Raw genomic sequence first — 452,884 nt, 5'->3', positions numbered from 1 at the left:
ATGCGCGGCGCGCCGTGGATTCTGTGGATCCACGACCTGTCGCAGCGCGATCCGTTCTTCATCCTGCCGGTGCTGATGGCCGTGTCGATGTTCGTGCAGACGAGCCTGAACCCGACGCCGCCGGACCCGGTCCAGGCGAAGATGATGAAGTTCATGCCGATCGCGTTCTCGGTGATGTTCTTCTTCTTCCCGGCCGGTCTGGTACTGTACTACGTCGTGAACAACGTGCTGTCGATCGCGCAGCAGTACTACATCACGCGCAAGCTCGGCGGCGTCAAGAAGAAGCCGGCCTGACGTTTGTTGTAGCCGCGGGCGGCCAGCCGCCCGCGAGGCTCGCAAAAAAAAGCCGCATGGTTCATGGCCATGCGGCTTTTTGTTTCCGGCGACGGTGACAGCGACGGCGGCGCGTGCGGTTGCTGCCGTTCAGGCCTTCTTCGCTTCGAGTTTCGGATCGCCGTAGAACTGCTCGACCAGTTCCTGAACGAGGTAACGCTGATGCGGAGACAGCGCCTCGATCTTCGATGCGAGTTCGATCGTCTCGGGCGTCGGCGGATAGCGTTCGTCGCGCGGCAGCGGTTGCGGTGTCGGGTGTTCGATCACGCTCGGCGACGGCCCGTAATGCAGCCAATGCACTTCGACGCGCAACCATTCGGCCAGCGTTTCGAGTTTGTCCGACGTCGGGATCGTGCGGCCCGTCAGCCATTTATGCGCGGTTTGCGGCGAAACGGGGTGCGTTCCGCGGTGGCGCAGATTGAATCGGTTCGCCAGTTCCGTCGCGCCCGTGACCTTCTCCGGGCTGCGCCGCAGGGCGAATTTCAGGCGTTCCGAGAACGCGGCTTTTTCTTCGGATGTCGGCATGGGGAGATTGTGCAATTCCATCGCCGTGTCTCAGACAACCATATGGGATAAACGTATCTCATTCGGACGAATCCCGACCTTGGTCAGGATGGTCAATGAAATTGAGGGACGCAGTGTCGAGCCGCTCCAGCAAACATACTTGTCCGAAGCGGCGGGCGGCTCATCCCGCTGGACTGATACTCGGCTTATCCCCGGCGGGATAAATTCGGGCAAGTCCGAATCGGGCGCCGCGGCCAGTGGCCTGTGAGCCGGCACGCTACAATGCCGGCGTTCCGATGCCCGAACTGTTGCGCGGGCGCACCATTGACGCGCTGATTACCCGATTTCCCTGACTCCACCGATTCCCATGCTCGCTACCGATTCCGATCCGATCGTCGCCATTGCCACTGCTGCCGGCCGGGGTGGCATCGGGGTCGTCCGCGTGTCGTTCGGGCGCGGCGGCGAGGCGGCCGCGCTGCCGCTGATCGACGCGTTGTGCGGGCAGAAGCTCACGCCGCGCCATGCGAGCTACGTGCCATTCCTCGATGCGCACGGCGCGCCGCTCGACCGCGGCATCGCACTGTATTTCCCGGCGCCGCATTCGTACACCGGCGAGCACGTGCTCGAGTTGCAGGGGCATGGCGGGCCGATCGTGATGCAACTGCTGCTGCAGCGCTGCCTGGATGCGGGGGGCGGCTTCGGGCTGCGGCTCGCGGAGCCGGGCGAGTTTACGCGGCGCGCGTTCCTGAACGACAAGCTCGACCTCGCGCAGGCGGAGGCCGTCGCCGACTTGATCGAGGCGAGCACCGAGGCGGCGGCGCGCTCGGCCGGGCGTTCGCTCGACGGCGCGTTCTCGCGGCAGATCCATGCGCTCGTCGACGACGTGATCACGCTGCGGATGCTCGTCGAGGCGACGCTCGATTTTCCGGAGGAGGAAATCGACTTCCTCGAAGCGGCCGACGCGCGCGGCAAGCTTGCGAAGATCCGCGCGCAACTCGCGCACGTACTCGGCGATGCGCGGCAGGGCGCGCTGTTGCGCGAAGGGCTGTCGGTCGTGCTCGCGGGGCAGCCGAACGTCGGCAAGTCGTCGCTGCTGAATGCGCTGGCGGGCGCCGAGCTCGCGATCGTCACGCCGATCGCCGGCACGACGCGCGACAAGGTCGCGCAGACGATCCAGGTCGAAGGGATTCCGCTGCACATCATCGATACGGCCGGGCTGCGCGAGACGGAAGACGAAGTCGAGCGGATCGGCATTGCGCGCACGTGGAGCGAGATCGAGCGCGCGGACGTCGTGCTGCATCTGCTCGATTCGCGCACGGGGATGACGCCCGATGACGAAGTGATCGCCGCGCGGTTTCCGGCTGGCGTGCCGGTGGTGCGCGTGCTGAACAAGACGGATCTGACCGGCGTGCCGGCGTGCGTCGAGCATCCGGCGGCGGAAGGCGATCTGACCGAGGTGCATCTGTCGGCGAAGCGCGGCGACGGGATCGACATGTTGCGCGCGGAGCTGTTGCGGATTGCGGGGTGGCAGGCGGGGGCCGAAGGCGTGTATCTGGCGCGCGAGCGGCATCTGATCGCGCTGCGGGCCGCGCAGGAGCATCTCGCCCAGGCGGCGGATCATGCGGAGCAGCGTGCGCAGTCGCTCGATCTGTTTGCCGAGGAGCTGAGGCTCGCGCAGGAGCAGCTCAATGCGATTACCGGGGAGTTCACGTCGGATGATCTGCTGGGCGTGATTTTCAGCAGGTTTTGTATTGGGAAATAAAAAGCCGCATTGTTTTTAAAAATAAAAAAACCTCCCTCCGAGGCGACATCCTTGCGCCAATCATGAAGAATGCTCGCGTGTGGCGACGATAAAAATATACGGTTTATGACATTTACCGATGCAATCGATTGATTGCCTATTTGTCGTCGTCCTTCATGAGACAAAGATCAATGTCTTGGGCTGCGTGTCAGCCGCCTGATGTGCTCGGCATTCCTCGACTGGCAATACACGCGGGGCAGCGACGGCGAAGAGGCCTTCTCGACGTCGCAGATTTTGTCTCAACGTATTTATTGAATGATGCGAAATATGCATCAATTTCTGGCGTCGACTTATTGAGATATCCAGTGCGAATTGGACAAATCATGTGCGTGGTCTTGAGATATTGAGTCGGTGCTGTAATCCTCAAATGACGCCATTCGTCTCGGAGTGGCGGGAGTGCTCAACTTTGACGAGTTCTATTTTGAGGAAAGCATGTTCGATCACAACCACTACGTTCCAGTATTGAAATGGCGTCAAGGGGAATACCTTGCGCTGTCCAGATTGACGGCGACGGTCATGGATTGGGTGACACCGTTGTTCGAGGTGCCGACGGAGGCTTGGGACTTTGAAGCTGAAGCCCCAGCCAAGAGCCTCGACGAGCACTTGAGCAAGTTTGGCATGCGACTCAAGCAAAAATGGGACACGCGACGTTGTTTTGTCGATTCTCCCTTTATCGACGGCGACGCATGTGTCGAGAGCGGCGCGCATCATCTGGCCCATATCTTCGACCTGGCGCGTGCCGCCGGAGCCATGCCCGTTCCGGTGTTTGGATTGGGGCGTTCCGAAGCGTACATGGCCGCGGTCAGGACGATTGTCACTCTCGATGGACGGGGAGCCTGCCTTCGACTGACGCCGGACGACTTCGGTATTTCGATGAGTGCCGAGCTGAACGCGTTGCTGGACGGAATCGGAATAGGAGAGGGCGCGTGCGATCTCGTACTCGATTGCGCGGCCGACATCGCAACCAGCCCGAAGATGCAGGCATTGGTGTGGAAGGGGCTGCTCGACGAACTGCCCAAGCTGGAAGATTGGCGATCCGTCACGATTGCCGGGACGTCGTTCCCGCAGACGTTGCCGTCGGCGTCGTATCGACCGTCCGGCCTGATCAAGCGTCATGACTGGCTTGGCTACAAAGCACTTGTCGGAATGCTGCCTGCCGGCACACGCGTGCCGACGTTCGGCGACTACGCGGTGGCGCATCCGGAGACCGAACTCATCGATCCACGCATGCTCGATCCGACTGCAAAGGTGAAGTACACCATCGACGATAAGTGGTTCATCGCGATGGGCGTGCAGGTCAAGAAACATGGGCGCGCGCAGTACGCGGACATTTGCCGGAGCATCGTGTCCGCCAGCCCACCGATTTTCATGGGAGGCGCTTACTCACACGGTGATCAATTCATCGAGGACTGCGCGAGCGGCACGGGAAGTACCGGCGGTGCATCAACCTGGCCGATGGTTGGAAGCAACCACCATGTCACGAAGGTTGTGAGGGATGTCGCCACCTTGTTCGGCGCTTCAACGCTTCCCTGACCTGCGCCCGAAGAGACGAAGGGGAAAGGTGTTGCGTGAGCAGCGCATACAGCGCTTGTCTGCTGCCGCGCAGCGCCTTCCTGTCGGTTTCAAGGGCTTCCAGAATGGCCAGCGCTTCGTCACGCCACAGAAGGTGGGCGACATGGAAGGGCGAGATGTCGGGGTTCATCGACGCGGCGCGCTCGGTCTCGATGTGAACCGCTCCGCGCGGGCCGACGCGCGACACCTTGATGCCCCACCACGGTGGAAGCAGGTTCGCCGCTTCGACGAAGTGCCGTTCGCTCACGACGAGCGTCGCCTTGTCGAGCGCGCGCGAGTAGGCGTCGATCTGCAGCGGAAGACGGTGCAGTGTATCGGTATCGCTTTTGAGCTCATACCCGTGAATGACGCCATTGATCACCGCGATATCGACCCTGCATGCGCCGTGCTCGAGCCCCAGCTCTTCTACGACGAGCACGTTGGGATTCGACAGCGGCTCTGCAAGGACCTTTTTCATGACAGCGGTTCGAACGTCGCGATCGCGTGTTGCGATACGAGGCGTTTGGTTGCCGTTTGAAAATTTCGCCACGGTGGAGGGCCCTTGAATCGGTATGCAGCGGGGCATGTTAACACAGGCAGGGGGTGCCTTTATCCCCCGCTGTCGTCAGGCCGATCCTGCGTCGGTATCAAGCTTGATGACGAAATTGGGAGGCCCGTCGATGCGAGGCCGGACGTTCAATCCCAATGACGATGATGATGGTAATACCCGCCATCGCCGTAATACCCGCCACCGTCAGGCACCACGATACAGCCGCTCAACAACACGGCGACGCCGGCAATCAGCAAAAGGGCCTTCTTCATCGCGTTCACCTGCTCGGGTTCAATATGAAACCCAGCATAGCGAGCGGCGCCGGCCCGGGCTGTAAGCGATCGTATCCCCGCGCCGCAATCCGTAACGGCGGATTATTCCGGTCACAATGACCGTAACAATTGGCCAAACAGCAGACGTTTCAAGCGACGACGACCCGGTTTCGCCCCGTATCCTTCGCCCGATACAACGCGGCATCGGCGGCTTCGATCAACGCGTCGGGGGTCGACAGATCGTCGGCCGACACGGTCGCGCAGCCGACGCTGACGCTCACGCGCCCGGCCGGCGAGTCGGGCATCGCGAGGTCGAGCCGCAGCACGGCGTCGCGCGCTTCGTCGGCCACCACCCGCGCCCCGCGCGCGCCGGTGTTCGGCAGCACGATCGCGAATTCCTCGCCGCCGTAACGCGCGACGATATCGGCCGGCCGCCGCACCGCGCCGGCCAGCGCATTCGCGACGGCGATCAGGCACGCATCGCCCTTCACGTGACCGAACGCGTCGTTGTACGCCTTGAAGCGGTCGACGTCGACCATCAGCAGCGACAGCGGTTCGCCCTGCCGCCTCGCCTGCAGGAACAGCGTGTGGAAATGGTCGTTGAAGTGGCTGCGGTTGAACGCGCCCGTGAGCCCGTCGCGCGCGGAAGAGCGAACCAGCGTCGCGTGCGCTTCGAACAACTGCTGATACAGCATCGTCACTTCCCACGCGAGCACGCACACGAGCACGCCCGGCGTGAACATGCTGAACACGCGCGCGACGTACCAGCCGACGGTGAAGCGGTTCGTGCTCAGCAGGTTCAGCGTCGTGTCGGTGAGGCACGCGAGCACCGCGATCGCGAGCCACAGGTCGAGCGTCGTGCGCAGCCGGCCCGTGACCAGCACGGCCACGAGCGCGAGCGCGTTGAGGATCCACACGACGAGCGCGATGCCGTTGACGGGCAGCACGGCCGCGTCGCGGGGCGGATGGAACGCGGGCGGCAGCGACACGTTCAGCGCGAACGCGCACAGGAGCGCCGCCGCGACGGCCGGCCCGCCGACGAGCGCGGCGGCCCAGCGGCGCGTCTCTTTCGCGCCGACCGGGGCGCGCGTCAGCCGCTCGCGTGCAAACAGCGCGGCCATCACGAAGCACGGAAAGCCGGCATGCCAGAACACCCACATCCACGCGGCGCTTTGCGGGCGCGCACCGAGCAGGCCGTGCGGCGCGAACACGCCGGGAAAGGTGAGCAGTTGCAGCGCGACGGCGAGCGCGGTGAACGCATAGGCGCCGCCGAGCGCGCCGAGCACGGGCTGGCGTGTGACGGTGAATTGCGCGCCGAGGAAGAACGCCGCGATGCTTGCGGTCGTGAACACGGTGAGCGCGCACATCGGCATGAACGGTTCGACGGGCGGCAGCGCGACGTTCGCGTGCGGCGCGGCGATCCCGAGCGTGAGCAGGATGACGAGCACCGTCAGCGCGCCGAACCACAGCTGACGTTGCGTCGTGTGCTGGATCAGGATGCCTTCCATGGAGTCCCCCGGACGCGCGTGCTCGAACACCCGATCTTGCGCCGGGTGGCACGTATTCCGATCGCGGCGCGACCGGTGCGGCCCGATCCTATCGCGTTATTGGCATCCGCTCAAATGCCGAGCCCCGGGCCGAAGTTGCCGGCGACGCAGCGCGTGACGGCGTCGACGTCCGCGTAGTCCTGTTCGGGCAGGCCGTCGAGCATCGACAGCACGTCGTTGCTGGCGCCGGCGTCGCGTGCGGCATCGACGATCGCATCCTTGTTCGCCGGATAGCGGACGGCCGCCAGCACATCGGCGATCTGCAGGTCGATCGTTTCGTTCGGGATATCGTGCGGGGGAATGGCGGGCTTGTCGTTCACGTCGGTGTCTCGCGGGTTGGGCGGGAATCGGATCGAAGCGCAAGGGCTGTGCCCGGCATCGCATGTTACCCGGCCTGGGGTGGCCCGGCCGGTGTGTACTGAGGATCGACGACGATGGGAGTCAATGCCCGCGCCGCACGCGGCGCCACGGATGCTTCCAGTCGATATGCGGTGCGTTCTCGTCGCGCGGATGCTGGCGACGGTGCTCCTGCCACAGTTCGTCGGAAAACAGCGCAGCCACGATCACGAGCGGCAGCACGAGGAAAATTCCGAGGATGACTTGCTCGACCACGATAGCCTCCTTGCGGTGGCAGGAACCCTTGCTCCCATTCTAGGCTCTGAACTGCGCCCGCGTTCAATTTCTTACAGTGCGAAACGGGCCCGAACGCGGCCGCGCCGCGCGGGCGTTCCGCACCTGCGCCGGCATCGAAAAGGACATGAACATGCAACTTCAGAACGATACCCACACGCTCGCGCTGCGGCCGCTGGAGCGCCAGGACCTGCGCTTCGTCCACGAGCTGAACAACGACGCGAAGATCATGCGCTACTGGTTCGAGGAGCCGTACGAAACCTTCTCGGAACTGTCGCAACTGTACGACCGCCACGTGCACGACCAGCGCGAGCGCCGTTTCGTCGCAGTCGACGCGCAAGACGAACTGGTCGGCCTCGTCGAGCTGATCGAGCTCGACTACATCCACCGCCGCGGCGAGTTCCAGATCATCATCGCGCCGCAGTGCCAGGGGCGCGGTTACGCGGGCCAGGCGACGCGCCTCGCGATCGAGTATGCGTTCAAGGTGCTGAACATGCGCAAGCTTTACCTGATCGTCGATACGTCGAATGCGGCGGCGATCCACGTGTACGAGAAATGCGGCTTCCAGCACGAGGCCGAATTGAAGGAAGAATTTTTCGGGAATGGGGCGTATCACAACGCTTTTCGCATGTGCATCTTTCAGCGCGATTATTTCGAGCGGCAGCAAATCGGGCTGAATAAGGCAGGGTAAACGCCACACCGGTAAAAGCGTTTGCGATGGGGCTTCGCGAGCGTCGAATACAGGCGGGGAACTACGGATAAATACGGATGCGCTTATACCTGGCATTTTTCTTGTATCAGGTATTTGCGATTCCGCGCTGCGGTAAAGTCGAATCGTTTCGGATGACTTTATGTGCATTGCATCAAAATAATCCGGATAGCGAAATGGATTATCCAAACCGTTCAATCGCCGCATTGTAACTTTGCTGAAAGCCTTGCCGGGTAACGCTTTGCGCCCGGCGGTGCAGGCCGGCGCGTCGTTCGGCAGCCTTTGCCGCACGCGCGCATCGCGCCAAAAGCGGGCTGCGCACGGGGTGCGACAATCCGCCGCTATTGCGGTCGCACAACAAATGTGCTTGCTATCGTTTGCCGGTCCCCTAAAGTGAAAAACGCGGGTTCACGATCACCTTTAAACACATAGCTAACCCAGCCTGGTGCCCGCAAGCCTGGAGACAGAACATGATCAAGCGTACCGGTGTCCTTTTTGCCCTTGTCGGCGCATTTTGCGCTGTGTCGATCGCGCAGGCCGGCGGCGATTCGGCCGTCAAGCCGAAGCAGGAAATCCAGCTGACGAAGAATGCGTGGGGCTGCCTGTCGAAAGACAATCTGGATTCCGTACTGAATCACGAACGTGACGGCAAGTCGCAGGCGAAGCAGCAGTATTTCGACGACTTCCGCTGCCTGTCGGTGCCGGAAGGCCAGCGTTTCCGCGTGGTGTCGGTCGACCAGGGCGACGTGCAGTTCGTCAGCGCCGACAACAGCGACCAGCAAGGCCTCTGGACCGATTCGCGCTTCGTCAAGCAGTAACCGTCCATTTACCGCGCAGTCGCACGACGCGCGAGCGCGCCGGCCGACCAGCCGGCGGCGCTAACTGAACACGGCCCGGCGCATGCCGGGCCGTTGTGCTGTGAATCGCGCATGACGCACGCCGGGCAGCGCGCATTCGGTATCATCACGGCCCGACCGAACCGAATGCCCGCCCGGGCCGCATCCGCATGGCGCTGAAATCCACGATCTACAAAGCCGAACTGCAAATCGCCGACATGGATCGGCATTACTACGCCGATCACGCGCTGACGGTGGCGCGCCATCCGTCCGAAACCGACGACCGGATGATGGTGCGCATCGTCGCGTTCGCGCTGTTCGCGCACGAGCGGCTCGAATTCTGCAAGGGGCTGTCGGACGTCGACGAGCCCGACCTGTGGCAGAAGGACCTGACCGGCGCGATCGACGTGTGGATCGAGGCCGGCCAGCCGGACGAACGCCGGATCTCGAAGGCGGCCGGCCGCGCCGGGCAGGTGACGGTGATCGCATACGGCGGCAAGACGTCGGATATCTGGTGGCAGGGCGTGCGCAGCAAGGTCGAACGGCTGCGCAACGTGCAGGTGCTGTCGCTCGCCGACGGCGTCGCGGCCGCGCTCGGGCGGCTCGCGGCGCGCACGATGCGCTTGCAGTGCACGGTGCAGGACGGCACCGCGTGGATCTCGAGCGCCGACCACGATCCGGTCGCGGTCGAATGGACGGTGCTGAAGGCGCGCGAGGGCGCGTAAGGGCCCGTCAGGACCCGCGCGCCGGCCGCGGTCAGCCGAGCGCGGCCGGCGGCCCCTTGAATTCGACCATGTTCCCTTCGGGATCGAACACGTAGATCGACGGCCCGTAGCCGCCGGCGCCGTAGCGTTCGGCCGGCGCGCCGGGCTGCGCGCCATGCGCGGCGAAATGGGCGATCAATGCGTCGGGATCGAACGGTTCGACGCGCAGGCACAGGTGATCGAGATTGCGCCCGGTGCCGGGCGGGCCGCTGTCGGGGCGATCGATCGGGCCGCCGACCGTCAGCAGGTCGATCAGCGCATCGCCGGCGCGCAGCTGGACGAGGCCCAGGTCGGGCTGTTCCTTCTCCACATGGCAACCGACGGCATCGCAGTAAAAACGCGTCATTGCCGCCATGTCGGACACGCGCAGCACGATGTGATCGATTCCGCGGATGGTGGGCTTCATGGGCGGGGGACTCCTTCGCAGTCGACGAGCATCGAGTGTAGACGCATCGGGCCTGCGTTGCCGGCCGGAACGCGGCACAATCGACGGACGAAAAAAAGCCCGTTCACGCAGAGCGGAACGGGCTTAATCCATATCAGGAGGAGACATGGAGGAGACAGTTCCAACTATACACACGGCGATGGTGCGACGCAATATTCCGATTGCAAAAAAACGTCAGGACGGCGATTTGTCGCATCCGCAGTGCAGCAAAATGGTGACGGGACGATGACGAAAGCGGCGCTGGAGCAGCGGCCGCGCGCGGTTCGTCGGATTTATTTTTTATGGATGCGGCCCCGATTCGCCGGTGCGAATCACAGAGCAAGATTCAGGGCGCGACGGCATGTGCCGATGGCTAGAGTAGGCACCATCTACACTAGAGAGTGCGAGGTTCAGATGAAAACCGCCTATCCGACCGACGATGCCCGCTGGGGCGCCGTGACCAAGCGCGATCCGCATGCGGACGGCGCGTTCTTCTATGCCGTCAGCACGACCGGCGTGTTCTGCCGCCCGACCTGCGCGTCGCGCCAGCCGCGCCGCGAGAACGTGTCCTTTTTCGCCGATCCGGCGGCCGCGCGCGCGGCCGGCTTCCGGCCCTGCAAGCGTTGCCAGCCGGAAGGGTTGCCGCGCGAGCTGGAAATCGTCAACCGTGCATGCGCGGTGCTCGACGCGCATGCCGAGCGGCTCACGCTGCAGCAGTTGAGCGACGCCGTGCACGTGAGCCCGTTCCACCTGCAGCGGCTCTTCAAGCGCGTGGTCGGCGTGTCGCCGCGGCAGTACCAGGCCGCGCAGCGCGGCGCCGCGCTGCGGCAGGCGCTGCAAAACGGGCAGCCGGTCACGCAGGCGGCCGTCGACGCGGGGTTCAACTCGCCGTCGCGGCTCTATGCGTCGGTGCCGCGCGAGCTGGGGATGGCGCCGTCCGCATTCCGCCGTCAGGGCGCCGGCCTGCGGATCGACTTTGCGACCGCGTCGACGTCGCTCGGCACGGTGCTCGTTGCCGCCACCGACCAGGGCATCTGCCGGATCGCGTTCGGCGATGACGCCGCATCGCTCGTCGGCGGGCTGAAGGACACGTTCGCACGCGCTGAACTGGTCGAATCGTCCGCGCGGCTCGCGCCGTTCGTCGCGCAGATCCGCGCGTACCTCGACGGCACGCGGCACGCATTCGACCTGCCGCTCGACATCGCGCCGACCGCGTTCCAGCAGCGCGTGTGGGAAGCGCTGACGCATATCCCGTACGGCGAAACGCGCAGCTATTCGGAGATCGCCGAGGCGCTCGGCTCGCCGCGCGCGGTGCGGGCGGTGGCGTCCGCATGCGCGTCGAATCCGGTCGCGCTCGCGATTCCGTGCCACCGCGTCGTGCAAAAGGGCGGTGCGCTCGCCGGCTATCGCTGGGGCGTGCGCCGCAAGGCGACGCTGCTCGCGGCCGAGGCGCGTCATGTTCACAACGATGAAGCCGAAGCCGAGACGGAGGGCAGTGCGGTTTGAGCATCGAGACGACAACGATCACGTCCCTCGCGAACGGCGGCCTCGAGTCGCCGTCCGCGCAGATGGAACTGCGCTACAAGGCGCCGTACGACTGGGCGCGCGTGCTGCGCTTCTTCAGCGGGCGCGCGATTCCGGGCGTCGAGCAGGTCGCCGACGGCGTGTACCGCCGCATCGTCGATCTGCATGGCGAGGCCGGCCGGCTCACCGTCACGAAACATCCACGCAAGCATTGCCTGCTCGCGACCGTCGAAGGGGCGGTCGCGCGTCACGTCGACGATGCGTTCGCCGCGCGCGTCGCGACGATGTTCGACCTCGGCGCCGATCCGGCCGCGATCGGCGGCGGGCTCGCGCGCGATCCGTGGTTCGCGCCGCTCGTCGAGGCCGCGCCGGGGCTGCGCGTGCCGGGCGCGTGGTCGGGGTTCGAGCTGGCCGTGCGCGCGATCGTCGGCCAGCAGGTGAGCGTGAAGGCCGCGACGACGATCGTCGGCCGGCTCGTCGAACGGGCCGGCGAACGCGTGATGCCTGACGACGACGGCGCGCCCGCGTGGCGCTTCCCGACGCCCGACGCGCTGGCCGCGTGCGATCTCGACAAGATCGGGATGCCCGGCAAGCGCGTGGCGGCACTCACCGGCGTGGCGCGCGCGGTGGCGGCCGGCGACGTGCCGGTCGATCGTGCGCATGCCGATCTCGCGACGCTGCGCGGTGCGTGGCTGGATTTGCCCGGCATCGGCCCGTGGACCGTCGAATACATCGCGATGCGCGCGTGGCGCGACCCGGACGCATGGCCGGCCTCCGATCTCGTGCTGATGCAGTCGATCGCCGCGCGCGACCCGGCGCTCGATCGGCTCACCACCCAGAAGCGCCGCACCGAAGGCTGGCGGCCATGGCGCGCGTATGCGGCGCTGCATCTGTGGAACGAAGTGGCCGACCGGGCGGGCGGCGCGCGCGGCGGGTAAGCGCGGCGCGCCGCGGCCAGGTGCGACCGCGAGAAGGCTGTGCTGCAACCCATTGCGCCACCGGTGCCGCCATGCGGCAAGCGCTGGTGTGACGCGGTTCGTCATGGGGATTTCACGCATCAGGCGCCGGCTGCATGTCGCGCGTACGCTTGCCTGCGCAAGCGTCGTTTCGCGATCCATCCAGCGGCACGGTTGCACCTGCCGCTACCCGTTCGCCGTTCAAGTTTCATCCGACGATTTCCGCCGACCGGCGTGCCGATCGGCATCTTCCGGAACCGGTGACTCAGGCCAGGACCGCCGCGCCCGGCCCGCCCGATGGCCCGCTCCGGCCCGCGCGCCGTGCCCGCGGCCACCTCAAGCGCGGCTTTCGGCGAGATGTTAAAGTGCCCGCTACCAACGAAGCGACCAACAATCCAGCCGGCCGCGCGCGGCGTTCTGCGCGCGGCCGTCACGCACTTGCGTCTCCATGTCGAACACCATGACTCACCGCCAGTCTGAACTGCTGCTGAAACGCCTCGACGCGCTGAGCTCGGGCCCGACGCGGCAGCATCTGCCCGACGGCCTGCGCGGCATCGAAAAGGAAAGCCTGCGCGTGACGCGCGACGGGATGATCGCGTTCACGCCGCATCCGCGCGCGCTCGGTTCGGCGCTCACGCATCCGGCGCTGACGACCGACTATTCCGAAGCGCTGATCGAACTGATCACGCCCGCGGAGCGCGACGCCGCGCTCACGCTCGAACGCCTCGACGATCTGCATCGCTACGTCTATGCATCGCTCGGCGACGAGATCCTGTGGAACGACTCGATGCCGGGCCTGCTGCCGGCCGACGACCAGATCCCGATCGCCAACTACGGCACGTCGAACATCGGCCGCCTGAAGACGGTGTACCGGCGCGGCCTCGCGTATCGCTACGGCCGCACGATGCAGTGCATCGCCGGCATCCACTACAACTACTCGCTGCACGAGGAAGTGTGGCGGCGCCTGCATGCGGACGAAGAGTCGACGGCAACGCTCGTCGATTACCAGTCGGAACGCTATCTCGCGCAGATCCGCAACTTCCGCCGCCGCAGCTGGCTGCTGATGTACCTGTTCGGCGCGTCGCCGGTGCTCGACACGAAGTTCCTGCGCGGCAAGCCGCACAAGCTCGACACGTTCGACGCCGATACGCTGTACCGGCCGTATGCGACCAGCCTGCGGATGAGCGATCTCGGCTACTCGAACACGACGGCCCAGGCCGCGCTGCACGTCGACTACAACACGCTGCCCGGCTATCTCGACGCGCTGTCGAAGGCCGTCAGCGAGCCGTATCCGGCGTACGAGGCGATCGGCACGCATCGCGACGGCGAGTGGATCCAGATCAACACGAACGTGCTGCAGATCGAGAACGAGTTCTACTCGACGATCCGGCCGAAGCGCGTCACGTATTCGGGCGAGCGGCCGCTGCATGCGCTCGCGTCGCGCGGCGTGCAGTACATCGAAGTGCGCTGCCTCGACATCGATCCGTTCGAGCCGACCGGCATCGCGCTGGAGACCGCGCGCTTCATCGACGCGTTCCTGCTCGCGTGCGCGCTCGACGACAGCGCGCCGCTCGACTGCGACGCGTACAAGGAAGCGAACGCGAACTTCGGCAGCGTGACGCTGGACGGCCGCCAGCCGGGGCTCACGCTGACGCGCGACGGCCAGCCGGTCACGCTGCAGCAGTGGGCCGACGAGCTGATGGCCGATATCGAGATCGTCGGCCGCCGGCTCGACGAAATCCGCGGCGGCGACGAGCATGCGCGTGCGATTGCCGCGCAGCGCGAGAAGCTCGCCGATCCGGAGCGCACGCCGTCCGCGCGCGTGCTGCGCACGATGCGCGAGAACGGCCAGTCGTTCCTCGCGTTCGGGCTCGCGCAGAGCGAAGCGCATGCCGCGTATTTCCGCGCGCATCCGCCGTCGGCCGAGACGTTGCACACCGAGCAGGCGCTCGCCGCGAAGTCGCTGGCCGAGCAGGCCGAACTCGAAGCGAAGGAGGCCGGATCGTTCGACGCGTTCGTCGCCGCCTATCGCGCCTATACGCTGAACCGCTTCAGCGTGTGACGTATCGCGCACGCGGCCGGCGCAAGGTGCGCCGCGCCGCGATGCGATCGCAATCCGGTTTCGTCGATGATCAGTGATGGGCGTACGTGCCGCGATCGATTGCGTGCGGCAGCGCCGGCTTGCCCGATGCCGCGTTGGCCCGGCCGTCGCTGCCGTAACCGGCCGCGTCGCCGTCACCGCGGGCCCGCTCGGCCCGCTGCATGATCGCCTGCATGTTCCGCGGAAAGTCGGGACTGCTTGCGAGGCTCGTCCGGTAGCCGGCGGCCTGCAGTTCCACGAGTTCCTGGCGGACCTGCGTGCGCGTGAGCGTCGACGCGGCTTGCGCGTGAGCGGCGAACGCCGCGCCGATCAGCACGACCGCGCATACCGCGTGTTTCATCGTCTTCATCGTGTTTGCTCCGTGAGATTCCGGTGCCGCGCCATCGCCGGCGCGGGCGGAAACGATGCAGCCAGTCTAGGCTTCGGACGTCAAACGAAACATCCTCGTGGCCGGCAGTCACCTTTTCCGGTCGCGCAACATTGCGGGCGCCGGTGAGCCGTCGCGACGGGTTTCCTGTCGGGCGCGACAGCCGCGCGCCATCTGTCGGCCATCGTGCGGCGGCGGTTCGCACCGGCTCGCCCGCATCGGGCTTCTCCCCCCTTGTACAAGCGCGTCGCGCCTCCTAACCTCTTTTAAGCGACCGATCGGTTGGCCGCGCAACGTCGTTGCGTACGCAAGCGCCTCATCGTGGTCGTGACTGCAGGACATCGCCTTGTACCGAACCCGACGCGTCGACATGCGAACCCGGGTCGACTCTGGAGACACGATGAATCCCACCGACGCCCTACCGCCCGGCATCGTCTTCGCGCAACCGTTGACGCCCATCGCCGGCTCGCTGCTCCTGTCGTTCCTCGTCGCGGTGATCCCGATCGCGGTCGCGCTGATCGCGCTCGGCGTGCTGCGCCGCCCCGCGTGGCAGGCGTCGCTCGCCGGGCTCGTCGCGGGCCTCGCGGTCGCGATCGGCGCGTGGGGGATGCCGGCCGGGCTCGCGTTCAACGCAGTCGGCGCCGGCATGGCGCTCGCGGTCGTGCCGGTGATGTGGATCGTCTTCAACGCGCTGCTGCTGTACAACATCGCGGTGAAGTCGGGCCGCTTCGACCAGTTCCGGCAGTGGATGCTCGACAACCTGCCCGACGACCGCCGCCTCGTGCTGCTCGTCGTCGCGTTCTCGTTCGGCTGCTTGCTCGAAGGAATCTCGGGATTCGGCACGCCGGTGGCGATCACGAGCGCGCTGCTGATCGCGCTCGGCTTCCCCGCGCTCGAAGCGCTCACCTATACATTGCTGTTCAACACGGCGCCGGTCGCGTTCGGCGCGCTCGGCGTGCCGATCACCGTGCTCGGCGCGGTCACGTCGCTGCCGCCCGCGACGCTCGCGCAGATGGTCGGCCGGCAGTTGCCGTTCTTCGCGCTGCTGCTGCCGTTCTACGTGGTCGGCGCGTATGGCGGGCTGCGCTCGATCGCGAAGCTGTGGCCGGCGCTGCTCGTGTCCGGCGGCAGCTTCGCGATCGCGCAGTTCGTCACGTCGAACTTCCTCGGCTACCAGCTCACCGACGTGCTGTCGTCGCTCTCGTCGCTGATCGTGACGATCGGCTTCCTGCAGCTGTGGAAGCCGCAGCCCGATCCCCAATACGCGCTCGCGCGCAGCGTGCCGGCCGCCGCCGGCGCCGCGCGCGCGGGCTTCGGCGGCTGGCTGCCGTGGCTCGTCGTGTCGGTGGTCGTGATCGTGTGGGTGCACGCGAACATCGCGGCGATCGGCGACGTGAAGATCAAGTGGCCGGGCCTGCACAACGCCGTGTACGTGTCGCTGTACCACAAGCCGTATGCGGCGATCTGGGATTTCCAGCCGCTCGGCACGGGCACCGCAATCCTGCTGTCGGCGATCATCACGGCCGCGCTGACGCGCACCGGCCCCGGCGCGTTCGTCGAATGCGTGGCGAAGACGTGGCGGCAGACGTGGATCGCGATCGGCACCGTGATGATGATCGTCGGGCTCGCATACCTGCTGAACTACTCGGGCATCAGCTACACGCTCGGCACCGGTGTCGCGTCGACCGGCGCGCTGTTCCCGCTGGTGTCCGCGTCGCTCGGCTGGATCGCGGTGTTCCTGTCCGGCAGCGACACGTCGGGCAACGCGCTGTTCGGCAACCTGCAGGTCGTGGCCGCCCGGCAGCTCGGCCTCGATCCGGTGCTGATGGCGGCGACCAACTCGTCGGGCGGCGTGATGGGCAAGATGATCTCGCCGCAGAACATCGCGACGGGCGTATCGACGACGGACCTGAAAGGGCAGGAGGGGGTCGTGTTCGCACGCACCTTCTGGCACAGCGTGATCCTTACGCTGCTGCTCGGCGTGCTGGTGTTCCTGCAGCAGCACGTACTGACCTGGATGATTCCGACGCTGCCGAAGTGACGCACGGCGCGACGACAGAAGGAAGGCACGAGGCAAGCAACGAGGGAAGGCGCGGGAAAAGCGCCAGGTAGTGTGCGGAACCGGTGAACGCGCGGCGGCTCAGCGCGCGTTCACCCGCCGCATCGTTCGTCCGGTTTCGACCGCACTGGCCGCGTCGGTCGCTGCGCCGCCGGCCGGCAGGATGCACGCGAGGAACGCGTCGATCGCGGGGCTCTGGCGGCGCGCTTTCAGGTAGTACACGTATTCGTCGATCGTCGTGTCGACGCCGCGCAGCGCGATCACGCGCAGGTCCGGATGGCGTTCGGCCTCGCCGAGCGGAAAGAGGCTCCCGCCCACGCCATGCAGGATCGCCTCGCGAATCGCTTCGCGGCTGCCGATCTCGGCGACCGAGGTGGCCGCGACGCCAGCCGTGGCGAGGATCGTCTCCGTGCAGCGGCGCGTGACCGACCCTTCCTCGCGGATCAGCAGCCGCACGTCGGCGAGCCGCTCCGGGTCGATCGAATCGAACCGCGCGAGCGGATGATGGCGATGCACGACGAGCACGAGCGGATCGGTCGAGATCACCTTGCGTTCGAGGCCGTCGGCGTCGTTGCGCTGCGACGAGACCGCGAGATCGATGCGGAACTCCTGCAGCGCCTGCAGGATTTCCTCGGAGTTGCCGATCCGGCACGTGAGCGCGATCGACGGGTGCGCGCTCGAGAAGCGGCCGACCGCGTCCATGATGTAGTACGGACCCGTCGCGCCGATCCGCAGGTGGCCTTCGAACAGGCCGCCGACGTTGCGCAGCATGATGTCGGCCTGCGCCTCGAGCGCGATCATCTTCTCGACGAGCGGCAGCAGCTCGATGCCCGTCTCCGTCACTTCGAGCTTGCGGCCGCTGCGGTAGAACAGCTCGACGCCGTACACCTGCTCGACCTGCCGGATCTGCGCGGCGATCGTCGGCTGACTCACGCCCAGGTGGCGCGCGGCGCGCGTGATGCTGCCCTGCCGGACGGTCGCATGAAACGCCTTCAGCTGATCGAACACGGCTCGGCTTCCCCCCTCTTCATCGCGCGTCAGCGTAGCGCAGGCATGTGTCGGCCGCATGAAAGGCGCGCCGTGCGAGACTTCGAAAAAAAGCTGGGGATGACCGCAAGAAACCTGCGGGAACCGGTCACGGCCGGGACATGCCGGTGCGGGGTAATAACGGCGACGCAGATCGCCGGCCCGCTCGCCCGGCGCCCCCACTCCCACCGACTACAGGGTGCTCTTCATGTCCTCGAACAATCGACGCGATTTCCTGCGCCTCGCCGCGCAGTCGGCCGGCGCGATGGCCGCCTACGCGGGCTTCCCGCCCGCGATCCGCAATGCGCTGGCGATGCCGGCCGCCTATCGCACCGGCACGATCCGCGACGTCGAGCACGTCGTGATCTTCATGCAGGAAAACCGTTCGTTCGACCATTACTTCGGCGGGCTGCGCGGCGTGCGCGGCTTCGACGACCCGCGTCCGCACCTGCTGCCGAACGGCGCGCCGGTGTGGCAGCAGCCGCCGGCGTCGGTGTTCACGAAGAACTACCATTCGCGCGGGCTCGATCCGTCGGCGCCGTACGTGCTGCCGTTCTACCTCGACCCGAAGCAGACGACCGAATTCCAGCCGGGCACCAACCACGGCTGGAGCAGCGGCCACCTGTCCTGGAACAACGGCCAGTGGGACCAGTGGGTGAACCAGAAGCAGGACGTGCTGACGATGGGCTACCTGAAGCGCCAGGATCTCACGTACCACTACGCGCTGGCCGACGCGTTCACGATCTGCGATTCGTACTTCTGCTCCGCGCACGCCGACACGGCGCCGAACCGCATCTACCTGTGGACCGGCACGGTCGACTCGCGCAACGTCTACGGCAGCGCGCCGAACGGCCCGGGCATCGGCGAGCGCAACGACGTGAACGGCTACACGTGGACGACCTACGCGGAACGCCTGGAGAACGCGAAGATCAGCTGGAAGGTGTACCAGGGCGGCACCGGCATCCCGGGCGACCCGACCGACAACTACACCGACAACTCGCTGATGTTCTTCAAGCGCTTCCAGGTCAAGGAAGGCGCGAGCGGCCCGCTGGTCGACAAGGGCGCGTCGGACCACACGCTCGCCGAACTGAAGGCCGACGTGCAGGCCAACCGGCTGCCGCAGGTATCGTGGATCGTGTCGCCGTACAAGTACAGCGAGCACCCGCAGGCATCGCCGACCGACGGCGCGTTCTACATCAACATGGTGCTCGAGGCGCTGACGTCGAACCCCGAGGTGTGGGCGAAGACGGTGTTCATCCTCAACTACGACGAGAACGACGGGCTGTTCGACCACGTCGTGCCGCCGGTGCCGCCGGTCACGAGCGGCGTGGGCGGGCAGGGCATCGTGTCGTCGAACCTGCTGTCGAACCTCGGCGATGAACTGCTCGACCTGAACAAGTACCCGGGCGAGATGAGCCCGCTCGTGCCGGGCGCGGACCCGGGCGGCATCCAGCCGATCGGCCTCGGGCCGCGCGTGCCGCTGATCATCATCTCGCCGTGGACGAAGGGCGGCTGGGTTTGCTCGGAGACGTTCGACCATACGTCGGTGCTGCGTTTCCTCGAAGCGCGCTTCGGCGTGAAGGAGCCGAACATCAGCGCGTGGCGCCGGTCGATCTGCGGCGACCTCACGTCGGCGTTCGATTTCTCCGCGCGGCCGGACACGCGCACGGTGAGCTTCACGGTGCCGCAGCACATCGCCACCGCCGGCCAGGCGTACCAGGTGCCCGCGCAGCAGTCGATGCCGGCGCAGGAGCCCGGCACGCGTCCGGCGCGCGCGCTGCCGTACGAGCTGTTCGTGCACAGCCGCGTGGGCGCGCATGACGACACCGTGTCGCTCGATTTCGCGAACACCGGCGACGCGGGCGCCGCGTTCTACGTGTACGACCGCCGCAACCCGGCGACGCCGCCGCGCCGTTATGCGGTGTCCGCGCACGACCGCTTCGTCGATACGTGGAGCACGTCGGCCGCGCGCGGCGAATACCATCTGGCCGCCTACGGCCCGAACGGCTATCTGTGCGAATTCCAGGGCAACACGCGGCTCGCCGCGGACGGCCGCCACGCGAACCCGGAAGCGAAGATCGGTTACGACGTGCGCAATCGCCACGTGTACCTGCAACTGCGCAACAGCGGGCGCGCGACGTGCCGCGTGACGGTCGACAACGCGTACAGCCATGCGCATGCACGCACGTACACGCTGGAGCCGGGCGAGCGCGTCGAAGGGCACTTCGAGCTGTCGTCGAGCCACGGCTGGTACGATCTGACGATCAGTGCGACGACGCTGCGCGGCGGCGACGACAAGGTCGTGCGCCGCTTCGCGGGCCACGTCGAGACGGGGCGGCCGAGCCAGAGCGATCCGGGGCCGGTGAAGCGCACGGCCTGACGGTTGTGCGGGCGGTCGCGCGGGGAGAAGGTTTGCCCGCCCGCGCGACCGTCGCGTGCCGGTTGCATTCCGGCGTTCAGGATTGGTTTTTGGAAACTGAAAACTGTTGACAATGCGGCGGGCCGAGGATATACAACGATCATTCGCCGATAGGGCGCCCTCGTATTTCATCCCCAGCCCCGCTGCCTGCCCGACCATGACTGCCCCGAACACGCTCAGCGCCATCGAACTCCTGCAAAGCCAGTCGCTCGCGATGATCGTCCAGGACATGCTCGAACGCGCGATCGTGTCCGGCGAGTACGCGCCCGGCGAAAAGCTCAACGAGGTCGATATCGCGACGAAGCTGAACGTGTCGCGCGGCCCGGTGCGCGAAGCATTCCGCGCGCTGGAACAGGCCGGCCTGCTGCGCAACGAGAAGAACCGCGGCGTGACCGTGCGCGTCGTGCCGCTGCGCGAGGCCGAGGAGATCTACGAAGTGCGCGCGATGCTCGACGAATCGGTCGCGCGCGCGCTCGCGAAGCGCATCTCGCCCGATACGCTGAAGGTGCTGAAGGGCATCATCCAGTCGATGAAGGGTGCGGCGAAGGCGCACGACGTCACGCGCTATACCGAGCTGAACGTGCAGTTCCACGACGCGATGGTGGTCGGGGTCGGCAATACGCACCTCACCGATACCTATCGCCGGCTCGTGCGCCAGCTCGGGCTGCTGCGCCAGGCCGCGATCGAGGCAGAGGAGGATGCGATCGCAGTGTCGGCGGCCGAACACGACAAGATCGTGCAGGCGCTCGCGGCCGGCGACGAGGAAAAGGCCGTCGCGCTCGTGCGCGAGCACGTCGCACACGGTCTCGCGCGGATGCGCCGTACGCATGAGCAGGGGCTGCCGGCGACGGGTAAGGCGGCGCGGGAGAAGGCGGGCGCGTGAACGGTCACGTTACCCGCACGTTTACGACGAAAGGCGCGCAGCGGCTGGATTACGCCGTCGCTTCGCTCGACGTTGATGATGTCCGGCCGAATGCGGTGATCGCCGGCAACTGATCATTTGCCGCGCTGTTTATCGAAGAAATCGTCCAGTACCCAGCCGGTTCCGGATTCACAGTGCACCTGGGTGTATGCATGGATCTTTGCAACCCGATCCGTCACGGGGACGCAGGATTCACCTTTCCTGACCGTGAAGATCGGGTGAGTTCGATCGTCGTCGGGCTCCGCGAAGGCCGGCATGTCACGAAGCGCCGTCCATTTCTCATCTCTAAATTTCGAGCACGCACCGATCGTCACGACGAGTGCGGCGAACAGCAGGAAGCGCATCATTTCTTCAGATGGATTGACGAGATCGCCAATCGTACCGTGACGCAACGCGGTCCGCATGCGGGGCGGGCGATTCGATACGTCGTCCGAATGATGCAGTCACGCCTTATCAGCCTTCCCCGCCGCGCTCGCAAACTTCGCGAGCCACGTATCAACCGCTGACGGCTCCCGGTTCTCATCCTCCGCGCGCTCCTTGCGCCGAATCGCGTTGCGCACGACGTGCGCGCCGACATAGCGGATCGGCTCCGGCGGAAAGTAGCCAAGCGGGCCGCGCACGATCGGGCTGCGTGTCCACGCGTTGTCGAGGCCGAGCACGAGCGACGACAGGATCTGCCCGCCCATGTAGGTCGGCCCCACGCCGTTGCCCGAATAGCCGAAGCCGTAGAACACGTTCGGTGCGTCGTCGAGGCGGCCGAAGAACGGGAAGCCCGTCACCGAACGATCCGACGGCCCGTTCCAGCTTGCGGTGATGGGCACGCCGGCGAGCGACGGGAAGAATTCGCGCAGGCTGCGCGTGAGTTGTGCCTCGTACGGCGAGCGGCGGTCGAACACGGGCGCGATGCGGCTGCGCCACGAGAACGTGTTGCCGCCCTTGCCGAGCATCAGCCGCCCGTCGGCCGTCGTGCGGTAGTAGTAGACGAAGATCCGCGAATCGAGCACCGACACGCCGTCCACGAGCTCGGTCCGCTCGAGCAGCTCCGGACATTTCTCGGTGATGACCATGTCGCTCGACACGACGGCAATCGTGCGTTCGAACTGCGGGAAGCGGCTCGCCATCCACGCGTTGATCGCGAACACGAGCTTGCCCGCGCGCACGCTGCCGGCCGGCGTGCGCACGACGGCTGGCTGGCCGGGCGTGAAGTCGAGCATCGGCGTGCGCTCGTAGATCCGGATCCCCATCTCGAGCGCGACGCGGCGCAACCCGCGCACGAGCTTGCCGGGATGCACGGTCGCGGCGATCGGCGAGTAGACGCCGTCGAGATTGCGTGCGGAGCCCGAGCGGCGCGCGACTTCGGCGGGCGGCAGCGGCTCGTAGCTGTGGATGCCGCACGCGGCGAGCGCGTCGAGCACCGGCGCGAGCGTGCCGACCTGCGCGCGTGACGTCGCGGTGTACAGCGTGCCGTCGAGCCGCAGTTCGGCATCGATGTGGTGCGCGCGGCAGAAATCGGCGATGTGCTGCACGGCCGCTTCCGACGCCTTCACGAGCCGGATCGCCTCGGCTTCGCCGAACAGCCGCCGCAGCGTCAGGAATTTCGCGGACCACGTGAGCAGGCAGCCGCCGTTGCGGCCGCTCGCGCCGGCGCCGCACAAGTCGGCTTCGAGGATCGCGATGTCGAGCGCCGGGTTCTGCTGCTTCGCCTGGATCGCGGTCCAGAGGCCCGTGAAGCCGCCGCCGACGATGCACACGTCGGCCTGCGTCGCGTCTTGCAGCGCGGGGGCGAGATCGCCGTCGTTGAACAGCGCTTGTTCGATCCAGAAGGGGCGCATCAATGAGTCGTCAAAAAGGGTCGATGCCGTGTCGCGCACGGCGCAAAAACGAAAACCAATGCGAACGCGGAATCGAAACCGCCGCTCCGCGATGCACGACGGTAGGGCTGCGCGCCGCCGTGCGGCCCGATTCGTCGAGTCAGGCGACCGCTTCGGCGGACACGCGCCGCACGCCCATCGCCTTCAGCGTGTCGGCGATCGCCACGACTGCACCCGGAATCCCTGCTTCGCCGAAATGGCCGATGCAGCCGACGCGGAACGTCTCCACTTTGGTCAGCTTGCCCGGATACCGAATGTAGCCGCGCTTTTTGACCGCCCGATAAAACCTCTCGCCGCAGCACGACGCGGATGAGTGGACACCCACCCTTCATGCTCGCTGCCCCGCCTTTTGCTTTCTGTTCTCTGCATGTTGTTGACAATCTACAAATCATCCATTTTAATGTCAAGCATGGAAACCCCCTCCCATCGGCACGGCGCGGGCGCCGCCGGCTCACATCCTTCGATCCGAAACGAATGAACGTCATGACTGAAACGCCTGTATCCGTCGAAGTGAACGGCCGCCGCTACAACTGGATGAGCCGGCCTGTGGTGGTCGTCTGCGTCGATGGCTGCGCATACGAATATCTGGAAGAAGCGGCCGAGGCCGGTGTCGCACCGTTCCTGCGCACGCTGCTGAAGCCGGGCACGGCATTCAAGGGCGAGTGCGTGGTGCCGAGCTTCACGAACCCGAACAACCTGTCGATCGTCACCGGCGTGCCGCCGGCGATCCACGGGATCAGCGGCAACTACTTCTACGATCGCGACACCGGCGCCGAGGTGCTGATGAACGATCCGAAGTACCTGGTCGCGCCCACCGTGCTTGCGACCTTCGCCGAACAGGGCGCGCGCGTCGCGGTCGTCACCGCGAAGGACAAGCTGCGCCGCCTGCTCGGCAAGGGGCTGAAGGGCATCTGCTTCTCGTCGGAAAAGGCCGATGAAGCGAGCGTCGAGGAAAACGGCATCGACCACGTGCTCGAGCTGGTCGGCAAGCCGGTGCCGAGCGTGTACAGCGCGGACCTGTCCGAGTTCGTGTTCGCGGCCGGCGTGCGCCTGCTCGAGACGCGCCCGATCGACCTGATGTACCTGTCGACCACCGACTACGTGCAGCACAAGTGCGCACCGGGCACGCCCGGCGCGAACGCGTTCTACGCGATGATGGACACCTACCTGCAGCGCCTCGACGAACTCGGCGCGATCGTCGCGCTCACCGCCGATCACGGGATGAACGCGAAGCACGACGACGCGACCGGCGAGCCGAACGTGATCTACCTGCAGGAGTTGTTCGACGAATGGCTCGGCCACGATGCGGCGCGCGTGATCCTGCCGATCACCGATCCGTACGTCGTGCACCACGGGGCGCTCGGTTCGTTCGCGACCGTCTACGTGCCGGCCACGGCCGATACCGACGCGCTGCGCGCGCGGCTCGCCGCGGTCGACGGCATCGAGGTCGTGCTGACGGGCGCCGAAGGCTGCGCGCGTTTCGAGCTGCCGCCCGCGCGAATGGGCGACCTGATCGTGATCTCGAAGCACGACGTCGTGCTCGGCACGCGCCGGATCAAGCACGACCTGTCGGGCCTCGACGTGCCGCTGCGCTCGCACGGCGGGATCGCCGAGCAGATCGTGCCGCTGATCTTCAGCAAGCCGGTCGCGGCCGACGTCGCGGGCCGCGCGCGGCTGCGCAACTTCGACATCATCGACATCGCGCTCAACCACCTGCAGTGATGCACGCGCATCCTCGAAGGGACACAGTCATGAACGCCATTGCAGCATCGACGGATGTCCGCGAGCTTCGTCGCGAAGCACTGCGAATCGACGGTGAAAAGATCTACCGCGACGCGGTGATCGAAGTACGAAACCCGTACGACGGCGCGCTGGTCGGCACCGTGCCGAAGGCGACGCTCGGCGACGTGCGCCGCGCCTTCGCGGTCGCGCGTGCATACCGGCCGACGCTCACGCGCCACGAGCGCGCGGCGATCCTGCGCCGCGCGGCCGACATCGTGCGCGCACGCACCGCGGAGATCGCGGCGCTGATCACGGCCGAGGCCGGGTTGTGCGTCAAGGATTCGACGTACGAAGCCGGCCGCGTGGCCGACGTGCTGACGTTCGGCGCGGGCGAAGTGCTGAAGGACGACGGGCAGATCTTCTCGTGCGATCTGACGCCGCACGGCAAGAAGCGCCGCGTGTACACGCAGCGCGACCCGCTGCTCGGCGTGATTTCGGCGATCACGCCGTTCAATCATCCGATGAACCAGGTCGCGCACAAGATCGTGCCGTCGGTCGCGACCAACAACCGGATCGTCGTGAAGCCGTCGGAGAAGGTGCCGCTGTCGTGCTATTTGTTCGCGGACATCCTGTACGAAGCCGGCCTGCCGCCGCAGATGCTGCAGGTGATCACCGGCGACCCGAAGGAGATCGCCGACGAATTGATCACGCACCCGGCGATCGACATGATCACGTTCACCGGCGGCGTGTCGATCGGCAAGTCGATCGCCGCGCGGATGGGGTACCGGCGCGCGGTGCTCGAACTCGGCGGCAACGATCCGATCATCGTGATGGAGGACGCCGATCTCGACGAAGCGAGCACGCTCGCGGTGTCGGGCTCGTACAGGAATTCCGGGCAGCGCTGCACGGCGATCAAGCGGATGCTCGTGCACGAGGCGGTGGCCGATCGCTTCACGGAACTCGTCGTCGAGAAGACGCGCGCGTGGTCGTACGGCGATCCGTCCGATCCGTCGGTCGACATGGGCACGGTGATCGACGAAGCGGCCGCGAAGTTCTGCGAGCAGCAGGTGAACGACGCGATCGCGCGCGGGGCGCGGCTGCTGGTCGGCAACGTGCGCGACGGCGCGCTGTATGCGCCGACGGTGGTCGATCGCGTGACGCCCGACATGCCGCTGGTGAAGCATGAAACCTTCGGCCCGGTGTCGCCGATCATGCGCTTTCGCGACATCGACGAAGCGATCCGGATGTCGAACAGCACCGACTACGCGCTGTCGTCGTCGGTGTGCACGAACCGCTTCGACCACATCACGCGCTTCATCACCGAGCTGGAAGTCGGCAGCGTGAACGTGCGCGAGGTGCCGGGCTACCGGCTCGAACTGACGCCGTTCGGCGGCGTGAAGGATTCGGGGCTCGGGTACAAGGAAGGCGTGCAGGAAGCGATGAAGAGCTTCACGAATACGAAGACGTATTCGCTGCCGTGGTAAGCGGCGTGTAAGGCGCTCGCGCCGGCGTGGCGGCCGGTGCGGGCGTTATTCGATCGGCTCATATCGTTAGCGGATTTGCGTTTTTGCCGGGCCCCGACGCATCGGTAGAATTCGCGGACCTCTCGAACGGCGCGGGCGCGCCGGCGGGATGATCCTCTCCAATCATTCGGGGTCCGCACCATGAAATTCCTCCGCTCCATCCTGGTCGTCGCGCTGCTGCAGGCCGTCGCGGCCACCAGTGCGCTGGCTGCCGACGACCTGTCGCAGATCAAGTCGGCCGGCGTATTCCGCGTCGGCACCGAAGGCACCTACGCGCCGTTCACGTACCACGACGAGACGGGCAAGCTGACGGGCTTCGACGTCGACATCGCGACCGCGATCGCGCAGCGTCTCGGCGTGAAGCCGCAGTTCGTCGAAGGCAAATGGGACGGGCTGATCGCGGGCCTCGACGTGAACCGCTACGACGCGGTCGTCAACGAAGTGTCGATCACCGACGCGCGCAAGGCGAAATACGATTTCTCGACGCCGTACATCACGTCGCACGCGGTGCTGATCGTGCGCGCCGACAACACGACGATCCGCTCGTTCGACGACCTGAAGGGCAAGAAATCCGCGAACACGCTGACCAGCAATTTCGGCAAGCTCGCGGCCGCGCACGGCGCCGACGTGGTGCCCGTACAGGGCTTCAACGAATCGATCGACCTGCTGACGTCGGGCCGCGTCGATGCGACGATCAACGACTCGCTGTCGTACCTCGATTTCCGCAAGCACAAGCCCGACGCGAAACTGAAGATCGCGGCGACCGACAAGACCGGCGCGGGCGACGCGTCCGGCGTGCTGCTGCGCAAGGGCAGCCCTGCGCTGGTGGCCGCGATCGACAAGGCGCTCGCGGACATCAAGGCGGACGGCACCTACGCGAAGATCTCGCAGAAGTACTTCGGCCGCGACGTGTCGCAGCCGTGACGCGAGGCTGAACGATGCCGGCCTGGCTGCACCTGATGGTGGAATCGTTGCGCCCCCTGCTGGTCGCGGGGCTCGTGTTTACGGTGCCGCTCACGCTCGCGTCGTTCGCGATCGGCCTGTTGCTCGCGTTCGGCGCGGCGCTCGTGCGGCTGTTCGGGCCGCGCTGGGCGCAGGCCGTCGTGCGGTTCTATATCTGGTTGTTCCGCGGCTCGCCGCTGCTCGTGCAGTTGTTCGTGATCTTCTACGGATTGCCGAACGTCGGCATCGTGCTCGATCCGCTGACGGCCGCCGTGATCGGCTTCTCGCTGAACGTGGGCGCGTACAACGCGGAGGTGATCCGCGGCGTGATCGAGTCGATCCCGAAGGGGCAATGGGAAGCTGCGTACTCGATGGCGATGACGCGCGCGCAGGCGCTGCGCCGTGCGATCCTGCCGCAGGCCGCGCGCGTCGCGCTGCCCGCGCTGTCGAATTCATTCATTTCGCTCGTGAAGGACACGTCGCTCGCGGCCGTGCTGACCGTGCCCGAGATCTTCCAGGCCGCGCAACGCATCGCGGCCGTGACCTACGAGCCGCTGATTCTCTATACCGAGGCCGCGCTGATCTATCTGTTGTTCAGCTCGGTGCTGTCGTCGCTGCAACGCCGGCTGGAGCTTCGCTTCGGCCGCCACGCGCTGTTCCAGGCGGAGTTGCGATGATCCGGCTCGAACGCATCGGCAAGTCGTTCGGCGCGCATCGCGTGCTGAGCGGAATCGACCTCGCGTTGCAGCCGGGCAGCGTGACGGCGCTGATCGGCCCGTCCGGCAGCGGCAAGAGCACGCTGCTGCGCTGCGTGAACCTGCTCGAGGTGCCGGAGGCGGGGGCGCTGGTTGTCGGCGATGCGCGCATCGACTTCGTGTCGGCGCGCCGGCCGTCGCGCGACGCGGTGTTCGCGGTGCGCAAGCAGACCGGCATGGTGTTCCAGAACTTCCAGTTGTTTCCGCACCTGAGCGTCGTGCAGAACGTGATGGAGGGGCTCGTGACCGTGCAGCGCTGGCCGCGCGAACAGGCGCGCCAGCGGGCGCTCGCGCTGCTCGACAAGGTCGGCATCGCGGACAAGGCCGACGCATGGCCGGCCACGTTGTCGGGTGGGCAGCAGCAGCGCGTGGCGATCGCGCGGGCGCTTGCGCCGTCTCCGCAGGTGCTGCTGTGCGACGAGCCGACGTCGGCGCTCGATCCGGAGCTGTCCGTCGAAGTGGTCGAGGTGCTGCGCCAGCTCGCGCGCGAAGGCACGACGATGCTGATGGCCACGCACGACCTGCGCCTGGCCGCGTCGATCGCGCACGATGCGGTGTTCCTCGCCGATGGCCGCATCGTCGAAGCCGGCGCATCGCGCGACGTGTTCGGCCGGCCGCGCGACCCGCGCACCGCGAAGTTCGTCGCGACGCTCGCGCAAGGCGCGCCGGTGTTCTGACGCGACACGCAACACGCGCTGCGGTGAGGCTCAGCCGGGCGCGTACCCGTCGAGCACGGCCGCGACGATCGCTTCCGGCGCATCTTCCTGAACCAGATGGCCCGCATGCGGGACCCGGATCAGCCGGCCGTTCGCGATGCGGTCGGCCAGCGCCTGTCCTTGCTCGAGCGGAATCCACACGTCGTCCTCGCCCCACACGATGCGCACCGGAAAGTCCGGCGGCGCGTAGCGGGCCTCCGCTTCCTCGATGTAGCGCTGGCGCATCTGCGCGATCTGGCGATAGAACGCGGCCTGGCCGGCCGGCGTGAGCCACGGCTCGCGGTAGATCGACAGCACGTCGTCGCTCGGCGGTCGCGCGACCGCCTGGCCGATATAGGCCGACAGGAGCGCGCGATGCGCGTACGCGGGCAAGCCGGTGAACGCGGCTTCGTGCTGCGCGACGTGACGCACGAACGGCGAGCCTTGCGGCGCGATCGCGACCGGGTTCACGAGCGTGAGATCCGCATACGCGATGCCGTCGAGAAAGTGCGCGCGCAGCACGGTTGCGCCGCCGTAGTCGTGCGCGAGCACGCGCGGCCGCGACAGTTTCCATTCGTTCAGCAGCGCGCCGAACAGCGCGTTCTGACGGCCCAGCGACACGTCGGCGTCCGGCATGTCGGACTGGCCGTAGCCGAGCAGGTCGTAGAAATACACGCGATGGCGCCGCGCGAGCCACGGCGCGATCCGGCGCCATACCTGCGACGAAAACGGCGTGCCGTGCACGAGCACGAGCGGCGGGCCGTCGCCGAGCGTGCCCCATGCAATCCGGTGGCCTTCGAAATTGAAGCGGTTCGGGAGTTCGAGCATCGGCTTCTCCGTGATAACCTGTTTCGGTTGTTAACAGGTTACGCCGGATTGTCCGGATGTGAAACCGATAGGTGAAAATAAATGGTTACTCGATCCGACCCGACGCGGCACGGGCACGAATGGTGCGCGGCCGATTTCGTCGGCGGCCATCCGGCGCTCGATTTCCTCAACACGGTGGCCGACACGGGCAAGACGCGCGACGAGGAGAAGCTCGTCGACTGGCCGGCCGTGCGTGCGTGGGCCGCGAAAGCGGGGCTGCTGGCGCCGGACGATCTGGCGCGGCTGCTGCGTCATCCCCGGCAGGACGGCCCGGACGAGCTCGCGGCGCTGCGCCGCTTTCGCGACGACGCGTACGTCGCGATCGCGCACCTGACGGCCGAAGGCGGCGGCAGCGCGGGCGCGCGCGCGGCGGACCGGCTCGCGGTGACGATCCGCGAGGCGATCGGGCGCAGTGCGTTCGACGCGGTCGGCGGCCGCTTCGCGTGGCGGCTCGATGCGCGTGGCGCGTCGCGCTGGATCGATGCGGCCGCGCTCGGTTTCGAGCATCTGATGCGCAGCGACGATTTCGCGCGCGTGCGGCAGTGCGGCCGGTGTACGTGGTTCTTCGTCGATCGCGGCCGCGGCGTCGGCCGGCGGTGGTGCGACATGCGCACGTGCGGGAACCGCGCGAAGGTGGAGGCGTTCAGGGAGCGGTGACGCGCGCGCCGCGACGGTTGCCGCGCCGCGCGTGCATCATCGGGCGGCTTCGTGCGGCCGATGATCGGGCCATAACGTCGCGGCGACGAACAGCCCCGCTGCCAGGAACGGCGCGCCGATCGCGAACAGGATGGCCGTGAGGCCCCAGCGATCCCAGAAGCGGTCGACGAGTGCGCGCTCGGGCGTGACGGGGTCGTACAGCACGTTGACCGCGTCGCCTTCGTGCAGGCCTGGGTGCGACGACGCCGAGCCCTGGGCGAACGTGATCAGCCGCCCGCTGTCGGTCGTGAACGCGACGACGGCCGAATACAGCGCCGTGCGCGATCGAGACGATCGGCCGTTTTTCGCGATCTCGACGACGTGGCCGGTCGAGCGCGCATAGTGGTGAACGATCTGCCACTGACGCAGGCCGGTTGCGCCGGCACCCGCGAGGAAGCCCGTGCCGATCGCGATCGGAATCAGCACGATCGCGACATCCCAGCGGCGTCGTGCCCGCGTGCGTGCGGCGCGCGATGGCGATGGGTCCGCTTTCCGGCGGCGCCGCTCGCCCGCGATCAGCAGGCCGCCGATCGCGAACGACGCGACGGCGAGCAGCGCCGGCACGGCCACCGGAAACCAGCGTTGCGTGAAATCGTCGACCAACGCGGGGCGTTCGGGGTGGCCGGGGTCGAGCAGGACGTCGACGTTTTCGCCGATGTCGTAGGCGGGGACCGTCGACGCGGTATTGCCGGCGACTTCGCGGCGCTGGCCGTCGTTCGCGAGGTACGCGACGATCGGCCGGTACGCGCGCATCGCATCGTTGTCCTGGACGATGCGCACGACGGTGCCCGGCGCGCGCACCAGGTGGCCGGGTTCCCGGCTTGCCGTGACGGCGAGCACGCCGGCCAGCACGGACAGGACGACACCGATCGTCAGCGCGACCAGCGCGTCCTTACCCGGCATGACGCGATCCGGTTCGTGCGTCGCGCGGCTTCGGGTGTGCCCCGGTGAGCGGCCCATCGCGACGGACAGGCCGATATTGACGCAACCATGCCCTCTGAATGGTTGCGTCTCGTTCACATGCTTCCATGTCTGACGTCCCATGTTCTCTCAGTGCCGGCGGGCAAACGACGATGCCTGGCGCCGGTCGTGTGATATTTGTCGGACGATTCTAGCGGAAACGCTGCGCCACGGGCGGATGGGCTGCGAAGGGCGCGCGCCGCGAGTACGGCGCGCCAAAACGGAAAAGGCCGGTCAGCTTTCGCTGACCGGCCTTTGGAATTCCTGGTGGGGCGTGAGTGACTCGAACACTCGACCTACGGATTAAGAGTCCGCTGCTCTACCAACTGAGCTAACGCCCCCAACAGAAGAAAGATTATGCCGGGGTTTTTAGGGCATGGCAAGCCCTTTGTGCAAATTTCCTGAAAATATTTCGTCAAGACAACGGCGGTTGCCAGCGCGGCAACGAGCGGTCGCAGTTCGCGCGCTCCCGGTATGATGACGCCACACGCGTTGCGCGGCGGTCGCGCAATGTTTTCTGGACACTCGAAGATGGACGAAAACGCAGTCCGCGAATTGCTGGATCGCCTGCTGGCCCCGTGGGTCCGCTCGCTCGGTCTGGTCCCCGTGTCGATCGGCGATGACAGCGTCACGCTGCGCCTGCCGTTTTCCGGCGAGTTCCGTCATTCGGGCGGCATCATCTGCGGCCAGGTGTTCACGGCCGCCGCCGACACCGCGATGGTGGTCGCGATCTCGGCCGCGCTCGGCGAATTCCGGCCGATGACGACGGTGTCGCTGAACACGAACTTCATGCGTCCCGTGCGCAAGGGCGACGTGCTCGTCACCGCGCGCGTGCTGCGGATGGGCCGCAACCTCGTGTTCGGCGAGGTCGAGCTGTTCGACGAGGACGGCAAGATGGCCGTCCACGCGACGTCGACCTACGCGCTCGTCAGCTGAGCGGCGCGATGTTCGACCAGATCGTCTTCGCGGGCGGCGGCAATCGCTGCTGGTGGCAGGCCGGCTTCTGGGACGTCGCGCAGCCGGCCCTCGACCTGCGCCCGCGCGTGATCACCGGCATCTCGGCCGGCGCGGCCACCGCCTGCATGCTGTATACGCGCGATGCCGCGTGGGTGATGCGCTATTACGAAGAGGCGCTGCGCCACAACCGGAAGAACGCGTACTGGGGCAACCTGTTCGGGCGCGAGCCCGTGTTTCCGCATTACCGGATCTACCGCCAGGCGCTGCTCGACATCTACGGCGAGCCGTTCGCGAAGCTTTCCGCGGCGCCGGAGATCCGCATCGGCGTGTCGCACGTGCCGCGCTGGCTCGGCGCGCGCAGCGCGGTGGCCGCCGGCCTCGTCGCATACAACATCGAAAAGTACGTGCGCAAGACGCTGCACCCGACGCTCGGGCGCACGCTCGGCTTTCGGCCCGAATTCGTGCGCGCGCAGGCCTGTACGCAAGTCGACGAACTCGCCGACCTGATCCTGCAGTCGTCGTGCACGCCGCCGTTCACGCCGGTCCTGCGGCGCGGCGGCCGGCCGGTGCTCGACGGGGGGATGGTCGACAACGTGCCGGTCGATGCGCTCGATCCGTCGCCGGGCGACGTGCTGGTGCTCGTCACGCGGCTGTATCCGCGTCCGCAGATGTTCACGGTCGCGCATGGCGACCAGCGGCGGCTGTACGTGCAGCCATCGAGCAAGGTGCCGATTTCGAGCTGGGATTACACGAGTCCGTCGCAGATGCGGCATGCGTACGATCTCGGGCGGCGCGACGGCGAGCACTTCCTCACGCGCGTCGGCGCGATGACGGGCGGCCGCGTGGCCGCCTGACGATCGATCGGGAACGGCGCAACGGGGGCCACGCGACACGCGCAGCCCGTGCGATCAGCGCTTGCGGATCGGCGTCAGCGCTTCCGGGTTGGCGACGCTCGACATGTCGCCGTCGTCGAACGCGAGAATGTTGCGGAATGCGGCACTGAAATACAGCTCGTAGCTTTCGCGTTCGACGTAGCCGATGTGCGGCGTGCAGATCACGTTTTCCATCCGCAGCAGGCTGTAGCCCTGCAGGATCGGCTCGCTTTCGAACACGTCGATCGCGACCATCCCCGGCCGGTTGTGCGACAGCGCGTTGACGAGCGCGTTTTCCTCCAGCAGCTCGGCGCGGCTCGTGTTGACGAGCAGCGACGTCGGCTTCATCCGCATCAGGTCTTCCTGCTTGACGATGCCGCGCGTGTCGTCGTGCAGGCGCAGGTGCAGCGACAGCACGTCGCTCTGCTCGAACAGCGCCTCGCGGCTGTCGGCGGCCGTATAGCCGTCGGCGCGCGCGGCTTCGAGCGAATGCTCGCGGCCCCAGATCAGCACGTTCATCCCGAACGCCTTGCCGTAACCGGCGACGAGCCGGCCGATCTTGCCGTAGCCCCAGATGCCGAGCGTCTGGCCGCGCAGCACCTGGCCGAGGCCGAAGTTCGGCGGCATCGCCGACGTTTTCAGGCCCGACTGCTGCCACGCACCCTGCTTCAGGTTCGCGACGTACTGCGGAATGCGGCGCTGGGCGGCCATCACGAGCGCCCAGGTCAGCTCGGCCGGCGCGACCGGCGAACCGGTGCCTTCGAGCACCGCGACGCCGCGGTCGGTACACGCGTCGAGATCGATGTGGCTCGACACGCGGCCGGTCTGGCTGATCATGCGCAGGTTCGGCAGCTTGGCGAGCAATTGCGACGTAATCGGGGTCCGTTCACGAATCAGCACGAGCGCCTCGACTTCGGCCAGACGGCTGGCGAGCTGTCCCAGGCCGCGCACCGTATTGTTGAAGACCTTTACGTCGTGGCCGGCGAGCATCTCGAAGCAGTTCAGCTTGCGGACGGCGTCCTGGTAGTCGTCGAGGATGGCAATTTTCATGGTGAACGGGGTGTCGCGCGTTGAAAGCGGCAGGGGCGGCGGCGCGTCTTGCGCACCCGTTCCGCCCGGCCGGGGCCGACATGATGCAACGCCGGCCGTCTTCTTGGTGTCTTTTTAACAGGTTGTTACGCTCCGCCGCAATCGGCCTCAGCCACCCCGCCCGCCGCGCGCGCCGTGCCAAGGGGTGCGCTGCTGTGTCGCATCGAACACGTCCTTCCTGATTCGGCCGCTTACTCGACGAGGTTCACCCAATTGTTGCTCCAAGCAGAATAATTGGATCAACTATCCGCGGAGGGCGAGGATTTTTGACTATTTTTATCGTCAAGAGCCCCCTTGTTGAGCAACTCTGCATCATTTCCGCTGTCGTAGGAGAATTACGCATTTGCTTCATCTTTTTGAAGTTGTAACAGCGGCAGGAGTCGTTTATGGATCATTTGCAGTCGATGCGCGTGTTCGTCAAGGTTGCAGATCTCGGCAGTTTCGCGCGGGCCGCGAGCGCAATGGATATCTCCAACGCGGTCGCGACGCGCCACGTCGCCGATCTGGAAGGCCGGCTCGGCACGCGTTTGCTTAACCGCACCACGCGCAGCCTCTCCCTGACGGAGTCGGGTCAGGTCTATCTGGAGCGTGCCCGCCAGATCCTCGACGAGCTCGAGGACGTCGAGCAGATGGTCGTCGCACGCAATCACGAGCCGGTCGGCACGCTGCGCATCGTCGCGCCGGTCGTGTTCGGCCTGCACAACCTCGCTCCCGTGCTGCAGTCGTACACGGAGAATTTCCCGAAAGTGGTGCCCGATCTCACGCTGGTCGACCGGCAGGTCGATCTCGTCGAGGAAGGCTTCGACGTCGGCATCGTCGTCACGCGCCAGATGCGCAGCGCGAGCATCGTCACGCGGCGCCTGACCACCGGTTGCATGACGGTGTGCGCGACGCCCAGCTATCTGGAGAAGCACGGCGTGCCGATTCATCCGGAACAGCTCGCCGAGCACCCGGCCCTGAGCCTGCCGACCGAATACTGGGGCGACGAGCGCGTGTTCACGGGGCCGGACGGCGAAGTGCGCGTGCGCCCGACCAACGTGATCGTCGCGAACAACACCGCGATGCTGCGTCAGTTCGCGTTGCTCGGGATGGGCGTCGCGATCCTGCCGAGCTACCTGATCGGCAGCGACATCGCGCGCGGTGCGCTGGTGCGGCTGCTGCCGGAGTTCCGGCTGCCGCAGGTCGAGATCAACATCGCGTACCCGAGCCGGCGCCATCTGCCGGCGAAGGTGCGCACGTTCATCGACCACCTCGTCGAACATTTCAGCCACTCGACCGACGCGACGATGGGCGAACAGTGGGCCGCGCAAGCCGCGACGATGCCGCCGATCGGCGTCGAGATGCGTGCCGAGCAGCCCGAATCGACCGATCCGAACCTCCAGCCGCGTATTGCGCGCTCGCCGCGCACGCGCGTGGCGGTGCCGTCGCCGCTGTAACGGCTCGGCGGCTCGACGGGGCGGCTGCCCGTCAGCGCGACGGCCGGCACAAATGAAAAACGCGGATCGATCGATCCGCGTTTTTTTATGGCTGCGTGCCGGAGCCGGACGCGCCCGAAGCGGCGTCCGGCGGCCGGGCCGTCACGAACCCGTCTTGCGCGCCGGCGTCTTGCGAGCGGCGGTCTTGCGGGCCGGTCCCGGTTTCTCTTCGGCGCCTTCGGTCACGGTTTCGGCATCCTTCGTCGCCGATTTGGCCGTCTTCTTCGCGGCGGCCGCCTTCGGCTCCTTCTTTTCGAACTCGAAGCCGATCTTGCCGTCCGGCTGCTTCACGAGGAACGCCTTGAAGTTGCGGCCGGTACGCGACGACTTGAAGTTCGGCAGCAGATCCGTGCGGCCGTCGGCCAGCAGCTTGCCCATCTGCTCGCGCGTGATTTCCTGCTGCAGGATCACCTTGCCCGAGCGGAAGTCGCAGGTCTTCGGGTTCGCCACCGAGTGCTCGCACACGTAGCTCATCCCGTGCTCGAACACGCGACCCTTGCACTTCGGGCACGCGCCGACCGGTTCCTGCGCGGAGAAGTCGGGCGCTTCGCCTTCCTCGCCGCCCTGGTCCTGGCCGAAATCGAACTCGAGCTTGTAGTTCTTCGTCTCGTCGTCGAAGGACAGCTTGAGGATCGCCGAGAACGGGCGGCCCATCTTGCTGCGGAACCCGGACAGCGGACCGATTTCCTTCTTCTGCAGCAGCTCCTCGACTTCCGGGATCTCGAACTGCCGGCTGCCCGGGATCTTCGAGATCGAGAAGTCGCACTTCGTGCATGCGAAGCGGCGGTAGTTTTCCTTCACCTGGCCGCCGCAGTTCGGGCACGGCGTCTCGAGCGTCGCGTAGTCGCCGGGGATCGTGTCGGAATCGTATTCCTTCGCGCGCTTGACGATCTGCTGCGTCATGCGGGCGATTTCCTGCATGAACGCGTCGCGGCCGAGATTGCCGCGCTCCATCTGCGACAGCTTGTATTCCCATTCGCCGGTGAGTTCCGGCGCGGTGAGTTCCTTCACGCCGAGGCCGCGCAGCAGCGTCATCAACTGGAAGGCCTTCGCGGTCGGGATCAGTTCGCGGCCTTCGCGCAGCAGGTACTTCTCGCCGAGCAGGCCTTCGATGATCGCCGCGCGGGTCGCCGGCGTGCCGAGGCCCTTCGCGGCCATCGCCTCGCGCAGCTCGTCGTCCTCGACCAGCTTGCCCGCGCCTTCCATCGCCGACAGCAGCGTCGCTTCCGAGTAGCGTGCGGGCGGCTTGGTCACGAGCGCGACGGCGGCAATCTCGTCCGTCTTCACCTTCTCGTCCTTCTGGACCGGTACGAGGTTCGCGTCCGCGCCTTCGGCGTCGCGGCCGTACACCTGCAGCCAGCCCGGCTCGACGAGCACCTTGCCTTCGGTCTTGAAGTGATGCCCGGCGACTTCGGTGATGCGCGTCGTCACGCGGAATTCGGCTGCCGGGAAGAACACCGCGAGGAAGCGCTTCACGACCAGGTCGTACAGCTTCTGCTCCGGCTCGGACAGCGACTTCGGCGCCTGCAGCGTCGGGATGATTGCAAAGTGGTCGCTGATCTTCGAATTGTCGAAGATCCGCTTGTTCGGCTTCACCCAGCCCTTGTCGAGCACCTGCTTCGCATGCGGCAGGTAGTTGTTGCTCTCCTTGAGCATCTCGAGCGTGGACTGGACCGTCGACAGATAGTCTTCCGGCAGCGCGCGCGCGTCGGTACGCGGGTAGGTCAGCACCTTGTGCTTTTCATACAGCGCCTGGGCGAGGCCGAGCGTGTTCTTCGCGGAGAAGCCGAAGCGGCCGTTCGCCTCGCGCTGCAGGCTCGTCAGGTCGAACAGCAGCGGCGACAGTTGCGTCGACGGCTTCGATTCCTCTGACACCGTGCCCGTGTGGTCGCGGCACGCGGCGACGATCGTCTCGGCCGCGGGCAGGCTCCACAGGCGGGAGTCGCGTTTTTCCGGATCGAATTCGTCGCGCTTGAATTTCGGGTCGTACCACCGGCCTTCGTAGAAGCCGCCGGCGCAGACGAACTGCGCTCGCACTTCCCAGTAGTCGCGCGGGACGAAGCGGCGGATTTTCTCTTCACGTTCGACGACGATCGACAACGTTGGCGTCTGGACGCGGCCGACGGTGGTCAGGAAGAAGCCGCCGCCCTTGCTGTTGAACGCGGTCATCGCGCGCGTGCCGTTGATCCCGACGAGCCAGTCGGCTTCCGAGCGGCAGCGGGCGGCGTCGGCGAGCGGTTGCATGTCCGAGTCGCTGCGCAGGTTCGCGAAACCGTCGCGGATCGCCTGCGGCGTCATCGATTGCAGCCACAGCCGCTGGACCGGCTGCTTCGCCTTCGCGTGCTGCGCGATCAGGCGGAAAATCAGCTCGCCTTCGCGCCCCGCGTCACATGCGTTGATCAGGCGGTCGACGTCCTTGCGCTTCATCAGCTTCGTGAGCACCTTGAGACGCGACTCGCTTTTTGCGATCGGGTTCAGGTCGAAATGCGGGGGAATGACGGGCAGATGCGCGAAACTCCATTTCCCGCGCTTGACCTCGTATTCCTCCGGGGCGGCGATTTCCAGCAGGTGGCCGACAGCGGACGAAAGGACGAAATCGTCGCTCTCGTAATACTCGTCATGCTTGGTAAAGCCGCCCAAAGCGCGTGCGATGTCGTTCGCGACAGAAGGCTTTTCCGCAATGATCAGTGCTTTGGACATGACAGGTGTGTGTTGGTAGACCGGGTACGCCGGTGTGGGTCCCTTTTACGACCGCTTTATAGCACACGCCGCAGCGACGGCGGCTCGGCGTGTAAAAAGCGGCTCATCATAGAGGGGGGCCGCAACGGCGGCAAGCGCCCGGCGCGGCGGGGGCGCGCGAACCTGCGCCAAACCGCCGCGCCGGCCCGCGAATTCAGGCTTCGACGTTCAGGACGTCGCGCAATTTCGGTGCGTGCGGCGCACCGGGCACCGCGCTCAGGTCGGACAGCATGCGCTCGACGATCGCCGCGTGCGGCAGCACCGTGCCGAAGAAGCGTGCGGTGTGGGCATCCTCGATCAGGATGGTCGGGAAGTTCTCGACGTCGAGATCGTCGAGCCGGTCGGCATGGGTTTCGATGTCGATCCACGCAAAGCAGGCGTCCGGATGCGCGTCGGCGAGCTGGTCGAAGGCGATCCGGTAGTCGCGGCACGTGCCGCACCAGTCGGCGCACAGGCACGCGACCAGCAACGTGCCGGGATCGGCGAGGCGCTCGGCGATCCGATCTGCATCGGTGTCGAGATTCAGCGCGGGCATGAAATTCCTTGGGTAGCGTCGGCGGCCAGGCCGCCCCTATGCTGGGGAATGTAGCACGCCCCGCGCAGACGGGGTGGGCGCCGGGTCAAGCCGCGCGAAGCGTCCGCCGGCGACGCTCGCGACGCGGCCGGCCAGTTCCAGCGCGAGCAGCGCGCCATGCAGCACGTCGTCGGACAGGCCGCTGTGCTCGGCGAGCCATTCGTATGTCACGGGGCCGTATCCCAGCGCGGCGAGCACCGCCTGTTCCGACGGGTTGCGCGGTGGCGGGGCTTCGATTCGAGGGGGCGGCGGCGCGGCCGCAACGGCGCGATCCGCTGGCGCGACGCCGGCCGCTTCGGGCTCGCGAATCGCGGCGGCGTTCGCGTTCGCGCCCCGGTTGCCGGCCCGCGCCGCGCTGCCAGTCGGGCAGGCGGCCGGCTCGCCCAGCCCGTATTCCTCGAGCACGTCGAGCGGCGCCGCGGTGAGCTTCGCGCCATCGCGGATCAGCGCATGGCAGCCCTGCGCGAGCGGGGCATGGATCGAACCCGGCATCGCGAACACGTCGCGCCCCAGTTCGTTCGCGAGCCGCGCGGTGATCAGCGAGCCCGAGCGCGGCGCGGCCTCGACGACGAGCACGCCGATCGCGAGCGCGGCGATCAGCCGGTTGCGCTGGGGGAAATGCGCGGCGCGGGCCGGCGTGCCGAGCGGCCATTCCGACACGATCGCGCCGTGCGCGGCGATCTCGTGGGCGAGCGCGCGGTGCCGCGCCGGATAGACGAGATCGGCGCCCGTCGCGATCACCGCGACGGTGCCCGAGCGGCCGTCGAGCCCGCCGCGATGCGCGGCCCCGTCGATCCCGAGCGCCAGCCCCGAGACGATCGTGAGGCCCGCGTCGGACAGCGCGTGGGCGAAATGCGTGGCGTCGGCGAGCCCCTGCGGCGTCGCATGGCGGCTGCCGACCACGGCGACGCCGCGTGCGTGCAGCAGGTCGAGCCGCCCCTTTACATATAGCAGCGGCGGCGGATCGTGCAGGTCGCGCAGCCGCGGCGGGTAGGCCGGGTCGCCCAGCGTGACGAGCACGTTGCCCGGCCCGTCGAGCCACGCGAGCGCGGCGCCGGTGCGCGTATCGAGATCGTCGCGCTCGCTCGCGCGCACGGCCTGTGCGGCGGCGGGGCTGCTCACGGCGGCGATGGCATCGTCGGACGCGCGCAGCAACGCCGCCGGCGAGCCGAATACGCCGAGCAGCACCTGCAGCACGGCGGACGGAAGACCGGGCGCATGCGCGAGCTGCAGCCAGGCGCGCAGCGCGGCGGGTGTCAGCGCTTGCGGCGACATGAGGCAGCCCTCGAATGCGGCGACCAGCGGAGCGCGTGGCGCCATGATAAAATTTTCATCATCCGAAATACTCGACAGGGCCGTGCGCGCAGGCGCGCGGCCAATTGCAGGAGGCGAGATCCGCGGCATTGATATGCCGCGCATCCGCCTCATCTTCATTGCATCCCGGCGGCGGCGCCAGCCGGCCGGATGGCCGATGCGGCACGCCGCTTCACCGAATACCGAACACCATGGCTTTGCTCAATATTCTTCATTACCCCGACAAGCGGCTGCACAAGGTCGCCAAGCCCGTCGACAAGGTCGACGACCGGATCCGCAAGCTCGTCGCCGACATGGCCGAGACCATGTACGCGGCGCCCGGCATCGGCCTGGCGGCCACGCAGGTCGACGTGCACGAGCGCGTGATCGTGATCGACGTCTCCGAGGAAAAGAACGAGCTGCGCGCGTTCATCAACCCGGAAATCGTCTGGTCGAGCGACGCGAAGCAGATCTATGAAGAAGGCTGCCTGTCGGTGCCGGGCATTTACGACGAAGTCGAACGCCCCGACCACGTGCGCGTGCGCGCGCTCAACGAGCAGGGCGAGACGTTCGAGCTCGACTGCGAAGGGCTGCTCGCCGTGTGCGTCCAGCACGAGATGGATCACCTGATGGGCCGCGTGTTCGTCGAATACCTGTCGCCGCTCAAGCAGACGCGTATCAAGACGAAGATGAAGAAACTCGAACGCGCGATGTGATGCGCGTGCGCCCAGCCCGACCCCGAACGCTGTCATGACCCATACGTTGCGCGTGATTTTTGCCGGCACGCCGGAATTCGCCGCGGCTGCCCTTGCCGCGATCCACGAGGCCGGTTTCCCGGTGCCGCTCGTGCTCACCCAGCCCGATCGCCCGGCCGGCCGCGGGATGAAACTCCAGGCCAGTGCCGTGAAGCGCTACGCCGTCGAGCACGGGATGACCGTCGCGCAGCCGCCGTCGCTGCGCCGCGCGGGCAAGTACCCGGCGGAGGCGGCCGACGCGATCGAGCTGCTGCGCACGACGCCGCACGACGTGATGGTGGTGGCCGCGTACGGCCTGCTGCTGCCGCAGGAAGTGCTCGACATCCCGCGCGCCGGCTGCATCAACATCCACGCGTCGCTGCTGCCGCGCTGGCGCGGCGCCGCGCCGATCCATCGTGCGATCGAGGCCGGCGACGCCGAGACGGGCGTCACGCTGATGCAGATGGACGTCGGCCTCGACACCGGCGCGATGATCGAGGAGGCGCGCATCGCGATCGCGCCCGACGATACGACCGCGACGCTGCACGACCGGCTCGCCGCCGACGGCGCGCGGCTGATCGTCGACGCGCTCGTGCGGCTCGAGCGCGACGGCACGCTGCCGGCGACGCCGCAGCCGGCCGACGGCGTGACCTACGCGGAAAAGATCGGCAAGCACGAAGCGGCGCTCGACTGGCGCAAGCCGGCCGACGCCCTCGCGCGCCAGGTGCGTGCGTTCGATCCGTTCCCGGGCGGCGTCGCGACGCTCGACGGCGCGGCCATCAAGCTGTGGGCGGCCGAGCCCGTGGCGGCGCGCGGCACGATTGCGACCGAAGCGCCCGGCACGATCGTCGAAGCCGCGCCGGAAGGCGTGGTGGTCGCATGCGGCAGCGGCGCGCTGCGGGTCACTCAACTGCAGAAACCGGGCGGCAAGCGGCTGCCCGCGCGGGAATTCCTCGCCGGTTCGCCGCTCGCCGCGGGCCAGCGGTTCGCGCTGCCCGACGTGGACTGACAGGACCTGAGCGCCATTCGACCCGGTTTGCCGGCCCGGCGCAATTGGCCGGACGGCCGAGTCGCGCGGGGCGGCACGCACGCGTAGAATTTCCCTGCGCTCTCCGGTTTCGAGGTCTTCATGTTCGGCATCACCCATTTCGGCTTCTTCGTGTTCGCGGTTTTCCTGCTGAACATCACGCCCGGCCCCGATACGGCCTACATCGTCGGCCGCAGCGTCGCGCAGGGGCGCGGCGCGGGGCTGATGTCGGCGTTCGGCATTTCGGCCGGCTGCTGCGTCCACGCGCTCGCCTGCGCGTTCGGCCTGACCGCGCTGCTGGCCGCGTCGGCAACCGCGTTTACGGTGATCAAGCTGGTCGGCGCCGCGTACCTGATCTATCTCGGCGTGCGGATGATCATCGCGAAGCAGGCCGCCGCGCCGGGCGCCGAAGCCGCGCAGGCCGCGGCCGCCAAGCCGCTGCGCCAGTTGTTCATGCAGGGTTTCTGGACCAACGTGCTGAATCCGAAGGTCGTGCTGTTCTTCGTGTCGTTCTTCCCGCAGTTCGTGTCGGCCGACAGTCCGCACAAGGCCTGGGCGTTCCTGACCCTCGGCGCGGTGTTCGTCGCGATGAGCACGGTGTGGACGAGTCTGGTCGCGTGGGTGGCGGGCAGCGTCACGCAGCGCTTTTCCGGCAAGCCGGGCGTCAGGAAGTGGCTCGACCGCACGGTCGGCAGTGCTTTCGTCGGCCTCGGCCTTCGTCTTGCAAGTTCGCAACGCTGAGATTGAATTTTTCCGGCAAGCCCTTATCTAACAAATCGCTTACAATTTTCCGCCGTGCGCTGTGATGCGCGGCGGGTCCCCTGACGGATAAGGAGTGGGTATGTTCAATTGGGTCAAAACGGCGATGCTGATGGCCGCGATCACGGCCCTGTTCATCGTGATCGGCGGGATGATCGGCGGCTCGCGCGGCATGACGATCGCGCTGCTGTTCGCGCTCGGCATGAATTTCTTCTCGTACTGGTTCTCGGACAAGATGGTGCTGCGCATGTACAACGCGCAGGAAGTCGACGAGAACACGGCGCCGCAGTTCTACCGGATGGTGCGCGAGCTGGCCACGCGGGCGAACCTGCCGATGCCGCGCGTCTACCTGATCAACGAGGATGCGCCGAACGCGTTCGCGACGGGCCGCAACCCCGAGCACGCGGCAGTAGCCGCGACGACGGGCATCCTGCGCGTGCTGTCGGAGCGCGAAATGCGCGGCGTGATGGCGCACGAGCTCGCGCACGTGAAGCACCGCGATATCCTGATCTCGACGATCACCGCGACGATGGCGGGCGCGATCTCCGCGATCGCGAACTTTGCGATGTTCTTCGGCGGGCGCGACGAGAACGGCCGGCCGGCCAACCCGATCGCGGGTATCGCGGTCGCGCTGCTCGCGCCGATCGCAGGCGCCTTGATCCAGATGGCGATTTCGCGGGCCCGCGAGTTCGAGGCCGACCGCGGCGGCGCGCAGATTTCCGGCGATCCGCAGTCGCTGGCCACCGCGCTCGACAAGATCCATCGCTATGCGGCGGGCATCCCGTTCCAGGCGGCCGAGGCGCATCCGGCCACCGCGCAGATGATGATCATGAATCCGCTGCACGGCGGCGGCCTGCAGAACCTGTTCTCGACGCACCCGGCCACCGAGGAGCGCATCGCGCGCCTGATGGAGATGGCGCGCACCGGCCGCTTCGAGTGACCCTCGCGACCCGCGCGGCCGTTGCCGCGCGGGGCCGCCCCGCCACCCCGCATGCTTCGCGCTGCGGGGTGTTTCATTTGTGCGCGCCGTAAAGGGGCCAAAGGAGCGGCATGGCCGCACGCTACAATGCGCGGTTTGGGATCGCCCGGCCATCTGGCGGTTGCGATCCCGCCGTTTGCCGTACCCGATTGCCGCGCCTGTTTGCCGCGCTTGTTTGCCGATTCCGCACCGATGACACGACCCCGTTCTTCCGCTTCGACTTCTTCCGGCCGCCCGGCGCGCCTGGCCGCGCTGCACCTGGCGCCCGATTCGCTCGGCTTCGCGCTCGACGCGGCCGCGCAGGCGGTCGATGCGGTGCGACGCGGCACCGCGTTGCCGGCGGCGCTGTCGGCGGTATTCGCGCAGATTCCGTCCGGTGCGCAGGCGCTCGCGCGCGGCGCGACCCAGGACGTCGCCTACCGGACGATGCGCCGCCTCGGCAGCGCGGATTGGCTGATCGGCAAGTTCGTCAGCAAGGCGCCGCCCGCGCACGTGCACGCGGTGCTCGCCGGCGCGTTCGCGCTGCTGCTCGACCCGGCGGACGAGGCCGCGTACCCGGCGTTCACGGTGGTCGACCAGGCCGTCACCGTCATCGGTGCGCGGCGCGAATTCGCGTTCGCGAAGGGGATGGTCAACGCGGTGTTGCGCCGTTTCCTGCGCGAGCGCGACGCACTGGTCGCGGCGATGCAGGATGACCCGGTCGCGCGCTGGAACTACCGCGCGTGGTGGGTCGACGCGGTGAAGCGTGCATGGCCCGACGCGTGGCAGGCGATCCTCGTGGCCGGCGAGCGTCAGGGGCCGCTGACGCTGCGCGTGAATGCGCGTCGCGCGAGCGTCGATGCGTATCTCGACACGCTGCGCGCGAGCGGAATCGACGCGACCGCGATCGGCCGGCATGCGGTGCGGCTCGCGTCGGCGCTGCCGGTCGAACGCATTCCGGGCTTCGCCGACGGCGTGGTGTCGGTGCAGGACGCCGGCGCGCAGCTCGCGGCCGAATGGCTCGGCGCGCGCGACGGCATGCGCGTGCTCGACGCGTGCGCGGCGCCCGGCGGCAAGACGGGCCATATTCTCGAACTCGCCGATGCGGAAGTCGTGGCGCTCGAGAGCGACGCAACGCGCGCCGCGCGGATCGGTGAAAATCTCGTGCGCCTGTCGCTCGAAGCGAATGTGTGTGTCGGTGACGCCGGCACGCCGGACGCGTGGTACGACGGGCGCCCGTTCGATCGCATCCTGGCCGACGTGCCGTGCTCGGCGTCCGGCATCGTGCGGCGGCACCCCGACATCCGCTGGCTGCGCCGCGAGGCCGACATCCCGGCGCTGGTCGCGGAGCAGCGCCGCATCCTGTCGGCGCTGTGGCCGCTCGTGAAGCCGGGCGGCGAACTGCTTTACGTGACCTGTTCGATCTTCCCCGAGGAAGGCGAATTGCAGGCCCGCTGGTTTGAAGCGGCCTGTGAAGATGCGGTACGATTGGACGCCCCCGGCCAACTGCTGCCGGGCGGCGTGCAGGGACGGGCGGCCGCCGGCGCACTCGACCAGAACACCGATCACGACGGATTTTTCTACGCGCGGTTTCAGAAACGGTGACGATCAAACACCTTTTTCCCTTTCGGCTCGCGGCCGTCTTGCTGGTCGCGTTGACGCTGTGTCTGGCCGTCGTCCGGCCGGCGCATGCCGAATCGATCGCCGTGCAGCGCGCGTCGCTCCAGTCCGACGGAAGCGGCTGGAGCCTCGACGCGCGGTTCGACTTCGAGCTGAATCCGAACCTCGAGGATGCCGTCAACAAGGGCATCCCGCTTTACTTCACGACCGACTTCGAGCTGAGCCGCGCGCGCTGGTACTGGTTCGACGAGCAGCCGGTGGCGGTCACGCAGACGATCCGCCTGTCGTTCCAGCCGCTCACGCGCGAGTACCGCGTGTCGACGGGCGGCCTGCAGCTCGGCTTCCCGTCGCTGAAGGATGCGCTCGCGGTGGTCCGCCACATCACGTCGTGGCACGTGATCGACCGCAACCAGGTGCGCGCGGGCGAAACCTACACGGCGTCGGTGCGGATGCAGCTCGATACGGCGCTGATGCCGAAGCCGTTCCAGGTCGATGCCGTGAACAACCGCGACTGGACGCTCGGGTCCGACTGGAAGCGCTTCAACTTCACGGTGACCGAACGTGCTAAATAAAGTACGCCGCGCGGCCAGCGGGAAGAGCCTCCTCATCCGCGTGATCGTCTCGACGGTCGCGCTGACCGCGCTGCTGCTGCTCGTGCTGCTCGCGGCCGCGAGCGCGAACACCGAATTCTTCGACCGCTACTACTCGTGGCTGTACGCGACCAACATCGTCGTCGCGCTCGTGTTCCTGCTCGTGGTGCTCGGGCTGATCGGGATGATCGTCGTGCGCCTGAGGAAGGGCAAGTTCGGCACGCGGCTGCTCGCGAAGCTCGCGGTGTTCTTCGCGCTCGTCGGCGTGGTGCCGGGCGGGATCATCTACATCGTGTCGTACCAGTTCGTGTCGCGCAGTATCGAATCGTGGTTCGACGTGAACGTCGAGACGGCGTTGACGGCCGGCCTGAACCTCGGCCGCGGGATGCTCGATGCGTCGCTGTCCGACCTGCAGACGAAGGCGCGGCTGATGTCCGACCAGCTCGCGAGCGTGGATGCGAACACGAACGGCACGACGCTCACGCTGCTGCGGCTGCGCGACCAGTTCGGCATGCAGGACGCGACGATCGTCGAGCCGAGCCGCGGCGGCTCGGGCGCGGCGCCCGACCTGCACATCGTCGCGCAGGCGTCGGGCAATTTCGCGGCGCTGATTCCGGACGACCTGCCGACGCCGCTGATGCTGAGCCAGGCGCGCGAACACGGCGCGTATGCGGCGATCGAGGGCGAAGTGGACGGCGACCCGCGCGCGCATGGCGCGAAGGGCCCGCTGCGGCTGCGCGTCGTGCGGCCGATTCCCGATGCGACGACGTCGCTGCTGCAGCCGGCGGAGCGGTTCCTGCAGCTCACGCAGCCGGTGCCGCCGGGGCTCGCGCACAACGCGGACGCCGTGCAGCGCGCGTACCGCGAGTACCAGGAAAAATCGCTCGGCCGCACGGGCCTGCGCAAGATGTACATCGGCACGCTGACGCTCGCGCTGTTCCTCGCGACCTTCATCGCGATGATGCTCGCGCTCGCGCTCGGCCAGCAGCTCGCGCGGCCGCTGTTCCTGCTCGCGCAGGGCACGAAGGAGATCACGGAAGGCGACTACACGCCGAAGCGCGAGATCAAGACGCGCGACGAGCTCGGCTTCCTCACGCAGTCGTTCAACGCGATGACACGCCAGTTGTCCGAGGCGCGGCTCGCGGTCGAGAAGAACCGCATCGCGCTCGAGCATTCGAAGACGTATCTGGAGAGCATCCTCGCGAACCTGACGGCCGGCGTGTTCGTGCTCGACCGCCAGTTCCGGCTGACGACGGCCAATCGCGGCGCCGAGCGGATCTTCCGGCAGCCGTTCAACTCGCTGATCGGCACGACGCTCGACCGGATCGGCGTGGCCGCCGGGTTCGGCGCGATGGTGCGCAAGGCGTTCGCCGATCGCGAGGCGGCGTCCGACGGCGGCAGCGGCGATCGCGGCCACTGGCAGCAGCAGTTCGCGATCGAGGTGCCGGGCGAAACCGATCCGCTGACGCTGCTGGTGCGCGGCACGCGGCTCGTGTCGACGGTCGAGGGGCAGGCCGACGATCCGCAGACGTCCGGCTACGTCGTCGTGTTCGACGACATCTCCGACGTGATTTCCGCGCAGCGTTCGGTCGCGTGGGGCGAGGTCGCGCGGCGGCTCGCGCACGAGATCAAGAATCCGCTGACGCCGATCCAGCTGTCGGCCGAGCGGCTGCAGATGAAACTGTCGGACAAGCTCTCCCCGCCCGATGCGGACGTGCTCAAGCGCGGCGCGACGATGATCGTGAACCAGGTGGCCGCGATGAAGCGGATGGTCGACGATTTCCGCGAATACGCGCGCACCCCGCCGGCGGTGCTCGCGAACCTGCAGTTGAACGAACTGGCGAGCGAGGTGCTCGGGCTGTACGGCGTCGGCGAAGGCAAGAGCCCGATCGTCGCCGAACTCGCGCCGTCGCTGCCGGTGATTCGCGGCGACGCGACGCAATTGCGCCAGGTGATTCACAACCTGCTGCAGAATGCGCAGGATTCGGTTGCGGAGTCCGCGCATCCGCGTGTGTTGATCGAAACCAAGACAGTAGAATATGGCGACCCCGACGCCGAGGGCAAAACGCGCGTCGCGGTACGTCTGACCGTGTCCGACAACGGGCCCGGTTTTCCGGCACGCATCCTGACCCGCGCGTTCGAGCCTTACGTGACGACGAAGGCGAAGGGCACGGGGCTCGGGCTGGCCACGGTCAAGAAAATCGTTGACGAGCACGGCGCGCGGATCGATCTGCGCAATCGCATGCACGGCGAGACCGTCGAGGGTGCGCAGGTGTCGATTCTGTTCCTGCAGATGGCGAGCGATACGCCAGGCGCCGAACCGGGTGCGCAGGACGGGGCGACTCCCGCCAAGACAAAAGCAAGTGAGCAGACAAAGGCAGCGTAAATGGCAACCATCCTGGTGGTAGATGATGAAATGGGCATCCGGGAATTGCTCTCGGAGATCCTCAGCGATGAAGGACATGTCGTCGAGGCGGCGGAGAACGCGCAGGCCGCGCGGGAATACCGGCTGAATCAGGCGCCCGATCTCGTGCTGCTCGATATCTGGATGCCCGATACCGACGGCGTCACGTTGCTCAAGGAATGGGCGGCGCAGGGGCTGCTGACGATGCCCGTGATCATGATGTCCGGGCACGCGACGATCGATACGGCCGTCGAGGCGACCAAGATCGGCGCGCTCGATTTCCTCGAGAAACCGATCGCGCTGCAGAAGCTGCTGAAGTCGGTCGAGCACGGTCTCGCCCGCGGCGCGGCGCCGGTGTCCGCGAACGCGGCGGCGAAGGCGGGCGGCGGGCAGGCCGCGGGGCCGGCGGCGGTCGCGTCCGCGGCGGCGCTGCCGACGCTCGGCGACGACATGGCGTCGGCGCTCGGCCTCGCGGGCCAGACGGCCGCGATCCCGTTCGACATCCCGTTGCGCGAGGCGCGCGATGCGTTCGAGCGTGCGTACTTCGAATATCACCTCGCGCGCGAGAACGGCAGCATGACGCGCGTCGCGGAGAAGACGGGCCTCGAGCGCACGCACCTGTATCGCAAGTTGAAGCAACTCGGCGTCGAGCTCGGCAAGAAGCCGTCCGAAGGCGCGCTGTAAAAAATTTCGCGAAAGCACTTGCTCGGGGGCGAATAGCTCGATATACTTTCATTCTTCGTTGGCCCGGTAGCTCAGTTGGTAGAGCAGCGGATTGAAAATCCGCGTGTCGATGGTTCGATTCCGTCCCAGGCCACCAGCATTTAAAACCCCAAGAATCGGAAGGTTCTTGGGGTTTTTCGTTTGTGGTGGGTATCGCGTGTCGTGGGCGGCGAGCCCGGCAGCATTCGCCGGGGCATGATAAAATCCGTGCCCGCTCAATGACTTAGCGCATCGCTTCATGCGCATGGCAGGCTGCCCGCGGCGCGCCTGTCGTGGCGCGCGGCAACGATGCCGCCCGATGAGCGGTATAAGCGCGCCGCCGCATTCGCGGCCGACCGCGCTGCCTATACTGGTCGGGCCGGCGCAGGCCGGTCGCGTCGGCCGCCCGGCGGCAGCCGGCCTCGGGGCGCAGTGCGACGCGAGCCTACACATTCACGGAGTATCACGGTGATTCGGACAGACGCTAAAGACGGCGCGCTCGTGTTGTTTTCCGGCGGGCAGGATTCCGCCACGTGCGTGGCATGGGCCCTCGAACGCTACCAGACGGTCGAGACGCTCGGCTTCGATTACGGCCAGCGTCATCGCGTCGAACTCGAGTGCCGCGAAGGCGTGCGCGAAGCGCTGAAGCACAGGTTTCCGGCGTGGTCGGACCGGCTCGGCGACGATCACATGATCGACCTGTCGGTGCTCGGTGCGATCAGCGATACCGCGATGACGCGCACGATCGAGATCGAGACGACGGCCAACGGCCTGCCGAACACGTTCGTGCCGGGCCGCAACCTGATGTTCATGACGATCGCCGCGGCGATCGCCTATCGCCGCGGGCTGCGCGTGCTGGTCGGCGGGATGTGCGAAACCGATTTTTCGGGCTATCCCGACTGCCGCGACGACACGATGAAGGCGCTGCAGGTCGCGCTGAATCTCGGGATGGACACGCGCATCGTGCTCGAGACGCCGCTGATGTGGCTCGACAAGGCGCAGACCTGGCAGCTCGCCGAACAGCTCGGCGGCGACGCGCTCGTCGAACTGATCCGCGTCGAGACGCACACGTGCTACGTGGGCGAGCGCGCGGAGCTGCACGACTGGGGCTTCGGCTGCGGCGAATGCCCGGCCTGCAAGCTGCGCAAGCGCGGCTACGAGGCTTACCTGAAGGGCGAGCGGGTGACCGAAGCGCCGCTGTGACGCGGCTCGCGCGGGCAGCGCTTGATGGACAACGGATTCTGATCGACAACGAGCGGCGCGAGCCGGACGAAGCACGATGACTTACGCGGTCAAGGAAATTTTCTACACGTTGCAGGGCGAGGGCGCGAACGCGGGCCGGCCGGCCGTGTTCTGCCGGTTCGCCGGCTGCAACCTGTGGTCGGGCCGCGAAGAGGATCGGGCGGAGGCCGTGTGCCGCTTCTGCGATACGGACTTCGTCGGCACCGACGGCGAGAACGGCGGCAAGTTCAAGGACGCCGCCGCGCTCGTCGCGACGATCGCCGGCCTGTGGCCGGACGGCGAGGCGCACCGCTTCGTCGTCTGTACGGGCGGCGAGCCGATGCTGCAGCTCGACCAGCCGCTCGTCGACGCGCTGCATGCGGCCGGCTTCGAGATCGCGATCGAGACCAACGGTTCGCTGCCGGTGCTCGACACGATCGACTGGATCTGCGTGAGCCCGAAGGCCGATGCGCCGCTCGTCGTCACGAAGGGCAACGAACTGAAGGTCGTCGTGCCGCAGGACAACCAGCGGCTCGCCGACTACGCGAAGCTCGATTTCGAGTATTTTCTCGTGCAGCCGATGGACGGCCCGTCGCGCGACCTCAACACGAAGCTCGCGATCGACTGGTGCAAGCGTCATCCGCAGTGGCGGCTGTCGATGCAGACCCACAAATATCTGAACATTCCCTGAGCCACGGCTTTTGACATCGTGCTGATTACCCGAAAACTCGAATTCGACGCGGGCCACCGCATTCCCGATCACCGCAGCCAGTGCAGGAACCTGCACGGTCATCGCTACGTGCTCGAAATCACGCTGCGCGGCGATCTCGTCGATACCGAGGGCGCGCCCGACCGCGGCATGGTGATGGATTTCGCCGACGTGAAGGCGCTCGCGATGGAGCACCTCGTCAGCAAGTGGGACCACGCGTTCCTGGTCTATGCGCGCGACGACGTCGTGCGCTCGTTCCTCGAGCAGATGGCCGACCACAAGACCGTCGTGATCGACCGGATCCCGACCGTCGAGAACCTCGCGGCGATCGCGTTCGACCTCCTCGCGAACGTGTACGACGCGCACTACGGCGTGAACCTGCGCCTCGAGCGCGTGCGGCTGTACGAAACGCCGAACTGCTGGGCCGACGTCGAGCGCCAGCCCGGCCGCTGAGCCTGCCTGCCCCGGCAGCCCCGCCGTCCGGCGCGGGCTGCTTGTCACCGCGCCTAGCGGTGTCGCCTCCCGCCGTCCCGCGCCGGCACGGCTTCCCCCGTCTGTTCCCGCATCGAGCACCCGCCGCGCTATGATCGTCGTGCGGCACCGAAAAACGCTCGCGTGAGCCATCGCGCGGCCCGGGCTGTCAGATCGGCCGTCCCGGGCCGACTCACGTTCTCCGGCGCGCGATCTGCCGCCGCCACCGTGCTTCGGTTGCCCGGCGGCGTGTATTCCGCTTTCCGCTTCGCCTGTTGCTTGTCCCGTTCGATTGCCGTTCCGTTCCGGAGGCCGTATCGATGAGCACGCTCACCAATTCCCTCAAACAACGCCTGCGCGACGGTGACGAGCCGCTGTACGGCCTGTGGCTGTCGCTCGGCAGCGACTCGGCCGCGGAAGCGCTCGCGCATGCCGGCTACGACTGGCTCTGCATCGACATGGAGCATGCGCCGAACGACAGTCGCGACGTGGCGTCGCAACTGCGCGCGATCGCCGCGGCGCACCTGCCGAGCGAGCCGGTCGTGCGCGTGCCGGCGCGCGAGCCGTGGCTCGTGAAGCGCGCGCTCGACGCCGGCGCGCGCACGCTGATGTTCCCGTGTATCGAGACACCCGACGACGCCGCGCACGCGGTGCGCCTCACGCGCTTTCCGTCGCCCGACACGCCCGACGGGCTGCGCGGCGTGGCCGGCATGGTGCGCGCGGCGGCGTTCGGCATGCGCCGCGACTACCTGCAGACGGCGAACGCGCAAGTCGCGGTGATCGTGCAGGTCGAATCGGCGCGCGGCGTCGACGAGGTCGAGCGGATCGCGGCGACGCCCGGCGTCGATTGCCTGTTCGTCGGGCCGGCCGATCTCGCGGCGAGCCTCGGGCACCTCGGCGATATCCGCCACCCGGACGTCGAAACCGCGATCGCGCGCGTGCTCGCGGCCGGCAAGCAGGCGGGCGTCGCGGTCGGCATCTTCGCGGGCGACACGGCGGCCGCGCGCCAGTATCGCGACGCCGGTTACCGGATGATCACGGTGTCGGCCGACGTGAGCTGGCTGTTGCGCGCGACGCGGCAGGCGTTGCAGGAGGTACGGTCATGAACGGGGCAGACGCTGCGGGCCGCAGGCGCGCGCGGATCGGGGCGATGGTCGGCCTGTGGGCCGTGTGGGCGGCGGCCGCCGCGCAGGGCGCGCCGCAAGCGAAGCCCGATCCGTCGCACGAGACGCAATCGGCGGTCGCCGACTACAACGCCGGCGACTATCGCGCGGCGCTCGTGCAATTCCACGATGCGGCCGAGCGCGGCGATCGCCTCGCGCAGTTCAACTACGCGATGATGCTGCTGACGGGCGAAGGCGTGACGGCGAACGTCGACGAAGGACTGCGCTGGCTGAAGCGCGCGGCGGAGGCGAACATGTCGCATGCGCAGTACGTGTACGGCCGGATGTTCGACGATGGCGAGTTCGTCGCGCGCAACCCGACCGAAGCGCATCGCTGGTTCCTGCGGGCCGCGAAGCAAGGGCACGTGCAGGCCGAGCTGTCGCTCGCGAACCAGTTCCTCGACGGGCGCGGCACGCCGCGCGACAACCGGCAGGCGTTCATGTGGTACAAGCAGGCCGCCGACGCGGGCGAGCCCATCGCGCAGTACGTGACCGCGTCGTTCTACGAGCGCGGCGGCGACGGCGTCGCGCAGAACCTGAACATCGCGCGCGCGTATTACGCGGCGGCGGCCGCGCAGGGAGACGAGACGGCCGGGCTGAAATTCAAGGAATTGAGCGCGCGGCTGAAGGCGCCGACGCCGGCATCGGGCGCCGGCGCGGAGCCGGGCAAGCCGCACGCGCCGCCGCAGTAGGCGGCCCTCGCTCAATGAAGAAACGGCGCCGGGGCGCCGTTTTCGTGTGCCGCGGTGCAGGCCGCGCGCTCAGCTCTTCATCAGCCGCCGCTGCCGCCCGACGCTCATGATCATCCCGATCGCGATGCCGAGCGTCGTGAGCGCGGTGCCGCCGTAACTCATGAACGGCAGCGGCACGCCGACGACCGGCAGCACGCCGCTCACCATCCCGATGTTGACGAACGCATAGACGAAGAACGCGAGCGTGAGCGAGCCCGCGAGCAGCCGGCCGAACAGCGTCGCGCCCTGCGCGGCGATGTAGAGCCCGCGCGCGATCAGCGCCATGTACAACGTCAGCAGCACGAGCCCGCCGGCGAGCCCCCATTCCTCCGAGAACACCGCGAAGATGAAGTCGGTGTGCTTTTCCGGAATGAATTCGAGGTGCGCCTGCGTGCCTTTCAGGTAGCCCTTGCCGAGCACGCCGCCCGAGCCGATCGCGATCACGGCCTGGATCGTGTGGAAGCCCTTGCCGAGCGGGTCGGACGTTGGGTCGAGCAGCGTGCACACGCGATGCTTCTGGTAGTCGTGCATCAGCGGCCACTGTACTTCGGGCTGGCAGATGCGTTCCTCGAACACGGCGATCGAGCCGACCGCGATCACGCCCGCGACGAGCACCGGCACGATCAGCTTGAACGACAGGCCGGCGAGGTAGATCACGAAGAGGCCGGCCGCGAACACGAGCAGGCCGGTGCCGAGGTCGGGCTGCTTCGCGATCAGCCCGACCGGCACCATCAGAATCCCGAACGCGGCGACGAAGTCGTACCAGCGCACGCCGCCTTCGCGGCGCTGGTAGTACCACGCGAGCATCAGCGGCGTCGCGATCTTCAGGATTTCCGACGGCTGGATCACGACGCCGACGTTCAGCCAGCGCTTCGCGCCCTTCTTGGTCATCCCGAACAGCGCCACCGCAATCAGCAGTGCGACCCCGAACGTGTAGAGCGGGACCGCGAAGCGCATCAGCGTGGTCGGCGGGATGTTGGCGATCACCCACATCAGCACGAACGTCAGCAGGATGTTGCGCAACTGGTCCTCGACGCGGCCCGGCATGTCGATCGACGCGCTGTACAGCGTGACGATGCCGACGCACAGCAGCAGGAACACGATGAGGGCGAGCGGGCGGTCGAAGCCCGCGAACATCTGCTTGATCTTGTCGAGCCAGGCGCGCTTGTCGAATTGCATGCCTTTCTCCGTTAATGAGCGGTGCCGGCGTCTGCCGCTTTCGCGGGGGCCGTCGCACGGTGGTTGTCGTCCCGCGGCGTGGCGACGACCGGCTGCGCGTCGCTGGCGGGCCGGCGCGGCCGGTGCGGGCGCCGGATCGGCGGCAGGCTCGCGGCCCTCGGCGCCGCGGCGCTCGCGTCGGCCGGCGCCGTGGCGCTGGCATCCGCCGCGCCCGAGGCGCCCGAAGCACTCGATGCGGCCGATGCCGCGTCGGCCGCGCTGGCCGCCGACGGCACGACCGGCGGCGGCAGCGCGGTGAAGCCGGCCGCGATCGTGGCCGGTTTCGACGTGTCGCCGACCACGGGCGCGCTCACCGGCTCGGTCGCCGACGCCGCGGCGGCCACGGCCGCCGCCTCGTTCTTCGGGTTCTGGCGCTCGACCAGGTAGTAGTCGAGCACGCGGCGTGCGATCGGGCCGGCGGCCTGCGCACCCCAGCCGCCGTTCTCGACGACCAGCGCGATGGCGATCTGCGGATGGTCGACCGGTGCGTACGCGATGAACAGCGCGTGGTCGCGCAGGTGTTCGGCGAGCAGATGGCCCTTGTAGTTCGAGCCCTGCAGCGAGAACACCTGCGCGGTACCGGTCTTGCCGGCCGCGAGGTACGGCACGCCGCGGAACACCTTGTACGCGGTCCCGGACGGGTTTTCGATCACGTTCTCCATCCCGCGCTTCACGACGTCGATGTCGGCCGCCTTCAGCGGGATCACCTCGCTTTCCTTCGGCACGGTCAGGTGGCGCGCCCGCGAGATCGGATCCTCGACTTCCTTCACGAGGTGGGGCTTCATCACGACGCCGTTGTTCGCGAGCGTTGCCGTGGCGTGCGCGAGCTGCAGGATCGTGAACGAGTTGTAGCCCTGGCCGATCCCGAGGCTGATCGTCTCGCCGTCGAACCACTTCTGCTGGGCGGCCTTCTTGAACGCCTTCTTCTTCCAGTCGGTCGACGGCAGGATCCCGCGCGCCTCACCCTGGATGTCGATGCCGGTGATCTGGCCGAAACCGAACGGCTTCATGAAGTTCGCGATCGCGTTCACGCCGAGGTCGCGCGCGAGCATGTAGAAGTAGGTGTCGTTCGACACCATGATCGCCTTGTTCATGTCGACCCAGCCCTGGCCCGAGCGCACGTCGTTGCGGAACGTGTGGCCGCCGAACGTGAAGTAGCCGGGATCCTGGAAGCCCCAGCCCGGCGTGCGCTTGCCGAGCGTCAGGCCCGCGAGCGCCATGAACGGCTTGTACGTCGAGCCGGGCGGGTAGGTGCCGTGCAGCGGGCGGTTCAGCAGCGGCTTGTCGGGCGAGTTGTTCAGCTCGTCCCAGGTCTGCTGGTCGATGCCGTCGACGAACGAGTTCGGGTCGAAGCTCGGCGACGACACGAACGCGAGCACGTCGCCCGTCTTCGGCTCGATCGCGACGAGCGCGCCGCGCTTGCCGGCGAACGCCTGCTCGGCGACCTGCTGCAGCCCGATGTCGAGCGACAGCACGAGGTTGTTGCCGGGTGTCGCCTGCGTGCGCGACAGCGTGCGCACCGGCCGGCCGCCGGCCGTCACCTCGACTTCCTCGAAGCCGGTCAGCCCGTGCAGCTCGGTTTCGTAGCTCTGTTCGACGCCGATCTTGCCGATGTAGTCGGTGCCCTTGTAGTTGTTCGCGTCGCGGCGCGGATCGTAGTGTTCCTGGTCGCTGTCGTTGTCGTCGCTCATCGCGTCGATGCGATCCTGGTCGCGCTTCGAGATCCGGCCGATATAGCCGATCACGTGCGCGGCCGTCATGCCGAGCGGGTACTGGCGGAACAGCCGCGCGCGCACGTCGACGCCGGGGAAGCGGAAACGCTGCGCGGTGAAGCGCGCGACTTCGGCGTCGGTGAGCCGCGTGCGGATCGGCAGGCTCTCGAAGTTCTTCGAGTCTTCCTGCAGCTTCTTGAAGCGGCGGCGGTCGCGGGCGTCGATCGGGATGATCTCGGACAGCTTGTCGATCGTGTTGTCGAGCGTGTCATCGAGCTTCGACGGCGTGATCTCGAGCGTGTACGCCGAGTAGTTCTTCGCGAGGATCACGCCGTTGCGGTCGGTGATGATCCCGCGGTTCGGCACGATCGGCGCGACCGAGATGCGGTTTTCCTCGGCCTGCAGCGCGTATTTGCCGTGCTGCATCAGCTGCAGGTAGAAGAAGCGGCTCGCGAGCAGCCCGAAGCAGACGAACACGAACACGCCCGCCGCCGCGACGCGCAGGCGGAACCTCGAGAGCTGCTGTTGGGTGTCGTTGAATTCGGTCATTTAAGGGCAATCTGGCCCGCGCGCGGGCGCGGGCGAGGTGCCGCCCCGGAGCGCGGCGCGCGGCGGGCGTGGGGGCGGCGGGTATTCAAGGTCGGTCCGGCTCAGATCGGGCGCGTATCGTCCGGGTCGACCGGGCGGCGTTGCGGCATCAGCAGCAGGTGGCTCGCGATCGGCCACAGCGCGGCTTCGACGAAACCGTCGACGAGGTAGCGCCAGCCGGGGAACGCGGCGCCCATCAGCAGGCGGATCACGAACGGCACGAGCTGCGCGGCGACCAGCAGCGGCGTGACGTACAGCACCTGCACGCCGATCGGCATCCACAGCACGCGGCGGTGGATCGTGATCGCGCCGTACGACAGCAGCGTATAGGCGAGCGCGTGCTCGCCGAGCAGTCCCGCGTCATGCACGTCCATCAGGATGCCGAGCGCGAACGCGACGCCCATCCCGACCTTGCGCGGCTGGTGGACGTTCCAGAACAGCAGCACGAGCGCGACGAAGTCGGGCACGCCGGGCAGGCGGCCCCACGGCATCAGGTTCAGCAGGAACGCGGCGGCGAGGCTGAAGACGATGAAGTACGGATTGACCGGCTGCAGGATGTATTGCGGGCGGTTCATCGCTGGGCTCCTGATTGCCCGGCCGCGGGCTTCGCGGGCGCGGCGGCGGGCTGGGCCGGCGCGGCGGGGGCCGCGGGCGCCGGCTTCGCGCCGGGCGGGGCCGCGGCGGCCGGCTTCGCGTTCGCGTCGGCCTTGTCGGCTTTCTCGGCCTTGTCGCCCTTCGCGGCGGCTTTCGCGCCCTTCTTGCCCTTCGCGTTCTTGTCGGTGGCGGGATCGGGCTCGGCCGGGCGCGGCGGGATGTCGTTGCGGTAATGCAGCACGAGCATCTGGCGCGCGCCGCGCACGGCCGCGACCGGCGCGCAGGTCACGCGGGCGAACGCGGTATCGGCGAGCTTGTCGACGCGCGCGACCTTCGCGACCGGCAGGCCGGGCGGATAGACGCCGTCGAGGCCGCTCGTGACGAGCTCGTCGCCGGCGACGAGATCCGCGCTCGTCGGCACGAAGCGCAGGTCGAGCGAATCGCCCTTCGGCGTGCCGTAGATCACGCTGCGCAGGCCGGTGCGCAGCACCTGCACGGGAATCGCGAGATCGCGGTCGGTGACCAGCGTGACTTCGGATTGCAGCGGGAACACGCGCGTGACCTGGCCGACCACGCCGTCCTCGCTGACGACGGGCGAGCCGTCCTGGATGCCTTGCTGCGAGCCTTGCCCGATCACGATCTTCTGCGTGAACGGGTCGCTCGTGTCGTACTGGATCTCGACCGGCGTCGATTGCGTCGCGATGTGCTGGCGCAGCTCGAGCACCGCGCGCAGGTGCGCGTTTTCCTGCGTGAGCACGGCGGCCTGGTTGGCCTGCGTGGACAGTTGCAGGTTGCGCTTGCGGAGGTCGTCGTTCTCGTGGCGCAGCGACGCGCCGGTGACGGCGATGTCGGCCGCGCCCATGAACAGGTCGCGCGGCACGAGCGCCGCGCGTTGCAGCGGGTAGAGCACGGTGCCGAGCACGCCGCGCACGATTTCGAGCGTGCTGAAGCGCGCGTCCGACACGAGGAGCGCGATGGCGAGGGCGACGAAGAAGATGAGCCGCGCGAGCGCGGGCGGACCTTGCTTGAAGAGGGGCGGCGGACTGTATTCCATGGTCGGCGCCGGGCGCGTGTGATCGGTTAAATAATGCTCAGACGCGCAAACGGCGCGGCGGTTCGTTCTGAACGAGCGATCCGGCCACGCCGCGGGTGCGTCATATCAAACGGGACTGCTTAGGCGATCACTCGGCGATCACTCGTACGAGAAGATGCTGCCCAGCTTGTCCATGCGCTCGAGCGCCATGCCCGAACCGCGTACGACGCAGGTGAGCGGATCTTCGGCGACGAGCACCGGCAGGCCGGTTTCTTCCGCGAGCAGGCGATCGAGGTCGCGCAGCAGCGCGCCGCCGCCCGTCAGCATCATCCCGCGTTCGGCGATGTCGGCGCCGAGTTCCGGCGGCGTCTGTTCGAGCGCGATCTTCACCGACGACACGATCTGGTTCAGCGGATCGGTCAGCGCTTCGAGGATTTCGTTGCTGGAGATCGTGAAGCTGCGCGGGATGCCTTCCGACAGGTTGCGGCCCTTCACTTCCATTTCCTTGACTTCGGAGCCCGGGAACGCGGAGCCGATTTCCTTCTTGATCGCCTCGGCCGTTTGCTCGCCGATCAGCATCCCGTAGTTGCGGCGGATGTAGTTGACGATCGCCTCGTCGAACTTGTCGCCGCCGACGCGCACCGAGCCTTTGTAGACGATGCCGCCGAGCGAGATCACGCCGACTTCGGTCGTGCCGCCGCCGATGTCGACGACCATCGAGCCGGTGGCTTCCGACACCGGCAGGCCCGCGCCGATCGCGGCCGCCATCGGCTCCTCGATCAGGTAGACCTGCGATGCGCCGGCGCCGTGCGCCGCTTCCTTGATCGCGCGGCGCTCGACCTGGGTCGAGCCGCACGGCACGCAGATGATGATGCGCGGCGACGGCGAGAACATGCGCGACTCGTGGGCCGTCTTGATGAACTGCTTGATCATCTGCTCGGTGACGGTGAAGTCGGCGATCACGCCGTCCTTCATCGGGCGGATCGCCTCGATGTTGCCCGGCACCTTGCCGAGCATCTGCTTGGCTTCCTTGCCGACCGCCTGGATCGTCTTCTTGCCGTTGGGGCCGCCTTCCTGGCGGATCGACACGACGGACGGCTCATCGAGCACGATGCCCTTGCCGCGCATGTAGATCAGGGTGTTTGCGGTGCCGAGGTCGATCGCGAGATCGTTGGAGAAGTAGCTGCGCAAAAAACCGAACATTCAGAATCCTGTTTCGCTCTGGGCCGGCCCTGCATAGCGAGCGCTGAGGGCGGCAGCGGAAAAAATAACAGCCTCGGGAAGCGTGGCGGAAGCGGCCGCCGCGGCGCACGAAGCTGCGAGTGATGTCTACCGGGGATCGCACGAAGCACGCACGGCTTGCCGGAACAAGGCGAAACGGTGCGGGAAAAGGCTGCCGGGTTTGGGTCGAACGCGTAATGATACCTTATAATTTCTCGGTATTTGAATCGAAACGGGCGGTATTTTTGCCGCTTCGGCCCCGATTTTTGAGGGTGGGATCGCACCCTCCAACCCCCCGCCGCAGTGCTGCTGTCGATGCGCTGCGCAGCCTTGTTTTTCCGGTGATCGCATGGCCCTGACCCTGACCGATGTGAAACGCATCGCGCACCTGGCGCGACTCGAAATGGCCGACGCCGACGCCGAGCACATGCTCGGCCAGCTCAATGAATTCTTCGGCCTCGTCGAACAGATGCAGGCGGTCGACACCGCCGGCATCGCGCCGCTCGCCCACCCGATCGAACAGATCCAGGAAGTCGCGCAGCGCCTGCGCGACGACGCCGTGACGGAAGTCGTCGATCGCGACGACAACCAGCGTCCGGCGCCGGCCGTCCAGGACGGCCTCTATCTCGTGCCGAAGGTGATCGAGTAAGCATTCGATGACAAGCGCGCCGGCCGTCCAGCGCCGCGCGCCACCCAGAATTCCCAGGAAAACCACTCAATGCACGCAAAAAGCCTGACCGAACTGCGCGCCGCGCTCGCCGCCAAGGAATGCTCGGCCGTCGAGCTCGCGCAGCACTATCTGAAACGGATCGACGCCGCGCGCGACCTGAACGCGTTCGTCCACGTCGACGCCGACCTCACCCTCGCGCAGGCGAAAGCCGCCGACGCGGAGCTCGCGCGCGGCGCGGGCGGCGCGCTGACCGGCCTGCCGATCGCGCACAAGGACGTGTTCGTCACGCGCGGCTGGCGCTCGACCGCCGGCTCGAAGATGCTCGCGAACTACGAGAGCCCGTTCGACGCGACCGTCGTCGCCCGCCTGCAGGCGGCCGGCATGGTCACGCTCGGCAAGACCAACATGGACGAGTTCGCGATGGGCTCGTCCAACGAGAATTCGGCGTTCGGCGCGGTGAAGAACCCGTGGGACACGAACGCGGTGCCGGGCGGCAGCTCGGGCGGCAGCTCGGCCGCCGTCGCCGCGCGCCTCGCGCCGGCCGCGACCGGCACCGACACCGGCGGCTCGATCCGCCAGCCCGCGTCGTTCGCGGGCGTGACGGGCATCAAGCCGACCTACGGCCGCGTGTCGCGCTACGGGATGATCGCGTTCGCGTCGTCGCTCGACCAGGGCGGCCCGATGGCGCAGAGCGCGTCCGATTGCGCGCTGCTGCTGAACGCGATGGTCGGCTTCGACGAGCGCGACTCGACGAGCCTCGAGCGCGACGACGAAGACTTCACGCGCCACCTCGGCCAGCCGTGGGCGGCCGGCAACGACGCGGGCAAGCCGCTCGCGGGCCTGCGCATCGGTTTGCCGAACGAGTATTTCGGCGCGGGCCTCGCCGACGACGTGCGCGCGACGATCGACGCGGCGCTCAAGCAATATGAGGCGCTCGGCGCGACGCTCGTGCCGGTGTCGCTGCCGAAGACGGAACTGTCGATCCCCGTGTACTACGTGATCGCGCCGGCGGAAGCATCGTCGAACCTGTCGCGTTTCGACGGCGTGCGTTTCGGCCACCGCGCCGCGCAGTACGGCGACCTGCTCGACATGTACAAGAAGTCGCGTGCCGAAGGCTTCGGGCCGGAGGTGAAGCGCCGGATCCTGGTCGGCACGTACGTGCTGTCGCACGGCTACTACGACGCGTACTACCTGCAGGCGCAGAAGATCCGCCGCATCATCGCGAACGATTTCCAGGAAGCGTTCAAGTCCTGCGACGTGATCATGGGCCCGGCGTCGCCGACGGTCGCATGGGATCTCGGCGCGAAGGGCGACGATCCGGTGCAGATGTATCTCGCGGATATCTACACGCTGTCGGTGAGCCTCGCGGGCCTGCCCGGCATGAGCGTGCCGTGCGGCTTCGGCGCGGGTGCGAACGCGAAGCGCCCGGTCGGCCTGCAGATCATCGGCAACTATTTCAACGAAGCCCGGATGCTGCAGGTCGCCGACGCGTTCCAGCGCGCGACCGACTGGCACAAGCAAGTACCGGCAGGGGTGTAAGCATATGGCTACTCAGTGGGAAGTCGTTATCGGTCTCGAGACGCACGCGCAACTGTCGACCGTCTCGAAGATTTTCTCGGGCGCATCGACGCAGTTCGGCGCCGAGCCGAACACGCAGGCGTGCCCGGTCGACCTGGCGCTGCCGGGCGTGCTGCCGGTGCTGAACCGCGGCGCGGTCGAGCGGGCGATCCGCTTCGGCCTCGCGATCGGCTCGACCATCGCGCCGCGGAGCATCTTCGCGCGCAAGAATTATTTCTACCCCGATCTGCCGAAGGGCTATCAGATCAGCCAGTACGAGATTCCGGTCGTGCAGGGCGGCCAGATCACGATCCAGGTGCCGGCCAACGAAAAGGCCGGCAAGGAAGCGTACGAGAAGACGGTCAACCTGACCCGCGCGCACCTCGAGGAAGATGCGGGCAAGTCGCTGCATGAAGACTTCGCCGGGATGACGGGGATCGACCTGAACCGCGCGGGCACGCCGCTGCTCGAGATCGTCACCGAGCCGGAAATGCGCAGCGCGGCCGAGGCCGTGGCCTATGCGAAGGCGCTGCACGCGCTCGTCGTGTGGCTCGGCATCTGCGACGGCAACATGCAGGAAGGCTCGTTCCGCTGCGACGCGAACGTGTCGGTGCGCCCGGTCGGCCAGGAGAAGTTCGGCACGCGCGCGGAAATCAAGAACCTGAACTCGTTCCGGTTCCTCGAGGAAGCGATCAACTACGAAGTGCGTCGTCAGATCGAGCTGATCGAGGACGGCGGCGAAGTCGTGCAGGAAACGCGCCTCTACGATCCGGACAAGCGCGAGACGCGTTCGATGCGCAGCAAGGAAGACGCGCACGATTACCGCTACTTCCCCGACCCCGACCTGATGCCGCTCGTGATCGGCCAGGACTGGGTCGAGCGCGTGCAGTCGGGCATGCCCGAGCTGCCGGCCGCGATGCAGCAGCGCTTCGTCGACGAGTACGGCGTGTCCGCGTACGACGCGGGCGTGCTGACGTCGAGCAAGGCGATGGCCGCGTACTTCGAGTCGGTGGTCGCGAAGGCCGGCGCGGCGAACGCGAAGATCGTCGCGAACTGGCTGATGGGCGACGTGTCGTCGCAACTGAACCGCGACGGCATCGAGATCGACGCGATCCCGGTGTCGGCCGCGCAGCTCGCGCTGTTGCTGCAGCGCATCGCCGACGGCACGATCTCGAACAAGATCGCGAAGGAGATCTTCGCGACGATCTGGGACGAGAAGGCGACCGACGACGGCGCGGCCGACCGCATCATCGACGCGAAGGGCCTGAAGCAGATCTCCGACACCGGCGCGCTGGAAGCGATCATCGACGAAGTGCTCGCGGCGAACGCGAAGTCGGTCGAGGAATTCCGCGCGGGCAAGGAAAAGGCGTTCAACGCGCTGATCGGCCAGGCGATGAAGGCGACCAAGGGCAAGGCCAATCCGCAGCAGGTCAACGAACTGCTGAAGAAGAAGCTCGGCTGAGCATGCGCGCGCGTCTGAACCGCGCTTGACGACGGGCCGCTCCGAACCAGTTCGGGGCGGCCCGTTGCGTTTGGTGGATGCGTTATCGTATGCATCGCACCGTCCAACGGAGGAACGAATGGCGAAACAACCGTCGCTCGACGATTTCCGCGTGCCATACAGCACGCGCGACAAGGAAGCCGCCGCATTCAAGCTCGATGCGTTCGACCCGGCCGCGAAGCCGTTTTCGTCCGGTTCGAAGGAGGCCGACCGCGAACGGCTGTCGGTCGTGTCGACCGAGCTCGACGTGCAGCAGGAGCGCCTGCACACGCAGCAGAAGAAGCGCGTGCTGCTCGTGCTGCAGGGCATGGACACCAGCGGCAAGGACGGCACCGTGCGCGCGGTGTTCCGCGAGGTCGACCCGCTCGGCCTGCGCATCGTGCCGTTCAAGGCGCCGACGCCGATCGAGGCCGCGCACGACTTCCTGTGGCGCGTGCATGCGCAGGTGCCGGCGGCCGGCGAACTCGCGATCTTCAACCGTAGCCACTACGAGGACGTCCTCGTGCCGCGCGTGCTCGGCGCGATCGGCGACAAGGAGTGCGAGCGCCGCTACCGGCAGATCCGCGATTTCGAGACGATGCTGTCCGAGAACGGCACGACCATCATCAAGTGCTTCCTGCACATCTCGAAGGACGAGCAGCGCGCGCGGCTGCAGGCGCGCATCGACGACCCGACCAAGCACTGGAAATTCGACATCTCCGATCTCGACGCGCGCAAGCACTGGGATGCTTACCAGTCCGCGTACCGCGACGCGCTCGCCGCGACGTCGGCCGAGCATGCGCCGTGGTACGTGATCCCGGCGAATTCGAAGACGCACCGCAACGTGATGATCGCCGAGTTGCTGCTGCGCACGATGACCGACATGAAGCTGGAATTCCCGCCGCCGAAGCCCGAGCTCGAAGGCGTGAAGATCCGTTAAGCTGCTCCCCTGTAAAAACATCGAACTGAACGGAACCCGACATGATGCGAGTGATTACCGCCAACCTGAACGGCATCCGCTCCGCCGCGAAGAAGGGCTTCTTCGACTGGCTCGGCGAACAGAACGCCGATTGCGTATGCGTGCAGGAAATCAAGGTATCGGCCGACGACCTGCCGGCCGAATTCGTCGAGCCGCACGGCTTCAAGAGCTATTTCCACCACGCCGAGAAGAAGGGCTACAGCGGTGCGGGCGTATACAGCCGCCGCGAGCCCGATGACGTGATCATCGGTTTCGGCAGCAGCGAGTTCGATCCCGAAGGGCGCTACGTCGAGGCGCGCTACGGCAAGCTGTCGGTCGTGTCGGTGTACGTGCCGTCCGGTTCGAGCGGCGAGGAGCGCCAGCAGGCGAAGTACCGCTTCATGGCCGAATTCATGCCGCACCTCGCCGCGCTGAAGAAGAAGCGCGAGGTGATCCTGTGCGGCGACGTGAACATCGTCCACAAGGAAATCGACATCAAGAACTGGAAGAGCAACCAGAAGAACTCGGGCTGCCTGCCGGAAGAGCGCGAGTGGCTCACGAAGCTGTTCGACGACGTCGGCTACGTCGACGTGTTTCGCACGCTCGATCAGCGCCCCGAGCAGTACACATGGTGGAGCAACCGCGGCCAGGCGTACGCGAAGAACGTCGGGTGGCGGATCGATTACCAGATCGCGACGCCGGGCGTGGCCGGGACCGCGAAAAGCACATCGATCTTCAAGGACATCAAGTTCAGCGATCATGCGCCGCTGACGATCGATTACGACTACACGAAGTGAGGCGCGGGGCTGCGCCTGGCGCCTAGGCGGATGGCGCGAGGATGCAAAACGGGCCGCATGTCGAACATGCGGCCCGTTTCGTTTGGGGCGTTTGACGCGACGCTTACTGCTTGAGCGACGCCATATCCACGACGAACCGGTACTTCACGTCGCTCTTCAGCATCCGCTCGTAAGCGGCGTTGATCTGCTGCATCGGAATCGTTTCGATATCCGACGTGATCCCGTGTTCCGCGCAGAAGTCGAGCATTTCCTGCGTTTCAGCGATCCCGCCGATCAGCGAGCCCGCGAGGCGGCGGCGCTTGAAGATCAGGTTGAACACCTGCGGCGACGGATGGTCGTGCTCCGGCGCGCCGACGAGCGTCATCGTGCCGTCGCGCTTGAGCAGGTGCAGGAACGGGTTCAGGTCGTGCTGCGCGGCGACCGTGTTCAGGATGAAGTCGAAGCTGTTCAGGTGCGCATTCATCTGCGCTTCGTCCTTCGAGATCACCACTTCATGCGCGCCGAGCCGCTTGCCGTCCTCGATCTTCGACGGCGACGTCGTGAACAGCACGACGTGCGCGCCCATCGCGCGCGCCAGCTTCACGCCCATGTGGCCGAGGCCGCCGAGACCGACGATGCCGACCTTCTTGCCGGGGCCGACGTTCCACTGCCGCAGCGGCGAGTAGGTCGTGATCCCCGCGCACAGCAGCGGCGCGGCGCCGGCCGGGTCGAGCGTGTCCGGCACGCGCAGCACGAACGCCTCGTCGACGACGAGCTGCGTCGAATAGCCGCCGTACGTGATGTCGCCCGTCACGCGGTCCTGGCCGTTGTAGGTGCCGACGAAGCCGTTCTCGCAATACTGCTCGAGGCCTTCCTCGCAGCTCGCGCAGGTGCGGCACGAATCGACGAGGCAGCCGACGCCGACCAGCTCGCCGACCTTGAAGCGCGACACCTGCGGGCCGGTCGCGGTCACGCGGCCGACGATTTCATGGCCCGGCACGACCGGGTAGATCGTATTGCGCCATTCGTTGCGGGCCTGGTGAAGATCCGAGTGGCAGACGCCGCAGTAGAGGACGTCGATCTGGACGTCGAGGTCGCGCAGCGCGCGACGCTGGAATTCGAACGGGGCGAGCGGCGATTGCGCATCGGTCGCCGCGTAGGCATAGGTTGTGCTCATGCAATGGGCTCCTTGTCCGGAAAAATATCCGGTGAAACGGACTGCCGCCGCACCATGTGGCGATGCGGCGAGACAGGTGCCTATCGTAAGGAGCGCACCGCCGCGGCGAAATACATGAAGGTCTTGAAGGTTTGCCTATTTCTCTCGAATTGCGCGCGAACGACCGTCAAAACGCGTTCAAGGTGCTAAATTGCGAGCCAGATTCTCTTGCCGGACAGGACCACGCAGATGAGCTTCCAGCCCCTTTTTGCCGACTCGGGCGACCGCGTGCAGCGCCGCATGATCGAGCTGCACACGCGCCTCGCGCCGAACGAGGGCGACACGCTCGCGGCGCTCGACGGCGTGCGCTTTTTTCGCGTGAGCCGTCCCGCGCCGCGCATGCCCGTGCTGTACGAACCGAGCATCATCGTCGTGTGCCAGGGGCGCAAGCTCGGTTATCTCGGCGACCGCTCGTTCGTGTACGACGCGCAGCAGTACCTGGTGCTGTCGGTGCCGCTGCCGTTCGAATGCGAGACGTTCGCGAGCATGGAGGAGCCGTTTCTCGCGATCTCGATCCGCGTCGATCTCGCGGTGATCGCCGAGCTCGCGATCCTGCTCGACGAGACGCTCGGCGCGGCGATCAGCGAGCCGCTCGGCGTCTATTCGACGCCGCTCGACGCGCCGCTGGCCGACGCGGTCGTGCGGCTGCTCGAAGCGCTCGCGTCGCCGCACGACACGCGCGTGCTGGGGCCGGCGATCATGCGCGAGATCGCGTATCGCGTGCTGACCGGCGAACAGGGCGACGCGATGCGCGCGGCGCTCGTGCAGCAGCATCATTTCGGCCGCATCGCGAAGGCGTTGCGGCGCATCCATGCGGAGCTGAGGGCCGATCTCGACGTCGAGACGCTCGCGCGCGAAGCCGGGATGAGCCTCGCGGTGTTCCACGCGCAGTTCAAGCACGTGACGGCGACGTCGCCGATGCAGTACGTGAAGGCCGCGCGGCTGCACCAGGCGCGGTTGATGATGGTGCGCGACGGCGTGGGCGCCGGCGCGGCGGCCGCGCGGGTCGGCTATGCGAGCGCGTCGCAGTTCAGCCGCGAGTTCAAACGGCTGTTCGGCCGCAGCCCCGGCGATGAAGTGCGCTGGATGCGTGACAGCGGGGTGCGCCCGGCGATGGCCGACGCGCACGCGTAGCGTCCGGCGTCGCGCGACGGCTCAGCGCCTCAGCGCCTCAGCGCCGCACGATCTTGCGCCGCTGCGCGCTGATGCCTGCGTAGTCGGGCAGCGATTCGACGCGTTTGCCGGTCGCCTTCGCGTACAGCGGCATCAGGTCCGGCAGCCGGTTCAGCAGATCCTGGCGGCGCGCCGCGCTGTACGGGTGCGTGTAGATGAAGCCCGACGCCTTGTTCGCGCGCGTCGCGACCGCGAGCTTGTCCCACAGCGTGATCGCCGCGCGCGGATCGAAGCCCGCGCGTGCGGCGATGTCGCCGCCGATCACGTCGGCTTCGGTTTCGTCGGTCGGATCGTAGTGGAGCGACTGCAGGCGCTCGCCGAGATTCAGCGCCTGCGGCAGCGGATCGCCGACGCCGAACAGCGGCGGCAGCGCGGCCGCGCGCAGCGACGTCTGCGAGGTCACGCCGAAGTTGCTGCGCGCGTGTTCGCGCAGCGCATGCGCGATGCCGTGTGCGAGCAGCACGCCGAGCTCGTCGTCGTTCAGGCGCACGCGGTCGAGCATGCCGCCGTACACGAGCACCTTGCCGCCCGGCAGGCAGGTCAGGCGGATGTCGCGCGAGCGGATCACGTTCACGTCCCATGCCCAGCTTTTCACGCGATCGTTCCACTTCACCGAATACGGCGCGAGCTTCGCGACGATCGCGCGCAGGCGTTTCACGCGCGGCTGGTTCGCGCTCAGCAGGCGGTTGCTGTCGGCGGCCGTCTGCACGATCTGCGCGTATTCGTTCGCGGTGAGCTGTTCGAGCAGCGGCGACGGGATTAGCGTGCGGAACGCGATCGCGTTGCCGTAGCGGACCTGCTGCGGCGTCGGCGTATAGGCCTTCGCCGGCGCCGCGGCGCCGGTCGGCTGCGCGCCTTCGGCGGCGGACGGGGGGACCGGCGCGGCAGAGGTTGCAGCAGCGGGCGGCGCGGCCTGCGCGGCAGCCGGTGCGGAGCCTGGCGCGGTCGCGCCGGTGTCGGTCGCGTGCGCGCCCGTCGCGGCCAGCGCCGCCGCGGCGCCGACGCTCAACGCAGCCGCCGCGTGTGCGAGACGATGCAGGCGGTTACCGCGCACGGCTCGCCTCGCCGTTGCGCGCGGTGCCGTTCCACGGCGCGATCTTGAACAGCAGCAGCATGCCGGGAATCGCGAGTGCGGTGCACACGATGAAATAGTCGTACCAGCCGATCTTCGCGACGACGAAACCGCTCGCGGCCGACGCGAGCGTGCGCGGCACCGACGCGAGGCTCGTGAACAGCGCGAACTGCGTGGCCGTATAGCGCGGGTCGGTCGTGCTCGCGATATACGCGACGAATGCGGCCATCGTCAGGCCGGTCGTGAAGGTTTCGAAGCCGTAGACGATCGCGAGCGCGACCGTCATCGGGCTGAACTGCGGCGCGACCGCGATGCCGAACACCGACAGCGCGGACGCGATCGCATGGCTCGTCGACACGGTGAAGTCGTACAGCACCGCGAGCACCGGCGAGCCGGGGCCGAGCTGCGCGAGCCACGCGAAGCCGAGTGTCGACACCATCTGCAGCGCGCCGAAGATCCACAGCCCGCGGCCGATGCCGATCTTCACGAGCCAGATGCCGCCGATGATGCCGCCGGCGACGCTCGCGACGAGCGCGGTGGTCTTCGCGACGATGCCGATCTCGGTGCGCGTGAAGCCGATGTCGAGGAAGAACGACGTCGACAGCGTGGTCGCCATCGTGTCGCCGATCTTGAACAGGAAGATGAACGCGATGACGAACAGCGCGCCGGCCCAGCCGTCGCGCTGGATGAATTCGCGGAACGGCAGCACGATCGCGTCGCGCAGGTTGCGCGGCGGCGCGCCGACCACTTCCGGCTCGCGCACGACGAGCGTCATCAGGATGCCCGGCAGCATGAACGCGCCGGTGATCGCGAACACGGCGTCCCACGGCAGGTGGTCGGACAGGATCAGCGCGAGCGACCCGGGGATCAGCGCGGCGAGCTTGTACGCGTTCACGTGCACCGCGTTGCCGAGGCCTTGCTCGGTGTCGCGCAGCAGTTCGCGGCGATACGCATCGATCACGATGTCGGCGCTCGCGCCGAAGAACGCGACGAGCGTCGTGAGCGCGGCCACCGTCCAGATCGAGTCGCGCGGCGACACGAAGCCGAGCGCGGCGATCGCACCGGCGACCAGCAGTTGCGTGAGCAGCAGCCAGCCGCGCCGGCGGCCCGGCCGCCAGCCGGGCAGGCGCGGGATGTAGCGGTCCATCAGCGGCGCCCACAGGAACTTCCACGTATACGGGAACTGGATCAGCGCGAACAGGCCGATTTCCTTCAGGTTCACGCCCTCGGAGCGCAGCCATGCCTGCACGAGGTAGACGAGCGTGAAGAGGGGCAGGCCGGACGTGAAGCCGAGGAACACGCAGATCAGCATGTGCGTGTTCAGATAGGCGCGCCAGCCGGGGTGATCCTCGTGAGCGGTGAGTGCGGGCGCCTCGTGTGGCGTTTTCGACATGGACAGGAACTGGGTAGCGTTGACTGATGGCGGCGGCAGCGCAGACGGCGCGCACGGCGCAGGAGGGGCGGCCGCGCGCGTGGGCGGGCCGGATCTTCCGTCAACGGCTCCCCGGCTCAGCTGCGCTTGACGCGATAGACAGCAAGACTACCACGCCAGTTCGCTCCCCATCGAATCGGCTGGCCTTCGTGCAGCACGACGCGGTCGAGGATCGTGACGCCCACTTCGGGCGCCAGCGCCTCGAAATCCTCGATCGTCAGCACCCGCACGTTCGGCGTGTTGTGCCATTGGTACGGCAGCGATTTCGACACCGGCATCCGGCCGTTCAGCACCGACAGCCGGTGCGACCAGTAGCCGAAGTTCGGGAACGACACGATGCACTCGCGGCCGACGCGCGCCGTTTCGCGCAGGATCGCGGCCGTCTGGTGGATCGTTTGCAGCGTTTGCGACAGGATCGCGATGTCGAAGCTGTGGTCCTCGAACAGGCGCAGGCCGTCCTCGAGGTTCTGCTGGATCACGTTGATGCCGTTCTTCGCGCTCGCGAGCACGCCCGCGTCGTTCAGTTCGATCCCGTAGCCGGTGACGTCGAGTTCTTCCATCAGCAGCGCGAGCAGCGAGCCGTCGCCGCAGCCGAGGTCGAGCACGGTCGAGCGCGGCTCGACCCAGCGCGCGATCGTGCGGAAGTCCGCGCGCGCGGACAGGGAATTCAGCGCTTGCTGGTTCATGCTCCTACCTCGTTGGCGATTCGTTCGTAATACGCGCGGATCAGGTTGTGATAGCGCGCGTCGTCGAGCAGGAATGCGTCGTGGCCGTGCGGTGCGTCAATTTCCGCGTAGCTGACCGTACGCTTGTTGTCGAGCAGCGCCTTCACGATCTCGCGCGAACGCGCCGGCGCGAAGCGCCAGTCGGTCGAGAAGCTCGCGATCAGGTATTTCGCCTGCGTGCGCGCGAGCGCGGCCGTCAGGTTGCCGTCGAATGCTTTTGCCGGATCGAAGTAGTCCAGCGCGCGCGTGATCAGCAGGTACGTGTTCGCGTCGAAGTAGTCGGCGAACTTGTCGCCCTGGTAGCGCAGGTACGACTCGACCTCGAACTCGACGTCGAAGCTGAAGTTGTACGCGTCGAGCGCGCCGTCGGCACGGCGCAGCGCGCGGCCGAATTTCTCGGCCATGTCGTCGTCGGACAGGTACGTGATGTGGCCGATCATCCGCGCGACGCGCAGGCCGCGCTTCGGCTTCACGCCGTGCGCGTAGTAGTCGCCGCCGTGAAAATCGGGATCGGACAGGATCGCCGAGCGCGCGACTTCGTTGAACGCGATGTTCTGCGCGGACAGCTTCGGCGTCGACGCGATGTCGATGCAGTGCGCGACGCGCTCCGGATACATCAGGCTCCACGCGAGCGCCTGCATGCCGCCGAGGCTGCCGCCCATCACCGCGGCGAAGCGCTCGATGCCGAACGCGTCGGCCACGCGCGCCTGCGCATGCACCCAGTCCTCGACGGTCACGACCGGGAACTTCGCGCCGTACGGCTTGCCGGTCGACGGATCGATGCTCATCGGGCCGGTCGAGCCGAAGCACGAGCCGAGGTTGTTCACGCCGATCACGAAGAAGCGGTTGGTGTCGAGCGGCTTGCCGGGGCCGACCAGGTTGTCCCACCAGCCGGTGCTGCGCGGATCGTCCGCGTAGACGCCGGCGACGTGGTGCGACGCGTTCAGCGCGTGGCACACGAGCACCGCGTTCGAGCGTGCGGCGTTGAGCTCGCCGTACGTCTCGACGACGAGCTGATAGCTGCCGAGCACACTGCCGCTTTGCAAGCGCAGCGGTTCGGCGAAGTGCATGGTCTGTGGAGCGACGATGCCGATCGATTCCATTCGTTCCGCCTTATGACTGGGCGGCTAAACGGTGTCGGCGATGCGCGGAGGCGAAGGTGCGCGGCTGACGACCTCTTTAGCCGCATTTGTAGTGAACCGCCGGGGGACGACGCATGACGCATCAAAGGCCCCGGCCGGTTCGCGCGCCCGCAATCGAGTCAGCAAATCGGCGCGCTTCCGACCTGCCGCCAAGGGGGCGGCAAGTCGGCAAAGTATAGCGGAAATTGCGAAGCCCGGATTCGGGCGCGTGGCCGGGCGTACCGTCACGCGTCGGTCACTGCAGGATCAACCGCAGATGCGCATCGGCCTGCTCGCCCGGCGGCTTCTGGAACCCGCCCTTCGCGAACCGATGCCACCTGCCGATCACATAACTGACGAGCAGGCTCGCCCGCGCGCCGGGATCGTAGTCGGCGGGCAGCACGAACGGCGTCGCGCCGTCCGGTGGCGCATTCGCCTCCGTACGCGCAACCCGCAGGCATTGCTTGACGGTCGCCTCGATCCGGTCGAGCAACTGGTTCACGCGCTCGGTCAGCCGCTCGTCCTCGCCGACCAGCGCCTCGCCGGTCAGCACGCGCGTCATCCCCGGGTTCTTCGCGGCGAAATTGAGCATCGTGAGCGCGATCGTGCGGGCCTGCAGCACGCCGTTCGGCTCCTTCGCGACGATCTGGTTGACGAGCCCGAACAGCGCCTGCTCGATGAACTCGATCAGCCCTTCGTACATCTTCGCCTTGCTGGCGAAGTGCCGGTACAGCGCGGCTTCCGATACATCGAGCCGCGCCGCGAGCGCGGCCGTCGTGATTTTCTCGGGTTTCGGGGCCTCGAGCATCGCCGCGAGCGTCTGCAGGATCATCACGCGGCGTTCGCCCGGCTTCGGGCGCGGGCGCGAGGGTGTGGCCTGGCCTTCCGTTACGGCTTGGTCCTGCGGGTAAGTCGGCTGCATTTTTGTCGCCCCGATCGTGTGCCCAGTCGCAGCGATTTTAACGAACGAATGCGCTGGTCGACATAATGAGGGCGTCCGGTCGCCGGCAGATGGCCGGGCAGGTGGCCGGTGATCCATATCGTGCCGATGCCCAGACGCTTGTAGCGCTTCAGGTGGCTGCGCGTATCCTCGACGAGGATCGCGTCGGCGAACCGCACATGCGCGGCGCGCAGTGTCCGGCGCAGCATCGCATGGTCGGGCTTCGCGCGCCACATGCGGCGGTCGCGCATGTGCTCGATCGCGATCACGCGCTCGAACAGCCGCTCGATGCCCAGCTCGCGCAGCACCGCGCGCGCATAGTTCTCCGGCGCATTGGTCAGCACGAACTTGCGACCCGGCAGCGCGGCGACGATTCGCGCGAGGCCGCGCTCGGCGCGTACCATCGCGGGCAAGTCGGAAAACGTGTGGACCACGCGCAGGAAGTCGTGCGGATCGATCGGATGATGGCGCGTGAGGCCGAGCAGCGCGGCGCCGTAGCGCTCGGTGTAGCCGTTGCGCAGGCGGTCGGCTTCCGCGTGCCCGACCTGCAGCGCGTCGATGATGTATTGCGTCATCGCACGGTTGATCTCGGGAAAGATCGCGTGCGATGCGTGGTGCAGCGTATTGTCGAGATCGAACAGCCAGACGGGCGCGCCGGCGCGCGGCCGGCTGCGGGAGATGCGCCGGCGTCGCAATGACGCCGGCAGGTCGGTAGGGGAGGGGGGGCGGCGCGCGCTCAATGCGAGCGGATCATCGTGCCGAACGGCTGCTCGGTCAGGATTTCCAGCAGCACCGAGTGCTCGATCCGGCCGTCGACGATGTGCACCGACTTCACGCCGCTCTTCGCCGCGTCGAGCGCCGACGAGATCTTCGGCAGCATGCCGCCGGAGATCGTGCCGTCCTCGAACAGCGCGTCGATCTCGCGGGCGGACAGGTCGGTCAGCAGGTTACCGTCCTTGTCCATCACGCCCGGGATGTTGGTCATCATCAGCAGCTTCTCGGCGTTCAGCACCGTGGCCAGCTTGCCCGCGACGAGATCCGCGTTGATGTTGTACGACAGGCCGTCCTGGCCGAGGCCGATTGGCGAGATGACCGGGATGAACGCGTCGTCCTGCAGCGCCTTCACGACCGCCGGGTTGATCGCCTCGACTTCGCCGACCTGGCCGATGTCGATGGTCTGGCCCGGGTTGTCGCGGTCCGGCATCAGCAGCTTGCGCGCGTGGATCAGGCCGCCGTCCTTGCCCGTCAGGCCCACCGCGTGGCCGCCGAAGTGGTTGATCAGCATCACGATGTCCTGCTGCACTTCGCCGCCCAGCACCCATTCGACGACTTCCATCGTCTCTTCGTCGGTGACGCGCATGCCCTGGATGAAGGTGCCGGCCTTGCCGATCTTCTTCAGCGCGTGATCGATCTGCGGACCGCCGCCGTGGACGATCACCGGGTTGATGCCGACCAGTTTCAGCAGGATCACGTCGCGCGCGAAGCCTTGCTTGAGCCGCTCTTCCGTCATCGCGTTGCCGCCGTATTTGATCACCACGGTCTTGCCGTGGTAACGGCGGATGTACGGCAGCGCCTCCGCGAGGATTTCTGCTTTCAGCGTGGGGGCGATCTGCGAGAGGTCGATGGGCTCGGACATGGCGGCGGCTCTGGCTGGGAACGGTTGAAACAGGGCGAATTGTACAGGAGTGGCGCAGCGCAGCATCGGGTTTTTGGGCCGGCCGGAACACGGGCGGCGCGACGCGGCAGCGCACGCGGCGGCCCCGCCGGCTATGGCGCGGCGCGATTCGGGCGGCACCGCGCGGGTGGCGCCGGCGGGCCGGCGCGCGCGCGTTTGCGACGAACCTCGGCCAGGCGGCCGGCGTGCAAAATCCTTCCGCCGCGCTATGCTTGTCGCGTGGGGCGATGTCCCGCCCGTTTCCGCGATTGCGCCATGACCGATTCCGCCGCCGACGCCCGTTCCGCCCCGCGCCGTGCGCGCTGCCCGCACTGCGGCCGCGGCTTCGACTGCGGCGCCGGCACGCAGCCGTTCGACTGCTGGTGCGCGTCGATGCCGGTGCCGCCCGGCGGCACGCCGCCCGCGGCCGGCGCGCGCTGCCGATGCCCCGAGTGCCTGGCCGACGAGATCGCGCAGCGCATGGCGGGGGCGGCCGGTTGACGGGATACCGGGGTGCCGCGCCGGTCCCGCGCCGCGCACGTGCGTCGTCCGGTCGCGTGCGCGGATCCGGCCCCGCTAGAGGCGCCGGGCGCTAAACGGGTAAACTGCCCGGATGCAACGAATCACCACCACCGGGCGCGTCAACCTCAGTCACCTGTTCTGGCTCCGCAATCTCGCGATCATCGGCCAGCTCGTGACGATCGGCGTCGTGCAGACCTATTTCGGCGTGCATCTGCCGCTGCCGGCGATGCTGATGGTCATCGCGCTCGAAATCGTTTTCAACGCGCTGACCTGGGTGCGCGTGCTGCGCGCGCGGCCCGAGACCAATTTCGAGCTGCTCGGCCAGCTGTGGGTCGACCTCGGTGCGCTGTCCGCGCTGCTGTTCCTGTCGGGCGGGACGACCAACCCGTTCGTGTCGCTGTACCTGCCGTCGCTCGCGATCGCGGCGGCCGTGCTGCCGTGGCACCTGATGATCTGGCTCGCGGCGTTCGCGGTCGCCTGCTACGCGGCGCTCGGCTTCGATTCGGTGCCGCTCAACATGGACAACCCGGCGAACCTGTTCGATTACTACCGTACCGGCATGTGGGCGAACTTCATGGTCAGCGTCGGGCTGATCGCGTGGTTCGTCGCGCGCATGTCGAACGCGTTGCGCCAGCGCGATGCGGCGCTCGGCGAGGCGCAGCAGCATCTGCTGCGCGACGAGCGGGCCGTCGCGCTCGGCGTGCAGGCCGCCACCGTCGCGCATGAAATGGGCACGCCGCTGTCGACGATCGCGATGCTCGCCGAGGAGTTGCGCGACGCGGCGCGCGCCGATCCGGGGCTCGCCCGCTACGAGGCCGACCTGAAGGTGCTCGAGGAACAGATGACGCTCTGCACGTCGGCGCTCGCGCGCCTGCGCAGCCGCGCGAGCGCGCCGGCGAGCCGCCAGCCGGTGGACGACTGGCTCGACACGTTCGTCGAGCACTGGCGCCTGCGGCATCCGCACGTGCAGTTCGAGCTGCTCGGCGCGCGCCCGGCCGGCGTCGCGCTCGACGACACGGTCGCGGCCGGCCAGATCCTGACGATCCTGCTCGACAACGCCGCGCGCGCGAGCCCGCAGCGCGTGACGCTCGCCGCGAAGGTCGCGCATGGCGGCACGGCCGACGAAATCGAATTCGAGGTACGCGACGACGGGCCCGGCATTCCGGCCGCGTTGCGCGAATCGCTCGGCGCGATGCCGGTCGACAGCACGCAGGGCGGGCACGGCGTCGGCCTGTATCTGGCGTTCAGCGCGGCCGCGCGGCTGGGCGGCGAGATCGAACTGTCCGACGTCACGCCGCGCGCGGCGGGCGGCAACGGTCGGGCCGGCGGTGCGGCGAATGGCCACGCGGCGGCGGCATCGAGACCACGCGCGGGCGCGCGCACGGGCGCGCATGCAGCCGAACGGCCAGCCGGCACGCCGGACGGCCGCCCGGCCGGCGCCACGACCGGGCGCGGCACGCGGGCCGTGCTGCGCCTGCCGGTCGTGCGCGTCGCGATGCCGGCTGCCTCAACCAACACGTAGACGGAGAAACCCCATGAGCGAGAACAATTTCCTGGTGATCGACGACAACGAGGTGTTCGCGGGTACGCTCGCGCGCGGCCTCGAGCGCCGCGGTTACGCGGTCCAGCAGGCGCACGACAAGGAGGCGGCGCTGCGGCTCGCCGCGGGCGGCAAGTTCCAGTTCATCACCGTCGACCTGCATCTCGGCGAGGATTCTGGGCTGAGCCTGATCGCGCCGTTGTGCGACCTGCAGCCCGATGCGCGGATCCTGGTGCTGACCGGCTACGCGAGCATCGCGACCGCCGTGCAGGCCGTGAAGGAAGGCGCCGACAACTACCTCGCGAAGCCGGCCAACGTCGAGTCGATCCTGGCCGCGCTGCAGACCAACGCGACCGAAGTGCAGGCCGACGAGGCGCTCGAGAATCCGGTCGTGCTGTCGGTGGACCGGCTCGAATGGGAGCACATCCAGCGCGTGCTGGCGGAGAACAACAACAACATTTCGGCCACCGCGCGTGCGCTGAACATGCACCGCCGCACGCTGCAGCGCAAGCTCGCGAAGAAGCCGGTTCGGCAGTAAGCGGCGCATCAACGAAAACGGGCGGCCCCCGCAGGGGCCGCCCGTCTCTCATCGAGCACTGCGCGCGTTACAGCACGTAGCGCGACAGGTCTTCGTCCTGCGCCACTTCGCCGAGCGCGCGGTCGACATACTTCGCGTCGATCGTCACGCGCTCGCCGGCGTGATTGCCGGCCGAGAACGACACTTCCTCGAGCAGCTTCTCGATCACCGTGTACAGCCGGCGCGCGCCGATGTTCTCGGTTTTCTCGTTGACCGCGAACGCGATCTCGGCGAGGCGCCGGATCCCGTCGTCGGCGAATTCGAGCTGCACGTCTTCGGTCGCGAGCAGCGCCTGGTACTGCTTGACGAGGCTCGCGTCGGTCGCATCGAGGATCGCCTCGAAATCTTCGACCGACAGCGAATCCAGCTCGACGCGGATCGGAAAGCGCCCCTGCAGTTCGGGAATCAGGTCGCTCGGCTTCGCGAGATGGAATGCGCCGCTCGCGATGAACAGGATGTGATCGGTCTTCACCATCCCGTACTTCGTGTTGACCGTCGTGCCTTCGACGAGCGGCAGCAGGTCGCGCTGCACGCCCTGGCGCGACACTTCGCCGCCGCTGCCTTCGTTGTTGCGCGACGTGATCTTGTCGATCTCGTCGAGGAACACGATGCCGTTCTGCTCGACGTTCTGCACGGCCTTCGTCTTCACTTCCTCTTCGTTGAGCATCTTCGCCGCTTCCTCGTCGGTCAGCAGCTTCAGCGCTTCCTTGATCTTCACCTTGCGGCGCTGCTTCTTGCCGCTGCCGAGGTTCGAGAACATCGAGCGGATCTGCTCGGTCATCTCTTCCATCCCCGGCGGCGCCATGATGTCCATGCCGACCGACGGCTGCTCGAGGTCGAGCTCGACTTCCTTGTCGTCGAGCTGGCCTTCGCGCAGGCGCTTGCGGAACGTCTGACGCGTCGCGTTGTTGTCGTCGTTCGCGTGCTCGGCATTGCCGCCGAAGCCGACCGCGCGCGGCTGCGGCAGCAGGATGTCGAGGATGCGGTCTTCGGCCTGGTCGGTCGCCTTGCTGCGCACCTTGCGCATTTCGGACTCGCGCGTCTGCTTGACCGAGATCTCGATCAGGTCGCGCACGATGCTGTCGACGTCGCGGCCGACGTAGCCGACTTCGGTGAACTTGGTCGCTTCGATCTTGATGAACGGCGCGTCGGCGAGCTTCGCGAGGCGGCGCGCGATTTCGGTCTTGCCGACGCCCGTCGGCCCGATCATCAGGATGTTCTTCGGCGTGATTTCCTGGCGCAGCGGCTCGGCGACCTGCTGGCGGCGCCAGCGGTTGCGCAGCGCGACGGCGACGGCCTTCTTCGCCTTCGCCTGGCCGATGATGTGCTTGTCGAGTTCCGAGACGATCTCGGCAGGGGTCATGGTGCTCATGGGGCTGTCCTTACTCGATCGTTTCGATGATGCGGTTGTGGTTCGTGTAGATGCACATGTCGCCGGCGATCCCGAGCGACTTCTCGACGATCTCGCGCGGCGACAGCTCGGTGTTCTCGACGAGCGCGCGGGCCGCGGCCTGCGCGTATGCACCGCCCGAGCCGATCGCGCAGATCCCGCCTTCCGGGTCGAGCACGTCGCCGTTGCCGGTGATCACGAGCGTGGTGGTCGCATCGGCCGTGATCAGCATCGCCTCGAGGCGGCGCAGCATCCGGTCGGTGCGCCAGTCCTTCGCGAGCTCGACGGCCGCGCGGGTCAGGTTGCCCTGGTGCTTCTCGAGCTTCGCCTCGAAGCGGTCGAGGAGCGAGAACGCATCGGCGGTGCCGCCCGCGAATCCGACCAGCACCTGGTTGTTGTAGATCCGCCGCACTTTCCGCGCGCCACCCTTCATGACGATGTTGCCGAGGGTTACCTGGCCGTCGCCGCCGAGCGCGACCTTGTCGCCGCGCCGGACCGAAACGATGGTCGTGCCGTGAAATTGCTCCATCTGCGTTCCTTGAGAAAAACGGGGAAGAGTCGGGCGGCGCGACGCGCCGCCGCGTGAATCCGCAGTGCGCCGGGGAGCGGCCCGGCGCGCGTCCGTTTCATTTTAGGGCGGGCGCCGGGATATCAAGAGGGCGATGCAAATCGGCCGGCGGCCGGGAACCGGTGCCGGAAAAACAAAAAGCGCGCGGCAGGCCGCGCGCTTTCGGGAAGCAGCGTGTTTGAGCGGAACGCCGCTCGATCAGTCGCCGAACAGCTTCTGGCGCAGTTCGCGGCGCTCCTGCGCCTCGAGCGACAGCGTGGCGGTCGGACGCGCGAGCAGGCGCGGAATGCCGATCGGCTCGCCGGTTTCCTCACACCAGCCGTAATCGCCGGAATCGATGCGGGCGAGCGACTGCTGAACCTTCTTGAGGAGCTTGCGTTCGCGATCGCGCGTGCGCAGCTCGAGCGCGTGCTCTTCCTCGATCGTCGCGCGGTCGGCGGGATCGGGGACGATCACCGTCTCGCGCAGGTTCTCGGTCGTCTGGCCTGCATTCTTGAGGATGTCCGCTTGCAACTGTTCGAGCCGATTTTTGAAGAAGGCGAGCTGATCCTCATTCATGTAATCCTTGTCGCTCATCTTCAGGATTTCGGCTTCGGTCAAGAGTTTCTTCGTCATCTGCTTGCTTCTTCAATGTGCGGCAAATCGACAGATATTGCCTGCACTTTGGGATTACCCGCAACCGCCCTTGCAATCATTTGCGATTTGCCGCCGCGGGGCCGAAAGCCTCTGGAAAACCGGTTCTCAAATACCAGGATAGGCCTGGCGCGGAGTTGCGCGCGCTGCGAACCGGTGTGCTGCGCGGCACATCGCATCGGCCGCGGCCGGGAGGCGGATTGGCGATCCGGCGCGGTTGCGATGCCCGGAAAACTGGTTCAGCAAGAACCGGGCCTGTTTGTTGCCGTACTCCAGCGGGCACGTATTGTAACTGAATCGCAAGCGGGCGCCGTATCGGGTCGATCCCCGTCGGCTGCGCCAATATCTAGAAAATATAACGCGCAAATCGCGAAAAAGCGATGACGGCGAAACCCTGCCCGGAAAAGGCGGCGCCGCGCGACCGCCGCAGCCGCCGGTGCGGGCGGCCGGGCCGCGGGCGCGCGGCAGGCGCCCGCGCGGGTCAGGCGAGGCAGGCGTCGAGGCCGTCGGTGATCAGGTCCTGCGGCAGGTCGACGCCGATGAACACCATCTTGTTGGTTTTCTTCTCGACCGGCAGCCACTTCGCCGCGAGGTCGCTCCCCATCATCTGGTGCACGCCCTGGAACACGACCTTGCGGTCGACGCCCTTCATGTACAGCACGCCCTTGTAGCGCAGCATCCGCTCGCCATAGATCTGCAGGATGCCGCCGAGGAAGTCTTCCAGCTTGTTCGGGTCGAACGGGCGGTCGTTGCGGTACACGAACGACTTGATCTTGTCGTCGTGGTGCGCGTGGTGATGATTGTGGTGGTGGCCGTGGTCGTGATCGTGCGCGCATTGGCCGTGATCGTGATCGCAATTCGCGTGATCGTGGTCATGGCCGTGATCGTGGTGATCGTGCGCGTGATCGTCCTCGGCGAGGAAATCGGGATCGATCTCGAGCTTCGCGTTCAGGTTGAAGCCGCGCAGATCGAAGATTTCCTTGATGTCCGCTTCGCCGAAATTCACGACCTTGATCGCGGCCTTCGGGTTCATGTGCATCAGGCGGTGCTTGAGGCCAGCGACGGTCTGGTCGTCGACGAGGTCCGACTTCGTGATGAACAGGCGGTCGGCGAAGCCGACCTGGCGCTGCACCACTTCGTGTTCGTCGAGCTGCGCGTTCGCATGCTTCGCATCGACCAGCGTGATGACCGCGTCGAGCAGGAAGTCGTCGGCGATTTCGCTGTCGATGAAGAACGTTTGCGCGACGGGGCCCGGGTTCGCGAGGCCGGTCGTCTCGATCACGATGCGGTCGAAGTCGAGCTTGCCTTCGCGCTTCTTCGCGGCCAGATCGCCGAGCGCGCGGGCGAGGTCGCCGCGGATCGTGCAGCAGATGCAGCCGTTGCTCATCTGGATGATCTGCTCGTTCGAATCCTGCACGAGGATTTCGTTGTCGATGTTTTCTTCGCCGAACTCGTTCTCGATCACGGCGATCTTCATGCCGTGCTGTTCGTTCAGGATGCGCTTGAGCAGCGTCGTCTTGCCGCTGCCGAGGAAGCCGGTAAGGATGGTGACGGGAGTGGCCATGTCGGTCGCCTGTGGTTCGTGAATCGGGGTCAAAACCAGGATGTGCGTCGCGCCCTCGCGCTGCGAGCCGGGGCGCACAACCATCCATTGAAACATACCTGTCAAGTCCTCGCCCGTCGTCCGGACGACAGGCGGGAGCGCAGCGCCGCCAATGCGGGCGAGCGCGGTTGTCCGCGCTAGATCGGGGCGATCAGACGATTTGCAACAGCAGGCCCTTCAGATATTCGCCTTCCGGGAACGCGGCGAGCAGCGGGTGATCGACGCCCGCGCCGAGCCGTTTCAGGATGCGCGCGTCGACCTTCGCGTCGGCGGCCGCGCCCGCGACGATCTTCTGGAACAGGTCCATGTCGATCGCGCCCGAGCACGAGTACGTGAACAGCAGGCCGCCCGGACGCAGCAGCTTGAAGCCGCTCAGGTTGATGTCCTTGTACGCGCGCGCCGCGCGATCGACGCTGTCGCGCGTCGGCGCGAACTTCGGCGGATCGAGCACGATCAGGTCGAAACGCTCGCCTTCGTCGACGAGGCGGCGCAGCGTCTTGAACGCATCGGCGTCGAGCCAGGTCGCGCGTTCCGCGTCGAAGCCGTTGGCCACGACGTTCTGCTGCGCGAGCGCGAGCGCGTCGCCGGACGAATCGATCGACACGACGTGTTTCGCGCCGCCCTTGAGCGCCGCGAGCGAGAAGCCGCCCGTGTAGCAGAAGCAGTTCAGCACGTCGCGGTCGGCCGCGTACTGCTCGACGAGCGCGCGGTTGTCGCGCTGGTCGACGTAGAAGCCCGTCTTGTGGCCGTTCGGCACGTCGACGTGATAGCGCACGCCGTTTTCATTCGAGATCAGCGTCGCGGGCGGCGCGTCGCCGGCCAGCACGCCGGTCGTCTGTTCGAGCCCTTCCTTGTCGCGGATCGATACGTCCGAGCGGTCGTACACGTTCGGGCAGCCGGTCGCGCCGGTGAGCGCCGCGACGATCGCGTCCTTCCACGCTTCGACGCCCGCGGCCATGAACTGGCAGACGAGCTGGCCGCGCGGCGCCGCGCCGGCTTCGGCGGTATCCGCGACGTAGTAGTCGACGATCAGCCCCGGCAGCCCGTCGGCTTCGCCGAACACGAGCCGCACCGCGCCCGTGCCCGACACCATCGTCGTGCGGTGCGCGACCGCGCGCTGCACGCGGCGCTTGAAGAACGCGTGATCGATCGGCTCGTGCTCGTCGAAGCTCCACACCCGCACGCGGATCTGCGACTGCGGGCTGTACGCGCCGCGCGCGAGGAAGCGGCCGTCGTGCGCGCGCACGAGCACGGTCGCGCCGGGCGCGGGCTTGCCGTCGACGCGGTCGATCGCATTGGCGTAGATCCACGGATGGCGGCGCAGCAGCGATTTTTCCTTGGACGGCTTGAGGGTGACGGTTTGCATGATGAGATCGAAATGGGCCGCGCGCGACGCCGGCCGGGGCCGGCCGCCGCGCGTGGCGGGTAACACGGGACGCGCGTCAGTCGCGCTTCTTCGCGCGCGGATGCGCGCTGTCGTAAATCTTCGCGAGATGCTGGAAGTCGAGCGACGTATAGATCTGCGTCGCGGCGACGCTCGCGTGGCCGAGCAGTTCCTGCACCGCACGCAGGTCGCCGCTCGACTGCAGCACGTGCGTCGCGAACGAGTGGCGCAGCACGTGCGGGTGGACGTTGGCGGGGATGCCGGCGGCGAGCGCCGCGCGCTTCACGCGCTCGCGCACGACGCCCGGCGACATCCGGTTGCCGCGCACCGACACGAACAGCGGATGCGGATCGTGCTTCACGAATTCGTCGCGCACCGCGAGCCACGCGTTCAGCGCGTCGATCGCCTTGCGGCCGACCGGCACCTTGCGCTCCTTGTTGCCCTTGCCGCGCACGGTGACTTCAGCTTCGGCGAGGTCGAGCCAGCCGGCCGAGCGGTAGCCGTCGGCCTGCGTGTACCGGACGTCGAGCCCGACCAGTTCGGCAAGGCGCAGCCCCGACGAATAGAACAGCTCGAGGATCGCGTGGTCGCGGATGCCTTCGGTCGTGTCTGGCAGCGGCGTGTCCATCAGGGCGACCGCATCGTCGACCGACAGCGCTTTGGGCAGCGATTTCTCGCGCTTGGGCGCGCGGACCCCGGCGACGGGATTCGCCGGCATCTCGACGCGCTGCGCGAACCAGCGATAGAACGCGCGCCATGCGGAAAGCCGGTGCGAGATCGAGCGCGCGGACAGCCCGGCCGCGTGCCCGCGCACGACCGCGCCGCGCATGTCGGCGGCGGTCAATGCGTCGAGCGGCCGGCCGGCCGCGAGCTTCTTCAGTTCGTCGAGTTCGTGCGTGTACGCGCGCAGCGTGTGTTCCGACAGCTGCCTGACGTGCTTCAGGTTCGACAGGTAGGCGGCAATCGGATCGTCGGTCATCGCGTGCGGCGGATCAGTGCGGCAGCAGGCGCGTGAGCGCGGCGCTCGCGAGCGTCGCGATCTGCGCGAGGAAGTCGGTGGCCATCCCGTCGTGGAAGCGGCGCGGATCGGGCGAGCCGAGCACGAGCAGGCCGAACGCGGGCGCGTCGGTGCCGGCGAGCGGCGCGCGCAGCGCGAGCAGCGCGACCGACGCGGCCGGGCCGTCGCCGGCCGGTGCGGCTTCGGCGCCTTCGGCCGCGCTCGCGGCGGGGGCGGCGAGCGCGGGCGCGAGCCACTGGGCGGCCTCGAAGCCGGTGTTCGCGCCGCAGTACGGCGTCGACAGGCCGTTCGTGAACAGGCGCACCTCCTCGCCGACCTGGCGCGCGAAGTCGGCTTGCGCGTAGGTGTCGGCGACGTCCCACACGCGCAGCGCCGTCTGCGGCACGTCGAACACGTCGGCGATGCCGTCGGCGATCGTGCGCGGCAGCGCGTACGGATCGCGTTCCGCGATCACGCGTGCGGTCCAGCGGCTGAACTTCGCGGACAGGCTGTCGTTCTCGTGGCCGTAGCGCACGAGCTCGGCGAGCCGGCGTTCGAGATGCTTGTTCTTGTCGCGCAGCATCTCCATCTGCCGTTCCTGCAGCGAGATCGCGGCCTTGCCGTGCGGGTTCGCGAGACGGATCGTCGCGAGCAGCTCGGCGTGCTGCGCGAAGAATTCGGGATTGGCGAGCAGGTAGTCGGCGACTTCGCGATCGTTCATGTGGCTGGCGCGTTCAGTTATCAAGGACGTTGCAGGGTCAGGGCGTTCAGGTCGATCTCGCCTTCGAACACGGTCGTGGCGGGGCCGGCCATCATCAGCGCGGCGGCTTCGTCGCGCGCGCCGTCCCAGCCGATCGTCAGCGTGCCGCCGTGCGTGTGCACGGTCACGGGCGAATCGAGCAGGCCGCGCCGGATGCCGGCCGCGACCGCCGCACACGCGCCGGTGCCGCACGCGAGCGTCTCGCCCGCGCCGCGTTCGTACACGCGCAGCTTCACTTCGTGGCGCGACACGATCTGCATGAAGCCGGCGTTCACGCGCTGCGGGAAGCGTGCATGGCGCTCGATCAGCGGGCCTTCTTCCAGCACGGGATACGCGTCGACATCGTCGACGACCTGCACCGCGTGCGGGTTGCCCATCGACACCGTCGAGATCCAGCGCGTCGTGCCGCCGACGTCGAGCGGCCACAGCGTGTCGTTGCCTTCCTTGCGGGCGTCGAGGCCCGCGGCGTCAAACGGCACCTGCGCGGGTGCAAACACGGGCGCGCCCATGTCGACGACGACTTCGCCGTTGTCCTGCAGCGTCAGCGTGATCAGGCCCTTCATGACCTGCACGCGCACGCTGCGCTGGTCGGTCAGGCCGCGGTCGCTGACGAACTTCACGAAACAGCGCGCGCCGTTGCCGCAGTGTTCGACCTCGCCGCCGTCGCAATTGAAGATCCGGTACTTGAAATCCGCGCCGTCGACGGTCGGTTTCTCGACCAGCAGCAACTGGTCGGCGCCGATGCCGAAGTGGCGGTTGGCGAGTGCGCGCACCTGCGCTTCGGAGAGCGGCGGCAGCGCGCGCGAGTAGCCGTCGAGCACGACGAAGTCGTTGCCCGCACCGTGCATCTTGGTGAACGAGAGTTTCACTGGGTCCGGAATTCCATGGCGAACAAGGCGGTCGGCACGACACGGACGGCCGGCGGCCATGCCGGGCAGCCTCGTTCGTCGTGCTGATCTCAACCGCAAATGATACATGCAGGCGACGGGAGCGTCCTGCGCGGGCGGGGTTTCGGTCGTCCGTGCGGGCCCGGCGGGCGGCATATGTCGATGGGTCGACTGGTCGGGTACGTGGCGAGCAGACAAATTGGCGTGGTGTAGCGCGCGCAACGGAGGCGGGACTGGCGATGCGTGCCCGAACACGCGACGAAGGGATGAGGCGACCCGGACGAACGTTTTCGTACTGGTCAGATTGACGAGGAAATCAAGTGATTCGTATAGTTTGGCTATACACATTCGGGCCATGCTGTCGACGTCGCGCTCGAGTGTGGGAGGTCCATGATCAAGTCGTGGGTACACAAGGGACTGGAAGCGTTTTTCGTCACCGGGAGCAAGGCGGGCATTCGGCCCGATCATGCACCCAGGCTGCGGCGCATGCTGGCGCGTCTCGATGTCGCAGCCACGTCGCACGACATGAATGTGCCCGGCTGGCGGTTTCACGGTCTCGCCGGCGGGCTGGACGGATATTACGCAGTCGGCGTGAACGGCAACTGGCGGCTGACATTCCGATTCGAGGGCCGCGACGTCGTTCTGGTCGATTACCAGGACTACCACTGAGGTGATTCAAGCGATGACCCGCATCTTCAATCCGCCCCATCCGGGCGAAACGCTGCGCGACGACGTGCTGCCGGCGCTTGGTCTGACCGTCACCGAGGCCGCGTCGCAACTCGGCGTGACACGTGCCGCACTGTCGCGGATCCTGCACGGCCATGCCGGCATCTCCCCGGAAATGGCGTTGCGGCTCGAAGCGTGGCTCGGCGAGGAAAACGGAGGAAGGGCCGATCTGTGGCTCGCGCAGCAGTCGGCCTACGATCTGTGGCAGGCGCGCGCGAAGGGCGCGCCGAAGGTGGCGAGGGCGCGGGCGCGCGCATGACGGCGCACCCGCGAACGGCTCGCGGCAGGGTCAGTACAGGCTCGGTTCGCCGGGCGGGCGCGTCTTGAAGCGCTTGTGCACCCAGTAGTACTGCTCGGGCATCAGCGGAATCTGTTCCTCGAGGAATGCGTTCATCCGCCGCGCGTCGAGATCGTCGTCGCCGGTCGGGTAGTTGTCCCACGGCTTGAATACCTTCAGCCGGTAGCCCTTGTAGTTCGGCAGCACCTCGCCGATGAACGGCACGACCTGCGCGCGACCCGTCTTCGCGAGCCGGCCCACGGCCGTCAGCGTGCAGGCCGGCACGCCGAAGAACGGGACGAACGTCGAGTTGCGCAGCCCGTAGTCCATGTCGGCGCCGAGCATCACCGGCTTGCGGTCGCGCAGCCAGCGCAGCACGACGCGGGCGCTGTCCGCGCGGCCGACCATCTCGGCGTCGAAGCGCCCGCGCGCCTGCTTCGCCGCTTCCTCGAGCACCGCGTTCGAGAACGGCTGGTACAGCGATCCGCAGCGGCGCTGCAGCGAGCGGTTCAGCCAGATCGAACCGGCTTCGATGCCGACGAAGTGCAGGCCGAGGAACAGCGTCGGCGGCAGGTCGGGATCGGTGAGATCGACCGCGCTGTCGACCTGGATCAGCTTCGCGAGCTTTTTCTCCGAGCCGAACCACTGCACGCTGCGCTCGACGTAGCTGCGGATCGCATGGCGGAAATGCTGGCCCGCCACTTCCTCGCGCCGCTCGTCGCTCCAGTCGGGGAAGCAGAGTTTCAGATTCGTATGTACGATGCGCTTTCGCCGGCTGGGGATCTGATACAGCAGCCAGCCGAGGCCATCGCCGAACCGTGCGGTCAGACCGTACGGCAGCAGGGCGAGCAGCTTCAGCAAGCCGATGGCGAGGTGCGTGCCGAGGCGGCCTAGCATGCGGAATCTCCGTGGGGCCGGCTGGCCGGCACGTTGCGAACAGGGTGGTAAGACAGCGGAAGATGCAGCACGGGCGGCGCTCTGTGACAATTCAGGAAAGCCGCTATAATACGGGCTTCGCCGAGTTAACTGACAACTTGCGGGGCGAAGCCGGCTGGCGCGACACGCGCTGCCCGGTCCTGGTAATCCGCTAAAGCGTCGCCGCTTCAGGCCCAACGAAGCTGGCTACGTGAAACCAACCGTAACCACACAGGAGCCTGAAAAAGTGGCAAACGATTATCTCTTCACGTCCGAATCCGTCTCCGAAGGCCATCCGGACAAAGTCGCGGACCAAATCTCGGACGCGATTCTCGACGCCATCCTCGAGCAGGACAAATACTCCCGCGTTGCGGCTGAAACGCTGTGCAATACGGGTCTCGTCGTGCTGGCCGGTGAAATCACCACGACGGCCAACATCGATTACATCCAGATCGCGCGCGATACGATCAAGCGCATCGGCTACGACAACACCGACTACGGCATCGACTACAAGGGTTGCGCGGTGCTCGTCGCGTACGACAAGCAGTCGCCGGACATCGCGCAGGGCGTCGATCGTGCACACGACGACAACCTCGATCAAGGCGCGGGCGACCAGGGCCTGATGTTCGGCTATGCGTGCGACGAAACGCCGGAACTGATGCCGCTGCCGATCTACCTGTCGCACCGCCTCGTCGAGCGCCAGGCCAGCCTGCGCCGCGACGGCCGCCTGCAATGGCTGCGTCCGGACGCGAAGTCGCAGGTCACCGTCCGCTACGTCGACGGCAAGCCCGATTCGATCGACACCGTCGTGCTGTCGACGCAGCATGCACCGGACATCGAACTGCCCGCGCTGCGCGAAGCGGTGATCGAGGAAATCATCAAGCCGACGCTGCCGGCCGAGCTGATCAAGGGCGACATCAAGTTCCTCGTGAACCCGACCGGACGGTTCGTGATCGGCGGCCCGCAGGGCGATTGCGGCCTGACCGGCCGCAAGATCATCGTCGACACGTACGGCGGTGCCGCACCGCACGGCGGCGGCGCGTTCTCGGGCAAGGATCCGTCGAAGGTCGACCGTTCGGCTGCGTATGCCGGCCGTTACGTCGCGAAGAACATCGTCGCGGCCGGCCTCGCGTCGCGCGCGCTGATCCAGGTGTCGTACGCGATCGGCGTGGCCGAGCCGACCTCGGTGATGGTCAACACGTTCGGCACGGGCCGCGTGTCGGATGCGGTGATCACGAAGCTCGTGCGCGAGCATTTCGACCTGCGTCCGAAGGGCATCATCAAGATGCTCGACCTGCTGCGCCCGATCTACGAGAAGACGGCAGCTTACGGCCATTTCGGCCGCGAAGAGCCGGAATTCTCGTGGGAAGCGACCGACAAGGCGCTCACGCTGGCCGAAGCGGCCGGCGTGGAGCCGACGGCACGCGTCGCGTAAGCGTCGTTCGCCTGAAATGAAAAACCCCGGCCAAGCCGGGGTTTTTTTATGGGGGTCGATCGCCGAAGCAATGGCGGCGATCGATGCGGGCAACGCCCGCCGGCACCCGCTCAACGCGCGCCGAACCCGAACCAGCCGTTGCTCGCCGCGAGGCGGCGCGGGCGGTTGACGCGGCGCTGCGGGCCGAGCTTGCGGCGCAGCGCGAGCGCGCGCAGCGACGACGGCTTCTGCAGCAGCGAGCGCAGGCCGGCGCGGCGGACGAACGCCTGCGTGCTCATCATCGAGAAAAACGCGTGGAACCACGCACGGATGCCGTCGAGCCGGCCGTGCGTGGGCGTACGTTCGGCCAGCGCCTGCGTGCGGGCGCGGTGATGGCGCAGCGAGCGGGCAGGAGCGGACGGCACGACGCGCTTCGCAGCGCGGTTGAAACGGGAAGTCAGACGGAATGGCATGTGAACGATGCTTCGCTTGTATGGGTGGCGCCCTGGAGAGCGCACTGGTATCAACGGCCTCGGATGGCGCAACGGATCTTACCTAAACCCGTCGCGCGCCGCGCCCGCCAGAATTGACAGGCCGCGTCAGGCTACAGGGGATTCATGACCGGCAAAAGTCGCGATAAACCCTTGTGCAGCAAGGCGTGTGCCGCATACCGCCTGTCGCTGAGGCAGGCGCCGCGTCGCACAGTTCCCTTGCGCTGGATCAAATCCGCGATTGGCATGCCCCTGCGCACGACAATGGCGCTGTTCGCGGTATCCGGCGCCGATTTACAATCGTCACATTCACACAATAAACGTCTGGCATCCCATGTCGTCTCCATTGCAGTCGGAATCGATCCGCGCGCAAGTCGCGGAATTGCGCGAGCGCGGCTTCGTCGTCGCGCGCGGCCTCGTCGGCGAGGCGCAGTGCGCGGCGCTCAGGCAGATCGCGGAGCGCCAGTTGCGGGAGGCCGCCGAGCCGATCGAGTTCGAGGCCGACCTGCGCTACCCGGGCGCGCCCGAGTCGAAGCATGCGCCGGGCGGGCATACGGTGCGGCGGCTGCTCGACGCGTATTCGCGCGATCCGGCGTTCGCCGAGCGCGCGATCGCGCCTGAAATCGGCGCGTGGATGCGTGCGTATTTCGGTGAGGAGCCCGTGCTGTCGCGCGCGCATCACAACTGCATGATGACGAAGCACCCGGCGTACGGCAGCCTGACCGGCTGGCATCGCGATTTCCGCTACTGGGCGTTCGAGCGGCCGGACATGGTGTCGGTGTGGCTCGCGCTCGGGCCGGAAACCAACGAGAACGGCGCGCTGTGGCTGGTGCCGGGTTCGCATACGGCCGAATTCGGTCCGGAAGCGTTCGACGACGCGAAGTTCTTCCGCAGCGATCTGCCGGAAAACCGCAGGATGATCGACGCGGCCACGTGCCCGTCGCTGCAGACGGGCGACGTCGTGTTCTTCCACAGCAACACGCTGCATTCGGCCGGGCAGAACCGCTCCGACCAAGTGAAGTTCTCGCTCGTGTACACGTATCACGGCGCGAGCAACCGGCCGGTGCCCGGCACGCGCTCGGCGTCGAAGCCGGAAGTGGCGCTCTAGGCGTGGATCGGGCGGCGCGGCGACGCCGCGATGCTCACGCGATGCAACGCATCGCGGGCGAATGAAGCAACGGGCGGCTTGGCCGCCCGTTTCGTTTGGCGCGACCCGCGCGCGGTCACGCGGGCCGTGCGTACGTCGCGATCAGCGCTTGCTGCCCGGCATCGCGAGGCCGATCAGGCCGGCGAACGACGCGACGGCGCCGCCGACGATCAGCAGGATCGTCTTCGTCGCGGGCGAGCCGGTGAAGAAGCGCGACACGTTGTCGTTGATCGAATGGAACGACTGGCCGCCGAAATACAGCAGCACGACGCCGCCGACGAGCAGTGCAACCGAGATGACCCGGGACATACCAACCTCGCTGAAACGGTGATTCGAGACGCCGCAGTGTAGGCGAGCGCCGCGGTCGCGTCCATCGCGGTGCCGCCGTGCGTGATCCGGCCGCTTTCGTTACCATAGTCGTCGTATGACTCCTTCGCCGCCGTCACGCCATTGGCGCGGCCGGCGCGCGTCCCTTCCCCCGATGTCCTGACGGAACAGACTCATGGCCTACGAAGCAGCTTCCGAACGTTATGCCGGCATGCAATACCGCACCTGCGGCAAATCCGGGCTCAAACTGCCCGCCCTGTCGCTCGGCCTGTGGCACAACTTCGGCGATTCGACGCCGATCACGACGCAGCGCGAGATCCTGCGCACCGCGTTCGACCTCGGCATCAACCACTTCGACCTCGCGAACAACTACGGGCCGCCGTACGGCAGCGCCGAAACCAACTTCGGCCGGCTGCTGAAGGAGGATTTCCGGCCGTATCGCGACGAGCTGCTGATCTCGACGAAGGCCGGCTGGGACATGTGGCCGGGGCCGTACGGCAGCGGCGGCGGGTCGCGCAAGTACGTGCTCGCGAGCCTCGACCAGAGCCTGCAGCGGATGGGGCTCGACTACGTCGACATCTTCTACTCGCACCGTTTCGACGCGCACACGCCGCTCGAGGAAACGGCCGGCGCGCTGGCGTCGGCGGTGCAGCAGGGCAAGGCGCTGTACATCGGCATTTCGTCGTACTCGGCCGCGAAGACGCGCGAGATGGCCGCGCTGCTCGCGCAATACAAGGTGCCGCTGCTGATTCACCAGCCGTCGTACAACCTGCTGAACCGCTGGATCGAAGAGGATCTGCTCGGCACGCTCGACGACGTCGGCGCGGGCAGCATCGCGTTCACGCCGCTCGCGCAGGGCCTGCTCACGTCGAAGTACCTGAACGGCGTGCCGGCAGACGCGCGCGTGAACAAGCCGGGCGGCGGCTCGCTGAAGGAGGATCACCTGAGCGCGGACAACCTCGAGCACGTGCGCAAGCTCAACGCGATCGCCGAACGGCGCGGGCAGAGCCTTGCGCAGATGGCGCTGGCGTGGGTGCTGCGCAACGGCCGCGTGACGTCCGCGCTGATCGGCGCGAGCCGGGCGGAACAGGTGCGCGAGAACGTCGGCGCGTTGAACAACCTCGAATTCTCCGCGGAGGAACTCGCGGAGATCGATCGTTACGCGACGGAAGGCGGCATCAATCTGTGGGAAAAGCCGTCCACCGATCAGGCGATCTGACCGGAGGAAGTCGATACGGCATGCGAAACATCGCGTGCCGTATCGCTCACGCGCAGGCGCTCCGTCGCCTCGCTGCGGTGCAGCGAGGCACGTCACGCACGGGGCGGGGCGCTAGATCAGCGCAGGCAGGCCTTCGACGAGCAACACCGCGACGCCGACGCCGAGAATGACGCCGAGCACGCGCAGCAGGTTGTGACGGAATTGAGTGGCGCACGGCACCGCGCCGAGAAATAGCGCTCCGGCCAGCGCCATCGGAATCAACAGGATGAAGTCGCCGATCGTGAAATAGGTCGTCATGCGTGTCTCCAGTGTCGGCCGAAGTGGGCGCTTCAGCGCTTGCCTGGGCTTCATCCCTGCGGGATATCGGCCGAAGTCGGCACGCATGCGCTCACCCCGGTCCCATGCCGGGTGTTTCTAGTGTGGGTCCGGCCCGTTACGTGCAGGCCGTCCATTCGAGTATAGGCAACCGGCGGCGTTTTTCGCTATCCGAACCATTAAAAATCAGCGGAAAGCCCCGGGAATCACGCGTTTTTTATGCAAACAAGACGGATGCCTTGCACGCATCTTTCCCGTTGCTTTCGATTTTCGCGGAATCGTCGTATGTGTCCGATGCGGGCCGCCGCACCCGCGGGCGCGGCGGCCCGCCCGCTCACGCGCGGTCGGGTTGCGGGCGTGCGGCCGGCGCGCGGAACACGAGCGCGAGTCCGGCGATGATCGCGCCCATGCCGGCGAGCGCGAGCGGCTCGGGCCGGTTGCCGAGCCACACGGCATCCATCAGCGTGGTGACGACGGGCACGAGATAGAACAGGCTCGTCACGTTGACGAGATCGCCGCGCTGCATCAACCGGTAGAACAGCAGTTGCGCGATCACCGAAATCACGATGCCGAGCCACAGCAGCGGCACGACGAACGCCCAGCTCATGTCGAACGACAGCGGCCGGAACGGCGCGATCGCGACGCACAACGCGAGGCCGATCGCATTCTGCAGCGGCAGCACGTCGGCGGGCGCCGCGCGTACGCGCTTTTGCAGCAGCGAGCCGACGGTCAGCGCAACGAGCGCCGTGAGCGCGCATGCGATGCCCGCAGCCGACAGGCCGCCCGTCCCGCCGCTCACGCCACGGCCGACGACGAGCGCGAGGCCGGTGAGCGACAGCGCGAGCCCCGCGATGCGCACCGGCTGCCAGCGACGCTCGACGAGCGCGAGCGTGAGGATCGGCTGCACGCCGAGGATCGTCGCGAGCACGCCGGGCGCGATGCCGCGCTCGAGCGCGAGCAGATAGAAGATCGAATAGCCGCCCATCATCAGCAAGCCGGTCAGCGCGGCCATGCGCCGCTCGCCGCGCGGCGGCAGCCAGCGTTTGCGCATGAAGGCCAGCGCGAGCAGCACGAGCGATGCGAGCGCGAAACGGGCAGTGAGAAAGGCGAACGCGGATGCGTGACGCAGACCGAGTTCAGCGAAGATCGCGCCGCTGCTCCACAGCAGCACGAAGAGCGACGTCGCGCCATGCGCGGCAAGCGCGCGTTTGAACGAAACCATGTGAATCCACCTGTCGAACGGATCGAAACGTTCCATCCGCGCACGCGGCAACACGCGGTGCGTCACGACGCACGCACGACAGCCAACGGGGCGAATGGAAGACGAAAACGAAAAGCCGGCGAGTCAGCCGACGCGTGCCGCCGGCGGGGGCGGCGCGGCGCAGACGCGCGGCGGCGCGACAGGAGGAGGAAGGACCGACGGATGCGTGCACGCCTGCGGCCGCGAGTCGAACTGCGGCCGGTTTTTTGCGAGGGCGGACGTGAGCGGGTGCATCGTGTCGGAATGCGGTTGAACGCGAATGAAAGCCTAAGGTACCGCAAGGCAAGCATCGAACGCAACTACTGTCGGCGGCTCGTATCGCGGGCGACAGGTTGCGTCGATGCAGGCCGACACCGGTGCGCCGGCCGCTGCGCACGCAAGCATTCGACGAACGGTGGAAAGCGATCGGCATGCGACGCGCGCGAGGTGATGTCAACGTGGTCGCGGCGCGTGTTCCGATGATCCGGTACCGGCGAAGCGAAGCGGTACGTGTCTTGCGTCAATCACGTGCGCGCGGCACGCCGGGCGGTTTCGGCGGGCAGTCACATTCGACAGGGTATGATGGGGGTAACCGGGCGGGCAAGTGCGTGCCCGGCGCAGTGGTTGATTGGAGACATTCGACGAATTCGCGGCACTTCGCCTGCTTCTTCTTCTTTTCGCGCTTCGATAAACCGTGAACAATGGGATCACGCGCAACGCTCCGCCGAGAGCGGCGCGGATCGTGCATTTGCCGGCTCGCCAGCGGGCCGGGTTTCAAGAGTCAAGAGTGGGGAACCATCATGCATATCGGGTCGATCGTCTGCACTACCCATATCGCGGTGCCGAAAGGCGCGCGCGGCATCGTCCAGCGCATCCTGGGCGACATGGCCATGGTGACCTGGTACGCGGGCGTGCCGGGTGAGTCGAAAGAACTCAACACCGAGCCGTTCTTTCTCGAGGACCTGATCGACACCGGCGAATCCGTTCTGCCGGCCGGCGCGGCGCTTCACTAAGCTCGTCTTTCGGTCCGGCTGGCGGCACAATGCAGGGCATGACAGACGCCACTTCCGCTCCCGCTTCTCCCGCCAGCCCGCCGTTCGCCGGCCTCACGCCCGAGTGCGTGCTCGACGCGCTCGACAGCGTGCTGATGCCGGCCGGCCTGCGCACCGACGGGCGCCTGCTCGCCCTCAACAGCTACGAAAACCGCGTCTACCAGGTCGGTATCGAAGACGGCCCGCCGGTCGTCGCGAAGTTCTATCGTCCGGCGCGCTGGTCGGACGACGCGATCCTCGAAGAGCATGCATTCGTCGCCGAACTCGCCGCGCGCGAGATTCCGGCGGTGCCCGCGCGCGCCTTCGACGGCCGCACGCTGCACGCGTTCGACGGCTTCCGCTTCTCGATCTTCGAGCGGCGCGGCGGCCGCGCCCCCGATCTCGACCGCAGCGACACGCTCGAATGGCTTGGCCGCTTCATCGGCCGCATTCATGCGGTCGGCGCGACCGAGCCGTATGTCGCGCGTCCCGTGCTCGACATCGCCACGTTCGGCTACGAGCCGCGCGACTACCTGCTCGCGCACGATTTCATTCCGGATGACGTAAGACCGGCGTACGAGACCGTGGTCGCGCTCGCGCTCGAAGGCGTCGAGGCCGCGTTCGAGCGCGCCGGGGAGATTCGCCTGCTGCGCACGCACGGCGACTGTCATCCGAGCAACGTGCTGTGGACCGATGCCGGCCCGCATTTCGTCGACTTCGATGACAGCCGGATGGCGCCGGCCGTGCAGGATCTGTGGCTGCTGCTGCCGGGCGACCGCGAAGGCGCGTCGCGCGCGCTGGCCGACCTGCTCGCCGGCTACGAGGATTTCTGCGAATTCGAGCCGCGCGAGCTGCATCTGGTCGAAGCACTGCGCACGCTGCGGCTGATCCACTACGCGGCGTGGCTCGCGCGGCGCTGGGACGACCCCGCGTTTCCGGCCGCCTTCCCGTGGTTCAACACGCATCGTTACTGGGAAGCGCGCGTGCTCGAATTGCGCGAGCAGATCGGCGCGATGCAGGAAGGGCCGCTCTGGCCCGTGTGACGTGTGACGGCTGTGCGCGCGGCGTTCATGCCGCGCGGCGAACGTGCAAGGGCCGCGACGCACGCGGCCCGTCCCGCTCAGAACTTCAGCATCAGCTTGATCACCGCGGCGAAGCGCTTGCCGTACGGCGGCGCGAGCAGGTTGCGCGCGTTCAGCCGCGCCTGCGTGAGCACCGGCTTCATCTTCGAGAACGTCACGAAGCCGTCGTAGCCGTGATACGCGCCCATGCCGCTCGCGCCGACGCCGCCGAACGGCAAGCTGCCGCACGCGATGTGCATCAGCGTTTCGTTGACCGTGACGCCGCCCGAGACCGTTTCGCGCATCACGCGGTCGATCGTGCCGCCATCCTCGTCGAACAGGTACAGCGCGAGCGGCCGCGGGCGCGCATTGACGTACGCGATCGCTTCGTCGAGCCGTTCGTACGGCACGAGCGGCAGCAGCGGCCCGAAGATTTCCTCCTGCATCAGCTGCGACGCGGCCGGCACGTGCGTGACCGCGCACGGCACGAAGCGGCGCGACGCGGGATCGGACTGCGCATCCGACAGCGGATGCAGCTGCGCGCCGGCGGCCTGCGCGTCGCTCGCCAGTTGCTGCAGGCGCGCGTAGTGACGCGGCGACACGATCGTCGTGTAGTCGCCGTTGGCCGACAGGTCCGGATACAGCTTCGCGAAGCGGGCGCGCGCGCGTTCGATGAACGCGCCTTCCATCCCGCGCGGCAGCAGCACGTAGTCGGGCGCGATGCAGGTCTGGCCGGCGTTCAGCGTCTTGCCGGCGACGATCGCGTCGACGGCCGCGTCGAAGCGCGCATTCGGGCCGACGATCGCCGGCGACTTGCCGCCGAGTTCGAGCGTGACCGGCGTGAGGTTGTCGGCGGCCGCGCGCATCACGTGGCGGCCGACCTGCGTCGAGCCGGTGAACAGCAGATGGTCGAACGGCAGCGCGCTGAACGCGGCGCCGACTTCCGCGTCGCCGTTCACGACCGCGACGTGGTCGCGCGTGAAGGTCTTGCCGATCAGCTGCTCGAACAGCGCCGACGTGCGCGGCGTCAGTTCGGACATCTTGATGATCGCGCGGTTGCCGGCGGCGAGCGCGCAGATCAGCGGCCCCGCCGCGAGCAGCACCGGGTAGTTCCACGGCACGACGATGCCGACCACGCCGAGCGGTTGCGGAATCACCTTCGCGCGCGCCGGGCGCAGCCACTTGTTCATCGGCTTGCGGACCGGCTTCATCCAGCGCTTGCCGTGCTTCAGCGCGTCGTCGATCTCTTCTTTCGCCATCCAGATTTCCGACAGCAGCACTTCCTGTTTCGAGCGATGGCCGAAATCGGCGCTGATCGCGTCGGTGAGCGCATCCGCGTGGTCGATCAGCATCGTGCGCAGCGCGCGCAGGTGCTGCGCACGCGTGTCCCATGCCGGGTACGGCGCGCGCAGGTACGCCGCGCGCTGGTCGTGCAGCAGCGACGTCAGCGCATCGACCGACGGCAGTGCTTGCGGGGCCAGTTCGGGCAGGTCGTTCTTCATGTCGTCTCCTCCAGTTGGGCCTGGCCCATCGGCCGGCCGTCACGCCGCACGCGCGCGCTCGGCGAGCGCGGCGACGCGGATCGGGTGATGCGTGTCGCGCCGGCGCGGGGCCGGATGCGACGGGTGCTCGAAAACCGGTTGCGGCACGCGGCGGGCGTCGTATCCGCGCGACGGTTTGCGCGTCCGAAAGTCGTCCCGCACGGCATGCGCGCATGACCCGACGCGATGGCGAGCGGGCACGCGACGCCGTCTTGCGATCGCCTGCCGGGGCACCGAAGCAGGGCGACGCGACGGGTACGCGACGGCGTGGCGCCGCGCATCGTGCAACCGCGGCGACACACCGTCCAAACGGTCGGCGACGACCCGTGCCGTTCGATTTCGACCGACCGCGCGCATGACGCCGTGCGTCGTCGCGCGGGCCGCCGTTTGAAATGAAATGCGGGCCGCGCGCGTGACTTCCGGATCACCCGGTCGGCACGTGGCCAGCAGAATCCGGCGCTGCATCGTCGTTCCTCCCGTTTCGCGACGAATCGGCTTCTCGTGGCCGGTGCATCGCGCGAAGCGCATCGAGACATCTTAAATTTAGTTCACGCGGGCGTTTAGAGGAATCGCTCTTGAATCCGCGTGCCGCGCGCGGGACGGCCATTCCTACAATGCCCGAACACAAGAGGAGACGCGGTCGCGCGGCGGTGCCGGGCGCCTTCCATGACACGACGGAGACGTGACATGCAATACGACTACATCATCGTCGGCGGCGGTTCGGGTGGATCGAGCCTCGCCGGCCGTCTCGCCGATGCGTGCCCCGATGCGACGATCGCGCTGATCGAGGCCGGCTCGCACACGGAGCGCAATCTGCTCGTCAACATGCCGGTCGGCATCGCGGCGCTGGTGCCGTACAAGCTCGGCACCAACTACGGCTACGAGACGGTGCCGCAGCCGGGCCTCGGCGGGCGGCGCGGCTACCAGCCGCGCGGGCGCGGGATGGGCGGTTCGAGCGCGATCAACGCGATGATCTACACGCGCGGCCACCCGGGCGACTACGACGAGTGGGCGCAGCTCGGCGCGACGGGCTGGGGCTGGCAGGACGTGCTGCCGTATTTCCGCCGGGCGGAAGGCAACGAACGCGGCGCCGACGCATGGCACGGCGCGGACGGCCCGCTGTCGGTGTCGGATCTGCGCTTTCGCAATCCGTTCTCCGAACGATTCATCCAGGCCGCGCACGCGGCCGGCTATCCGCTGAACGACGACTTCAACGGCGCGACGCAGGAAGGCGTCGGCTTCTATCAGGTCACGCATCGCGACGGCGCGCGCTGCAGCGTGGCGCGCGCGTATATCTACGGCCGTAATCGGCCGAACCTGCACGTGGTCCCCGATGCGACGGTGCTGCGCGTCGGCTTCGACGGCAAGCGCGCGGTCGGCGTCGTCGTGTCGCGCAACGGGCGCGTCGAGACGCTCGGCGCGCGCGCGGAGGTGATCCTGTCGGCCGGCGCGTTCAATTCGCCGCAACTGCTGATGTGTTCGGGGATCGGCCCGGCCGAACAGTTGCGCCGGCACGGGATCGCGGTCGTGCAGGACGCGCCGGACGTCGGCACGAACCTGATCGACCACATCGATTTCATCATCAACACGCGCGTGAATTCGTCGGAGCTGGTGGGCGTGTGCCTGCGCGGGATCGCGAAGATGACGCCGGCGATCGCGCGCTATTTCTCGAGCCGCACGGGGATGATGACGAGCAACGTCGCGGAGGCCGGCGGCTTCATCAAGAGCGACCCGTCGCTCGCGCGGCCCGACCTGCAACTGCATTTCTGCACGGCGCTGGTCGACGATCACAACCGCAAGATGCACTGGGGGTTCGGCTATTCGCTGCACGTGTGCGCGCTGCGGCCGTTCAGCCGCGGCACGGTCGCGCTCGCGAGCGGCGATGCGCGCGACGCGCCGCTGATCGATCCGCGCTTCTTCAGCGATTCACGCGACCTCGACCTGCTGGTGCGCGGCACGCAGGCGATGCGCCGCATCCTGTCGCAGGCGCCGCTCGCGTCGCAGGGCGGGCGCGAGCTGTACACGCGGCCGGACCAGAGCGAAGCGGAGCTGCGCGCGACGATCGTCGCGCACGCGGACACGATCTATCACCCGGTCGGCACCTGCCGGATGGGCTCCGATGCGCGCGCGGTCGTCGATCCGCAGCTGCGCGTGCGCGGCGTCGACGGGCTGCGCGTGGTGGATGCGTCGGTGATGCCGACGCTGATCGGCGGGAACACGAATGCGCCGTCGGTGATGATCGGCGAACGCGCGGCGGACTTCATCGTCGCGGCGCGCAAGGGCGGCGTGCCGCGCGGCGAGGCGGCTGCCGCGGTGCACGGCCGCTGAGCGCGGCGCGCACGCAGCGGCCACGGCCATGCTCAGGCAAACGTATCGACGAGGCCGGCGCGGCTCGCGCGCGCGGCGACCGGTGCGGATTGCGCGGCGTCGACGGGTGCATCGACGGCTGACGGTCCGCCGTTCCCGCGTCGCGACGACTGGCCGTAGGCGTTGGTCTGCTGCGGGTTTTGCTGCTGTTGCTGCGAAGCGAGGCCGCCGTCGCTGACGGTCGCGCTGCCGAGCCCGAGCCCGCCCGCTTCCATCGCTTCGCGCAGCTTCGGCAGCGCGGCTTCGACCGCGTCGCGCACCTGCGGATGCTGCGACACGAACAGCGCGTGCGCATGGTTGTCCGCGACGCGCAGCACCACCTGCAGCGGCCCGAGATCGGGCGGGTTGAGCGTCAGCTCGGCGCTCTGCTGGTGCGCATTCGACAGGAACACCACCTTCTGGCTCAGCGCATCCGTCCAGTCGGCCGTGCCGACGTGCGGCGCGAGCACGTGCGCGTTGGCGGCGGCGATCGCACCGGCGGCCGGCGACAGTTGCAGGTTCGCCTGCGCGGCGGCAGCGGCCGTTGCGCCGGCCGCGAGCGTCGCGCTGGCGGCCGGATCCGTCGCGTTGCTGGCCGCCGCGAGTGCGTGCTGCGCGCCGGACTGCGCGTTCGCGTCGGCCTGCAGCGTCTGCGCGGTGATCTGGGTCGGCGTCTGTTGCGTGGCGAGCGCGCCTTTCGCGTCGGCGAGCGTGCGGTCGAACGTCGGCACTTTCGGCGTCAGCGGCGCGGCGGCATTCGACGCGGTTGCCGCCGGCGCGGTCGGCGCGGTCGGCGTGGCGGCGGCGGCCGTGCCGGTCGCCGGCATCGCAATCGCGTTCGCACCGCCCGTCAGCTTCGCGAGCGCCGCTTGCAGCGCGTCGCGGCTCGAAGCCGGATCGGTTTGCAGGGCGGCCGCGTCCTGGGGGGCATGATTCGCGAGCGTCGCCGTGGCGTCCGGCTGGCCGGACACGGCCGTCTTTTGCGCAGTGACGGCGGCGGCGGCCGCGTCGGCCGGCGTCGCGGTGTCCGGGCGCGCCTGCAGTTGCGCCTGCACGGCCGCGGCGGCCGCGAGGGCGGCGGCGTCGGGGTTGGCGGTGGCGGCGTTCGCGGTCGTGTCGTCGGTCGCCTTGTCGTCGTCCGTGCCGGACGGTTTCGCGCCGGCGGCCGGCTTCGAGGCAGCCTGTCTGGTCGACACGTCCGGCGTGCCGGCGTTGGCCGTATCGCCGCGCGTGGCGACGCTTTGCTTCAGCGTCTGCGCGAACGGTACGGCGCTCGTGGCGGCCGACGCATCGTTGGCGGCGGACGCACCCGAGCCGCGGGCGGCCTTGAGTGCGGCGCCGGCGGTGTCGAGCAGCGCGCCGAGCAGGGGCAGGGGAGGCATGACGGTTCTCTCGTTCGAAGGCGGTGGTCGGTTACGACGAACGGGCCGCGTCGGCCCGCATGCGCAGGATCTTCGCGGCATGTTCGTCGGCGTCGCGCTGTTCGCGCCGGGCGTCGCGCTGCGCTTCCTGCGCGACGCCGCGCGCCTGCAGGATTTCATACGAGCCGACGGTCCGTTTCTTCTGCTGCCAGTTCGGGCGCGCCTCGTCGATGCGGACCTCGGCCGCGGCGAGCACGGTGCGCTGCTGCGCGATCGCCGCATCGAGCGTGTCGATGAACGCCTGGAAATTGCGCCAGTTGCCGGCCGGCATCCCGCTCTGCGCGGATTGCGCGAAGCGCGCGTGGTATTCGTCGCGATAGCGCAGCAGCGCGTCGAGCTGTTCGGCCGCCGCGGTGCGGTCGCGCTGCGCGGTGCCGAGCTGCTTCGCGGCCGAATCGAGGTCGTCCTGCGCGCGGTCGAGCAGCAGCTGAAGGGGAAAGCCGTGGGCCATCGGGATCAGCCTCCGTAAGCGTCGAACAGCGCATCGAGTGCAGTGAGGCTCGATGCGAACGGCGCGCATTCGCGAAAGCCCTGCTGCAGGAACGCCTCGATGCGCGGGTAGAGCGCGATCGCGCGGTCGAGCTGCGCGTCGCGCCCGGGTGCGTAAGCGCCGACGGCGATCAGGTCGCGATTGCGCTGGTAGCGCGACAGCATCTGCTTGAACTGCCGCACGTGGTCGAGATGCGTTTCGTCGATCAGCGCGGTCATCGCACGGCTGATCGACGCCTCGATGTCGATCGCGGGATAGTGGCCGGCCTCGGCGAGCGCGCGCGACAGCACGATGTGGCCGTCGAGGATCGCGCGCGCCGAATCGGCGATCGGGTCCTGCTGGTCGTCGCCTTCGGTCAGCACCGTGTAGAACGCGGTGATCGAGCCGCCGCCTTCGGGCCCGTTGCCGGTGCGCTCGACGAGCGCGGGGAGCTTCGCGAACACCGACGGCGGATAGCCTTTCGTCGCAGGCGGCTCGCCGATCGCCAGTGCGATCTCGCGCTGCGCCATCGCATAGCGCGTCAGCGAATCCATCAGCAGCAGCACGTGCTTGCCCTGGTCGCGGAAATACTCGGCGAGCGACGTCGCGTACGCGGCGCCCTGCATCCGCAACAGCGGCGACACGTCGGCCGGCGCCGCGACGACGACCGAGCGCGCGAGCCCGTCCTCGCCGAGGATCTGTTCGATGAATTCCTTCACTTCGCGGCCGCGTTCGCCGATCAGCCCGATCACGATCACTTCCGCGCTCGTGTAGCGCGCCATCGTGCCGAGCAGCACCGACTTGCCGACGCCGGAGCCGGCGAACAGGCCCATCCGCTGGCCGCGGCCGACGGTGAGCAGCGCGTTGATCGCGCGCACGCCGACGTCGAGCACGTGGTGGATCGGCTCGCGATCGAGCGGGTTGATCGACGGCGCCGACAGCGGCGCATCGACTTTCGCCGCGAGCGGGCCGAGGCCGTCGAGCGGGCGGCCCGACGCGTCGACGACGCGCCCGAGCATCTCCCAGCCGACCGGCAGCCGCTTCGCGCCGGCGAGCGGATCGGTGACGGGCGCGCTTTCGCGCGGCCACACGCGTGCGCCGGGCAGCACGCCCGCGACATCGGTGGTCGGCATCAGGAACAGGCGGTCGCCGGCGAAGCCGACGACTTCGGCTTCCGCGTGCGGCAGCGTGCTGCCGGGCGGCAGTTCGATCGTGCATTCGGCGCCGACCGACAGGCGCAGCCCGATCGCCTCGAGCACGAGGCCGGCCGCGCGCGTGAGGCGCCCGCACGGCCGCAGCGGCAGTGCGCGGTGGCTGCGCGCGGCGAGCCCGTTCAGGTGCGTGCGCCAGTGGTCAAGGTGCGGATTGTGCGGCGCGCGCGGGGCGGCGGCGGGCGCGCTGGCCGGATGCGGCGCGCCGCCGTGCGCGCCTTCGGGCCCGAACGACGCGAGCGCGAGCTCGCGTTCGAGCGGCGTCATGCCGTCGTGCGCGAGTGCGTCGGGCGAGCGCGTCACCACGTGCTCACCTTGCCGATCGCGGCGGCGACGCGCTGCCAGCGCGTGGGCAGCGTCGCGTCGACCTCGCCGGTCGCGGCGTGCGCGCGGCAGCCGCCGCGCTCGATCGACGCGTCGGTGCGCACGTTCCAGCCGAGCGTGTCGAGGTCATCCTGCAGATACGCTTCGACGACGGGGAGGTCGGCCGGATGCACCGCGAGATGCGGCGCGCCGGACAGCGCGGGTTCGGCCGCGAGCACGTCGCGCACGGCGGCGACCAGCGCGGCCGGGTCGTGCTTCACGTGCTGGCGCACGACCTGCTGCGCGATGTCGAGCGCGAGCTGCGCGAGGTCGGACGCGAGATCGTGTTCGATGGCCGAGACGGCTTCGCGAAACGACGCGGCGAGCGCCGCGAGCTGCGCGGCCTGTTCGCGGGCGTCGGCCTGGCCGGCCTCGAAGCCCTGTTGGCGGCCCTGCTCGAAACCGGCCTGGTAACCGAGCGCCTGGCCTTCGACGTGGCCGGCCGCATGGCCTTCGGCGTGCGCGGCGTCGCGCACGCGCTGCAACTCCTCGGCGAGCGCGGCGGCAGCGGCCGCCGCGTCGTCGGGCGGCGGCGGGGGCGGCGGCGGGTCGAACGACGCCATCTCCCACCGCTGGTACGCGGTGAGGGTGCCCACGCGATCGCTCGCCGAATCAGACATACGCGTCTTCCGCCTTGCCGCCGATCGCGATCTGGCCGCTCTCGGCGAGGTTGCGCACGATCTGCAGGATGCGGCGCTGCTGCGTCTCGACTTCGGACACGCGCACCGGGCCGCGCGCGTCGAGATCCTCGGCGAGCAGTTCGGCCGCGCGCTGCGACATGTTCGCGAGGAACTTCTGGCGCAGCGCGGGCGGCGCGCCCTTCAGCGCGACGATCAGCGTTTCCGACTCGACTTCCTTGAGCACCATCTGGATCGCGCGGTCCTCGAGGTCGAGCAGGTTCTCGAACACGAACATCTGGTCGATGATCTTCTGCGCGAGATCGGCGTCGTACTGGCGCACGCTTTCGAGCACGCCTTCCTCGTGCACGCTCGTCATGAAGTTCAGGATCTCGGCCGCGGTGCGGATGCCGCCCATCGGGCTGCGCTTCAGGTTGTCGCTGCCGGACAGCAGGCCCGTCAGCACGTCGTCGAGTTCGCGCAGCGCGGCCGGCTGGATGCCGTCGAGCGTCGCGATCCGCAGCAGCACGTCGTTACGCAGCCGTTCGGTGAAGCAGGACGCGATTTCGGACGCCTGGTCGCGGTCGAGGTGCACGAGGATCGTCGCGATGATCTGCGGATGCTCGTTCTTGATCAGTTCGGCCACCGCGCCCGAATCCATCCATTTCAGGCCCTCGATGCCGCTCGTGTCGCTGCCCTGCAGGATGCGGTCGATCAGCACGCCGGCCTTGTCCTCGCCGAGCGCCTTCGTCAGCACCGAGCGGATGTACTCGTTCGAATCGAGCGACAGCGCGGTGTGCTGCTCGGCTTCCTTCACGAAGTCCTGCAGCACCTCCTCGACCTGCTCGCGCGTGACGTTCTTCAGCGCGGCCATCGCCACGCCGATCTTCTGGACCTCGCGCGGCGCGAGGAACTTGAATACCTGCGCGGCCTCTTCCTCGCCGATCGACATCAGCAGCAGCGCGCTCTTGGTCAAGCCTTCAGCGTTCATCGGACACCCAGTTCTTCACGACGGTGGCGACGATCTTCGGATCCTGGCGGGCGATCGTGCGCGCGTAGTCGAGGTTGCGTTCGTAGCGGTTCTTCTCGTTTTCGAAGCCGAGCAGCAGCGGGTCGGGTTCCTCGGCCGCCTTGTCCGGCGCGGGCAGCCCGTCGAGCGCGACCACGTCGTCCGGCGCCGCGAGCGCCGGCGCGACCGGCTCGGGCGGCGGGAACGCGCGGCGCATCGCCGGGCGCACGAACATGAAGTAGAGCGCCGCCGCGGCCGCCGCGATGCCGAGCCACTTCGCGGCTTCCTTCGCCATCGCGATCATGTCGGGCTGGCGCCACCACGGCAGGTCGGCGTACGGGTCGCTCGCGGTCGAGAACGCGCTGTTCACGACGTTTACCGAGTCGCCGCGCTTCTCGTCGTAGCCCATCGCGTCCTTCACGAGCTGTTCGACCTGCGCGAGCTTCGCGGGCGGCAGCGGCTGCATCGTCACGTGGCCCTTCGCGTCGGCGACCGGCTGGTAGTTGACGACGACCGCGACCGACAGCCGCTTCACGCTGCCCATCGGCTGCTCGGTGTGGCGGATCGTCTTGTCGAGCTCGTAGTTGGTCGTCTGGTCCTTGCGGTCGCTGACCGGCGTGGTCTGCGGCCCGTTCTGGCCGTTGCCGGCGACGATCGGCGCGGACGCCGGCTGCGGCGGCGTGTTCGACAGCGCGCCCGGCACGCCCGATGCGCCGCCCTGCGCGAGTTCGGTCGCGCTGCTGGTCTGCTGGCTGCGGATCGCGGATTGCTGCGGATTGCCGTTCGGGCCGTAGCTTTCCGACGTCTGCTCGATCTTCGAGAAATCGAGATCGGCGCTGACCTGCGAGCGCGCGTTGCCGGCGCCGAAGATCGGCGCGAGGATCGCGTCGATGCGCTTCTGCGTGTTGTGCTCGACCTGCTGCACGTACTTGAGCTGGCTCGCGTCGAGGCCGGACGCGGACGCGGTCTGGGTCAGCAGGTTGCCGTCCTGGTCGACGATCGTCACGTTCTTGGCCGGCATGTCGGGCACGCCGGACGACACCATCCGCGTGATCGCCTGCACCTGGCCCTCGTCGAGCACGCGGCCCGGGTAGAGGTCGACGAACACCGACGCGCTCGGCGCTTCCTTGTCGCGCACGAACACCGACGGCTTCGGGATCGCGAGATGCACGCGCGCGCCGCGCACGGCATTGATCGATTCGATGGTGCGCTGCAGCTCGCCTTCGAGCGCGCGCTGGTAGTTGATCTGCTCGGCGAACTGGCTGATGCCGAATTTCTGGTTGTCCATCAGCTCGAAGCCGACCGAGCCGCCCTTCGGCAGCCCCATCGCGGCGAGCTTCAAGCGCGTTTCGTGCACCTGGCCCGACGGCACGAGGATCGCGCCGCCGGCATCGGCGAACTTGTAGGGAACGTTTGCCTGCTGGAGCGCGGCGATGATCGCGCCGCCGTCGCGGTCCGACAGGTTGCTGTACAGCACGCGGTAGTCGGGCGCCCGGCTCCACAGCACGAGCGCGGTGATCGCGGCGATCGCGAACGCGACGGCGATCACGAACGGCAGCTTCGGGTTGCCCTTCATCCGCGAGATGCCGGGAATGCGTTCGGCGAAGCCGCCCAGCCCGAAGTCCGCGCCTGCGCCGCCCGCGCCCGGCAACGCGGCGGCCGCGGCGGCGCCGGGCGCCGGGCTGAGGCCCGCGCGGGCGTCTGGGTTGATCAGCGAGTTGGCCTGCGAATCCATGCGTCGAGTTTCTCCGGAGCGGGACGACTGAGCTCGCTCGGACGAGCGGGCGGACAATGACACGATGCGATTATCGTGACCCGCGGCGCACTCCGATCGACCGAAAAGAGCGGGGTTTCCCCCGTACTTTCGCGGCTTTGACGCGCGCCGCGCTGCTATCCTTTCTCGCGATCCGGCATGGTGCGCGTGGTGCGGCGCCGGCGGGTCGCCCGGTGCGTCCGGGTCTCTTCTCTATGTCTGGGGACAGCATGACTGCGAACGTCAGCGGAATCGGTTCGGTGTTGCAACAGATGCAGTCGATGGCCGCGCAGGCGTCCGGCGGCGTCGCGAGCCCGACGGCGGCGCTGGCCGGCTCGGGCGCGGCGACGGCCGGCACGTTCGCGAGCGCGATGAAGGCGTCGCTCGACAAGATCAGCGGCGACCAGCAGCACGCGCTCGGCGAGGCGAAGGCGTTCGAGGTCGGCGCGCCGAACATCTCGCTGAACGACGTGATGGTCGACATGCAGAAAGCCAATATCGGCTTCCAGTTCGGGCTCCAGGTCCGCAACAAGTTGGTGAGCGCTTACAACGACATCATGCAGATGTCGGTGTGAGGCGACGGGCATCCGGCGACGGGCATCCGGGGACGGCCATCCGATGGCGACTCCGGGCCTGCCGAATAGCGCCGGCGAGCCGGCGCCGCTTGCCCGGCGGCAGCCCCCGCGCACCTAAAGCTTTCCAAATCCCTTCCGATAACTTCGGTGAAGGCCGCGCCGTGCCACGCACGGCGGCGGCGCCCGTCTAGCCAAGACAAATAACAAGGAGAAGCGCATGTTTTCCCCAGGACACGCTGGAGCCAGTGCATACGCGCGTGTCGGCGTCGAGACCGGGGTGATGGGCGCGTCCCCGCACCGGCTGATCGCGATGCTGTACCAGGGCGCGCGGCAGGCGATCGCGCTCGCGCGCATGCATTTGCAGCAGGACAACGTGTCCGGGCGCGGCGAAGCGATCGGCAAGGCGATCCGGATCGTCGAGAGCGGCCTGCAGGCGTCGCTGAATCGCGACGCGGGCGGCGAGATCGCCGAGCGCCTCCATGCGCTGTATGCGTATATCGGCCGGCGTCTGCTGGAAGCGAACGCGCAGGCGAGCGACGCGATGCTGGTCGAGGTCGACGGCTTGCTCGCGACGCTCGAGGAAGCATGGACGGGCATCGCCCCGGAAGTCGCGCGGATGGCCGCGCAACAGGTAGCGGAAGCATCACGATGAATCACAAGGCCGAATACTTCGCGCGCTACGAGGCGCTCGCCGCCGTGTCGGGCCGGATGCTGTGCGCCGCGCGCGGCGCCGACTGGAACGCGTTGCCGGGGTTGCAGGCCGAATTCATGCAGCTCGTCGACGGGTTGAAGGAGGCCGATCCGGGCGTCGTGCTCGACGAATCGGATCTCGGCCGCAAGCTCGACCTGATCCGCCGCATCCTGGCCGACGACGCCGCGATCCGCGATCTCGCGAGCCCGGACATCGCGCGGCTGTCCGCGCTGTTCGAGGCGCGGCGCTCGACCCAGGTATTGACCGATCTGTACCGCGCGCGCGGGTAGGGCCGTGTGCCGGGACACGGGCGCGACGCGCCCGGCCCGGCGCCGCATGCGGCGCGCGCTGTTCCCGCGGGCGATTTCGGGCATTCCCGCGGAATGAGTTTTCATGGGGTTGCCACGAGAACGGCCGCTCGCCGCGTTGCGCGCCTCGCGAGCGGCCGTTCTCGTGGCAACGCATGTGCGTTCCATATGCAACAGACCCTAACGTGAGCAGGCTCCGATCATGACCGGTATCGACTCCGTTGCGGCCGCGCTGCTGGCGAGCCGCCTCGACAGCCTGCTGACCGGCACCGTATCGGCGCCCGTCGGCGGCGGCGCGACCTCGCAGGTCGGCACGCCGGGCGCCGGCGCGTCGTCCGCGCCGCCGGCCGGCAGCCCGCCTGCCGCGCCGCCCGCTTCCACGCAGACCGCGCTGTCCGATGTCGGGCGCGTGCTCGACGCGATCTCGCGCTCGGGCGGCGATGCGACGCCGGCGATCGTCGGGCGGCTGCCGCTGCTGGCCGACCCCGCCGTGCTGCTCGCCGATACGCCCGTGCCGGCGCGCGCGCCGGCTGCGTCCGGTCCCGCCGAGTCTGCCACGCCGGCTTCCGCGGAAGCGTCGTCCGCCGCCGCGACGCGGGCCGCGGCGGCGCCCTCGGTCGCACCGCCCGTCGCGGCGCTGCGTGCGGCGCTGGCGCAGGCCGTGAGCGAGAGCGGCCTTTTCTACGAATCCCATCTCGCGCAGTGGCTGGCCGGCCAGCGTCCGCTCGCGGCGCTGCTGCGCGAGCCGCAGGCGCGCCTGGCGACCGCGCTCGCGCCGGCCGACCCGGATGCCGTCCCGCACGATTCCACCGACTTGCTCGACGAACTGCTTGCCCAGCGCCCGCCGCTGCCGGCTGCCGCGCGCGCGAGCGCGCCGCCGCCGGCCCAGGGCGGCGCGCCTGCGCGCGACCCTACGCAGGCCGCAGCAGCGGCCGCCCGGCAGGGCGCATCGTTGCCGCCCGATACCGCCGATCCGCTGGCCGCGCACGCCGATACGCGCTGGACGCCCGCGCGTGCCGAGCTGGCCGCCGCATCGTCCGATCCGCAGGCGCAGCAGCCGCTCGCGACCGTGCACCCGGCCGCCGTGCCGATCGTTCGGCAGCAGCTCGATGCGCTCGCGACCGACCAGTTTCGCTGGACCGGCGAGGCGTGGCCCGGCGCGCGGCTCGACTGGACGATCGAACCCGACGAGCCGGGCCACCGCGCACCGCGCGGCGGCAGTGACGACGACGCGGGCGACGGCATCGCGTGGCGCACGCGCCTCACGCTGACGCTGCCGTCGCTCGGCACGGTCGACGCCGAGCTGGTGCTGAACGGCGCGCAGCTCGTCGCGAGGCTGCGCGCGAACCAGACGGGCGCCGATCGTCTCGCGCGCCACGAAGCCGCGCTACGGCAGCGGCTCGAAGGTTCGGGGCTCAAGGTGGGCGGGCTGTCGATCCGCGCGGTCGACGACGGGCCGGACGGCTTCGACCTGTTCGCCGCCCAGGCTGCCGCCGCCGCGTATGCGCGCGGCGCGGCCGGCCCCGATACGCGGGTGCCGGGCGACGATGACGAGGCGCTGCGATGAGCATGACGTCCCGCAAGCGCGCGGCCGCGCTCGTCTACGACCCGAAAGGCGGCGATGCGGCGCCGCGCGTGGTGGCGAAGGGCTACGGGGTGCTCGCCGAGATGATCGTCGCGCGCGCGCACGATGCGGGGCTGTACGTGCACACGGCGCCGGAGATGGTGTCGCTGCTGATGCAGGTCGATCTCGACGACCGGATTCCGCCGCAGCTCTATCAGGCGGTCGCCGACCTGCTCGCGTGGCTGTACGCGCTCGACCGCACCGAGCCCGCGCCGGACGCCGCCGCGCCGCGTTTTCCGTTGCCGCCGTTGCGCTGAACGGCCTGCCGTCGGCCGGCTTCTTACGAATGGCTATCCGCCGCTTGCGCGAGCGTTCTGCCGTCATGTTCGGCCTATCGACCGCTATCGCCTCGCAACGCACGCCTTTCTTCCGCGTTCGCGCACACGTCGAACCTGCCGCGCCGTACGCGTACGGATTGAGCCGGCTTTCGATTTGTGTAATGATATCCATTCTCATTTTCATGCTACCCGGGCGGCGCGCATTCCCTGCGCGCCGCCCGTCGTTTTGAACGAATGGATACTTTCGCGTGAACGCGCCCGAAACGATCGACCCGCCCAAGACGGGCATGCCCGCCGGCGTCACCGTGCTGCACCCGGCGGGCCGCCCGCTGAACGACGACGAACGGGCCGCGCGCCGCCAGCGCTCGCGTCGCGCGACCTTCATCAAGTGGCTGCGCAAGGTGCACGGCTGGGTCGGGCTGTGGGGCGCGGTGCTCGGGCTGCTGTTCGGCGTGACCGGCGTGCTGCTGAACCACCGCGCGCCGCCGCTGAAGATTTCGACCGGCGAGCCGCAGGTCGAGGAGATGCAGATCGCGCTGCCGGATCCGGTGCCGAAGACGCCCGCCGCGATGACGAAGTGGCTGCAGCAGGAGCTGCATTTCGACGGTAAGCCGGGCCGCATGCGCAAGGAGCCCGCGCAGGCCGTCGCGTGGGGCGACAAGCGCGTGATGCAGCCCGAGCACTGGCAATTCGGCGTGTTCGGGCCGCACCAGAACCTGCAGGCCGAATACTGGGTCGGCAACGGCTACGTGTCGGTGAAGCGCACGGGCAACACGTTCCTGACGACGCTGAACAACCTGCATCGCGGCGTCGGGATGAATCTCGGCTGGGTGCTGCTGATGGATACGATCGCAGGCTCGCTGATCCTGCTGTCGCTGACGGGCGTGCTGCTGTGGACCGAGCTGAACAAGCGCCGCACGGTCGGCGTCGTGCTGGTGGTCGGTTCGGTTGCCGCCGCGCTGGCTGCCGGCCTGAGCTGATCGACGTTCGCGCCGGGGGAGCGGGCGGCGGCCGGCGAGCGTAGCCGCCCGCCGTCGCGGGTCAGAGCCCGCAGGCCGTGCCGCTGTTCGCCGCGATTTCGCGCGCGGCCTTCGCGCCTTCGACCTGCAGGATCGTCGGCAGCGACACGTTGTTCTTCGCGGCGGTGATCTCGGCGAGGATCGAGATCGCGATTTCCGGCGGCGTCCGGCTGCCGATGTAGATGCCGGCCGGCCCGTGCAGCCGGGCCAGTTCCGCTTCGTTCAGATCGAATTCGCGCAGCCGCTCGCGCCGCGCCGCGTTGTTGCGCCGCGAGCCGAGCGCGCCCACGTAGAACGCGGGCGTCTTCAGCGCCTCCATCAGCGCGAGATCGTCGAGCTTCGGGTCGTGCGTGAGCGCGATCACGGCCGAACGCGCATCGAGCTTCATGTCGAGCACCGTATCGTCGGGCATCGTGCGGACGACGCGCGTGCCCGGCACGTCCCACGCATCCGTGTATTCCTCGCGCGGATCGCATACCGTCACCTGGTAGTCGAGCCCGGCCGCGATCTGGCACAGATAGCGCGACAACTGGCCGGCGCCGATCACGAGCATCCGGTAGCGCGGCCCGTGGATCGTCACGAGCCGTTCGCCGTCGAACGCGAGCCCGTCGGTGGCCTGCGCGGGCGACAGCGCCGCGCGGCCGGTCGCGAGCGTCATCGTGCGCGTGACGAGGCGGCCGGCCTCGACTTCCGCGCATAGCGCGGCGATTCCGCTGTCGCGCGTGAGCGGTTCCAGCACCAGCTGGATCGTGCCGCCGCACGGCAGCCCGAAGCGGTGCGCTTCCTCTGCCGTCACGCCGTACTTCAGCGCCTCCGGGCGCGCATCGGCCGCGATGCCGCTCGCATGCACGCGGGCGATCAGGTCGTCCTCGATGCATCCGCCGGACACGGAGCCGACCACCAGGCCGTCCTCGCGCACCGCGAGCATCGCGCCTTCGGGGCGCGGCGACGAGCCCCACGTCTTCACGACCGTCACGAGCAGCACGCGGCGCCCTTCTTCGAGCCAGCGCGCGCTGGATTTCAATACATCGAGATCGACGCTTTCCATCATCTTTTCCTGTTGCCGGACGGTCCGCCGTGCGACGCCGTCGTTCGATGGCGGGATTATGAACCGCCCGGCGCGCGCGTGCAGGGGGCGCGCCGGCGGGTGCACGCAAATCCGGAGGATCGGGCAAGACATCGCGACGATCGGACAGTGATCGCGCGTCGGCGGAGGGGGCGGGAGGGAGGAAACGTGCGGAGCCGGTGCCGGCCCCGCGCGGGGTTCGTCATGGCGCGCCGCAGCGGCACGCCATGACGGCGCTCAGTGCGCGTCGGGGTGGCCGTGCGCGAGCTTCGAGTGGTGTCGCGAGTACAGGAAGTAGATCACGAGGCCGATCACGAGCCAGATGCCGAACGCGGCCCACGTGACGGGCTGCAGGTTCAGCATCAGGAACAGGCACGCCGCGACCGCGAGGATCGGCACCACGGGCACGCCCGGGCAGCGGAACGCGCGCGGCAGCTCCGGGTGCGTGCGGCGCAGCACGAGCACGGCGATCGACACCATCGAGAACGCCGCGAGCGTGCCGATGTTGATCAGTTCGGCGAGCACGTTGAGCGGCACGAGCGCGGCGATCAGCCCGAAGAACAGGCCGACCAGCCAGGTCGTCAGGAACGGCGTCGCGAAACGCGGATGCACGCGCGACAGCGCGGCCGGCAGCAGCCCGTCGCGCGACATCGCGAAGATCACGCGCGTCTGGCCGTAGCTCATCACGAGGATCACGGTCAGCATGCCGAGCACCGCGCCGAGATCGATGAAGCCCGCGACCCACTTCTCGCCGGCGACCTGCAGCGCGTACGAGATCGGGTGCGAGATGTTCGCGTACTGGGCCGACGGCACGATGCCGGTCGCGACCGCCGCGACCGTCACGTACAGCACCGCGCACACCGCGAGCGACGCGATGATGCCGATCGGCAGGTCGCGCTTCGGGTTCTTCACTTCCTCGGCCGCCGACGACACCGCGTCGAAGCCGATGAACGCGAAGAACATCACGGCGGCCGCGCCGAACACGCCGTTCCAGCCGTGCGGCATGAACGGCTTCCAGTTCGCGGGCGTCACGTGGAACAGGCCGACCGCGATCACGAGCAGCACGACCGACACCTTGATGAACACCATGATGTTGTTGATGCGGGTCGATTCGCGGATGCCGATCGACAGCAGCGTCGTGATCACGATCATCACGAGGAACGCGGGCAGGTTGAACCACGTGGTGACGCCCGGCACCGCGCCGGGCGCGGCCGTCAGCACGGTCGGCAGCGCGAGCCCGAAGCCCTGCAGCAGCGACTGCAGGTAGCCCGACCAGCCGACCGACACGGCCGACGACGCGAGGCCGTACTCGAGCATCAGGTCCCAGCCGATGATCCACGCGACGAGTTCGCCGAGCGTCGCGTACGAATACGTATAGATCGAGCCGGCGACGGGGATCGACGACGCGAACTCCGCGTACGACAAGGCGGCCAGGCCGCACGCGATCGCGGCGATCACGAACGACAGCATCAGCGCGGGGCCGGCCTGCACGGCGCCGGTGCCGGTCAGCACGAAGATGCCGGTGCCGATGATCGCGCCGATGCCGAGGAAGGTGAGGTCGATCGCGCCGAGCGCTTTCTTGAGCCCGGCGGCTTGCGCGCCGGCGATCATGCGATCGACGTTTTTCTTGCGGAAGAGAGACATTGCGGATGAATCGCCAGCACGCGCAGGCACGGCGCGCCGACTGAGTGAAAACCGATAATTTTAGCCGATTTGGCGTACAAGACCCGTTGCGGTGCAGCGGCGCGTCGCGGAATCGTCCGAAAAAACAAGCGTTTGCGCGCCGAACGAGCGCGCTACAAGCGCGATGCGGGCGTGAAGCGGGCGTGAAGCGGGCGCGGCCAAGCGCGGCGCGTCGCTCGCCGCGTCGCCGGATCGGACGAATTCGGGTTGGCCGGGGATCAGGCGCCGGCCGTGGGCGCCATGTCGACGAGCCGGTTGCTCATCACGTAGAACGTGAGTTCCGCGTTGTTCGACAGCCGCATCTTCTCGAGCAGCCGCGACCGGTACACGCTCACCGTCTTCACCGACAGCGACAGCGTGTTCGCGATATCGGTGAGCCGCTTGCCCGACGCGAGCATGCAGAGCGTCTGGTATTCGCGATCGGACAGCTTCTCGTGCGGCAGCGGTTCGTTCTCGAACGACACGTATTCGGCGAGCGCCTCGGCCATCGCGGGGCTCACGTACTTGCGGCCGGCCGCGACCTGCTGGATCGCGCCGATCATCTGCGCGGCGTTGACCGTCTTCGACAGGTACCCGGACGCGCCGGCCTTCAGCGCGCGCACCGCGTACTGATCCTCGCGGTACATCGAGAACATCAGCACCGGCGTGCGCGTCAGCTTGCGCTTGAGGCGCTTGAGCACCTCGATGCCGTTCGTGTCGGGCAGCGAGATGTCGAGCAGGATCACGTCGAATTCCTGCTTGTCGACGGCGGCCATCGCATCGCCGCCGTTCTCGGCCTCGGTCACGTCGCGCGCGACGCCGCGGTCGATCAGCAACTGGCGGATTCCTTGCCGGACGATCGCGTGATCGTCCACGAGCAGGATGTTCAGGCTCATCGCGACCTCACGAAAGCGACGTGCGGCGTGCCGCGACGGGCATCGCGAGCAGCGAAGCCCACGCGAAGCGCGCGGTGACGCGCGTGCCGCGGCCGCTTGCCGGCGTGGCCGTCTCGAAGCTGCCGCCGAACGCCTCGCAGCGGGCGCGCATGCCGGCCAGGCCGTAGCCGCTGCGGCGATTGCGGGCGAAACCGGTCCCATCGTCGGCGACACTCAGCGACAGATGCGTGCCGTCGGTGACGATCCGGACGTCGACCGACGTCGCGCGGGCGTGTTTCGCGACGTTCGACAGCGCTTCCTGCGCGACGCGGTACACCGCGAGCGCGCTGGCGCCGGCCAGCTGCGTCAGGCGTGCGTCGGCCGCGCACACGAAGCTCGTGCGCAGGCCCGTGCGCGCCGCATGGGTGTCGATCCACGACGCCAGCGCGCCGACCATGCCGGCGTCCAGCGCCGGCGTGTCGCGCTCGTCGATGAGCCGGCGATTCGCGTCGGTGGCGGCGTCGAGCGCCTGCTGCGCCAGCGCCAGCGCGCGCAGGCAGCCTTCCGGCGCGTCGGCCGGCAGCCACGTTTGAACGTTTGCGAGTGCGAAGCGGGCGGCGGTCAGTTCGGCGCCGAGCCCGTCGTGCAGCTCGCCGGCCAGATGGCGGCGGGCCGCTTCGTCGGCGGCGAGAAGCTGGGCGGAAAGTGCCGCGATCCGTGCGGCGGACGCGTCGCGTTTCGACGCGGCGTCGGCCATGGGCGGGGTAGCAGCGCAGCCAGGCATGCGCTGCCGCGACGGGAACGGGGCGTGGGCGCCCAAGGGCGCGTTAAGCGACGTATCCATGACTCTCCCTGCTGTCAGAAAGCGGTTCAGACACCGGCTGGCTGCGTGGGCTGGCTGCCGTTTCGATGACGGTCGCCGCCGGAGAATCGCTCCATGCCGAAGTAACAAAAGTTACGTCTTGTAACACTTGCATCCGACCCTTCCATGCTCATCCGAACGGCAACCACGCGCGCCGAATAATATCTCAAAATTTCTGAAAAGGTCATGTCGGGCGGACATTTAAGGGTAAATGTGAATAATCGGAACGAAGGTGTTGTAGGAAAAACACTGACACCCAAGCACCCGCCGACGGCGTATCAAAATGTAACTATTTGAGATGGAATGGTCCCAGTTTGTTACGAATTCGCCAAGTCCGGACGAAAAAAAACCGGAGCTTTTGCTCCGGTTCTTGATGCGGCACAAATTTCGGGGCGGATCAGTCCACGAAGGCGCGTTCGATCACGTAGTGGCCCGGCGCGCTGTTCTTGCCTTCGACGAGGCCGGCCTGCTTCAGCAGCTCGGTCGTGTCCTTCAGCATCGCAGTGCTGCCGCACAGCATCACGCGGTCGTTTTCCGGCGAGAACGACGGCACGCCGAGATCCGTGAACAGCTTGCCCGTCGCGATCAGGTCGGTGATCCGGCCCTCGTTGTCGAACGCTTCGCGCGTGACCGTCGGGTAGTAGACGAGCTTTTCCTTGATGATGTCGCCCAGGTACTCGTGGCCCGGCAGGTCGTGCTTGATGTAGTCCATGTACGCGAGCTCGCCCTTCAGGCGGCACGTGTGGGTCAGGACCACCTTGTCGAAGCGGTCGTAGATGTCCGGATCGCGGATGATCGACATGAACGGCGCGAGGCCCGTGCCCGTCGACAGCATCCACAGCGTCTTGCCCGGCAGCAGGTTGTCGGCGATCAGTGTGCCCGTCGGCTTCTTGCCGATCAGCACCGTGTCACCCACCTTCAGGTGTTGCAGGCGCGACGTCAGCGGGCCGTCCTGCACCTTGATGCTGAAGAATTCGAGATGCTCTTCGTAGTTCGGGCTGACGATCGAGTAGGCGCGCGCGAGCGGCTTGCCGTCGACTTCGAGGCCGACCATCGTGAATTCGCCGTTGTTGAAGCGCAGGCTCGCCTCACGGGTGCAGGTGAAGCTGAAAAGCGTGTCGGTCCAGTGATGGACGGATTGGACGGTGGCGGTGTCGTATTTGCTCATGGCTTTGAAAACGGACGCGCGTAGCGAACGCGTGTAACGGGCCCAAAAAATGGGCAAAAACCGAGTGCGACGGCCTGATCGGGGATCGGCCGGCCGGCGCGTCGGACACGCGCCTTCTCGATGACAGACGTTTGAGGAACTCGTTATTTTACCCTGTTGACGCTGCTCGCGGGCTTGACCCCCGACGCTGCGCGGATTTGGCGCAACACATCCTTTCTAATTGCTTTCATCGATCGGCCGCGAGTTTTGCGCCGAGACCGACGAGCGCCACCCCGCACAGCGCGTCGAGCGGGCGGCGCACGCGCCGGTAGCCGCGCTGCGCGCGCGGGCTCGCGAACAGGTACGCGACGCACGAATACCAGCCGGCCGACAGCGCGCCGATCGTCACCAGTACCGCGCCGTTGAACCACAGCGGCACGTGCGCGGGCAGCATCGCCGCGAACACGCTGGTCCAGAACGCGCACGATTTCGGGTTCGTCAGGCACGTGAACAGCCCGCTGCGATACGCGCGCAGGTAGTCGCGCGCATGCGGCGCGGCCAGCGGCGCGGGGCCGTCCGGCGCATCGGCCGGCGGCGTGTCGCGGCGCACGCCCGCGCGCAGCAGCTTGATGCCGAAATACACCAGATACACGGCGCCGCCGATCCGGATCGCCTCGTACAGCCACTCGACCTGATGGAGCACGGCCGCGAGGCCGAGCATCGCGAGCGTCGCCCATGCGACCGACGCGGTGCCGACGCCGAGCGCCGACGCAGCGCCCAGGCTGCGCCGGCCGGCGAGCGACAGTTGCGAAATCATGAAGAAATTGGGGCCGGGCGTGATCGCGGCGACGAGGTAGACGACGGCGATTTGCAGCAGGATCGGCAGGTAGGTCATGGCGGCGCGGCCCGGCGGCGGGACGGTGGCGGGTTGGGCAAGCCGCTACTGTAGCGCGCGCAGCGCGGTCGCGCTTCGGCGCGCGCGCGATCGGCCAACGGACGACCGGCGCGTGGCCGCGGGCGTTGCTGCCGGCGTTACTGCGGATCGAGACGCAGGCGCGCGATGTACGGCAGGTGGTCCGACAGCCACGCGGCTTCGCCGGACGGCGCGCGCCATTCGAGCGGCGTCAGCCCGCGCACGAACATCTTGTCGAGCGCGAGCGCCGGCGAGAACGCGGGGAACGTGCGGCCCGATTCGCCGAGCAGCGTCGCGACCTCGGACAGCCCGATCTCGCCGAACAGCGCGACCGAATCGTTGCGCCAGTCGTTGAAATCGCCGGCGAGCATCAGCGGGCCGTCGCCCGCGTTGCGCACGATCCAGTGCGCGATCCAGTGCATCTGGCGCAGCCGTGCGGCGCGCGTGAGCGCAAGGTGCGCGCACAGCAGCGTGACCGGGCGTGCGCCTGCGAGCGTCGCGCGCGCGACCAGCAGCCCCCGCCGCTCGAAGCGATGCGCGGAGATGTCCCAGCGGCCGCCGAGGTCGAGCGGATGCGGCGACAGGATCGCGTTGCCGTGCCGCCACGACGGCTTGAACACGTTCGGCCCGAGCGCGATCTGCCAGTCGAGCGCCTGCGCGATTTCGGTGGCCTGGCAATGCCATACGTCGTCGACCGTGTCGTCCATCGGCGCGCCGAAGCCCGCTGCGAGCATCGGGCGCGGCATGCGGCGGGCCATCGCTTCCTGCAGAAAATACACGTCCGCGTGCGTCGACTGCATCCAGTCGCGCATCGCGTTCCACGCGGTGAAGCCGAGCGGCGAGCGGCCCTTGTGCAGGTTCCAGCTGACGGCGGTGATTTCGTCGGGCGCGGCGTGCGGCTCGGCGAACGGCAAGGAGAGGGCGTCGGCGGACATGGTGCTCAGTCCTTCGCGACGTGCGCGCGCACGCGGTACACGAGATGCGGATGCTGCTCGACGAGCGTCCAGTCGGTCCACGCGTCGCCGCCGACCGCGAGGCCGGGGTGGCTAGCGACGATCTGCCGCGGCGACGCGGGCACGCACGGATCGCCGCGCGTCGCGTTTTCGTCGTCGAGCGTTTCCTGCACGTCGAGCCCGAGCGACACGGTGTTCGCGGTGGCATCGACGGCGAGCGGCGCGACCGTCACCGAGCGCGAGCGCTCGGTCGGCACGACGCGCGCGGCATTGCCGCAGCCCACCGGCACCGACGCCGGATAGCGATGGGTATCGGAGCGGGACTGACCGACGGTGGTGTTTTGCTGGAACGTGTCGATCGTCTGACCGTCGCGCACCACCTGGATTTCCCATGCGACGACGGCCGGCGCGGGGCTCTGCGCATGGGCGGCGAGCACGACGCTCGCGAGCAGGACGGCCAGGCCGTGTTTCAGCATGAAACGTCTCCGGAAACGCGGGATAGCGGGGAACGGACGCACATCTTACGCCCGATCGATTTCGGTCGTGATGTGACAGGACGTGCCGCGACAGGTTCGCAGCACGATGCGGTCCTGCTCGACAGGTAAGGCCGCGTCATGCGTTTTCAAGCGAAAAAACGCGTGAACTCGGCGACGCTCGCGCGCTCGGTGACGAGGCGGTTCTCGATCGCGTCGGGGTCCGCGTGGCCGAGCGACATGCCGCAGACGAGCTGCTCGTTGGCGGGAATGGCGAGATGGTCGGCGACGATCCGGTGAAACGGCACGAACGCGGCCTGCGGGCAGGTATCGAGGCCGCGGGCGCGGGCGGCCGTCATCACGCCTTGCAGGAACATCCCGCAGTCGAGCCACGCCCCTAACGTCATCACGCGGTCGAGCGTGAAGAACAAGGCAACCGGCGCATCGAAGAAGCGGAAATTGCGCGCGTGCTGCGCATGCATGCGCGCTTTTTCGTCGCGGCCGATGTTCAACAGCCCGTACAGGTCCCAGCCGACCTTGCGGCGCCGGTCGATATACGGCGACACCCATTCGCGCGGGTAGTAGTCGTATTCGGCGACGTATTTTTCATCGCGCGCGGGATCGTCGTAGGCCGCGGTGAGCGCGGCGGCGAGCGCATCGCGCGTGGCGCCCGTGGCGACGTACACGTGCCACGGCTGGATGTTGGTGCCCGACGGCGCGCGGCTCGCGGCTTCGAGGATCGCCTCGATCGTGTCGCGCGGCACGGGCGTCGGCAGGAACGCGCGGACCGCGCGGCGCGACTTGAGCGCGGCGTCGACGGCATCGACGGAACGGATCGCGTCGGAATCGACGCGCGGCGAAGCAGCGGGGACGGGCATCGGCATACCTTGGGACGAGGCGTCAGGCGAGGTGCGGGGCAGCGTGCGCGCGGCGCGCGGGCGCGATCGGCGGGCCCGGCGCGAGCGTCGTGAACTGTCGATCATACGCCGCGGCGCGCGGCCGTGCAGCGTGGGGTGCTGTTAGCAGCAGACTCCCGCGGCTGCTTGCTTGCGCGGCGATGCGGGATCGTTACACTGAAATCGTAAGGGGTCTGATGAGTGTGTGACGGCAAGTGCAGCGAGGTGGGTATGACGACGGCGATGGTGAAACAGGAACTGGCGGTGGCGTCCTTCAGCACGGTGTACGACCTCGAGCAGGTCGAGACCGCGCTGAGCGACCTGAACGAGAGCGCGAGCGACGCACTGCGCTCGACTTACGAGCGGATGCTCAAGACGGGGAATCTGCGCTTCTGCGTGAAGCCGAACCGGATGCCGTCGTTCGACGCGCTCGGCGAAGCGTTGCCGAATTTCGGCGAGCCGCTCGACGACGTGCGCAAGCAGATCGCGCTGTGTCTCGAAACGGACGACCGGCTCGAACTGATGCCGATCCTGCTGCTCGGGCCGCCGGGGATCGGCAAGACGCATTTCGCGAAGGCGCTCGCGCAATTGCTCGGCACCGCGTACCACTACGTGCCGATGAGTTCGCTGACGGCCGGCTGGATCCTGTCGGGCGCGTCGTCGCAATGGAAGAACGCGAAGCCCGGCAAGGTGTTCGATGCGCTCGTGAACGGCAGCTACGCGAACCCGGTGATCGCGGTCGACGAGATCGACAAGGCCGGCAGCGATGCGCAATACGATCCGCTCGGCGCGCTGTATGCGTTGCTCGAGCACGACACCGCGCGCGCGTTCGTCGACGAATTCGCGGAAGTGCCGATCAACGCGGGCAACGTGATCTGGATCGCGACCGCGAACGACGCGCAGGCGATTCCGGAGCCGCTGCTCAACCGGATGAACGTGTACGAGATCGCGGCGCCCGACGCGGCCGGCGCGCGCCGGATCGCGCAGACGATCTACGACGAGATCCGCACGTCGCATGCGTGGGGGCGGCGCTTCCCCGAGACGCTCGGCGACGATGCGCTCGACGTGCTGGCCGCGACGCCGCCGCGCACGATGCGCCGCGCGCTGCTGCATGCGTTCGGCGCCGCGCGGCTCGACGGCCGCGACGCGATCGGGCCGGCCGACATCCGCGCCGACGAAGGCGCGGCGAAGCGCCGGCCGATCGGCTTCTGACGCGGTCACGCGCGCACGGCCGCGGCGTGCGCGCGTGGCGTTCGTCGCGCTTGCGGCCACATCGTTGCCTGCGCCACCGTGCGCATCGTCGCGACGCGATGCGCACGCGTTCGGCAAGCGGGCGAACCGGGACGTACAATTCCTCTCTCTCCCTTCGACGCGCGAGCAGCGCGAAAAGCCATGGAGCAGACGGATTGTGTCGTGATCGGCGCGGGTGTCGTCGGTCTGGCGATTGCACGCGAGCTGGCCGCGCGCGGGCGTGAAACGATCGTGCTCGACGCGGCCGACGCGATCGGCACGGGCACGAGTTCGCGCAACAGCGAGGTGATTCACGCAGGGCTCTACTATCCGCGCGGGTCGCTGAAGGCGACGTCGTGCGTGCACGGGCGCGATCTGCTGTACGAATTCTGCGACACGCATCACGTGCCGCACCGGCGCACCGGCAAGCTGCTCGTGGCGACGAGCGCCGCGCAGGTGAAGCAGTTGAAGGCGATCGCCGCGCGCGCGGCCGAAAACGGCGTGCTCGACCTGCTGCCGCTCACGCGCGCCGAGGCGCAGACGCTCGAGCCCGCGCTCGAATGCGTGGAGGCGCTGTTCTCGCCGTCGACCGGCATCGTCGACAGCCACCAGCTGATGCTCGCGCTGCTCGGCGATGCGGAGCGCGACGGCGCCGTGTGCGCGCTGCAATCTCCGGTCGAATCGATCGACGTGCTGCGCGGCGGGCGCTTCATCGTGCGCACCGGCGGCGACGCGCCGACCGAGCTCGACGCCGCCTGCGTGATCAATAGCGCGGGCCTCGGTGCGCAGGCGCTCGCGCGCCGCACGCGCGGCCTCGACCCGCGCTGGGTGCCGCCGCTCTATCTCGCGCGCGGCAATTATTTCAGCCTGTCGGGCCGTGCGCCGTTCTCGCACCTGATCTATCCGATACCCGATCGCGCGGGGCTCGGCGTGCACCTGACGTTCGATCTCGGCGGGCAGGCGCGCTTCGGGCCCGACGTCGAATGGTGCGATTCGCTGCGCTACGAAGTCGATCCGGCGCGCGCGAGCACGTTCTACACGTCGATCCGCGCGTTCTGGCCCGGCTTGCCCGACGACGCGCTGCAGCCGGCGTACGCGGGCATCCGGCCGAAGCTCGCGGGGCCCGGCGAGCCGCCGGCCGACTTCATCGTGCAGGGCGCCGCGCAGCACGGCGTGCGCGGGCTCGTGAACCTGTTCGGCATCGAGTCGCCGGGGCTCACCGCGTCGCTCGCGCTCGCGCAGCGGGTCGGCGACATGGTGTCGCGCGCGTGACGCGCGGCCCGCGGCGTTGCGTGCGACCCGGGCGGCCCGCGCGACGACCCATGTGAATTTCTTATCTCCGGCATTTCGGCGCGCACATTTATTCGCTGGAGCGTTATTCTGTCGAACGGCCGTCGCCAGAACGGCTTTCAAACCGATAACGTTGGAGCGAGTCCCCCATGAAAACATCCCGTCGGAGTTTCCTGATCACGAGCATTGGTGCGGTGTCCGCGCTGGCGCTGTCGCGCGAAGCGCTGGCCGATGCGCCGATGCTGCCGGAAACGGACCCGACCGCGGTGGCGCTCGGCTACAAGGCCGATGCCACGAAGGTCGACAAGACGAAGTACCCGAAATACGCGGCGGGCCAGGATTGTGCGGCCTGCATGCTGTACCAGGGCAAGAAGGGCTCGGCTTCGGGCCCGTGCGGCGCGTTCCCCGGCAAGCAGGTGTCGGCGAAGGGCTGGTGCAGCGCTTTCTCGAAGATGGGTTGAGGCCCGTGCGGCATCGTGCGATGCCGCAATGCGGCGAAAACCACAACACGCTCGCTATCGTTCGATGGCGGGCGTTTTTTATTGCCGAAACTCCCCTCTTTCAATTTGAGAAAGGGGGAGGCAGAGGACCACTTACTCCAAAAGCTTGAGGCCGGCATAAGCCTATGTCATGGTATTGCTCATGCACATAAAGCGCGCCTATCGATTCCGGTTTTATCCGACGCCCGAGCAAGTAGCGATTCTTGCCCGGACGTTCGGGTGCGCGCGCTTTGTGTATAACCACATGCTACGGATGCGCGTCGATGCATGGCAGCAGGGCCAAGTGCGTGTCGGGTATCACGAGACCTCGGCCGCACTTACCGCGTTGAAGAAATCTCCTGGGCACGAGTGGCTGCAGGACGTCAGTTCTGTTCCGCTCCAGCAGGCGCTACGCCACTTGCAGACAGCGTTCTCGAACTTTTTCGCCAAGCGTGCGAAGCATCCGAAGGTGCGACGCAAGGACGGTGCGCAATCGGCCGAATACACCATGAGTGCTTTCAGGTGGAATGGCACCTCGCTGAGGCTGGCGAAGATGGTGGCACCGCTCTCGATCCGCTGGTCGCGTACGATTCCGAAAGGCGCGAAAGTGACCACCGTCACTGTATCGAAGGACATGGCGGGTCGGTACCACGTATCGATGCTTTGTGATGATGTGGTTTCCGCGAAATCAGAGTCGACGGCCAAGGTTGGCATCGACTTCGGGTTGACAGATTTTGTCTTTCTTTCGACTGGCGAGAAGGTTTCTGCTCCGAATGTGCTTCGCCAGAACGAAGTCAAGCTTGCCAAGCTGCAGCGGCAGTTGGCAAGGAAACAGATGGGTTCCGCCAATCGCAGACAGGCAAAACTCAAAGTTGCTCGTATGTACGCCAAGGTAGCGGATTCTCGTAGGGATTTCTTGCACAAGCTTTCGGCCCGGTTGATCAACGAAAACCAAGTGATCGCCATCGAGAGTCTTGCCGTTCGCGACATGCTGAGAAATCGAAGGCTCGCGAAATCGATCAGCGACGCAGGCTGGTCGGAATTCGTGCGGCAACTGACATACAAGGCAAAGTGGTACGGTCGTACGTTAATCGGCATCGATCGCTGGTATCCGTCCAGCAAGCGATGCTCGGACTGCGGGCATACAGTTGCCAGCATGCCTTTGAAGGTGCGCGTGTGGACCTGTCCGGGATGCGAGACGGCCCATGATCGCGACATCAACGCAGCACGTAACATTTTGGCCGCCGGACTGGCGGTGTCAGCCCATGGAGAAGGCGTAAAACCCATGTCTCATTGAGACGATGTCGGGTGGCCTTCGGCGAAGTGGGAATTTCCCTTCCTTCGGGCAGGGCGTCGTCAATGCTTGAAAGCGGTTCTGGCCCTTTATGCGCTTGATTCGAACCGCGACAGCGCCATATGCTGCTGCGACGTCAGGGGCATTGGGCGAAGTGGGAGTGTCCTTCTGTCGGGAAGGCGGCAACCAATGCTTGAAAACGGTTCCGTCGCTTTCTACACTCGCTGCACACCAGCGCGCCGCGGCACCCCGCGCGCCGAACCGCCCGACACGGCGAATTCATGAGGACGAGGCACGCATGGCGACGATTGCGAGTTCAACGAAAACGACCCGGCCCGAGCGTGCGCTGAACCGGCGTGCGGTGGTGGCCGCCGTGATCGGCAATGCGCTCGAGTGGTACGACTTCACGGTGTTCGGCTTCATGACGGTCGTGATCGCCGAGCTGTTCTTCCCCACCACCAGCGAATACTCGTCGCTGCTGCTCACCACCGCGACGTTCGGCGTCGCGTTCTTCATGCGCCCGATCGGCGGCATCGTGTTCGGGCTGTACGCGGACCGCGCGGGCCGCAAGGCCGCGCTGTCGCTCGTGATCCTGCTGATGACGGCCGGCATCTTCCTGCTCGCGATCGCGCCGCCCTATGCGGCGATCGGCATCGGCGGCCCGATCCTGATCGTGCTCGGCCGCCTGCTGCAGGGCTTCTCCGCGGGCGGCGAATTCGGCAGCGCGACGGCGCTGCTGATCGAGGCGGCGCCGTTCTCGAAACGCGGGTTCTACGGCAGCTGGCAGATGGCGAGCCAGGCGGGCGCGCTGCTGATCGGCGCGCTCGTCGGCGCGGCCGTCACGCGCGGGCTGTCGCACGACGCGCTGCGCAGCTGGGGCTGGCGCGTGCCGTTCATCCTGGGGCTCGTGATCGGCCCGATCGGCTTCTACATCCGCCGCCATCTCGCGGATTCCGAAGCATTCCTGCATGCGCAGCAAAGCGCGCGCCGCGCGACGCTCGGCGAAGTGTTCACGCGCCACCCGCGCGAGGTGCTGTGCGGGCTCGGCTCGGTGATCGCGCTCACCGTGACGATCTACGTGCTGATCAGCTATCTGCCGACTTTCGCGGTGAAGCAGCTGAAGCTGCCCTATGCGGAATCGTTCTACGCGGTGATCGTCGGCAACCTGCTGCTGATGGTGCTGTCGCCGGTCGCGGGCGCGTGGTCGGACCGCATCGGCCGCAAGGGGCTGTCGCTGTGGTCGCTCGTGCTGACGCTCGCGCTGATGTATCCGCTGTTCGCGTGGCTCGACGCGGCGCCGAGCATCGGGCGGCTGATCGCGGTGCAGGCCGTGCTGTCGGTGACGCTCGCGGGCTACTATGGGCCGTTCGGCGCGATGATCGCCGAGCTGTTCCCGGCCAACGTGCGCTCGACCGGGCTGTCGATCGCGTACAACGTCGCGGTGATGCTGTTCGGCGGCTTCGGGCAGTTCATCGTCACGTGGCTCATCAAGGCGACCGGCACGCCGCTCGCGCCGACCTATTACGTGATGGCGGGCATCGCGCTGTCGATCGTCGCGGTCGCGTTCGTGCCCGCACGCAGCGCCGACCTCGATGCGCCGGCGTGACGACATGATGATTTGAAGACGGTCATCGCATCGTTTCGTAAAACGCAATGATGTGCTGCAGAACGCGGGGAAACGGTGCGTCGCCCCTTCGTGTTCGCGCCCGAATTGTTTAGTCGCCGAACGAAACAATCTGCGAAATGAACGAAATTGTCGCTCGCGCGCGTTGTCGCATTTTTTACTCTCACTAAAAATCGGCAAAAACCCGGCGGGCATCTAGAAGAGTTTTTTCTCCAGCTTGTTGCCGCATCGTTAGCTCAAGTAATATCCGCGTACGCCGGACCCTGGCGGGACCGGTTCCGATCTGGAGACCTGGAGGAAACATGGAATACAACCGTCTGTTGCACACCCTGCGTGTTACAGCCATGGCAGGCGTGGCAGCGGCATCGCTCGGCGTCGCGGGCTCTGCATTCGCACAGATCCCGAACAAAACGCTCGTCTACTGCTCAGAAGGCAGCCCGGCGGGTTTCGATTCCGCGCAATTCACGACCGGCGTCGATTTCACCGCCGCCACGTTCACCGTCTACAACCGCCTCGTCGAATTCCAGCGCGGCGGCACGAAGGTCGAGCCGGGCCTCGCCGAGAAGTGGGACGTATCGTCCGACGGCAAGGTGTACACGTTCCACCTGCGCCACGGCGTGAAGTTCCACACGACCGACTTCTTCAAGCCGACGCGTGAATTCAACGCGGACGACGTCGTGTTCTCGTTCGAGCGCATGCTCGACCCGAACAATGCGTTCCGCAAGGCGTACCCGGTGTCGTTCCCGTACTTCACCGACATGGGCCTCGACAAGCTGATCACGAAGATCGAGAAGGTCGATCCGTACACCGTGAAGTTCACGCTGGCCGAGCCGAACGCGCCGTTCATCCAGAACATGGCGATGGAATTCGCGTCGATCCTGTCGGCCGAATACGGCGACCAGCTGATGAAGGCCGGCAAGGCTGCCGACATCAACCAGAAGCCGGTCGGCACGGGCCCGTTCATCTTCCGCAGCTACACGAAGGATGCGACGATCCGCTTCGACGGCAATCCTGATTACTGGAAGAAGGGCGAAGTGAAGCTGTCGAAGCTGATCTTCTCGATCACGCCGGATCCGGGCGTGCGCGTGCAGAAGATCAAGCGCAACGAATGCCAGGTGATGAGCTATCCGCGCCCGGCCGACATCGCGACGCTGAAGGCCGATTCGAACGTCGACATGCCGTCGCAGGCCGGCTTCAACCTCGGCTACCTCGCGTACAACGTCGAGCACAAGCCGGTCGACAAGCTCGAAGTGCGTCAGGCGCTCGACATGGCGATCAACAAGAAGGCGATCCTCGAGTCCGTCTACCAGGGCGCCGGCCAGGCCGCGACCGCGCCGATGCCGCCGACCCAATGGTCGTACGACAAGAACCTGAAGCTGCCGGCCTACGACACCGAGAAGGCGAAGGCGCTGCTCGCGAAGGCAGGCTTCCCGAACGGTTTCGAGATCACGCTGTGGGCGATGCCCGTGCAGCGCGCGTACAACCCGAACGCCCGCCTGATGGCCGAGATGATCCAGGCCGACTGGGCGAAGATCGGCGTGAAGGCGAAGATCGTCACGTATGAATGGGGCGAGTACATCAAGCGCGCGCACACGGGCGAGCAGGACACGATGCTGATCGGCTGGACGGGCGACAACGGCGACCCCGACAACTGGCTCGGCACGCTGCTCGGCTGCGAGGCGATCAAGGGCAACAACTTCTCGCACTGGTGCTACAAGCCGTTCGACGAACTGGTCCAGAAGGGCCGCACGACGACGGGCCAGGATGCGCGCACGAAGCTCTACACGCAGGCGCAGCAGATCTTCGCGCAACAACTGCCGTTCTCGCCGATCGCGAACTCGACCGTCTACCAGCCGGTGCGCAAGAACGTGGTCGACATGCGTATCGAACCGCTCGGCTATGCGCGTTTCGACGGTGTCAGCGTGAAGTAACCGGGCAGGCGTAAGCTGTCGTCATTGAGAAAACCGGCTTGAAATCATCCGGCGGCGAGGGGCCAAAAGCCCTTCGTCGCCGGTCGCACATTTTCCCCAAGAAAATACGAGACGCATCATGTTCAGATTCGTGTTGCGCCGCGTGGGGATGGTGATCCCGACTTTCATCGGCATCACCATCCTGGCGTTTGCGCTGATTCACCTGATACCGGGCGACCCCATCGAAGTGATGATGGGCGAGCGCGGCGTCGATCCCGCGATGCACGCGGAGGCGATGAAACGCCTCGGGCTCGACCAGCCGCTGCCCCTGCAGTACATCCACTACATCGGCCGGGCGCTGCATGGCGACCTCGGCATGTCGATCATCACCAACACGAGCGTCGCGGGCGAATTCTTCGCGCGCTTCCCGGCAACCGTCGAGCTGTCGCTGTGCGCGCTCGTGTTCGCGCTCGCGGTCGGGCTGCCGGCCGGCGTGATCGCCGCGCTGCGGCGCGGCTCGGTCGTCGATCACGGCGTGATGGGCACCGCGCTCACCGGCTATTCGATGCCGATCTTCTGGTGGGGGCTGATCCTCATCATGGTGTTCTCGTCGTATCTCGGCTGGACGCCCGTGTCGGGGCGCATCGCGGTCGAATACGATTTCCCGCACCCGACCGGCTTCATGCTGATCGACGCGCTGCTCGCGCCGGACGAAGGCTCGTTCAAGTCGGCGGTGAGCCACCTGATCCTGCCCGCGATCGTGCTCGGCACGATTCCGCTCGCGGTGATCGCGCGGATGACGCGCTCGTCGATGCTCGAGGTGCTGCGCGAGGACTACATCCGCACCGCCCGCGCGAAAGGGCTGTCGCCCGTGCGCGTGGTCGTCGTGCATGCGCTGCGCAATGCGCTGATCCCGGTCGTCACCGTGATCGGCTTGCAGATCGGCACGCTGCTTGCCGGCGCCGTGCTGACCGAGACGCTCTTTTCGTGGCCCGGCGTCGGCAAGTGGCTGATCGATGCGATCGGCCGCCGCGACTATCCGGTCGTCCAGGGCGGCATCCTGCTGATCGCGACGCTCGTGATCGTCGTGAACCTGGTCGTCGACCTGCTGTACGGCGTGCTGAATCCGCGCATCCGCCACACGAGGTAATTCCATGAGCAATCTGCAAAATACCCTGCCGAGCGAATCCGCGCCGGCCGGCGGCCGTGCGCTCGCGCTGCGCGAGTTCTGGGCCAACTTCTCGCGCAACCGCGGCGCCGTGTTCGCCGGCATCGTCGTGATCGTGCTGATCGCAGTCGCGTTGCTCGCGCCGCTGATCGCGCCGCACAGCCCGGTCGAGCAATACCGCGACTACGTGAAGATCCCGCCCGCGTGGCTCGCCGGCGGCAACTGGCAGTTCATCCTCGGCACCGACGAAGCGGGCCGCGACATTCTCTCGCGGCTGATGTTCGGCGCGCGGATGTCGTTCTGGATCGGCTTCGTGTCGGTCGTGCTCGCGCTGATCCCCGGCATCGTGCTCGGGCTCGTCGCCGCGTTCTTCCAGAAGTGGGCCGACACGCCGGTGATGCGCATCATGGACGTGCTGCTCGCGCTGCCGTCGCTGCTGCTCGCGGTCGCAGTCGTCGCGATCATCGGCCCGGGCCTGACCAACACGATGTTCGCGATCGCGATCGTCGCGCTGCCGGCCTACGTGCGCCTCACGCGCGCATCGGCGCTCGGCGAGCTGCAGAAGGAATACGTGACGGCCTCGCGCGTGGCCGGCGCCGGCACGCTGCGCCTGATGTTCTCGCAGGTGCTGCCGAACTGCACGGCGCCGCTGATCGTGCAGGCGACGCTCGGCTTCTCGTCGGCGATTCTCGACGCGGCCGCGCTCGGCTTCCTCGGCCTCGGCGTGCAACCGCCGACCGCCGAGTGGGGCGCGATGCTCGCGTCGGCGCGCGACTACATCGACAACGCGTGGTGGATCGTGACGATGCCCGGCCTGTCGATCCTGATTTCGGTGCTCGCGATCAACCTGCTCGGCGACGGGCTGCGCGACGCGTTGGATCCCAAACTGAAGCGGATGGCGTGACCATGAGCCAAAATCTCCTGACCATCCGCAATCTCGCGGTGAACTTCAACGGCCTGCCCGCGGTCGACCGGATCAACCTGTCGGTCGCGCCGGGCGAGGTGGTGGGCGTCGTCGGCGAATCGGGCTCGGGCAAGAGCGTGACGATGATGGCGCTGATGGGCCTGATCGACGCGCCGGGCAAGGTGACGGCAGATGAAGTCACGTTCAACGGCGTGGATCTCTTGAAGGCGTCGCCGAAGGCGCGCCGCAAGATCGTCGGCAAGGACATCGCGATGGTGTTCCAGGACGCGCTGACGAGCCTGAATCCGAGCTATACGGTCGGCTACCAGATCAAGGAAGTGCTGAAGCTGCACGAAGGGCTGCGCGGCGACGCGCTGCACCGGCGCGCGCTCGAACTGCTCGACCAGGTCGGCATTCCCGATGCGAAGAACCGCATCGCGTCGTTCCCGCACCAGATGTCGGGCGGGATGAACCAGCGCGTGATGATCGCGATGGCCGTCGCGTGCAACCCGAAGCTCCTGATCGCCGACGAGCCGACCACTGCGCTCGACGTGACGATCCAGGCGCAGATCATGGATCTGCTCGTGAAGCTGCAGAAGGAACGCGGGATGGCGCTCGTGCTGATCTCGCACGATCTGGCCGTGGTGTCCGAGGTCGCGCATCGCGTCGCGGTGATGTACGCGGGCGAGATCATCGAGACCAACCGCGTGCCCGACATCTTCCGCGCGCCGCATCATCCGTACACCGAAGCGCTGCTCGCGGCGATTCCCGAGCACAATCAGGGGGCGCGTCGCCTTGCCGCATTGCCCGGCATGGTGCCGGGCCGCGATGATCGCCCGTCCGGGTGCCTGTTCGCGCCGCGCTGCAAGTACGTCGTCGACGATTGCCGCAAGGCGCGGCCGGCGCTCGACACGCTGGTGCCGGCCAACGATGCGATGCGCGCGCGCTGCATCAAGCCGCTCAATGTTTCCAACCTCGACCTGACGGGAGGCGCACGATGAATGCTGTCCACGAAACGCCTCGCGCACCGCACGACGAGGAAGCGGTACTGGTGGCCGACGGCCTCGCGAAGCACTATTCGGTGAAGCGCGGGATGTTCGGTCAAGGCACGGTGAAGGCGCTGAACGGCGTGTCGTTTTCGCTGAAGCGCGGCAAGACGCTCGCCGTCGTCGGCGAGTCGGGCTGCGGGAAATCCACGCTCGCGCGTCAGCTCACGATGATCGAGACGCCCACTGCGGGCAGCCTGACGATCGACGGCAAGAACGTCGCCGGCGCGAACCGCGAGACGGTCGCCGACCTGCGCCGCCGCGTGCAGATGGTGTTCCAGAACCCGTTCGCGTCGCTCAATCCGCGCAAGACCGTCGAGCAGACGCTTTCCGAGCCGCTCGAGATCAACACGACCCTGACGGCCGCCGAGCGCGCCGCGCGCATCGCGCAGATCATGCGCACGGTCGGCCTGCGGCCCGAGCACGCGAAGCGCTATCCGCACATGTTCTCGGGCGGCCAGCGCCAGCGGGTCGCGATCGCGCGCGCGATGATCCTCGATCCGCGCATCGTCGTCGCCGACGAGCCGGTGTCCGCGCTCGACGTGTCGATCCAGGCGCAGATCCTGAATCTCTTCATGGATCTGCAGGAGCAGTTCAAGACGAGCTACGTGTTCATCTCGCACAACCTGTCGGTGGTCGAGCACGTCGCGGACGACGTGATGGTGATGTACTTCGGCAGCGTCGCCGAGCTCGGCGACAAGGCGACGATCTACGCGCGGCCGCGCCATCCGTACACGCGCGCGCTGATGTCGGCGACGCCGGCGATCTTCGAGGAAGACCGCCGCGTGCAGATCAAGCTGCAGGGCGAGTTGCCGTCGCCGCTCAATCCGCCGTCGGGCTGCGCGTTTCACCAGCGCTGCCCGTACGCGGTCGAGCGGTGCCGTGTCGAGGAGCCGCAATTGCGCGAGGTCGACGGCCGGCGCGTGGCCTGCCATCGCGCCGAGGAGGTCGGGGAGGAGAATGCCTGAAGCGTTGGCGGCGCGCGTGTCCGGCGTGCGCCGTGCGGGAGCAGGCGGTGCGCGCGCGATGCGCGCGTACCGCTACGCGCGGCGCTGGAGCGTGCGTACCGTCACGGGCGCGGCGCTGGCCGGCGCGTGCGTGGCGGCCAGCGTCGTGGTCCCCGTCGAACCGGCGCGCGCCGAAGGGCGTGCGTCGGCGACTTCGCCGATTCATCCGTCGCAGGTGCCGCCGCCCGGCATGAGCCTGCCCGGCTTCCATGCGCCGGCCGGGTCCGACGGCACCGTGTCGCGCGGCACCGTGCGCGTGCAGCCGGCGCGCATGCCGTTCTACGTCGCGACCCGGGGCAAGGTCACGCTCTACGTGCTCGGCACGCTGCACACGGGCGCCCCGTCCGATTACCCGAGCGCGCAGCCGTTCCGGCCGCAGATCCTCGCGGCGCTCGCCGCGTCGCCGACGCTCGCGCTGGAGCTGTCGCCCGACGATCTGCTCGAATCGCAGGACGACGTGTCGAAGTACGGCGTGTGCCGCTACCCGTGCCTGCAGCGCCTGCTGCCCGAGCCGCTGTGGCAGCGGCTCGCGGCGCGCCTGCGCGGCAACCCGGCCGCGCTCGCCGAGATCCGCAAGATGCGGCCGTGGCTCGCGGCGCTCGTCGTCGAGACCTACGATTCGCTGTCGGCCGGCCTGCAGACCGAATACGGCACCGAGGCGCAACTGCAGAACGTGTTCCTGAAGCGCAAGGGCGGCCGCGTGATCGGGCTCGAGACGCTCGCCGAACAGATGCGCGCGTTCACCGGGCTCACGCTCGCCGAGCAGCGCGAGATGCTCGCGCAGGACATGGTGCAGACGCCCGCGCAGAACGCCGACGACATCAAGGCGCTGCACCGACTGTGGCGAATTGGCGACGCCGATGCGATCTCGGCCTGGGCCGTCGCGAAGAGCGAACGGCTCGCGCGTTCGAAGGCGTTGTCGGCGTCGCTCGACAACAAGATCGTGTACGAGCGCAACCGCCGCTTCGTTGCACGGATGACGGCAATCGCCGCGCCGAACCGGCCGCTGTTCGTCGCGATCGGCGCGCTGCATCTGGGTGGCCCGCGGGGCGTGCTCGAATTGTTGCGCCAGCAAGGATACCGGGTCGACGCGAACTGATCGCGCCTGGCTGCCCGCGCCGATCTTCCCCTGTTTGATCGACGTCGCGCGCGCCGCGCGAGGCGCCTGCACGCTGGCGTCGGCCGATAAGGAAAACCCTTGAATCATCGGAAAATAGCGTTTAAAACGATTGACATCCCGTTCGGCCGATATCTATTCTTCATCCCACAAGTTGAAAAATTGAAAAGAATAGATAAGTTCTACGGGGTAGCAGAAATAAAGCGCGGGGTGAGCGTCGCCGGCACGTGAAGCACGTGCCGGCCGCGGAGAGTCTGCATGCACGGCGGGGCCAATCGTCGTCGCACAACACAGGCATGCGGGCCGACTTGCACATAAGCGACGTTCCGTCGTCTGACCGGGGAAGGCAGTGATCGGGCGGCGGCGGACGTTTTTTAATCCGGAATGTTTTTCCGGTCACCGTCGAAAGACGGTTTCGGGGGATGAATCGACAGACGGCGAAGCCGCAGCGATTGCATCAACGTAAAAGCGCCACGAGGGCGCTTTTTTCTTTGGTGCGACGAAAACGTGCGATGCGGGCACAACGTCGCGAATGCGTCGAATGCCTCGTTACGCACCTTCGTCGGCCTGCACCGTCCCGGGCGCAACCACGTCGACGCCGGCGGCCTCGAGCGCCGCGCGGATCCGCTTCGCGAACGCCAGCGCATGCGGCCCGTCGCCATGCAGGCAGACGGTCTGCGCATTGAGCGGCACCCATTCGCCGCTCAGCGCGCGCACCTGCCGGTTGCGCACCATGTCGAGCGTACGCGCGAGCACCGCGTCTTCATCGTCGATCAACGCGCCGGGCTGGCTGCGCGGTACCAGCGAGCCGTCCGCGCGGTAGCCGCGATCGGCGAACACTTCCTCCACCGCCGCGAGCCCCGCCTGCCGCGCGGCCGCGATGAACACGCTGTTCGCGAGCCCGAACACCGCGAGCGACGGATCGAAGTCGTGGATCGCGGACACCACCGCGTCGGCGATCAGCGGGTCGCGCGCGGCCTGGTTGTACAGCGCGCCGTGCGGTTTCACGTGCGCGATGCGCCCGCCCTCGGCCTGCGCGATCGCCGACAGCGCGCCGAGCTGGTACAGCACGCCCGCATAGATGTCGCCGGCCGGCAGCTGCATTTCCTTGCGGCCGAAATTCTCCGGATCGTGAAAGCTCGGGTGCGCGCCGATCGACACGCCTTTCTGCACGGCCCAGCGCACGCAGTCGCGCATCGCGTTCGCGCCGCCTGCGTGCCACCCGCATGCGATGTTCGCCGACGTGACGAGGTCGAGCAGCGCCTCGTCCGATCCGCATCCTTCGCCGAGATCGGCATTCAGATCGATTTCCATATGTTCCTCGTCCACTGGTTGCGTGGCGCGTCCTTCGCTACCGCTTTCCGCCATTGTCACGCCGCGCGCGATTGCGTGCGGCGGCGCGCTTCCTCGCGCATCTCGATCGCGACGTCGATCTGCCGCAGGTACGCCCGTTCCGCGACGAGGGCGGCGCGCGCGGCGTCGGGCGTCGTGCGCACGAAGCGGATCGGCAGGTTGAGCCGCGCCTGCGCGAGCTTCCACAGATCGGCGCGGATCACCGTGCCGATCTTCGGATAGCCGCCGGTGGTCTGCGCGTCGTGCATCAGCACGATCGGCTGGCCGTTCGGCGGCACCTGGATCGTGCCGGGCAGCACCGCGTGCGACAGCAGCTCGACCGGCCGCTCGCGCACGAGCTCGGCGCCGGCGAGGCGATAGCCCATCCGGTTGCTGTTCGCGGTGACGAGCCATTCCTCATCCCAGAACGCCTGCTGCGAATCGGCAGCGAACGACGCGTAGTCGGGGCCCGGCAGCACGCGCACGGGCATCGCCCACGGCGCATGCGCGGGGCGGTGACGGCGCGGCGGCTCGTCGACGCGCACGAACGCGCACCACGCCGGCGCCTTCACGCCGAACTCGGGCGCGTCGGCCGCAAGGCAGCCGGCGCCGGCCGGCGGCACGCCGACCGGGAGCCGGTCGCCGTCGCGCAGCGTGCGGCCGCCGAGGCCGCCGAAGCGCGACGCGAGATCGGTGCTGCGCGAGCCGAGCATCGGCAGCACGTCGATGCCGCCCGCGATACAAAGATAGCCGCGCATCCCGCGTTTCGCGGCCGGCAGCACGAGCGTCTGGCCGGCGTCGACCGGCAGGCTCCACCACGAATACACGGGCTTGCCGTCGAGCGTCGCGCCGAATTCGGTGCCGGTGATCGCGATGCGGGTGGCGCGCGTGAAGCGGAACGTGGCGGGGCCGATCGTGATTTCGACGGCCGCCGCGTCGGGGCGGTTGCCGACCAGCCGGTTGCCGACCTCGAGCGCGAGGCCGTCGAGCGCGCCGCCTTGCGCGACGCCGAGATGGCGCGTGCCGCGGCGGCCGAGATCCTGCACGGTCGACAGCGGGCCGGCCCGCACCACCTCGATGGTGCCCGGTGCGTTGCTCTGGGTCATCGTGCGTCGACTCCGGCAATGGTGAAGCGTACGCGGTCGCCCGGCAGCAGCAGCGTCGGCTGCGGCCGCGCCGGATCGAACAGCACCTGCGACGTGCGGCCGATCAGTTGCCAGCCGCCGGGCGACGTGGCCGGGTAGATGCCCGTTTGCGCGCCGCCGATGCCGACCGAGCCGGCCGGCACCTCGAGGCGCGGCGCCGCGCGGCGCGGCGTGTGCAGCGCGGCGTCGAGGCCGCCCAGATACGCGAAGCCCGGCTGGAACCCGACGAAGAACACGACGTACGCGCCGGCCGCGTGGCGCGCGACGACCTCGTCGGCCGACAGGCCCGTGTGGGCGGCGACGGCGGCGAGATCGGGGCCGGCGGCGCCGCCGTACTCGACCGGGATCTCGACCTCGCGGCCGTCCGCGTGCTCGACGTCGGCCGTCTCCCACGCGTCGCGCAGCGCGGGCGTGAGCGAGTCGGCCGTCGCGGCGAGCGGGTCGAACACGATGGTCAGGTTGTTCATGCCGGGGACGACGTCGATCACGTCGGGCCACGCGCGCGCGGCCTCGGCCACGGCCCAGACGCGGCGCTGGCAATCGAGCGTGGCGGGCGGCGGCACCTCGCAGACGAGGGCGGCATCGCCGAGCGGATAAATGCGGGGTTGCGTCATCGGACTGGCACGGTTCGGACGGCAATGTTAGCGCACATTGTCAATAAAATATCGACAACTTCTCAATAAGCGTTTTCGCCTAGCTCGTGGGCCGGGGCTTCTGGCGTACACTCGGGCACATCCTGTCATCCGGCTTGCGCCGCCTTTCCATGAAGCGTCCTGCGACCAAGATCGTGTCATCCGAACACCTCGTTTCCGATTCGAGCGCGGAACTGTCGGAGCTCGAATACGGGCTCATCATGGCCGGCAACGCGTTCAACCGCTGGATGGTGCGCTGCATGTCGGCGGCGGGCGCGAAGGACATGACGGCGGTCGAGGTCTCGCTGCTGCATCACGTCAGCCATCGCGAACGCAAGAAGAAACTCGCCGACATCTGCTTCGTGCTCAATATCGAGGATACGCACGTCGCGACCTATGCGCTGAAAAAACTGATCGCCCGCGGCTATGTGAAGAGCGAGAAGAACGGCAAGGAAGTGTTCTTCTTCGCGACCGACGCGGGCCGCGACCTGTGCCTGAAGTACCGCGAGGTGCGCGAGCATTGCCTGATCGAGACGCTGAAGGACAGCGGCCTCACCAACGCGCAGATCGGCGACGCGGCGCAGTTGCTGCGCCACGCATCGGGCCTCTACGACACGGCCGCGCGCGCGGCGGCGTCGCTGTAAATAAACGATGACGGAAACGGTCGGGGCGCGGCGACGGTCTCGGCGCCACTCGCGGCATCATCCGGCGGCCGGGTAGAGCGCACCGTCGGTGACGATCCAGCGCAGCGCGAGATCGTGCGCCTCGGCCGGCAGCGCATCGACGCGGCACGCTTCGTACGCGATGCCGACCGTCACGGGCAGCGCGTCGCCCGGCCATGCGGCGAGCGTGCGGTCGTAGTAGCCGCCGCCGTAGCCGAGCCGGTAGCGCTGCGCATCGAATCCCACGCACGGAATCAGCAAAAGATCGGGCACGACGACGATTCCCGACGCAGGTTCCGGAATCCGGTGATGACCTTCGCGCATCGGCGTGTGCGCATCCCACGCGTGGAACGCGAGCGGCGTGTGACGCTCGCCGATCACCGGCAACGCGGCGCACCGGCCGGGCCCTGCCGCGCACCATGCGAGCACGGCATCGCGCGCATCGAATTCACCGGGCAGCGGCCAGTAGAACCCGACCGTGCGCGGCGCCAGGCGGTCGAGCAGCATGCGCAGCCGCGCATCGAGCGCGGCGTTCGCGGCGGGCTGCGACGCGGCGTCGCGACGCGCGCCGGACAGCGTTTTGCGCAGCGCAACCTTCGGGTTCGGCACAGGGTTGCGTGCTATGCTTTCGCTCACTTCGTGCTCCATTCAAAACGATGTCGAACAGCCTTTTCCGAGTATATCGCGCGGTCGCGCTCGCGCTTTCGGCCGCCGCGCTCGTCGCCGGCACGGCCGCATGCGCCGCACCGAACGACGACACGCTCGCCGGGGACGACCAGATCTTCGTGCAGCTTCGCGAAGCCGCACGCCGCAACGACGCCGCGAAGGCCGCGCAGCTCGCGTCGATGATCCCGAACTATCCGGTGCCGTCCTACGTCGAGTATTTCCAGATCAAGCCGCAGTTGTTCGATTCGACGGGCCGCGCGCGCGTCGATGCGCCGGACGCGCCCGTGCAGTCGTTCCTGCAGCGCTACGATGGCCAGGCGATCGCCGATCGCCTGCGCAACGACTACCTGCTCGTGCTCGGCGCGCGCCACGACTGGCGCAACTTCGACGATCAGTACAAGCGCTTCGTGCTCGACGACGACACGCAGGTCAAGTGCTATGCGCTCGAATCGCGCGCGGCGCGCAACGAGAACGTCGCCGACGCGGCGCGCGCGCTGCTCGTCGAGCCGAAGAACTACGGCGATGCGTGCGTCGACCTGATCACCGCGCTCGCCGTCAACCAGCAGTTCACGAGCGACGACGTGTGGCAGCAGGCGCGCCTCGCGTACGAGCAGAACTACACGACGCTCGGCGGCAAGATCGTCGACGCGCTCGGCCCGCGCCCGATCGCCTTCGACCAGGCGACGAGCGCGCCGCCGCTGTATCTCGCGCGCGGCGTCGGCGCCGATGCCGCGTCGCATCAGCTCGCGCTGATCGCGCTCAGCCGCATGGCGCGCAACGATCCGGACGCGGCCGCCGGGATGCTGACGACGGTCGCGCCGTCGCTGACCAAGCAGGAGCAGGCGATCGCGTGGGGCGCGATCGGCTACCAGGGCGCGATCAAGCGCTCGCCGATGGCATCGGTCTGGTACGCGAAATCGGCGAACGCGCCGCTGTCGAACCCGGGCTACGAATGGCGCACGCGCGCCGCGCTGCTCGCCGGCAACTGGCCGATGGTGCGCTGGTCGATCGAGCAGATGCCGCCGTCGCTGCGCAACGATCCGGCGTGGATCTACTGGCATGCGCGCGCGCTCAAGCAGAGCGGCGACACGCTCCAGGCGAACCAGGAATTCGAGCAGGTCGCCGGCCAGTTCAACTTCTACGGGCAGTTGGCCGGCGAAGAGCTCGGCCAGCGCACGACGATCCCGCCGCGCACGAAGGTGAGCGACGCCGAGATCGACGCGATGGGCAAGATCCCGGGCTTCGCGCTCGCGCAACGCTTCTACGCGCTGAACCTGCGCCTCGAAGGCAATCGCGAATGGAACTGGCCGCTGCGCGGAATGACCGATCGCCAGCTGCTCGCGGTCGCCGAATACGGCAAGCGCGTCGAGCTGCTCGACCGCACGGTCAACACGGCCGACCGTACGAAAGCCGAGCATGATTTCACGCTGCGCTATCCGTCGCCGTACCGCACGACCGTCGAGCGCTATGCGCAGTCGACGGGCCTCGACGTCGAATGGGCGTACGGGCTGATCCGCCAGGAATCGCGCTTCATCATCAGCGCGCGTTCGTCGGTGGGCGCGGGCGGCCTGATGCAGCTGATGCCGGCGACGGCCCAGATGGTCGCGAAGAAGCTCGGCATGGGCACGATCTCGCGTGCGCAGATGCACGACATCGACACCAACATCCAGCTCGGCACCTGGTATCTCGCGGACATCTACAACAACTTCGACAGCTCGCCGGTGCTCGCCACCGCCGGCTACAACGCGGGCCCGGGCCGGCCGCGCCAGTGGCGCCAGGTGTTGACGCAGCCGGTCGAAGGCGCGATCTTCGCGGAGACGATTCCGTTCAACGAGACGCGCGATTACGTGAAGAACGTGCTGTCGAACACCGTCTACTACGCGGCGCTCTTCGAGGGCAAACCGCAGTCGTTGAAGAAACGTCTAGGCATGATCTCGCCCTGATACACCGAACTGCCGCGCGAGACGCGGCAGTGTTCTTTTGAGGGTCACAAACATGGATCGCCAGACCGTCGCGCTGCTGGGCGGCACCGGCTTCATCGGCAGCCGGCTCGTCAATGCGCTGATCGACGCCGGCAAGCAGGTGCGGATCGGCACGCGACGGCGCGACCACGCGCGCCACCTGCAGATGCTGCCGGTCGACATCGTCGAACTCGACGCGCTCGATACGCGCACGCTCGCGCGCTTCGTCGCCGGCGCGCACGCGGCGATCAACCTGATCGGCGTGCTGCACGGCGGCCGCGGCACGCCGTACGGGCCCGGCTTCGAGCGCGCGCACGTCGCGCTGCCGGCCGCGCTCGCGACCGCCTGCACCGAGGTCGGCGTGCGGCGCCTGCTGCACATGAGCGCGCTCGGCGCCGATTCGCACGGCGCGAGCATGTACCAGCGCTCGAAGGGCGACGGCGAAGCCGCGCTGCATGCGGTCGCGGCCACCGATTCGCTCGCGCTGACGATCTTCCGTCCGTCGGTCGTGTTCGGCCCCGGCGACGCCTTCCTCAATACGTTCGCGAACCTGCAGCGCACGGTGCCCGTGCTGCCGCTCGCGATGCCCGACGCGCGCTTCCAGCCGGTGTTCGTCGGCGACGTCGTGCGCGCGTTCGTCAACACGCTCGATCTCGCGGGCGCGCACGGCAAGACCTACGAACTCGGCGGCCCGACCGTCTACACGCTCGAGCAACTGGTGCGCTATTGCGGCACGCTGGTCGGCCGGCAGGCACGCATCGTGCGGCTGCCCGACGCGCTGGCGCGGCTGCAGGCGCGCGTATTCGAATGCCTGCCCGGCGAGCCGGTGCTCACGCGCGACAATCTCGCGACGATGTCGGTGCCGAACGTGCTGTCGGGGCCGCTCGCGCCGGAACTCGGGATCTCGCCCGCGAGTCTCGAAAGCATTGCGCCCGCGTATCTCGGCGAAGCGACCGGGCGCTCGCGGTTCGACTGGTTCCGCTCGCGTCGCTAGCCCGCGCGCGGCGCCGCCGGCCGGCTCCTTTCTTTTTCTTTTTTTCGCGTTTTCCGGAACCCCGTCATGAAGCTCGTCATTGGAGACAAGAACTACTCGTCGTGGTCGATGCGGCCGTGGCTGCTGCTCGCGCATTTCGGCATCCCGTTCGACGAGATCGTGGTCGAGCTGCGCCGCGACGACACGGCTTCGCGCATCCGCGAATACTCGCCGACCGGCAAGGTGCCGTGCCTGGTCGACGATCACGGCTTTGCGATCTGGGATTCGCTCGCGATCGCCGAGACGCTCGCCGAGCGCTATCCGCAATTCCCGATGTGGCCGGCCGACCCGCTCGCGCGTGCGCATGCGCGCTGCGTGTCCGCCGAGATGCATTCGGGCTTCGCGGCGCTGCGCACGCAGATGGGCATGAGCATCCGCGCGTCGATGCCGGGGCGCGGCGCGACGCCGGAGGCGCTCGCCGACGTCGCGCGCATCGACGCGCTGTGGAGCGAATGCATCGAGGCGTCGGGCGGGCCGTTCCTGTTCGGCGAATTCGGCGTCGCCGACGCGATGTATGCGCCCGTCGTGATGCGCTTCAACACGTATGCGCCGGCGCTGTCGCCGGAGGCGGCCGGCTATGCGGCGCGCGTGACCGCGCTGCCGGCCGTGCAGCGGTGGATCGATGCCGCGCGCCGTGAAACCAACGTGATCGCCGAATACGAGCCGCAGCCATGAACATCTACGCAGTAGGCGGAGCGATCCGCGACGAATTGCTCGGCGTGCCGGTGCAGGACCGCGACTACGTGGTGGTCGGCGCGACGCCCGAGCAGATGACCGCGCAGGGCTTCCGGCCCGTCGGCAAGGATTTCCCGGTGTTCCTGCACCCGCAGACGCAGGAGGAATACGCGCTCGCGCGCACCGAGCGCAAGACGGCGGCCGGTTATCACGGCTTCCAGTTCCATTACGCGCCGGACGTGACGCTCGACGAGGATCTCGCGCGGCGCGACCTGACGATCAACGCGATGGCGCGCGAGGTGAGCCCGGAAGGCACGCTGGTCGGCCCGGTGATCGATCCGTTCGATGGGCAGGCCGACCTGCGCGCGCGCGTGTTCCGGCACGTGAGCGACGCGTTCGTCGAGGATCCGGTGCGGATCCTGCGCATCGCGCGCTTTGCCGCGCGCTTCGCGGATTTCACGGTCGCGGACGAAACGCTCGCGCTGATGCGGCGGATGGTCGACGCGGGCGAGGTCGACGCGCTCGTGCCCGAACGCGTGTGGCAGGAAATCGCGCGCGGGCTGATGGAGGCGACGCCGTCGCGGATGTTCGCGGTGCTGCGCGAGTGCGGCGCGCTCGCGCGCATCCTGCCGGAGGTCGATGCGCTGTGGGGCGTGCCGCAGCGCGCCGATTACCACCCGGAAGTCGACACCGGCGTGCACGTGATGATGGTCGTCGACTACGCGGCGAAGCAGGGCTATTCGCTGGCGGTGCGCTTCGCGGCGCTTACGCACGATCTCGGCAAGGGGACGACGCCCGCGGACGTGCTGCCGCGCCACGTCGGCCACGAAAGCCGCAGCGTCGAGCTGCTCAAGCCATTGTGCGAGCGGCTGCGGGTGCCGAACGAATGCCGCGATCTCGCGCTGGTGGTCGCGCGCGAGCACGGCAACCTGCATCGCGTGATGGAGATGGGCGCGGCCGCGCTGGTGCGGCTCTTCGAGCGCAGCGACGCGCTGCGCAAGCCGGCACGCTTCGCCGAGCTGCTGCAGGCCTGCGAATCGGATGCGCGCGGGCGGCTCGGGCTCGATGCGCAGCCGTATCCGCAGGCCGAGCGGCTGCGCGTCGCGCTCGCGGCCGCGCGCAGTGTCGACGCCGGCGCGATCGCACGCGGCATCGGCAACGATACGGAGAAGATCAAGGAAGCCGTGCATCGCGCGCGGATCCAGGCCGTCGCGCAGGCGCTCGCGATCGGCGAGTAGTCGGCGAGTAGGCGGCGAGTAGGCGGCGAGTAGGCGGCGAATGGTCGGCGCGGAACCGGGTGCGCGGCGTGCGCGCCCCGTCGGCCGTTACGGTTTCTTCCTGCGCGCCGGGGTCGCGGCCGCCGGGCGTTTGCCGGCGGCGGCGCGCGGCTTCGCCGATCTCTTCTTTTCGGCTGCGCCAACCTTGGACGGCCGCGCCGCGGCGGCGTCGCGGTCATCCCGTTCGGGCGCCGGCGCGCGACGGCTCGCGCGCGGCTCGGCGGCCGCGGGCCGCCGGGTGTCCGTCGTCGCGGCCACCCATTCCGCGGAACTATCGTCGAACAGCGGCAGCGTGCTGACGGTGATCAGCTCGACGGGCCCGTCGCCGACGTTGGCCACGCGATGCCGCTTGCGCGCGTCGAAGTGCAGCGAGTCGCCGGGCGTCAGCGGGTAATCCTTCCTGCCGACCGTATAGCAGACGCGGCCGGCCAGCACGTACACGAATTCGTCGCCGCCGTGCGCGACCCATTCCGACCGGTAGCCTTCCATCATCTGCACCTTGAGCGCGTTGATCTGGCTGCCGTCGAACGTGGTGGACAGCCGCTCGTACCACTGCGACGCGGCGTGGAGCGCGTACGGCTTGCGGCTGCCTTCGTGTGAATCGGGCTGCGCCTGGCGCGGCTGCTCGATCAGCGCGCCGAGCGGCACGCCCAGCGCCTTCGCGACGTTGACGAGCGACGACAGCGAAATGCCCGTCAGATGACGCTCGACCTGCGACAGGAATCCGACCGACAGTTTCGCTTCGGTCGCGACTTCCAGCAGCGTCTTCTTCGCTTCCCGGCGCAGGCGGCGAATGCGCTGGCCGATACGCATGAGGTCTGAATCCATGAATCTCTTTCGTGGCAACGAGTCGGGGCGCGGTCGCAGCGGCGATGCGGTCGCCGGGGCGGCGAGGCCGGCGCATTGTACCGCGCAGCGTCGCCGGGCGAATTCACGGTGTGCCGGAATCCGCAGGCGGCGCGCCGATTTTAGTCCTACGAAAATTTTGGCTTGACCTCGATTTCGGCCTGCTCTAGATTCTGTCGCGCATCAAACAAAGTTAAGTGAGACAAAAATTTCCCGAGGGGCTGCTGCTGGAACGGCGCCGCGGCCCGGCCGCGCGTCGTGCCGTGCGCGCTTCGCGCCGCCGCGACGGGGGGTGTCGGGCCTGCGCGATGCCGCGCCACGCCGCCGGCCGCAGACAACAATGAATAACGGGCATCCGATGATCGATCGACTGAAATACAGCTTCTCCGACCTTCCGCCGTACGACGCGTCCGTCGCCGCGGCGCAGGCCGGCCTGTCGCGCCTGCTCGATGCCGCGCGACTCGATGCGGTGGTGATCACGTCGCAGGACGAATACGTGACCGAGTATCTGCCGCGCGGCAACAACCCGCGCTACGCGGTGTCCGGCTTCGACGGCTCGGCCGGCTGCGGGATCTTCCTGAGCGCGGCGACCGCGCAGGCGCTCGGCGTGCCGCCGTTCGTGCTGTTCGTCGACGGCCGCTATCACTTCCAGGCCGACGAGCAGTGCGATCCGGCGCACGTGCGCGTCGAGAAGCTCGGCATCGACGTGACGATCTGGCAGGCGATGGCCGACTGGCTGGTCGCGCACGCGAGCCGGCTCGCGCGGGTCGGCTACGACGCGCGGCGGATCAGCGTCGCGCAGCGCAACCGGCTGTTCGAGCAGACGCAGGCCGCGACGCTCGACTGGACGAGCCTCGCCGATCGCGAAATCGACCGCGCGATCGCGCTGCCGGGCTGGAACGTCGAGCGGCCGATCTTCGAGATCCCGGCCACGATGACCGGCCTGAGCGTCGTGCAGAACCTCGACGCGCTGAACCGCCGGCTCGCCGCGCATACCGGCGCGGCCGGCGGCAAGACCGCGTTCTTCACCTGCGCGTCGGACGATCTCGCGTATCTGCTGAACAGCCGCGGCTATCACATCCCGAACGCGTCGTCGCACCTCGGCTTCCTGTTCGCGGTCGGCGGGCGGGTGGCGTTGTTCCTCCCGGAAGGCTGCGACCGCTGCGACGTCGCGCTCGATTCGTATCCGGCGCTGCAGGTGATCCGGCGCGACGTCGCGGCGCTCGAGCGCTTTCTCGCGCAGTTCGCGGTCGAGCACGTGTGCTACGGCTTCGAATCGGTGAACTGCGCGCTCGTCGACGCGGTGAAGCGGGTGTGGCCGCATGCGCGGCATGCCGATTTCAACCCGGTCGAGGCGATGCGGGCGAGCAAGACGCCGGCGGTGCTCGACCAGTTTCGCGACGCGTTCGCGCGCAGCTCCGCGGCGATCGCCGAGACGATGCGCTGGGCGAAGACCGGCGAGCCGGGTGTGCGCCACACCGAGTACGACCTCGCGCGCACGATCAACGACGCGTACGGCGCACGTTCGGCGGTCGCGCTGTCATTTCCGTCGATCGCGGCGAACGGCGCGAACAGCGCGTTCGCGCATTACACGGCGGCGAGCGCCGAGGTTGAGCTGATCGAAGGCGAACTCGTGCTGCTCGACAGCGGCGCGTACTACGAAGCCGGCTTCGCGACGGACTGCACGCGCGTCGTGCTGCGCCGTACGCGGGCGGACACGGTCGCGCAGCCGTGGCAGCGCGAGATCTACACGGTCGCGCTGAAGGCGTGCATCAAGGGGCTCGTCGCGCGTTTTCCGGCGAGCGCGACGGGCGGCGACGTCGATGCGCTCGTGCGGCAGGTGTGTCGCGATCACGGCTACGATTTCGGCCACGGCACCGGGCACGGCGTCGGGATTCACGTGCACGAGGGCGGCGTGCGGTTCGCGCCGGGCGCGCGGTACGGGCTGGTGCCGAATGCGGTGATTTCGGTCGAGCCGGGCATCTACCTGCCGGGCAAGGGCGGCGTGCGGATCGAGAACATCGTGATCGTGCGGGCGGACGACGCGCAGCCGGACACCGTGACGTTCGAGAACATCGTGACGGTCGGCTACGACTGGGACCTGATCGATCTGGATCTGCTGGACGACGCCGAGCGCGCGTACCTGCGCGACTACGAGCGGCTGTGCGTGGAGCGCGGCACGCAGGTCACCGCGTGCCCGCTGCTGTAACGAAGGTAACGAAGAGGAAGGCAGGGGCGCGGCCGCCGGGCGGCCGCGCGGCGCGATGTCGGCCGGTCAGCGCGTGAGCGCCGACACGCGCCCGTCGGGGCCGTACACGCCGGCCGGCGCGGGCGCCGAGCGCAGCACCGCGAGCGCGCGCTCGTTGTAGTCCATGCGGATCCGGATCAGCATCCCGTTGTTCGCGTTGGCCTGGCGCGCGCGTTCGGCGGCCTGTTGCAGCAGTTGCCAGCGGCTCGCGAGGCGCGCATCGCGCTCGGCCGCCTGATCCATGCCTTTCTTGCCGGCCGGAAAGCCGAGCGCGGAAAGCTGCGTGTCGCGCGTGCGTTCGAGCTGCGCGAGCCGGTCGATCAGTTCGCCTTTCTTCTCGACGATGCCGGGCAGCATCTCGAGCGGCTCGGCCGTCGTCAGCGCCTTTTCCTCGTAGACGAGCAGGGACGCGAACGCTTCGACCGTCGCGTGTTCGTCGTTGACCGTGGCCAGCAGCTCTTCTCTCATCGCGTCATGCTCGTCACGCCGGTGCGTGCGATGTCGCGCGCGCCGGCAAACCGGGTGACCCGGCCACGAGGCCGGGGATTAGCTGCCCTGCGGGCGCTGCTGCTGCAGCAGTTCGCGGGCGGTGTTCAATACGCCGTCGGCAATCTTGTTCGCGTCGATCGTCAGCGTGCCGTTGTTCAGCGCGTCCTTGATCGACTGGACCAGGCCCGTGTCGATATCGGCGTCGCCCGACGCGGATACCGAACGCAGCTGGCCGGACAGACCCGACAGGTTCACGGTCGTGTCGCCGCCGGTCGATCCTGCATCGGCTGCCTGCGCGGACGACTGGGCCGTGCCGGACGGCGCACGGGCCGCGCCGTTGCCGGTCGGCGCGAGGGGGCTCGGTTTCGGAGTGGAATCGATCTTCACGATGGGTTTCCTGTACGGTTTGACCCAGATAACGGCCGGGTCGGCCCGAACTTTAGCATCGCGAGCCCGAAATGCTCCGAATAAACAATTCTTTACATTCTTGCGCCGGCGCCGCCCCTACAGCGGAATTTCGACGGTGCCGGCGTCCTTGACGATCGCCGTGACGATCTGGCCCGCTGCCATCCGCACCCGCACCGACTGGCCGGGCGCCGCGTTCGCGAGCACGCTGCCCTCGGCCGAAATCGTGAAGCCGGGGCCGGCCGCGACGACCCGCACCGTCTGGCCGGCCGACACCGATGCCGCGCTCTTCAGCATGTCCTGCCGCAGCGGCAGCCCGGCCGAGATGCGCGCGAGCGCGGTCGCGCCGACGGCTTGCGCCGGATCGGTGATCACCGCGAGCGGCAGCACCGTCAGGTCGCCGTCGCGCGCGACCAGGTCGGCCGCGGAGAGCGGCTCGCCGGGCGCGATCTGGCGCGCGGCGACGTAATAGGTGGCCTGCACGGCGACCTTCGCCTGCAGGTAGACGGTCCACGGCCGCTCGCCCGCGCAGCGCACGCCGACCGTCGTGCGGCCCCACAGGCGCGCGCCGGTCGGCAAGAACGGTTCGAGTGTCGTGCACGCGGCGAGCCCGCGCGGAAAGGCGGTCGTGACGGTCGCGGTGGTCTTGCCGGGCAGGCCGGCGATCTGCTGCTGCAGGAACGCGAGCGCCGCGCGCCGGATCGCTTCCGGGTCTTGCTGGCCGGGCGGCGTCGCGGGCTGGGCCGCGGCGGCAGCCGGGGCCGGGTTCACGGAAGCGGCCGCCGTGCGCGGCGCCGCTGCGGCTGATGCGGCACGAGTCGCCGCCGCCAGCCGGGCTGAGGCTGCCGGTTGCGGCGCCGGCCGCGCGGAAATCGATGCGGATTCGGCCGTGCCGGCCACGACCGTCGCGATCGCGGCGGGGTCCGTCGCACGCGGCGGCGCGCCGTACCCGGCGTTCGCGCGGGCGGCTGCGTAGACCGGGGCCGGTGCAGCGGCCGGCGGCGGAACGCTCGTCACGACCATCTGGCTGGCCGGTTGCGCCGCATAGCCACCGCCGGTCGCGGCGCTCGCCCCGCCGACCGCGCGCTGCGGGCCCGAAGCCGAAGCCGAAGCGACTTCCGCATTCCCGCCGAACTGCCCGTTGCTCGCCGCATTGGCATGCGCGAGCGCGGTCTCGGCCGTCTCGCCGCGTCCGGGAATCACGATCATCCCGTCGTCCGCGTGCACGGCAGGCGCGGCGATCCACAGCGCCGCGGCGAGCGCGAACGCACGCCGGACGTGCGTGAGCCGCCCGTTGCTGTCGCGAAGTGCGCCGCCCGTCATCGCCGTGTCCTCGATCCGTTGATCCGCTTTGCATTCTAGGGAGCCGGGGCGTCGCGCAAACGATGAATAGAGGGGGCCTTTGCCGCGTTATTCGTCCGATTGCCGGTTGCGTCCCGCGCCTACCATCGCTGTCATGGAAAAAAGCCTCTCGAGTCGCCATCGGCGCGAGGGGCGTGCAGCGCTTCATACGGAGAGACGCACACATGCTGGACAAACTCGATGCGGAATTCGCGTTCGGCCGACAGGCGCTCGACGTGCGCGCCTACCGGCAGGAACTGCTGTCGTCGAACATCGCGAACGCCGACACGCCCGGCTACCAGGCCCGCGACGTCGATTTCGCGTCGACGCTCGCGCGCTCGCTGAAGCAGACGAGCGGCGGCCTGGCGCCCAGCAACGCCGCGCAACTGCCGATGACGCAGCCGGCCGGCGTGACGAGCGGCATGTCGATGGTGTCGACGGCGGCGGGCCACATGGCCGGCACCGCGAAGCTGATCCCGACCGGCGGCCCGGCGGACGACTACGGCCGCGCGCAGTACCGGATGCCGCTGCAGCCGTCGCTCGACGGCAACACGGTCGATCTCGACGTGGAGCGCGTGCAGTTCGCGAACAACGCGCTGCACTACGAAACCGGGATGACCGTGATGACCCAGCAGATCAAGGCGATGATCGCCGCGATCACGACGAACTCGTAACGAACTCGTAAGCGCCGCTTCCGAATCCGGACCCCAGCACAAGGAGCCTCCATGCCTTCGTTGATGAACATCTTCGGCGTCGCCGGTTCGGCGCTGTCCGCGCAATCGCAGCGCCTGAACGTGACCGCGTCGAACCTCGCGAACGCCGACAGCGCGACCGGCCCCGACGGCAAGCCGTACAAGGCCAAGCAGGTCGTGTTCGCGACCGACCCGCTCGGCGGCGCGCGCAGCGCGTCCGGCCAGGGCGTGGGCGGCGTGCGCGTGACCAAGGTGATGGACGACCCGTCGCCGATGAAATCGACCTACGACCCGGCGAACCCGGCCGCCGACGCGAACGGCTACGTGCAGATGCCGAACGTCGACCCGGTGCAGGAGATGGTGAACATGATCTCGGCGTCGCGCTCGTACCAGGCCAACGTCGAGACGCTGAACACCGCGAAGACGCTGATGCTCAAGACGCTGACGATCGGCTCGTAAGCCGCGCGCCGCCCGACTTACCGACCCGACAGTTCCGACAGAAGGCCAACAGGATGACTTCCTCCAACACGACGATCGGCAGCAACGGCACCAACGTGTCGACGCTGCCGACCGACACGATGAACACCAACAACGTGTCGTCGACCAACGGCACGTCGGCGAGCGACCTGCAGGCGACGTTCCTGAAGCTGCTCGTCACGCAGTTGCAGAACCAGGATCCGACGAGCCCGGTCGACAGCTCGCAGATGACGTCGCAGCTCGCGCAGATCAATACGGTGAGCGGCATCGCGCAGCTGAACACGTCGCTCACGTCGCTGTCGACGCAGCTCGCGGCCGGCCAGCAGACGCAGGCCGCGCTGCTGATCGGCACGAACGTGCTCGCGCCGGGCAATGCGGTCGCGGTGAAGAGCGGCGCGGCGTCGCCGTTCGGCGTGTCGCTCGCGGGCTCGGTGTCGAACCTGACGATCACCGTGAAGAACTCGGCGGGCGCCGTCGTGAACACGATCAACGCGGGCGCGCAGTCGGCCGGCACCGTGCCGTTCAACTGGACGCCGACCGACGCGGCCGGCAACGCGCTGCCGGACGGCACGTATACGGTCAGCGCGTCGTATACCGACAGCGCCGGCACGCCGCAGGCGGCCACGACGCTCGCGGCCGCGCAGGTGCAGAGCGTGGTCAAGCAGGCGGACGGCACCGCGGGGCTCGTGCTGTCGAACGGCACGACGGTGGGGCTTACCCAGGTTGCGTCGATCTTCCCGAACACGAAGTCGTCCACGTCCGGCGACACCACCACCAACTGATCGAGCTTTCTCGTCACGGAGAACGAAATGGGTTATCAACAGGGTCTGAGCGGCCTCGCCGGCGCATCGAACGCGCTGGACGTGATCGGCAACAACATCGCGAACGCGAACACGGTCGGCTTCAAGTCGAGCACCGCGCAGTTCGCCGACATGTACGCGAACTCGGTCGCGACGTCGGTCAACACGCAGATCGGCATCGGCACGACGCTGAACTCGGTGCAGCAGCAGTTCGGCCAGGGCACGATCAACACGACGAACTCGTCGCTCGACGTCGCGATCAACGGCAACGGCTTCTTCCAGATGTCGAACAACGGCGTGACGACGTACTCGCGCGACGGCACGTTCCAGCGCGACAAGAACGGCTACATCGTCAACGCGCAGGGCATGAACCTGATGGGTTACATGGCCGACAAGAACGGCGTGATCAACACCGCGCAGACCGTGCCGCTGCAGGCGCCGACCACCAACATCGCGCCGACCGCGACGACCAAGATCAACGGCCAGTTCAACCTGAACTCGCAGGACACGGTGCCGGCCAAGACGCCGTTCAACGCGACCGACACCACGACCTACAACTACTCGACGTCGATCCAGGTGTACGACTCGCTCGGCGGCTCGCAGGCGGTCAACATGTACTTCGTGAAGTCGTCGGCCGGCACGTGGGAAGCGTACGCGGGCGTGCAGGGCGGCACGACCAACGATCTCGGCACGATCACGTTCAACTCGGCGGGCGCGATCCAGAGCACGACGACCGGCACGCCGGCCACGCCGACCGCATCGCTCGGCCAGTTCCAGTTCACGGTGCCGAACACCGACGGCTCGGCGACGCCGCAGAGCCTCACGCTCGACCTGACCGGCACGACGCAGTACGGCGGCAAGGACGGCGTGAACAACCTCGCACAGGACGGCTACGCGAGCGGCACGCTCACCACCTATTCGATCGGCACCGACGGCAAGCTGACCGGCAACTACTCGAACGGCCAGACCGCCGTGCTCGGCCAGATCGCGCTCGCGAACTTCAACAACCCGAACGGGCTGGTGAACCTCGGCGGCAACCAGTATGCGGAATCGGCCGCGTCAGGCGTGCCGCAGGTGTCGGCGCCGGGCAGCACGAACCACGGCACGCTGCAGGGCAGCGCGCTCGAGAACTCGAACGTCGACCTGACCTCGCAGCTCGTCAACCTGATCACCGCGCAGCGCAACTACCAGGCGAACGCGCAGACGATCAAGACGCAGCAGACCGTCGACCAGACGCTCATCAACCTGTAAGCGCGGACAACCGGCAGCCATGGACCGACTGATCTATACGGCGATGACGGGCGCGTCGCAGTCGCTCGACCAGCAGGCGATCGTCGCGAACAACCTCGCGAACGCGTCGACTACGGGTTTTCGCGCGCAGCTCGCGACGTATCGCGCGGTGCCGATGAATTTCGGCGACGGCAGCAACATCGACCCGACGACCACGCGCACCTACGTGCTGTCGTCCACGCCCGGCGCCGATTACGCGCCGGGTCCGATCACGCGCACCGGCAATCCGCTCGACGTCGCCGTGCAGGGCGCCGGCTGGCTGTCGGTGCAGACGGCCGACGGCAGCGAGGCGTACACGCGCGCCGGCAACCTGCATGTCGACGAGAACGGCCAGCTCGTCAACGCGAGCAACCTGCCGGTGGTCGGCAACGGCGGCCCGATCTCGGTGCCGCCGAACGCGGAAGTGACGATCGGCAAGGACGGCACGGTGTCCGCGCTGATGCCGGGCGACCCGCCGACGGCGGTCGCGATCGTCGACCAGATGAAGCTCGTCAATCCCGATCCGGCCACGCTCACGCGCGGCAACGACGGGCTGTTCCGCACCGCCGACGGCAATCCGGCCGACGTCGACCCGAACGTGGTCGTCACGCCGAATTCGCTCGAAGGCAGCAACGTGAACCCGGTGACCGCGATGGTCGCGATGATCGACAACGCGCGCGCATTCCAGCTGCAGTCGAAGCTGATCCAGACGGCCGACCAGAACGAGCAGACGGCGAACCAGTTGCTCAATTTCAGCTGAGCGCCCGCGCCAGCCCACGCAGGAGACCTGACAAATGAATCGTTCGCTCTACATCGCCGCGACCGGCATGAATGCGCAGCAGGCGCAGATGGACGTGATTTCGAACAACCTCGCGAACACCAGCACGAACGGCTTCAAGGCGTCGCGCGCGGTGTTCGAGGATCTGCTGTACCAGACCATCCGCCAGCCGGGCGCGAACTCGACGCAGCAGACCGAGCTGCCGTCGGGCCTGCAGCTCGGCACCGGCGTGCAGCAGGTCGCGACCGAGCGCCTGTACACGCAGGGCGGCCTCACGCAGACCGGCAACTCGAAGGATGTCGCGATCAACGGCGCGGGCTTCTTCCAGGTGCTGATGCCGGACGGCACCAACGCGTACACGCGCGACGGCTCGTTCCAGACCAACGCGCAGGGCCAGCTCGTCACGTCGAGCGGCTACCAGATCCTGCCGGCGATCACCGTGCCGCAGAACGCGCAGTCGCTGACGATCGGCAAGGACGGCGTCGTGTCGGTCACGCAGCCGGGCTCGAGCAACGCGGTGCAGATCGGCTCGCTGCAGATCGCGACCTTCATCAACCCGACCGGCCTCGAGGCGAAGGGCGAGAACCTGTTCGCGGAAACGACGTCGTCGGGCGCGCCGAACGTGTCGCAGCCGGGGCTGAACGGCGCGGGCGTGCTCAACCAGGGCTACGTCGAGGCGTCGAACGTGAACGTCGTGCAGGAACTCGTCAACATGATCCAGACGCAGCGTGCCTACGAGATCAACAGCAAGGCCGTGACGACGTCCGACCAGATGCTGCAGACCGTCACGCAGATGAAGAGCTAACCGGAACGTCCCGTCGCAGCCATGAAGCAGGTTCGCCTTTCCTCGTCAGCCACCGTCCGCGCCGCCTGCGCGGTCGCGGTGGCGGCGCTCGCCGGTTGCGCGCAGATCCCGCGCGATCCGATCATCCAGCAGCCGATGACGGCGCAGCCGCCGGCGCCGATGTCGATGCAGGCGCCCGGCTCGATCTACAACCCCGGCTACGCGGGGCGGCCGCTGTTCGAGGATCAGCGCCCGCGCAACATCGGCGACATCCTGACGATCATGATCGCGGAGAACATCAACGCGACCAAGTCGTCGGGCGCGAACACGAACCGGCAGGGCAACACCGACTTCAACGTGCCGACGGCCGGCTTCCTCGGCGGGCTGTTCGCGAAGGCGAACCTGTCGGCGACCGGCGCGAACAAGTTCGCGGCCACCGGCGGCGCGAGCGCGGCGAACACGTTCAACGGCACGATCACGGTGACCGTCACCAACGTGCTGCCGAACGGCAACCTCGTGGTCAGCGGCGAGAAGCAGATGCTGATCAACCAGGGCAACGAATTCGTGCGTTTCTCGGGGGTCGTCAACCCGAACACGATCTCGGGCGCGAACTCCGTCTACTCGACGCAGGTCGCCGACGCGAAGATCGAATACTCGTCGAAGGGCTACATCAACGAAGCCGAGACGATGGGCTGGCTGCAGCGCTTCTTCCTCAACATCGCGCCGTGGTGATGACGATGCAGACGACCCTGTCCCGCCGTCTGTCGGCCCGCGTGCATGCCGCCGTGCGGCTCGCCGTCGCGTTCGCGGCCGTGGCCGTCGCCTGCGTGCTCGGCACAGCGCCCGCGCATGCGGAGCGCCTGAAGGATCTCGCGCAGATCCAGGGCGTGCGCGACAACCCGCTGATCGGCTATGGCCTCGTCGTCGGCCTCGACGGCACGGGCGACCAGACGATGCAGACGCCGTTCACGACGCAGACGCTCGCGAACATGCTCGCGAACCTCGGCATCTCGATCAACAACGGTTCGGCCAACGGCGGCCCGTCGTCGCTGAACAACATGCAGCTGAAGAACGTCGCGGCCGTGATGGTGACGGCCACGCTGCCGCCGTTCGCGCGGCCGGGCGAGGCGCTCGACGTGACCGTGTCGTCGCTCGGCAACGCGAAGAGCTTGCGCGGCGGCACGCTGCTGCTCACGCCGCTGAAGGGCGCGGACGGGCAGGTGTACGCGCTCGCGCAGGGCAACATGGCGGTCGGCGGCGCGGGCGCCAGCGCGAACGGCAGCCGCGTGCAGGTGAACCAGCTCGCGGCCGGCCGGATCGTCGGCGGCGCGATCGTCGAGCGCGCGGTGCCGAACGCGATCGCGCAGATGAACGGCGTGCTGCAACTGCAACTGAACGACATGGATTACGGCACCGCGCAGCGCATCGTATCCGCGGTCAATTCGAGCTTCGGCCCGGGCACCGCGACGGCGCTCGACGGCCGCACGATCCAGCTCGCCGCGCCGGCCGACTCCGCGCAGCAGGTCGCGTTCATGGCGCGGCTGCAGAACCTCGACGTGAGCCCGGACAAGGCCGCCGCGAAGGTGATCCTGAACGCGCGCACCGGCTCGATCGTGATGAACCAGATGGTCACGCTGCAAAGCTGCGCGGTCGCGCACGGCAACCTGTCGGTCGTCGTCAACACGCAGCCGGTGGTGTCGCAGCCGGGGCCGTTCTCGAACGGGCAGACGGTGGTCGCGCAGCAGTCGCAGATCCAGTTGAAGCAGGACAACGGCGCACTGAAGATGGTGACGGCCGGCGCGAACCTCGCCGACGTCGTGAAGGCGCTGAACACGCTCGGCGCGACGCCCGCGGACCTGATGTCGATCCTGCAGGCGATGAAGGCGGCCGGCGCGCTGCGCGCCGACCTGGAGGTGATCTAAATGGCAGCCACGCTCCCCAACGCGAACGACCTCACGCAGCGCTTCGCGCTCGACGTGCAGGGTTTCGACGCGCTGCGCGCGCAGGCGAAGCAGTCGCCGCAGGCCGGCGCGAAGGCGGTGGCCGGCCAGTTCGACGCGATGTTCACGCAGATGATGCTCAAGAGCATGCGTGACGCGTCGCCCGACGGCGGGCTGTTCGATTCGCATACGTCGAAGATGTACACGTCGATGCTCGACCAGCAGCTCGCGCAGCAGATGTCGACGCGCGGGATCGGCGTCGCCGATGCGCTGATGAAGCAGTTGCTGCGCAATGCGGGCGTCGGCGCGGGCAGCGACACGGCGGCCGACGTCGGTGCCGCAGGCATGGGCGGCATGGGCGCCGGCGGCCTCGGCACGGCCGGCAACGAAGGCAGCCTCGCCGCGATGAACGCGATGGCGAAGGCCTATGCGAACGCGGCGAACAACGGCGGGCTCGCCGGCGCGCGCGGCTACTCGGCCGGCAGCGCGCTGACGCCGCCGGTCAAGGGCGCGAGCGGCGTGCAGGACGCGGACGCGTTCGTCGACCGGCTCGCGGCTCCCGCGCAGGCGGCCAGCGCGACGACCGGCATCCCGGCGCGTTTCATCGTCGGCCAGGCCGCGCTCGAATCGGGCTGGGGCAAGCGCGAGATCCGCGCGGCGGACGGCTCGACCAGCTACAACGTGTTCGGCATCAAGGCGAACAAGAGCTGGACCGGCCGCACCGTGTCGGCGCTGACCACCGAATACGTGAACGGCGCGCCGCGCCGCGTGGTCGCGAAGTTCCGCGCGTACGACTCGTACGAGCACGCGATGACCGATTACGCGAACCTGCTGAAGAACAACCCGCGCTACGCGGGCGTGCTGAGCGCGAGCCGCAGCGTCGAGGGCTTCGCGCACGGGATGCAGAAGGCCGGCTACGCCACCGACCCGAATTACGCGAAGAAGCTGATCTCGATCATGCAGCAGATCGGCTGACGGGCCCGCCCGTCGTCGGTTCGTCCCCCTTTCGGACCGCGCCCGGCAGCCCGCCGCGCGCGGTTTCAACGTTTGCGCGAAATAAATCGCCGTTTCGATCTAAACTTTCGGTCAGCACTGCCGCTAAGTGTGAGAGACCTGCGACCGGGGCCCCGTTCTGGCCCGGTTTTATTGCGCACCGGTTGCCCCGGGCGCCCATGACAAGAAAGACCGGCTAGCCATGAATATCGAAACGTCGACGGACCCCAGCCTGGATGCAGGCCACTCCGGGCCCGACTATGCCCGCCGCAATCCGCTGGAAATCGGCGTGCAGTTGCGCAACCTGGTGAATCGCGGCGATTTCCTGACCGTCCAGTACCCGGGCGGCCAGCTCGTCACGCGTCTGCTCGAGGTCGACGTCGGCGCGCGGACGTTCACGTTCGACTGGGGCGCGCTGTCCGAGCAGAACGCCGGCATCCTCGGCGCGTCGCACTGCACGTTCGCGGCCTCGCCGGAGGGCGTACGGGTCGAATTCACCACGGGCACGCCGCGCGAGACGCGCTACGAGGGGCTGCCCGCGTTCGTCGCCGATTTCCCCGACGTGCTGGTCTGCATCCAGCGCCGCGAATATTTCCGCGTGGATGCGCCGATCGTCGATCCGTTCCTGTGCCGCGGCAAGCTGCCGGACGGCGAGAGCTTCCTGTTCGAGGTGCACAACCTGTCGCTCGGCGGCGTGGGGCTGCGCACGGCCGACGAGCGCGTCGAGGCGCTCGAGGTCGGCACGCTGCTGCCGGACGTCGAGCTCGAGCTGACCGGCCACGGCAAGCTGTCGCTCGACCTGCAACTGGTGTCGCAGCGTTCGACGCAGATGCCGAACGGGTCGCGCCGCTACCAGCTCGGCTTTCGCTACATGTCGCTGCCGGGCAGCGCGGAGAACACGCTGCAGCGGCTGATCACGCAGCTCGAAATGAAGCGCCGCTCGCTCGCGCGGGCCTGACGCGCAGCCGTCGGCCGGCCCCGCGCGGGCCGCCCGCGCAGCCCCGCCGGCACCCTGCGCCGGCCGCTTCGAACGGCGACGCACGCCCGTGCGCCGCGCGTGCATTTTTTCCTCAATTTTTTCGATCCGCGGCCGTTATACCGGGAGTCACGCAACCCGGCGGCCGCAGTGCGGCCGGCTCATCAGGATCGCGCATGTCCAACACACTCATGAACCTCGGCGTCAGCGGCCTGAATGCCGCGCTCTGGGGCCTCACGACGACCGGCCAGAACATCAGCAACGCCGGGACGCCGGGCTATTCGGTCGAACGCCCCGTCTATGCCGAGGCAAGCGGGCAGTACACCAGCAGCGGCTACATGCCGCAGGGCGTGAACACCGTCACCGTGCAGCGGCAGTACAGCCAGTACCTGAGCGACCAGCTGAACGGCGCGCAGACGCAGGGCGGCGCGCTGTCGACGTGGTACTCGCTCGTCACGCAGTTGAACAACTACATCGGCAGCCCGACGGCCGGCATCTCGACCGCGATCACGAGCTACTTCACCGGGATGCAGAACGTCGCGAACAGCGCGTCCGATTCGTCGGTGCGCCAGACCGCGATGAGCAATGCGCAGACGCTCGCGAACCAGATCACGGCGGCCGGCCAGCAGTACGACGCGCTGCGCCAGAGCGTGAACACGCAGCTCACCAGCACCGTCACGCAGATCAACGCGTACACCGCGCAGATCGCGCAACTGAACCAGCAGATCGCGTCGGCGAGCAGCCAGGGCCAGCCGCCGAACCAGCTGATGGACCAGCGCGACCTCGCGGTGTCGAACCTGTCGAATCTCGCGGGCGTGCAGGTCGTGCGCAACAGCGACGGCTACAGCGTGTTCATGTCGGGCGGCACGCCGCTCGTCGTCGCGGACAAGAGCTACCAGCTCGCGACCGTCACGTCGCCGTCCGATCCGAGCGAGCTGACCGTCGTGTCGCAGGGCATCGCCGGCGCGACCCCGCAGGGGCCGAACCAGTTCCTGTCCGACGCGTCGCTGTCGGGCGGCACGTTGGGCGGCCTGCTCGCGTTCCGCAGCCAGACGCTCGACCCGGCCGAAGCGCAGCTCGGCGCGATCGCGACCAGCTTCGCCGCGCAGGTCAACGCGCAGAACGCGCTCGGCATCGACCTGTCGGGCAAGGTGGGCGGCAACCTGTTTTCGACCGGCGCGCCGATCACCTACGCGAACCAGGGCAATACCGGCAACGCGGCGCTGTCCGTGTCGTTCGCGAACGCGGCGCAGCCGACCACGAGCGACTACACGCTCGCGTACGACGGCACGAACTACACGCTGACCGACCGCGCGAGCGGCACGGTGGTCGGCACGTCGACGTCGATGCCGGCGTCGATCGGCGGGCTGAACTTCTCGTTCTCGTCCGGCTCGATGAGCGCCGGCGACAAGTTCACCGTGCAGCCGACGCGCGGCGCGCTGAACGGCTTCGGCCTCGCGACGTCGAACGGCTCCGCGATCGCGGCGGCCGCGCCGTACGTGCCGTCGGCCACCACGACCAACACCGGCAGCGGCACGATCGGCGGGCTATCGGTCACGAGCGCGACGGCCGCGGCCAACGCGCACAACTACACGATCACGATGGGCGGCACCACGGCCGCGCCGACCTACACGGTCACCGACAACACGGCCGTGCCGCCGACGACCAGCGCCGCGCAGCCGTACCAGTCCGGCTCGGCGATCACGCTGACGGCGGGCGTCACGGTCACGGTGTCGGGCACGCCGGCGGTGGGCGACACGTTCAAGGTCGCGCCGAACACGGGCGGCACGAACGACGGCAGCAACGCGCTCGCGCTGTCGAAGCTCGTCAACTCGACGGCGTTCGGCAACGGCTCGACGACGCTGACGGGCGCGTACGCGAACTACGTGAACGGCATCGGCAACACGGCGAGCCAACTGAAGTCGTCGAGCGCCGCGCAGACCGCGCTGGTCGGCCAGATCACGCAGGCGCAGCAGTCGGTGTCGGGCGTGAACCAGAACGAGGAAGCGGCCAACCTGATGCAGTACCAGCAGTTCTACCAGGCGAACGCGAAGGTGATCCAGACCGCGTCGACGCTGTTCCAGACCGTGCTCGGCCTGTTCAACTGATTTCGGGGTAAGCGATGCGGATTTCCACTGCGCAGTTCTACCAGATGAACGTCGCCCAGATGAGCGACCAGCAGGCGCAGCTCTCGCAGCTGTACCAGCAGATCTCGAGCGGCGTGAGCCTCGCGACGCCGGCCGACAACCCGCTCGGCGCGGCGCAGGCCGTGCAGCTGTCGATGACGTCGGCGACGCTGTCGCAGTACGCGTCGAACCAGAACGCCGCGCTGTCGTCGCTGCAGAAGGAAGACCAGACGCTCATCAGTGTCAACAACCTGCTCAACAGCATTCACACGGTCGTGATCCAGGCCGGCGACGGCTCGTTGTCGGACAGCGACCGCTCGGCACTGTCGACGCAGCTGCAGGGCTATCGCGACCAGTTGCTGACGCTCGCGAATTCGACGGACGGCTCGGGCAATTACCTGTTCGCGGGCTTCCAGTCGGCCACGGCGCCGTTCTCGAACGCGCCGGGCGGCGGCGTGACCTACAGCGGCGACACCGGTTCGCGCGAGGTGCAGATCGCCGACACGCGCGCGATCGCGCAGGGCGACAACGGCGCGAACGTGTTCCTGTCGGTGCCGATGCTCGGCAGCCAGCCGGTGCCGCTCGCCGGCACGGGCAACACCGGCACGGGCACGATCGGCGGCGTGACGATCACGAGCCCGTCGGCCGCGACCAACGCGCACCAGTTCACGATCGCGTTCGGTGGCACGGCTGCCGCGCCGACCTACACGGTGACCGACAACACCGTCGTGCCGCCGACCACGACCGCCGCGCAGGCGTATTCGGACGGCGCCGGGATCGCGCTCGGCAACGGCCTGTCGGTGCCCGTGTCGGGCAAGCCGGCGCCGGGCGACACGTTCACGGTCACGCCGGCGCCGCAGGCCGGCACCGACGTGTTCGCGGCGCTCGACACGATGATCGCCGCGCTGAAGGTGCCGATCAGCAGCAACACGACCGCCGCGACCGCGCTCGCGAACGCGATGACCACCGGCACGACGAAGCTGAACAACATGATGACGAACGTCCTCACCGTGCAGGCGTCGGTCGGCGGCCGCGAGCAGGAAATCAAGGCGATGCAGACCGTGAACCAGACCAACACGCTGCAGGTCAGCAGCAACCTGGCCGACCTGACGAGCACCAACATGGTCTCGACGATCAGCCAGTTCCTGCAGATGCAGAACGCGCTGACGGGCTCGCAGAAGGCTTACGCGCAGTTGCAGAACCTGTCGCTGTTCCAGTACATCAATCCGTGATGTACGACGCGCCGGCTACGATGTGAGCGCACGCTGACTTCGCCGCCGGCGCCGGCAGCCGCCCGCGCGCCGTGCGCGGACGGGCATTTCACCGGGCCGCGCGGTCGCGCACCGGTTCTCTCACGCGGCCGGCCGCGTGCTCGTTTGGCCGGCCCCGCCCACCGGTTCGCTTGCCAGCCCCATTTCCGCTCCGTAAACTCGCGCCAGATTCCAGACCGGCGCATCCTTCGCAGCCGGCGACCGACGACCGACAGGAGCGCTTTCCCCATGTCCGATTCCTATTTCCCGCGCTGGCGGGTCCAACCGACCGGCGCGGCCTCGCGCGTGGTCGGTCCCGACGAGCGCCTCGCGTGGCCGCAGATGATTGCGATGGGCGTGCAGCACGTCGTCGCGATGTTCGGTTCGACCGTGCTCGCGCCGCTGCTGATGGGCTTCGACCCGAACCTGTGCATCTTCATGTCGGGGATCGGCACGCTGCTGTTTTTCGTGCTGGTCGGCGGGCGCGTGCCGAGCTATCTCGGCTCGAGCTTCGCGTTCATCGGTCTCGTGATCGCGGTGACCGGCTACGGCGGCAGCGGCCCGAACCCGAACATTCCGGTCGCGCTCGGCGGGATCGTCGCGTGCGGCGTCGTGTACGTCGCGCTCGGCGCGCTGGTGCAGGCGATCGGCACGCGCTGGATCGAGACGCTGATGCCGCCCGTCGTCACCGGCGCGGTGGTCGCGGTGATCGGGCTGAACCTCGCGCCGATCGCGGTCAAGGGCGTGTCGGGCTCGACCTTCGAATCGGTGATGGCGCTCGTCACGGTGCTGTGCGTCGGCGGCGTCGCGGTGTTCGCGCGCGGGATGATGCAGCGCCTCTTGATCCTCGTCGGGCTCGTGATCGCGTACGTGATCTACGCGATCGCGACCAACGGGATGGGCCTCGGCAAGCCGATCGATTTCGCGATCGTCGCGCAGGCCGCGTGGTTCGGCGTGCCGGCCTTCCGCGCGCCGGTGTTCGATCCGCACGCGATGCTGATGCTCGCGCCGATCGCGGTGATCCTCGTCGCGGAGAACCTCGGCCACATCAAGGCCGTCAGCGCGATGACGGGCACCAACCTCGACCGCTACGTCGGCCGCGCGTTCATCGGCGACGGGCTCGCGACGATCGTGTCGGGCAGCGTCGGCGGCACGGGCGTGACCACCTACGCGGAGAACATCGGCGTGATGGCCGTCACGCGGATCTATTCGACGCTGGTGTTCGCGGTTGCCGCGCTGATCGCGATCGGGCTCGGCTTCTCGCCGAAGTTCGGCGCGGTGATCCAGACGATCCCGGGCCCCGTGCTCGGCGGCGTGTCGATCGTCGTGTTCGGGCTGATCGCGGTGACGGGCGCGCGGATCTGGGTCGTCAACAAGGTCGACTTCTCCGACAACCGCAACCTGATCGTCGCGGCCGTCACGCTGGTGCTCGGCGCCGGCGACTTCTCGCTGAAGATCGGCGGCTTCGGGCTCGGCGGGATCGGCACCGCGACGTTCGGCGCGATCATCCTGTACGCGATCCTGCGCAAGGAAAAGGAACCGGGGCCGGTGGTGTGACAGGGAGCGGGCGGTGCAATGCCGCCTGCGGGCGCGCCTTCATGTGCCTTCATGCGCCAGTATTCGACTGCCCCTGCAACCACGCACAGAACTGCGCGACGAGCGGATCGTCGGCCGGCGCGCCCGGCGCGATCCACCAGTAGCTGCGCGTCGCGATGCGCGGCCCGTCGAGCGGCATCACCAGGCGCCCGCTCGCGAGCTCGTCGTCGATCAGCGGCAGCGGGCCGAGCGCGACGCCGAGCCCGTCGACGGCCGCCTGCAGCGCCAGGTAGAAGTGGTCGAACGACTGCCGCTTGCGCCCCTTCATCGTCATGCCGGCCGCCGCGAACCAGTCGCGCCAGCCTTCCGGCCGCGTATCCGAATGCAGCAGCACGTGCCGCGCGAGATCGTCCGCGCGCGTGATCGGCGCGCGCTTGAGCAGCGCCGGGCTGCACACCGGAATCACGCTTTCGTCGAGGAAGTGGCCGCTCGTGCAGTTCGGCCAGTGGCCGGGGCCGCGGCGGATCGCGACGTCGAAGCCGTTCAGCGTGTCGAGCGGCGCGTTCGACGTCGACAGCTTCAGCTCGACGTTCGGCACGTCGCGCTGGAACCGCGACAGGCGCGGCAGCAGCCATTTCATCGCGAAGGTCGGCAGTGCGTTGATGCGCAGCACGCGCGCCGCGCCGGTGTTGCGCAACTGCTCGGTGGCGTGCGCGATGCTGTCGAACGCCGCGCGCACGGTGTCCAGGTAGCGGCGGCCCTCGTCGGTGAGCTTCACGCGCTTGCCGTAGCGGTGGAACACCGGCTTGCCGAGCCACGCCTCGAACCCGGCGATCTGCCGGCTGATGGCACCGTGAGTCACATGCAGCTCGTCGCCGGCGGCGCTGAAGCTTTCATGTCGTGCCGCGGCTTCAAAGGCCCGAAGCGCGGAAAAGGGCGGGAGATCGCGTGCCATGCTTGTGATTCTAGATCACAAGGGCGCGCCGATAAAATCGTTTTGCCGGCATCCCGAACGGCGGTAACCTCGATTCACCGTTTGATGAGGAGCCCCATGCAATCCGCCTTTCCGTCGGCCTCCCCGCCGCCTGCCGCGCCGCCGCCGGCCGCGTCCCCCCGCAGCGTCGGCCTCGCCGAGCTGTTCACCGGTTTCCTGTCGCTGGGCCTGATGTCGTTCGGCGGCGCGTTGCCGTTCGCGCGGCGCACGATCGTCGACGAGCGCAAGTGGCTCTCCGCCGACGAATTCACCGATCTGCTCGGCCTGTGCCAGTTCCTGCCGGGCGGCAACGTGATCAACCTGTCGGTCGCCGTCGGCATGCGCTTTCGCGGCGTCGCCGGCGCGTTCGCCGGCATTCTCGGGCTGATCGCCGGCCCAACGCTCGTCGTCGTCGCGCTCGGCGTGCTGTACGCGAAGACGCAGAACGATCCGCGCGTGCAGCACTTGTTCGCCGGGCTCGCCGCGGCGGCGGCCGGGCTGCTCGTCGCGATGGCCGTGAAGGTCGCGAAGCCGCTGCTTCGGGCGCCGCGCGCGGCGGCGGCGATCGCGGTGCTCGCGTTCGTCGCGATCGCGGTGCTGCGCATGCCGCTGTTGACCACGATGCTCGTGCTCACGCCGATCAGCATCTGGCTCGCGTCTCGCCGCCGCGAGGCCGGCGCGCCGCGGCCGGTGCGGGTCGCCGCGCACGGCACGCACGATTCGCCCGACTCGCCCCACTCGCGACAGGACGGCCAGCCATGAGCGACACGCTGATCGCCATCGCGACGATCTTCAGCCAGCTGTCGCTGCTCGCGTTCGGCGGCGGCAACACGATCCTGCCGGAGATGCAGCGGCAGGTCGTCGACGTGCATCACTGGATGAGCGCGCACGAGTTCACCGCGCTGTTCGCGCTGGCCCAGGCGGCGCCCGGGCCGAACATGATGATCGTGTCGCTGGTCGGCTGGCACGTGGCCGGCTGGGCCGGGCTGCTGGTCGCGTCGCTCGCGAAGTTCGGGCCTTCGTCGATCGTCACGGTGCTCGCGTTGCATGCCTGGGAGCGCTTTCGCGACCGGCCGTGGCGCCGCTACGTGCAGCAGGGAATGATGCCGGTGACGGCCGGGCTCGTCGCCGCGAGCGCGGTGCTGATTTCCGAGGCGTCGAACCGTACGGCGATCCAGTGGGGCATCACCGCCGCGTGCGCGGTGCTGGCGTGGCGCACGCGTATCCATCCGCTGTGGCTGCTCGCCGGCGGCGCGCTGATCGGGCTGACGGGCATCGGGCAATGAACGGCCCGTCGTGCCGTCGGCCGTTGTCCTCGGCGGCGGTTGCAGGTTATTGCGATGCCGGCAGAGCGCCGTTCACGAGGCCGAGCAGCCGGCCGCGCTCGCTGTCGACGTCGTCCGTCGGGGCCGGCCAGTCGACCACGAACCCCGCGTCGAGCGCGTCGCGCATGATCGTGCCGTAGTCGGCCTTCGCGAGCCTGCCGCCGCGCAACGCGTCGGCCACCTCGTGCTTCAGCTTCGGCGTGAACGACGGATACGCGGCCACCAGCGCCGCATACTGGCGCGCATCGATCTCGCCCGCTTCGCGATTGAACGCCCAGACGGCCACCAGCACGAGCGCCGCGAACGGGATGACCGTGTAGCGCAGGAAGAACTTCGCGAGTGTCATTCGAAGGCCCGGTGAACAGAGGCGGGGCGGCGCGCATGGCCGCGGCACGCGCCGGGCGGCCCGGTATACTCGGCCGGTCTTGCGGCGGTGAAACCCGCGCGGTCGGCACGTTCCGCCCGGCCGCGATGCGCGGCACTTGCCCCTATCCCGACGGCGAACATTATATTGGCGCGCGGCAGGCGGCGAAGCCGGGCCGCGCAGTGCCGGCGCCGCGCCTGCCGGCACGACCGACATTCGCACCGCCCGCCGCGCGCGGCCGGGCGCGCGCACCACGGAGGATCGATGGATCTCGACGGCGCCAGCCGCAATCTCACTGTCGCCGCATTGCTGACGCTGTCCGGCGGCTATCTCGACGCGTACACGTACGTCGGCCACGGCCACGTGTTCGCGAACACGATGACCGGCAACGTCGCGCTGCTCGGCATCAACCTGTCGGACGGCGCATGGGCCGCCGCGCTGCATCACGTGCCGCCGCTCGGCGGTTTCGTGCTCGCGGTGTTCGTCGCGCACCTGCTCGGCCTCGCCGCGCAGCGCGGCTGGATGCGGCATACGGCGTTCGTGAGCCTGATCGTCGAAATCGCGTTTCTCGGCATCGCCGCGAGCGGCCTCGTCGGCGCGTCGAGCGCATGGCTGATTCCGGGCATCTCGTTCGTCGCGACGCTGCAGACGTTGTCGTTCACCCATCTCGAGGAACTGTCGTACACGTCGGTGATGACGACCGGCAACCTGCGGCGTGCCGCGCAGAAGCTGTTCGTCGGGCTGATTCCGCGCTACGACGCCGGTGCATTGCACGACTCGGCGCTGCTCGCGACGATCAGCTTCTGTTTCCTGGGCGGCGCGGTGGTCGGCGGCCTCGTGACGCGACTCGTGCCGGACATCGCGCTGTGGGGCGCCGTGCTGCTGCTCGTCGGCGCATTCGCGGAAATCGTGCGACGCGCGTGGCGTCGCGCGGGGAACGGCGGTGCGGGCGACGCGGGCGGTAACGGCGACGCGGGCGACAGCAGCGATGGGGCGGCGCAGACGGCCTGATGGCAAGCGGCAACCCGCAACCCGCAACCCGCAACCCGCAACCCGCAACCCGCAACCCGCAACCCGCAACCCGCAACCCGCAACCCGCCGCGCCGACCGCTTCGCCACGATCCGCGTGACCGCGCCGCACCATCGTCGAACCTTGCCGCGCCGCGCCGGCGCAGTCCGCGCACCGTCCAGACACCGCCGCGCCGCCGCACACCACAAGCCCGCCGCGCGAACCGTTGTTCCCGGACGACAATCGCGCGATTGCCGCGTATTTCAATTTCTTTCAGCGTCCGTACTCATCCTATGATTCACCCCACATCGCGCGCGCCATGAGCGTGGGCGATCGCCACCCGGCTGCGCACGCGGCCGGCCATGAACGGAGACACCTAAAAAAGGAAAGCTCATGAAGCAGACCACCCGACTCGCAGTCATCGCAGGGGGCGCGGCGCTGGCCTTCGCCAGCCAGTACGCAGCAGCACAAAGCTCGGTCACGCTGTGGGGCGTCGCCGATGCCAGCATTCGTTACCTGACCAACGCCAACGCGAAGAACGACGGCCTGCTGTCGATGACCAACGGCGCGATCACGAACAGCCGCTTCGGCATCTACGGCACGGAAGATCTCGGCGGCGGCCTGAAGGCCGTGTTCAACCTCGAGAGCGGCGTGAACCTGCAGAACGGCGCATTCGCCGACAGCGGCCGCCTGTTCAACCGCGCGGCGTACGTCGGCCTGCAGAGCCCGTACGGCACGGTCACCCTCGGCCGCCAGAAGACGCCGCTGTTCGACCTGCTGTCGGACACCTACGATCCGCTGACCGTCGGCAACTACCTCGAAAACGCATGGCTGCCGGTCGCACTCGGCGGCGGCCTGTATGCGGACAACCAGATCAAGTACACGGGCAAGTTCGAGGGCCTGACGGCGAAGGCGATGTACTCGACCGGCACCAACTACGAATCGACCGGCGCCGGCGGTTTCTCGGGCCAGATTCCGGGCTCGCTCGGCAAGGGCAATGCGTGGGGCGTGTCGCTGTCGTACGTGATGGGCCCGCTCAGCATTGCGGCCGGCGCGCAGCAGAACAGCGACAACTCGGCGCGCAAGCAGACGATCTACCACGCGAACGTCGTGTACGCGTTCAGCAAGGCGAAGATCTACGCGGGCTACCTGCGCTCGAAGGACGACACGGGCTTCGTCGACAGCCTGCTCGCGCAGCAGTCGATTCCGGTCGCGAAGGGCACCGGCCGCATCGACGACGGTCCGTTCGCGGGCGTGAGCTGGCAGGTCAGCGCGCCGCTGACGCTGACGGGCGCGTTCTACTACGACCACATGCGCAATGCGATGACCACCAACGGCACGCTCGCGAGCGGCAACCGCTACGCGGTCGTCGGCATCGCCGAGTACGCATTGAGCAAGCGCACCGAAATCTACGGCACCGTCGACTTCAACAAGACGAACGGCGCGGCGAACGTCGAGCTGCCGGGCCGCAGCAACCAGACGGGCATCGCGATCGGCCTGCGCAATATCTTCTGACGAACGTCGGAACGCATGCGCCGGCGTCGTCCGGCGCGCATCGAAGAGGCTCCGCGAGGGGCCTCTTTTTTTTCGTCACGCGAGCTTCATACGCGCACACGACTATTCGGCAGCCGCTCCATTGCGGAAGTCCCGCGCCGTAAGCGATCCGTCGGCAATCCACAACATACTTTTACAGTCCGCGCGCGGGCTTTCCGCTACGCTGCGTGCATCGCGCGTGGCATGCCGTCCGGCGTGCGCGTGTGTCGTTCCGGTGGCGCTCGGCGAGCGCGGCCGGCTTGGTGCGTAACTTGTGTATCCGGCGATGACAAACGCGGTCCGCCGGTTTCTTTCGTGGGACGATGCGCTCACGATTTTCTTGAAAGGGGATGACGATGGGTATCCTGAACGTCGTGGGTGAGATCGCCGGCGCAGTCGCCGCCGTCGAAGGCGCGGAAAAGCTGGATCCGGATGCGGGCCTGCTGACCAAGGCGGCCGCGGCCGTCGCCGGTTTCAAGGGCGCGGAGGCGATCGAAGGCCTGCTCGAGAAGAAGGAAGAGCAGCCGCAGCAGGCAGACGATACGCAGGCGACGGACGGCAGCGACACGTCGCAGGCATGAGCATGGCGGCCGGTCCGGCCCGGGCGCGCCCTTCGCGCGTCCGGGCCGACCGGTGCCGCGCAATCGGCAGGTCGGGCATGCGGTCGATCGGTGACGCATGGCACAACCGCCAGCCGGTTTGACCGGCGAGAGGCCTCGTCTCTCGCCGTTTTTTATTGGGCGCGCGGCACGCACCGTGCGCCGCACGAATCCCCGAATCTTGCTATCGTGCCCCCATCCGAACTGCGATGAGGGAATGCGATGGATTTCGACTACGACCTGTTCGTCATCGGCGCCGGCTCGGGCGGCGTGAGGCTCGCGCGCATGTCCGCGTCATACGGCGCACGCGTCGGCATAGCGGAAGAAGAGCAGATCGGCGGCACCTGCGTGCTGCGCGGCTGCATCCCGAAGAAACTGCTCGTCTACGCGTCGCACTACCCGCACGAAGTCGACGACGCGAAGGGCTTCGGCTGGACCTTCGGCGCCGGCACGCTCGACTGGCCCGCGCTGATCGCCGCGAAGGATCGCGAGATCAACCGGCTGAGCGACATCTACATCAGCCTGCTGCGGCAATCGGGCGTCGACATGCACGCCGGCCGCGCGACGCTCGTCGATGCGCATACCGTCGCGATCGGCGAGCGCACGATCCGCGCGCGCCACATCGCGATCGCGACCGGCTCGCGGCCGTCGCTGCCGCCGCGGCCCGGCATCGAACATGCGATCACGTCGCGCGAGGCGCTGTCGCTCGCGACGCTGCCCAAACGTATCGCGGTGGTCGGCGGCGGCTATATCGCGGTCGAGTTCGCGGGCATCTTCAACGGCTTCGGCAGCCACGTCGACGTGTTCTATCGCGGCGAAAAAATCCTGCGCGGCTTCGACGACGACGTGCGTCAGTTCCTGACCGACGAGATGACGAAGCAGGGCGTCACGATTCATCCGCGCGCGGTGATCGAATCGATCGAGCGCGCGGACGACGGCACGCTGTTCGTACACGTCGGCGACGCGCGGCACGGGCCGTACGATCAGGTGCTCTATGCGACCGGCCGCGTGCCGAACGTCGACGGGATCGGGCTCGAGCAGGCGGGCATCCTGCTCGACGCGCGCGGCGCGATTGCCGTCGATGCGTATTCGGCGACGTCGGTGCCGTCGATCCACGCGCTCGGCGACGTCACGTCGCGGCCGCAGCTCACGCCGGTCGCGACGCGCGACGGCGCGCTGCTCGCGCGCACGCTGTTCGGCGGATCGCGTGTGGCGGTCGATCACGCGTACGTACCATCGGCCGTGTTCAGCCAGCCGGAGGTCGCGACGGTCGGCCTGACGGAGGCCGATGCGCGTCGTACGCTCGGCGACGTCGACATCTACCGCACGTCGTTCAAGGCGCTGCGCCACACGCTGTCGGGCCGCGACGAGCGCACGCTGATGAAGCTCGTCGTCGCGCGCGACAGCCAGCGCGTGATCGGCGCGCACATGGTTGGGCGCGACGCGGGCGAGATCATCCAGGGCATCGCGATCGCGATTCGCGCGGGCGCGACGAAGGCGCAGTTCGACGACACGATCGGCATTCATCCGACCGCGGCCGAGGAATTCGTGACGATGCGGCAGAAGGCGGGCGACTAGCGGGAACGACACGCTTCGGCGCCGGCGGGAAGCGAGCGGCCGCGTTTTCAGCGCGGCCGTTTTTTCGCTCGCGTACGCCGCTCAATGCACGCCGAACGCGTCGAGCAGCCGATACCAGCTCATCGCGAGCACCAGCGCCGGCGTGCGCAGCGCCTCGCCGCCGGGGAAGTCGCGATGCCGGATCTTGTCGAACAGGTCGAAGCGGCTCGCCTGGCCGTCGATCGCCTCGGCGATCAGCTTGCCCGCGAGCGCGGTCGTGTTCACGCCGTGCCCCGAGAACCCCTGCGCGAAATATGTCGTCGGCGCGAGGCGGCCGAAATGCGGCGCGCGATTCATCGTGATGTCGACGAAACCGCCCCACGCATAGTCGACCTTCACGTCCGCGAGCTGCGGGAACGTCTTCAGCATGTCGGCGCGCATCGCCGCGGCGAGGTCGCGCGGCTCGCGCGTCGAATAGCTGACCTTGCCGCCCCACACGAGCCGCGTGTCGGGCGCCGGCCGGAAATAGTCGAGCACGAAGCGGCTGTCGCAGATCGCCGCGCGCGCGGGCATCAGCGCGGCGGCGCGTGCTTCGCCGAGGGGCTCGGTCGCGATCACGTAGGTGCCGACCGGCATGATCTTCTTCGACAGCGCCGGCGCGAGCGTGCCGACGTAGGTGTTGCACGCGAGCACGACGAAGCGCGCGCGCACGTTGCCGCCGGTCGTCTCGACGACGTGGCCGCCGGACACGTCGCGCACGCGCGTCACGCAGCTGTCCTCGTGGATGCGCACACCCGCGTCGGTGGCCGCCCGCGCGAGGCCGAGCGTGTAGTTGAGCGGGTGGAGATGGCCGCTGTCGGGGTCGTACAGGCCGCCGCAATAGCGGGCCGACTGCACGTAGTCGCCGAGTTCGTCCGCTTCGACGAAGTGGAAGCGGTCGTAGCCGAAACGCTTCGCGGCTTCGTCGCGCCAGCGTTTCAGCGCATCGGCGTCGCGTTCGGTGTTCGCCGCGGTCAGGTAGCCGGGCACCAGCGCGCAGTCGATGTCGTGTCGCGCGATGCGCGACTTCACGAGCGACAGCGTTTCGAGCCCCATGTCCCAGATGCGCTTCACGTCGCCTTCCGGCATGAACTGCGCGAACGTGTCGATGCCGCACGCGAAGCCGCCGATCAACTGGCCGCCGTTGCGGCCGCTCGCCGCCCATCCGACCCGCGACGCCTCGAGCACGGTCACCGAATGGCCGCGCTCGGCGAGGTTGAGCGCGGCGGACAGGCCCGTGAGGCCCGCGCCGATCACGCACACGTCGGCATCGGTCGTGCCGGCGAGCGGCGCGTGGCGGGTCGTATCGTTGGCGGTCGCCGCGTAGTACGACGCGACGTGCGGCTGGTTGGCGAATGTCTGCATGATGAGGAAAGCGGAGTGAAAGGGCTCAGAACAGCTCGCGCACGCGGTGGTACAGCATCCCGAGCTCGAGCGCCGGTTGCCGCCATGCGTCGCCGCCGGGAAAGCGCCGGTGACGCAAGCGGGCGAACAGGTCGAACGCGCGCGTGTCGCCCGCGAGCGCGCCGGCAATCGCGCGTCCGGCGATCCCGGTGAGCGCGACGCCGTGCCCGCTGAAGCCCTGGACGTAGAAGAAATTCGGATCGATCGCGCCGAAGTCCGGCGCGCGGTTGCGCGTGACGTCGACGAAGCCGCCCCATGCATGGTCGACGCGCACGTCGCCGAGCTGCGGGAACACGCCGACCATGCGCTGCCGGATCGCTTCGGCGAGCGCGGCGGGCGACGCGCCGGCCGAATTCGCGCGGCCGCCGAACAGCATCCGGTGATCGGCCGACAGCCGGAAGTAGTCGAGGAAGAAGTTGTTGTCGCACACGGCTTCGCGTCGGGCGATCAGCGCGTCGGCGCGCGCGCGGCCGAGCGGCTCGGTCGCGATGATGTACGACGCGATCGGCGCGATGCGCGCGGCGGTCGCGGCCGGCAGCACGCCGCCGGGGCCCGCGTTGCAGCACGACACGACGAAGCGGCAGCGCACCTCGCCCGACGGCGTGCGCACGACGGGCCGCGCACCGCGCACGACGTCGAGCGCGGGTGTGTGTGCGTACAGCGCGACGCCTTCGCGGCGCGCGGCATCGGCGAGGCCGAGGCAATACTTGAGCGGATGCAGATGGCCCGACAGCGGATCGTGCACGCCGGCCAGATAGCGCGTCGATGCGATGCGCGCGTGGATCTCGCCGGTATCGAGCCAGGCGAGCGACGGATGGCCCCAGCGCGACGTCGCGGCGTGCATCCACGCGCGCAGGTCGTCGATGCGGCGCGGCTTCGTCGCGACCGTCAGGTAGCCGCGCGTGAAGTCGCAGTCGATCCCGTAGCGCGCGATGCGCTCGGCGATCAGCGCGACGCCGTCGAGCGACAGCGACCACGCGGCGCGCGCGCCGTCGGCGCCGAGCTGCTGCTCGATCACCTCGTCTTTCGCGAAGCCGGTGATCGCCTGGCCGCCGTTGCGGCCCGACGCGCCCCAGCCGGGCCGGTGCGCATCGATCACGGCGACGGACAGCCCGCGCGCGCGGCAGTCGAGCGCCGTCGACAGGCCCGCGAAGCCGGCGCCGATCACGCAGACGTCGACGTCGATCGCTTCCTCGAGGATCGGATCGTCGGCCACGGGCCGCATGACCGTGGCTTCGTAGTACGAGTCGCGCGCGAGCGCATCGGCGCGGCGGGTGAAAGACTGCGTCATCAAACCGACTCCCTCGACAAGGCTGCGAACCGCGCGCAGCCAGAAAACGGCGCGGGACGCCGTGCGTGCGGCACGGCGCCCCGCGCGTGCTGCATCAGAACGAATAGATGAACTGCGTCGCGAGCAGGTCGTTGGACTTGCCGTACGACCCGTCGTTGCGCAGGAACACCTTGTTGTTCGCCCAGTCGTGCCGGTATTCGACCTTCACGGTGATCTGCTGGGTCGGATAGAACAGCAGGTCGAGCGCGACGTCCTGGCGCACCGCGCCCTTGCACTCGAAGCCCAGGCCGCCGCCGGCCTTGGACTGCGCGAGACAGTCCGCGTCGACGCCGAAGCCGTTGCTCGGGTCCATCCCGTTGCCGTTCAGCGCGATGCCGCCGCCGCCGCCGCCGTTCTTCGAGTTCGCGAGCAGGTCGTAGCGCAGTGTCACGCCCATGCGGCCGACCACCGGCGCGTTGAACTTGCGGTGCGCGAGCAGCGACAGCCCGTACCACTGCGCGAGCCCGCCGTTGAACGCCGCATGCTGCTGCCGGCCGTAGTCGACTTCGGCGTTGTACTGAATATCGGCGAGCGTGTAGGTTGCATCGAGTTCGCCGAAGAAGAACGAGCCGTAGCCGCTCGGCGCTGCGCCGCCCGGGCCGTAATGCACGACGCCGTCCGAATCGATCGCGCTCGACAGCGTCTGCCGGCCGATGTTGAACGAGCCGCCGAGATCGAGCGCGCTCGACCACGTGTAGTCCGCGCGCGCGGTGAAGGTCGGCACCTTGTTGCTGGTGGTGATCGGGTCGCCGAGCGCGTTGGTGCCCGTCTGCGTGACCGAACCGTACGTGCGGTACTGCTCGTTGCCGAGGAAGAACTTCCACGCCCAGGCGCCCTTCGTGTAGTTCGCGCCGACCCCGACGTAGCTGCCCGGATCGGAGAAATCGTACAGCAGGTTGTGCGTGAGCGTGAGCATCTGGTTCGACTGCTGCACTTCGTAGCCGCCGAAGCTCGGGATCAGACCGGCGACGAGCGTCGTCTCGGCGGTGATCGGCACGTTGATGACCGCCGTGTTCAGCAGGTTGTCGGTGATCGAGCCGCGCGAGTTCTGCAGCAGCGTGATGCCGTTGCCGCGGTTCGGCATCAACGTGATTTCGGCCGACGGCGCCATCGGGCCGACGCCGAAGGTCTTCTTGATGTCGAGGTAGAGGTCGCCGAACGTGCTGTTGAAGTAGTTGTACGCGTTCTCGTGGTTCGCGAACAGGAACGACGACGTGCCGGCCGCGCGGTTGTAGATGTAGGTCGGATCGATGTAGCCGGTGACCGACAGGCCGGCGAGCGGGCCCGTGTTGGCCGCATCCGTCAGCGAGTCGACCTTCAACTGCTGGTTCGCGATCTGCTGCTTCATTTCACTGACCTCGTCGTTGGTCAGCGTGGCGCGTGCGCGGCCGTAATCCGGCGAGCCCGGATCGGCGGCGACCGCGACGGCGTTGTCGCCGCCGGCCATGCCGCCGCTCGCGCCGGACGTCGCGACCGCTGCGCCGCCCGGCTTCGCGGCGAGCTGCGCCTGCATCGCCTTCATCTGTTTCTGCAGCGCCGCGACCTGCGCCTGCAGCGCCTTGATTTCGGCGGAGGTGGAACCGGCCAGCGCGATGCCCGGCAACGCGCCGGCCACCAGCAGGCAGATCAGTTTCTTCTTCATTGCGGATTCTCCTAGTCGTGCGCCTGTCAAATCGGGATCGAATCGCGCGCCCCCCTGGGGCGGCGCGTCATGCTTGTCTGCAGTGCTTGTTGTCTTCGAAGCGCAAGCGTGCCGTCACGCCAGCGCGAACGCGGCCTTCAAGTCGGCCATCCGGCGCCGCTCGCGCGCGATCATCATCCGGTTCACGACGATCACGCCGATCGTCACGGCCGTGATGAACAGCGTCGCCAGTGCATTCATCTCGGGGTTCAGCCCCAGCCGCACGCGCGAGAACACCACCAGCGGCAGCGTCGTCGAGCCCGGCCCGGACAGGAACGCCGACAGCACCAGATCGTCGATCGACAGCGTGAACGACAGCAGCCACCCGGACAGCAGCGCCTGCGAGATCAGCGGCAGCGTCACCACGAAGAACACCTTCAGCGGCGTCGCGCCGAGATCCAGCGCGGCCTCCTCGAGCGACTTGTTCATCTCCTTCACGCGCGACTGCACGATGATCGCCACGTACGACACGCACAGCATCACGTGGCCGATCCAGATCGTCGCCATCCCGCGCCCCTTCGGCCAGCCGAACATCTGCTCCAGCGCGACGAACAGCAACAGCAGCGAGATCCCCTGGATCACCTCCGGAATCACCAGCGGCGCGTTGATCATCCCCGTGTACAGCGTGAAGCCCTTGAAGCGGCCGAAGCGCGCGAGCACGAAGCCCGCCCACGTGCCGATCACGACCGACGCGGTGGCCGTCAACAGGCCGATCTTCAGCGACAGCCATGCGGCGGTCAGCAGCTCGTCGTCGTCCAGCAGCGCCGCGTACCACTTCAGCGAGAAGCCCGACCACACCGTCACCAGCTTCGACTCGTTGAACGAGTACACGACGAGGCTGATGATCGGGATGTACAGGAACAGGAAGCCGAAGGCGAGAACGCCCGTCGACAGCGGTTTGCTCGGCTTGATCATTTCGCGTCCTCCAGTTCCTTGACCTGGTAGTACTGGAACAGCGCCATCGGCACCAGCAACAGCAGCACCATCGCGACCGTCACCGCGGACGCCATCGGCCAGTCCATGTTGTTGAAGAATTCATCCCACATCACGCGGCCGATCATCAGCGTGTCGGCGCCGCCGAGCAGTTCCGGAATCACGTACTCGCCGACCGCCGGGATGAACACCAGCAGGCTCCCGGCGATGATCCCGTTCTTCGACAGCGGCAGCGTGATGCGCGTGAACGCGACCCACGGTTTGGCGCCGAGGTCGTACGCGGCTTCGAGCAGCGTCAGGTCCATCTTCACGAGGTGCGCATAGAGCGGCATCACCATGAACGGCAGGTACGAATAGACCATCCCGATGTAGACGCCCGCGTCGCTGTGATAGAGCCGCAGCGGCGTGTGGATGATGCCGAGCGCGATCAGCGTGTGGTTCAGCAGGCCGTCGTCCTTCAGGATGCCGATCCATGCGTACACGCGGATCAGGAACGACGTCCAGAACGGCAGCATCACGGCCATCATCAGCACGTTGCGACGGTTCGGCTCCGAGCGCGCGATGTAGTACGCCATCGGGTAACCGATCAGCAGGCACAGCACCGTCGACACGGCGGCCATCTTCAGCGAGCTGAGGTAGGTCGCGATGTACAGGTCGTCCTGCAGCAGGAACGCGTAGTGCGACAGTTGCAGCGCGAAGTGCACGACGCCGTCCTTGAACTCGACGAGCGACGTGTACGGCGGGATGCCCATCACCTGGTCGGCGAAGCTGATCTTCAGCACCAGCACGAACGGCAGCGCGAAGAACACGGCCAGCCACAGGAACGGCACGCCGATCGCGACGGTGCGGCCCGACGGCAGGAAGCGCGACAGCGCGGCGAAGCGGCCGCGGCGCTTGTAAGCCTGGGGCGCGGCGGTCGCGCCGGTCGATACCGGCGCGGAAGGCGTGGAAGCGGAGGTTCTCATCGTCGCGTCCTCACTGCGTCAGCACGACGCCGCTCGCCGGCGACCACGACACGAACACGTCGTCGTTCCAGGACGGTGCGCCGTCGTTCATCAGGTGCGAGCTCGACAGGTTCGACACCACCGTCTTGCCGCTCGGCAGACGCACGTGATACAGCGAATAGCTGCCCATGTACGCGATGTCGGTGACGACGCCGCGCGCCCAGTTGTGTTTCGAGCCCGGCTTTTCGCGCGACACGTGCACGCGCTCCGGGCGCACCGAGATGCCGACCGGCATCCCGAGCGGGCCGGTCACGCCGTGGCTCACGTACATGCGGGTTTCGAGGTCGTCGCTTTCGACGAAGATGTGATCGGGCTCGTCCTCGACCACGCGCCCCTCGAACAGGTTGGTCGAGCCGATGAACTCGGCCGAGAAGCGGCTGTTCGGGTATTCGTAGACTTCGCCGGGCGAGCCGATCTGCACGATCTTGCCTTCGCTCATCACCGCGAGGCGGCTCGCCATCGTCATCGCCTCTTCCTGGTCGTGCGTGACCATCACGCAGGTCACGTCGACCTTCTCGATGATGTTCACGAGTTCGAGCTGGGTCTTCTGGCGGATCTTCTTGTCGAGCGCGGACATCGGCTCGTCGAGCAGCAGCAGCTTCGGGCGCTTCACCAGCGAGCGGGCCAGCGCGACGCGCTGCTGCTGGCCGCCGGACAGCTGATGCGGCTTGCGTTTCGCGTACTTGCTCATCTGCACGAGCGCGAGCGCATCGGCCACGCGCTCCCTGATCTCGTTTTTCGGCGTGCCTTCCTGCTTCAGGCCGAACGCGACGTTCGATTCGACCGTCATGTGCGGGAACAGCGCGTACGACTGGAACATCATGTTCACCGGGCGGCGGTACGGCGGCAGCGACGCGAGATCCTCGCCGTCGACGAAGATCTTGCCGGAGGTCGCCGTTTCCAGCCCGGCGAGCATGCGCAGCAGCGTGGACTTGCCGCAGCCCGAGCTGCCGAGCAGCGCGAACAGCTCGTTCTTCGCGATCGTCAGGTTCACGTTGTCGACGGCCGTGCTGTCGCCGAATTTCTTCACGACGTTTTCGATGCGCACGAACGCGTCGTTTTGCGGACGCGGCGCGGCGGCCGGTTGGGTCTGGCGTGCAGCAGCGGAAGAGGGTATCGATTGCATGGGAGTCACCATTCGTTCTTCACGGATTGCAGGCGCGAGCGTCCCCGCACGAGGCGCGCAACGCGACTCGCGGACGACGGCTCGTGCCGGATGGAACAGCGCGCGCGGCGCGCGGCGGACGGAGGTCCGCGAATTTCAGGCGGGCAGGCGTACCGCGATGCCTGCGCCGCCGCGATGCATGGCGATCAGTGGCCCGTCTTCAACTGGGCCCACAGACGGTTCTCGAGGCGCAGGATGTCGGCCGGCATCGGCTTCATCAGCACCATCTTCTTGAGCACGTCTTCGGGCGGGTAGACGGTCGGGTCCTGCGCGACGGCCGGCGTGACGAATGGGTGCGCGGCCTTGTTCGCGGTCGGGTAGAACACCGTGTTGGTGATCGCCGCGTTGACCTTCGGATCGGAAATGTAGTTGATCCACTTCAGCGCGCTCTCGGGGTGCGGCGCATCCTTCGGGATCACCATCACGTCGAACCACAGCAGGCCGCCTTCCTTCGGATTCGAGAACTTGATGTCGTACGAACGCTTCGCCTCCGACGAGCGGCGGTGCGCGATGCCGACGTCGCCCGACCAGCCGAGCACGACGCACACGTCGTTGTTCGCGAGGTCGTTGATGTAGCCGGACGAGTTGAACTGGGTGATGTACGGGCGGACTTTCTTCAGGACTTCGAATGCAGCCTGGTAGTCGCCGGGGTTCTTGCTGTTCGGGTCCTTGCCCATGTACTGCAGCGTGGCGGCGAACACGTCGACGGCCTGGTCGAGGAACGACACGCCGCAGCTCTTCAGCTTTTCCATGTTGGCCGGATCGAACACCAGCGCCCAGCTGTCGACGGGCGCCTTGTCGCCGAGCGCCTTCTTCACCGCCTGCGCGTTGTAGCCGATGCCGTCCGTGCCGTACGCCCAGGGCACGCCGTACTGGTTGCCCGGGTCGGCGTCCGAGATCATCTTCATCAGCAGCGGGTCGAGGTTCGCGAGGTTCGGGATCTTCGACTTGTCGAGCTTCTGGTACACGCCGGCCTGGATCTGCTTGGCCATGTAGTTCGACGTCGGCACGACGATGTCGTAGCCGGAACTGCCGGCCAGCAGCTTCGCCTGGAGCGTGTCGTCGCTGTCGTAGTTGTCGTACTTGACGTGAATGCCCGTCTGCTTCTGGAAGTTCGGGATCGTGTCCGGCGCGATGTAGTCGGACCAGTTGTAGACGTTCAGGTCCTCGGCATGGGCCGACGGACTGGCGACAGACGTGAACGCGGCCACTGCGGCAAGGGCCGCGATGGAACAGGCTTGGCGAAGTAAGCAGGCACGCATGGTGGAGTTCCCTTGGGTGATGGCGGCGTGCGGCGCCCGCCGCACGCCTTTAGACAAAGCCGTTACGAAATACCCAGTTGCTGGGCGGTTGCGTCGACGGCCTTCTTCGCCTTCGACACGAGTTCATCGATTTCCTGGCGCGAGATCACGAGCGGCGGCGACAGCAGCATCCGGTCGCCGGTCGCGCGCATGATCAGGTTGCCGTTGAAGCAGAAGTCGCGGCAGATCGTGCCGACGTCGCCGCCGTTCGCGAAGCGGCGGCGTTCGGCCGGCGCTTCGGCCAGCTGCAGGCTCGCGACGAGGCCGTGGCCGTGCACTTCGCCGACGATCGGATGACGTGCGAAGGTTTCGCGCATCAGCGCCTGGAAGTACGGGCCGGTGTCGGTCTTCACGCGCTCGACGATGCCCTCGTCGCGCAGCAGCTTCAGGTTCGCGACCGCGACGGCCGCCGCCACCGGATGGCCCGAGTACGTGAGGCCGTGATTGAATTCGCCGTTGTCGATGATCGGGCGTGCGATGCGCTCGTGAATGCCCACCGCGCCCATCGGCACGTAGCCCGACGTGAGGCCCTTCGCCATCGTGATCAGGTCCGGCTCGAAGCCGAAGTGCAGGTGCGCGAACCATTCGCCGGTGCGCCCGAAGCCGCCGATCACTTCGTCGGCGACGAGCAGGATGTCGTACTTGCGGCAGATCCGCTGGATTTCCGGCCAGTACGTCGACGGCGGGAAGATCACGCCGCCCGCGCCCTGGAACGGCTCGCCGATGAACGCCGCGACGTTCTCCGCGCCGAGTTCGAGGATCTTCGCTTCGAGCTGCTGTGCGCGTGCGAGGCCGAACGCTTCCGGCGTCTCGCCTGCTTGCGCTTCGCCGAAGAAATACGGCTGGTCGATGTGTACGATGTGCTCGACCTTCGACGGCATCTGCTCGTGCATGTAGCCCATCCCGCCGAGCGTGCCGCCCGCGATCGTCGAGCCGTGGTAGCCGTTCTTGCGCGAGATCACGTATTTCTTCTGCGGCTTGCCTTGCACACGCCAGTACTGGTGAACGAGTCGCAGCACGGTGTCGTTGCCTTCCGAGCCGCTGTTGCAATAGAAGAAGTGGTTGAAGCCGGCCGGCGTCACTTCGGCCAGCATCGCCGACAGTTCGATCACCGGCGGGTGCGTGGTCTTGAAGAACGTGTTGTAGAACGGCAGCTCCTGAATCTGGCGATACGCGGCGTCGGCAAGTTCCTTGCGGCCGTAGCCGACGTTCACGCACCACAGCCCGGCCATCCCGTCGATCACCTTGTTGCCGTCCGAGTCCCACAGGTAGACGCCGTCGGCCTTCACGATCACGCGGCTGCCCGCGCGATTGAGCGCGCCCATGTCGGAGAACGGGTGGATGTGGTGCGCGGCGTCGAGCGCGCGGTATTCGGCGGTCGTGCGTGCCTGCGTCGCGCGCGGCGCGGCGGCCGCGGCGGACGGCGCGGCCGGCTGGATCCAGGCAGATTCGTTGCGGTAAGTCATGTTTCCTCCGTGATTCCGTATGCAGTCGTGCGCGCTTAAACGTGCAGCAGCAGATGGCGGCGTTCCCACGAGCTGATCACGCGGAAGAACGCTTCGTATTCGGTTTCCTTCAGCGCGAAATACGCTTTCAGGAACTTGTGCCCGAGGATTTCGCCGAGCGGCTCGCACGCGGCCATCAGCGTCAGTCCTTCCTCGAGGTTGCGCGGCAACTGGTACGGCAGCGCGTAGCCGTCGCTCACCAGCGGCTCGGTCGGCTCCAGGCGCTGCGTCATGCCGAGATAGCCGGCCGCGAGCGTTGCCGCGAGCGCGAGGTACGGGTTGCAGTCGACGCCCGGGATGCGGTTCTCGATGCGGCGCGCGGCCGGGCCCGAATGCGGAATGCGGAACCCCACCGTGCGGTTGTCGTAACCCCACTGCACGTTGATCGGCGCGGCCATGAAGCGCGACAGGCGGCGATACGAGTTGATGTACGGCGCGAAGATCGGCATCAGCGCCGGCGTGTACTTCTGCAATCCCGCGAGGTAGTTGTAGAACATCGACGTCGCGCCGCCGGTCTCCGGCGACGTGAACAGGTTCTGGCCCGTTTCCTCGTCGACGATGCTCTGGTGCACGTGCATCGCCGAGCCCGGTTCATCTTCCATCGGCTTGGCCATGAACGTCGCGTACATGTTGTGACGCAGCGCGGCCTCGCGCACCGTGCGCTTGAACAGGAACACCTGGTCGGCCAGCGACAGCGCGTCGCCGTGCATGAAGTTGATCTCCATCTGCGCGGCGCCGACTTCGTGGATCAGCGTGTCGATGTCGAGGTTCTGCGCTTCGCAGTACTCGTAGATGTCCTCGAACAGCGGATCGAACTCGTTGACGGCCTCGATCGAATACGACTGGCGGCCCGTTTCGGGACGGCCCGTGCGGCCGACCGGCGGGCGCAGCGGCAGGTCGGGGTCCTTGTTCATGTCGACCAGATAGAACTCGAGCTCGGGCGCCACGACCGGCTTCCAGCCCTTCGCCTTGTACAGGTCGAGCACGCGGCGCAGCACGTAGCGCGGCGAGATCTCGACCGGCGAGCCGTCGAAGTGCACGCAGTCGTGGATCACCTGCGCGGTCGGATCGACGGCCCACGGAATCAGGCGGATCGTCGACGTGTCGGGCACGCACACCATGTCGGGGTCGGTCACGCCGGTGAGCGAACCGTCTTCCGGATATTCGCCCGTGACGGTCTGCACCATCACGGCCTGCGGCAGCCGCATCGATTCGCCGGACGTGAACTTGTTGCGCGGCGTGATCTTGCCGCGCGCGATGCCGGCCATGTCGGGAATGATCGCCTCGACCTCGGTGATCCGGTGCTGCTTCAGAAAGTCTTCGATGTCTTGCATGTCTGTTCTCGTTGTCTGGTGGGCGCGCTCAGGCGAGCGCGGCGGCGGCCGTGGCGCGCGTGCGGGCGGCGCGGCGGGCGCGGCACGCATCGCCGAACGCGCGGAAGATCGCGCTCGACAGCGGGTCCTGCGCGTGTCGCCATTCCGGATGCCACTGCACGGCCAGCGCGAACGCCGGTGCGTCGACGACGCTCACGGCCTCGATCAGGCCGTCCGGCGCGACGGCCTCGACGGCGAGGCCCGAGCCGAGCTGCGCGACGCCCTGCTTGTGCAGCGAGTTCACGTGCACTTCGTCGCGGCCGCCGGCGAGCGCATGCAGCTTGCCGCCGGGCGTCAGGCGCACGACGTGCGCGGGGCCGTATTGCGTGTCCATCGGCGCGTCGTCGTCCTCGCGGTGATCGGCGAAGCCGGGCACGTCGTGCACGCGCTGGTGCAGCGTGCCGCCGCAGACGACGTTCAGCTCCTGGAAGCCGCGGCACACGGCGAGCACCGGCACGCCCGCGACGATTGCCGCGCGCAGCAGCGGCAGCGTCGTCGCGTCGCGTGCGGGGTCGTGCTTCGTGCCGGGCTCGCTCGGTTCGCCGCCATAGCGATGCGGCTCGACGTTCGAGTAGCTGCCGGTAAACAGCAGGCCGTCCACCGCGTCGAGCACGTCGGCGGTCGACTGGCGTTCGCCGAGGGCCGGCAGCACCATCGCGAGCGCGTGCGCGCCGTCGACGATCGCGGCGACGTATTTGTCGCCGACCGTATGCGACGCGTGCGCGCCGATCTGGGTGAGGTCGGCGGTGATGCCGACGAGAGGTTTCCTTTCCATGACGTCATCAGTAATCCGTAGGGACGTGACGTGCACCGAGCCGAATGCGGCAAAACGCGGGCGCGACACGACCCCGCAGCCCGGCGCTGAGCGCAGGGCCGCTGGTGAATGGGCGCAACGGGGATGGCGTGGCGATCCGCGCTGCGCGCGACGGTCAGGCCGTCGTTCGTTTCATCGCGATACGCGACGCGGCAACGAATGCGCGAACGCGTGCCGTCACCGCACGGACGATGCGGTTGGCGAATCGAGACGAAACGAACGACGTGAAGAAAGGAGAGGCGCTACGGCAGCAGCGACGCCACTTCGTCGGTATCGACGGCGACGAATGCGCGTGCGGAAACGGCGTTGTGGCGCCGAACGGAACGACGGGACAGGATGGTGTAGATCGACAGGTGAAGCAGGCGAGGACTATGCCAGCCGCAACTGCCATCGGAAGCGGGAACGGCGCTGCGCAAACTTCGCACATCGCCTCGATCCCACCTCACCAGAGGGCCACGGACTCTCACGATTACACTCGACTGGTTTGTTGAAAGTATTGAACACCTGACCGTTTAGACGCGCGGGGCGTTTAAAATAATCAAGGCGCCGGCCCTGCATCATTTGCGTTCGCGGGCGTCGATTGTTGCGTTGCGATAACGCTTTTCGACGCCTGTGAAAGCCTGATGACGCTGACCTGAGAGCCAGCATATACGAGCCAATAACGGCGTCAAATGTTTTTTAATGGTCCTGTATCAGGGCTTTCCCGAGCAGTGCGAACAAAAGATTCGCAAAAGGAATAATCGACACGGTGTCCATTATTTCGAACGCCTTTCAGGGTTTTCCCCGCTGATGTGCGGCATAAAGTGATTAGAATATTCAACGGCAGTCCACCGCGTCGTTTCACTTTGTCATCGCACTTATCGTGTCCGAAACCGAATCGATGTCCACCGAAGTCGCCGAGCGCCTGCGTTTCGTGCGCAACAAGCATGGCCTGTCGCAGCGCGAACTCGCGAAACGCGCGGGCGTCACCAACGGCACGATCTCGCTGATCGAACAGGGCCGCGTGAGCCCGTCGGTCGGCTCGCTGAAGAAGCTGCTCGAATGCATCCCGATGAGTCTCGCGGAGTTCTTCACGTTCGAGCTCGTCGAATCGCGCGCGGTCGTGTCGCGTCGCGACGAGATGCCGAACCTCGGCAACGACTCGCTCGCGTTTCACCTGGTCGGCGCGAACGTGAAGGATCGCAACATGTGCATCCTGCGCGAGGTTTACCAGCCGCTGGCCGACACGGGGCCCGAGATGCTGGTGCACGCGGGGCACGAGGGCGGCGTCGTCGTGTCGGGCCGGCTCGAGCTGACCGTCGACAGCGCGACGTGGCTGCTCGACCCCGGAGACGGCTACTACTTCGAAAGCCGTTTGCCGCATCGTTTTCGCAATCCCAGCGCGGAACTGATCTGCGAGGTCGTCTCGGCCAATTCGCCGGCGACCTTCTGACCGCGCGTCACCGCATTCGCTGCAGGCCGGCCGCGTGCCGCGTGCCGCGCGCACGGCGTGCCGCATCGCGAATGCCACAACATTGAGGCATCCTCATGAACAAGTTGACTTTGGCTGACTGGCAACACAAGGCGGCGTCGCTCGAGATCGAAGGGCGCGCATTCATCGATGGCGCGTCGTGCGACGCGCACGGCGGCAAGACGTTCGACTGCGTGAGCCCGATCGACGGCCGCGTGCTGGCGAAGGTCGCCGACTGCGGCGAAGCGGACGTGAACGCGGCCGTCGCGGCAGCACGCCGCGCGTTCGACGCAGGCGTATGGGCCGGCCTGAACCCGCGCGAACGCAAGGCCGTGCTGCTGCGCTGGGCCGCGCTGATGCGCGCGCATCTCGACGAACTGTCGCTGCTCGAGACGCTCGACGCGGGCAAGCCGATCGGCGACACGACGACGGTCGACGTGCCGGGCGCCGCGTACTGCGTCGAATGGTTTGCCGAGGCGATCGACAAGGTCGGCGGCGAGGTCGCGCCGGCCGATCACCATCTCGTCGGTCTCGTCACGCGCGAGCCGGTCGGCGTGGTGGCCGCCGTCGTGCCGTGGAACTTCCCGATCCTGATGGCCGCATGGAAATTCGGCCCCGCGCTCGCGGCCGGCAACAGCGTCGTGCTGAAGCCGTCGGAGAAATCGCCGCTGACCGCGATCCGCGTCGCGCAGCTCGCGTTCGAGGCCGGCATTCCGGCTGGCGTGTTCAACGTCGTGCCGGGCGCGGGCGAACCGGGCAAGCTGCTCGCGCTGCATCGCGACGTCGACTGCATCGCGTTCACGGGCTCGACGGCGGTCGGCAAGCTGATCATGCAGTACGCGGCGCAGTCGAACCTGAAGCGCGCATGGCTGGAGCTTGGCGGCAAGTCGCCGAACATCGTGCTGCCCGACTGCCCCGATCTCGACCGCGCGGCGCAGACGGCGGCCGGCGCGATCTTCTACAACATGGGCGAGATGTGCACGGCCGGCTCGCGGCTGCTCGTGCATCGCGACATCAAGGACGCGTTCATCGAGAAGCTCGTCGCGGCCGCCCGCGCATACGTGCCGGGCAATCCGCTCGATCCGTCGGTATCGATGGGCGCGATCGTCGACGGCATCCAGCTCGAGCGCGTGCTGCGTTACATCGAAGCGGGCCGCGGCGAAGGCCGGCTCGTCACGGGCGGTGCGCGCGTGAACGCGGAAACGGGCGGCTTCTATGTGGAGCCGACGGTGTTCGAGGTGAAGCCCGATGCGAAGATCGCGCGCGAGGAAATCTTCGGGCCCGTGCTGTCGGTGATCGTGTTCGACGACGTCGACGAGGCCGTGCGGATCGCGAACGATACCGAATACGGGCTGGCCGCGGCCGTGTGGACGTCGAACCTGACGACCGCGCACGACGTGTCGCGCCGGCTGCGCGCGGGCACCGTGTGGGTGAACTGCTATGACGAAGGCGGCGACATGAACTTCCCGTTCGGCGGCTACAAGCAGTCGGGCAACGGCCGCGACAAGTCGCTGCATGCGCTCGAGAAGTACACCGAACTGAAGTCGACGCTGATCCGGCTGCGTTGACGGGATGCCGGGCGCGGGCGCGTCGCCGTCCGGCGGTGCGCCCGCCGCCTTCGGTGCGCGTTACGCGTTACGCGTTACGCGGTGCGCAGCGCGGGATGGAAGCCGGCGGCTTCGATGATCGACTGCACGCGCTCGGCGCCTTGCGCCGAGTCGACCTTGACGATCTTCGCCGCGACGTCGATGTCGAGCTTCGCGGCGGGGTCGGCGGCCGTCACCGCGCGCGTGATGGCGTTGGCGCAGCCGCCGCACGTCATGTCCTGGACTTCGAATTCCATCGTGTTCTCCGGGGTGGGTGGTTGACGAATAGGTTCAGCATGAAGCTTGCCATGGTGGGAAGGTCAAGTGCTGCACGCAGCGATGCGCATCGCATCAGCCATTTGTAATGCTGAGGTATGACGAATAGCCATTCGCGTACGCACGTCAGTCCGAATATTTCCCGATTGACGGCCGCCCATTGTCGGCGAAATCCGGCGGAGCCTTGCGCGGCAACGGGCGCAGCGGTTCGGCTGCGCACCATCCCCATGACGTGAGTAAGGGTACTCCGAGGTGAAAATGCGAATCGATCTTAGTATCGATTCTCTTCAATATTTCCGCTCATTACGAACATGACCCGTTTCGCTATCGGCTTCGCACTGGCCCTGCTGGGCGCCTCGGCAACGTCCGCCTTCGCTGCCGACGACGTCGTCAACCTCACGTTGAAGGACCACAAGTTTTCGCCCGATGGCGTGACGATCCCTGCCGGCAAGAAGGTGAAATTCGTCGTGAAGAACCTCGACGCGACGCCCGCGGAATTCGAGAGCGACGACTTCAAGGCGGAGAAGGTCGTGCCGGCCGGCAAGTCGGTCGAGATCCTGGTCGGGCCGCTGAAGGCGGGCACCTACGAATTCCACGACGAGTATCACGAAGCGCAGTCGAAGACGCGCCTGACCGTCAAGTAAGCCGATACCGCCATGCTGTCTACTGCCCTGATCGTCTTTCGTGAAGTGCTCGAGGCCGCGCTGGTGGTCTCGATCGTGATGGCCGCCACCAAGGGCGTGTCGCGGCGCGGCTGGTGGGTGGGCGGCGGGCTGGTCGGCGGCGTGGTCGGCGCCGGCCTGATCGCGGCGTTTGCCGACGTGATCTCGCAATGGGCGTCCGGCATGGGCCAGGAAGTCTTCAACGCGGGCGTGATGTTCGTCGCGACGCTGATGCTCGCGTGGCACTGCATCTGGATGAGCCGGCACGGCCGCGAAATGGCGCTGCACATGGGCGAGGTCGGGCGGGCGGTCGCGGCCGGCAGCCGGCCGCTGACCGGGCTCGCGATCGTGGTCGGCGTCGCGGTATTGCGCGAGGGCTCCGAGGCCGTGCTGTTCCTGTACGGGATCGCGGCGGGCGATCCGGGCCAGACGCCGCAGATGATCGTCGGCGGGCTGCTCGGCGTGCTCGGCGGTGCGGGGCTCGGCTACGCGATGTATGCGGGCCTGCTGCAGATTCCGTTGAAGCGCCTGTTCTCCGTCACCAACGGGCTGATCGTGCTGCTCGCCGCGGGCATGGCGAGCCAGTGCGTCGGCTTCCTGCTGGCCGCCGGCCTCGTGCCGTCGTGGGGCGATGCGGTCTGGGACACGTCGTGGCTGCTCAAGGAATCGAGCATCGTCGGCAAGGCGCTGCATACGCTGATCGGCTATACCGCGCGTCCGGCGGGCATCCAGATCGCCGCGTACGTCGCGACGCTGGTGGCGATCGTCGTGCTGACACGGCTCGTCGGCCGGCCGCAGCAGACGGTGAGGCCGCCGCACGCCGCGGCGTGAGGGTTTCCCGGTTCGAATGAAAGAAGGGGCGTCCATGACGCCCCTTCTTTCCTTTGCGGTGCGCGACGCGCCTGCGTTCGGTCAGCTGTGGTTGTCGATCCACGCGCGCGCCCATTCGAGCCCGGCATCGCGCGCGTCGTCTTCGGTGTCGAACACGCCGAGCACGCCCGACGCCTCGACGAGCCGGTTGTTCTGCGTGATCGTGCCGCTCGCCGCGAAGCGCTCGGGCTGCATGATCTCGTCCTGCTGCAGGATCGCGTGGCCCCAGATCTGGTAGCCGTGGTAGGTCTGCGCTTCCATTATCGAGTCACCTCCGCGGAGCGGCCGTGCGTGCCGACCTGCAGCACGTTGCCGTCCGGCGTGTATTGACGCGGGATGTCGGAGAAGGTGAGCGCGCGCGTCGCGTCCGGTGCGGCCGGCTGCATCACCGTGAGACGCCCGGGCGCGGGGTGCGCGACGGGGCGCGGGGCGGCCGGGGCGTCGGTCGCGGCCGGGCGGTGAGAGCCGGCTTTCACGGCCTGCGCGACGCGGCGCTTGGGCGGTTTCGCGACGGCTTTCGGCGCGGCGCTCGCGTGCTTCTCCGCGCTCTTGCCGGTGCGTGCGTCGGCGCTCGGGCGTGCGGTCGGCGTACGCGCCGCGGGCTGCCGCGCCTCGGGCGGGTTCCAGACCTCGACATAGTGCTCGGCGGCCCAGCCCGTCGACGCGAACGTCAGCGCCAGCAATCCGCATCCAAACAGTCTTACCATTGTCTCTCCGTCATATTCGTTGCGGCGCGTCCGGTTGGGGCCGTGCATGTGCATTCGGGGAAGCCGGCTCAGGAGAACACCTCGAGCCCGTGTTTCTCGACGATCTGGAGCATGCGCGCGGCGATGCCGCTCGGCCGCTTGTCGCCCTGTTCCCATTGGCGGATCGTCGATGTGGTCGTGTTCAGGTAGAGCGCGAACACGCTCTGGCTGACGTTGACCGACTTGCGGATGCGGGCGATCGCTTCCGGATCGAACTGCGGCGCGGCTTCGATGCAGAGATCGTCGTATTCCCGCATCGTCTTCTTGTCGATCAGTTGCGCACGATACAGGCCCGACGCGGCGCTGTGGATCGCCTCCGTCGCATCGCTCTTGAATCGACTCTTAGCCATTGCAAATCTCCACCCACTCTTTCAGGGTAACCAGCGTCGCGATGTCGCTGTCGGTGTGTCGGCCGACATCCGCGGCGAGCTTTCGGAAGGCGCGCAGTTCGCGTGCGTCGATGTTCTCGCGGTCGCATTTCGCGAACAGGAACACGAACACCCACGTGTGCCCGACCTTGCCCAGCACGATCCCGCGCTGCCGATTGCCGTCGAGGCGCTTCTTCCACACGTTGCCGCCGAGATCGACGCCCTGGCCGCGGGCCAGGTCCCGCACCGCGCGGCAGAGCTCGCCATCGGCGATTCCCGCTTTCCCGGCTGCCTTGTGCAACCACTTCGTCTTGAAGACGCGTCGTACGGAAGCAGACATGTCGAGCCGGTCGAGTTAGCACAGGATTATATACCACTACGTGGTACATATTTCGACCTGGCCGAATGGCCTGCCTCGCGCCCGCACGCGGTCGGGACGGCCCGGCGAGGGGCCATCCCGTCGCCGGGTATTACTCCACCGTCACCGATTTCGCGAGGTTGCGCGGCTTGTCGACGTCGGTACCGCGCGCACACGCGGTGTGATACGCGAGCAGTTGCAGCGGCACGACGTGCAGGATCGGCGACAGTTGGCCGTAGTGCTCCGGCATCCGGATCACGTGCAGGCCGTCGTCGTTGACGATCTGCGTGTCGGCATCCGCGAACACGTACAGCTCGCCGCCGCGCGCACGCACTTCCTGCATGTTCGACTTCAGCTTCTCGAGCAGCGTGTCGTTCGGCGCGACCGTGACGACCGGCATCGCTTCCGTGACGAGCGCGAGCGGCCCGTGCTTCAGTTCGCCGGCCGGGTAGGCTTCCGCGTGGATGTACGAGATTTCCTTCAGCTTCAGCGCGCCTTCGAGCGCGATCGGGTAGTGCAGCCCGCGGCCGAGGAACAGCGCGTTTTCCTTGCGCGCGAATTCCTCCGACCACGCGATGATCTGCGGCTCCAGCGCGAGCACGCTGTTCAGCGCGGCCGGCAGGTGGCGCAGCTCCTTCAGGAATTGCGCTTCCTGCGCGGCGTCGACGTGCCCGCGCAGCTTGCCGAGCGTCGCGGCCAGCACGAACAGCGCGACGAGCTGGGTCGTGAACGCCTTCGTCGACGCGACGCCGATCTCGGTGCCCGCGTGCGTCAGGAACTGCATCTCGGTCAGGCGCACCATCGCGCTCGTCGCGACGTTGCAGACCGCGAGCGTATGCGTGTGGCCGAGCGACTGCGCATGCTTGAGCGCCGCGAGCGTATCGGCCGTCTCGCCCGACTGCGAGATCACGAGCACGAGCTGGCGCGGGTTCGGCACCGACTCGCGGTAGCGGTATTCGCTGGCGATTTCCACCTGGGTCGGGATCTTCGCGATCGATTCGAGCCAGTACTTCGCGGTGAGGCCCGAGTAGTAGCTCGTGCCGCACGCGAGGATCAGCAGGCTGTCGATCTCGGCGAACGCGGCGGGCGCGGCGTCGCCGAACAGCGTCGCGTCGAAGGCTTCCGTCTGCGGCACGGTGTCGCCGATCGCGCGCGGCTGCTCGAAGATTTCCTTCTGCATGAAGTGGCGATAGGGCCCGAGCTCGACCGCGCCGCCGTACGCGCTGACCACGCGGATGTCGCGCTGCACGGTGGCGCCGTGGCGATCGACGATCGTCACGCCGTCGAGCGACAGCTCGCACACGTCGCCTTCCTCGAGGAACGTGAAGCGGTCGGTGCTGCCGGCCAGCGCGAGCGCGTCGGACGCGAGGAAGTTCTCGCCGTCGCCGTGACCGACGACGAGCGGCGAACCCTGGCGTGCGCCGACGACGGTGTGCGGCTGGTCCTTGTGGATCACGGCGATCGCATACGCGCCGTGCAGCTGCTGCACGGCTTCGCGCACCGCGTCGAACAGGTTGCCGCGGTACAGGCTGTGCACGAGGTGCGCGATCACTTCGGTGTCGGTCTGCGACACGAATTCGTAGCCCTTCGCACGCAGCGCGTCGCGCAGCGGCTCGAAGTTCTCGATGATGCCGTTGTGTACGAGCGCGAGCGCGTTCGACGAGAAGATCGGGTGCGCGTTGTGCGTGACGGGCGCGCCGTGCGTGGCCCAGCGCGTATGCGCGACGCCGGTTGTGCCTTCGAGGTGCGTGTCGCGCACCTGCGTGTCGAGATCGGCGACGCGCGCGACGCTGCGCGCGCGCTTCGGTGCGCCCGGCTCGAGCACGGCGACGCCGCACGAGTCGTAGCCACGGTATTCGAGGCGCCGCAATCCTTCGATCAGCACCGGAACGATATTACGCTGCGCAACTGCGCCGACAATGCCGCACATGAATGGTCAATCCTGTCAGTCGAAGCGGGCGCCGCACGGGCGCCCGCAAAAGGTTCAGCTCTTTTTCTTGACCGGGCGGACGTAGCCGCTCTTCGCGGTCTGCGTCTTCTCGTTCAATGCGAGGACGCCTTCGGCGACGTCCTTCCAGATCGTCGTGCCGGCCGCGATCGTCACGCCGCGGCCGACGCGCACGGGCGCGACGAGCTGCGTGTCGGAGCCGACGAACACGTCGTCCTCGATCACGGTGCGGAACTTGTTCGCGCCGTCGTAGTTGCAGGTGATCGTGCCCGCGCCGATGTTCACGCGCGCGCCGATGTCGGCGTCGCCGATGTACGTGAGGTGGTTCGCCTTCGAGCCGTGGCCGATCACCGCGTTCTTCACCTCGACGAAGTTGCCGACGTGCGCTTCGTCCGCGAGTTGCGCGCCGGGGCGCAGCCGCGCGTACGGGCCGATCACGGTGTGCGCGCCGAGTTCGGCGCCGTCGATGTGCGTGAACGCGTCGATGCGCGTGCCCGCGCCGATCGATGCGTTGCGGATCACGCAGTTCGCGCCGATCGTCACGTTGTCGGCGAGCGTCACGTTGCCTTCGAACACGCAGTTCACGTCGATCGATACGTCGCGGCCGCAGCGCAGCGCGCCGCGCACGTCGAGGCGCGCCGGATCGGCGAGCGTGACGCCGTCGACGAGCAGCGCATCGGCGACGGTGCGCTGATGGATGCGTTCGAGCTCCGCGAGCTGCGCCTTGCTGTTCACGCCGAGCGTTTCCCATTCGTCGTCGGGCTGCGACGTGACGACCTCGAAGCCGGCCTCGATCGCGAGTTCGACGACGTCGGTCAGGTAGTACTCGCCCTGCGCGTTTTCGTTCTTCAGCGCGCCGAGCCACATCGACAACTGGGCCGTCGGCGTGACGATGATGCCGGTGTTGATCTCGGCGATCCGCAGCTCGTCCGGCGACGCATCCTTCTGCTCGACGATGCGCGTGACGAAGCCGGCCGCGTCGCGCACGATCCGGCCGTAGCCGGTCGGGTCGTCGAGCGTGACGGTCAGGATCCCGTAGCGGCCGTCGCGCGCGGCGTCGACGAGACGCTGCAGCGTCGACGCGCGCGTGAGCGGCACGTCGCCGTACAGCACGAGCGTCGGCTGGGCGGGATCGAGAAGCGGCAGCGCCTGGCGCACCGCGTGGCCGGTGCCGAGCTGTTCTGCTTGCACGGCGAACTGGACGTCGGGTGCGGCGACGGCGGCCTGGACCTGCTCGGCGCCGTGGCCGACGACGACGACGAGCCGGGACGGCTGCAGCGTGCGCGCGGTGTCGATGACGTGGGAGAGGAGCGGCCTGCCGGCCAGTGGGTGAAGCACTTTCGGCAGCGCGGAACGCATGCGCTTGCCGGTGCCTGCCGCCAAAATCACGATATTCATGGCGCGCGCTTGGGTCAGAGTTCGAAGCCGTCCATTTTAGCATGCGGCCCTTGTCGCTCCGGGCCTGTCGCGGCGCGGCGACAACGCCGAAACGAGGCCGCCGGCCCCGGTTTCGGCGGGCGTTCCGGCCCTGCTTACAGGTCGTCGAACTGGACGATCGAGATCGGTTGGGCGGCGCCCGGCGCAGCGGAGTCGTCGCCCGATGCGCACGGCTCCTCGTCGAACGCGATGTCGCCTTGCGGATCGGCTTCGCCCGTCGCGCGCAGCGACTGGAACGGGTACAGCGTCGTGTCCATCAGGTGCGACGGCACGACCTTCGCGAGCGCGTTGAACATGTTCTCGACGCGGCCCGGGAAGCGCTTGTCCCATTCGCGGATCAGCGCCTTCATTTCCGCACGCTTCAGGTTCGGCTGGCTGCCGCACAGGTTGCACGGGATGATCGGGAATTCGCGCAGTTCCGCGTATTTCTCGAGATCGGTTTCCTTCACGTACGCGAGCGGGCGGATCACGATGTTCTTGCCGTCGTCCGACTGCAGCTTCGGCGGCATCCCCTTCAGCTTGCCGCCGTAGAACATGTTCAGCAGCAGCGTCTGCACGATGTCGTCGCGGTGATGGCCGAGCGCGATCTTGGTCGCGCCGAGCTCGCCGGCCACGCGGTACAGGATCCCGCGGCGCAGCCGCGAGCACAGCGAGCAGGTCGTCTTGCCTTCCGGCACGAGCCGCTTGACGATGCTGTAGGTGTCCTGGTTCTCGATGTGGAACGGCACGCCGACCTGCTTCAGGTATTCGGGCAGCACGTGCTCGGGGAAGCCCGGCTGCTTCTGGTCGAGGTTCACCGCGACGATGTCGAAGTCGATCGGCGCACGCTCGCGCAGGCGCAGCAGCACGTCGAGCATCGCGTAGCTGTCCTTGCCGCCCGACAGGCACACCATCACCTTGTCGCCCTGTTCGATCATGTTGTAGTCGCCGATCGCCTGGCCGACCTGGCGCACGATCCGCTTGAACAGCTTGTTGTTCTCGTACGCTTCCTTCTGCTCGCGGCGCGTCAGCGCGGGGCGGCCGGTTTCGGCGGTCGTGGCGTCGGCCGCCATGTCATTCATGTGGGGGGCGTTCATGCGCGCTCCTCGTCCTTGATGCGAAAGACTTCGACGCCGACGGCGTCGCAGTCCGGATAGGCGTCCGGTTTCTCGGTACGGACACGTACCGCGCGCACGGTATCGTGCGCCAGCAGGTGCGCGGCGATCGAATCGCACAGCGTTTCCTGCAGGTGGATGTGGCCGCGCGCCAGGCTCTGCGCGACGCTCTGCTTCATCAGGTCGTAGTCGACGACTTCGTGCAGCCGGTCGTCGACGGGGGTGGACAGCGCGAGCGGCACGAACAGGTCGATGTTGATGACGACGCGTTGCTCGCCGCGCTTCTCGTGTTCGAAGGCCCCGATGTTGATGTGCACCTCGTAGTCGCGCAGGTAGAGCCTGCGGCAATCCGCGAGGCGGGGGTGCAGGAGAGCGGAAAACATGGTCGTCCCAGTCAAATTGGCGTGCGCGCACGCAAAGCGGCGCGGGCGGCGGCGGTCAGGCCGCGCCCGCGCGGTTCATTCATTCGGGCCGGCGGCCGGCGGCACCAGGTGCTCGCCGCCGTCGACGGTCAGCGTCGCGCCCGTGACGCCGGGCGCGCTCGCGAGATAGCAGGCGGCCGCCGCGATGTCGTCCGCGTGCGGCGCGTGGCCGCGCACGAGCGCCGCGACCCGCACCTTCGGCGCGAGCGCCAGCGCGAGCGCCGACGTCGCGCGGTGCAGCGCGGCCTGCATCAGCGCGTGCGACAGCTGCGCCGGTGCCGGGTGAAACAGGGCCTGATCCAGTACGTGGATCGCGCACGCGCGCAGCGTTTCGTCGTCGCGCGCGGCGTCGGGCGTCGCATCGGCGAGCGCGCGGGCCAGCGCGAGCGGCGCCGTCACGTTGCGCGCGAGCGCGGCGGCGAGCGACGCGGCGTCGACCGTGTGCGCGTCGTCGGCGCCCGCGCTGGCGCTGACGAACACCGCGCACGCGGGCCGGCCGAGCGCTTCGCCGCATGCGGCGACGAGCGCGGCCGCTTCGGCTTCCAGGGCCGGATCGGCGTCGAGCACGGCCGCGCGGCGGCCGAGCGCCGCGACTTCGGCGACGAGCGCGTCGGCGGCCGCGCGCGGCGCGCCATGGCTGCGCTGCAGCGCGACGTCCCAGCCACGGCGGGCGAAACCCGTCGCGAGCGCACGGCCGATCGACGCGGCGTCGGCCGCGCTGCCCAGGGCGCCCGTGACGAGCACCACGCGTGGGGTCGACGTATCGGCTGAAACGGTCATTTACAATGCCGGGATGAACCCGAAAGCTCACGAACCCGCTAGTTTACCTGCTCCCGGCCCTGACGCGCTTGCGCAGTCCGAAACCCTCGCCGCGCAACTGCGCGACGAGATCGCCGCGACCGGCGGCTGGCTGCCGTTCGACCGCTTCATGGAGCGCGCGCTGTATGCGCCGGGCCTCGGCTATTACAGCGGCGGCGCGCGCAAGTTCGGGCGCCGCGCCGACGACGGCAGCGACTTCGTGACGGCCCCCGAGCTGTCGCCGCTGTTCGCGCAGACACTCGCGAATCCTGTCGCCGAAGCACTGGCGGCGAGCGGCACGCGCCGCGTGATGGAATTCGGCGCCGGCACCGGCAAGCTCGCGGCCGGGCTGCTTGCGGCGCTCGACGCGTCGGGCGTCGAACTCGACGAATACCTGATCGTCGACCTGTCCGGCGAGCTGCGCGAACGGCAGCGCGACACGATCGAAGCCGCGGTGCCGGCGCTGGCTGCGAAGGTGCGCTGGCTCGACGCGCTGCCCGAGCGGTTCGACGGCGTCGTGGTCGGCAACGAGGTGCTCGACGCGATGCCGGTGCGCCTCTTCGCGAAGGCGAGCGGCGCGTGGCGCGAGCGCGGCGTCGCGCTCGACGCGCGGCACGCGTTCGTGTTCGACGATCGGCCGGTCGGCGCGGCCGGCCTGCCGGCGGTACTCGCGACGCTCGACGTCGGCGACGGCTACGTGACCGAAACGCACGAGGCCGCGCTCGCGTTCACGCGCACCGTCTGCACGATGCTGGGCCGCGGCGCGGTGCTGCTGGTCGACTACGGTTTTCCCGCGCACGAGTACTACCACCCGCAGCGCGACCGCGGCACGCTGATGTGCCACTACCGTCACCACGCGCACGACGATCCGTTCGTGTACCCGGGGCTGCAGGACATCACCGCGCACGTCGAATTCACCGGCATCTACGACGCGGGCGTCGCGACCGGCGCCGATCTGCTCGGCTACACGTCGCAGGCGCGCTTCCTGCTGAATGCGGGCATCACCGACGCGCTGGCCGCGATCGACCCGTCCGATATCCACGCCTTCCTGCCGGCCGCGAACGCGGTGCAGAAGCTGATCTCGGAGGCCGAGATGGGCGAGCTGTTCAAGGTGATCGCGTTCTCGCGCGGAATCGACGGCACGCTCGACGCGTTTGCGCGCGGCGACCGTTCGCACGCGCTCTGACGGGGAACCCGGGATGCTGCGCTGGCTGATGGCGTCGTTCGTCGCGGTGATGATCCTGACGCGCTGCTGGCCGTGGCTCGGCAAGCTCGGCATCGGGCGGATGCCGGGCGACGTCACGCTGACGCTCGGCGGGCGGCGCTACCCGTTCCCGTTCATGTCGACGCTGGTGCTGACGATGCTGGTATCGATGGTGGCGCGGCTGCTCTGAGCCGCGCCGAAAAAGGGACGCGCGTCACAGCTCGATCTCGCCGAGAATCCGGTGCGCGAGCGCCTTCGCCTCGTCGAACGCTTCTTCCTCGCTGGGGCTCGTCGAGTGGACGTCGTAGCGCATGTTCTCGGTGTCGTCCCCGTCGTCGCGCGCGAGGATCACGTAACCCTGGAACTGCCCGTTGCCCGCATGCTGGGTATGCGCCTTGGCCGTGTAGATGCCTTTCGTGAACGTGTTGGTGTCCATCGTGCTCTCCCGCAAAAAGGACGCTTCATCGTAGCACTGCGGCGCAGCATGGTGAATGCGGTTTATCGGTGACGGATCAACGATCCGCCACCGTTCCTCACCGTCCCTTCTTCATCCGTTCAACCTTCGAGCAGCGCGACGACCTCGTCGAGCGTCGGCGCGTGCGCGCCCGTGTGCCGGCACGCGGCGGCGCCGGCCGCCAGCGCGAACGCGAGATGCTCGCGCCAGCCGCGCTGCGGCGCGGCCATCAGGCTGAACAGCAGGCCGCCGATCGACGCGTCGCCCGCGCCGACGGTGTCGGCCACCTCCACGCGCGGCGGGCTGGCCTCGTGCACGTCGCCGTCCGCGTAGAGCGTCGCCGCCTGCGCGCCGCGCGTGACGAGCACGGCCGCCCGCGGGTTCAGCGCGCGCACCGCCGCGATCGCGTCGGGGCCGTCGCCGCCGAACAGGTGCCGCAGGTCTTCGTCGGATACCTTGATGAGGTCGGCGAGGCCGGCCATCTTCTCCAGCGTCGGCCGGAACGCGGCCGTCATCAGGTTCCGGTAGTTCGGATCGAAGCTGATCTTCACGCCGCGCGCGTGCAGGTCGGCCGCGAGCGCGACGAGCGTGCTCGCCAGCGGTTCGCGCACGAGGCTGATGCAGCCGAAATGCGCCCATTGCACGTGCTCGGTCCAGCCGGCCGGCAACCGCGCGGGATCGAACGCGAGGTCAGCGCTCGCTTCGCCGATGAAGAAGTACGCGGGCGGGCGCGTCTCGTGGACGATCGCGAGCAGCGGCGGCCGCGCGACGCGCTGCAGGAAGCGCAGGTCGAGCCCGGCCGCTTCGCTCGCGCGCCACAGCACCTCGGAGAAGCAGTCCTCGCCGATCGCGCCGGCGAGCGCGCTCGGTATACCGAGCCGCGCGACCGCGCGCGCGACGTTCCAGCCGGCGCCGCCCGGCACCGACGTCCACTGCGCGTCGCCTGCGCGCACCATGTCGGTCAGGATGTCGCCCGCCGACACGAAAGCCGGAAAGGTGCCGCCGCTCATTGCGTCGGCTTGCTGCGTTGCATCCGCGCGAGGGTCGCGAGCACGTCGTAGCAGGCGCCCATCGTGTGATAGTCGGTCTTGCCGGCCGGGCTCTTCTCGTCGCTGTACTTGCGGTTGTCGCAGGTGAGGATCCGGTACCACGCGCCATAGCGGTGATCGACGAAATGCGCCCAGCTGTAGCGCCAGATCTCGTCGTACCAGTCCCAGAAGCGCTCGCTGCCGGTGCGCGCGCCGAGCATCGCGGCGGCCGCGAAGGTTTCCGCCTGCACCCAGAAATACTTGTTGTGGTCGCAGATCGTGAAGTCGGGGCCGAAGCCGTAGCAGAGGCCGCCGTGATCGGCGTCCCACGCGTGCGTGAGCGCCGCGTCGAACAGCTCGGCCGCGCGCGGCGCGAGCCAGTCGAGCGGGCGGTGCCGCTCGAGGATCAGCAGCAGCTTCGCCCATTCGGTCTGGTGGCCGGGCTGGAAGCCCCACGGACGGAAGATGTTCGAACTGTCTTCCTTGTTGTAGTCCCAGTCGATCGACCAGTCCGCATGGTAGTGCTCCCACACGAGCCCGCCCGACAGCGCGGCCTGGCGCTGCGTGATGTGGGAGGCCAGCTTTTCCGCGCGATCGAGGTACGTGAGGTGGCCGGTCGCCTCGTACGCGGCGAGCAGCGCTTCCGTCATGTGCATGTTCGCGTTCTGGCCGCGATACGTCGACACGATCCAGTTCGGCGTCGCATCGTCCGCATACAGGCCCGCGGCCGCATCCCAGAAGCGGTGCTCGGCGAGCTCGTAGGTGGCCGCGATCAGCGGGCGCGCTTCGTCGATGCCGGCCATCGTCGCGTGCGCGGCAGCCAGCAGCACGAACGCGAGCCCGTAGCAGTGGCGCGTGCCGTCGAGCGTCGCGTGCTTCGCGCCGTCGCGCCAGTCGAGTTCCCAGTCGTAGCCCTGCAGCGCGTCGTCCCAGTGCGCGTCGCGCAGGAAGCGCAGCCCGTGGCGCGCGTAGTCGAGGTGGCGCGGATCGCCGAAATGGCGGTACGCCATCGCGTAGTTGAAGACGAACCGGCAGGTGCTGACGAGGTGGCGTGACGTGCGGTTGTAGATGCTGCCGTCGTCGCGGAAGTAATGGTAGAAGCCGCCCGTCGGGTCGAATGCGTTGGTCGCGTAGAAGCGCAGCGTGTCTTCGATGTGCGACAGCAGGAACGACGGGTCGCGGAAGCTCGCGACGAACGGTGCCGCTTGCGCGTGGCTGACCGGCGCGGCGGCGCGGGAGTGGACCGGGGGCATGTTCATGATTCTTGGACCGTGGCGGTATCGAGTGCCGGGGAGCCGGCGGGCTGGCTGCTGGCCCGCACGATCAGCTCGACGGGCAGGGAAATCTCGGTGCGCTCGGGCGCTTCGGCGAGCAGCAGCTCGACGCCGCGGCGGCCGAGCGCTTCCTTGTCGACCGCGAGCGTCGTGAGCGGCGGGCTCGCGTGCGCGGCGGCCGGGATGTCGTCGAAGCCGACGATCGCGATGTCGTCCGGAATCCGCAGGCCGCGCGCGATGCACACGCGCTGCGCGGCCAGCGCGGCCGCGTCGTTGTACGCGAACACGGCTTCGGGGCGCGGGCCGGGCGCGTCGAGCAGTTGCTCCATCGCACGCGCGGCGCCCGTGTCCGGGTCGAGCCCCGCGTCGATCGTCACTTCGTACGCGGGATCGAACAATCGCCCGGCTTCGAAGAACGCGCGCCGGTAGCCGATCGCGCGCTGCGCGATGCTGTAGTGCGCGGCCGAGCCGCCGATGAAGGCGATCCGCGAGCGGCCGGTGGCGAGCAGGTGACGCATCGCGAGCGCCGCGCCCGTCGCGTTGTCGATGTTGACCGAGCGCAGCCCGGGCGCCCACAGGTCGATCAGCACGAGCGGCCGGCCGGTGGCGGCGAGCGCCTCGATCGTCTCCGGTTCGATGAAGCCGGCGACCGCGATCGCATCGGGCGCATGCGGGCGCATCTGGCGCAGCACGTCGTCGTTCGGGCCGACCGTGAGCAGCGTCGGCACGATGCCGCGCTCGCGGCACGCGTCCTCGACGCCGTGCAGCACGTGCGAGAAGAACGGGCTCGCGGGAAAGCGGTTGTGCTGGCGGTGCAGCAGGAAGGTGAGCCGGCGGATGCGCGGCCGCAACTGTGCGGGATCGTAGCCGAGCTGCCGCGCGATCTCGACGATGCGCGCACGCGTGGCTTCGGACAGCCCGGGCTGGTTTTTCAGCGCGCGCGAGACGGTGCCGATCGAGACCTCTGCCGCCCGCGCCACATCGCGAATGGTCGTACCCATCGTTCGGGGTCCGTTGTTTAGGGTGGAAGCGATTGTATAGTAAACCGCATCGCGAAATTCGGGCCGGATAACCGGGGAATACCCGCGAATAACGGCTTTTTACGCGCTAATCTGCGAAAACGCCGTTACTAAAAATACTAAACAAAACGCGAAAAAGGCAAGGTCGGGGTGGGGGTGTCGGGGCAGCCGGCGGAGCAGAGGGAAAGCGGCGGCAGCCGGCGCGCGGGCCAGCGTGATGGCGCGGCGCCCCGTCGTGGCCTGCGCGTGGCGACGACGGGGAAGCCGTTGCGCAACAGCCTGACCTTGGGCCGGACAGATATCGGGAGGCGGCTCGCACGGTGCGCCGGCGTTTCCGTGGGCCCCCGACGATTGCCCGCCGTTCAGCCCGCCGCCATCACCACGGGCGGTTCGCCGCGGTGGCGCAGCGCGGCACGGCCGGCATCGAGATCGACGACCGCGAGCCCGTCCGGCTGCTGCTTCGCCCGCCGCTTCGCGAGCGCCGCGACCGACGCGATCTCGTCGCTGCCGTAGCGTTTCGCGCCGTGCGCGCCGGCCGGCACGCCGACCGCGCCGATCGCCATCGTCACGAAGCCGAAGAATGCCGGGTTGCCGTGGCGGTCCTCGCCGCGCAGCCCGCCCGCCTGCCGGTCGGCCTGCGTGTAGAAGAGCCGCGCGCCGTCGTTGAAGCGCGCGATCGCGTCGGCGGCGCGCTCGCGCCAGTCGTCGCGCTGGAACAGCACGAGGAAATCGTCGCCGCCGACGTGGCCGAGAAAGTCGCGCTGCGGATCGCACACGCCGGCCAGCACCGTCGCGGCGAACTTCAGCACTTCGTCGCCTTGCCAGTAGCCGTACTGGTCGTTGAACGGCTTGAACTGGTTCAGGTCGACGTAGCACGCGTGGAAGCCGGCGTCGCGCTGGAGCAGCCGGTCGATGTGCGCGCTGATCGGGATGTTGCCGGGCAGGAAGGTCAGCGGATTCGCGTAGCGCGCGGCCTCGATGCGCATCTCGGTCACCGTGCGCACCAGGCTCTCGCCGGTGCCGAGCCCGACATAGCGGCCGTGCTCGGTGATCACGAACCCGTCGGCGAGATAGCGCTGGTCGTGGCTCGCGAGCAGCATCGCGAGCTCCTCGAACGTGGTCGCGTTGTCGATCATCAGCGGCGCATCGTTCGCGAACTGCAGGCATGGCTTCTTGCCGAACACCTCGCGGTGATACGGCAGCGCGAAACGGTCGATGAAGCCGCGGCGATTCACGAGCGCGACGGGCCGCCCGCGCTCGACGAGCGCGACCGCGTGCAGGTCGGGCATCCGGTTGAACAGGTCGAGCACGTCGTTGCTGGTCGCGTCGCGCGGCAGCGCCGGGGCGGGCACGAGCATCTTCCCGGCGATCGTGCCGGCCGGCCGCACCGCGCGCGTCAGGCCGGGAAACACCGCGATGTGCGGCGCGCGGATCGCGTCGCGCGCGGCCGGCGCGACCACCCGCGACGGCTGCGCGTTCGGCCGGCCGAGCAGGAAGCCCTGCACGCAGCAGATGCCCATGTCGCGCACGACGATCAGGTCGCATTCGTTCTCGATGCCTTCCGCGATCAGTTGCGCGCCGCTCGCATGCGCGAAGTGCTGCATCGCCTTCACGGCTTCGAACTTGAGCGGGTCGTGCGCGATGTCGTGGATGAAGAAGCGGTCGATCTTCACGACGTCCGGATGCAGGCGCAGCCACAGGTTCATGCTCGCGTTCGCGGTGCCGTAGTCGTCGAGCGCGAACTGGATGCCGGCGTCGCGCAGCGACGCGACCGCGGGCCCGATGTCCGCGAGATCGGGAATCGCGTTCTGCTCGGTGAGCTCGATCACGATGCGCTCGGCGCCGACCCGCGCGCGGCCGAGGAACGCGCGTGCGCGCTCGCGTTCGCTGGCGAGCGTGAGGATCGTGCCCGCGCTGAAATTGAGGAACAGCTTGCCGTCGCAGCCGAGCGCCGCGAACGCGTCGACGCAGGTGAGCGCGGCGGCCCGTTCGAGCGCGATGGTTTCGCCTTCGCGCGCGGCCTGCGCGAACAGCGCGGCGGGCGGCTCGAGCTCGGTGCCGCGCGGGCCTCGGATCAGCCCTTCGTAACCGACGACCGTCCCCGACCCGAGGTCGACGATCGGCTGGAAAACGGCGGCGAGCGCGCGATCCGCGATCAGGCGCGTGGTGCGGGTGGCGGCGGAATCGGAGGAGGGCGCGGGCATGGGCGAGGGCAGCCGAATCGACGGGACGACCGGCTTAACGGCATCGCTCGCGGAGAATTGAATGAAGATTTTGTGACACGAGGGGCGTTGCCGGTGCATCGCGCCGGGCCCACGCCGGCGCGTGGTGCGAAGGGGGCGGACGGGATGCGGCGCGTTGAAGGCGGAAAGCGGAAAGCGGAAAGCGGAAAGCGGAAAGCGGAAAGCGGAAAGCGGAAGGCGGAAGGCGGAAGGCGGAAGGCCGCCACCAGCGGCCATCGCGCCCCCGGACGCATCAGCGCTTGCCCGCGCTCAGCGCACCGGAGGCGGCTGCCGCGCCGCCCTCGACGTGCTCGCCGCTCGTGTCGCGAGCGCCCCAGCGCTGCGCGAGCGCCGCGCACGCCATCAACTGAATCTGGTGGAACAGCATCAGCGGCAGCACGATCGCGCCGACCGCGTTCGCCGAGAAGATCACTTTCGCCATCGGCACGCCGGCCGCGAGGCTCTTCTTCGACCCGCAGAAGATGATCGTGATCTGGTCGGCGCGGTTGAAGCCGAGCCGCTTGCTGACGAACGCGGTCAGCAGCAGCGCGATCGCAAGCAGTACGAGGTTCACGACGAGCAGGCCGCCGAGCGCGCGCGGCGGAATCTGGTGCCACAGCCCCTCGTTGACGGCCTCGCTGAACGCGACGTAGACGACCAGCAGGATCGAGCCCTGGTCGACGAAGCGCAGCACGCCGCGATTGCGGTCGATCCAGCCGCCGATCACGGGCCGCAGCAACTGCCCGGCGATGAACGGCACGAGCAGCTGCATCACGATGCTGCCGACGGTGCTCCACGGCGACGCGGCCGCGGCCGACTGCGACGTGATCATCAGCCCGACGAGCGCCGGCGTGACGAAGATCCCGAGCAGGCTTGACGCCGATGCCGCGCACACGGCGGCCGGCACGTTGCCCTTCGCGATCGACGTGAACGCGATCGACGACTGGACCGTCGACGGCAACGTGCACAGGAACAGCACGCCCGCATACAGCGTCGGCGTGACGAGCGGCTGCAGCACGGGTTTCAGCGCGAGGCCGAGCAGCGGGAACAGCGCGAACGTGCTGAGCAGCACGACCGCGTGCAGCCGCCAGTGCGTCGCGCCCGCGACGACGGCCTCGCGCGACAGTTTCGCGCCGTGCAGGAAGAACAGCAGGCCGACGGCGATGTTGGTCGCCCAGTTGAACGCATGGGCGGCCGGGCCGCGGCACGGCAGCAGGCTCGCGAGCACGACGGTGCCGACGAGCGCGAGCGTGAAGTTGTCGGGGACAAAACGGGGACGGGCCATCGGGAACTCGATTCGGAAATGGCGAAAGCGCGCGTCGCGCGCGCGGATGGCGCTATTGTCCCGGTTGGCAATTCACCAAACAAATTCATTATGCGAATCGATTGATGAATCGAGCGCATGCAGAGGCGGCCGCCGTACCGGTCCGGCCCCGCCCGAAACCGCAGAAGAATGTTCTGCCGCGATCCCGCGCCGAAGCGAAAAAACCTAGCAGTAACATGGTGTTACACCGATGCCGGCGACATAACACTTTTTGGCTCGACACACTTTCCGCCCGCTCATAAATTACTGCTGAAAGCCTTGGGTCGGCCGAAAGGAACCGACGGCGGGCGTCGATGGGCACGGAACGATGACGGAACGGGTGAAACGGAAGATCGGACGATGGGCGGCAGGCGTGCTCGGCGCGCTGCTGATGCCGCTCGCGCTGGCTCAGCCGCCCCATGGCGGTCACGGGTTCGGCGGCCACGGCTTCGGCGGCGGCGACATGCGCGCGTACGGTCAGCCGGCCGGCGGCTCCGCCGGCGGTCCGGTCTGGCGCCGCGTTCCGCCGCCTGCCGGCGTGCGTCCCGGCGGCGTGAGCGGCTCGGGCTCCCGCTGGGGGCTGCGCCCGACGCCGTCGTACGGCCATTACGCCGCGCAAAGCCCGTATCGGCCGATCAGCGCCGAAGTCCGCCAGATGCCGCGCCCGCCGGGCGGCGGTAACGTCCCGCTGCGGGCCGGCTCGATCCGCGCCGATGTCGCCCGCTACAACGAGGAGCGCGGCGGTCGCCCGATGCCGCCGCCCCGCTCGCAGGAAGAGCCTGCGCACTCGCCGTCTTTCTCCCCGTTCTACCGAAACTGAGCGCCCCGGCGCTCGTCCCCTTGCCGGCTGATGCGAATTCGCCACAGTCGCGCGCAGATTTCCGCTGATTTTCCCGCCGCATTGCGCTATCTTTCGCGCCCGGTACGCGTATGCCGCGCCGCCGCCCGCCCGTGCGACCGCGTTCGCGCCGGGCCGCCGCCGTGCATCCGGCCATGGATACATGCCGCGAAGTTAATGCCGGCGCTATACCCGCAATAAGTGTGCGCAATTTTGACCGGACGAATGATCCGTAAAGATGGCTGCGCCCCATACGACGCAAGCACTCGGCTCCAAACAACAACGCTCGCGCCACTTATCGACTATCCGACAAAACCTGGAGATCCCATGAAAGCATTCGCCCGCCGTGCGTCGCGCACGTCCGTCAAGCTGATCGCCGCAGCCGCCTGCGTGGCGGCTGCCGCACCCGTCCATGCGCAGTCGAGCGTGTCGCTCTACGGGCAGGTTGACGAATGGGTCGGCGCCACCAAGTTCCCGGGCGGCGATCGTGCGTGGAACGTGTCGGGCGGCGGCATGTCGACGTCGTACTGGGGGCTGCACGGCGCCGAGGATCTCGGCGACGGCTACAAGGCGATCTTCACGCTGGAGAGCTTCTTCCGCGCGCAGAACGGCCAGTACGGCCGCTTCCAGGGCGACACGTTCTTCGCGCGCAACGCGTACGTCGGCATCAGCTCGCCGTACGGCACGGTGACGGCGGGCCGCCTGACGACGCACCTGTTCCTGTCGACGATCCTGTTCAACCCGTTCTACGACTCGTACACCTTCTCGCCGATGGTGTATCACGTGTTCCTCGGCCTCGGCACGTTCCCGACCTATCCGAGCGACCAGGGCGCGGTCGGCGATTCGGGCTGGAACAACGCAGTCGGGTACACGTCGCCTTCGTTCGGTGGCCTGAATTTCGGCGCGATGTACGCACTCGGCAACCAGGCCGGCGACAACCGTTCGAAGAAGTGGAGCGCGCAGTTCAACTACGCGAACGGCCCGTTCGCGGCGACCGCCATGTATCAGTACGTGAACTTCAACAACGGCCCGCAGGACCTGAGCGCGCTCGTGACCGGCATGAAGAGCCAGGGCATCGCGCTGCTCGGCGCGACCTACGACCTGAAGCTCGTGAAGCTGTTCGGCCAGTACATGTATACGAAGAACGACCAGGTCGCGGGCAGCTGGCACGTGAATACCGCGCAGGGCGGCGTGTCGGTGCCGATCGGCGTGGGCAACGCGATGGCGTCGTATGCGTACTCGCGCGACGCGGGCGGCCTCGACCAGACGCGCCAGACCTGGGCCGTCGGCTACGACTATCCGCTGTCCAAGCGCACCGACGTCTACGCGGCCTACATGAACGATCACATCAGCGGCCTGTCGACCGGCAACACGTTCGGCGCAGGCATCCGCGCGAAGTTCTGAAGCACGCGCGATCGGTGCGCCGGCCGCGCGGTCAATCGCGCGTGCCAGGTGCATGTTTTCCCGCCCGTCATTTCTCGCACGAAACGGCGCCGCCACCCGCGGCGCCGTTTTGCCTTTCTTGACCTTTCTGTTTCCTCGCCTTTGTTACCCTATCTCGTAATTGGTTGATTCCCCCGGGATTGCGAGCTAGTTCGATGGATACCCTCGTCAGCATGAATGTGTTTCGCTACGTCGTCGAAGTGGGCAGCTTCGTCGGCGCGGCGGAGCGCATGCAGATGTCGGCGGCGATGGCGAGCAAGCACGTGATGCACCTCGAGCAGCAGCTCGGCGCGCGGCTGCTGCATCGCACGACACGACGCGTCGCGCCCACCGAGGCGGGACGTGAATACTATGAGCGCCTCGTGCAGGCGCTGTCCGAACTCGACGAAGCCGGCCAGGCCGTCGGCGCCGCGAGCGTGGTGCCGCAAGGCAGGCTGCGCGTGACGTCGCTGTCCGCGTTCGGGCTGCGGCACGTGATGCAGGCCGTCACCGATTATGCGGGTCGGTTCCCGGACGTGACCGTCGACATGACGTTGTCCGATCGCGTGGTCGACCTGATCGAGGAAGGCTATGACGTCGCGGTGCGCGCGGCGCCGAACGGACTGAAATCGTCGTCGCTGGTCGCGCGCCAGATCGCGACCGCGCACATCCTGCTGGTCGCGTCGCCCGAGTATCTCGAGAAGCACGGCACGCCGCAGACGATCGCCGATCTCGCGAACCACAACTACCTGCGGCGCGATTCGAATTCGACGATGCTCGATTCGCTGGTGATCGACGCGGCCGCCGCGTCACGCGTGAGCCTGAACGGCAACCTGATCGTGAACCATCTCGAAGGGCTGCGCGCGGCCGTGCTCGCCGGCGCGGGCATCGCGCTGCTCGGCACCGAAGTGGTCGGCGACGACATCGAATCGGGCCGGCTCGTGCCGGTGCTGCTCGATTCGGTGCCGCCGCACGAGGCGCCGATCTATGCGGTGTACGCGAGCCGGCGTCACGTGTCCGCGAAGGTGCGCTCGTTCGTCGATTTTCTCGCTGCGCGTTTCGAAGGGCAGTCGCTGTGCCCGTCGATCGAATCGCGCCTGCGCGTGCTGCCGATCACGCGGATGAAGCGCGCGGTCTGAGCCGCGTCGTCCGCTGCGACGGGGCAACAAAAAAGCGCGAACCGCTGCGGTTCGCGCTTTTCGTTTGGTGCGACGATTTCGCGTCGATGGCGGCCGTGACGGCCGCCGCATCCGTCAGCGCGGGATGCCGAGCCGCGCCTTCGCGTCGTCGTATTCGCGCTTGAGTCGCTCGACGAGCGCGCCCACGCTCGGCAGGTCGTCCATCAGGCCGACGCCCTGGCCGGCGCCCCAGATGTCCTTCCATGCCTTCGTCTTGTCGCTGCCGAAATTCATCTTGGTCTTGTCGGATTCCGGCAGCGCGTCCGGATCGAGGCCGGCCTTCTCGATGCTCTCGCGGATGTAGTTGCCGTGCACGCCGGTGAAGAGGTTCGTGTAGATGATGTCCGACGATTTCGCGTTCACGATCGCGTGCTTGTAGTCGTCGATCGCGTGCGCTTCCTGCGTCGCGATGAAGCGCGTGCCCATGTACGCGAAATCCGCGCCCATCGCCTGCGCGGCGAGGATCGAGCCGCCGTTCGCGATCGAGCCGGACAGCACGATCGGGCCGTCGAAGATCTTGCGGACTTCGCCGACCAGCGCGAATGGCGACGTCGTGCCCGCATGGCCGCCGGCGCCGGCCGCGACGAGGATCAGCCCGTCGACGCCGGCTTCGAGCGCCTTCTGCGCGTGGCGCAGGTTGATCACGTCGTGCAGCACGATGCCGCCGTAGCTGTGCACCGCGTCGACGATCTCGCGCGCCGGCGCGCGCAGGCTCGTGATGAAGATCGGCACCTTGTGCTCGACGCACACGCGCACGTCGTGCTCGAGCCGCGCGTTCGACTGGTGGACGATCTGGTTGACCGCGATCGGGCCGATCATCGCATCGGGATGTTTCGCCTGGTGGTCGGCGAGCTCGGACTGGATCTGCGTGAGCCACTCGTCGAGCAGTTCGGCCGGGCGCGCGTTGAGCGCGGGGAACGAACCGACGATGCCCGCCTTGCATTGCGCGAGCACGAGTTCGGGGTAGCTGACGATGAACATCGGCGACGCGATGACGGGCAGCGTCAGGTTCTGCAGGACGGTGGGCAATGCCATGTGATGTCTCCAGTCTCCGGGGGCGTTGCGGTCGGACGATGATTCGAGTGTAGCCTCGCAAGCGGTTCGTTCATATTAATACGAACGGTCGTGCGATTCTACGCGAGCTTAACAAACTCCGCCGTGTGCCGGCAATCGAGTGAGTGTTCTCTTTCTACGATTTCGCATGCTTACTCCGCTGTGAAGACGCGCCAGCACTCATAAAATAGCCGCCATAACAAACCAACGAGAAACAAACCATGTCGTTTGAGGCGTTTGCACCGTTTCGCGTGACGGTGCAGGACACCGACATTTTCGGTGTCAAAGGAGGCGCGGGTCCGCCGCTGCTATTGCTGCACGGCCATCCGCAGACTCACATGATCTGGCATCGCGTTGCCGCGACGCTCGCGAATCACTTCACGGTGATCGCCACCGACCTGCGCGGCTACGGCGCATCGGGTCGGCCGCCGAGCGACGCGCGGCACACGCCGTATTCGAAACGGGCGATGGCGGCGGATCAGGTCGCCGTGATGCGGCATTTCGGCTTCGAGCAGTTCCACGTATGCGCGCACGATCGCGGCGCGCGGGTCGCGCACCGGCTCGCGCTCGATCACGCGGATGCCGTCGAGCGGATGATGCTGCTCGACATCGCGCCGACGCTCGCGATGTACGAGAAAACCGATCGCGCGTTCGCGACCGCGTATTTCCACTGGTTCTTCCTGATCCAGCCCGAGCCGTTGCCCGAGACGCTGGTCGGCGCGCACACCGATGCGTACATCGAGCGCGTGATGGGCAACCGGTCGGCCGGGCTGGCGCCGTTCGCGCCCGAGGCGCTCGACGCGTACCGGGCGGCGCTTGCGCAGCCGGGCGCCGTGCATGCGATGTGCGAGGACTACCGCGCGTCGGCGACGATCGATCTCGAGCACGACCGTGCGGATCTCGAGCGCGGCAACAAGGTCGCGTGCCCGCTGCGCGTGCTGTGGGGCGAGCACGGCGTCGTCGGCCGCTGCTTCGATCCGCTCGACGAGTGGCGGCGCGTCGCGCGCGACGTCAGCGGTCGCGCACTCGACTGCGGGCACTACATTCCGGAAGAGGCGCCCGCCGCGCTGATCGACGAACTGCTCGCATTCTTCGACGCGCGCGACGCGGCCGCGTGACGATGCGGGCGGCGTGCGCCGCCCGCGGCTCGGTGGTGGTGCGCGCCGCGTGCGGCTCAGCGGTGCGCGTGATCGTCCTCGACGAGCGGCGGCAGGCGGCGCGGCACGGGCGTCGATTTCACGATCGCGGTGCTCGTCTCCGCGCGCTCCGTCACCTTCGACAGGATGTCGTCGAGGTGCTCGATCGTGCGCAGGTAGAGCCGGCAGATGAAGCAGTCGTCGCCGGTGACCTTGTCGCATTCGACGAATTCGGGAATCCGCCGCAGCAACTCCTCGACCAGGTGCAACTGGCCCGGCAGCGGTTTCACGCGGACGATCGCCTGCAGCGTGTAGCCGAGCGCGCGCGGATCGAGTTCGACGGTGAACGCGGCGATCACGCCTTGCGCCTCGAGCCGTCGCACGCGGTCGGCGGTCGCGGGCGCCGACAGCCCGATCTGCCGGGCGAGTTCGCTGGTCGCGATGCGCGCGTCGTCGGCCAGCGCGGCGACGATCGCGCGGTCGGTCGCGTCGAGCGACGCGACGGCGGGCGGGGAAAGGCGTTTCGGCATGCTCGCTTTGCTTTCGAAGGTGAATTGGCTGATTCACTTCAGTTTAGTCATGGTTGCGGCGAAAGCAAGTTTCTAGAATCGAACTCATCCCCGCTTTTCAACGGAGTTCATGATGGCCTCGAATGAAATTCGCCGCGGCGCCGCCGAGATGATCGTCGCGATGCTGATGTCCGGTACGATCGGCTGGCTCGTGATGTCGTCGCGGCAGCCGTTGACCAATGTCGTGTTCTTCCGCTGCATATTCGGCGCCGCGACGCTCGCGATCGTCTGCGCGGCGCTCGGTTTCCTGCGCCGCTCGCTGTTCTCGCCGCGGATGCTCGTGCTCACGATGCTCGGCAGCCTCGCGATCGTCGCGAACTGGCTGCTGCTGTTCGCCGCCTATTCGCGCGCGTCGATCTCGATGGCGACCGCCGTCTACAACACCCAGCCGTTCATGCTCGTCGCGCTGGGCGCCATCGTGTTCCGCGAGCGGATCACCGCGTCGACGCTCGCGTGGCTCGTGCTCGCGTTCGCCGGGCTGGTGTTCGTGGTGCGCGTCGAGCCGGCCGTGCTCGCGGTGCCCGGCGAATACCTGGAAGGGGTCGCGCTGTCGCTCGGCGCGGCGTTCCTGTATGCGATCTCGTCGATCATCACGAAGCACCTGAAGGGCACGCCGCCGCATCTGCTCGCGCTGCTGCAGGTCGGCCTCGGCATCCTGCTGCTCGCGCCGTTCGCGCGCTTCGACACGTTGCCGGCGACGGCCGGGCAATGGGCCGACCTGATCGTGCTGGGCATCGTCAATACGGGGCTGATGTACGTGCTGCTGTACGGCGCGGTCCAGAAGCTGCCGACCGCGATGACGGGTGCGCTGTCGTTCGTCTATCCGGTCGTCGCGATCGCCGTCGATCGCGTCGCGTTCGGGCAGACGCTCGCGTGGACGCAGGTGTTCGGCGCATTGCTGATCCTGCTCGCGGCGGCCGGCGTGAACCTCGGCTGGCGCATCGTGCCGGCGCGTCGCGCGACGGTCGGCAACTGAAACGGTCATACGATTCGGCGCGGCCGCGCGCTCACTTAGCGGCCCGTCGAATGCCCGTGTCGGGAATGAAGATTGCCTGCGGAATGACGTCGTGCGGACGTCACGCGCATCGATGAAAAGCGCTGTAAGAAGTTGTAGGGAAACACCCGATGCGATGCGGTCGCGTCGCTCGTATGATGCGGGCTGTGACGTTGATCACGTTCACAGGATTCCGATCTCGATGCCGTTCGCCCGTGAGGCTGAACGGCTTTTTTTTATGTCTCGCTTCCCGCGATCAGCCGCCGCCGCGCGTCCAGCCGCGCGAGCAGCGCGCGCCGCGCATCGTCGTCCGACGCACGCCATTCCTTGATCTCGCCGCGCGTGCGCAGGCAGCCCGCGCACCAGTCGGTGCGCGGATCGATCCGGCAGACGTCGGTGCACGGCGATGCGACCGTGGCGACCGGCATCGTCGCGTCGCTCATGCGGGCTCCCGCAACGCGACGTCCGCGACCGGCGCGCCCGTCAGCGACACGAGCTCGTGCGGAGACAGGTTGAACACCGCGTGCGGATGGCCGGCGGCGGCCCACAGGCTGTCGAGCGCGAGCAGGTCGGCGTCGATCAGCGTGACGGGTTCGACCAGATGGCCGATCGGGCAGACGCCGCCGATCGCATAGCCGGTGTTGTCGCGCACGAACTTCGCATCCGCACGGCCGACCGGGCCGACCTGCGCGGCGACCTTCTTCTCATCCACGCGGTTCACGCCGCTCGCGACGACCAGCACGGGCGCGCCGTCGGCCTGCCGGCGAAACAGGATCGACTTCGCGATCTGCGCGACCGAGCAGCCGAGCCCGGCCGCGGCCTCGGCCGACGTCTTGCCGGTTTCGGCGAGCATCACGATGCCTTTTGCATGGCCGCGCTCGCGCAGCAGCAGCGCGACGCGTCGCGCGGAATCGGGGAGGGAATCGAATGAAGCGGGTGTCGTCATGTTGGGGAATCCGTGGGATGGCGTGATCAGACGCAGTTCGCGGCGTCGGCCGCGCTCTGCGCCTTGGCGAGCAATGCACGACCGGCGCGCGACACGTTCGCGCGGCCGATCGCGTTCGAGATGAAGTCGCCGGCAGCGACGACCTGCGCGAGATCGATGCCGGTCTCGATGCCGAGGCCCTGCATCAGGTACAGCACGTCCTCGGTCGCGACGTTGCCGGTCGCGCCCTTCGCGTACGGGCAGCCGCCGAGGCCCGCGACCGACGCGTGGAAGATCTCGATCCCTTCGAACAGCGCCGCGTAGATGTTCGCGAGCGCCTGGCCGTAGGTGTCGTGGAAGTGGCCCGACAGGCGTTCGCGCGGGAACACGCGCGTGACCGCGGACAGCACCTCGCGCGTGCGCTTCGGCGTGCCGACGCCGATCGTGTCGGCGATGTCGATCTCGTCGCAGCCGAGCGCGGCGAAGCGCTCGACGACGTCGACGACCGACGCGACCGGCACCTCGCCCTGGTACGGGCAGCCGAGCGTGCACGACACGCTGCCGCGCAGCCGCAGGCCCGCGTCCGTCGCGGCCTTCGCGACGGGCTCGAAGCGCGCGATGCTCTCGGCGATGCTGCAGTTGATGTTCCGCTGCGAGAACGCTTCGCTCGCCGCGCCGAAGATCACGACTTCGTCCGCGCGGGCGGCGAGCGCGTGCTCGAAGCCCTTCAGGTTCGGCGTGAGCACCGAATACACGGTGCCCGCGCGGCGCTCGATGCCGGCCATCACGTCGGCGCCGTCGGCCATCTGCGGCACCCATTTCGGCGACACGAACGACGCGGCCTCGACGTTGCGGAAGCCGGCGCGCGACAGCCGGTCGACGAGCGCGATCTTCACGTCGGTCGGCACGAAGGTCTTCTCGTTCTGCAGGCCGTCGCGCGGGCCGACTTCGACGATCTTGACGGCGGTGGGGAACGTCATGGTTGTCTCCGGTTTGGTGTAGGGCGGAATTCAGTAGCCGCGCGCGTAGTCGACGATGCCGCTGACGGGCGCGCCGCGCTCGAACGCGCGGATCTTGCCGGCGATCTGCTCGACGGCTTCCGCGCGCAGCGTCTCGGCCGAGCTGTGCGGCGTGATCGTGATGCGCGGCGCATGCCAGAACGGATGGTCGTCCGGCAGCGGTTCGTGCTGGAACACGTCGAGCGTGGCCGCGGCGACCTGGCCGCTCGCGAGCGCGTCGAGCAGGTCGGCTTCGACGAGATGCGCGCCGCGCGCGACGTTGACGACGTACGCGCCGGGCGCGAGCCGCGCGAACGCGCGCGCCGACAGGATGCCGTCGGTGTCGCGCGTGCTCGGCAGCAGGTTGACGAGTACCTTCGCGCCGTCGATGCACGCGTCGAACGCGCCGTCGCCCGCGAAGGTCGCGACGCCCTCGAGCTGCTTCGCACTGCGGCTGTAGCCGCGTACCGGCAGGCCGAGCGCGGCAAGCGCGCGGGCGACTTCCGCACCGAGCACGCCGAGGCCGAGGACCGCGACGGTGAAGCTTGCGCGCGCATGCGGTTCGAGCGGCTGCCAGCGGCGTTCGCGCTGTTGCAGGTCGTATTCGTCGAAGCGGCGCAGATAGCGCAGCACCGCGTGCGTCACGTATTCGACCATCTGCTGCGCCATGCCCGAATCCTCGAGCCGCACCAGCGGCACGTGCGCGGGCAGCGTGCCCGGATGCGCGCGCTCGAGCGCGAGCAGCGCATCGACGCCCGCGCCGAGGTTGAAGATCGCGCGCAGGCCGTCGCGCGGCGCGAACAACTCGCGCGGCGCGCGCCACACGAGCGCGTAGTCGGCGGCGGCCGTATCGCCCGGCTGCCATGCGCGCAGTTCGGCTTCCGGCAGCGCACGCCCGATCTCGTCGCGCCATGCGCCGGCATCCTGATGCGGTGAATGGAACAGGATCTTCATTGCGTGACGGCGCGCGCGCGGGCGAGGCGCGTCACGGGAACGGCGAGCGAAGCCGGGCGCGGCGCGCCGGCGGACGTAGCGGACATCGGGCGACTCCTGACGGCCGGCCCGGCGCGTCGGCGCGGGGACGGTTCCGTGTGAAGCTGACGGGAAGCCCACATTCTACGGTTTCGCGGCACATTGCGCCGTCGGTGCGGGCCGAGCGGCCGGCGCGGGCCGCGATCGCGCGGTCGGCGGGCTGCCGCCGGGCACCGCGCCGCGCAAAAGCAAAGCACAAAATATTGGTTCGGCCGCCGCGCGCCCGACGCCACAATCGAACCTCGTCTTCAAGCAAGCGAGGGCAATCATGCGCGCATGCAGCAAATCGGCGTGGCCGCCGCGGCTCGTCACCGTTCCGGGCCTGCACGGCAGTGAAGGCGCTCACTGGCAGACGTGGCTCGAGCGGCAGTTCCCGCGCTCGTTGCGCGTCGAGCAGCACGACTGGGATGCGCCCGATCTCGCGGGCTGGGCGCAATCGGTGCGTGCGCTGCTCGATCGCGAGCGCGGCCCGTTCGTGCTCGCCGCGCACAGCTTCGGCTGCCTCGCGGCCGCGCATGCGCTCGCGCAGTGGCCGCATGTGGGCGACGTGGCGGGCGTGCTGCTCGTCGCGCCGGCCAGCCCGAAGAAATTCACGTTTGCCGGGCCGTTCGACGCGCGCCGGCTCGCGGTGCCGTCGATCGTGATCGGCAGCGAGACCGACCCGTGGATGCCGCTCGCCGATGCGCGCGCGCTCGCGCAGCGCCTGGGCAGCGCGTTCGTGAACCTCGGCGACGCCGGGCACATCAACACGGCCGCTGGCTTCGGGCCGTGGCCGCGCGCGAAATACTTCATCGACACGCTGGTTCATTGCGCGGCGCCGCTGCGTTTTCGCGACGCGGACGACGGCTTCGAGGCCGCGCTCGTCGATCGCGCGATCGCGCACGCGGTCTGACGGGCGGGTCGCACGGCGCAGGCCGTGCGGCGGCTGTCGCGGCATGGCGCGCCGTCGCGCTTGCGACGCGCAGGCGGCCCTGACGGCGGCCGGGGCCGAATCTCGGCCGGCCGTGCCCGACGCGGCCCGCGAAGCGGTGCGACACCGCGCCGTTCTCGCCGTCGCCGGCCGTTACATCATGTCAGTGGCGGCTCGACACGCGCGCGCCCACTGCTTTCCCTGAACAGTACCGACTCATATCACGTGGCGACGGGATCAGCCCGGCGACGACGCGGCTGCGTTCGACGCAGCTGCGTTCGTGGCGGGCTTCGCATCGTCGTCGTCATCGGGCGGGTAGTGCACGACGGGCGGGGCGAGCGGCGCGGCATCGGACGCGGCGGCGTTCGCGGTCGTGTCGCTGTTGAACGCGCTGGCGGCGCCGCTCGATGCGCCGGCCTGCGGCGCGGCGTCGGTCGCGTGGGCGTCGTGCGCTGCGTCGTCGCTGCAGGCGGCGACGAAAACGGCGGCACACAGAACGACGGCGACGGAAACGCGACGCATGACTTCTCTCCTGGCAGGCTGATCGGGAAACGTTGTCGAGTATGCCGCCGCGATGCGACGTTTAGGTGAATCGTTTGCGATTCCGGGGCGATCGCGAAATGGTTTCGTCAGGCTGACCGGCTGCCGTCGCGGCGATCCGTCGGCACGCATGGCGGAATTTTCCAGCAGACGCGGATGCTGCGCGCATTTACACGGCGTGCAATGCCGCGACCTGGCCGCGGCGAGAGGGGCGCCGTGCGCGGCATGGCACATGCGCCCGGCAACTTGCGACCGATGTGCGGCCGGCCGCGCCCCCAAAACCGGGCGTTATTGCCGCTTCGTCAGCAAATGGCCAGCCGCGCGCCAGCGTGGCGTCATGAAGGCGCTATCACCACCACCGCGGCTGGCTGCCGCCCGGTGCGCGCCATGGACGGTTGATCGACACTGCACCTGCACGCTGTCCCCACAATTTCGCGGCACCCGAATTGCTCTTTGCCGATGCGCGTGCCGACCGTGCGGCTCTCCGGGCACGGAGGCACATCCGCGTCCATCAACCATGGAGCGAGCAGAAGTCATGTCCAGCGATCGATCCGATTCTCCGTCCGCCGAACCGGCGCGCGATGCCGCCCCGGCGCCGCTCGGGCCCGGCCGTTCAGCGCCGCCGCCGCTGCCGCACGATACGCCGTCCAGCGCGGCGCGGCGCCGCTTCCTGCAATCCGCGGCGGCTGCCGCGACCGTCGGCGCCGCATCGCACGTTCATTCGCAGCCGCCGCACGCGGCATCTTCGCCGGCCGCGCCCCGCCGCGATACGGTGCCGGCGCAGCCCGTGCGTCTCGACATCAACGGGCGCGCGTACACGCTGCAGCTCGAACCGCGCGTCACGCTGCTCGACGCACTGCGCGAATACGCGGGGCTCACGGGCACGAAAAAGGGCTGCGATCGCGGGCAGTGCGGCGCGTGTACGGTGCTCGTCGACGGACGGCGCATCAACGCATGCCTGACGCTCGCGGTGATGCACGAAGGCGCGCGGATCACGACCGTCGAAGGGCTGGCGCGCGGCGGCGAGCTGAGCCCGGTGCAGCGCGCGTTCGTCGAATGCGATGCGTTCCAGTGCGGTTACTGCACGTCCGGCCAGCTCTGCTCGGCGACCGCGCTGCTCGACGAGTTCGCGGCGGGCGCGGGGAGCGCGGCCACCGACGACGTGCGGCGCCGTCCCGCGAACCTGTCGGACGACGAGATCCGCGAGCGCATGAGCGGCAACCTGTGCCGCTGCGGCGCGTACCCGAACATCGTCGCCGCCGTGCGCGCCGCGCACGCGGCGCACGGCTAGGCGCGGAGGGCACCGCAATGGAAGCGATCTCCTACGAACGCGCGACCGACGTGGCCGGCGCCGTGCGCGCGGCGCAGCGGCCCGGCGCGGCCTTCATCGGCGGCGGCACGAACCTGCTCGACCTGATGAAGGGCGGCGTCGCGCGGCCCGTCACGCTCATCGACATCACGCGCATCGCGGGGCTCGATACGGTCGATGCACTGCCCGGCGGCGGCGTGCGCATCGGCGCGCTCGTGCGCAACAGCGACGCGGCCGATCATCCGCGCCTGCGCGCCGACTATCCGCTGCTGTCGCAGGCGCTGCTCGCCGGCGCGTCCGCGCAATTGCGCAACATGGCGACCGTCGGCGGCAACCTGATGCAGCGCACGCGCTGCCCGTATTTCTACGATTCCGCGTTCGCGCAATGCAACAAGCGCGCGCCGGGCAGCGGCTGCGCGGCGATCGGCGGCCACAACCGGATGCACGCGATCCTCGGCGCCAGCCCGCAGTGCGTGGCGGTGAACCCGTCGGACATGAGCGTCGCGCTCGCGGCGCTCGACGCCGTCGTGCAGGTGAGCGGCCCGCGCGGCGCACGGCAGATTCCGATCGCCTCGTTTCACCGCTTGCCGGGCGATCGGCCCGATCTCGATACGACACTTGACCCGGGCGAACTGATCACCGCGGTGGACTTGCCGCCGCCGCGCTTTGCCGACCATGCGCACTATCTGAAAGTGCGGGATCGCGCGAGCTACGCGTTCGCGCTGGTGTCGGTCGCGGCCGCGCTGCGGATGGACGGCCCGCACATTGCCGACGCGCGGATCGCGCTCGGCGGCGTCGCGCACAAGCCGTTGCGTGCGATGGAGGCGGAAGCGCATCTCGCGGGCCGCACGCCGACCGACGCGACGCTGCGCGAGGCGGCCGCGCTGGCGTTGCGCGATGCGCGGCCGCTCGACGGCAACGGCTTCAAGGTCGCGCTCGCGCAGCGGGCGATCGTCCGTGCGGTCAAGACGGCCGCGGCCGCGGCGGGAGGTGCCGCATGAATACGTTGACGGGACAACCGCTCGACCGGGTCGACGGCGTACTGAAGGTGACGGGCGGCGCGCACTACGCAGCCGAATTCTCCGATGCGCGGCTCGCGCATGCGGTGCTCGTGACAAGCACGATCGCGTCCGGCCGCATCGAATCGATCGACGCGGCGCGCGCCCGCGCGATGCCGGGCGTGCTGCTCGTGATCACGCACGAGAACGCGATGCGGCTGCCCAACGGCGGCCGCCCGCCGCTGTCGCCGCCCGCCGGGCGCCGGCTCACGTTGCTGCAGGACGACACGGTGCGCTACAGCAACGAACCGGTCGCGGTCGTCGTTGCCGAAACGCTCGAGCAGGCGACCGACGCGGCGAATGCCGTGCGGATACGCTACCGCGCGAGCGATGCCGCGCTCGATTTCGCGCAGGCGAAGCGCAGCGCGCGCGTACCGCCGACGCAGCAGGGACGCGCGATGGATACGCAGCGCGGCGACGTCGAGGCGGGCTTGCGCGAAGGCGCGGTGCGCATCGACGCGACCTATACGACGCCGATGCAGCACCACAACCCGATCGAGCCGCACGCGACGATGGCGCACTGGGATGGCCCGACGCTCACGCTGCACGATGCGACGCAGGGCGTGTCGGGCGCGAGCACGGCGGTGGCCGCGGTCTTCGGCATCGCACCGGAACACGTGCGCGTGATTTCGCCGTTCCTCGGCGGCGGCTTCGGCTGCAAGGGCTCGTCGTGGTCGCACGTGTCGTTGTGCGCGATGGCCGCGAAGCAGGTGGGGCGCCCGGTTCGTCTCGCGCTGACGCGGCCGCAGATGTTCGGCCCGGTCGGCGGGCGGCCGCTGACCGAACAGCGCGTCGTGCTGGCCGCGCGCCAGGACGGGACGTTGACGGCGATGCGGCACGACTCGATCGTCACGACGTCGACGTTCGAGGACTGGACGGAAACGTGCGGGATGCTGTCGCGGATCATGTATGCGGTGCCGAACCAGGCGACCACGCACCGGATCGTGTCGCTGAACGTCGGCACGCCGACGTTCATGCGCGCGCCCGGCGAGGCGTCCGGCTCGTTCGCGCTGGAATCGGCGATGGACGAGCTCGCGTGGCGGCTCGGGATGGACCCGGTCGCGCTGCGGCTCGCGAATTACGCGGCGGTCGATCCGCAGGCGGGCAAGCCGTGGTCGAGCAACAAGCTGCGCGAATGCTACGAGGTCGGCGCGCGGCGCTTCGGCTGGTCGCGCCGCACCGGCGCGCCGCGCACGATGCGCGACGGCGACACGCTGATCGGTCTCGGGATGGCGGCCGCCACGTATCCGGCGAACCGCAGCGAAGCGTCGGCGCGGGCGCGCATCTTGCCGGACGGCACGGCCGAAGTCGCGTCGGGCACGCAGGACATCGGCACCGGCACCTACACGGTGATGACGCAAGTCGCGGCCGATGCGCTCGGTTTCGCGCCGCAGAACGTGCGGTTTTCGCTCGGCGATTCGAGCCTGCCGCGCGCGCCGGTATCGGGCGGTTCGCAATCGGCGGCAAGCGTCGCGCCCGCCGTGCGCGAGGCCGCGCTGCAGGCGCGTGCGATGCTGATCGCACTCGCGATTGCCGATCGCGGATCGCCGCTGCACGGCACCGCGGCCGATGACGTGACGGTCGACAACGGCTGGGTCGTGCATCGCCGCGACCCGTCGCGGCGCGATCCGGCCGCGGCAGTGATCGCGCGCGCGGGCGGCCAGCCGATCGACGCGCAGGCGACGACGAAGCCGGGCGACGAGAAGTCGCGCTATGCGTCGCATTCGTTCGGCGCGGTGTTCGCCGAAGTGCACGTCGATGCCGAACTCGGCACGATTCGCGTGCCGCGCATCGTCGGCGTCTACAGCGTCGGCCGCCTGCTCAACGCGAAGACGGCGCGCAGCCAGCTGATCGGCGGGATGGTGTGGGGGCTCGGCACCGCGCTCGAGGAGGGTTCGCATCTCGACGTGCGCCACGGCCGCTTCACGAACGCGAATCTCGCCGAATATCACGTGCCCGTGAACGCGGACATCGGCGAGCTCGACGTGAGTTTCGTCGACGAAAACGACACGCATTTCAATCCGCTCGGTATTCGCGGCATCGGCGAGATCGGCATCACCGGCGTGCCGGCCGCGATCGCCAATGCGGTCTATCACGCGACCGGCGTGCGGGTGCGCGATCTGCCGATCACGCTCGACAGGGTGGCGATGCCGATGCGCGCGTGAGCATCGGCATTGGCATTGGCATCGGCGTCAGCGCCGCGGCGTCCTGCGCCGCACTTCGCTGCGCAGCCAGTCGAGCCACGTGCGGATCGCCGCTTCGTGAGGATGGCCGGGGCGCCACACGACGTAGTGTGCGTACACGTCGGCGATGCGCACCGTCGACACGCGCACGAGCGTGCCGTTAGCGAGTTCGGGCTCGATCAGCGAGCGGCGCGCGAGGGCGACGCCGCGGCCTTGCAGCGCCGCGTCGATCAGCGCGTTCGCGTCGGTGAAGCGCGGCGCGCGCGCGGATTCGGTGAGGTCGAGCCGCGCGGCCTGGAACCACGGTTCCCACGGCTGCGCGGGATGGCGCAGCAGCGTCGCGCGCACGAGATCGGCCGGCGTGCGCGGGGCGACGCCATCGCGATTGCGGTACGCGGGGCTCGCGACCGGAAAGATCGTCTCGTTCATCAGCTTCTCGGCGACGACACCCGGCCACGTGCCGGGCCCGTAACGCAGCGCGACGTCGATGCGGTCGCGCTTGCGCAGCGGCGCGAGCGCCGCGTCCGGATGGAGCACGATCGTGATGTGCGGATGCGCGACCGCGAAGCGCGGCAGGCGCGGCGCGAGCCAGCGTTCGGCGACGCTCGGCAGCACGCTCACGTTCAGCGTCACGTCGCAGGTGCGCGGGCGGCTGCGCACCGCCAGCGCCGGCTCGAACGCGCGTTCGAGCACGCTCAGGCCCTGGCGCACCTGCAGCGCGAGGGCGTGCGCGGCGTGCGTCGGCGTCGCGCCGTTGCGTTCGCGCGTGAACAGCGGATAGCCGAGCTGCGCCTCGAGCGCGCGGATGTGCTGGCTGACCGCGCCTTGCGTGAGCGCGAGTTCGTCGGCCGCGCGGGTGAAGCTCTGCAGCCGAACGGCGGCCTCGAACGCGCGCAGCGTCTGTAGCGGAGGGAGGTGGATGCGTCGCATACGGGTATTAGTAACACTAATGCCCGAGCACGACAATTCATCGTTTGTGGCGAAGGCCGATGCGTTCCTACACTCGGTTCCGTCTTCCACAGCCCCGTCGGGCCACACCGCCATGAACGCCTATCGTCTCTATCTTTCGCCGGGCGCCTGCTCGCTCGCCGCCCACATCGCGCTGGAGGAAACCGGCGCGCCGTTCGACGTCGAGGTCGTGTCCGTGCGCGAGCGGCAGAACCTCGAAGCGCGCTATCTCGCGATCAACGCGAAAGCGCGCGTGCCCGTGCTCGCGATTCCGGGCGAGCCGCGCGTGCTGACCGAAACGCCCGCGATCCTCACGTATCTCGCGCGCCGCTATCCGGACGCGCAATTGCTGCCGCTCGACGATCCGCTGCGCGAGGCGCGGTGTCACGAATGGCTCGCCTGGCTGGTCGGCTGGGTGCATGGCGTCGGCTACGGCGCGCTGTGGCGCCCGGGCCGCTTCATCGACGATCCGGCCCTGCACGGCGCGATCAGCGCGCAGGGGCGCAGCACGATCGAGGCCGCGAACGCGTCGATCGAAGCGGCGCTCGCCGATGGCCGCACGTGGGCCGAGCCGGGCGCGCATTCGATCGTCGATCCGTTCCTGCTCGTGCTGTATCGCTGGGGCGTCGCGATCGGGCTCGACATGACGCGGCATCCCGCATGGACCGCCCATGCGCAGCGCGAGGCCGAACGGCCGGCCGCGCGGCGGGCGCTGGCGCGCGAGGCGGCCTGACGGGGGCGCGGGCGTCGGCGTGCGGGCAGCCGGTGGCCCGGCCGTTTCGTTCGGCGGTTCGTTCGGATGACGAAGTTCGGACGTGTCCAATTGCCATGTCGCACCCAATTCTATTGAATGAGAATCATTATCATCAATGGAATGGAGTGAACATGAGCCGTTGCATCCAGTCGAGCGCGACGCCGCCGCAGCGCGCGACCGCATCCGTCGCGTTCGCGATGATGACCTGTGCGGCCGCGCCGGCATGCGCGGAGGAGGGCGAGCCGCGCCACGCGCCGCAACTGGACCCGATCGTCGTGCACGGCGCGCGCGACGCCGGGTCGCGCGTCGACCGGTCGGGTTCCGCCAAATATGCGACGCCGCTGCTCGATGTGCCGCAGACGATCACCGTGGTGCCGCGCGCGGTGCTCGACGAACAGCAGGCGCTGAGCTTGCGCGAAGCGCTGTCGAACGTCGCCGGCATCACGTTCAACGCCGGGGAGGGCGGCGGCGGGTCGGGCGACATGTTCAATATCCGCGGTTTCGGCGCGAACGCGAACCTGCAGCTCGACGGGCTGCGCGACAGCGCGCAGAACAATCGCAGCGACCTGTTCAACGTCGAGGCGGTCGAGGTGATCAAGGGGCCGAATTCGGTGTTCGGCGGCGCCGGCACGACGGGCGGCTCGGTGAACCTGGTCAGCAAGACACCGAAGGCCGGCGCGTTCACCGAGGCCGGCACGATGCTCGGCACGTCGGACTACCGCCGCGTGACGCTCGATGCGAACCGGCCGCTGCCGGGCACCGACGGCCGCGCGGCGTTCCGCCTGAATGCGATGGCGCACGTCAACGACGTGCCGGGCCGCGACGACATCCGCAAGCGGCGCTGGGGCATCGCGCCGTCGCTCGCGTTCGGTCTCGGCACGCCGACGCGCGTCACGCTCGGCTATTTCCACCAGTACGACAACAACCTGCCCGACTACGGGCTGCCGGCGCACAACGGCCACGTGCTGGCCGGCGTGGCGCGCGACCGCTATTTCGGCTGGCGCAATCTCGACCGCGAACGCATCACGTCGGATACGTTCACCGTGAAGGCCGAACACGACGTGTCGTCCGGCCTGAAGGTGCAGAACCTGAGCCGCTATGCGCACCTGAATCGCGACACGGTGATTTCGGCGTCGCACGTGAACCTGCAGGGCCTGCCGCCGGGGCGCTACAAGCCGGCGGGGCCGCAGGGCTATGGCCGCGATGCGTCGACCGCGATGTGGGCGAACCAGACGAACGTCACCAGCGCGTTCTCGACGTTCGGCATCGGGCATACGCTGGTCACGGGTTTCGAGATCTCGCGCGAGACGTACGGCCGCACGACCTATTCGTACGGGCTCAACCGCTTCTACCCGGCCGACGGCTTCGCGCTCGCCGCGCCGCCCGGCGTGTGGCGCGGCCCGGCGCAGCGCCAGGACAGCGCGCGCAACGACACCGCGCTGGTCGTGAAGGCGCTGTACGCGTTCGACACGATCTCGGTGGGCCGCTACTGGGACATCGACGTCGGGCTGCGGCACGACTGGATCGACGGCCGGTCGGAAGGCACCGCGGCCGGCAAGCCCACCGAGCGCGCGGATACTGCCGATCGGCACCTGAGCACGCGCGCGGGGCTCGTGTTCAAGCCGACTGACAACGCTCGCGCGTATTTCGCGTACGGCACGTCGTTCAACCCTTCCGCCGAATTCCTCGTGACCACCGGCTCCGGCGTGAGCGCGGCGACCGGCGCGCTCGCGCCCGAGAAAAACGAGAGCTTCGAACTCGGTGCGAAATGGGAAGGGCTCGCGGGCATCGCGCTGAACGGCGCGCTGTTCCAGACCGAAAAGAAGAACGCGCGCGAACGAATCGCCGACGGCAGCTATGCGCTCGTGGGCCGGCAACGCGTGCGCGGCGTCGAGCTCGGCGCCGCCGGCAAGGTGACGCCGCGCTGGGACGTGTTCGCGAACTATACGTACCTGGCGAGCGTGACGCTCAGTTCGCCGTCGTCGCCGCGGCGCGACGGGCAGGCGCTCGGCAACACGCCGCGGCACGCGTTCAACGTGTGGACGACCTATCGGTTGCCGGCCGGCTGGACGGTCGGCTACGGTTCGCACTTCGTCGGCCGGCGCAACGTGACGTCGCAGGGCGACGGCAAGCTCGGCGCGTACTGGGTGCACAACCTGATGGCGAGCTACGACGTGAGCCGCCGGCTGCGCCTCCAGCTGAACATCGACAATCTGTTCGATCGCGCCTACGTCGAACGCGTGCGGCAGGTGTCGGGCAGCGAATCGCGGTCGTCGGCGGTCGAGTTCGGCGACGGCCGTTCGGCGATGCTGTCGGCCGTGTACAAGTTCTGACCGCACCGCGCAACGGCGGCGGCTGGTCGACGCCGTCGGCCGCCGCCGGTCATCGCGCAAACAGCGGATAGGTTGCGGCGGCGACCAGCGCCGCCGCGAGCCACACCACGCTCCACGAACTCGCGGCGAGCAGCGGCGGAATCGCGAGCGGCGTCGCGAACAGCCCGAGGTAGACGACGGTGTTCGCCATCCCGAGCGCGGTGCCTGCATGGTTCGCGCCGGCGAGCGTCGCGAGCTCCGTGTACGCGACGCCGTGCCATGCCGACACGCAGACGCCGGCGAACACGAGAATCGCGACGATCGCGGCGAGCGGCACATGCGGGCTGCCGGCCGTCGCCGCCGCGAGCAGCGTGAACGACCCGGCCGCGACGAACACGGAGCCGCGCAGGTACGCGCGCCGGTTGCCGTGCCGGTCGGTATGGCGGCCGCTCCAGACGCGCATCACCATCGCGCCGAGCTGCAGCGCGACCATCGCCGCGCTGATGCCGGCGAGGCCGAGCCGGCCGAAGTCGTGCAGGAACACCGTCGCGAACGTGAGCACCGCGAACTGCGGCGCGCACAACAGGCCGATGCCGAGCACGATGCGCCATACGCAGCCGCTCGCGAGCGGGTTGCGCGCGTGCCCGGCGGGCTGCGGCCGTTGCGCGGCGAGGGGCGTGGCGAGGTGTGCCGCGGCCGGCTCGGCCGGCGGCTCGTGCAGCCAGCGCCACGTGAGCGCGGCCGATCCCGCGCACAGCAGCATCAGCGCGCCGAATACCGCGGCGAAGCCGGCATGCGACGCGAGCGACGGCAGCAGCGCCGCACCGAGGCCGCCGCCGAGCGGCACGGCCGTCTGGCGGATGCTCATCGCGAGCCCGCGTTCGCGCTCGCCGAACCAGCGCATCACCGCGCGCCCGCTCGATCCGTTCACGCTGCCGCCGAGCAGGCCGACGCAGGCCATGGCCGCGACGACCCGCATCAGCGGCGGCACCGCGTGCGCGGTCGGGGCGATCGTGCACATCATCAGCGCGAGCATCGCGGCCGTCGCGACGAGGCCGGTCAGCAGCACGCGGCGGTCGCCGAAGCGGTCGGCGGCGATCCCCCACGGCAGCTCGGACAGCGCGACGCCGAAGCCGAGCGCGCCGAGCACGAGGCCGAGCGCGCCGTTGTCGAGGTGATAGGCGGTGCGCATCCACACGGCCGTGGTCGGAATGCCGGCCGCGGCGGCCGAAAAGCTCATGTTCGCGGCGACGCCGGCCGCCAGCACGCGCCAGCGATGGGCCGGCCCGCGCGCGGCGCGGGCTGGCGAAGAGGGGGAAGCGATGCACGAGGTATCCATGACGGCAGGCCCGGTTCGAAGTTGACGTCCACAGTCTGGCGGCCTACGTTCATCCTGAAAATCAGAAAGTTTTTGATGAATCGTTCGATAAATCAGGATGATTGAGATGCCCGGACAAGACATTGCGCGCGACGGCGGCGAGCCGCTCGCGGGGGCCGATGCCGCGCTGGCGCGGCCCAACTTCGACGTCGCGGCGTTGCGCAGCCTCGTCGCGGGCGTGGATCTCGGCAGTTTCGCGAAGGCGGCCGACCGCGTCGCGCGCTCGTCGTCGGCGGTGAGCGCGCAGATCCGCAAGCTCGAGGAGCAGGCCGGCACGCCGCTGTTCGTGAAGGCCGGGCGCGGGCTCGCGCTGACCGACGCCGGCGACGCGATGCTGCGCTACGCGCGACGGATGATCGAGCTGAACGACGAGGCGGCCGCGGCCGTGCGCGGCGTGAAGCTCGACGGCTGGGTACGGGTCGGGCTGCAGGAGGATTTCGGCGAAGCGATCCTGCCGGACGTGCTCGGGCGGTTCGCGCGCGCCCATCCGAAGGTGAAGATCGAGGCGCGCGTGGCGCGCAACGCCGATCTGCTCGACCGGCTCGATGCGAACCAGCTCGATCTGGCGCTCGTGTGGGGCGATCCGGCGTCGGCGGCGCTCGTGTCGCGGGCGGGCATCGACAGCGAAGCGATCGCGCACGTGCCGATGCAATGGATCGGCGCGGTCGCGGGCGGTGGTGCCGGGATGATGGATGGCGGCGGGGATGCGGGTGGGGAGGGCGGTGTGCGCGGTGAGGGCGAGGGCGGCCGTGACATGCGTGCGACGGACGAGCCGCTGCCGCTCGTCGTGTTCGACCGGCCGTGCCGGTTCTTCGGCGCGGCGACCGATGCGCTCGACCGTGCCGGCGTGCCGTGGCGCGTCGCGTTCACGACGCCGAGCCTGGCCGGGCTATGGGCGGCCGCGGCGGCCGGCCTCGGGCTGACGGTGCGCTCGCATTACGGGCTGCCGGCGTCGGTGCGCGTGCTCGATGCCGCGTCGTGCGGGCTGCCGGCGCTGCCGAGCCTGCCGCTGATCCTGCTGCGGCGCACGTCGTCGAAGACGCCGACGGTCGACCGGCTCGCGCGGATCGTGACGCAGGCGGTGGGGGGTGGGACGGAGCAGGCGCTTGCCGCGTGATTGCGCCGGTGGCGGCAGGCCAGTGATCGAGCGGCTGGTCGTTTGGCCTATTGGAGCAACGACGCGAATGTCGTAACAATGATGGGTCACTCAATGGAGCCCATCATGCAAGTTGCCACTGTCCCCGAAGCCTCGCTCGATCTGCAGCGGCTTCTCGATGCCGCGATTGCCGGCGAACGTGTCGTGATCACGCAGGCCGGCAAGCAGGCGGTCCGGCTCGTGCCGCTCAGGCCGATTCATCCGTACGGAGCGCTTGAGGGGGAGATCTGGATCGCCGACGACTTCGATGCGCCGCTCCCCGACGATTTGTTGGACGCGTTCGAAGGCAAGTAATGCGACTGCTGTTCGATACGCATATCTTTCTCTGGATGGTTGCGAATAATCCGAAGCTGAGTGCTCACGCGCGCAGGTTGATTGATTCCGCGGACGAAGTGTTCATCAGCAGCGCGAGCATCTGGGAAGTGGCCATCAAAGCCGGCAAGGGGAAGCTGGACGTCGATGTGGATCGGCTGGTCGACAAGCTCAAGACGAGTCAATACCGCGAACTGCCCGTTCGGGCGGTACACGGTGCGGCCGTTCGTCATCTTCCCCACCACCATGGCGACCCGTTCGACCGATTGCTGGTCGCGCAGGCCTCGTACGAGCCGATGGTGCTCATCACCGCCGACGGCCACCTTGCGCGGTATGGCGCGTCAAAAATCTTGACGGTCTGAAACAGTTTCGGGATCGAATCTCTACGCCGCCGCAGCAGCCGCGGACGCATCGAGTTCCGCACAGAGCTTGTCCAACCGCTCCCGCAACCCGTCGCTCGCCGGCACGAACGGCAGCCGCAATCCGTCCTCGCACCATCCTTGCGCGGCGAGCACGGCCTTCACCGGCGCCGGGTTCGGCTCCGCGAACAGCGCCGCGACGAGCGGCTGCAGCGCGACCGCCAGGCGCCGCGCGTCGGCGAGCCGCCCGTCGCGCAGCAGCGCATGGATGCGCACATGCCATTCGGGCAGCACGTGCGCGCTGCTCGCGATCGCGCCGTGCGCGCCCGCGCACATCGCCGCGAAGTTCTGGTTGTCGTCGCCGGACAGGATCGCGAGCGGCGTGTCGTGCACCAGCCGGCTCATCCGGTCGAGCGTGCCGCCGCATTCCTTGATGCCCGCGACGCGCGGATCGCGCGCAAGCGCCTGGAGCGTGTCCAGTTCGACGTTCACGCCGGTGCGGTACGGGATGTTGTAGACGAGCACCGGCAGGTCGGCCGCGTCGACGATCGCTTCGACATGGCGACGGATGCCGTCCTGCGTCGGCCGCACGTAGACGGGCGGCGTGACGAGCAGCCCGTCGGGGCGCAGCGCCGCGAGTTCGCGCGCGCGGGCGGCCGCGAAGTGCGTTGCGCTCGCGGTCAGTCCGACGACGATCGGCAGCGTGGGCGCCGCGTCGCGCAGCGTCGCGAACACCGCGTCCTGTTCGCGCGCGTCGAGCAGCACGCCTTCACCGGTCGTCGCGCCTGCGACGAACCCCGCGATGCCCGCGGCCGCATAGTGGCGCGCGAGCCGCGCGAGCGCCGCGTGGTCGACCTCGCCGCGGTGGAACGGCGTGATGATCGGCAGCCAGATACCTTCGAAACGTGTGTTCATGCAAAGCCTCATGGTGGAAACGGAGTGGGAAGGAACCGTTCCGCCGGCCGAGTGCCGGAGCGAGGCGTGCGTGCAAGGAGAAAGAAACGACCTGCGGGCATCCCGTCCGGCATTCGCCTGACGGGACGCGACGTCCCCGTCAGTCGAGGAGTCGTTTTTTCAGTTTCAGCCCGGCCGCGCGCGCACCTGCCGCGACGGCGGCGAGGATCGAGGGCGAGCGCAGGGGAGCGGACATGGATGAACCGTGAGTGGGCTGAGCCGCGATCTTAACACCGGGGCGGCGGCGCGCGCGAGCCCCGGCCGCCGTTTAGCAGAATTCGAGATTTGCTTTCCACGACTGATTGGAAGGCGCGCCGCGGGCGGCCGCTAGAATGCCCGCTTACGTTTCGATGACAGCGCGTACGCGTGCGGTCACGCACATTCACCACCACTGGAAACGGGGCATATCACGATGGCAAGCATCAAGGGGATCGGCCGCTGGCTGCACACGGGCGCGGCGGCGCTGGTCGTGGCGGCGACGGCCGCGCACGCGGACACGTCGATCCTGAACGTGTCGTACGACGTGACGCGCGAGCTGTACAAGGACATCAACACGAGCTTTGCCGCCGCCTACAAGCAGAAGACCGGCGAGACGGTCACGATCAAGCAGTCGCACGGCGCGTCGAGCGCGCAGGCGCTGTCGGTGCTGCAGGGGCTGCAGGCCGACGTCGTGACGATGAACCAGCCGAACGACATCGACCTGCTCGCCGAGCGCGGTCAGCTGCTGCCGAAGGACTGGCGCGCCCGTTTCCCGGACAGCAGCTCGCCGTACTCGACGACGATGGTGTTCCTCGTGCGCAAGGGCAACCCGAAGGCGATCAAGGACTGGAGCGATCTCGCGAAGCCGGGCGTCCAGGTGATCATCGCGAACCCGAAGACGTCGGGCAACGGCCGCTATGCGTATCTCGCCGCATGGGGCTTCCAGAAGCAGAAGGGCGCGACCGACCAGCAGGCGCTCGACTTCGAGAAGGCGATCTTCCGTAACGTGCCGGTGCTCGATTCGGGCGGCCGCGGCGCGACGACCACATTCACGCAGCGCGGCATCGGCGACGTGCTCGTCACGTTCGAGAACGAGGTCGCGCTGATGGACACCGGCGCGTCGGGCGCGGAATTCGACCCCGTGTATCCGTCGGCGAGCATCCTCGCGGAGCCGCCCGTCGCCGTCGTCGACAAGGTGGTCGACAAGAAGGGCACGCGCAAGGTCGCGCAGGCGTATCTCGACTACCTGTACACGCCGGAAGCGCAGGAGATCATCGCGCAGCACCATCTGCGCCCGCGCGACGCGGCCGTGCTGAAGAAGCATGCGGCCGAGTTCAAGGCGCTGAAGACGTTCAGCGTCGAGCAGGTCTTCGGCGGCTGGGCGAACGCGCAGAAGACCCATTTCGCCGACGGCGGCACGTTCGACCAGGTGATCGTCGACCGGAAGTGATCGCGGCCCGCGCCCCGCGCGGATCCACATGACGACGCAGCCGGCCGCACACGCGGCCGGCTTTTTTTTCCGTCGGCGCGGCGGATTGCCGTTGAGAACCGGCCCGCATTCCCGGCCGCTGCCGCGCGTGCTACGCTCATCGCCTCCCTGCAACCGGCGCCGCGCGATGAACGTCGATTCGTCCTCCCCAGCCTCCCGCCGCCACGGCCGCAAGATCTGGTCGGGCACCCGCCCGGTGATCGCGTACGGGATGCCGCCGCTCGGCTGGCGCGACTTCTATCACCGCGCGCTGACGGTGAGCTGGCCCGTGTTCTTCCTGTCGCTCGCGGTGCTGTTCCTGCTGCTCAACGGCGGCTTCGCCACGCTCTACCTGCTTGGCGATGCGCCGATCGCGAACCAGTCGCCGGCCGGCTTCGGCGGCGCGTTCTTCTTCAGCGTCGAGACGCTCGCGACCGTCGGCTACGGCGACATGCATCCTCAGACGGTCTATGCGCACCTCGTCGCGACGTTCGAGATCTTCGTCGGGATGTCGGGCATCGCGCTGGCCACGGGGCTCGTGTTCGCGCGGTTTTCGCGGCCGCAGGCGAAGATCCTGTTCGCGCGCTACGCGATCGTGCGGCCGCTGAACGGCCGGATGACGCTGATGGTGCGCGCCGCGAATGCCCGCCAGAACGTGATTGCCGAGGCGCAGGCGAAACTGCGGCTGATGCGCGTCGAAGGCACGCACGAGGGCTACTCGCTGCGCAAGATTCATGACCTGCGGCTCGTGCGCAACGAGCATCCGATCTTTCTGCTCGGCTGGAACCTGATGCACGTGATCGACGAGTCGAGCGCGCTGTTCGGCGAGACGGCCGAGTCGCTCGCCGCGCGCGACGCGTCGCTGCTGATCACGATCGAGGGCTCGGACGAGACCACCGCGCAGGTCATGCAGGCGCGTCATGAGTGGGCGCATGGCGAGATCCGCTGGGGCCACCGCTATGTCGACCTGATGCACGACGTGGATGGCATCACGCACATCGATTACACGCATTTTCACGAAGTCGTGCCGATCGACGTCGACACCGACGAGCGCGGTTCGCCGGGCGTGGTGATCGACGCGGACGCGTCGGCGCCGGGGCCGGCCGCGCAGGCGTGATCGGCGGCGGCGGGGCGCCGCCCCGTTGCGCGTCATGCGTGCAGCAGACGCGCCGCTTCGCGCTGTTCGATCGCGACCGCGCGGCGGAACGCGTCGCGGTCCTCGGCGCGCGCGACGTAGTCGCCGAGCACGCCTTCGTGCGGCAGCAGGTGCGCGTCGAACGCGATCTTCAGCGTGCTGGCGAGCAGCAGGTCGGCCGCGGTGAAGCGCTCGCCGACGAGCCAGCGGTTGTGGGCGAGCGCTTGCGCGAGCGCGCGCTGCACGCGCACGATGTTGCCCCAGCCGAACGCGACCGGGTTGCCCGACGCGCCGGTGAATTTCTCGGCCATCGCCGGTTCGAGGCAGGTCGGCGTGAAGAACATCCACTGGAGGAAACGGCCGCGCAGCGGATCGTCGGGTGCGATGCCGAGCCCGGCGCCCGGGCAACGATCGGCGAGATAGAGCAGCACGGCGCCCGATTCGGCGAACGGCGCGCTGCCGTCGTCGAGCGCGGGCAGCTTGGCCATCGGGTTGACCTGCACGAACGCATCGCTGCCCTGCTCGTGCGAGCGCAGGTCGATCGGCACGAGTTCGTACACCCCGCCGATTTCCTCGAGCATCCACAGCGCCCGGAATGCCCGGGTCTTCGGCCAGTAGTAGAGCTTCATCGCGCCTCCGCGTTTGGGTGCAGGTGTCGATCCGTGGATGCTCAAGCGTACCCGAGCGCAGGAGGTTGGGACAGGGGCGCCCGGCTAGGGGTGCCCGGCTAGGGGTGTTCGGTTCGTTGCATGCGGTGGATCGGGTGAAATACCCCGGAAAGCCTTGTGAAACGGAAGTTCTATAAATAACTAGTCATATTAAAACTAGTTATGAAAATTCGTAAAAATCCCCGCGGAAGTCGGCATCACTACAATGTGCCCGGCCCATCCTGCAGTACCGCGTACACGGCAACGCAATCGCCCGGCGCGTTCGCCGACGTATCACGCAACCCGCACTCACCGGAGACCCGTCACGCATGGCAAACGACGATCGCACCACGATCATTCCGCGCAGAACGCCCGAATCGGCGGCCATGGTGGCCGAGGTCAAACGGGCGATGGCGATCACCGCGCGGCTCAACCGGCTGACGTTCGACGATACGGCGCAAGTGCGCGCATTGTTCGGTGAACTGATCGGCGCACAGGTGGACGAAGGCTTCACGTTGATCCCGCCGTTCCATGCGACGGGCGGCACCGGCATGAAGCTCGGGCGCAACGTGTTCGTCAACCAGAACTGCACGTTCTACGACCTGGGCGGACTCGAGATCGGCGATGACGTGATGATCGGCCCGAACGTCAGCCTGATCACGTCCGGTCATCCGGTCGAGCCTTCGCGGCGGCGCGACTGCGTGGTCGCGAAGCCGATCGCGATCGGGCGGAACGTCTGGATCGGCGCGGGCGCGACGATCATCGGCGGCGTGACGGTCGGCGAGAACGCGGTTGTCGCGGCCGCAGCCGTCGTCACCCGGGACGTTCCGCCGAATACGCTGGTCGGCGGCAATCCGGCGAAGATCATCCGGTCGATTGCCGACTAACGTCACTCGGATGTGCGTGTTGGCGCGATGAAGCATCGTCGGACAGATGTGGACAACCGGCCGGCAGAGCCACTCGAAACGCTGTGCATTTGAACGGTGAGTGTGCCGGCGAGGCTGGCCGGACGGGCCTTTGCGACTTTTCCCGATTGCCTCGCACCGAGTCGTCCGTCAATCGGTAGATGAAGATCCGTCATGTGCCTGGTTGTGGATATCCGGGCCTCGAAACGACTCGGCGCGCTGTGGTTTTCACAGGTGAGGGTGACCGGATGCTGGGCGAGACATGAAGCGGGTTGTGGACAACTCGCGGCAAGACGAAGCGAAATGCTGTGAAATTCAACGGTGAGTGTCGCGCCCGATCCGGCGGTGCGCCTGCAACGGCGCGGGTTTCCGGCCGTCGCCGCAGGTCGGGGCGACGCGCATTCTAGCCGATGGCGCGAGTGCGTGACCGTCACATGCAGGGCCCGCGACGTCGATATCCGGCTCCGGCCCCAATCGAACGGTTGTGCATTCTAACGGCGAGTGCAGGCGCGTGGTTCGAACATGCGGATGTCAACGCACATATCGGTCCTTCATTCGGCGACTCGGCTCGCCGTGCAATTCAATAGTCGGCGTGAGCCCGCACCCGGCACGCGGCTCGTCAGCATGCGGGCGTTCAGCCATCGACGCCGCGCGAAGCGGTGTTCCTTTCGGGGCGGCGGGCGCAAGTTCGCGAACGGCGACGATGCGCATTCCCGTGTGGATATCCGTCCGTCGAAACGACTCGCGGCACTGTGTATTTCGACGGTGAGCATCGGCGCCTGATCGGGTGATGAGCCGCTTCCGGTATGGATTGCGAGTCGTCGGCGTCCTTGGAAGCGCGCCCATGCTATCGATCGGGGAGCGCTCGTCCATGTGGATATCCTGCCCACTCAATCACTCGGAGCGCTGTGGTTTTCAACGGTGATGGTGCGCGTATGACCGGGAGGCGACGCAGATTCGCCCGTGCACAACTGCCGCCGCAGCCAGTCGAACCGCTGTGTATTTCAATGGTGAGAGTGAGTCGGCAATCGCGCGGCCTGCATGTTCAGACGAGGATATCTGACTCGCCCAATCACTCGAAGCGCCGTGGTTTTCAACGGTGAGGGTGCGCGCATGGCCGCGAGACAACGCAGCTCAGGACGTGGACGACTGTCATCGCAGCCAGTCGAACCCCTGTGTATTTCAGCGGTGAGTGCCAGCCGGCAGTCGCACGGCAAGCGTGTTCCGGCGAGGATATTCGTCCTCCCGATCCACCCTCGGCCCTGTGTATTCGAACGGTGAGCGCAAACGGAGGACCGGCGAAACGCGCGATTTTCCGATGTGGATATCCGCAGCCGAAATCCACTCGCCGCGCTGTGAATTTCAACGGTGAGCATCGAGGCCCGGGCGCCCCGCATGGCGCTTCCGGATGTGGATATCCCGCCCCCGACGCCACTCGAAACGCTGTGCAATCCAACGGTGAGCGCGCGAGCCCGATCGGCCGAAGGGCGCGGCATTGTGGACATCCGCTGCCGCCGACCAATCGGAACGCTGTGCATTTCAATGGTGAGAGTGACGGCCGATGCCGCCGAAACCCTTGTCGCACGGGGTTCGGCCGCCCATCCACCGGGCAGGCCGCGCGCCTTGCAACCCGCACCGCCTTTTCCGCCAAACCACCGACCACCGCGACACGCCCCCATCACACGCCAGCCGCCCGCGCGAAAACTCTCTCAAATCCCGCCAAAAAGCTGCGCAGTTTTTCTCGCTACGCGCCGGTCCGAGCAAGATGAGGAAAAACATTCTCGGCTGCGCGCGAAAAAATAGAGCCATTCGCTGCCGGCACCCGGCGTCATCCGACGCCCCGCCGCGCACGGCCCAGAACAGCACAACAGCACAATCCGGAGACTTCCCCTCATGACCGCCCGCCTGCCCGTCGACGGCCCGCCAGCCCTGTCCGACTACCGCCTGACCGACAACCTGACCGCGACGCGCGGCCGGATCTTCCTGACCGGCACGCAGGCGCTGGTCCGCCTGCTGCTGATGCAGCGCACCGTCGACACCGAACAGGGGCTCCACACGGCCGGCTTCGTCAGCGGCTATCGCGGTTCGCCGCTCGGCATGGTCGACCAGCAGCTGTGGAAGGCGAAGAAACTGCTCGACACGAGCGGCGTGCGCTTCCTGCCCGCGATCAACGAGGAACTCGGCGGCACGGCCGTGCTCGGCACGCAGCGGGTCGAGGCCGACCCCGAGCGCACGGTCGAGGGCGTGTATGCGATGTGGTACGGCAAGGGCCCGGGCGTCGATCGCGCGGGCGACGCGCTGAAGCACGGCAACGCGTACGGCTCGTCGCCGCACGGCGGCGTGCTGGTGGTGGCGGGCGACGATCACGGCTGCGTGTCGTCGTCGATGCCGCACCAGAGCGACTTCGCGATGATGGCGTGGCACATGCCGGTCGTGAACCCGTCGAACATCGCCGACATGCTCGAATTCGGCCTGTACGGCTGGGCGCTGTCGCGCTACTCGGGCGCGTGGGTCGGCTTCAAGGCGATCTCGGAAACGGTCGAGTCGGGCTCCACCGTCGATCTCGATGCGCTGCAGACGCGCTGGCCGGCGCCGGAAGGCTTTACGCCGCCGGCGGGCGGCCTGCACAACCGCTGGCCCGACCTGCCGAGCCTCACGATCGAGGCGCGCCTCGCGGCGAAGCTCGACGCGGTCCGCCATTTCGCGCGCGCCAACAGCATCGACAAGTGGATCGCGCCGAGCACGCACGCGAACGTCGGCATCGTCACCTGCGGCAAGGCGCACCTCGACCTGATGGAAGCGCTGCGCCGCCTCGACCTGACGGTCGCCGATCTCGACGCGGCCGGCGTGCGGATCTACAAGGTCGGCCTGTCGTATCCGCTCGAAATGACGCGGATCGAGACCTTCGTCGACGGGCTCGCCGAAGTGCTGGTGATCGAGGAGAAGGGCCCGGTCATCGAGCAGCAGATCAAGGACTACCTGTACAACCGTGCGGACGGTGCGCGCCCGCGCGTGCTCGGCAAGCACGACGCGGCCGGTGCGTGCCTGCTGTCCGAACTCGGCGAGCTGCGTCCGTCGCGGATCCTGCCGGTGTTCGCCGAATGGCTCGCGCGGCACAAGCCGGCGCTCGACCGCCGCGAGCGCGTCGTCGATCTCGTCGCGCCGCAGATCCTGTCGAATGAAGCGGACGCGGTGAAGCGCACGCCGTACTTCTGCTCGGGCTGTCCGCACAACACGTCGACGAAGGTGCCGGAAGGCTCGATCGCGCAGGCCGGCATCGGCTGCCACTTCATGGCGTCGTGGATGGAGCGCGATACGACCGGCCTGATCCAGATGGGCGGCGAGGGCGTCGACTGGGCCGCGCACGCGATGTTCACCAACACGAAGCACGTGTTCCAGAACCTGGGCGACGGCACCTACTTCCACTCGGGCATCCTCGCGATCCGTCAGGCGGTCGCCGCGAAAGCGAACATCACGTACAAGATCCTCTACAACGACGCGGTCGCGATGACGGGCGGCCAGCCGGTCGACGGCAGCATCTCGGTGCCGCAGATCGCGCGGCAGGTCGAGGCGGAAGGCGTGTCGCGCTTCGTCGTCGTGTCGGACGAACCGGAGAAGTACGACGGCCATCACGGGCAGTTCCCGACCGGCACGACGTTCCATCACCGCAGCGAACTCGACGCGGTGCAGCGCGAATTGCGCGAGACGCCGGGCGTTACCGTGCTGATCTACGACCAGACCTGCGCGGCCGAGAAGCGCCGCCGCCGCAAGAAGGGCGAATTCCCCGACCCGGACAAGCGCCTGTTCATCAACGACGCGGTGTGCGAAGGCTGCGGCGACTGCGGCGTGCAGTCGAACTGCCTGTCGGTCGAGCCGCTCGAGACGCCGCTCGGCCGCAAGCGCCGCATCGACCAGTCGTCGTGCAACAAGGACTATTCGTGCGTGAACGGCTTCTGCCCGAGCTTCGTGACGGTCGAAGGCGCGGCGCTGAAGAAGGCCGCCGGCGCCGCGTTCGACGAAGCGGCGCTCGCCGCGCGCGTCGACGCGCTGCCGGTGCCGGCGACGCATCTGGACGCCGCGCCGTTCGACATGCTCGTGACGGGCGTCGGCGGCACGGGCGTCGTGACGGTCGGCGCGCTGATCAGCATGGCCGCGCATCTCGAAGGCAAGAGCGCATCGGTGCTCGACTTCATGGGCTTCGCGCAGAAGGGCGGCTCGGTGCTGTCGTTCGTGCGGATCGCGTCGAGCGACCGCTGGCTGAACCAGGTACGCATCGACACGCAGCAAGCCGACGTGCTGCTCGCGTGCGACATGGTCGTCGGCGCGAGCGCCGAGGCGCTGCAGACGGTGCGTCACGAGCGTTCGCGGATCGTCGTCAACACGCACCGGATCCCGAACGCATCGTTCGTGCAGAACCCGGACGCGAACCTGCATGCGGACGCGCTGCTCGAGAAGATGCGCCACGCGGCCGGCGACGGCTACCTGTCGAGCTGCGACGCGCAGGCGCTCGCCGCGAAGTTCCTCGGCGATTCGATCGGCGCGAACATCCTGATGCTCGGCTATGCATGGCAGCTCGGCCTCGTGCCGGTGTCGCTCGCCGCGATGATGCGCGCGATCGAACTGAACAACGTCGCGGTGCCGATGAACAAGCTCGCGTTCTCGGTCGGCCGGATGGCGGCGGGCGACGCGGCGGGCCTCGATGCATTGTGGAACGCACGTCACACGGTGGCCGCGCATGCCGCGCCGGAGACGCTCGCCGAGCTGATCGCCGATCGCGAGGCGCGCCTCGACGCGTACGGCGGCGCACGCTACGTCGAGCGCTACCGGGCGCTGGTGAACGCGGCGCGCGCGAAGGGCGACGACGCGCTGACGCGTGCGGTCGCGACGACGTTCTACCGGCTGCTCGCGGTGAAGGACGAATACGAAGTCGCGCGGCTGTACACCGACGACGCGTTCCGCACGGCGCTCGAAGCGCAGTTCGAAGGCGTGCCGGGGCAGGCGTACCGCGTGAAGTTCAACCTGGCGCCGCCGACGGTCGCGAAGGCCGGCCGCGACGGCAGCACGCCGAAGAAGCGCGTGTTCGGCCAGTGGATGTGGCCGGTGTTCGGCATGCTGGCGCGCGTGCGCAGCCTGCGCGGCACGTGGCTCGATCCGTTCGGCCGCACGGTCGAGCGCAAGATGGAGCGCGCGCTCGCCGACGACTACGAGACCACGCTCACACGTGCGCTCGCCGTGCTGACCGCCGGCAATGCGGCGCAGGTAGTGCAACTGGCCGACCTGCACGCGCGCGTGCGCGGCTTCGGTCACGTGAAGGTGCGCAACCTGGCCGGCGTGAAGCGCGCGGAACGCGAGCTCGCGCTGCAGCTCGGCATCGACGCGGCGACGAGCGCGGCCGTGCAGCACGCGCTCGACGAGATGAAGGGCGCGGGGATGCTGAAGGGGATTCCGGTCGTCGTCGCGAAGTAACGCGAATGCGCGGCGCGGGCGCGGTGATTCGCGACGACGGCCGGCGCGGCAGCGGGGCGCCGCGTCAGGCAACGGCTGGCGGGACACCGCAGGCGGGTGCGTCGGTTCGCGGCGTGCCCGTCCGCGTCGCTCCTGCCGTCTACGCGACGCGATTGCCGGCGATGCAGCGCGAGTAGTACGCGAGGCTGCGTTTCGGCAGGCGTTCCTGCGTTGCGGGGTCGACGTGGACCAGCCCGAATTTCTTCGCGAAGCCGCTCGACCATTCCCAGCTGTCCATGCCGGCCCAGCAGAACAGCCCGCCCAGGCGGACGCCCTGCCGATACGCATCATGCGCGGCGTTCAGATAGCTCGCGAGATAGTCAATGCGCGGGCCGTCGTCGACGAAACCGCCGCTCGGCGCGGGTTCGGCGATCGCGAAGCCGGTCTCGGTCACAAGGATGCGCGGTGCGCCATAGTCGCGGTGGACGCGCAGCAGCATCTCGGACATCCCGTACGGCTCGACCGGGTAGCCCATCGTCTGGATTTCGTTCGCGGGGCTGGCGGCCAGCGCGAAGCCCGTGCCGCCGGCGTCGGCCTTCACGTAGAAGCAGTTGTAATACTGCACGCCGAGAAAATCCGGGTTCGCGGCGATCGTCGTCATGTCGCCCGGCCGGACGAGCGGCGCCAGCGCCGTCTGCAGCTCGGCCGGATAGCCCTTGCCATATAGCGGATCGAGAAACGCGCGATGCCAGATCGCATCGAACTGCGCGGCGGCGGCCTGGTCGGCGGCCGAATTCGTCACCGCGATGACGGGCCGCCCGCTGATCGTCGTGCCGATCTGCGCGGCGCCCCGCACGTTCGCGCGCACGGCCTGGAACATCAACCCCTGCGCGAGATTCTGATGGTGGATCGCGGCGAACATCGCCCCCATCGACTGCGCACGCGGCGGCGATGCGCCGTACGCGTAGCCCGACAGCGCGACGCCGTTCGGTTCGTTCAGCATCATCCAGTGCTTGACGCGATCACCGACGCGGCGCGCCACGATCTGCGCGTAGTCGGCCAGCCGGTACGCGATGTCGCGGTCGCGGAAATCGCCGGCCCATACGGGGATGTCCCAGTGAAACAACGTCAGGTACGGCGTGAGGTTGCGCGCGAGCATCGCATCGACCATGCGGTCATAGGTGGCAAGCCCCGCTTCGCTCGGCGCGCCGGCGCCGTTCGGCTGCACGCGCGGCCATGCGGTCGAGAAACGGAACGCCTGGACGCCCGCGTTCGCGAGCAGCGACAAGTCGCCCGGGTAGCGTTGCTCGAATTCGATGCAACGTGCATTCGTCGAGCCGTCGGCGATCGTGCCGGGCTGGTCGGCGAACACGTCCCAGTTGCTTCGACCACGGCCGTCGCGGCTTTCGATTTGCGGCGCCGCGGTGGCGACGCCCCACACGAAATCGTTGGCGAAGCGGGCCGATGCGTCGGCGGAGTCGATCGAATCGCCGCCGCAGGCGGACAGCATGCCGCTGCCGAGGGCGGCGGCGCCTTGTGCGAGAAAGCGTCGCCGGCTCTGGAGCGAGAGGGGTTTGATCATGGGTTCGGTCGTTTCGCACGGAATGACGTGCGCATTTTGATTAGGAAAGCGATGGAAATCGCATGGAACGGGAAAGACTTCGTATGCCTCGGATCAACGATTGCGCGCGTCACCGATCGCCGATGACGCGTGAAGCGACCGATTCGCATGGAATCGATCGTCTCGACGGTCGAGCGGGAACCGGTATCGTGTCGGCTTGCAGGAAATAATAAGGATGTATTGTTTAATTTTTTTGAAAGCCGCTGAAGACCGCGCCGCGCATGCATTGGCCAAAACAACGAGGCCGAGCGCCGTATGACACGGGGCTCGGCCTCGGGCTGCCGCGAGGCAGGGGCTTCAAACGGCGGCAGCACGGTCGACGCACCGCGCTGCCTGACTGTCAGACGATCCCTTTCTTGCGCGTCGACAGCGCGGTTTCCGACAGGTCGATCTCGCGCAGCAGCTTCGTCAGCGTCTCGTCGGAAATCTTGCTGTCGCCGCGCAGCCGGTACAGCGCCGAGCGTTCCGCGCGCACGGCCGCGATCCGCATCTGCAGCTCCATCGTTTCGGCCTGCTGCGCTTGCGCGCGCGGCGTCGGGCCGTCGTCGGCCAGCGCGGCGAGCCGTCGGCGATATTGATCCATCACGCGGGCGGAGATGTCCGCGCAGCGCGCCGCGCCCGATTCGTCGAGATCGGCCGAGATCGCGTCGTGCGACGAATCGATCGCGCGGATCGCGGCCTGCGCGGCGGCCGAGCGCGCGATGCGCTCCTCGTTGCCGAGCGGGTTGCGTGTCGAGCGCACGCCGCGCAGCAGCAGCGGCAGGCCGATCACCGCGACGATCAGCGAGCCGAGGATCACGGCCGACGCGATGAAGACCGCGGTGTCGCGGCCCGGCAGCGGCGCGCCGTCGGACAGCGCGACCGGGACCGACAGCACGCCGGCGAGCGTGACCGCACCGCGCACGCCGCCGACCGTCATCACCGCGATCGTGCGCACGCCGGCCATCGTGCCGGCGAGGCCGTGGCGCGCGGCGCGGCGGCTCGCGAACCAGCGCAGCAGCCACACCCACAGGAAACGGATCGCATACAGCGCGAGCATCATCGCGCCTACGTTGAAGATCATCCGGCCGACCAGCGCGTCGCTCGTATGGTGCGCGTCGACGAGCGCGCGGCCGATGATGTGCGGCAGTTGCAGCCCGAGCATGATGAACACCATGCCGTTGAACACGAACTCGATCATCGCCCACGTGCTTTCGGCGCGCACGCGCGACGCGACGGTGCTTTTGCGCGAGAAGCTCGTGTAATTCATCATCATCCCGGCCGACACGGCCGCGAGCACGCCCGACAGGTCGAGGTGCTCGGCAAACAGGTAGGCCGCGAACGGCACCAGCAGCGTCATCACGATGCCGGGGGCCGGGTCGCCTTCCTGCTCCGCATTCAGGAAGCGCGTCGACAGCGCGCTGAACACCCACGACACGATCGCGCCCGTCGCGAGCCCGCCGGCCGCGACGATCACGAACGTGACCGACGCGGCGCGCAGCGAGAACACGCCCGTCAGCGCGGCCGCGATCGCGAACTTCAGCGCGACGAGGCCCGACGCGTCGTTCATCAGCGCCTCGCCTTCGAGGATGTGCATCAGTTGAGGCGGAATGCGACCCTTGCCGGCGATCCCGGACAGCGCGACCGCGTCGGTCGGCGACAGCACCGCCGCGAGCGCGAACGCGATCGGCAGCGGCAACTCGGGAATCAGCCAATGCGCGAAGTAGCCGACTGCGAGTACCGTCATGAACACGAGCCCGAACGCGAGCATCAGGATCGCGCGGCGCTGCAGGTAAAGCTCGCGTTTCGGAATCCGCCAGCCGTCCGCGAACAGCAGCGGCGGAATGAACAGCAGCATGAAGATCTCGGGATCGAACGTCACGTGCAGGTTCAGCTTCGGCCACGCGAGCATCGCGCCGAACGCGATCTGCATCAGCGGCAGCGGCAGTTGCAACGGCAGGACACGCGTGGCGGCGCCGGACAGCGCGACGGTCAGCAGCAGGATGAGGACTGTGAAAACGATTTCCATCGAGACGGCGATTAACGCGGAATGAAACGATCGTACGGAGTGTAGCGTGCCGACGTAACGGGTGCGCTCAAGCGGTCGGTGCGTGCGCACGGGAATGGTGCGTCGAACACGCGCCACGGTGGTGCGGCCGCCCGGCACAGCCGCGTGGCGCACGGGTTGTCGGCACCTTGCACGGAGCTTGCTTCAAGGAGAGCAGCCGCCCGGCTTGCGCCGGGCAACCGAGGGTCCAACCAATGACATGGCGCGCCGTCCCGGTCGTCGTTTTTCGCCGGACGTCGCGCTCGACTGCACCACCAGGAGGAAGGCATGACGATCGTGCAACAGGAGCGTCCGGCCGCCGCATCGCCGTACCGGTTCGAGCGGGAGATGAGCTCCGGCCTCGAACGGCTGGCGACGCAGCACCGCGACCTGACGCTCACGACCGTGTTCCAGCCGATATTCAGCCTGTCGCACCAGCGTGCGGTGGGCTACGAGGCGCTGCTGCGCGCGCACGATGCGCTCGATCGCCCCGTGTCGCCGCTCGACGTGTTCGGCGAAGCCGCGCGCCGCGATGAACTGCTGCAGCTCGACCGGCTCGCGCAGGCGCTGCATCTGGAGAACTTCGCGCTGCTCGGCGCGGAGCGCGAGTGGCTGTTTCTCAACGTCCATCCGGGTGTGCTGACCGACCCGTTCCAGGCGGCCGCGCTGCTCGCGAACCTGAAGCGGCTCGGCATGCCGCCGCGGCGCATCGTGCTGGAAGTGCTCGAACAGCGCGCGGACGACGTCGAACGGCTCGCGGACGCCGTGCGCGAATTCCGCACGCACGGCTTCCTGATCGCGCTCGACGATTTCGGCGCGGGCCACTCGAACATCGAACGGATCTGGCAGCTGAACCCGGACATCGTGAAGCTCGACCGGATCATGCTGTCGCACGCGGCGCACCGCACCGGGCTCACCGCGATCCTGCACGGGCTCGTGACGCTGCTGCACGAGGCCGGCAAGCTGGTGCTCGTCGAAGGGATCGAGACCGAGCACGAAGCGCAGATCGCGCTGTCGTGCGAGGCCGATTTCGTGCAGGGCTACTACTTCGGCCGCCCGGCGCCAGGGTTGCCCGACAGCGCAGCCGCGACCGGCTGCATCGGCGAGCTGACCGAGCGCTTTCGTCAGCAAACCGAAGCGCGCGAGCGGCGCGACGCGCAGCGGATCGCGCCGTACCTGCGCGCGTTCGAACGGGCGGCCGAGCGTCTCGCGGCCGGCGAGCCGCTCGACGAGGTGTGCTGGAACTTCCTCGCGCTCGACGCGGCCGCGCGCTGCTTCCTGCTCGACGCGCAGGGCCGGCAGTCGGGCCGCAACGTCGTGCTGCGCGCCGATCGCGCGCTCGCCGAGGCGCGCTTTTCGCCGCTGGCGGACGCGCAGGGCGCGAACTGGCTGCGCCGGCCATATTTCCGCTCGGCGATCGCCGAACCGGGGCGCGTGCAGGTCACGCGGCCGTACCTGTCGATCAACGAGGCGCAGCCGTGCGTGACGCTGTCGGTGGCCGTGCGCGTCGGCGATGCGCAGCGTGTGCTGTGCGGCGACATCGACTGGGTCGACGACGAGGCCGACGCCGCGTAGCGACGCACGGCTCGCACGCGGCGATCGGCGCGCGGCAATCGGTTCGCGGCGGCGCGGGGGCGGCCGTTGCGCTCGCCCCGCGCTTCTCGGACAATGGCGCGAGCGCGGCCGTCGTGACCGCGCGTGCGCCGTCCCGGGGGCCACCATGGCGGCGAATATAAAAAGGAAAACACCATGAAACGCCCGATTTCGCTGACCATCCTCGCGTGGATCATCATCGTGACCAACGCGATCACCTGCGTCTATACGCCGTTCTCGATCGGCATGCCGACCACCCAGGCGCTGCTGTCGCACTACCTGCTGCCCGTGTGGGCGACGCTCGGCATCAGCGTGATCATCGAAGCCGCGAACGTCGTGATCGGCATCGCGATCCTCAAGGGGCGCGAGTGGTCGCGCAAGGCCTACCTGTCGACGTCGGTGCTCGGCTTCGCGTTTTCGTTCGTCAACATGCCGCCGTCGATGTTCGCGGTGCTGATTCCCGGCGTCCTGCTGTTCGCACTGTTCATCTACCTGCTGTTCCGGCGTCCGGCGACCGCGTATTTCCGGCAGGCGCTCGCGTGAGCGTCGTGCGCAACGTGCTGGCGATCGTGCTGTTCTCGATCGCCGGCTTCTGCGTGATCGCCGCGCAGATGGCCGCGTTCATGAAAGTCGGCCACGCGCGGGCGACGGCCGTATTCGTCGCCGTGCTGTTCGCGGTGTCGGCCGTGCTGCTGGCCGCGGGCGCGTTTGCCGGCGCATTCCGGCCGCGTGCGCGCGGCGCGGGCATCGCGCTGCTCGTCGCGGCCGCGACCACCGCGCTCGGGATGATCGGCTGGGGGATGCTCGTGCTCACACCGGCGATCGTCGACGTGATGCAGCAGCAGGGCGCGTACTTCGACGCGCGGATGTTCCGGTTCGTGCCCGGCACCGGCGTGACGGCGCTGTCCGCGCTCGTCGGCCTCTGGCTCGTGCGGCGCGGCTGACGGAGCGGGCTGAAGTATCGGGCTGAAGTCCGCGGCTGAAGTCCGCGGCCGCCGGCACGCTGGCGTCCGTCACGCGGCTCGGCTAGGATGCGCGAATTGTCCAGACGATTCGCGGGCCGCCCATGAACCGACACGCCGCTTCTTCCATTCTCCTCGAAGTGATCGCCACGACCGTCGGCGATGCAAAGGCCGCCGCCCGCGCGGGCGCCGACCGCCTCGAACTCGTGACCGCGATCACCGAAGGCGGGCTGACGCCGAGCGTCGGTCTGATCGAGGCCGTCGTGGCCGCCGTGCCGATTCCCGTCAACGTGATCGTGCGTCCGCACAGCCGCTCGTTCGTCTATGACGCCGACGACTTGCGCGTGATCGAGCGCGACGTGCGTGCGGCCGTCGCGGCGGGCGCGAACGGCGTCGTGTTCGGTGCGCTCGATGCGCATGGCGACGTCGATCTCGGCGCGCTGGCCGCATCGCGGCCGCCGCGGACGGGCGCGCGCTCACGTTCCACCGCGCGTTCGACGTCGCGCGCGATCTGAACGCCGCGTTCGACGCGCTGCTGCGCGTGCCGGCCGTCACGTCCGTGCTGACGTCGGGCGGCCATCCGTCGGTGCTCGATGCGGTCGCGACGATCACGCGGCTCGTGCGGCAGGCGGCGGGCACGACCTGCACGGTGCTGGCCGGCTCGGGGCTCACGATCGACGCGGTCGGCGATTTCGTGCGGGCGACCGGCGTGCGCGCGGTGCATTTCGGCTCGGGCGTGCGGCCGCGCGGCGAGGTGCTGGCGCCCGTCGACGCGCAGCGTGTCGAGCGTGTGCGCGCGGCGCTCGATGGCGCGGCGTCGCACGTGTGACGCGCAGCGCGACCCGATACAGACGATCGGGCGTAAAAAAGCCGGGGCATGCCCCGGCTTTTTCATGGGCGGGCGCGGCGCGCCGGCCGTTGCCGCTTACGCGTTTTCCGACAGCGCGTCGGCCTGGCTCGCGCGGATGCCGAGCCGCTCGAACAGCGCGCGGTCGCGCTGCGTCTGCGGGTTGCTCGTCGTCAGCAGCTGGTCGCCGTAGAACATCGAGTTCGCGCCCGCGAGGAAGCACATCGCCTGCATCGCGTCGTCGAGCTGCTCGCGGCCGGCCGACAGGCGCACGACGGCCTTCGGCATCGTGATGCGCGCGACCGCGATCGTGCGCACGAACTCGAACGGATCGAGCGGCGCGGTGCCTTCGAGCGGCGTGCCTTCGATCGCGACGAGGTTGTTGATCGGCACCGATTCCGGATACGGGTTCAGGTTCGCGAGCTGCGAGATCAGGCCCGCGCGTTCGCGGCGCGATTCGCCCATCCCGATGATGCCGCCGCAGCACACGTTGATGCCCGCGTCGCGCACCCGGTCGAGCGTGTCGAGGCGGTCCTGGTACGTGCGCGTCGAGATCACCTGGCCGTAGAACTCCGGCGACGTGTCGAGGTTGTGGTTGTAGTAGTCGAGGCCGGCATCGGCGAGCTGCCGAGCCTGTTCGTTTTCCAGCATGCCGAGCGTCATGCAGGTCTCGAGGCCGAGCTCCTTCACGCCGCGCACCATTTCGGTCAGCGCCGGCATGTGGCGCTCCTTCGGGTTGCGCCACGCGGCGCCCATGCAGAAGCGGCTCGCGCCGTTCGCCTTCGCCGCGCGCGCGGCGTCGAGCACCGTGTCGACGTCCATCAGCTTCTCGGCCTTCAGGCCCGTGTCGTGATGCGACGACTGCGAGCAGTAGCCGCAATCTTCCTCGCAGCCGCCCGTCTTGATCGACAGCAGCGTCGACAGCTGCACCGCGTTCGCGTCGAAGTGCTCGCGATGCACCTGCTGCGCGCGGAACATCAGGTCGTTGAACGGCAGCTCGAACAGCGCGACGACGTCGGCGACGCGCCAGCGCTGCGACGTCGGGGCGGCCACGGGGATCGCGGCGGGTTGCACGGCGGCGGTCTGGGCTTGGGTCATTTCGTTTTCCTGTCGTGGATTCTTGGATGGGGCGTCAGTGCTGCGCGTGGCGCAAGGTATCGACGAGCGCGGCGATGTCGAGCATCGCCGCGGCGGATTCGGGGGCGGCCGGCGTCATGTGCGCGATGCGGCCGATGAGTGGCGCGCCGTGCTCGCGCGCGAGCCAGTCGCCAATCGTCGCGACGTTCTCGTCGGCGAACGACATGGCCGGGTCGACGTGGTTCGCGACCCAGCCCGCGAGCGTGAGGCCGCGCTGGCGAATCGCATCGGCCGTCAGCAACGCGTGGCTGATGCAGCCGAGCCGGACGCCGACGACGAGCACGACGGGCAGGCCGAGCGCGACCGCGAGGTCGGCGGTGTCCTGCGTGTCGTTCAGCGGCACGCGAAACCCGCCGACGCCTTCGACGACGACGACGTCCGCGCGCGTCAGCGCGTCGCGATGGCACGCGACGATCGTGTCGAGGTCGAGCGTCACGCCTTCCTGCGCGGCGACGATATGCGGCGCGGCCGGCGCTTTCAGCAGGAACGGCGTGCGCAGCTCGGGCGGCAGCACGACGTTCGCGGCGGCGTCGAGCTGGTCGGCGTCCTCGTTGCGCCACACGCCGTCGCGTTCGTACGCGCCGGCCGCGACCGGCTTCAGCGCGGCCGCGCGCAGGCCGTGCCGCGCGAAGCCGTGCAGCATCGCGGCCGACACGAAGGTCTTGCCGATTTCGGTGTCGGTGCCGGTGACGAACACGGAGAGCGGGGCGGTCATGCTGCAGCCTCCTCGCTGGCCTGGATCAACGCGGCTTCGAGCCGTGCCAGATCGTCGAACGAATGCGCGGCCGACAGCGACACGCGCAGCCGCGACGTGCCGGCCGGCACCGTCGGCGGACGGATCGCCGGCACCCACAGGCCGTGCGCGTCGAGCGCCCGCATCGCCGCGAGCGTCGCGTCGTTGCTGCCGATCACGAGCGGCTGCACGGCCGTGTGCGAATCGACCGGCTGCCAGCGCGTGCTGCGCAGCAGCGCGCGTGTGCATTCGATCAGCGCGGCGAGGTGCGCGCGTCGCGCGTCGCCTTCGTCGCCCGCGATCACCTTCAGGCTCGCCGATACCGCATGCGCGACGGCCGGCGGCGCGGCGGTCGTGAAGATGTAGCTGCGCGCGCGCTGGATCAGCCATTCGATCAGGGTTTCATGTGCGATCACGAATGCACCCGCGACGCCGGCCGCCTTGCCGAGCGTACCGACGTACACCAGATGCGGCGAGCGCAGCGCGGCGGCCGCGAGCGCGCCGCGGCCCTGCGGGCCGAGCACGCCGAAGCCGTGTGCATCGTCGACGACGAGCCACGCGCCGTGGCGCTCGGCCAGCGCGACGAGTTCGGCGAGCGGCGCGAGGTCGCCGTCCATGCTGAACACGGTGTCGCTGACGATCAGCTTCGTTTCGGCATCCGATGCGTCGAGCAGCGCGGCGAGCGCGGCCGTATCGGCGTGCGGATAGACCTGCACGTTCGCGCGCGACAGCCGCATGCCGTCGATCAGCGACGCATGATTCAGCGCATCGGAGAAGATCGTCGCGCCCTTGCCGGCGAGCGCCGTCATCGCGGCGAGGTTCGCCATGTAGCCGGTGCTGAAATACAGCGCGCGCGGCGCATCGGAGAAGCCGCCGGCGAAGCCCGCGAGTTCGTCTTCGAGCCGCGCGTGCGCGCGCGAATGGCCGCCGAGCAGGTGCGAGCCGCCGCTGCCGGAGCCGTAGCGCTGCGCGCCTTCCGCGAACGCGGCGACGAGCGCCGGATGCGCGGCGAGGCCGAGGTAGTCGTTGCTCGCGAAGCCGACGATCTCGCGGCCGTTCACGGTCATGCGCGCGTCGCACGCGGTGTCGGCGATGCGGCGCACGCGGCGCAGCCCTTGTGCGTCGAGGTCGGCGAGGCCGCGTTGCAGGGTGTCGAGCAGGTTCATCGGCCGAGGTCCTCCAGCGTCGCGTCGAGCGTGTCGCGCGTGCGCTGCGCGAGCCACGCGATGTCGTCGTCGCTCATCACGTACGGCGGCATCAGGTACACGGTCGTGCCGATCGGGCGCAGCAGCAGCTCGCGTTCGAGCGCGTGTTCGAAAAAACGTCGCGAGAAGCCGCGCGCCGCGTCGCCGTCGAGCGCGACGTCGAATGCGAACAGCGTGCCGCGCTCGCGCAGGTGGCGCACTTGGCGGTGCGCGTCGAGCGGCGCGAGCGCCGCGCGCAGCGTCGCCGATTTGCGGGCGTTGCCCGCGAGCACGTCGTCGCGCGCGAACAGGTCGAGCGTCGCCACGGCCGCGCGGCATGCGAGCGGGTTGCCGGTGTACGAATGCGAGTGCAGGAAGCCGCGCGTCGTGTCGTCGTCGTAGAACGCCGCGAACACGTCGTCGCGCGTGAGCACGAGCGACAGCGGCAGGTAGCCGCCGCTGATCCCTTTCGACAGGCACATGAAGTCGGGCCACACGCCGGCCTGCTCGCACGCGAAGAAGGTGCCGGTGCGCCCGCACCCGACCGCGATCTCGTCGGCGATCAGGTGCACGCCGAATTCGTCGCACAGCGCGCGCAGCCCGCGCACGTACGACGGATCGTGCATCGCCATACCGGCCGCGCACTGCACGAGCGGCTCGACGATCAGCGCGGCGATCCGGTCGCCGCGCTCGACGAACAGCCGCCGCACGTCCGCGAGCGCGCGGCCCGCCACATCCGCGGCCGTCTCGCCGGGCAGCGCGCCGCGCGCGTCGGGCGACGCGACCACGTGCGCGTGCCGGATCAGCGGGTCGTACGCGTCCTTGAACAGCGCGACGTCGGTCACGCCGAGCGCGCCGATCGTCTCGCCGTGATAGCTGTTCGCGACGCAGACGAATTCCTGCTTGTTCGCGCGGCCGCGGTTGCGCCACGCGTGGAAGCTCATCTTCAGCGCGATCTCGACGGCCGACGCGCCGTCCGACGCGAAGAACGCATGGCCGAGCGTGCGCGCGGTCAGCGCGTGCAGCCGTTCGGCGAGCTCGATCGCCGGTTCGTGCGTGCAGCCGGCGAGCATCGCGTGCTCGAGCGTGTCGAGCTGGTCCTTCAGCGCCGCGTTGATGTCCGGGTTCGCATGGCCGAACAGGTTGACCCACCACGAGCTGATCGCGTCGAAGTAGCGGCGGCCGTCACGGTCGTACAGCCACAGGCCCGCGCCGCGCGCGACGGGGACGAGCGGCAGGCGCTCGTGATGCTTCATCTGGGTGCAGGGGTGCCAGACCGCGCGCAGGCTGCGCGCGACCCAGTCGTCGGTGGCTGGCGTACTCAAGGCGACTCCGGGGGTAAAACGACCGCGCGGCATCGACGGGATGCCGCGCGGCGGGATACGAAACGCGCAGAGATTAGCGTGTTCCGCCGGACGTTGCACTAGCGGTTACAAACGCCGCAAAGCCTTGTCGGGCGGGAGTTCGGCGCAGTTCGGGGGTGCTCGGAACGGAACGCGGCGGATCGGGCGAAATGCGCGCAGATGGCGACGTTCGAGTGACACCCCCCGACAGAAAAAAATCGAGCGGCGGGGCGCGATGCAGCGGAGAGATATGGGGAGCGATGAGGGTGCGTGTTTGCGGCGACGAGGGGCGATCTTGCTTCGTGCATCGTCAGATCGATGGGGGTGCAGAAGGCCGGACGGCTGGACGAGACCTGGCGCGAATTCAAGCCGATTGCTCGTAAAAACGAGCCTTACGCGGTGTGTGCTCGATTTGACGAGCAGGCGGGGAGTGCCGCGATGACCTTGAATCGGCGGAGCGCGAAGGGCGAAGCGGGAAGAACGACAGCCGCGCGTCAGCGCGAAGCCAAAGCGCGCGTATCGGTGTCGCGGGTGTTGTCGCCGCCGTTGCTGGCCGTCTGCGTCGTGTTGTCGTTCCACACGACGCGATCGTTGACCGCATACAGCCGGCACGCGCCCGCACCCTGCTTCGCGCAGTTGTCGAGCGCGAGCGCCATCGGGTCGTCGCCGCCTTCGGCCCACGACCACGCGCCTTCCGACGACACCGCGAACGCGCGGCTCGGATGCTGGTTCAGGAAGCGGCGATAGCCTTCGCGGCCGGCTTCGTCGACGTACGGCACCGCGTTGACCGCATCGATCGACGCATAGCCGCTGGCCTTCGGCTCATGCGGGTCCGCGACCGCATAGCGCACCGCGGTCGGCAGGTTCAGTTCGGCGAGGAATGCGTGCACGGCCGGCCACCACACGGGCACGCCGTCGCGATCGACGATCAGCCGGTGCGCGTCGTCCTTGTAGCGGCCGAAATCGATGAAGCGGGCCTGCGTGCCGTGCGACACGTACGCATCGTGCATCTGCGCGACGAGCGCGGGCGTCCATACCGAGTCGTTGTCGCCGTACAGCCACAGCGAGCGCACGGCCGTATGCGCGCCGTAGTGGTCGAACGCGTCGACGAGGTTGCGCTGCCAGCCGTCGCACAGGTCCTGGCGCAGCCCGCCGGAGAAGTTGATGATGCCGCGCACGCCCGCCGCCGCTTCGGTGCCGTAGGCGACCGACGCGAGCCCGCCGTGCGACGTGCCGGCGACGACGATGCGCGACGCATCGACGTACGGCTGGCGCGACATGTAGCGCACCGTCGCGTCGACGTCGGCGGCCTGCGCGAGGCCGTTCTTGCCGACGTTGCAGCCTTCCTGCTGGTACGTGCCGTCCGAACCGGCGAAGCCCTGGCGATTCGGCGCGATCACCGCATAGCCGCGGCGCACGAATTCGCGCGCGAACGCGAGCGGCCGGCTGCGCGGCTGCTGATGGAGATCGCCGGTATTTTTACCGTGGTTGAAGACGACGAGCGGGAACGGGCCGGGGCCGTTCGGCTTGAACAGCGTCGCCTCGAGCGTGACGGCGCCCGAAGCGTCGGCCGGAATGCGGAGGATCTGTTCGTTGAGGTCGGCGGCGACCTGCGGCAGGTTCGCGTCGGCGTAGTCGAAGTGCTCGGCGTGGGCGAGCGACCCGCTGGCGCCGGCACCCGTATTGGCGCTCGGCAGCGTACCGGCCTGAGCGGCCGACAGCGCACAGGCCGCCATCCATCCCACCAATACCTTGCTGTACGCCATCCGTAAGCCCTGCCACGCAACATGACCAATTCGAGCCCATCGTAGCCCGACAAAATCAGGTTGTGCAATGCGGGAATTACCCGGCGTCTGACATGGCAACTATTTGTCAGCGTTCACTTACTTCGCCGTCGACATAGCGCCAGAAACCGTGCTCGTCGCGCTCGAAACGGCTCGTCTCGTGAAGCCGGTAAGCGCGGCCGCCGACCTTGTAGCGGGCCACGAATTCGACCTCCGCGTGCCGGTCGTCGAGCGGCGCGTGGCGTTTGACCGCGAGGCCGAGCCAGCGCGGCGCGTCCGGTGCGTCGGGGTCGGTGGCGAGATCGGGCGGGCAGGTGCGCGCGGCCCACGTCGCGCGCAGGTAATCGGTCGCACCGAGCACGTACGCGCTGTACCGCGAGCGCATCAATTCGAGCGCGGTCGGGGCGGCTTCGCCGCCGTCGATGAAGCGGCCGCAGCACGCCGCGTAGCGCGGCGCCGGCGCCTTGCCGGCGGGCGCGGGGGACGCGCCGCCGCACGGGCACGCGTCAGGTCGGTTCGAAATCATGCGTAATATGAATTAACAACGAGCGGTTGCCGATGCAGCTCACCTGCTCACCAACTCAGTTCGACGCCGTCGTACTGGAAGAACCGGCCGTTCGCCTGGGACACGTCCGAACCGGATTCGGCGATCACGCGACGCATGCCGGTCACGCTCGTTTCCGGATCGATCGCGGCCTGCGCGCCGCCCATGTCGGTGCGCACCCAGCCGGGATGCAGCGAAATGCACGCGGCATGGCGCGTCTGCAGCGACGCGATGCGCAGCGCGTCGTTCAGCGCGGCCTTGCTCGCGCGGTACAGCCAGCCGGTCGTGCCGGTCGCCTCGGCGATGCTGCCCATCCGGCTCGACACGACGGCCAGCACGCCGCGCGCGTCCTCGACGAGCGGCAGCAGGATCGGCAGCAGCTGCATCGGCCCGCGCACGTTCGTATGCATCACCGCGTCGAAATCCTCGGCGGTGATCGTCTCGACGCCCTCGGTGCGCGGCCCGTACACGCCCGACACGAGTACGGCCGCATCGAGCCGCTCGCCGTCGAGCTTCCAGCCGAGCGCCGCGATCTGCTCGGGCTGCGCGATGTCGAGCGCGTGCGGCTGCGCGCCGAGCGCGCGCAGCGCATCGAGCGACGCCGCGTCGCGCGCGGTGGCGATCACGTTCCAGCCGTCGCGCCGGTATTGCCGGACGAATTCGCGGCCGAGGCCGCGCGATGCGCCGACGATCAATACGGTTTTCATGCCCGTCGCTCCTTTCGTGGGCGCCGCCGAGGCAGTGCCGGTGTCAGATCCGTTCGATGCGTGCCGCTCCCGCGTGGCAGCCGCCGTCAGGCGGCTGGCGCGTCACTGCACGTCACTGCGCGTCGTCGCACGGCTTCAGCGTGGCGGCGACCGCCTGCGCGACGCCGTCGAGCTGTGCGGCGTCCGCCGCGACCATGTCGTTGTCGGGCGCGTGCTGGCCGCGTGCGGTCAGCGCCGCCACGCAGCGCTTGTAGGTTGCGTCGAGCGCGTCGAAGTTCGACACGGACATCCCGAGGTTGCGCATCCGGCCGTCGTGCACGCCGTACACGAGCCCGTGCACGGTCAGCGACTGGCCGCGCGCCCACGCGTCGTTGACGATCGTCGTGCGGCACACGTTGACCACCTGTTCGATCGAATTCAGCTCGATCAGCCGGCGGTACCGCGCTTCGCCGACCGGCCATTCGTCGAGCAGCGCCGCATGGCGCTCGCGCACGTCCTGCACGTGATGCAGCCAGTTGTCGGCGAGGCCGACACGGCGGTTGTGCAACGCTGCGTTCACGCCCGAGCAGCCGTAGTGGCCGACGACCATGATGTGCTTCACGCGCAGGATGTCGACCGCGAACTGGATCACCGACAGGCAGTTCAGGTCGCTGTGCACGACCACGTTCGCGATGTTGCGGTGCACGAACACTTCACCCGGCGGCAGGCCGATGATCTGGTTCGCCGGCACGCGCGAATCCGAGCAGCCGATCCACAGATATTCCGGCGCCTGCTGGTCGGCGAGCCGTGCGAAGAAATCGGGATCGTCGGCGAGCTGGCGCTTGACCCAGGCATCGTTGTTGTCGAACAGATGTGAAAGCGGATTGTCTTGGGTAGTCATCGGTGTGGATTCCGTTGGCGGAAATCAAGTCGATATCGAATGGGGTGTTACCGGCGTCAGGCGGCGCGCTGCGCGTCGCCTGCGCCGTCGTGGCGGCCCGTCGCGCCGAAGCGCGCGGGGTAGCGCACGCAAAAGCGCAGGGCCGCATCGTACGGATAAAAATCGGGCAATTCGCCCTGCATCAGCTTGTCCTTGCTCGCCTGCCACAGCGCGGGATCGAAAAAGTCCGCGTGATGCTTCATGAAGACGCTGCGCACGCGCGGGTCGCCGAGCAGGAACGGCCCGTAGGTCTCCGGAAAGATGTCGTGCGGGCCGACGGTATACCACGGTTCGCCGGACATTTCGTCTTCCTCGTTGCGCGGCGGCGGCACGCGCCGCACGTTGCAGTCGGTCAGGTATTCGATCTCGTCGTAGTCGTAGAACACGACGCGGCCGTGGCGCGTCACGCCGAAGTTCTTGTACAGCATGTCGCCGGGGAAGATGTTCGCCTTCATCAGCTCCTTCACCGCGTTGCCGTATTCCTTCACGCCGTGCTCGACGTCCGCGTCGCTGCCGTTCTGCAGGTACAGGTTGAGCGGGATCATCCGGCGCTCGATGTACAGATGCTTGATCACCAGCTTGTCGTCCTCGTATTCGAGCAGCGACGGCACTTCCTTCTCGAGTTCGCGCACGAGCGCGTGATCGAGCCGCGCGAGCGGCAGCGCGACGCTCGAATACTCGAGCGTGTCGGCCATCCGCCCGAGGCGGTCGTGGCGCTTCACGAGCTGGTACTTCTCCATGATCTGCGCGCGCGTCGTTTCCTTCGGCGGCGGGAAGTGGTCCTTGATGATCTTGAACACGTACGGGAATGACGGCAGCGTGAACACGAGCATCACGAGCCCCTTGATCCCGGGCGCGATGATGAAGCGGTCGCTCGAATGCGACAGATGGTGCAGCAGGTCGCGGTAGAACAGGTTCTTGCCCTGCTTCTGCAGCCCGACCGACGTGTAGATCTCGGCCTTCGGCTTGCCCGGCATGATCGTGCAGAGGAAATCCACGTACGCGGACGGCACGCCCATGTCGACGAGGAAGTACGAATGCGAGAAGCTGAAGATGATCTGCAGCAGGTCGCGGCGCAGCAGCACGGTGTCGAGCGCGAGCACGCCGGGACGCACGTGGCGGATCGGCACCGCGAACGGCAGCACGCGGTCGGCGTTGATGATGCGGCCGACGATGTACGCGCTCTTGTTGCGGAAGAACAGCGACGACAGCACGTGGATCTGGAAATTCGGCGCTTCGTCGAACTGGCCGAATTCGTCGTCGATCGCCTGCATCACGCAGCCGATGTCGCGCGCGAGATCCTCGAACGGCGGGTCGAGCTGGAAGTTCGTGACGATGCGCTCGAGCGTGACCGCGAGCCCGTCGGTGCCCGGATAGTACGCGCGGTAGGTCGGCTTCGCGGCCGGCTCGTCGTTCTCCAGATACTCGGTCGAGATCGCCGGGCGCACGAAGATGAAATCATTATTGAAATACGAGCGGTGCAGGATCGTGCAGCACACCGAATTGAAGAAGGTCTCCGCGCACTCGGGCTGGCGGTGCGACGTGAGCAGGCCGATGTAGTGCAGCTTGATCTGCTGCCACACTTCGTCGTCGATGTTCTCCGCGTCGTATTCGTCTTCCAGCACCTCGATGCATTCCTTCACGCGCTCGTCGTACGACGTGATCCGCTCGCGCGCGAGCCGCTGCAGCCCGTGCCAGTCGCCGCGCTCGAACAGCGTCTTCGCATCGACCGCCGCTTCGCGGAAGATCCGGTAATGGCGATCGAAGTATTCGAGCATCGTCTGCGCGACGTCGAAACCGATCTGCGACGACAGCAGTTTGGGGAAGTGATTCATCGCGTGCAGGCTCGTTCAAGGGGCTGTAAGCACCCGCCATTTTAGCGCCCAAGTCGGCGTTTCAATGATTTTCGGGAGGACGCGCGAGCGGTCGTCAATCGGCGTGTTGTTCGCCGTTGGGCGCCGTTCGGTGCATCTTCGCGTAAAGATGCGGGTACGGGACCGATTCTGACACGAACTTTTTTGCGGCGGGCCGGCCGAGGGCCGGGCACGCGTTTCGTGCGACGGCGATAGAATCGACGCACCGCCCGCCGCGCCTGCCGCCGGCGCGCATTCGCACCGATAACGACGAGACGCCCCACCGATGAACGCCCTGGAACACCAACTCGACTATCCCTTCGCCGATACGCTGCCCGCCGCGGGCGACACGTTCGAGGTCGCGCCCGGCGTGCGCTGGCTGCGCATGCCGCTGCCGTTCTCGCTCGACCACATCAATCTGTGGCTGCTGCGCGACGAGATCGACGGGCAGGCCGGCTGGACGGTCGTCGATTGCGGGATCTCGTCGGGCGCGATCCGCACGCACTGGGAACGGATCTTCGACACGCAGCTCGACGGCCTGCCGGTGCTGCGCGTGCTCGTCACGCACTGCCACCCCGATCACTTCGGCCTCGCGAACTGGATCTGCGAAGGCGGCGACAAGGCCCGCTGGAACGTGCGGCTGTGGATGACGCTCGGCGAGTACCTGTTCGGCTGCCTGATGGCGGCCGGCAACGGGTCGAACGCGGGCGGCGCGGCCGCCGCCGATCACTTCGCGCGCCACGGGCTGACCGATCCGGCCGCGCTCGACAAGCTGCGCAACCGCCGCAGCTACTACGCGGATCTCGTGCCGGCCGTGCCGCCGCGCTACCGGCGCCTGCGCGAAGGCGACGCGGTGACGATCGGCGCGCGCACGTGGCGCGTCGTCACCGGCTTCGGCCATTCGCCTGAACATTGCGCGCTCCACAGCGAAGCGGACGGCGTGCTGATTTCCGGCGACATGGTGCTGCCGCGCATCTCGACGAACGTGTCGGTGTTCGACCTCGAGCCGGAAGCGAACCCGCTCGCGCTGTACCTCGAATCGCTCGGCCGCTACGAGACGATGGCGCCCGACACGCTGGTGCTGCCGTCGCACGGCAAGCCGTTCCGCGGCGTGCGCACGCGCATCGCGCAACTGCGCGACCACCACGATGCGCGCCTGGCCGAAGTGCGCGTCGCGTGCGCGGAGCAGCCGATGAGCGCGGCTGACATCGTGCCGATCATGTTCCGCCGCCGCGAGCTCGACATCCACCAGATGACGTTCGCGCTCGGCGAGGCGCTCGCGCACCTGAACCTGCTGTGGCTCGCGGGCGAACTCGTGCGCGAGCAGGGGGATGACGGGGTGCTGCGGTTCCGCACCGCCGGCTGAGCGCGCTTCGTTATCGTCACGCGACCGGTTCGTAACGCCACCCGTCGCGCTGCCACTGCATCGCGTGCGTCGGTTCGAGCGCCGCGAGAAACGCGGCGTCGTGCGATGCGACTACGATCGCGCCCGGGAAGCCGGCCAGCGCCGCTTCGATCGCGCGCACCGATTCGAGATCGAGGTGATTGGTCGGCTCGTCGAGCAGCAGCAGTTGCGCGGGCGTGCCGCGCCACAACGCGCACGCGAGCGCGGCCTTCAGCCGTTCGCCGCCGCTCAGTTGCCGCGCCGGTTGCGTCGCGCGCGTCGCGTCGAGCTGCAGCAGCGCGAGACGGCTGCGCAGGTCGCCTTCGGCGAGCGGCGTATCGAGCAGGCCCAACTGCTCGACGATCGAGCGCTCGGGGTCGAGCAGCGCGAGCCGCTGGTCGAGATACGCGGCGCTCACATGCGTCGTGCAGGTGCCTGAGCGCGGCGCGAGCTCGCCCGCGAGCATCCTCAGCAACGTCGACTTGCCGCAGCCGTTCGGGCCCGTCAGCGCGATGCGTACGGCGCCGCTCGCCGACCACGTGATCGTGTCGGCGTCGCCCGCGACGCGCCACGGCAATTGCGCGCGTTCGAGCGTGAACAGCTGGCGGCGCGCGCTGACCTCGGTGCCCGGCAGCGAGACGAGCACCGGCGCGTCGGCTTCGACGCGCGCGGCCGCTTCCTGCACGCGCTCGTCGAGTGTCGCCTTGAAGTCGCCCTGATGACGCCGGACCGTTCCCATGATCGCGCGCGCCGCGCCCTTGCGGCTCTGGCGCGCCATCGACGACAGGTTGGCCGTCTTCGCGTCGCGCAGCGACGCGGCCGCGTGGCGCTGGATCGTGTCGTGTTGCTGTTCGAGCCTGCGCCGCACGCGCCCGCGCTCGGTGCGCGCATGGTCGAGTGCCGCGTGTGCGGCTTCCTGCTCCGCGTCGCGTTGCGCGCGGTAGAGCGCGTAATTGCCGCCATACGAACGCGCGCCGTGCGGCGTCAGCTCGACGATGCGTTGCACGCCGGCGAGCAGCGCACGGTCGTGGCTCACGATGACGACCCCGCCGCGCCAGCCGTCAAGCGCGGCGTGCAGCCATGCGCGTCCCGGCGCGTCGAGATGGTTGGTCGGTTCGTCGAGCACGAGCAGGCCGGCGCCGGACAGCAGCGCGCCGATCAGCGCGACGCGCGCGAGCTGGCCGCCGCTCAGCGCGTGCGCGGGCGTGTCGGCGTGGACGTCGTGCAGGCCGGCCGCGTCGAGCGCCGTGCGCAGCCGCTCCGCGAGATCCCAGCGATCGCCGATCAGGTCGAAGTCGTGCGGCGTCGCACGGCCGTCCGCGAGACGCGCGAGCGCGCCGAGCGGCGCATCGAGCGCGGCGATTTGAGCGACGGTCCGCACGTCGGCGGCCGCGTCGTCGTGATCGTGCTGCTGCGCGACGTAGACGACGTGCGCATGCCGCTCGATCGTGCCCGCGCTCGGCGCGCGGCAGCCCCCGATCAGTTGCGCGAGCAGGCTCTTGCCGACGCCGTTGCGGCCGACGATGCCGGTCGGCGTGCGGTCGATGGACAGGTCGAGCGAATCGAACAGCGTGACGCCGTCGTCGAAGCGGAAGGAAACGTGATGAAGCGCGACGAGCGCGCCGGTGGGCGTGGCTGCAGCCATGAGCACCTCCAAAAATGCGTGAAGACCTTCGCGCGCGACGTGCGTGGCACGGGCGGCGAAAACATTTCGGGAAGGCTTAGTTGTTCACTTTGGCTGGCGTCCGGTATGAGGAATAGGCGCGCAGTGTAGCAAGCGCGGCGCGCGGGCCGCAAGCGAGCGGCGTGTGCGCCGTCGCTTGCGCGCCACGCACGGTTACTGCACGGCGACCGTCGTAAAGTTCTGCCGCCCGAACGGACTCACGTGATAGCCGCTCACGTTCGTCCGCGTCAACGCGGCCGCGGTCGGGTAGCCGAGCGGGATCCACAGCGCCTGGTCGTGGATGATCTTCTGCGCGCTTTCGTACAGCTTCGCGCGCTTGGTCTGATCGGCGGTCGACTTGCCGTCGGCGATCAGCTTGTCGAGCTGCGCATCGCAGAAGCGCGCGAAGTTGATGCCCGACTTCACCGCATTGCAGCTGAACAGCGGCGACAGGTAGTTGTCCGGATCGCCGTTGTCGCCGGCCCAGCCCATGAACAGGATGTCATGCTGGCCGAGCTTCGCCTGCTTGATCAGCTCGCCCCATTCGATCACCTTCACCTCGGCCTTCACGCCGATCTTCGCGAGGTCGGCCTGCAGCAGTTCCGCGCCGACCTTCGGGTTCGGGTTCAGCACGCTGCCGGTCGGGCGCGTCCAGATGGTCGTCGAGAAGCCGTTCGGGAAGCCGGCCTGCGCGAGCAGCTGCTTCGCCTTCGCGGGATCGTACGCATACGGCGCGATGTCCTTCGCGTAGCTCCACGTGTTCGGCGGATACGGATTGTTCGCGGCCGTCGCGGTGTTGTCGAACACGACCTTCAGGTAGGTCGCGCGGTCGAACGCGAGGTTCAGCGCCTCGCGAACCTTGTCGTTGTCGAGCGGCTTCTTCTGCGTGTTCAGCGCGACGAACGCGGTCATGAACGCGGGCGTCTGCACGACCTTCAGCGCGCTTTCGCCCTTCGCGGCGAGCACGTCCTGCGGCTTCGGCGACAGCGCGATCTGGCATTCGCCGGCCTTCACCTTCTGCAGACGCACCGACGGGTCAGGCGTGATCGCATAGATCAGCCGGTCGGCCTTCGGCTTCGTGCCCCAGTACGTCGGGTTCGCGTCGTAGCGGATCAACGCGTCCTTCGTGTAGCTCTTCAGCACGAACGGGCCGGTGCCGACCGGCTTCGCGTTCAGGTCGGCCTGCTTGCCGGCCTTCAGCAACTGGTCCGCGTATTCGGCCGAGTAGATCGACGCGAAGCCCATCGTCAGGATCGGCACGAACGTCGCGTTCGGCTCGTTCAGCACGAATTTCACCGTGCTGTCGTCGACCTTCGTGACCGACTTCACGAGCTTCACGAGGCCCATCGACTGCGCGTGCGGGAAGCCGCTCGCGCCGGCCACCTTGTGCCACGGATTCGCATCGTCGAGCATCCGCGTGAACGTGAACACGACGTCGTCCGCGTTCAGCGGGCGGCCCGGCTTGAAATAGTCGGTGGTCTGGAACGCGACGTTCGGGCGCAGGTGGAACGTGTACGTGAGGCCGTCGGCGCTCGCTTCCCACTTGTCGGCGAGCGCGGGCACGACCTTCTTCGCGGCTTCGTCGTACGACACGAGCGTGTTGAAGATCACGTCGGCCGATGCGTTGGTCGTGACGAGCGAGTTGTACTGCACGACGTCGAAGCCGTCCGGGCTCGATTCCGTGCAGACGGTGAGCGGCTTGGCGGCGGCGAAGCCGGGGGCGGCAAGGGCGGCCGCGAGCGCGGCCACGGCGAACAGCTTGACGTGCATAGGTTCTCCCACGTGACTTGTGATTTTTGCTGGATGTCGGAATGCGGGCGCGGCGCGGTCGAGGACCGGCCGGCGCGGTTGGCGAATAGCATACCGTCAAAGCGCGCGACGCGTGGAAAAAGGCGCCGGAACGCGGTGAATTGAGCGACAAACGGCTGCGTTCGCGACGGAATGGGTGCTGATGCGGCGGTTCGCGTAGTGCGAGCGCGACGCGGGAGGCGAGACAGGGTGGGGCGGCTGCGACTGCGCGGCGGAAATGCGCGGCGCGGCGCAAACGCCGGGCGCCGGAACGGACAGGATCGCGACAGATGCGCGCGGCGCGTGATGCGACACGACGGTAGAGACCTGCGCGGATTCGCACGGTCTAGCGATGCAGATCAGGCCGCGGCCCGACAGCGATCCGGCGCGACGCGCGCCGGATCACGACACACTCAGTGCGCGCCGGCCTTCGGCTTGCGCGGCGCCTTTTCGAACAGGCGGTCGTACAGCCAGCGCGGCAGTACGTGCAGCACCTTCGCGACGACGCCCATCTGCCACGGAATCACGCGGAACGCGTGCTGCCGGGCGATCGCGCGCGCCGCGCGTGCGGCGAAGCGGTCGGCGTCCATCAGGAACGGCATCCGGTACGGGTTGTGCGCGGTCATCGGCGTGCGGATGTAGCCGGGCGCGATCGTCACGACGCCGACGCCGGCCGGGCGCAGCTCGACGCGCAGCGCTTCCAGATACTTGATCGCCGCCGATTTCGACGCGCTGTACGCGCCGGAGCCGGGCAGCCCGCGTACGCCGGCGACGCTCGCGACGCCGACCAGCGTGCCGTGGCGCGCGGCCGTCATCGGGCCGACGAACGGCTCGAACGTCGCGACCATCCCGTAGTAGTTGATGTTCATCACGTCGCGGAACGCCGCGAGGTCGCCCTGGCCCGTGACGGCGCCCTGGCTGATGCCCGCATTCGCGATCACGACGTCGGGGCAGCCGTGCGCGGCGATGAACGACGCGGCGGCGGTGGCCAGCGCATCGGCGTCGCGCACGTCGGCGGAATAGACGGAGATGGACAGCTTCGGGAACCGCCGCGCGAACGCATCGAGTGCATCGGTGCGTCGCGCGACGAGCGCGAGCGTGGCGCCCTGGCGGGCGTATTCCTCGGCCATCGCGAGGCCGAGGCCGCTCGACGCGCCGGTGATGAAGACCTTCAGCGGAGTAGTCATGCCGGCGCGCGGGCGGGGATCAGAGCTTCTTGTCCTGAACCTGCTTCACGAGGAAGTCGAGCACCTGGGCGGTACCCGGGATGCTGTTCGTGTAAGCGGGGCCCGTCTTGTACTTGCCCTGGACGACGACCGTCGGCACGCCGTCGATCGCATAGTCCTTCAGCAGCTTGGCCGACTGGTTCACTTCGCCCTGCACGCTGAACGAGTTGTACGCGTCCATGAACTTCTTCTTGTCGACGCCCTGCGTGGCCAGGAAATCGGCCTGCGCCTGCGGCGTCAGCAGGTAGTTCTTCTGCTTGTGGATCGCGTTGAAGATCGCCGGCGTGACCTTCTCGGAGATGCCGAGCGCGGATACCGCATAGAACAGCTTCGAGTGCGGGAGGAAATCGTCACGGAATGCGACCGGCACGCGCTTGAAGTCGATGTTGTTGCCCTGCTTCTTCACCCAGGCCTCGATCGTCGGCTCGAATTCGTAGCAGTGCGGGCAGCCGTACCAGAAGAACTCGATGACCTCGACCTTGCCGGCCGGCGCGGACACCGGCTGCGGCGACTTCATCACCTCGAAGTCCTTGCCGGAAACCGGCGCGGCGGGCGAAGCCTGGGCGAGGCCGGCGGCCAGGCCCAGGGACAGAAGGAGCGTGCTAAGCAGTTTTTTCATGTTGTGAACGTCGAATCAGTTGCTCGGGTTACGGAACGTAACGGGTTCTGCGTGGGCGCGGCCGGTTGGCTTACTGCTTCGTGAAGCGGATCACCGCCGTGTCGACACCTGCATCGGACAGGCGCTGACGGGCCGAGTTCATATCCTCGAACTTCGAGAACGGGCCGACGCGCACGCGGAAATAGGTCACGCCGCTGACGTCGCGCTTCGACACCTTCGATTCGAAGCCCTGGAAGCCCAGGCGCGCGCGCTGCTGCTCGGCATCGCCTTCGGTCTTGTACGCGCCGACCTGCAGGAAGTAGCCGGTGTTCGCGTCGTTCGCGGTCGGCGGCTTCGCCGTTGCTGCCGCCGCGGCCGCGGCCGACGACGTCGGCTTCGGCGTGTTCGCGGCCTGCTGCTGTTGCTGCTGCTTTTGCGCGGCGGCCTGCTGCGCCTGCTTCTGCGCGGCGAAGCGTGCGAGGTCGTCCTCGCCGCCTTGCTGCTGTTGCGGTTGCGGTTGCTGCGCCTGCTGCGTCTTCTTCGGCGGCGGCGTGGTGTCGGCCGGCTTCGGTGCGACGGCGACGCCGTTGCCCGACGACGGATTGTTCGACGCGGTGGTGTTGTTCGAGCCGGCGGCGCCGTTCGTGTTACCCGACGGCGGCACTTCGACGATCTGCGGCTCGGGCAGCAGGCCGCCCTGGGTCTGGTTCGCGGCCTGGCCCGGAGCGGTGTTCGGCGGCGCCGATTGCGCGGCCTGCGGCACCGGCTGGCCGGGCGTCTTGCCCTGCAGCGCGCGGTTCGGGTCGAACTGCTGCGGCTGGCTCGCGCCGTTGTCGGCCGGCGGCGGCGCGACCTTCGACACGAACGGCGACGGCGAACGCGTGATGTAGAGCGCCACCACCACCGCGATCGCGAGGCCGACGATCAGGCCCAGCACGATTCCAAGAAATGTCCCTCCGGCTTGTTTCGATTGCTTCGAAGTTCGGCGTGGTTGTGCCATTGCTTGAGTCACCTGCAAAAAGAATCGTGAAAAGGCTGCGGCAGGCGATCCCGCGGCAGGCGCTCCTGCAGCGGGCACTGCCGCGGCCATTCGCGGCCCCGTTCGGGGCCGCTTGCATCCTTACATCTTGGCGGGCGCGGATACGCCGAGCACCGCCAGGCCGTTCTCGAGCACCTGCCGGGTCGCGGCGAGCAGCGCGGCGCGCGCATTGCGCGGCGCTTCGTCGTCGACCAGCACGCGCTCCGCATTGTAGAACGAGTGGAATTCGCCAGCGAGATCGCGCAGGTAGAACGCGACCGCGTGCGGCGCCAGCTCGTTCGCCGCGTGCGTGAGCATGTCCGGATACTCGGCGAGCTTCTGCATCAGCGACGCCGCTTGCGCGCTCGTCAGCTGCGACAGGTCGGCGCCCGGCAGTTGCGCGACGTCGACGTTGTAGCGCGACTTCAGTTCGTTGAGCACCGAGCAGATCCGCGCATGCGCGTACTGGACGTAATAGACCGGGTTTTCGTCGTTCTGTTTCAGCGCGAGGTCGATGTCGAACACGAACTCGGTATCGGCCTTGCGCGAGATCAGGAAGAAGCGCACCGCATCGCGGCCGCGCGTGATGGTCGCCTCGTCGATCAGGTCGGGAGCCGCTTCCTGGCCCGCCGCCGCGCCGCCCGACCATTCGATCAGGTCGCGCACCGTCACGTAGCTGCCCGCACGCTTCGAGATCTTCACTTCCTGGCCGTCGCGCATCACGGTGACCATCTTGTGCAGCACGTAGTCGGGATAGCCCTTCGGAATCCCGACGTGCAGCCCCTGCAGGCCGGCGCGCACGCGCGCGATCGTGCCGTGGTGGTCCGAACCCTGGATGTTGATCACCTTCGTGAAGCCGCGCTCCCACTTCGTCACGTGGTACGCGACGTCCGGCACGAAGTACGTGTACGTGCCGTCCGACTTGCGCATCACGCGATCCTTGTCGTCGCCTTCGTCGGTCGTGCGCAGCCACAGCGCGCCGTCCTGCTCGTAGGTCATGCCGGCCTTGACCAGCGCGTCGACCGTCTTCTCGACGCGGCCTTCGCTGTACAGCGACGACTCGAGGTAGTACTGGTCGAACTTCACGCCGAACGCCTGCAGGTCCATGTCCTGCTCGCGACGCAGGTACGTGACCGCGAACTTGCGGATCGCGTCGAGATCCTCGACGTCGGCCGCACCCTTGACCGGCTCGCCGTCCGATGCGGCGACCGTTTCGCCGTTCAGGTAGTCGCGCGCGATGTCGGCGATGTACTCGCCGTTGTACGCGGCTTCCGGCCAGCCCGCGTCGCCCGGCTTCAGGCCGCGGGCGCGCGCCTGCGTCGAGATCGCCAGGTTGCCGATCTGCACGCCCGCGTCGTTGTAGTAGAACTCGCGGTGCACCGCGTAGCCCTGGCTCGCGATCACGTTCGCGAGCACGTCGCCGAGCGCGGCCTGGCGGCCGTGGCCGACGTGCAGCGGGCCAGTCGGGTTGGCCGACACGAATTCGAGCAGCACCTGCTTGCCTTTCTCGCGATCCGACGTGCCGAACGCGCGGCCCTGGTCGAACACGGCGGCGATCACCGCCTGTTTCGCGGCGGCCGACAGGCGCAGGTTGATGAAGCCGGGGCCGGCGATCTCGGCGGCTTCGACGAGGCCTTGCGCGGCCGGCTGCGCGGTGAGGGCGGCGACGATCTGCTCGGCGAGCTGGCGCGGGTTCGTGCCGAGCGGCTTCGCGAGCTGCATCGCGACGTTGCACGCGACGTCGCCGTGCGCGGCGACCTTCGGGCGCTCCAGCGTGATGGCCGGGGCGACGAACGCTGCGTCGGCGCCTTTCAGCGCGTGTGCGACCTGCTTGACGCTATCCGCGAGCAGGGCTTCGAGGGTCTGTTTGTGTGCTGGCAGCATGCTGGTAGAAGGCTTCGTTGGTGGCGGCCGGAAACGCCGGGCCGCCGGCGCGCTTTTTAAGCGCGCGTTTCAGGGATCGCAGAATTTTAACAGGTGCTAATATGCCGCTCAGGCGGCCCGTGTCCGCGAGGCCGGACGCCGGTCTGCCGGCGTTCCCCAACCGCGCCGCGCGGGCACAACAAGATGAAAAGGGAATTGTCATGATTACGTTCAAGAGCAAGGCGGCACAGGATCTCGACGTGCTGAAGGATTTCGCCGTGTATGTGCTGGGTCTCGTCGGCAAGCAGCTGGGCGAGCGCGGTGTGATTACGCACGACGAACTGGACCACGCGATCGCCAAGCTGGAAGGCGCGGTCGCGCAGGCGAAGCAGGAGCGCGCCGAGCACGCCGGCCATTTCCACGAGGACGAAGCCGACCACGCGCACCACGAAGTGCCGCCGAGCCTGGCCCAGCGCGTCGCGCCGTTCCTGACGATGCTGCGCGAAGCGAAGGCCGGCGAGGCCGACGTGCACTGGGGCTTCTGAGCCGCATTGCCCGGCTGACGCGAATCGCAAGATTGGTCAGACGAGAAAAAGCCCGCTCGAAGCGGGCTTTTTCGTTTCGTCTGATGAAATTGGCGCCGGGCGGATGCCCCCTCGCCTTGACCGAAAGGGGAAATTCCTTATAATTCAACGCAAGACTATGTGAAAGCGGGTGCGAAAACATAGCGCCGCCCGGGCAACCGGGTCCCACCTGGAGTGGGTATTGCGTCGAAAGACGGAAAGAGAATCCCGCATGCGACGGCTGCCGAAAGGCGGCCGTTGGTTTTTCTACGCCCGAATCTTGCGGCCTTCCAGGCTTGCGCGCAGCAGGGTGCGCAATGCCACCTTCCGGGCGTCCCGCTGGCGTTTCGTCAGGTCGCCCTCCAGCAGATAGGCGGATTGGACCCGCAGGACAAGCCGGCGCTTTCTCGCCCGGTCTTTCGACACCTCGAAAAACACCGCGTACACGCGTTGCGTGCCGTCCGTCGACACCGTCTCCACCGTGACGAAATTGGGTTGCCGTTCATCCGCGACGACGATCCGGCGCGTCGCCAGCCCGACGATCACGCCGCGCAACAGCTCCCGTGACGCGCGATACCGGCCCGCGCAGAGCACGCGTGTCTCGCGGCCGTCGTCGTAGATCTCGTCGTCCGGAATGGCATCGCGGGCGCGTCCGTCCCATTTGAAGCTGCGCGTAAAGCAGTGGCAGGAGAGCAGGACCAGAACCGTCACGTCGAAGCCGGTTTCCAGATCGCAGGTGAATGTCAACGGACGCAGATGGCTCAGATCCCAGCGCTCGCCGCGGTAGATCGTCGACGGGAACGGGCTCGCGCTGTCCGCTGGCGTTTCGGTGATCCGGATCTCGAAGGTCGACATGGCGGGAATGATTTAGGGAGAAGAGCGCGTCATGTCGCCCACGCGCGTTGGCCCGAAAGCCCGGCGTTACAGCGACTTCGATCTCGATTATCGAGATTAGGTATCCTGATGAATTGAGCCGTTGTGCGACGCGCCCCTGGATCGGGGCGCGTGGCGATGGAAGCGGCGGGTCGACGCGGTTACAGTTGCGGCGCAAGCGCGCGGCGCGCGTCGTCCAGCGACAGCGCCATGCGTTGCGCGTAGTCCTCGAGCTGATCCTGCCCGATTTTGCCGACCGAGAAGTAACGGCTGTCCGGATGCGCGAGATAGAAGCCCGACACGCTCGCGGCCGGCAGCATTGCCAGCGAGTCGGTCACGCTCATGCCGATCTCGTCCGCGTGCAGCACGTCGAACATGTCGCGCTTCACGAGGTGGTCGGGGCAGGCCGGGTAGCCGGGCGCCGGGCGGATGCCCGCGTACTTCTCGGCGATCAGCGCGTCGTTGTCGAGCGTCTCGCCGCTCGCATAACCCCACAGCTCGCGGCGCACGCGCGCATGCATCGCTTCGGCGAACGCTTCCGCGAAACGGTCGGCGAGCGCCTTCAGCATGATCGCGCTGTAGTCGTCGTGGTCGGCTTCGAACTGCTTTTCCTTCACGTCGACGCCGAGGCCGGCCGTCACCGCGAACATCCCGATGTAGTCGGCCACACCCGATTCCTTCGGCGCGATGAAATCGGCGAGCGAACGGTTCGGCCGCATCACGCCGTCGACCACCGGGCGCACGCTCTGCTGGCGCAGGTTGCGCCACGTGAGCAGCACTTCCGAGCGCGATTCGTCGCTGTAGATCTCGATGTCGTCGTCGTTGACCGTGTTGGCCGGCAGCAGCGCGATCACGCCGTTCGCGGTGAGCCAGCGGCCCTGGATCAGGCGCGCGAGCATCGACTTCGCGTCGGAGAACACGCGCCGCGCCGATTCGCCGACGATCTCGTCGTTCAGGATCGCCGGGTACGGGCCCGCGAGATCCCAGGTCTGGAAGAACGGGCCCCAGTCGATGTAGTTCGCGAGCTCGCTCAGGTCGTAATTCTTGAACACGCGGCGGCCGATGAACTTCGGCTTGACCGGCTGGTAGCCGGCCCAGTCGACCTTGGTCTTGTTCGCGCGCGCGTCGGCGAGCGTGACCATCGGCTGCGCCTTGCGGTTCGCGTGCTGGTCGCGAATCCGCTCGTAGTCGGACTTCAGCTCGTCGAGATACTTCGCCGCGCCTTCGTCGGACAGCAGGTTCGACGCGACCGACACCGAGCGCGACGCATCGGGCACGTAGACGACCGGGCCTTCGTAGTGCGGCGCGATCTTCACGGCCGTGTGCACGCGCGACGTCGTCGCGCCGCCGATCAGCAGCGGGATCTTCTTCACGCGGAAGTAGTCGTCGCGCTGCATTTCGGACGCGACGTACGCCATTTCCTCGAGGCTCGGCGTGATGAGGCCCGACAGCCCGATGATGTCCGCGCCCTCGACCTTCGCCTTCGCGAGGATCTCGTTGCACGGGACCATCACGCCCATGTTGACGACTTCGAAGTTGTTGCACTGGAGCACGACCGACACGATGTTCTTGCCGATGTCGTGCACGTCGCCCTTCACGGTCGCGATCACGATCTTGCCCTTCGCGCGCACGTCGCCGCCCGCTTCCGCGAGCAGCCGCTTTTCTTCCTCGATGAACGGGATCAGGTGCGCGACCGCCTGCTTCATCACGCGCGCCGACTTCACCACCTGCGGCAGGAACATCTTGCCCTGGCCGAACAGGTCGCCGACGATGTTCATCCCGTCCATCAGCGGGCCTTCGATCACGTTGATCGGGCGGCCGCCGGCCGCGGCGATCTTCGCGCGTACCTCTTCGGTATCCTCGACGATGAAGGTCGTGATCCCGTGCACCAGCGCATGCGAAAGCCGCTTCTCGACCGGCTGGTTGCGCCACTCGAGGTTCTCTTCCTTCTTCGCGCCGCCCGCCTTGAACTTGTCGGCGATCTCGAGCAGGCGATCGGTGGAATCGTCGCGACGGTTCAGGATCACGTCCTCCACGCGCTCGCGCAGCTCCGCGTCGAGATCGGCGTACACGCCGAGCTGGCCCGCGTTCACGATGCCCATGTCCATCCCGGCCTGGATCGCGTGGTACAGGAACACGGTGTGGATCGCCTCGCGCACCGGGTCGTTGCCGCGGAACGAGAACGACACGTTCGACACGCCGCCGCTCACCTTCGCGTGCGGCAGGTTCTGCTTGATCCAGCGGGTCGCCTCGATGAAGTCGACCGCGTAGTTGTTGTGCTCCTCGATGCCCGTCGCGACCGCGAAGATGTTCGGGTCGAAGATGATGTCTTCCGGCGGGAAGCCGACTTCGTTCACGAGGAAATCGTACGAGCGCTTGCAGATCTCGGTCTTGCGCTCGTAGGTGTCGGCCTGCCCGGTTTCGTCGAACGCCATCACGACCGCGGCCGCGCCGTAGCGGCGGATCAGGTTCGCATGGTGGCGGAACGCGTCCTCGCCTTCCTTCAGCGAGATCGAGTTCACGATCGCCTTGCCCTGCACGCACTTGAGGCCGGCCTCGATCACCTCCCACTTCGACGAGTCGATCATGATCGGCACGCGCGCGATGTCCGGCTCCGACGCGATCAGGTTCAGGAAGCGCACCATCGCCGCCTTCGAATCGAGCATCGCCTCGTCCATGTTGATGTCGATCACCTGCGCGCCGTTCTCGACCTGCTGGCGCGCGACGGCGAGCGCCTCGTCGAACTGGCCGTTGAGGATCATCCGTGCGAACGCCTTCGAGCCGGTGACGTTGGTGCGTTCGCCGACGTTGATGAAGAGCGTCCCGGACGTGACGTTGAACGGCTCGAGGCCGGCAAGGCGCATCATGTGATCGGTCATGGCGGTGCGAATTCTTTTGATGAAGGACGTGGGGCGGTCGGGTCAGGCGTTGTCGCTGTACTGGTTCGGCCAGCGGCGCGGCTTCACGTCGGCGAGCGCCTTCGCGATCTCGGCGATGTGCTCGGGCGTCGTGCCGCAGCAGCCGCCCGCGAGGTTCACGAGCCCGGCCTGCGCGAATTCCTTCAGCAGGCCCGACGTGACGTCGGGGGTTTCGTCGAAACCGGTGTCGCTCATCGGGTTCGGCAGGCCCGCGTTCGGATAGCACGACACGTAGGTGTCGCACAGCTTCGCGAGTTCGGCGATGTAAGGGCGCATCAGCGCCGCGCCGAGCGCGCAGTTCAGGCCGAACGTGAGCGGCTTCGCGTGACGCAGCGAATTCCAGAACGCCTCGACGGTCTGGCCCGACAGGATCCGGCCCGACGCATCGGTGACGGTGCCCGAGATCATGATCGGCAGGCGCTCGCCGGTGTCCTCGAACAGTTCGTCGAGCGCGAACAGCGCCGCTTTCGCGTTCAGCGTGTCGAAGATCGTCTCGACGAGGAACAGGTCGACGCCGCCGTCGAGCAGCGCCTTCGCCTGCTGGTAGTACGACGTGCGCAGCTCGTCGAACGTGACGTTGCGCGCGCCCGGATCGTTGACGTCCGGCGAGATGCTGGCCGTCTTCGGCGTCGGCCCGATCGCGCCCGCGACGAAGCGGGGCTTGTCCGGCGTCGCGTATTTCGCGGCCGATTCGCGCGCGAGCTTCGCCGATTCGACGTTCATCTCGACGACGAGCGCTTCCATCCCGTAGTCGGCCTGCGCGACGGTCGTCGCGCCGAACGTGTTGGTCTCGACGATGTCGGCGCCGGCCGCGAAGTACTGGTCGTGGATCTCGCGGATGATCTGCGGCTGCGTGAGCGACAGCAGCTCGTTGTTGCCCTTGATGTCGCGCGGGAAATCCTTGAAGCGCTCGCCGCGATACGCGGCCTCGTCGAGCTTGTAGCGCTGGATCATCGTGCCCATCGCGCCGTCGAGGATCAGGATGCGCGATTGCAGCAGCGCGGGCAGGGCGGCGCCGCGCGTGTAGCGCGCGTCGAGCGGGACGGAAGCGGCGAGAGGAGTCGCAGACATGGGCGGAAGACCGGCGAAGACGGAAAACCGTCATTGTAGCCGGTGCGTCAAGCGGTCGCCGGCCCTCGCCGCGCGGGCCGGACGGCCCGCCAAAGGAAAGCCCCCGCCGGCGAGCCGGACGGGGGCAGGATCGGAGTGCACGCGGCGCCGCATCGATGCGCGGCGAATGGCCCGGCCGCGTGACGCGCCGGGCCGCGAGTCGTCAGTGCAGCACGACGGGCATCATCATCAGGCTGTCGAATTGTCCGAGGAATTCGTCGACTTCGTCGAGCGACGGTTCATCCTCGATCAGCTGCTTCACGTGCGCGCGGAATCGTTCGGCAAGTTCGCCGTCGATGAAGATTTCGCGCTGCGCGTTCTTGTCGACGATTTCGTATCCGCCGGCATTCATCAGGTGATGGCCGGCCTGCGGCGCAAATTCGACGACGCAGTAGTTGGGGCTGTTGTAGATCATTTGCATGGCGGCACTCCTCTTCGCAGTGGCATCTGGCCTTGTTGTCCCCTAGGTGGGGCAAGCCTTGCCGGTTTCAAGGGGCTTGCGCTGCACACCCCGTTCTCCCGTTGCGTGGGGTGTATCGGTTAGAAGCCGATGTCTATCAAACGTTTCTCATTGTGAGCCGGTGGACTGAAATAGTTGTTAAAGAGTGTCATCGGCCATTTCCGGGCAATCTGTAATCGGTCGAAATTGCCGATCGGCGCGAATTCACTTCGCGTTCACTGTGTGACAGTCGACGACGCGGGTGGTTGCACGGTGGCGGGCGGTGCGGATTGCGCCGGTTCCGCGGGCGGCGCAGGCGGTGCATCGGATGTCGGTGCGATGGCGGGCGCGTTCGTTGCGCGCCCCGCGGGCGCGGCATCGGCAGGCACGTTCGGTGCGGCGAGGCGGCCGTGCCACAGCAGCTCGATCTGCGCGCCGTTCGGCTCGCTCTGCACGAGCCGCGCGGGCAGCCAGCCGAGCGACGGCGCGAGCCACATGTCGATGCGGCGCGTGTCGCCGTCGCGGCGCGGCAGGCGCATGAAGTGCCGTGCACCGACGATGCCGGCCTGCGTCTGCACCTGCTCGTCGCCGATCACGGTGATCGGCCAGGTCTCGCCGCTGTTGTTGTCGATCACGAAGAACTGCTGCGTGACGCCCGGCTTGTAGGCCGCGGGATTGCCGCGCAGCAGCCCCGACAACTGCATCAGCATGCTGAAGCGGTCCTGCACGCCGTCGGGCAGCGGCGCGTTGTTCGGCGTGCGCGTGAACACGACCTGCCGGATCTCGCGGTTGAAGATCGCGATGTCTTCCGGCCGCTTGCCGCGCTTCTCGACGTAACGGTCGGGCGCGACGCCGAATGCATCGATGCGGCCTTCGCTGCGATAGGTGAACGGGCCGACGAACGGCACCGGCATCGACACCGACAAGTCGTACGTGTGCCCGTCGGTGCGCCAGTGGATCGTGCCGATCATGTTCTGCATGCCGTTGTAGAACGTGTCGTACTGCAGGTCGCCGGACGGCGGCGCGGCGAACTTCACGCCGCTCGTGGCGGGCCCCGGTGTTGCGGCGCTGGCGCCGGCCGCCGATGCGGCGTGCGCGCCCGATGCCCCCGGTACGCCGCTCGCCGCGGACGCAGCAGCGGCCGGCGGTTCGCCGTGCTCGGCCGTCTGCGTGGAGGTGAGCACCGGCTCGTGCGACGGCGCGGGTTTCGGCGGGGCCGTCTTCGGCGCGGCAGCCTTGGGCGCGGCCGGACGTTCGACCGGCTTCGGCTCCGGCGGCGCAGGCTGGCGCTCGATCGGCTGCGGTTTCAGCAATTCGATCTGCACGGGGATGTCGGCGGGCGGCGGCGGCGTGAACGATTCGCGGTTGCGCATCAGCCAGAACCCGGCGAGCGCATGCAGCACCAGCACGGCGACGAGCGCGACGCCCACGCGCAGCCAGCGGCGGGGCAGGGCGGGACTCGGGCGAAGGTCGGCAGGCTGCTTGGGCATCGGAACAGGATCGGGCGCTTTGCGTGACGTCGGGCGCGCGGCGCGCGCCACAGGAATCGGACCGTCGGATGCGCTGCGCGTTCGCGATGCGTGACGTGGCGTGAACCGGATGCGTCAGGCGTCGCGTGCGTCGGGACTATAGCCGAGTTCGTAAGACAGTTTCTGCGCGCATGCGCGCAGCGCGGTGTCGATCTCGCCGCCCCACGCGATGTCGAACGAGCCTTCCTGGCCGAGCGCGACGATCGCGAGCGCGAGTTCGCCGACCGCGTCGAACACCGGCATGCAGAACGCGTGGATCGTCGGCAGCAGCATCCCCTCGACGCGCGCGGCCTGGTGCCGGCGCACGTCGGCGAGCACCGCATCGACTTCGTCGAGCGTGCGCGGGCCGCCGTGGTGCGGCGAGCGGCGCGTATCGGCGAGTTCGCGTTCGAGCATCGCGGCGGTCTTGCTGCGCGGCAGGTACGCGGCGAACAGCAGGCCCGTCGCGGAGCCGAGCAGCGGCATCACGTCGCCGAGCTTCAGCGACGCCTTCGCCGGATGGCTCGATTCCATCCAGTGCACGATCGTCGGCCCCTGGTTGCCCCATACCGCGATGCCGACCGTCTGGTCGAGACGGTCGCGGAATTCGGTCAGCGCGATCCGCGCGAGCTTCACGCCGTCGACGCGCGCGAGCCGCGCAAGCCCCATCTGCAGCGCGAAGCCGCCGAGCTCGTAGCGGCCCGACACGGGATCCTGCGACACGACGCCGAGCCGCGAAAAGCTGACCAGGTAGCGATGCGCCTTCGCCGGGCTCATGCCCGCGCGCTGCGCGAGATCGCGCAGCATCATCGCGCGCGGCTCGCTCGTCAGCACGTCGAGCAGGCGGAAGCCGACCTCGATCGACTGGATGCCGGAACGGACCTTCTCGCCGTGTTCGCCGGAGGTGGCGTCGTCGGTATCGGAGTCGGCGAGATCGTCGTCGGGAAGCGGGCTGGCGGGCATGGGCAACGGGTGCGCGAAAATGCGACAGGAAACGGGGCGAAAACGGCGTGCGCGATCGTGGCGCGCCGCAGGGATTCACCATCGTAAAATAGATTCCCTCCATCGTCACTACAACGGCAGATCCTCCCTATGAAACTTGCTTCGCTGAAGGACGGCACGCGCGACGGCCAGCTGATCGTCGTGTCGCGCGACCTGCACACCGCGGCGATTGCCGATGCGATCGCGCCGACGCTGCAGCGCGTCCTCGACGACTGGGCGTTCTACGCGCCGCAACTGCGCGACCTGTACGACGCGCTGAACCACGGCCGCGCGCGCAACGCGTTCGCGTTCGATCCGGCCAACTGCATGGCGCCGCTGCCGCGCGCGTTCCAGTGGGCCGACGGCTCCGCGTACGTGAACCACGTCGAGCTCGTGCGCCGCGCGCGCGGCGCGGAGATGCCGCCCGAGTTCTGGACCGATCCGCTGATGTACCAGGGCGGCAGCGACGACTTCCTGGGGCCGCGCGACGACGTCGTATGCCCGTCCGAGGAATGGGGTATCGATTTCGAGGCGGAAGTCGCGGTGATCACCGGCGACGTGCCGATGAGCGCGTCGCCCGACGACGCGCTGAAGGCCGTGCGGCTCGTCACGCTCGTGAACGACGTGTCGCTGCGCAACCTGATTCCGGCCGAACTCGCGAAGGGCTTCGGCTTCTTCCAGAGCAAGCCGGCCACCGCGTTCGCGCCGGTCGCGGTCACGCCCGACGAGCTCGGCGACGAATGGCGCGACGGCCGCGTGCACCGGCCGATGATCGTCCACTGGAACGGCAAGAAGGTCGGCCAGCCCGATGCGGGCACCGACATGGTGTTCCACTTCGGCCAGCTGATCGCGCACGCGGCGAAGACGCGCAACCTGCGTGCCGGCTCGATCGTCGGCTCGGGTACGGTATCGAACAAGGACGCGAAGCGCGGCTACTGCTGCATCGCCGAGAAGCGCTGCCTCGAGACGATCGAGCACGGCGCGCCGCAGACCGAATTCATGCGCTATGGCGACACCGTGCGCATCGAGATGTTCGATGCGGCCGGCAAGTCGATCTTCGGCGCGATCGAGCAGTCGGTTTCGCCGCCCGACGGCGCGGCGTAAGCCACGCGCCGGCGACACCCGGCTTCGGCCCGCGCGCCGGGTTTCGCCCGATGTTTGACCGCGCGGGCTTGGCTACACTCGATTCAGGCGTTCGAGCGCCTCGAACAAGGAGCAGCAGATGGCCGATCTTGCCGCGTACGGCGGTTACGAAGCACTGAAGGTGACGCGCCGCGACCATGGCGTGCTCGACATCGTGATGAGCGGCGAGGGCGCGAACCGCAGCGGCCTCGCGACCGCGAACGCGCGCATGCATCGCGAGCTCGCCGACATCTGGCGCGACGTCGATCGCGACCCCGACGCGCGCGTCGCGGTGATCCGCGGCGAAGGCAAGGGCTTTTCGGCGGGCGGCGATCTCGCGCTCGTCGAGGACATGGCGAACGATTTCGACGTGCGCGCCCGCGTGTGGCGCGAGGCGCGCGACCTCGTCTACAACGTGATCAACTGCAGCAAGCCGATCGTGTCGGCGATGCATGGCCCGGCCGTCGGCGCGGGGCTCGTCGCCGGGCTGCTCGCCGACATCTCGATCGCGGCGAAGGATGCGCGCATCATCGACGGCCATACGCGGCTCGGCGTCGCGGCCGGCGACCACGCGGCGATCGTGTGGCCGCTGCTGTGCGGGATGGCGAAGGCGAAGTACTACCTGATGCTGTGCGAGCCCGTGAGCGGCGAGGAGGCCGAGCGGATCGGGCTGGTTTCGCTCGCGGTCGAGCCGGCCGACCTGCTGCCGAAGGCGTACGAAGTGGCCGAGCGGCTCGCGCACGGTTCGCAGTCGGCGATCCGCTGGACCAAGTACGCGCTGAACAACTGGCTGCGCACAGCCGGGCCGACCTTCGACACGTCGCTCGCGCTCGAATTCATGGGTTTTTCGGGGCCCGACGTGCAGGAGGGCATTCGCTCGCTGCGCGAGCGGCGCCCGCCCGCGTTTCCCGGCGACGCGCCGTTCTGACGTGCGCGCTATGATCGAATCACGCGCGGCTGCGCGACGCACGGCGGCCGCCTCGCTCCCCCAGTCAACCAGGATGCCCGTATGACGACCGATGCCTCCGGCGCCAACCCTTTCGCCGGCTTTGCCGGGTTCCAGCCCGCCGACATGATGGACCGGATGTGGGACATGATCCGGATGTCGCCGTTCGGCGGGATGGCGCCGTTTCCGGGCGCCACGCACGGGCTGCCGCCGTCGCTGTCGAGCATGTCCGACATGATGTCGCCGCTCACGAACGTCGAGGAACTCGACAAGCGGATCACCGATCTGCGCGCGGTCGAGCAGTGGCTGAAGCTCAATCTCGGGATGCTGCAGTCGGCGATCCAGGCGCTCGAGGTGCAGCGCGCGACGCTCGCGACGCTGCGTGCGTTCGGCGCGTTCGCGCAAAGCTCGATGTCGGCGGCCGAGGAAGCGGCCGTGGCCGCCGCGCAGGCCGCGAAACCCGCGTCGGCGGGCGAGGCCGCGCCCACGCCCGATGCCGCGGCGTCCGGCGCTGAGGCGCCGGCGGGCGACCCCGCGCAGCAGTTCGACCCGGCCGGCTGGTGGAACCTGTTGCAGACGCAATTCAACCAGCTCGCGAGCCTCGCGATGGCGCAGCCGGGCATGCAGCCCGCCGCGCCGCCGGAGGCCGCTGCCGCGCCCGAACCCGCCGCGAAGCCCGCCGCGGCCGCGCCGCGCAAGCCTGCCGCGAAGCGCGCGAAGCCGTCCGGTTCGGCCGCCGAGCGCGCGGCCGCCGCTTCGTCGCCCGACACGCGTCCGCCGAAGCGCTCGACGTGATGCGGCGCAGGTAGCAGGTCGATCATGCGACTCGCGCTCGTTCTGATGGGAGGCGGCGCGCGCGCCGCATACCAGGTCGGCGTGCTGAAGGCGCTGGCCGAGATCGCGCGCGAGGCCGATCCGCAGCGGCACACGGTGCCGTTCACGGTCGTGTGCGGTTCGTCGGCGGGCGCGATCAACGCGACGTCGATCGCGAGCCACGCGGACGATTTTTCCCATGGCGTGCGGCGCCTGCTCGAATTCTGGGAGCCGCTGCGGGCCGACTACGTGTATCGCACCGACTGGCTCGGCATCGCGGGCGCCGGCGCGCGCTGGCTCGCGACGATGACGTTCGGCTGGGCGGCCCGCCGCTCGCCGCGCGGGCTGCTCGACAACACGCCGCTCGCGCACCTGCTGCAGCGCGAGCTGAGTTTCCACCGGATCGAGCAGATGCTCGAGGCGCGCCTGCTGCACGCGCTCGCGATCACCGCGCTCAGCTATTCGAGCGGCCGGCACCTCACGTTCTACCAGGCCGCCGAGCCGATCCAGGCGTGGCGGCGCGCGCAGCGCACGGCGCGGCTCGTCGACCTGTCGGCGTCGCACCTGCTCGCGTCGTCGGCCATTCCGTTCGTGTTCCCCGCCGTGCCGCTCGTGCTCGACGGGCAGGTCGAATACTTCGGCGACGGCTCGATCCGGCAGATCGCGCCGCTGTCGCCGGCGATCCACTTCGGCGCGGACCGGATCGTCGTCGTCGGCGCAGCCGATCCGCGGCCCGAGATTCCGGCCGCGAACGGCGCGGGGCGGGCCCGGGGCTACCCAACGCTCGCGCAGATCGGCCAGCAGGTGCTCGCGAGCGTGTTCCTCGACTCGATCGGCTCGGACATCGAACGGATCGAGCACATCAACCGGATGATCGAGCACCTGCCGCACCAGGTCGAGATCGACAGCGGCTGGCGGCACGTCGACGTGCTCGCGATCGCGCCGTCCGAGCGCATCGAACTGATTGCCGCGAAGCACCTGAAGCAGATGCCGGCGACGATGCGCGGGCTGCTCGGCGCGATCGGCGGCAGCCAGCCGGCCGGCGCGTCGTTCGCGAGCTACCTGCTGTTCGAGGAGGCCTTCACGCGCGAGCTGATCGAGCTCGGCTATCGCGACGGCCGCGCGCAGCGCGAGACGCTCGCCGGCTGGATCGCGGGAGCGGACGGCAGCAGCGCGCCCGCGGCCGGCACGCCGCCGGAGGACGGCCTCGCGACCGGCGAAATGCGGGTCTGATGCGTGCAGGGCCAATGTAAGGTTGCGTTTTTGCGACGGCCAACTGCGACCGATCGCCGCACCGCGGGTGGCGGCGCGCGACCGGCCGGGCGTCTCGGAACCGTCATGCACGCGTGCTATCATGGCCGCCGCCGTATACACCATATCGAGCAGCCCGCCGATCCGGCATCCGCACGGGGACCTTTCGGGGAACCCGCCTGGGGCAGGGGACGGGCGCGCCACCGAGCCGGCCAGCGCCGGCCCCCACTCAGGCCAGCGCGCCCGGCTCCGTCCGAACGGAGCGGGGCGGCAGCATGCCCAACGGCGGCAACGCGGCCGCCTGGCTGCCGGACGAGGAATCAGCGTCCGGCGGGTCGGTTTCCCGCGTAAAATTACAGTCTTGGCTGCAAAAAGCGCGCATGGCGCGCTTGCGCGGCAACAGTCACGTTTAGAGAAGTCGCATTGCGCAGAACAGGGGTGGGACCATCATGAACACCATGCTTTATCCGGAACTTTACAGGTCGCTCGAAGCTGTCCGCTGGGACATGGAGAAGGACATTCCGTGGGACAAGTTCGACGCTTCGCTGCTCACCGACGAGCAGGCGAAGACGATCAAGATGAACGCGATCACCGAATGGTCGGCGCTGCCCGCGACGGAGATGTTCCTGCGCGACAACCAGCACGACAGCGACTTTTCCGCGTTCATGAGCGTGTGGTTCTTCGAGGAGCAGAAGCATTCGCTCGTGCTGATGGAATACCTGCGCCGCTTCAAGCCGGAGATGGTGCCGACCGAAGAGGAGCTGCACGCGGTGCGCTTCCAGTTCGATCCGGCGCCGCCGCTCGAGACGCTGATGCTGCACTTCTGCGGCGAAATCCGCCTGAACCACTGGTATCGCTGCGCGGCCGACTGGCACACCGAGCCCGTCATCAAGCAGATCTACGAAACGATTTCGCGCGACGAAGCGCGCCATGGCGGCGCGTACCTGCGCTACATGAAGAAAGCGCTGAACAACTGCGGCGACGTCGCGCGTGCCGCCTTCGCGAAGATCGGCGTGCTGATGGCATCGGCGCGCCGCACCGAGAAGCCGCTGCATCCGACCAACCTGCACGTGAACCAGGCGCTGTTCCCGCGCGACACCGTGCAGTCGCGCCTGCCGGATCCGGAATGGCTCGAGCGCTGGCTCGACGAGCAGATCCGTTTCGACGGCGAGTGGGAGAAGAAGGTCGTCGAGCGGATCCTGCACAACCTGTCGATCCTGTTCGAGCGCACGTTCGCGACCGCGCAGGAGCTGAACCGCTACCGCAAGGAAGTCACCGGCCGCCTGCAGGCCGAAAGCGGCCCGTCGTCGGCCGCGCAGCCGGCCTGAGGCCGGCTGCGGCCGCCGTCGGCGCGAGTCGCGTCCCGTTCGCGTCCGATTCGCGCCCGGCTTGCGGCACCGTGTCGCGCTCGTCGCATGAAGCCCGCCCGGTCGGTCCGGCGGGCTTTTTAGTTGGTGCCGCCGTCGCGCGCGCCGTCGTTCATTCCGTCCGATCTCCATCATGTCCGCCACTTTCGAACGCAAGCTGATCACCCGTGATGCCCTCGTCGCGCTGCGCGCGTCGCTGCCGTCGCCCGTCGTGTTCACCAACGGCGTGTTCGACATCCTGCATCGCGGTCACGTCACGTATCTCGCCGATGCGAAAGCGCTCGGCGCCTGCCTGATCGTCGGCGTGAACAGCGATGCGTCGGTGCGCATGCTCGGCAAGGGCGACGACCGGCCGATCAACCGCGAAGAGGATCGCGCGGCGCTGCTCGCGGCGCTGGAAAGCGTCGACTGGGTCGTGACGTTCGGGGAAAAGACGCCCGTATCGCTGATCGAGGCCGTCCGTCCGGACATCCTCGTGAAGGGCGGCGATTACGACATGGACGCGCTGCCGGAATCCGCGCTCGTGCGCGGCTGGGGCGGCCGGGCGCTGGCGATTCCGTTCGAGCACGATCGCTCGACCACCGCGTTGCTGAAGAAGGTGCGCGCGCAACAGTCCTGAGCGCCCGGGCGCCGTCACGGGGCCGATGCCGCGAGCGGTGCGGTCGTGACGGCCGGTGCGGCGATCGGGCCGCCGACGACGGGCTGGTCGGTTGCCCGCGCCAGCGGTATCGCCCGCAGCGCGTCGGGCTGCACCTGCCGCGACAGCACGCCCGGTTCGCGCGGGCCGGCCGCCGGCAGCGGCCCGAACACGCCGCGCGCCACCACGAACGCGAGCATGTTGGCGAGAAAGAGAACAGCGATCAGCCAGCGCAGCATCGTCGAAACTCCTTGTCGTCATCGACGTGGTTCACGTCGTTCAGTCGAGCCGGCCGCATGGCCGGCTTTTTCATGGCTTTCGTCGCCCGTTCGTGCGGGCCGCTGGTGCGGCGCCGCGCGTATTGCATCGTCGGCGTGACGCTGGCCCGCCCGGAGCTGCTTCGGCTTGCGTCGCCATGGGCCGGCGCGATGCTCGCGTCTTTGCGTCAATCCTGCGCCGCTGCCGGGCCGGCCGCGGCCGCCGCGATCAGCGCGAGCCCGGACAGGATCAGCGTGTCATGCCGCGTATGCGGGACCGTCAGCGCACGCGCGACGTCGTCCGCCGCGCCGCCTGCCAGCACGAGCCGCACGGGCGCCTGCCACGCCGCGACGAGATCGCGCCACGCGCGTTCGATCAGGCCGGCCTGCGCGTACAGGCAGCCGGCCGACAACGAGCGCGGCGTATCGACCTGGAACGGTTCGGCCTGCGCGCCCGCGAGCAGGCCGCTGGCGATATCGGTCGTCAGCGTCGGCAACTGCGCGGTGTGCGTGCCGAGCGCGCGCATCATCAGCGCCCAGCCCGGCGCGATCAGGCCGCCCGTGAAGCGGCCGTCCGCGCGTAGTGCCTCGAGCGTCGTCGCGGTGCCGAACGTCGCGATCAGCAGATGCTCGCCCGGAAACGCCGCGTGCGCGCCGATCAGGCCGGCCCACCGGTCGCTGCCGAGCTGTTCGGGCGTCGTATAGCCGTTCGTCACGCCACATTGCGCGGGCTGCGCGCGGATCGTCGTGCGCGGCAGGCCCGGCCAGCGCGCGTCGAGCAGCGCGTCGAGCCGTGCGGCTACATCGGCGCCCGCAACGTTCGAGATCCACGCGCTGCGCGGACGTGGCAGCGTCGACCAGTCGGGATCGGCGCCGCCGTCGCGCGTATGGCCGAACGCGCCCGTGTCGACGAGCGTGCGCCGCGCGTCGGCGAGCGCCCACTTGATCCGGCTGTTGCCGGCGTCGATCAGCAGGTGCGGCTCGCTCATTGCGCTTCGCGCAGCGACACGTCGCCGGCCGCGATCGTTTGCACGCCGTTCGGCGTGTCGAGCAGCAACTGGCCGGTCGCGTCGATGCCCGTCGCGATGCCGCGCGCGCGTTCGACACCCTGTTCGAGCAGCACGACTTCGCGGCCCGCGTACGCGTGCAGCGCGTGCCAGCGCGGCAGGAACGGCGCGAGGCCGTCGGTGCCGAACTGCGCGAGCGCGGGCGTGAGCGCGTTCAGCGACGCGGCGAGCGTATCGGTGAGGTTCGCCGACGCGCACGCGATCGACAGCGCGGCGGGCGGCAGCCCGCTCGCGAGCGTGGCTTCCCGCGCGCGCAGCGCGTCGACCTGCGCGGCGACGGCTTCCGCGCCGCGCACGTTGATGCCGAAGCCGATCACGACGGCGGTGGCGTCGGCGGTGGTCCAGACGGTTTCGATCAGGATCCCCGCGAGCTTGCCGACGATGCGCGGCGTGCCGTCGTCGTCGGTCGTCAGCAGCAGGTCGTTCGGCCATTTGAGCGCGACGCGCATGCGGGCGTCGAGCGGCAGCGTGGCCAGCCCTTCGGCGAGCGCGACGCCGATCGCGATGCTGAGGCCGCCGAGCGCATCGACGGCGCGCGGCACGATGCAGCCGACCGAGCACAGCAGCGCATTGCCGGGCTGCGCGAACCACGGGCGGCCCTGCCGGCCGCGGCCGGCCGTCTGCTCGAACGCGACGCGCACGAGCGGCGCGGGCAACGCGTTCGCGCTGCGCGGCAGCGCCTTCAGCCGCGTCGCGACGTCGGCGTTGGTCGAGCCGGTGGCGGCGACGATGTCGAGCGGCCACGCGCGCGGCGCGGCGTCCAGGTGCGCCTCGAGCCGGTTGCGCGCGATGTGCGCGTCGCCGGATTCGGGCGTGTCGGAGGAGGTGGGGGCGTTCATGGCGCCTATTGTAGCGACAGGGGGCGTGGGCGCGCGCCGGAGCGCGAGCGCAACCTGCCTGACGACACGGCGCGGCTTGGTGCTGTTTCTGCATCCGCTTCAGCGCCTCGATGTCTTCTTCCGACTTCATCTCGCACGCGAGCGGCGTCTTGCCCTTCAGCGCCGGGCTTTGGCGAGCCGATATGAGGATCGGTGCGCCACCGGCGACGCCACCGCCACTGCGCTGGCCGATTCCGGTTGCGGGGACCGATACCGATACCGATGTGCAAGGCCCGGATGACGCATGCGACGCAACCGCCGTTCGGCCGGGTCACGCTCGTGCGCGTCCCGGCCGAACGGCTGTCACGGCGCAACCACCGGGTGCTTCAGCGCATGCGCGGTCTCGATCCACTGCGCGTGGAATTCGTCCGCGTCGGGCCGAAGCCCGAGTTCGCCGTTGCGATAGGCCATCGCGAGCGTCTGCACGGCTTCCGGCAGCTCGTGCTCGGCGGCCCGGCGGTACAGCGCGAGCGCGCGTGCGTCGTCGCGCGGCACGCCGCTGCCGTCGCGGTACGCGTTCGCGAGCATGAAGTCGGCGGCCGGGATGTCCGCGCGCGACGCGATGTCGAACCAGTGCGCGGCCTGCACCGGGTCGGCCGCGATGCCGTAGCCGCTGCGGTAGATCAGCCCGAGGTAGTACGCGGCGGCCGGGTCACCCTGTTCGGCGGCTGCGCCGAGGAGCGCACGGGCGCGCGCATAGTCTTTCGGCAGATCGCCGCTGCCGAGCAGCAACGCCTTGCCGAGCGCAAGCTGCGCGCGCCGCGCGGCCGGCGCGTCGGCCTTGCCCTCCGCCGCCGCGGCCGTTTCCAGCCAGCCGCGCCCCTCGTCGCGCAGCCCCGGCTCATGTGCATCGACGAGCGCGATGCCGAGCGCCGCCTGCGCGGCGCCCGAGCCACGGCGCGCGAGCGTGCGCAACTGGGCCAGCGCATGCGGCTCGGTCGCCTGCGTGACCATCGCCTGCCATTCATCGAGCTGCGCGGCGCTCGGCGCGGGGCCGGCGCCGCGCAGGCCGGTCGCCGCGACGACGGCCGCGACGGTCACGGCCGCCGCCGCGAGCAGCGCGGCGGGCGGGAGTTTCGCGCGCAGCACGCGCCGCGCGGCAGCGGCGAAGCCGGTTTCGGCGGGCCGCATCGTCCGGATCGGTTGCATCGCGTGTCTCATTGCGTCAGGTCGATCTCGTAGGTGGCGAGGTTCTTGCCCGAACCGTCGTCGGCCGCGACCTGCGTGATGCCGGTCAGGCCGGCCGCCGCCGCGTCGCCGAGGCGGTTCGGCGCGGACGCGAACTGCACGTGCGCGACCGAACTCGCGAGCTTCGTGAACCGCCAGCTGCGCTGCGCGCCGTCCGCCGTGCGCGTGATCGCGCCGCGCTTCTTGATGAACGCGATCAGCACGTCGCGGTTCGCGTCGGGCGACGCGAAGATCGTCTTGCTGCCGTCGAGGCCCGGGAAATTGCCGCCGCCGCTCGCGCGGTAGTTGTTGGTCGCGACGATGAACTGCGCGTTCGGGTCGATCGCCGCGCCCTTGTACGTCAGGTTCCGGATCCGGCTGCCGACCGGCTGCGTGACGTCGATTTCGTACGCGAGATCGGCCGACGTGAACATGTCGAAGTTGTAGCCGGGGAAGGTGCTGACGAGCGGCTGCACGGTGGCCTTGGTCGGGTCGATCGTGTTGAAGCGCTTCGCGGCCGTCTCGAGCCAGTTCTTCACGTCGGCGCCGCTCACCTTCACCGCGTACACGGTGTTCGGATACAGGTACAGGTCGGCCGCGTTGTTGATCGCGAGCGCGCCCGGCGCGACGTCGGTGTAGTCGGTGCCGCCGCCGAAGCCGCTCTTGAACGGCGCGCTGACCGACAGCACCGGCAGCGACGCGTATTGCGGCAGGTTCGCCTGCACGTAGGTCTTCACGTAGTCGGCCTGCGCCTCGTTGACGATCTGGATCGCGCCCGGATCGCCGACGTCCGCGAAGTACGAGTTCATCCGGTAGTCGGTCGAGCCGATCGGCGTCTTCACGTAGTCGATCGTCGCCTGGTGTTCGGCCGCGATCGCGGCGGAGACCGACGGGTCGGCCGCGACGTAGCTCTTGTCGGCGTTCTGGATCGGCCGCGCCTCGACGGTCGTTAGCGACTTGTCGACGGCCCACGTCTTGCCGTCGAACTTCAGGCCGAGCTTGATCACGCCGAGGTGCTTGCCCCAGTAGTTGGCCATCACGGTCGGCACGCCGTTGACGGTGCCCTTGACCTTGTCGACGCCCGGCAGGTTGAACTGCGACACGGTGCTGTTCGCGTCCGGGAACACCTGGTGCGAGTGGCCGATCAGCATCGCGTCGATGCCGGACACCTTCGACAGCCACCAGCTGCCGTTTTCCATCGTCGGCGAGTACGCGGAATTGTCGAGGCCGCCATGCGAGATCGCGACGACGAGATCGGCGCCCTTCGCCCGCATTTCCGGAACGTACTTCTCGGCCGCTTCCTTCAGGCCGGTCGTGTAGACCTTGCCGTCGAGCCAGCGCTTGTCCCAGCTCATGATCGCGGGCGGCGTGAAGCCGATGATGCCGATCTTCACGGGCGCACTGACCGTCTTGCCGTCCGGCGTCGTGGCCGTCACCGTGCGCGTCAGGATCGTGTACGGCGTGAACAGCGGCGCGTTGGTCTTCGCGCTGATCACGTTCGCGAGCACCTGCGGGAAGTTCGGGCCCGCGCACCTCTTCTGCTGGGCCGGCGCCGGCAGGCCGTCGACCTCGAACGTGTTGCCGGTTACCTGCGACAGGTACGGCAGCCCGTAGTTGAATTCATGGTTGCCGATCCCGCCGCCGTCGAATTTCGCGGCGTTCATCACCTTGTAGATCGCGAGCGTCTGGTCGCAGCCGACCGGCTTCACGAGCGCCTGGTAGTCCGACAGCGCGGTGCCCTGGATCGTGTCGCCGTTGTCGAGCAGCAGCGTGTTCGGGTACTGCTTGCGCGCCTGCGCGATCAGCGTCGACACGCGCTCGAAGCCGAGCGAGTTGTCGGCGGCGAGCTTGAAATAGTCGTACGACAGCACGTTGGTGTGCAGGTCGGTCGTCTCGAGCAACGCGAGCGTGGCCGTCGTGCCGACCGGCGCCTGGGCCTCGGGCTGCGACGGCGGCGTGGCGGTGACGTCGTCGCCGCCGCAGCCGGCGAGGACGAAGGCGAGGCTGGCGAGCGCGGCGGCGGCCGGTACGTGACGGCGGGAAAGCGGGGGGAGACGCATCGGTTGTCCTGTTCGGTGTTCTGTTTTATGAAACGCGAGGTACGCACGAATGGCGGCGCGGCGCGCCGACGGCCTGAGGTGCGGCGCGTGAGAGTATCGAAAGGAAACGTGACGGAACAATGAAAGGTCGCGACGCCGGCCGCGAGCCGAGGTCCGCCTCGGTTTCGGGCCGGTCTCGGCCGGCACCGGCCCGGCGCCCCGGCTGCGCGCCCGAGCCCGGCGCCTCGATCGCGCGCCCCTTGTTCGGCGCCCCCGCCCCCGCGCCCCGGCTGCGCCTCCGGAGTTCGCGCCGCCGGCTGCGCAACCCGCCGAAATCCTCACGTCGCGCCGTCGGGCGGTTCGCTACAATGGCCGCTGTCATCCTTTTGCAAACAACCCGCCCTTGGACTTCGAGACTCCTCCCGGCCTGTCGGTCGACGCCGGCGGCCAGGGCCAGACGGTGCGCCTGACCGGCCAGTGGACCGCGCTCTCGCTCGCGCGCAACCGCGGCGCCGTCGCGCGCCGCATCGCGAGCATCGCGACCGGGCGCGTGAGCGAATGGGATCTGTCCGGCATCGAGCGGCTCGACCACGTCGGCGGGCAGGCGCTGTGGCGCGTGTGGGGCCGCAAACTGCCGCCCGGCGTCGCGCTGAGCGCCACGCAGCGCACGATCTTCGAGCGCATCGAACGCCTCGACAGCCAGCGCGAGGCGCCCGAGCGCATCGTGCGGTTCGATCCCGTCACGCGGCTCGGCCTCGCGATCTTCGCGTTCGGCGAACACCTGCAGGGCGGCATCGCGATGTTCGGCCTCGTGATCCTCGACGCGCTGTCGGTGCTGCGCCGTCCAAAGACGATGCCGTGGAAGGAAACCTCGGCGAACATCTACAGCGCCGGCGCGCAGGCGCTGCCGATCACCGCGCTCGTCGCGTTCCTGATCGGCATCGTGCTCAGCTACCTGTCCGCGCAGCAGTTGCAGATGTTCGGCGCGAACCGCTACATCGTGAACATCCTCGGGCTGTCGGTGATCCGCGAGCTCGGCCCCGTGCTGTCGGCGATCCTCGTCGCGGGCCGCTCGGGCTCGGCGATCACCGCGCAGATCGGCGTGATGCGCGTGACCGAGGAGCTCGACGCGATGCGCGTGATGGGCATCCCGCACGGGCTGCGGCTGATCCTGCCGCGCGTGCTCGCGCTCGGCGTCGCGATGCCGCTGCTCGTGATGTGGACCAACATCATCGCGCTGACGGGCGGCGCGCTCGCCGCGAAGCTGGTGCTCGGCATCGACATCAACTATTTCGTGCGCTCGCTGCCGGGCGTCGTGCCGATCGCGAACCTGTACATCGGCGTCGGCAAGGGCGTCGTGTTCGGCATGCTGATCGCGCTGGTCGCGTGCCATTTCGGCTTCCGGATCAAGGCGAACTCGCAGAGCCTCGGCGAAGGCACGACCACGTCGGTGGTGTCGTCGATCACGGTCGTGATCCTCGCCGACGCGGTGTTCGCGATCCTGTTCCAGAACGTGGGGCTCGGATGAACGCATCGAACGAAACGGCCGCGCATGCGGCAGCCATCGGCGCCGGCTCGGTCGGCGCCCGGCCGGACGCGGCCGCCGATGCCGGCGACCTCGTGATCGAGGTGCGCAACCTGACCAAGCGCTACGGGCGCAACATCGTTCACCAGAAGCTCGACTTCGACGTGCGGCGCGGCGAGATCGTGTCGATCGTCGGCGGGTCGGGCTCCGGCAAGACCACGCTCGTGCGCCAGATCCTCGGCCTCGAGCGGCCGACGTCGGGCACGATCAAGGTGTTCGGCGAGGATACGGCGACGATCGACGACGCGAGCGCGCGGATGATGCGCACGCGTTCGGGGATGCTGTTCCAGCATGGCGCGCTGTTCTCGTCGATGACGGTGTTCGACAACGTCGCGCAGCCGCTGCGCGAACTCGGCCGCGTGCCGCCGGACCTGCTGCACGACATCGTGATGCTGAAGCTCGAGATGGTCGGGCTGCCGTGCAAGCACGCGTCGAAGATGCCGGCCGCGCTGTCCGGCGGGATGGTGAAACGGGTCGGCATCGCGCGCGCGATCGCGCTGGAGCCCGAACTGCTGTTCCTCGACGAGCCGACGGCCGGCCTCGATCCGCAGGCGTCCGACGAATTCGTCGAGCTGATCGCGACGCTGCACCGCACGCTCGGGCTGACCGTCGTGATGGTGACGCACGACCTCGACACGATGGTCGCGCTGTCGACGCGCGTCGCGGTGCTGGCCGACCGCAAGGTGCTGGTCGCGGCGCCCGTCGAGGAGGCCGCGAACGTCGACCATCCGTTCATCCACGAATATTTCCTGGGGCTGCGCGGGCGCCGCGCATTGCAGGCGCTGCCGCCCGAGCGGCGCGCGAAGCTGCCGAAGGCGGCCCTCGAACCGGCGCTGTCGAGCGTCGAGCTGTAGAAGCAAGGAACCCGCGAATGGAAAACAAATCACATGCGTTCTGGGCCGGCCTGTTCACGATCGCGCTGACGCTCGCGATCGCGGGCACGGTGTTCTGGTTCAACGTCGACCGCACCGTGCGCGTGCCGTACGACCTGCTCGCGCGCACCAACGTGACGGGGCTGTTCCCGGATGCGGCGGTGCGCTTTCGCGGCCTCGACGTCGGCAAGGTCCAGTCGATCGGTTTCGATCGCACGCATCCGGGCCAGATCCGGATCCGCATCCTCGTCGATCACGACGCGCCGATCACGCAGTCGACCTACGGCAGCCTCGGCTTCCAGGGCGTGACCGGCATCGCGTTCGTGCAGCTCGAGGATACGGGGCGCGATCTGGCGCCGCTGCCGTCGTCGCCGAAGACGATCGCGCAGATCCCGATGCGGCCGAGCCTGTTCGACCAGATCCAGGAGCGCGGCGACGTGCTGCTGCGGCAGCTCGAACTGGCCGCGAAGAGCGCGAACGCGCTGATGTCGCCCGAGATGCGCGAGCAGTTGCGCGCGACCGCCGAGAGCCTGCAGCACGCGGCTGACGGCGCCGCGACGCTGACCAAGCAGCTCGGCCCGGCCGTCACCGCGCTGCCGGAAACGATGCACGAGGTGAACCGCGCGATGGCGTCGGCGAACACGCTGCTGCAGCCGAACGGGCCGCTCGTGTCGAACCTGAACAAGGCCGGCACGGCCGCCGAGCAGATCGGCGTCGCGCTGAACGGCCTCAACGCGCGCGTGCAGTACGACACGCTGCCGCGCTTCAATGCGCTGGCCGACAGCGTCGGCGACGCGTCGCGGCAATTGAAGGACGTCGCCGGTGAACTCGGCCGCAACCCGCGCAGTCTGTTGTTCGGTTCGCCCGGCGCGGCGCCGGGGCCCGGCGAAGCGGGCTTCGTCTGGCCGGGCGCGACGGCCGGGAAGTGACGCCCGGCGGCAGCCCGTCGACCGTGCGGCCGGAAACGGCCGGGCAATGACGCTCATCGAAACCGGAAACCTCATGCAGGAATACGCCATGCCACGAATCCTTGACCGCGCGCTGCGCCCGGCCGCGGCCGCGCTTGCCGTGCTGACGCTCGCGCTGGCGGCCGGCTGCGCCGGCAACGACGCGGTGCTGTCGAACATCCGCTACGACCTCGGGCCCGCATCGTCGGTGACGACCACCGGTTCGGGCCCCGCGCTGAAGGTGCTCGACGTCGCCGCGCCCGACGCGCTCGATTCGGACAAGTTCGCGTACCGCCTCGCGTACGCCGATGCGCAGCACGTGGCCGTGTATCGCGACAGCCGCTGGACCGCGCCGCCCGCGCAGTTGCTCACGCAGCGGCTGCGCGGCGCGCTGTCGTCGCGCGGCGCGGTGCTCGAAGGCGCCGACGGCGTGCGCGCGCCGACCCTCAAGGTCGACCTGAGCGAATTCGAACAGGTCTTCGACGGGCAGTCGCAAAGCCACGGCGCGGTGACCGCGCGCGCGACGCTGATGCAGGACGGCAAGGTGCTCGGCCAGCGCACGTTCGTCGCGCGCGCGCCGTCGAGCACGCCCGACGCGGCCGGCGGCGCGCGTGCGCTCGCGGCGGCCAGCGACGAACTCGTGTCGCAGATCGCCGCGTGGGTCGGCGTGCAGGCGTACGCGGGCACGCCGTGACGCGCGACGCGCAGCCGCGATTGCATCCGCGATGAACGTGCCCGGCACGCATCGCGCGTCACCGCTCGCGCGGCAGGCGTTTGCCGCGTACGCGGCGCTGATCGTCTATGCGTCGCTGTATCCGTTCGAAGGCTGGGTGTCGCTCGGCATCGGCCCGTTCGATTACCTGTTCGCGCCGATGCAGCGCTACGTGACCGCGTTCGACGTGGTCACGAACGTGCTCGGCTATCTGCCGTTCGGCGCGCTCGGCGCGCTCGCGCTGCACCCGCGCCGGCGCGGCGTGGCCGCGACGCTGATCGCGGGCGCGCTCGGCGTGCTGCTGTCGGGCACGATGGAAGCGCTGCAGACCTACCTGCCGACGCGCGTCGCGTCGAATCTCGACCTCGGCGCCAACGCGCTCGGCGCGCTGCTGGGCGCGGCGCTCGCCGCGCCGGCCACCGGTGCGCTGCTCGACCGCGGCGCGCTGCGCCGGCTGCGCTTCGCGTGGCTGGAGGCCGACGGTTCGACGCCGCTGCTGCTCGCCGCGCTGTGGCCGTTCGCGATCGTGTTTCCGTCGCCGTTCCTGTTCGGCATCGGCGACTGGCCGGCCGCGCTATGGGAGCGCGCCGACGCGTCGATGCAGGACGCGCTGCTCGCGTGGCTGCCGGCCGCATGGCACGTCAGCGAGTGGCCCGAGCGGGTCGACGGCTGGCTGTCCGATTCCGCGTGGGAAGCCGTGCTCGGCGGGCTGATGCTGTTCGCCGCGCTGGCGATCGCGTCGCTCGCGATGCGCCCGCGCGCGCCGCGCATCCGGCTGCTGATCGCGCTGGTGGTCGCCACGCTCGTGCTGAAGGCGGCCGCGACGTTCATGCAGTCGGCCACCGGCCTCGTCGTCGTGTGGGCGACGCCCGGCGCGCGGCTCGGCATCGAGCTGGGTTTCGCGGCCGCACTCGTCGCGTTGCGCGTGCCGGCGACGTGGCGCGCGATGCTCGCGGCGCTCGCGCTGCTGGCCGGCGTCGCGCTCGTGAACCTGCTGCCGGTCAACCCGTTCTTCGACTTCACGCTGTCGGGCTGGCGGCAGGGCCGCTACGTGCACTTCAACAGCATCGCGCGCTGGCTCGCGTGGATCTGGCCCTACGCGGCGCTGATCTGGCTCGGCCAGCGCGTCGAGCACGCGTGGCTGCCGGCCGTGCTGCGCCGCTGACGCGGCGGCCGGGGCCGTGCGGCGGCGGCCGTGCCGCGGGCAGCCGCGTGCGCCGGTCGCTATAATCGTCCGCATCCTCCGTTGCCGCCTCGCGCAACGGCAATTCATCGCCCCTCTTTCCGCACGGCCTCGTGCCGGGCCGCTCGTCACCACCATGGATTCCTACTACCAGCACCACGTCTTCTTCTGCCTGAACCAGCGCGATCCGGGCGCCGAGCGCCCGAGCTGCGCGCAATGCAATGCGCAGACCATGCAGGAATACGCGAAAAAGCGCGTGAAGGAACTCGGTCTCGCGGGGCCGGGCAAGGTGCGCATCAACAAGGCCGGCTGCCTCGACCGCTGCGAGGAAGGGCCGGTGATGGTCGTGTATCCGGAAGGCACGTGGTACACGTACGTCGACCAGGCCGACATCGACGAGATCGTCGAATCGCACCTGCGCGACGGCAAGGTCGTCGAGCGCCTGAAGATCTGAGCGGGCCGGTCGAATGAACGTTCATACGCAGAAATCGCTGATCGCGGGCCCGGTCGGCCAGATCGAAATCGCGGTCGACCTGCCCGACGCGGTGCGCGAGGACGGCGCCGCGCCGCGCGGCATCGCGCTCGTCGCGCATCCGCATCCGCTGTTCGGCGGCACGATGGACAACAAGGTCGCGCAGACGCTCGCGCGCACGCTCGTGCAGCTGAACTACGTCGTCTACCGGTCGAACTTCCGCGGCGTCGGCGCGACCGAAGGCGTGCACGACAACGGCACCGGCGAGGCCGACGACCTGCTCGCCGTGCTCGCGCACATGCGCGCGCAGCCCGCGTATGCGGACCTGCCGCTCGTGCTCGCGGGCTTCTCGTTCGGCACCTTCGTGCTGTCGCACGTCGCGAAGCGGCTGCGCGACGCGGGCGAGACGATCGAGCGGATGGTGTTCGTCGGCACGGCTGCGAGCCGCTGGCAGGTGGCCGACGTGCCCGAGAACACGCTCGTGATCCACGGCGAAACCGACGACACGGTGCCGATCGCGTCGGTGTACGACTGGGCGCGGCCGCAGGAGCTGCCGGTCGTCGTGATTCCCGGCGCCGAGCATTTCCTCCATCGCAAGCTGCACGTGCTGAAGCGCATCATCGTCGACGCGTGGCGCTAGCCTGCAGGCGGGCGCCGGCGCCCGTACCGCGCACCGGTGCCTGGCCGGACGCTGCGCGACCTTCCCGAAACGTCACGCGACATCGCGCCGCACCGCGCGGCGCCCCGCCTGCCGCATGGCGGCGCAACCCGACTTGCACGCCGCCTGCGCACGCCTTTCACGCGGCTTCGAGCACACGTGAGCGCCGCCTCCCCGCGCCATACTCTCGCAACCGGTAGGCGAGCGTCCGCCGCCCGGTTCGCGAAAACGCCGTTCGCGGCCACGTATAATGGCCGCTTTCGCGTTGCCCGCGGCCCGGCTGGGCCCATGCGGCGCCTCGTCTCGCCGCCTGTCCGCCCGCTCGCGACGGCCGCGAACCGAACGCGCCCGCACGAGTCCAACCGGCGCGTTTCGCGTCGCCCGACGGTGTCGGGCGAGTGCCCGACACGCCCGCCGCCTTGCCGTTCAACCCTGCGCGTTTCGCACCGCACTTTCTGCCATCAGCCTGAATCGATCATGCGTCTGTCTTCCCAAGGCCTCAAGTCCCTCGCTTCCTCCATCGCCTTCGGCACCGCCGCGCGCAACGTCGCGCTCGGCGTGATGCTGCCCGTCGCGCTCGCATCGACGATCGTCGTCGCCGAGGCGAAGCCGGCCGCCAAGGCCAAGGCCGCGCATGCGGCGCCGGCCGCCGAGCAGTTCACCGGCGCGCCCGCGACCTACATGCCGGGCGCGGTGCCGCCGCCGGGCGTGAACGCGCGCTCGTGGGTGCTCGTCGACGCGACGAGCAACACGGTGCTCGCCTCGGGCAATGCGGACGAGCGCGTCGAGCCGGCGTCGCTGACGAAGCTGATGACCGCCTACCTCGTGTTCGAGGCGCTCGACAAGAAGAAGATCTCGATGGAGCAGATCGTCACGCCGAGCGACGCGGTGCGCCGTGTCGGCCGCGACGAATCGCGCATGTTCATCGAGGCGAACAAGCCGGTGTCCGTGCACGACCTCGTGTACGGGATGATCATCCAGTCGGGCAACGATGCCGCGATCGCGCTGGCCGAACTCGTCGGCGGCAGCGAAGGGCAGTTCGTCACGATGATGAACACGGAGGCCGGGCGCCTCGGCATGAAGGGCACGCACTTCGCCGACGTGAACGGCATGCCCGACCCGAACCACTACACGACGGCCGGCGACCTCGCGAAGCTGTCGGCCCACCTGATCCGCGATTTTCCGCAGTACTACAGCATCTTCTCGGAGAAGGAATTCAAGTACAACAACATCCGCCAGGGCAACCGCAACCGTCTGCTGTGGCTCGACCCGACGGTCGACGGCCTGAAGACCGGCCACACGCAGGCGGCCGGCTACTGCCTGATCGCGTCGGCGAAGCGCGCTATCCCGGGCGTCGACGGCCAGCGCCGCCTGGTGTCGGTGATGATGGGCGAGCAGAAGGAAAGCGAGCGCACGCAGGACAGCATGAAGATGCTGAACTACGGCTACAGCGCGTTCGATTCGGTGCGCCTGTTCAAGGGCGGCCAGGCGATCTCGACGCCGCGCCTCTACAAGGGCAAGGACAACACCGTGCAGGTCGGCGTGAAGGGCGACCAGTGGGCGACCGTGCCGCGCGGCCTCGGCGACAAGGTCAAGACCGAAGTCGACGTCAACGCGCCGCTGATCGCGCCGCTCGCGGAAGGCCAGCAGGTCGGCACCGTGAAGATCGTCGCCGACGGCAAGACGCTGTCCGAATTCCCGGTCGTCGCGCTGCAGGCCGTGCCGGAAGCGGGTATCTTCGGACGTATCTGGGACTCGATCCTGCTGATGTTCAGCAAGAAGAAGTAAGCACGACGGGCCTTTGTTTTCACGACTTCATCCCCATCTGTCATAGCTATGAGCCAAGCCGAATTCGAACCGATCGTCTACCTCAGCGTGTCGTCGCAGGAGGAACTGGTGCCGCTGTCCGAAGCCCGTGTGCCGGTGCTCGACCGCGGGTTCATCTTCGGTGACGGCGTGTATGAAGTCGTGCCCGTCTATGCGCACGACGGCGCGCACGTGCCGTTCCGGATCGAACAGCATCTGGACCGGCTCGCGCGCAGCCTGAAGAAGATCGGCATCGACAACCCGCACGATGCGGCGGGCTGGCGCGCGCTGATCGAGCGGGTGGTCGCGGCGAACGCCGAGGGTCTCGGCGACGGCAACGCGCTGGTCTACCTGCAGGTGACGCGCGGCGTCGCGAAGCGCGGCCACGCGTTTCCGGCGAACGCGGTGCCGACGGTGTTCGCGATGACGAGCCCGCTGCGCCTGCCGTCCGAAGCGGAGCGTGCGAAGGGCGTGCGCTGCGTGACGGCCGAGGATCGCCGCTGGCTGCATTGCGACATCAAGTCGATCTCGCTGCTCGGCAACGTGTTGATGGCGCAGCATGCGGCCGAACGCGACGCGTTCGAGACGATCCAGCTGCGCGACGACAACGTGACCGAAGGCTCGTCGTCGAACGTGTGGATCGTGAAGAACGGCGAACTGTTCGCGCCGCCGCGCAGCAACAGGATCCTCGAAGGGATCCGCTACGCGCTGGTCGAGCAGCTGGCCGAGGAATGCGGGATCCGGTTCGTCGCGCGCGAGATCAGCGAGGTCGAGCTGCGCTCGGCCGACGAGATCATGCTGACGTCGGCCACCAAGGAAATCCTGCCTGTGACGTCGCTCGACGATCTGCCCGTGCAGGGCGGCAAGCCGGGCCCCGTGTTCGCGGCGCTGTATGACGCGTACCAGCGTGCGAAGGCACGCGAATTTGAACAGTTTGACCTGACCCGGAGAAAATGATGAGCGAACCGACCAAAACCGTCGAGGTGACCGGCGCGATCGAGACCCGGAAGGAGTCGCTGCTGGAGTTTCCGTGCGATTTCCCGATCAAGATCATGGGCAAGGCGCACCCCGAGTTCAAGGACACGATCTTCAAGGTCGTCGCCGTTCACGACAACGAGATCGACGTCGAGAAGATCGAGGAGCGCGCGTCGAGCGGCGGCAATTACACGGGCCTCACGATCACCGTGCGCGCGACGAGCCAGGAACAGCTCGACAACATCTACCGCGCGCTGACCGGCCATCCGATGGTCAAGGTCGTGCTCTAAGGGCTCGCCCCGGCGGTCCGGGGTCAGCGCAAACGGCCGCTGATCCCTTTCCATCCTCCTTCCAGCGCGCACTCGGCGGGGCATTTTCCCGCCGCGCGCCGCGCGTCCAGTTCGTCGCACAGCCGCTTGTATTCGGCGACCTCCTCGAACAGCCAGGTCCGGAACGCCTGCACGCGTGGCGTGTTCAGCAGCGGCGGCGGGCACACGAAAAAATAGTGCCACGGGCTCGGCCCGTCGATGTCGAACAGGCGCACGATGCGCCCGTCGAGCAGGTCGTGCACCGCGAGCGAGCGGCGCACCAGTGCGATGCCCTGGCCCTCGATCGCGGCCAGCAGCAGGTTCGACGAATCCTGGTACAGAATCCCCCGTTTCGGCTCGGTCAGCGTATCGAGCCCGGCCGCGTCGAACCACGGCCGCCACAGCTCGTCGTCCGAGCGCAGCAGCGGGTAGTGCGCGAGATCGGCGGGCGTCTGCGGCAGCTTGCCGCCGTTCAGCGTCGGCGCGCACGCCGGAAAGAACACTTCCTCGAACAGCGGCTCCACGTGCAGCCCCGGATAGCTGCCGAAACCGAAGCGGATCGCGAGATCGACGTCGTCGCGCGCGAAATCGGTCAGCGAGTTGGTCGACTGCAGCTCGACGTCGATTTCCGGGTGCCGCTCGATGAACGTGCCGATGCGCGGCGTGATGAAGCGCGCGGCGAACGACGACAGCATCGACACCACCAGCCGCCGGTCGCGGTCGCTCGCGCGCACGTCGCGCGTCGCGTCGGCGATCACCATCAGCGCGGTGCGGATCTGCTGCGCGTAGCGCATGCCGGCGTCGGTCAGGCACAGCCGCTTGCCGTTGCGCGTGAACAGCTGCACGCCGAGCTCTTCCTCGAGCGCGCGCACCTGGTGGCTGACCGCGCCGTGCGTGACGAACAGCTCGTCGGCGGCGCGCGAGAAGTTCTCGTGGCGGGCGGCGGCTTCGAACGCGCGAATCGCGTTCAGCGCCGGGAGCTGGCGGAGGTCCATTTGCTAATTTTCCTCACATCGACGTGAAAATTGGTCGTTTGGTCGGACACCTTTGAGTGACTACGATTGTAGCCATCGAAGCACTTTTTGGCGGAGTCGATCATGCAAGAAATCTCTTCAAGCATCACCTTCGAAATTCCCCCGGGCGAGACCGTGCCGATGAAGGTGCAGCGCAGCACGCGGCTGATCGTCCAGTGCGGGCCGATCTGGGCGACGCGCAGCAACGACGTCGACGACTACTTCCTGGTCGACGGCGAGACGCTCAAGCTGCGCCGCGGCGAGCGGCTGTGGCTCAGCGCGGAAGGCCGCGAGGGCGCATGCGTCGCGTTCTCGGTGTCGCGGCCGCCGCGGGAAGTCGCGCTCGGCGGGCTGTCCCGGCTGCGCGATCGCGTGAGCGCGCTGTTCCACGACGGCTGGCGCACGGTCTGACCGTCCTTTCATCCGACGGATACCGGCGATCCGTCCCCCTCCCCAGGCCGGCGAGACCCACGGGTTTTCGGTAAACTACCGCCCATGTCCGTTTCGCCGGTTTCCATCGTGTCCACGCCTGTCGCCGTTTCCGCATCGCCCGCCGGAGTCCCGGATCAGCCGGCCCAGCCGGTCACCGTGCGGTGGCGGGGCCGCGAGGCGTACGAGGCGAGCTTCGACGCGATGCGCGCGTTCACCGACACGCGCACGGCCGACACCGGCGACGAGATCTGGCTGGTCGAGCATCCGCCCGTCTACACGCTCGGCCAGGCCGGTGACCCGTCGCACCTGCTGGTGGCCGACAGCGGCGTGCCGCTCGTGAAGGTCGACCGCGGCGGACAAATCACCTACCACGGCCCCGGCCAGATCGTCGTCTACCTGCTGCTGGACCTGCGCCGGCGCAAGCTGATGGTGCGCACGCTCGTGACGAAGATCGAGGAGGCCGTGATCGAAACCCTCGCGGCGTATAATCTCGCTTCGGTCCGCAAGGCGGGCGCGCCCGGGATCTACGTGGCCTCCGGCGTGCACGAGGGCGCGAAAATCGCGGCCCTCGGCCTGAAGATCCGCAACGGCTGCAGCTATCACGGGCTGAGCCTGAACGTGAAGATGGATCTGCGCCCGTTTCTCGCGATCAACCCGTGCGGCTATGCCGGACTGGAAACCGTCGACATGGCGAGCCTCGAGGTTGCCGCCGACTGGAACGACGTCGCCCACACGCTGGTGGGCCGTCTGATCGCCAACCTCGACGGCGCATCCGCGGCCGCCGACAAGCCGCACGCACTGGAACAATCGAATGACTGACGTTACCGCTTCTCCCGCACCGGCCGATACGGCCGCGACCCCGGCCTACGATCCGACCGCCAAGCAGAAGGCGCAGGCGAAGACGGCGCGCATCCCGATCAAGGTCATTCCGATCGAAAAGCTGAAGAAGCCCGAGTGGATCCGCGTGAAGGCGGCCACCGGCAGCTCGCGCTTCAACGAGATCAAGACGATCCTGCGCGAGCACAACCTGCATACCGTGTGCGAGGAAGCGAGCTGCCCGAACATCGGCGAATGCTTCGGCAAGGGCACCGCGACGTTCATGATCATGGGCGACAAGTGCACGCGCCGCTGCCCGTTCTGCGACGTCGGCCACGGCCGTCCCGATCCGCTCGACGCGGATGAACCGAAGAACCTCGCGCGCACGATCGCGGCGCTGAAGCTCAAGTACGTGGTGATCACGAGCGTCGACCGCGACGACCTTCGCGACGGCGGCGCCGCCCACTTCGTCGAATGCATTCGCGAAACGCGTGCGCAGTCGCCGGACACGCGTATCGAGATCCTGACGCCGGACTTCCGCGGCCGCCTCGATCGCGCGATCTCGATCCTGAACGCCGCGCCGCCCGACGTGATGAACCACAACCTCGAAACGGTGCCGCGCCTGTACAAGGAAGCGCGTCCGGGTTCGGACTACGCGCATTCGCTGAAGCTCTTGAAGGACTTCAAGGCGCTGCATCCGGACGTCGCGACGAAGTCGGGCCTGATGGTCGGCCTCGGCGAGACTGAAGAGGAAATCCTGCAGGTGATGCGCGACCTGCGCGCGCACGACGTCGACATGCTGACGATCGGCCAGTACCTGCAGCCGTCCGAGCACCACCTGCCGGTGCGTGCGTACGTGCATCCGGATACGTTCAAGATGTACGAGGAAGAGGCGTACAAGATGGGCTTCACGCACGCGGCTGTCGGCGCGATGGTGCGCTCGAGCTATCACGCCGATCTGCAGGCGCATGGGGCTGGGGTGGTTTGAGCGCCGCATTCGCCTCCGTCTGCAGCAGTCCCGCAGTCCCGAAAGCCCGCAGCGATGCGGGCTTTTTCGTTGGCGCGGCGATGATCCGCGCATGCGCACGGCAATCGTCACCCGACCGGACGCGCATTCCGGTCGAGCGTGGAAAGCAAAGCTGAAACGGCATCGATAGCTTCGCACGATAAGTTCGCTCCCGCCGTGCGCAAAGCTCGTAAAGTCGGCTCTCCTGCAACAGTGCCCGCATTCCGAAGGAGAGCCGCATGTCCCGTTTCAGCTTCATCCGCCGCGCCGTCGTCGCGCTGACCGCCTTTGCCGCGCTCGGCGCGGCGCACGCCGAATCGCGCGAAGTCGTGATCGCGTACCAGGACATGGTCGTGCCGTGGCGCTACGCGCAGGCGAGCGGTGAAGTCGAAAAGGCGACCGGCTACAAGGTCACGTTCCGCAAGCTCGACAGCGGCGCCGACGTGATCCGCGCGCTCGCGTCGGGCTCCGTGCAGCTCGGCGAAGCCGGCTCCAGCCCGATCGCGGCCGGCCTGTCCCAGGGCCTCGACATCTCGCTGTTCTGGGTGCTCGACAACATCAACGACGCCGAGGCGCTCGTCGCGCGCAACGGCTCGGGCGTAACCAGCATCGCCGCGCTGAAGGGCAAGAAGATTGGCGTGCCGTTCGTGTCGACGTCGCACTTCCATACGCTCGTCGCGCTGCAGGCCGCGGGCGTCAATCCGAACGACGTGAAGATCGTCAACCTGCGTCCGCCCGAAGTCGCGGCCGCATGGACGCGCGGCGACATCGACGCGACCTACATCTGGGATCCGGTGCTCGCGAAGGTCAAGCAGTCGGGCACCGTGCTGACGACGTCCGGCCAGGTTGCGAAGGAAAGCGGCAAGGCGACCTTCGACGGCTTCGTTGTCAGCCGCAAGTTCGCGCGCGAGAACCCCGAGTTCGTCACGCGCTTCGTGAAGGTGCTCGCGGCGGCCGATGCCGACTACCGCGCGCACACGGCGGCGTGGAAGGTCGGCTCGCCGCAGGTCGCGGCGGTCGCGAAGGTGTCCGGCGCGAACGCGCAGGACGTGCCGGCCAGCCTCGCGCTCTACGCATTCCCGACGGCGGCCGAGCAGGCATCGCCGACGTGGCTCGGCGGCGGCGCGCAATCGGGCGCCGCGAAGTCGCTCGCGGCCACGGCCACGTTCCTCAAATCGCAAGGCACGATCCAGACGGTGCTCGCCGACTATTCGGCCGGCGTCGATCCGCAGTTCGTGCAGAAGGCTGCGCGCTGAGCGCGGCCGTTCAGCCCACTCGTCGCGGAGCCCTTCGATCATGAGCACGCTGGAAGTCCGTCAGGTATCGGTTGCGTATCCGGGCGAGCGCGGCAGGCCGACGACGCAGGCGCTCGCGCGCGTCGACCTGCGCATCGAGTCCGGTGAATTCGTCGTCGCGCTCGGTGCGTCCGGGTGCGGCAAGACGACACTGCTGAACTGCATGGCCGGCTTCGTCGCGCCGACGACCGGCGACGTGTGCGTCGACGGCGTGCCGGTCACGGGCCCCGGCGCCGATCGCGGCGTCGTGTTCCAGAAATACGCGTTGCTGCCATGGCTCGATGTGCTCGACAACGTCGCGCTCGGGCTGCGCTTCGCGCGCGTGTCGAAGGCCGAGCGCGAAGCGCGCGCGAAAGAGATGCTCGCGCTCGTCGGTCTCGAGCGCCATGCGCATGCGCGCGTGTACGAGCTGTCGGGCGGGATGCAGCAGCGCGTCGGCATCGCACGCGCGCTCGCGAGCGACCCGCGCGTGCTGCTGATGGACGAGCCGATGGGCGCGCTCGACGCGATGACGCGCGGCACGATGCAGGCGCTCGTGCTCGACGTATGGGCGCGCACCGGCAAGACGGTGTTCTTCATCACGCACGACGTCGAGGAAGCGCTGTTCCTCGCGACGCGTCTCGTCGTGATGACGCCGGGCCCCGGTCGCATCGCCGAAACCTTCGAGCTGCCGTTCGCGCGCCGCTACGTCGAATCGCGCGATGCGCGTGCGGTGAAGTCGTCGCCGGATTTCATCGCGTGGCGCGAACGGCTGATCGCGTATCTGCATCGCGACGACGCGGTCGCGGAGACCGCGTGATGCGCGAATTCGCGAGGCAAGGCGCGTCCGTCGGGCGCGGCCGGATCAGTACATTGCACAGGCAGGACGACATGAGCACGCAGGATTCCTGGGCGGCCGATCGAACGGCCGCGGAGCTTGGGCAGGATCAACGCGCGACGCAACGGCATCGCGCCGCGCGTCCCGCCCGCATATCGCATCGCTACCGGTTGCCGGGGCAGGGGAAAACGGCCGCGCTGAGCGCCGCGACGGTCGCGGCGCTCGCCGTGCTGTGGTGGGTCGCGACGCATCTGCAGTGGCTGCCGCCGCTGTTCCTGCCCGCGCCGGAAGCCGTGTGGACCGCGTTCGTCGATGCTTGGCACGGCCGCATCCAGGGCGGCCTGCCGTTGTCCGAGCATCTGCTGTGGAGCGCTGCCCGTGTGTTCGGTGCGTTCGCGCTCGCGACCGCGATCGGCGTGCCGGCCGGCATCCTGATGGGCGTGAGCCGCATCGCACGCGGCGTGCTCGATCCGCTGCTGGAGTTCTACCGGCCGCTGCCGCCGCTCGCGTATCTGCCGCTCGTCGTGATCTGGTTCGGCATCGACGAGACGGCGAAGCTCGTCGTGATCTTCCTCGCGTGCTTCGCGCCGATCGCGATGGCCGCGCGCGCCGGCGTGCGCGCGGCGACGGTCGAGCAAATCAATGCCGCGTATTCGCTCGGCGGCAGCTTCGCGCAGATCGTGCGCCACGTCGTGCTGCCGGCCGCGCTGCCGGAAATCCTCACGGGGCTGCGGATCGCGATCGGGTTCGGCTGGACGACGCTCGTCGCGGCCGAGATGGTCGCCGCGACGGCCGGGCTCGGGCAGATGGTGCTGAACGCATCGAGCTTCCTGCGCACCGATATCGTCGTGATGGGCATCCTGCTCATCGGCGCGATCGCGTGGCTGTTCGATCTCGCGATGCGCTGGGTCGAGCGGCGGGTGGTGCCGTGGAAGGGGCGGGGCTGACGTCACGCCGGCGGCACGGGCCACGCGTACGCGCGCCCCGTGCCTGCCGCACTCAATCCCCCATCGCCACCCCTTCCCGCCGCGGGTCCGCCCCGCCGAACCACACCGTCTGCCCCTGCACGTTCAGCCGCTGGATGCCCTGCAGTCCCGAGTTCATCTCGACGACCTGCACGTCGTGCCCGCGGCCCTTCAGCCCGTCGGCGAGCGCGTCCGACACGCGGCCGCGTTCGAGCTGCGTCGGCCCGTTCATCGACCCGAAGTTCGGCAGCGCGATCGCCTGCTGCATCGTCATCCCCCAGTCGAGCACGCCGACCAGCGTCTTCGCGACGTGATTGATGATCGCGGGGCCGCCGGCCGAGCCGACAATCATCGTCACCTGCTGCGTCTTCTTGTCGAACACGAGTTCCGGCGACATCGCCGAGCGCGGCCGCTTGCCGGGCTGCACGCGGTTCGCGACCGGCCGGCCGTTGTCGTTCGATGCGAACGAGAAATCGGTGAGCTGGTTGTTCAGCATGAAGCCGCGCACCATCAGCCGCGAGCCGAACGCATCCTCGATGCTGGTCGTCATCGACAGCGCTTGCCCGTAGCGGTCGACGATCGCGATGTCGGACGTCGACGGCAATTCGGGGCTGCGGTCGTCGGCCATCGCGAGCGTCGCGCCCTGCGGCGTGCCGGCCTGCGCGCCCCCCATGCTGTTGTCGCCGATCAGCCGCGTGCGCTGCGCGAGATAGGTCTTGTCGGTGAGGCTCGCCCAAGTGCCGCCCGGCAGCGGCACGAAATCGGGATCGGCCACGTAGCGTGCGCGGTCCGCATACGCGAGGCGCCCGGCTTCGCTGAACAGGTGCGCGGCGAACGGCGTCGGCTCGTAGCCGACCGCGTTGCGCACCGGCTTCTGCGCGCCGATCTGCTGCCAGTCGGGCATCGCTTCAAGAATGCCGAGCATCTGCGCGATCGCGAGGCCGCCCGACGACGGCGGCGGCATCCCGCACACGACCGAGCGCCGGTAGTCGGCGCACAGCGGCGCGCGCACCTTCGCCTTGTAGCGCGCGAGATCCTGCAGCGACAGCAGCCCCGGGTTGGTCGGGTGCTTGCGCACCTTCGTGACGATGTCGCGCGCGATCGCGCCGCTGTAGAACGCGTTCGCACCGCGGTCGGCGACCTGGCGCAGCACGGTCGCGAGCGCCGGGTTCTTCAGCACCGTGCCGGCGGCCTTCGGCGTGCCGTCCGCGTTGTAGAAGTACGCGCGGGCGGCCGGGTCGTTGTTCAAGTACTTGTCGTTCGCGATCAGCATCGCCAGGCGCGGGCTGATCGTGAAGCCGCGCTCGGCGAGCCGGATGGCCGGCTGGAACAGCCGGCGCCACGGCAGCTTGCCGTGCGCGCGGTGCGCGGCGTCGAGCATGCGCAGCACGCCCGGCGTGCCGACCGAGCGCCCGCCGACGACACCTTCGTAGAAGCGCATCGGCTGCCCGGTCGGCCCGTAGAACAGCCGGTCCGTCGCCGCGGCCGGCGCGGTTTCGCGGCCGTCGTACGCCTGCGTCGTCTTGCCGTCGAAGTACAGCATGAACGCGCCGCCGCCGATGCCCGACGATTGCGGCTCGACCAGCGCGAGCACCATCTGCGTCGCGATGGCCGCGTCGATCGCGGTGCCGCCGGCCTTCAGCATGTCGTAGCCGGCCTGCGTCGCGAGCGGGTTCGCGGCCGCGATCATGAAGTGCTGCGAGGTCCAGCCCGGCTTGTCGGTCCAGCCGGACGACAGTTCGGGCGCGTGAACGCCGGGCAGCGGGACGGCCGCGCCCGATGCGGCGGCGACCGGGACGACGGCGCCCGACGGCGCGGACGGGGACGTGCAGCCGGCGTTGAACGCGACGAGCGCGACGGCGGCGAGCAGCGTCCAGGGACGCGAATGCGGACGAATCCGGTCGAACATGGAACCCTCGGCAGCAATGAATTCGAAGGAGACGGCGGCGTTGATGTCGACGTTGAGGTCGACGCGGGCGCAACGGCGCTGCCCGCCCCGGCGCGCTATTGTCGCCGCGCGCCCGGCGGCTTGTCATCCGACAGGAAACCCTGACGCATCCCGCCGGGCCCGCGCCGGCCGGTCTTTCCGGCCTGTTCGAGGATGAACTCTATGAAGGTCGACGTCGCGCGCGTGTGATGGCGGTTCGGCATGTAGAGCATGTACATGTGGGTGCCGAAGATGCTGAGCCGGTACGCATCGAGCGACGTGACGACGGCGCCGCGCCGCAGGTCGTCCTGCATCACGTAGTCGGGCACGATGCCGACGCCGATCCCCGCGAGGATCGCCTGGCGCAGGAACAGGAAGTTCTCCGAAATCAGCGTCGGCTCGAGCAGCACCTCGTGGCGTTCGTCGCCGAGATACGCGGCGATCCGCAACTGCCGGCCCAGCACCGTCGCGGTGACAACCGGGGCCGCGGCCAACGCGCCGAGGCTCGCGGGCATCCCGTGCGCGGCCGCGAACGCGGGCGACGCGCACGCGACGTAGCGCACCGCGCCCATGTCGCGCGCGACGAGGTTCTGCGGCGGCTCCGACATCACGCGGATCGCGATGTCGACTTCGTCGCGCATCAGGTCTTCCACGCGATTCTCGAACACGACGTCGAGCACGATGCCCGGATGCCGCCGCTTGAACGCGAGCAGCCAGTCGGACATCACCATCTGCCCGTAGCCGCTCGGCACCGACAAGCGTACGCGGCCCTGCAGGTCCTGGCCGAGCGTCGTCACCGATTCCTGCGCGGCCAGCAGTTCGTTGCGGATGCGCCGGCCGTGCTCGTACAGCTTCAGCCCGATCTCGGTCGGCTCCATGCGCCGCGTCGTGCGCCGCACGAGTTGCTGGCCGATCGAGCGCTCGAGCTGGTTCAGCCGGTAGCTGACGTTCGCGCGGCTCATCTTGAGCCGCTGCGCGGCCTTGCTGAGATTGCCGGCGTCGAGGATCTCGACGAGCAGCGTCAGCGCGTTCAGGTCCATGCGGGGGTGTCTCCTGATCCGTCCCGTTTATCGATAAGAAACGATCCGAAACGTTCCGAAAGCATTCAGTGTCAAGTCAGACTTGACAGCTTGTAAAGGCGTGCGGGAATTGTCAATGAATCTCGATCAATCGAGAATCGAGTCATGCCCGGCAACCATGCCGGACGGGTTCCCGCGCCGTCCGAACCGGCTCGCGCACCGGCGCTGCTGGCCGGCCCCGACCGGTCCGTGCCGCCCGGCGCACCGCACCACTGGAGACACGATGAATTCCACCGCTTCCCCCGCCAGCCCGACGGCCGGCACCGTCACGCGCGAACGGCGCGACAAGGTGCTCGTCGTCACGATCGACCATCCGCCTGTCAACGCGTTGTCCGCCGACGTGCGGCGCGGCCTCGCCGATGCGATCGACGCCGCGCAGGCCGACGACGCGATCCGCGCGGTGCTGATCGTCGGCGCCGGCCGCAACTTCATCGCGGGCGCCGACATCCGCGAATTCGGCAAGCCGCCCGTGCCGCCGTCGCTGCCCGACGTGTGCGAACGGATCGAATCGGGTACCAAGCCGGTCGTGGTCGCGCTGCACGGCGCGACGCTCGGCGGCGGCCTCGAAGTCGCATTGGCCGCGCATTACCGGCTCGCGGTGCCCGGCGCGAAGCTCGGGCTGCCCGAAGTGACGCTCGGCCTGCTGCCCGGCGCGGGCGGCACGCAGCGCGCGCCGCGCCTGATCGGCGCGAAGGCCGCGCTCGACCTGATGCTGACGGGCCGCCACGCGAGCGCCGACGAAGCGCTCGCGCTCGGCCTCGTCGATCGCATCGCGCACAGCGACGACACGCTCGCCGAAGGGCTCGCCTATGCGCAGGAACTCGTGTCGCTCGGCGCGCCCGTGCGCCGCACGCGCGACGCGCAGGGGCTGGCCGACCGCGCGGCCGCGCAGGCCGCGATCGACGCGGCGCGCGCGGAATTGCCGAAGAAGTCGCGTGGGCTCTTCTCGCCGGCGAAGATCGTCGACGCGGTCGAGGCCGCGCTCACGCAGTCGTTCGACGCGGGGATGAAGCTCGAACGCAGCCTGTTCCTGCAGTGCATCGACAGCCCGCAGCGCGCGGGCCTCGTGCATGCGTTCTTCGCCGAACGCGAAGCGGCGAAGGCGCCCGAGGCGCGGCGCGCGAGCGCCCGGCCGGTCGAGCGGATCGGCGTGGTCGGCGGCGGCACGATGGGCGCGGGCATCGCGGTCGCGGCGCTCGACGCCGGGCTGCCGGTGACGATGATCGAGCGCGACGAAGCATCGCTCGCGCGCGGCCGCGCGCACGTCGAGAAGGTGTACGACGGCCTCGTCGCAAAAGGGCGGATGACGCCGGCCGCGCACGCGGCGCGCCTCGCGCGCTTCAAGGGCAGCACGTCGTACGACGCGCTCGCGCAGGCCGACGTCGTGATCGAAGCCGTATTCGAGGACATGGCCGTGAAGCAGGCCGTGTTCGCCGAGCTCGCCCGCGTGTGCAAGCCGGGCGCGGTACTCGCGACCAATACGTCGTATCTCGACATCGATGCGCTCGCCGCGAGCATCGACCGGCCGGCCGACGTGATCGGCCTGCATTTCTTCTCGCCGGCCAACGTGATGAAGCTGCTCGAGATCGTCGTGCCGAAGCGCGTGAGCGCGGAGGTCGTCGCGACCGCGTTCGCGCTGGCCAAGCAATTGAAGAAGACACCGGTGCGCGCAGGCGTGTGCGACGGTTTCATCGGCAACCGGATCCTCGCCGTCTACCGGACGGCGGCCGACTACCTGATGGAAGACGGCGCATCGCCGTACCAGATCGATCGCGCGGTGCGCGAATTCGGTTTCCCGATGGGCCCGTTCCAGGTGGTCGACCTCGCGGGCGGCGACATCGGCTGGGCGACCCGCAAGCGCCGCGCGGCGACGCGCGATCCGAACGCGCGCTACGTGGAGATTTCGGACCGGCTGTGCGAGCGCGGCTGGTTCGGGCAGAAGACCGGCCGCGGCTACTACCTGTATCCGGACGGCGCGCGCGTCGGCACGCCCGATCCGGAGGTCGACGCGATCGTCGCGGAAGAACGCGCGAAGAAGGGCGTCACGCCGCGCACGTTCACCGATGAAGAAATCCTGCGCCGCTATCTCGCCGCGATGATCAACGAAGGCGCGAACGTCGTGCACGAGAAGATCGCGCTGCGCCCGCTCGACGTCGACGCGGTGTTCCTGTACGGCTACGGCTTCCCGCGCTATCGCGGCGGCCCGATGCACTACGCGGACACGGTCGGCCTCGCGAACGTGCTCGCCGATATCCGCGCGTTCGCGAACGAAGATCCGCTGTTCTGGAAGCCGTCGCCGCTGCTCGTCGATCTCGTCGCGCGCGGCGCGGATTTCGCGAGCCTGAACCACATCGACTGAACGCCAACCGCATTCGCCACGGACCCACGATGGACCTCGATTTCACTCCCGAAGAGGAAGCGTTCCGCACCGAAGTGCAGCGCTTCCTGCAAGCCGAACTGCCCGAGCGCATCGCGCGCAAGGTGAAGGGCGGCCTGCACCTGACGCGCGACGACATGCGCGAATGGCACGCGATCCTCAACGCGCGCGGCTGGCTCGCGAGCCACTGGCCGCGCGAATACGGCGGCCCCGGCTGGCGCGTCGCGCAGAAGTTCCTGTTCGACAACGAATGCGCGCTCGCCGGCGCGCCGCGCATCGTGCCGTTCGGCGTGAACATGCTCGGCCCCGTGCTGATCAAGTACGGCAACGAAGCGCAGAAGCGCCACTGGCTGCCGCGCATTCTCGACGGCACCGACTGGTGGTGCCAGGGCTATTCGGAGCCGGGCGCCGGCTCCGATCTCGCGTCGGTGAAGACGAGCGCGGTGCGCGATGGCGATCACTACGTCGTGAACGGCCAGAAGACGTGGACCACGCTCGGCCACTACGCGAACATGATCTTCTGCCTCGTGCGCACCGCGACCGACGTGCGCAAGCAGGAGGGCATCAGCTTCCTGCTGATCGACATGAACACGCCGGGTGTCGAGGTGCGCCCGATCATCACGCTCGACGGCGAGCACGAGGTGAACGAGGTGTTCTTCACCGACGTGCGCGTGCCCGTGGAGAACCTGGTCGGCGAAGAGAACCGCGGCTGGACCTGCGCGAAATACCTGCTCACGTACGAGCGCACCAACATCGCGGGGATCGGCTTCTCGACGGCCGCGCTCGAGCGGCTGCGCGCGGTCGCCGCGAAGGTCACGAAGAACGGCCGGCCGCTCGCGGACGATTCGTTCTTCGCGGCGCGGCTGGCCCGCGTCGAGATCGAACTGGAAAACATGCGCACGACCAACCTGCGCGTGCTGGCCGCGGTCGCGGGCGGCGGCGTGCCGGGCGCGGAAAGCTCGATGCTGAAGATCCGCGGCACGCAGATCCGCCAGGAGATCACCGCGCTGATGCGGCGCGCGATGGGGCCGTACGCGCAGCCGTTCATCGAAGACGCGCTCGACGCCGATTACGACGGCGAACCGGTCGGCCCGGAAGAAGCCGCGAGCGCCGCGCAGCAGTACTTCAACAACCGCAAGCTGTCGATCTTCGGCGGCTCGAACGAGATCCAGAAGAACATCATCGCGAAGATGATGCTCGGGCTGTAAGAGGGACGCGACGATGGATTTCCAGCACACAGAAGACCGCCGGATGCTGGCGGACACGTTGAACCGCTTCATCGCCGAACAGTACGCGTTCCCGGTGCGCGACCGCATCGCGCAGTCGGCCGAAGGCTTCGACCGCGCGATGTGGCGGCGCTTCGCCGAACTGGGCACGGTCGGCGCGCTGTTTTCCGAAGCCGACGGCGGCTTCGGCGGCGCGGGTTTCGACATCGCCGTGGTGTTCGAATGCCTCGGGCGCGGGCTCGTGGTCGAGCCGTTCCTCGGCGCGCTGCTCGCGGGCCGTGCGCTCGCGCTCGCCGGCGGCGACGCACATCGCGAGCGGCTCGCCGCGCTGATCGACGGTAGCGCGAGCGCCGCGTTCGCGCACGATGAACCGGGCTCGCATTACGAACTGACGACGGTGCGCACGCGCGCCGAGCGCACGGCTGAAGGCTGGGTGCTGACCGGCGCGAAGGGCGTCGTCGACCAGGCCGCGCAGGCGGCGTTCTTCGTCGTCAGCGCGCGCGTGTCCGGCAACGACGATGACGCAGCCGGCATCGGCCTGTTCGTCGTGCCGGCCGATGCGCCGGGCGTGTCGCTGCGCGATTACAAGAAGATCGACGGCGGCCGCGCGGCCGAAGTGCGCTTCGAGCGTGTCGCGCTGCCGGCCGATGCCGCGCTCGGCGCGCCGGATGCGCTCGACGGCGAAGCGGGCGCCGAACTGCTCGAACGCGTGCTCGGCTACGGGCTGCTCGCGCTGTCGGCGGAAGCGCTCGGCGCGATGGACGTCGCGAAGGAGGCGACGCTCGACTACCTGCGCACGCGCAAGCAGTTCGGGTTGCCGATCGGCAGCTTCCAGGCGCTGCAGCACCGGATGGCCGATCTGCTGCTCGAAGTCGAGCAGGCGCGCTCCGCCGTGATCAATGCGGCCGCGCAGCTCGATGCGCCGCGCGCGGTGCGCGAGCGCGCGCTCGCGGCGGCGAAATACAGCATCGGCCGGATCGGCACGCTCGTCGCCGAGGAAAGCATCCAGCTGCACGGCGGGATCGGGATGACGTGGGAGCTGCCGCTGTCGCACTACGCGAAGCGGCTCGTGATGATCGATCATCAGCTCGGCGACGAGGACCACCACCTCGCGCGCTATATCGCGCTGTCGAAACAATAAGCGCGGAAACGCGAACGGAGGAGACGAGGATGACGAACGACACGCGCGCGTTGCCGCTGGCCGGCGTGAAGGTGCTCGATTTCTCGCGCGTGCTCGCGGGCCCGTGGTGCGCGATGGTGCTCGCCGATTTCGGCGCGGAAGTGATCAAGGTCGAGCATCCGGCGCGCGGCGACGACACGCGCGACTGGGGGCTGCGGATCGGCGACACCGAGACCACCTATTTCAACAGCGTGAACCGCAGCAAGCGGTCGATCTGCGTCGACCTGCAGACGGAAGCCGGCCGGCGCATCGCGCGCGAGCTGGCCGCGCAGGCCGACGTGGTGCTCCACAACTTCAAGTGCGGCGGCGCGGAGAAGCTCGGGCTCGGCTACGACGCGCTGGCCGAACTGAATCCGCGGCTCGTGCATTGCGCGATCTCCGGCTACGACCGCTCGGGGCCGGAGGCCGCGCGGCCAGGCTACGACCTCGTCGTGCAGGGCGAGGCCGGGCTGATGGCGCTGAACGGCGAGGCCGACCAGCCGCCGCTGAAGTTCGGCGTCGCGGCGGTCGACCTGTTCACCGGCATGTACTCGGCGCAGGCGATCCTCGCCGCGTTGTACGAACGCAATGCGACCGGGCGCGGGCGCCGCATCGAGATGGCGCTGTTCGACTGCGGGCTGATGATCACCGCGTACTACGGGCTCGACGCGCTGCTGATGGGCGAGGACCCGCCGCGCTACGGCAACGCGCATCCGTCGATCGTGCCGTACGGCGTGTTCGACGCGGCCGACGGTCCGCTCGTGATCACGGTCGGCAACAACACGCAGTTCGCGCGCTTCTGCGACGCGATCGAGCGGCCCGATCTCGCGGCCGACGAACGCTACAGGACCAACCTCGGCCGCTCGGAGAATCGTGCCGACCTGCTGCCCGAGATTCGGGGCGAACTCGCGCGCCGGTCGCGCGCGACGCTGCTGGCGGCGCTCGCCGAGGCGGGCATTCCGTGCGGCGAAGTGCTCGGGCTGCACGAAGCGCTGACGTCCGAACGCGCCACCCGCGCCGGGCTCGTCACGCGGCAGCCGCATCCGGTCGCGGGCGACGTCGACGTGCTCGCGCCGCCGTACCGCTTCGACGGCGCGCGGCTGCCGGTGCGCGGCGCGCCGCCGGTGCTTGGCGCGGATACGGAGGCGGTGCTCGGCGGCTGGCTCGGGATGTCGGCCGACGAGGTTGCGCGACTGCGTGCGGATCGCGTGGTCTGAATCGATCTTTGCCGCCGCGGCGCGGGCGGATCGGATCACGCGCCGGCTATCTACAAGACGACCCTCGCGAAACGACGAGGCGCCCTGCGGGGACCTGAGTAGGCGCCAACGCGCCAACTCAGGTCGACCGCGAAGCATGGGACCAGAGTAAGCGCTAAAGCGCTAACTCTGGTCGACACAGGAGACAACATGGAGCTTTCCGTCATCGAATCGGTCACGGCGCGCCGTGACTACCAGCAGCTCGTGCGGGCCCGGCGCCGCTTCAGCTTCACGCTCACCGCGCTGATGATCGCTACCTACTACGGCTTCATCCTGCTCGTCGCGCTCGCGCCGCACGTGCTCGCCGCGCCGCTGTATCGCGGCGCGACGACGACGGTCGGGATCGCCGCGGGCGTCGCGATCATCCTGGTCGCGATCGGCCTGACCGCGTGCTACGTGCTGCGCGCGAACCGTGCGTTCGACCGCCGCGTCGACGCGATCCTGCAGCGTTCGTAACGGAGGCCGACATGCGATTCATTTCGAGCGCTATCGTCGCGCTGGCTGTTCTCGTTTCCTCCACCGCCCATGCGACCGGCGTCGCCGGACCGATGCCCGACAAGGTCGAGCTGAACCCGGTCGCGATCGGGATGTTCTTCGCGTTCGTGTTCGCGACGCTCGCGCTCACGCGCTGGGCCGCGCGCCGCACGCGCTCGACGCGCGACTTCTACACGGCCGGCGGCGGCATCACCGGGCTGCAGAATGGGCTCGCGATCGCCGGCGACTACATGTCGGCCGCGTCGTTCCTCGGGCTGTCCGGCATGGTGTTCATGTTCGGCTTCGACGGGCTGATCTACTCGATCGGCTTCCTGGTCGGCTGGCCGTTCGTGATGTTCCTGATCGCGGAACCGCTGCGCAACCTCGGCAAGTTCACGTTCGTCGACGTCGTCGCGTACCGCTTCGCGCAGCGGCCGATCCGGCTGCTGACCTCGGCGAACGCGCTGACGATCGTCGTGCTGTATCTCGTCGTGCAGATGGTCGGCGCGGGCAAGCTGATCCAGCTGCTGTTCGGGCTGTCGTACGGCACGGCCGAGCTGATCGTCGGCGTGCTGATGGTCGTCTACGTGTTCTTCGGCGGGATGACCGCGACCACCTGGGTGCAGGTGATCAAGGCCGTGCTGCTGCTGTGCGGCGCGACGCTGCTCGCGTGGCTCGCGCTCGGCGAATTCGGCTTCAGCATCGACGCGATGTTCCGCCGCGCGGTGGCCGTGCATCCAGGCGCATTGTCGATCATGGGGCCCGGCAAGCTGATCCGCGACCCGGCCAACGCGCTGTCGCTCGGCATCGCGCTGATGTTCGGCACGGCCGGCTTCCCGCACATCCTGATGCGCTTCTTCACGGTGCCGAACGCGAAGGAGGCGCGCAAGTCGGTGCTGTACGCAACCGGCTTCATCGGCTACTTCTACCTGCTGACGTTCGTGATCGGCTTCTCGGCGATCGTGCTGCTCGCGCAGCATCCGGAATTCTTCCGGCTCGGCGCGAACGGCACGTTCAACCTGACGCACGACCTGCTCGGCGGCTCGAACATGGTCGCGGTGAAGCTCGCGCAGGCGGTCGGCGGCAACTGGTTCTACGGCTTCATCGCGGCCGTCACGTTCGCGACGATCCTCGCGGTGGTCGCGGGCCTGACGCTCGCCGGCGCGACGACGATCTCGCACGACCTGTATGCGCAGATGTGGGCGCGCGGCAAGCCCGACGAACGGCTGGAGATGCGCATCTCGCGCGCGGCGACGATCGGGCTGTCGGCCGTCGCGATCGCGCTGTCGATCCTGTTCGAGCACGTGAACGTCGCGTTCATGGTCGGGCTCGTCGCGGCGGTGGCCGCGAGCGCGAATTTCCCGGTGCTCGCGATGTCGATCTTCTGGCGCGGGATGACGACGCGCGGCGCGGTGCTCGGCGGCGGCCTCGGCCTCGCGTCGGCGGTCGCGCTCACGGTGCTGTCGAAGTCGGTGTGGGTCGACGTGCTGCACCACGCGCACGCGGCGGTGTTCCTCGACAACCCGGCGCTCGTGTCGGTGCCGCTCGCGTTCGTCGGGATCGTGGTCGGCTCGCTCGTGGATCGCGGCGAGCGGGCGCGCCGCGAGCGCGACGCGTTCGCGCAGCAGGAGTTCTACGCGCAGACGGGTGTGCTCGCGAGCCGCGCCGTCCAGCATTGATTCATCTGGTGAAACGATGCATCCGTCCGGATCGCCGGACGGATATTTTCCGGAAATCCGGAATGCCGGATTTCCTTGCCTGCCGCATTATGGGAAATACAATGAAAACAACGGCTTGAGGGGTTCCGGAAACCTGGCATCGACCTTGCAATATAAAGCGCATGGCCGGCCTCCGGCCTGACTATTAAACCAAGGAGACAACCGATGACCAATGCCTTCCTCCCCCTCCGGATGTCCTGAGGCATCGCTTGTTGCGGCACGGCAGCCGCGCGGGCGAATGCCTTTCCCCTGAGACATTCGCCTGCGCGCGTGACGCCGTTTCCACGGCTCATCTACTTCAGCAGGAACCATCGTGAAGAAGAAACCCTTCTACAAAGTGCTCTATGTGCAGGTGATTTTCGCCATCATCGTCGGCGTGATCCTCGGCCACTACTACCCGTCGATCGCCACCGACATGAAGCCGCTCGGCGACGGCTTCATCAAGCTGATCAAGATGGTGATCGGCCCGATCATCTTCTGTACGGTCGTCACCGGCATCGCCGGCATGGAGGACATGAAGAAGGTGGGCCGCGTCGGCGGCAAGGCGCTGCTGTACTTCGAGATCGTGTCGACCTTCGCGCTGCTGCTCGGCCTCGCGGCCACGCACCTGCTGCGGCCGGGCGTCGGCTTCAACATCGATCCGGCGACGCTCGACGGCAAGGCCGTCGCGTCGTACGCGGCGAAGGCGCACGGGCAGTCGACGGTCGACTTCCTGATGCATATCATCCCGAACACGATGGTCGACGCGTTCGCGCAGGGTGAAATCCTGCAGATCCTGCTGATCGCGCTGCTGTTCGGCAGCGTGCTCGCGCACCTCGGCGAGCGCGGCAAGGTCGTGACCGACTTCATCGACGGCCTCACGCGCGTGCTGTTCGGCATCGTGCACATCGTCACGAAGCTGGCCCCGATCGGCGCGTTCGGCGCGATGGCGTTCACGATCGGCAAGTACGGCGTCGGCTCGCTGGTGCCGCTGCTCAAGCTGATCGGCACGTTCTACCTGACGTCGGTCGTGTTCGTGCTGGTCGTGCTCGGCGCGATCGCGCGCTTCACCGGCTTCTCGATCATCCGCTTCGTGTCGTACATCAAGGAAGAGCTGCTGATCGTGCTCGGCACGAGCTCGTCGGAAGCCGCGCTGCCGCAGCTGATGGAAAAGCTCGAGAAGGCCGGCTGCTCGCGTTCGGTCGTCGGGCTCGTCGTGCCCACCGGCTATTCGTTCAACCTCGACGGCACCAACATCTACATGACGATGGCCGTGCTGTTCATCGCGCAGGCGACCAACATCGAGCTGACGTGGATGCAGCAGCTCACGCTGCTGGCCGTCGCGATGCTGACGTCGAAGGGCGCGAGCGGCGTGACCGGCGCGGGCTTCATCACGCTCGCCGCGACGCTGGCCGTCGTGCCGACGATCCCGCTGTCGGGCATGGTGCTGATCCTCGGCATCGACCGCTTCATGAGCGAATGCCGTGCGCTGACCAACATCGTCGGCAACGGCGTGGCGACGGTCGTCGTGTCGGCGTGGGAGAAGGAGCTCGACCGCAACAAGCTGCGCCAGGCGCTGAAGGGCGGCGGCGAAGTCGCGCCGACCGAGACGACGGCCGGCGTCTGACGCGATGAGCGAGCAGGCGGCGGCACCGCCCGCCGGCCGTACGGCCCGCGGCGGCCGGGGTATCGATGCGCAGGCCTATGACACAATAGGCGATCCGCATCGCCAGGAAGCCTCGACCGTGACGCGCCGCCTGCTCATCCTCGTCGTGCTCGCCGCCGCGCTCGTCGCGGCGTGCGCGCTGACGTGGACGATCACCTGGCAGCGCGGCGTGGCCGAGCTGCAGCGCAATGCCGCGGTGCGCGTCGACCGCACCACCAGCGCGCTCAAGAGCACGCTCGATCGCTACGAATCGCTGCCTTATCTGCTCGGCAGCCATCCGTACGTGCAGGACCTGCTCGCCGAGCCGAAGCGCGGCGACTACACCGCGCGCGTCAACCGCTATCTCGAAGATCTCAACGAACACGCGCACGCGACCGTCACCTACGTGATCGGCGCGGACGGCCTGTGCGTCGCCGCCAGCAACTGGCGCGCGCCCGACAGCTTCGTCGGGATCGAATACCGTTTCCGCCCGTATTTTCTCGACGCGATGAACGGCCAGGTCGGCCGCTTCTTCGGGATCGGCACGATCTCGCGCGACCCCGGCTACTACATCTCGCAGCCCGTGTGGCGCGACGGCAAGATCGCGGGCGTCGTCGTCGTGAAGCTCAATCTCGAATGGTTCCAGGGCGCCGATGCGTCCGAGCCGCTCGTCGTCGTGGACGATCACGGCGTCGTGTTCCTGTCGTCGGTGCCCGCGTGGAAGTACCACACGCTGCGCCCGCTCACGGGGCCTGTGGCCGCATCGATCTACGAAACGCGCCAGTACGCGCAGCAACCGGTCACGCCGCTGCCGCTGCGCGTCGAGCAGACGCTCGGCGCCGACGCGGAAATCGTGCGCCTCGGCGCCGGCCGGCGCGCGCCGCGCTTTCTCGCCAGCAAGCGCCGGATCGGCGAGCCCGACTGGCTGCTCGTCACGCTCGCGCCGCTCGCGCCGATCGATGCCGATGCGCGCAATGCGACGATCGTCACCGGTTTCGGCTTCGTGTCGGTCGCGCTGCTCGCGTTCTACTGGCGGATGCGCCGCGCCCGCGTGCGCGAGATGATCCGCGGCCGCGCGCTGCTGCAGCAGGCGTACGCGGAGCTGAACCGGCGCGTCGAGGAGCGCACGGCCGATTTGTCCGAAGCGAACGAGCAGTTGCAGAAGGAAGTCGGCGACCGGATCCGCGCGGAGCAGGAGCTGCGCGCCGCGCACGACGAACTGATCCAGGCGAGCAAGCTCGCCGCGCTCGGCCAGATGGCGGCCGGCATCACGCATGAGCTGAACCAGCCGCTCGCGGCGCTGCGCAGCTTCTCGGACAACACGCGCGTGCTGCTCGATCGCGGCGAGCAGGCCGCCGCGCGCGAGAATCTCGAGGCGATCGCCGCGCTCACCGAGCGGATGGGCAAGATCACCAACCAGTTGAAGCTGTTCGTCGGCCGCGCGAAGCCGCGTAACGAGCAGGCGCTCGTCGTGCGCGCGCTGCGCAGCGTGCTGTCGCTGCTCGACGAGCGGCTGCGCGGCGTCGCGCTCACGCTGACGCTGCAGGACGCGACCGTGTCGCCCGCGCACGACGCGCCGCTCGACCTGGCGCGCGACTATCCGGAACTCGTCGCGCGCTGCGAGGACCTGCGCCTCGAACAGGTGCTGATCAACCTGCTCGGCAACGCGCTCGACGCGGTGGCCGGCGTCGCGGCGCCGGCCATCGAGGTGACGATCGCGGTGTCGGCCGCGACGCTCGCGGTCGAGGTGCGCGACAACGGCTCCGGCATCGCGCCCGATCTGCTGCCGCGCCTGTTCGAGCCGTTCTTCACGACCAAGGAAATGGGGCGCGGGCTCGGGCTCGGCCTCGCGATCTCGTCGTCGATCGCGAGCGACGCGGGCGGCGCGCTGACCGCACGCAACGCCCCGTCGGGCGGCGCGCTGTTCGTCTTGACGCTGCGGCGCGCCCGCACGCATCATCCGGACTCCGTGTCCGAGCCGGCAGGCTCGCATTAGCGTGAGCAGGCCCGGTCGGCGAACGACCGGCATCAACGAGAGCGGCGCGCTCGCCGCGCGGCTCGTCAGGAGCAAGTGACCAAGATGGCCAACCGGCTGCAAGTGATCTATATCGAAGACGATGCGCTCGTGCGCCGGGCGAGCGTGCAGAGCCTTCAACTGGCGGGCTTCGACGTCGCCGGCTTCGAATCGGCCGAGGCGGCCGAGAAGGCGATCGTCGCGGATACCGCCGGCGCGATCGTCAGCGACATCCGGCTGCCGGGCGCGAGCGGGCTCGACGTGCTCGCGCAGTGCCGCGAGCGGGTGCCCGACGTGCCGGTGATCCTCGTCACCGGGCACGGCGACATCTCGATGGCCGTGCAGGCGATGCGCGACGGCGCGTACGACTTCATCGAAAAACCGTTCGCGGCCGAGCGCCTGATCGAGACGGTGCGCCGCGCGCTCGAGCGCCGCGAGCTCGTGCTCGAGAACCACGCGCTGCGGCGCGAGCTGGCCGGGCAGAACGTCGTCGCGCCGCGCATCATCGGCCGCAGCCCCGCGATCGAGCAGGTGCGCAAGCTGATCGCGAACGTCGCGCCCACCGACGCGTCGGTGCTGATCAACGGCGACACGGGCGCCGGCAAGGAACTGATCGCGCGCAGCCTGCACGAGCTGTCGCCGCGCCGCGACAAGCCGTTCATCGCGGTGAATTGCGGCGCGCTGCCCGAGCCGATGTTCGAATCGGAGATGTTCGGCTACGAGCCCGGTGCGTTCACCGGCGCGGCGAAGCGGCGCGTCGGCAAGCTCGAATACGCGTCCGGCGGCACGCTGTTCCTCGACGAAATCGAAAGCATGCCGCTCGCGCTGCAGGTGAAGCTGCTGCGCGTGCTGCAGGACGGCGTGCTCGAGCGGCTCGGCTCGAACCAGCCGATCCGCGTGAACTGCCGCGTGGTCGCGGCCGCGAAGGGCGACATGAGCGAGCTCGTCGCGGCCGGCACGTTCCGGCGCGACCTGCTGTACCGGCTCAACGTCGTGACGATCGCGCTGCCGCCGCTCGCCGAGCGCCGCGAGGACATCGTGCCGCTGTTCGAGCACTTCATGCTCGATGCGGCCGTGCGCTACGGGCGGCCCGCGCCGGTGCTGACCGACCGGCAGCGCGCGAGCCTGATGCAGCGCGACTGGCCGGGCAACGTGCGCGAGCTGCGCAACGCGGCCGACCGCTTCGTGCTCGGCGTGGCCGACATGCCGCAGGAAACGGGCACGGGCGACGACGCCGACAACGACCAGACGCTGAAGGAGCGCATCGAGCAGTTCGAGCGCGCGGTGATCGCCGAGGCGCTGAACCAGACGGGCGGCGCGGTCGCCGCGACGGCCGACCGGCTGCATGTCGGCAAGGCGACGCTGTACGAGAAGATGAAGCGTTACGGGCTGTCGGCGAAAGGCGAAACCGAGCGCTGAAAAGCAAACGGACCGCGGAACCGGGTTGCCCGGTCATGCGGTCCGTCTGTTTGCCGAGAGGGCGCCGTGCGCGCCCCGTCGAATCCGATCCGGCGGCGCTCAGGCCGCGTTGCCGTCGAGCGCCTTCTTGAGCAGCGCGTCGAGTTCCGCGAACTGCGGCGCGCCGACGTAGCGCTTCAGGATCTTGCCGTCCTTGTCGACGACGAAGGTCGTCGGCGTGAGCTGCACGTTGCCGAACTGCTTCGCGACGCTGCCGTCGTCGAGCGCGACCTTGAACGGCAACTGGCGCGTCTGCGCATAGTTCGCGACGTACATCGGCGGATCGTAGTTCATCGCGACCGCGACGAATTCGAGCCCCTGACCCTTGAAGCGATTGTAGGTATCGACCATCTGCGGCATTTCCTGCATGCAGGTCGCGCAGCTCGTCGCCCAGAAGTTCACCAGATAGACCTTGCCCTTCAGGTCGCCGCCGGTCGAGACCTTCTGGCCCGACAGCAGCGTGAAGGTCGCGTCCGGCACGCTGGACTTGCCGTTGAACGCGAAGAAGCCGGCGACGGCGATCGCCGCGACGACGGCGGCCGCGACGAGGTAGCGCACGGGGCCGGTACTGCGGCGGGCGGGAGGCGTGGTGTTCATCTGGTGCTCTCGGAGTCGATGACGCGGATCGATGCAAAGGACGTCGAAATCGACGTCGAAAATTCGCGCTCATTTTAGCGCGAATGCGGCGCGCGCACCGGCGACGGCCACACATCCCGGGTGTCAGGTTCGGCGGATAATGGCCGTTTTGCCTGCCGCGATCCACGCCATGCCGAAGGAAGTCATCGATTCGTTACGCCCCCTTTTTCGCCCGCTGCGACACTTCGCCGCGCTGGCCTGCCTGAGCGCCACGCTGGCAGCGTGCTCGCCGTCGTACGACTGGCGCACGCTGCACAACGACGCCGGCTACACGATCGACCTGCCGGCGAAGCCGACCGTCGAGGAACAGCCGGTGGCGCTCGGCGGCACGTCGATGCCGATGCGGATGCAGGCCGCGCACGTCGATGGCGCGGTGTTCGCGGTCGGCACGCTGACGCTGCCCGACGACCGCGACGACACGCGTCGCGCGGCGCTCGACTTCCTGCGCGCGGGGCTGTCGCGCAACCTCGAAGGCGCGCCGCAGACGGCGTCGGTGCCCGTGCCGCTCGCGGCCGGCGGCGCGGTGAACGGGCTCGAGCTGCGTATCGCGGGGGCTGCCGCCGGCGGCGATCGCGCGCGCAAGACGATCGTCGCGCGGCTTGCCGCGCGCGGCCGGCACGCGTACCAGGCCGTCGTGATCGCCGACGGGCCGCTCGCGCAGGAGCAGCTCGACCAGTTTTTCGGCTCGTTCAAACTCGATTGACGACGGCCGGCGAGGGCGCTCTGACATGCAGCGACAACTGAAAGTTCATTCGCAGCTTTCGACGCTAATCGCCGGATTTTGCGAGGGTTTTTCGGCTATCCACAGCACATGTGGATAACTTTGTTGAAAAGTGTCGCGTATTTCCCGCAGAGCCGCGCCGGACGGCCTTCCGGCCCGTTTGGTCGCCCGTTCGACCTTTGAGAAAAATCAATCAAAACAACGGGATACGAATTCCGTCCGGCAAAGGCCGCGGCGAGCGGCGATGCGGGGCCGGATTAGTGGAATTGTGCATAAGTCAAGTCTTGACAGCCTGATTTTGTCCTCCCAAGGCGCTCACAGCGCCGTCAGCGCGCGCCGGTAGCGGATCGCCTCGGCGATCTGCGCGGCCGTCGGCAGCGGGTCGCCGGCCAGATCGGCGATCGTCCGCGCGACTTTCAGCACGCGGAAATACGCGCGCGCCGACCAGCCGAAGCGTTCGCCGGCCTCGCGCAGCAACCGCTCGCCTTCGTCGGTCGGCCGACACAGGTCGTCGGTTTCGCGGCCGCTCAGCATGTGATTCGTCTTGCCCTGCCGCGCCAGCTGCAGCGCACGTGCGTGTGCGACCCGGGCGGCCACCGCCGCGCTCGGCTCGCCGGGCGCCGTCGCGCGCGACGCGAGTTCGGCCGGCGACAGCGCGGGCAGGTCGATCTGGATGTCGATGCGGTCGAGCAGCGGCCCCGACAGCTTGCGCAGATAGCGGGCGGCCACGTCCGGCGAGCAGCGGCAGCGCCCGGACGGATCGCCGTGCCAGCCGCACGGGCACGGATTCATCGCGGCGATCAACTGGCACGCGGCGGGGAAGTCGGCCTGCTGGGCCGCGCGCGAGATCGTGATGCGGCCGGCTTCGAGCGGCTCGCGCAGCATTTCCAGCACGTGCCGGTCGAATTCCGGCAGTTCGTCGAGAAACAGCACGCCGAGGTGCGCGAGCGTGATTTCGCCCGGCTGCGGCGGATTGCGGCCGCCGACCAGCGCGGCGGCGCTCGACGAGTGATGCGGCGAACGGAACGGGCGGCGGCGCCACTGCGCGGGCGAGAAGCCGAGCCGGCTTGCGGACAGCAGCGCGGCCGAGGTCAGCGCCTCGTCGTCGGTCAGTGGCGGCAGCAGCCCGGCGAGGCGCGCGGCCAGCATCGACTTGCCGGCTCCGGGCGGGCCGACCATCAGCATGTGATGGCCGCCCGCGGCCGCGACTTCCAGCGCGCGCCGCGCGCCGCGCTGGCCGACGACGTCCGCGAGGTCGGGCGAGGCGGGCGCAGGCAGGCCGTCGAGACAGGGCGCCGCGACCGGCGCGAGCCGGCAGTCCGGCGCATCGGCGAGGTGCGCGCACAGCGCGGGGAGGTCGCGCGCACCGAATACGGTCACACCGGGCACCAGCGCTGCCTCGGCGGCGCTGTCGAGCGGCAGGTACAGCTCGGGCGGACGCGACGTCGCGGTGGAATCGCGCGCGGCGCCGGCATCCAGGTCCGCGCCACTGGCGAGGCCCGCGCCGGACGCCTCCGCGCGCCAATCCCGCGCGGCGCCGCACGCCATCGCGAACGCGCCGCGCATCGGCCGCAGCGCGCCCGTCAGCGACAGCTCGCCCGCGAATTCGCGGCCGGTCAGCGCGTCGGCCGGGATCTGGCCGTTCGCGGCGAGGATGCCGAGCGCGATCGGCAGGTCGAAGCGGCCCGATTCCTTCGGCAGGTCGGCCGGCGCGAGATTGACGGTGATGCGGCGCACCGGGAATTCGAAGCCGCAGTTCTGCAGCGCGGCGCGCACGCGCTCGCGGCTTTCGCGGACTTCGAGATCCGGCAGCCCGACGATCGAGAACGACGGCAATCCGTTGGCGAGATGGACTTCGACGGTGACGTCCGGCGCGCGGCCGGAAGCGGGCGCGCGACTGCGCACCACGGCGAGCGACATGGCGAGGCTCCTGCATGACGGGCGGACGACGGCCGTTCGGGCCGCATGCCGCGGGAATCGGAGAAATCGGTGCGCGCTTGCCGGCGTGGCGCGGGGAAAGAACGAGGTGTTGCGAACGACGAACAGCGAAGAGCGGAGGATGCTGCGAAGAACGATGAACAGCGAAGAGCGGAGGGTACAGCGAAGAACGACGGACGACGAAGCGCGGAGGAAGGTGGCGGGCGCGAGCCGCACGAGGCGGCCCGCGCCCGGACCTTGCAGCCGGGTGGGGCGTCAGGCCTGCGGGGCGGCGAGCTTCTGCTCGAGTTCCGCGACGCGCTTTTCGAGTTCCTCGAGGCGCACGCGGGTGCGGGCGAGCACCTGCGCCTGGGTGTCGAATTCCTCGCGCGTGACGAGATCGAGCTTCGAGAAGCCTTGCGACAGCATGGCCTTCACGTTGCGCTCGACGTCCTTGGCCGGCGAGTTTTTCAGCAAATCGCTGACGCGCGACTGCAGATCGTTGAAAACGTCGCTGGGTTGCTTCATGTGATTCCCCTTCCTTGCACAAAAATTGTGCATCTTCAGTTGCGTACGTGCCCATGATGCACGCATGACCGGAAATGGTGCGCGCGGGGCGCGAATTCCGGGCATGGCGCCCGCATGGGTGAATGGCCCGGCGATCCGGGACGTGCGTGCACTCTAGCAACGATCCTTTCGCCGCGCCAGCAAACCGGCCCATGTTGGCCATTCGGCCGGGCTTCCGCGCCTTACACCGCGGGATACGACCCCGTTCCGGAGCCCTTCGAGACGGTGTTCGGACCAACATGGCATGCGAGTTGCTGAGGAGAGTCCGTTACAACATTCCAACTCATTCGACGGGACAACCCAGCGAGAGGACTTCATGAAACTCATTACCGCAATCATCAAGCCGTTCAAGCTCGATGAGACGCGCGAGGCGCTGTCGGCGCTTGGCGTCTCCGGCATCACGGTGACGGAGGTGAAAGGGTTCGGGCGCCAGAAGGGGCACACCGAGCTGTACCGCGGCGCCGAATACGTGGTCGATTTCCTGCCGAAGATGAAGATCGAGGCGGCCGTGTCCGACGATCTCGTCGACCAGGCGGTGGAAGCGATCGAGCGGGCCGCGCGCACGGGCAAGATCGGCGACGGCAAGATCTTCGTCACGCCGATCGAACAAGTGATCCGGATTCGCACCGGGGAGACAGGCGCGGACGCGCTGTAACAGAACAGACAAGACAAGCGACAAGAGGAAACCCAAGATGCGCAAACTTCTGATGTCCCTGCTGATGGCCGGCTCGCTGATCGCGGCCGGTGTCGGCTCCGCGCTCGCGGACGACGCGGCGTCCGCCGCGGCGGCTTCCGCGCCCGCCGCCACCGCTTCCGACGCATCGGCTGCCGCCGCACCTGCTTCGGCGCCGGCCGCCGACGCATCCGCCACCGCCGCTGCCGCACCGGCTTCGGGCGCGACCGACGCATCGGCTGCCGCCGCCGCGTCCGCGCCGGCCGCCCCGGCTGCGCCCACCGCCCCGTTCTCGGTCGATTCGTCGAAGATCAGCGCGGGCGACACCGCGTGGATGCTGACGTCCACCGCGCTCGTGCTGTTCATGACGATCCCCGGCCTCGCGCTGTTCTACGCGGGCATGGTCCGCAAGAAGAACGTGCTGGCAACCGTGATGCAGAGCTTCGCGATCACCGCGGTGATCACGGTGCTGTGGACGGTGGTCGGCTACAGCCTCGCGTTCACGCCGGGCAACGGCTTCATCGGCGGCCTGTCGCGCGTGTTCCTGCACGGCATGAACTACATCAAGGGCGACAAGGCGACCACGCTGACCGTCAGCCACCTCGCATCGACGATTCCGGAATCGGTCTACTTCGTCTACCAGATGACGTTCGCGATCATCACGCCGGCACTGATCTGCGGCGCGTTCGCCGACCGGATGAAGTTCTCGGCGATGCTCGTGTTCATGACGCTCTGGTCGCTGATCGTCTATGTGCCGATCGCGCACATGGTGTGGGAACCGACCGGCTGGCTGTCGGCCGACGGCGTGCTCGACTTCGCGGGCGGCACGGTGGTGCACATCAACGCCGGTATCGCGGGCCTCGTGTCGTGCCTGGTGCTCGGCAAGCGCGTCGGCTACGGCCGTGAATCGATGGCGCCGCACAACCTGGTGCTGACGATGATCGGCGGCTCGATGCTGTGGGTCGGCTGGTTCGGCTTCAACGCGGGTTCGGCGGTTGCGGCCGACGGCCGTGCCGGCTTCGCGATGCTGACGACGCAAGTCGCCACCGCCTGCGCGGCGCTCGGCTGGATGTTCGCCGAGTGGATCGCGAAGGGCAAGCCGTCGGTGCTCGGCATCGTGTCGGGCGCGGTCGCGGGTCTCGTGGCGATCACGCCGGCAGCCGGCTTCGTCGGCGTGGCGGGCGCGCTCGTGATCGGTATCGCGGCGGGCGTGATCTGCTTCTGGTCGGCCACCTGGCTCAAGTCGAAGCTCGGCTACGACGATTCGCTCGACGCGTTCGGCGTGCACGGCATCGGCGGGATTCTCGGCGCATTGCTGACCGGCGTATTCGCGGTCAAGGACATCGGCGGCTTCGACGGCAGCCTGCTGCTGCAGGCGAAGGGCGTGCTGATCACGCTGGTCTACAGCGGCGTGCTGAGCTTCGTGCTGCTGAAGCTGATCGACCTGACGATCGGCCTGCGCGTGACCGAAGAGGAAGAGCGCGAAGGTCTCGACGTGATCCTGCACGGCGAGCACGTGGAATAACTCACACGAATCAATGGCGGGCCGCCGCGACGACGGCGCCCGCACCGAATGAGCGCAGCGACTTCGACCCGCCCACCCGGCGGGTTTTTTTTCTCCTGCCACCCGCTGCCGTAGCGGATAACCCTTCACGCTATCAGGTCAATAGCCGAAAACTTCCTCCATATCCTTGTGAAGCCGGGAACAATCCCCAAATGGGCAAGGCAATTGCTCTACAATCTTCATTCTCCCGCTCGCGAGTGATTCATGGTTCCCCACCTCGTTACCGCGTTGAACGGTCCGCTGCTCGAACTCGAGCAGAAGATCCTCGACGCGACGCCTGCGATCGAACGCTGGTTCAGGCTCGAATGGCAGGAACACACCCCGCCGTTCTATTGTTCGGTGGACCTGCGCAATGCCGGCTTCAAGCTGGCGCCCGTCGACGCGAACCTGTTTCCCGGCGCGTTCAACAATCTGCCGTCCGAAGTGCTGCCGCTCGCCGTGCAGGCCGCGATGGCCGCGATCGAGAAGATCTGCCCGGACGCGAAGAATCTGCTCGTGATTCCCGAGCTGCCGACCCGCAACGCGTTCTACCTGGAAAACGTCGCGCGCCTCGCGACGATCATGCGCCAGGCCGGCCTGAACGTGCGCTTCGGCTCGCTCGACCCGAGCATCACCGACATGACGCCGATCACGCTGGCCGACGGCCAGAAGATCGTGCTCGAGCCGCTCGAGCGTTCGCAGCGCCGTCTCGGCCTGAAGAATTTCGATCCGTGCTCGATCCTGCTGAACAACGACCTGTCGGCCGGCATCCCGGCCGTGCTGGAGAACCTGCACGAGCAATACCTGCTGCCGCCGCTGCACGCGGGCTGGGCCGTGCGCCGCAAGTCGACGCACTTCGCGTGCTACGACGACGTCGCGAAGAAGTTCGCGAAGATGGTCGGCGTCGATCCGTGGATGGTGAATCCGTATTTCGCGCACGTGGAAGGCGTCGACTGGCAGGCGCATGAAGGCGAGCAGGCGCTCGCCGACGCGATCGACGGCGTGCTGAAGAAGATCGCGCGCAAGTATCGCGAATACGGGATCAGCGAGAAGCCGTACGTCGTCGTGAAGGCCGACGCGGGCACCGCGGGCCGCGGCGTGATGACCGTGCACGACGCGGCCGAGATCGGCCGCATGACGAAGGCCGAGCGCGCGCAGATGGCCGAATCGAAGGCCGGCCTCGCGGTGCGCGACGTGATCGTGCAGGAAGGCGTCTACACGTTCGAGCGCGTCGGCGACGAAGTGGCCGAGCCGGTCGTGTACATGATCGACCGCTACGTGGTCGGCGGCTTCTACCGCACGCACGGCGGCCGCGAGCGCGACCAGAACCTGAACGCGCCCGGCATGCACTACGTGCCGCTCGGCTTCGAGCACACCGCGCTGCCGGATGCAGGCGCGAAGCCGGGCGCCGCGCCGCCGAACCGTTTCTACATGTACGGCGTCGTCGCGCGGCTGTCGCTGATCGCGTCGTCGATCGAACTCGAAAAGACCGACCCCGAAGCCATCCAGGTGTAACGGACCTTCGCTACGTACAGGACCCGCATGGACATTCTTTTTATCGCCGACCCGCTCGATCATTTCAAGATCTACAAGGATTCGACCTACGCGATGATGGCGGAGGCCGCCCGGCGCGGGCATGCGGTGTACGCGTGCGAACCGCGCCACCTCGCGTGGACGGGCTCGGCCGTCGAGGCCGACGTGCGGCGCATCACGTTCGTCGGCGAACTGGACGATCTGCATCGCGACACCTGGTTCGAAGCGGGCCCGGTCGACGCGCGCCGTCTCGAATCGTTCGGCGCGGTGCTGATGCGCAAGGATCCGCCGTTCGACATGGAATACGTGACGTCGACGTGGCTGCTCGAGCTGGCCGAGCGCGCCGGCGCACGCGTGTTCAACAAGGCGCAGTCGATCCGCGATCATTCGGAGAAGCTCGCGATCGGCGAGTTTCCGCAGTTCGTCGCGCCGACGCTCGTCACGCGCGACGCGAAGCGTCTGCGCGCGTTCCACGCCGAGCACGGCGACGTGATCCTGAAGCCGCTCGACGGGATGGGCGGGATGGGCGTGTTCCGCGTGAAGCCGGACGGCATGAACCTCGGTTCGATCGTCGAGATGCTGAGCCACGACGGCACGCGCTCGGTGATGGCGCAGAAGTTCATTCCCGAGATCAAGGCCGGCGACAAGCGCATCCTGCTGATCGGCGGCGAGCCGGTGCCGTATTCGCTCGCGCGGATTCCGCAGGGCAGCGAGGTGCGCGGCAATCTCGCCGCGGGCGGGCTCGGCGTCGCGCAGCCGCTGACGGCCCGCGATCGCGAGATCGCCGCGACGCTCGGGCCCGTGCTGGCGTCGCGCGGGCTGCTGCTGGTCGGCCTCGACGCGATCGGCGACTGGCTGACCGAGGTGAACGTCACGAGCCCGACGTGCTTCCGCGAGATCATGGAGCAGACGGGCTTCGACGTCGCAGCGATGTTCATCGACGCGCTGGAGCGGGCGGCCGCGTAGGCCGCCTCCCGCGCAACCCCGGCGGCGGCCGCGCAGGTCCCCCGTCGCCGGAGCGGCTTGACCGGCCTGCTACAATGCCCGCTTGCCCGGTGCCGTGATCGGCGCACCGAAGGCCCGGCGGTCGGGCCGACACTGTTGCAAGGCTGAACATGAAACGTTCCCCATACTCGCTACGCTCATTGCCCCGCCGCGGGGTATCGGCCCGCCAGGGGCGGCCGGGAGCGATCTGACATGGCCGGGATCCTGATCATCGCGCACGCGCCGCTCGCCACCGCGCTGCGGGACTGCATCGCGCACATCTACGGCGGCGTGCCCGCCCGCATCGGCTGTATCGACGTGATGGCCGACAGCGATCCGTCCCAGGTGATGGCGTTCGCGCACGCGGAACTCGCGCGGCTGCGCGAAGACAACGGCGTGGTCGTGCTGACCGACATGTACGGCGCGACGCCCGCGAACATCGCGGGCCAGCTCGCGAAGCTCGACAACGTGCGCGTGCTGGCCGGCGTGAACCTGCCGATGCTCGTGCGGGCCGTCTGCTACCGCACCGTGCCGCTCGACAAGCTGGTCGACAAGGCGCTGTCCGGCGGCGCGAAGGGCGTCCACGAGGTGTCGTCCGGCACGCCGCCGCCGCCGAGCGAAACCGGCTGCGGCCAGTGCGCGCCGATTCCGCCCGAACCGCAGCCGCGCACCGAATCGCACTGAGCCTGCGTTTTTCGTTTTAGACCGACCCGCCTGCGCGCGCCGCCGGCGGTCCCGACCGACCCGACCGAGAATCATGCTTCAACAAGAAACCACCATCGTCAATAAATTGGGGCTCCATGCGCGCGCATCGGCCAAGCTTACGCAACTGGCCGGCAACTTCCAGTCGGAAGTCTGGATGACACGCAACGGGCGCAAGATCAACGCGAAGAGCATCATGGGCGTGATGATGCTGGCGGCCGGCATCGGCAGCACCGTGACGATCGAGACCGAAGGGCCCGACGAGCGGGAAGCGATGGATGCGCTGCTGAAGCTGATCGCCGACAAGTTCGGCGAAGGCCAGTGAGCGCTGCGCGCGATCGTTGCCGTTTCCAGCCAGAATGCCGCGGATGTCGCGGCATTTTTTTCGTCGGAAGCATTGATGCGAAATGCGCAATGCTGCGCTGCATGCAGTCAGCAGGGAGTCGCGGAATTTATAATCGCTAACCGGGGTCATAAGCGCATCGCAGCAGTGTGCCGCGGCTTTACTTGTACAGAGGAGGTGCGCGTGTCCTTCACGCTGCAAGGCATTCCCGTCTCACGAGGTATCGCGATCGGGCGAGCGTATCTGATCGCGCCGGCGGCGCTCGACGTCGCCCATTACCTGATCGAGGCCAACCAGACCGACGCCGAAGTGGAGCGATTCCGCACGGCGCTCGACGTCGTCCGTCGCGAGCTCGAAGCGCTGCGCGCCGACCTGACCGACGACACGCCGAGCGAAGTCGGCGCATTCATCGACGTCCACACGATGATCCTGAGCGACGAGATGCTCGTGCAGGAAACCATCGACCTGATCCGCACGCGCCGCTACAACGTCGAATGGGCGCTGACCGAGCAGCTCGAACTGCTCACGCGCCACTTCGACGACATCGAGGACGAATACCTGCGCGAGCGCAAGGCCGACATCGAGCAGGTGGTCGAGCGCGTGCTGAAGGCGCTCGCCGGCGCGCCGTCCGCGTCGCAGGCGCTCGACCGCGCGGCCCGGAACGGCACGAACGAGATGATCGTGGTCGCGCACGACATCGCGCCGGCCGACATGATGCAGTTCAAGACGCAGTCGTTCCAGGCGTTCGTCACCGATCTCGGCGGGCGCACGTCGCACACGGCGATCGTCGCGCGCAGCCTCGGCATTCCGGCCGCGGTCGGCGTGCAGCATGCGAGTTCGCTGATCCGCCAGGACGACCTGATCATCGTCGACGGCGACCAGGGCATCGTGATCGTCGATCCGGCGCCGATCGTCCTCGAGGAATATTCGTACCGCCAGTCCGAGAAGCTGCTGGAGCAACGCAAGCTGCAGCGCCTGAAGTTCTCGCCGACGCAAACGCTGTGCGGCACGAAGATCGACCTGTACGCGAACATCGAGCTGCCCGACGACGCGAAGGCGGCCGTCGAGGCCGGCGCGGTCGGCGTCGGCCTGTTCCGCTCCGAGTTCCTGTTCATGCATCAGAAGCAGATGCCGGAAGAGGAGGAGCAGTTCGCCGCGTACAAGCGGGCCGTCGAATGGATGAAGGGCATGCCGGTGACGATCCGCACGATCGACGTCGGCGCCGACAAACCGCTCGAGGCGCTCGAAGAAGGCTACGAAACGGCGCCGAACCCGGCGCTCGGGCTGCGCGCGATCCGCTGGAGCCTGTCCGAGCCGCAGATGTTCCTCACGCAGTTGCGCGCGATCCTGCGCGCGTCCGTGTTCGGCCAGGTGAAGATCCTGATCCCGATGCTCGCGCACGCGCAGGAGATCGACCAGACGCTCGATCTGATCCGCGAGGCGAAGCGCCAGCTCGACGACGCGGGGCTTGCGTACGATCCGAACGTGCGTCTCGGCGCGATGATCGAGATCCCGGCCGCGGCGATCGCGCTGCCGCTGTTCCTGAAGCGCTTCGATTTCCTGTCGATCGGCACGAACGACCTGATCCAGTACACGCTCGCGATCGATCGCGCCGACAACGCGGTCGCGCACCTGTACGATCCGCTGCATCCGGCGGTGTTGCACCTGATCGCCTATACGCTGCGCGAAGCGAAGCGCGCGGGCGTGTCGGTGTCGGTGTGCGGGGAAATGGCCGGTGATCCGGCGCTCACGCGCCTGTTGCTCGGGATGGGGCTCACCGAGTTCTCGATGCACCCGAGCCAGTTGCTCGTCGTGAAGCAGGAGATCCTGCGCGCGCACCTGAAGGCGCTCGAGAAGCCGACGGCCGACGTGCTGGCGGCGTTCGAGCCCGAAGAAGTGCAGGCCGCGCTGCAGCGGCTGTCGGTCGCGGAGCCGCGGGCGGATGCGGCTGCTTAGGCGTTCTTGCCGCCGCTAACCTAACGGTAGCGAAGTGTCACGCCTGTGCGGTCCGGCGCATGCCCGTCGCGCGTCAGTGCCGGCCCCCGCACACGGGGCAGTCGGCCTGGCGCGCGATCTTCATCGTCGTCCATTCCATCCGCAGCGAATCGAGCATCATCAGCCGTCCGCTGAGCGTCTTGCCGATGCCGCCGATCACGCGCAGCGCCTCGGCCGCCTGCATCGCGCCGATGATCCCGACGGTCGGCGCGAACACGCCCATCGTCGAACACGCGACTTCCTCGAACGGCTGGTCTTCCGGGAACACGCACGCATAGCAGGGCGCGGCAGCGTCGCGGAAGTCGAACGTGCTGATCTGGCCGTCGAAGCGCAGCGCGGCGCCCGACACGAGCGGCACGCCGTGCGCGACGCACGCGCGGTTGATCGCGTGCCGCGTCGCGAAGTTGTCGGTGCAGTCGAGCACGACGCTCGCGTGCGGCACGTGCGTGTCGAGCCACGCATCGTCGACGCGCGCCGCGACCGCGTTCACCGTCACCTCGGGGTTCAGTTGCGCGAGCGTGTCGCGCCCCGATTCGACCTTGCTGCGGCCGACCGACGCCGTCACGTGCAGGATCTGCCGCTGCAGGTTCGTGAGGTCGACCGTATCGGCGTCGACGAGCGTGAGCGTGCCGACCCCCGAGGCCGCGAGATACATCGCGGCGGGCGAGCCGAGGCCGCCCGCGCCGACGACGATCGCATGCGCATCGAGAAAGCGCTGCTGAGCCTCGATGCCGATTTCGTCGACGAGGATGTGGCGGGAGTAGCGAAGGAGTTGATCGTCGTTCATGGGGAATCGTGAGCGAGGCGGGCGGACGTTCGTTATTTTAGGCGCGCATGAAAAACGGGCCATCGCGGTCTTCCCGCGATGGCCCGTTGGATGCCGCCCGGCGCTTACTGCGGCGCCGACGCGGGCTTCGGTGCGGTAGCCGGCTTCGCGGCGCTCGCGCCCGATGCCTTCGCCGCCGTGGCAGCCTTGGCGGCCGGGCCCTTCGTCGTGCTCTCGGCGAGCAGCGACTTCGATGCCTGGACCGGCTTGCCTTCGAGCTTGTTGAGCGCCTGCTGCATCATGAAGTCGTCGGCGCTGCCGAACTCGATCGGCTTGCGATCGCGATCCTTCTGGCGCTGCTCCGGCGTCTTCTTGTCGTTCTGCTCCTCGAGAATGCGCAGTTGATCCAGCCGGCGCTGCTCGCGCTCTTCCTGTTCCTTCTTCTCGTTCGGATCCTGCGTGTTCGCAAGGTGGTTCGTGTAGTCGACCTCGCGCGTCACGAGCACGTCGTCCGGATCGCCGTCCGCGTACTGATCGACCGGCACGTCCGGCGTGATGCCCTTGTTCTGGATCGAACGGCCGCTCGGCGTGTAGTAGTACGCGGTGGTCAGGCGCAGCGCGGTGTCGGCCGTCATCGGGCGGACCGTCTGCACCGAACCCTTGCCGAACGTCGTCTTGCCCATGATCTGCGCGCGCTTCGAATCCTGCAGCGCACCGGCGACGATTTCCGACGCGGACGCCGAATACGCGTTCGTCAGCACGATCATCGGCACGGTCTTGAAGACCGGCGGCAGGTTCTTCAGCGGATCGCCGTCGAAGGACGGCAGGCGATAGTTGTCGTACGTATCGCGGTAGACCTGCTTCGAATCGGGGATCTGGCCGTTGGTCGACACGACGACCGAGTCGGGCGGCAGGAACGCGCCGGCCACGCCGACCGCGCTCTGCAGCAGGCCGCCGCCGTTGTTGCGCAGGTCGAGGATCAGGCCCTTCAGGTTCGGCTGCTGGCGCGCGATGTCCTGCAGCTTCTGCGCGAGATCGGGCGTCGTGCGCTCCTGGAAGCTCGTGATGCGGACATACGCATAGCCCGGATCGAGCATCTTCATCTTCACGCTCTGGACCTTGATGATCGCGCGCGTGACGGTGACCGGGAACGTGCGGTCGTCGCTCTTGCGGAAGATCGTCAGCGTGACCTTGGTGCCCGGCTCGCCGCGCATCTGCTTGACGGCCTTGTCGAGCGTCATGCCGCGCACCGGCTTGTCGTTGATGCGCGTGATCAGGTCGCCCGGACGGATGCCGGCGCGGAACGCGGGGGTATCCTCGATCGGCGAGATCACCTTGACGAGGCCGTCTTCCTGCGAGATCTCGATGCCGAGGCCCGCGAAGCGGCCCTTCGTCTGCTCCTGCAGCTCGTCGTAGTCGGTCTTGTCGAGGAACGACGAGTGCGGATCGAGGCTCGACACCATGCCCTTGATCGCGGCCGTCAGCAGCTTCTTGTCGTCGACCGGTTCGACGTACTCGCGCTTGATCTGCCCGAATACTTCCGCGAACAGGCGGAGCTGGTCGAGGGGAAGCGGCGCCGTGGCGGTCTGCTCGGCCGATGCGGAAACCTGCAGCGTGGCGAACACGCCCGTGGCGAGGCCCGCGGCAATCAGGCCGATGTTCTTCAAATTCATTCGCATAGAGAGTCTGGTGCGGTCGGGAAGCGCGTGGCGGTAGCGGGGATGTAGCGGACAAGTATAACTGTTCGTCCGATTACTCAGTGGAACGGCGCGAAAAGCGTCGAAGCGGCCGCTGAGGGCCCGGCCGGGGCGCCGCCGGGCGCGCTGCGGGGTTCGAAAGCGGATTCGACCGCAGCAGGGCCGCGAAGGTTCGCGCGGCGTGCGGGTCGAGGCCGGGGCCCGGAGCCGGGCACGCCGCGCCGGAACGCGGCCTGCCCCGCCGCGCCGGGCGTCAGCCCGCCTTGCCCTGCTTCGCGACGGCGGCCTGCGCCTGCGCGATCGCGTCCGCGTCGCCGAGGTAGTAGTGCTTGATCGGCTTCAGGTGCTCGTCGAGTTCATACACGAGCGGCACGCCGTTCGGGATGTTCAGGCCGACGATGTCGCTGTCCGAGATGCCGTCGAGGTACTTGATCAACGCGCGCAGCGAGTTGCCGTGCGCGGCGATCAGCACCTGCTTGCCCGCACGGACGGCCGGCGCGATCGACTCGTTCCACAGCGGCAGCACGCGCGCGACCGTGTCCTTCAGGCATTCGGTGAGCGGCAGCTGTTCGCGCGGCACCTTCGCGTAGCGCGGATCGTTGAACGGCGCGCGCTCGTCGGTCGGCTCGAGCGCGGGCGGCGGCGTGTCGTAGCTGCGGCGCCACACGAGCACCTGCTCGTCGCCGAACTTCGCGGCCGTTTCCGCCTTGTTCAGGCCCGACAGCGCGCCGTAGTGGCGCTCGTTCAGGCGCCACGAGTGAACGACCGGCAGGTACATCAGGTCCATCTTGTCCTGCACGTGCCACAGCGTGCGGATCGCGCGCTTGAGCACCGACGTGTACGCGATGTCGAACGTGTAGCCGGCCTCCTTGAGCAGTTCGCCGGCCTGGTAGGCCTCGTTGCGACCCTGTTCGGTCAGGTCGACGTCGACCCAGCCGGTGAAGCGGTTTTCCTTGTTCCACGTCGATTCGCCGTGGCGGATGAGAACGAGTTTGTACATGGATCTTGCGGTCGGTAGTGAAGGGAAGCGGGGCGCGTCGCACGGGACCCGACCGGGGCCCGACATCGCGCAAGACGGTTATTTTATAATGGCGGGATTGTCCTCATCCGATTTCTCTTTTTCCGGCGGCATTCCGTGACGTTCTTTACCAATTACACGAACCTGGCCCTTATCGCGATCCTGGTGGTTTCCGGCGGCCTGCTGGCGTGGCCGGCCCTACGCCGCGGCCGCGGCGGCCTGTCTGCCGCGGAGGCGACGCAGCTCATCAACCGTCGCAACGCGGTCGTGATCGACGTGCGCGCGGCCTCCGATTTCGCCGCCGGCCACCTGCCGTCGGCGCGTCAGGTCGCGGCGGGCGAGATCGGCGCGAAAATTGCGCAGGTCGCGAAGAACAAGAGCACCCCGGTGCTGCTCGTCTGCCAGAACGGCCAGCAGTCGCAGAAGGCGGCGCGCGAGGTCGAGGCGGCGGGTTACGCCGAGGTGCACGTGCTCGAGGGCGGCGTGGCCGCCTGGCAGCAGGCCGGGATGCCGGTCGTCAAACAAGGAGTGGCGAAGTGAACAAGGTTTTGATGTACAGCACGCAGGTGTGTCCGTATTGCATGCAGGCCGAGCGCCTGCTGAAGCTGCGCGGCGTCGAGCAGATCGAGAAGGTGCTGATCGATCGCGATCCGGCCCGCCGCGACGAAATGATGACGCGCACGGGGCGCCGCACGGTGCCGCAGATCTACATCGGCGACACGCACGTCGGCGGCTACGACGATCTGTCGAAGCTCGACCGCGAAGGCGGCCTCGTGCCGCTTCTGCAAGCGGCCTGATTAGGGCAGAATGGCCGCCGGCCGCGCCGCGGCTTGGGCGCGCAGGATTCATCCGTGGCGGCCGGCGCACAGCCGGGCCGCCCCGTCACCACTTTTAGGGAAACACCATGTCCGACGTCGAAAACCAACCGTTCTTCAACATCCAGCGCGTCTACCTGAAGGATATGTCGCTCGAGCAGCCGAATTCGCCGGCGATCTTCCTCGAGCAGGACATGCCGTCGGTTGAAGTCGAAGTCGACGTCAAGGCCGACCGCCTCGCGGAAAGCGTGTTCGAAGTCGTCGTGTCGGGTACCGTCACCGCGAAGGTGAAGGACAAGGTCGCGTTCCTGATCGAAGCGAAGCAGGCCGGCATTTTCGACATCCGCAACATTCCGGACGAACAGCTCGACCCGCTCGTCGGCATCGCGTGCCCGACGATCCTGTTCCCGTACCTGCGTTCGAACATCGCCGACGCGATCACGCGCGCCGGTTTCCCGCCGATTCACCTCGCGGAAATCAACTTCCAGGCGCTGTACGAGCAGCGTCTCGCGCAGCTTCAGCAGCAGGCCGGTGCGGCAGGCGCACCGAACGGCGCGCCGAATGGCACGACGCTGAACTGACGTTGCGCTCGGACCGGTGCTGGGTATGAAAGTAGCCGTTCTCGGCGCCGGTGCATGGGGCACCGCGCTCGCGGGCCATCTGGCCGCGCGGCACGATACGCTTCTGTGGGCGCGCGACGCCGCGCTCATCGCCGGGCTGCAGGCCCGGCACGAAAATTCCCGCTATCTGGACGGCATTGCGCTGCCTGACGCGCTGCGCTACGACGCCGATCTCGGCGCCGCGCTCGCGCATGGCGCCGCGGACGACGCGCTGTGCGTGATCGCCGCGCCGGTGGCCGGGCTGCGCACGCTGTGTCACGCGATGCGCGACGCGGGCTGCGTGCCCGCGCACGTCGTCTGGGTCTGCAAGGGCTTCGAGGCCGACACGCATCTGCTGCCGCATCAGGTGATCGCGGCCGAGCTGCCCGAACAGCAGAGCAACGGCGTGCTGTCGGGCCCGAGTTTCGCGCGCGAGGTCGGACAGTCGCTGCCCGTCGCGTTGACGGTGGCGAGCGCGTCGGCCGAATGCCGCGAGCGTACGCTCGCCGCGTTCCATCACGGCGCGATGCGGATCTATACGGGCGACGACGTGGTCGGCGTCGAGGTCGGCGGCGCGGTGAAGAACGTGCTGGCGATCGCGACGGGCATTTCCGACGGCCTCGGCCTCGGGCTGAACGCGCGCGCCGCGCTGATCACGCGCGGCCTCGCCGAAATGTCGCGGCTCGGCGTGGTGCTCGGCGGCCGCGCGGAAACCTTCACGGGCCTCACGGGCCTCGGCGACCTGATCCTCACCGCGACGGGCGACCTGTCGCGCAACCGCACGGTCGGCCTGCAACTGGCGGCCGGCCGCACGCTGAACGACATCCTCGGCGCGCTCGGCCACGTGGCCGAAGGCGTGCGCTGCGCGCAGGCCGTGCTGGCGCTCGCGCACGCGCAGTCGATCGACATGCCGATCACGCAAGCCGTGTGCGGCGTGCTGTTCGACGGGATCGCGCCGCGCGACGCCGTCAGCGGCTTGCTGCGGCGCGACGCGCGCGCCGAGTAGTACGGCTGGCGCCGCCCGGCACGGTTGCGCCGGGCGCGCGGCGCCAAAGCGGACTACGCTTGAACAGTCTCCGGCGTTCCGCGAGGTTGTCATGCTGCAGATCCATTCCACCACGCTCGATGCGCAACTCGTCGACATCACGACGCTCGACGTCGATGCGATCGTCAACGCGGCGAACGGCTCGCTGCTCGGCGGGGGCGGCGTCGACGGCGCGATCCACCGCGCGGCCGGCCCCGGCCTGCTCGCCGAGTGCCGCACGCTCGGCGGCTGCGACACCGGCGACGCGAAGCTCACGCGCGGCCACGGGTTACCGGCGCGCTATGTGATCCATGCGGTCGGGCCGGTCTGGTACGGCGGGGCGCGCGGCGAGGCCGACCTGCTCGCGTCGTGCTACCGGCGCGCGATCGAGCTGGCCGAGGAAGTCGCCGCGACGTCGATCGCGTTTCCGGCGATCAGTTGCGGTATCTACCGCTATCCGGCGCAAGAGGCCGTCGACATCGCGGTCGGCACCGTCGCCGAAATGCTGGCGCAGGCACCGAGCCTCGCACGCGTGGTGTTCGCGTGCTTTTCCCCCGACATTTACGACCTGTACCGCGCGCGGCTCGCGCGAACCTGACGCGTTGCGCGCCGCGGGTCGCCTCCGGCGCGCGTCAGGCGCCGCCTTCGAAGCCGGCCTGACGCCACGCCTCGAACACGACCACCGCGACCGTGTTCGACAGGTTCAGGCTGCGGTTGTCCGGCCGCATCGGCAGCCGCACGCGCTGTTCGTTCGGGAAGCGTTCGAGCAGCTCGGCCGGCAGGCCGCGCGTTTCCGAGCCGAACACGAACCAGTCGCCGGGCAGGAACGCGTGGTCGTGGAAGCGGCCCGAGCCGCGCGTCGTGAACGCGAACATCCGCGCGGGATCGGGCGCTTCGGACGCGACGAACGCGTCCCAGTCGCGGTGCACGCGCATCTGCGCATACTCGTGATAGTCGAGGCCGGCGCGGCGCATCCGCGCGTCGTCGAGCGGAAAGCCGAGCGGCTCGATCAGGTGCAGGTGCGCGCCGGTGTTCGCGCACAGGCGGATCACGTTGCCGGTGTTCGGCGGAATTTCGGGGGCGACGAGGACGACGTTGAACATGTTTCGGTTTGGCTGGGGCGGCCGGAGCGGCGCAACGCGCGCGTGCATCCGGCCGGCCGGTTCGTGACGGCCGCACGCGGGCGTGCCGGCCTCTCTCTAATTAATCCCTGGCGGTGCGCAGCGCAACCAGATTCGTCACGCGCGCCGCGCCCGCCGCCTTCAGCGCCTGCGCGGCCGCCGCGAGCGTCGCGCCGGACGTCATCACGTCGTCGACGAGCGCGATGTGGCGGCCGGCGACGCCGCCTGCCACCGCGAAAGCCGCCATCACGTTGTCGCGCCGCGCGTGCCGGTCGAGCCGCGACTGCGGCGCGGTGTCGGCGACGCGCGCGAGCAAGGCCGCGTCCGCCGGCACGCCGAGCCGGCGCGCGAGCGGACGCGCGATCGCCCATGCCTGGTTGTAGCCGCGCGCGACGAGCCGCCGGTGCGACAGCGGCACCGGCGCGACGAGGTCGAAGCCGCTCGCGCCGCGCGTGTCGTCGGCCAGCCGTGCGAGCCGCGCCGCGAATTCGCCGCCGAGCGCGAGCCGCGCATGAAACTTCAGCCCGCGCGCGAGCCCGTCGAGCGGCGCGCGGTAATCGGCGAGCGCGAGCGTGGCATCGAACGGCGGCGGTTCGGTGCGGCACGTTTCGCACCGGTACGCGGCCGCGCGGGCGGCGCCGCTGCGACTGCCGCCGCGTGACCGCGCGTGCCCGACGCCGAGCGGCACCGCGCAGACCTCGCAGCGCAGCCGCGCTTCATTCCAGTACGCGGCATCGCAGGCGCCGCAAATCACCGCGTGTGACAAATTGCCGCACAGCGCGCAGCGATTCGGCAACGTGGCCGCGGCAACGCGCCCGGCCAGCGTTCGAACCTGCGACAAAACGACGCGCAACGTGCGCTCGGCGGAAACTCGGACCATCGCAACACTCCTGGCACGCCGCCTCAATGAAGCTTGCGAGGCGAGCGAGTATACTTCGGGCTCTTCGCCAGTGTGCCCGACATGTCCCCAGCTTCGACTTCAACCGGCCGTCCGGCCAATGACACCAGGCGCCTGCGGCGGATCTTCGATCGCCGTGCCGCCACGTTCGATGCGGTTGCGTTCCTGCCGCGCGAGATCGCGCAGCGGATGAACGAGCGCCTCGAATACATCAAGGTGAGCCCCGCGGCCGTGCTCGATGCGGGCTGCGGCCCGGGCGACGACCTGCCGGCGCTGCGCGCGCGCTTTCCGGAAGCGCCGGTGTTCGGCGTGGACCTGTCCGGCGCGATGCTCGCGCGGGCCGGTCAGCGCGAGGTCGAGCAGACCACCTGGCGCCGCTGGCTGCCGGCGTCGCTCGGCCGGGCGCTGGGCCAGCGCGGCCCGCGCGTCGCGCAGGCCGATTTCGCCGCGCTGCCGTTCCCGGGCGGCGCGTTCGACCTGATCTGGTCGAATCTCGCGCTCCACTGGCATTCGCGTCCCGATACCGTCTTTCCCGAATGGCAGCGCGTGCTGCGCGTAAACGGCCTGCTGATGTTCAGCACGCTCGGCCCCGACACGCTGCGCGAGCTGCGCGCGGCCTGCGTGGACGCCGAAGCGGCGCTCGGCATCGCGCCGCCCGCCGCGCGCGTGATCGATTTCGTCGACATGCACGACCTCGGCGACATGCTCGTCGAGAGCGGCTTCGAGATTCCGGTGATGGACCAGGAAGTGCTGACCGTCACCTACAAGACCCCCGATTCCCTGCTGGCCGACGTGCGCCGTTGGGGCGCCTATCCGTTCGAGCGCACGGCGCCGCAGCACGCGACGCGGCGCTTTCGCGCGGCGCTCGGCGACGCGCTGGACGCGCGCCGGCGCGAGGACGGCACGATTCCGCTCACCTTCGAGGTGATCTACGGCCACGCGTGGAAGGCCGTGCCGCGCACGACCGCGGAAGGGCACGGGATCGTGCGCATCGAGGACATCGGCAAGGGGCGTCCGAAGAATCGGTAAAGCGGTAAAGAGGGGTTTTGTTATGTCTGAAATTAGCGGCGCAAAGCGGGGTCGAATTGGCGGCAAAAACGGCCGGAAAGCTTGTCGCGCTTGGCTTGGCGGGCGATAGGCGCTTGCTTGTGGATGCCATTGAACCCGCCTATAATGCGTCAGCTTGTCGTCCCGGGGTCCCCGCAATACGGGGCGACGAGTCCGATGCAGGCATGCATCGCATGCCATTCGCGTGAGGCGGCGATGGAAGCAGCGAGCGTTTTGGCGGAGACGGCGAACGGCGAACCGGTCCTCGAAGACTGGCTGATGAAACGCAACTGTTCGGTGTCGCCACGCCAGTTCGTGCTGTTTTACGCGTCGCTCGCGGGCTTCTCGCTGGCGATCGCGGCGTTGCTGATGTGGAGAGGGGCCTGGCTCGTCATGCCCTTCACCGGCATCGAGTTGCTGGCGGTGGGTGTCGCATTTGCGATCTATGCTCGTCATGCGGTCGATTACGAGCGCATCAGGCTGTTTCCGCACCGGCTCGTGATCGAGCGGATGGATGCGGAGCGGCTCACGCAGATCGAATTCAACCCGCGCTGGGTGCGGGTCGAGCCGGGTGCGACGCCACGCGATCCGATTCGGCTGGTATCGCGCGGGCAGACCGTCGTAATCGGGCAGCATCTCGCGCAGTACAAGCGCGCGCAGTTCGCCGACGAACTGCGCGTGTCGCTCAGGCGCTGCGGCTGACGAGGCGCAGTCATCGGCCGGAACAGGCCGGCGGCTTGCGACGGGGGAGGGTTTGAATGGAAATTTTGGGTAAGGATGCTATGAAAACAATCAAGCGAGCCCTCGCGGGCGTGCTGGCATGCAGCGGATTGCTCTTTGCCGGTGCGGCCCTGGCGGTCGGTGATAGCCCGGGCGGCCCCCGTGTCAACGAGATCAACTTTCAGCCGCCTGTCACGAAGATCGCCGAGGAGCTCTACGATCTCCACACGATGATGCTGATCCTGTGTACGGTGATCTTCGTCGGCGTGTTCGGCGTGATGTTCTATTCGATCTTCGCGCACCGCAAATCCAAGGGCCACAAGGCCGCCAATTTCCATGAAAGCACGACCGTCGAGATCATCTGGACGATCGTGCCGTTCGTCATCGTCGTGCTGATGGCGCTGCCGGCGACGAAGGCCGTCGTCGCGATGAAGGACACGACGAACGCCGATCTCACGATCAAGGTCACCGGCTACCAGTGGAAGTGGGGCTACGACTACGTGAAGGGCCCGGGCGAGGGCATCGGCTTCCTGTCGACGCTGACCACCCCGCGCGACGAAGTGATGGGCAAGAAGCCGATCACCGACACCTATCTGCAGGAAGTCGACAACCCGCTCGTCGTGCCGGTCAACAAGAAGATCCGCATCATCACGACCGCGAACGACGTCGTCCACTCGTGGTACGTGCCCGCGTTCGGCGTGAAGCAGGATGCGATCCCCGGCTTCGTGCGCGACACGTGGTTCAAGGCCGACAAGGTCGGCACGTTCCGCGGTTTCTGTACCGAGCTGTGCGGCAAGGAACACGCGTACATGCCGGTCGTGGTCGAAGTCCTGTCGGACGACGACTACGCGAAGTGGGTCACCGCGCAGAAGGCCAAGCTGGCCAGCGCAGCGGTCGATCCGAACAAGGTCTACACGATGGCCGAACTCGTCGCGCACGGCGAGGAAGTCTACAAGGCGAACTGCGCGGCCTGCCACCAGGTGAACGGCAAGGGCCTCGGCGCATTCCCGGCGATGGACGGCAGCCCGATCGTGAACGGCCCGATCGCCGCGCACGTCGAGCGCGTGCTGCACGGCAAGGGCGCGATGCCGTCGTGGGCGTCGCTGTCGGACCTCGACATCGCTTCGGTCGTCACGTACGAACGCAACTCGTGGGGCAACCACAAGAACGACCTGCTGCAGCCGAAGCAAGTGGCTGACGCACGCAACGGCAAGCTGCCGGAAGACACGGCGGGCGCGGCAACGGCAGCGGCACCGGCGGAAGCGGCTTCGGCACCGGCGCAAGCCGCGTCGGGCGCCGAGCAGCCGGCGGCAGCGGCATCGGCCGCGCTGTCGACGATCTACTTCGAGACGGGCAAGAGCGTGCTGCCGGCCGACGCGAAGGCGGCGATCGCCGCCGCGGCCGACTATGCGAAGGCGCATCCGGACGCGAAGCTCGCGCTGTCGGGCTTCACCGACAAGACGGGCTCGGCCGACGCGAACGCCGAACTGGCGAAGCATCGCGCGCAGGCCGTGCGCGATGCGCTGAAGGCAGCAGGCGTGGCGGAAGACCACATTATTCTCAAAAAGCCGGAAACGATCACGGGCGGGGCTGACGCGAAGGAAGCCCGGCGTGTCGAGATCGGCCCGGCGGCTTGACGTGTCGCTGAGTTAGTCGACGTATTCGCATTAGGAGATTCTCATGTCTAGCATCGGGCACGACGTAGCCGCGGACCACGCGCACGACGACCACGCGCACGAAGCCCCGCACGGCTGGCGTCGCTGGCTGTTCGCCACCAACCACAAGGACATCGGTACGCTGTACCTGCTGTTCTCGTTCATCATGTTCCTGTCGGGCGGCGTGATGGCGCTCGGCATCCGTGCCGAGCTGTTCGAGCCGGGCCTGCAGATCATGCGTCCGGAGTTCTTCAACGAACTCACGACGATGCACGGCCTGATCATGGTGTTCGGCGCGATCATGCCGGCGTTCGTCGGCTTCGCGAACTGGATGATCCCGCTGCAGATCGGCGCATCCGACATGGCGTTCGCGCGGATGAACAACTTCAGCTTCTGGCTGCTGCCGGTCGCGGCCGTGCTGCTGGTCGGTTCGTTCTTCGCGCCGGGCGGCGCGACGGCCGCCGGCTGGACGCTGTACGCACCGCTGTCGACGCAGATGGGCCCGGGCATGGACTTCGCGATCTTCGCGGTCCACATCATGGGCGCGTCGTCGATCATGGGCGGGATCAACATCGTCGTGACGATCCTGAACATGCGCGCACCGGGCATGACGCTGATGAAGATGCCGATGTTCGCGTGGACGTGGCTGATCACCGCGTACCTGCTGATCGCGGTGATGCCGGTTCTGGCGGGCGCGATCACGATGGTGCTGTTCGACCGCCACTTCGGCACGTCGTTCTTCAACGCGGCAGGCGGCGGCGACCCGGTGATGTACCAGCACATCTTCTGGTTCTTCGGCCACCCCGAGGTGTACATCATGATTCTGCCGGCGTTCGGGATCGTGTCGCAGGTGATCCCGGCGTTCGCACGCAAGACGCTGTTCGGCTATAGCTCGATGGTGTACGCGACGGCGTCGATCGCGATCCTGTCGTTCATGGTCTGGGCGCACCACATGTTCGCGACGGGCATGCCGGTCACCGGCCAGCTGTTCTTCATGTACGCGACGATGCTGATCGCGGTGCCGACGGGCGTGAAGGTGTTCAACTGGCTCGCGACGATGTGGCGCGGCTCGATGACGTTCGAAACGCCGATGCTGTTCGCGATCGGCTTCCTGTTCGTGTTCACGTTCGGCGGCCTGACGGGCCTGATGCTCGCGATGGCGCCGCTCGACATCCAGTATCACGGCACCTACTTCGTGGTCGCGCACTTCCACTACGTGCTGGTGGCGGGCTCGCTGTTCGCGCTGTTCTCGGGCTGGTACTACTGGGCGCCGAAGTGGACGGGCTGGATGTACAACGAGACGCGCGGCAAGATCCACTTCTGGGCGTCGATGATCTTCTTCAACCTGACGTTCTTCCCGATGCACTTCGTCGGTCTCGCGGGCATGCCGCGCCGCTATGCGGACTACCCGGCGCAGTTCACGGACTTCAACCAGGTGGCGACGATCGGCGCATTCGGCTTCGGCCTCGCGCAGGTGTACTTCCTGTTCGCGGTCGCGCTGCCGGCCTACCGTGGCGGCGGCGAGCTGGAAAAGGCGTCCGACAAGCCGTGGGACGGCGCGACGGGCCTCGAGTGGACGGTGCCGAGCCCGGCTCCGTTCCACACGTTCGAGCAACCGCCGCACGTCGAGTAAGTTTCACGGTGCGCTCCGCCGCTGCCTGCCGCGCAGGCAGGCGCGGCGGGCGCGGAAGCGAAGTTTCAGCGAAGTTTCAGATGACCCGGAATCCATCAGAAAGACGAACGCCCGAGCAGATTCGCGCGGGCAACAAGCGGCTCGGCCTCACCCTGCTCGTCATCGCCGCCGTTTTTTTCGTGGGTGTCGTGATCAAGCAGTGGTGGCTGTCCACCCACTGATGCAGCAACTGACGCAGTAGCGAGGAAGTCGTCGTATGTCGAAGCCGGAAGAGGGCGCCGTGGATCGCGCGTTCAATCGTTCGATGCTGGTGAAGCTCTTCGTCGTGGCCGGGCTGATGTTCGGTTTCGGCTTCGCGCTGATCCCGATGTATCGGGCGATCTGCCAGATCACCGGCATCAACAACCTGGTGCAGCGCGATGTCAGCGAGCGCGAGGTGAAGAACTCGCAGGTCGACACGAGCCGCACGGTGTCGGTCGAGTTCGATGCGAATGCGCGCGGGCCGCTCGGGTTCAAGCCGGAGCACAACAGCCTCGACGTGCATCCGGGCGAACTGACGACGATCGTGTACGACGTGACGAACGGGCAGGGCCGGCCGGTCGTGGCGCAGGCGATTCCGAGCTACGCGCCGAAGCAGGCGACGGAGTTCTTCAAGAAGATCGAGTGCTTTTGCTTCACGCAGCAGACGCTGACCGCGAACGAGTCGCGCAAGATGCCGGTGGTGTTCGTGATCGACCCGAAATTGCCGAAGGACGTGAAGACGATCACGCTGTCGTACACGTTCTTCGAGCTGAATACCCCGGCCACGCCGGCACCGGCGCAGCGCAGTACGGCGGCGGCGCAGGGTGCGGCGAAGCCGGACGCATGACGACGGAGGCGGGGCGATGACGGAAGTCAAGCGGAGCGGAACGTTCGGTCAGGCGCTGAAAGCGGTGCTGTGGTCGTTCTTCGGGGTGCGCAAGCGGCGCGACCTGGAGGCCGACGCGACGCAGCTCAATCCGCTGCACGTGCTGATCGTCGCGTTGCTCGCGGCCGGCGTGTTCATCGGCGTGCTGATCCTGATCGTGCGTGCGGTCGTGGGTTGAGCGTGCGGCTAGCGGCTCGCGGCCACGAAGGAATGCGGTGCGCGGCGCCACGGCGCGGCGTGCAGGAAAGAGCGGTGGCGGTCTCGCCGCGCAAGAAATAAAGCCGGAGCGGTTTCCGGTACACAAATTGGACTGAAGTGGAGAATCAAGCATGAGCGGTCAAAACCAGACCCCGTACTATTTCGTGCCGCATCCGTCGCAGCATCCGATCAGCGCGGCCATCGGCCTGCTGGTCATGCTCGGGTCGGCCGCGCTGTGGATCAACGGTCACGACTGGGCGCCGTTTACGGCGCTGCTCGGCCTGCTGTGGTTGCTCTTCACGCTGTATCACTGGTTCGGCGACGCGATCGCCGAATCGGAAGGCGGTCATTACGGCAAGAACGTCGACAAGTCGTACCGTTGGAGCATGAGCTGGTTCATCTTCTCGGAAGTGATGTTCTTCGGCGCGTTCTTCGGCGCGCTGTTCTATGCGCGTGAAATCGCGCTGCACCAGCTCGGCAGCCTCGACTACAAGCTGATCTGGCCGGACTTCTCCGCCGTGTGGCCGAACGAAGGCCCCGCCGCGCTCGCCGGTCACTTCAAGACGATGGGCCCGTGGCCGATCCCGACGCTGAACACCGCGTTCCTGCTGTCGTCGGGCGTGACGCTGACGATCTCGCACCACGCGCTGCGCGACGATCATCGCAAGAAGGCGATCGCGTGGCTCGCCGCGACGCTCGTGTTCGGTATCTGCTTCCTGTTCCTGCAGGGCTTCGAGTACTACCACGCGTACAACGAACTGAACCTGACGCTGAACTCGGGCGTGTACGGTTCGACGTTCTTCCTGCTGACCGGCTTCCACGGCTTCCACGTGTTCCTCGGCGGCACGATGCTCGCGGTGGTGCTGGTGCGGATGATCCGCGGCCACTTCAAGCCCGATCATCACTTCGCATTCGAAGGCGCCGCGTGGTACTGGCACTTCGTCGACGTCGTCTGGCTCGGCCTGTACGTCGTCGTCTACTGGCTGTAAATGGAACGACGGCCCGCGCAGCGATGCGCGGGCCGTTTTCCTTGGTGTCGTGGGCGCGGCGGCGAGCTGCGAGCGACACCACCCTGGCGCCGCCGCGACTCAGTCAGGCGGCGCTTTTGCTTGGTGGCGCGGCCGTGCGGCTAAATGTCACAGCGCTCACGGCGGCAACGGCATCAACGCCCGATCGGCAGGCCGGTCGAATGGATCCAGCCCATCCAGTTCGCGAACAGGATGAGCAGGAACAGCGACACCGACAGCCCGACGCGGGTGGCGAGCGACCAGACCATGCGCTTCGTATGGCCGCGGTCGTGCATCATGAAGTAGAGCGCCGAGCCCATGCTGGCAATGATGAGGACGAAGGCGATGGGAACGAGGATGTGCATGACACGAACCGGACGACGGCAATTCGAAGGGAAGAGGATAATTATCGCACTTCGCTTTCGCGAACGCGCCGGGCGGGCCGCGCGATGAAGATTCGCTGGCTGCCTGCGCTGCTGATCCTCGTCGTCGTCGCCGTCACGATCCGTCTCGGTTTCTGGCAACGCGATCGCGCGCACCAGAAGGAAGCGCTGCAGGCGAACATCGCGCGCTACGAGCAGGCGGCGCCGGTCGATCTCGGCGCGCAGCCGGTGCCGCTCGCGTCGATCGAGTTTCATCGCGTCCGGGCAAAGGGCCGTTTCCTGCCCGAGCAGGCGGTGTTCCTCGACAATCGGCCGTATAACGACCAGCCGGGTTTTTACGTCGTGATGCCGTTTAAACTCACGGGCGGCGGCGTCGTGCTCGTGAACCGCGGCTGGCTGCCGCGCAACATCGCCGATCGCACGGCGATCGAGCCGTTCGCGACGCCGACGGGCGACGTCGAGATCGTCGGCATCGCGCGCGCCGATGCGTCGCGCGCGTTCGAGCTCGGCGAAGGCGGGTCGGCCGCGCACCAGAAGATCCGGCAGAACCTCGACGTCGCCGCGTATGCGAAGGAAACCGGGCTGCCGCTGCAGCCGTTCGTGATCCAGCAGACGAGCGACGACGGCGACAAGCTCGTGCGCGACTGGCCGACGGCGACGACCGGCGTCGAGCGCAATTACGGTTACATGTTTCAGTGGTGGGCGATGGCGGCGGCCGCGCTCGGCTTCGGCCTGTACGCCGCGCGGCGTGCGGCGAAGAAGTCGGCCGGCGCGTGAGCGCCATGTCAGGACGCGGCGCCGGCGCCGCGGGTTCGTTTCGAGAGGTCTGATTTGTCCATGCAATCTTCCCGTCAGGGTCCGGCCGCTGCGCCGATCTCGCCCGCGGCCCGCAAGCGCGGCCGCTGGATGCTCGTGCTGCTGGGTCTCGTGTGCGCCGCGCCGATGATCGCGTCGTACTTCACCTATTACGTGATCAAGCCGAAGGGCGGATCGACGAACTACGGCGCGCTGATCGAGCCGCAGCGCCCGATTCCGGCGGATCTTCAGGTCACCGACGAAACCGGCAAGACGGTGCCGCTGTCGTCGCTGCGCGGGGTCTGGCTGTTCGTGATGACCGACCGCAGCGCGTGCGACGACGCGTGCGCGCAGAAGCTCTATTTCATGCGCCAGATCCGCGTCACGCAGGCGGGCGAGCGGCACCGGATCACGATGGTGTGGCTGCGCAGCGATGCGGGCGCGACGCCGCAGAAGGTGCTGGACGCGTATCCGGACACGCGCCGGCTCGTCGCCGATCCGGCCGCGGTGGCCGCGTGGCTGCCGGCCGAGGCCGGCACGAAGGACAGCGACCACATCTACATGGTCGACCCGAACGGCAACCTGATGATGCGTTTCCCGAAAGACCCGAATCCCAGCAAGATCAAGTCGGACGTGACGAAGCTGCTGAAGTGGTCGAGCATCGGTTAAGGCGAGAGAACGAGGCACCATTCCGATGTCGTATCTACTGCAACTCGGCCTGATCGGCCTGTGCATCGCGCTGCTGCCGCTGTCGTACGTGTGGGTGAAGGCCGACGACGACAAGTTCCGCAAGCTCGTGTGGATCACCACGTTCCTGACGCTCGACCTCGTGATGTTCGGCGGCTTCACGCGGCTGACCGATTCGGGCCTCGGCTGCCCCGACTGGCCCGGCTGCTACGGCACGTCGTCGCCGTTCATCGCGCATGCCGCGATCACGGCCGCGCACCAGGCGATGCCGACGGGCCCCGTCAGCATGACGAAGGCGTGGATCGAGATGATCCACCGCTATTTCGCGATGGCGATCGGCGTGCTGATCATCGCGCAGGTGGTGATCGCGTGGGCCGCGCGGCTGCGCCGCCGCCCGCTGCACGTGTCGCCGTGGTGGCCGACGAGCCTGCTGCTGCTGATTCTCGTGCAGGGCGCGTTCGGCGCATGGACGGTCACGATGAAGCTGCAGCCGGTGATCGTCACGATCCACCTGCTGCTCGGCCTCACGCTGCTCGGCACGCTCGGCTGGCTCGCGGCGCGGCAGACGCCGCTGCCGTCGCATGACCCGGAGGCCGGGCGGTACCGTGCGGCCGCGCTCGCGGCGCTCGTGCTGCTGGTCGTGCAGATCGCGCTCGGCGGCTGGGTGAGCACCAACTACGCGGTGCTCGCGTGCACCGACTTCCCGACCTGCAACGGCCAGTGGATCCCGCCGATGGACTTCCAGCACGGCTTCCACCTGTGGCGCGCGCTCGGGATGACTAAGGACGGCGACGCGATCACGCAGGACGCGCTGGTCGCGATCCACTGGACGCACCGCACGTTCGCGTTCGTCGTGGTCGCGTACCTGGTCGCGTTCGCGCTGCGGATGCGCCGCTTCGAATCGCTGCGGCGGCCCGCGAACGGCGTGCTGCTGGTCGTGCTGCTGCAGTTCGTCACGGGCCTGACCAACATCGTGCTGCAGTGGCCGCTGCCCGTCGCCGTCGCGCACAACGGCGGCGCCGCGATCCTGCTGCTGCTCGTCGTCATGTTAAACTTTCGCATCCTTTCAAGCCGCCCCGGCCGTGTCGCGCAGCCCGCGCGCGACGCCGCCCCGGCGTGACCGTCCCCATGCAAAGCACCCTCTCCCAATCGCCCGGTAGCCGCTTTTCCCAGTACATGGCGCTGACGAAGCCGCGTGTCACGCAGCTCGCGGTGTTCTGCGCGGTGATCGGCATGTTCCTCGCGACGCCGGGCATGGTGCCGTGGCACGTGCTGATCGGCGGCACGATCGGCATCTGGCTGCTGGCCGGCGCCGCGTTCGCGATCAACTGTCTCGTCGAACAGAAGATCGACGCGATGATGCGCCGCACCGCGTGGCGCCCGTCCGCGCGCGGCGAGATCACGACGCCGCAGATCCTGCTGTTCTCGGCCCTGCTCGGCAGCGTCGGCGCATGGACGCTCTATACGTTCACGAATCCGCTGACGATGTGGCTGACGATCGCGACGTTCGTCGGCTACGCGGTGGTCTACACGCTGCTGCTCAAGCCGATGACGCCGCAGAACATCGTGATCGGCGGCGCGTCGGGCGCGATGCCGCCGGCGCTCGGCTGGGCCGCCGTCACCGGCGCGGTGCCGGGCGACGCGTGGATCCTCGTGCTGATCATCTTCGTGTGGACGCCGCCGCATTTCTGGGTGCTCGCGCTCTATCGCCGCAAGGATTACGAGAACGCGGGGCTGCCGATGCTGCCCGTCACGCACGGCGAGAAGTTCACGCGGCTGCATATCCTGCTGTACACGGTGATCTTGTTCGCGGTCACGCTGATGCCGTTCATTTCCGGGATGAGCGGGGCCGTCTACCTGACGAGCGCGGTGCTGCTCGGCGCGGTGTTCCTCGCGTATGCGTGGAAGATCCATCGCGACTATTCGGATGAACTCGCCCGCAAGGCCTTCCGCTACTCGATCGTCTATCTGTCGCTGCTGTTTGCCGCGCTGCTCGTCGATCACTATGCACGCCCGCTGCTCGGCGTGTAACCGCACGGTTTGAACGCAATGCTCCCATCACGGTTCGGGCGCCGCGCGCGCCAAGGCTGGATGCTCGCGTGCGCATTCACGGCAGCGCTGCTGCTCGCCGGATGCGACAACGCGCCGAAATTCCAGAATCTCGACATCACCGGCAACACGCAGTTCGGCAGCGACTTCTCGCTGCCCGATACGACCGGCAAGGTCCGCACGCTCGCCGACTTCAAGGGCCGTGCCGTCGTGATGTTCTTCGGCTATACGCACTGCCCGGACGTGTGCCCGACCACGATGGCCGAATTGTCCGAAGCGCTGAAGCAGCTCGGGCCCGATGCCGCGAAGCGCGTGCAGGTGCTGTTCGTCACCGTCGATCCGGAACGCGACACGCCGGCGCTGCTCGGCCAGTACGTGCCCGCGTTCGATCCGTCGTTCATCGGCCTGCGGCCGGCCGACGAAGCGGCGCTGAAGAAAGTCACGAAGGATTTCCGCGTGTATTACGCGAAGGTGCCCGGCAAGACGCCCGGCAGCTACACGATGGATCACACGGCCGCGAGCTACGTGTTCGACCGCGACGGCAAGCTGCGCCTGTTCGTGCGCGACGGCCAGGGCCCGGCCCCGTGGGTCCATGACCTGAAGCTGCTGGTCGACTGACCGGCAGCCGCCGGGCGCCCGGCCTGGCGTTTCGCGTGACGGCCGTTTTCGCGTCGTCACGTTTTCCCTTCTCTCATTCGTCGTGCGCATGCGCTGCCCGCCGGGCGGCGCGTCGGCATGCGCGCGTATTGCGTGCGTGTCGCGTGCGTATCCCGTGCGTATCCCGTGCGTATCCCGTGCGTATTGCGCCGACGCCGCGCTACGGCAGCGCCGGCACGTTGAAGCCGGACGCGGCGCGCGTGATCCGGAATTCCGTCACGCGATACGTGGCGAGCCCCTCGGTGACGAACGGGTCCGTCTCGAGGATCGCGTCGAGTTCGTCGCGATCGATGCGGGCCGCGAGGATCACGCCGCCTTCGCGCGGCACCTTCGGCCCCGCCGCGATGAAGATGCCCTTGTCGAACTGCGTCTGCAGATACGCGCGGTGGCGTTCGAGCGCGTCGTCGATGCGCTCGAGCGACGCCGTGTAGTGGATGTCGATGACGTACATGGATGGCTCTGGAATGATGCCGGCGCGTCGCGCGCCGGCCGGCCGGTCTTTTTAGCACAGCGGACGCGGGCTGTCGCGCCGGCGCCGCCGCGTGACGGGCGGCGTGCGTGTCGAGCGCCGGTTCGGCGCGGCGGCCCGTATTCAAGATGTAAGCCTCGGTGCCGTAATTGAAAGAGCAACCGTTTGCGCGCGGCAGGCCGTTCGCGCGCCGGATGCATCGACATCGACAGAGGCACGCAGATGAGCAGAATGAGTTTGAACCGCAAGCTGTGGCTCGCGCTTGCGCTGGTATGGATCGGTCTCCTGGGCGTCGGCGCATGGAGCGCCTACGAAACGCGCGCGACGATGCTCGCCGAACGCAAGGCCGGCATCGCGAATCTCGTCGACTCGGCGGCGGGCATCGTGAAGGCCTATCACGCGCTCGCGCAGCGCGGCACGCTGCCCGAGGCCGATGCGAAGCGCGATGCGCTCGCAAGCCTCGCCGCGATGCGCTACGGCGATGCGGGCTATGTGTTCGTGATGGATTCGAAGCCGGTCGTGCTGATGCATCCGACGCTGCCGAAGCTCGTCGACACGCAGGTCGGCGACTATCTCGATCCGGACGGCAAGCCGCTGTTCGTGACGATCCTGAACGCGGCGAAGGCGACCGGCAGCGGCTTCGCCGAATATCGCGGGCGGCTGCCGCACAGCGAGACGGCCGTGCCGAAGATCAGCTACGTCACGCGGTTCGCGCCGTGGGACTGGAACATCTCGAGCGGCGTGTTCCTGAAGGACATCGACACCGTTTACTACCGGACGCTGCTCGGCCACCTGGCCGTGGTGTTCGTGATCGGCTTCGTGATCAGCGCGGCGATGCTGGTGATCATCCGCAACGTGCGCGGCAGCCTCGGCGGCGAGCCGGACGAAGCGGCCGCGCTCGCGGCGCGCATCGCGCAGGGCGACCTCACGCAGCCGGTGCCGGTGCGCGCGGGCGACCGCACGAGCATGATGGCCGCGATGCATGACATGCAGGCGCGGCTGCAGGCGACGATCGGCGGGATTCGCCAGTCGGCCGAGGCGATTGCGTCGGCGAGCCGCCAGATCTCGGCCGGCAACGACGACCTGTCGCAGCGCACCGAGGAGCAGGCCGCGTCGCTCGAGGAAACGGCCGCGAGCATGGAGCAGCTCACCGCGACGGTGAAGCAGAACGCCGACAACGCGCGGCAGGCGAGCGGGCTCGCGAACAATGCGTCGGACATCGCACGCACGGGCAGCGACGTCGTGAACCGCGTGATCGGCACGATGGGCGAGATCGACGACAGCTCACGCAAGATCGCCGACATCATCGGCGTGATCGAGGGCATCGCGTTCCAGACCAACATCCTCGCGCTGAACGCGGCGGTGGAGGCCGCGCGCGCGGGCGAGCAGGGGCGCGGCTTCGCGGTGGTCGCCGGCGAGGTGCGTTCGCTCGCGCAGCGCAGCGCGACGGCCGCGAAGGAGATCCGCGCGCTGATCGTCGATTCGGTCGAGCGCGTGCGCAACGGCTCGGCGCTGGTCGGCCAGGCCGGCACGACGATGGGCGAGATCCTGCAGGCGGTCGCGCGCGTGACCGACATCATGGGCGAGATCGCGGCCGCGTCCGAGGAGCAGGCGAGCGGCATCACGCAGGTCGGGCGCGCAGTCACGCAGATGGACCAGGTGACGCAGCAGAACGCGGCGCTCGTCGAGGAAGCCGCGGCGGCGGCCGCGTCGCTGCAGGAACAGGCCGCGCGGCTGCGCGATGCGGTCGGCGCGTTCCGGGTCGGCAATGCCGGCGGCCCGTCGCTGCGCGGGGCCGGGGGCGGGGTGGCCGAACCGGCATTCGGCGGGGCTGATGCGCCAGTGGCGGCGTGACGCGTGCAGGCCGATGGGCTGATGCGTCGCGGAGAAGGAATGCAACTAACGGCCGAGTCGTGCGTCGGCCGCCAGCACTGCGCTGGTGCATACCCATATGAGCGGGATGTATTTCACTTCCCGCCGATCCTGTGACACCATTTGGCCCTTCCTGCGAGTCCGGGCATACCCGTATCGCGCCCCATTTCAAGTAAGCAAGCAAGCGAGAAACAGATGAAGCGTCGCAGTCTCCTGAAGGTATTTTCCGTGCTGGCCACCGGCGCCGCGCTGACGCTGTCGGCCGGCGCGCACGCCGACGACAAGGTGATCAAGGTCGGCACGGTCGCCGGCCCGGATTCGGAAGTGTGGCAAGTCGTGCAGAAGGTCGCGAAAGAGAAGGAAGGCCTGAACGTGAAGGTCATCGAGTTCAACGACTACGTGCAGCCGAACGCGGCGCTCGACTCGGGCGACCTCGACGCGAACAGCTTCCAGCACCAGCCCTACCTCGACAGCCAGGTGAAGCAGCGCGGCTACAAGATCGTCAGCGCGGGCCTGACCTACATCTCGCCGATCGGCGTGTACTCGAAGAAGTTCAAGTCGCTGAAGGAACTGCCGCAAGGCGCGAAGCTCGCGGTGCCGAACGATCCGTCGAACGAAAACCGCGCGCTGCTGCTGCTGCAGACGCAAGGCGTGATCAAGCTGAAGTCGGGCGCCGGCACGGGCGGCAACAACGCGACGGTGCTCGACATCGCCGAGAACCCGAAGAAGCTGAAGATCTCCGAACTCGACGCCGCGCAACTGCCGCGCGTGCTGTCGGACGTCGACGCGGCCGTGATCAACACGAACTACGCGCTGGCCGCGAACCTGCAGCCGACCAAGGACGCGATCGCGCTCGAATCGCTGACGAGCCCGTACGCGAACCTGATCGCGGTGCGCGCGAAGGACAAGGATCAGCCGTGGGTGAAGAAGCTGGTCAAGGCGTACCAGTCGCCGGAAGTGAAGGAATTCATCAAGAAGCAGTTCAAGGGCTCGATGGTCGCGTCGTTCTGAACGCGATCGGTCGATCGAATGAAGGCCTGCACGTGTGCAGGCCTTTTTTTATGCGCGCTTGGAGTGTTTTCGAGATGGAGGAGCAGCGTGAAGATTACACGCCGCAATTGCATTGGCGTTCATGGATAAAAGCCGTTTGGTAACGGTTCGACACGTTGGTATGGAGCGTGTGCGCGACCGCTCGAATTCGGAATCGCTATGCACTTTTTCTCTCCGGCATCCCGCTGTGCCCCGTCGTTGTTCACGTCGAGCCGAATAACGATTCATTCCGCGTGAGATTCCACCGTCGTTGCGGTGTGATCAGCCAACAGATCGGCCGGGTTTGTCGGCACGGTAACCGTACGTCTTCGTTAGACTAAAAAAGGATTTTTAAAAATTACGAACGAGGACGCTGAATGGGTGCCGTAGAGAAATGGAATGGGGCTTACCATTACTATGGGATGGTCAATCTGACTGCGGGAGAGTTGTTCTTCTGGATCATGGTTGACGAAACGATGAATCAGTTGGGCGTCGATGATGCCGTGTCGGTTGGCATGATCTTGCTGGGTAAAAATGATGTATCGACCAGAGTGAAGCCCGACGGAGCAATCAAGGGGACTTCGCGTGCGGGCCAATATTCGAGAAGAATTTTTCAGAAGACGCAGTTCCCGTTTGGTCTTCAATTGCCCACGCTGGTAGGCGGTCCGGTGAGGAATTTGAAAATAAGAATGGTGAGAAACGTCGGGACCTTTGTGGGAAGAACGATACCTGTGCTGGGGTGGGTAATTCTTGCCAGCGATATTTTCGTCATCACTCGGAAGGCGGTGAATCACTATAATAGGGTGGCGAGGGAGGCGGACAGGTTATGGTAGATATTGATCGCAGGGTGATTGACTTTGTCAGGCGGAAAGCCGGTTTTTCGGTGATGCCGAGGGGCGTGAGTATTGCTGAGAATACTGATCTGGATGCCGACCTGGGATTCGATGTAGCTGAGGTCGAAGAGGTAATGCGGGAGTATTCGGAAGAATTTAATGTCGATATGAGTGGGTTCGACATTAAAAAATATTACCCGGAAGACGATTTTTCGCTTCTCGATCTGATCAATCCGTTCAGGAAAAGAGTCGTTCATCACGTTCCGGACCTGAACGTCCGAATGTTGATCGAATCGGCCAAGGCAGGGCGTTGGCTCTACAACTGACTGATCACCGGGTCGTACGTTTGCGCTCTGACGGCTGCGTTGCACGGACCCTTCAGGAGCGGCGGGCCGACCGGCATGCGCTCACATCTCCCCGCGCCGCGAGCAAATCGACATGATCTGCTGGATCGCATAGTTGTCGCGCACGCCGGGCAGCGATTGCACCACGCACTCGTGAAAGCGCCGCTCGCGCGGCAGCAGCATCGCGTTGTTGCGGTACAGCGCGTCGCACGAGCGCTGGATCAACTGGGCCGCCGCGCCGTTGCGGCTATCGCGCAGCGCATTGAGCATGCAGTCATCGTATTGCGCATAGCCGTCGGTCAGCGCGAATGCTGCTCCCGGCACCGCCAGCGCGACGGCCGCAAATGCGATCGTACGAATCGTTCGTTTCAAGTCCCCTCCGATGATGTGGCTCGGGTCGGCGGACAGCATAGCGTAAAGCGGTCGACGCGGCTGACGCGTTGCGCGAGGCGCCATGCGGGCCGGCGCGCCGTGGCATGACGGGCGCGCCGGCTTCCCCCGATTTCCTCCGACGAAAACCGGTTTTGCACCGGTGCTGTGCGACACGCGCGCATTGCCATATACTGTATATCCATACAGTTGTGGGTGGCGTCATGCTCGCATCCTCCATTGCTCCCGAATCCCTTCATCCGTCCCTTTGGCGCGGCTCGCAGCTCGCGCGCGGGGGTCCGCGCACGATCGATACGGGCTTCGCACCGCTGTCGGCCGAGCTGCCGGGCGGCGGCTGGCCGATCGGCGGCCTCGTCGAACTGCTGGCCGCGCAGCCGGGCTGCGGCGAGATGCGGCTGCTCGCGCCCGCGCTCGCCCGTACCGTCAGCGCGCGGCGTCCGCTCGCGCTCGTCGCGCCGCCGCAGTCGCCGCATGCCACCGCGCTCGCCAGTCTCGGCGTGCCGGCCGACGCGCTGCTGTGGCTACGCGCCGGCAGCCGCACCGATGCGCTGTGGGCCGCCGAGCAGGCGCTCAAGACCGGTTGCTGCGGCGCGCTGTTGCTCTGGCAGGACGCGCGGCCCGATGCGCTGCGGCGCCTGCATCTCGCGGCCGCGCGCACCGGCGACACGCTGTTCGTGATGCTGCGTCCGCTGTCGGCCGCGAAACAGCCGTCGCCGGCCGTGCTGCGCGTCGCGCTGTATCCGGTGCCGGGCGGCGTGTCGCTCGACATCGTCAAGCGTCGCGGGCCCGCGCGCAGCGAGCCGCTCGTGCTCGATTTGCCGTCGCCCATCGTGGAGAGCCGCTATGCGCGTCTTGCTCGGCATCCATCTGCCGCGCCTGCCGCTCGACGTGTGCGCCCCGCCGCCGTCTGACGCGGCGGCCGGCGAGGCCAGCGAGGCCGGCTGTGCGGTGCTCGAGCAGGGTGTCGTGCTGATCGCCGATGCGGCCGCGCGCCGACAGGGCGTGCGCGCGGGCATGAAGCGCGGCGGCGTGCTCACGCTCGCGCCGGATACGCAGCTCGTCGAACGCGATCCCGCCCGCGAAGCCGATGCGCTGCGCGCGGTCGCGCTCGCGTTGCTGCGCTTCTCGCCGTGCGTCGCGCTCGACGACGAAGCGACGCTGCTCGTCGACGTCGGCCCGAGCCTGCGCCTGTTCGGCGGGCTGCCGTCGCTGTGCCGCCAGGTGCGCGCGACGCTCGCGGCGCTCGGCTATGCGGCGCGCCTGTCCGCCGCGCCGACCGGGCGCGGCGCGTGGCTGCTCGCGCGCACGTCGGCGCGCGCGAGCATCCGGCGCCGCGTCGCGCGTCAGGCCTCGCTCGTCCGCACGCTCGACCGGCTGCCGTGCGTGCTGCTGCCCGACGCGCGTCCGTATGCGGGCTGGTTCGACGGCCTCGGCTGCCGCACGCTCGCCGATCTGCGCCGCCTGCCGCGCGCGGGGCTGCAGCGGCGCTGCGGTCCCGCGCTGCTGGCCGCGCTCGATCGGGCGTACGGCGAAGCGGTCGAGCCGCTTGCATGGATGGCGGTGCCGCCCGTGTTCGACGTGCGGCTCGAATTGCCGGAGCGCGTCGAATACGCGGAAGCCGTGCTGTTCGCCGCACGGCGGCTCGTCGTGCAGCTGTGCGGCTGGCTGGCCGCGCGGCAGCTGTCGCTGGCCGCGATGACGTTCGATCTCGAGCACGAGCGCGGCCGTCAGGCCGTGCCGCCGACGCCGCTCGAACTCGCGTTCGCCGCACCCGTGCGCGACGAGGTGCATTTCATGCGGCTGCTCGGCGAGCGGCTCGCGCGCGTCGAGTTGCCGGCCGCGGTGATCGCGGTGCGGCTGAAGGCCACGCGCGTCGAATCGGTCGCACCGCCGGCCGACGATCTTTTTCCGGAGCCGGGCGGCACGCGCGAGACGCGTGAACGGCTGTTCGAACTGCTGGTCGCGCGGCTGGGCGCGGAGAACGTGTTGCGCGCGGCGCCCGTCGCCGATCATCGGCCCGAGGCCGCGAACCGCTGGCTGCCGCTCGATGCGCAAGCGGGCAAGCCGGCCGGCGGCCCGCCGGCCGTGCCGCCGCGTCCCGCGTGGCTGCTGGCCGAACCGCTGCCGTTGCTGATGCGCGGCGAGCGGCCGGTATTTCATACGCCGCTCAGGATGATGTCGTCGGCCGAGCGGATCGAAGCCGGGTGGTTCGATGGCCAGCTCGCCGCACGCGATTACCACGTCGCGCAGGACGAAGCCGGTGCGTGCTATTGGGTGTTCAAGGAGCGGGCGGGGAGCGAGGCCGAACCGCACTGGTTCCTGCACGGCCTGTTCGGGTGAACGAAGATGGTTGCGGAATTCAGTTTGCTGCCCGATTACGCGGAGTTGTTCTGCCGCTCGAACTTTTCGTTCCTGCATGGCGCGTCGCATGCGGACGAACTGGTCGCGCGTGCGGTGGAACTCGGCTATCGCGGGATCGCGATCACCGACGAATGCTCGCTCGCCGGCGCGCCGCGCATGCATGTCGCCGCGAAGGCGAACGGGCTGCCGCTCGTCATCGGTTCCTATTTCGACGTCACGCCGGATGACGTCGCGCCCGGCCACGATCCGGGCCCCGGCGCGTTCGGGCTGGTGTTGCTCGCGCAGAACCGCGAGGGCTACGGCAACCTGTCCGAGCTGATTTCGTGGCGGCGGATGGAGGCGCCGAAGGGGACGTACAAGCTGACGTCGCGGATGCTGTCGGCGCCGCCGGCGAAGTTTGCACACTTGCGCGGGATGCCTGATTGCTTCGCGATTCTCGTGCCCGCGTATCCGGTGCGGGCGGACGTGCTCGATGCGCAGGTCGCGTGGTTTCGCGCGACGTTCGGCGAGCGTGCGCGGCTCGGGCTCGTGCAGTTGCAGCGTGCGCTGGATGGTGCGCAGCGCGACGAGATTCGCGAGGCCGGCAAACGGCGCGGCGTGCGCATCGTCGCGCTCGGCGACGTGACGATGCATAAGCGCTCATGCAAACCGCTGCAGGACGTGATGACGGCGATTCGCGTCGGGATGCCGGTGGCCGAATGCGGGTATGCGCTCGCGCCGAATGCGGAGCAGCATCTGCGTGCGCGCGGGCGGATCGCGAAGTTGTTTTCACCGGGCGAGATCGCTGAAACTTGCGCGATGCTCGACGCGTGCGACGTCGATCTCGGCAAGCTGCGCTACGAGTATCCCGACGAGATCGTGCCGAAGGGGCTCACGCCGACGCGCTATCTGGAACAGGAAACCTTCGCCGGCGCGGCCAATCGTTATCCGGACGGCATCCCGGAAAAGGTCGACAAGCAGATCCGGTACGAACTCGACCTGATCGCTCGGCTGGAATACGAACCGTTCTTCCTGACCGTCTACGACATCGTCAAATACGCGCGCAGCCAGAACATCCTGTGCCAGGGCCGCGGCTCGGCCGCGAACTCGGTGGTCTGCTACTGCCTCGGCATCACCGAAGTGAATCCCGAGCAAAGCACGATGCTGTTCGAGCGCTTCATCAGCGAGGAACGCGGCGAGCCGCCGGATATCGACGTCGACTTCGAGCATCAGCGCCGGGAAGAAGTGATCCAGCACATCTACGAAAAATACGGCAAGGATCGCGCCGCGCTCGCGGCTGCCGTTTCGACGTATCGCCCGCGCGGTGTGCTGCGCGAAACCGGCAAGGCGCTCGGCGTCGATCCGATGCTGGTCGATCGCGTCGCGAAGGGGCATCGCTGGTTCGACGGCAGCCGCGATCTGCTGCAGCAATTCGCGTCGACGGGGCTCGATCCGGCGACGCCGATCATTCAGGCATGGGCCGAACTGGCGGGGCGCTTGCTCAACTTCCCGCGTCACCTGTCGCAGCATTCGGGCGGCTTCGTGATCAGCCGCGGCAAGCTCACGCGGCTCGTGCCGGTCGAGAACGCGGCGATGGACGGGCGGCGCGTGATCCAGTGGGACAAGGACGATCTCGAAGCGCTCGGGCTGATGAAGGTCGACGTGCTCGCGCTCGGCATGCTGTCGGCGCTGCATCGCGCGTTCGACCTGCGCACCGCGTGGCGCGGGCCGCCGGAGCCGAGCGGCGAACCGTTCACGCTGAAACACATTCCGCAGGACGACAAAGCAACCTACGACATGATCTGCCGTGCCGATACCGTCGGCGTGTTCCAGATCGAATCGCGTGCGCAGATGTCGATGCTGCCGCGGTTGAGGCCGCGCCACTATTACGATCTCGTCGTCCAGGTGTCGATCGTGCGGCCCGGCCCGATTCAGGGCGGCGCGGTGCATCCGTATTTGCAGCGGCGCAGGATCGTGGCCGGCGAAGAGGAGGGTGAGGTCACGTATCCGAGCGACGCGCTCAAGGAAGTGCTCATTCGCACGCTGGGTGTGCCGATCTTCCAGGAGCAGGTCATGCAGATCGCGATCGTCGCCGCGGGCTTTACACCTGGCGAAGCGGACGACTTGCGCCGCGCGATGGCCGCGTGGAAGCGCAAGGGCAATCTCGAGAAGTATCAGGACAAGATCATCAGCGGGATGCTCGAGCGCAACTACACGCGCGAATTCGCCGAGCAGATCTTCGAGCAGATCAAGGGCTTCGGCGAATACGGTTTCCCCGAAAGCCACGCGGCCAGTTTCGCGAAGCTGGCGTACGCGAGCAGCTGGCTCAAATGCCACGAACCCGCGATTTTTCTCGCCGCGCTGCTGAACAGCCAGCCGATGGGGTTCTATCCGCCGTCGCAACTCGTGCAGGACGCGAAGCGTCACCGCGTGAAGGTGCTGCCGATCGACGTCACGCAAAGCGGTTGGGAAGCGTCGCTCGAAGCGCTGCCGGGCCAGCCGCCGCCGCACGGCCAGCCCGCGGTGCGGCTCGGCCTGTCGCTCGTGCGCGGCCTGGGCGAAGCCGCCGCGCGGCGCATCGAGGCGGCACGCGCGAGCGGCCCGTTCGACAACGTCGACATGCTCGCCCGCCGCGCGCAGCTCGAACGTCGCGATCTCGAAGCGCTCGCCGCCGCGAACGCGCTCGCGACGCTCGCCGGCCATCGCCGCGATGCGTTGTGGCAGGCCGTCGCCGCGGCGCCGGAGCGCGATCTTCTTGCTGCCGCGCCGATCGACGAAACGGAGCAGCCCGCGCTCGGCGCGCCGTCGGAAGCCGATGACATCCTCGCCGACTATCACACCACCGGCCTCACGCTGAACCGCCACCCGGTTGCGCTGCTGCGGCCGGCCCTGCGTAAGCAGCGGCTGTCGTCCGCGGCCGAACTGCGCGATCGCCCCGACGGCCGGCTCGCACGCGCCTGCGGGCTCGTGATCGCACGGCAAATGCCGGGCACTGCGAAGGGCGTGATGTTCATGACGCTCGAAGACGAAACGGGCTGCGTGAACGTGATCGTCCGGCCCGAGCTGCTCGCGCGGCAGCGTCGCGAAACGCTCGACTCGCGACTGCTCGCGGCGTCGGGCGTATGGCAGGTCGTCAGCGACGTGCGGCACCTCGTCGCGCAGCATTTCGAGGATCTGACGCCGCTGCTCGGCGGCCTGCGCACGTCGAGTCGGGAATTCCACTGACGCCGCATCGCGCCGGCCCGCTCGCCGGTGCATACCAATTGGCTTAACTGGTTCTATTCCGGTCTCATATTCGCGCCCGAAATCCGGCCGAACCGTGCCCCCGACCCGTCCCTTTGCATACCACTTCGGGTAAATCCCTATCCCGCACTGCATTGTAAACAAAGGCTTTGTCGGCACTAAAACGCTTGCCGCGCAAGGCTTTCGGCGATTTCCGCGGCGCTAATACCAGTTCGTTGACTGGTATTATTGTGGTTATATAATGCGTTCACTTTCGACGGTCCGAGATCGTCGTCCGACACGCGGAGGCACATGGAAACCGGCTGGTCCGAACTGGCGCCCGATCCCCTCGACGACACGCCGCTCTATCTGCAGCTCGCCCGCAATCTGGCGAGCGCGATCCACGCCGGCGCGTGGCGGGCCGGCGAGGCGCTGCCGTCGGAGCGGCTGCTGTCGGTGTCGGTCGGCGTGTCGCGGATCACCGCGCGTCGCGCGCTCGCGCTGCTGGTCGAGCAGGGCCTGATCAAGCGGGCGCGCGGCGCGGGCAGCTTCATCACGCCGCGCGTCGCCGATCCGCTGTCGCGTCTCGTCGGCTTCACCGCGAAGATGCAGCAGCGCGGCTTCGTGCCCGATTCGGTGTGGCTGTCGCGCACGCTGCGCGCCGCGAGCCGCGACGAGCTCACGCATCTCGGCCTCGCGCCCGGTGCGACGGTTGCGCGGCTCGAACGGCTGCGCCGCGCGGACGGCATCGTGATGGCGGTCGAGCATTCGACGCTGCCGGCCGCGGTGGTGCCCGATCCGCAGGCGCTCGGCGCGTCGCTGTACGAATACCTGGAGGCGCGCGGCATGACCGTCGTGCGCGCGCTGCAGCACTTTCGCGCGGCGAACGCGACGCACGCGATCGCGAAATGGATGGCGGTGAAGCCGGGCTCGGCTCTGCTGGTGATCACGCGCATCGGCTACGGCGCCGACCAGCGCGCGATCGAAGTGACGGAAACGTATTGCCGCGACGACTACTACGACTTCGTCGCCGAACTGAAACGCTGACGCGCGAGACTGGCCCCACACCTCGCACACGCCGCGCAATCGCGATGGAACGCAATCGCGCGCAATGAATCGCAACGGATTGGCCAATCACGACGCGGATGCCCGCGTCACCCGATCATCAAGAGAACGTCATGCTGACTGGCAACATCCTCACCCCCGACGGCTGGATTCTCGGCTCGCTCGATAGCGAGAACGGCCGCATCACCACGCTCGACGGCACGCCTGTCGATCCCGCGACGAACGACGCGCCGTACATCCTGCCCGGCTTCATCGACCTGCACGTGCATGGCGGCGGCGGCGCCGACGTGATGGAAGGCGGCGACGCGATCGAGACGATCGTCCGCACGCACGCGCAATTCGGCACGACGAGCCTGCTCGCGACGACGATGACCGCGCCGCGCGACGAGCTGATGGAGGTCGTCGCGAACCTCGGCACCGTCGCCCGCACCCGCACGCCGGGCGGCGCGCGCGTGCTCGGCGTGCATCTCGAAGGGCCGTACATCAACCCCGGCAAGCTCGGTGCACAGCCCGACGCGGCCGTGTCGGCCGTGCTCGACGAGGTGCTGAAGTACCTGTCGATCGCGCCGATCCGCGTCGTCACGCTCGCGCCGGAAATCGCGGGCCACATCGAGATCATCGGCGAGATGGCCGCGCGCGGCGTGCGCGTGCAGCTCGGCCACTCGCTCGCGACCTACGACGACGCGGTCGCCGCACTGAAGCACGGCGCGTGCGGTTTCACGCACCTGTTCAACGCGATGTCGCCGCTGCATCACCGCAACCCGGGCCTCGTCGGCGCGGCGCTCGCGCACGCCGAATACGCGGAAATCATTCCCGACCTGCTGCACGTCCACCCCGGCGCGATTCGTGCGGCGCTGCGCGCGATCCCGCGCCTGTACGTCGTGACCGACAGCACGTCCGCGACCGGCATGCCCGACGGCGAATACCGGCTCGGCAGCCAGCACGTGACGAAGTGCCTCGGCGGCGTGCGGCTCGCCGACGGCACGCTCGCCGGCAGCACGCTGACGATGGACCAGGCGCTGCGCAACCTGGTCTCGCTCGGCCTGCCGATCGCCGACGTGTCGAACCGGATGTCGCGCTACGCGGCCGACTACCTCGGCGTCGCCGATCGCGGCCGCCTCGAGCGCGGCGCATGGGCCGACCTCGCGGTGTTCGATCGCGACCTGAACCTCACCGCGACCTACGTCGAAGGAGAATCGATTGTCGAATATGCTTAAGGAAGCGCGCGAGTCCGCCCAGGTCGTCGCCGCGCAACTCGCCGACACCACGCGCGTCGAAGCGCTCGCCGGCCAATTGCTCGATCACCCGCCGGCCGTCGCGCTGACGGTCGCGCGCGGCAGCTCGGATCACGCCGCCAGCTATTTCGCGAGCCTGACGATGAGCCGCCTCGGCGTGCCCGTCGCGTCGCTGCCGATGTCGGTCGCGACGCTGCAGCAGGCGCCGCTGAAAGTGCAGGACCAGCTCGCGCTCGCGTTCTCCCAGTCGGGCAAGAGCCCCGATCTCGTCAACACGATGGCCGCGCTGCGCGAAGCCGGCGCGCGCACCGTCGCGGCCGTCAACGTGCTGCCGTCGCCGCTCGCCGACGCGTGCGAACACCAGTTGCCGCTGCTCGCCGGCCCCGAACTGTCGGTCGCCGCGACGAAGAGTTATATCGCGATGCTGTCGGCCTCCGCGCAGATCGTCGCGTACTGGCAGCGCGACGCCGCGCTGATCACCGCATTGCGCGGCCTGCCCGACGTGCTCGCGCAGGCCGGCCGGCTCGACTGGTCGCAGGCCGTCGCGGCGCTCGCGGGCGTCGAACGGATGATCGTGATCGGCCGCGGCCTCGGCCTCGCGATCGCGCAGGAGGCCGCGCTGAAGCTGAAGGAAACGTCCGGCATCCAGGCCGAGGCATTCTCGAGCGCCGAAGTCCGCCACGGCCCGATGGAGCTGATCGACCGCGACTATCCGCTGCTCGTGTTCGCGCCGCCGGGGCCCGAGCAGGCCGGCCTGCTGCAGCTGGCCGCGGACATGCGCGCACGCGGCGCCGCCGTGCTGCTCGCGGCGCCGGCCGGCACGCCCGGCGTGTCGGGCACCGTGCTGCCGCTCGCGCAGTCCGCCCATTCGGCGCTCGACCCGATCGCCGCCATTCTTTCGTTCTACGTGATGGCGGCGGATCTCGCCGTCGCGCGCGGCCGCAATCCCGACACGCCGCGCCACCTGAACAAAGTCACCGAAACGCACTGATAGCCGAGAAAGCCGATGAGACGCGCCGAGGAATCCCAGTTGAAGAGCCCCAACCACGATCAGATCGTCCTGCTTAGCCCGTTGACGGGGCCGATCGTCGCACTGGCCGACGTGCCCGATCCGGTGTTCTCCGGCGGGATGTTCGGCGACGGCATCGGCATCGACCCGCTCGCGGGCAAGCTCGTCGCGCCGTGCGCGGGCGTCGTGTCGCATCTCGCGCGCACCGGCCACGCGGTGACGATCACGACGCCGCAAGGCGCGGAAGTGCTGCTGCACATCGGCATCGACACCGTCGAGCTGAACGGGCAGGGCTTCATCGCGCACGTCGAAGCCGGCGCGCGCGTCGAAGCGGGCGCGCTGTTGATCGAGTTCGACCAGGACGCGGTGGCGCGCAACGCGCATTCGCTCGTGTCCGTGATCGCGATCGCGAATTCCGACGCGTTCGAGGTGGTCGATCGCGCGAGCGGTTTCGCGACGGCCGGCGAGACGCCGTTGCTCACGCTGCGCGGCAAGGGCGAAGCCGCCGCGCAGGCGGCGCAGGCCGGCGCGGCCGCGCACAACGAAGTGCGCCGCGAGATCGTGCTCGCGCAGCCGGGCGGCCTGCATGCGCGGCCGGCCGCACGGGCGCGGGAAGCCGCGCGCGGGCTCGACGCGAGCGTCGACGTGCTGTTCGACGGCCGCAAGGCGTCGATCGCCAGCGTCGTCGGCCTGCTCGGCCTCGGCGCCGGCGAAGGCGCGACGGTCGAACTGGTCGGCCGCGGCGCGCATGCACAACAGGCCGTCGATGCGGTCGCGCACGAGCTGCTGCGCGAGGCGCACGGCGAAGTGGAGGAAAAGCCTGCGCGGCTGAAGTCGCCCGCGCCGCAGACGGTCGCACGCCACGCCGGCGCACCGATCGACCCCAATACGCTCGCCGGCGTATGCGCGGCGCCCGGCATCGCGGTCGGCACGCTGGTGCGTCTCGACGATGCGGACATCGTGCCGCCCGAGCAGGCGTCCGGCACACCCGCGTCCGAAAGCCGCCGGCTCGACCAGGCGCTGAAGGCGGTCGACGCCGAACTCGACGAAACGGTGCGCAACGCATCGGCGCGCGGCGCGGTCGGCGAGGCGGGCATCTTCGCGGTGCATCGCGTGCTGCTCGAAGACCCGACGCTGACCGACGCGGCACGCGACCTGATCAGCCTCGGCAAGAGCGCGGGCTTCGCGTGGCGCGCGACGATCCGCACGCAGATCGACACGCTGTCGAAACTCGACGACGCGCTGCTCGCCGAACGCGCGGCCGACCTGCGCGACATCGAGAAGCGCGTGCTGCGCGCGCTCGGCCACACGAGCGCCGCGGCGCGTGCGCTGCCCGACGAGGCCGTGCTCGCGGCCGAGGAGTTCACGCCGTCCGACCTGTCGTCGCTCGATCGCGAACGCGTGACCGCGCTCGTGATGGCGCGCGGCGGCGCGACGTCGCACGCGGCGATCATCGCGCGCCAGCTCGGCATCCCGGCGCTGGTGGCGGTGGGCGACGCGCTGTACGCGATTCCCGACGGCACGCAGGTCGTCGTCGATGCGAGCGCGGGCCGGCTCGAACACGCACCGACCGCGCTCGACGTCGAACGTGCGCGGCACGAGCGCCAGCGCCTGGACGGCGTGCGCGAGGCGAACCGGCAACAGGCCGGCGAGGCGGCCGCGACGGTCGACGGCCGGGCGATCGAGGTCGCCGCGAACATCGCGACGCTCGACGACGCGAACACCGCGGTCGACAACGGCGCGGACGCGGTCGGCCTGCTGCGCACCGAACTGATGTTCATCCATCGCCAGGCCGCGCCGACCGCGGTCGAGCACCAGCAGAGCTACCAGTCGATCGTCGACGCGCTGCAGGGCCGCACGGCGATCATCCGCACGCTCGACGTCGGCGCGGACAAGGAAGTCGACTACCTGACGCTGCCGCCCGAACCGAACCCGGCGCTCGGCCTGCGGGGCATCCGTCTCGCGCAGGTGCGCCCCGATCTGCTCGACGATCAGTTGCAGGGCCTGCTCGCGGTGAAGCCGTTCGGCGCGGTGCGCATCCTGCTGCCGATGGTGACCGACGCGGGCGAACTCGTGCGGTTGAAGAAGCGCATCGACGAATTCGCGCGTGCGCAGGGCCGCACCGAGCCGATCGAGGTCGGCGTGATGATCGAGGTGCCGTCGGCCGCGCTGCTGGCCGACCAGCTCGCGCAGCACGCGGATTTCCTGTCGATCGGCACCAACGACCTCACGCAATACACGCTCGCGATGGACCGCTGCCAGGCCGATCTCGCCGCGCAGTCCGACGGCCTGCATCCGGCCGTGCTGCGCCTGATCGACATCGCGGTGCGCGGCGCGGAAAAGCACGGCAAGTGGGTCGGCGTGTGCGGCGCACTCGGCGGCGATCCGCTCGCGGTGCCGGTCCTGGTCGGCCTCGGCGTGACCGAACTGTCGGTCGACCCGGTGTCGGTGCCGGGCATCAAGGCGCGCGTGCGCCGTCTCGATTACCAGTTGTGCCGTCAGCGCGCGCAGGATCTGCTCGCGCTCGATTCGGCACAGGCGGTAAGGGCAGCAAGCCGCGAGGTCTGGCCGCTCGACTGAACGTCGACGGCAGGTTCGCGGCCCGTTTCACGACGAAGGTATTCGCTCAACGACGATTAACGACGAGACAAGGATTGGAGGACTGAATGAACGGGAATCCGTTTCTGAAAATACAGGGCCTGGGCCGGGCGCTGATGCTGCCGATCGCGGTATTGCCGGTCGCCGGCATCCTGCTGCGGCTCGGCCAGCCGGACGTGTTCAACATCAAGATGATCGCCGACGCCGGCGGCGCGATCTTCGACAACCTGCCGCTGCTGTTCGCGATCGGCGTGGCGGTCGGCTTCGCGAAGGACAACAACGGCGTGGCGGCGCTCGCGGGCGCGATCGGTTACCTGATCGAAACCGCGATCATGAAGGACATCGATCCCAAGCTGAACATGGGCGTGCTGTCGGGGATCATCGCGGGTGTCGTCGCGGGGCTGCTGTACAACCGCTACAAGGACATCAAGCTGCCGGACTACCTCGCGTTCTTCGGCGGCAAGCGGTTCGTGCCGATCATCACGGGGCTGGTGTGCGTGGTGCTCGGGATCGTATTCGGGTACGTGTGGCAGCCGGTCCAGCACGCGATCGATGCGGCCGGCCAGTGGCTGACGACGGCGGGCGCGATCGGTGCGTTCGTGTTCGGCTTCCTGAACCGCCTGCTGCTCGTCACCGGCCTGCACCACATCATCAACTCGCTCGCATGGTTCGTGTTCGGCAACTTCACGCCGCCCGCCGGCGGCGAGATCGTGCACGGCGACCTGCACCGCTTCTTCGCGGGCGACCCGACCGCGGGCACCTTCATGGCCGGCTTCTTCCCGATCATGATGTTCGGCCTGCCGGCCGCGTGTCTCGCGATGCTGCACGAAGCGCCGAAGGAGCGCCGCGCGATGGTCGGCGGCCTGCTGTTCTCGATGGCGCTGACGTCGTTCCTGACCGGCGTGACCGAGCCGATCGAATTCAGCTTCATGTTCCTCGCGCCGGTGCTGTACGTGATCCACGCGGTGCTGACGGGGCTGTCGCTCGCGATCTGCCAGATCCTCGGCGTGAAGCTCGGCTTCACGTTCTCGGCCGGCGCGATCGACTACGTGCTGAACTACGGGCTGTCGACGAAGGGCTGGATCGCGATTCCGCTCGGCATCGCGTACGGCGTCGCGTACTACGGGCTGTTCCGCTTCTTCATCCGCAAGTTCAACATGGCCACGCCGGGCCGTGAGCCGGCCTCGGCCGATGCGGCCACGGAGTCATACGCATCGGGCGGCTTCGTCGCGCCGGCGGCAGGCGCCGCCGCGGTTGCCGCCGCACCGCGCGCGCAACGCTACATCGCCGCGCTCGGCGGGGCGGCCAACCTGTCGGTCGTCGACGCGTGCACGACGCGCCTGCGCCTGACCGTCGTCGATCCGGAGAAGGTATCGGAGCCGGAACTGAAGTCGATCGGCGCACGCGGCGTGCTCAAGCGCGGCGGCAACAGCGTGCAGGTGATCATCGGGCCGGAGGCCGACATCATCGCCGACGAAATGCGTGCCGCGATCGGCAGCGGCGCGACCGGTGCGGCCGCAACGGCGCCGGCCGCCGCCGCCGCGCAGCCCGTCACCGGCGCGGCCGCCGGCCCGCTCGATCCGGAGCCGACCCGCTGGCTCGCGGTGTTCGGCGGCGCGACCAACGTCGTGTCGCTCGATGCGGTGGCCACCACGCGCCTGCGCGTGGTCGTGCGCGATCCGTCGGCGGTCGATCGCGAGCGTCTCGGCACGCTCGACGTCGCATGGGTGTCGCTCGACACGTTCCACATCGTCTGCGGCAACGCGGCGGCACGCTATGCCGAACAGCTCGGCGCGCGCCTGCCGCCGTCGGGCGGCGGGGCGGCTGCCCAACCGGCGTGATGCGGTGAAGCCGGCCTGATCGATCCGCGCGGCGGATTCGGGCCGGCGGTCAAAGGAACAACGGCTTGCGACGTATGCGTCGCAAGCCGTTTTCTTTTGAGGCGGACGATGCGCGACGCGTTTGCCCGCGTCGCGCATGACCGGATGCCTTCAGCCGTTCACGGATTCGTCAGCGTGAAGGTCGGCTTCCGGTAGCCGACGCCCGCGCGGTCGAGCTTCGGCAATTCGCGTTGCGTGAGCAGCGTCGCGAAGCCGGCCCAGTCGCGCTGCAGCGCGGCGATGTCGACGTGGTGCGTGTCGCCGCGCTTGAAGCGCACGCCGGCCGCATACGGCAGCTCCCAGTCGGCCCGGTGCCACGCGCGCTCGGCGAGCGCGAGCAGCCGCGGATAGGTCATGTATTCGAGGAACGTGTCGTTGCGCATCACCTCGCCCCACGCCTGGCCCTGCATGCCTTCGATGCGCGGCGCGGCACCCGTGCCCGTCACCTCGAACGCGTTGCCGTCGCGGTCGCCCATCACTTCGGCGTTCTGCGGCAGGTTCTCCGGCGCGAACGAAAACACCTTGTACTCGTCGGTCGCGTGCGAGCCCCAGTAGTAGCCGCGCTCGCGCGGGTTGAGCGTGTACGGGAAGTCGAAGTACAGGTAGTCAGGCAGCGCGAGCACCGTCAGGTAGCCCTTGCCGCTCAGGTCGCGCGCGCTGTCCGACGCGCCCCAGAAGATCGTGTCCCACAGCGACACCATCACGCGGCGCGTGCTGAAATCCTGCGGCCCGTTCGCGTGCTTGATGCCGTCCTGCCACGCGGCCATCGTGCCGATCCCGTTCGCGTTGACGGCCGCGCTCACCTGTTTCGCGAAACGCGTCGGCAGCTCGTCGATCGACTTGATCTCGCCGCGCTGGAGCAGCGCCGTGCACGCGGGCGAACGCGCCCACGGCTTGTCCTGCGCGGCCAGGTCGATGCGCCCCTTGTTCGGGTCGGTGCCGTTCAGCGGCTGGAAGCCGCCGCCGAGGAAGATGTTCTTCGCCTCGTCGCCGCCGTAGTGCCAGGTCTGCAGCGGCGCCTGCGCGTCCGCGTGCATCGCCGCGATCTCGCGGATCACCTTCGACGCGAAGTTCAGCGCGCCCGGCACGCACGGGTTCAGGTCGCTGCGCCGGTCGTAGAACTGCACCGTCGTCAGGTTCGTCGTGTCCTGCGGGTCGAGCAGCCGGTACGCGTTCGCTTCCTGCTCGCGGCCGGCCGCATGCAGCCGCCGGTAGCGCGCCTCCATCGTCACGACGGCCGCGCGGGCATGCGCGGGCATGTCGATCTCGGGGATGATCTGCACGAAGCGCTCGGCCGCGTAGCGCACCAGCGCCACGTAGTCGTCGCGCGTCAGGTAGCCGCCACCCGAGCGGTTGTCGGGGCCGGAGCCGAGCTGCGGCAGCAGGCAGCGCGTCTCGCTCGGGTCGTGACAGCGGCGCGAGCCGATCTCGGTCAGCTCGGGCAGGCCGGGAATCTCGATGCGCCAGCCTTCGTCGTCGGACAGATGCAGGTGCAGGCGGTTGAGCTTGTACGCGCTCATCTGGTCGATCAGGCGGCGCAGCGTCGCCGGATGCTTGAAGTTGCGCGCGAGATCGACGTGCATGCCGCGATGCGTGAAGCGCGGCGCATCCTCGACGAGCATCGCCGGAATCGGGCCGCCGCCGGCCGGCGCGAGCGAGTAGAGCGTCTGCACGCCGTAATAGAGGCCCGCGCGGTCGTAGCCTTCGATCAGCACGCCGCGCGGCCCGATCGCGAGCCGGTAGCCGCCTGGAGTCGCGAGGTCGGACGGCAGCCGGCGCGGCGCGACGAAGCCGCGCACCGGTACGCGTGCGCCATCGAGCCCGAGGGTCGTCGCACGCTCGCGCAGCGCCGCGACCTGCGCGTCCGGCAGGTCCGGCAGCACGAGTTCGACGCCGCGCAGCTCGAGCGTGCCGGGCAGCGGCTGTTCGCGTTTCACGCTCGGCAGCGCGCGGGCCGGATCGGGCCGCGCGGCCAGCGGCGGCGCGTTGCCGGTCGAGTTGTTCTGCGCGTCGGCCGGCAGCGATTCGACGTAGCGCAGCTCGTCGTCGGTGTCGTTGTAGCGCAGCACGGCCGGCGGCGCGCCGTCGACGACGACATACGGGCGCGGAATCACGTCGCTGTAGCGCAGCAGCCAGTATTCGGCGACGAACGGCAGCTCGATGCGCTCGCCGGGCGCGAGCCGCACCGAGCCCGGCTGCGGCGTCAGTTCGTACAGGTCGCCGGTGAGCCGCCGCAGCGCGAAGCCGGGACGATCGATCCGCAGCAGGCGGCGGATGCTGTGCAGGTAGAGCTTCCAGCCGCCGTCGGCGATCGTCTGGTGGCCGCGGTTCTGCAGGATCAGGCGGCCGGTCGCGCAGGCCGCGCCGTCGGCGCCGAGATCGGCGCACGGCACGCCGGCCGCGGCCGCGTGGTTGTTGTCGACGGCGACGCGCAACGCGAGGCCGTTCGACAGCTGCGTCGCGAGGCTGGCTGCTTGTGCGGCGGCCGCTTGCGCGCTGCCGGCGGTCGCGCCAGCGGTGGTCGACGCCGGCAGCGCCGAGATTGCAGCCGGCGACAGCACCGCGAGCAGCAGGCCGGCAATGAGGGATGGCAAGGTGCGCTTCAATTCGAACTCCTGAGAAAAAGAGGGCGTGGCGGCGCCGTGACGCGACGTCGCTGCGATCGGGTCTTTCAGTGGAGCTGCGGGAGATACCCGCACGCGGGGCGATGCGGCTGCACCGCGCGCATTCGGCACGCGCGAGCGTGCGTTACGGAACGGGCGGCGGGCATGCGTGCCGATCGGATCGGCGCGGCGGCGTGCGCGGATTCATCGGCGCCATGCGGGAATCGCCGCGGCGGCGAGGCGGCCGCAGCTGACGGCATTCGCCCGGCCGCACACGATCGGGACGACGGCGCGCGCCGCGGCACACGCACGTCGACATGGCGCGCAGGCGCACGCCACATACGGAATTCGCATGTCTCCCCCACCCAGAAGGAATCGGCCTGTCAGCGGCCGTGTCCAACGATCTTATGAAACCTTTTATTGGTATTCAAGTGGTATCAATCTGGCGCTAAATTGGCATCGGCGCACGACGCCTGCCAGCGCGGCCAGGACGAAAAAAAACCTCGCGCGAAGCGAGACTCCTTCCTTCCCTTCCAGACGGCGGCGGCACGCGATCGATCGGCCGCGCGCGTGTCGCGCGTCGATGCGTCAGTGCGTCAGTCGCGCCGCGCACGCACCGACGCTTCCTGCGTCTTCTGCCGCGCTTCGAGCCACATCGCGTTGACGATGCCGAACGACAGCGCGACGCCGATACCGAGAATCCAGCTGAAATACCACATGATCCGACTCCTTGCGAAACGATGGGCGAGGGCGCGTGCGCGCCCCGGCCCGGTTCAATGCGTCAATACATCGAGTGCTTGTTCTCTTCGAGCGCCTGGTGCGTGACCTTGCCGCGCATCACGCGATACACCCAGCCCGTGTAGAGCAGGACGATCGGCAGGAACACGATCACCGCGAACAGCATCACCTGCAGCGTCATGTGGCTAGACGTCGAATCCCACACGGTCAGGCTGCTGCGCGGGTCGAGCGACGACGGCATGATGAACGGGAACATCGAGAAGCCCGCGGTCAGGATCACGCCGACGATCATCAGGCCCGTGCAGAAGAACGCCGTCTTTTCCTGCTTCGAGCCGGCGAGCAGCAGCGCGAGCACGCCGCCCGCGATCCCGACCACAGGCGCCGCGATCATCCACGGATAGTCGCCGTAGTTCGCGAGCCACAGGCCCGAACCGGCGGCGACGTCCTTGAGCAGCGGGTTCGCGACGGTGTCGGTCGGCGCGGCGTGCGTGATGTGGAAGCCGCCGATATACGAAGCGACGAGCACGCCGGCCAGCACGAACAGCACGACCGCGAGGAACGACGCCACACGCAGCGCGATCGCCGCACGGTGCGCGATCACGCCGTCGGTCTTCATCTTGATGAACGCGGCGCCGTGCGCGACGAGCATCGTGAGGCTGACGAGCCCGCACAGCAGCGCGAACGGGTTCAAGAGCGCCCAGAAGCCGCCGTAGTAGGTCACGCGCAGGTCGCTGTCGAACTTGAACGGCACGCCCTGCAGCAGGTTGCCGAACGCGACGCCGAACACCAGTGCCGGCACGAAGCCGCCGACGAACAGGCCCCAGTCCCAGCCGGCCCGCCAGCGCGGGTCCGGCCGCTTGCTGCGGTAGTCGAAGCCCACCGGCCGGAAGAACAGCGCGAACAGCACGAGCAGCATCGCGAAGTAGAAGCCGGAGAACGACGCCGCGTAGACGAGCGGCCAGGCCGCGAACATCGCGCCGCCGGCCGTGATCAGCCACACCTGGTTGCCTTCCCACGTCGCGCCGACGGTGTTGACGATGATGCGGCGCTCCTCGTCGGTCTTGCCGAGGAACGGCAGCAGCGCGGTGGCGCCCATGTCGAAGCCGTCGGTGACGGCGAAGCCGATCAGCAGCACGCCGACGAGCACCCACCAGATCAGCTTGAGAGTTGCATAGTCCATAGCGATTCCTTGTTCGGTTGCGAGGGCGTGCTCAAACCGCGGCCCGCTCGCCGGCGGCGGCGAGTTCGTGGTGATAGCGGCCGGTATGCAGCGACGACGGGCCGAGGCGCGCGTACTTGAACATCAGCTTGATCTCGATGACGAACAGCGCGGTGTAGAACAGGATGAAGCCGGCGAGGCTCAGGTACAGGTCGCTCGGCTGCAGGCTCGACGCGGACAGGTGCGTCGGCAGCACGCCGGCGATCGTCCACGGCTGGCGGCCGAGCTCGGCGACGATCCAGCCGAATTCGATCGCGATCCACGGCAGCGGGATCGCCCACACCGCGTAGCGCAGGAACCAGCGGCGGTTGTCCTGCAGCAGTTCGCGGCGCGCGCAGAACCAGAACGCGGCGATGAACGTCGCGACGAACAGGAAGCCGAGGAACACCATGATCCGGAACGAGAAGAACACCGGCGCGACGGGCGGGATCGTCTTCTTCGCGGCGGCCTTGATTTGCTCGGGCGTCGCGTCGGTCACGTTCGGCGTGAACTGCTTGAGCATCAGCCCGTAGCCGAGATACTGCTTGTGCTGGTCGAACAGCGCGCGGGTCGCGTCGCTCGTGTCGCCCTGCTTGAGCTTCTGCAGCGCGCCGTACGCGATCATCCCGCTCTGGATGTGTTCCTCGCTGTGCTTCGCGAGATCGCGCAGGCCGATCACCGGTTCGTCGATCGAGCGCGTCGCGATCAGGCCGAGCGCGTACGGGATCTTGATCGCGTAGTCGGTGCGCTGGGCCTCCTGGTTCGGGATGCCGATCAGCGTGAACGACGCGGGCGCCGGCTGGGTTTCCCATTCGGATTCGATCGCGGCGAGCTTCATCTTCTGCACTTCGCCGGTCGTATAGCCCGATTCGTCGCCGAGCACGATCACGCACAGCGTGGCCGCGAGGCCGAAGCCGGCCGCGACCGCGAACGAGCGCAGCGCGAAATCGACGTCGCGCTTCTTCAGCAGGTACCACGACGACACGCCGAGCACGAACATCGCCGCCGACACGTAGCCGGCCGACACCGTGTGCACGAACTTCACCTGCGCGACCGGGTTGAACAGCACGTCGAACAGGCTCGTCATTTCCATGCGCATCGTCTGGTAGTTGAACTCGGCGCCGACCGGGTTGTTCATCCAGCCGTTCGCGACCAGGATCCACAGCGCGGACAGGTTCGAGCCCAGCGCGACGAGGAACGTGACGATCAGGTGCTTGACCTTCGACAGCCGGTTCCAGCCGAAGAAGAACAGCCCGACGAACGTCGATTCGAGGAAGAACGCCATCAGGCCTTCGACCGCGAGCGGCACGCCGAAGATGTCGCCGACATAGTGCGAGTAGTACGACCAGTTCGTGCCGAACTGGAATTCGAGCGTGATGCCGGTCGTCACGCCCATCGCGAAATTGATCCCGAACAGCTTGCCCCAGAACTGGGTCATGTCCTTGTAGACCTGTTTGCCGGTCATCACGTAGACGGCTTCCATGATGACGAGCAGCCAGGACAGGCCGAGCGTCAACGGCACGAACAGGAAGTGGTAGAGCGCCGTGATGCCGAACTGCAGACGTGACAGATCGACGACTTCGCTACTTATCATGGTGGTCTCCCTCGGTGGGTGCAGGCGCCGGCACCGAGAGCAGCTTCTCGGCCACGGCGGCAGGCGGCAACGACATGTGCTCCGCCTGCGGATGATTGAAGAATGCGTATTTGAGCGACATCAGGAGGATCAGCTTGACGATCAGCATCAGGGTGATGTCGCGGGCGAGGGTCGGTCCGCGTGCCCATGCGGCGATGCGCGCACGCCAGCCGATCGTGCCGGCCGGCCGCGAAGGCGGCGCAGGCTTTTTATTGATCGAGATCAAGGCGATTATCCTGAATCGATTGAAGTCGGATTGGGGGCGACGTTACGTCGGATTTATCACGGCCGTGAAGCTGTTTTAATCCTTTTGCGCCTGACATGCCAATTTTAAAAGGACGGCTTTCCGATGCCGAGTGCTGCGCTGCGGCAGACCGTCGCGAAACACGGGGTAGAAATTGAGGTAGATCAAGGTTGTGCGGAAGGGCGCCGCAAATGGCCTGATACCCGGTGAATCGGGTCAATTAATCGGCGAAGAAACGGACGGTGAAACGCGCTGAAAAAGCGGGTGAAAAGCAGTAGAAAAACGGCGGGAAAGCGGCGGGAAAGCGGACGAAAAAAAAACCGCTGCCGGTCAGGCAGCGGTTTGGGGTGAAGCGCGCTGAAGCGCCGCGGATTTACGCGTATTCGGCGAGGGCGGTGCGCATCTTTTTCATCGCGCTCGCTTCGATCTGGCGGATGCGTTCCGCCGACACGCCGAACTCGGCGGCGAGATCGTGCAGCGTCGAGCCGCCCGAGCCGTCGTCGTCGACGTGCAGCCAGCGCGCCTCGATGATGCGGCGGCTGCGCGCGTCGAGCGCGTCGAGCGCCTGCGCGATGCCGTCCGTCTGCAGCATGTCGCGCTGACGTGCGGCCAGCACGGCGGTCGGCTCGTTGTGCGAGTCGGCCAGGTAGGCGATCGGCGCGTACGATTCCTCGCCGTCTTCCACTTGGCCCTCGAGCGCGATGTCGCCGCCCGACAGGCGCGTTTCCATCTCGGTGACTTCCTCGCGCTTGACGTTGAGCTCCTGCGCGAGGCCGTCGATTTCCTCCGGCGTCATCGCCTGCATGCTCTTCTTGTGGCTGCGCAGGTTGAAGAACAGCTTGCGCTGCGCCTTCGTCGTCGCGACCTTCACCATGCGCCAGTTGCGCAGGATGTACTCGTGGATCTCGGCCTTGATCCAGTGAATCGCATACGACACCAGGCGCACGTTTTGCGACGGGTCGAAACGCTTCACCGCTTTCATCAGGCCGATGTTGCCTTCCTGGATCAGGTCGCCGTGCGGCAGGCCGTAGCCGAGATAGTTGCGCGCGATCGACACGACGAGGCGCAGGTGCGACAGCACGAGCCGGCGCGCCGCGTCGAGGTTGTTGTCTTCACGGAATTCGGTTGCGTACCGGCGTTCCTCTTCGGCGGTCAGCAGCGGAATGCGATTGACGGCCTGGATGTACGCGTCGATGTTGCCGAGCTGGCCGGGCAACATCGATTGGGCTGCGAGCGCCAGCGAGCCTGCCGATTCGGCCTTGGCCGGCGTCGGGCTCAGGGTGTTCGGGAGGGTCAGGGCGTTGCTCACTAAAAACTCCTTTGGAATCAGGGACAAACCCCGGTCTCGGATGAGATTCCGTGGGTCATCTTAGCACTCCCGTAATACGAGTGCTAATTCCTTAGAGCGGGCGGGGGCTTCCGAGTTCCCGATTTTCTATCGAACCGGTGGAGTCGATAGTCTAATCTGCGACAAGAACCGCGCCGCGAAGTTCCGTAAGCCATTGTTTCTGATGGGAATCGGTAGACGATTTCGATTTTTGTCGTTTTGGAAGCAAGCCATTTCGCTTCGTGATGCCGATTCGAAAAGTCCTTTACCATACCATTCAGTTCGCTCGGGCCCGGCCGTTGCCGCAGGCTCCATTCAACCCACAAAGTTGGAGTGTCAGATGAACAATAAGAAGAATCGCCGGCCTCGCAGCCGGCTGGTGCTGCATGCGATGCTGGCGGCGTCTCTTCTGGGCGGATCGGGTGCGGCTTTCGCGGATCGATGGGGGATCCAGGCGGGCGGCGGGTTTTCGGATCGCCGCGGGATCGACAAGGCCGATATCGGCGTGGTGTGGGATCCGGGCTGGAACTGGTGGGAAATCGGCGGCTGGCACTTCGCGTTCGTCGTCGAAGGGCACGCCGGCTACTGGCACACGGGCGGCAACGTCCACGGCAACATCGGCGAGTTCGGCGTCACGCCGATGTTCCGTTTCATCAAGAGCAGCGGGCAGATTCGCCCGTTCATCGAGGCGGGCGGCGGCGTCCGGCTGCTGACGCATCCGACGATCTCGGACAATTTCTCGCTGTCGACCGCGTTCCAGTTCGCGCCGACGGGCGGCGTGGGCGTGCAGTTCGGTCAACGGCAACAGTATCAGGTCGGCTACCGTTTCGAACATGTGTCTAACGCGGGTATCAAAGAGCCGAATCCTGGTATAAATTTCCACCAGTTCTACCTGCAGTACAACTTCTGATCCGTACGCCCGGGCAACGCGGGCGCGTTGCCGAGGAGTCAGGCGATGGCGAAGGTGGTCGATGCGATCCGCGCGCTCGAGCGCGACCGGTTCCGGGCGATGGTGGACGGCGACGGCGAGGCGCTCGATGCGCTGTTGTCGGACAAGGTGTTTTTCGTCCATACCAACGGCAAACGCGAAACCAAGCAGCAGTTCATCGACGCCATCGTCGCCGGCCGCCGCCGCTATCGCCAGATCGAAATCCAGTCGCAGGACGTGCTGCCGGTCGGCGACGCCACCTGCGTCGTCACCGGGCGCGCGTTGATCGAGATGGAAACGAACAACGGCGGCCTCGTCTTCCCGATCGCCTATACGTCCGTCCACACGCACGACCAGGGTCGCTGGTGCCTGTTCGCGTGGCAGGCGACGCGGTGCGCGACCGAGACTTGAGCGCGGGTAGCACTCCTTTTCATGCCTCGACCGAAGCGGCCTTCCGAGCCGCTTTTTTGCTGCCTCGTGCGGCGCGGATCGCGCGGCGCACGGGCGGTCACGCACCGCTCCCTGACGTTTCAACCCTGCATCGAAGCCCGGCGGTCAGGCCGCCGCGCGGTGGTCCGCGCAGTGCCATGCCGAGCGGTTGATCGCGCTGACGACCGCATCGAGCGCGGCGCTCGCCGCATCGGCATGCACGCCGACCCCGTGCCGCAGCGGCGCGTCGCCGATCCGGCAACCGACCGATACCGCGATCCGGCCGTCCGCCGTGCGCGTGTGTTCGCACGATGCGACGTCGATCGCGGCGCCGGCGGCCGCTGCAAATGCCGCGGCGAAATGTCGCACGACGTCGTCGAGCGTCGCGTCGGCGGCGGGCGCCGTCGCGATGTCGCGGTTTTGCCAGCGTGCGCCGCTGCCGTGGCGCGCGGCCGGCCCGTCGGTCTCGAAGAATTCGCGCGCGAACAGCGTGCAGATCGCGTCGCCCGTCACTTCCTCGCCCGATGCGTCGGCGAGCGTCTGCACCGCATGGCTGAATTCGATCTGGACGCGGCGCGTCGGCGTGAAGCCCATTCCGCGTTCGAGCAGGAACGTCGCGCCGCCCTTGCCGGACTGGCTGTTCACGCGGATCACCGCGTCATAGCTGCGGCCGAGGTCGGCCGGGTCGATCGGCAGGTACGGCACCTCCCAGATCGCGTCCGGGCGCTGCTGCGCGAAGCCCTTGCGGATCGCATCCTGGTGCGAGCCCGAGAACGCGGTGAACACGAGGTCGCCCGCGTACGGGTGGCGCGGATGCACGGGAATCTGGTTGCAGCGCTCGACGACGCGGCGCACCGCGTCGATGTCGGAGAAATCGAGGCCCGGGTCGATCCCTTGCGTGTAGAGGTTCAACGCGAGCGTGACGAGATCGACGTTGCCGGTGCGCTCGCCGTTGCCGAACAGGCAGCCTTCGATGCGGTCGGCGCCGGCGAGCAGCGCGAGTTCGGCCGCCGCGACCGCGGTGCCGCGATCGTTGTGCGGATGCACGGACAGCACGATGCTGTCGCGATACGCGAGGTTGCGGTCCATCCATTCGATCTGGTCGGCGAACACGTTCGGGGTCGCGGCCTCGACGGTGGCCGGCAGGTTGACGATCATCTTGTGGTCGCGGGTCGGGCGCCACGTCTGCGCGACCGCGTCGCAGATCTCGCGCGCGAACGTCAGCTCGGTCATGCTGAAGGTTTCCGGCGAGTACTGGAAGGTCCAGCGCGTGTCGGGGCGCGCGGCGGCGTGTGCCTTGATGATGCGCGTGCCGTCGATCGCGAGCGCCTTCACGTCGTCCTTCGACATCCCGAACACGATGCGGCGAAACGACGGGCAGACCGCGTTGTACAGGTGCACGATCGCGCGCGGCACGCCGTCGAGCGCGTCGAACGTGCGCGCAATCAGGTCTTCGCGCGACTGCACGAGCACCTCGATCGTCACGTCGTCGGGAATCCGCTTGTCGTCGATCAGCTTGCGGACGAAATCGAAGTCGGTTTGCGACGCCGACGGAAAACCGACTTCGATCTCCTTGAACCCGATCGCGACCAGCATCTCGAAGAACTCGAGCTTCTGCTCGATGCTCATCGGCTCGATCAGCGACTGGTTGCCGTCGCGCAGGTCGGTGCTCATCCACACGGGCGCGCGCTCGATGGTGCGGGCCGGCCAGCGGCGGCCGTTGAGGCGGACGGGCTCGAACGGACGGTACTTGTCTTGCGGATTGCGCATCATCTTCTGGACCTCGGGTCTCAAGTCGCGAGCGAAGACGGGCGGCATGGGCGCCGGTCGGCGCTGCCTCGCACCCGGCGCGCGATGGCGCAGCGGATGCGGATGATCTTCGCGAATCGGCCGACGGATGGACGGACGAATGCTGACGACTTCGGGTTGTAAAAACTGCGAGAGGGGTACGGCGAGGAACTGCTGGGAGGACCGTGCGGACAGCACACGGCGCTACGACAGCCTTAGGCTAGTCGTAGCGATAGCGGCCGCGCTAGGCGGCCGGAGGTAATTCGGAGGGGGTTCGGAAAGGAACGCATGACGGCCACTCTATGCCAGGATGCGCTCGCGTGTCAAATGTCGGGATAAAGGGGCAGGTCGACGCCGCGCCGTCAGCGTGCGACGCGGACGATCTGCACGATCGTCGCGACCTGTCGCGCGACCGTGTCGGGCACCGGCACCTCGCCGCGCAGCACGGCGTCCGTCCACGCGGCCGTGGTCGCCGCATCGCGCGACTCGGGCAGCGCGACGGGCGGCGCGTCGGTCGACGAACGCTCGGCGTCGATCAGCGTGTCGCACACGCCGTCGTGCAGCCAGTCGACCTGCACCTGGCGCCGCGTGTCGGCCACCGCTTCGCCTTCGGTGCCGCGCGCGAGCAGCGCGCCGCCGAGCGCGGCGTCCGGATGATCGCGGAACAGCGCCGCGAGGCTGTCGCGGTACGGCGGATGCGTGTAGTTGACGAGCCGCAGCCCGGCCGGCGCGAACGGCTGCAGGATCTTCACGAGCGTATGCGTGGAATTGCGCACGCCGAGCACGCCGCGCATCGACAGCAGGCGCGCGATGCGCGGCGCCAGCACGTCGATCGGCGCGAACGCGACGCGGCGTTCGGCGAGCGTGTCCTCGATCGCATCGTGCGACGTCGACGGCGCGAGCGACAGCGCCGAGAAGATCTCGGCGCTCGTCACGCGGCCCGGATCGCGCTCCACCCCGTGCACCAGCACCGGCACGCCTTCGCGCGCGAGCAGCAGCGCGAGCAGCGGCACGAGGTTCGGCTGCTTGCGCGCGCCGTTGTAGCTCGGGATCGACACCGGGCGGAACGCGGTGTCCTGCACGTGCACGGGTTCGAACGACGCCTGCGCGGCGGCGAGCATCGCGGCCAGTTCGTCGGCGGATTCGCCCTTCAGCCGATAGGCGATCAGGATCGCGCCGAGTTCGACGTCCGACACGCGCGCATCGAGCATCGCGCGATAAAGCGCGAACGTGTCCTCGGCGGACAGGGCGCGTGCGCCGTTCGGGCCGCGGCCGATTTCCTTGATGAAGCGGGCGCAAGGGAACGGAGCGGCGGCGGGATCGTGGGAAGCGGTCATCGGAACGTGGGGCGGGCGGCCGGCATCGGGCCGCGCGGTGAGCGGTAAGGAATGCCCCGAGTATCGCACGGGCGCGGCCGCGCATCGTGCCGCGCTACACTCTGGTTCCCGGCGGTGCACGCGCCGCTGCGCCGCGCCCATGCCGCCGCCGGCCGAATACGACCAAAGAGAGACATCCCATGAAGCTCTACAGCTATTTCCGCAGTTCCGCGTCGTACCGCGTGCGGATCGCCCTGAACCTGAAGCAGCTGCCGTTCGACTATGCGCCCGTGCACATGCTGCGCGATGGCGGCGAGCAACTGAAGGACGCATACCGCGCACTGAATCCGGATGGAGTCGTGCCCACGCTGATCGATGGCGACGCGACGCTGCAGCAGTCGCTCGCGATCATCGAATATCTCGACGAAACCCATCCCGAGCCGCCGTTGCTGCCGAAGCAGCCGGTCGATCGCGCCTATGTGCGCGCGGTCGCGCTGCAGATTGCGTGCGAAATCCACCCGCTCAACAACCTGCGCGTGCTGAAGTACCTGAAGCACACGCTGAAGGTGCCCGAGGACGCAAAGAACGCGTGGTACCGGCACTGGATCGAGGCGGGCTTCGACACGCTCGAGGCGCGTCTCGCGAACGATCCGCGCACCGGCAAGCTGTGCTTCGGCGACACGCCGACGCTCGCCGACGTGTGCCTCGTGCCGCAGGTGTTCAACGCGAACCGCTTCTCGATCGACACGACGCGTTTTCCGACGATCCAGCGGATCGTCGACCATGCGGCGACGCTCGATGCGTTCAAGGCCGCCGAGCCGGGCGTGCAGCCCGACGCGGAATGAGCGCTGAATGAGCGCGCCACGCCCGTGGCGAGCAGGATCGGGCGCGCATGAAAAAGGGCGCCCGAAGGCGCCCTGTCCGAGGCGGGCCGGCGGCGTTCAGCCGAGCAGTGCGTCCGCGAATTCCACCGCGCTGAACGGCTGCAGGTCCTCGACCTTCTCGCCGACGCCGATGAAGTAGACGGGCACCGGCCGTTGCCGCGCGATCGCCGCGAGAATCCCGCCCTTCGCGGTGCCGTCGAGCTTCGTGACGATCAGGCCGGTCAGGCCCAGCGCGTCGTCGAATGCCTTCACCTGCGTGAGCGCGTTCTGGCCGGTGTTCGCGTCGATCACCAGCAGCACTTCGTGCGGCGCGCCGTCGTGCGCCTTCGCGATCACGCGCTTCACCTTCTTCAGCTCTTCCATCAGATGCAGCTGAGTCGGCAGGCGGCCGGCCGTGTCGGCCATCATCACGTCGATCTTGCGCGCGCGCGCGGCGCTGACCGCGTCGAAGATCACCGCGGCCGGATCGCCGCTTTCCTGCTGCACGACCGTCACGTTGTTGCGCTCGCCCCAGACCGCCAGCTGCTCGCGCGCGGCTGCGCGGAACGTGTCGCCGGCGGCCAGCAGCACCGACTGGTCGAAGCTTTGCAGATGCTTCGCGAGCTTGCCGATGCTGGTCGTCTTGCCCGCGCCGTTCACGCCGGTGATCATCATCACGAGCGGCTGCGCGCGGCCGAGCATCAGCGATTTCTCGAGCGGCGTCAGCAGCTCGACGAGCAGGTCGTGCAGCGCATCCTTCACCTGTTGCGGATCGGTCAGCCGGCCCGCGCGCACCTTCTCGCGCAGCGCGTCGAGCAGGTACTCGGTCGCGTCGACGCCCGCGTCGGACATCAACAGCGCGGTTTCGAGCTCCTCGTACAGGTCCTCGTCGATCTTCGTGTTGACGAACACGCCGGTGATGTTCGAGCCCGTCTTCGCGAGCCCCGTTTTCAGGCGCGCGAGCCACGACTTCTTCGCGGAGGCGTCCTGCAGCGGCGGCGGCACGATCTCGACCGTCTCGACCACTTCGTCGCGGCCGTCGTTGGTCGGCGTGACGGTCATCACGACGGCCGGCGCGGCCGGTTGCGCGGGGGGCTGCGGCACGTCGGCCGCGGGCGCGTCGGCGTCGGATGCTTCGTCCGCTTGCTGCGCGTCGGCCGATTGCGATTCCGCCGGATCGGGCTCCTGCGTTTTCTTGAATCGTTTGAAGAAACTGAACATGGTTTGACGTCGGGAAGAGGGGGGCCGCCGCCGGGAGCGGGGCGCCGGACGGGCCGTTCTGCGTTCGCGCGGGCGCGGCGCTCGGCGGCCGAAACCGTGCATTTTATCAGTGCGGCGTGGCCCTCGCGTCAGTGCGCGTCGCCGCTGTGGTAACGTGCGCCTGTTTGGCGGCGCCCCCTGCGCGCGCCCGGTCCCTCCGTTGTCGATATCCCGTATGTCCCGTTCCTCTTCCGGCCGCCCGGCGGCCCCTTCCAGCCGCGGCAAGCCGCACACGATCCGCATCATCGGCGGCGACTGGAAACGCACGCCGCTCGCGGTGCTCGATCTCGACGGCCTGCGCCCGACCCCCGATCGCGTACGCGAGACGCTGTTCAACTGGCTCGGCCAGGATCTCGAAGGCCGGCGCTGCCTCGACCTGTTCGCGGGCACCGGCGCGCTCGGCTTCGAGGCCGCGTCGCGCGGCGCGGCGAGCGTCGTGATGGTCGAGCGCCATCCGCGCGCCGCGCAGCAGTTGCGCGCGATCAAGGACAAGCTCGGCGCCCGGTCGGTCGAAGTGGCCGAAGCCGATGCGCTGCGGCTCGCGGCCGGGCTCACGCCGGGCGCGTTCGACGTCGTGTTCCTCGATCCGCCGTTCGACGACCTCGCCGCGCTCGAGCGTGCGATCGCGCTCGCGGCGCCGCTCGTCGCGGCGGGCGGCGCGCTGTACGTCGAAACGGGGGCGGAACTCGATCCGGCCGCGCACGATGCGCTCGCGGGCTGGCAGGTGGTGAAGCACGGCAAGGCCGGTGCGGTTCACTATCATTTGCTGCGGCGCGAAAATGATGAATAATGCGCGTTCCATACGAGGCGGCGCGCCGCAAAGGCGACGCAAGCCCATCTCGGCAGCGGCGCGTGCATCGCACGGCTGCCATCCCGTTTGCGTGATGACAGGAGGAGCGACATGGTAGTCGCCGTGTATCCCGGTACGTTCGATCCGCTGACGCGCGGGCACGAAGACCTCGTGCGGCGTGCGTCGAGCATTTTTGATACGCTGGTGGTGGGCGTTGCCGACAGCCGCGCGAAGAAGCCGTTTTTCTCGCTCGAAGAACGTCTGACGATTGCGAACGAGGTGCTCGGCCATTATCCGAACGTGAAGGTGATGAGTTTCACCGGCCTCCTGAAGGATTTCGTCCGCACCAACAATGCGCGCGTGATCGTGCGCGGGCTGCGCGCCGTATCCGACTTCGAATATGAGTTCCAGATGGCGGGGATGAACCGTTATCTGTTGCCCGACGTCGAGACGATGTTCATGACGCCGTCCGATCAGTACCAGTTCATCTCGGGGACGATCGTGCGCGAAATCGCGCAATTGGGCGGCGATGTCAGCAAATTCGTGTTTCCGTCCGTCGAGAAGTGGCTGACCGAGAAAGTCACGGCGATGGGAGGCCCTGCCGCGTGACGCGGCGCCGGCCGGTTTCGTTGCGAAGCCGGCCGCCGGCCTGAAGAAGTGAGATCAGTATGGCTTTGATGATTACCGACGAGTGCATCAATTGCGACGTGTGCGAGCCCGAGTGCCCGAACGGCGCGATTTCGATGGGCCCGGATATCTACGTGATCGACCCGAACAAGTGCACCGAGTGCGTCGGCCATTTCGACGAACCGCAGTGCCAGCAGGTGTGTCCGGTCGAATGCATTCCGCGCGATCCGCAGCATGACGAATCGCACGCGCAATTGATGGAGAAGTATCACGCGTTGATCGCAGTGAAGGGCGACGACGCATCGTGATCCTGCGCTGACGCGCGCTTCGATTGACCGGCGCGCGCGTCGCGCTTTCTTTCAGAGCGGCGCCGCCCGGCGCCGGTTCTTCCGTGTCAGCCCAGCAGCTCGCGCAACGCCGCGACGAGCGCGTCGCATTCGGCGTCGGTGCCGACGGTGATGCGCAGATGCTGGTCGATCCGCGGCAGCCGGAAGTGCCGCACGAAAATTTCCCGTTCCTTCAGCTTCGCCGCGATCGCGCCCGCATCGTGCGCGGGATGGCGTGCGAACACGAAATTCGCGGCCGACGGCACGATCTCGAAGCCGAGTGCGCCGAGCGCATGCGTGAGCTGCGCGCGGCTGTCGATCACGCGCCGGCAGGTGGCGTTGAAATAATCGGTGTCTTCATACGCGGCCTGCGCGGCGACCTGCGCGAGCCGGTCGAGCGGATACGAGTTGAAGCTGTCCTTCACGCGGTTCAGCGCATCGATCAGCGCTACATCGCCGAACGCGAAGCCGACGCGCATGCCCGCGAGCGAGCGCGCCTTCGACGTCGTATGCACGACGAGCAGGTTCGGATGACGGTCGATCAGCGTGATGGCCGACTGCGCGCCGAAATCGACGTACGCTTCGTCGATCACGACGACCGACGACGGATTCGCGGCCGCGATCCGCTCGACGTCCGCGAGCGGCAGCGCGCGCCCGGTCGGCGCATTCGGGTTCGGAAACAGCACGCCGCCGGCGTCGTCGAGATAGTCGTCGACGCGGATCGAGAAATCGTCCGCGAGCGGCACGACCGTGGTCTCGACGCCGTACAGGCGCGCGTAGGTCGGATAGAAGCTGTACGTGATGTCGGGAAAGCGCAGCGGCCGGTCGTGCTTGAGCAGCGCCTGGAACGCGTGCGCGAGCACCTCGTCGGAGCCGTTGCCGACGAACACCTGTTCGGGCTGGATGCGGTGATGGGCCGCGACCGTCTCGCGCAGCGCGCGTGCGACCGGGTCCGGATAGCGGCGCAGCGTGTCGCCGGTGTCGCCGAGTTCGCGTGCGATCGCCGCGACGACGCGCGGCGACGGCGGATAGGGATTCTCGTTGGTGTTCAGCTTGACGGGGTGCGCGAGCGCGGGCTGTTCGCCCGGCACGTAAGGCACGAGTTGCTGAACGACGTCGCTCCAGTAACGGCTCACCGCGTGGCTCCTGTCGGGCAAAACGTCGAGATTACCGCATGTGCGCGTCGCGGTGGGGCGGGCGGGGCCGCCCGGTTGCGCCGGACGGCCGACGCACCGGGCCGGTGCGCAGTGCGATCAGTTGCGATGCAGCTGCATCGTTGCGCGATCGAGTTCGCCCTTGACGACCATCGGCATCACCGCGAGCGCGCGTTCGATCGATGCGTCGATCACGTCCTGTTCCTCGCGGCGCGGGGGTTTCAGCACGAAGTTCGCGACGTCGGGCTTCGCGCCGGCGCGCGCGCTTTCCGGAATCAGGTCACGCGGATGGCCGATGCCGATCCGCAGCCGCCAGTATTGCTGCGACGACAGGTGCGCGGAGATGTCCTTGAGGCCGTTGTGGCCGCCGCTGCCGCCGCCGAGCTTCAGCTTCACGGTGCCGGGCGGCAGGTCGAGCTCGTCGTGCGCGACGAGGATCTGGTCGGGCAGGATCTTGAAGAATTGCGCGAGCGCGACGACCGACTGGCCGGAGCGGTTCATGTAGGTCTGCGGCTCGAGCAGATGAACTTCCTCGCCATGCAGGCGCGCTTTCGCGTAGAAGCCGTGGAAGCGGCGTTCGTCGCGCAGCGTCGTGCCGGCTTCGCGGGCGAGCTGGTCGATCAGCCAGAAACCGGCGTTGTGGCGCGTCGCGGTGTATTCCGCCCCGGGATTGCCGAGGCCGACGATCAGTTTGATCATGACGTTTCGAAGGCGGTGGCTGCCGCCTGGGCGCAGAAAAAGAAAAACCCGCCGGGCAAGCCGCGGCGGGTTGCGTCGACCGTTTCGTGAAACGGATCGATGGGGCGTACAGGCAGCCGCTTAGGCAGCCGGCGTTTCGCCTTCTGCTGCGTCCGACACGGCACCCGCCGGGACCGTCGCCGAAGCGATGACCGGGTTTTCCGCATCGACGTGCGCGACCAGTGCGACGCCCTTCGGCAGTGCGATGTCCTTCGCGTGCAGCGACTGACCGGCTTCGATCTTCGACAGGTCGACTTCGAGGAACTCCGGCAGGTCGGCCGGCAGGCACTCGATTTCGATTTCCGTCGCGACGTGCGAAACGATCGCGCTCGACAGCTTCACGGCCGGGCTGACTTCTGCGTTCAGGAAGTGCAGCGGTGCCTTCGTGTGCAGCTTCTTCTTCGCGTCGACGCGCTGGAAGTCAACGTGCAGCACGAGTTGCTTGAACGGGTGGTATTGCACGTCGCGCAGCAGAACCTGTTGCGACTGGCCAGCCACTTCCAGGTCGAGGATCGACGAGTGGAAGGCTTCCTTCTTCAGTGCATGCCACAGCGCGTTGTGATCCAGTTCGATCTTTTGCGGGGCTGCTTCGCCACCGTAGACGATACCCGTGGTCTTACCGGCGTTGCGCAGGCGGCGGCTCGCACCCGTACCTTGCTGTTGGCGCTCGAAAGCGACGACTTTCATGTGATTCTCCATGTGCTGCCCGCGACCAGGCAGTAAAACGGGGCCATCAAGCGGCCCCCGATGAAACGGCCGGGGTTTCGTCTATCCCGTCCGATTGTGCAAAAAGCGAAGCGTTGCCGCTTCGCTTTCCGCGCATGCTTTGTTTCGTCGATTCGCGATCAGGATTCCGCGAACAGCGACATCACCGAATCGCCGCGGCGAATCCGCGAGAACGTCTCGGCCAGCAGGCTCGCGCTCGTCAGCGAGCGGATCTTCGAGCACGCCAGCGATTCGGCCGACAGCGGAATCGTATCGGTGACGACCAGCTCGTCGAGTTCCGATGCGGCGATACGCTCGGCGGCGCCGCCCGACAGCACCGGGTGCGTCGCGTACGCGAACACCTGTTTCGCACCGCGCGCCTTCAGCACTTGTGCAGCCTTGCAGAGCGTGCCTGCCGTATCGACCATGTCGTCCATGATCACGCAGGTGCGGCCTTCGACTTCACCGATGATGTTCATCACTTCGGCGACGTTCGCCTTCGGACGACGCTTGTCGATGATCGCGAGATCGCAGTTGAGCTGCTTCGCGAGTGCCCGGGCACGCACCACGCCGCCGACGTCCGGCGACACGACGAGCAGATCCGAGTAGTTCTGCTTGCGCAGGTCGCCCAGCAGGATCGGCGTCGCGTAGATGTTGTCGACCGGGATGTCGAAGAAGCCCTGAATCTGGTCGGCGTGCAGATCCATCGTGATGATCCGCTCGACGCCGGCGATTTCCAGCATGTTCGCGACGACCTTCGCCGAGATCGCGACGCGCGCCGAGCGCGGGCGGCGATCCTGACGGGCGTAGCCGAAGTAGGGGATGGCAGCGGTGATCCGGCCGGCGGATGCGCGCTTGAGCGCATCGACCATGATCATCAGTTCCATCAGATTGTCGTTCGCCGGTGCGCACGTGGATTGCAGGACGAAGACGTCCTTGCCGCGCACGTTTTCCTGGATCTCGACCTGGATCTCGCCGTCGGAGAAACGGCTGACCATCGCTTTGCCGAGGGGAATACCAAGGATACTGACGACTTCCTGGGCGAGCGCGGGATTCGCGTTGCCAGTAAAGACCATCAGGCCATCATGGCTGTGGCTGCTCATCGTGCACCTGCTTCAGGCTTGGGCGGGAAATGCGGGAAAATTTTTGGCAGGGGAGGAAGGACTCGAACCCTCGCATGCCGGAATCAAAATCCGGTGCCTTGACCAACTTGGCGACTCCCCTACACTTAACTGATAACTTCACCGAACTTGTGTAGGCCGTTCGGCAAAGTAAAACTTCATGACGCGAAAGCGAAGAGCGGATGCTCGTTCAGACTCTCGGCAACTGCGCCATTCCAACTGGCGGGCAGTTTGGCTTTCGCCGCTTCTGCCTCGTGCTTGCTGTGAAACGCTGCAAACACGCTAGCTCCGGAGCCGGTCATCCTCGCGGGGGTCACATCATACAACCATTTGACCACCTGCGCAACTTCCGCGTACTTCCTTGTTACAACTTCCTGCATATCGTTCCGGCCGAAGCTATCTGGCCATTCCGCATCGCTGGTTTGCTGTGCAAGAAAGTCAGCAATTGTGACGGGCTTCGTATCTCTTGTCAACAACTCATCTGAAAATATTTCAGCGGTCGGGACATGAACGCGTGGCGTCACAACCAGGAACCAGCGAGTCGGCAATTCTACCTCAGCTAATTCTTCTCCGATACCCTCTGCGAACGCATTTTTTCCAAAAATAAAAAACGGGACGTCGGCGCCGAGTTTGACCGCGAGCGCCTGGAGTTCCGTGCGCGGCAAATCGAGTTGCCACAGACGGTTCAGCGCGAGCAGCGTCGTCGCCGCGTCGGAGCTGCCGCCGCCGAGGCCGGCGCCCATCGGCAGGATCTTGTCGATCTCGATGTCGACGCCGTGCGCGGTGCCCGTATGCGCCTTCAGCAGGTTCGCCGCGCGCACGACGAGATCGCTTTCCTCGGGCACGCCGGGCACGTCGGTCGCGCGTGCGACGCGGCCGTCGTCGCGCCGCGTGAAGTGCAGCGTGTCGCCCCAGTTCAGCAGCTGGAATACGCTCTGCAGATCGTGATAGCCGTTCGGACGACGGCCGGTGATGTGCAGGAACAGGTTGAGTTTCGCGGGCGCCAGGCAATTGCGCAGCGAGCGGGTCGAATCGGTCATGCGGGTATCGGGGCTAGGCGCGCGTGCTCACTGATCGAGCACGAGCTTGATGTCGAGCGGCGGCGTCGCGCGCACGAGGTTGACGCGTTTGACGCCCGTGGCCGGGGCATCCGCGTAGGCGAGGTAGTCGATCGTCCAGCCGTCCTGGCGCAGCTGCTTGATGCGCGTGGCGTCGGCCGGGTCGCGCACGGTTTCGGCGGGCGTCGCGGGCGCGGCGGTCGGCAGCAGCCAGTAGCGCAGGCCCGCGAGCGGCAGCTCGAAGCCGAGCGTCTTCTGCATCAGGTCGCCGACGTCGGGTGCATATTGGGTCGGGCGGTTCGGCAATTCGAGCGAGGCCGCGCGCGGCGTCGATTTCACGACCGCGAGCGTCTGGCCGAGCGGGCTGCGCAGTTCGAGCGACACGTCGTCGCCGTGCTCCTGCCAGTCGAAATTGCCGTACACGTTCTGCGGGTTGCCGAGACGGTCGTCGTACCGCACCGCGAAGCGGCCGTGGTACGCATGCGTGGCCGCCGTCTGCAGCGCGGCGCCCGTCGGTGCGTTGGCCGACGGCGGCGTGCTCGCGCAGCCGGCGAGCGCGAGCGCCGCGCCGGCCGCGGCCAGCGTGCGCCGCGTGCGGGAGGACAGGGAAAACATCGGGAACATCCGCATCAGAGGCCGTTGATCTGCAGGCGTTTGAGCGTCTGCACGAGCGTTTCGTTGTCGGGCTCGAGCTTCTGCGCGGCACGCAACGCGTTGCGCGCGTCGTCCTGCGCGCCGCTCTTCCACAGCACTTCGCCGAGATGCGCGCCGATTTCGGCGTTCGGCTGCAGTTCGTAGGCACGCTGCAGCACCTTGGTCGCGCCGGCCGTGTCGCCCATCCGGTACTTCACCCAGCCGAGGCTGTCCATGATGTACGCGTCGTTCGGCGCGAGCGCCATCGCCTTGTCGATCAGCTTGCTGGCCTCGGGCAGGCGCTGGTTGCGGTCGGCGAGCGAATAGCCGAGCGCGTTGTAGGCCTGCGGGTTATCGGGCTGCGTACGGATCAGCTCGCGCAACTGCTTTTCCATCGTCGCGTAGTGGCCGGTCTTTTCGGCCGCCATCGCGTAGTCGTAGCGCAGGTCGGGATCGTCCGGGAAGTCCTGGACGGCCTGCCCGAGCCGCGCCTCCGCTTCCGGATAGCGCTTCGCCGTGAACAGGATCGACGCATCGGTGCGCGCGACCACGGCCGCGTCGCGCGGATCCGAGATCGGCAGGTTGTCGAGCACCTTGCGCGCCTCGTCGGTCTTGCCCTGTTTCTGCAGCAGCTGCGCGCGCGTGATCTGCGCGGGCAGGTAGTGCTGGCTCGTCTGGTCGACCTTGTCGAGCCACTGCGACGCCTGCGCGTCGTTGTTCTGGTCGATCGCGATCTGCGCGAGGTAGATGTAGCCCTGGCCGACGTCGAGGTTCGGCTGCTTGTCGCCGAGCTGCACGTACTGCTTCAGGTAGCCGGTCGCCTCGTCGAGTTTCTTCTGCTGGATCTTGATCAGCGCGAGCGCCATCAGCGGCGTCGGATCCTTCGCGTCGAGCTTGCGCATCGTCTCGAACTGCTTCTGCGCGTCGTCGAGGCGGTCGTCGGCGAGATAGAGCTGCGACAGCGCGAGCCGCGCGTCGCGCGACTTCGGATTCTGCTGAACGTACTTCTCGAACGACACGATGCCGGCCGCGCGTTCAGCCGGCCCCATCTGCGACAGCATCAACGCCGCCGGCAGGTAGTCGGGGCGAATCTGCAGCGCCTGCTTCAGCGATTGCGCGGCGCCGTCCTTGTCGTCGACCGCGAGCTGCTGCCGCGCGATCGCGAGCTGCGACTCGGGGCGATTCATGTCGTTCTTCAGCATGTCCTTCAGCACCGCGAGCCCGCCGACGCGGTCGGGGCCGCGCACGAGCAGCGCCTGCAGCGCGAGGATCGCCGGGCCGCGCGTGTCGCCGGTCGCGCGGGCCAGCTCGCGCGCGAGCATCGGCTGCGCGTCGGCCGGCTTGCCGGCGAGCACCAGCAGCGCGGCGTCGACCTGCGACGCGCGGTTCGAATCCGGCGCGTACTGACGCCACAGGTTCGCGGCGGACAGCGCGTCGGCCGGGCTCTGCGCGCCGAGCGCGATTTCGGTCGCGCGCTGCGCCATGCGCGGATCGCGCGTGTCGCGGGCCAGCGCGAGGTAGGTCTGGTAGGCCGGCGCCGGCTGGTTGCGCTGAAGCGCGACCTCGGCGGCGAGCACCTGGTAGACGATCTGGCTCGTCAGCGGCACGCCGGGGAGATTCTTCTGCTCGTCCGGCAACACATGCTCGAACGCACCCTGCGGCGCCGCGTCGTCCGATGCCGGATCCTGCGCGTGGGCCGGAAAGGCGGTGAGGGTCCAGGCGGCAAACAGCGCGGCACCGAGTGCACGGCGGACCGGGAAGGCGCGCGCGCCGCGCACGGCGGCGGGGCGCTTCTGAAGCAGCTTCGAGGGCAGGGTCATGGAAATCCGTTCGATGTTTCAACCGATTGTAACGCGCTCGCTACAATACACGCACGATCGTGATAGGGTCCGTTTACCTGTGGAACCCGCATGCGAATGCCCGAAATCGCCCGCCTCGCGTGCTGCCAGGCGGGCAATTTCGGGCATTCCCGTGTTTAATGCGGGGGCGCCGCGAGAACGGCCGTTCTCGTGGCGGCGCATGCGCGTTCCCGCTGTAAACAGACCGTAGCCTCAGACCCGCAAAACATGCCAGAGTTGCCAGAAGTCGAAGTCACGCGCCGGGGCATCGAGCCCTTTGTCGCGGGCCGCCGCGTCGAGCGTGTCGACGTCCGTACCGCGATGCTGCGCTGGCCCGTGCCGGCGGGGCTCGCCGAGCAGTTGCGCGCGCGCGAGGTGCTCGCCGTCGAGCGCCGCGGCAAGTACCTGTTGTTCGAAGTCGATGCCGGCTGGTTCATCGTCCATCTCGGGATGACGGGCACGCTGCGCGTGCTGCCCGCGGCCGGCGTGCCGGTCGCGGCGAAGCACGACCACATCGACTGGATCTTCGACGAATTCGTGCTGCGGTTCCGCGATCCGCGCCGCTTCGGCGCCGTGCTGTGGCACCCGCGTGAAGCAGGCGACGTGCATGCGCATCCGCTCCTCGCGAGCCTCGGCGTCGAGCCGTTCTCGCCCGCGTTCACCGGCGCGCTGCTGCATGCGCGCACGCGCGGCCGCACGGTGTCGGTCAAGCAGGCGCTGCTCGCGGGCGACATGGTCGTCGGCGTCGGCAACATCTATGCGTCGGAGAGCCTGTTTCGCGCCGGCATCCGGCCGACGACCGCCGCCGGCAAGGTATCGCTGCCGCGCTACGAGCGGCTGGCCGATGCGGTGCGCGCGACGCTCGCCGACGCGATCGAGCGCGGCGGCAGCACGTTGCGCGATTTCGTCGGCAGCAACGGCGAAAGCGGCTACTTCCAGCTCGACTGCTTCGTCTACGATCGCGCCGGCCAGCCGTGCCGCGTATGCGGCACATCGATCCGCCAGATCGTGCAGGGCCAGCGGTCGACCTATTTCTGCCCGACGTGCCAGCGTTGAAACCCTTTTCCACGATCAGACCACTTGAAGCCGCCCCGCATCGCCCCCGCTCCGTTCCCCGTCACGCCGCTGCACCGCACGTTCGCCACGCGTCTCGTCGCGTGGCAGCGCGAGCATGGCCGCCATGACCTGCCCTGGCAGAACACCCGCGATCCGTACCGGATCTGGCTGTCGGAAATCATGCTGCAGCAGACGCAGGTATCGACCGTCATTCCGTATTACACGCGCTTTCTCGACCGCTACCCCGACGTCGCCGCGCTCGCGGCCGCGCCGACCGACGACGTGATGGCGCTGTGGGCGGGGCTCGGCTACTACTCGCGTGCGCGCAACCTGCACCGCTGCGCGCAGGTCGTCGTCGCCGAGCACGGCGGCGCGTTTCCGGCGACGCCCGACGCCCTGGCCGAACTGCCGGGTATCGGCCGCTCGACAGCTGCCGCGATCGCGTCGTTTGCATACGGCGCGCGCGCGACGATCCTCGACGGCAACGTGAAGCGCGTGCTCGCGCGGGTATTCGGCGTCGAGGGCTTTCCGGGCGAGAAGCGTGTCGAGAACGATATGTGGGCGCTCGCCGAATCGCTGCTGCCCGATGCCGCGAACGCGGCCGACGTGAGCGCGTATACGCAGGGGCTGATGGATCTGGGCGCGACGCTGTGCGTGCGCGGCAAGCCCGACTGCGCGCGCTGCCCGTTCGCGGGCGACTGCGTCGCGCAATCGACCGGCCGCCAGCGCGAGCTGCCGGCCGCGCGGCCGAAGAAGGCCGTGCCGACGCGCAAGACCTGGATGCTCGTGCTGCGCGACGGCGACGCCGTGCTGCTCGAGCGACGGCCGCCGACCGGCATCTGGGGCGGGCTGTGGAGTCTGCCGCAAGCGGACGGCGACGCCGCGCTCGCGGATCTCGCGCGCGGCTTCGGCGGCGGCGGCACGGTGCCGCTCGCGCCGCTCACGCATACGTTCACGCATTTCCGGCTCGAGATCGAGCCGCGGCTCAGCGATGTGGCGGACGGCGGCGGCCTGCCGTCGCAGGCGCGGGACGCGGACACCGCGTGGGTGCCGCTGAGCCGGCTCGATGCGTACGGCGTGCCGGCGCCCGTGCGCAAGCTGCTCGATGCGCTGAGCGGGCCGCTGCTGTAACGAGCGGGGAAGGGCGCGGCGCGGGCCGCGTTCGGGAAGGCGCCGGGCTGCCGCGCGCAGGAAACGCCTTCGGGCGGGCGCAACGCGCGATGCGCGACGGATCTCGGGCGCGGGCGTTACAGCCAGCCGTGCCGGTCGAGCACGTGGTGCACGGCGTCGATGCGCGCGCCGACGTCCGGAAACTCCATCAGCTTCTGCCGCGCGCGCAGGTCGAGCGGCAGCAGTTCCGCGAGGCGATTCGATACCCAGCTCGGATCGTCGAGGCGGAACGGTTCGCCGAACGGCATTTTCTGCGGATCGGATTTCTTCAACGCTTCGATGATGCGCTCGAGCACCTCGGCGCACGAGCCGAACTGCGCGAGCGCCTGTTCGCCTTCGAGCGGGATGTCGTCGGGCAGCGGCTCCGCGATGCCGACCAGCAGCCCGTTGCCTTCGACGCGATAAGACAGCAGCTCGAAACGCTGCGTGCCGACCGCCTGCAGATACAGCATCCCGAATTCGCCGGTATCGCACTCGGTGATGCGCGCCATGCAGCCGATGGTTTCGGGTACCGACACCGCGCCGTCCTGCGCGACTTCGGGCCCGCTCCTGAGCAGGCACACGCCGAACGGTGCGTCGTCGCGCAGGCACGCGCGCGACATGTCGAGATAGCGCGCCTCGAACACCTTGAGCGGGAGCAGCCCTCCCGGAAACAGCACCGTGTGCAGCGGAAACAGCGGCAGGTCGATCAGGGTGGTCGATAGGGAGGACATGGCGCGCTGAGGAAGGAGCGGGCGTCGCTAGGGTCGGTCGACCTCGGAGACGAGCCGCGACGACGCGTCGACATCCACGGGCGCGTCACGATGCCGCACGATCACGTTCGCCTCGCGCGCCAGGCGCGCGGCGAGCGTTTCCGCGATGAACACCGAGCGATGCTGGCCGCCCGTGCAGCCGATGGCGACGGTCAGGTAGCTGCGGTTGTCATCGCGGAAGTGCGGCAGCCATTTCATCAGGAACGCATGGATGTCGTCGATCATCTGGTGGACGATCGGCAGTGCGTCGAGAAAGGCGATGACCGGCTGGTCGAGCCCGGTGAGCGGGCGCAACTCGTGGTCGTAGTACGGATTCGGCAGTGCGCGCACGTCGAACATCAGATCGGCGTCGAGCGGCACGCCGCGCTTGAAGCCGAACGATTCGAACATCACCATCAGGTCGTTGTTCTTTTGCTCGATGAAGCGCTTGACCCAGGTGCGCAGCGCGTTCGCGCGCAGCGTGCTGGTATCGATCTGATGGCCGAATTCGGCGAGCGGCGCGACGAGCTCGCGCTCGCGCTCGATCGCTTCCTCGAGCGACGACAGCAGGCCGACGTCCGCGTCGTGCGACCGCGAGCCCGACAGCGGATGGCGGCGGCGCGTTTCGGAGAAGCGCTGGATCAGCGACTGGGTGCTCGCGTTGAGGAACAGCACACGCACGTCGTGCTCGCGGGACAGCTCGCGGATCAGGCCGGGCATTTCGTCGAGCGACGCGCTCGAGCGCGCATCGATCGCGACCGCGAGCCGGCGCTGGCCGTCCTGCGCGAGGTAGCGGGCGAGTTCGGGAAGCACGTGCGGCGGCAGGTTGTCGACGCAGTAATAGCCTGCGTCTTCGAGCGCGTTCAGCGCGACGGACTTGCCTGAGCCGGAGATGCCGGTGATGAGGACGATGCGCATGGGAACAGAGAATCCTGACGTTTCATCATAGCACCGGCTCGACGCGTCGGCGTTGCGTGGCCGGCGCGTGCGGGTTACACCAGTTTGCCGGGGAACTGACTGTCGGGATCTTGCATCGCGAGTCGTTGCCGATCCATGAAATCGCGCAACGTGTCGATTCCGCGCAACTGCAGGATCGTGTTCCGGACGGCCGCCTCGACGAGCACCGCGAGGTTGCGGCCGGCCGCGACCTGGATCGTGACCTTGCTGATCGGCAAACCGAGCACGTCGACGGTCTGGCTTTCGAGCGGCAGGCGCTGGAATTCGCCGTCGGGGCGCCGCACCAGCTGGACGATCAGCTTCAGCTTCATTTTCCGCCGCACCGCGGTTTCGCCGAAGATCGTCTTGATGTCGAGCAGGCCGAGGCCGCGCACTTCGAGCAGGTTCTGCAGCAGCGGCGGGCAGCGCCCTTCGACGAAATCGGGGCCAAGACGGACGAAATCGACCGCGTCGTCGGCGACGAGGCCGTGGCCGCGGCTGATCAGCTCGAGGCCGAGCTCGCTCTTGCCGAGGCCCGAATCGCCGGTCAGCAGCACGCCCATCCCGAGGATGTCGAGGAACACGCCGTGCAGCGTCGCGCGCGGCGCGAGGATGCGCGACATGTAGAGCCGCAGGCTGTCGATCACCGCGGCGGCCGACATCGGCGTCGTGAACAGCGGGGTGGACGAGCGCGTGCAGCGCAGTACCAGTTCGGGCGGCGCCGCGGCGCCGCCGGCGACGACCAGGAACGGCGGTTCGAGCGCGATCAGCTCGGCCATGTGGCGCGAGCGGTCTTCGTCGGTCTGACGCTGGTAATAGTCGATTTCGGCTTCGCCGAGCACCTGGATCCGGTTCGGGTGGATCAGGTTCAGGTGGCCGACGAGGTCGGCGCTCGACGTGGCGTTGCCGACCGTGTCGGCCGAAAAGCCGCGTTCCCAGCCTTCATGCCCCGTCAGCCAGCTCAGTTTCAGCGTGGCTGCGTTGTCGTCGAAGATGCTCTGGGCGTTGATGCTGGACGTATCCATGACTCTCGTCACTCCAATGGGCCGGTGCGGGCGCGCGGCGACGGACGTCGCCATGCCGGGCCGGCGCCGGGCGGCCCTGGACGGCGGCGCGTGCCGCCTCGTACGGGGAAATATTCCGCCCGGAACAACTCAAGGTTGCCACTGAGTGAGCAGGCGATGCAACTCGGCGATATCCGTTTCGTTGTGCAGACGCTCGCGTGCGTCGCGATCGGACAGCAGTTGCGCGATCTCCGACAGGATCTCGAGGTGCTGCTGGGTGGCTTGCTCGGGGACGAGCAGGAAGATCAGGAGGCCGACCGGCTGGCCGTCGGGCGCTTCGAACGGGATCGCATCGGCGAGGCGGACGAACGCGGCGAGCGGGTGCTTGAGGCCCTTGATGCGGCCGTGCGGAATCGCGACACCTTCGCCGAGCCCGGTCGAACCGAGGCGCTCGCGCGCGAACAGGTTGTCCGTGACGGTGCTGCGACCGATGCCGTTCTGATTCTCGAACATCAGCCCGGCTTGTTCGAAGACGCGTTTCTTGCTGGTGACCGAGAGGTCGATGACGACGTTCTCTATGGGCAGGATTTTGGCTAGGCGATTCATGTTGGCAGGCGATTGGGCGGCCTGGGGTCTCCTTGCGGCGGCGGACTGATTTTCCATGTTCGGCGATATCAAGGCATGTGGCATGGCAACCTGCAACGCCGCTACCGCATCCAACACCCCCCGGCGATAACCGGAACATTATAGAGCACAGCCGCGTGCGTGGCGCAGCACGGACGGACCGGTTGCACCTGCGCTCGGCGTGGCAAAAAAAACGCCCGGCGAACCGGGCGGCGTGCGTGTTGCAGTGACGGTTATTGCGGCGGCAGTTCGATCTGGTCGATCGACGGTTGCAGCTTGATCGGGTCGTGCGCGTGCGTTTGCAGGCGCTCCATGTGCTTGACGACCTGGCGATCCAGCTTGTCGATCAGCAGATCGATCGCGGCGTACAGGTTGCCGTTCGCGCTTTCGACGAAGATGTCCTTGCCCTTCAGGTGCAGGTTGATTTCCGCGCGCTGCTGCTTGTCCTTTTCCTTGTGGTTGTCGACCGAGAGGATCACAGTGCCATCGATCACCTGATCGCTATGCCGTAGCACCCGGTCCAGCTTGGTGATCACGTATTCGCGAATGGCAGGCGTGACTTCAAGATGATGTCCACTGATCTTCAGGTTCATAGTGCTTCTCCAAGCGAGTGACCACCCGGCCGCATCGAGGCGGCGCTCCGGTCGACTTGCCCGTGCCGCACGAAGCGGCGTATCGCTGACAGGTCGCCCGGCCTGTTCCCCGTGTGCGCGGTGGTCGGGACACGCCTGCCGCCGGGCAGGCAGCAGGCTTAAAGAGACTTGCGCAGATTCACTGCCGGGATCTTGAGGGCTTCGCGATATTTCGCAACCGTGCGGCGCGCGACCACGAAACCCTGTTCTGCCAGCAGCTCGGCAATGCGGCTGTCCGAAAGTGGCGATTTTGGGTCTTCAGCTCCTATCAGTTGCTTGATGAGGGCTCGGATGGCGGTCGACGAGGCGGCGCCACCGGTGTCGGTCGAGACGTGAGATCCGAAGAAGTACTTAAATTCAAGCGTCCCGAACGGGGTCAGCATGTACTTCCCGGTTGTCACACGGCTGACAGTCGACTCGTGTAGGCCCAGCGTATCAGCTATTTCCCGCAAAACCAAGGGGCGCATGGCAATTTCACCGTGCGCAAAGAAATTCTTCTGACGCTCGACAATGGCCTGCGCGACACGCAGGATCGTGTCGAAACGCTGCTGGATGTTCTTGATCAACCAGCGCGCTTCCTGCAACTGCTGCTTCAGCGATCCGGCCGACGGATCGCCGCGGCTGTTGCGCAGGATGTTCGCGTACAGGTTGTTGATCCGCAGGCGCGGCACGACTTCCGGATTAAGCTCCGCGAGCCATCCCTGGCCGGCCTTCTTCACGATGATGTCGGGCACGACGTAGTCGGCCTCGGCCTTGCCGTATGCGGCGCCGGGGAACGGCTCCAGCGAGCGGATCAGCGCGTGCGCGTCGCGCAGCGCGTCGTCGCTCGCCTTCAGGTGCTTGCGCAACCGTGTGAAGTCGCGCGCGGCGAGCAGTTCGAGATGCTGCGACACGATCTCGAGCGCGAGCGTGCGCGTGGGGGACGGATCGAGGCGCAGCAACTGCAGCTTCAGGCATTCGGAGGCCGAGCGCGCGCCGACGCCGGCCGGGTCGAAGCTGTGCAGCAGCGCGAGCGCCGCGTTCAGTTCGTCGCAGTCGATTTCCAGTTCGGGCGGCAGGTCGGCGAGCACTTCGTCGAGCGTGGCGGTCAGGTAGCCGTCGTCGTCGAGCGATTCGATCAGGAACATCACGAGCGCGCGATCGCGCGGGCCGGCCTGCGTGACGCGCAACTGCGCCGAGAGATGATCGCGCAGCGACGTCGCGGCTTCCTGCACCTGCAGCGGCGGCAGGTCGTCGTCGTCGGACGCGCCGCTCGAGCGGCCGTATTCGTCGAGGTTCCACTGCGGGCCGTCGTTGCCGTCGCCGGACCCGTAACCGTCGTATTCGTCGGCGCCGGCCGGCTCGTCGCGCTCGGCGCGCTCGCTGGACGTGCTGCTGCCGTTCATCGCGGCCGGCTCGGTGTTCTGCGCGGGCGGCGTCTGCGCGATCAGCGATCCGTCCGCCGCGACGCGCAGCGGGCTCGCGATCCATTCGTCGTCGTTCTCGAGCAGCGGGTTCTGCGCGACGGCCATCGCGACTTCCTGTTGCAATTCGAGCGTCGACAACTGCAGGAGCCGGATCGACTGCTGCAGCTGCGGCGTCAGCGCCAGATGTTGCGACAGGCGGAGTTGAAGGCTGGCTTTCATGGCAAGGAGGGAGTCATACCGGCAGTTTGCCACGACCCAGGCGCATTGAGCCATCCGCGATTACGCGCGGCGCGCCGCCCGGCCGCGGGCAGGGCCGCGGGCGTGGATGCAAAGCGGGGCGCAGCCCCGCGCGGCGATGCCGGACGGGGTGCAGCCAGCCACGAGGAGGACGTTACATGCGGAAGTGTTCGCCGAGGTACACGCGGCGCACGCTTTCGTTTTCGATGATTTCGCTCGGCGCGCCGGCGGCCAGCACCGAACCGTCGCTGATGATATACGCGTGGTCGCAGATGCCGAGCGTCTCGCGGACGTTGTGGTCCGTGATCAGCACGCCGATGTTGCGCTGTTTCAGAAACTTGACGATCTTCTGGATCTCGAGCACCGCGATCGGGTCGACGCCGGCGAACGGTTCGTCGAGCAGGATGAAGTTCGGGTTGGTCGCGAGCGCACGCGCGATTTCGACGCGGCGCCGTTCGCCGCCCGACAGCGACAGCGCGGGGTTCTCGCGCAGGTGGCCGATCTGCAGCTCGTCGAGCAGCGCTTCGGTGCGCGACGAGATCGCGTCCTTCGACAGCCGCTTGCCGTCCTCGCCGTGCTGCAGCTCGAGCACCGCGCGGATGTTTTCCTCGACGGTCAGCTTGCGGAACACGGACGCTTCCTGCGGCAGGTACGACAGGCCGAGCGACGCGCGCTTGTGGATCGGCAGCAGGCTGATCGAGCTGCCGTTCAGCGAGATTTCGCCCGCGTCCGTCGGCACGAGGCCGACGATCATGTAGAACGACGTGGTCTTGCCGGCGCCGTTCGGGCCGAGCAGGCCGACGACTTCGCCGCTCTTCACGTCGAGCGACACGTCCTTGACGACCGTGCGCGAGCCGTAGCGCTTCTTCAGGTTGCGGACGACGAGCGAACTCGTGGTGCCGGCCGGCTGGCGGTTCGGGAGCGCGTTCATTGGCCCGGCGCCCCCTGGATCGTGGTCGACGGCGACAGCTTGGCCGGCGCCCCGTTCAGCGGCGCGGGGCCGCCGTTCTTCGGCGACAGCATCGCGCGCACGCGGCCGTTCGGGTTGCCCGGCGCCGCGACGTCCTTGCCGCCCTTCGCGGTGTAGAAGTCGCGCTGGCCGTCGTACGTGATCACGCTGCCGTGCACGGTATCGGCGACCGTCGACGTGCCCTGCAGGCGGCGCACGGTCGCGGCGGTGGTCAGCGTGGTCAGATCCTGCTTGCCGTCGTAGTCGATGCGCTCGGCGTCGCCGTCGATGTATTCGTCGAGGCCTTCGCGCTTCTGGCGGAACGTCGCGTGCTTCTTGCCGCTGCCGAACGACGTCGCGTACTGATAGCCTTCCGGGTCCTGGCGCACTTCGACGCGATCGCCCTTGATGATGATCGTGCCCTTCGTGATCACGACGTTGCCGGTCGCGACCGTGACCTGCTTCAGATCGTCATAGGTCAGGTTGTCGGCCTCGACGTTGATCGGCTTGTTCTGGTCGGCCTTCTCGGCATGGGCGAGCGGCGCCAGCCCGATGAGCGGGAGCGCCACGAGCGTCGCGGCGAGCGCGGCGCGGACGGCGCGCGCAGCGCCGCCGGAAATCTGTCGAGGGAACGGTTCGTTCATGCAGTCACGTGAGGGATGCGTCACTTGGGTTGACCTTTCGAGCCGCCGGACGTGTCCGCCGCGGCAATCGTGCCGCGCACGTTGCCGTAAAGCTCGATGACCCGGGTGACGTTGTTGTACTTCATGCCGTCGGTCGCGTTGACGAGCGACAGGCCGCGCTGAAGTTTAACCGGCTTTTCGGTCTGGATCACATCGTCATTGACGAAGATCCGGAAATGCTGGGAATCGGCCTGCATCTGCGGGTCGCCGCCGCCGGCCGCGCGCAGGATGCGCGCATCGTCGTACAAATCGACGATCGACACGTCGCCGTTGACGGTGCCGCGCTTCGCGGTGGTCGTCACGACCGGCTTGCCGGGCTGGAACGCGCGCATGGCCGGATCGGTCAGGTCGCTGCCTTCGGTGTCTTCGTAATGGACCAGCTTCGCGGCCGTCAGCCGGTACTGGGTCGTGCCGGTCTGGTCGAGCTCGGTGACCGAGAAGTTGTCCGCGAAATAGTCGGGCGTGTGGCGCTTCGGCTGAGCGACGCCCTCGCCCGGCGGCGGCAGCGTGGCCTGCAGCAGCCACCACGTGACGCCCGCGAGCGCGGCGACCGCGGCGAGCGGCAGCATCTGGGTCCAGCGGAAATGCGTGCTCATCGGTCAGGCTCCGCAGGCGGCGGCGAGCAGCGCGTCGTAGCGGCGCTGCGCGCGCAGGATCGCATCGCAGACCTCGCGCACGGCGCCGTGGCCGCCGCGCGCCTCGGCGACCCAGTGCGCGCGGGCGATCACCTCGGGGTGCGCGTTCGCGGGGGCCGTGGCGAAGCCGCAGCGCAGCATCACCGGCAGGTCGGGCCAGTCGTCGCCCATGTAGCCGCATGCGTCGGCCGTCAGGCCGAGCGACGCGATCAGGTCGGCGAACACGGCGAGCTTGTTCTCGACGCCCTGGAACAGGTGCGCGATCTTCATTTCCTTCGCGCGCGCCGCGACGATCTCCGAGCGGCGGCCCGTGATGATCGCGGTCGCGATGCCGGCTTCGCCGAGCAGCTTCACGCCGTGGCCGTCGAGCGAATTGAACGACTTCATCGCGTCGCCGGCCGCGGTAAACAGCAGGCCGCCGTCGGTCAGCACGCCGTCGACGTCGAAAATCATCAGCTTCACGCGGCTCGCGCGTTCGGCCGCAGTCAGCGCTGCGCTCATCAGATCACCTTCTTCGAAAACAGGTCGTGCATGTTCAGCGCGCCGATCAGCGCGCCGTCGGCATCGACGACCAGCATCTGGTTGATCCGGTGGCGCTCCATCAGTTCCACCGCCTCGACCGCCAGGTGATCCGGCGCAATCGTGCGCGGGTCGCGCGTCATGACTTCGGTGATCGGCAGCGTGCGGAAATCGCCGTCGCGTGCGAGTACGCGGCGCAGGTCGCCGTCCGTGAAGATGCCGGCGACCTTGCCGTCGGCATCGACCACGGCCGTCATGCCGAGGCGCTTCGCGGTGATCTGGAACAGCGCGTCCGACAGCGTGGCGTTCAGCCCGACGGACGGGACGTCGTCGCCCGAGCGCATCACGTCGCGCACGTAGGTGAGCAGGCGCCGGCCGAGCGCGCCGCCCGGATGCGAGCGCGCGAAATCTTCCGAGCCGAAGCCGCGCGCGTCGAGCACCGCGACGGCGAGCGCGTCGCCGAGCGCGAGCGCGGCGGTCGTGCTCGCGGTGGGCGCGAGGTTCAGCGGGCACGCTTCCTTCGACACCGCGGCGTTCAGGTTCACGTCGGCGAGCGTGCCGAGACTCGACCCGGCGCGGCCCGTGATCGCGATCAGCTTCGCGCCGATCCGCTTCACGAGCGGCAGGATCGCGACGAGTTCTTCCGATTCGCCGGAATAGGAGATGCCGATGAAGACGTCGTCGGAGGTGACCATCCCGAGGTCGCCGTGGCTGGCCTCGGCAGGGTGAACGAAGAAGGCCGGCGTACCGGTGCTGGCCAGCGTGGCTGCGATCTTGCGGGCGATATGCCCCGATTTGCCGATCCCGGAGACCACGACGCGACCGCGGCAGCCGAGCAGCAGCGCCACGGCCTCGACGAAGCCGCCGTCGAGCTGGTCGCGCAGCGCGCGCACGGCGTCCGCCTCGATGTCGAGCACGTCGCGGGCGAGCGCGAGCGCCCGATCATCATTGATTTTCGCTATCATGCGCGGAGTATAGCAAAGGCGTTTGTTCGCCGCGCCGCGCCTTCGGACTCGTCCGAGGTCGCCTGTCCCCCGCCACCACCCGCGCCCGCATTGCCGTGGCCCCGACGAACGAGGACGCTTCGCCTGTGATTTCCCCGCTCGAAATGACCCTGCTGCTGCTGCTGGCCTCGGTGGTGGGCGTCGTCGTATTCCGCTCGCTGAACCTGCCGCCGATGCTCGGCTACCTGACCGTCGGCATCCTGGTCGGCCCGCACGCATTCGGCGTCGCGGCGGATCTCGAACGGGCCGAGCATCTCGCGGAATTCGGCGTGGTGTTCCTGATGTTTTCGATCGGCCTCGAATTCTCGTTGGCGAAGCTGAGGTCGATGCAGCGGCTCGTGTTCGGCCTCGGCCTATTGCAGGTCGTCGCGACCCTCGTGCTCGCGCTCGTGCTCGGCGTGCTGTTCGAGCACTGGGTGCATATCACGTGGCAGGGCAGCATCGCGCTCGGCGGCGCGCTCGCGATGTCGTCGACGGCGATCGTGTCGAAGATGCTCGCCGAGCGGCTCGAGATCGAGACCGAGCACGGCCGCAACATCTTCGGCGTGCTGCTGTTCCAGGATCTGGCGGTCGTGCCGCTGCTGATCGTGATCGCCGCGTTCGGCGCCGAATCGTCGAAGGATCTCGCGCTCACGCTCGGCTTCGCGGCGGTCAAGATCGTGATCGCGCTCACGCTGCTGCTCGTCATCGGCCAGCGCTTCATGACGCGCTGGCTCAACGTCGTCGCGCGGCGCCGCTCGCAGGAGCTGTTCGTGCTGAACCTGCTGCTCGTCACGCTCGGCGCCGCGTTCGTCACCGACCGCTTCGGCCTGTCGCTCGCGCTCGGCGCGTTCATCGCGGGGATGCTCATTTCCGAGACGCCGTTCCGCCATCAGGTGGAAGAGGACATCAAGCCGTTCCGCGACGTGCTGCTCGGCCTGTTCTTCGTGACGACGGGGATGCTGCTCGATCCGCGCGTGATCTGGGAGCATCCGTTGATCGTGCTGGGCTTCTTCGTCGGGCAGATCCTGTTCAAGGCGACGATGATCACCGGGCTCGCGCGGCTGTTCGGCGCGACGCCGGGCGTCGCGATGCGCACGGGCATCGGCCTCGCGCAGGCCGGCGAATTCGGCTTCGTGCTGCTGAACCTGATCCTCGACCGGCACCTCGTCGATTCGACGCTGCTGCAGGCGATCCTCGCGTCGATGCTGCTGTCGATGCTCGCCGCGCCGTTCCTGATCCAGAACGCGGACCGCATCGTGATGCGGCTGTCGTCGACCGAATGGATGCAGCAGTCGCTGCAGATGACGCGGATCGCGACGCAAAGCCTCAAGCAGCGCGGCCACGTGATCATCTGCGGCTACGGCCGCGCGGGCCAGAACCTCGCGCGCATGCTCGAGCAGGAAGGCATTTCGTACGTCGCGCTCGACCTCGACCCCGATCGCGTGAGCGCGGCCGCGACGGCCGGCGAATCGGTCGTGTTCGGCGACGCGGCGCGCCGCGAGTCGCTGCTCGCGGCCGGTATCCACCGCGCGGCGGCCGTCGCGATCACCTACGCGAACACGCCGTCCGCGCTGCGCGTGCTGCATCACGTGCACGAGCTGGAGCCGACGCTGCCGGCGATCGTGCGCACCGTCGACGATGCCGATCTCGAGAAGCTGCTCGCGGCCGGCGCGACCGAGGTGATTCCGGAGATCGTCGAAGGCAGCCTGATGCTCGCGTCGCATACGCTGGTGCTGGTCGGTGTGCCGATGCGCAAGGTCGTGCGGCGCGTCGAGGAGATGCGCGACGAGCGCTACAGCCTGCTGCGCGGCTATTTCCGCGGCGCGGACGATGCGGACGACGACGACCACGAGCAGGTGCGGCTACAATCGGTGCCGGTCGATGCGCGCGCGGACGCGGTCGGGCGTTCGCTGGAAGAACTCGGGCTGTACGCGCTCGGGCTGGAAGTCACGGCGATCCGCCGGCACGGCATCCGCGGCGTCGAACCCGATCCGCAGACCAAGCTGCGCGCGAGCGACATCGTGGTGCTGCGCGGGCTGCCCGAGGCGCTCGCGCTCGCGGAGGAGCGGTTGTCGCGCCATCGGCGCGATCCGCCGGCCGCCGCCGCGTGAGCCGCGATTCGCAACCTGACCCGTATTGATCAGAAACGGTGCCCGATCTTCGCGCACCGTTTTTTTCGGAGAGTTCCATGCCGCATTCGCCGCCGGGCGCACCGCTCGATCCGGTCGCCTTCATCCACAGCCAGATCCGCACGGTGTCCGACTGGCCGCAGCCGGGCGTGCAGTTCCGCGACATCACGACGCTGCTGCAGAGCCCGAAGGCGCTGCGCATCCTCGTCGACCTGTTCGTCGAACGCTATGTCGACGCGAAGCTCGACTACGTTGCGGGCCTCGACGCGCGCGGCTTCATCATCGCGCCGATCGTCGCGTACGAGCTGAGCGTCGGCTTCGTGCCGATCCGCAAGGTCGGCAAGCTGCCGTACAAGACGCGTTCGGAGTCGTACGACCTCGAATACGGCAGCGCGACGGTCGAGATCCACGAAGATGCGTGCAAGCCCGGCGATCGCGTGATCATCATGGACGACCTGATCGCGACCGGCGGCACGATGATGGCGGGGTGCAACCTGCTGCAGCGGCTCGGCGCGGAGGTCGTCGAAGGCGCGGCGATCATCGACCTGCCCGATCTCGGCGGCTCGACGCTGTTGCGCGACGCCGGACTGCCGGTCTATACCGTTACCGAATTCCCCGGCCACTGAACGCCGGCCCGTCGGGGCTTGCCGTCCCGGCTGGCCTTGGTTCACCGCTTGGTTCATCTTCCGCAGCGAGGTCACGATGCCCAACTTCATGCTGTTTCTCGCCACGTCGATCGCGATCACGTTCGCGCCGGGGCCCGACAACCTGCAGGTGCTCGCTCGCGGCATCTCGCAGGGGCGCGCGGCTGGCTTCGTCGCCGCGCTCGGCTTCACGGCGGGGATCCTGTTCCACACGACGCTCGCGGCGCTCGGCGTCGCGGCCGTGCTGCGCTCGTCGCCGGTCGCGTTCCAGATCCTGAAGCTCGCGGGCGCCGCGTATCTCGTGTGGATCGGCATCAAGGCGCTGCGCAGCCAGGGGCTCGCGAACGCGCATGCGCGCCCGCCGCAGCCGCTCGCCACGATTTTCCGGCAGAGCGTGATCGGCAACCTGATGAACCCGAAGGTCACGCTGTTCTTCGTCGTGTTCCTGCCGCAGTTCGTCGATCCGCACGGCGCGCAGAGCGTGACGCTGCAGATGTTCGAGCTCGGCGCGCTGTTCATGCTGCAGACGGCCGCGGTCTTCTCGCTGTTCGGCGTCGGCGCGGGCATGATCGGCGCATGGCTGAAGCGCCGCCCGAAGGCCGGCGTGTGGCTCGACCGGATCGCCGGCGCGACGTTCATCGCGATCGGCATTCGCGTCGCGCTGAAGGATTGATGACGATGACGTTTCCGTGCATCGCGGCTGCGCGCCGCTTCGATCCGGCCGCGCACCTGCGTTTCGAGATCGCCGGCCAGGCGGTCGGCTGGGTGCGCCGCCAGGACGTCGCGAAGCTCGCGCGCTGGCCCGACGTGTTCGAGCTGACCGCCGAGCGCGTCGTGCTGTCGGCGCGCTACGATTCGGTCGACGCGCGCAGCATGGCGCTCGCCAGCGCGATCGGCGCGCTCGCGGCCGAAGGCGCGATTCCCGGCTGGCGCGACGAGATCTACGCGATCCGCAACCGCTTCGACGATCCGCCGCTCGCGTACATCGAGCGCGCCGCGTCGCGCTTCTTCGGCACGCAGACCTATGCGGTGCACGTGAACGGCATCGTAGAATATGCGGTTACGCCGGGCGAGCCGCCCGTCGCGGCCGCGCCGAAGATGTGGCTCGGCCGTCGCAGCGCGACCAAGGCCACCGACCCCGGCATGCTCGACAACGTCGTCGCGGGCGGGATCGGCTGGGGGCTGGGCGTTCACGAGACGCTCGCGAAGGAGTGCTGGGAAGAAGCCGGCATTCCGGCCGACCTGGCGGCGCGCGCGATCGCGGGCCGCACCGTGCAGGTGCTGAACGCGCTGCCGGAAGGCACGCAGTCGGAACTGATCTTCGTGTACGACCTGCCGCTGCCGCACGACTTCGCGCCGCGCAACCAGGACGGCGAAGTGGCCGAGCACCTGCTGGCCGGCGTGCCCGAGGTGATCGGCTGGCTGCGCGAAGGCCGCGCGACGATGGATGCGAGCCTCGCGACGCTCGACACGCTGCTGCGCCACCGCTGGATTGCGGCGGCCGACGCGGCCGGCATCGACGCGCTGTTCGTGCCGGCTGCATGACGCGCGCCGCGACGCGCGGCTCGCGGCGCGCACGGGCAATTTGACGAATACGGAAACAATGGGAGTAGCGGTCATGCCGACCGATCACAGCTTTATCTTGAAACTGTCGTGCCCCGACCGGCACGGCATCGTCCATGCGGTCTCGGGCTTCCTGTTCGAGCGCAACCACAACATCCTCGATTCCGCGCAGTTCGGCGACAGCCGCACCAGCGAGTTCTTCATGCGCGTGCACTTCGAGCAGGACGGCGGCGGCGTGGATGCCGCGTCGGCGCTCGACACGCTTCGCAAGGAATTCGCGCCGCTCGCCGAACAGTTCGCGATGCGCTGGGAGCTGCACGATGCGGCCGTGAAGCCGCGCGTCGTGATCATGGTGTCGAAGATCGGCCACTGCCTGAACGACCTGCTGTTCCGCTATCGCACCGGCCAGCTGCCGATCGAGATTCCGGCGATCGTGTCGAACCACAAGGAGTTCTACCAGCTCGCCGCGAGCTACAACATTCCGTTCCATCACTTCCCGCTGATCGGCGGTTCGTCCGATGCCGCGAAGGCCGCGCAGGAAGCACGCGTGCTGGAGGTGATCGACGAGCATCAGGCCGATCTCGTCGTGCTCGCGCGCTACATGCAGATCCTGTCGCCGAACATGTGCGAGCAGCTCGCCGGGCGCGCGATCAACATCCACCATTCGTTCCTGCCGAGCTTCAAGGGCGCGAAGCCTTACTACCAGGCGTTCGACCGCGGCGTGAAGCTGATCGGCGCGACCGCGCACTACGTGACGACCGATCTCGACGAAGGCCCGATCATCGAGCAGGAAGTCGAGCGCGTCGACCACAGCATGACGCCCGACCAGCTGACCGCGATCGGCCGCGACGTCGAGTGCGTGACGCTCGCGCGCGCGGTGAAGTGGCACGTCGAGCACCGGATCGTGCTGAACGGGACGAAGACGGTCGTGTTCCGCTGATCCGTCGGCCCCGACAGGCCGGCTCCATCAGCGAAAACGCCGCGCCCTTCACGGGGCGCGGCGTTTTTGTTTGCCGTTGGCGAGCGGTGGCTTCAGATCAGCCGCAGCAGGTACAGTTCGCGTTTCAGGTACGCATAGAAGATCGGCGCGGCGATCACGCCCGGCAGCCCGAACGCGGCCTCCATGATCAGCATCGCGAGCAGCAGCTCCCACGCGCGCGACTCGATCTGGCCGCCGATGATCTTCGCGTTCAGGAAGTATTCGAGCTTGTGGATGACCACGAGGAACGCGAGCGACGCGATCGCGGTGCCCATGCTGACCGACAGCGACACCGCGACGATCAGCGTATTCGAGATCAGGTTGCCGATCACGGGCAGCAGGCCGACGATGAACGTGACGAGCACGAGCGTTTTCGACAGCGGCAGCCGCTGATGGAAGATCGGCAGCGCGACGAGCAGGTAGATGCCGGTGAAGGCCGCGTTGATCGCAGAGATCTTGATCTGCGCGAACACGATGCGGCGGAACGCGTCGGCGAAGCGCGACACGCGCGTGACGAGCGCGGTCGACAGCGGCCGGCGCGCCTTGTCCTGCTCGACGCCGATCGCGATCATCGCGCCGATGATCATCCCGAACAGCACGTGACCGAAGCCGCGCGCGACGCTCTTGCCGCTTTGCTGGAGCTGGTCCATGTGCGAGTGCATCAGCACGGCGGCCTTCGTCTTCATCTGTTCGACGTCGACGGGCAGCAGGTTCGCGATCCAGGCCGGCGTGCGCGCGCGGGTCTGCTCGACGATCTGCATCAGCTGGCCGAGCAGGCTCTGCAGGTTCGGCACCGTATGCTCGAAATGCTCGATGATGGCGAGCGTCAGGCCGGTGAGCGCGCCGACGATCGCGATCGACAGCAGCACGACCGCGACCCAGCGCGCGCGCATGCTGGTGGTATGGCGTTCGATCACGGGTGCGATCGTGTGGATCAACTGATAGACCAGCAGGCCGGCCAGCATCCCGCCGAGCAGCTTGAGCTCGAGGACGAGCCACATCATGACGAGCGCGAAGAGATAGCTGCCGATCTCGAGTGCCGACAGCTTCGGCAGGCTCAAGTCGCTCGTCAGCCGCACGCTGCGCAGGTGCGGCTCGCGGTTCTGCGCGTCGCGCGACTCTTGTTGCTTCTCCATCGTGGATTCCTGTTGTCCCTGTGTCGTGCCGCGCGGCACGCGGCAGAGCGCGGGTCGCCGGGCGCCGCACCGGATTGGTGCGGATGACGAACCTTACGACCGTAAAGTATAGCTGCCATTATGGGCCGCAAACGGGCCGTTTGGCGCGTGGTGTAAACGCAGAAGGGAAAACGAGGGGGCGCGGCCAGCCCTCGGCGCGCGGCCAGGCGGCCGCGCGCGGTAAGGGCGGGGGCGTCAGCCGGCCGCGACTTTGCGGGTCGGACGCTTGAGCAGCGGCGCGAGGTACTTGCCGGTGAAGCTCGCCTTCGTCTTCGCGACCTGCTCGGGCGTGCCCTGCGCGATGATCTGGCCGCCGCCGGCGCCGCCTTCGGGGCCGAGGTCGATCACCCAGTCGGCCGTCTTGATCACGTCGAGGTTGTGCTCGATGATCACGACCGTGTTGCCCTGGTCGCGCAGCCGGTGGATCACTTCCAGCAGCAGCGCGATGTCGTGGAAGTGCAGGCCGGTGGTGGGCTCGTCGAGGATGTACAGCGTGCGGCCGGTGTCGCGCTTCGACAGCTCCAGCGACAGCTTCACGCGCTGCGCCTCGCCGCCCGACAGCGTCGTGGCCGACTGGCCGAGGCGGATGTAGCCGAGGCCGACGTCGAGCAGCGTCTTCAGCTTGCGCGCAATGACCGGCACCGCGCTGAAGAACTCGTACGCGTGCTCGACCGTCATGTCGAGCACTTCACTGATGTTCTTGCCCTTGTAGTGCACTTCGAGCGTTTCGCGGTTGTAGCGCTTGCCGTGGCACACGTCGCACGGCACGTAGACGTCCGGCAAGAAGTGCATCTCGACCTTCAGCACGCCGTCGCCCTGACACGATTCGCAGCGGCCGCCCTTCACGTTGAACGAGAAGCGGCCCGGATCGTAGCCGCGCTCCTTCGACGTCGGCACGCCCGAGAACAATTCGCGGATCGGCGTGAACAGGCCCGTGTAGGTGGCCGGGTTCGAACGCGGCGTGCGGCCGATCGGCGACTGGTCGACGTTGATCACCTTGTCGAAGTGCTCGAGGCCCTCGATCGCCTCGTGCGGCGCCGGCTCGGCCGACGAACCGTACAGGTGGCGCGCGACCGCGTGATACAGCGTGTCGTTGATCAGCGTCGACTTGCCGGAGCCCGACACGCCGGTGATGCAGGTCAGGAGCCCGACCGGCAGCTCGAGATCGACGTGCTTCAGGTTGTTGCCGTGCGCGTCGACGATGCGCAGCATCCGCTCCGGATCGGGCGCGAGCCGCTCGTCCGGATACTCGATCACGCGCTTGCCGACGAGGTATTGGCCGGTCAGCGACTGCGGGTTCGACTGCACCTGCTTCGGTGTGCCTTCGGCCACCACGACGCCGCCGTGCTCGCCCGCGCCGGGGCCCATGTCGACGACGTAGTCGGCCGTGCGGATCATGTCCTCGTCGTGCTCGACGACGATCACCGAATTGCCGAGGTCGCGCAGATGCTTGAGCGTCGCGATCAGGCGGTCGTTGTCGCGCTGGTGCAGGCCGATCGACGGCTCGTCGAGCACGTACATCACGCCCGTGAGCCCCGAGCCGATCTGCGACGCGAGCCGGATGCGCTGCGCCTCGCCGCCCGACAGCGTCTCGGCGCTGCGCTCGAGCGACAGGTAATCGAGGCCGACGTTGTTCAGGAACGTCAGGCGCGCGACGATTTCCTTGATCACCTTGTCGGCGATCTCGCGCTTCGCGCCGTCGAGCGTCAGCCCGTCGAAATAGCCGAGCGCGTCGCGCAGCGGCCAGCCGCTGATTTCATAGATGCCGCGCGCGTAGTCGCCGGTGCCGATCCGCACGTGGCGCGCCTCGCGGCGCAGGCGTGTGCCGTCGCAGGACGGGCACGGCTGGTTGTTCTGGTACTTCGACAGCTCTTCGCGCACCGCGACCGAATCGGTCTCGCGGTAGCGGCGTTCGAGGTTCGGGATGATCCCCTCGAACACGTGCTCGCGGATCGTCGTGCGGCCGCGCTCGTTGATGTACGAGAACGGGATCGTCTGCTTGCCCGAACCGAACAGCAGCACCTTGCGGATCTTTTCGGGGAGATCCTCGAACGCGGCGTCGATGTCGAATTCGTAGAACGCCGCGAGGCTCTGCAGCATCTGGAAGTAGAACTGGTTGCGGCGGTCCCAGCCCTTCACCGCGCCGGCGGCCAGCGACAGCGACGGGTGCGCGACGACCCGCTTCGGGTCGAAGAACGTGATCTGGCCGAGGCCGTCGCATTCCGGGCACGCGCCCATCGGGTTGTTGAACGAGAACAGGCGCGGCTCGAGCTCCTGCAGCGAGTACGAGCAGATCGGGCACGCGAACTTCGAGCTGAACAGGTGCTCGCGGTCGGTATCCATTTCCAGCGCGATCGCGCGGCCGTCGGCGAGGCGCAGCGCCGTCTCGAACGATTCGGCGAGCCGCTGCTTCATGTCCGGGCGCACCTTCAGGCGATCGACGACGACGTCGATCGTGTGCTTGTCGTTCTTCTTCAGCTTCGGCAGCGACTCGACCTCGTAGATCTTCGCGACGCCTTCGTTCGCGGTGCCGCCGCCCGAGCGCACGCGAAAGCGCACGAAGCCCTGCGCCTGCATCTCCTCGAACAGCTCGGCGTGCTCGCCCTTGCGGTTCGCGACGACGGGCGCGAGGATCATCAGCTTGGTTTCCTCGGGCAGCGCGAGCGCCGCGTCGACCATCTGCGACACGCTCTGCGCCTCGAGCGGGATGTCGTGGTCGGGGCAGTACGGCGTGCCGACACGTGCGTACAAAAGTCGCAGGTAGTCGTGGATTTCCGTGACCGTGCCGACGGTCGAACGCGGGTTGTGGGACGTCGCCTTCTGCTCGATCGAGATCGCCGGCGACAGCCCCTCGATCAGGTCGACGTCGGGCTTCTCCATCAGCTGCAGGAACTGCCGGGCGTACGCGGACAGGCTTTCCACGTAGCGGCGCTGGCCCTCGGCATAAAGGGTGTCGAACGCGAGCGACGACTTGCCCGACCCGGACAACCCGGTAATCACGACCAGTTTGTGGCGCGGCAGGTCGAGATTGACGTTTTTCAGGTTGTGGGTGCGTGCCCCACGGATACGGATCTGTTCCATGAACCTGGCGAAAATGGAGGGAACCAAACCTGCTACTATAACGGCTTTTCGAGACCGTCGTTTACGGCCCCCAGCCTTTACAGCAGGTGGCAGCAAGGCGACGCCTGCGCCGGGGAAAGCGGTCGCGCCGCACGTTCCGGGCGGCCCGCAGGCCGCCTGCATCCGGCCCCGACGTGTCGCCGAAAGGCCGCCCGGCCGCCGGTCCTGATCTCCCGCCGCCCGCTGCCGGGCGGACATTCCGATCATTCGAAATTCATTCCCGATGTCCAATCCGTCTGCCACGTCTTCCCGCATGACTGCGCCCGAACTGCGCGCGACCACGTCGCTCGCGGCGATCTTCGCGTTGCGCATGCTCGGCCTGTTCATGATCATGCCGGTGTTCTCGGTCTACGCGAAAACCATCCCGGGCGGCGACAACGTGCTGCTCGTCGGGGTCGCGCTCGGGGCCTACGGCGTCACGCAGTCGCTGTTCTATATCTTCTACGGCTGGGCGTCCGACAAGTTCGGCCGCAAGCCGGTGATCGCCACCGGCCTCGTGATCTTCGCGCTCGGCAGTTTCGTCGCCGCGTTCGCGCACGACATCACGTGGATCATCGTCGGCCGCGTGATCCAGGGGATGGGCGCCGTGTCGTCGGCGGTGCTCGCGTTCATCGCCGACCTGACCTCCGAGCAGAACCGCACGAAGGCGATGGCGATGGTCGGCGGCTCGATCGGCGTGTCGTTCGCGGTCGCGATCGTCGGCGCGCCGATCGTGTTCCACTGGGTCGGGATGAGCGGGCTGTTCGCGATCGTCGGCGCGCTGTCGATCCTCGCGATCGGCGTCGTGCTGTGGATCGTGCCCGACGCGGCGAAGCCCGTGCACGTGCCCGCGCCGTTCGCCGAGGTGCTGCACAACGTCGAGCTGCTGCGCCTGAACTTCGGCGTGCTGGTGCTGCACGCGACGCAGACGGCGCTGTTCCTCGTCGTGCCGCGCCTGCTGGTGGACGGCGGGCTGCCGGTCGCCGCGCACTGGAAGGTCTACCTGCCGGTGATGGGGCTCGCGTTCGTGATGATGGTGCCGGCGATCATCGTCGCGGAAAAACGGGGCAAGATGAAGCCGGTGCTGCTCGGCGGCATTCTGGCTATCCTGATCGGCCAATTGTTGCTCGGCAGCGCACCGCATACCATTCTGATTGTGGCGGCGATCCTGTTCGTGTACTTCCTCGGGTTCAACATCCTGGAAGCGTCGCAGCCGTCGCTCGTGTCGAAGCTCGCGCCGGGTTCGCGCAAGGGCGCGGCCACGGGCGTCTACAACACCACGCAGTCGATCGGGCTCGCGCTCGGCGGCATCGTGGGCGGCTGGCTGCTGAAGCACGGCGGCGCGAACACGGTGTTTTATACCTGTTCGGGGCTCGTTGCCGCGTGGCTTATAATCGCGGCCAGCATGAAAGCGCCGCCGCGCAAGGCCTGAATCTTGTTTCGGGCAGGCATCGGCAGCGCGCCGGCTTGCCCCGGCGGGCCGTTCCGGCGATACACGCGGGCGGCCCCGCATCGAATTTACTGGAGAAACACATGGCATCCGTCAACAAGGTCATCCTCGTCGGCAACCTCGGCGCCGATCCTGAAGTCCGTTACCTGCCGAGCGGCGACGCGGTTGCGAACATCCGTCTCGCGACGACCGACCGCTACAAGGACAAGGCGAGCGGCGATTTCAAGGAAATGACCGAGTGGCATCGCGTCGCGTTCTTCGGCCGTCTGGCGGAGATCGTCAGCGAATACCTGAAGAAGGGTTCGTCGGTCTATATCGAAGGCCGCATCCGTACGCGCAAGTGGCAGGGCCAGGACGGCCAGGACCGTTACTCGACCGAAATCGTCGCCGAACAGATGCAGATGCTCGGCGGCCGCGGCGGTTCGGGCGGCGGTGGCGGCGGTGACGAAGGCGGTTATGGCGGCGGCTACGGTGGTGGCGGCGGTCGCGGCGAGCAGGCGGAGCGCGGCGGTGGCGGCGGCCGTGCCAGCGGCGCAGCGCGTGGCGGTGCGGGTGGCGGCGGCCAGAGCCGTCCGAGCGCACCGGCCGGCGGCGGCTTCGACGAGATGGACGACGATATTCCGTTCTAACCGCAAGTCGCACCCTCGCATCACGATGGGCCCGAACGTCCGAGTCAAGCCAGCTGCTTGGCCCGGGTTTTCGGGCCTTGCTTCGTTTACGTCGTTCCTGCACGCCGCTCTCCGGATCAAACGTGGCTGACGCACTCCCCGACCTCATCGCGCCCCATCTCGACGTCCTGTTCTGCGGAATCAATCCCGGCCTGGTCGCGGCCGCGACCGGCCATCACTTCGCGGGGCGAAACAACCGCTTCTGGCGCGTAATCTATCTCGCGGGCTTCACGCCGACGGAGCTTTCGCCGCAGGACGACCGCGCGATACTCCGGTACGGCTGCGGGCTGACGGCCGTGGTGTCGCGGCCGACCGCGAGGGCCGATCAACTGTCGCGCGCGGAATTCGCGGCCGCGGCCGCCGGCTTCGAACAGAAGGTCGCGCAGCATGCACCGCGCTTCGTCGCGTTTCTCGGCAAGGCGGCGTATTCGGCGCTGTCGGGGCAACGGGAAGTCGCGTGGGGATTGCAGCCGGCCCGCATCGGGCACGCACGCGTGTGGGTGCTCCCCAACCCCAGCGGCAGAAACCTCGCATTCGGGCTCGACGACCTGGTCGACGCGTATCGCGAGCTTCATCTCGCGGCGGCGACGGAGAGGCACGATGCGACGCAGTAAGGCGGCGGCTGCGTGGCCGGGCGTCATCGTGCCGCGCGCGTTCTTCAACCGCATGGCCACCGAAGTCGCGCCGCAACTGCTCAACAAGATTCTCGCGGCAGCGGACGGCCGGACCGGCCGCATCGTCGAAGTGGAAGCGTATGCGGGCGCGCTCGATCCGGCCGCGCACACCTATCGCGGCAAGACGCCGCGCAACGCGACGATGTTCGGCCCGCCCGGGCACTTCTACGTGTATTTCACGTACGGCATGCACTGGTGCTGCAACTGCGTGTGCGGCCCGGACGGCGCGGGAACCGGCGTGCTGATCCGTGCGCTGGAACCGCTGCACGGGCTCGACCAGATGCGGGCGGCGCGGCCGCCGCGCACGCGCGATCGCGACCTGTGCCGCGGGCCGGCGCGGCTGACGCAGGCGATGGGGATCGGCGGTGCGCAGGATGGCGTCGACCTGGTCGGCGCGCGCGACGGGTTCGCGATCGTCGACGACGGGATGGCGCCGCCGGCCGATCTGGCGGGCGGGCCGCGCATCGGCATTCGCGTCGGCCAGGATCTGCCGTGGCGGTGGAGCGTGCCCGGCAACCGATACGTATCGGGCGCGGTGCCGCGCATCTGACGCGTGGCGCGCCGCAGTCGCGTACAAGTCGCGTATCAGCCGCGCACAATTCGACCTGCGTCACGCGGTCGCCATTATTGACCGGCTAAGCTCACCGTTTCGACGTTTCGATCGAGGGGGCACCATGCGGCGGGTCGTATTCAACCAAAAGGGCGGCGTGGGCAAGTCGACGATCGTCTGCAACCTGGCGGCGATCAGCGCGAGCGAAGGACTGCGCACGCTCGTCATCGATCTCGATGCGCAGGCGAACTCGACGCGCTACCTGCTCGGCGACGCCGCGGCCGATGCGCAACCGGGCGTCGCCGGCTTCTTCGAAACCGCGCTGACCTTCAACTTCCGCCCGGTCGACGTCGCGTCGTTCATCCACGCGACCCCGTTCGACGGGCTCGACGTGATGCCCGCGCATCCGGATCTCGACACGCTGCACGGCAAGCTCGAATCGCGCTACAAGATCTACAAGCTGCGCGACGCGCTGAACGAGCTCGACATGTACGACGCCATATACATCGACACGCCGCCCGCGCTGAATTTCTATACGCGCTCGGCGCTGATCGCGGTCGAGCGCTGCCTGATCCCGTTCGACTGCGACGATTTCTCGCGCCGCGCGCTGTACACGCTGCTCGAGAACGTGAAGGAGATCCAGCAGGACCACAACGCGGCGCTCGAGGTGGAAGGGATCGTCATCAACCAGTTCCAGCCGCGCGCGAGCCTGCCGCAACGGCTGGTCGACGAGCTCGTCGACGAAGGGCTGCCGGTGCTCGCGTCGCGGCTGTCCGCATCGGTGAAGATCCGCGAATCGCATCAGCAGTCGACGCCGGTGATCCATCTCGAGCCGGCGCACAAGCTCGCGCAGGAGTTCCGCGCACTGCATCGCGAACTGGCCGGCTGAGCCCGCGCGCGACCGTATCGACCGAGGCCGCTTCGAGCGGCCTTTTTTTCGCGACCGGCGATTCGTCCGATTATTGATTTCGTCGTTAGTAATGCAGAAAACGATTTCATAATAAATTGCGAAAAAACGATTACATAAACCGTCGATCCATTTTCAATGGAGGCCGGTTTTCTAATAATCTGAATAATGGACTGGTAAATGTTGCGCGACGTCATGATGCGCTATGCTGTAAAGAGGTAAAAAGGCATTGCGGGTCGGAGCGGACGATATCCTGTCTGATATTTCGGCGCGCCCCGAGGCACGGCGGTCGCTTCAAAGGGTAATAAGGGTTTATACCTATCATTAATGCCACTTAATTGACAATTAATCGATCTAGAATGACTTCCTTCAACTTCCCGTGCCCAAACAGGTAGCGGGTTGCCAATAAGGAAGCGACTGTCGATCCAGCTTCCATTTTTCGTTACGTTTGTCTCTCGCATTGCTAACAGGAGCGTGCCCGATGTCCGTATTTGCCCCCGAAAAACTCACCGCCGATTATCAATCCGGTATCGCCGCGTGGTTTGCGATCGCCCGTCCGGCGATCCACGGTTTCGAGGCTGTCGTCGAACTCAACCTGCAAGCGGCCCGGACGGCGCTCGAGGAATACGAGGACAAGCTGAAGAACGCGTTCAGCAGCAGCAACCCGGCCGCGGGCTTCGCGCAGCAGGTCGCGGCGCCGCAGGAAGCGGCCGGCAAGGTCGTGTCGTACGGCCGCCATCTGTTCGACATCGCGGTGTCGACGCAGTCCGAATGGGCGAAGGTCGCGCAGGCGCAATACGAACAGAACGACAAGCGCCTGAAGGACGTGCTCGGCGAACTGTCGAAGCACGCACCGGCCGGCTCGGCACCGGTGGTGGCCGCGCTGAATTCGGCGCTGTCCGCGGCGAGCGCCGCGGCCGACTCCGTGCGTGCAGCGACGGGGCAGGCGATCGAAGCGGCGCAGAGCGGCTTCGATGCGGTCAGCGAAACGGCCACGCGCGGCGCCAAGCAGACGGCCGCCGCCGCGCGCAAGGACGCAGCGGCGGCGCGCGAATCGGCCGCGTAACCGCGTGAAGGCGTGTCGCGCGCAGGCGCGACACGATTGATCGGCGCCGGATGGCGTCGGACGCCGCGTGTGCCACGCGGGGTTCGGCACACGTCCGGTTCGCCGCAAGACGCCCGTGCACGGTTGCCCGTGCCGCGGTGTGCCGTGCCGCCCGTGCGAACGAATGCTGCCCGCCGATACGGCGGCGTGCGACCGCGCTCGCGCCGGGTGGCCCGGTGCACGCCATCGCTGCGGGCAGCCGCCTCGTGCCGGCGTCACCACGACGAACTGATTTCGATGCAGGAACTGAACATGACGGATGTAGTGATCGTATCGGCCGCGCGGACCGCGGTCGGCAAATTCGGCGGCTCGCTCGCGAAGATTGCGGCGCCCGAACTGGGCGCGACGGTGATCCGCGCGGTGCTGGAGCGTGCGGGCGTGAAGCCCGAGCAGGTCAGCGAAGTGATCATGGGCCAGGTGCTGACGGCCGGCTCGGGGCAGAACCCCGCGCGCCAGTCGCTGATCAAGGCGGGGCTGCCGACGGCCGTGCCGGGCATGACGATCAACAAGGTGTGCGGCTCGGGCCTGAAGGCCGTGATGCTGGCGGCGAACGCGATCGTCGCGGGCGACGCGGACATCGTGATCGCAGGCGGCCAGGAGAACATGAGCGCGTCGCCGCACGTGCTGCCGGGCTCGCGCGACGGGTTCCGGATGGGCGACGCGAAGCTGGTCGACACGATGATCGTCGACGGTCTGTGGGACGTGTACAACCAGTACCACATGGGCATCACGGCGGAGAACGTCGCGAAGGAATACGGGATCACGCGCGAAGAGCAGGACGCGTTCGCGGCGCTGTCGCAGAACAAGGCGGAAGCCGCGCAGAAGGCCGGCTGTTTCGACGACGAGATCGTGCCGGTGTCGATCCCGCAACGCAAGGGCGAGCCGCTGCAGTTCGCGACCGACGAGTTCGTGCGTCACGGCGTGACGGCGGAGTCGCTGGCCGGGCTGAAGCCGGCGTTCTCGAAGGAAGGCTCGGTGACGGCGGCGAACGCGTCGGGGCTGAACGACGGCGCGGCGGCGGTGCTGGTGATGTCGGCGCAGAAGGCGGCGGCCTTGGGGCTGACGCCGCTGGCGCGGATCAAGGCGTACGCGAACGCGGGCGTGGACCCGAGCGTGATGGGCATGGGCCCGGTGCCGGCGTCGCGCCGTGCGCTGGAGCGCGCGGGCTGGACGCCGGGCGACCTGGACCTGATGGAGATCAACGAAGCGTTCGCGGCGCAGGCGCTGGCGGTGCACAAGCAGATGGGCTGGGACACGTCGAAGGTGAACGTGAACGGCGGGGCGATCGCGATCGGGCATCCGATCGGCGCGTCGGGCTGCCGGATCCTGGTGACGCTGCTGCACGAGATGGTCAAGCGCGACGCGAAGCGCGGGCTGGCGTCGCTGTGCATCGGCGGCGGGATGGGCGTCGCGCTCGCGGTCGAGCGCGTCTGAGCAGCGGCCTGACGACACGGTTCGCTTGCGGCGCGGGCCAGCGCCGCGGGCGAGCGAGGTAGTTTTCGCGCAACACAGGTAGTCAACGACAAGCGCGAGGTGCCGGTGCGTGCTGCGCCCGCGACGCGGGCGGCTGCGCATCGAAGCGGTGGGGCGGCAGCAGGTGCGATGCCGTCGCCCCGCCTTTCATCGATTACTTTTTTGTCGGTAATTCATAGTATGACTAAGCGAATCGCAGTTGTGACAGGTGGGATGGGCGGCCTCGGCGAGGCGGTCAGCATCCGGTTGAACGACGCGGGTCACCGGGTAGTCGTCACGTATTCGCCGAACAACGCCGGCGCGGACCGCTGGCTGACCGAGATGCATGCGGCCGGCCGCGAATTCCATGCGTATCCGGTGGACGTGGCCGATCACGACTCGTGCCAGCAATGTATCGAGAAGGTCGTGCGGGACGTCGGCCCGGTCGACATTCTCGTGAACAACGCGGGCATCACGCGCGACATGACGCTGCGCAAGCTCGACAAGGTCAACTGGGACGCGGTGATCCGCACGAACCTAGATTCCGTGTTCAACATGACGAAGCCGGTCTGCGACGGCATGGTCGAGCGCGGCTGGGGCCGCATCGTCAACATCTCGTCGGTGAACGGCTCGAAGGGTTCGGTCGGCCAGACCAACTACGCGGCCGCGAAGGCCGGCATGCACGGTTTCACGAAATCGCTCGCGCTCGAGGTCGCGCGCAAGGGCGTGACGGTGAACACGGTGTCGCCGGGCTATCTCGCGACGAAGATGGTCACCGCGATCCCGCAGGACATCCTCGACACGAAGATCCTCCCGCAGATTCCGGCGGGCCGGCTCGGCAAGCCCGAGGAAGTCGCGGCGCTGGTGGCGTACCTGTGCTCGGAGGAGGCCGGCTTCGTGACGGGCTCCAACATCGCGATCAACGGCGGTCAGCACATGCACTGACGCACGGCGGCCCGCACGCATTCGCGCGCGGGCGGGCCGCGTTCCCCCTATCCCGTGCCGGAGCGGCGGCAGGCGCGCCGCTTCGGCCTCGCATTCCGGAGAACGCATGGGCGACACCTGGATAGGATTCGTGATCGGCGGCTCGGCACTGGCCGTCGCGCTGACGATGGCGATCTCGCTCTACTGGCTCGAGCGGCGCCGCGCGCGGCTGCTGCGGAACTTCGATCATCGCGATTGCTGGCTCGTCGCATACGGCAAGTGCTTCGCGCGCCGGCCGGCGAGGTCGCCACGCCGCATGCGCGGTGCACGCTGACGGCGGCGCCGACGCGTCGCAATCGGTGAGCGGTCGATCAGCGGTCACGCCCCGCGCGCATGCCGTCGGCCCCGCGCGCGGGATGCGTGATCAGTTCTTTTCGCGCTTTCCAGCCGGCTCGCTCGCGTCGTTCTTGTGGAAGACCCGCTTCGTCGTGCGCTTGGTGGCCTCCCAGCCTTCGCGCGACGCATGGGCGACGCCGTGCCCGACCGCCTTCGCGGCGCTCGCGGTCGCGTGGCCGAAGCTGCGTGCGGCCTCGCCGGTCTTGTGCGCGGCTTCCTTCGAATCGCGCTTGATGTCCTGCTTCACTTCCGACATGTCCGCGTGTGCGAGCGGGCTGAGCAGCGCCAGGACGAGCGCGGCGCCGATGAACTGACGAACTTTCACGACCGGTTTCCTTGAGGTAAGCCTCGTCATCGAGGATTCGGGTGGCCGGCAGGCGCCGGTTGAAACGCGCCGGCGGCCGACGCGTCGAGCATCACCGCCGCGCGGCCGGACAGCAGCACGCGCTCGCCGCAGCGCAGCGCGAAGCCGTACAGCACCGAGCGGGCGTCGCCGCTCACGCGTTGCGCGTCGACGGTGAGCGGCGCGTCGAACGTGTCGAGCCGGTCGACGAACGCGTCGACGTTGCGCACGCTCGCGAGATAGCCGACGCGCGGGCGCGCTTCGTGCGCGCCGAGCAGCGCGCCGTGCACGGCCATCGCCTGCGCCGCGTATTCGATGCCGCACACCGACGCGAGCCGCCCATGCGCGCGCAGCGGGTTGTGCGGATCGCGGTGGCTCGTCGCGGTGCAGCGAATTCGTTCGGCATCCCACGCATCGACCGAATCGAGCACGCACATCGCGCCGGCGTGCGGAATATGCGCGGCAATCCACGCATGGTCGAGCGGCGGGGTCAATCCGACCGTTGCGGTCATCGCACGCGCTCCGCGAAGGATTCGGACATCGCGACGTCGATCTGCACGCGCGCATCGTCCAGGTAGTCGAGCACGACGCGCGTCGAGCGCCGCGCGGCGAGCGCATCGAGCAGCGGCAGCACGCGGGCGGCTGGATGGCCGGCGCGCAGCGCGTCGAGTCCGGCATGCGCGAGCGTCGTCGCCGGCGCGTCGGTGAGCTGCACGTCGATGCGGGCGAGCGCGCGTTCGCTGGCCTCCGGCGCGAACACGAGCCCGACGCCGAATGCGTCGTCGATCGGCCGCACCGCGCGCAGCGGTTCCGGATAGTCGGTGTCGTACGCGATCAGCAGGCTCGGCGCGCGATCGACGACGACCTGGCACAGGCTTTCGAGCAGGCCGGCGGCAAAGCTGCCGTCGTGCGCGCACAGCACGTTCGACGTCGCCGTCGCGCGGGTCGCGATGCTCCAGTAGCCGGCCGGCGCGTTGTGCACCGAGTTGTGGAAGCGGGTCGGCGACAGCTGGCGATCGTCGCCGGCCAGCGTTTCGCAGATCGCGTGGCAGTTCTGGCCGTCGCCGCCGGATGCGCTGAACACGGTCGCGAGCGTCGCGGCGTCGCGGCCGCTCGCGGCCACCGCTTCGTGGCCGACCGCGAGCGCGGTGCGCACGACGGGCCCCGTGCGGCGCCGTTCGGCGGACGGCAGCCCGGCCGGCGGCGGCAGCTCGGTGCGGGCCGGCACGTAGGGTGCGCGGCCCGCGAGCACGTCGGCCGCGTGCGGCCAGTCGCTCAATCCCGGCCCGACGAGGCCGATGCTTTCGATGAAGGCGGTGAGTGTCATGGCGGGCCTCAGCGGCGGGCGCGACCGGCCACCCACTGGGCGCGGCCGAGGATCAGGCTGCAATTCGTGCCGCCGAAGCCGAACGAATTGGAGAGGACGGCGCGCACGCGCGTGTCGCGGCTCGCGAGCACGTAATCGGCTGCGAGCGCCGGGTCGGGCTGCGTCGTGTTGACGCCGGCCGGCACGAACTGCTCGCGCAGCGCGAGCGCGGCGACGATCGCCTCCAGCGCGCCGGCCGCGCCGAGTGTGTGGCCGGTCGCGCCCTTCGTCGAGCTGCACGGCGTGCGGGCGAACAGCGCGCCGAGCGCGCGGCTTTCCGCTGCATCGTTGCTCGGCGTCGCGGTGCCGTGCAGGTTCACGTAGTCGATATCGTGCGCGCCGAGGCCGGCAGACGCGAGCGCCTGCTCGATCGCGGCGCGCGCGCCGAGCCCTTCCGGATGCGGCGACGACATGTGGTGCGCGTCGCTCGATTCGCCGATGCCGAGCAGCAGGATCGCGTCGTCGTCGAGCACCGCGGGCGGGGCAGGGACGCGTTCGACGAGCGCGAACGCGGCGGCTTCGCCGATCGAGATGCCGTCGCGTGCGACGTCGAACGGCCGGCACGGCCGGCGCGACAGCAGTTCGAGCGAGTTGAAGCCGTACAGCGTGGTCAGGCACAGCGAATCGACGCCGCCGACGACGGCCGCGTCGATCAGTCCGGCCTCGATCATGCGGCGCGCGGAGCCGAACACCTTCGCGCCCGACGAGCACGCGGACGAGATCGCCATCGCCGGCCCGCGCAGCGCGAAATACGCGCGCACGAACGCGGCCGGCGAATACGGGTTGTGCGTGTGCGCATAGCGGAAGTCGGCCGGCAGCGCGCCGCTCGCCGGGTCGCGGCGTTGGTACGCGCGTTCGGTTTCGAGGATGCCGGCCGTGCTCGTGCCGACGAACACGCCGACGCGTGCGGCGCCGTGGCGCGCGACCGCCGCCGCGACGCGCGCGTCGAAGCCGTCCTGCGTGAGGCCGAGTTGCGCGAGCCGGTTGTTGCGGCATTCGAAGTCGGCGAGATCGGCGCGCACGGGTTGCGCATCGACGCCGTCCACCGCGCCGATCCACGTGTCGAGATCCGCGCGCTCGAAGTTGCACGGCACGAGGCCGCCGCGGGCGTCGCGCAGCGCATCGAGGGTCGCGTCGAGGCCGCGGCCGATGCAACTGGTGGCGGTGAAGTGCGAGAGCAGGAGAGGGTTCACGAGGGTCGCATCCGGTGGCCGGAACGGGCGCTGCGGCAGGGCCTGCACGCGCGCCGTTCGAGGTCAGATTTTATCAAACGGGGGTGCCGGAACGCCCGGCTGGCCCGACGGTTCAGGCACGAGCGCCGCGCGCAGGGTGGTGCAGTGCAACTGCGCGTCGGCGGCCGCGCGCAGCACCGCGGGCAGCACGTCGAGCACGACCGGTTCGCCGCGCGCATCGCGCGCCGCATGACCGTCGTGGACCAGCAGGATGTCGCGCGCATCGAGCCCGTGCAGCAGGCGGCGCGTGACGGTCGAGGCGTCGCGCGCCCGCGTGTCGAAGCCGCGCCGCGTCCAGCTCGCCAGTTGCAGGCCGAATTCGCACAGCACCGGTTCGAGAAACGGATTGCGCAGGCCGGCCGGCGCGCGGAAGAACAACGGGCGCGTACCGGCGATGTCGGTCAGCGTCTGCTGCGCGGCCGCGATCTCGCGCCGCAGCGCGGCCGGCCCCGACAGCGAGAACGTATGGCGGTGCCGCTGGCTGTGGTTCTCGACCGCGTGGCCGCGCGCGACGATCGCCTCGATCCACCGCGGATGGCGGCGCGCGAGATCGCCGATGCAGAAGAACGTCGCGCGTGCGCCGTAACGGTCGAGCAGGTCGAGCACGCGCGGCGTGACGTCCGGGTCCGGGCCGTCGTCGATCGTCAGCGCGATGCGGCGGCCCGCGCCGGCCGGCAGGCGCGTCCAGTTCGGGCCGAGCAGCGTGCTGCGCGGCCACAGGCCGGCGGCGGTCAATGCGAGATGCGACGCGACCACGCCGCCGACGGCCCACGGCCACGTGGCCGGTTGCGCGATCACGGCGGCGGCCGCACCCGCGTGCAGGGCGACCGTGCCGGCGATCAGCGGCGTCGGCTTCCAGCGGCGTGCGTCGCCGGTATCGCGCGGCGGAATGAAAGGCGGCACGTTCATGCGCGGCCTCCTCGTTCGTGATTGCCGGCCGCCGGCGCGGCGCGCGGCGCGAGAATCGCCGCGAACGCGAGCGCGAGCATCGCGCCGGGGCCGACGGTCAACCCGAAGGTTTCGAGCAGCGGCACGCGCGACAGCGCGAGCAACCCGAAGCCGGCGACCGTCGCGAGGTTCGCGATCAGCAGCGAGACGAGCGTGTACGGCGTGACGGGCTGCGCGTCGTCGCGCCTGCAGAAGAACAGCGCGTAGTTCGAGCCGACCGCGACGATCAGCAGCATCCCGACGAGATGCAGGATCGTCAGTTGCACGCCGGCGAGCGCGAAGCCGGCCGTCACGACCAGCACGGCTGCGACGAGTGGGGCGAGGGCGCGCAGAGCGCGGCGCGGCGAGCGCAGCGCGATCAGCAGCAGCACGGCGATCGCGGCGAATCCTGCGAGCGACAGCCGGATGTCCTCGTGCACGTAGCTCACGTACAGGCGATCGGCTTCGGCCTTCATGTCGACGAACAGCGCATCGGGCACGCCCGCGCGCGCGACGGCGGCGCGAATCGGCGTGGCGTCGAGGCTCGACGCCGGCTGCGCGGCGCGCGCGGCGTCCGGCGCGCGCAGCGGCAGCATCGCGCTCCAGCGGCCGTCGCGTTCGGTCAGCAGCGCATCGACGGCGAGCGCCATCGACGTGCCGCGCAGGTCCGCGCGCGTCAGCAGCGGCGCGTGGCGCGCGGCGTCGACATCGGCGAGGAACGGCGCGAACAGGTCGGGTTTCACCGCGATCGGCTGATGCGCGACGGCATCGCGCATCCGGGCGGCGAGTGCATCCGCGGCCGGCAGGCTCGCCTGGCGCGCGCGCTGCGCGGCGTCGCTCGGCAGGTAGCGGGCGGGATTTTCGAAACCGCCGAGCGCGCCTCGGTCGACCAGCGGCTGCAATTGCGCGGCGACCTTTTCCGCGCCTTCGAGCGCGGCCTGTTCGGTCGGCGCGGCAATCACGACGAGGTCGCGCACGTCGGGCGCGCCGACATCGGCGCGCAGCCGCGCGTCGAGCGCTTGCGCTGGCGCCGGCACGGGGCTGAGCGCGGCGAGTTCGCGGCTCCACAGGCCGTCGCGATGCAGCACGAGCGTCGCGCATGCGGCGACCACCAGCACCGCGAGCGGCCAGCGCAGCCGCGGCGCGGCGTCGGCCGCGCGCGCGAGCACGGCGCCGACGCGCGATACGTCGCGGATCGCGACATGCTCGCCGCGCAGGTGCGGCAGCACGAAGCGCGTGACGAGCGCGGCGGCCGTCAGCCCGACGATCGAATAGAGCCCGAGTTGCACGAGGCCCGGGAAGCCGGAGAACAGCATCGACGTGAATCCGCACACGGAGGTCAGCACGCCGAGCCGGATCGTCGGCCAGTATGCGGCGACCCACGCGCGCGTCGCGTCAGCCGGGCGCGCCGAACCACGCGTGCCGGCCTGCGCCGATTGCACGAACAGGTAGATCGAATAGTCGACGGCTTCGCCGATCAGCGTCGTGCCGAACCCGAGCGTCAGCCCGTGGACCGTGCCGAACGCGACGCTGACCGCCGCGATCCCGGCCGCGATGCCCGTCAGCACCGGCAGCAGGCCGAGCGCGAGCGTGCGCGGCGAGCGGTACAGCGTGAGCAGCAGCGCGACGATCAGCACGACGCTCGCCGTCGACAACCGTTCGACGTCGTGCCGGATCGTGTCGCGGGTGTCGACCGAGAACACGCCGGGGCCCGTCATCGCGAGCGTGGTGCCGGCCGCGTTCGGCACGGCCTGCGTCGCGGCCGCGAACGCGCGGCGCACGGCGTCGATCGCGCGGGCCTGCGCGTCGGTATCGGAGCCGGCGGCGGCCGTCTGCACGACCAGCACCGCGCGCGTGCCGTCGCGCGACGCCCACACGCCGTCGCGGCTCGCCGGTTGGGCCGCGCTGTCGAGCCCGTCGACGAGCGCGGCGACTTCGCCGGTCGGGTCGCGCGGCAGCATTGCCTTCGCGACGAGGCCGGCCGACGACGCCAGCAGGTCGAGGCTGTCGCCGAGCGCCTGGTGCAGGCCGTCGGCGCTGAAGCGCTGCGGCGTGACGGCCGGGCTCAGCAGGTAACGATGATCGAAGATGAATTGCCGGTCGCGCGCGTCGTTCGCGGCTTCGCCGTTGTGCACGGCCGCGAACTGCGGATCGGTGCGCAGCGTGCCGGCAACGCGCCGCGACAGCGCGGCGCGTGTGCCCGCATCGCCGCCGTCGATCGCGACGAGGATCAGGCGCGACACGATGCCGTCGCGCAACTGGTCGACGAGCACGCGCTGCCCGGCGCTCGGCGCATTCGGCAGGAACGCGGACAGGTCGGCCGTGAACTGCGCGCGCCCGATCGCGATACCGCACACGACGAGCGCGAGCAGCCACGCGAGCACCGCGCGCTGCCGCCACGCGGGCACGCGGCGGGTGACGGGCGAGGGGCGCGTGCGATCGTCCATCAGTTCGCGTTCGCCGCGACGGGTTGCAGGCGCATCACCGAACGATCGCCGTCGGCCTGCCGGATCGCGACGCTGCGCAACACGCCGCGCGTGCCGTCGAGCGTGATCGTGCTGACGACCTTCAGCATCCGCGAATCGAGCGGCGTGAGCGTCAGCGTCCAGTCGTCGCCGCGTCCGGACAGGGCGACCTTGTACACCTGTTCGAGCGCGAAGCGGTTGCCGGCGAGCGTCGCGCGGATGCTGTCGATGAACGCGCCGAGCTCCGGATAGCGCGCGAGCGCGAGCGTGTATTTGCGGTTGTTGCGCTCGACGGTGAGCATGTCGCCGTCGACGACGAGGTGTTCGGGCTTCGGGCGCAGCGTGTGCTTTTCCAGATGGTCGGGCGCGACGAACACCAGTTCGCCCGACGATTCGACCGGCTGCGCGGCGATCGACAGAGTCTTCGTCTCGGTGAAGGTCGCGCGGCCCGACTTGTGCTGCGCGAGCGTCGACATCAGCCGGTCGAGGGTCCATGCCGAGCCGGCATCGGCCGCGTGCGCGGGCACGGCCAGCGCGATCGCGGCGGCGGTGGCGGCGAACACGCGGGCCACGCAGGCAACGTGGTGCGACGAGAACGGAAACAGGCAGCGGCGAACGGCGGTCATGCGTCGGAATCCCTCGTGGCGGGCAGCTCGGCACCGGCATGCAGTGCCTCGCGGCGCACGGCCGCGGCCTCGCCGCCTTGCCAGAAATCGAAATAGTTGAACCAGTTGTACGGCGCCGCGCGGCAGTACTTGTCGAGCAGCGCGACGTAGCGCGCGAGCGCCGCATCGACCGCCGCCGCGCGCGCATCGCGCCGCACGTCGGAGAAATCGGCGAGCGTCTCGAAGTGCACATCGTAGCGGTTGCCGTCGCGATAGAGGCCGGTCATGAAGATCACCCGGCGCTTCAGCATCGCGGCCATGTAAAGCGGCCCGAGCGGGAACGCGGCCGGCGCGCCGAGCAGCGGCACGCGCCGCAGCGACGCGGCCGCGTCGTCGAGCAGCGTGCGGTCGGCGAGCATGCCGACCATGCAGTTCGCGTCGAGGCGCTCGCGCACCTTCAGCATCGAGTCGACCTGCCCGAGCGGAATGACCTCCGGTTGCGCGGCCGGGTTCACCGCGGCGAGCGTCGCGTTGATCTTGCGCGCGTTCTTCTCGTACATCGTGACGACCACGCGCAGGTCCGGGTGCGTGCGGCCGATCGCGCGCACGACCTCGAAGCTGCCGAGGTGCGCGCCCATCAGGAACGCACCGCGCCCGCCCGCGAGCGCGTCGTCGACGAGCGTTTCGCCGTGCAGCCGGATGTCGAACAGGTCGAAGCGCCCGTTCATCAGGTAGACGCGATCGTGAATCGTCGCCGCGAACGTGAACACGTGCCGGTACACGTCGCGCCAGCGCGCGGGGCGGCCGAGCACGCGACGCAGGTAGTCGCGCGACGCCGCGCACGCGGCCGGCGAGAACAGCACGAAGTACGTCGCGATCAGGTGCAGCACGATGCGCGCGCGCTGCCGGCCGAAGCGCAGCGAGATCCACGTCATCGCGCGCAGCAAGCTCGCGTTGCTGCGCTCCTGGCGCTCGGCCCACGCGGTGCGCTTCATCGCTGCGCGCCGTCCTGCGCGGGCGGCGGCGCGGACAGCACGCCGGTCGCGACTTCGCGCGACCCCGCGCGCACCGTGAAGCGGATCGCGCCGCTGGCCGCGGCGTCGTACGCGAGCGCGAGCGGTTCGCCGGGCGCGACCGGGCTCAGGAATTTCGCGGACCCGAGCCGCCACGTGTGCAGCGGACGGTTCAGCGCCGTGCCGATCGTATGGATCGCGTGATCGAGCAGCACGACGCCCGGCACGACCGGATGGCCGGGGAAATGGCCGGGCAGCGCGGGATGGTCGGCGGCAATCGTGAACGCGAGTGCGGGCATGCCGGCCGACTCCTGCTCGGCCGTCGGCGCGGCCGTTGCGGTCGCCGCGCGCGCATGGTGCGCGACGAGCGCGGCCAGCACGTCGCGCGGCAGCTTGCCCGTTTCGTTGCGCGGCAGCGCATCGACGAACACGAGTGGGCGCGGCATGAACGCGGGATCGATCCGCTCGCGCAGCGCGCGTTGCAGATCGGCGGCCGCGAGCGTCGGCGCGACGACGAGCGCGACGAGCCGCGTGACCGGTTCGAGCGCCGTGTCGCCGTGCGCCGGCGCGGCTTCGTCGGGCATGAAGAACACGCCGTCGACCACCTGGGCAATCGCATTGAGCTGATGGTTCAGGTAGGCGAGCGACGTGCGCTTGCCGGCGATGTTGACGAGATCGGCCTTGCGGCCGTGCAACAGGAACCGGCCGTCGCCGAGCAGTTCGAGCGCATCGCCCATCGGCACCGGCGCCTCGACGTGCCCGCCCGATACCCACACGGTCGGCCCGCTGTCGTCGGCGTCCGGTTCGTCGCGCGCGTCGAGCCGGATGTCCGGGAACAGTTCCCACGCCGCGCCTTGCGACGTGCGTCGGGTCGCGATCTGGCCGGTCTCGGTGCTGCCGTAGATCTCGACGAGCGGCGCGTCGAGCGCGGCCTCGGCTTCGCACGCGAGCTTTTCCGACAGCGGCGCGGTGGCCGACAGCACGAGCGCCGCGCGCGGCAGCGCATGGCCGGCCGACAGCAGCGCCCGCAGGTGGATCGGCGACGTGACGAGCACGCGCGGCTGCGGGATCGCGTCGAGTTCGTCGCGAATGTCGCCCGGGTAGAACGGCTGGCGGTTGCTGAACGCGAGGCCGCCGAGCAGCGCGAGCAGCACCGTCGACTCGAAGCCGTACATGTGCTGCGCGGGCACCGTGCCGATCAGCGTGGCCGCGCGGCCGTCGAGCAGCCCGAGGCGGTCGGCCGCCGCGCGCACGCAGCCGACCAGGAAGCCCCAGGTCTTGCGGTGCGGCACCGGCTGGCCGGTCGAGCCGGACGTGAACACGTACGCCATGATCCGCGCCGCATCGATCTGCGGCACGGCGAACGGCGCATCGCTTGCGAGTTCGCCCGGCGCGGCATCGGGATACGCGAAGCGCGGCAGGTCGATCGTGCAATCGGGCGCGTCGTGCAGGCAGAACGCGTCGGGCGCGAACGACGCGAGCTGGCGGACCATTTCCGGCGTGTGCGTCGACGGCAGCAGGCTGATCTTGCCGGCGACGAGCGCCGCGCACAGGCTGACCGCGAAGCGATAGCGGTCGCGGCACACGTTGAACACGTGACCGCCGGCGGGCAGCGCGGCGGCCACGCGCGCGACGTCGGCGACGAACGCGCGCACGGTGACGGGCGAGCCGTCGCGCCAGGCGATCGTCTGGTCCGGCGAGGAATGGAATACCAGCGGGTGAGTCGGCATAAATCGGTCAAGACGGGAACGAAGGCCGGCGCGGCCGTGCGGCCGCGCCGGTCATGAATTCATCGCGACGCCTGCGATGCGTGGGTCGACGCGCGATACGCGCGCACCGCGTCGACCATCCGCGGCCGCGGCTCGTGCGGCAGCGCGACACGCCGGCACGCATGCTCGGCGGCGAACATCACGGCGACGAGCGGCAGCGACAGATAGTTCGCGAAGGTCGACCACGTGACGATCGGCGCGGTCGCGAACAGCAGCGTCGACACGACGGCGATCGCGACGAAGAACAGCGTCCACGCGAGCGTGATCTGCCGCGTGTAGCGCGCGACGGCCGGCGTGACCGTGCCGTGGATCATCGCCGCGAAGCGCGTGCACAGCGGCACCTGGCCGGCCACGAGCGTGCGGCCGAACAGCAGCGCCATCGCGACGTTGAAGCTCGCGTGTTCCAGATACAGGCCCCATTCGAAGTGCTGCGCGAGCGGCGCGCGCGCGGCCCACAGCGCGGCGGCGGCCAGCAGCCAGGCCGGCACGAGCCACGCGCGCCGCGGCGAGCGCAGCGCCACGCCCAGCGCGAGCAGCAGCGGCGGCACGAGCGCCATCGCGAGGCCGAAGCCGTGCGCGCCGGGCGTCGCGCTCGCGTAATGCGCGCCGGCTTGGTAGGCGGCCACCGCGCCGACCGCGGCGACACCGCGCACGACGGGCAGCAGCCGGCTCATCGGCAGCCTCCGGGCGTGCGGCGTGCGCACCGGCCGGCGGCCGGGTGGCAGCGGCTGACGGACGGGCGAACCGGAACGGAGCGCAAGGGCGGACGCGACATGACTGGAAACATCGGGCGGATCGTGGCCGGACGCGGTGGTCGGGCCGTCAAACATCATATGAATGGCGGCCGGGACGCGGGGTCCGGGCCGGTGGTCGGGCATGCTCATTTTAGGGCCGCGGCAGTGCGGGTTCGGGGCGGCCGCGACCGGGTTTTGTAACCGATTGTATGGCACCGGACGAACGGTTTCGCGGGGTCGGTCCATTTCCATCCAAAGCGGCTCAAGCGTCTCGTGCATTCGCGTCCGAAACGGGCCGCCGCGGCGGCTCGCCAGTCTTGTAACCATTCGCGGTATACGACCCGATACCCTTCGTCTAGAATCCGCGTAACTTTTACAAACAATCCCCCAACGACGCAGGCGGGGAAGCCGGCAGAGGCCGGAGGGACGGAGATTCGCACGCGCCGGGCGTGCACGACGGTCGTCGTTTTCCGGGCGCCTCCCGCTGTCATGGGCCGCCTGCACGCACGCATGATGAACGCACTGGAACAAGAGCTCGCCACGCTGATCATCGGCGAATTGAATCTCGAAGACGTCCCGCTCGACACAGTGACGGCCGACACCCCGCTGTATGGCGAAGGTTTCGGGCTCGACTCCATCGACATCCTGGAAATCGCGCTGCTGATTTCGAAGAAGTACGGCTTCGAACTGCGCTCGGACAATCCGGACAACCAAAAGATCTTCGCGACGCTCGGTGCGTTGGCGGCCTACGTCGCCGCGTATCGCACGAAGTGACGCAACAGTGAAGACGGCACGCGGCTGCGCTCGACGGACGACGCGCGGCCGCGTCGATCGAGGTGACAACGCGATGAACGGAGCAATTCGATGCGGGCGCTCGTGACGGGCGGCAGCGGCGCACTCGGGCAGGCGATCTGCACGGCGCTCGCGCAGGCCGGCCATGAAGTGTGGGTGCATGCGAACCGCCATCTCGCGCAGGCGCAAGCCGTCGCGCAGCAGATCGTCGCGGCCGGCGGCGCCGCGCACGCGATCGCGTTCGACGTGACCGACGCCGATGCGACGCTCGCCGCGCTGAAGCCGTTCATCGACGATGCGCCGGTGCAGATCCTCGTCAACAACGCGGGCATTCACGACGACGCGCCGCTGGCCGGCATGTCGCACCGGCAGTGGCACAGCGTGATCGACGTGACGCTCAACGGCTTTTTCAACGTCACGCAGCCGCTGCTGCTGCCGATGATCCGCACGCGGCGCGGACGGATCGTCAACATCGCGTCGGTGGCCGGCGTGACCGGCAATCGCGGGCAGGCCAACTACGCGGCCGCGAAGGCGGGGCTGATCGGCGCGACGAAGTCGCTGTCGCTGGAGCTCGCGTCGCGCGGCATCACCGTGAACGCGGTGGCGCCCGGCATCATCGCGTCGCCGATGGCCGACCAGGCGTTTCCCGCCGAACGCATCAAGCAGCTCGTGCCCGCGCAGCGTGCGGGCCGGCCCGACGAAGTCGCGGCGATGGTCGCGTATCTGGTATCCGACGCCGCGGCCTATGTGACGGGGCAGGTGTTGTCCGTCAACGGCGGGCTCGCATGACGAAGCGCGCCGCGTCGGCCTGACGTAACGCAACGCGATGCAGGGCCGCGTGATCGCGCGGCCTGCGCCGCATAGTGAGGAAATCGAAGTGCCCGTGCATCCAGTCGACGCCGAACGGCGCCCGTGTTCGCTGTTGCCCGCCGCGCCGTTCGCGCCCGGCGGCGACCGCGCGCTGCGGCTCGTCCAGACGAGCGATGCGCGGCTCGTCGCGCTGCTGCGCGATGCGCGCAACCGCGGCGACGGATTCGATCGCGTGTTTCCCGGCGCGCTGGGCGCGGTGTGCATCGGCGCGGCGGGAACGCAGCACGCATCGCGCGCCGACGCAATGGCGCGGATGCTGACCGATGCCGCGCCCGGCCTGCCGGTCGCGCCGGTGCAGATGGCGCTGCTCGGCGCCGAAGTTGCACCGGGCGATGCCGTCTGCGAACTGTGGCAATGCGATGCGCACGACCTGCGCAGCGAGCGGCGCGGGGCGCTGCACTACCGCTACAGCGAAGCGGCGGGGCTCGTGTTCGGCAGCCTCGTCGTGCACGAGACGGACGCGGCGTACGACGCGGCGTACGACGCGCCGCGCGATGGCGGCACGCCGCTCGAACGTGCGACGTTCGATGCATACCGCGCGCTGTTCGACCTGCTCGATACGCTCGGCATGCCGCATCCGCTGCGGATCTGGAACACCGTGCCGGCGATCAATGCGGTGCAGTGCGGGATCGAGCGCTACCGTCAGTTCAATATCGGCCGTCAGCGCGCGTTCGACGCATGCCGCCGCGCGCTCACGGGCAGCGTGCCGGCCGCGTGCGCGCTCGGCTCGGTCGTGCCGGTCGCGGGCGATGCGCCGCCGGCCGCGCCGCTCGCGATTCATTTCCTCGCGAGCCGCACGCCGGCCGATGCCGTGGAGAACCCGCGCCAGGTCAGCGCGTATCACTATCCGGCGCAGTACGGCCCGCGCGCGCCGACGTTCGCGCGCGCCGCAGCGTGGACGGACGGCGACGCGACGCCGGCGCTGTTCGTATCGGGCACCGCGAGCATCGTCGGGCATCGCACCGTGCATCGCGGCGACGTCGTCGCGCAGACGCGCGAGACGGTCGCGAACCTCGCGGCCGTGCTCGAGCAGGCCGCGCGGCAGGGGCACGGCCCGTTCTCGCTCGCGGGCTTGAACTATCGCGTCTACGTGCGCGACGCCGGCGACACCGCGGCGCTGGCCGCGATCGGCCGCGTGCTGCGCGACGCGGCCGGTTCTCACGTGCGGCCGCTGTTCGTTCATGCGGACGTGTGTCGCGACGACCTGCTGGTCGAGATCGAGGCCAGCGCGGGTCATGCGATGGAGTGGCTGTCATGAAGCGCGAGAACCTCACGATCCGGCAACCGGCCCGGCATGCGGCCGGTGTCGACGAAGCGTGCCGGCGTTCGTCGGCAAGTCATACACTTTTGTCAGGATCCCCGTCTTCGACTTCGGCTGTTTCCATGTCCAAGCTGCACGCGTCGTCCACCCATCTCGTCCTGATTCCGAGCTACAACCCGGGCGCCAAGGTCGACACGACCGTGCGCAATGCCCGCGCGCAGTGGAACCCGGTGTGGGTCGTCGTCGACGGCAGCACCGACGGCAGCGCCGAACGGCTGCGGGCGATGGCCGAGCGCGATCCCGGCTTGCGCGTGATCGTGCTGCCGGAGAATCGCGGCAAGGGCGCCGCGGTGCTCGCGGGGCTCGACGCGGCGGCCGCGAGCGGCTTCACGCACGTGCTGACGATGGATTCCGACGGCCAGCATCCGGCCGAGCTGATTCCCGCCTTCATGGCGGCATCGCAGGCCGCGCCCGACGCGATGGTGCTCGGCGTGCCGAAGTTCGACGCGAATGCGCCGCAGTTACGCGTGCAGGGGCGCCGGCTGTCGAACGCGTGGGCCGACCTCGAGACGCTGTGGGCCGGGATCGGCGATTCGCTGTACGGCTTTCGCGTGTATCCGGTCGCGCCGCTGGCGGCGATCATGCGGCGCCAGCCGTGGATGCGCGGCTTCGACTTCGATCCCGAAGCGGCCGTGCGGCTGTGCTGGGCCGGCGTGCGTCCGATCCGCATCGATGCGCCGGTGCGCTATTTCGGCCGGCACGAGGGCGGCGTGTCGCACTTTCACTACGGCCGCGACAACGCGCTGCTCGCGTGGATGCACCTGCGCCTGTTCACCGGCTTCGCGATGCGGCTGCCGATGCTGGTCGCACGCCGCCTGACGCGGCGCCGCGATCAGACGGCCTGAGCGAAGGCCCGTCCGCTTTCCTTCCCGGTCGCCGCCCGCGTGCGGCGATTGCCCCGCTTTTCGTCATCAATCCGGGGCCAGATCGGCGCGTCATGTCAATCCGCTGAGTAATGAACGTGTCATCCGATGTAAACATCTGGTAATTTTCTGCCGGATTATGCAAAATCGCCGCTCCCAAATACAACTATCGAGGGATTCCGGGATGCAACTCAAGAAAGCGGTGGCGGCGTGTGGCGTGGCGTTCCTGTTGAGCGCATGCGGCGGGGTACAGAGCCTTGACGCGAACAGCCTGACGTCGGCGGGGACCAACCTGTACAAGGCGGCGACGCTGTCGGACAGCGACATCGCCGCGCTGTCGAACGAATCGTGCAAGTCGAGCGACGCCGAATCGAAGATCGCGCCGGCCAACAGCGCCTACGCGAAGCGCCTGACGAAGGTGATGAAGGGCTTCGGCGACATGACGCTGAACGGCCAGAAGATCAACTACAAGGTCTACGTGACCAAGGACGTCAACGCGTGGGCGATGGGCAACGGCTGCGTGCGCGTATACAGCGGCCTGATGGACATGATGAACGACGACGAGCTGCGCGGCGTGATCGGCCATGAAATGGGCCACGTCGCGCTCGGTCACTCGAAGAAGGCGATGCAGACGGCGTACGCGGTGAGCGCGGCGCGCAGCGCGGCCGGCGCGGCATCGCCGGGCGTGGCGGCGCTGTCGAGCTCGCAGCTCGGCGACATCACCGAGAAGTTCATCAACGCGCAGTTCTCGCAGTCGCAGGAAAGCGCGGCCGACGACTACTCGTTCGACCTGATGAAGCAGAAGGGCATGAGCCAGAAGGGCCTCGTCACCGGCTTCCAGAAGCTTGCGCAGATGGACGGCGGCCAGAGCTCGATGATGAGCTCGCACCCGTCGTCGGCGAGCCGTGCGCAGCACATCCAGGATCGCATCGCGAAAGGTAGCTGATCGCGCAACGGATCGCCGGCCGTCAGCGTCGGCGATCGGCACGCGACATGAAGAAACCCACGCTCGTTCGGGCGTGGGTTTTTTGTTTGTTCGGCATGCACGTCGCCGCTTGCTGGCTCGAAACCGCGCACGCGAAAGACGACGCGGCCGTCGAAGCCGCGACCGACGCGAAGCTGCACGAGGCGATTGCATTCGCGTCGGACAACACGATGTTCCTGCATCTACATACGAGCGCGATCGGCATGTTGCGCGAGCACATTTCGATCGACGTGGCCGGATGACGATGGAGGACGAGCAGGCATCCGAGTTGCTGTCATTGCGGCACCAGGTCGTGTGCGAGGCGATTTGCGCGCACCGGCCCGAAGAGGCGAGTGCAGACGCATATCGGCTGCGTGCGCAGCCATTTCGAACGGAGCGGCGCACCGTGAGATTGGTCGGACCAGCGCCGGTGCCCGCGCGTGCGGCGAGCGGCCGCGCATCACGCATCACGAGCCGCCGTGCCCGACGCACGTGGCGGCGGCGCGGCGCAGCATGCGGGGTGCGCTCGATTGACCGGTTCGTCGGGCGCCCACTAGAATCGACCGGAACCGCCTGTCAGCCGCGCGCCGCGGCGATGACGTGCCCATTGATCCGACTGTCGAGGAAGCTTTCGTGCTCACGTCCCTGATCCGGCGCGCGCCGGCCGCGCTGTCGTGGCGCGCCGCATGCCGCCAGGCCCGCGCGCTGATCGTCTGCGCGCTGCTGCCGCTCGCCGCGTGCGCGACGCATCCGCCCGCCACCTCGCTCGATCGTCCCGTTTCCCATGCGTTGCCGGCCGATACCGCGACACCGTTGCGCGATGCGCTGGCCGCACCGGAAGCCGCGCATCCGCGGCAATCGGGCTTCCGGCTGCTGGCCGACGGCGCCACCGCGTTGCAGATGCGCATCGCGCTCGCGCGTGCGGCGACGAAGACGCTCGACATGCAGTACTACATCGCGACCGAGGATACGACCGGCAAGCTGCTGCTCGGCGCGGCGCTGTACGCGGCCGATCGCGGCGTGCGCGTGCGGATGCTGGTCGACGATCTCAACTTCGACGATATCGACCGCGTGATGGCTGCGCTCAACACGCACCAGAACATCGAGATCCGCGTGTTCAACCCGTTCGGCGCATCGCAGCACGGCATGGTCGAGCGCACGGCCAACTTCTTCACGCGGATCGACAGCTTCACGCGCCGGATGCACAACAAGGCGATGATCGCGGACAACCAGCTCGCGATCGTCGGCGGCCGCAATCTCGGCGACGAATACTTCAGCGCGAGCCCGACGCTGCAGTTTCGCGATCTCGACGTGCTGGCGGCCGGCCCCGTGACGAACGACATCTCGACGAGCTTCGACGACTACTGGGCGAGCGCGAGCAGCTATCCGCTGCGCGTGCTCAATCATCAGAAGTTCGATCCGAAGGATCTCGACGCGATGCGCGACGAGCTGCGCGACCACTGGCGCAAGAACGCCGATCCGTACAACGCGAAGCCGCTGAACGCGACGCCGCTCGCCCGGCAGATCGCGCGCGACGAACTCGAACTCGTGTGGGCGCCGGCCGAATTCAAGGTCGATGCACCGACCAAGGTCGCGCGACCGACCGGCACGTACGTGAGCCCGCCGATGCAGCGCCTGGCCGACCTGATACGCGGCGCGCGGCAGGAATTCCTCGCGTTTTCGCCGTACTTCGTGCCGCACGACGCCGGCGTGAAGGTCCTCGGCGATACGGTCGCGCGCGGCGTGCGCGTCGCGGTCGTCACGAATTCGCTCGCGGCGACCGACGCGGTCGCGGTGCAGTCCGGCTATGCGCCGTACCGCGTGCCGTTGCTGCAGCGCGGCGTCGAGCTGTACGAATTCAAGTCGCAGCCGGACCAGCAGCCCGCGCGGCTGTTCGGGTCGCGTTCGCGCGCGAGCCTGCATGCAAAGGCGTACGTGATCGACCGGCAGATCCTCGTGATCGGCTCGCTGAACCTCGACCCGCGTTCCGCGCACCTGAACACCGAGCTTGCGCTCGTGATCCACAGCCCGGTTCTCGCGCAGCAGGCCGCGGCGATCTTCGCGCGCGTCACGCAGCCGGACGAAAGCTACCGCGTCACGCTCGCGAAGCGGACGGGCGGCAGCGCGCCCGCGCTCGAATGGACGGGCACCGAAGGCGGTCAGACCACCACCTATCACGTCGACCCGCATGCCGGGCTGCTGCGCAACGTGATGACGGGCATCTTCACGCTGCTGCCGGTCGACGACCAGTTGTAAGGGCGGGAACGGCTCCGGCAAAACCCGCGTTACCGGTGCGCGGGGAATGGTGATATGGTTGTGCACGCAACGATATCTGAATCGTGCAGGGCGCCGGCGGATCACCCGCACAATGCGGGCCGGAACGGCGCGCCGCACAAGTGCAATACGCATGCACTGCACTGAACTGCGCCGCGCGGCGCCGGCAGACGATGGACGATGCGCACCGCCACGCGCCGTGGCCGCGCCCCCGCAACCGGAGTTCCCCCATGCAACGTGTACCGAACCAGCCGTTCGCGCGCCCCGCGCGTTTCTCCGAAGCCGAATGGCAGGCGCGTGTGCAGCTCGCGGCCGCCTACCGCATCTTCGACACCCTCGGCTGGACCGAACTGATCTACAACCATATCTCGCTGCGCGTGCCCGGCGAGGACGGTCATTTCCTGATCAACCCGTTCGGGCTCCATTATCGCGAGGTGTGCGCGTCGAACCTCGTGAAGATCGACATCGACGGCAACGTGATCGGCCATGCCGACTGGCCGATCAATCCGGCCGGCTTCACGTTCCACAGCGCGATCCATGCGGCGCTGCCCGATGCGCACTGCGTGATGCACGTGCACACGACGCCGACGATGGCCGTGTGCTGCTCGCGCGACGGGTTGTCGTTCTCGAATTTCTATTCGGCGCAGCTGTACGGGAAGATCGCGTATCACGACTTCGAAGGCATCACCGTGCATCTCGAGGAGGGCCGGCGCATCGTCGAGAGCGCCGGCGGGCGGCCCGTGCTGCTGCTGCGCAACCACGGGCCCGTGACGATCGGCGCGACGCTCGCGCAGACGTTTTCGCTGATGTGGCTGCTCAACCGGGCGTGCGAGGTGCAGATCGCGACGCATGCGATCGGCGATGCGCTGCCGATTGCGCCGGCCGTGCTCGAAGGGTGCGTGCGCGATTCGCTGAATTTCGATCCGAAGCATGGCGCGGGGCAGGACGCGTTCGACGCGCTGCAGCGTATCGTCGACCGGATCGATCCGGGCTACCGCGCGTGATGCGGATGGCGTGCCCGGACGGCGCGCCCGGTCAGAACCGGTAGCCGAGGCCGGCCTGGATCACGTCGGTGTCGCGGTCGTAGCGCGTGACCACGCGGTTCCACGTGATGCGCGTGAGCCAGCGGTCGGAGAGCCGGTAACTGGCCGAGATCGACACGATGCCGGAGAACCGGCCGTCGCCCGGGCCCGGCCGGCCTTCGCGATTGCGCTGGTTGACGGTGAAATACGCGCCGGCGCCGGCCGACAGCGTGAGCTTGTCGTTCAGGAACGCGCGCGTGAGCCACAGCTCGGACGCGATCCCGTTGCGGCGGACCGCCTGCTTCGCGCCTTCGTACATCCACGTTGCGGTCCAGTCGACCGAACGCGTGAGGCCGCGCCGGTATTCGATGCTGCCGCCGAGCGTCGATGGCGACGAGCGGCTGTTGAGAATCGTCTCGCCGAGCATCGCGGTGACTTCGTTGTGCGTAACCTTGCGCGTGCGCGGCAGCGCGGTGTCGCGCGGGCCCGGCGTGTCGGGCGCGTCGAGCTGGTAGCCGACGCCGAACATCACCGATGTCGTGTCGGGGCCGCTGAACACCTGTGCGCGGTTGACCTGAAGTTGCGCGATCCAGCGGTGCGACGTGTAGTACGCGGCGCGCACGCTCATCAGCACGCCCCAGCCATGTGTATTCGAATAACTGCGCGAGTCACCGCGGCCTTCGGCGGCCGGCACCGTGTCGAAGTAGCGATACGGGCCCGCTCCGGCCGACAGCACCAGCCGGCGATTCTCGATCGGCATGCGGCCCCAGAACTGCACCGCCTGGCCATCGCGGTGGTGATTCGGAATATGGCCTTCGTTGTACCACGTGAAGCCGAGCGCGGTATGCGGGCTCAAGCCTTCCTGGTAATCGAACGCCCACGAATACGTGCGTTGGCCGCCGCCCCACAGCGGGCCGGCGAACAACGAGAACTCCTGTGCGTCGACGGGCGCGCCGTAGAGGGCGGCGACGGAGCAGAGACCCGCCAGCAGCGGGCGGACACGGACGGGGCGGGTCGGGCAGGGCATCGGGAGACGGGCCGGCACGGTTCACTTTCCAGTCACGACAACACGCGATCATTTTCCTGCGCGGGAAAACACGTGTCGACCCGGGTTCGCGCAATAACCTCTTACACGTATCGTGACAACATGCGGGGTACGCGGTCGGGTCCAGGCAAGCATCGGCACGCGCGTCGATCGCAACTTCAGAGCGCCGCAAAATGATTTGGCATGCTTGGTATTCTGGAAAAGAGCATTCGCGCGCTGCATGTTGCTTGCCGCCGGAGACCCGCAAAAAAAACGCGGCCGGGGTGGCCGCGTGAATACTCGCAGACTCCTTCGGACGAAGGAAACAAGCAACTGTGAAACGAAGTGTAGCGAAAGCCCGCGCACGGATTCAGCCATCAGGCTGCAAAAGTCTGTTCCAGCCTGACGCAGACCGGCGCGCGCGGCGTCGCGCAAGATCGCCGGCCACGCGCGGCGCGCCGACGGGCGGTGCGGCGATTCGCAGCATGGCCGTTCGGCGGACTGCCGGCGCCGCGGCGATCGACTACCATCATGCGTAGCGCCCCCGCCCGGGCGGCGTACCACGTCGTACAAGGAGAATCCATGCTCAAGCTGCGTTTGCTCCAGGTCGCGTTATTCGCGGGTGTACTGGTCGCCGGCAGCGCCGCTGCCGAAACGGTGCGCCTGTCCGCCAACCTGCAGCCGTCGAGCGAAGTGCCGCCGACGGCGACCAAGGGCTCGGGCACCGTCGTCGCCGCCTACGACACGGCCACCCGCATGCTGCAGTGGACGGTCACTTACGAACATCTCACGGGGCCGGCCACGGCCGCGCATTTCCACGGGCCCGCGCCGGTCGGCCAGAACGCCGGCGTGCAGGTGCCGATTCCGAAGGACGAGCTGGCGAGCCCGATCAAGGGTTCGAAGGAACTCACGGACGCGCAGGTCACCGACCTGATGGGCGGCAGGTGGTACTTCAACATTCATACGAAGGAACACCCGTCGGGGGAGATCCGCGGGCAGATGATGCCGGCGAACTGAGCGCCGGCGTTTGATGTAGAGGCACCTGTCGAGCGACGCGGGAGTGTTCGCACGTACCATCGTCACATTGCGATGACGGAGTGCGTCCGATGAGTTGGCAAAGCAAGTTCGCCTGTTGGCTGTTGCGCTGGCAGTTTCGTCCCGAGACCACGCGCGAGGTGCTCGACCCCGCGCGTGCCCGGCGCTTTACCGACCTGCGGATGATCGTGCCGCGCCGCGCACCGTCGGGCTACCGGCTGCGCCAGTGCTACGGCCCGGGCGACGCACCGCTGCGCGGCGAATGGCTCGAACGCACCGACGCGGGCGCGGCGCGCGGTTCCGGCCGCACGCTGTTGTATTTCCACGGCGGCGGTTACTACTTCTGTTCGACGAAGACCCACCGGCCGCTGGTGTTCGGGCTGACGAAGCGCGCGGGCGTGCGCGCGTTCTCGCTCGACTACCGCCTCGCGCCCGAAAACCGCTTCCCGGCCGCGCTCGACGATGCGCTCGCCGCGTACCGGCAACTGCTGGCCCTCGGCACGCCGCCCGAGTCGATCGTGTTCGGCGGCGATTCGGCGGGCGGCGGCCTCGCGCTCGCGACGCTCGTCGCGCTGCGCGATCGCGGCGAGCCGCTGCCGGCCGGCGCGATCCTGTTCTCGCCGTGGACGGACCTCGCCGGCACCGGCGGCACGATGCGCAGCAACGACGGCGTCGACCCGATGTTCGCGGCCGCGGCGCTGCCGAAGGCGGCGAAGCTGTATCTCGGCGACGCGCCGGCGACGCATCCGTACGCGTCGCCGTTTTACGCCGATTTCACGGGCCTGCCGCCGCTGTACATCCAGGCCGGCAGCACCGAGGTGCTGCTCGACGATTCGCGCCGCGTCGCCGAGAAGGCAAAGGCGGCCGGCGTTCAGGTTGATATCGAGGTGTGGCCCGACATGCCGCACGTGTGGCAACTGTACGCGCCGATGGTGCCGGAAGCGCGCGACGCGCTCGACCGCGCGGCCGCGTTCCTGCGCCGTGTCGCGGTCGAGCGTGCAGTTCAGCGCGCGGGCGAGGCGTCGATTGCCTGATAGGCCGCCTGGACGGCCACCGAGCCGTACTTGCGTTCGAGCCGGCGCACGGTGAAGTGGCCGTGCGCCATCTGCTGGAAGTGGTCGATGAACAGCGTGTTGACGGTCGCGCCGAGCACCGCGCCGATCGCCGGGATCGACTTCGCGGCCATCTGCTCGGTCACCTGCACCGAGAAGCGCGACGCCACCGTCTGCACGAGCTTGAACACGGCCGCCGAGCTGTGCGCGGCGATGCCTTTCGCCGTGATGTCCGACGACGCCTTCGAGATCGCCTGCGCGAGCGCGCCGCGCAGCACGAAATAGCCGAGGTCGGCGTCCTCCTCCTGCTTGTCCGCGTGGCCGCCCATGCCGAGCACGGCCAGGCATTGCAGCTGCGTATCGACCGAGGTCAGGTCCTCGCCCTCGCTGCGCGCGATGTCGCACACCGAGCGGAAGATCAGCGTGGTCGTCACCGGCAGCTCGACCGGCAGCGCGAGAAAGCCGAACGCGCCGCCCGCCGCGCCGGTCGTCGCGACCGCGAGCTTGTGCAGCAGATTGCTCGGCTTCTCGGGCTCGGCGTCCGGCGCCTGCGGCTTGCCGAGCGTGCGCAGCGCGATGTTCAGGCACTTGCGCAGCGCGAGCTGCGTCGCATCGTTGATCTTGCCGGTCGCGAAGTCCGGCAGCCGCGCGATCATTTTCTCGACCGGCGCGCCGAGCACACCCGTCAGCTTCATCGTCAGCGACGGGCTTTCCAGCACCTGCTTCGCGCGCCGCAGCGCGTCCCGATCGTCGGCCGACAGCGTCGTCGCGGGGGTGATTGAAATCGGTTCCATCTTTCTCCTTGGCATGAACAGGCCCTGACCCATCGCCAGCCTAGATTACTCCCGCATGCTAGAATTTTGAGATTCTTTGACCCGGCAAAAGTTGCATCGACAAAAAATGGCCGTTCACACTGCCGCCCACCATTCGAGCGGGCAAGTCCTGCCATTCCGCGAATCGCTGCTCGCGATGATCGGGATCTCGTTCGTCACCATGCTGGTCGCGCTGGACCAGACCGTCGTCGGCACCGCGCTGCCGACCATCGTCGCCGAACTCCGCGGCTTCGACCTGTACGCGTGGGTCGCGACCTCGTACCTGCTCAGTTCCGTGATCACGGTGCCGATCTTCGGCCGGCTCGGCGACTACTACGGCCGCAAGCCGTTCGTGATCGCGTCGATCGTCGTGTTCACCGGCGCGTCGGTGTTGTGCGGTATGGCCAACGACATGCTGACCCTCGTGCTCGCGCGCGGGCTGCAGGGGATCGGCGGCGGGATGCTGGTCGGCACCGCGTTCGCGTGCATTCCCGATCTGTTCCCCGATTCCGTCGTGCGGCTGCGCTGGCAGGTGCTGATGAGCTCCGCGTTCGGCATCGCGAACGCGGTCGGCCCGTCGCTCGGCGGCGTGCTGACCCAGTCGTTCGGCTGGCGCTCGGTGTTCTACGTGAACCTGCCGGTCGGCCTGCTGTCGCTGTTGTTCGTGTGGCGCTACCTGCCGCACCTGCGCCACGTCGAGCACGACCGCAAGATGCGGCTCGACTGGCCGGGCGCGCTGTTGATCGCGCTGTCGCTCGGCGCGCTGCAACTGTTCGTCGAATGGCTGCCGAAGTACGGCATCGCGAGCTGGGCGTCGCTGCTGCTCGTCGTCGCGGTCGGCGCCGGCATCGGCCTGTGGCACCGGGAGAAGCGCTGCGCGCAGCCGATTCTGCCGTTCGACATGTTCGGCAACCGCGCGCTGTCGGCGCTCTTCGTGCTCGCGATCCTCGCCGGTTTCTCGATGTTCTCGCTGCTGTTCTACGCGCCGTTGCTGTTCCAGGGCGGCTTCGGGATGTCGCCGAAGGAAGCCGGGCTCGTGATCACGCCGCTCGTCGTGTTCATCACGATCGGCAGCATCATGAACGGCCGCGTCGTCACGCGCATTCGCAACCCGAACGCGATGCTGCACGTCGGCTTCGTGCTGTTCGCCATCGCGTGCGCGGGCATCGTCGTGGCGACCCACACGACGCCGACCTGGATGCTGATGGCGCTGATGGTCGCGGGCGGCATCGGGCTCGGCTTCGTGCTGCCGAACCTGACCGTGTTCGCGCAGCAGACGGCCGGCCGCGAGCACCTCGGCATCGCGACCGCACTGCTGCAGTCGCTGCGGATGGTCGGCGGGATGCTCGGCACCGCGCTCACGGGTACGCTCGTCAATCAGATGTATTCGAGCGGCGTGCGCAATGCGCTGTCGGCTGATCACGCGATGCAGTGGCACGCGCGGCTCGCCGATCCGCAGATCCTGATCGATCGCGCGGCGCAGGGCGGTCTCGTCGCGGAGTTGACGCGTGCCGGGCATAATGGCGCGCTGTTGCTGGAAGCGGCCCGCGAATCGCTGGTCGGCGCGATTCATCTGGGCGTCGCGATGGCGGCCGTCGTCGCCGTGGTGTCGGTGTGGCAGTGCCGCCGCGTGCCGCCGATCGCGCTACGGCGCAAGATCGAACCGCACGTCGCGGCCGATTGACCGATCGGGCGAGCGATTCGACGACTCAACGATTCACCGGAACGAAATCAGCGCATGGAAGAACAGGACCGCGTCGCGATCTTGCAGCAATTCGGACGCACGTATCGCGCATTCATGACCGCGTTCGAAGCGCACGTCGGGCAGCCGATGCCGCGCTGGCGCATCATGGTCGCGCTGCACACGATGGACGGGCATTCGTCGCAGAAGAAGCTTGTCGAAGTGCTGCGCATCGATCCGGGCGCGCTCACGCGCCAGTTGAAGTCGCTCGATGCGCTCGGCTGGATCGAGCGCGAGTCGGACGTGCGCGACAACCGCGTGACCAACGTCACGCTGACGGACGCAGGCCGCGCGGCGTTCGACGCGTGCCTGCCGCGCCGCAAGGCGTTTCTCGAACAGACGATGGCGCAGTTGCCGGACGACGTGCTCAATGCACTGTCGGGTGCGCTCGCGATGCTGGAATCGCGGATCGCGGACGTCGGGTCGACACCGGCCGCGCGTTGACGTGCGCGGCCGGGCGGCACGTCAGCGCCGCCGGCCATCGCTTCATTTCATTCTGAGTGGGTGCAGGTTTACAGCTCGATGCGCGTGCCGAGCAGCGCGAGGAACTGCGCGAGCCAGGCCGGATGCGCGGGCCATGCGGGCGCGGTGACGAACGGCGCGTCGGTCACGGCCGCGTCGACCGGAATGTCCGCGTATTCGCCGCCCGCCAGCTTCACTTCCGGCGCGCAGGCCGGGTAGGCCGAAATGCGCTTGCCGCGGATCACGTCGGCGGCCGCGAGCAGTTGCGCCGCGTGGCAGATCGCCGCGATCGGCTTGCCGGCTTCGGCGAACTCGCGCACGAGCGAAATCACCTTCGGATCGAGTCGCAGATATTCGGGCGCACGGCCGCCCGCGATCGCGAGTGCGTCGTAGCGCGCCGCATCGACGTCGTCGAACGCCGCGTTCAGCGTGAAGTGGTGGCCGGGTTTCTCGGTGTAGGTCTGGTCGCCCTCGAAATCGTGGATCGCGGTCTTGATCTTGTCGCCCGCGCGCTTGCCCGGGCAGACTGCGTCGACGTGGTGGCCGACGGCCTGCAGCGCCTGGAACGGCACCATCGTTTCGTAGTCTTCGGCGAAATCGCCGGTCAGGAACAGGATCTTCTTCGCGGCCATGGCTTTCTCCAGTGAAGCAGCGTTGAAGGCCCGGTCGCGCCGTGCATGACGGCCGTGACGGGCCCCGAGGACGAAAGCGCAGTGTACTCCCGCAGATTGAAGCGCGCGTGACGGCCGCCCCGCGCGAGCGGCAGGGCGGCGCGGCGTGCGGCGTGCGTCAGAAGAAGGTTTCGACGACTTCCGTCACGCGGAACTGCGGATCGAGCACGAGCACCTGGCGCCACTTGTCGAACGTCAGGCACGGGTGCGAGATGTCGAACGCGACCATGTCGCCGACCTTCACGTCCGCGCCCGGCGGGATCTGCAGGTACGCGTGCTGGTCCATCATCCCGGTGACGGCCCAGCCTTCGGTGGCGGCGACGTCGCGCGGCGCGGTGTCGCGACCCGGGCGGAAGTGGCGCGCCGGCTCGGGCAGGCCCGCGTCGAATGCCGCGTCGCGCTTGCCGAGCGCGACGATCGCACGGTCGGCTTCCGGCACCGACTGCACGTACGCCCACAGCTGCAGCGCCGGCAGCAGCCCTTCGCCCATCGAGCGGGCGATCGGGTTGCGCGCGAACACGTCGGTCTGCGCTTTCTTGTAGATGCCGACATCGTGCGTCAGGTAGCAGCCCGGACGCAGCACGACTTCCGCGAAGCCCGCGTCGGACGCCTTCCTGAATTCTTCCGCGACCACGTCGTACCACGCCGAACCGGCGCCGGACAGGATCGCCGGCGTGCGCGCGAAGCGGCCGGCTTCGGCCAGCTCGCGCGTGAGCGCGACGGCTTCCTGCAGGAACGCGCGGATTTCGCCTTCCTCTTTCAGCACGCCTTCATAGAGCTCGATGCCGGCCAGCTTCAGCGTGTCCGGATAGCGTGCGATCGCGGCCAGCACGGCCTCGCGCTGCGCGGCATCGCGCACGCCCGCGCGGCCGCCCGGCACGCCGAGCTCGATCAGCACGTTCAGCGATTTTTTCGCGTCGCCGAAGAAGCGGCCGAGCTGGTCGACGCTCTCCGCGGAATCGACGAGACAGAAGAATTCGAAATCGGGATCGGACAGCAGCCCGGCGATGATCGTCATGTTCTGGCGGCCGACCAACTGGTTCGCGAGCAACACGCGGCGCACGCCGCCGTGATACGCGGCCTGCGTCTGGTGCGCGGTCGCGAGCGTGATGCCCCACGCGCCGGCGTCGAGCTGGCGGCGGAACAGTTGCGGCGCCATCGTCGTCTTGCCGTGCGGCGCGAACTTGACGCCGTATTTCTGCACGAACGCCTGCATCCAGTTCAGGTTGTGCTCGACGCGATCCTCGTAAAGCACGGCGGCCGGCAGGCTGACGTCTTCCGCGAGCAGGTTCCATTCGAGCCGGCCCGCGTCGCCGAGCGGCACGCTCGCGCTCGGCAGATTGCCCAGGCCCTTGCCGAACGGATCGATCGTCGCTTCCTGATAGTTTGTAACTTTCATGTCATCCCGCTCCATCATCACTATGCATTGCACTGAAGTTGACATGCAGATGGTACAGAAAGTAGCATCGGCGCGGTGATGTTATTTAATAACATCAAGCCCACCCTTTTCGCCGATGAATACGCCCGCTTCCCCGTCCGCTCCGCTCGCCGCCGAGCCGCATCCGGCTCAGGCCGCCCCGCCGGTCCTCGACATCGTCGCGCGGATCGCCGAGTGCGCGCCCGAGCTGCGCGAAGCCGAGCGCAAGGTCGCCGCGTTCATCCTCGCCGATCTGGCGCGCGCCGCGCATGCGAGCATCGGCGCGCTCGCGCGCGACGCGGAGGTCAGCGTCGCGACGGTCACGCGTTTCGCGAAGGCCGTCGGCTGCCGCGACGTGCGCGAACTGAAGGTGCTCGTCGCGCAGGCGGCGGCCGTCGGCCAGCGCTTCCTGGTGCCGTCCGACGACACGCCGGCCGACGACGCGAGCCCCGCGTCGATGGTCTACGACGAGATCCGCGTGGCGCTCGCGCACAACCACCAGCTGCTGCGCAATACGTCGTTCGACGCGGCGGCCGACCTGCTCGCCGCCGCGAAGATGACCTACGTGTACGGGCAGGGCGGCGGCTCGACCGCGCTGGCCGACGAGCTGCGCTTCCGGCTCGTGCGTTTCGGCCGGCCGGTCGCGAGCTACCAGGACAGCCTGTTGCAGCGGATGGTGGCCGCGACGCTGTCGAGCGACACCGTCGTCGTCGCGTTGTCGGTGAGCGGGCGCGTACCCGAGCTGCTCGAAAGCTGCCGGCTCGCGAAGCGCTACGGCGCGAAGCTGATCGCGATCACCGCGCCGGCGTCGCCGCTCGCGAAGCTCGCCGACCACCTGATTCCCGTCGTCGCGTTCGAAACCGATTTCATCTACAAGCCGTCGACATCGCGCTACGCGATGATGATGGCGATCGACGTGCTCGTCACCGGCGTCGCATTGCGGCTCGGCGATGCGGGCCGGGAATCGCTGCGCCGCATCAAACACGCGCTCGATGCGCACCGCGGCGGCGGAGACCGTCAACCGGTAGGAGACTGACCATGCATTCGCATCCCGAAGCGGCCGATACGCTGATCGTCGGCGCGCAGTTGTACGACGGCACCGGCGCGCCGCCCGTCACGCGCGACGTCGCGATCCGCAACGGCCTGATCGCGGCGATCGGCAACCTGTCGAACTGGCTCGCCGAGAACGTCGTCGACGCGAACGGCCGGGCGCTCGCGCCGGGTTTCGTCGACGTGCACACGCACGACGACACGCACGTGATCCGCGCGCCGGAGATGATCCCGAAGATCTCGCAGGGCGTGACGACCGTGATCGTCGGCAACTGCGGGATCAGCGCCTCGCCGGTGACGCTCGCGGGCGATCCGCCCGACCCGATGAACCTGCTCGGCGAGCGCGGCGCGTTCCAGTATCCGACCTTCGCCGCTTACGTCGCGGCCGTGAACGCTGCGCGCCCGTCCGTGAACGTCGCGGCGCTCGTCGGCCATACGGCGCTGCGCAACAACCAGATGGACCGCCTCGACCGCGCGGCGACCGACGGCGAGATTGCCGGCATGCGCGCGCAGCTCGAGGAGGCACTCGCGAATGGCGCGCTCGGCCTGTCGTCGGGCCTCGCGTACGGCTCCGCGTTCGCGGCGCCGGCCGAGGAAGTGATGGCGCTCGCTGAGCCGCTCGCCCAAGCCGGCGCGCTGTACACGACGCACATGCGCACCGAGTTCGACGCGATCCTCGACGCGATGGACGAGGCCTATCGCGTCGGCCGCCACGCGCAGGTGCCGGTCGTGATCTCGCACCTGAAGTGCGCGGGCCCGTCGAACTGGGGGCGCAGCACCGAGGTGCTCGCGTCGCTCGAAGGCGCGCGCCGCTACCAGCCGGTCGGCTGCGACTGCTATCCGTACAGCCGCAGCTCGTCGACGCTCGACCTGAAGCAGGTGACGGGCGACATCGACATCACGATCACGTGGTCGGAGCCGCACCCGGAAGTCGCGGGCAAGCTGCTGAAGGCGATCGCGGCCGACTGGGGCGTGACGGAGCAGGAAGCCGCGCAGCGCATCCGCCCGGCGGGCGCCGTGTACCACAACATGTCCGAGGACGACGTGCGCAAGATCCTGTCGCATCCGGCGACGATGGTCGGCTCCGACGGCCTGCCGAACGATCCGCTGCCGCACCCGCGGCTGTGGGGCGCGTTCCCGCGCGTGCTCGGCCACTACGTACGCGAGACCAACCTGCTGCCGCTCGAGGAGGCGATCCGCAAGATGACGTCGCTGTCCGCGCGCCGCTACGGGATCGCGAAGCGCGGCGAAGTGCATGTCGGCTACCACGCGGATCTCGTGCTGTTCGATCCGGCGCGTGTGAGCGACGCCGCGACGTTCGAGAAGCCGCAACAACCCGCGCACGGGATCGACGCCGTGTGGGTGAACGGCGTGCTGACCTACGAAAACGGCCAGCCGACCGGCGAGCGCGCCGGCGGGTTCGTCGCGCGCGGCGAGCGCGTGGCGGCCAGTGCCGATGCGGCGTTCTGAACGCGCGCATTCCGATCTTCCGCGCGCCGCAGCAGCTGGCGCGCGCATCCGCAACCGTGCGTTGCATGGGGCCGGAGCAGGCGCTGAAGCGCCGGCTCCGGCCGACAAACGAGGAGTGAAACGATGAAGCGATATGGCGTAGGCGAAGCGAAGGGGACCGGCGGCCAGGTGATGCCGTTCGCGCGTGCGGTCGAGGCCGACGGCTGGCTGTACGTGTCGGGCCAGACGCCGATGGTGAACGGCGAGGTCGTCGAAGGCGGGATCGTCACGCAGTCGAAGCAGACGATCGAGAACGTGATCGCGATCCTGAAGGAAGCCGGCTACGGCCTCGAGCACGTCGTGCGCTGCGGCGTATGGCTCGACGACGCGCGCGACTTCGCGTCGTTCAACAAGGTGTTCGTGTCGTACTTCGGCGAGAACCCGCCGGCCCGCGCGTGCGTGCAGTCGAGCATGGTCATCGACTGCAAGGTCGAGGTCGATTGCATCGCTTACAAGCCGCCGGTGAAGTAATACGGCGAGGGCGGAAGCTTTACAACAAGGCCGGTGCATTGACGTGCACCGGCCTTGTTGCATTTGAGGCAGTCGATGCGAGGGCGAGCAGATAAGCGGAGGACGTTCAAATACAACTCGGTACGAGCGGCCCGGAACTTTGCATTGTGTGACGAAGTTTTTTCCAACGGGCCCCAACGTGACACCTGTCCGAGCGGGCTGCGACAGCAAGCCGCGGATGCATGGCGCGATTCGCCGGGTACAACCGCCTTTCAAACCAGGGGGCAAGGTGTTTTGATGGAAAACGTGCGTTGGGATGAGATCGAGGTCTTCGTCAGATCAGAGGTAAGGCTTGGCAAATCGACGCCGTTGTTCGCCGCCACGAGGCTTTGGGAGAATCTTGGCCAGACCGGCGACGAAGCCGACGATTTCATGGGTCGCTTTTTCGAGCGTTTTTCCGTCGATACCGGCGACTTCGATTTTTACCGGTATTTCCTGATGGAGGGCGAAGGGGGCTTCTATTCGTTGTTCCGTCGATGGGTGCTCCGAAAACCGCACGCTCTCGAACGGGAACCGATCACGCTGGCAATGCTGTACCGCGCAGCGGTCGAACGGAAATGGGATGCCGCGCGACTGGCTAAGTGGCCGTGAGAGCCGAGACGAGGGCGTGGGGGCTACCGCCATCCGACAGTATCGCGAAAGAACCGGACGGAGGCGGCGAGAGTGCAATGGTGATTTGGATCGCAGTTTTGATGTTGGCGCTCGCGCTCAGCCACAGTGCGGCTGCGGGCACGCTGTCCAATAGGGTATCGCCTGCCGGCGCGGTACCCGCTGTCGTGCCGGAGTCAGTCGAAATCGTCAGGAACGGTGCATGGTCGGCTGATATCAGCGGGGATGAAACGGCAGAGATGTGTCGTGCGTTCGTTCTTCGGCAGGCGGATGTCAGCGCGTTTTTCAAGCGTGCGGACCGCGTAACAGAACGGGCGTGCAGCCATGACCTGGACGCCGCGAATTGCTATGCCGAAGGCGAAGCGCGTCTAGCAGGTGGTGGCGCGGCGAAATGGAGGATAGACCAGGCAAGGCGAGGCTTCATTTCCCTGCACGATGGTCGAACAATCTACCTGTATTGTCCGAAGTGCCGGGCCGACGTGTTCGCACCGAATTAGAGAGGCGCGCCTTCCGCAAGGCGGTGTCGGCGGACGGCAACATGCCCGCCAGCCCACTCGTTCACTGCCGCGCCGTCCGCGCGTTATCCGGCATCGGCTGGTTGTAGTTCGTACGGAACGGGTTGATGTCGAGCCCGCCGCGGCGCGTATAGCGCGCATACACCGCGAGCTTCACCGGTTTGCACGCATGCAGGATGTCCAGAAAGATCCGCTCGACGCACTGCTCGTGAAAGCCCGTGTGATTACGGAACGAGATGATGTAGCGCAGCAGGCCCGCGTGGTCGATCTGCGGCCCGACGTAGTGGATCTGCACGCTGCCCCAGTCGGGCTGGCCCGTGACCGGGCAGTTCGAGCGCAGCAGGTCGGACACGAGCGTCTCCTCGACCGGCGCTTCGTCCTCGCCGCTGGCGGCCGACAGCAGCGACGGATCGGGTTCGTACACGTCGGTGTCGAGGTCGAGCCGGTCGAGCGACAGCCCGTCGAGCTCGTCCATCTCCAGCTGGCGGAAATCGTGCGCCGACACCAGTTGCACCGATACGCTCGCGCCGCACGCGGCCGACACGTCGCGCTTCAGCACGTCGCGCACCGCGTCGACCGAGTCGAACTTCGACTGCGCGAACGAGCCGAGATACAGCTTGAACGACTTCGATTCGACGATGTTCGGCGATTCGGCCGGCACGTAGAACGTCGCGATCGCGACCTGCGGCTTGCCGCGCGCGTTGAGCCACGACAGCTCGTACGCGTTCCAGATGTCGGTGCCGAAGAACGGCAGCGCCGACGTGATGCCGAGCTGCTCGCGCGCGCCGGCGCGCGGAATCGGGAACAGCAGCGACGCGTCGTACTGCGCCGCGTAGACGGTGGCCTTGCCGAGCGGGGAATGTTCGGGATTCATTGCACGAAGCCTTTACGACAGGAAGAGGCGGTAAGCCGGGTTGGCGCTCTCTTCGACATACGGATAGCCGAGCGCCGCGAGAAAGCGTTCGAATTCGGCGCGATCGGCCTGCGGCACCTGCAGCCCGACGAGGATCGAGCTGTAGTCCGCGCCCTGGTTGCGGTAGTGGAACAGGCTGATGTTCCAGTCCGGCGCCATCGACGACAGGAACTTCATCAGCGCGCCCGGCCGTTCCGGGAATTCGAAGCGGAACAGGCGCTCGTCGAGCGCGAGCGGCGAGCGGCCGCCGACCATGTAGCGGATGTGTTCCTTCGACAGCTCGTCGTGCGTCAGGTCGACGCTGTTGAAACCGTGCGACTCGAAGTTCGCGGCGATCTCCGCCGATTCGCCGCGGCGCTTGATCTGCACGCCGACGAAGATATGCGCGGATTGCGCATCGGCGATCCGGTAGTTGAACTCGGTGACGTTGCGATCGCCGACGAGCGAGCAGAAGCGCTTGAAGCTGCCGCGTTCCTCGGGGATCGTGACCGCGAACACGGCCTCGCGCGCCTCGCCGACCTCCGCGCGCTCGGCGACGAAGCGCATCCGGTCGAAATTCATGTTCGCGCCGGACGTGACCGCGACGAGCGTCTGGTTCTCGATCCCTTCGCGTTCCGCGTACAGCTTCGCGCCCGCGACCGCGAGCGCGCCGGACGGCTCGAGCACGCTGCGCGTGTCCTGGAACACGTCCTTGATCGCCGCGCACAGCGCGTCGGTATTGACCGTCACGACGCCGTCGAGGAATTCGCGGCACAGCCGGAACGTTTCCTCGCCGACGAGCTTCACCGCGGTGCCGTCCGCGAACAGGCCGACTTCGCTCAGCTCGATGCGCTCGCCCGCGTCCAGCGACTGCTTCATCGCGCACGAATCCTCGGCCTGCACGCCGATCACCTTGATCTCCGGGCGCACCGCCTTCACGTACGCGGCGACGCCGGACGCGAGCCCGCCGCCGCCGATCGGCACGAAGATCGCGTGGATCGGGCCCTGGTGCTGGCGCAGGATCTCCATCGCGATCGTGCCCTGGCCGGCGATCACGTACGGATCGTCGAACGGGTGGACGAACGTGAGGTCGCGCTCCTGCTGGACCTTGACCGCGTGCGCGTACGCATCGCTGTACGATTCGCCCGCCTGGATCACCTCGACGCTTGGGCCGCCATGCGCGCGCACCGCGTCGACCTTCACCTGCGGCGTCGTGACCGGCACGACGATCACGGCCTTCACGCCCATCCGGGCCGCCGAGAACGCGACGCCCTGTGCGTGGTTGCCGGCCGACGCGGTAATCACGCCGCGCGCGAGCGCGTCCGCCGGAATGTGCGCCATCTTGTTGTACGCGCCGCGCAGCTTGAACGAGAACACCGGCTGGTTGTCCTCGCGCTTCAGGTAAACGGCGTTGCGCAGCCGGGCCGACAGGTTGCGGGCCGGTTCGAGTTCCGTCTCGATCGCGACGTCGTAGACGCGCGCGGTGAGGATTTTCTTCAGGTAATCGTGGGATGCCATGGGCGCTCGCGTGCAGTGCGGATGCAGACGGTAAAGGGTCAATGATAGCGCCAAGGGTCCGCCCGCACGCAAGCGGCATGCCGGGCGGGCGGTCATGAGCGGTCATGTGCGGGTGCGGGCAGGGCATTCGCGCCGCCGGGCGCCGCTTTTTACCGGTGCGCCTTACCGGTTTAACCGCATGGTTACCGACCGGACGGACGGCGAATGGTCGCACGAAATCGCGCCGAACCCCGCCCGGCGCGGCTCGCGGCGATAGCCCCACGAGCTGTCCGGCGTGTCACGGGCGGCGCGATCATGGGTTAGAATTCCGTTTTGAATCAAGGATTCGGAAGATGCAGAGGCACCCTCGGATCGCACCGTTGAAGCCGACGCCGCGCGCAGCCAGCCCCGCGGCCGAACGGCATGCGCGCCGCGCGCGATCGTGCTGATGGTCCCGAGTGCCGCCAGGCCCTGTCGCCGGCCGGGAGGGGCGAGTCGCCCGCTCCGGCCCCATGAAGGACAGCCGCGCGCCTGGTAACAGAACAGATTTCCCCAAGATTGCGCCCACGCGCTTGCCGACGCCCGTGCACGGGATATCGGCCCTCCGAGTCGTCCGAACATGAACGCACCACAAGTTTTCGATCCGCATGGCGCGGCCGCCACCGTCGCCGCCGACCCCGCGCCCCGCTTGCGCGAGATTCCCTACAACTACACGTCCTTTTCGGATCGCGAGATCGTGATCCGCCTGCTCGGCGAAGAGGCGTGGGCGGTGCTCGACGAACTGCGCGCCGAGCGCCGCACGGGCCGCTCGGCACGGATGCTGTATGAAGTGCTCGGCGACATCTGGGTCGTGCGTCGCAACCCGTACCTGCAGGACGACCTGCTCGACAACCCGAAGCGCCGCGCGCTGCTGATCGAGGCGCTGAACCACCGCCTCACCGAGATCGGCAAGCGCCGCAACGCGGATCTCACCGAGCACCGCGACGACGCCGGCCGCGAACGCGCATCGCGCGTCGAAATGCTCGAAACCGCCGCGCAGCGCGCGGTCGACGAGTTCGCCGACGAATTCGACAAGATGGCCGAGCTGCGCCGCCGCGCGACCAAGGCGCTCGGCCGCTGCACGCAGAAGGACAACATCCGCTTCGACGGGCTGTCGCGCGTGTCGCACGTGACCGACGCGACCGACTGGCGCGTCGAATACCCGTTCGTCGTGCTGACGCCGGACACCGAAGCCGAGATCGCCGCGCTGGTCAAGGCCTGCTTCGAACTCGGCCTGACCGTGATCCCGCGCGGCGGCGGCACCGGCTACACGGGCGGCGCGGTGCCGCTCACGCCGTTCTCCGCGGTGATCAACACCGAGAAGCTCGAACAGCTCGGCGCGGTCGAGCTGACCGAGTTGCCGGGCGTCGCGCACAAGGTGCCGACGATCTTCTCCGGCGCGGGCGTCGTCACGCGCCGCGTGACGGAGGCGGCCGAAGCGGCCGGCTACGTGTTCGCGGTCGATCCGACCTCGCTCGACGCCTCGTGCATCGGCGGCAACGTCGCGATGAACGCGGGCGGCAAGAAGGCCGTGCTGTGGGGCACCGCGCTCGACAACCTCGCGTGGTGGCGAATGGTCGACCCGGACGGCAACTGGCTCGAAGTCACGCGCCACGAGCACAACCAGGGCAAGATCCACGACATCGCGGTCGCGCGCTTCGAGCTGAAGTGGTTCGACGGCGCGTACGCGCCGGGCGAGAAGCTGCTGCGCACTGAAATGCTCGAGATCGAAGGCCGCCGGTTCCGCAAGGAAGGGCTCGGCAAGGACGTCACCGACAAGTTCCTCGCCGGCCTGCCGGGCGTGCAGAAGGAAGGCTGCGACGGGCTCATCACGTCCGCGCGCTGGGTGCTGCACAAGATGCCCGCGCACACGCGCACCGTCTGCCTCGAATTCTTCGGCCAGGCGCGCGAGGCGATCCCGAGCATCGTCGAGATCAAGGACTACCTGTTCGAGACGTCGAAGCAGGGCGGCGCGATCCTCGCAGGCCTCGAGCACCTCGACGAGCGCTACCTGCGCGCGGTCGGCTACGCGACCAAGAGCAAGCGCAACGCGTTCCCGAAGATGGTGCTGATCGGCGACATCGTCGGCGACGACGCCGATGCGGTCGCGCAGGCGACGTCCGAAGTGATCCGGATGGCGAACGGCAAGAGCGGCGAAGGCTTCGTCGCGGTCAGCGCGGAGGCGCGCAAGCGCTTCTGGCTCGACCGCAGCCGCACGGCCGCGATCGCGAAGCACACCAACGCGTTCAAGATCAACGAGGACGTCGTGATCCCGCTGAACCGGATGGGCGAGTACACCGACGGCATCGAGCGGATCAACATCGAGCTGTCGCTGAAGAACAAGCTGCAACTGGTGGACGCGCTCGAAGCGTTCTTCAGGGGCGGCAACCTGCCGCTCGGCAAGACCGACGACGCGAACGAGATCCCGAGCGCCGAACTGCTGGAAGACCGCGTGCAGCAGGCGCTGGAGCTGCTCAAGCGCGTGCGCGCACGCTGGGAATTCGTGCGCGACCGGCTCGACCAGCCGCTGCGCGAGGCGCAGCACTACCTCGTGCAGCTCGGCTACGAGGCGCTCGCGGAGAAGTTCGCCGATCGCGCGGACGAGCAGCCGGGCGCGACCGTGTTCCACATCACGCAGGACCGCACGGTCCGGATCTCGTGGAAGCAGGAGATCCGCGCGGAACTGCGCGCGATCTTCAACGGCGGCGCGTTCAAGCCGATCCTCGACGAAGCGCAGGCGATCCACAAGCGCGTGCTGCGCGGGCGCGTGTTCGTCGCGCTGCACATGCACGCGGGCGACGGCAACGTCCACACGAACATCCCGGTCAACTCCGACAACTACGAGATGCTGCAGGACGCGCACGCGTCGGTCGCCCGCATCATGACGCTCGCGCGCTCGCTCGATGGCGTGATTTCCGGCGAACACGGGATCGGCATCACCAAGCTCGAATTCCTGACCGACGACGAGATCGCCGAATTCCGCGCGTACAAGCAGCGCGTCGACCCGAACGGGCGCTTCAACAAGGGCAAGCT

General features: G+C 68.1%; 424 protein-coding genes, 3 tRNA genes and 3 pseudogenes (1 of these 430 cut by a window edge). 233 read left to right on the top strand and 197 right to left on the bottom strand.

The window, feature by feature from the left end:
• On the top strand, positions 1–294 hold the final stretch of the coding sequence (gene yidC / locus HWX14_RS30100) for a membrane protein insertase YidC (RefSeq protein WP_175885918.1). Its footprint begins 1,368 nt before the window's first position; 294 of the gene's 1,662 nt are visible here — the last part of the coding sequence; its start codon lies beyond the left edge, outside the window; its stop codon occupies positions 292–294.
• A gap of 129 nt (positions 295–423) precedes the next feature.
• On the opposite strand, the gene HWX14_RS30095 is transcribed toward yidC, so the two are convergent.
• Positions 424–858 carry a transcriptional regulator gene (locus HWX14_RS30095; protein ID WP_006489946.1) on the bottom strand — a complete coding sequence of 145 codons (435 nt, stop codon included), beginning with the start codon at positions 856–858 and terminating at the stop codon, positions 424–426.
• A gap of 346 nt (positions 859–1,204) precedes the next feature.
• Here HWX14_RS30095 and mnmE point away from each other — a divergent pair, with 346 nt between their 5' ends.
• The gene (mnmE, locus tag HWX14_RS30090; protein WP_175885917.1) at positions 1,205–2,599 is read left to right on the top strand and encodes a tRNA uridine-5-carboxymethylaminomethyl(34) synthesis GTPase MnmE; all 1,395 of its coding nucleotides are present in this window, start codon (positions 1,205–1,207) and stop codon (positions 2,597–2,599) included.
• A 435-nt stretch (positions 2,600–3,034) separates the two neighbouring features.
• A complete protein-coding gene (locus HWX14_RS30085) occupies positions 3,035–4,171 on the top strand; it encodes a beta family protein (RefSeq protein WP_244130379.1) in 1,137 nt (378 codons plus the stop codon).
• On the opposite strand, the gene HWX14_RS30080 is transcribed toward HWX14_RS30085, so the two are convergent.
• From HWX14_RS30080 to HWX14_RS30065, 5 genes are all read right to left on the bottom strand, one after another.
• Positions 4,116–4,667, bottom strand: coding sequence for a sce7726 family protein (locus HWX14_RS30080; protein ID WP_244130378.1), 552 nt, complete (start codon positions 4,665–4,667; stop codon positions 4,116–4,118). The genes HWX14_RS30085 and HWX14_RS30080 overlap by 56 nt on opposite strands.
• A gap of 218 nt (positions 4,668–4,885) precedes the next feature.
• Positions 4,886–5,011 (bottom strand): hypothetical protein, encoded by a 126-nt coding sequence (locus tag HWX14_RS36810; protein WP_260525822.1) that lies wholly within the window; start codon positions 5,009–5,011, stop codon positions 4,886–4,888.
• A 149-nt stretch (positions 5,012–5,160) separates the two neighbouring features.
• Positions 5,161–6,519: a sensor domain-containing diguanylate cyclase gene (locus HWX14_RS30075; protein ID WP_175885915.1), complete on the bottom strand. Its 1,359-nt coding sequence runs from the start codon at positions 6,517–6,519 to the stop codon at positions 5,161–5,163.
• A gap of 110 nt (positions 6,520–6,629) precedes the next feature.
• On the bottom strand, positions 6,630–6,878 hold the full coding sequence (locus tag HWX14_RS30070) for a DUF2795 domain-containing protein (protein WP_175885914.1): 249 nt from the start codon (positions 6,876–6,878) through the stop codon (positions 6,630–6,632).
• A gap of 121 nt (positions 6,879–6,999) precedes the next feature.
• Positions 7,000–7,170 carry a hypothetical protein gene (locus tag HWX14_RS30065; protein WP_006477422.1) on the bottom strand — a complete coding sequence of 57 codons (171 nt, stop codon included), beginning with the start codon at positions 7,168–7,170 and terminating at the stop codon, positions 7,000–7,002.
• 151 nt (positions 7,171–7,321) lie between these two features.
• Between HWX14_RS30065 and speG the strand changes: the two genes are divergently transcribed.
• The 3 genes from speG (at position 7,322) to HWX14_RS30050 (ending at position 9,458) form a co-directional block, all read left to right on the top strand.
• Positions 7,322–7,879: a spermidine N1-acetyltransferase gene (speG, locus tag HWX14_RS30060; protein WP_175885936.1), complete on the top strand. Its 558-nt coding sequence runs from the start codon at positions 7,322–7,324 to the stop codon at positions 7,877–7,879.
• A 488-nt stretch (positions 7,880–8,367) separates the two neighbouring features.
• The gene (locus HWX14_RS30055) at positions 8,368–8,715 is read left to right on the top strand and encodes a hypothetical protein (RefSeq protein WP_006477424.1); all 348 of its coding nucleotides are present in this window, start codon (positions 8,368–8,370) and stop codon (positions 8,713–8,715) included.
• Positions 8,716–8,903: 188 nt separating this feature from the next.
• On the top strand, positions 8,904–9,458 hold the full coding sequence (locus tag HWX14_RS30050) for a YaeQ family protein (protein WP_006477425.1): 555 nt from the start codon (positions 8,904–8,906) through the stop codon (positions 9,456–9,458).
• Positions 9,459–9,489: 31 nt separating this feature from the next.
• Here the strand turns inward: HWX14_RS30050 and HWX14_RS30045 are convergent, their stop codons facing one another.
• On the bottom strand, positions 9,490–9,903 hold the full coding sequence (locus HWX14_RS30045; RefSeq protein WP_175885913.1) for a VOC family protein: 414 nt from the start codon (positions 9,901–9,903) through the stop codon (positions 9,490–9,492).
• 432 nt (positions 9,904–10,335) lie between these two features.
• Here HWX14_RS30045 and ada point away from each other — a divergent pair, with 432 nt between their 5' ends.
• The 3 genes from ada (at position 10,336) to gshA (HWX14_RS30030) (ending at position 14,463) form a co-directional block, all read left to right on the top strand.
• Positions 10,336–11,427: a bifunctional DNA-binding transcriptional regulator/O6-methylguanine-DNA methyltransferase Ada gene (gene ada, locus HWX14_RS30040; protein ID WP_175885912.1), complete on the top strand. Its 1,092-nt coding sequence runs from the start codon at positions 10,336–10,338 to the stop codon at positions 11,425–11,427.
• Positions 11,424–12,383: an AlkA N-terminal domain-containing protein gene (locus HWX14_RS30035; RefSeq protein ID WP_175885911.1), complete on the top strand. Its 960-nt coding sequence runs from the start codon at positions 11,424–11,426 to the stop codon at positions 12,381–12,383. Before ada ends, HWX14_RS30035 begins: the two co-directional genes overlap by 4 nt.
• 466 nt (positions 12,384–12,849) lie before the next feature.
• Complete coding sequence (gene gshA, locus HWX14_RS30030) at positions 12,850–14,463, top strand: glutamate--cysteine ligase (protein ID WP_175885910.1); 1,614 nt, start codon at positions 12,850–12,852, stop codon at positions 14,461–14,463.
• Between the two features lie 70 nt (positions 14,464–14,533).
• On the opposite strand, the gene HWX14_RS30025 is transcribed toward gshA (HWX14_RS30030), so the two are convergent.
• On the bottom strand, positions 14,534–14,851 hold the full coding sequence (locus tag HWX14_RS30025; RefSeq protein WP_175885909.1) for a DUF4148 domain-containing protein: 318 nt from the start codon (positions 14,849–14,851) through the stop codon (positions 14,534–14,536).
• A gap of 418 nt (positions 14,852–15,269) precedes the next feature.
• On the opposite strand from HWX14_RS30025, the gene HWX14_RS30020 reads away from it, so the two are divergent.
• Positions 15,270–16,910 carry an L-lactate permease gene (locus HWX14_RS30020; protein WP_175885908.1) on the top strand — a complete coding sequence of 547 codons (1,641 nt, stop codon included), beginning with the start codon at positions 15,270–15,272 and terminating at the stop codon, positions 16,908–16,910.
• A 99-nt stretch (positions 16,911–17,009) separates the two neighbouring features.
• On the opposite strand, the gene HWX14_RS30015 is transcribed toward HWX14_RS30020, so the two are convergent.
• Positions 17,010–17,936 (bottom strand): LysR family transcriptional regulator, encoded by a 927-nt coding sequence (locus HWX14_RS30015; protein ID WP_175885907.1) that lies wholly within the window; start codon positions 17,934–17,936, stop codon positions 17,010–17,012.
• Between the two features lie 226 nt (positions 17,937–18,162).
• On the opposite strand from HWX14_RS30015, the gene HWX14_RS30010 reads away from it, so the two are divergent.
• Positions 18,163–20,334, top strand: a complete 2,172-nt coding sequence (locus HWX14_RS30010) for a phospholipase C, phosphocholine-specific (protein WP_175885906.1) — start codon at positions 18,163–18,165, stop codon at positions 20,332–20,334.
• Between the two features lie 196 nt (positions 20,335–20,530).
• On the top strand, positions 20,531–21,256 hold the full coding sequence (locus tag HWX14_RS30005; protein ID WP_175885905.1) for a phosphonate utilization associated transcriptional regulator: 726 nt from the start codon (positions 20,531–20,533) through the stop codon (positions 21,254–21,256).
• Between the two features lie 113 nt (positions 21,257–21,369).
• On the opposite strand, the gene HWX14_RS30000 is transcribed toward HWX14_RS30005, so the two are convergent.
• The 3 genes and pseudogenes from HWX14_RS30000 to HWX14_RS29990 all read right to left on the bottom strand — a co-directional run.
• A complete protein-coding gene (locus HWX14_RS30000) occupies positions 21,370–21,699 on the bottom strand; it encodes a hypothetical protein (protein ID WP_175885904.1) in 330 nt (109 codons plus the stop codon).
• Positions 21,700–21,738: 39 nt separating this feature from the next.
• Complete coding sequence (locus HWX14_RS29995; RefSeq protein ID WP_175885903.1) at positions 21,739–23,127, bottom strand: FAD-dependent oxidoreductase; 1,389 nt, start codon at positions 23,125–23,127, stop codon at positions 21,739–21,741.
• 139 nt (positions 23,128–23,266) lie between these two features.
• Positions 23,267–23,458, bottom strand: a pseudogene (locus tag HWX14_RS29990) (2-aminoethylphosphonate--pyruvate transaminase); the annotation flags it as partial.
• Between the two features lie 191 nt (positions 23,459–23,649).
• Here HWX14_RS29990 and phnA point away from each other — a divergent pair.
• From phnA to HWX14_RS29965, 5 genes are all read left to right on the top strand, one after another.
• Positions 23,650–24,888 carry a phosphonoacetate hydrolase gene (gene phnA, locus HWX14_RS29985; protein WP_175885901.1) on the top strand — a complete coding sequence of 413 codons (1,239 nt, stop codon included), beginning with the start codon at positions 23,650–23,652 and terminating at the stop codon, positions 24,886–24,888.
• A gap of 29 nt (positions 24,889–24,917) precedes the next feature.
• Positions 24,918–26,372: a phosphonoacetaldehyde dehydrogenase gene (phnY, locus tag HWX14_RS29980; RefSeq protein WP_175885900.1), complete on the top strand. Its 1,455-nt coding sequence runs from the start codon at positions 24,918–24,920 to the stop codon at positions 26,370–26,372.
• Positions 26,373–26,552: 180 nt separating this feature from the next.
• Positions 26,553–27,335 (top strand): amino acid ABC transporter substrate-binding protein, encoded by a 783-nt coding sequence (locus tag HWX14_RS29975; RefSeq protein ID WP_124556217.1) that lies wholly within the window; start codon positions 26,553–26,555, stop codon positions 27,333–27,335.
• Between the two features lie 14 nt (positions 27,336–27,349).
• A complete protein-coding gene (locus tag HWX14_RS29970) occupies positions 27,350–28,030 on the top strand; it encodes an ABC transporter permease subunit (protein ID WP_166724466.1) in 681 nt (226 codons plus the stop codon).
• Positions 28,027–28,785 (top strand): amino acid ABC transporter ATP-binding protein, encoded by a 759-nt coding sequence (locus HWX14_RS29965; RefSeq protein WP_175885899.1) that lies wholly within the window; start codon positions 28,027–28,029, stop codon positions 28,783–28,785. The genes HWX14_RS29970 and HWX14_RS29965 overlap by 4 nt, the downstream gene beginning before the upstream one ends.
• A gap of 30 nt (positions 28,786–28,815) precedes the next feature.
• Here the strand turns inward: HWX14_RS29965 and HWX14_RS29960 are convergent, their stop codons facing one another.
• The gene (locus HWX14_RS29960; RefSeq protein ID WP_175885898.1) at positions 28,816–29,631 is read right to left on the bottom strand and encodes an alpha/beta hydrolase; all 816 of its coding nucleotides are present in this window, start codon (positions 29,629–29,631) and stop codon (positions 28,816–28,818) included.
• Positions 29,632–29,712: 81 nt separating this feature from the next.
• Between HWX14_RS29960 and HWX14_RS29955 the strand changes: the two genes are divergently transcribed.
• A complete protein-coding gene (locus tag HWX14_RS29955; RefSeq protein WP_175885897.1) occupies positions 29,713–30,327 on the top strand; it encodes a CGNR zinc finger domain-containing protein in 615 nt (204 codons plus the stop codon).
• Positions 30,328–30,363: 36 nt separating this feature from the next.
• Here HWX14_RS29955 and HWX14_RS29950 read toward each other — a convergent pair whose 3' ends face one another.
• Both HWX14_RS29950 and HWX14_RS29945 read right to left on the bottom strand, forming a co-directional pair.
• Complete coding sequence (locus HWX14_RS29950; RefSeq protein WP_175885896.1) at positions 30,364–31,410, bottom strand: DUF3592 domain-containing protein; 1,047 nt, start codon at positions 31,408–31,410, stop codon at positions 30,364–30,366.
• Positions 31,411–31,591: 181 nt separating this feature from the next.
• A tRNA-Lys gene (locus HWX14_RS29945) sits at positions 31,592–31,667 on the bottom strand.
• A gap of 190 nt (positions 31,668–31,857) precedes the next feature.
• Here HWX14_RS29945 and HWX14_RS29940 point away from each other — a divergent pair.
• Positions 31,858–32,262, top strand: coding sequence for a PaaI family thioesterase (locus HWX14_RS29940; RefSeq protein ID WP_006477449.1), 405 nt, complete (start codon positions 31,858–31,860; stop codon positions 32,260–32,262).
• Between the two features lie 8 nt (positions 32,263–32,270).
• Positions 32,271–33,137 (top strand): patatin-like phospholipase family protein, encoded by an 867-nt coding sequence (locus tag HWX14_RS29935; protein WP_175885895.1) that lies wholly within the window; start codon positions 32,271–32,273, stop codon positions 33,135–33,137.
• A 54-nt stretch (positions 33,138–33,191) separates the two neighbouring features.
• Here the strand turns inward: HWX14_RS29935 and HWX14_RS29930 are convergent, their stop codons facing one another.
• On the bottom strand, positions 33,192–34,205 hold the full coding sequence (locus tag HWX14_RS29930) for a D-2-hydroxyacid dehydrogenase family protein (protein ID WP_050011116.1): 1,014 nt from the start codon (positions 34,203–34,205) through the stop codon (positions 33,192–33,194).
• A 425-nt stretch (positions 34,206–34,630) separates the two neighbouring features.
• Between HWX14_RS29930 and HWX14_RS29925 the strand changes: the two genes are divergently transcribed.
• Positions 34,631–35,680 (top strand): LysR family transcriptional regulator, encoded by a 1,050-nt coding sequence (locus HWX14_RS29925; protein WP_175885894.1) that lies wholly within the window; start codon positions 34,631–34,633, stop codon positions 35,678–35,680.
• Between the two features lie 141 nt (positions 35,681–35,821).
• Here the strand turns inward: HWX14_RS29925 and HWX14_RS29920 are convergent, their stop codons facing one another.
• The 3 genes from HWX14_RS29920 to dprA form a co-directional block, all read right to left on the bottom strand.
• On the bottom strand, positions 35,822–38,419 hold the full coding sequence (locus tag HWX14_RS29920; RefSeq protein WP_175885893.1) for a DNA topoisomerase III: 2,598 nt from the start codon (positions 38,417–38,419) through the stop codon (positions 35,822–35,824).
• Positions 38,420–38,612: 193 nt separating this feature from the next.
• On the bottom strand, positions 38,613–38,993 hold the full coding sequence (locus HWX14_RS29915) for a thioredoxin family protein (RefSeq protein ID WP_175885892.1): 381 nt from the start codon (positions 38,991–38,993) through the stop codon (positions 38,613–38,615).
• Positions 38,994–39,029: 36 nt separating this feature from the next.
• Entirely contained in the window at positions 39,030–40,352 is a 1,323-nt protein-coding gene (dprA, locus tag HWX14_RS29910) for a DNA-processing protein DprA (RefSeq protein ID WP_244130377.1), read from the bottom strand.
• A 185-nt stretch (positions 40,353–40,537) separates the two neighbouring features.
• On the opposite strand from dprA, the gene def reads away from it, so the two are divergent.
• The 14 genes from def to HWX14_RS29840 all read left to right on the top strand — a co-directional run bounded on the left by def (position 40,538) and on the right by HWX14_RS29840 (position 53,375).
• On the top strand, positions 40,538–41,041 hold the full coding sequence (def, locus tag HWX14_RS29905) for a peptide deformylase (protein ID WP_006477461.1): 504 nt from the start codon (positions 40,538–40,540) through the stop codon (positions 41,039–41,041).
• A 34-nt stretch (positions 41,042–41,075) separates the two neighbouring features.
• Positions 41,076–42,068, top strand: coding sequence for a methionyl-tRNA formyltransferase (gene fmt, locus HWX14_RS29900; protein WP_175885890.1), 993 nt, complete (start codon positions 41,076–41,078; stop codon positions 42,066–42,068).
• A 120-nt stretch (positions 42,069–42,188) separates the two neighbouring features.
• On the top strand, positions 42,189–42,827 hold the full coding sequence (locus HWX14_RS29895) for a LysE family translocator (protein WP_175885889.1): 639 nt from the start codon (positions 42,189–42,191) through the stop codon (positions 42,825–42,827).
• Between the two features lie 100 nt (positions 42,828–42,927).
• Complete coding sequence (htpX, locus tag HWX14_RS29890; RefSeq protein ID WP_077217374.1) at positions 42,928–43,785, top strand: zinc metalloprotease HtpX; 858 nt, start codon at positions 42,928–42,930, stop codon at positions 43,783–43,785.
• 231 nt (positions 43,786–44,016) lie between these two features.
• Entirely contained in the window at positions 44,017–45,408 is a 1,392-nt protein-coding gene (gene rsmB, locus HWX14_RS29885; protein ID WP_175885888.1) for a 16S rRNA (cytosine(967)-C(5))-methyltransferase RsmB, read from the top strand.
• Positions 45,405–45,995, top strand: a complete 591-nt coding sequence (locus tag HWX14_RS29880) for a DUF4390 domain-containing protein (RefSeq protein ID WP_006477467.1) — start codon at positions 45,405–45,407, stop codon at positions 45,993–45,995. The genes rsmB and HWX14_RS29880 overlap by 4 nt, the downstream gene beginning before the upstream one ends.
• A complete protein-coding gene (gene esaS, locus HWX14_RS29875) occupies positions 45,985–48,399 on the top strand; it encodes a sensor histidine kinase EsaS (RefSeq protein WP_175885887.1) in 2,415 nt (804 codons plus the stop codon). Before HWX14_RS29880 ends, esaS begins: the two co-directional genes overlap by 11 nt.
• A complete protein-coding gene (gene esaR / locus HWX14_RS29870; protein WP_006495385.1) occupies positions 48,400–49,101 on the top strand; it encodes a response regulator transcription factor EsaR in 702 nt (233 codons plus the stop codon). It abuts the gene before it with no gap.
• A gap of 60 nt (positions 49,102–49,161) precedes the next feature.
• Positions 49,162–49,237 (top strand) — tRNA-Phe (locus HWX14_RS29865).
• A gap of 350 nt (positions 49,238–49,587) precedes the next feature.
• A complete protein-coding gene (gene queC / locus HWX14_RS29860) occupies positions 49,588–50,322 on the top strand; it encodes a 7-cyano-7-deazaguanine synthase QueC (protein ID WP_175885886.1) in 735 nt (244 codons plus the stop codon).
• Between the two features lie 76 nt (positions 50,323–50,398).
• On the top strand, positions 50,399–51,031 hold the full coding sequence (gene queE / locus HWX14_RS29855; RefSeq protein WP_050011126.1) for a 7-carboxy-7-deazaguanine synthase: 633 nt from the start codon (positions 50,399–50,401) through the stop codon (positions 51,029–51,031).
• Between the two features lie 18 nt (positions 51,032–51,049).
• The gene (gene queD / locus HWX14_RS29850) at positions 51,050–51,502 is read left to right on the top strand and encodes a 6-carboxytetrahydropterin synthase QueD (protein WP_006477472.1); all 453 of its coding nucleotides are present in this window, start codon (positions 51,050–51,052) and stop codon (positions 51,500–51,502) included.
• 338 nt (positions 51,503–51,840) lie between these two features.
• Positions 51,841–52,626 (top strand): HpcH/HpaI aldolase/citrate lyase family protein, encoded by a 786-nt coding sequence (locus HWX14_RS29845; protein ID WP_175885885.1) that lies wholly within the window; start codon positions 51,841–51,843, stop codon positions 52,624–52,626.
• Positions 52,623–53,375, top strand: coding sequence for a tetratricopeptide repeat protein (locus HWX14_RS29840; protein WP_175885884.1), 753 nt, complete (start codon positions 52,623–52,625; stop codon positions 53,373–53,375). Before HWX14_RS29845 ends, HWX14_RS29840 begins: the two co-directional genes overlap by 4 nt.
• A gap of 69 nt (positions 53,376–53,444) precedes the next feature.
• Here the strand turns inward: HWX14_RS29840 and rodA are convergent, their stop codons facing one another.
• The 5 genes from rodA to HWX14_RS29815 form a co-directional block, all read right to left on the bottom strand.
• Positions 53,445–54,593, bottom strand: a complete 1,149-nt coding sequence (gene rodA / locus HWX14_RS29835; protein WP_175885883.1) for a rod shape-determining protein RodA — start codon at positions 54,591–54,593, stop codon at positions 53,445–53,447.
• Positions 54,594–54,604: 11 nt separating this feature from the next.
• Positions 54,605–56,893, bottom strand: a complete 2,289-nt coding sequence (mrdA, locus tag HWX14_RS29830; RefSeq protein WP_175885882.1) for a penicillin-binding protein 2 — start codon at positions 56,891–56,893, stop codon at positions 54,605–54,607.
• 101 nt (positions 56,894–56,994) lie between these two features.
• Entirely contained in the window at positions 56,995–57,507 is a 513-nt protein-coding gene (gene mreD / locus HWX14_RS29825) for a rod shape-determining protein MreD (RefSeq protein ID WP_126363926.1), read from the bottom strand.
• Positions 57,504–58,580: a rod shape-determining protein MreC gene (gene mreC, locus HWX14_RS29820; protein WP_175885881.1), complete on the bottom strand. Its 1,077-nt coding sequence runs from the start codon at positions 58,578–58,580 to the stop codon at positions 57,504–57,506. The genes mreD and mreC overlap by 4 nt, the downstream gene beginning before the upstream one ends.
• Positions 58,581–58,718: 138 nt before the next feature.
• Positions 58,719–59,762: a rod shape-determining protein gene (locus tag HWX14_RS29815; RefSeq protein ID WP_004189550.1), complete on the bottom strand. Its 1,044-nt coding sequence runs from the start codon at positions 59,760–59,762 to the stop codon at positions 58,719–58,721.
• Positions 59,763–60,129: 367 nt separating this feature from the next.
• Here HWX14_RS29815 and gatC point away from each other — a divergent pair, with 367 nt between their 5' ends.
• From gatC to HWX14_RS29790, 5 genes are all read left to right on the top strand, one after another.
• The gene (gene gatC, locus HWX14_RS29810) at positions 60,130–60,429 is read left to right on the top strand and encodes an Asp-tRNA(Asn)/Glu-tRNA(Gln) amidotransferase subunit GatC (RefSeq protein WP_006485929.1); all 300 of its coding nucleotides are present in this window, start codon (positions 60,130–60,132) and stop codon (positions 60,427–60,429) included.
• 69 nt (positions 60,430–60,498) lie between these two features.
• Positions 60,499–61,989 carry an Asp-tRNA(Asn)/Glu-tRNA(Gln) amidotransferase subunit GatA gene (gatA, locus tag HWX14_RS29805; protein WP_175885880.1) on the top strand — a complete coding sequence of 497 codons (1,491 nt, stop codon included), beginning with the start codon at positions 60,499–60,501 and terminating at the stop codon, positions 61,987–61,989.
• Positions 61,990–61,993: 4 nt separating this feature from the next.
• Complete coding sequence (gatB, locus tag HWX14_RS29800; protein WP_175885879.1) at positions 61,994–63,469, top strand: Asp-tRNA(Asn)/Glu-tRNA(Gln) amidotransferase subunit GatB; 1,476 nt, start codon at positions 61,994–61,996, stop codon at positions 63,467–63,469.
• A gap of 118 nt (positions 63,470–63,587) precedes the next feature.
• Positions 63,588–64,427: a polyphosphate kinase 2 family protein gene (locus HWX14_RS29795; protein ID WP_175885878.1), complete on the top strand. Its 840-nt coding sequence runs from the start codon at positions 63,588–63,590 to the stop codon at positions 64,425–64,427.
• A 41-nt stretch (positions 64,428–64,468) separates the two neighbouring features.
• Entirely contained in the window at positions 64,469–65,242 is a 774-nt protein-coding gene (locus HWX14_RS29790) for an exodeoxyribonuclease III (RefSeq protein ID WP_074802007.1), read from the top strand.
• 103 nt (positions 65,243–65,345) lie between these two features.
• Here the strand turns inward: HWX14_RS29790 and HWX14_RS29785 are convergent, their stop codons facing one another.
• Positions 65,346–66,398 carry an NAD(P)-dependent alcohol dehydrogenase gene (locus HWX14_RS29785; RefSeq protein WP_069618219.1) on the bottom strand — a complete coding sequence of 351 codons (1,053 nt, stop codon included), beginning with the start codon at positions 66,396–66,398 and terminating at the stop codon, positions 65,346–65,348.
• A 228-nt stretch (positions 66,399–66,626) separates the two neighbouring features.
• Here HWX14_RS29785 and HWX14_RS29780 point away from each other — a divergent pair, with 228 nt between their 5' ends.
• Positions 66,627–67,571, top strand: coding sequence for an AraC family transcriptional regulator (locus tag HWX14_RS29780; protein WP_175885877.1), 945 nt, complete (start codon positions 66,627–66,629; stop codon positions 67,569–67,571).
• A 37-nt stretch (positions 67,572–67,608) separates the two neighbouring features.
• Here HWX14_RS29780 and HWX14_RS29775 read toward each other — a convergent pair whose 3' ends face one another.
• The 7 genes from HWX14_RS29775 to argB form a co-directional block, all read right to left on the bottom strand.
• The gene (locus HWX14_RS29775) at positions 67,609–68,664 is read right to left on the bottom strand and encodes a M48 family metallopeptidase (protein WP_175885876.1); all 1,056 of its coding nucleotides are present in this window, start codon (positions 68,662–68,664) and stop codon (positions 67,609–67,611) included.
• Complete coding sequence (locus HWX14_RS29770; protein ID WP_175885875.1) at positions 68,654–70,075, bottom strand: AmpG family muropeptide MFS transporter; 1,422 nt, start codon at positions 70,073–70,075, stop codon at positions 68,654–68,656. Before HWX14_RS29770 ends, HWX14_RS29775 begins: the two co-directional genes overlap by 11 nt.
• A 116-nt stretch (positions 70,076–70,191) precedes the next feature.
• Entirely contained in the window at positions 70,192–70,800 is a 609-nt protein-coding gene (gene metW, locus HWX14_RS29765; RefSeq protein ID WP_175885874.1) for a methionine biosynthesis protein MetW, read from the bottom strand.
• A complete protein-coding gene (locus HWX14_RS29760; RefSeq protein ID WP_175885873.1) occupies positions 70,797–71,942 on the bottom strand; it encodes a homoserine O-acetyltransferase in 1,146 nt (381 codons plus the stop codon). Before HWX14_RS29760 ends, metW begins: the two co-directional genes overlap by 4 nt.
• A gap of 274 nt (positions 71,943–72,216) precedes the next feature.
• Positions 72,217–72,882 carry a nucleoid occlusion factor SlmA gene (gene slmA, locus HWX14_RS29755; protein ID WP_175885872.1) on the bottom strand — a complete coding sequence of 222 codons (666 nt, stop codon included), beginning with the start codon at positions 72,880–72,882 and terminating at the stop codon, positions 72,217–72,219.
• Positions 72,849–73,640 (bottom strand): pyrimidine 5'-nucleotidase, encoded by a 792-nt coding sequence (locus HWX14_RS29750; RefSeq protein ID WP_175885871.1) that lies wholly within the window; start codon positions 73,638–73,640, stop codon positions 72,849–72,851. Before HWX14_RS29750 ends, slmA begins: the two co-directional genes overlap by 34 nt.
• Positions 73,637–74,536 (bottom strand): acetylglutamate kinase, encoded by a 900-nt coding sequence (argB, locus tag HWX14_RS29745; RefSeq protein WP_175885870.1) that lies wholly within the window; start codon positions 74,534–74,536, stop codon positions 73,637–73,639. The genes HWX14_RS29750 and argB overlap by 4 nt, the downstream gene beginning before the upstream one ends.
• 294 nt (positions 74,537–74,830) lie before the next feature.
• Here argB and HWX14_RS29740 point away from each other — a divergent pair, with 294 nt between their 5' ends.
• From HWX14_RS29740 to HWX14_RS29730, 3 genes are all read left to right on the top strand, one after another.
• Positions 74,831–75,055 (top strand): cysteine-rich CWC family protein, encoded by a 225-nt coding sequence (locus tag HWX14_RS29740; protein WP_175885869.1) that lies wholly within the window; start codon positions 74,831–74,833, stop codon positions 75,053–75,055.
• 112 nt (positions 75,056–75,167) lie between these two features.
• On the top strand, positions 75,168–76,598 hold the full coding sequence (locus tag HWX14_RS29735; protein WP_175885868.1) for an ATP-binding protein: 1,431 nt from the start codon (positions 75,168–75,170) through the stop codon (positions 76,596–76,598).
• Positions 76,599–76,611: 13 nt separating this feature from the next.
• Complete coding sequence (locus HWX14_RS29730; RefSeq protein WP_021156278.1) at positions 76,612–77,154, top strand: response regulator transcription factor; 543 nt, start codon at positions 76,612–76,614, stop codon at positions 77,152–77,154.
• A 67-nt stretch (positions 77,155–77,221) separates the two neighbouring features.
• Here the strand turns inward: HWX14_RS29730 and hslU are convergent, their stop codons facing one another.
• The 8 genes from hslU to dapF all read right to left on the bottom strand — a co-directional run bounded on the left by hslU (position 77,222) and on the right by dapF (position 85,397).
• A complete protein-coding gene (gene hslU, locus HWX14_RS29725; protein WP_069618206.1) occupies positions 77,222–78,565 on the bottom strand; it encodes an ATP-dependent protease ATPase subunit HslU in 1,344 nt (447 codons plus the stop codon).
• A gap of 10 nt (positions 78,566–78,575) precedes the next feature.
• The gene (gene hslV, locus HWX14_RS29720; RefSeq protein WP_006477497.1) at positions 78,576–79,112 is read right to left on the bottom strand and encodes an ATP-dependent protease subunit HslV; all 537 of its coding nucleotides are present in this window, start codon (positions 79,110–79,112) and stop codon (positions 78,576–78,578) included.
• Positions 79,113–79,349: 237 nt separating this feature from the next.
• The gene (dksA, locus tag HWX14_RS29715) at positions 79,350–79,766 is read right to left on the bottom strand and encodes an RNA polymerase-binding protein DksA (RefSeq protein WP_006477498.1); all 417 of its coding nucleotides are present in this window, start codon (positions 79,764–79,766) and stop codon (positions 79,350–79,352) included.
• A 499-nt stretch (positions 79,767–80,265) separates the two neighbouring features.
• Positions 80,266–81,348: a GTP-binding protein gene (locus HWX14_RS29710; RefSeq protein WP_175885867.1), complete on the bottom strand. Its 1,083-nt coding sequence runs from the start codon at positions 81,346–81,348 to the stop codon at positions 80,266–80,268.
• Between the two features lie 190 nt (positions 81,349–81,538).
• Positions 81,539–82,753: a class I SAM-dependent rRNA methyltransferase gene (locus HWX14_RS29705; protein ID WP_175885866.1), complete on the bottom strand. Its 1,215-nt coding sequence runs from the start codon at positions 82,751–82,753 to the stop codon at positions 81,539–81,541.
• 76 nt (positions 82,754–82,829) lie between these two features.
• On the bottom strand, positions 82,830–83,750 hold the full coding sequence (gene xerC, locus HWX14_RS29700; RefSeq protein ID WP_175885865.1) for a tyrosine recombinase XerC: 921 nt from the start codon (positions 83,748–83,750) through the stop codon (positions 82,830–82,832).
• A gap of 13 nt (positions 83,751–83,763) precedes the next feature.
• Positions 83,764–84,489, bottom strand: coding sequence for a DUF484 family protein (locus tag HWX14_RS29695; protein ID WP_175885864.1), 726 nt, complete (start codon positions 84,487–84,489; stop codon positions 83,764–83,766).
• 20 nt (positions 84,490–84,509) lie between these two features.
• Positions 84,510–85,397 (bottom strand): diaminopimelate epimerase, encoded by an 888-nt coding sequence (dapF, locus tag HWX14_RS29690; RefSeq protein ID WP_175885863.1) that lies wholly within the window; start codon positions 85,395–85,397, stop codon positions 84,510–84,512.
• A 408-nt stretch (positions 85,398–85,805) separates the two neighbouring features.
• Between dapF and HWX14_RS29685 the strand changes: the two genes are divergently transcribed.
• Together HWX14_RS29685 and HWX14_RS29680 are read left to right on the top strand one after the other, a co-directional pair.
• The gene (locus HWX14_RS29685) at positions 85,806–86,084 is read left to right on the top strand and encodes a type II toxin-antitoxin system RelE/ParE family toxin (protein WP_175885862.1); all 279 of its coding nucleotides are present in this window, start codon (positions 85,806–85,808) and stop codon (positions 86,082–86,084) included.
• 13 nt (positions 86,085–86,097) lie between these two features.
• Positions 86,098–86,400, top strand: coding sequence for a HigA family addiction module antitoxin (locus tag HWX14_RS29680; RefSeq protein ID WP_175885861.1), 303 nt, complete (start codon positions 86,098–86,100; stop codon positions 86,398–86,400).
• Between the two features lie 30 nt (positions 86,401–86,430).
• On the opposite strand, the gene lpxL is transcribed toward HWX14_RS29680, so the two are convergent.
• Positions 86,431–87,315, bottom strand: coding sequence for a lauroyl acyltransferase LpxL (gene lpxL / locus HWX14_RS29675; RefSeq protein WP_175885860.1), 885 nt, complete (start codon positions 87,313–87,315; stop codon positions 86,431–86,433).
• 265 nt (positions 87,316–87,580) lie between these two features.
• On the opposite strand from lpxL, the gene metK reads away from it, so the two are divergent.
• A complete protein-coding gene (metK, locus tag HWX14_RS29670) occupies positions 87,581–88,768 on the top strand; it encodes a methionine adenosyltransferase (RefSeq protein ID WP_175885859.1) in 1,188 nt (395 codons plus the stop codon).
• A gap of 110 nt (positions 88,769–88,878) precedes the next feature.
• Here metK and HWX14_RS29665 read toward each other — a convergent pair whose 3' ends face one another.
• Entirely contained in the window at positions 88,879–89,220 is a 342-nt protein-coding gene (locus HWX14_RS29665; protein ID WP_175885858.1) for a hypothetical protein, read from the bottom strand.
• A gap of 352 nt (positions 89,221–89,572) precedes the next feature.
• Between HWX14_RS29665 and HWX14_RS29660 the strand changes: the two genes are divergently transcribed.
• Positions 89,573–90,346 carry a phytanoyl-CoA dioxygenase family protein gene (locus HWX14_RS29660; protein ID WP_175885857.1) on the top strand — a complete coding sequence of 258 codons (774 nt, stop codon included), beginning with the start codon at positions 89,573–89,575 and terminating at the stop codon, positions 90,344–90,346.
• A 141-nt stretch (positions 90,347–90,487) separates the two neighbouring features.
• Here HWX14_RS29660 and HWX14_RS29655 read toward each other — a convergent pair whose 3' ends face one another.
• On the bottom strand, positions 90,488–90,694 hold the full coding sequence (locus tag HWX14_RS29655) for a DUF3185 family protein (protein ID WP_175885856.1): 207 nt from the start codon (positions 90,692–90,694) through the stop codon (positions 90,488–90,490).
• A 193-nt stretch (positions 90,695–90,887) separates the two neighbouring features.
• Between HWX14_RS29655 and mgrA the strand changes: the two genes are divergently transcribed.
• A complete protein-coding gene (gene mgrA / locus HWX14_RS29650) occupies positions 90,888–91,931 on the top strand; it encodes an L-glyceraldehyde 3-phosphate reductase (RefSeq protein ID WP_175885855.1) in 1,044 nt (347 codons plus the stop codon).
• A gap of 111 nt (positions 91,932–92,042) precedes the next feature.
• Here the strand turns inward: mgrA and HWX14_RS29645 are convergent, their stop codons facing one another.
• Positions 92,043–92,228 (bottom strand): hypothetical protein, encoded by a 186-nt coding sequence (locus HWX14_RS29645; RefSeq protein ID WP_006482800.1) that lies wholly within the window; start codon positions 92,226–92,228, stop codon positions 92,043–92,045.
• 352 nt (positions 92,229–92,580) lie between these two features.
• Positions 92,581–93,468, bottom strand: coding sequence for a DMT family transporter (locus HWX14_RS29640; RefSeq protein ID WP_175885854.1), 888 nt, complete (start codon positions 93,466–93,468; stop codon positions 92,581–92,583).
• 818 nt (positions 93,469–94,286) lie between these two features.
• On the opposite strand from HWX14_RS29640, the gene HWX14_RS29635 reads away from it, so the two are divergent.
• Together HWX14_RS29635 and HWX14_RS29630 are read left to right on the top strand one after the other, a co-directional pair.
• Positions 94,287–94,499 (top strand): hypothetical protein, encoded by a 213-nt coding sequence (locus tag HWX14_RS29635; protein ID WP_006477514.1) that lies wholly within the window; start codon positions 94,287–94,289, stop codon positions 94,497–94,499.
• Positions 94,500–94,537: 38 nt separating this feature from the next.
• Complete coding sequence (locus HWX14_RS29630; protein ID WP_175885853.1) at positions 94,538–95,560, top strand: serine/threonine protein kinase; 1,023 nt, start codon at positions 94,538–94,540, stop codon at positions 95,558–95,560.
• A gap of 77 nt (positions 95,561–95,637) precedes the next feature.
• On the opposite strand, the gene HWX14_RS29625 is transcribed toward HWX14_RS29630, so the two are convergent.
• Positions 95,638–97,080, bottom strand: a complete 1,443-nt coding sequence (locus HWX14_RS29625; protein WP_175885852.1) for a coniferyl aldehyde dehydrogenase — start codon at positions 97,078–97,080, stop codon at positions 95,638–95,640.
• 726 nt (positions 97,081–97,806) lie between these two features.
• Between HWX14_RS29625 and HWX14_RS29620 the strand changes: the two genes are divergently transcribed.
• Positions 97,807–99,447: a GMC family oxidoreductase N-terminal domain-containing protein gene (locus HWX14_RS29620; protein WP_175885851.1), complete on the top strand. Its 1,641-nt coding sequence runs from the start codon at positions 97,807–97,809 to the stop codon at positions 99,445–99,447.
• 32 nt (positions 99,448–99,479) lie between these two features.
• Here HWX14_RS29620 and HWX14_RS29615 read toward each other — a convergent pair whose 3' ends face one another.
• The 6 genes from HWX14_RS29615 to fliF are packed head-to-tail and all read right to left on the bottom strand — an operon-like array spanning position 99,480 to position 106,290.
• The gene (locus HWX14_RS29615) at positions 99,480–100,847 is read right to left on the bottom strand and encodes a flagellar hook-length control protein FliK (RefSeq protein WP_175885850.1); all 1,368 of its coding nucleotides are present in this window, start codon (positions 100,845–100,847) and stop codon (positions 99,480–99,482) included.
• Between the two features lie 31 nt (positions 100,848–100,878).
• The gene (fliJ, locus tag HWX14_RS29610; RefSeq protein ID WP_089468707.1) at positions 100,879–101,337 is read right to left on the bottom strand and encodes a flagellar export protein FliJ; all 459 of its coding nucleotides are present in this window, start codon (positions 101,335–101,337) and stop codon (positions 100,879–100,881) included.
• A gap of 5 nt (positions 101,338–101,342) precedes the next feature.
• Positions 101,343–102,872, bottom strand: a complete 1,530-nt coding sequence (gene fliI, locus HWX14_RS29605; protein WP_175885849.1) for a flagellar protein export ATPase FliI — start codon at positions 102,870–102,872, stop codon at positions 101,343–101,345.
• Positions 102,866–103,549, bottom strand: coding sequence for a flagellar assembly protein FliH (gene fliH / locus HWX14_RS29600; protein ID WP_175885848.1), 684 nt, complete (start codon positions 103,547–103,549; stop codon positions 102,866–102,868). Before fliH ends, fliI begins: the two co-directional genes overlap by 7 nt.
• A complete protein-coding gene (gene fliG, locus HWX14_RS29595) occupies positions 103,542–104,537 on the bottom strand; it encodes a flagellar motor switch protein FliG (protein WP_011546444.1) in 996 nt (331 codons plus the stop codon). The genes fliH and fliG overlap by 8 nt, the downstream gene beginning before the upstream one ends.
• Complete coding sequence (gene fliF / locus HWX14_RS29590) at positions 104,527–106,290, bottom strand: flagellar basal-body MS-ring/collar protein FliF (RefSeq protein WP_175885847.1); 1,764 nt, start codon at positions 106,288–106,290, stop codon at positions 104,527–104,529. Before fliF ends, fliG begins: the two co-directional genes overlap by 11 nt.
• Positions 106,291–106,538: 248 nt before the next feature.
• Between fliF and fliE the strand changes: the two genes are divergently transcribed.
• From fliE to HWX14_RS29560, 6 genes are all read left to right on the top strand, one after another.
• The gene (gene fliE, locus HWX14_RS29585) at positions 106,539–106,883 is read left to right on the top strand and encodes a flagellar hook-basal body complex protein FliE (protein WP_006486991.1); all 345 of its coding nucleotides are present in this window, start codon (positions 106,539–106,541) and stop codon (positions 106,881–106,883) included.
• Positions 106,884–107,100: 217 nt separating this feature from the next.
• Entirely contained in the window at positions 107,101–107,535 is a 435-nt protein-coding gene (gene fliS, locus HWX14_RS29580; RefSeq protein WP_175885846.1) for a flagellar export chaperone FliS, read from the top strand.
• Positions 107,532–107,864 (top strand): flagellar protein FliT, encoded by a 333-nt coding sequence (locus HWX14_RS29575; RefSeq protein WP_175885845.1) that lies wholly within the window; start codon positions 107,532–107,534, stop codon positions 107,862–107,864. The genes fliS and HWX14_RS29575 overlap by 4 nt, the downstream gene beginning before the upstream one ends.
• 220 nt (positions 107,865–108,084) lie before the next feature.
• A complete protein-coding gene (locus HWX14_RS29570; RefSeq protein ID WP_175885844.1) occupies positions 108,085–109,449 on the top strand; it encodes a flagellar hook-length control protein FliK in 1,365 nt (454 codons plus the stop codon).
• Complete coding sequence (locus HWX14_RS29565) at positions 109,446–109,763, top strand: EscU/YscU/HrcU family type III secretion system export apparatus switch protein (RefSeq protein ID WP_059583955.1); 318 nt, start codon at positions 109,446–109,448, stop codon at positions 109,761–109,763. The genes HWX14_RS29570 and HWX14_RS29565 overlap by 4 nt, the downstream gene beginning before the upstream one ends.
• Before the next feature lie 269 nt (positions 109,764–110,032).
• A complete protein-coding gene (locus tag HWX14_RS29560) occupies positions 110,033–110,764 on the top strand; it encodes a PepSY-associated TM helix domain-containing protein (protein ID WP_175885843.1) in 732 nt (243 codons plus the stop codon).
• 61 nt (positions 110,765–110,825) lie between these two features.
• Here the strand turns inward: HWX14_RS29560 and HWX14_RS29555 are convergent, their stop codons facing one another.
• The 9 genes from HWX14_RS29555 to HWX14_RS29515 form a co-directional block, all read right to left on the bottom strand.
• Positions 110,826–111,851 carry an XdhC family protein gene (locus tag HWX14_RS29555; RefSeq protein WP_175885842.1) on the bottom strand — a complete coding sequence of 342 codons (1,026 nt, stop codon included), beginning with the start codon at positions 111,849–111,851 and terminating at the stop codon, positions 110,826–110,828.
• Positions 111,852–112,106: 255 nt separating this feature from the next.
• Positions 112,107–113,513, bottom strand: coding sequence for an amino acid permease (locus HWX14_RS29550; RefSeq protein ID WP_175885841.1), 1,407 nt, complete (start codon positions 113,511–113,513; stop codon positions 112,107–112,109).
• A gap of 257 nt (positions 113,514–113,770) precedes the next feature.
• Complete coding sequence (rqpR, locus tag HWX14_RS29545; protein ID WP_069620979.1) at positions 113,771–114,427, bottom strand: response regulator transcription factor RqpR; 657 nt, start codon at positions 114,425–114,427, stop codon at positions 113,771–113,773.
• Positions 114,428–114,434: 7 nt separating this feature from the next.
• Positions 114,435–115,250 (bottom strand): quorum system sensor histidine kinase RqpS, encoded by an 816-nt coding sequence (gene rqpS, locus HWX14_RS29540; RefSeq protein ID WP_175885840.1) that lies wholly within the window; start codon positions 115,248–115,250, stop codon positions 114,435–114,437.
• A 415-nt stretch (positions 115,251–115,665) separates the two neighbouring features.
• Positions 115,666–116,436 (bottom strand): ferredoxin--NADP reductase, encoded by a 771-nt coding sequence (locus HWX14_RS29535; protein WP_175885839.1) that lies wholly within the window; start codon positions 116,434–116,436, stop codon positions 115,666–115,668.
• 226 nt (positions 116,437–116,662) lie between these two features.
• Positions 116,663–117,310: a LysE family transporter gene (locus tag HWX14_RS29530; protein WP_175885838.1), complete on the bottom strand. Its 648-nt coding sequence runs from the start codon at positions 117,308–117,310 to the stop codon at positions 116,663–116,665.
• A gap of 137 nt (positions 117,311–117,447) precedes the next feature.
• Positions 117,448–118,263: an endonuclease/exonuclease/phosphatase family protein gene (locus tag HWX14_RS29525; RefSeq protein ID WP_175885837.1), complete on the bottom strand. Its 816-nt coding sequence runs from the start codon at positions 118,261–118,263 to the stop codon at positions 117,448–117,450.
• 5 nt (positions 118,264–118,268) lie between these two features.
• Positions 118,269–118,757, bottom strand: a complete 489-nt coding sequence (locus HWX14_RS29520) for a hypothetical protein (RefSeq protein ID WP_175885836.1) — start codon at positions 118,755–118,757, stop codon at positions 118,269–118,271.
• A 146-nt stretch (positions 118,758–118,903) separates the two neighbouring features.
• A complete protein-coding gene (locus HWX14_RS29515) occupies positions 118,904–119,632 on the bottom strand; it encodes a nitroreductase (RefSeq protein ID WP_175885835.1) in 729 nt (242 codons plus the stop codon).
• Positions 119,633–119,881: 249 nt separating this feature from the next.
• Between HWX14_RS29515 and HWX14_RS29510 the strand changes: the two genes are divergently transcribed.
• The 11 genes from HWX14_RS29510 (at position 119,882) to HWX14_RS29460 (ending at position 132,701) form a co-directional block, all read left to right on the top strand.
• On the top strand, positions 119,882–120,862 hold the full coding sequence (locus tag HWX14_RS29510) for an AAA family ATPase (protein WP_175885834.1): 981 nt from the start codon (positions 119,882–119,884) through the stop codon (positions 120,860–120,862).
• A gap of 180 nt (positions 120,863–121,042) precedes the next feature.
• On the top strand, positions 121,043–122,152 hold the full coding sequence (locus HWX14_RS29505; protein ID WP_175885833.1) for an NAD(P)/FAD-dependent oxidoreductase: 1,110 nt from the start codon (positions 121,043–121,045) through the stop codon (positions 122,150–122,152).
• Between the two features lie 167 nt (positions 122,153–122,319).
• Positions 122,320–122,631: a high-potential iron-sulfur protein gene (locus HWX14_RS29500; RefSeq protein WP_006477538.1), complete on the top strand. Its 312-nt coding sequence runs from the start codon at positions 122,320–122,322 to the stop codon at positions 122,629–122,631.
• Between the two features lie 169 nt (positions 122,632–122,800).
• Positions 122,801–123,946 carry a transposase gene (locus HWX14_RS29495; RefSeq protein ID WP_244130376.1) on the top strand — a complete coding sequence of 382 codons (1,146 nt, stop codon included), beginning with the start codon at positions 122,801–122,803 and terminating at the stop codon, positions 123,944–123,946.
• Between the two features lie 295 nt (positions 123,947–124,241).
• Entirely contained in the window at positions 124,242–125,549 is a 1,308-nt protein-coding gene (locus tag HWX14_RS29490) for an MFS transporter (protein ID WP_175885832.1), read from the top strand.
• Between the two features lie 320 nt (positions 125,550–125,869).
• A complete protein-coding gene (locus HWX14_RS29485) occupies positions 125,870–127,498 on the top strand; it encodes an ABC transporter substrate-binding protein (protein ID WP_175885831.1) in 1,629 nt (542 codons plus the stop codon).
• A gap of 118 nt (positions 127,499–127,616) precedes the next feature.
• On the top strand, positions 127,617–128,627 hold the full coding sequence (locus HWX14_RS29480; protein ID WP_050014245.1) for an ABC transporter permease subunit: 1,011 nt from the start codon (positions 127,617–127,619) through the stop codon (positions 128,625–128,627).
• A gap of 4 nt (positions 128,628–128,631) precedes the next feature.
• Complete coding sequence (locus tag HWX14_RS29475) at positions 128,632–129,549, top strand: ABC transporter permease subunit (protein ID WP_175885830.1); 918 nt, start codon at positions 128,632–128,634, stop codon at positions 129,547–129,549.
• A 2-nt stretch (positions 129,550–129,551) separates the two neighbouring features.
• Complete coding sequence (locus tag HWX14_RS29470; RefSeq protein ID WP_027810244.1) at positions 129,552–130,550, top strand: ABC transporter ATP-binding protein; 999 nt, start codon at positions 129,552–129,554, stop codon at positions 130,548–130,550.
• Positions 130,547–131,563, top strand: a complete 1,017-nt coding sequence (locus HWX14_RS29465; RefSeq protein ID WP_175885829.1) for a peptide ABC transporter ATP-binding protein — start codon at positions 130,547–130,549, stop codon at positions 131,561–131,563. The genes HWX14_RS29470 and HWX14_RS29465 overlap by 4 nt, the downstream gene beginning before the upstream one ends.
• Positions 131,556–132,701: a TraB/GumN family protein gene (locus HWX14_RS29460; protein WP_175885828.1), complete on the top strand. Its 1,146-nt coding sequence runs from the start codon at positions 131,556–131,558 to the stop codon at positions 132,699–132,701. The genes HWX14_RS29465 and HWX14_RS29460 overlap by 8 nt, the downstream gene beginning before the upstream one ends.
• A gap of 567 nt (positions 132,702–133,268) precedes the next feature.
• Here the strand turns inward: HWX14_RS29460 and pxpA are convergent.
• The 3 genes from pxpA to pxpB are packed head-to-tail and all read right to left on the bottom strand — an operon-like array spanning position 133,269 to position 135,810.
• Positions 133,269–134,033: a 5-oxoprolinase subunit PxpA gene (gene pxpA / locus HWX14_RS29455; RefSeq protein WP_175885827.1), complete on the bottom strand. Its 765-nt coding sequence runs from the start codon at positions 134,031–134,033 to the stop codon at positions 133,269–133,271.
• 56 nt (positions 134,034–134,089) lie between these two features.
• Positions 134,090–135,157 carry a biotin-dependent carboxyltransferase family protein gene (locus tag HWX14_RS29450; protein ID WP_175885826.1) on the bottom strand — a complete coding sequence of 356 codons (1,068 nt, stop codon included), beginning with the start codon at positions 135,155–135,157 and terminating at the stop codon, positions 134,090–134,092.
• Complete coding sequence (pxpB, locus tag HWX14_RS29445) at positions 135,154–135,810, bottom strand: 5-oxoprolinase subunit PxpB (RefSeq protein WP_175885825.1); 657 nt, start codon at positions 135,808–135,810, stop codon at positions 135,154–135,156. Before pxpB ends, HWX14_RS29450 begins: the two co-directional genes overlap by 4 nt.
• 149 nt (positions 135,811–135,959) lie before the next feature.
• Between pxpB and HWX14_RS29440 the strand changes: the two genes are divergently transcribed.
• Positions 135,960–136,472 carry a winged helix DNA-binding protein gene (locus HWX14_RS29440; RefSeq protein WP_208449967.1) on the top strand — a complete coding sequence of 171 codons (513 nt, stop codon included), beginning with the start codon at positions 135,960–135,962 and terminating at the stop codon, positions 136,470–136,472.
• 57 nt (positions 136,473–136,529) lie between these two features.
• Here the strand turns inward: HWX14_RS29440 and HWX14_RS29435 are convergent, their stop codons facing one another.
• Entirely contained in the window at positions 136,530–137,138 is a 609-nt protein-coding gene (locus HWX14_RS29435) for a 5-formyltetrahydrofolate cyclo-ligase (RefSeq protein WP_175885824.1), read from the bottom strand.
• An 8-nt stretch (positions 137,139–137,146) separates the two neighbouring features.
• Between HWX14_RS29435 and HWX14_RS29430 the strand changes: the two genes are divergently transcribed.
• The 4 genes from HWX14_RS29430 (at position 137,147) to HWX14_RS29415 (ending at position 142,063) form a co-directional block, all read left to right on the top strand.
• The gene (locus tag HWX14_RS29430) at positions 137,147–139,099 is read left to right on the top strand and encodes a lytic transglycosylase domain-containing protein (protein ID WP_175885823.1); all 1,953 of its coding nucleotides are present in this window, start codon (positions 137,147–137,149) and stop codon (positions 139,097–139,099) included.
• A gap of 52 nt (positions 139,100–139,151) precedes the next feature.
• The gene (locus HWX14_RS29425; RefSeq protein WP_175885822.1) at positions 139,152–140,111 is read left to right on the top strand and encodes a complex I NDUFA9 subunit family protein; all 960 of its coding nucleotides are present in this window, start codon (positions 139,152–139,154) and stop codon (positions 140,109–140,111) included.
• 66 nt (positions 140,112–140,177) lie between these two features.
• Positions 140,178–140,825: a glutathione S-transferase family protein gene (locus HWX14_RS29420; protein ID WP_175885821.1), complete on the top strand. Its 648-nt coding sequence runs from the start codon at positions 140,178–140,180 to the stop codon at positions 140,823–140,825.
• Positions 140,822–142,063, top strand: coding sequence for a multifunctional CCA addition/repair protein (locus HWX14_RS29415; protein ID WP_175871703.1), 1,242 nt, complete (start codon positions 140,822–140,824; stop codon positions 142,061–142,063). The genes HWX14_RS29420 and HWX14_RS29415 overlap by 4 nt, the downstream gene beginning before the upstream one ends.
• An 87-nt stretch (positions 142,064–142,150) precedes the next feature.
• Here the strand turns inward: HWX14_RS29415 and HWX14_RS29410 are convergent, their stop codons facing one another.
• A complete protein-coding gene (locus HWX14_RS29410) occupies positions 142,151–142,930 on the bottom strand; it encodes an XRE family transcriptional regulator (RefSeq protein WP_175885820.1) in 780 nt (259 codons plus the stop codon).
• 376 nt (positions 142,931–143,306) lie between these two features.
• Between HWX14_RS29410 and HWX14_RS29405 the strand changes: the two genes are divergently transcribed.
• Positions 143,307–145,157: a M24 family metallopeptidase gene (locus HWX14_RS29405; RefSeq protein ID WP_175885819.1), complete on the top strand. Its 1,851-nt coding sequence runs from the start codon at positions 143,307–143,309 to the stop codon at positions 145,155–145,157.
• 66 nt (positions 145,158–145,223) lie between these two features.
• Here HWX14_RS29405 and HWX14_RS29400 read toward each other — a convergent pair whose 3' ends face one another.
• The 3 genes from HWX14_RS29400 to flgA form a co-directional block, all read right to left on the bottom strand.
• Positions 145,224–145,664: a flagellar protein FlgN gene (locus tag HWX14_RS29400; protein ID WP_175885818.1), complete on the bottom strand. Its 441-nt coding sequence runs from the start codon at positions 145,662–145,664 to the stop codon at positions 145,224–145,226.
• Positions 145,665–145,742: 78 nt separating this feature from the next.
• Positions 145,743–146,072: a flagellar biosynthesis anti-sigma factor FlgM gene (gene flgM, locus HWX14_RS29395; RefSeq protein ID WP_175885817.1), complete on the bottom strand. Its 330-nt coding sequence runs from the start codon at positions 146,070–146,072 to the stop codon at positions 145,743–145,745.
• Positions 146,073–146,189: 117 nt separating this feature from the next.
• On the bottom strand, positions 146,190–147,413 hold the full coding sequence (flgA, locus tag HWX14_RS29390) for a flagellar basal body P-ring formation chaperone FlgA (RefSeq protein ID WP_175885816.1): 1,224 nt from the start codon (positions 147,411–147,413) through the stop codon (positions 146,190–146,192).
• A gap of 203 nt (positions 147,414–147,616) precedes the next feature.
• Between flgA and flgB the strand changes: the two genes are divergently transcribed.
• The 13 genes from flgB to HWX14_RS29325 all read left to right on the top strand — a co-directional run bounded on the left by flgB (position 147,617) and on the right by HWX14_RS29325 (position 161,073).
• Entirely contained in the window at positions 147,617–148,105 is a 489-nt protein-coding gene (gene flgB, locus HWX14_RS29385; protein WP_027807823.1) for a flagellar basal body rod protein FlgB, read from the top strand.
• Between the two features lie 51 nt (positions 148,106–148,156).
• Positions 148,157–148,582 (top strand): flagellar basal body rod protein FlgC, encoded by a 426-nt coding sequence (gene flgC / locus HWX14_RS29380; RefSeq protein ID WP_027785673.1) that lies wholly within the window; start codon positions 148,157–148,159, stop codon positions 148,580–148,582.
• Between the two features lie 53 nt (positions 148,583–148,635).
• Entirely contained in the window at positions 148,636–149,382 is a 747-nt protein-coding gene (locus HWX14_RS29375; protein ID WP_175885815.1) for a flagellar hook assembly protein FlgD, read from the top strand.
• A gap of 27 nt (positions 149,383–149,409) precedes the next feature.
• Positions 149,410–150,651 (top strand): flagellar hook protein FlgE, encoded by a 1,242-nt coding sequence (gene flgE, locus HWX14_RS29370; RefSeq protein ID WP_175885814.1) that lies wholly within the window; start codon positions 149,410–149,412, stop codon positions 150,649–150,651.
• A gap of 19 nt (positions 150,652–150,670) precedes the next feature.
• On the top strand, positions 150,671–151,429 hold the full coding sequence (gene flgF / locus HWX14_RS29365) for a flagellar basal-body rod protein FlgF (protein WP_175885813.1): 759 nt from the start codon (positions 150,671–150,673) through the stop codon (positions 151,427–151,429).
• Positions 151,430–151,463: 34 nt separating this feature from the next.
• Positions 151,464–152,252, top strand: coding sequence for a flagellar basal-body rod protein FlgG (gene flgG, locus HWX14_RS29360; RefSeq protein ID WP_174390313.1), 789 nt, complete (start codon positions 151,464–151,466; stop codon positions 152,250–152,252).
• 21 nt (positions 152,253–152,273) lie between these two features.
• A complete protein-coding gene (gene flgH, locus HWX14_RS29355; RefSeq protein ID WP_175885812.1) occupies positions 152,274–152,963 on the top strand; it encodes a flagellar basal body L-ring protein FlgH in 690 nt (229 codons plus the stop codon).
• A 5-nt stretch (positions 152,964–152,968) separates the two neighbouring features.
• Positions 152,969–154,153 carry a flagellar basal body P-ring protein FlgI gene (locus tag HWX14_RS29350; RefSeq protein ID WP_175885811.1) on the top strand — a complete coding sequence of 395 codons (1,185 nt, stop codon included), beginning with the start codon at positions 152,969–152,971 and terminating at the stop codon, positions 154,151–154,153.
• A complete protein-coding gene (gene flgJ, locus HWX14_RS29345) occupies positions 154,154–155,146 on the top strand; it encodes a flagellar assembly peptidoglycan hydrolase FlgJ (protein ID WP_175885810.1) in 993 nt (330 codons plus the stop codon).
• A 220-nt stretch (positions 155,147–155,366) separates the two neighbouring features.
• Positions 155,367–156,122: a flagellar brake protein gene (locus tag HWX14_RS29340; protein WP_006477567.1), complete on the top strand. Its 756-nt coding sequence runs from the start codon at positions 155,367–155,369 to the stop codon at positions 156,120–156,122.
• 194 nt (positions 156,123–156,316) lie between these two features.
• Positions 156,317–158,248, top strand: coding sequence for a flagellar hook-associated protein FlgK (gene flgK, locus HWX14_RS29335; RefSeq protein WP_175885809.1), 1,932 nt, complete (start codon positions 156,317–156,319; stop codon positions 158,246–158,248).
• 14 nt (positions 158,249–158,262) lie between these two features.
• Positions 158,263–159,498 carry a flagellar hook-associated protein FlgL gene (gene flgL, locus HWX14_RS29330; protein WP_175885808.1) on the top strand — a complete coding sequence of 412 codons (1,236 nt, stop codon included), beginning with the start codon at positions 158,263–158,265 and terminating at the stop codon, positions 159,496–159,498.
• 267 nt (positions 159,499–159,765) lie between these two features.
• A complete protein-coding gene (locus HWX14_RS29325) occupies positions 159,766–161,073 on the top strand; it encodes a solute carrier family 23 protein (protein ID WP_175885807.1) in 1,308 nt (435 codons plus the stop codon).
• Between the two features lie 49 nt (positions 161,074–161,122).
• Here HWX14_RS29325 and HWX14_RS29320 read toward each other — a convergent pair whose 3' ends face one another.
• Positions 161,123–162,007, bottom strand: coding sequence for a transcriptional regulator GcvA (locus tag HWX14_RS29320; RefSeq protein ID WP_175885806.1), 885 nt, complete (start codon positions 162,005–162,007; stop codon positions 161,123–161,125).
• A 96-nt stretch (positions 162,008–162,103) separates the two neighbouring features.
• Here HWX14_RS29320 and HWX14_RS29315 point away from each other — a divergent pair, with 96 nt between their 5' ends.
• The gene (locus tag HWX14_RS29315) at positions 162,104–162,787 is read left to right on the top strand and encodes a chromate transporter (protein WP_175885805.1); all 684 of its coding nucleotides are present in this window, start codon (positions 162,104–162,106) and stop codon (positions 162,785–162,787) included.
• Positions 162,784–163,311 carry a chromate transporter gene (locus HWX14_RS29310; protein ID WP_006477572.1) on the top strand — a complete coding sequence of 176 codons (528 nt, stop codon included), beginning with the start codon at positions 162,784–162,786 and terminating at the stop codon, positions 163,309–163,311. Before HWX14_RS29315 ends, HWX14_RS29310 begins: the two co-directional genes overlap by 4 nt.
• Before the next feature lie 46 nt (positions 163,312–163,357).
• Here HWX14_RS29310 and HWX14_RS29305 read toward each other — a convergent pair whose 3' ends face one another.
• Positions 163,358–163,696 (bottom strand): hypothetical protein, encoded by a 339-nt coding sequence (locus HWX14_RS29305; RefSeq protein ID WP_175885804.1) that lies wholly within the window; start codon positions 163,694–163,696, stop codon positions 163,358–163,360.
• Positions 163,697–163,978: 282 nt separating this feature from the next.
• Between HWX14_RS29305 and HWX14_RS29300 the strand changes: the two genes are divergently transcribed.
• The 4 genes from HWX14_RS29300 to gor all read left to right on the top strand — a co-directional run bounded on the left by HWX14_RS29300 (position 163,979) and on the right by gor (position 168,433).
• Entirely contained in the window at positions 163,979–164,725 is a 747-nt protein-coding gene (locus tag HWX14_RS29300; RefSeq protein ID WP_175885803.1) for a YoaK family protein, read from the top strand.
• A gap of 391 nt (positions 164,726–165,116) precedes the next feature.
• Positions 165,117–166,238 (top strand): porin, encoded by a 1,122-nt coding sequence (locus HWX14_RS29295; RefSeq protein WP_175885802.1) that lies wholly within the window; start codon positions 165,117–165,119, stop codon positions 166,236–166,238.
• 374 nt (positions 166,239–166,612) lie between these two features.
• The gene (locus tag HWX14_RS29290) at positions 166,613–166,837 is read left to right on the top strand and encodes a hypothetical protein (protein ID WP_175885801.1); all 225 of its coding nucleotides are present in this window, start codon (positions 166,613–166,615) and stop codon (positions 166,835–166,837) included.
• Positions 166,838–167,077: 240 nt separating this feature from the next.
• Complete coding sequence (gene gor / locus HWX14_RS29285) at positions 167,078–168,433, top strand: glutathione-disulfide reductase (RefSeq protein WP_175885800.1); 1,356 nt, start codon at positions 167,078–167,080, stop codon at positions 168,431–168,433.
• Between the two features lie 81 nt (positions 168,434–168,514).
• Here the strand turns inward: gor and HWX14_RS29280 are convergent, their stop codons facing one another.
• The 11 genes from HWX14_RS29280 to HWX14_RS36660 all read right to left on the bottom strand — a co-directional run bounded on the left by HWX14_RS29280 (position 168,515) and on the right by HWX14_RS36660 (position 181,386).
• Positions 168,515–169,816 (bottom strand): FAD-binding oxidoreductase, encoded by a 1,302-nt coding sequence (locus tag HWX14_RS29280; protein WP_175885799.1) that lies wholly within the window; start codon positions 169,814–169,816, stop codon positions 168,515–168,517.
• Positions 169,817–169,841: 25 nt separating this feature from the next.
• Complete coding sequence (locus HWX14_RS29275) at positions 169,842–171,146, bottom strand: FAD-binding oxidoreductase (protein WP_175885798.1); 1,305 nt, start codon at positions 171,144–171,146, stop codon at positions 169,842–169,844.
• A 94-nt stretch (positions 171,147–171,240) separates the two neighbouring features.
• Positions 171,241–172,827 (bottom strand): DUF3138 family protein, encoded by a 1,587-nt coding sequence (locus HWX14_RS29270; RefSeq protein ID WP_175885797.1) that lies wholly within the window; start codon positions 172,825–172,827, stop codon positions 171,241–171,243.
• A 114-nt stretch (positions 172,828–172,941) separates the two neighbouring features.
• Positions 172,942–173,781 carry an ABC transporter permease subunit gene (locus tag HWX14_RS29265; RefSeq protein WP_027813303.1) on the bottom strand — a complete coding sequence of 280 codons (840 nt, stop codon included), beginning with the start codon at positions 173,779–173,781 and terminating at the stop codon, positions 172,942–172,944.
• Entirely contained in the window at positions 173,778–174,764 is a 987-nt protein-coding gene (locus HWX14_RS29260; protein WP_175885796.1) for an ABC transporter permease subunit, read from the bottom strand. The genes HWX14_RS29265 and HWX14_RS29260 overlap by 4 nt, the downstream gene beginning before the upstream one ends.
• A gap of 10 nt (positions 174,765–174,774) precedes the next feature.
• Positions 174,775–175,929 (bottom strand): polyamine ABC transporter ATP-binding protein, encoded by a 1,155-nt coding sequence (gene potA, locus HWX14_RS29255; protein ID WP_175885795.1) that lies wholly within the window; start codon positions 175,927–175,929, stop codon positions 174,775–174,777.
• A gap of 185 nt (positions 175,930–176,114) precedes the next feature.
• On the bottom strand, positions 176,115–177,230 hold the full coding sequence (locus HWX14_RS29250) for a polyamine ABC transporter substrate-binding protein (RefSeq protein ID WP_175885794.1): 1,116 nt from the start codon (positions 177,228–177,230) through the stop codon (positions 176,115–176,117).
• A 62-nt stretch (positions 177,231–177,292) separates the two neighbouring features.
• Positions 177,293–178,735, bottom strand: coding sequence for an aspartate aminotransferase family protein (locus HWX14_RS29245; protein ID WP_175885793.1), 1,443 nt, complete (start codon positions 178,733–178,735; stop codon positions 177,293–177,295).
• 35 nt (positions 178,736–178,770) lie between these two features.
• Positions 178,771–180,108 (bottom strand): glutamine synthetase family protein, encoded by a 1,338-nt coding sequence (locus HWX14_RS29240; RefSeq protein ID WP_175885792.1) that lies wholly within the window; start codon positions 180,106–180,108, stop codon positions 178,771–178,773.
• Positions 180,109–180,136: 28 nt separating this feature from the next.
• Positions 180,137–180,922, bottom strand: a complete 786-nt coding sequence (locus HWX14_RS29235; protein WP_175885791.1) for a gamma-glutamyl-gamma-aminobutyrate hydrolase family protein — start codon at positions 180,920–180,922, stop codon at positions 180,137–180,139.
• 281 nt (positions 180,923–181,203) lie between these two features.
• Positions 181,204–181,386: a hypothetical protein gene (locus HWX14_RS36660; RefSeq protein WP_006488040.1), complete on the bottom strand. Its 183-nt coding sequence runs from the start codon at positions 181,384–181,386 to the stop codon at positions 181,204–181,206.
• A 455-nt stretch (positions 181,387–181,841) separates the two neighbouring features.
• Between HWX14_RS36660 and HWX14_RS29230 the strand changes: the two genes are divergently transcribed.
• Positions 181,842–182,393, top strand: a complete 552-nt coding sequence (locus tag HWX14_RS29230; protein WP_175885790.1) for a cupin domain-containing protein — start codon at positions 181,842–181,844, stop codon at positions 182,391–182,393.
• A gap of 95 nt (positions 182,394–182,488) precedes the next feature.
• Positions 182,489–183,979 (top strand): aldehyde dehydrogenase, encoded by a 1,491-nt coding sequence (locus HWX14_RS29225; protein WP_175885789.1) that lies wholly within the window; start codon positions 182,489–182,491, stop codon positions 183,977–183,979.
• A 74-nt stretch (positions 183,980–184,053) separates the two neighbouring features.
• Here HWX14_RS29225 and HWX14_RS29220 read toward each other — a convergent pair whose 3' ends face one another.
• On the bottom strand, positions 184,054–184,254 hold the full coding sequence (locus HWX14_RS29220; protein WP_006477591.1) for a heavy-metal-associated domain-containing protein: 201 nt from the start codon (positions 184,252–184,254) through the stop codon (positions 184,054–184,056).
• Positions 184,255–184,584: 330 nt separating this feature from the next.
• On the opposite strand from HWX14_RS29220, the gene HWX14_RS29215 reads away from it, so the two are divergent.
• Both HWX14_RS29215 and HWX14_RS29210 read left to right on the top strand, forming a co-directional pair.
• Positions 184,585–184,917, top strand: a complete 333-nt coding sequence (locus HWX14_RS29215; RefSeq protein ID WP_175885788.1) for a cupredoxin domain-containing protein — start codon at positions 184,585–184,587, stop codon at positions 184,915–184,917.
• Between the two features lie 12 nt (positions 184,918–184,929).
• A complete protein-coding gene (locus tag HWX14_RS29210) occupies positions 184,930–185,766 on the top strand; it encodes an FTR1 family protein (protein ID WP_175885787.1) in 837 nt (278 codons plus the stop codon).
• Between the two features lie 81 nt (positions 185,767–185,847).
• On the opposite strand, the gene HWX14_RS29205 is transcribed toward HWX14_RS29210, so the two are convergent.
• From HWX14_RS29205 to HWX14_RS29165, 9 genes are all read right to left on the bottom strand, one after another.
• The gene (locus HWX14_RS29205; protein ID WP_006477594.1) at positions 185,848–186,066 is read right to left on the bottom strand and encodes a hypothetical protein; all 219 of its coding nucleotides are present in this window, start codon (positions 186,064–186,066) and stop codon (positions 185,848–185,850) included.
• Positions 186,066–186,512, bottom strand: coding sequence for a hypothetical protein (locus HWX14_RS29200; RefSeq protein WP_175885786.1), 447 nt, complete (start codon positions 186,510–186,512; stop codon positions 186,066–186,068). Before HWX14_RS29200 ends, HWX14_RS29205 begins: the two co-directional genes overlap by 1 nt.
• A 68-nt stretch (positions 186,513–186,580) precedes the next feature.
• The gene (locus HWX14_RS29195) at positions 186,581–186,901 is read right to left on the bottom strand and encodes a helix-turn-helix domain-containing protein (protein ID WP_006477596.1); all 321 of its coding nucleotides are present in this window, start codon (positions 186,899–186,901) and stop codon (positions 186,581–186,583) included.
• Positions 186,894–187,259: a type II toxin-antitoxin system RelE/ParE family toxin gene (locus HWX14_RS29190; RefSeq protein WP_175885785.1), complete on the bottom strand. Its 366-nt coding sequence runs from the start codon at positions 187,257–187,259 to the stop codon at positions 186,894–186,896. Before HWX14_RS29190 ends, HWX14_RS29195 begins: the two co-directional genes overlap by 8 nt.
• A gap of 130 nt (positions 187,260–187,389) precedes the next feature.
• Positions 187,390–189,207 (bottom strand): glutamine--fructose-6-phosphate transaminase (isomerizing), encoded by a 1,818-nt coding sequence (gene glmS, locus HWX14_RS29185; RefSeq protein ID WP_175885784.1) that lies wholly within the window; start codon positions 189,205–189,207, stop codon positions 187,390–187,392.
• Positions 189,208–189,261: 54 nt separating this feature from the next.
• Positions 189,262–190,623, bottom strand: coding sequence for a bifunctional UDP-N-acetylglucosamine diphosphorylase/glucosamine-1-phosphate N-acetyltransferase GlmU (gene glmU / locus HWX14_RS29180; protein ID WP_175885783.1), 1,362 nt, complete (start codon positions 190,621–190,623; stop codon positions 189,262–189,264).
• A gap of 134 nt (positions 190,624–190,757) precedes the next feature.
• On the bottom strand, positions 190,758–191,738 hold the full coding sequence (gene ttcA / locus HWX14_RS29175) for a tRNA 2-thiocytidine(32) synthetase TtcA (protein ID WP_175885782.1): 981 nt from the start codon (positions 191,736–191,738) through the stop codon (positions 190,758–190,760).
• The gene (locus HWX14_RS29170) at positions 191,735–192,139 is read right to left on the bottom strand and encodes a dihydroneopterin aldolase (RefSeq protein WP_012329363.1); all 405 of its coding nucleotides are present in this window, start codon (positions 192,137–192,139) and stop codon (positions 191,735–191,737) included. Before HWX14_RS29170 ends, ttcA begins: the two co-directional genes overlap by 4 nt.
• 75 nt (positions 192,140–192,214) lie before the next feature.
• Positions 192,215–192,958, bottom strand: a complete 744-nt coding sequence (locus HWX14_RS29165) for an SDR family oxidoreductase (protein WP_175885781.1) — start codon at positions 192,956–192,958, stop codon at positions 192,215–192,217.
• 13 nt (positions 192,959–192,971) lie between these two features.
• Between HWX14_RS29165 and HWX14_RS29160 the strand changes: the two genes are divergently transcribed.
• Both HWX14_RS29160 and HWX14_RS29155 read left to right on the top strand, forming a co-directional pair.
• On the top strand, positions 192,972–194,162 hold the full coding sequence (locus HWX14_RS29160; RefSeq protein WP_175885780.1) for an SAM-dependent methyltransferase: 1,191 nt from the start codon (positions 192,972–192,974) through the stop codon (positions 194,160–194,162).
• A 13-nt stretch (positions 194,163–194,175) separates the two neighbouring features.
• Positions 194,176–194,370 carry a DUF2905 domain-containing protein gene (locus HWX14_RS29155; protein ID WP_006484654.1) on the top strand — a complete coding sequence of 65 codons (195 nt, stop codon included), beginning with the start codon at positions 194,176–194,178 and terminating at the stop codon, positions 194,368–194,370.
• A gap of 24 nt (positions 194,371–194,394) precedes the next feature.
• Here the strand turns inward: HWX14_RS29155 and HWX14_RS29150 are convergent, their stop codons facing one another.
• The 6 genes from HWX14_RS29150 to HWX14_RS29125 form a co-directional block, all read right to left on the bottom strand.
• Complete coding sequence (locus HWX14_RS29150) at positions 194,395–194,616, bottom strand: hypothetical protein (protein ID WP_027785622.1); 222 nt, start codon at positions 194,614–194,616, stop codon at positions 194,395–194,397.
• 119 nt (positions 194,617–194,735) lie between these two features.
• Positions 194,736–195,644: a carbohydrate kinase gene (locus HWX14_RS29145; RefSeq protein WP_175885779.1), complete on the bottom strand. Its 909-nt coding sequence runs from the start codon at positions 195,642–195,644 to the stop codon at positions 194,736–194,738.
• The gene (locus HWX14_RS29140; RefSeq protein ID WP_175885778.1) at positions 195,641–196,921 is read right to left on the bottom strand and encodes an AGE family epimerase/isomerase; all 1,281 of its coding nucleotides are present in this window, start codon (positions 196,919–196,921) and stop codon (positions 195,641–195,643) included. Before HWX14_RS29140 ends, HWX14_RS29145 begins: the two co-directional genes overlap by 4 nt.
• Entirely contained in the window at positions 196,918–197,937 is a 1,020-nt protein-coding gene (locus tag HWX14_RS29135) for a LacI family DNA-binding transcriptional regulator (protein WP_175885777.1), read from the bottom strand. The genes HWX14_RS29140 and HWX14_RS29135 overlap by 4 nt, the downstream gene beginning before the upstream one ends.
• A gap of 380 nt (positions 197,938–198,317) precedes the next feature.
• Positions 198,318–200,159 (bottom strand): phosphodiesterase, encoded by a 1,842-nt coding sequence (locus tag HWX14_RS29130; protein WP_175885776.1) that lies wholly within the window; start codon positions 200,157–200,159, stop codon positions 198,318–198,320.
• A gap of 271 nt (positions 200,160–200,430) precedes the next feature.
• A complete protein-coding gene (locus tag HWX14_RS29125) occupies positions 200,431–201,462 on the bottom strand; it encodes a bile acid:sodium symporter family protein (RefSeq protein WP_175885775.1) in 1,032 nt (343 codons plus the stop codon).
• A 346-nt stretch (positions 201,463–201,808) separates the two neighbouring features.
• On the opposite strand from HWX14_RS29125, the gene HWX14_RS29120 reads away from it, so the two are divergent.
• The 3 genes from HWX14_RS29120 (at position 201,809) to HWX14_RS29110 (ending at position 204,879) form a co-directional block, all read left to right on the top strand.
• A complete protein-coding gene (locus HWX14_RS29120) occupies positions 201,809–202,300 on the top strand; it encodes a peptide-binding protein (RefSeq protein ID WP_175885774.1) in 492 nt (163 codons plus the stop codon).
• A 345-nt stretch (positions 202,301–202,645) separates the two neighbouring features.
• Positions 202,646–203,722 (top strand): porin, encoded by a 1,077-nt coding sequence (locus HWX14_RS29115; protein ID WP_175885773.1) that lies wholly within the window; start codon positions 202,646–202,648, stop codon positions 203,720–203,722.
• 194 nt (positions 203,723–203,916) lie between these two features.
• Positions 203,917–204,879 carry a LysR family transcriptional regulator gene (locus HWX14_RS29110; protein ID WP_006477616.1) on the top strand — a complete coding sequence of 321 codons (963 nt, stop codon included), beginning with the start codon at positions 203,917–203,919 and terminating at the stop codon, positions 204,877–204,879.
• A 114-nt stretch (positions 204,880–204,993) separates the two neighbouring features.
• On the opposite strand, the gene HWX14_RS29105 is transcribed toward HWX14_RS29110, so the two are convergent.
• Complete coding sequence (locus HWX14_RS29105) at positions 204,994–205,953, bottom strand: nitronate monooxygenase family protein (RefSeq protein WP_175885772.1); 960 nt, start codon at positions 205,951–205,953, stop codon at positions 204,994–204,996.
• Positions 205,954–206,192: 239 nt separating this feature from the next.
• On the opposite strand from HWX14_RS29105, the gene HWX14_RS29100 reads away from it, so the two are divergent.
• Positions 206,193–207,089, top strand: a complete 897-nt coding sequence (locus HWX14_RS29100) for an alpha/beta hydrolase (protein ID WP_175885771.1) — start codon at positions 206,193–206,195, stop codon at positions 207,087–207,089.
• Positions 207,090–207,145: 56 nt separating this feature from the next.
• On the opposite strand, the gene HWX14_RS29095 is transcribed toward HWX14_RS29100, so the two are convergent.
• Positions 207,146–207,637, bottom strand: coding sequence for an Lrp/AsnC family transcriptional regulator (locus HWX14_RS29095; RefSeq protein ID WP_050014344.1), 492 nt, complete (start codon positions 207,635–207,637; stop codon positions 207,146–207,148).
• A gap of 112 nt (positions 207,638–207,749) precedes the next feature.
• Here HWX14_RS29095 and HWX14_RS29090 point away from each other — a divergent pair, with 112 nt between their 5' ends.
• Positions 207,750–208,652, top strand: coding sequence for a DMT family transporter (locus HWX14_RS29090; RefSeq protein WP_175885770.1), 903 nt, complete (start codon positions 207,750–207,752; stop codon positions 208,650–208,652).
• 254 nt (positions 208,653–208,906) lie between these two features.
• Here the strand turns inward: HWX14_RS29090 and HWX14_RS29085 are convergent, their stop codons facing one another.
• Genes HWX14_RS29085 through HWX14_RS29070 form a run of 4 tightly spaced genes read right to left on the bottom strand, consistent with a single transcriptional unit; the run spans position 208,907 to position 211,547 of the window.
• Positions 208,907–209,113: a DUF1289 domain-containing protein gene (locus tag HWX14_RS29085; RefSeq protein WP_175885769.1), complete on the bottom strand. Its 207-nt coding sequence runs from the start codon at positions 209,111–209,113 to the stop codon at positions 208,907–208,909.
• Positions 209,110–209,616 carry a YbaK/EbsC family protein gene (locus HWX14_RS29080; protein ID WP_089488878.1) on the bottom strand — a complete coding sequence of 169 codons (507 nt, stop codon included), beginning with the start codon at positions 209,614–209,616 and terminating at the stop codon, positions 209,110–209,112. The genes HWX14_RS29085 and HWX14_RS29080 overlap by 4 nt, the downstream gene beginning before the upstream one ends.
• Positions 209,617–209,642: 26 nt before the next feature.
• Entirely contained in the window at positions 209,643–210,575 is a 933-nt protein-coding gene (locus HWX14_RS29075) for a hydroxymethylglutaryl-CoA lyase (RefSeq protein WP_175885768.1), read from the bottom strand.
• A gap of 30 nt (positions 210,576–210,605) precedes the next feature.
• A complete protein-coding gene (locus HWX14_RS29070) occupies positions 210,606–211,547 on the bottom strand; it encodes a glyoxylate/hydroxypyruvate reductase A (protein ID WP_175885767.1) in 942 nt (313 codons plus the stop codon).
• Between the two features lie 346 nt (positions 211,548–211,893).
• Between HWX14_RS29070 and HWX14_RS29065 the strand changes: the two genes are divergently transcribed.
• Positions 211,894–212,517, top strand: a complete 624-nt coding sequence (locus HWX14_RS29065; protein ID WP_175885766.1) for an alpha/beta hydrolase — start codon at positions 211,894–211,896, stop codon at positions 212,515–212,517.
• 255 nt (positions 212,518–212,772) lie between these two features.
• Here HWX14_RS29065 and HWX14_RS29060 read toward each other — a convergent pair whose 3' ends face one another.
• Positions 212,773–213,057, bottom strand: coding sequence for a hypothetical protein (locus HWX14_RS29060; RefSeq protein ID WP_175885765.1), 285 nt, complete (start codon positions 213,055–213,057; stop codon positions 212,773–212,775).
• Positions 213,058–213,610: 553 nt separating this feature from the next.
• Here HWX14_RS29060 and HWX14_RS29055 point away from each other — a divergent pair.
• Genes HWX14_RS29055 through HWX14_RS29045 form a run of 3 tightly spaced genes read left to right on the top strand, consistent with a single transcriptional unit; the run spans position 213,611 to position 217,607 of the window.
• Positions 213,611–214,366 (top strand): 2Fe-2S iron-sulfur cluster-binding protein, encoded by a 756-nt coding sequence (locus tag HWX14_RS29055; protein ID WP_175885764.1) that lies wholly within the window; start codon positions 213,611–213,613, stop codon positions 214,364–214,366.
• A 17-nt stretch (positions 214,367–214,383) separates the two neighbouring features.
• Complete coding sequence (locus HWX14_RS29050; RefSeq protein ID WP_175885763.1) at positions 214,384–215,385, top strand: xanthine dehydrogenase family protein subunit M; 1,002 nt, start codon at positions 214,384–214,386, stop codon at positions 215,383–215,385.
• Positions 215,382–217,607: a xanthine dehydrogenase family protein molybdopterin-binding subunit gene (locus HWX14_RS29045; RefSeq protein WP_175885762.1), complete on the top strand. Its 2,226-nt coding sequence runs from the start codon at positions 215,382–215,384 to the stop codon at positions 217,605–217,607. Before HWX14_RS29050 ends, HWX14_RS29045 begins: the two co-directional genes overlap by 4 nt.
• 27 nt (positions 217,608–217,634) lie before the next feature.
• Here HWX14_RS29045 and HWX14_RS29040 read toward each other — a convergent pair whose 3' ends face one another.
• Positions 217,635–218,555, bottom strand: coding sequence for a LysR substrate-binding domain-containing protein (locus tag HWX14_RS29040; protein WP_175885761.1), 921 nt, complete (start codon positions 218,553–218,555; stop codon positions 217,635–217,637).
• A 112-nt stretch (positions 218,556–218,667) separates the two neighbouring features.
• On the opposite strand from HWX14_RS29040, the gene HWX14_RS29035 reads away from it, so the two are divergent.
• Positions 218,668–219,306: a glutathione S-transferase gene (locus HWX14_RS29035; protein ID WP_175885760.1), complete on the top strand. Its 639-nt coding sequence runs from the start codon at positions 218,668–218,670 to the stop codon at positions 219,304–219,306.
• 152 nt (positions 219,307–219,458) lie between these two features.
• A complete protein-coding gene (locus tag HWX14_RS29030; protein WP_175885759.1) occupies positions 219,459–221,660 on the top strand; it encodes a TonB-dependent siderophore receptor in 2,202 nt (733 codons plus the stop codon).
• A gap of 49 nt (positions 221,661–221,709) precedes the next feature.
• Here HWX14_RS29030 and HWX14_RS29025 read toward each other — a convergent pair whose 3' ends face one another.
• Positions 221,710–222,978 (bottom strand): MFS transporter, encoded by a 1,269-nt coding sequence (locus tag HWX14_RS29025; RefSeq protein WP_175885758.1) that lies wholly within the window; start codon positions 222,976–222,978, stop codon positions 221,710–221,712.
• A 106-nt stretch (positions 222,979–223,084) separates the two neighbouring features.
• Between HWX14_RS29025 and HWX14_RS29020 the strand changes: the two genes are divergently transcribed.
• The 3 genes from HWX14_RS29020 (at position 223,085) to HWX14_RS29010 (ending at position 224,847) form a co-directional block, all read left to right on the top strand.
• Positions 223,085–224,134 carry a LysR substrate-binding domain-containing protein gene (locus HWX14_RS29020; RefSeq protein ID WP_175885757.1) on the top strand — a complete coding sequence of 350 codons (1,050 nt, stop codon included), beginning with the start codon at positions 223,085–223,087 and terminating at the stop codon, positions 224,132–224,134.
• A gap of 93 nt (positions 224,135–224,227) precedes the next feature.
• Entirely contained in the window at positions 224,228–224,467 is a 240-nt protein-coding gene (locus HWX14_RS29015; RefSeq protein WP_175885756.1) for a type II toxin-antitoxin system prevent-host-death family antitoxin, read from the top strand.
• Entirely contained in the window at positions 224,467–224,847 is a 381-nt protein-coding gene (locus HWX14_RS29010; RefSeq protein WP_175885755.1) for a type II toxin-antitoxin system VapC family toxin, read from the top strand. Before HWX14_RS29015 ends, HWX14_RS29010 begins: the two co-directional genes overlap by 1 nt.
• Positions 224,848–224,868: 21 nt before the next feature.
• Here HWX14_RS29010 and dapA read toward each other — a convergent pair whose 3' ends face one another.
• Positions 224,869–225,759: a 4-hydroxy-tetrahydrodipicolinate synthase gene (gene dapA, locus HWX14_RS29005; protein ID WP_175885754.1), complete on the bottom strand. Its 891-nt coding sequence runs from the start codon at positions 225,757–225,759 to the stop codon at positions 224,869–224,871.
• A 451-nt stretch (positions 225,760–226,210) separates the two neighbouring features.
• Between dapA and HWX14_RS28995 the strand changes: the two genes are divergently transcribed.
• Positions 226,211–227,227 (top strand): sulfate ABC transporter substrate-binding protein, encoded by a 1,017-nt coding sequence (locus tag HWX14_RS28995; RefSeq protein ID WP_175885753.1) that lies wholly within the window; start codon positions 226,211–226,213, stop codon positions 227,225–227,227.
• A 166-nt stretch (positions 227,228–227,393) separates the two neighbouring features.
• Positions 227,394–228,362 (top strand): ion channel, encoded by a 969-nt coding sequence (locus HWX14_RS28990; RefSeq protein ID WP_175885752.1) that lies wholly within the window; start codon positions 227,394–227,396, stop codon positions 228,360–228,362.
• Positions 228,363–228,394: 32 nt separating this feature from the next.
• Here HWX14_RS28990 and HWX14_RS28985 read toward each other — a convergent pair whose 3' ends face one another.
• A complete protein-coding gene (locus tag HWX14_RS28985) occupies positions 228,395–229,009 on the bottom strand; it encodes a glutathione S-transferase (protein WP_175885751.1) in 615 nt (204 codons plus the stop codon).
• A 347-nt stretch (positions 229,010–229,356) separates the two neighbouring features.
• Between HWX14_RS28985 and HWX14_RS28980 the strand changes: the two genes are divergently transcribed.
• Together HWX14_RS28980 and HWX14_RS28975 are read left to right on the top strand one after the other, a co-directional pair.
• Complete coding sequence (locus tag HWX14_RS28980) at positions 229,357–229,914, top strand: DapH/DapD/GlmU-related protein (protein ID WP_175885750.1); 558 nt, start codon at positions 229,357–229,359, stop codon at positions 229,912–229,914.
• 1,911 nt (positions 229,915–231,825) lie between these two features.
• Positions 231,826–235,398: an indolepyruvate ferredoxin oxidoreductase family protein gene (locus HWX14_RS28975; protein ID WP_175885749.1), complete on the top strand. Its 3,573-nt coding sequence runs from the start codon at positions 231,826–231,828 to the stop codon at positions 235,396–235,398.
• Between the two features lie 139 nt (positions 235,399–235,537).
• Here the strand turns inward: HWX14_RS28975 and HWX14_RS28970 are convergent, their stop codons facing one another.
• Together HWX14_RS28970 and HWX14_RS28965 are read right to left on the bottom strand one after the other, a co-directional pair.
• Complete coding sequence (locus HWX14_RS28970) at positions 235,538–236,959, bottom strand: family 1 glycosylhydrolase (RefSeq protein WP_175885748.1); 1,422 nt, start codon at positions 236,957–236,959, stop codon at positions 235,538–235,540.
• Positions 236,960–237,338: 379 nt separating this feature from the next.
• Positions 237,339–239,006 carry a Na+/H+ antiporter gene (locus tag HWX14_RS28965; protein WP_175885747.1) on the bottom strand — a complete coding sequence of 556 codons (1,668 nt, stop codon included), beginning with the start codon at positions 239,004–239,006 and terminating at the stop codon, positions 237,339–237,341.
• A gap of 306 nt (positions 239,007–239,312) precedes the next feature.
• Here HWX14_RS28965 and HWX14_RS28960 point away from each other — a divergent pair, with 306 nt between their 5' ends.
• The 4 genes and pseudogenes from HWX14_RS28960 to HWX14_RS28945 all read left to right on the top strand — a co-directional run bounded on the left by HWX14_RS28960 (position 239,313) and on the right by HWX14_RS28945 (position 242,408).
• Positions 239,313–240,599, top strand: coding sequence for an EAL domain-containing protein (locus HWX14_RS28960; protein WP_175885746.1), 1,287 nt, complete (start codon positions 239,313–239,315; stop codon positions 240,597–240,599).
• A gap of 174 nt (positions 240,600–240,773) precedes the next feature.
• Complete coding sequence (locus tag HWX14_RS28955) at positions 240,774–241,160, top strand: hypothetical protein (RefSeq protein ID WP_175885745.1); 387 nt, start codon at positions 240,774–240,776, stop codon at positions 241,158–241,160.
• Positions 241,157–241,561: a hypothetical protein gene (locus tag HWX14_RS28950; protein WP_175885744.1), complete on the top strand. Its 405-nt coding sequence runs from the start codon at positions 241,157–241,159 to the stop codon at positions 241,559–241,561. Before HWX14_RS28955 ends, HWX14_RS28950 begins: the two co-directional genes overlap by 4 nt.
• 122 nt (positions 241,562–241,683) lie before the next feature.
• Positions 241,684–242,408 (top strand): annotated as a pseudogene (locus HWX14_RS28945) (copper homeostasis protein CutC).
• Positions 242,409–242,504: 96 nt separating this feature from the next.
• Here HWX14_RS28945 and bioB read toward each other — a convergent pair.
• The 9 genes from bioB to aceK all read right to left on the bottom strand — a co-directional run bounded on the left by bioB (position 242,505) and on the right by aceK (position 252,612).
• Positions 242,505–243,524 (bottom strand): biotin synthase BioB, encoded by a 1,020-nt coding sequence (gene bioB, locus HWX14_RS28940; protein ID WP_175885743.1) that lies wholly within the window; start codon positions 243,522–243,524, stop codon positions 242,505–242,507.
• Positions 243,525–243,558: 34 nt separating this feature from the next.
• Positions 243,559–244,278 (bottom strand): dethiobiotin synthase, encoded by a 720-nt coding sequence (gene bioD, locus HWX14_RS28935; RefSeq protein ID WP_175885742.1) that lies wholly within the window; start codon positions 244,276–244,278, stop codon positions 243,559–243,561.
• Positions 244,275–245,462, bottom strand: a complete 1,188-nt coding sequence (gene bioF, locus HWX14_RS28930) for an 8-amino-7-oxononanoate synthase (RefSeq protein WP_175885741.1) — start codon at positions 245,460–245,462, stop codon at positions 244,275–244,277. Before bioF ends, bioD begins: the two co-directional genes overlap by 4 nt.
• A complete protein-coding gene (gene bioA / locus HWX14_RS28925; protein ID WP_175885740.1) occupies positions 245,459–246,805 on the bottom strand; it encodes an adenosylmethionine--8-amino-7-oxononanoate transaminase in 1,347 nt (448 codons plus the stop codon). Before bioA ends, bioF begins: the two co-directional genes overlap by 4 nt.
• A gap of 512 nt (positions 246,806–247,317) precedes the next feature.
• On the bottom strand, positions 247,318–248,589 hold the full coding sequence (locus HWX14_RS28920; RefSeq protein WP_175885739.1) for a CocE/NonD family hydrolase: 1,272 nt from the start codon (positions 248,587–248,589) through the stop codon (positions 247,318–247,320).
• 106 nt (positions 248,590–248,695) lie between these two features.
• Entirely contained in the window at positions 248,696–249,133 is a 438-nt protein-coding gene (locus HWX14_RS28915; protein ID WP_175885738.1) for a YchJ family protein, read from the bottom strand.
• A gap of 47 nt (positions 249,134–249,180) precedes the next feature.
• Entirely contained in the window at positions 249,181–249,858 is a 678-nt protein-coding gene (locus tag HWX14_RS28910; RefSeq protein WP_059585396.1) for an SDR family oxidoreductase, read from the bottom strand.
• 112 nt (positions 249,859–249,970) lie between these two features.
• Positions 249,971–250,738, bottom strand: a complete 768-nt coding sequence (can, locus tag HWX14_RS28905) for a carbonate dehydratase (RefSeq protein ID WP_011546334.1) — start codon at positions 250,736–250,738, stop codon at positions 249,971–249,973.
• Between the two features lie 56 nt (positions 250,739–250,794).
• Positions 250,795–252,612, bottom strand: coding sequence for a bifunctional isocitrate dehydrogenase kinase/phosphatase (gene aceK / locus HWX14_RS28900; RefSeq protein ID WP_175885737.1), 1,818 nt, complete (start codon positions 252,610–252,612; stop codon positions 250,795–250,797).
• A 304-nt stretch (positions 252,613–252,916) separates the two neighbouring features.
• On the opposite strand from aceK, the gene HWX14_RS28895 reads away from it, so the two are divergent.
• A complete protein-coding gene (locus tag HWX14_RS28895; protein ID WP_175885736.1) occupies positions 252,917–253,996 on the top strand; it encodes an MBL fold metallo-hydrolase in 1,080 nt (359 codons plus the stop codon).
• A 16-nt stretch (positions 253,997–254,012) separates the two neighbouring features.
• Here HWX14_RS28895 and HWX14_RS28890 read toward each other — a convergent pair whose 3' ends face one another.
• The 6 genes from HWX14_RS28890 to argS form a co-directional block, all read right to left on the bottom strand.
• Positions 254,013–255,659: an ABC-F family ATP-binding cassette domain-containing protein gene (locus tag HWX14_RS28890; RefSeq protein WP_175885735.1), complete on the bottom strand. Its 1,647-nt coding sequence runs from the start codon at positions 255,657–255,659 to the stop codon at positions 254,013–254,015.
• 192 nt (positions 255,660–255,851) lie between these two features.
• A complete protein-coding gene (locus HWX14_RS28885; protein WP_175885734.1) occupies positions 255,852–257,447 on the bottom strand; it encodes an ABC transporter substrate-binding protein in 1,596 nt (531 codons plus the stop codon).
• A gap of 431 nt (positions 257,448–257,878) precedes the next feature.
• Positions 257,879–258,652: an SDR family oxidoreductase gene (locus HWX14_RS28880; RefSeq protein ID WP_175885733.1), complete on the bottom strand. Its 774-nt coding sequence runs from the start codon at positions 258,650–258,652 to the stop codon at positions 257,879–257,881.
• A gap of 19 nt (positions 258,653–258,671) precedes the next feature.
• The gene (locus HWX14_RS28875) at positions 258,672–259,310 is read right to left on the bottom strand and encodes a thiol:disulfide interchange protein DsbA/DsbL (RefSeq protein ID WP_027785573.1); all 639 of its coding nucleotides are present in this window, start codon (positions 259,308–259,310) and stop codon (positions 258,672–258,674) included.
• 70 nt (positions 259,311–259,380) lie between these two features.
• Positions 259,381–260,289, bottom strand: coding sequence for an SPOR domain-containing protein (locus tag HWX14_RS28870; protein WP_175885732.1), 909 nt, complete (start codon positions 260,287–260,289; stop codon positions 259,381–259,383).
• 120 nt (positions 260,290–260,409) lie between these two features.
• Positions 260,410–262,191 carry an arginine--tRNA ligase gene (gene argS / locus HWX14_RS28865; RefSeq protein ID WP_175885731.1) on the bottom strand — a complete coding sequence of 594 codons (1,782 nt, stop codon included), beginning with the start codon at positions 262,189–262,191 and terminating at the stop codon, positions 260,410–260,412.
• A gap of 200 nt (positions 262,192–262,391) precedes the next feature.
• On the opposite strand from argS, the gene HWX14_RS28860 reads away from it, so the two are divergent.
• Positions 262,392–262,715 carry a DUF1840 domain-containing protein gene (locus HWX14_RS28860; RefSeq protein ID WP_011353361.1) on the top strand — a complete coding sequence of 108 codons (324 nt, stop codon included), beginning with the start codon at positions 262,392–262,394 and terminating at the stop codon, positions 262,713–262,715.
• Between the two features lie 285 nt (positions 262,716–263,000).
• On the opposite strand, the gene HWX14_RS28855 is transcribed toward HWX14_RS28860, so the two are convergent.
• The 6 genes from HWX14_RS28855 to HWX14_RS28830 all read right to left on the bottom strand — a co-directional run bounded on the left by HWX14_RS28855 (position 263,001) and on the right by HWX14_RS28830 (position 270,544).
• Complete coding sequence (locus tag HWX14_RS28855) at positions 263,001–263,588, bottom strand: hypothetical protein (RefSeq protein WP_175885730.1); 588 nt, start codon at positions 263,586–263,588, stop codon at positions 263,001–263,003.
• A gap of 179 nt (positions 263,589–263,767) precedes the next feature.
• Positions 263,768–266,506: a methionine synthase gene (gene metH, locus HWX14_RS28850; protein WP_347879875.1), complete on the bottom strand. Its 2,739-nt coding sequence runs from the start codon at positions 266,504–266,506 to the stop codon at positions 263,768–263,770.
• A gap of 21 nt (positions 266,507–266,527) precedes the next feature.
• Positions 266,528–267,595 (bottom strand): homocysteine S-methyltransferase family protein, encoded by a 1,068-nt coding sequence (locus tag HWX14_RS28845; protein ID WP_175885728.1) that lies wholly within the window; start codon positions 267,593–267,595, stop codon positions 266,528–266,530.
• Between the two features lie 202 nt (positions 267,596–267,797).
• Positions 267,798–268,055, bottom strand: a complete 258-nt coding sequence (locus HWX14_RS28840) for a DUF3567 domain-containing protein (RefSeq protein WP_006477667.1) — start codon at positions 268,053–268,055, stop codon at positions 267,798–267,800.
• A 254-nt stretch (positions 268,056–268,309) separates the two neighbouring features.
• Positions 268,310–269,563, bottom strand: coding sequence for a DUF3108 domain-containing protein (locus tag HWX14_RS28835; protein ID WP_175885727.1), 1,254 nt, complete (start codon positions 269,561–269,563; stop codon positions 268,310–268,312).
• 114 nt (positions 269,564–269,677) lie between these two features.
• Positions 269,678–270,544, bottom strand: coding sequence for an IclR family transcriptional regulator (locus HWX14_RS28830; protein WP_175885726.1), 867 nt, complete (start codon positions 270,542–270,544; stop codon positions 269,678–269,680).
• A 129-nt stretch (positions 270,545–270,673) separates the two neighbouring features.
• Between HWX14_RS28830 and HWX14_RS28825 the strand changes: the two genes are divergently transcribed.
• The 6 genes from HWX14_RS28825 to rfaE2 all read left to right on the top strand — a co-directional run bounded on the left by HWX14_RS28825 (position 270,674) and on the right by rfaE2 (position 276,680).
• Positions 270,674–271,666, top strand: coding sequence for a fumarylacetoacetate hydrolase family protein (locus HWX14_RS28825; RefSeq protein WP_175885725.1), 993 nt, complete (start codon positions 270,674–270,676; stop codon positions 271,664–271,666).
• A gap of 118 nt (positions 271,667–271,784) precedes the next feature.
• Positions 271,785–272,612 (top strand): enoyl-CoA hydratase/isomerase family protein, encoded by an 828-nt coding sequence (locus tag HWX14_RS28820; protein WP_175885724.1) that lies wholly within the window; start codon positions 271,785–271,787, stop codon positions 272,610–272,612.
• An 81-nt stretch (positions 272,613–272,693) separates the two neighbouring features.
• Positions 272,694–273,425, top strand: a complete 732-nt coding sequence (locus HWX14_RS28815) for a PhaM family polyhydroxyalkanoate granule multifunctional regulatory protein (protein WP_175885723.1) — start codon at positions 272,694–272,696, stop codon at positions 273,423–273,425.
• A gap of 24 nt (positions 273,426–273,449) precedes the next feature.
• Positions 273,450–274,676, top strand: coding sequence for a patatin-like phospholipase family protein (locus tag HWX14_RS28810; RefSeq protein WP_175885722.1), 1,227 nt, complete (start codon positions 273,450–273,452; stop codon positions 274,674–274,676).
• Between the two features lie 467 nt (positions 274,677–275,143).
• A complete protein-coding gene (locus tag HWX14_RS28805) occupies positions 275,144–276,022 on the top strand; it encodes a diiron oxygenase (protein ID WP_011353352.1) in 879 nt (292 codons plus the stop codon).
• A 172-nt stretch (positions 276,023–276,194) separates the two neighbouring features.
• Complete coding sequence (gene rfaE2, locus HWX14_RS28800; protein WP_012329309.1) at positions 276,195–276,680, top strand: D-glycero-beta-D-manno-heptose 1-phosphate adenylyltransferase; 486 nt, start codon at positions 276,195–276,197, stop codon at positions 276,678–276,680.
• A gap of 14 nt (positions 276,681–276,694) precedes the next feature.
• Here rfaE2 and HWX14_RS28795 read toward each other — a convergent pair whose 3' ends face one another.
• From HWX14_RS28795 to HWX14_RS28775, 5 genes are all read right to left on the bottom strand, one after another.
• Entirely contained in the window at positions 276,695–276,937 is a 243-nt protein-coding gene (locus HWX14_RS28795; protein WP_175885721.1) for a hypothetical protein, read from the bottom strand.
• Between the two features lie 206 nt (positions 276,938–277,143).
• Positions 277,144–277,944: a type III pantothenate kinase gene (locus tag HWX14_RS28790; RefSeq protein WP_175885720.1), complete on the bottom strand. Its 801-nt coding sequence runs from the start codon at positions 277,942–277,944 to the stop codon at positions 277,144–277,146.
• Entirely contained in the window at positions 277,941–278,861 is a 921-nt protein-coding gene (locus HWX14_RS28785) for a biotin--[acetyl-CoA-carboxylase] ligase (protein WP_175885719.1), read from the bottom strand. Before HWX14_RS28785 ends, HWX14_RS28790 begins: the two co-directional genes overlap by 4 nt.
• A gap of 342 nt (positions 278,862–279,203) precedes the next feature.
• Entirely contained in the window at positions 279,204–280,049 is an 846-nt protein-coding gene (locus HWX14_RS28780; RefSeq protein ID WP_175885718.1) for a tetratricopeptide repeat protein, read from the bottom strand.
• Between the two features lie 8 nt (positions 280,050–280,057).
• Positions 280,058–282,127 carry a bifunctional 2',3'-cyclic-nucleotide 2'-phosphodiesterase/3'-nucleotidase gene (locus HWX14_RS28775; RefSeq protein WP_175885717.1) on the bottom strand — a complete coding sequence of 690 codons (2,070 nt, stop codon included), beginning with the start codon at positions 282,125–282,127 and terminating at the stop codon, positions 280,058–280,060.
• A gap of 382 nt (positions 282,128–282,509) precedes the next feature.
• On the opposite strand from HWX14_RS28775, the gene HWX14_RS28770 reads away from it, so the two are divergent.
• The 10 genes from HWX14_RS28770 (at position 282,510) to HWX14_RS28725 (ending at position 291,606) form a co-directional block, all read left to right on the top strand.
• Positions 282,510–283,634: an ABC transporter permease gene (locus HWX14_RS28770; protein ID WP_175885716.1), complete on the top strand. Its 1,125-nt coding sequence runs from the start codon at positions 282,510–282,512 to the stop codon at positions 283,632–283,634.
• A complete protein-coding gene (locus HWX14_RS28765) occupies positions 283,631–284,545 on the top strand; it encodes an ABC transporter ATP-binding protein (RefSeq protein ID WP_175885715.1) in 915 nt (304 codons plus the stop codon). Before HWX14_RS28770 ends, HWX14_RS28765 begins: the two co-directional genes overlap by 4 nt.
• Before the next feature lie 17 nt (positions 284,546–284,562).
• Complete coding sequence (locus HWX14_RS28760) at positions 284,563–285,492, top strand: MlaD family protein (RefSeq protein WP_175885714.1); 930 nt, start codon at positions 284,563–284,565, stop codon at positions 285,490–285,492.
• 88 nt (positions 285,493–285,580) lie between these two features.
• A complete protein-coding gene (locus HWX14_RS28755; protein ID WP_175885713.1) occupies positions 285,581–286,204 on the top strand; it encodes an ABC-type transport auxiliary lipoprotein family protein in 624 nt (207 codons plus the stop codon).
• Positions 286,205–286,235: 31 nt separating this feature from the next.
• Positions 286,236–287,387 carry a VanZ family protein gene (locus HWX14_RS28750; RefSeq protein WP_175885712.1) on the top strand — a complete coding sequence of 384 codons (1,152 nt, stop codon included), beginning with the start codon at positions 286,236–286,238 and terminating at the stop codon, positions 287,385–287,387.
• A gap of 154 nt (positions 287,388–287,541) precedes the next feature.
• Positions 287,542–287,859, top strand: coding sequence for a (2Fe-2S) ferredoxin domain-containing protein (locus tag HWX14_RS28745; RefSeq protein WP_175885711.1), 318 nt, complete (start codon positions 287,542–287,544; stop codon positions 287,857–287,859).
• 13 nt (positions 287,860–287,872) lie between these two features.
• Positions 287,873–288,517: an alpha/beta hydrolase gene (locus HWX14_RS28740; RefSeq protein WP_175885710.1), complete on the top strand. Its 645-nt coding sequence runs from the start codon at positions 287,873–287,875 to the stop codon at positions 288,515–288,517.
• Between the two features lie 495 nt (positions 288,518–289,012).
• On the top strand, positions 289,013–290,323 hold the full coding sequence (locus HWX14_RS28735) for a D-alanyl-D-alanine carboxypeptidase family protein (RefSeq protein ID WP_175885709.1): 1,311 nt from the start codon (positions 289,013–289,015) through the stop codon (positions 290,321–290,323).
• 48 nt (positions 290,324–290,371) lie between these two features.
• Positions 290,372–291,298: a D-amino acid aminotransferase gene (locus tag HWX14_RS28730; RefSeq protein WP_175885708.1), complete on the top strand. Its 927-nt coding sequence runs from the start codon at positions 290,372–290,374 to the stop codon at positions 291,296–291,298.
• Positions 291,298–291,606, top strand: a complete 309-nt coding sequence (locus tag HWX14_RS28725) for a YbeD family protein (RefSeq protein ID WP_011546305.1) — start codon at positions 291,298–291,300, stop codon at positions 291,604–291,606. The genes HWX14_RS28730 and HWX14_RS28725 overlap by 1 nt, the downstream gene beginning before the upstream one ends.
• A gap of 23 nt (positions 291,607–291,629) precedes the next feature.
• Here HWX14_RS28725 and HWX14_RS28720 read toward each other — a convergent pair whose 3' ends face one another.
• Positions 291,630–292,619: a transcriptional regulator GcvA gene (locus tag HWX14_RS28720; protein ID WP_089499200.1), complete on the bottom strand. Its 990-nt coding sequence runs from the start codon at positions 292,617–292,619 to the stop codon at positions 291,630–291,632.
• A gap of 102 nt (positions 292,620–292,721) precedes the next feature.
• Between HWX14_RS28720 and HWX14_RS28715 the strand changes: the two genes are divergently transcribed.
• The 6 genes from HWX14_RS28715 to HWX14_RS28690 all read left to right on the top strand — a co-directional run bounded on the left by HWX14_RS28715 (position 292,722) and on the right by HWX14_RS28690 (position 297,950).
• Positions 292,722–293,048, top strand: a complete 327-nt coding sequence (locus HWX14_RS28715; RefSeq protein ID WP_175885707.1) for a DUF2917 domain-containing protein — start codon at positions 292,722–292,724, stop codon at positions 293,046–293,048.
• A gap of 84 nt (positions 293,049–293,132) precedes the next feature.
• The gene (gene lipB, locus HWX14_RS28710) at positions 293,133–293,888 is read left to right on the top strand and encodes a lipoyl(octanoyl) transferase LipB (protein WP_175885706.1); all 756 of its coding nucleotides are present in this window, start codon (positions 293,133–293,135) and stop codon (positions 293,886–293,888) included.
• Entirely contained in the window at positions 293,881–294,873 is a 993-nt protein-coding gene (gene lipA, locus HWX14_RS28705; RefSeq protein ID WP_006477693.1) for a lipoyl synthase, read from the top strand. The genes lipB and lipA overlap by 8 nt, the downstream gene beginning before the upstream one ends.
• Before the next feature lie 257 nt (positions 294,874–295,130).
• The gene (gene tauA / locus HWX14_RS28700; protein WP_126363521.1) at positions 295,131–296,147 is read left to right on the top strand and encodes a taurine ABC transporter substrate-binding protein; all 1,017 of its coding nucleotides are present in this window, start codon (positions 295,131–295,133) and stop codon (positions 296,145–296,147) included.
• A 40-nt stretch (positions 296,148–296,187) separates the two neighbouring features.
• On the top strand, positions 296,188–296,985 hold the full coding sequence (locus HWX14_RS28695) for an ATP-binding cassette domain-containing protein (protein WP_175885705.1): 798 nt from the start codon (positions 296,188–296,190) through the stop codon (positions 296,983–296,985).
• A complete protein-coding gene (locus tag HWX14_RS28690) occupies positions 296,985–297,950 on the top strand; it encodes an ABC transporter permease subunit (protein WP_175885704.1) in 966 nt (321 codons plus the stop codon). The genes HWX14_RS28695 and HWX14_RS28690 overlap by 1 nt, the downstream gene beginning before the upstream one ends.
• A gap of 52 nt (positions 297,951–298,002) precedes the next feature.
• Here HWX14_RS28690 and ggt read toward each other — a convergent pair whose 3' ends face one another.
• Together ggt and HWX14_RS28680 are read right to left on the bottom strand one after the other, a co-directional pair.
• Positions 298,003–299,877 carry a gamma-glutamyltransferase gene (gene ggt, locus HWX14_RS28685; RefSeq protein WP_175885703.1) on the bottom strand — a complete coding sequence of 625 codons (1,875 nt, stop codon included), beginning with the start codon at positions 299,875–299,877 and terminating at the stop codon, positions 298,003–298,005.
• A 95-nt stretch (positions 299,878–299,972) separates the two neighbouring features.
• The gene (locus tag HWX14_RS28680) at positions 299,973–300,935 is read right to left on the bottom strand and encodes a LysR family transcriptional regulator (RefSeq protein ID WP_175885702.1); all 963 of its coding nucleotides are present in this window, start codon (positions 300,933–300,935) and stop codon (positions 299,973–299,975) included.
• A 262-nt stretch (positions 300,936–301,197) separates the two neighbouring features.
• Here HWX14_RS28680 and HWX14_RS28675 point away from each other — a divergent pair, with 262 nt between their 5' ends.
• The 9 genes from HWX14_RS28675 to HWX14_RS28635 all read left to right on the top strand — a co-directional run bounded on the left by HWX14_RS28675 (position 301,198) and on the right by HWX14_RS28635 (position 314,241).
• Positions 301,198–303,333 carry a 3-hydroxyacyl-CoA dehydrogenase NAD-binding domain-containing protein gene (locus tag HWX14_RS28675; protein ID WP_175885701.1) on the top strand — a complete coding sequence of 712 codons (2,136 nt, stop codon included), beginning with the start codon at positions 301,198–301,200 and terminating at the stop codon, positions 303,331–303,333.
• Positions 303,334–303,362: 29 nt separating this feature from the next.
• The gene (locus HWX14_RS28670; protein ID WP_175885700.1) at positions 303,363–304,559 is read left to right on the top strand and encodes an acyl-CoA dehydrogenase family protein; all 1,197 of its coding nucleotides are present in this window, start codon (positions 303,363–303,365) and stop codon (positions 304,557–304,559) included.
• A 13-nt stretch (positions 304,560–304,572) separates the two neighbouring features.
• Complete coding sequence (locus HWX14_RS28665; protein WP_175885699.1) at positions 304,573–305,718, top strand: acyl-CoA dehydrogenase; 1,146 nt, start codon at positions 304,573–304,575, stop codon at positions 305,716–305,718.
• A gap of 29 nt (positions 305,719–305,747) precedes the next feature.
• The gene (locus tag HWX14_RS28660) at positions 305,748–306,953 is read left to right on the top strand and encodes a CaiB/BaiF CoA-transferase family protein (protein WP_175885698.1); all 1,206 of its coding nucleotides are present in this window, start codon (positions 305,748–305,750) and stop codon (positions 306,951–306,953) included.
• Positions 306,954–307,142: 189 nt separating this feature from the next.
• A complete protein-coding gene (locus tag HWX14_RS28655) occupies positions 307,143–307,448 on the top strand; it encodes a DUF485 domain-containing protein (RefSeq protein WP_014895931.1) in 306 nt (101 codons plus the stop codon).
• A gap of 11 nt (positions 307,449–307,459) precedes the next feature.
• Positions 307,460–309,145, top strand: a complete 1,686-nt coding sequence (locus HWX14_RS28650) for a cation acetate symporter (protein WP_175885697.1) — start codon at positions 307,460–307,462, stop codon at positions 309,143–309,145.
• Between the two features lie 352 nt (positions 309,146–309,497).
• Entirely contained in the window at positions 309,498–310,790 is a 1,293-nt protein-coding gene (locus tag HWX14_RS28645) for a dicarboxylate/amino acid:cation symporter (protein WP_175877577.1), read from the top strand.
• A 4-nt stretch (positions 310,791–310,794) separates the two neighbouring features.
• A complete protein-coding gene (locus HWX14_RS28640; protein ID WP_175885696.1) occupies positions 310,795–312,804 on the top strand; it encodes an ATP-binding protein in 2,010 nt (669 codons plus the stop codon).
• Between the two features lie 84 nt (positions 312,805–312,888).
• Positions 312,889–314,241, top strand: coding sequence for a sigma-54 dependent transcriptional regulator (locus tag HWX14_RS28635; protein WP_175885934.1), 1,353 nt, complete (start codon positions 312,889–312,891; stop codon positions 314,239–314,241).
• Positions 314,242–314,340: 99 nt separating this feature from the next.
• Here HWX14_RS28635 and HWX14_RS28630 read toward each other — a convergent pair whose 3' ends face one another.
• A complete protein-coding gene (locus HWX14_RS28630; protein ID WP_050014745.1) occupies positions 314,341–314,877 on the bottom strand; it encodes a TlpA disulfide reductase family protein in 537 nt (178 codons plus the stop codon).
• A gap of 169 nt (positions 314,878–315,046) precedes the next feature.
• Between HWX14_RS28630 and HWX14_RS28625 the strand changes: the two genes are divergently transcribed.
• On the top strand, positions 315,047–315,619 hold the full coding sequence (locus HWX14_RS28625) for a hypothetical protein (protein ID WP_175885695.1): 573 nt from the start codon (positions 315,047–315,049) through the stop codon (positions 315,617–315,619).
• A gap of 333 nt (positions 315,620–315,952) precedes the next feature.
• Here the strand turns inward: HWX14_RS28625 and HWX14_RS28620 are convergent, their stop codons facing one another.
• Both HWX14_RS28620 and HWX14_RS28615 read right to left on the bottom strand, forming a co-directional pair.
• Entirely contained in the window at positions 315,953–317,557 is a 1,605-nt protein-coding gene (locus HWX14_RS28620; RefSeq protein ID WP_175885694.1) for a YifB family Mg chelatase-like AAA ATPase, read from the bottom strand.
• Positions 317,558–317,830: 273 nt separating this feature from the next.
• Positions 317,831–318,082 (bottom strand): accessory factor UbiK family protein, encoded by a 252-nt coding sequence (locus tag HWX14_RS28615; RefSeq protein ID WP_006489451.1) that lies wholly within the window; start codon positions 318,080–318,082, stop codon positions 317,831–317,833.
• 355 nt (positions 318,083–318,437) lie between these two features.
• Between HWX14_RS28615 and HWX14_RS28610 the strand changes: the two genes are divergently transcribed.
• The 7 genes from HWX14_RS28610 (at position 318,438) to ptsP (HWX14_RS28580) (ending at position 325,855) form a co-directional block, all read left to right on the top strand.
• Positions 318,438–318,776: a P-II family nitrogen regulator gene (locus HWX14_RS28610; protein WP_006398175.1), complete on the top strand. Its 339-nt coding sequence runs from the start codon at positions 318,438–318,440 to the stop codon at positions 318,774–318,776.
• A 37-nt stretch (positions 318,777–318,813) separates the two neighbouring features.
• Positions 318,814–320,319 (top strand): ammonium transporter, encoded by a 1,506-nt coding sequence (locus HWX14_RS28605; RefSeq protein ID WP_175885693.1) that lies wholly within the window; start codon positions 318,814–318,816, stop codon positions 320,317–320,319.
• Between the two features lie 243 nt (positions 320,320–320,562).
• Positions 320,563–321,852, top strand: coding sequence for a glutamate--cysteine ligase (gene gshA, locus HWX14_RS28600; protein ID WP_034208466.1), 1,290 nt, complete (start codon positions 320,563–320,565; stop codon positions 321,850–321,852).
• A gap of 27 nt (positions 321,853–321,879) precedes the next feature.
• Entirely contained in the window at positions 321,880–322,836 is a 957-nt protein-coding gene (gene gshB / locus HWX14_RS28595; protein WP_175885692.1) for a glutathione synthase, read from the top strand.
• Between the two features lie 231 nt (positions 322,837–323,067).
• Positions 323,068–323,538, top strand: coding sequence for a PTS fructose transporter subunit IIA (locus HWX14_RS28590; RefSeq protein ID WP_175885691.1), 471 nt, complete (start codon positions 323,068–323,070; stop codon positions 323,536–323,538).
• A 73-nt stretch (positions 323,539–323,611) separates the two neighbouring features.
• Positions 323,612–323,881 carry an HPr family phosphocarrier protein gene (locus HWX14_RS28585; protein ID WP_006477716.1) on the top strand — a complete coding sequence of 90 codons (270 nt, stop codon included), beginning with the start codon at positions 323,612–323,614 and terminating at the stop codon, positions 323,879–323,881.
• A 201-nt stretch (positions 323,882–324,082) separates the two neighbouring features.
• Entirely contained in the window at positions 324,083–325,855 is a 1,773-nt protein-coding gene (gene ptsP, locus HWX14_RS28580; protein WP_175885690.1) for a phosphoenolpyruvate--protein phosphotransferase, read from the top strand.
• A gap of 73 nt (positions 325,856–325,928) precedes the next feature.
• Here ptsP (HWX14_RS28580) and moeB read toward each other — a convergent pair whose 3' ends face one another.
• From moeB to gpmA, 3 genes are all read right to left on the bottom strand, one after another.
• Complete coding sequence (gene moeB, locus HWX14_RS28575) at positions 325,929–326,681, bottom strand: molybdopterin-synthase adenylyltransferase MoeB (protein WP_175885689.1); 753 nt, start codon at positions 326,679–326,681, stop codon at positions 325,929–325,931.
• Positions 326,682–326,785: 104 nt separating this feature from the next.
• A complete protein-coding gene (locus HWX14_RS28570; RefSeq protein ID WP_175885688.1) occupies positions 326,786–328,339 on the bottom strand; it encodes a S41 family peptidase in 1,554 nt (517 codons plus the stop codon).
• Between the two features lie 271 nt (positions 328,340–328,610).
• Entirely contained in the window at positions 328,611–329,357 is a 747-nt protein-coding gene (gene gpmA / locus HWX14_RS28565) for a 2,3-diphosphoglycerate-dependent phosphoglycerate mutase (protein ID WP_175885687.1), read from the bottom strand.
• 135 nt (positions 329,358–329,492) lie between these two features.
• Here gpmA and HWX14_RS28560 point away from each other — a divergent pair, with 135 nt between their 5' ends.
• The 5 genes from HWX14_RS28560 (at position 329,493) to HWX14_RS28540 (ending at position 332,411) form a co-directional block, all read left to right on the top strand.
• Entirely contained in the window at positions 329,493–329,915 is a 423-nt protein-coding gene (locus tag HWX14_RS28560; RefSeq protein ID WP_027785516.1) for a rhodanese-like domain-containing protein, read from the top strand.
• Positions 329,912–330,172 (top strand): glutaredoxin 3, encoded by a 261-nt coding sequence (gene grxC, locus HWX14_RS28555; protein WP_175885686.1) that lies wholly within the window; start codon positions 329,912–329,914, stop codon positions 330,170–330,172. The genes HWX14_RS28560 and grxC overlap by 4 nt, the downstream gene beginning before the upstream one ends.
• Positions 330,173–330,279: 107 nt before the next feature.
• Positions 330,280–330,771 (top strand): protein-export chaperone SecB, encoded by a 492-nt coding sequence (gene secB, locus HWX14_RS28550; RefSeq protein WP_006481561.1) that lies wholly within the window; start codon positions 330,280–330,282, stop codon positions 330,769–330,771.
• 25 nt (positions 330,772–330,796) lie between these two features.
• A complete protein-coding gene (locus HWX14_RS28545; protein WP_175885685.1) occupies positions 330,797–331,795 on the top strand; it encodes an NAD(P)H-dependent glycerol-3-phosphate dehydrogenase in 999 nt (332 codons plus the stop codon).
• A gap of 91 nt (positions 331,796–331,886) precedes the next feature.
• Positions 331,887–332,411, top strand: coding sequence for an O-acetyl-ADP-ribose deacetylase (locus tag HWX14_RS28540; protein WP_175885684.1), 525 nt, complete (start codon positions 331,887–331,889; stop codon positions 332,409–332,411).
• 34 nt (positions 332,412–332,445) lie between these two features.
• Here HWX14_RS28540 and trmL read toward each other — a convergent pair whose 3' ends face one another.
• Together trmL and HWX14_RS28530 are read right to left on the bottom strand one after the other, a co-directional pair.
• Positions 332,446–332,916 (bottom strand): tRNA (uridine(34)/cytosine(34)/5-carboxymethylaminomethyluridine(34)-2'-O)-methyltransferase TrmL, encoded by a 471-nt coding sequence (gene trmL, locus HWX14_RS28535; RefSeq protein WP_124452151.1) that lies wholly within the window; start codon positions 332,914–332,916, stop codon positions 332,446–332,448.
• A gap of 100 nt (positions 332,917–333,016) precedes the next feature.
• Positions 333,017–333,814, bottom strand: a complete 798-nt coding sequence (locus HWX14_RS28530) for a phosphoribosyltransferase family protein (RefSeq protein WP_175885683.1) — start codon at positions 333,812–333,814, stop codon at positions 333,017–333,019.
• A gap of 81 nt (positions 333,815–333,895) precedes the next feature.
• Between HWX14_RS28530 and HWX14_RS28525 the strand changes: the two genes are divergently transcribed.
• From HWX14_RS28525 to HWX14_RS28490, 8 genes are all read left to right on the top strand, one after another.
• Positions 333,896–334,861, top strand: coding sequence for a methyltransferase domain-containing protein (locus tag HWX14_RS28525; protein WP_175885682.1), 966 nt, complete (start codon positions 333,896–333,898; stop codon positions 334,859–334,861).
• Positions 334,862–335,056: 195 nt separating this feature from the next.
• Complete coding sequence (locus HWX14_RS28520) at positions 335,057–335,581, top strand: DUF2244 domain-containing protein (protein ID WP_175885933.1); 525 nt, start codon at positions 335,057–335,059, stop codon at positions 335,579–335,581.
• A gap of 56 nt (positions 335,582–335,637) precedes the next feature.
• Positions 335,638–337,236 (top strand): cytochrome c oxidase subunit II, encoded by a 1,599-nt coding sequence (gene coxB / locus HWX14_RS28515; RefSeq protein ID WP_175885681.1) that lies wholly within the window; start codon positions 335,638–335,640, stop codon positions 337,234–337,236.
• A gap of 43 nt (positions 337,237–337,279) precedes the next feature.
• Positions 337,280–338,887, top strand: coding sequence for a cytochrome c oxidase subunit I (gene ctaD, locus HWX14_RS28510; protein WP_006477731.1), 1,608 nt, complete (start codon positions 337,280–337,282; stop codon positions 338,885–338,887).
• A gap of 80 nt (positions 338,888–338,967) precedes the next feature.
• Entirely contained in the window at positions 338,968–339,108 is a 141-nt protein-coding gene (locus tag HWX14_RS28505) for a cytochrome oxidase small assembly protein (protein ID WP_089435671.1), read from the top strand.
• Positions 339,109–339,143: 35 nt separating this feature from the next.
• Positions 339,144–339,755: a cytochrome c oxidase assembly protein gene (locus HWX14_RS28500; protein WP_089468522.1), complete on the top strand. Its 612-nt coding sequence runs from the start codon at positions 339,144–339,146 to the stop codon at positions 339,753–339,755.
• Between the two features lie 16 nt (positions 339,756–339,771).
• Positions 339,772–339,972 carry a DUF2970 domain-containing protein gene (locus HWX14_RS28495; protein WP_011546273.1) on the top strand — a complete coding sequence of 67 codons (201 nt, stop codon included), beginning with the start codon at positions 339,772–339,774 and terminating at the stop codon, positions 339,970–339,972.
• 151 nt (positions 339,973–340,123) lie between these two features.
• A complete protein-coding gene (locus HWX14_RS28490) occupies positions 340,124–340,981 on the top strand; it encodes a cytochrome c oxidase subunit 3 (RefSeq protein WP_006477734.1) in 858 nt (285 codons plus the stop codon).
• A gap of 173 nt (positions 340,982–341,154) precedes the next feature.
• Here the strand turns inward: HWX14_RS28490 and HWX14_RS28485 are convergent, their stop codons facing one another.
• A complete protein-coding gene (locus HWX14_RS28485; RefSeq protein ID WP_006477735.1) occupies positions 341,155–341,364 on the bottom strand; it encodes a twin transmembrane helix small protein in 210 nt (69 codons plus the stop codon).
• Positions 341,365–341,448: 84 nt separating this feature from the next.
• Here HWX14_RS28485 and HWX14_RS28480 point away from each other — a divergent pair, with 84 nt between their 5' ends.
• The 5 genes from HWX14_RS28480 to HWX14_RS28460 are packed head-to-tail and all read left to right on the top strand — an operon-like array spanning position 341,449 to position 345,531.
• Complete coding sequence (locus tag HWX14_RS28480; protein WP_244130375.1) at positions 341,449–342,159, top strand: SURF1 family protein; 711 nt, start codon at positions 341,449–341,451, stop codon at positions 342,157–342,159.
• Positions 342,160–342,219: 60 nt separating this feature from the next.
• Positions 342,220–342,846, top strand: a complete 627-nt coding sequence (locus tag HWX14_RS28475) for a cytochrome C oxidase subunit I (RefSeq protein ID WP_175885679.1) — start codon at positions 342,220–342,222, stop codon at positions 342,844–342,846.
• Positions 342,847–342,871: 25 nt separating this feature from the next.
• Complete coding sequence (locus tag HWX14_RS28470; protein ID WP_175885678.1) at positions 342,872–343,984, top strand: COX15/CtaA family protein; 1,113 nt, start codon at positions 342,872–342,874, stop codon at positions 343,982–343,984.
• 8 nt (positions 343,985–343,992) lie between these two features.
• Positions 343,993–344,895, top strand: a complete 903-nt coding sequence (gene cyoE, locus HWX14_RS28465; protein WP_175885677.1) for a heme o synthase — start codon at positions 343,993–343,995, stop codon at positions 344,893–344,895.
• A gap of 18 nt (positions 344,896–344,913) precedes the next feature.
• Positions 344,914–345,531, top strand: coding sequence for an SCO family protein (locus HWX14_RS28460; RefSeq protein ID WP_006477739.1), 618 nt, complete (start codon positions 344,914–344,916; stop codon positions 345,529–345,531).
• Between the two features lie 199 nt (positions 345,532–345,730).
• Here the strand turns inward: HWX14_RS28460 and HWX14_RS28455 are convergent, their stop codons facing one another.
• A complete protein-coding gene (locus HWX14_RS28455) occupies positions 345,731–346,021 on the bottom strand; it encodes a YciI family protein (RefSeq protein WP_175885676.1) in 291 nt (96 codons plus the stop codon).
• 240 nt (positions 346,022–346,261) lie between these two features.
• Here HWX14_RS28455 and HWX14_RS28450 point away from each other — a divergent pair, with 240 nt between their 5' ends.
• The 4 genes from HWX14_RS28450 to HWX14_RS28435 all read left to right on the top strand — a co-directional run bounded on the left by HWX14_RS28450 (position 346,262) and on the right by HWX14_RS28435 (position 350,099).
• Complete coding sequence (locus HWX14_RS28450; protein WP_175885675.1) at positions 346,262–347,893, top strand: methyl-accepting chemotaxis protein; 1,632 nt, start codon at positions 346,262–346,264, stop codon at positions 347,891–347,893.
• Positions 347,894–348,106: 213 nt separating this feature from the next.
• Entirely contained in the window at positions 348,107–348,922 is an 816-nt protein-coding gene (locus HWX14_RS28445; RefSeq protein ID WP_175885674.1) for a MetQ/NlpA family ABC transporter substrate-binding protein, read from the top strand.
• 395 nt (positions 348,923–349,317) lie between these two features.
• The gene (locus tag HWX14_RS28440; protein WP_175885673.1) at positions 349,318–349,773 is read left to right on the top strand and encodes an STM2901 family protein; all 456 of its coding nucleotides are present in this window, start codon (positions 349,318–349,320) and stop codon (positions 349,771–349,773) included.
• Entirely contained in the window at positions 349,767–350,099 is a 333-nt protein-coding gene (locus tag HWX14_RS28435) for a DUF1493 family protein (RefSeq protein WP_175885672.1), read from the top strand. Before HWX14_RS28440 ends, HWX14_RS28435 begins: the two co-directional genes overlap by 7 nt.
• An 81-nt stretch (positions 350,100–350,180) precedes the next feature.
• On the opposite strand, the gene HWX14_RS28430 is transcribed toward HWX14_RS28435, so the two are convergent.
• Positions 350,181–350,489: a VF_A0006 family four-cysteine protein gene (locus HWX14_RS28430; RefSeq protein WP_175885671.1), complete on the bottom strand. Its 309-nt coding sequence runs from the start codon at positions 350,487–350,489 to the stop codon at positions 350,181–350,183.
• A 221-nt stretch (positions 350,490–350,710) separates the two neighbouring features.
• On the opposite strand from HWX14_RS28430, the gene imuA reads away from it, so the two are divergent.
• From imuA to nagE, 8 genes are all read left to right on the top strand, one after another.
• Positions 350,711–351,418: a translesion DNA synthesis-associated protein ImuA gene (gene imuA, locus HWX14_RS28425; RefSeq protein WP_175885670.1), complete on the top strand. Its 708-nt coding sequence runs from the start codon at positions 350,711–350,713 to the stop codon at positions 351,416–351,418.
• Positions 351,351–352,847 (top strand): DNA polymerase Y family protein, encoded by a 1,497-nt coding sequence (locus HWX14_RS28420; RefSeq protein WP_175885669.1) that lies wholly within the window; start codon positions 351,351–351,353, stop codon positions 352,845–352,847. Before imuA ends, HWX14_RS28420 begins: the two co-directional genes overlap by 68 nt.
• A gap of 6 nt (positions 352,848–352,853) precedes the next feature.
• Positions 352,854–356,072, top strand: a complete 3,219-nt coding sequence (locus tag HWX14_RS28415) for an error-prone DNA polymerase (protein WP_175885668.1) — start codon at positions 352,854–352,856, stop codon at positions 356,070–356,072.
• A 309-nt stretch (positions 356,073–356,381) separates the two neighbouring features.
• Complete coding sequence (locus HWX14_RS28410) at positions 356,382–357,116, top strand: GntR family transcriptional regulator (RefSeq protein WP_089468508.1); 735 nt, start codon at positions 356,382–356,384, stop codon at positions 357,114–357,116.
• A 131-nt stretch (positions 357,117–357,247) separates the two neighbouring features.
• The gene (gene nagA, locus HWX14_RS28405) at positions 357,248–358,351 is read left to right on the top strand and encodes an N-acetylglucosamine-6-phosphate deacetylase (protein WP_175885667.1); all 1,104 of its coding nucleotides are present in this window, start codon (positions 357,248–357,250) and stop codon (positions 358,349–358,351) included.
• On the top strand, positions 358,344–359,360 hold the full coding sequence (locus tag HWX14_RS28400) for an SIS domain-containing protein (RefSeq protein WP_175885932.1): 1,017 nt from the start codon (positions 358,344–358,346) through the stop codon (positions 359,358–359,360). The genes nagA and HWX14_RS28400 overlap by 8 nt, the downstream gene beginning before the upstream one ends.
• A gap of 15 nt (positions 359,361–359,375) precedes the next feature.
• Complete coding sequence (gene ptsP / locus HWX14_RS28395; RefSeq protein ID WP_175885666.1) at positions 359,376–361,958, top strand: phosphoenolpyruvate--protein phosphotransferase; 2,583 nt, start codon at positions 359,376–359,378, stop codon at positions 361,956–361,958.
• Between the two features lie 86 nt (positions 361,959–362,044).
• On the top strand, positions 362,045–363,817 hold the full coding sequence (gene nagE, locus HWX14_RS28390) for an N-acetylglucosamine-specific PTS transporter subunit IIBC (RefSeq protein ID WP_175885665.1): 1,773 nt from the start codon (positions 362,045–362,047) through the stop codon (positions 363,815–363,817).
• A gap of 158 nt (positions 363,818–363,975) precedes the next feature.
• Here the strand turns inward: nagE and HWX14_RS28385 are convergent, their stop codons facing one another.
• The 6 genes from HWX14_RS28385 to rpoH all read right to left on the bottom strand — a co-directional run bounded on the left by HWX14_RS28385 (position 363,976) and on the right by rpoH (position 371,581).
• Positions 363,976–366,462 carry a family 20 glycosylhydrolase gene (locus tag HWX14_RS28385; RefSeq protein ID WP_175885664.1) on the bottom strand — a complete coding sequence of 829 codons (2,487 nt, stop codon included), beginning with the start codon at positions 366,460–366,462 and terminating at the stop codon, positions 363,976–363,978.
• 593 nt (positions 366,463–367,055) lie between these two features.
• The gene (gene cydX, locus HWX14_RS28380; RefSeq protein WP_060733353.1) at positions 367,056–367,178 is read right to left on the bottom strand and encodes a cytochrome bd-I oxidase subunit CydX; all 123 of its coding nucleotides are present in this window, start codon (positions 367,176–367,178) and stop codon (positions 367,056–367,058) included.
• A gap of 62 nt (positions 367,179–367,240) precedes the next feature.
• A complete protein-coding gene (cydB, locus tag HWX14_RS28375; protein WP_175885663.1) occupies positions 367,241–368,377 on the bottom strand; it encodes a cytochrome d ubiquinol oxidase subunit II in 1,137 nt (378 codons plus the stop codon).
• Positions 368,378–368,408: 31 nt separating this feature from the next.
• Positions 368,409–369,989 (bottom strand): cytochrome ubiquinol oxidase subunit I, encoded by a 1,581-nt coding sequence (locus tag HWX14_RS28370; RefSeq protein ID WP_175885662.1) that lies wholly within the window; start codon positions 369,987–369,989, stop codon positions 368,409–368,411.
• Positions 369,979–370,260, bottom strand: a complete 282-nt coding sequence (gene cydP, locus HWX14_RS28365) for a cytochrome oxidase putative small subunit CydP (RefSeq protein ID WP_175885931.1) — start codon at positions 370,258–370,260, stop codon at positions 369,979–369,981. Before cydP ends, HWX14_RS28370 begins: the two co-directional genes overlap by 11 nt.
• Positions 370,261–370,645: 385 nt before the next feature.
• Positions 370,646–371,581, bottom strand: a complete 936-nt coding sequence (rpoH, locus tag HWX14_RS28360) for an RNA polymerase sigma factor RpoH (protein WP_175885661.1) — start codon at positions 371,579–371,581, stop codon at positions 370,646–370,648.
• 358 nt (positions 371,582–371,939) lie between these two features.
• On the opposite strand from rpoH, the gene pagL reads away from it, so the two are divergent.
• Positions 371,940–372,509 (top strand): lipid A 3-O-deacylase PagL, encoded by a 570-nt coding sequence (gene pagL, locus HWX14_RS28355; RefSeq protein ID WP_175885660.1) that lies wholly within the window; start codon positions 371,940–371,942, stop codon positions 372,507–372,509.
• A gap of 45 nt (positions 372,510–372,554) precedes the next feature.
• Positions 372,555–372,938: a nuclear transport factor 2 family protein gene (locus HWX14_RS28350; protein WP_069620269.1), complete on the top strand. Its 384-nt coding sequence runs from the start codon at positions 372,555–372,557 to the stop codon at positions 372,936–372,938.
• A 144-nt stretch (positions 372,939–373,082) separates the two neighbouring features.
• On the opposite strand, the gene leuA is transcribed toward HWX14_RS28350, so the two are convergent.
• Positions 373,083–374,729, bottom strand: a complete 1,647-nt coding sequence (gene leuA / locus HWX14_RS28345; protein ID WP_175885930.1) for a 2-isopropylmalate synthase — start codon at positions 374,727–374,729, stop codon at positions 373,083–373,085.
• Positions 374,730–375,106: 377 nt separating this feature from the next.
• Positions 375,107–376,081 carry a DNA-binding protein YbiB gene (gene ybiB / locus HWX14_RS28340; RefSeq protein WP_175885659.1) on the bottom strand — a complete coding sequence of 325 codons (975 nt, stop codon included), beginning with the start codon at positions 376,079–376,081 and terminating at the stop codon, positions 375,107–375,109.
• A 179-nt stretch (positions 376,082–376,260) separates the two neighbouring features.
• Between ybiB and maiA the strand changes: the two genes are divergently transcribed.
• The gene (gene maiA / locus HWX14_RS28335) at positions 376,261–376,905 is read left to right on the top strand and encodes a maleylacetoacetate isomerase (RefSeq protein WP_175885658.1); all 645 of its coding nucleotides are present in this window, start codon (positions 376,261–376,263) and stop codon (positions 376,903–376,905) included.
• A 96-nt stretch (positions 376,906–377,001) separates the two neighbouring features.
• On the opposite strand, the gene ftsY is transcribed toward maiA, so the two are convergent.
• The gene (gene ftsY, locus HWX14_RS28330; RefSeq protein WP_175885657.1) at positions 377,002–378,144 is read right to left on the bottom strand and encodes a signal recognition particle-docking protein FtsY; all 1,143 of its coding nucleotides are present in this window, start codon (positions 378,142–378,144) and stop codon (positions 377,002–377,004) included.
• A 214-nt stretch (positions 378,145–378,358) separates the two neighbouring features.
• Between ftsY and rsmD the strand changes: the two genes are divergently transcribed.
• The 3 genes from rsmD (at position 378,359) to HWX14_RS28315 (ending at position 379,908) form a co-directional block, all read left to right on the top strand.
• Complete coding sequence (gene rsmD, locus HWX14_RS28325) at positions 378,359–378,973, top strand: 16S rRNA (guanine(966)-N(2))-methyltransferase RsmD (protein ID WP_175885656.1); 615 nt, start codon at positions 378,359–378,361, stop codon at positions 378,971–378,973.
• A gap of 111 nt (positions 378,974–379,084) precedes the next feature.
• A complete protein-coding gene (gene coaD / locus HWX14_RS28320; RefSeq protein ID WP_021163047.1) occupies positions 379,085–379,582 on the top strand; it encodes a pantetheine-phosphate adenylyltransferase in 498 nt (165 codons plus the stop codon).
• 59 nt (positions 379,583–379,641) lie between these two features.
• Complete coding sequence (locus tag HWX14_RS28315; RefSeq protein WP_006477774.1) at positions 379,642–379,908, top strand: YfhL family 4Fe-4S dicluster ferredoxin; 267 nt, start codon at positions 379,642–379,644, stop codon at positions 379,906–379,908.
• An 86-nt stretch (positions 379,909–379,994) separates the two neighbouring features.
• On the opposite strand, the gene hisC is transcribed toward HWX14_RS28315, so the two are convergent.
• From hisC to HWX14_RS28275, 8 genes are all read right to left on the bottom strand, one after another.
• Positions 379,995–381,062, bottom strand: coding sequence for a histidinol-phosphate transaminase (gene hisC / locus HWX14_RS28310; RefSeq protein ID WP_175885655.1), 1,068 nt, complete (start codon positions 381,060–381,062; stop codon positions 379,995–379,997).
• A gap of 117 nt (positions 381,063–381,179) precedes the next feature.
• Positions 381,180–381,779 (bottom strand): aminoacyl-tRNA hydrolase, encoded by a 600-nt coding sequence (pth, locus tag HWX14_RS28305; RefSeq protein ID WP_048246979.1) that lies wholly within the window; start codon positions 381,777–381,779, stop codon positions 381,180–381,182.
• 120 nt (positions 381,780–381,899) lie between these two features.
• Positions 381,900–382,505 (bottom strand): 50S ribosomal protein L25/general stress protein Ctc, encoded by a 606-nt coding sequence (locus tag HWX14_RS28300; protein WP_011546248.1) that lies wholly within the window; start codon positions 382,503–382,505, stop codon positions 381,900–381,902.
• Between the two features lie 158 nt (positions 382,506–382,663).
• Positions 382,664–383,626 carry a ribose-phosphate pyrophosphokinase gene (locus HWX14_RS28295; protein ID WP_126363394.1) on the bottom strand — a complete coding sequence of 321 codons (963 nt, stop codon included), beginning with the start codon at positions 383,624–383,626 and terminating at the stop codon, positions 382,664–382,666.
• Between the two features lie 44 nt (positions 383,627–383,670).
• Positions 383,671–383,747: transfer RNA gene (locus tag HWX14_RS28290), tRNA-Gln, on the bottom strand.
• A 55-nt stretch (positions 383,748–383,802) separates the two neighbouring features.
• Positions 383,803–384,684, bottom strand: coding sequence for a 4-(cytidine 5'-diphospho)-2-C-methyl-D-erythritol kinase (gene ispE, locus HWX14_RS28285; RefSeq protein WP_175885654.1), 882 nt, complete (start codon positions 384,682–384,684; stop codon positions 383,803–383,805).
• 27 nt (positions 384,685–384,711) lie between these two features.
• Positions 384,712–385,332 carry a lipoprotein insertase outer membrane protein LolB gene (gene lolB / locus HWX14_RS28280; RefSeq protein WP_175885653.1) on the bottom strand — a complete coding sequence of 207 codons (621 nt, stop codon included), beginning with the start codon at positions 385,330–385,332 and terminating at the stop codon, positions 384,712–384,714.
• Positions 385,332–387,155 (bottom strand): tetratricopeptide repeat protein, encoded by a 1,824-nt coding sequence (locus HWX14_RS28275; RefSeq protein WP_175885652.1) that lies wholly within the window; start codon positions 387,153–387,155, stop codon positions 385,332–385,334. The genes lolB and HWX14_RS28275 overlap by 1 nt, the downstream gene beginning before the upstream one ends.
• Positions 387,156–387,401: 246 nt before the next feature.
• On the opposite strand from HWX14_RS28275, the gene mutM reads away from it, so the two are divergent.
• A complete protein-coding gene (gene mutM, locus HWX14_RS28270; RefSeq protein ID WP_050014869.1) occupies positions 387,402–388,229 on the top strand; it encodes a bifunctional DNA-formamidopyrimidine glycosylase/DNA-(apurinic or apyrimidinic site) lyase in 828 nt (275 codons plus the stop codon).
• A gap of 24 nt (positions 388,230–388,253) precedes the next feature.
• Entirely contained in the window at positions 388,254–389,360 is a 1,107-nt protein-coding gene (gene mutY, locus HWX14_RS28265) for an A/G-specific adenine glycosylase (protein ID WP_175885651.1), read from the top strand.
• 116 nt (positions 389,361–389,476) lie between these two features.
• Here mutY and HWX14_RS28260 read toward each other — a convergent pair whose 3' ends face one another.
• From HWX14_RS28260 to kdsD, 11 genes are all read right to left on the bottom strand, one after another.
• The gene (locus HWX14_RS28260) at positions 389,477–390,112 is read right to left on the bottom strand and encodes an LON peptidase substrate-binding domain-containing protein (protein ID WP_175885650.1); all 636 of its coding nucleotides are present in this window, start codon (positions 390,110–390,112) and stop codon (positions 389,477–389,479) included.
• A gap of 27 nt (positions 390,113–390,139) precedes the next feature.
• Positions 390,140–391,048, bottom strand: a complete 909-nt coding sequence (rapZ, locus tag HWX14_RS28255) for an RNase adapter RapZ (RefSeq protein WP_175885649.1) — start codon at positions 391,046–391,048, stop codon at positions 390,140–390,142.
• A gap of 74 nt (positions 391,049–391,122) precedes the next feature.
• Entirely contained in the window at positions 391,123–392,091 is a 969-nt protein-coding gene (gene hprK, locus HWX14_RS28250) for an HPr(Ser) kinase/phosphatase (protein ID WP_006483133.1), read from the bottom strand.
• A gap of 129 nt (positions 392,092–392,220) precedes the next feature.
• Positions 392,221–392,733: a PTS sugar transporter subunit IIA gene (locus HWX14_RS28245; protein ID WP_027806888.1), complete on the bottom strand. Its 513-nt coding sequence runs from the start codon at positions 392,731–392,733 to the stop codon at positions 392,221–392,223.
• A 194-nt stretch (positions 392,734–392,927) separates the two neighbouring features.
• Complete coding sequence (raiA, locus tag HWX14_RS28240; protein WP_006477786.1) at positions 392,928–393,287, bottom strand: ribosome-associated translation inhibitor RaiA; 360 nt, start codon at positions 393,285–393,287, stop codon at positions 392,928–392,930.
• 158 nt (positions 393,288–393,445) lie between these two features.
• Positions 393,446–394,951, bottom strand: coding sequence for an RNA polymerase factor sigma-54 (locus HWX14_RS28235; protein ID WP_175885648.1), 1,506 nt, complete (start codon positions 394,949–394,951; stop codon positions 393,446–393,448).
• A gap of 172 nt (positions 394,952–395,123) precedes the next feature.
• Complete coding sequence (gene lptB / locus HWX14_RS28230; protein ID WP_175885647.1) at positions 395,124–395,900, bottom strand: LPS export ABC transporter ATP-binding protein; 777 nt, start codon at positions 395,898–395,900, stop codon at positions 395,124–395,126.
• Positions 395,897–396,562 (bottom strand): lipopolysaccharide transport periplasmic protein LptA, encoded by a 666-nt coding sequence (gene lptA / locus HWX14_RS28225; protein WP_060353631.1) that lies wholly within the window; start codon positions 396,560–396,562, stop codon positions 395,897–395,899. The genes lptB and lptA overlap by 4 nt, the downstream gene beginning before the upstream one ends.
• Before the next feature lie 20 nt (positions 396,563–396,582).
• Positions 396,583–397,197 (bottom strand): LPS export ABC transporter periplasmic protein LptC, encoded by a 615-nt coding sequence (gene lptC, locus HWX14_RS28220; RefSeq protein ID WP_012329238.1) that lies wholly within the window; start codon positions 397,195–397,197, stop codon positions 396,583–396,585.
• Positions 397,198–397,200: 3 nt separating this feature from the next.
• The gene (locus HWX14_RS28215) at positions 397,201–397,737 is read right to left on the bottom strand and encodes an HAD family hydrolase (protein ID WP_069620286.1); all 537 of its coding nucleotides are present in this window, start codon (positions 397,735–397,737) and stop codon (positions 397,201–397,203) included.
• Entirely contained in the window at positions 397,737–398,720 is a 984-nt protein-coding gene (kdsD, locus tag HWX14_RS28210; RefSeq protein WP_175885646.1) for an arabinose 5-phosphate isomerase KdsD, read from the bottom strand. Before kdsD ends, HWX14_RS28215 begins: the two co-directional genes overlap by 1 nt.
• Positions 398,721–398,845: 125 nt before the next feature.
• Between kdsD and HWX14_RS28205 the strand changes: the two genes are divergently transcribed.
• From HWX14_RS28205 to purU, 5 genes are all read left to right on the top strand, one after another.
• Positions 398,846–400,852 (top strand): monovalent cation:proton antiporter family protein, encoded by a 2,007-nt coding sequence (locus HWX14_RS28205; RefSeq protein WP_175885645.1) that lies wholly within the window; start codon positions 398,846–398,848, stop codon positions 400,850–400,852.
• 77 nt (positions 400,853–400,929) lie between these two features.
• A complete protein-coding gene (locus HWX14_RS28200) occupies positions 400,930–401,496 on the top strand; it encodes an adenine phosphoribosyltransferase (protein WP_175885644.1) in 567 nt (188 codons plus the stop codon).
• 76 nt (positions 401,497–401,572) lie between these two features.
• Positions 401,573–402,187, top strand: a complete 615-nt coding sequence (locus HWX14_RS28195; RefSeq protein WP_175885643.1) for a LysE family translocator — start codon at positions 401,573–401,575, stop codon at positions 402,185–402,187.
• A gap of 5 nt (positions 402,188–402,192) precedes the next feature.
• Positions 402,193–403,059: an NUDIX hydrolase family protein gene (locus HWX14_RS28190; protein ID WP_175885642.1), complete on the top strand. Its 867-nt coding sequence runs from the start codon at positions 402,193–402,195 to the stop codon at positions 403,057–403,059.
• Positions 403,060–403,132: 73 nt separating this feature from the next.
• On the top strand, positions 403,133–404,017 hold the full coding sequence (gene purU, locus HWX14_RS28185; RefSeq protein WP_175885641.1) for a formyltetrahydrofolate deformylase: 885 nt from the start codon (positions 403,133–403,135) through the stop codon (positions 404,015–404,017).
• A gap of 92 nt (positions 404,018–404,109) precedes the next feature.
• Here purU and HWX14_RS28180 read toward each other — a convergent pair whose 3' ends face one another.
• Together HWX14_RS28180 and uvrA are read right to left on the bottom strand one after the other, a co-directional pair.
• Complete coding sequence (locus HWX14_RS28180) at positions 404,110–405,192, bottom strand: hypothetical protein (protein ID WP_175885640.1); 1,083 nt, start codon at positions 405,190–405,192, stop codon at positions 404,110–404,112.
• A 234-nt stretch (positions 405,193–405,426) separates the two neighbouring features.
• Entirely contained in the window at positions 405,427–408,312 is a 2,886-nt protein-coding gene (gene uvrA / locus HWX14_RS28175; RefSeq protein ID WP_175885639.1) for an excinuclease ABC subunit UvrA, read from the bottom strand.
• Positions 408,313–408,574: 262 nt separating this feature from the next.
• Between uvrA and HWX14_RS28170 the strand changes: the two genes are divergently transcribed.
• The 9 genes from HWX14_RS28170 to HWX14_RS28130 all read left to right on the top strand — a co-directional run bounded on the left by HWX14_RS28170 (position 408,575) and on the right by HWX14_RS28130 (position 416,394).
• Positions 408,575–409,762, top strand: coding sequence for an MFS transporter (locus HWX14_RS28170; RefSeq protein WP_175885638.1), 1,188 nt, complete (start codon positions 408,575–408,577; stop codon positions 409,760–409,762).
• A gap of 101 nt (positions 409,763–409,863) precedes the next feature.
• Positions 409,864–410,409 carry a single-stranded DNA-binding protein gene (locus HWX14_RS28165; protein ID WP_175885637.1) on the top strand — a complete coding sequence of 182 codons (546 nt, stop codon included), beginning with the start codon at positions 409,864–409,866 and terminating at the stop codon, positions 410,407–410,409.
• 122 nt (positions 410,410–410,531) lie between these two features.
• Positions 410,532–411,062 carry a G/U mismatch-specific DNA glycosylase gene (gene mug / locus HWX14_RS28160; RefSeq protein ID WP_175885636.1) on the top strand — a complete coding sequence of 177 codons (531 nt, stop codon included), beginning with the start codon at positions 410,532–410,534 and terminating at the stop codon, positions 411,060–411,062.
• Positions 411,049–411,672 carry a DNA-3-methyladenine glycosylase gene (locus HWX14_RS28155; RefSeq protein WP_175885635.1) on the top strand — a complete coding sequence of 208 codons (624 nt, stop codon included), beginning with the start codon at positions 411,049–411,051 and terminating at the stop codon, positions 411,670–411,672. The genes mug and HWX14_RS28155 overlap by 14 nt, the downstream gene beginning before the upstream one ends.
• Before the next feature lie 124 nt (positions 411,673–411,796).
• Positions 411,797–412,561 carry a ParA family protein gene (locus tag HWX14_RS28150; protein ID WP_175885634.1) on the top strand — a complete coding sequence of 255 codons (765 nt, stop codon included), beginning with the start codon at positions 411,797–411,799 and terminating at the stop codon, positions 412,559–412,561.
• 499 nt (positions 412,562–413,060) lie between these two features.
• On the top strand, positions 413,061–413,645 hold the full coding sequence (phaP, locus tag HWX14_RS28145; RefSeq protein WP_175885633.1) for a TIGR01841 family phasin: 585 nt from the start codon (positions 413,061–413,063) through the stop codon (positions 413,643–413,645).
• 291 nt (positions 413,646–413,936) lie between these two features.
• Positions 413,937–415,118, top strand: coding sequence for an acetyl-CoA C-acetyltransferase (locus HWX14_RS28140; protein ID WP_175885632.1), 1,182 nt, complete (start codon positions 413,937–413,939; stop codon positions 415,116–415,118).
• Positions 415,119–415,337: 219 nt separating this feature from the next.
• Positions 415,338–416,081 carry an acetoacetyl-CoA reductase gene (gene phbB, locus HWX14_RS28135; protein ID WP_175885631.1) on the top strand — a complete coding sequence of 248 codons (744 nt, stop codon included), beginning with the start codon at positions 415,338–415,340 and terminating at the stop codon, positions 416,079–416,081.
• Positions 416,082–416,187: 106 nt separating this feature from the next.
• Positions 416,188–416,394, top strand: coding sequence for a hypothetical protein (locus tag HWX14_RS28130; protein WP_175885630.1), 207 nt, complete (start codon positions 416,188–416,190; stop codon positions 416,392–416,394).
• A gap of 90 nt (positions 416,395–416,484) precedes the next feature.
• On the opposite strand, the gene HWX14_RS28125 is transcribed toward HWX14_RS28130, so the two are convergent.
• The 10 genes from HWX14_RS28125 to HWX14_RS28080 all read right to left on the bottom strand — a co-directional run bounded on the left by HWX14_RS28125 (position 416,485) and on the right by HWX14_RS28080 (position 426,850).
• Positions 416,485–416,811 (bottom strand): hypothetical protein, encoded by a 327-nt coding sequence (locus tag HWX14_RS28125; RefSeq protein WP_175885629.1) that lies wholly within the window; start codon positions 416,809–416,811, stop codon positions 416,485–416,487.
• On the bottom strand, positions 416,808–417,311 hold the full coding sequence (locus tag HWX14_RS28120) for a hotdog family protein (RefSeq protein ID WP_175885628.1): 504 nt from the start codon (positions 417,309–417,311) through the stop codon (positions 416,808–416,810). The genes HWX14_RS28125 and HWX14_RS28120 overlap by 4 nt, the downstream gene beginning before the upstream one ends.
• Complete coding sequence (locus HWX14_RS28115) at positions 417,308–418,126, bottom strand: beta-ketoacyl synthase chain length factor (protein WP_175885627.1); 819 nt, start codon at positions 418,124–418,126, stop codon at positions 417,308–417,310. The genes HWX14_RS28120 and HWX14_RS28115 overlap by 4 nt, the downstream gene beginning before the upstream one ends.
• Before the next feature lie 8 nt (positions 418,127–418,134).
• The gene (locus HWX14_RS28110) at positions 418,135–419,358 is read right to left on the bottom strand and encodes a beta-ketoacyl-[acyl-carrier-protein] synthase family protein (RefSeq protein WP_175885626.1); all 1,224 of its coding nucleotides are present in this window, start codon (positions 419,356–419,358) and stop codon (positions 418,135–418,137) included.
• 63 nt (positions 419,359–419,421) lie between these two features.
• Positions 419,422–420,306, bottom strand: a complete 885-nt coding sequence (locus HWX14_RS28105; protein WP_175885625.1) for a polysaccharide deacetylase family protein — start codon at positions 420,304–420,306, stop codon at positions 419,422–419,424.
• Positions 420,303–422,771 carry an MMPL family transporter gene (locus HWX14_RS28100; RefSeq protein WP_175885624.1) on the bottom strand — a complete coding sequence of 823 codons (2,469 nt, stop codon included), beginning with the start codon at positions 422,769–422,771 and terminating at the stop codon, positions 420,303–420,305. The genes HWX14_RS28105 and HWX14_RS28100 overlap by 4 nt, the downstream gene beginning before the upstream one ends.
• Positions 422,771–423,415, bottom strand: coding sequence for an outer membrane lipoprotein carrier protein LolA (locus tag HWX14_RS28095; RefSeq protein ID WP_175885623.1), 645 nt, complete (start codon positions 423,413–423,415; stop codon positions 422,771–422,773). Before HWX14_RS28095 ends, HWX14_RS28100 begins: the two co-directional genes overlap by 1 nt.
• Positions 423,412–424,389 (bottom strand): acyl-CoA synthetase, encoded by a 978-nt coding sequence (locus HWX14_RS28090; protein ID WP_175885622.1) that lies wholly within the window; start codon positions 424,387–424,389, stop codon positions 423,412–423,414. The genes HWX14_RS28095 and HWX14_RS28090 overlap by 4 nt, the downstream gene beginning before the upstream one ends.
• The gene (locus HWX14_RS28085) at positions 424,386–426,137 is read right to left on the bottom strand and encodes an acyl-CoA synthetase family protein (RefSeq protein ID WP_175885621.1); all 1,752 of its coding nucleotides are present in this window, start codon (positions 426,135–426,137) and stop codon (positions 424,386–424,388) included. Before HWX14_RS28085 ends, HWX14_RS28090 begins: the two co-directional genes overlap by 4 nt.
• 59 nt (positions 426,138–426,196) lie before the next feature.
• Positions 426,197–426,850 carry a hypothetical protein gene (locus HWX14_RS28080; protein WP_175885620.1) on the bottom strand — a complete coding sequence of 218 codons (654 nt, stop codon included), beginning with the start codon at positions 426,848–426,850 and terminating at the stop codon, positions 426,197–426,199.
• Between the two features lie 549 nt (positions 426,851–427,399).
• Here HWX14_RS28080 and HWX14_RS28075 point away from each other — a divergent pair.
• The 8 genes and pseudogenes from HWX14_RS28075 (at position 427,400) to HWX14_RS28040 (ending at position 434,998) form a co-directional block, all read left to right on the top strand.
• Entirely contained in the window at positions 427,400–427,684 is a 285-nt protein-coding gene (locus HWX14_RS28075) for a phosphopantetheine-binding protein (protein ID WP_175885619.1), read from the top strand.
• A 90-nt stretch (positions 427,685–427,774) separates the two neighbouring features.
• On the top strand, positions 427,775–428,491 hold the full coding sequence (gene fabG / locus HWX14_RS28070) for a 3-oxoacyl-ACP reductase FabG (protein ID WP_175885618.1): 717 nt from the start codon (positions 427,775–427,777) through the stop codon (positions 428,489–428,491).
• Between the two features lie 37 nt (positions 428,492–428,528).
• Positions 428,529–429,830, top strand: coding sequence for an endoribonuclease L-PSP (locus HWX14_RS28065; RefSeq protein ID WP_175885617.1), 1,302 nt, complete (start codon positions 428,529–428,531; stop codon positions 429,828–429,830).
• A 125-nt stretch (positions 429,831–429,955) separates the two neighbouring features.
• Entirely contained in the window at positions 429,956–430,738 is a 783-nt protein-coding gene (locus tag HWX14_RS28060; RefSeq protein ID WP_175885616.1) for a glycosyltransferase family 2 protein, read from the top strand.
• 202 nt (positions 430,739–430,940) lie between these two features.
• Entirely contained in the window at positions 430,941–431,702 is a 762-nt protein-coding gene (locus HWX14_RS28055) for a M48 family metalloprotease (RefSeq protein ID WP_011694399.1), read from the top strand.
• Positions 431,703–431,818: 116 nt separating this feature from the next.
• A pseudogene (locus tag HWX14_RS36655) lies at positions 431,819–432,130 on the top strand (GntR family transcriptional regulator); the annotation flags it as partial.
• Positions 432,131–432,353: 223 nt separating this feature from the next.
• Positions 432,354–433,976, top strand: coding sequence for a phospholipase D family protein (locus tag HWX14_RS28045; protein ID WP_175885614.1), 1,623 nt, complete (start codon positions 432,354–432,356; stop codon positions 433,974–433,976).
• A 248-nt stretch (positions 433,977–434,224) separates the two neighbouring features.
• Positions 434,225–434,998, top strand: a complete 774-nt coding sequence (locus HWX14_RS28040) for a class II aldolase/adducin family protein (RefSeq protein ID WP_175885613.1) — start codon at positions 434,225–434,227, stop codon at positions 434,996–434,998.
• 31 nt (positions 434,999–435,029) lie between these two features.
• On the opposite strand, the gene HWX14_RS28035 is transcribed toward HWX14_RS28040, so the two are convergent.
• Positions 435,030–436,043: a hypothetical protein gene (locus tag HWX14_RS28035; protein ID WP_175885929.1), complete on the bottom strand. Its 1,014-nt coding sequence runs from the start codon at positions 436,041–436,043 to the stop codon at positions 435,030–435,032.
• 579 nt (positions 436,044–436,622) lie between these two features.
• Here HWX14_RS28035 and HWX14_RS28030 point away from each other — a divergent pair.
• Both HWX14_RS28030 and HWX14_RS28025 read left to right on the top strand, forming a co-directional pair.
• Positions 436,623–437,057, top strand: coding sequence for a CHRD domain-containing protein (locus HWX14_RS28030; RefSeq protein ID WP_175885612.1), 435 nt, complete (start codon positions 436,623–436,625; stop codon positions 437,055–437,057).
• 89 nt (positions 437,058–437,146) lie between these two features.
• Complete coding sequence (locus HWX14_RS28025) at positions 437,147–438,109, top strand: alpha/beta hydrolase (protein ID WP_175885611.1); 963 nt, start codon at positions 437,147–437,149, stop codon at positions 438,107–438,109.
• Here the strand turns inward: HWX14_RS28025 and HWX14_RS28020 are convergent.
• Positions 438,079–438,921, bottom strand: a complete 843-nt coding sequence (locus HWX14_RS28020) for an EcsC family protein (protein ID WP_175885610.1) — start codon at positions 438,919–438,921, stop codon at positions 438,079–438,081. The genes HWX14_RS28025 and HWX14_RS28020 overlap by 31 nt on opposite strands.
• Positions 438,922–439,027: 106 nt before the next feature.
• On the opposite strand from HWX14_RS28020, the gene HWX14_RS28015 reads away from it, so the two are divergent.
• Both HWX14_RS28015 and HWX14_RS28010 read left to right on the top strand, forming a co-directional pair.
• A complete protein-coding gene (locus HWX14_RS28015) occupies positions 439,028–440,623 on the top strand; it encodes an MDR family MFS transporter (protein ID WP_175885609.1) in 1,596 nt (531 codons plus the stop codon).
• Between the two features lie 54 nt (positions 440,624–440,677).
• Positions 440,678–441,124 (top strand): MarR family transcriptional regulator, encoded by a 447-nt coding sequence (locus HWX14_RS28010; RefSeq protein WP_175885608.1) that lies wholly within the window; start codon positions 440,678–440,680, stop codon positions 441,122–441,124.
• A gap of 68 nt (positions 441,125–441,192) precedes the next feature.
• On the opposite strand, the gene HWX14_RS28005 is transcribed toward HWX14_RS28010, so the two are convergent.
• Positions 441,193–441,774, bottom strand: coding sequence for a DJ-1/PfpI family protein (locus tag HWX14_RS28005; protein ID WP_089435629.1), 582 nt, complete (start codon positions 441,772–441,774; stop codon positions 441,193–441,195).
• Positions 441,775–441,931: 157 nt separating this feature from the next.
• Positions 441,932–443,212: an amino acid deaminase gene (locus HWX14_RS28000; protein ID WP_175885607.1), complete on the bottom strand. Its 1,281-nt coding sequence runs from the start codon at positions 443,210–443,212 to the stop codon at positions 441,932–441,934.
• Between the two features lie 115 nt (positions 443,213–443,327).
• On the opposite strand from HWX14_RS28000, the gene HWX14_RS27995 reads away from it, so the two are divergent.
• From HWX14_RS27995 to HWX14_RS27975, 5 genes are all read left to right on the top strand, one after another.
• Positions 443,328–444,266: a MurR/RpiR family transcriptional regulator gene (locus tag HWX14_RS27995; protein ID WP_175885606.1), complete on the top strand. Its 939-nt coding sequence runs from the start codon at positions 443,328–443,330 to the stop codon at positions 444,264–444,266.
• A gap of 2 nt (positions 444,267–444,268) precedes the next feature.
• Entirely contained in the window at positions 444,269–445,750 is a 1,482-nt protein-coding gene (locus HWX14_RS27990) for a D-aminoacylase (RefSeq protein ID WP_175885605.1), read from the top strand.
• Positions 445,751–445,873: 123 nt separating this feature from the next.
• Positions 445,874–446,260: a RidA family protein gene (locus HWX14_RS27985; RefSeq protein WP_050016655.1), complete on the top strand. Its 387-nt coding sequence runs from the start codon at positions 445,874–445,876 to the stop codon at positions 446,258–446,260.
• A gap of 276 nt (positions 446,261–446,536) precedes the next feature.
• Positions 446,537–446,890 (top strand): DUF1493 family protein, encoded by a 354-nt coding sequence (locus tag HWX14_RS27980; protein WP_175885604.1) that lies wholly within the window; start codon positions 446,537–446,539, stop codon positions 446,888–446,890.
• 77 nt (positions 446,891–446,967) lie between these two features.
• Positions 446,968–447,405 carry a hypothetical protein gene (locus tag HWX14_RS27975; RefSeq protein WP_175885603.1) on the top strand — a complete coding sequence of 146 codons (438 nt, stop codon included), beginning with the start codon at positions 446,968–446,970 and terminating at the stop codon, positions 447,403–447,405.
• A 61-nt stretch (positions 447,406–447,466) separates the two neighbouring features.
• Here HWX14_RS27975 and queF read toward each other — a convergent pair whose 3' ends face one another.
• Together queF and ilvA are read right to left on the bottom strand one after the other, a co-directional pair.
• Positions 447,467–448,297, bottom strand: coding sequence for an NADPH-dependent 7-cyano-7-deazaguanine reductase QueF (gene queF / locus HWX14_RS27970; RefSeq protein ID WP_175885602.1), 831 nt, complete (start codon positions 448,295–448,297; stop codon positions 447,467–447,469).
• 12 nt (positions 448,298–448,309) lie between these two features.
• Positions 448,310–449,833 (bottom strand): threonine ammonia-lyase, biosynthetic, encoded by a 1,524-nt coding sequence (gene ilvA, locus HWX14_RS27965; RefSeq protein WP_175885601.1) that lies wholly within the window; start codon positions 449,831–449,833, stop codon positions 448,310–448,312.
• A 598-nt stretch (positions 449,834–450,431) separates the two neighbouring features.
• Between ilvA and HWX14_RS27960 the strand changes: the two genes are divergently transcribed.
• Positions 450,432–452,884: DUF3683 domain-containing protein (locus HWX14_RS27960; protein ID WP_175885600.1), on the top strand; the 2,453-nt coding region annotated here is incomplete at its 3' end.

Source organism: Burkholderia sp. BCC0044, assembly GCF_902832955.1.
GTDB lineage: Bacteria > Pseudomonadota > Gammaproteobacteria > Burkholderiales > Burkholderiaceae > Burkholderia.
The sequence above is the reverse complement of the archived record's forward strand: the minus strand, read 5'-3'. Positions and strand labels throughout refer to the sequence as shown.

Coding starts and splice junctions, on each gene's coding strand:
- HWX14_RS28995 (WP_175885753.1), top strand. CDS start 226,211: ATGGCAAGCATCAAGGGGATCGGCCGCTGGCTGCACACGGGCGCGGCG.
- ctaD (WP_006477731.1), top strand. CDS start 337,280: ATGTCTAGCATCGGGCACGACGTAGCCGCGGACCACGCGCACGACGAC.
- HWX14_RS29015 (WP_175885756.1), top strand. CDS start 224,228: ATGGAGCCCATCATGCAAGTTGCCACTGTCCCCGAAGCCTCGCTCGAT.
- HWX14_RS28090 (WP_175885622.1), bottom strand. CDS start 424,389: ATGAAGCGCACCGCGTGGGCCGAGCGCCAGGAGCGCAGCAACGCGAGC.
- HWX14_RS29565 (WP_059583955.1), top strand. CDS start 109,446: ATGAGCATGACGTCCCGCAAGCGCGCGGCCGCGCTCGTCTACGACCCG.
- HWX14_RS29475 (WP_175885830.1), top strand. CDS start 128,632: ATGAGCAATCTGCAAAATACCCTGCCGAGCGAATCCGCGCCGGCCGGC.
- HWX14_RS28990 (WP_175885752.1), top strand. CDS start 227,394: ATGAACGTCGATTCGTCCTCCCCAGCCTCCCGCCGCCACGGCCGCAAG.
- HWX14_RS28015 (WP_175885609.1), top strand. CDS start 439,028: ATGGCCGTTCACACTGCCGCCCACCATTCGAGCGGGCAAGTCCTGCCA.
- HWX14_RS29145 (WP_175885779.1), bottom strand. CDS start 195,644: ATGAGCGGCGGCACCTTTCCGGCTTTCGTGTCGGCGGGCGACATCCTG.
- maiA (WP_175885658.1), top strand. CDS start 376,261: ATGAAGCTCTACAGCTATTTCCGCAGTTCCGCGTCGTACCGCGTGCGG.
- mrdA (WP_175885882.1), bottom strand. CDS start 56,893: ATGACCGAATTCAACGACACCCAACAGCAGCTCTCGAGGTTCCGCCTG.
- phnA (WP_175885901.1), top strand. CDS start 23,650: ATGACTGAAACGCCTGTATCCGTCGAAGTGAACGGCCGCCGCTACAAC.
- HWX14_RS28810 (WP_175885722.1), top strand. CDS start 273,450: ATGCGACTCGCGCTCGTTCTGATGGGAGGCGGCGCGCGCGCCGCATAC.
- hprK (WP_006483133.1), bottom strand. CDS start 392,091: ATGGATACGTCCAGCATCAACGCCCAGAGCATCTTCGACGACAACGCA.
- HWX14_RS29655 (WP_175885856.1), bottom strand. CDS start 90,694: ATGTCCCGGGTCATCTCGGTTGCACTGCTCGTCGGCGGCGTCGTGCTG.
- HWX14_RS28980 (WP_175885750.1), top strand. CDS start 229,357: ATGGCAAACGACGATCGCACCACGATCATTCCGCGCAGAACGCCCGAA.
- HWX14_RS28760 (WP_175885714.1), top strand. CDS start 284,563: ATGGAAAACAAATCACATGCGTTCTGGGCCGGCCTGTTCACGATCGCG.
- HWX14_RS28715 (WP_175885707.1), top strand. CDS start 292,722: ATGCAAGAAATCTCTTCAAGCATCACCTTCGAAATTCCCCCGGGCGAG.
- HWX14_RS29505 (WP_175885833.1), top strand. CDS start 121,043: ATGGAGCAGACGGATTGTGTCGTGATCGGCGCGGGTGTCGTCGGTCTG.
- HWX14_RS29940 (WP_006477449.1), top strand. CDS start 31,858: ATGGACGAAAACGCAGTCCGCGAATTGCTGGATCGCCTGCTGGCCCCG.
- HWX14_RS29740 (WP_175885869.1), top strand. CDS start 74,831: ATGACCGATTCCGCCGCCGACGCCCGTTCCGCCCCGCGCCGTGCGCGC.
- ybiB (WP_175885659.1), bottom strand. CDS start 376,081: ATGACCGCTTCCCACGATCCCGCCGCCGCTCCGTTCCCTTGCGCCCGC.
- glmS (WP_175885784.1), bottom strand. CDS start 189,207: ATGTGCGGCATTGTCGGCGCAGTTGCGCAGCGTAATATCGTTCCGGTG.
- speG (WP_175885936.1), top strand. CDS start 7,322: ATGCAACTTCAGAACGATACCCACACGCTCGCGCTGCGGCCGCTGGAG.
- HWX14_RS28820 (WP_175885724.1), top strand. CDS start 271,785: ATGGCCGATCTTGCCGCGTACGGCGGTTACGAAGCACTGAAGGTGACG.
- HWX14_RS28585 (WP_006477716.1), top strand. CDS start 323,612: ATGCTTCAACAAGAAACCACCATCGTCAATAAATTGGGGCTCCATGCG.
- HWX14_RS28590 (WP_175885691.1), top strand. CDS start 323,068: ATGGCCGGGATCCTGATCATCGCGCACGCGCCGCTCGCCACCGCGCTG.
- HWX14_RS29450 (WP_175885826.1), bottom strand. CDS start 135,157: ATGACCCAGAGCAACGCACCGGGCACCATCGAGGTGGTGCGGGCCGGC.
- HWX14_RS29845 (WP_175885885.1), top strand. CDS start 51,841: ATGAGCACGCTCACCAATTCCCTCAAACAACGCCTGCGCGACGGTGAC.
- HWX14_RS29160 (WP_175885780.1), top strand. CDS start 192,972: ATGAACCCGAAAGCTCACGAACCCGCTAGTTTACCTGCTCCCGGCCCT.
- HWX14_RS28085 (WP_175885621.1), bottom strand. CDS start 426,137: ATGCCGACTCACCCGCTGGTATTCCATTCCTCGCCGGACCAGACGATC.
- HWX14_RS29640 (WP_175885854.1), bottom strand. CDS start 93,468: ATGGTTTCGTTCAAACGCGCGCTTGCCGCGCATGGCGCGACGTCGCTC.
- HWX14_RS29300 (WP_175885803.1), top strand. CDS start 163,979: ATGGATCTCGACGGCGCCAGCCGCAATCTCACTGTCGCCGCATTGCTG.
- HWX14_RS29105 (WP_175885772.1), bottom strand. CDS start 205,953: ATGGCATTGCCCACCGTCCTGCAGAACCTGACGCTGCCCGTCATCGCG.
- HWX14_RS28480 (WP_244130375.1), top strand. CDS start 341,449: ATGAAGATTCGCTGGCTGCCTGCGCTGCTGATCCTCGTCGTCGTCGCC.
- HWX14_RS29025 (WP_175885758.1), bottom strand. CDS start 222,978: ATGGATACCTCGTGCATCGCTTCCCCCTCTTCGCCAGCCCGCGCCGCG.
- ilvA (WP_175885601.1), bottom strand. CDS start 449,833: ATGGCATCCCACGATTACCTGAAGAAAATCCTCACCGCGCGCGTCTAC.
- lipB (WP_175885706.1), top strand. CDS start 293,133: ATGTCCGTTTCGCCGGTTTCCATCGTGTCCACGCCTGTCGCCGTTTCC.
- flgA (WP_175885816.1), bottom strand. CDS start 147,413: ATGACGGGCGGCGCACTTCGCGACAGCAACGGGCGGCTCACGCACGTC.
- HWX14_RS28775 (WP_175885717.1), bottom strand. CDS start 282,127: ATGCGTCTCCCCCCGCTTTCCCGCCGTCACGTACCGGCCGCCGCCGCG.
- kdsD (WP_175885646.1), bottom strand. CDS start 398,720: ATGATAGCGAAAATCAATGATGATCGGGCGCTCGCGCTCGCCCGCGAC.
- HWX14_RS28650 (WP_175885697.1), top strand. CDS start 307,460: ATGCGATTCATTTCGAGCGCTATCGTCGCGCTGGCTGTTCTCGTTTCC.
- HWX14_RS28105 (WP_175885625.1), bottom strand. CDS start 420,306: ATGAACGTGCCGCCTTTCATTCCGCCGCGCGATACCGGCGACGCACGC.
- pxpA (WP_175885827.1), bottom strand. CDS start 134,033: ATGGAAATCGATCTGAATGCCGATCTCGGCGAAGGATGCGGATCGGAC.
- HWX14_RS29500 (WP_006477538.1), top strand. CDS start 122,320: ATGAAAACATCCCGTCGGAGTTTCCTGATCACGAGCATTGGTGCGGTG.
- HWX14_RS29550 (WP_175885841.1), bottom strand. CDS start 113,513: ATGTCTCTCTTCCGCAAGAAAAACGTCGATCGCATGATCGCCGGCGCG.
- HWX14_RS28215 (WP_069620286.1), bottom strand. CDS start 397,737: ATGAGCGCAGCGCTGACTGCGGCCGAACGCGCGAGCCGCGTGAAGCTG.
- HWX14_RS28440 (WP_175885673.1), top strand. CDS start 349,318: ATGGGTGCCGTAGAGAAATGGAATGGGGCTTACCATTACTATGGGATG.
- fabG (WP_175885618.1), top strand. CDS start 427,775: ATGCGGGCGCTCGTGACGGGCGGCAGCGGCGCACTCGGGCAGGCGATC.
- HWX14_RS28840 (WP_006477667.1), bottom strand. CDS start 268,055: ATGCAAATGATCTACAACAGCCCCAACTACTGCGTCGTCGAATTTGCG.
- tauA (WP_126363521.1), top strand. CDS start 295,131: ATGTCCCGTTTCAGCTTCATCCGCCGCGCCGTCGTCGCGCTGACCGCC.
- HWX14_RS29770 (WP_175885875.1), bottom strand. CDS start 70,075: ATGTCGAAAACGCCACACGAGGCGCCCGCACTCACCGCTCACGAGGAT.
- HWX14_RS29405 (WP_175885819.1), top strand. CDS start 143,307: ATGATCGATCGACTGAAATACAGCTTCTCCGACCTTCCGCCGTACGAC.
- mnmE (WP_175885917.1), top strand. CDS start 1,205: ATGCTCGCTACCGATTCCGATCCGATCGTCGCCATTGCCACTGCTGCC.
- mreD (WP_126363926.1), bottom strand. CDS start 57,507: ATGAACCGCCCGCAATACATCCTGCAGCCGGTCAATCCGTACTTCATC.
- aceK (WP_175885737.1), bottom strand. CDS start 252,612: ATGAATCACTTCCCCAAACTGCTGTCGTCGCAGATCGGTTTCGACGTC.
- rsmD (WP_175885656.1), top strand. CDS start 378,359: ATGTCCCGTTCCTCTTCCGGCCGCCCGGCGGCCCCTTCCAGCCGCGGC.
- HWX14_RS29485 (WP_175885831.1), top strand. CDS start 125,870: ATGGAATACAACCGTCTGTTGCACACCCTGCGTGTTACAGCCATGGCA.
- HWX14_RS29375 (WP_175885815.1), top strand. CDS start 148,636: ATGACTTCCTCCAACACGACGATCGGCAGCAACGGCACCAACGTGTCG.
- HWX14_RS28985 (WP_175885751.1), bottom strand. CDS start 229,009: ATGAAGCTCTACTACTGGCCGAAGACCCGGGCATTCCGGGCGCTGTGG.
- HWX14_RS28435 (WP_175885672.1), top strand. CDS start 349,767: ATGGTAGATATTGATCGCAGGGTGATTGACTTTGTCAGGCGGAAAGCC.
- HWX14_RS29150 (WP_027785622.1), bottom strand. CDS start 194,616: ATGGACACCAACACGTTCACGAAAGGCATCTACACGGCCAAGGCGCAT.
- HWX14_RS29045 (WP_175885762.1), top strand. CDS start 215,382: ATGAATACGTTGACGGGACAACCGCTCGACCGGGTCGACGGCGTACTG.
- HWX14_RS28040 (WP_175885613.1), top strand. CDS start 434,225: ATGCAACGTGTACCGAACCAGCCGTTCGCGCGCCCCGCGCGTTTCTCC.
- flgG (WP_174390313.1), top strand. CDS start 151,464: ATGAATCGTTCGCTCTACATCGCCGCGACCGGCATGAATGCGCAGCAG.
- HWX14_RS29780 (WP_175885877.1), top strand. CDS start 66,627: ATGAGCTTCCAGCCCCTTTTTGCCGACTCGGGCGACCGCGTGCAGCGC.
- dksA (WP_006477498.1), bottom strand. CDS start 79,766: ATGACGAAGAAACTCTTGACCGAAGCCGAAATCCTGAAGATGAGCGAC.
- HWX14_RS28920 (WP_175885739.1), bottom strand. CDS start 248,589: ATGGCGTACAGCAAGGTATTGGTGGGATGGATGGCGGCCTGTGCGCTG.
- HWX14_RS28615 (WP_006489451.1), bottom strand. CDS start 318,082: ATGAAGCAACCCAGCGACGTTTTCAACGATCTGCAGTCGCGCGTCAGC.
- HWX14_RS28025 (WP_175885611.1), top strand. CDS start 437,147: ATGAGTTGGCAAAGCAAGTTCGCCTGTTGGCTGTTGCGCTGGCAGTTT.
- HWX14_RS28140 (WP_175885632.1), top strand. CDS start 413,937: ATGACGGATGTAGTGATCGTATCGGCCGCGCGGACCGCGGTCGGCAAA.
- rapZ (WP_175885649.1), bottom strand. CDS start 391,048: ATGCGCATCGTCCTCATCACCGGCATCTCCGGCTCAGGCAAGTCCGTC.
- nagA (WP_175885667.1), top strand. CDS start 357,248: ATGCTGACTGGCAACATCCTCACCCCCGACGGCTGGATTCTCGGCTCG.
- HWX14_RS29515 (WP_175885835.1), bottom strand. CDS start 119,632: ATGCCCGTCCCCGCTGCTTCGCCGCGCGTCGATTCCGACGCGATCCGT.
- HWX14_RS29915 (WP_175885892.1), bottom strand. CDS start 38,993: ATGCCCGCGCTGAATCTCGACACCGATGCAGATCGGATCGCCGAGCGC.
- HWX14_RS29135 (WP_175885777.1), bottom strand. CDS start 197,937: ATGGGTACGACCATTCGCGATGTGGCGCGGGCGGCAGAGGTCTCGATC.
- HWX14_RS28870 (WP_175885732.1), bottom strand. CDS start 260,289: ATGGCACAACCACGCCGAACTTCGAAGCAATCGAAACAAGCCGGAGGG.
- HWX14_RS29930 (WP_050011116.1), bottom strand. CDS start 34,205: ATGAAAATTGCCATCCTCGACGACTACCAGGACGCCGTCCGCAAGCTG.
- HWX14_RS28675 (WP_175885701.1), top strand. CDS start 301,198: ATGAATTCCACCGCTTCCCCCGCCAGCCCGACGGCCGGCACCGTCACG.
- coaD (WP_021163047.1), top strand. CDS start 379,085: ATGGTAGTCGCCGTGTATCCCGGTACGTTCGATCCGCTGACGCGCGGG.
- bioD (WP_175885742.1), bottom strand. CDS start 244,278: ATGACCGCCCCGCTCTCCGTGTTCGTCACCGGCACCGACACCGAAATC.
- HWX14_RS28055 (WP_011694399.1), top strand. CDS start 430,941: ATGCAACTCAAGAAAGCGGTGGCGGCGTGTGGCGTGGCGTTCCTGTTG.
- HWX14_RS28895 (WP_175885736.1), top strand. CDS start 252,917: ATGAACGCCCTGGAACACCAACTCGACTATCCCTTCGCCGATACGCTG.
- HWX14_RS29220 (WP_006477591.1), bottom strand. CDS start 184,254: ATGGAATTCGAAGTCCAGGACATGACGTGCGGCGGCTGCGCCAACGCC.
- HWX14_RS28195 (WP_175885643.1), top strand. CDS start 401,573: ATGCCCAACTTCATGCTGTTTCTCGCCACGTCGATCGCGATCACGTTC.
- HWX14_RS29645 (WP_006482800.1), bottom strand. CDS start 92,228: ATGACGACCTATTTCACGATCGGCGACTTCATCCTGTTGATTCCGATG.
- HWX14_RS28300 (WP_011546248.1), bottom strand. CDS start 382,505: ATGAAAGTCGTCGCTTTCGAGCGCCAACAGCAAGGTACGGGTGCGAGC.
- HWX14_RS29130 (WP_175885776.1), bottom strand. CDS start 200,159: ATGCCCGCGCCCTCCTCCGATTCCGCCGCCACCCGCACCACGCGCCTG.
- ggt (WP_175885703.1), bottom strand. CDS start 299,877: ATGTTCGACCGGATTCGTCCGCATTCGCGTCCCTGGACGCTGCTCGCC.
- HWX14_RS28115 (WP_175885627.1), bottom strand. CDS start 418,126: ATGACACTCACCGCCTTCATCGAAAGCATCGGCCTCGTCGGGCCGGGA.
- HWX14_RS28035 (WP_175885929.1), bottom strand. CDS start 436,043: ATGCCCTGCCCGACCCGCCCCGTCCGTGTCCGCCCGCTGCTGGCGGGT.
- lpxL (WP_175885860.1), bottom strand. CDS start 87,315: ATGCTAGGCCGCCTCGGCACGCACCTCGCCATCGGCTTGCTGAAGCTG.
- HWX14_RS28075 (WP_175885619.1), top strand. CDS start 427,400: ATGGGCCGCCTGCACGCACGCATGATGAACGCACTGGAACAAGAGCTC.
- HWX14_RS29510 (WP_175885834.1), top strand. CDS start 119,882: ATGACGACGGCGATGGTGAAACAGGAACTGGCGGTGGCGTCCTTCAGC.
- HWX14_RS29195 (WP_006477596.1), bottom strand. CDS start 186,901: ATGGCTAAGAGTCGATTCAAGAGCGATGCGACGGAGGCGATCCACAGC.
- gatC (WP_006485929.1), top strand. CDS start 60,130: ATGGCCCTGACCCTGACCGATGTGAAACGCATCGCGCACCTGGCGCGA.
- HWX14_RS28295 (WP_126363394.1), bottom strand. CDS start 383,626: ATGAGCAGCCACAGCCATGATGGCCTGATGGTCTTTACTGGCAACGCG.
- HWX14_RS29420 (WP_175885821.1), top strand. CDS start 140,178: ATGAAGCTCGTCATTGGAGACAAGAACTACTCGTCGTGGTCGATGCGG.
- HWX14_RS28520 (WP_175885933.1), top strand. CDS start 335,057: ATGCAGGCATGCATCGCATGCCATTCGCGTGAGGCGGCGATGGAAGCA.
- HWX14_RS29065 (WP_175885766.1), top strand. CDS start 211,894: ATGCGCGCATGCAGCAAATCGGCGTGGCCGCCGCGGCTCGTCACCGTT.
- HWX14_RS27980 (WP_175885604.1), top strand. CDS start 446,537: ATGGAAAACGTGCGTTGGGATGAGATCGAGGTCTTCGTCAGATCAGAG.
- flgB (WP_027807823.1), top strand. CDS start 147,617: ATGCTGGACAAACTCGATGCGGAATTCGCGTTCGGCCGACAGGCGCTC.
- HWX14_RS28755 (WP_175885713.1), top strand. CDS start 285,581: ATGCCACGAATCCTTGACCGCGCGCTGCGCCCGGCCGCGGCCGCGCTT.
- HWX14_RS28890 (WP_175885735.1), bottom strand. CDS start 255,659: ATGGCTGCAGCCACGCCCACCGGCGCGCTCGTCGCGCTTCATCACGTT.
- HWX14_RS30000 (WP_175885904.1), bottom strand. CDS start 21,699: ATGCGGACCGCGTTGCGTCACGGTACGATTGGCGATCTCGTCAATCCA.
- HWX14_RS28695 (WP_175885705.1), top strand. CDS start 296,188: ATGAGCACGCTGGAAGTCCGTCAGGTATCGGTTGCGTATCCGGGCGAG.
- HWX14_RS29665 (WP_175885858.1), bottom strand. CDS start 89,220: ATGCCATTCCGTCTGACTTCCCGTTTCAACCGCGCTGCGAAGCGCGTC.
- HWX14_RS29920 (WP_175885893.1), bottom strand. CDS start 38,419: ATGTCCAAAGCACTGATCATTGCGGAAAAGCCTTCTGTCGCGAACGAC.
- HWX14_RS29030 (WP_175885759.1), top strand. CDS start 219,459: ATGAGCCGTTGCATCCAGTCGAGCGCGACGCCGCCGCAGCGCGCGACC.
- HWX14_RS29085 (WP_175885769.1), bottom strand. CDS start 209,113: ATGAGCGACGCGACGATGCCGGTCGCCACGGTCGCATCGCCGTGCACC.
- HWX14_RS29170 (WP_012329363.1), bottom strand. CDS start 192,139: ATGTTTTCCGCTCTCCTGCACCCCCGCCTCGCGGATTGCCGCAGGCTC.
- HWX14_RS28915 (WP_175885738.1), bottom strand. CDS start 249,133: ATGATTTCGAACCGACCTGACGCGTGCCCGTGCGGCGGCGCGTCCCCC.
- fmt (WP_175885890.1), top strand. CDS start 41,076: ATGACCCATACGTTGCGCGTGATTTTTGCCGGCACGCCGGAATTCGCC.
- HWX14_RS29995 (WP_175885903.1), bottom strand. CDS start 23,127: ATGCGCCCCTTCTGGATCGAACAAGCGCTGTTCAACGACGGCGATCTC.
- HWX14_RS28010 (WP_175885608.1), top strand. CDS start 440,678: ATGGAAGAACAGGACCGCGTCGCGATCTTGCAGCAATTCGGACGCACG.
- imuA (WP_175885670.1), top strand. CDS start 350,711: ATGCTCGCATCCTCCATTGCTCCCGAATCCCTTCATCCGTCCCTTTGG.
- HWX14_RS29075 (WP_175885768.1), bottom strand. CDS start 210,575: ATGACGTTCCCCACCGCCGTCAAGATCGTCGAAGTCGGCCCGCGCGAC.
- mgrA (WP_175885855.1), top strand. CDS start 90,888: ATGGCCTACGAAGCAGCTTCCGAACGTTATGCCGGCATGCAATACCGC.
- HWX14_RS29120 (WP_175885774.1), top strand. CDS start 201,809: ATGACGGAACGGGTGAAACGGAAGATCGGACGATGGGCGGCAGGCGTG.
- HWX14_RS29965 (WP_175885899.1), top strand. CDS start 28,027: ATGATCCGGCTCGAACGCATCGGCAAGTCGTTCGGCGCGCATCGCGTG.
- HWX14_RS29470 (WP_027810244.1), top strand. CDS start 129,552: ATGAGCCAAAATCTCCTGACCATCCGCAATCTCGCGGTGAACTTCAAC.
- HWX14_RS28450 (WP_175885675.1), top strand. CDS start 346,262: ATGAGCAGAATGAGTTTGAACCGCAAGCTGTGGCTCGCGCTTGCGCTG.
- dprA (WP_244130377.1), bottom strand. CDS start 40,352: ATGGCGCCACGCGCTCCGCTGGTCGCCGCATTCGAGGGCTGCCTCATG.
- HWX14_RS28735 (WP_175885709.1), top strand. CDS start 289,013: ATGCGTCTGTCTTCCCAAGGCCTCAAGTCCCTCGCTTCCTCCATCGCC.
- HWX14_RS30075 (WP_175885915.1), bottom strand. CDS start 6,519: ATGGAAGGCATCCTGATCCAGCACACGACGCAACGTCAGCTGTGGTTC.
- HWX14_RS28155 (WP_175885635.1), top strand. CDS start 411,049: ATGCGACGCAGTAAGGCGGCGGCTGCGTGGCCGGGCGTCATCGTGCCG.
- HWX14_RS29970 (WP_166724466.1), top strand. CDS start 27,350: ATGCCGGCCTGGCTGCACCTGATGGTGGAATCGTTGCGCCCCCTGCTG.
- uvrA (WP_175885639.1), bottom strand. CDS start 408,312: ATGGAACAGATCCGTATCCGTGGGGCACGCACCCACAACCTGAAAAAC.
- HWX14_RS29480 (WP_050014245.1), top strand. CDS start 127,617: ATGTTCAGATTCGTGTTGCGCCGCGTGGGGATGGTGATCCCGACTTTC.
- HWX14_RS29230 (WP_175885790.1), top strand. CDS start 181,842: ATGTCCACCGAAGTCGCCGAGCGCCTGCGTTTCGTGCGCAACAAGCAT.
- HWX14_RS28190 (WP_175885642.1), top strand. CDS start 402,193: ATGACGTTTCCGTGCATCGCGGCTGCGCGCCGCTTCGATCCGGCCGCG.
- mutM (WP_050014869.1), top strand. CDS start 387,402: ATGCCAGAGTTGCCAGAAGTCGAAGTCACGCGCCGGGGCATCGAGCCC.
- HWX14_RS28665 (WP_175885699.1), top strand. CDS start 304,573: ATGGATTTCCAGCACACAGAAGACCGCCGGATGCTGGCGGACACGTTG.
- esaR (WP_006495385.1), top strand. CDS start 48,400: ATGGCAACCATCCTGGTGGTAGATGATGAAATGGGCATCCGGGAATTG.
- HWX14_RS28660 (WP_175885698.1), top strand. CDS start 305,748: ATGACGAACGACACGCGCGCGTTGCCGCTGGCCGGCGTGAAGGTGCTC.
- HWX14_RS28000 (WP_175885607.1), bottom strand. CDS start 443,212: ATGAAAGTTACAAACTATCAGGAAGCGACGATCGATCCGTTCGGCAAG.
- HWX14_RS28470 (WP_175885678.1), top strand. CDS start 342,872: ATGTCGTATCTACTGCAACTCGGCCTGATCGGCCTGTGCATCGCGCTG.
- HWX14_RS28130 (WP_175885630.1), top strand. CDS start 416,188: ATGGGCGACACCTGGATAGGATTCGTGATCGGCGGCTCGGCACTGGCC.
- HWX14_RS28670 (WP_175885700.1), top strand. CDS start 303,363: ATGGACCTCGATTTCACTCCCGAAGAGGAAGCGTTCCGCACCGAAGTG.
- HWX14_RS29215 (WP_175885788.1), top strand. CDS start 184,585: ATGACCCGTTTCGCTATCGGCTTCGCACTGGCCCTGCTGGGCGCCTCG.
- HWX14_RS28785 (WP_175885719.1), bottom strand. CDS start 278,861: ATGAACGCCCCCACCTCCTCCGACACGCCCGAATCCGGCGACGCGCAC.
- HWX14_RS29055 (WP_175885764.1), top strand. CDS start 213,611: ATGTCCAGCGATCGATCCGATTCTCCGTCCGCCGAACCGGCGCGCGAT.
- HWX14_RS28420 (WP_175885669.1), top strand. CDS start 351,351: ATGCGCGTCTTGCTCGGCATCCATCTGCCGCGCCTGCCGCTCGACGTG.
- HWX14_RS28445 (WP_175885674.1), top strand. CDS start 348,107: ATGAAGCGTCGCAGTCTCCTGAAGGTATTTTCCGTGCTGGCCACCGGC.
- fliG (WP_011546444.1), bottom strand. CDS start 104,537: ATGAACGCTGAAGGCTTGACCAAGAGCGCGCTGCTGCTGATGTCGATC.
- HWX14_RS29710 (WP_175885867.1), bottom strand. CDS start 81,348: ATGGCCACTCCCGTCACCATCCTTACCGGCTTCCTCGGCAGCGGCAAG.
- HWX14_RS29785 (WP_069618219.1), bottom strand. CDS start 66,398: ATGAGCACAACCTATGCCTACGCGGCGACCGATGCGCAATCGCCGCTC.
- HWX14_RS29050 (WP_175885763.1), top strand. CDS start 214,384: ATGGAAGCGATCTCCTACGAACGCGCGACCGACGTGGCCGGCGCCGTG.
- HWX14_RS29240 (WP_175885792.1), bottom strand. CDS start 180,108: ATGCAAGACATCGAAGACTTTCTGAAGCAGCACCGGATCACCGAGGTC.
- HWX14_RS29440 (WP_208449967.1), top strand. CDS start 135,960: ATGAAGCGTCCTGCGACCAAGATCGTGTCATCCGAACACCTCGTTTCC.
- HWX14_RS28545 (WP_175885685.1), top strand. CDS start 330,797: ATGAAAGTAGCCGTTCTCGGCGCCGGTGCATGGGGCACCGCGCTCGCG.
- nagE (WP_175885665.1), top strand. CDS start 362,045: ATGAACGGGAATCCGTTTCTGAAAATACAGGGCCTGGGCCGGGCGCTG.
- glmU (WP_175885783.1), bottom strand. CDS start 190,623: ATGAATATCGTGATTTTGGCGGCAGGCACCGGCAAGCGCATGCGTTCC.
- pth (WP_048246979.1), bottom strand. CDS start 381,779: ATGATCAAACTGATCGTCGGCCTCGGCAATCCCGGGGCGGAATACACC.
- gshB (WP_175885692.1), top strand. CDS start 321,880: ATGGACATTCTTTTTATCGCCGACCCGCTCGATCATTTCAAGATCTAC.
- HWX14_RS28970 (WP_175885748.1), bottom strand. CDS start 236,959: ATGATCAAACCCCTCTCGCTCCAGAGCCGGCGACGCTTTCTCGCACAA.
- HWX14_RS28400 (WP_175885932.1), top strand. CDS start 358,344: ATGCTTAAGGAAGCGCGCGAGTCCGCCCAGGTCGTCGCCGCGCAACTC.
- HWX14_RS28245 (WP_027806888.1), bottom strand. CDS start 392,733: ATGGAAAATCAGTCCGCCGCCGCAAGGAGACCCCAGGCCGCCCAATCG.
- flgL (WP_175885808.1), top strand. CDS start 158,263: ATGCGGATTTCCACTGCGCAGTTCTACCAGATGAACGTCGCCCAGATG.
- HWX14_RS29020 (WP_175885757.1), top strand. CDS start 223,085: ATGCCCGGACAAGACATTGCGCGCGACGGCGGCGAGCCGCTCGCGGGG.
- HWX14_RS29080 (WP_089488878.1), bottom strand. CDS start 209,616: ATGACGACACCCGCTTCATTCGATTCCCTCCCCGATTCCGCGCGACGC.
- HWX14_RS28315 (WP_006477774.1), top strand. CDS start 379,642: ATGGCTTTGATGATTACCGACGAGTGCATCAATTGCGACGTGTGCGAG.
- HWX14_RS29165 (WP_175885781.1), bottom strand. CDS start 192,958: ATGACCGTTTCAGCCGATACGTCGACCCCACGCGTGGTGCTCGTCACG.
- HWX14_RS29955 (WP_175885897.1), top strand. CDS start 29,713: ATGGTTACTCGATCCGACCCGACGCGGCACGGGCACGAATGGTGCGCG.
- mreC (WP_175885881.1), bottom strand. CDS start 58,580: ATGGAATACAGTCCGCCGCCCCTCTTCAAGCAAGGTCCGCCCGCGCTC.
- metW (WP_175885874.1), bottom strand. CDS start 70,800: ATGAACCAGCAAGCGCTGAATTCCCTGTCCGCGCGCGCGGACTTCCGC.
- HWX14_RS29435 (WP_175885824.1), bottom strand. CDS start 137,138: ATGGAGCACGAAGTGAGCGAAAGCATAGCACGCAACCCTGTGCCGAAC.
- HWX14_RS28490 (WP_006477734.1), top strand. CDS start 340,124: ATGAGCGGTCAAAACCAGACCCCGTACTATTTCGTGCCGCATCCGTCG.
- HWX14_RS30055 (WP_006477424.1), top strand. CDS start 8,368: ATGATCAAGCGTACCGGTGTCCTTTTTGCCCTTGTCGGCGCATTTTGC.
- HWX14_RS29350 (WP_175885811.1), top strand. CDS start 152,969: ATGCAGACGACCCTGTCCCGCCGTCTGTCGGCCCGCGTGCATGCCGCC.
- gatB (WP_175885879.1), top strand. CDS start 61,994: ATGGCTACTCAGTGGGAAGTCGTTATCGGTCTCGAGACGCACGCGCAA.
- HWX14_RS28350 (WP_069620269.1), top strand. CDS start 372,555: ATGGCGAAGGTGGTCGATGCGATCCGCGCGCTCGAGCGCGACCGGTTC.
- HWX14_RS28150 (WP_175885634.1), top strand. CDS start 411,797: ATGCGGCGGGTCGTATTCAACCAAAAGGGCGGCGTGGGCAAGTCGACG.
- HWX14_RS28815 (WP_175885723.1), top strand. CDS start 272,694: ATGACGACCGATGCCTCCGGCGCCAACCCTTTCGCCGGCTTTGCCGGG.
- lptB (WP_175885647.1), bottom strand. CDS start 395,900: ATGAACGCGCTCCCGAACCGCCAGCCGGCCGGCACCACGAGTTCGCTC.
- HWX14_RS29895 (WP_175885889.1), top strand. CDS start 42,189: ATGTTCGGCATCACCCATTTCGGCTTCTTCGTGTTCGCGGTTTTCCTG.
- HWX14_RS29310 (WP_006477572.1), top strand. CDS start 162,784: ATGAGCGACACGCTGATCGCCATCGCGACGATCTTCAGCCAGCTGTCG.
- ftsY (WP_175885657.1), bottom strand. CDS start 378,144: ATGTTCAGTTTCTTCAAACGATTCAAGAAAACGCAGGAGCCCGATCCG.
- cydX (WP_060733353.1), bottom strand. CDS start 367,178: ATGTGGTATTTCAGCTGGATTCTCGGTATCGGCGTCGCGCTGTCGTTC.
- HWX14_RS29235 (WP_175885791.1), bottom strand. CDS start 180,922: ATGGAAAGGAAACCTCTCGTCGGCATCACCGCCGACCTCACCCAGATC.
- fliS (WP_175885846.1), top strand. CDS start 107,101: ATGTTTTCCCCAGGACACGCTGGAGCCAGTGCATACGCGCGTGTCGGC.
- HWX14_RS29140 (WP_175885778.1), bottom strand. CDS start 196,921: ATGAACATGCCCCCGGTCCACTCCCGCGCCGCCGCGCCGGTCAGCCAC.
- HWX14_RS29155 (WP_006484654.1), top strand. CDS start 194,176: ATGCTGCGCTGGCTGATGGCGTCGTTCGTCGCGGTGATGATCCTGACG.
- HWX14_RS29060 (WP_175885765.1), bottom strand. CDS start 213,057: ATGCGTCGCGTTTCCGTCGCCGTCGTTCTGTGTGCCGCCGTTTTCGTC.
- gpmA (WP_175885687.1), bottom strand. CDS start 329,357: ATGTACAAACTCGTTCTCATCCGCCACGGCGAATCGACGTGGAACAAG.
- HWX14_RS29660 (WP_175885857.1), top strand. CDS start 89,573: ATGTCGTCTCCATTGCAGTCGGAATCGATCCGCGCGCAAGTCGCGGAA.
- HWX14_RS29125 (WP_175885775.1), bottom strand. CDS start 201,462: ATGGCCCGTCCCCGTTTTGTCCCCGACAACTTCACGCTCGCGCTCGTC.
- HWX14_RS28745 (WP_175885711.1), top strand. CDS start 287,542: ATGGATTCCTACTACCAGCACCACGTCTTCTTCTGCCTGAACCAGCGC.
- HWX14_RS29625 (WP_175885852.1), bottom strand. CDS start 97,080: ATGAAGAACGACCTGCCCGAACTGGCCCCGCAAGCACTGCCGTCGGTC.
- HWX14_RS29315 (WP_175885805.1), top strand. CDS start 162,104: ATGCAATCCGCCTTTCCGTCGGCCTCCCCGCCGCCTGCCGCGCCGCCG.
- HWX14_RS28170 (WP_175885638.1), top strand. CDS start 408,575: ATGTCCAATCCGTCTGCCACGTCTTCCCGCATGACTGCGCCCGAACTG.
- HWX14_RS28100 (WP_175885624.1), bottom strand. CDS start 422,771: ATGGACGATCGCACGCGCCCCTCGCCCGTCACCCGCCGCGTGCCCGCG.
- HWX14_RS29100 (WP_175885771.1), top strand. CDS start 206,193: ATGTCGTTTGAGGCGTTTGCACCGTTTCGCGTGACGGTGCAGGACACC.
- HWX14_RS29795 (WP_175885878.1), top strand. CDS start 63,588: ATGGCGAAACAACCGTCGCTCGACGATTTCCGCGTGCCATACAGCACG.
- HWX14_RS28080 (WP_175885620.1), bottom strand. CDS start 426,850: ATGAGCCGGCTGCTGCCCGTCGTGCGCGGTGTCGCCGCGGTCGGCGCG.
- HWX14_RS29425 (WP_175885822.1), top strand. CDS start 139,152: ATGGATCGCCAGACCGTCGCGCTGCTGGGCGGCACCGGCTTCATCGGC.
- lolB (WP_175885653.1), bottom strand. CDS start 385,332: ATGCGGATGTTCCCGATGTTTTCCCTGTCCTCCCGCACGCGGCGCACG.
- HWX14_RS29520 (WP_175885836.1), bottom strand. CDS start 118,757: ATGCTGAAACACGGCCTGGCCGTCCTGCTCGCGAGCGTCGTGCTCGCC.
- HWX14_RS28610 (WP_006398175.1), top strand. CDS start 318,438: ATGAAACTCATTACCGCAATCATCAAGCCGTTCAAGCTCGATGAGACG.
- HWX14_RS27975 (WP_175885603.1), top strand. CDS start 446,968: ATGGTGATTTGGATCGCAGTTTTGATGTTGGCGCTCGCGCTCAGCCAC.
- HWX14_RS28060 (WP_175885616.1), top strand. CDS start 429,956: ATGTCCAAGCTGCACGCGTCGTCCACCCATCTCGTCCTGATTCCGAGC.
- bioB (WP_175885743.1), bottom strand. CDS start 243,524: ATGACCCAAGCCCAGACCGCCGCCGTGCAACCCGCCGCGATCCCCGTG.
- flgH (WP_175885812.1), top strand. CDS start 152,274: ATGAAGCAGGTTCGCCTTTCCTCGTCAGCCACCGTCCGCGCCGCCTGC.
- cyoE (WP_175885677.1), top strand. CDS start 343,993: ATGCAAAGCACCCTCTCCCAATCGCCCGGTAGCCGCTTTTCCCAGTAC.
- HWX14_RS29415 (WP_175871703.1), top strand. CDS start 140,822: ATGAACATCTACGCAGTAGGCGGAGCGATCCGCGACGAATTGCTCGGC.
- HWX14_RS28780 (WP_175885718.1), bottom strand. CDS start 280,049: ATGCAACCGATCCGGACGATGCGGCCCGCCGAAACCGGCTTCGCCGCT.
- HWX14_RS28655 (WP_014895931.1), top strand. CDS start 307,143: ATGGAGCTTTCCGTCATCGAATCGGTCACGGCGCGCCGTGACTACCAG.
- HWX14_RS28005 (WP_089435629.1), bottom strand. CDS start 441,774: ATGGCCGCGAAGAAGATCCTGTTCCTGACCGGCGATTTCGCCGAAGAC.
- HWX14_RS28455 (WP_175885676.1), bottom strand. CDS start 346,021: ATGTACGTCATCGACATCCACTACACGGCGTCGCTCGAGCGCATCGAC.
- HWX14_RS29735 (WP_175885868.1), top strand. CDS start 75,168: ATGCAACGAATCACCACCACCGGGCGCGTCAACCTCAGTCACCTGTTC.
- HWX14_RS29340 (WP_006477567.1), top strand. CDS start 155,367: ATGAATATCGAAACGTCGACGGACCCCAGCCTGGATGCAGGCCACTCC.
- HWX14_RS29260 (WP_175885796.1), bottom strand. CDS start 174,764: ATGAGAACCTCCGCTTCCACGCCTTCCGCGCCGGTATCGACCGGCGCG.
- HWX14_RS28795 (WP_175885721.1), bottom strand. CDS start 276,937: ATGCTGCGCTGGCTGATCGCTGTTCTCTTTCTCGCCAACATGCTCGCG.
- coxB (WP_175885681.1), top strand. CDS start 335,638: ATGGAAATTTTGGGTAAGGATGCTATGAAAACAATCAAGCGAGCCCTC.
- HWX14_RS28730 (WP_175885708.1), top strand. CDS start 290,372: ATGAGCCAAGCCGAATTCGAACCGATCGTCTACCTCAGCGTGTCGTCG.
- HWX14_RS30050 (WP_006477425.1), top strand. CDS start 8,904: ATGGCGCTGAAATCCACGATCTACAAAGCCGAACTGCAAATCGCCGAC.
- HWX14_RS28630 (WP_050014745.1), bottom strand. CDS start 314,877: ATGAACACCACGCCTCCCGCCCGCCGCAGTACCGGCCCCGTGCGCTAC.
- HWX14_RS28910 (WP_059585396.1), bottom strand. CDS start 249,858: ATGAAAACCGTATTGATCGTCGGCGCATCGCGCGGCCTCGGCCGCGAA.
- pxpB (WP_175885825.1), bottom strand. CDS start 135,810: ATGACGCAACCCCGCATTTATCCGCTCGGCGATGCCGCCCTCGTCTGC.
- HWX14_RS28180 (WP_175885640.1), bottom strand. CDS start 405,192: ATGGAGAAGCAACAAGAGTCGCGCGACGCGCAGAACCGCGAGCCGCAC.
- HWX14_RS29320 (WP_175885806.1), bottom strand. CDS start 162,007: ATGGCACGCGATCTCCCGCCCTTTTCCGCGCTTCGGGCCTTTGAAGCC.
- HWX14_RS28860 (WP_011353361.1), top strand. CDS start 262,392: ATGATTACGTTCAAGAGCAAGGCGGCACAGGATCTCGACGTGCTGAAG.
- argS (WP_175885731.1), bottom strand. CDS start 262,191: ATGCTGCCAGCACACAAACAGACCCTCGAAGCCCTGCTCGCGGATAGC.
- HWX14_RS28500 (WP_089468522.1), top strand. CDS start 339,144: ATGTCGAAGCCGGAAGAGGGCGCCGTGGATCGCGCGTTCAATCGTTCG.
- leuA (WP_175885930.1), bottom strand. CDS start 374,729: ATGATGCGCAATCCGCAAGACAAGTACCGTCCGTTCGAGCCCGTCCGC.
- HWX14_RS29680 (WP_175885861.1), top strand. CDS start 86,098: ATGACCCGCATCTTCAATCCGCCCCATCCGGGCGAAACGCTGCGCGAC.
- rqpR (WP_069620979.1), bottom strand. CDS start 114,427: ATGAGCCTGAACATCCTGCTCGTGGACGATCACGCGATCGTCCGGCAA.
- HWX14_RS28635 (WP_175885934.1), top strand. CDS start 312,889: ATGGCCAACCGGCTGCAAGTGATCTATATCGAAGACGATGCGCTCGTG.
- HWX14_RS28165 (WP_175885637.1), top strand. CDS start 409,864: ATGGCATCCGTCAACAAGGTCATCCTCGTCGGCAACCTCGGCGCCGAT.
- HWX14_RS29200 (WP_175885786.1), bottom strand. CDS start 186,512: ATGGTAAGACTGTTTGGATGCGGATTGCTGGCGCTGACGTTCGCGTCG.
- pagL (WP_175885660.1), top strand. CDS start 371,940: ATGAACAATAAGAAGAATCGCCGGCCTCGCAGCCGGCTGGTGCTGCAT.
- ada (WP_175885912.1), top strand. CDS start 10,336: ATGAAAACCGCCTATCCGACCGACGATGCCCGCTGGGGCGCCGTGACC.
- HWX14_RS29090 (WP_175885770.1), top strand. CDS start 207,750: ATGGCCTCGAATGAAATTCGCCGCGGCGCCGCCGAGATGATCGTCGCG.
- HWX14_RS29615 (WP_175885850.1), bottom strand. CDS start 100,847: ATGCCTCCCCTGCCCCTGCTCGGCGCGCTGCTCGACACCGCCGGCGCC.
- HWX14_RS29530 (WP_175885838.1), bottom strand. CDS start 117,310: ATGACCTACCTGCCGATCCTGCTGCAAATCGCCGTCGTCTACCTCGTC.
- HWX14_RS29535 (WP_175885839.1), bottom strand. CDS start 116,436: ATGAGCAAATACGACACCGCCACCGTCCAATCCGTCCATCACTGGACC.
- flgK (WP_175885809.1), top strand. CDS start 156,317: ATGTCCAACACACTCATGAACCTCGGCGTCAGCGGCCTGAATGCCGCG.
- HWX14_RS28260 (WP_175885650.1), bottom strand. CDS start 390,112: ATGTCCTCCCTATCGACCACCCTGATCGACCTGCCGCTGTTTCCGCTG.
- HWX14_RS28960 (WP_175885746.1), top strand. CDS start 239,313: ATGACGATCGTGCAACAGGAGCGTCCGGCCGCCGCATCGCCGTACCGG.
- ispE (WP_175885654.1), bottom strand. CDS start 384,684: ATGACCGATTCGACCCGCTCGCTGCGCAATTGCCTGGCGCCCGCGAAA.
- HWX14_RS29685 (WP_175885862.1), top strand. CDS start 85,806: ATGATCAAGTCGTGGGTACACAAGGGACTGGAAGCGTTTTTCGTCACC.
- trmL (WP_124452151.1), bottom strand. CDS start 332,916: ATGTTCAACGTCGTCCTCGTCGCCCCCGAAATTCCGCCGAACACCGGC.
- dapA (WP_175885754.1), bottom strand. CDS start 225,759: ATGAACACACGTTTCGAAGGTATCTGGCTGCCGATCATCACGCCGTTC.
- HWX14_RS30080 (WP_244130378.1), bottom strand. CDS start 4,667: ATGAAAAAGGTCCTTGCAGAGCCGCTGTCGAATCCCAACGTGCTCGTC.
- lipA (WP_006477693.1), top strand. CDS start 293,881: ATGACTGACGTTACCGCTTCTCCCGCACCGGCCGATACGGCCGCGACC.
- HWX14_RS28275 (WP_175885652.1), bottom strand. CDS start 387,155: ATGACCCTGCCCTCGAAGCTGCTTCAGAAGCGCCCCGCCGCCGTGCGC.
- HWX14_RS30045 (WP_175885913.1), bottom strand. CDS start 9,903: ATGAAGCCCACCATCCGCGGAATCGATCACATCGTGCTGCGCGTGTCC.
- HWX14_RS29250 (WP_175885794.1), bottom strand. CDS start 177,230: ATGCGTGCCTGCTTACTTCGCCAAGCCTGTTCCATCGCGGCCCTTGCC.
- HWX14_RS29325 (WP_175885807.1), top strand. CDS start 159,766: ATGTCCGATTCCTATTTCCCGCGCTGGCGGGTCCAACCGACCGGCGCG.
- HWX14_RS28485 (WP_006477735.1), bottom strand. CDS start 341,364: ATGCACATCCTCGTTCCCATCGCCTTCGTCCTCATCATTGCCAGCATG.
- def (WP_006477461.1), top strand. CDS start 40,538: ATGGCTTTGCTCAATATTCTTCATTACCCCGACAAGCGGCTGCACAAG.
- HWX14_RS29265 (WP_027813303.1), bottom strand. CDS start 173,781: ATGATCAAGCCGAGCAAACCGCTGTCGACGGGCGTTCTCGCCTTCGGC.
- HWX14_RS29975 (WP_124556217.1), top strand. CDS start 26,553: ATGAAATTCCTCCGCTCCATCCTGGTCGTCGCGCTGCTGCAGGCCGTC.
- HWX14_RS28845 (WP_175885728.1), bottom strand. CDS start 267,595: ATGTCTGCGACTCCTCTCGCCGCTTCCGTCCCGCTCGACGCGCGCTAC.
- HWX14_RS28955 (WP_175885745.1), top strand. CDS start 240,774: ATGAAACGCCCGATTTCGCTGACCATCCTCGCGTGGATCATCATCGTG.
- fliH (WP_175885848.1), bottom strand. CDS start 103,549: ATGTCTGATTCGGCGAGCGATCGCGTGGGCACCCTCACCGCGTACCAG.
- phbB (WP_175885631.1), top strand. CDS start 415,338: ATGACTAAGCGAATCGCAGTTGTGACAGGTGGGATGGGCGGCCTCGGC.
- xerC (WP_175885865.1), bottom strand. CDS start 83,750: ATGACCGACGATCCGATTGCCGCCTACCTGTCGAACCTGAAGCACGTC.
- HWX14_RS29705 (WP_175885866.1), bottom strand. CDS start 82,753: ATGCAAACCGTCACCCTCAAGCCGTCCAAGGAAAAATCGCTGCTGCGC.
- HWX14_RS28765 (WP_175885715.1), top strand. CDS start 283,631: ATGAACGCATCGAACGAAACGGCCGCGCATGCGGCAGCCATCGGCGCC.
- fliF (WP_175885847.1), bottom strand. CDS start 106,290: ATGGATTCGCAGGCCAACTCGCTGATCAACCCAGACGCCCGCGCGGGC.
- HWX14_RS29555 (WP_175885842.1), bottom strand. CDS start 111,851: ATGGAAAGCGTCGATCTCGATGTATTGAAATCCAGCGCGCGCTGGCTC.
- HWX14_RS28410 (WP_089468508.1), top strand. CDS start 356,382: ATGGAAACCGGCTGGTCCGAACTGGCGCCCGATCCCCTCGACGACACG.
- HWX14_RS29295 (WP_175885802.1), top strand. CDS start 165,117: ATGAAGCAGACCACCCGACTCGCAGTCATCGCAGGGGGCGCGGCGCTG.
- cydB (WP_175885663.1), bottom strand. CDS start 368,377: ATGGACTATGCAACTCTCAAGCTGATCTGGTGGGTGCTCGTCGGCGTG.
- HWX14_RS28505 (WP_089435671.1), top strand. CDS start 338,968: ATGACCCGGAATCCATCAGAAAGACGAACGCCCGAGCAGATTCGCGCG.
- HWX14_RS28570 (WP_175885688.1), bottom strand. CDS start 328,339: ATGCGAATGAATTTGAAGAACATCGGCCTGATTGCCGCGGGCCTCGCC.
- HWX14_RS29760 (WP_175885873.1), bottom strand. CDS start 71,942: ATGGAATCGATCGGCATCGTCGCTCCACAGACCATGCACTTCGCCGAA.
- HWX14_RS29410 (WP_175885820.1), bottom strand. CDS start 142,930: ATGGATTCAGACCTCATGCGTATCGGCCAGCGCATTCGCCGCCTGCGC.
- HWX14_RS29575 (WP_175885845.1), top strand. CDS start 107,532: ATGAATCACAAGGCCGAATACTTCGCGCGCTACGAGGCGCTCGCCGCC.
- rsmB (WP_175885888.1), top strand. CDS start 44,017: ATGACACGACCCCGTTCTTCCGCTTCGACTTCTTCCGGCCGCCCGGCG.
- HWX14_RS28460 (WP_006477739.1), top strand. CDS start 344,914: ATGCTCCCATCACGGTTCGGGCGCCGCGCGCGCCAAGGCTGGATGCTC.
- HWX14_RS28855 (WP_175885730.1), bottom strand. CDS start 263,588: ATGTCGACCTTCGAGATCCGGATCACCGAAACGCCAGCGGACAGCGCG.
- HWX14_RS29525 (WP_175885837.1), bottom strand. CDS start 118,263: ATGTCCGCCGACGCCCTCTCCTTGCCGTTCGCCGAGCCGCACGCCGCG.
- can (WP_011546334.1), bottom strand. CDS start 250,738: ATGACTACCCAAGACAATCCGCTTTCACATCTGTTCGACAACAACGAT.
- flgE (WP_175885814.1), top strand. CDS start 149,410: ATGGGTTATCAACAGGGTCTGAGCGGCCTCGCCGGCGCATCGAACGCG.
- HWX14_RS28620 (WP_175885694.1), bottom strand. CDS start 317,557: ATGTCGCTCGCCGTGGTGCGCAGTCGCGCGCCCGCTTCCGGCCGCGCG.
- HWX14_RS28835 (WP_175885727.1), bottom strand. CDS start 269,563: ATGCCCAAGCAGCCTGCCGACCTTCGCCCGAGTCCCGCCCTGCCCCGC.
- ptsP (WP_175885666.1), top strand. CDS start 359,376: ATGAGACGCGCCGAGGAATCCCAGTTGAAGAGCCCCAACCACGATCAG.
- HWX14_RS30025 (WP_175885909.1), bottom strand. CDS start 14,851: ATGAAGACGATGAAACACGCGGTATGCGCGGTCGTGCTGATCGGCGCG.
- HWX14_RS28975 (WP_175885749.1), top strand. CDS start 231,826: ATGACCGCCCGCCTGCCCGTCGACGGCCCGCCAGCCCTGTCCGACTAC.
- HWX14_RS29225 (WP_175885789.1), top strand. CDS start 182,489: ATGAACAAGTTGACTTTGGCTGACTGGCAACACAAGGCGGCGTCGCTC.
- HWX14_RS28495 (WP_011546273.1), top strand. CDS start 339,772: ATGACGGAAGTCAAGCGGAGCGGAACGTTCGGTCAGGCGCTGAAAGCG.
- bioF (WP_175885741.1), bottom strand. CDS start 245,462: ATGAACCTGCTCGACACCCTGCAACGCGGCCTCGCCGACCTCGACGCA.
- HWX14_RS29110 (WP_006477616.1), top strand. CDS start 203,917: ATGGATACCCTCGTCAGCATGAATGTGTTTCGCTACGTCGTCGAAGTG.
- HWX14_RS29790 (WP_074802007.1), top strand. CDS start 64,469: ATGATGCGAGTGATTACCGCCAACCTGAACGGCATCCGCTCCGCCGCG.
- HWX14_RS28540 (WP_175885684.1), top strand. CDS start 331,887: ATGCTGCAGATCCATTCCACCACGCTCGATGCGCAACTCGTCGACATC.
- HWX14_RS36810 (WP_260525822.1), bottom strand. CDS start 5,011: ATGAAGAAGGCCCTTTTGCTGATTGCCGGCGTCGCCGTGTTGTTGAGC.
- purU (WP_175885641.1), top strand. CDS start 403,133: ATGCCGACCGATCACAGCTTTATCTTGAAACTGTCGTGCCCCGACCGG.
- HWX14_RS28750 (WP_175885712.1), top strand. CDS start 286,236: ATGAACGTGCCCGGCACGCATCGCGCGTCACCGCTCGCGCGGCAGGCG.
- HWX14_RS29935 (WP_175885895.1), top strand. CDS start 32,271: ATGTTCGACCAGATCGTCTTCGCGGGCGGCGGCAATCGCTGCTGGTGG.
- HWX14_RS28530 (WP_175885683.1), bottom strand. CDS start 333,814: ATGGTCCGAGTTTCCGCCGAGCGCACGTTGCGCGTCGTTTTGTCGCAG.
- potA (WP_175885795.1), bottom strand. CDS start 175,929: ATGCAATCGATACCCTCTTCCGCTGCTGCACGCCAGACCCAACCGGCC.
- HWX14_RS29035 (WP_175885760.1), top strand. CDS start 218,668: ATGAACGCCTATCGTCTCTATCTTTCGCCGGGCGCCTGCTCGCTCGCC.
- HWX14_RS29280 (WP_175885799.1), bottom strand. CDS start 169,816: ATGCAGACATTCGCCAACCAGCCGCACGTCGCGTCGTACTACGCGGCG.
- htpX (WP_077217374.1), top strand. CDS start 42,928: ATGTTCAATTGGGTCAAAACGGCGATGCTGATGGCCGCGATCACGGCC.
- HWX14_RS28880 (WP_175885733.1), bottom strand. CDS start 258,652: ATGACTACTCCGCTGAAGGTCTTCATCACCGGCGCGTCGAGCGGCCTC.
- HWX14_RS28475 (WP_175885679.1), top strand. CDS start 342,220: ATGCAATCTTCCCGTCAGGGTCCGGCCGCTGCGCCGATCTCGCCCGCG.
- HWX14_RS28805 (WP_011353352.1), top strand. CDS start 275,144: ATGAACACCATGCTTTATCCGGAACTTTACAGGTCGCTCGAAGCTGTC.
- slmA (WP_175885872.1), bottom strand. CDS start 72,882: ATGCAGCCGACTTACCCGCAGGACCAAGCCGTAACGGAAGGCCAGGCC.
- HWX14_RS29205 (WP_006477594.1), bottom strand. CDS start 186,066: ATGGAAGCGCAGACCTACCACGGCTACCAGATCTGGGGCCACGCGATC.
- gshA (WP_175885910.1), top strand. CDS start 12,850: ATGTCGAACACCATGACTCACCGCCAGTCTGAACTGCTGCTGAAACGC.
- HWX14_RS27990 (WP_175885605.1), top strand. CDS start 444,269: ATGCATTCGCATCCCGAAGCGGCCGATACGCTGATCGTCGGCGCGCAG.
- fliJ (WP_089468707.1), bottom strand. CDS start 101,337: ATGGCCCACGGCTTTCCCCTTCAGCTGCTGCTCGACCGCGCGCAGGAC.
- HWX14_RS28020 (WP_175885610.1), bottom strand. CDS start 438,921: ATGGAACCGATTTCAATCACCCCCGCGACGACGCTGTCGGCCGACGAT.
- HWX14_RS29695 (WP_175885864.1), bottom strand. CDS start 84,489: ATGAACGATCGCGAAGTCGCCGACTACCTGCTCGCCAATCCCGAATTC.
- HWX14_RS29095 (WP_050014344.1), bottom strand. CDS start 207,637: ATGCCGAAACGCCTTTCCCCGCCCGCCGTCGCGTCGCTCGACGCGACC.
- flgJ (WP_175885810.1), top strand. CDS start 154,154: ATGGCAGCCACGCTCCCCAACGCGAACGACCTCACGCAGCGCTTCGCG.
- HWX14_RS29430 (WP_175885823.1), top strand. CDS start 137,147: ATGTCGAACAGCCTTTTCCGAGTATATCGCGCGGTCGCGCTCGCGCTT.
- lptC (WP_012329238.1), bottom strand. CDS start 397,197: ATGAGCACGCATTTCCGCTGGACCCAGATGCTGCCGCTCGCCGCGGTC.
- HWX14_RS30005 (WP_175885905.1), top strand. CDS start 20,531: ATGACTGCCCCGAACACGCTCAGCGCCATCGAACTCCTGCAAAGCCAG.
- HWX14_RS28625 (WP_175885695.1), top strand. CDS start 315,047: ATGCCGAAGGAAGTCATCGATTCGTTACGCCCCCTTTTTCGCCCGCTG.
- HWX14_RS29570 (WP_175885844.1), top strand. CDS start 108,085: ATGACCGGTATCGACTCCGTTGCGGCCGCGCTGCTGGCGAGCCGCCTC.
- flgC (WP_027785673.1), top strand. CDS start 148,157: ATGCCTTCGTTGATGAACATCTTCGGCGTCGCCGGTTCGGCGCTGTCC.
- HWX14_RS30095 (WP_006489946.1), bottom strand. CDS start 858: ATGCCGACATCCGAAGAAAAAGCCGCGTTCTCGGAACGCCTGAAATTC.
- HWX14_RS29460 (WP_175885828.1), top strand. CDS start 131,556: ATGCCTGAAGCGTTGGCGGCGCGCGTGTCCGGCGTGCGCCGTGCGGGA.
- HWX14_RS29495 (WP_244130376.1), top strand. CDS start 122,801: ATGGTATTGCTCATGCACATAAAGCGCGCCTATCGATTCCGGTTTTAT.
- queF (WP_175885602.1), bottom strand. CDS start 448,297: ATGAATCCCGAACATTCCCCGCTCGGCAAGGCCACCGTCTACGCGGCG.
- raiA (WP_006477786.1), bottom strand. CDS start 393,287: ATGAACCTGAAGATCAGTGGACATCATCTTGAAGTCACGCCTGCCATT.
- phaP (WP_175885633.1), top strand. CDS start 413,061: ATGTCCGTATTTGCCCCCGAAAAACTCACCGCCGATTATCAATCCGGT.
- HWX14_RS29950 (WP_175885896.1), bottom strand. CDS start 31,410: ATGGGACGTCAGACATGGAAGCATGTGAACGAGACGCAACCATTCAGA.
- gor (WP_175885800.1), top strand. CDS start 167,078: ATGGATTTCGACTACGACCTGTTCGTCATCGGCGCCGGCTCGGGCGGC.
- HWX14_RS28885 (WP_175885734.1), bottom strand. CDS start 257,447: ATGCACGTCAAGCTGTTCGCCGTGGCCGCGCTCGCGGCCGCCCTTGCC.
- HWX14_RS28065 (WP_175885617.1), top strand. CDS start 428,529: ATGCAGGGCCGCGTGATCGCGCGGCCTGCGCCGCATAGTGAGGAAATC.
- hslV (WP_006477497.1), bottom strand. CDS start 79,112: ATGGAGCAATTTCACGGCACGACCATCGTTTCGGTCCGGCGCGGCGAC.
- HWX14_RS30020 (WP_175885908.1), top strand. CDS start 15,270: ATGAATCCCACCGACGCCCTACCGCCCGGCATCGTCTTCGCGCAACCG.
- HWX14_RS29275 (WP_175885798.1), bottom strand. CDS start 171,146: ATGACGCAGTCTTTCACCCGCCGCGCCGATGCGCTCGCGCGCGACTCG.
- rodA (WP_175885883.1), bottom strand. CDS start 54,593: ATGCAATTCGACAAGCGCGCCTGGCTCGACAAGATCAAGCAGATGTTC.
- HWX14_RS29305 (WP_175885804.1), bottom strand. CDS start 163,696: ATGACACTCGCGAAGTTCTTCCTGCGCTACACGGTCATCCCGTTCGCG.
- HWX14_RS28125 (WP_175885629.1), bottom strand. CDS start 416,811: ATGACGAGGCTTACCTCAAGGAAACCGGTCGTGAAAGTTCGTCAGTTC.
- rqpS (WP_175885840.1), bottom strand. CDS start 115,250: ATGGATACGTCGCTTAACGCGCCCTTGGGCGCCCACGCCCCGTTCCCG.
- HWX14_RS28740 (WP_175885710.1), top strand. CDS start 287,873: ATGAACGTTCATACGCAGAAATCGCTGATCGCGGGCCCGGTCGGCCAG.
- HWX14_RS28825 (WP_175885725.1), top strand. CDS start 270,674: ATGAAACTTGCTTCGCTGAAGGACGGCACGCGCGACGGCCAGCTGATC.
- HWX14_RS28790 (WP_175885720.1), bottom strand. CDS start 277,944: ATGAGCGAGCCGCACCTGCTGATCGACGCCGGCAACAGCCGGATCAAG.
- HWX14_RS30010 (WP_175885906.1), top strand. CDS start 18,163: ATGTCCTCGAACAATCGACGCGATTTCCTGCGCCTCGCCGCGCAGTCG.
- HWX14_RS28875 (WP_027785573.1), bottom strand. CDS start 259,310: ATGAAAAAACTGCTTAGCACGCTCCTTCTGTCCCTGGGCCTGGCCGCC.
- HWX14_RS28680 (WP_175885702.1), bottom strand. CDS start 300,935: ATGGACCTGAACGCGCTGACGCTGCTCGTCGAGATCCTCGACGCCGGC.
- gatA (WP_175885880.1), top strand. CDS start 60,499: ATGCACGCAAAAAGCCTGACCGAACTGCGCGCCGCGCTCGCCGCCAAG.
- HWX14_RS29815 (WP_004189550.1), bottom strand. CDS start 59,762: ATGTTCGGTTTTTTGCGCAGCTACTTCTCCAACGATCTCGCGATCGAC.
- ttcA (WP_175885782.1), bottom strand. CDS start 191,738: ATGAACGCCCCCCACATGAATGACATGGCGGCCGACGCCACGACCGCC.
- HWX14_RS29465 (WP_175885829.1), top strand. CDS start 130,547: ATGAATGCTGTCCACGAAACGCCTCGCGCACCGCACGACGAGGAAGCG.
- HWX14_RS28720 (WP_089499200.1), bottom strand. CDS start 292,619: ATGGACCTCCGCCAGCTCCCGGCGCTGAACGCGATTCGCGCGTTCGAA.
- HWX14_RS28200 (WP_175885644.1), top strand. CDS start 400,930: ATGCCGCATTCGCCGCCGGGCGCACCGCTCGATCCGGTCGCCTTCATC.
- HWX14_RS29620 (WP_175885851.1), top strand. CDS start 97,807: ATGCAATACGACTACATCATCGTCGGCGGCGGTTCGGGTGGATCGAGC.
- secB (WP_006481561.1), top strand. CDS start 330,280: ATGTCCGACGTCGAAAACCAACCGTTCTTCAACATCCAGCGCGTCTAC.
- HWX14_RS28120 (WP_175885628.1), bottom strand. CDS start 417,311: ATGACCGCAACGGTCGGATTGACCCCGCCGCTCGACCATGCGTGGATT.
- HWX14_RS29290 (WP_175885801.1), top strand. CDS start 166,613: ATGGGTATCCTGAACGTCGTGGGTGAGATCGCCGGCGCAGTCGCCGCC.
- HWX14_RS29635 (WP_006477514.1), top strand. CDS start 94,287: ATGCATATCGGGTCGATCGTCTGCACTACCCATATCGCGGTGCCGAAA.
- HWX14_RS29490 (WP_175885832.1), top strand. CDS start 124,242: ATGGCGACGATTGCGAGTTCAACGAAAACGACCCGGCCCGAGCGTGCG.
- HWX14_RS29925 (WP_175885894.1), top strand. CDS start 34,631: ATGGATCATTTGCAGTCGATGCGCGTGTTCGTCAAGGTTGCAGATCTC.
- HWX14_RS29190 (WP_175885785.1), bottom strand. CDS start 187,259: ATGTCTGCTTCCGTACGACGCGTCTTCAAGACGAAGTGGTTGCACAAG.
- HWX14_RS28640 (WP_175885696.1), top strand. CDS start 310,795: ATGAGCGAGCAGGCGGCGGCACCGCCCGCCGGCCGTACGGCCCGCGGC.
- fliE (WP_006486991.1), top strand. CDS start 106,539: ATGACTGCGAACGTCAGCGGAATCGGTTCGGTGTTGCAACAGATGCAG.
- HWX14_RS29210 (WP_175885787.1), top strand. CDS start 184,930: ATGCTGTCTACTGCCCTGATCGTCTTTCGTGAAGTGCTCGAGGCCGCG.
- HWX14_RS28725 (WP_011546305.1), top strand. CDS start 291,298: ATGAGCGAACCGACCAAAACCGTCGAGGTGACCGGCGCGATCGAGACC.
- HWX14_RS29840 (WP_175885884.1), top strand. CDS start 52,623: ATGAACGGGGCAGACGCTGCGGGCCGCAGGCGCGCGCGGATCGGGGCG.
- HWX14_RS29070 (WP_175885767.1), bottom strand. CDS start 211,547: ATGAAGATCCTGTTCCATTCACCGCATCAGGATGCCGGCGCATGGCGC.
- HWX14_RS29010 (WP_175885755.1), top strand. CDS start 224,467: ATGCGACTGCTGTTCGATACGCATATCTTTCTCTGGATGGTTGCGAAT.
- gshA (WP_034208466.1), top strand. CDS start 320,563: ATGGTTCCCCACCTCGTTACCGCGTTGAACGGTCCGCTGCTCGAACTC.
- argB (WP_175885870.1), bottom strand. CDS start 74,536: ATGTCCGAGCCCATCGACCTCTCGCAGATCGCCCCCACGCTGAAAGCA.
- HWX14_RS29270 (WP_175885797.1), bottom strand. CDS start 172,827: ATGAAGAAGAAACTGATCTGCCTGCTGGTGGCCGGCGCGTTGCCGGGC.
- HWX14_RS29630 (WP_175885853.1), top strand. CDS start 94,538: ATGACAGACGCCACTTCCGCTCCCGCTTCTCCCGCCAGCCCGCCGTTC.
- queE (WP_050011126.1), top strand. CDS start 50,399: ATGACTTACGCGGTCAAGGAAATTTTCTACACGTTGCAGGGCGAGGGC.
- HWX14_RS27985 (WP_050016655.1), top strand. CDS start 445,874: ATGAAGCGATATGGCGTAGGCGAAGCGAAGGGGACCGGCGGCCAGGTG.
- HWX14_RS28830 (WP_175885726.1), bottom strand. CDS start 270,544: ATGCCCGCCAGCCCGCTTCCCGACGACGATCTCGCCGACTCCGATACC.
- HWX14_RS28030 (WP_175885612.1), top strand. CDS start 436,623: ATGCTCAAGCTGCGTTTGCTCCAGGTCGCGTTATTCGCGGGTGTACTG.
- HWX14_RS28525 (WP_175885682.1), top strand. CDS start 333,896: ATGTCCCCAGCTTCGACTTCAACCGGCCGTCCGGCCAATGACACCAGG.
- HWX14_RS29115 (WP_175885773.1), top strand. CDS start 202,646: ATGAAAGCATTCGCCCGCCGTGCGTCGCGCACGTCCGTCAAGCTGATC.
- HWX14_RS29040 (WP_175885761.1), bottom strand. CDS start 218,555: ATGCGACGCATCCACCTCCCTCCGCTACAGACGCTGCGCGCGTTCGAG.
- lptA (WP_060353631.1), bottom strand. CDS start 396,562: ATGAACGAACCGTTCCCTCGACAGATTTCCGGCGGCGCTGCGCGCGCC.
- phnY (WP_175885900.1), top strand. CDS start 24,918: ATGAACGCCATTGCAGCATCGACGGATGTCCGCGAGCTTCGTCGCGAA.
- HWX14_RS28095 (WP_175885623.1), bottom strand. CDS start 423,415: ATGACCGCCGTTCGCCGCTGCCTGTTTCCGTTCTCGTCGCACCACGTT.
- rfaE2 (WP_012329309.1), top strand. CDS start 276,195: ATGTCCGCCACTTTCGAACGCAAGCTGATCACCCGTGATGCCCTCGTC.
- HWX14_RS28965 (WP_175885747.1), bottom strand. CDS start 239,006: ATGGAAATCGTTTTCACAGTCCTCATCCTGCTGCTGACCGTCGCGCTG.
- HWX14_RS29245 (WP_175885793.1), bottom strand. CDS start 178,735: ATGACTTACCGCAACGAATCTGCCTGGATCCAGCCGGCCGCGCCGTCC.
- HWX14_RS29730 (WP_021156278.1), top strand. CDS start 76,612: ATGAGCGAGAACAATTTCCTGGTGATCGACGACAACGAGGTGTTCGCG.
- HWX14_RS28415 (WP_175885668.1), top strand. CDS start 352,854: ATGGTTGCGGAATTCAGTTTGCTGCCCGATTACGCGGAGTTGTTCTGC.
- HWX14_RS29400 (WP_175885818.1), bottom strand. CDS start 145,664: ATGAGAGAAGAGCTGCTGGCCACGGTCAACGACGAACACGCGACGGTC.
- HWX14_RS28370 (WP_175885662.1), bottom strand. CDS start 369,989: ATGATAAGTAGCGAAGTCGTCGATCTGTCACGTCTGCAGTTCGGCATC.
- moeB (WP_175885689.1), bottom strand. CDS start 326,681: ATGAACGACGATCAACTCCTTCGCTACTCCCGCCACATCCTCGTCGAC.
- hslU (WP_069618206.1), bottom strand. CDS start 78,565: ATGAGCACCATGACCCCTGCCGAGATCGTCTCGGAACTCGACAAGCAC.
- HWX14_RS27995 (WP_175885606.1), top strand. CDS start 443,328: ATGAATACGCCCGCTTCCCCGTCCGCTCCGCTCGCCGCCGAGCCGCAT.
- HWX14_RS28235 (WP_175885648.1), bottom strand. CDS start 394,951: ATGAAAGCCAGCCTTCAACTCCGCCTGTCGCAACATCTGGCGCTGACG.
- HWX14_RS28605 (WP_175885693.1), top strand. CDS start 318,814: ATGCGCAAACTTCTGATGTCCCTGCTGATGGCCGGCTCGCTGATCGCG.
- flgF (WP_175885813.1), top strand. CDS start 150,671: ATGGACCGACTGATCTATACGGCGATGACGGGCGCGTCGCAGTCGCTC.
- HWX14_RS28690 (WP_175885704.1), top strand. CDS start 296,985: ATGCGCGAATTCGCGAGGCAAGGCGCGTCCGTCGGGCGCGGCCGGATC.
- HWX14_RS29960 (WP_175885898.1), bottom strand. CDS start 29,631: ATGCTCGAACTCCCGAACCGCTTCAATTTCGAAGGCCACCGGATTGCA.